Raw genomic sequence first — 457,563 nt, forward strand, 5'->3', positions numbered from 1 at the left:
CTGAATCCATGACCTCCGACGATGTGGCGCCAGTCGTCGGCGACCGGCTCCGTGCGATCAGGGCCTCGAGGGGGCTCTCGCTCGGGGCGCTCGCCGCAGCGGCCGGCATCGGCAAGGGCTCGCTGTCGGAGATCGAGCGAGGGAGTCGCAATCCCAACCTGTCGACCCTGTACTCGCTCGCGAACGCCCTGGACCTGCCGCTCGCGTGGCTGCTCGCCGAGCGCCCCGGCGCCGAGCTCGGGGCGCCCGGAATCGACACCACGCTGCTCGGCACCACCGGTACGGAGGACGATTCCGTCGAGGTCTACACGCTGCGCCTCACCCCGGGGACGGTCCACCGCTCATCCGCGCATGGGTCGCATGTGGTCGAGCACCTGGTCGTGACCCGGGGCGTGGCGCGCGTCGGCCGAGTTGGCGAGGAGGCCGAGGTGCCGGCGGGGGAGCACTACGCGTGGACGTCCGACACCGAGCACACCTACGAGGCCGTGGGCGCCCCAGCCGAGGCCGTGCTCGTGATCAGGCGCGTTCCCGACTGAACCGCCGCATCGTCCCTGAACGTCCGCATCGTCCTGGGACCCGCAACCCACTGGCCGCCGCATCGTCCGTGGGCCGATCACGGCCCGATGCGGCCGTCGGACTACCTCGACACTGTCGCGGCGTCCTTCGCTGTGAGCCGCTGCGCGATCGCGATCGGCACCACCGACACGACGACGAGGATCACGGCGATCACCGCGACCACGGGCGCCTGCGACGGGCGGAACATGTTCTGCAGGATCCACAGCGGCAGCGTGGTGACCCCGTTGCCCGCGGTGAACGTCGTCACGATGATCTCGTCGAAGCTGAGCGCGAAGGCGAGCAGCCCGCCAGCGACGAGCGCCGACTTGAGCCGGGGGAAGGTCACGAGGCGGAACGTCGTGAACAGGCCCGCGCCGAGGTCCATCGAGGCGTCCTCGAGCCGAGTGCCGGCGGCGTTCAGTCGGGCGAACGCGTTGTTGTAGACCGTGACGATGCAGAACGTCGCGTGCGCGATGATCAGCGTCCACACGGACAGTTGGACTCCCATCATCGTGCGGAACGCGTTGTTGAGCGCGATGCCTGTGACGATGCCGGGAAGTGCGATCGGCAGCACGATGAGGAGGTTCACGGCCTCCTTGCCGAAGAACTCGTAGCGGGACAGCGCCATCGCCGCGAGCGTGCCGAGCACGAGCGCGATCGCCGACGCGGCGAGGGCGACCGCGACCGAGGTGCCGAGCGCCTCGAGCGCGCCCGTGCTCTGCAGCGCGCGACCCCACCACTCCAGGGTGAAGCCCGGCGGCGGCCACGACAGGCTCTCCGACGTGCTGAACGAGTTGAGCAGCACCACGAACAGCGGAAGGTAGATGAGCGCGAGCGTCACCGTCGTGACGATGCCGAGCACTGCGCGAGTGGCGGGTCCGAGCTGCATCACAGGCTCCTGAGCGCCCCGGTCCGGCGGACCGCGGCAAGGTAGACGAAGATGATCCCGATCGGGATGAGGGAGATCGCGGCGGCGAGCGGCAGGTTGTTCGCCGCACCGACGTTCGTGTAGACGAGGTTGCCGAGCATCTGGGTCGTGCCGCCGACGATCCCGACGGTGATGTAGTCGCCGAGGCTCAGGCAGAAGGCGAAGATCGAACCGGCGATGATGGCGGGCCTGATCATGGGCAGTACGACGGCCATGAGGGTGATGCCGCCACGCGCGCCCAGGTCCGCCGACGCCTCGAGCAGGCGGTCGGGGACGCGGTCGAAGCCCGCGTAGATCGGCATGATCACGTACGGCAGCCACAGATACGACAGCGTGAGGATGACGCCGGTGATGCCGTAGCCGGGGGTGTCCAGGCCGAACGGGGCGCCCGCCCAGCCGATGAGACCGTCGGCCGACAGCAGCGCGCGCCACGCGTAGACCTTGACCAGGTACGACGCCCACAGCGGGGCGAGCACCGCGATCACCAGCAGATGCCGCGCGCGAGGTCCGGCGACCTTCGCCATGAAGAACGCGACGGGGATCGCGATGAGCACATCGATGACGGTGACCGCAGCGGCGATGCCGAGCGTGCGGAGCGTCACGGTCCGGTACAGCGCCTCGGTGAAGACCTCGACGACGTTGTCCGTCGTCCATTGGATCTGGACCTGACCCGTGAGCCCGTCGACCGTCCAGAAGGCGGTGATGAGCAGCGCGGCGAGCGCGACCACGTAGACGAGCCCGAGCCACGCCACCGGGGCGGTGAGCAGCCCGGCCACCTGGAGGCGGCGGCGGGGGGCGAGAAACGCTGAGGCGCGGTGGGTGGTCATGGGGTCCTCGGGGTTCGATGCGGATGAGTGCCGGGCGAGGGCGTGGGGGCGGACCGTCCGCCCCCACGCCCTTCACTCAGCCCTTGATCTCCTGCCAGGCCTTGGTCCACTCGGCGTAGTCGACGCACTCGACGTCCTCGCGGCCGTCGACGCACTCGGCCACGGGGGTGGTCCAGTACCAGATCTGCGACGCGTACTCCTCGTCACCCGCGTGGTACGCCTCGCAGTCGTCGCGGAAATCGCACGCCGCCTCGGAGGACGGGGCCTCGCCGAAGTAGGCGGTCGCCGTGGCGTTGGCCTCGGGGCTCGCGATGTAGTCGAGCCACATGTACGCGCAGTTGGGGCTCTCTGCCTCGGACGCGATCATCCACGTGTCGGACCAGCCGGTCGCGCCCTCCTCGGGCAGGACGACCTCGGTGTTGCCGGTCGAGATCGAGTTCTGGATGACCTGCCACGTGGTGCCGACCACGGAGTCGCCGGACTCGAAGGCCTGGATCTCCTTGAGGTAGTCGGACCAGTACTCGCCGACGCTCTCCTTCTGCAGCTTGAGCAGGTCCACGGCCGCGGCGAACTGGTCCTCGTCGAGCGCGTAGGGGTTCGTGATGCCGAGGTCCGGCTCGTGGGTCATGAGGTAGACGGCCGCGTCGGCGATGTAGATCGGCGAGTCGTAGGCGGTGACGGCGCCCGCGTAGTCGGAGGCGCTGTCGAACACGACGTCCCACGACGTCGGCGCGGGGTCCACGACCTCCGTGTTGTACATCAGCAGGTTGGCGCCGTAGCCGTGGGGGACTCCGTACGAGACGCCGTCGACCGAGTTCCACTCCTTGTCCTTGAGGAAGTCGAAGATGCCCTCGTAGTTCTCGAGCAGGTCGGTGTTGACCGCGGAGACCAGGTCGGCGGCGATGAGGCGCAGCGTGAGGTCGCCCGACGCGGCGACGACGTCGTAGCCGCCGCTCTGCATGAGCTGGTAGGCCTCATCGGAGGTGCCGTAGGTCTTCGAGACGACCTCGCAGCTCGTGGCCTCCTCGAAGTCGGAGACCCAGTCGACCGTCGGGTCGTTGGAGCCGTCCTCGACGTAGCCGGGCCACGCGAGGATGGAGACGGTGCCCTCGGCGTCACCGATCTCGGTGGCGGCCTCGGTGTCGGATCCGGAGCTCGCGGTGCCGCACGCCGCCAGGGAGGCGACTGCGACCGACGCGACGCCGGCTCGAAGGGACATGCGGGCGGTTGGCTTCAACACGGGACTTCCTCTCGGTACGGGGTTCCTTCGGGTGGTGCGTGTTCACTGCGGTCGTGCGGTGGAGCAGGGACGATGCTGGTGTCAGGACAGCCTGAGCCTCAGGACGATGCGGAGGTCTCGAGGGAGGTCGCGTCGGCAGGGGCGATCGAGACGGTGACGCGGTCGCCGCGCGCACGCGCGCCTCGGGCCCCGACGTTCGGCTCGAGCGCGGTGATCCGTGTGCCCAGGCCCTCGAGATCGACCACGATGCGGTGCTCGGGGCCCGTGTAGATCACCTCGGCGATCGTGCCGGGGACGCCGTCGGCGCCGCCGAGCGCCACTCGCTCCGGCCGCACCGCCATGAGCTGGGCCTCGAGGCCGAAGGCCTCGGCGACGCGGGGCTCGAGCAGGGTCGACGACCCCACGAACGAGGCGACGAAGCTGCTCGCGGGACGGTCGTAGACCTCGCGCGGGGTGCCGAGCTGCACGACGCGACCCGCGTCGAACACGGCGACGCGGTCGCTCAGGGTCAGCGCCTCGTCCTGATCGTGGGTGACGAAGACGAAGGTGATCCCGAGCGAGCGCTGGAGCTGTTTGAGCTCGACCTGCATCTGCTCGCGGAGCTTGAGGTCGAGCGCGCCGAGCGGCTCGTCGAGGAGCAGCGCGTCGGGCCGCAGCACGATCGCGCGGGCGAGCGCGACGCGCTGGCGCTGGCCGCCCGACAGCTCGTGGGGCTGGCGGTCCTCGAGTCCTGCGAGCTGGACCGCTGCGAGGGCCTCCTCGGCACGCGAGCGGCGCGCGCCTCGGGGCATGCCGGCCACGCGCAGCCCGTACTCGACGTTCGCGATCACGCTCATGTGGGGGAACAGGGCGTAGTCCTGGAAGACCGTGTTCACCGGTCGGGAGAAGGGCGGAAGGGCGGTGACGTCCTTGCCGAAGAGCTCGACGGTGCCGCTCGTCGGCTGCTCGAAGCCCGCGATCGCCCTCAGCACGGTGGTCTTGCCCGATCCCGAGGGGCCAAGCATCGAGAAGAACTCGCCGGCCTCGATGTCGAGATCCAGGTCCGCGACGGCGATGGTGTCGCCGAACCTCTTGTGAAGTCCGCGCAATCGGATAGCAGTGGGCATGCCGCTAATTCATCTAGAACCAGATTTCATCTGCGCGGCTCGCGTGTAAACAGCCCGTTAATTCTCTGGGACCAGACCTTTCCTGCGACGCGCGTCGTCGGGAGAATGTGAGCGGGAAGGGAAGGTGCGAGATGGCGAGCATGGGTGCGGGCGCGGCGCGGGAGGCGACGCGCGCCGCGATCTTCGCGCCGCTCGACACGGCTGGCCGCGCCGAGGTCGTTGCGCAGCGCCTCGCCGATGCGATCCAGCTCGGGCTGCTCGAGCGGGGTGAGCGCCTTCCCACCGAGCAGGAGCTCGGGCGCCGCTTCGGGGTCGCCACGGTGACCGCGCGCGAGGCCCTCGAGTCGCTCAGGACTGACCGCCTCATCGAGACGCGTCGAGGGCGTTCGGGCGGCAGCTTCGTCACGGGGACCGGGGACGATGCGCGGGCGGCTCTGGTCGCTCGCCTCGCCGAGATCTCTCGCGTCGAGCTGCGTGACATGGGACTGCACTACTCGCTCATCGCGAGCGGCGCCGCCGAGAGGGCCGCGATGTTCGCGACGCCGGGCGACGTCGACACGCTCGCCCTGCTGGTCGAGGACGGTGCTTCTGCCAGCGGCGTCGCCGCGCGTCGGGCGGAGAATGGGATCCGGCTCGAGGTCGCCGCGCTGTCGCGATCGGCGCGCCTGGTGTCCGAGCAGGTGCGGCTCCAGTCGGAGTTCGGCCCGCTCCTGTGGATCGCGCTTCAGGAGGGTGACGTCGTGCGCGGCAACGCTGAGCGCCACCGCCGGCTGGTCCAGGCGCTCGGCGAGGGAGAGGCTGCCCAGGCAAGAGCGATCGTGCTCGAGCAGGTCGATTGGCTCGTCACTCGACTGCTCGCCGTGCGCGAGGAGGTCGAGCGGTGATCGCGGCGGGAATCCGCGAGATCGCGGCGGTGCTCGGCACCTCCCTCGCCCCGGTCTTCGCGCAGGTGAACGACTGGCGCCTGCGCCTCGAGGCGGCCTTCGCAGAAGGCGTGGGATCCTCCGGCGAGATCGACGAGATCGTGCAGTGGCTCGTGGCCGCCGCGCTCGCGGAGTCGGGCCCCACGCTCGGCGCGGGATTCGTCGCGGCCCCGGGCTTCCTTGAGGAGACCCCCTGGCACATGGCTTGGTGGCTCAGCGCGGCGAACGGTGCGGGCCTCGCAGGGAGACCAGGCACGCTGCGGCGGCTCGAGGCCGTCGAGAACCCGGCAGACGAGGCATTCCTCGACTACACCAGACTCGAATGGTGGCGCGGCGCCGTCAAGCTCCGCGACGCGTACCTGACGGGCCCCTACATCGACTATCTGTGCACCGACGAGCTCACGCTCACGCTCACCGTGCCCGTCAAGGTGGACGGCGCGATCGCGGGAGTCGTCGGCGCCGACCTCTCGGTCGCGCGGCTCGAGCGGCTGACCGACGGCGTCCTCAGCCGGTCCTCGGTGCCCGCCGTGCTCGGTACCGCCGCCGGCCGCGTCGTCGCCGCGACAGACATGGCGCTCGAGCCCGGCATGCCCGCGAGCCGGTATGGGAGGGTCGGCGGCTGGCATCCGGTTCCTGGCTGCGGCGGAACCCTCTCGGTGGCGCGCGCGTCCTGACCGGTCGGCGTGGCCGGCGCCCGGATCTGCCGGGCGTGAGGGGTCAGCGTCCTCTTCGCTTCAGCGGGTCTCCCTCGAGGCAGCATGCGTGGAGCCAGGCCGCGTCCCGCACGCGGGGCGAGGGGTCGTGCGCGAGCAGCGCCTGATCCGCTTCGGACGTGTGTGCGTGGAGCGCCACCGCCCTGCGCACCTCGGGGTCGGGGTGCTCGGCGAGGACGCTCAGCTCGAGCGCGGTGGCGTCGGCCCGCGTCGCGGCGCGGAGGCCCTCGATGAACGCCCACGAGCGGATCTCATCGGCGATGTCCTCCAGGCCGTGCGCGGCGGCCGCAGCCGCAGCCGCGTTCGCATCGTCCACCTCCTCGACGGCGCGCGCCTGCCGTCGATACAGATCCATGTCCAGCAGGGTGACCGCGGGCGTCGCCTGCGGGCGGCCCGCGACACCGATGACGACGAGCTGGCGCGGGAGGTCCTCGACGCAGGCCTCGACCACCTGGAGCGTTGCCTCGTCGATCGGCATGCTCGACCTGCGCGCATAGGCTTCGAGGGAGTCGGCGGCGCGGGCGAAGCCAGCCCGCGACAGCCTCTCCGCATCGATGAGCGCCGCCAGTGCCGACGCGGCATTCGGTGCGGCGTGACCCGGTGTCAGCCCCGCCATCCTGATGACGCTCACGCCGAGCCCCGCGACCGCGACACCGCCGCGGGTCACGCAGACGTGCGGGGCGAGCGTGTCGGCGGACGGGAGGGCAAGCGCTGGATCGTGCGTGGCGCTCGTGGCGATGCGACTGTCGGTGCTCATGGCGGTTCTCGGATCTGTCGTGGGGCCTCGATGCTGTGCGAGATGCTGGCCCCCGGTTCGTGCGCGAGCCGGGGTTGACCTCCCCATCGGACGCCAGGGACGTCCTGCGAGCGGAAGAGAGTAAGTCCACCTCGCGCATACCCAGGGCGGCTCTGCCAGGCACGGCGCTGGCCCGGAGGCGACGCCCTGTGCCACAATGGCGCCGACGAAGGGGAGTAGCTCCCAGCGATCCGCAAGGATCCGAACCCGTGTCGACATACTGGCGCTCCGGCGCCCGGTGCGGGTTCCCGGTCAGACCGGGTGAGCAAGACCTTCGGCACGCGCTCAGCGTGCCGAGGCACCCCTATGCACCTCCTCGGCACGGCAGATCCGAACCCGAGAGGGCTCCGTTGTCACTGCTCACCCTTCTGCTCACCGCCCTCGGTGTCTCCGCCGACGCCTTCGCCGTCTCCGTCGGCAAGGGCCTGCACCTGCGTCGACTCGTCTGGAAGCCCGCGCTCCAGCTCGCGATCACCTTCGGTGCGTTCCAGGCGCTCATGCCCGTGCTCGGGTGGCTGCTCGCGTCATCGTTCGCGTCCGAGGTCGAGGCCTTCGATCATTGGATCGCCTTCGGCCTGCTGGTCGCGATCGGCGCGAAGATGGTGTGGGAGTCGCGATCCGCAGACGACGACGAGGACGGCGACGAGGTTCCCGACGCTGACGTGAGCATCGGAACCCGGGAGCTGCTGGTACTCGGCATCGCGACGAGCATCGACGCCCTGGCGGTCGGCGTCTCGTTCGCCTTCCTGCAGGTCGACATCGTCCTCGCGGTCGTGGTGATCGGCGTGGTGACCTTCGCCGCATCGCTGCTGGGCTATCGGCTGGGCCATCACGCGGGCGAGCACCTGCGCTCATGGGCGGAGCTCGCCGGCGGCCTGGTGCTGATCGGCATCGGCACCAAGATCCTCATCGAGCACCTCGCCGCCGCGGCCTGAGATCCCGCGCGCCTCGCGGAGACGACGAAGGCCCGGACCGTGAGGTCCGGGCCTTCGTCGCGTTCCACCTCGCGCGCCTCTCGGCGGCTCGGCGGAGCCAGATCAGATCAGCTCGCCTCCTCGGCGGGCTTGTCCTCCTTGGGGGCGGCCTTCGCCGCGGGCTTCTTCGCGGGAGCGCGCTTGGCGGGTGCCTTCTTGGGCGCCATCGCCTCGTCCTTGCGCTCCTCGGGCGTGAGGCCGTCCTCGCCGGTGCCGCCCTCGTCCTCCCAGACGCCCTCGGCATCGTCGATCGTGTCGGCCAGGCCGACCGCGGCGTTGTGGCGCGCCTCGTCGACCGACTCGGCGAACTTCTTCGCCTCGGCGGTCGCGGTCTCCTTCACACGCTCGATCGCGGGACCGGCCTGCTCGGAGATCTTCTTCGCCTCCTCGAGCGCGGTGTCCTTCACCCGCTCATAAGCAGGGCCTGCGGCCTCCTTCGCCTTGGCGTAGGTCGGGCCGAGCTGCGCGACGGCCTTGTCCCACGCGGGTCCGGCGGCGTCGACGACCTGCTTCGAGGTGGTCTGCGCGGCGTCGCTCACGGTCGCGAAGGCCTTCTTCATGGTCGACGTGGTCATGTCAGCGGCCTTGTTGACGTCGTGGCGGAGCTTCGCGGGAAGATCGCCGTCGGGACTCTCGAGCTCCCACTTGTCGTCGCCTGCCCAGGCGTCGCGACCGGGGTCGCGGCGCGCCCACGCGACGAGCGCGGCGCCCGCGGCGGCTGCGATCGCGACGGGGATCAGCACCTTGGCGGCCGAGCCGCCCTTCTTCTCGACCGGCTCCTCGCCGGCCGAGTCGACCGCGGCGACGACCGCGGGGATGGCGGCGCCGATGATCGCGGCCTGCGCGATGTCTACCCACTCGGACGTCTTGTCTCCGGCCTTGTGGACGTAGGGGGACGCCTTGCGCGCACCCTTGCGGTAGGCCTTCTCGGCGCGCGGCTTGGCCCAGGCGACGGCCTCGTCGACCTTGGGACCCGCCCATTCGATGGCCTGCTCGTAACGAGGTCCAGCCCACGCCTTGGCGTCGTCGACCTTGGGGCCAGCCCACTCGACGGCCTCTCCCACCTTGGGGCCAGCCCACTCGGCGGCGCGCTTGGCGGCCTCGGTCGCCGCCGCCGCAGCCTTGTCAGCGGCCTCCTTCGCCGCGGCCGCAGCATCCTCGGCCTGCTTGCGATACTTCTCGGCGTCGATGTCCACCTTGGGCCTTCCCATGGCGAGCCTCCTGTCCCCTGTTGGTGTGCCTTTTACCCATCGTGCCACCTACAACGCCCTGAGGCGAGGCCTTATGCCACAATGACGAACATGATTGCAACGCTCCAGACCACGGCCGGTGACATCCGCATCGAGCTGTTCCCGAACCACGCCCCGAACACGGTGGCGAACTTCGTCGGCCTCGCGACCGGCGAGAAGGAGTGGAAGGACCCCAAGACGGGTCAGGCCAGCAACGAGCCCTTCTACGACGGCCTCATCTTCCACCGCGTGATCGACGGCTTCATGATCCAGGGTGGCTGCCCGCTCGGCACCGGCACCGGCGGCCCGGGCTACACCTTCGATGACGAGCCGCACCCCGAGCTCACGTTCTCCGAGCCCTACCTGCTCGCGATGGCGAACGCCGGCAAGCGCGTCAACCCCATCACCGGCAAGCCCGCGGGCACCAACGGCTCGCAGTTCTTCATCACGGTGACGAACCCCGACTGGCTCAACGGCAAGCACACCATCTTCGGCAAGGTCGTCGACGACGAGTCGAAGGCCATCGTGGACAAGATCGCCACCACGGCGACCGGCCCCGGCGACCGTCCGGTCGAGGACGTGACGATCACGTCCGTCTCCATCTCCGAGTAGTCAGCAGTACATGACCGCGTCGGGTGGCGGGACCGCCATGGAACCCGTGTGCCCCCGCCACCCCGACCGCGTCTCCTACGTCTCCTGCCAACGCTGCGGGAGGCCCACCTGCCCCGAGTGCCAGACCCCGGCCCCGGTCGGCATCATCTGCGTGGACTGCGCGCGCGAGGCGCAGCGCCAGTCCCGCTCGGTCGTGAACCGCCTCGGCTTCACGAGCGCGTTCGGCAAGCCCTATGTCACGTTCACGATCATCGGGCTCAACATCGTGGCCTACCTGTACGGCACCCTGATCCTCGGGGGTGGACTGTCCGACCTCATCTACGGGGTCAACGGCGGTGACCCTTGGCCGGTTCGATGGGGTCTCTGGCCCGAGATCGACGGTCAGCTCGGCGGGTTGGGCGAGGAGTGGTACCGATGGATCACCTCGGGGTTCCTTCACTTCAGCCTTCTCCACATCGGCATGAACATGCTGGTGCTGTTCCAGTTCGGCACGCAGCTCGAACCGATCATGGGGCGCGCCCGATTCGCGGCGCTGTATGTCATCTCCCTGCTCGGCGGCTCGCTCGCCGTGGAGCTGCTCGCGAGCTCGGGTGTCCACGGCGGAGCCTCGGGGGCCATCTTCGGGCTGTTCGCCGCGTATGCCGTCGTCCTGTACAAGCTCAGGATGAACTACCAGTCGGTGGTCACCACGGGTGGCCTGTGGCTCGTGCTGGGCTTCATCGTCCCTGGTCTGTCATGGCAGGCGCACCTCGGCGGCGCGATCGCCGGCGCTTTGACGATGCTCGCGATGCTGCACTGGGTGAAGAGCCCGCAGCGCGCCCGACGCTGACTCCCTTCAGCCGCGTCGCGCTCCCCCCGCTCGTTACTCACACCGGTGTAATTCCCTGTGAATAACACGGGTGTAGTTATCCCAAAGTGTGGAGAGCAATGTGGATAACTACACCCGTGTCATTCACATTCCCCCAGCGTTATCCACAGAACCGTAGGTGTGAGAAAGCCCCCGCACGCTGTGGATATGTCACGCGCACGGGGGCTCGGGGCTGGGGAGAACCGGTGGTCTCCCGCGGAGGGGCTGGCTACTTCCAGCGCGTCAGCAGGCCCATCGCGACCGCGAAGAAGCTGAAGCCCACCAGCACGTTCCAGTTGTAGATCGGCACCGGGTACGCACCCTGGGTGATGTAGTGCACCGTGATCCACGCGAGCCCGATGACCAGCAGCGTGATGATCGTCGGGATCAGCCACTTGGGGTTCTCGGACTGCGCCTTGCCCAGGTTGCGAGGGGCCTTGAAGGTCTCGCGGTCGTTCTTCTTGGCTCGTGCCACGTGTCTGCTCCTGTGAATGGCGCGTGACTCACGCGCGCGGTGGGCGGGATGCTGCCCCCAAGGCTACCGGCGACCCCCCGCCCACGGCGAAACGGGCTGTTCGGCGCCGCGGCGCTCCCGTAGGCTTGGCCCATCATGTCGCAGCACCCCACTGCCACGGCCACCCCGCCGCACGGCACCGAGTCCCCACGCCACGGTCGTCGAGGCATGCGCGTGTTCGACCGGGTCCTGGGGATCACGGGCGAGCTGCTGATCGCGGCGGGAGTGCTGCTGGGCCTCTTCGTCGTCTGGCAGCTGTTCTATACGGACGTGCAGGCGGACCGCGTCCAGGACGCGATCATCGAGGAGTTCGTCGACGAGGTCGGCTCGGTGACCGCGAGCGGAGGGGAGGCCGAGGACGGCGTCGGGCTCGACGTCACCGAGACGATCCCCGAGGAGTACCAGTTCACGGACGATCCTCCCGAGATGGAGGAGCCCGCGCATGCCGAGGTGTTCGGCCTCATGTACGTGCCGCGCTGGGGCGAGGACTACGTCAAGCCGATCGCGCAGGGCACCGACAAGCCGACCGTGCTCAACGTGATCGGCATCGGCCACTACGAGGGCACCGCGATGCCGGGCGGGTGGGGCAACTTCTCCGTCGCCGCGCACCGCACCACGTACGGCAAGCCCTTCAGCGACATCGACCAGCTCGAGATCGGGGACGCGGTCGTCATCGAGACCGAGGATGCCTGGTTCGTCTACGAGGTCACGGACCACGAGATCGTGCTGCCGACCGCGGTCGAGGTGATCGCGCCCGTGCCTGACCAGCCCGGCATGGAGGCCGACGGCCGGTACCTCACGATGACGACGTGTCACCCGAGGTTCTCCGCAGCCCAGCGCTGGGTCGTGCACGGCGAGCTGCTGTACTGGGCGCCCACGGGGCACGGCGTGCCCGCCGAGCTCGTCGAGGAGGTCTCATGATCTCGACATGGATCTGGTCGCGGCTGCCGGGCAACGCCTGGATCAAGGCGCTGATCGTCGCCATCGCGTTCGTGGCCCTGGTCGCACTGCTGTTCGAGGTGGTGTTCCCGTGGCTCGAGCCCTATCTGCCCATTCAGGACCAGACCGTCGAGGGAGGCTGACATGACGAGGATCCTCGTCGTCGACAACTACGACTCATTCGTCTACACGATCGTCGGCTACCTGCGCCAGATGGGCGCGGAGACCGTCGTCGTGCGCAACGACGCCGTCCACGAGGCCGGCGACGTCACCGACTACGACGGCGTGCTCATCTCGCCCGGCCCCGGAGCGCCCGCGGAGGCCGGGGCGTCGATGGACGTGATCCGTCGCTGCGCCGAGACCGGGACCCCGATGCTCGGCATCTGCCTGGGGCACCAGGCGCTCGCGGAGGTCTACGGGGGAGTGGTCAGCCACGCGCCCGAGCTCATGCACGGAAAGACCTCGCAGGTGAGCCATGCGCAGGACTCGGTCCTCGCGGGACTGCCGTCGCCCTTCACCGCGACGCGCTACCACTCGCTGGCGGTGGAGAACCCGACCGTCCCCAAGGACCTCGAGGTCACCTGCTCGACCGCCAACGGCATCATCATGGGCCTCAAGCACAAGGAGCTGCCGCTGCACGGCGTGCAGTTCCACCCCGAGTCCGTGCTGACCGAGGGCGGCCACCGCCTGCTCGCGAACTGGCTCGAGGTGTGCGGGATGCCCGACGCCGAGTCCCGCTCGGCCGGGCTGGGCCCGCTGGTCCGCAAGTAGCGGCTGGCGCGGTTGAAGGGCTAGAGCCAGCCCTTCCACACCGCGATCACGAGCATCGTCACGAGGAAGCCGACCGGCTGGTTCAGCCACAGGAACGTGCGCCACCCCCGGTTGGCGTCCTCGCACGTCTGGTCCGTGACCCTCAGGAAGCGCGCGACCGAGGCGACGTAGGGAAGCGGCAGCACCGCAGCGAGCGTCCCGGGCCACGGCTCGAGCAGCAGCAGCGCGCTCGAGAGCAGGTACAGCGCCATCGAGACCACCACGGTCGCGCGGGCCCCGAGCACGGTCGCGATCGAGCCGATGCCGCCCTCGCGGTCGGCCTTCACGTCCTGGACGGCGCCGAACGCGTGGCTCGCCATGCCCCACGCGAGGAAGGCGACCCAGATCGGCCACACCGCCCTGTCGGTGAGCGTGATCCCCGCCAGCACCAGGGCGTACATGAGTGGGCCCGCGAAGTGCACCGCGGAGGTGAACGAGTCGAGGAACGACCGCTCCTTGAAGCGCAGTCCGGGCGCCGAGTAGGCGACCACCGCGAAGAGGACGACCACCAGCATCGTCCCGGCGGCGGCCGAGCCCTGCGCGAGCAGCCAGATCGCAAGCGGCACCACGGTGATCGCCGAGGCCCACAGGATCGCGCGATGGACGCGGCGCGCCTCGTCGCGATCGCGGATGACGTCGCCCTCGATCCCGCCCTTGCGGGGGTTCGCGAGGTCGGACTCGTAGTCGAAGACGTCGTTCACCCCGTACATCAGCAGGTTGTACGGGATGAGGAAGAACAGCGTCCCGACGATGAGCACCGCGTCGATCTCGCGCGCGGCGAGCAGGTAGCCGGCCGCGAAAGGGAAGGCCGTGTTGATCCAGGAGACGGGCCTTGAGGCCCGGACGATGCGCGCGATCACTCGACGTCCTCGCTCGGGGTGGAGGGAGCATCGTCCCTGGCAGGGGAAGTCGGCGCCGTGGAGGACGTCGCCGTGGAGGACCCGGACGATGCGGTGGTCGCCTCGCGCGGCGCGAGCCGCCAGTTCCACCGCCACAGCGCGGGGACCAGCAGGACGGCGGCGATCGCGTAGCCGAAGTCCTCGATCGGGGCGATGGGGACGCGGATCCCGAGGATCAGCTCGTCGTCGTAGCCGACGATCCCGGCCCCGACGATGAGGTTGTCGAAGATCGCGGTGAGCGCGAGGAGCACGAGGCCGGTCCACACGAGCGGGAGCTTGGGCGACCTGCGCAGCAGCGCGATCGCGGGGATCAGCGCGACCACGAGCAGGAGGCCCATCATCGTCACGTAGTTCGTCATGACCGCGCCGCCTGACGACGCGAGAACCACAGCCACAGGAGCAGCGTCTGATACGTGAGCAGCGTGAGGAAGAAGACCTCCTCGATCGGGATCTCCGGCGCGAGCAGGATGCCGGACTGGTACGGGCCGTCGCCGACGAAGAAGATCCCACGCTCGACCCCGAGGACGTCCCAGAACAGGAAGAACGCCACGGCGATGGCGAGGGTGAGCACGGTGCGCACCGGCTGCACGAACAGCGCGAGGCCGAGCCGGCGGTCGAGCGCGGCGAGGCCGACGAGGCTCACGAGCAGGGCCCCGAGGTAGACGAGTCCCATCAGGCGCCACCGGGCCTTCGCGAGCCGCGGGCGAGCTCGCCGAGCACATCGCTGCGGCGGGACGAGGCGAGGAAGCCGGACGCGATCGGAGTGGCAGAGGGTGCGGCGGAGGTGTCGCCGAGCAGTCGCTTGGCGACGAGCTCGGCGGAGATCAGGCAGATCGGCATGCCGATCCCGGGCACGGTGGACGATCCCGCGTAGAGCAGGTTGCGCACCTTGGGGCTCGCGTTGCCGGGCCGGAAGATCGCGGACTGGGCGAGCGTGTGCTCGAGGCCGAGCGCGGAGCCCCTCCAGGCGGACAGCTCCGTGGCGAAGTCGGCGGGGGTGGTGATCGCGTGGATCGTGGTGCGCTCGCGCAGGTCGGGCACTCCCGCCCACGCGGCGACCTGGTCCAGGTAGCGCCACGCGAGAGCGTCGAGGTCGTCGCGTGAGGCCTCGTCCGCGCCCAGCTCGGGGTCGGCGGGGAAGGGGACCAGCATGAAGAGGTTCTCGTAGCCGGCGGGCGCCGCTGACGGGTTCGTCGCGGTCACGCGGGAGACGTAGAGCGAGCCGGGCACCGGTGCCGACAGCTCGCCGTCCCCGACGATCTGCGCGAAGTTCGCATCCCAGTCGCGTGTGAAGAACAGCGAGTGGTGCGCGAGCTCGGGGAGGTCACCCTTGACGCCCGCGAACACGAGCAGCGAGCTGATCCCGGGAGACCGCTTCTCCCAGCGCGGCTCGTCCTGCCACTGGTGCGCCGGCTCGAGCAGCTCCGTCTCCGTGTGATGCATGTCGGCGCCCGAGACCACGACGTCCGCGGGGAGCCGCTCGCCGTCGGCCAGCACCACTCCCGTCGCGAGACCGTCGTCCCCGACCTCGATGCGCGCGACGTCGCATCCGGTGCGCAGCACCGCACCCTCCTCGCGGGCGATCCTCGCGAGGGACTCGATCACCTCGTACAGGCCGCCACGCGGGTAGCGGACGCCGTCGGTGAGGTCCAGGTGGCTCATGAGCGAGTAGAGCGAAGGCGCGCGCGACGGCGCCGAGCCGAGGAACACCGCGTGGAAGCCGAGGATCTTCCTCAGCCTCTCGTCACGCACGCGCCGGTCGATGCGCGCGCCGAGCGGCCGCGACAGCAGGCCCGCGAGCGACGGCAGCCGGCGCAGCACCTCGGTGGACACGACCTTGAGGGGATTCTCGTAGGTCGTGTAGAGGAAGCGGTCGAGCGCGAGCCGGTACAGGTCGTACGACTCGCTCGCGTACTGCCGCATCGCCTGCCCGTCGCCGGCGCTCAGCGCGTCGAAGCGGGCGTAGTTGGCGTCCGCGTCCGCCTCCACGTCGAGTCGCTCGGCCGGACCCTGGGAGTCCTCGCCCTCGAAGTAGACGCGGTAGCGGGGATCGAGGTCCACGAGCTCGAGCTCGTCCTCGACCCGTCTGCCCATGAGCGCGAAGAACTGCTCGAACGCCTCGGGCATGAGGTACCAGGAGGGCCCCGTGTCCCACGTGAAGCCATGCTTCTGGAGGCGGCCCGCCCGGCCGCCGAGCTGGTCGTGACGCTCGACGAGGGTCACGCGCGCGCCGCCGCGCGCGAGCAGACCCGCCGTGGCGATCCCCCCGATCCCTCCGCCGATGACGACGACCCTGGGGCCCTCGTGCGTCGTGCTCACAGCGCGCTCCTCTCCTGGGGCGTGGGCCGCCCGCGGCTCACGGTGTTGCGGAGGGCGAGCGCCAGCTTGGTGCTGTCGGGGACGCGCACGCGCCTGACGGTGAGCTGGTCCGCGGGCGTCGCGGCGATGCGGTCCAGCAGCGAGACGTAGATGTCGATCGTGGTCGCGACCGCGATGCGGGCGCGCCGCGGCAGGGCCGGCAGGCACCGCTCGGCGGCGGCCACGTCCTCGCGGCAGTCGGCGACGAGCGCGGCCAGGGCCTCGTCGTCGAGGGTCGCGGCCGAGATGCCGGGGAAGTACGTGCGACCGAGCGCGTCCTCGTCGGCCCCGAGGTCCCGGAGGAAGTTGACCTTCTGATACGCGGCGCCCAGCCGACGCGCGCCCGCGGCCGACTCCTCCGGCAGTGGCCGCGGCCCGCCCTCCGTGTTGAGGAAGACCGCGAGGCACATCTCGCCGACCACCTCGGCCGAGCCGTACACGTACGTCGCGAAGGTCTCCGGCGTGTGAACGGTCTGGTCGAGGTCCATCCGCATCGACGCGAAGAACGGCGCGGTCTGCTCGCGGCCGATGCCGACGGCCGCCGCGGTCAGCCCGAAGGCGTGCGCGACGAGGTTCGTCGAGAAGCCGCGCGCGATGGCGTCGTCGACCTCGCGCTCGAACGAGTCCAGGAGCTCGCGGGCGTCGGGTCCGCGGTAGGTGTCGACGATCTCGTCGGCGACGCGCACCATCGCGTAGACATTCTCGATGTGGCGCCGCATGGCTCGCGGAAGCAGACGCGTGCCGAGCCCGAAGCTCGTCGAGTAGCGCGCGATCACCTGCGCGGCGGCGTCGTGCGCGGTGCGGTCGTACAGCTCCAGGTCGGTGTCGGGCACGTGGGTCTGACGGCCCGCGTCGGCGTCGTTCACGACACGCGATCCTCGAGCATGTCGATGAGCTCGAGCAGGTAGCCCGACAGCGGCGCCGGGATGCGCTCGAAGGCAAGGCGGCGCGCGAGCCGCGCCTGCCTGCGAGCGATGCCGAGCGCTTGGCCGCGCGCGCCCGAGTCGACGAGGATCTCGCGCACGCGCGCCGCATCCTCCTCGCACAGGTCGTCGCGCCCGAGCGCGGCGCGCAGCTCCTCGCGCTGCTCCTCCGTGGCGCGGTGGAACGCGAGCCGCATCAGCTCGGTGCGCTTGCCCGAGCGCAGGTCGGACAGGTTGGACTTGCCGGTGACTTCCGGATCCCCGAACACGCCGAGGTCGTCGTCCACGAGCTGGAACGAGACGCCGAGCGCGGTGCCGATCCGCTCGAGGTGGCCGATCATGGTGGGATCGGCACCCGCGAGCTGCGCTCCCGCGAGCAGCGGGACGACGAACGTGTAGGTCGCGGTCTTGAGCTCCGCCACCACGAGCGCGTCGGCGTCGGCCGGCTCGGTGAGGTCACCATACGAGTCGAGGAGCTCGCCGGCGATCGTGGTCCTGATGGCGCGCGTGAGCAGGTCGAGGCACGCGAGCCGGTGATGGGCCGGCAGGGGGGCCGTGGAGATGAGGTCGTAGGACGAGGCGATGGCCAGGTCGCCGCCGAGCAGCGCGGCGGACAGGACGTGGTTGTCGACCTGCGCGGGGGACAGCGCGGAGGAGGCGAGGGCCGCGCGTCGCGATCCAGCGACGTTCGGGCGCCCGCGCCGGACCTCGTCGTGATCGAGGATGTCGTCGTGGACGAGCATCGCGGTGTGGAGCATCTCCATCGCCGCCGCGACCGGCACCACGGCGTCGGGCTCGTCTCCCCCGAGGCCCGCGTACGCGGCGATCGTCAGGGACGGACGGAGGCTCTTGCCGCCGTGGAACTGCTCGCCGAGCACATGCCACAGCTCGGCGTAGTCGGCGCCCGCCATGGGCAGCCTCTCCGCCTCCGCGGAGACATGCGTGCCGAGCGACTCGCGCACCGCTTCCAGGCGTGAGCGCACTACTTCATGCAACGTGTCCACGGTGAGCACTCTCTCCATCACGTCACTATAGACAGCGGTCCCCGGCGGAGAATTCCCGCCGAGGCCCGCGTCGATGAGTCATGGGGCCGTCAAGGGCCCGCCGTCGCGGTCACCGCGGGATCCGGCGCCGTGGTCGTCGGGTCCGGATCGGGCTCGGCGCCCAGCGAGATGGTGAGCACCACCGTCGTGCCAGGGGCGACCTGCGTGCCCCCCGACGGGTTCTGCGAGATCACGCTGCCCGACGCGACGGAGTCGGAGTACTCCTCGGTGACCGACACGTCGAAGCCCGCGTTCTGGAGGGTGCTCGTCGCCTGCACCTGCGACTGGCCGGCGACGTTCGGCACCTCGCGAGTGGACGGCTCGACGGCGACCTCGATGGTCACCTCCGAGCCCACCGAGACGAGCCCCGGCGTCGGATCCTGCGAGAGCACGGTGCCCGCGTCCTCGTCCTCGGTCTCGACCTCGGTGACGACGACGCTCAGGCCGAGCGCGGAGATGTTCTGGCGTGCGGCCTCCTCGGTGTCGCCGGTGAGGTCGGGAAGCTCGATGCGACCGTCGGCGATGAAGAGGTCGACCTCGGTGCCGGCCTCGACCTCGGTGTCCGCGACGGGCTCTGTGCGCGCCACCTGACCCTCGACCAGATCCTTGTCGTGCTCGGTGTCGTCGATCGAGCCGAGCTCGAGGCCCGCGTCTTCGAGCTCGGCGATCGCCTCCTCCTCGGTCAGGCCTCGGACGTCGGGGACGACGGCCTCGCCGGGACCCGAGCTGACGGTGAGCTCCACGGTGTCTCCCTCGAAGAGCTTCTCGCCCTCCTCGGGGTCCGTGGAGATGACGTTGCCGGCCTCGACGTCCGAGCTCGCCTCCTCGACCACCGTGTTCTCGAGCAGGAGCTCGTCGAGCTGCGCCTGCGCCTCCGCGACGGGGACGCCGACCAGGTCGGGCACAACGATATCCGCCTCAGCCTCGCCGCCGCGCGTGAGCAGGAAGATGATGAGCAGGAGCGCGATGAGCGCCGCTCCGCCGAGAGACGACCACAGGATGATCTTGCGCCTGCGCTCGTCCTCGTCGACGACGAGCTCCTCCTCGTCCTGCACGGCGACCTCGCCGGTGGGAGGCACGGGGGCGGGCATCACGCCCGACTGGTCCCAGGACGACGAAGGCATCACCTGGGTGCCGTCCGCGGTAGGAGCCAGGGCCTCGGTCTCGTCGCCCGACATCGCCGCGGCGGCCACGCCCGCGGCGCCGGCGCCCAGCGCCGCCGAGCCGATGGCGACGGCGCCGGTCGACGGGGAGACGGCTCCGCCGCCCATCACGGCGCGGAGGTCGGCGAGGAACTCCTGCGCCGACGAGTAGCGCTCGTCGCGGTTCTTGGCGAGCGCGCGGGCGACCACCTGGTCGAGCGTCTGCGGGACGTCGGAGGCGAACTGCGACGGGCGCGGAGCCTCCTCGCGCACATGCTGGTAGGCGACCGACACGGGCGAGTCGCCGACGAAGGGCGGGCGGCCGGTGAGCAGCTCGAACAGCAGGCAGCCGGCCGAGTACAGGTCGGAGCGAGCGTCCACGTTCTCGCCGCGCGCCTGCTCGGGGGACAGGTACTGCGCGGTGCCGACGACCGCCGACGTCTGCGTCATCGTCTGGCCCGCGTCGGCGAGCGCGCGGGCGATGCCGAAGTCCATGACCTTGACCGCGCCCGTGGGCGTGAGCATGACGTTCGCGGGCTTGATGTCGCGATGGACGAGGCCCGCATGGTGCGCGTAGTCGAGCGCGGTGAGCACGCCGGACGTGATCTCGACGGCCTCGTCGATCGGCGCGGCGACGTCGCCCTGGAGGATGTCGCGGACGGTGTGTCCCTCGACGTACTCCATCACGATGTAGGGGACCGCCTGCGGCTGACCGGTCTCGCTCTGGATGTGGTCCTCGCCCGTGTCGTACACGGCGACGATCGACGGGTGGTTGAGGCCCGCGGCGGACTGCGCCTCGCGACGGAAGCGCGTCTGGAACGCGGGATCGCGCGCGAGGTCGGCGCGCAGGATCTTGATCGCGACAGTGCGTCCCAGGCGGGTGTCGTAGCCGATGTGCACCTCGGCCATCCCGCCTCGGCCGATGAGGTCGCCGACCTCGTATCGGCCACCCAGGATCTTCGCTTCGTCGTTCATTACTCGTCCTTATGCATTGCTCTGCGCACGCGCACGTCGCCGCCTATTGTGGCATCCTTCGCCTGTCATGCCTGCGGACCCGCCATATCCGGCCGAGGTCGATGGGCCTTCGGGGTGATCGAGGGCGGCAGTCGGCGCCTCGCCTCCGCCGTCTCGCGGGTCTGGGTGTCGGCCATCGGAGCGTGCTCCGTCTCGGTCAGGACGAGGCCCTCGAGCAGCGCCTCGAGCTCCGCGCCGTCGCGCGGACGGCGGCGCGGGTTCTTCTCGAGCACCTTGTAGGTGAGCGCCGCGAGGTCGGGCGAGACGGTGTCCGGCAGCGGCGGCACCTTGTCGTTGACCTGCGCGACGGCGATGTCGACCGCGTTGGCGGCGGTGAAGGGGCGCTTGCCGACCACGGACTCGAACATGATGATGCCGAGCGAGTACACGTCCGATGCCGGGGTCGCCGGCTTGCCGAGTGCGAGCTCGGGCGCGAGGTACTGGGCCGTGCCCATCACCATGCCCGTGGCGGTGAGCGTCGTCTGGTCCTGGCTGCGCGAGACCCCGAAGTCGGTGATCTTCAGCTCGTCGTCGCCGAAGACCAGGAGGTTGCCTGGCTTGATGTCGCGATGCATGATCCCCTCGCCGTGCGCGGCCTGCAGCCCGCGGCACGCCGCGACCATCAGTCGGACGAGCCGGGCCTCGGGGATCGTGCGCTCGCGCTCGAGGATGGTCGACATCGGCTCGCCCTCGACGAGCTCCATCACGAGGTAAGCGGTGCCCTGCTGGTCTCCGTAGTCGAGCACCTGTGCGATGTTGGGGTGCTGGACGCCCGCGGCGTTGCGCGCCTCGTTGGCGAAGCGCCTCAGGAACGTCTCGTTCGCGGCAGAGGCCTCCTTGAGCGTCTTCACCGCGACCTTGCGGCTGAGATCGATGTCCGACGCGCGCCACACCTCGCCCATGCCGCCGACCGCGATCAGTGACTCGAGGACGTACCGCCCTCCGAGAGTCGTGCCGGCGCCGATGTGCATCAGTCGTCGCCTCCGCTCAGCGCGGCCTGGAGCACCTGCTTGCCGATCGGTGCCGCGACCGAGCCGCCGGTCGCGCCGACCCCGCCGTCCTCGACGAGCACCGCGATCGCGATCTCGGGATCGTCGGCGGGCGCGAAGGCGACGAACCACGTGTAGGGCGGGTCGTCGGTGCCCGTCTCGGCCGTGCCGGTCTTGCCCGCGATCTCGACTCCGGAGATCTGGGCGCTGCGTCCCGAGCCGTCCTCGACGACCGAGATCATCATGTCGGTGAGCGCGGAGGCGGTGTCCGAGCTGAACGGCGTCGAGAACACCGACTGCTCGGTCGTGTCGATGACCTGGAGCGAGTTCGAGCGCACCGAGTCGACGAGGTAGGGGGTCATGAGCTCGCCGTCGTTCGCGATCGCGGCCGCGACCATCGCCATCTGGATCGGCGTGGAGCGGACGTCGAACTGGCCGATCGAGCTCTGCGCGGTCTGCGGCTCGTTCGGGTCGTCGGGGAGCTGGGACGACGCGGTGGTGAGCGGCACGTCGATCGACTGCTCGAAGCCCAGGTCGATCGCCATGTCCTCGATCGCGTCCCACCCGAGGTCCATGCCCAGGTTCGCGAAGGCCGTGTTGCACGACACCCTGAGGGCGTCGGAGAGCGTCGTGTTGCCATCGGCATCCGTGTCGCATGACGAGCCGCCGTAGTTGCTCAGCGTCGCCGACGTCTGCGGAAGCTCGAGGACCTTCGGAGCCTCGATGAGGCTGTCCTCGTCGTAGCCGTCCTCGAGCGCGGCGGCGGCCACCACGAGCTTGAACACCGAGCCGGGCGGGTAGGTCTGCGCGATCGCCCGGTTCAGCATCGGCTGATCCTCGTCGCCTACGAGCTCCGCATACGCCTCGTTGACCTCGCTCGTCGAGTGCGAGGCGAGCAGGTTCGGGTCGTACGACGGCGTGGAGACCATCGCCTTGATGGCGCCGGTGCTGGGATCGAGCGCGACGACTGCCCCCGCGTGGTCTCCCAGGGCGTCGTAGGCGGCCTGCTGGAGGTCGGCGTCGATCGTCGTCTCGACCGACGCTCCCTGCTGCTCCTCGCCCGCGAACAGGTCGCCGAGCCTGGACCAGAACAGCGCGTCGGAGGTGCCGTTGAGCAGGGTGTTCTCGGACTGCTCGAGCCCGGTCCTGCCATAGACGATCGAGTAGAAGCCGGTGATCGGCGCATACACGGGGCCGAGTGAGTACGTGCGCTGGAAGCCGTACGAGTCGTCGACCTCCTTCGAGGACGCGACGGACTCGCCATCGACGACGATCGGGCCGCGGTACGTGCCGTACTCCCGGTAGAGCGTGCGCACGTTGCGCGGGTCGTCGTTGAGGCTGCCCGCGTTCAGCACCTGGATCCAGGTGGCGGTGCCCATGAGCGCCATGAAGAGGATGAGGGCGACGACGGAGAGGCGCCGGATCGGGTCGTTCACTGGTGCGGCGCCTCCTCGAGGTCAGGCCGAGGACGACGCGGGGCGCTCTCGTCGACCTTCGGGGTGGCGCTCGCGGCAGGCTGCCGCGCCTGATCGGAGATGCGCAGGATGAGGGCGACGACGATCCAGTTCGCGAGCATCGACGAGCCGCCGTACGCGAGGAACGGCGTGGTGAGACCCGTGAGCGGGATGAGGCGCGTGACGCCGCCGACGATGATGAAGACCTGGAGGGTGATCGCGAAGCCGAGTCCCGCGGACAGCAGCTTCCCGAAGCCGTCGCGGACGCCGATCGCGGTGCGCATCGCGCGCTGCACGAGGATCACGTACAGCGTGAGGATCGCCATGAGACCGGTGAGTCCGAGCTCCTCGCCGAGCGACGCGATGATGAAGTCCGACTCGGCGTAGGGCACGAGGTCGGGGCGGCCGTTTCCGAGCCCCGTGCCGAACAGGCCGCCGGAGGCCATTCCGAAGAGCCCGCGGACGAGCTGCTCGGAGCGGCCCGAGGAGTAGACCTCGGCGTCGAGCGCGTGGAGCCACGCGTCGTAGCGCGCGCCGACGTGGCTGAACAGGACGCCGGCTGCGACGGCCCCGACGATGAACAGCGCGACGCCGATGACGACCCAGCTGATCCGCTCGGTCGCGATGTAGACCATCCCGATGAAGATGCCGAAGAACAGCAGCGCGGCGCCGAGGTCGCGCTGGTTGATCATGATGAGCAGGGCCGCGGCGAACATGATGGCGAGCGGCCCCATGTCGCGCACCCGCGGCAGCCGCATCCCGAGGAACTTGGGGCCCGCGAGGGCGAGCGCGTCGCGGTTGGTCTGGAGGTAGCCGGCGAAGAAGATGACGAGGAGGATCTTCGCGAACTCTCCCGGCTGCAGCGAGTGGCCTGCGACGCCGATCCAGATCTTGGCTCCGTTGATCTCCTTGCCGAGGCCCGGCACCGCGGGCAGGAGGTACAGGATGATGCCGAGGATTCCCGCGGTGTACGTGAAGCGGCGCAGCACGCGATGGTCGCGGATGACGATGAGGACGACGATGAAGGCGAGCGCCCCGAGCAGCGCCCAGCCGATCTGGGTCTGGCCGAAGTCGGTCTCCCGTCCCCGGGCCGCGTACGCGAAGTCGATGCGCCGGATCTCGGCGAGCGAGACCCCGATGAGGCCGGTGACGACCGGCACGACCACCTGGTCCGAGTGCGGGGCGAAGATCCGCAGCACGATGTGCAGCAGCGCCAGCGCGCCCGCGAATCCGGCCGCGTACCAGGCGAGCTCGTCGAGCTCGAGGAAGTCCGCGTGGTAGTCGACGAGTCCCCGCGCGAGCACGGCGAGGGCCCAGGACAGCAGCAGGAGCCACCCCTCGGAGCGCCTCCCGCGATGGACTCTCAGCTCGGAGACGGTCGCCATCAGCTGGTCGACTCCAGCGCCGTCACGACAGCCTGTGCATCCGACAGGCTCTGCCTGCGGATCGCTCCCTCGATGCGCTCCCGCTGGTACTGGGCCAAGTCATCGAGGGAGATGTCGGTGGTCTCGACGAGCGTGTGGAGGCTGACGAGCGGAAGGTCCTCGGGGATGCCCTGATAGATCGCGACGTAGCCATCGGACTCTCCGACGTAGTACTGCTGCTGCGTCCACACGTAGCCGGCGTACGCGCCGCCCGCGACGACCGCGAGGGTGATGAGCGGCAGGAGCCACGCCTTCCACAGGTTCCAGCGCTCGGACCAGCGTGAGGGCTCATCGTCGTCGTCCTGCGGCTCGACGGGCGAGAGCCGGGCCGCCTTGGCCGCGGCGCCCGTGCCGCCGCTCGACGGCTTGTGGCGGTCGCGCGCAGCGGATCCGACGATCTGGGACTGGGTCGACGGTCCCTGCCCGCGCGGGAGGGAGTCGATGTCGACGACGTCGGCGACGATGCACGTGACGTTGTCGGGGGCGCCCGCGGCGAGGGCAAGGCCGACGAGCGCGTCGGCGCAGTCGCCCGGATCCTCGATCTCCGCGAGCGTCTCCTCGAGCGTCGCGCGGCTCACGACGCCCGAGAGCCCGTCCGAGCACAGCATCCAGCGGTCGCCTGGTCGGGTCTCGCGCACCGAGATGTCGACCGGGACGTCGGCGTCGATGTCGCCCAGCACCCTCAGCAGCATCGAGCGCTTGGGGTGGTGCTCCGCCTCGGCGGCGCTGAGCCTGCCGGTGTCCACGAGGTGCTGGACGAACGAGTGGTCGGTGGTCACCTGATCGAGCGAGCCGTCGCGCAGGAGGTAGGCGCGCGAGTCGCCGATGTGGGCCATGTGGAGCGTCGCGCCCGCGCGCAGCAGCGCGGTGACGGTGGTGCCCAGGCCGGACAGCTCGGGATCGTTGTCCGCACGCGCGACGATCTCCGCGTGCGCGTCGGCGATCGAGTTCTTGAGCTCCTCGAGCGCCTCGTCCGGGCCGTGCGCCTCTCCGTCCAGGGCGGCGAGTCTGCCGACCGCGATCGACGAGGCGATGTCGCCGCCGGCGGCGCCGCCCATGCCGTCCGCGACGACGAGCAGCTGGGGCCCCGCGTACGCGGAGTCCTGGTTGTTGGCGCGCACGAGGCCCACGTCGGAGCGCGCGGCGAAGTTGAAGGCGATGTACACGCCTCAGCTCCTGAGCTCGAGGGTGGTCGCGCCGATCCGGATGACGTCGCCAGGTCGGAACGGGACGGGATCGTCCACGCGCTGGTTGCCGAGGAACGTGCCGTTCGTCGAGCCGAGGTCCTCGACCTTCCAGATGCCGTCCTCGGGGAAGATGCGGCAGTGCCGCGAGGAGCAGTAGTCGTCCTCGATCACGAGGGTGCACATCGCCGCGCGTCCCACGAGGATCGGCGCGGAGCCGAGGGGGACGGTCGCGCCCTTGAGCGGTCCCGCGGTCACCGCGAGCAGCGCCGCGGTGCGCTCCTTCGTGGACACCGCGCCGGTGCGCACGCCCGTGCCCGCGCGCGAGGGGGCGGCGCTCTTCTGGGCGCGCGCGTCCTCGCGCGGCTTGGCGGTCCGGCCTCGGCCGCGAGTCACCACCCTGGTGCCGTACAGGTCCGAGCGGAGCACCGCGATCGCGGTCAGCACGAGCGACCACAGCAGGAGCAGGAAGCCCAGGCGGAGCAGGGTGATCGACAGCTGGCTCATCGAATCAGAGGTCCTCGTCCGCCGGGACCGCGTCCCAGTACATGATCGTCGTCCGCCCGATCGTGACGACGTTGCCGTCGAGCAGCGTCGCCTCCTTGACCCGCTGATCCTCGACGAACGTACCGTTCGTCGAGCCCAGGTCGGTGAGGATCGTGCCGTGCTCGGTCACCTCGAGCCGCACATGCGTCCGGCTGACGCCTGTGTCGTCGATGACGATGTCGGCCTCGCTGCCGCGTCCCAGCACGGTCGAGGCGCCCGTGAGGTAGTACCGCTGACCGTCGACGTCGAGGAGCGGATAGCGCGACTGGGGGTTGCGGGTCGTGGCCGGCGCGACGGGGCCGCGCGTCGTGCGCGAGCTGACCGCGTAGCGGCCCGTCGCGAGCGACTCGTCCTCGGTGAAGGACACCGTGACGCTCCCGACGAGGCTGTAGGCCTGGCGCGCGGCGTGCTGCTGGACGGCCTCCTCGAGCTCGTGGGCGAGCGCCTCGTCCCCCCAGCTCACCACGGTCTCGTGGTCGGCTGGGCTCAGCGTGAGCACGTACTCGTTGGGCGCGACGGTGCGACCGCGGTCGACTGCCGCGGCCCGGTTGTCGCACTCGCGCTTGAGCGCGGCGGCGAGCTCCACCGGCTTGATGCCCGAACGGAACGTCTTCGCGAACGCGTTCTGCATCACGTTCTCCACGCCCTTCTCGAAGCGATCCAGCACACCCATGCGTGAATCGTAACGTGAGGTACGGCGCCGATGAGCGACCCTTCCCCAGGGGATGTCAGGCGGGACGGGACGATGCGGGGGTCACCGACCCCACTTCAGACGGCTCGGGCTGCGCTCAGGCAGCGACGAGCGGCGCGCGCAGCGGCCACTCGTGGCCGTCGAGCACGACCTGCGCCGCGTTGCCCGTCGTCGGGTCGACGACGATCGGTGCGAGCAGGTTGACCGTGGTCGCCCGGTCCTCGCCGGGGTTCACGATCGCGAGGAGCGTGGGGTCGACCTCGTCGGCCATGCCGAGCGCGTCGCGCACCTCGCGCGACACGGCCGGGCCGTACGCGGGGAAGTAGACGCTCGGTGAGACCGCGAAGAGGCGGACCCCGTCGGCCTGAGCGCTGCGGAGGGTGAAGAGGTAGCCGAACTCGTCGATCGCGGCGAGCCGGAACGTCGTGAGCGGTGCCATCCCGGGCGGTGACTCGATGAAGGTGAGCACGTCGGGCAGCTGCCGCATGGACGCGCGCTCGGAGTCGAGGGCGATATCGATCGTTGTCATCGGAGGTAGTCCATCAGGGTCGGTTGGAGGACCTTCGCGGCCGCGCCGAGCGCGCCCTCGTAGGCGACCTCCTGCATGGAGAGCTCGAGGACCGCCTCCGCGAGGTCGATGTCCTCGATGTCGGAGACGCTTGAGCCGAGGTTCTGGATCGTGAGCTCGAGCGAGGACTGGGCATCGGTCACCTGCTTGTAGCGGATTCCGACGTCGGACAGCGTGGTCAGCATGTTGTTCATCGCGTCGTCGATCTCATCGAGGCGCGTCGTCACCTCGACTCCGCTCCGCAGGTCCGCGGCGATGTCGTCGAGAAGCTGGAAGACGGAGGTCGCTCCGTTGCCGTAAGCGGATGCGCCCTCGGCATCGACCTGAACGGTGGCGTTCTCGCCGATCCGCCGCGTCACCTCAGCGCCGGCCACGCCGTTCCACGCGTAGGCGCCGGTGGAGTCCTCGAACGCCACGTCGGCAGAGGACGTGCCCGCGAAGATCGAACGGCCGTTGATCGTCGTGTTCGCGAGATCGAGGAGCGTGTCGCGAAGGCCTTCGAGCTCGGTGGCGAGCGCCTCGCGCGAGGTCGTGTTCAGGGTGGCGCTCGAGGCTCCCTGCACGGTGAGGTCGCGAGCACGCTGCAGCGCGTCAACCGACTCCTGCAGCGTCGAGTCGATCTGCGCGAGCCACGACTCGCCGTCCTGCGCGTTGCGGAGCGCCTGGTTGGCGGCGGCCTGCTGCGACTTGAGGCTGAGGAGACGGCCAGCCGAGGTGGGATCGTCGGACGCCCTCGTCATGGTCTTGCCTGAGGACATCTGAGCCTGGAGGTCGGACATCTTGCTCAGGTTCAGCTGCACGTTCGCCAGCGTGGAGCGCTGGACGGTCTGCTGCGTGACTCGATTGATCATGGCTTATCTCCCCACGAGTCCGGTGCTGTTGATGAGGGTGTCGAGCATCTCGTCCATCGCCGTCATGACGCGAGAGGCGGCCTCGTACGCCCGCTGGTAGGCGACCATGTTCGTGACCTCCTCGTCGATGTCGACGCTCGCGTTGGCGAGCTGCTGCGACTCGGCGGTCGCGCGGGTCGCCTCGGCGGAGTCGGCGCGGGTGCGCGCTGACGCGGTGGCGACGCCCAGGTCCACGATGTAGGTCTGCCAGGTCGAGTCCGGGCCGTCCTCGGCGGTGCTCAGCTGCGAGATCGCATCGGCGATCGAGCCGTCGTACTCGCCGTTCGCGCCGTCGCCGGCAGCGATCAGGTCCGTGTCCGAGATCGCGACGGAGATGCCGAGCGCGGCCGGCGTGCCCGCCGCGATGGCGAAGAAGTCGTTCCCCGTCGTCGTGCCGTCGATCGCGTAGCCGGCCGCGTGGATCGCGTTGACCTGGTCCGCCACCCGGGTGGCAAGGTCGTTGATCGCGTCGACCGCGGCGGAGATCGAGCCACCCTCGGACGTGGGCTGGAGGCTTGCGACGACTCCGGCGAGGGTGCCGCCGTCGAGAGTGAGCGAGTTGCCGTTGGCCCACTGCAGGCTCACGGCGTCGGCGCTCACGGGCTCAGCCAGCGCGGCCGCCATCCCGTATGAGCCGGTCGCCACGATTTCTGTGGCCGAGTTGCCCTGCACGAGCATGTTGCCGTCGAGGAACACGTTCGCCGTGCCGTCGTCCTGCAGGACCGCGGTCGCGCCGGTGAGCTCGGACAGCTGGGTGATGAGCAGGTCCCGCTGGTCGATGAGCTCGTTCGCGGATCCGCCCGAGGTCGTGATGCCGCGGATCTGCTCGTTGAGGTCGGCGATCGTCGCGGCGGTCGTGTTGACCTCGGTGACATAGGCGTCCACCGACGTGCGTCCCTCGTCCCAGAGCGACTCGAAGGAGTTGTAGGCGTCGGCCATCTGGATCGTGAGCGTCTCGGCGGTGCCGAGCAGCACGGTCCTCGCGGAGTCGGAGTCGGGCGCGTTGGCGACGTCCTGCCACGCGTTCCAGAAGTCGGACAGCGCCGTGGTGATCCCGGTGTCGTCGGTGAGGTCGGCGACGACGCTCTCGAGGCTCTCGAGGGTGGAGGCCGTCGCCTCGGCCTGGGCGGCGGACGCGGTCTGGGTGCGGAGCCGGGAGTCGAGAAACTGGTCGCTGAGCCGCTCGAGGCTGGCCACGGTGACACCGTTGCCCGAGGTGGCCGTCGAGCTGGACCACAGCGAGGTGACCGTGTTCGACGACACGGCCGACATGCTCACGCGCTGACGCGTGTACCCCTCGGTGTTCGCGTTGGCGATGTTCTGGCCCGCGACCTCGAGCGCCTGACGCTGAGCGACGAGCGACGAGTACGCGGTCGACAGTCCGGAGAACGTGCTGCTCATATCAGAGCGCCTCGTCGAGAAGGTAGGCGGCGTCGGTGCCCTTGCTCCGGCTGCCCTGAGAGGTATACGTGTTCATCGAGTCCTTGATCCCCAGGAGAGCCTCCTGGGTGGCCTGGATCGACGAGGCCAGCAGATCCCTGTTGAGCTTGCTCAGCGTCGAGATCTGCGAGGTGATGTCAGCGAGCGCGGTGTGATGCGCGCGCAGCATCTCGTCCCACGGGGCCGGTGCGGCGTTGGCAAGCTCGAGAAGGCTCGAACCCTCCGGGACTCCCACCTCGCGGGCGGCGTCGTCCGACTCCACGGCTCGGCCGAGGTCGGTGGTGCGGATCTGATCGAGCACCGCCTCCACCTCGCGAGACGAGCGGCCGACCCAGCGGGCGCGGCCGTTGGCGAGGATCAGCTCCTCGGTCTCCAGGCGGTAGAGCAGGGTCTCGAGCAGCTCACGCTCGCGCCACAGGATCGTGGACAGCTCGTCGAGGGACATGAGGCTCCTTACTGACCATCAGCCCTGGGGTCGGGACGCGGTCGGCACATCGTCACGGGCCGGTGGGCCCTTCTGGAGTATCTATCGACCGCAACCTCGCGGAGTTGACCAGAACTGTCAAGGTCTTCGTCCCAGTATGGGCACGGGGAGAGGCTCCGGCGGCGAAGGAGGCGATCCGGCGTCGTCGCGAGGGGGCAGATCAGCACCGGAGTGACGTGGGCCACACGAAAAACGGGCCTCTCTCGCCCCTGGTAGGCGGCATGTGATGACCCTCACACAGCAATTTCTGAGAATCTCGGCGCGTCGCTCAGAAACGGACATCCCCGTGTGCCGTATGGCATCCGCCACAGCCGACTTCCGGCGAAACGGACATCGGCCGAACCCCCCGGTGTCCGCGAATGTCCGTTCTCACTCCCGAGTGTGACCGTCTTCATATTGACGTGGGTTCCCCGGGTGTCAATATTCCGGCCATGAACACGCAGCACCGCACCTCCAATGCCCTGGTTGAGGAGCACCTCGCGCTGATCGGCTACAACGTCAACGAGGTCCTCGCCCGGGTCCCGTCCCACGTCGCCCGCGCCGACCTCATGTCGGCCGGAGCCCTCGCGCTGGTCCGTGCCGCGCGTTCCTTCGATGAGTCCAAGGGTGTCCCCTTCGCTCGCTACGCCTCGCTCCGCATCCGCGGCGCGCTGGTCGACGAGCTGCGCTCGATGGACTGGGTCTCCCGCGGCGCCCGCCGCCGGGCCCGCGAGACCGCCGAGGCATCCGAGAAGCTCTCGGCTCAGCTCGGCCGCACGCCGACCCGCGTCGAGATCGCCCAGGCGCTCGGCGTCTCGGTCGATGAGGTCGACGCCGCGCGCGTCGACGGCGAGACCCGTGTGCTCTCGTCGGACGCCTTCGACGGCGCCGTCGCCGACATGGTCGTCGAGCAGGGCACCGGACCGCTGGACGCGATCGTCGGCGCCGAGCGCGTGCAGTACCTGCACGCGGGCATCTCCTGCCTCCCCGACAAGCTCCGCTACGTCGTCGAGCAGTTGTTCTTCCACGACCGCCCCGTGCTCGAGCTCGCGGAGGAGATGGGCGTCACGCGCTCCCGCATCAGCCAGCTCCGCACCGAGGCGCTCGCACTCCTCAAGGACGGGCTGAACGCCAACCTCGAGCAGGACGAGGCCCCCGTCGTCGACCCCACCGAGGGCGTCGCCGAGCGCCGACGCAAGGCCTACTACGCGGCGATCGCCGCGCGAGCCTCGGAGACGCGCGGTGCGGCAGCGGTCGCGCCCTCGCTCGACGCGACGACCGGGATCCGCGCCGCGTCGTGACCAGACTTCCGGCCCCGCGAGAGCGGGCCCGGCAAGAAACCCGAATCGGGTGAAGAAAACAACTCAACAAGCCCCGGCTTCACCCGATAGGGAAAACGTGAACCCACGGATGGGATCACGTCCGAGCCGACATTCACGGAGGAAATCATCATGGCTCTCACCGTCAACAACAACATCGCGGCACTCAACGCGTACCGCAACCTGTCCAGCACCCAGAACGACCTGAACAGCTCGCTCGAGAAGCTGTCGTCGGGCTACCGCATCAACCGCGCCGCCGATGACGCGGCCGGCCTCTCCATCTCGGAGGGCCTGCGCTCGCAGATCGGTGGCCTCACGGTCGCCGTCCGCAACGCCCAGGACGGTATCTCGGTCGCACAGACCGCTGAAGGCGCGCTGACCGAGGTCACCGACATGCTCCAGCGCATGAACGACCTCGCGGTGCAGTACAACAACGGCACCCAGAACGCCGACTCGCAGGCTGCCCTGCAGGCCGAGTTCGACGCGCTCGAGACCGAGATCGGCCGCATCGGCACCAACACCACGTTCAACGGCGTGGACCTGTTCGGTGGCAGCGCGCTGACCTTCCAGACCGGCTACGCCAGCTCCGACACGATCGACATCTCCGCCACCGCGCTCGCCGACTTCACCGCCGGCACCGCGATGGCCGCGATCGACATCACCGACTCGGACACCCTGCAGGCCGCGATCACCGAGGTCTCCGCCCAGCGTTCCGAGCTCGGTGCGGTCCAGAACCGCTTCGAGCACACCATCGCCAACCTCAACGTGACGGTCGAGAACCTGACCGCCTCCGAGAGCCGCATCCGCGACACCGACATGGCGGCGGAGATGGTCGACTTCACGTCGGCGCAGATCCTCTCGCAGGCCGGTACCGCGATGCTCGCCCAGGCGAAGTCCATCCCGCAGGGCGTCCTCTCGCTCCTGCAGTAATCCAGGAAGGTCGCCCCTGATCCGGTCGGGGGCGACCGACCCGGACGTCGTACGGTGTCGGCCGGGCTCGCATGAGCCCGGCCGCCGCTGTCGGCGCCCCCAGCGGTTCAGCGTCATCACCGACCTCTCACGAAAGGCAGGGAGCGATGTCCACTCTCGGAGTCGATGGCATCATCTCGGGGCTCGACACGTCGTCGATCGTCTCCGCGCTGATGGAGGTCGAGGCGCAGCCGCAGGTGCTGCTCGAGAACAAGAAGAGCGACGCCGAGGAGGTGCTCGAGGCTCTTCAGGATCTCAACACGGGCACCGCCGCGATCGCCACCGCCGCAGAGTCCGCCGCGGACCCCGACAACTGGACGGCCTACACCGCCACCTCCTCGTCGGATTCCGTCACGGTATCCACCGACGCGACGGCCACCGCAGGAACCCTCACCTTCACCGTGTCCGCGGTCGCCGCCAAGCAGGTGTCGCTGACCGACGCGGTGACCGACGGCGCCTCGCTCGGACTCGACGACCCTCCGACGCTCACGCTGAAGAACGCCGACGGCGAGTACGTGACCGTGACGGCGGACTCCAACAGCCTCGCCGACGTGGCCGCGGCCATCAACGACTCCGATATGGGCGTCACCGCGACGCTCGTGCAGGTCACCGGTGGGGCGAGCCCCACCTACAGACTTCAGTTCACGTCCGACACCACGGGCACCGAAGGGGCCTTCGAGCTCTACGTGGGTGATGAGGCCGCGGTCACCGCCGGCACCGCGGCTCGACTCGACTCGACTGTCGTGACCGACGCGACCGACGCGAGCATCACCCTCTACGCGGGTACCGCGGCCGAGACGACGTTCACGCAGTCCTCCAACACGTTCTCCGACCTCATGACCGGCGTCGACGTGACGCTCGGCGACGATGTCGAGGCGGGCGACTCGGTGACGATCACCGTCGACACGAACGCCGAGGAGGTCGAGGGTCTCGCCTCGAGCCTCGTCGACGCGATCAATGCCGTGCTCGCCGACATCAAGTCCTACACGTCGAGCACGACGGAGGAGGACGACGACGGCAACAGCGTCGTGTCCGCCGGCGTCCTCGGCCTCGACTCCACCACGCGCAACCTCAAGTACGCCCTGGTTCAGGCCGCGAGCGGCGCGATCGACGGTCAGTCGCCGTCGCAGTACGGCATCGTGATCGAGGACGACGGCACGTTCACCTTCGACGCCGACGTGTTCGCCGAGGCGCTCGAGTCCGACCCGGACGGCACCGCCGCCTTCATGCAGGCCCTCGCCGCTCGCGTGCAGACCGCCGCCGAGGGCTACTCGGACTCGAAGACCGGAGCCCTGACGCTCAAGATCACGAGCCAGGAGAACAAGATCGACGACTACGCGGACAGGATCTCCGCGTGGGACGACAGGCTCGCGAAGCGCGAGGAGATCCTGTACGCGAAGTTCACCGCCATGGAGACCGCGCTCGCGACCCTCGAGTCGCAGCAGAGCTACATCGAGCAGATGATCGAGTCCCTCTCGACCTCGAGCTCGTAGGAGACATCGCCGATGAACGGATACGCCAACGCCCGCAGCCGCTACGTCGACAGCGCGGTCACGACCGCGAGCCCGACGACCTTGCTGATCATGCTGTACGAGCGCCTGCTGCGCGACCTCGAGCGAGGTGAGATCGCGCTCCGGGAGGGCCAGCGAGACAAGGCGCATGAGCAGCTGACCCATGCTCAGGACATCGTCGCGGAGCTTGCGAGCACCCTCGACGTGGATGCCTGGGAGGGCGGCCGCCAGCTCCTGGCGCTCTACACCTATCTCACCACCTCCCTGGTGGAGGCGAACATCCGCGGCGACGCCGATAAGGTCGTCGCCTGCCGCGAGCTCGTCGCCCCGCTCGCAGAGGCGTGGCAGCGCGCCGCGCAGCATGCGGCGGAGAGCGCGCCGGAGCGGGCGCTCGGAGATCTGGGCGTCGCATGAGCCCCGAGGCGGACACCGACTGGGACGCGGCCTGGGAGCGCACGCTCACGGAGCTCGAGCTCGATGTCGCCCAGGCCGAGCTGCTGCTCACGTCGAACCATAGGGACGTCGCGCTCCGGAAGAAGCCGTGGGTCCCGCCGCAGCTCCCGCCGCTCCCCGCGAGCATGGTCGAGCGGGCGAGGACGCTGCTCGATCGCCAGATGAAGGTCTCCCAGCTGCTCGGCGAGGCCGCGCGCGAGTCTCGCCGCCACAACCGTGCCGTTGCGCGCATGCAGGTCTCCGCGCCGGCGCGCCCGGTGTACATCGACACCCCTGCCTAACGCTCTCGCTCGCTCCTGCCGACGCCCGCGAGGGGAGTGAGATCCTCCGCACGCGTGTGTCACGGCACTCCCAGTCCCCCTTCCTCAGAGGACGCTCAGAGTTCGCGCAGAACCCCTCGCGCGGCACCCGGTGCCGCCGATGTGGCGCGTGAGCCCGGCACCGCCGCCGCTCGCATGCCAAAACTGAACGAAGGAAGAGCGAATGTCGACCATCTCATCCGTCGGCTCCGGCGCCTCAGCGCTCGCCGAACTGTACGCGTCCCAGTCCACGTCCTCCACGAGCACGTCCCAGACGCAGGCCGTGCAGGGGACTCCGCCGCCTCCGCCGTCGGAGGGCGGCGGCTATCTTGAGACCGCCGCCGAGGCGCTCGGCATGGACGTCGAGGACGTCATGGCGGCCCTCGAGGATGGTTCGAGCCTTGCCGACCTCGCCGAGGAGCAGGGCGTCTCCGTCGACGACCTCACCGCGGCGCTCGCGGCCGGCGCGCCGGAGGACATGCAGTCCGCCGACAACTTCGACGAGATGATCGAGAACCTCGTGAACCAGACCGGGCTCGGCGGCCCCGGCGGGTCGATGCCCCCGCCCGGTTCCACCGGGGCGCTCGGCGAGTCGCTGACCTCCGCTCAGGAGGACGCGCTCTCCGAGATCGCCTCGGCGCTCGACATGGATGCCGACACCCTTGTCTCCCAGCTGAAGTCGGGAGCGAGCCTCGCCGACCTGCTCGCCGCCGCCCAGGCCGCGTCGTCCGCCTCCGCCACCGAGGAGGGCCTGCTGATCGACGTCGACGCCTGACGCATCGTCCAGGACCCTCGCGGGTCAAGGCTCGGAGGCCGGGAGCGCACCGCTCCCGGCCTCTGTCGCGCCAGCGGTGCGCGTGAGGTTTGTCACTCCGAGCCGAAATCGCTCAACAAAAGCCTTCACGGCGGGGCGGCACTGACGATGGGGCACTCGAGCACGGATCGCTCGACGACATGGCCACGGATCGGCCTCCTCACCCGGATTTGAGAGGGGATCCGTGCCTATGTTCGGCTCCGTCAGCTTCACCGCGATGTCCTCAGCGCTCGACGCGCTCTCGTTGCGTCAGCGCACGACCGCGGACAACATCGCCAACGTGCAGACGCCGAACTTCCAGGCGCGGAAGGTGCAGTTCGAGGAGGCGCTCGCACAGGCCGTCGAAGGCGGCTCCGGCCAGGTCCAGGCGACGGTCGGGCTCTCGCTCGAGCCGACGCGCGAGGACGGCAACAACGTCAACCTCGACACCGAGACGATCTCCAACACCGACACCACGCTGAAGTATCAGCTCGCCTCGCAGGCCATGTCCGCGGAGTTCTCCTCGATCCGCAGCGCGATCGGGAACGCCTGATGACGACCTTCTCGGCGATCGGCATCGCTGGCTCCGGCATGAACGTCTACCGCAAGTGGCTCGACGCGATCTCGGACAACATCTCCAACGTCAACACCGTCACCTCGACGGATGAGGCTGCCTTCCAGGCTCGCTACGTCGAGGTCACCGCCATCGACAACGAGGGCGGCGACAGCGGCGGCGCGTACGTCTCGGGCGCCGTCTTCGGCGACGCCGAGGGCCGCCTTGTCTACGAGCCCACCAACCCCCTCGCCGACGAGGAGGGCTACGTGCGCTACCCCGACATCGACATGGCGAGCCAGATGTCGCAGCTGATCATGGCCCAGCGCGGCTTCCAGGCGAACGCGGCAGTGGTCGATCGGGCCAAGGACATGTACACGACCGCTCTGACGATTGGGAAGAACTGATGTCGATCGAGGCAGTCTCCGCGCTCACCAGCGGTGTCAGCGGCACCGGCTATGTGAGCGGCCTGACGAGCGCCGTGGCCTCCGCTGTGAGCGGTTCGGCCGAGTCCGACAGCGCCTTCGCGAGCTCGCTCGCATCGGCGGTCGAGAACGTGCAGGGTCTCCAGTCGAACGCGGATGCGCTCGCTGTCCAGGCCGTCACGGGCGACCTCGAGGATGTGCACCAGTACACGATCGCCGCGACGGAGGCCTCCGTGACGCTCGAGCTGGTCTCCGCTGTGAGGAACAAGGCCGTCGAGGCGTTCACGACCATCATGAACATGCAGGCCTGACATGCCGAAGCAGATCACCGGCTACATGGACCGGATCAAGCAGACCGCCGAGGGCATGTCGCTCGGCCAGAAGGTCATCATCGTGATGCTCGCGGTCGTCGTCGCGATCGCGGGCGTCGCGGTCTTCAACCAGTCGACCAAGCAGACGATGGCCCCGCTGTTCACGAACCTGTCGTCGACCGACGCGGCCGCGATCGTCACCCAGCTCGAGGCGAGCGGGGTCACCTACGAGCTCACCTCGGGTGGCGGCACCATCCTCGTTCCCGAGGAGCAGCTTTACGACACGCGCCTCGCCGTCGCGTCCGCCGGTCTCACGACCACCTCCGCCGTCGGCTACGCGCTGCTCGACGACATGTCGATGACGAGCTCGGAGTTCCAGCAGCAGGTCACGTACCAGCGCGCCCTTGAGGGTGAGCTCGCGTCGACCATCGAGGCCATGAACGGCGTCGAGACCGCCTCGGTCAAGCTTGCTCTTCCGGAGGAGACGGTGTTCTCCGACGAGGAGGCCGCACCGACCGCGTCGGTCTTCATCGAGACCGCGGCAGGCGCCTCGCTCGGCACCCAGAACGTGCAGGCGATCGCGAACCTCGTGTCCGCCTCGATCGAGGGCATGGCCTCCGAGGACGTCGCAGTGATCGACGCCGACGGCAACGTGCTGTCGACGGTCGGAGCCGAGGACTCGACGCTCCTCCAGGCGAGCGCGACCGCGGACTACGAGCAGCGGATCGCCTCCAATGTGCAGCAGATGCTGGACCAGGTCCTCGGCGAGGGCAACGCGGTCGTGTCCGTGACCGCGGAGCTCGACTACGACGAGCGGCAGACCACGAGCGAGACGTTCAGCTCGGACCCGAGCGCCCAGCCGCTCAGCGAGTCCGGCACGATCGAGCAGTACTCCGGCAGCGGCTCCGACTCCGAGACCGGGGTCCTCGGCCCCGACAACATCGCCGTGCCCGCGGCCTCCGCGAGCGCCGGCGACTACACGAACGAGACCTGGGTCAAGAACAACGCGGTCAACAAGGTCACCGAGATCACGGAGACGTCCCCCGGCACCGTGAGTCGTCAGTCTGTCTCCGTCGTCACCAACGCCGACGCCGCGGTCGCGGTGGACGACGCGACGCTGCAGTCGATGGTCGCGGCAGCCGCAGGCATCGACGAGACTCGCGGTGACGTGCTGTCGGTGTCCTCGATGGCGTTCGACACGACCCAGGCCGAGGAGGCCGCGGCCGCGATCGAGGAGGCCACGGCAGCCTCTCAGGCCGCCGCGACCCAGTCGATGATCGAGACGATCATCAAGTACTCGCTGATCGCCCTCGGCGTCCTGATCTTCGTGATCGTCGTCATGGTCCGGTCGCGCAAGAAGAAGAAGGACGAGCGGGTCCAGCTCAGCCTCGAGGCCGTGGAGGAGCTCGAGTCGCGGGCCCAGGCTGCGCTCGACGCGCGGTCGCAGGCCCTCATCGACGCCGCGTCCGCTGAGGCCGCCAACGAGGGTCTCGCCGCCCTTGAGGCGGCCCCCGTGCCCGACATCGACTCGGTCGCGCTGGCGATCCGCGAGGAGATCACCGCTTTCGCCCAGGAGCAGCCGGCCGAGGTGGCCGACGTCCTCCGCGGCTGGATCAGTTCGGAGCGCCGCTGATGCCCGCGATGCTGACAGGGACCCAGAAGGCCGCGCTCGTGCTCATCCAGATGGGCAAGGGCCCCGCCGCCGGCGTGATGGCTCAGATGGACGAGCAGGAGATCGACCAGATCACCACGGAGATCACCCGCATGCGGTCCGTCGACGACGAGACCCTCAAGGAGGTGCTCAACGAGTTCCGACGCAACGCTGGCGGTGGATTCGTCCCCGAGGGCGGCATGGCCTATGCCAAGAAGCTGCTCGAGGAGATGCTCGGGCCGGAGGGGGCGGCGGAGGTTCTCGCGCGACTGCAGAGCCGCATCCAGGTGCAGCCCTTCGAGTTCCTCAAGGATGCTGATGCGCGCCAGGTCGTCTCGCTCCTCAACGGCGAGCACCCGCAGACCATCGCGCTGGTGCTCGCGCACCTGCGTCCCGAGCACGCCTCGGCGATCATGGCGGGCCTCGCGCCTGACATCCGCGCGATCGTCGCTCACCGCATCGCCCTCATGGACGGAGCGTCTCCGGACGTGGTCAACCTGGTGGCCGATCAGCTCAAGCGTAAGGCGACCAACCTCCTGACCGCGCGTGAGATGACTGCTGTCGGGGGCGTCCAGCCGCTCGTCGAGATCATCAACAAGGCCGACGCTGCGACGGAGAAGCTCATCCTTGAGGGCCTGAGCGAGAAGGACTCGGACCTCGCCGACCAGATCCGTCAGCTGATGTTCGTCTTCTCGGACATCACTCTGCTTGAGGACCGTGCCATCCAGCTGGTGATGCGCGGCGTCGAGACCATGACGCTCGCCACGGCCCTCAAGGGAGCCGAGGACGCGGTGCGCGACAAGATCCTTCGCAACATGTCGGAGCGCGCCCGCGACAACCTCGTGGACGAGATCGACATGCTCGGCCCCGTCCGCATGTCGATGGTCGAGGAGGCCCGCTCGAGCGTCGTCCAGGTCATCCGCGGCCTCGAGGAGTCCGGCGAGATCATGATCAGCCGCGACGGGGAGGACGAGTATGTCGCTTGACACTCGCGTCTCCACCTTCGTGCCGAGCGCCATCTCGACTCGGTCCGACTCCCCGGCCCCCGCGCAGTCCGCGGGCCACGCCGCGGGATACGCCGCCGGCTACGCCGCGGGCACCCGCGCCGCGGCGTCCGCCGGCGCCACCGAGCGCGCGCGCCTCGTCGCCGACCACGAGCGCCGCGAGGCGGACAGGGACGAGGCGATGCGCCGTGCGATCGGAGCGCTCGCGGACGTGGTCGCGCAGTGGGAGCGCCGTACGGCTCCCGTGCTCGACGACGCCGAGCGATCGCTCCACTCGGCCGCTCTCGCGCTCACCGAGGCGATGATCGGTCACGAGCTCCAGCCTGGACCCGGGTCGGCGCGCAGCGCTCTGACCCGTGCCCTGTCGCTCCCGGACGGCGTGAACCCCACGCGGGTCCGTCTCAGCCCGGCCGACCTCGAGCACGCGCAGCGCATCCTCGACTCCGGCGCCGTCGCGCTCCCGGCGGGCGTCGCGCTCAAGGCCGATGCGCGCCTGAGCCCAGGCGACGCGATGACCGACTACGACGGCGGAGTCCTCGACGCCCGCCTGTCCGCCGCGCTCGACCGTGCGCGGCATGCACTGCTCGACGAGGAGGCGCGCTCATGACCGCCCTGACCGAGCTCCGCGCGACGCCGACCTTCGACGCGACCCGCCTCGCGCGCGGCCTCGACGCCGCGGCGCCGCAGATGATCGGCTCCGTATCGTCGATCGTCGGCCTGTCCATCGAGGTGTGCGGCCTTCCCGGCGCCGTCGGCGACCTCGTGTCGATCGAGTCCGGCGAGGCCGGCGGCACCGTCGCCGAGGTGGTCGCCGTCACCCCGCAGTCTCTGCGCTGCATGCCCCTCGGCGGCGTGCACGGCCTCCGCGTCGGGATGGCCGCCCGCGCGACCGGCAGCCCGCTCACCGTGCCCGCCGGTCCCCAGCTCCTCGGCCGCGTGCTCGACGGACTCGGCCGCCCGATGGACGGCAAGGGTCCGCTCGTGGGCGAGGGCCTCACGCGCGTCCCCGTGTCTGCGGACGCGCCCGACGCCCTCCAGCGCGCGCGGGTCGACACCCCCGTCGGTCTCGGGGTCTCCGCGCTCGACACCCTCGTGACCGTCGGACGCGGCCAGCGCATCGGTCTGTTCGCGGGATCCGGCGTCGGCAAGTCGTCGCTCCTGTCCATGGTCGCCCGTGGCACCGACGCCGAGGTGAGCGTCATCGCGCTCATCGGCGAGCGGGGCCGCGAGGTCCGCGAGTTCCTCGAGGACGACCTTGGGCCCGAGGGCCTCGCGCGCTCCGTCGTCGTCGTGGCGACCTCGGATCAGCCCGCGATGGTCCGCCTGCGCGCCGCGTTCGTCGCGACCCGCATCGCGGAGGACCTGCGCTCGCGCGGTCAGCATGCCGTGCTCATGATGGACTCCCTCACGCGCGTCGCGATGGCGCAGCGCGAGATCGGCCTGTCGGTGGGCGAGCCCCCCGCGACGCGCGGCTACCCGCCTTCGACCTTCTCGATGCTCGCGCAGCTCCTCGAGCGCGCGGGCACCGACGCCACCGGCTCCGTGACCGGCATCTACACGGTTCTTGTGGACGGCGACGACCACAACGAGCCGATCGCCGACGCCGCGCGATCGATCCTCGACGGTCACGTGGTCCTGTCCCGCGACCTCGCCGTCGCGGGCCATTACCCGGCGATCGACGTCCTCGGATCGGTCTCCCGCGTCGCCGGACGCGTCACGAGCGCCGAGCAGAAGACGCTTGCGCTCCAGCTGCGGCAGGTGCTCGCGGCGCGTCAGCGCGCGCAGGACCTGCTCGACGTCGGCGCGTATTCGCCCGGCTCGAACCGCCTGGTCGACGCGGCGGTGGCCAACGCCGACGCGATCGACGGCTTCCTGCGTCAGAGCGTCGATCAGATCATCCGTTCCGACGAGTCGTGGACGGCGCTCAAGGCGCTCGTCGCGAGGCTGGGGGTGGCGTGATGGCTCGCCGGTTCCCCCTCGAGGGACTGCTCAGGGCCCGCCGTCTGGCGGAGGAGTCCGCCGCAGCGCGGCTCGAGGTCGCGAACGGCCACCGGCGCGCGGCCGCGACGGCGGTCGCCGACGCGACCGACCGCCTCGCGTCCGTGACGTTCGACGAGGTCGGGCTGTCGCGCTCGCGCCAGGCCGCTGGTGCGACCCGCGCCTGGCACGCCGCCGTCGCGACGCGTGCCGCCGCGGCGACCCACATCGCCGACCTCGAGGTCGCTCTCGAAGCGGCGACGACGTCGGCCGACGAGGCCACCAAGACCTGGGGCGACGCGCGGATGCGCGTCGCCATGATCGAGAAGCTCGGCGAGCGCCACGAGGCGAAGGTCCTCGCGGAGGAGCTCGCCGAGGAGCAGCTTGCCCTGGACGAGGCCGCCCTGCGAGGCGCCATCAAGGAGGACGAGTACCGATGACGAATCTCATCGCCGCCACTACGTCGACGCCCGCATCCGGCACGAGCCAGACCGGCCGCGCCTCCTCGGACGGGGTTGACTTCGCCCGCGAGCTCGAGAGCGCGCAGCAGCAGGCATCGACGACGGACCGGTCGCAGCAGGCGCGGGACGCCGATCGGGCGTCAGCGCGCCGCGACGACGCGCAGCGTCAGGATGCCGCGCGCCGCGAGGACGCCGCCGACCGCAGGGCCGATGCCGCCCGCCGCAACGAGGCTGCTCGCAAGGACGAGGCGCGCCGCGCGGACGCCGCGGATCGCGCCGAGGACTCCTCGGGTGCAGACGATGCCGATCGGGCCGACGCGCGGGACGACCTCGAGACGGACGCCGTCGACGAGCCAGTGGACGAGCGCGTGGACGAGTCCCTCGACGCCGACGACACCGACACCGCCGACAAGCCCGTGAACGTCGAGCAGACAGCCATGCGCCCCGTGGTGCCCGCGACCGCGTCGACCGACGCGGGTGCCGTCATGCCTGACGCGGCTGCTGAGGCTGCCGACGGCGAGACCGGCGCCATCGTCGCCGAGGCGCAGCCGGAGGACGGCTCCGCCTCGCAGACCGAGGTGACCTCGGCAGACCCGGAGGCCTCGCGCACCGGCGCCGAGCCCGCCGCCGCGCGTGCTGGCGCGGGCGACCGCGCCGAGGCCGCGCCGAAGGCCTCTTCCCCGAGCCACTCCGCCCAGCCGGTCGAGGAGGGGGGCGCCCCCACGTCCCTCTCCTCGACGGGGGAGCAGAGCGCCGACGCGCAGGGCGAGCAGGCGCCTCAGCGCCCCGCGTCGCTGACCCCCGCCTCGGCCATGTCCACCGCGACCGAGGCGGCCGACGACGCGGCGATCGCCCGCAGCATCGAGCCGGACGCCGAGGTGCGCCCCGCGGCCCAGGCCACCACGTCCACGACCTCGGCCGACGCCTCGAGCACCCAGGTGGCCGCGCCCGCCGCGACCGTGACCCCGGCGACCGCGGCCGCATCGTCCGCCTCGGCATCGTCCTCGACCGCCCAGGCCGCCCCGCCCCTCGCGACCCAGCTGACCGGGCAGCTCGCCCAGCTCAAGCAGCTGCCGCAGGGCGAGCACGTGCTGACGCTGTCGATCACGCCCGAGACGTTCGGCCAGGTCAAGGTCGTCGCCCACATCACGCAGGACGGCGTCAGCGTCCAGCTGTTCGGCGCGTCCGACGCGTCGCGCGAGGCTCTGCGCCAGGCGCTCGGCGACCTGCGTCGCGACCTCGCCGCAACCGGCCTCACGGCAGACCTCGACCTCGGCACGGAGCAGGGCCCGCAGGGCGAGCTCGCCGATCAGGGCACGGGACTCGGCAGCCGCCGAGGCTCGCAGCAGCCCACCAGCACGATCCGCATCGACGGACCGCAGCCCCTCACCCCCGCCACCGCCATGACGTCCGGCACGCATGCCGGCGGCGTGGATCTGATGATCTGACAGGAGCAGCCATGACCGTGGAGAACGTGACGACCACGAGCCTCACCACCACCTCCGCTCTGACGACGGGCACCACCGTCGCGACCGATGAGACGAGTCTCGACTCCGACGACTTCCTGACCCTGCTGGTCACCCAGCTCACGAATCAGGACCCGTCGAACCCGATGGACACCGGCGAGATGGTGGCGCAGCAGATCGCGATGGCGCAGATGGAGGCGGTCGTCACGCAGACGGAGACCATCCAGGAGCAGTTCGCCCTCACGATGCGCATGGCCGCAGCCGACCTGGTCGGCAAGGAGGTCAGCTACTACGACTCTGAGGGCGACATCGTCACAGGCGAGGCCACCGGCGCGTCCTACGCGGACTCGGTCCCCGTCATCAGCGTGGACGGCGTCGAGGTGACGCTGGACGAGATCCTCTCCGTCGACGCCGCAGCGTCCACCGCAGACTCCACCGACACCGAGTCGACCGACTCGTCCACCGACACCACCGACGCGTAGTCGCGCGGATCACAAGAAAGAAGGAAGACCATGCTCCGCTCACTCTTCGCCGGCATCTCCGGACTGCGCGCGCACCAGACCATGCTCGACGTCACCGGCAACAACATCGCGAACGTCAACACCACGGGCTTCAAGTCCTCGTCCGTGCAGTTCCAGGACACCCTGTCCCAGGTGCTCACCAACGCGGGCGCCGCCACCGAGACGGCGGGTGGCACTAACCCGGCCCAGATCGGCCTGGGAGTCAAGGTCGCCGGCATCTCCACCAACTTCCAGCAGGGCGCCTCGCAGCTCACCAACGTGTCGACGGACATGATGATCTCCGGTGACGGGTTCTTCGTGGTGTCCAACGGCGGCGAGCAGCTCTACACCCGCTCGGGCGCGTTCTCGTTCGACTCGCTCGGGCGCCTCGTGACCGCCGACGGCTCGTTCGTCCAGGGCTGGGCCGCCGATGCCACGGGCACCGTCGACACCAACGACGCGCTGTCCGACCTCACGCTGCCGGTCAACACGCTCATGGGAGCGACGGCGACGACCGAGGCGGTCTTCAGCGGCAACCTCCCGAGCGATGCCGAGGTGGGGGACACCTACACCCGCCAGATCGACGTGTACGACGCGTCGGGCGGCACGCACACCCTCACGCTGCAGTTCGTCAACACGGCGACCGGCGACTGGGACATCACGGCCGATGTGGACGGCACCACCGCGAGCGGCACCGGTTCCATCAGCTTCAACACCGACGGCTCGATCGACACCGTGACGCTGCCGACCCTCGCGGCGGATGCCGCGGTCGGCACGGAGGCGATCACGCTCAACCTCGACGACCTCACGGGCTACGCCGAGCTCGAGACGATCGCGGCGTCGGACCAGGACGGCCAGGCGGCCGGCAACCTGCAGTCGTTCGCGGTCAACGCGGACGGCACGATCATGGGCACCTTCTCGAACGGCCTCAAGCAGGCGATCGGCCAGATCGCGCTCGCGAGCTTCACCAACCCGGACGGCCTCGAGACCACGGGAAGCTCGACCTACGCCGCGACCGTGAACTCGGGCGACGCGCAGGTCGGCGTCGCGGGCACGGGCGCACGCGGCTCTCTCACGAGCGGCTCCCTCGAGATGTCCAACGTCGACCTCTCGGCCGAGTTCACGAACCTGATCGTCGCGCAGCGCGGCTTCCAGGCGAACTCGCGCATCATCACGACCTCCGACTCGGTGCTCGAGGAGCTCGTCAACCTCAAGAGGTAGTCGCTCTTCGGCGCTGCACCCTCACGCGTCGCGGCCCGCCCCGCAGGACCCCGTCCCGGTCCCGCAGGGCGGGCCGCAGTGCGTCGGGGCTCGGGCCGGGACGATGCGGCCGCCGGGACGATGCGCCGGTCCCGTCGCGCGGGGCACGGCGCCTTACCTGCGCCTTCGCACGCGCGGCCTCCCACTCGAGGTGTGACGGTTCCGTCGCGCTCGCGCCAGGTGCTTCGCTCACATCAAAGGTTCCCCGACCGATGAGAGACATGTAACCGGGCTCACGGATGGGCCCGCTGAACTGCCAGGGATGGTGAATCGTGATTACCTTGACGCGCCTCAACGGACACCCGTTTGCCGTCAACCCGGACCTCATCGAGCGTGCCGAGTCGACGCCGGACACGGTCGTCACCCTTGTCGATGGCACCAAGCTGCTGGTCGCCGAGGACCTCGCGTCCCTCACCCGGATCGTGCAGGAGCACCGTGCCGGAGTCGTCGCCCTCGCGATCGAGATGGCGGACAGCGAGCCGAACGCCGCGGTCGCGAGCGTCACCGGGATCGACTCCCGGCCCCGCCTGCACGTCACGCCCGAGGTCGACTGATGGACGTCGCAACCCTCATCGGCATCGGCCTCGCCTTCGCGGCCGTCATCACCTCGATCTTCCTCGAGGGCTCGTCGCCGATGTCCGTGGTGCTGCCCGCCCCGATGATGCTCGTCATCGGCGGCACGATCGGCGCCGGTCTCGCGACCACGACCCTCAAGGGATTCATCGGGGCGTTCACGAGCCTCGGCAGCTACCTCCTGTACAAGGAGAAGGACCCGCACGAGACTGTCGACCTGGTCGTGTCGCTCGCCGACCGCGCGCGTCGCGAGGGCCTTCTCGCGCTCGAGGACGCGACCCGCGAGATCGACGACGACTTCATCAAGGACGGGCTTCAGTCCGCGATCGACGGCACCGACCCCGAGGACCTGCGCGCCGTGATGGAGGCGCAGATCGACGGCAAGAAGGCGCAGGACAAGGCCGTCGCCAAGGTCTTCGCCGACATGGGCGGCTTCGCGCCTACGATCGGCATCATCGGCACCGTCGTCTCCCTGGTCCACGTCCTCGAGAACCTGGACCAGCCCGAGACGCTCGGCCACATGATCGCCGCGGCCTTCGTCGCGACCCTGTGGGGCCTGCTCTCCGCCAACCTCATCTGGCTCCCGATCTCGTCCCGCGTCAAGCGGATCTCCGAGCTCGAGGCGCAGCAGAAGGAGATGGCGATGGAGGGCCTCCTCGCCATCCAGGCCGGCGCGAACCCGCGCTCCGTCGGCCAGCGCCTGCGCGCCCTCGTGCCCGCGGCCAAGAAGGCCGCGAAGGAGGCGGCATGAGTCGCAAGCATGAGGAGGAGGAGCACGAGAACCACGAGCGCTGGGCCGTGTCCTACGCCGACATGATGACCGTGCTCGTCGCCCTGTTCATCGTGCTCTACGCGATCTCCCAGGTCGACGAGGCCAAGTTCGAGGCGCTGCGCGAGTCGCTCGCCGCCGGCTTCGGGAAGGACGGCTCCGTCGTCCTCGTGGGCTCGACCGGCGCGCTCGAGGGGCTCGAGTCCTACCAGGTCGCCCCCGACTTCTCCTCCGTCGCCAACGAGAGCGAGCAGAGCGTCGACGACGAGGAGGAGGGTGAGACGCTCGACCCCTCCTACCTCGAGGCCGCCGCCGAGTACGAGGACCTCCACGCGATCGAGGAGCGGCTCCAGTCGACGCTCGACGCGAAGGGTCTGGATGCGAACGTGTCCTTCCTCATCGACGAGCGCGGCCTCGTGATCGGCCTCGTCGGCTCGAAGGTGTTCTTCGCCCCGGACGACGCGACGATGACGGAGCGCGCCCGCAAGGTCGTGAGCGCCCTGTCCGCTCCGCTCAGGAAGCAGTCACGACAGATCTCGATCGAGGGCCATGCGAACGTCATCCCCTCGTCCCGGTACGCGACGAACTGGGAGCTGTCGGCGGCCCGTGCGGTCGAGGTGCTGCGCCGGTTCGTCGAGAAGGGCGACGTCGACCCCGCGCAGATCTCGGCCACCGGTTACGGCGATGCGCGCCCGCTGATCAAGGGGGACTCGGACGAGGCCCTCGAGGCGAACCGTCGCGTCGAGATCGTCGTCGAGTCGCCGTCGTCGGAGGAGATCCGCGCCATGATCCCGGAGATCGCCGACGCGATCGCCGACGGGACCACCACGCACGAGGAGCTGCAGTCCGCGCTGGCTGAGCTCCGCATCAAGGAGATGGGGGAGCTATGACCACCCAGCAGGAACCGCGCATCATGGCGCCGGGCAAGCCCAAGATCGGCTCCCGTCCGCAGCCGAGCGCGCCCGAGCCCGAGGAGACCAACGGCAAGGGCGGCGGCAAGGGCGGCGGCGGCAAGAGCCGCCTGCTCGCCATCATCATCGGCCTGTTGATCGTCGTGATCCTCGCGGGCGCGTACTGGTTCCTCATGGGGCCCGGCGCCGCGTCGGCCGACGCGTCCACGGACGAGGCAGCGACCGAGGAGGTCGTCGCGGAGGAGGAAGAGGTCGCGTCCGGCGGCGTGCAGGTGGTCGAGTCGATCTCGATCAACCTGGACAACGGCCACTACCTGCGGCTCGGGCTCGGGCTCGATCTGAGCGAGGAGGCCGCGGCGCACGGCGACATCGGCGAGGCCAAGGCGCTCGACGCCGCGATCGCGCTCTTCTCGGGCCAGACGATCGACGACCTCGCGGACGAGGAGTACCGCGAGAGCCTCAAGGAGCACCTCGCCGAGACGCTCGAGGAGATCTACGAGGGCGAGGTGATCGGGGTCTACTACACGGACTTCGTCACCCAGTAGCCGCGCGGGCTCGCGGGCAAGCGAAGCGCGGGACCGTCGTCCAGGGACGATGCGACCGCGCCGCTCGGAGCGCGCCCGAGACCCGTCGCTCGCGCGGAGTTCGTCACATTCCAGGCACAGAAGTCGTCTTCGAGTGCCCGGAACCCTCACGCCGAGGGGCCCGGGGACGATGTGGGCGGCGTGACTGGAACGGAACGATCGCGGCGGGAACGCGGCTCGGGCACGCCCGAGCTGTACGACTTCTCGCAGCCGATGACGCTCACGCGTGAGCACACCAGGGCCCTCGAGGTCTCGCTGCAGAACTTCGCGCGCCAGTGGGGCACCGTGCTGAGCTCGCGCGTCGGCGTGCTCACCACCGTCGACCTCGACCGGCTTGAGCTCACGGGCTACGACGCGTACATCGAGACGCTGCCATCGTCGACCACGGGCAACATCCTCCAGTTCGAGCCCAGCCGCACCCCCGCGCTGCTCGAGATCCCCACGGGCCTCACGATGACGCTCGTCGACTGCCTCCTGGGCGGTCCCCCCGCCGACCTCGGCATGCCGTTCCGCGAGCTCACCGAGATCGAATGGACGCTCCTGAGCGACATGATCACCTACGCGTGCAACGAGCTCAGCAACGCCGCGCGCTCGATCGCGCCCCTCAGCTTCTCCCTCAAGGGCGTGCGCTACAGCCCCAGCTTCATGCAGCTCGCCGGCGCCAAGGACCCCGTGCTCATCGCGCACTACCGCATGGCCCTCGGGGACATCGAGGCGCCCCTCACGCTCATGCTCATGGCGGAGCCCGTCGTCGCCGCGCTCCGGTCCGCGGACGAGAAGAGCGGCCGCACGCTCGAGGAGCAGCGCGCCCACGACCTTGCCGTCAGCCAGCTCACCGCCCGCATGGAGGAGGTGCCGCTTCCCGTCTCGGTGCGGTTCGCCGCCCGGGACTTCAGCGCCGGTGAGGTCGCCGCGCTCGAGATCGGCACCGTGATCCCGCTCCGCCACGGCGTGAGCACCCCGCTCGACGTCACCGTCGATGACGCAGTTCTCGCCAAGGCAGCGATCGGGGCCAACGGCACCCGCGTCGCGTGTCTCGTCGTGTCCAACCAGGAGGAAGCATGACCGCCACCGCCCCCGCCGCCGCGCTCGCCCAGCAGGCGGCAGAGCTGCTCGTCCAGCAGCTCCCCACCGAGACCCCGCTGACCGCGGTGCCGCTCGGCCCCGGCCAGGCGCCGGCCGCCGACACCCCGTCGATCCGCGCGCACTTCGTCGGCTCGACGAGCGCGGACCTCGTGCTCGTCGCGCAGGAGGCCGTGGCCGAGGCGCTCGCGGGCGCGGGAGCCGGCGTCGTCGCCGCCGACATCCTGCGTCCCGCGCTCGACGCGGCCGCCTCGACTCTCGGGGCCGGCGTCCTCGACACCGCGATCGAGGAGACGCTCGGCGACGCGCTCGTCGACCCCGACACCGACTCGTTCGTCCTCGTGGACGCCGACGGCGCGCCGCAGGCCTGGTTCGGCATCCGCGTCCGCGTCAACCGCACCCAGGCGCCTGCGCCGAGCCCGGCCGCCGCGCCCGCCGCGCCGGTCGACCAGCACGCGCGCATGAAGATGCTCCGCGATGTCGAGCTCGTGCTCACCGCCGAGATCGGCCGCACCCGACTTCCGATGCGCCAGGTCCTCGACCTGGTTCCCGGCACCGTCCTCGAGCTCGACCGCGGCGCGGGCGCCCCCGCCGACGTCATGGTCAACGGTCGCCTCGTCGCGCGCGGCGAGGTCGTCGTCGTCGACGAGGAGTACGGCATCCGCGTCACCGAGATCGTCACGGACGAGGAGACCAACTGACCATGGACACGCTCCTGCTCGTGCTGCGCGTCGGCCTCTCGCTGGCCGCCGTGCTGGGTCTGCTGTGGTGGATGAGCCGCCGCATGCGGGCCACCGCGAGCACGCGCCGTCGCGAGGGCCTGGCGATCGTCGGTCGCCAGCAGCTCGGGCGCCGCTCGGGCATCGCCATGGTCGAGGCCTCCGGCCGGCGCCTCGTGGTCGGATACACCGACCAGGGCATCACCCTGCTTCACGACGCAGGCGAGATCCAGCTCGCGGATCCCGCCAGCACCTCAGGCGAGGAGCGTGTCGGTCTCGACATCGCTGAATTCGCCGATCGGGACGTCCCCCTGGCCGAGCTGCGCGTCGTCGGCGCGTCGCCCGTGCCCGAGGCGTCCCCTGTCCCTGACCGTTCGACGTCGGCCCGGACGGCCGACGCGCGACGGCAGCGTTCGCCCCTCGAAGGATCGATCCTCGCGCCGGACACCTGGCGCCAGGCGGTGGCGACGGTGCAAGAACGGACCGTTCGCCGTCCATGATCCCCGCACCTTCCGGGGCCCGGTCGTCTCTCGCACGCCGGATCTCGGTGGCCGCTGCGCTGCTCCTCACCGCCTTCCTCGTCGTCGGCTTCGGAGGATCCGCGCACGCCGCCACTGAGCCCGCGGACCCTGTGGCCCCCTCCGACCCCGCCGTCCCCGCGGTGGGCGGCACCGGAGTCTCCGTCGACGTCTACGGCGTCGACGGCACCCCCTCGAGCTCGATCGTCGTCCTCCTCGCCATCACGCTGCTCTCGGTCGCGCCATCGCTGCTGCTCATGACCACGAGCTTCACGAAGATCTTCGTGGTGCTCGCGATGACCCGCAACGCCCTCGGCCTTCAGGGAACGCCGCCCACCCAGGTGCTCGCGGGCCTCGCCCTGTTCCTGTCGCTCTTCGTGATGAGCCCCATCCTGGGGGAGATCAACGAGCTCGGTGTGCAGCCGTACCTCGCGGGCGAGCTCACGTTCACGGACGCGCTGGACGCGGGCGTCGTCCCGCTGCGCGACTTCATGCTCGACAACACCCGTGAGTCCGACATCGCGCTCATGACCCGCGCCGCCGACGCGGAGAACCCCGCGTCGCGCGACGAGGTCTCGATGACGACGCTCATGCCGGCTTTCATGCTCTCCGAGCTGCGGGCCGCCTTCATCATCGCCTTCGTCATCTTCATCCCCTTCCTGGTGATCGACCTGGTCGTCTCGGGCGCGCTGATGTCCATGGGAATGATGATGCTGCCGCCCGTCATGGTGTCGCTGCCGTTCAAGCTGCTGCTGTTCGTGCTCGTCGACGGCTGGACGCTCATCATCACCTCGCTGATCGGGAGCTACGGCTGATGGATACCAACACGGTTCTCGACATCGGCCTCGACGCGTTGATCCTCGCCGCCAAGCTCTCCGCGCCGATGCTCATCACCGCGCTCACCGTCGGCTTCGCCGTCTCGCTGTTCCAGTCGGTCACCCAGATCCAGGAGGTGACGCTGTCGTTCGTGCCCAAGGCCATCGCGGTCGCCATCGCGCTGTTCGTCGCGGGCCACTGGATGATCGCGGAGTCCGTCGCCTTCACGAACGAGCTGTTCGACCAGATCCCCACGCTCCTGGCCAGCTGACATGAACCTGACCTTCGATCTCGCGTTCGTGGAGACGCTCATGCTCGCGGGCGTGAGGCTCGTCGCGTTCCTGATGATCGCGCCCCCGTTCAACGTCAAGCAGTTCCCCGGCTCGGTCAAGGCGGCGATCGGCATCGGCATCGCGCTCGCCGCGATGCCCCGCGTCACCGCGGCGGCCGACACGGTGCCCGGCGCGCTGCTGGTGCAGGAGACACCCGGCGCGCTCGTCGGCGCGCTCGTCCTCCAGGCCTTCATCGGCCTCGCGCTCGGCTTCATGGTCAAGCTCGTGTTCGCCGCTGTCGAGACCGCCGGCTCCCTGATCGACGTCATGGGCGGCTTCCAGATGGCATCCGCATACGACCCGGTGTCCGGCTCTCAGTCCTCGGTGTTCGGGAAGTTCTACTCGATGACGGCGCTCGCGCTGCTGTTCGCCTCCGACGCACACCAGCTGATGATCGCCGGGATGGTGCGCACCTTCGACGTGCTCCCCATCGGCGTCGCGCCCTCGCTGTCGGTCATGGCGGAGCTCATGACGGACGGGCTCGCGCAGCTCATGGTCGCGGCGCTGCAGATCGCGGGCCCGCTCGTCGTCGTCCTGTTCCTCGCTGACGTCGGCCTCGGTCTCCTCACCCGCGTCGCCCCCGCGCTCAACGCCTTCGCGCTCGGCTTCCCGCTCAAGATCCTGCTCACGCTCACGCTGGGCTCGATCGCCTTCCTCGCGCTCCCGCAGATCATCAGCTCTCTCACGGACGATGCGGTGTCCATGATCCTGGGTGGCACGTCGTGAGCGGGGACCAGTCGGGCGAGAAGACCGAGAAGGCCACACCGAAGCGGATGAAGGAGCTGCGCCGCGACGGCGCGCTCCAGCGCTCCTCGGACATGAACGCGTGGGTCGTGGTCGGCTCGGCGGTGCTCATGATGCCCTTCGTCATCAGCCATGCCCAGGACGCCGCCACCGAGCAGCTCGTCGCTCTGCAGTCGATCGCGTCGTCCCCCGAGGAGCTGGTGGCGCTCGAGGCCTTCCAGGACGGGCTCGCGTCGGTGATCCTCACCATGCTTCCGCTGCTCGCCGTCGTCGCTCTCGCGGCCGTGGTCGCGACCGTCGCGCAGGGGGGACTTCACTTCGCGCCGAAGAAGCTCAAGCCGAAGTTCGATCACTTCAACCCGAAGAACGGCTTCAAGAAGATCTTCGGCAAGGAGGCCTGGTGGAACGGCATCAAGGCTGCGCTCAAGGCGGCGGCCATCGGCACGGTCCTCTGGATCGTCGTGCAGGGCCTGGTGCCGCTCATGCTGGGCTCGGGGGTGCACTCCTACAGCACGATGCTCGGCATGGCGGCCGACGGGGTCAAGGACCTCGTGGTCACCGCCGTGGTCGCGGGCCTGGTGCTCGCGGGGCTCGACATGTTCGTGATCATGAAGCGGAACCGCAAGCAGACGCGCATGTCCAAGCAGGAGATCAAGAACGAGCACAAGGCCGCTGAGGGCGACCCGCACATCAAGGGCCAGCGCCGGGCCCGTCAGATGGCGATGAGCCGCAACCGCATGATGGCGGCGATCGCCGACGCGGACGTCGTCATGGTCAATCCCACGCACGTGGCCGTCGCGCTCAAGTACGAGCCGGGCACGGGCGCACCGCGCGTCATCGCCAAGGGTGCGGGCCACATCGCGGCGAAGATCCGCGAGAAGGCCCAGGACCACAAGATCCCGATGGTGCAGGACATCCCGCTCGCCCGCGCGCTTCACTCCGCGTGCGAGATCGGCGACGAGATCCCCCCGCACCTGTACGCGGCCGTCGCGAAGGTCCTCGCCTTCGTCATGGCGCTCCGCCGCCGCGGTGCTGCCGTCGGCATGCACCGCAACCCGCACGCCGAGGAGGTCGCCGCATGACCGCGTCCCGCCGCATCGTCCCTGTCGGCACCGACCTCGGTGCCCGCATCGTCTCGGCGAAGCACGAGCCTCGCCTCCTCCCCACCAAGGAGATCCAGCCATGATGAAGAACCGGATGACCCAGTTCGCCGTGCCGGTCGGCGTCGTCGGCATCGTCCTGCTGCTCGTCGTGCCCCTGCCGGCCGCGCTGCTCGACTTCCTCATCGTCACCAACATCGCGCTCTCGCTCGTGGTGCTGCTCACGTCGATGTACGTGCAGCGCCCGCTCGACTTCTCGGTGTTCCCGTCGCTGCTCCTGGTGCTGACGCTGTTCCGACTCGGTCTCAACGTCGCCTCGACGCGCCTGGTGCTGCGGGACGGCTACGCGGGCGAGGTGATCGGGGCGTTCGGCCACTTCGTCGTGGGCGGCTCCATCATCATCGGCCTGGTCATCTTCCTCATCCTCGTGATCATCCAGTTCGCGGTCATCACCAACGGCGCGGGGCGCGTGGCCGAGGTCGGCGCGCGCTTCACGCTCGACGCCATGCCCGGCAAGCAGATGGCGATCGATGCGGACCTCAACGCGGGTCTCATCGACGAGGCCACGGCGCGCCAGCGTCGCGCGGATATCGCGGCGGAGGCTGACTTCTACGGCGCCATGGACGGTGGCTCGAAGTTCGTCAAGGGCGACGCGATCGCCGGCATCATCATCACCGTCATCAACCTGCTGGGCGGGTTCGGCGTCGGCATGCTCCAGATGGGCATGGAGCCGGGCGACGCGCTCGAGACGTTCTCGATGCTCACGATCGGCGACGGCCTGGTCTCGCAGATCCCGGCGCTGCTGCTCTCGGTCTCGACAGGCATCATCGTCACCCGCGCGACCGCGAACGAGGACATGGGAAGCGCGGCCAGCCGCCAGCTCACCCAGTCGCGCACCGCCCTCATGATCGCGGGCGGCGCCTCGGTGCTGCTCGCCCTCGTGCCCGGCATGCCGAAGCCGCCGTTCCTCGTGCTCGGCATCGGGCTGCTGATCATCGGTCAGCGCGTCGGCGCGAAGCAGAAGGCAGGGGCCTCGCAGGAGGTCGCCGCCCCACAGGCGCCCGAGGGACCCGGTCCCGACTCGCCCGAGGCGATCATGGAGCAGATGCGCGTCCACGCGCTCGAGATCCAGCTCGCTCCCGACCTCGTCGACCTGGTCGGCACCGGATCGGATCAGGACCTGCTCGCGCGCGTCAAGGGCCTGCGCCGCAAGATCGCGATGGAGCTCGGCATCGTCATCCCGCCGGTCCGCACGCGCGACTCGGTGGACCTGCCGCGCTCGACCTATGTGGTCCGCATCGGTGGCGTCGAGGTCGCGCGGGGCGAGGCGCCCGTCGGCCGCCTCCTCGCGCTCGGCGACCACCTGGAGCAGTTCGCAGGCGAGTCCGTCCGTGAACCGGTGTTCGGGCTCATGGGCAAGTGGGTGCCGATGCAGGCGCGAGCGCAGGCCGAGCTGGCGGGAGCGACCGTCGTCGACCGCGTCTCGGTCCTCGTCACCCACCTCGGCCAGATCATCACCGACAACGCGCCGCGCCTGCTGACCCGCGAGGACGTGCGCGTCCTCGTGGACGGCGTCAAGCAGGTCAACCCGGCCGTGGTCGACGAGCTCGTGCCGTCGCTGCTGTCGCTCGGCGAGGTGCAGCGGGTTCTCCAGGGCCTTCTTGCGGAGCGGGTCTCGATCCGCGACCTGCCGCGCCTCTTCGAGGGTCTGAGCCTGCGCGCGAAGGTGTCGACCGACCCGGAGGGGCTCATCGAGGCCGCGCGCGGCGCGCTCGGTCCGGCCGTCGCGGCGCCGCACGCGCAGGACGGCGTGCTGCGCGTGCTCACGCTCGAGCCGCTGCTCGAGCAGCAGCTCGTCGAGGCGCGGCGCCCGGGCGACGACGGCACGCAGCTCGCGGTCGATCCTGATCGCCTCGAGCGGCTCATCCAGTCGGCCCGCAAGCGCCTGGACGATGTCGAGAAGGCGGGCCTCGAGGCCGTCGTCGTGTGCGCGCCGATCCTCCGCCCGGCGCTGCGCCGCACGCTCGCCCTTGCCATCCCGCACGTGGTTGTTCTTTCCTATACAGAGGTGACCGGCGCTTCGGTGCAGGTCGAGACGGTGGGAGTCGTGAGCGATGCCGCAGCGATTGCATCTTGAGGGTGCCGACCCGCACGAGCTGCTCGTGCAGGCGCGGGAGCAGTACGGCCCGCATGTCACCGTCGTGCGCGCCGAGCGCGTGCGCAGCGGAGGCGTCATGGGCTTCTTCGCGAAGGAGATCTACGAGCTCACGCTCGAGGTGCCCGACACCGCGCTCGCGGTCGAGGCCGGTCCCTCCTCGACGCGACCCGTGATCGAGGACTCGGATCGGATGTCACCCCAGATCGCGGCGGAGATCGCCGATGCCGAGGCGCTGCGCGCGGAGATGCTCGGCACCGCCAGGCCCGCGGGCGCGCATCAGGCTTTCCCGGTCGAGGGCGCGCAGCCCGCGACCTCGCAGCCTTCGGAGGCGGCGCGCGCGTTCGAGCGTGCGCTCGACGAGGCGGTCGGCACGGCCGCCCCCGAGGACCTTCCTTCCGTGCAGGAACCGCGCACCTTCGTCCCCGCAGCCTTCCCCGCCGCCGATCCGACCGCGCGCGTCGTGAACCCCCGCCAGGCGCCGGAGCCCGCGGCAGAGCCGACCCCCGTCGAGGGTGCGGTCGGCGCAGTCGAGGCGGACCCGGCCGGGCCGGCGATCGACGTGCCCTCTGCCGACGAGCCCGAGCCCTCGACCTTCGCTCCCTTCGCCGCCTCCGGTGGCGACGAGTCCGCGTCGGAGCGCCTCATCGTCCCCGAGCTCGAGCCCGAGTCGCCGTTGACGCCCGCGTCCCCTGTCCCCGCATCTCGTGAGCAGGCCCCGGTCGCGTCGCCTGATTCGGCTGCTCCGGTCGAGCAGCCCGTCGCCGAGCAGCCCGCTGAGCAGCCCGCAGCGCCGTCTGTCCGCCCCGCGGCTGCCGCCCACGCGGCCAGCAAGGCCTCCGCCCGCGCGACCGCGCGCCGCGAGGCTGCCGCACGCGTCGAGGCGGCGGAGAACACGACCGCCAACGTCGTGCTCCACCGCTGGGGCGTGCAGAGCGACCTCATGGACGCGGTCGAGGTCGGACCGACGGCCGCTGACCTGCTCGCGCTCGGCGTCCCGCCGCGCCTGCTGGGCAATCGCGTTGCGCTGTCCGACAGGGTGCCGCTGCTCGAGATGGTCGCGCGCCTCGGGGCGCCGACGCAGCGTCGACTCGAGCCCGGCGAGCTGCTCGTCGTCACCGGCGCGCCCGACCGTGCGCTCGCGGTCGCGCGCCAGGTCGCGTCGTGGATGGGTCTGCCCGACCAGTCGGTCGCGCTCGCGGGCGAATGCGAGGCGATCAGGGGCCACGGGCGCCGCATCCGCACTGAGGCGGCGGCGCGCGCCGCTCGTGCTCGTGCGGAGGAGGCCGCCTCCGAGGGTCTGCCGGTCGTGGTCGCGCTCGGCATCGCGCCGGGCCGTCGCGGCGCGATCGCGGCGACCCCGCTGCTCTCAGCCTTCGAGGCCGACGCCACGTGGTTCGCCGTCGACGCGGGCGAGGCCCACGGGGTCGCGGCCGCGATGGAGCCGCTCGCTGTGGGCGCCCACGTGGATGCGATCGCGGCGGTCGGCGTCGGCCGGTCGCAGGCGCCCGCCTCGCTCCTCGACGCGGAGCTCCCGGTCGCCTGGATGGACGGTCTTCCGGCCTCGCCCACGGTGTGGGGAGCGCTGCTCGCCGAACGGATCGCCGCGCACCGCTGAGCCGCGCACGCCTCGATCGCGAGCCTCGACGATGCCGATCGCGCGCCTCGTCGGTACGTATCCCGCAAAACCCGCGGCCGTCCTGACCCCGTGGGGCCGTGCACCCGTTAGGCTCGTCGCATGCTGGTCCTGTCTCGTCGCGTCGGAGAGCGCCTGGTCATCGGGAACGACATCGTCGTGTCGATCATCGATGTCCGTTCCGACGGTGTGCGCATCGGCATCGACGCGCCCCGTTCCGTCAAGGTGACGCGCGCCGAGATCCTCGAGGCTGTGGAGAGGCAGAATGCCGAGGCCGCGGCCATGGACGACAGCGCGATCGAGGCGCTCAAGTCGATCGCCCCGCCCAAGCCGAGCGCCGCGAAGGGCGACAAGCCGGCCTGACCCCGCTCCGCAATTACGCACGCTTCGCGTTGCGGAAAGCGGGACCAAAGTTGGTGAGGCGAACCTCACCGCCGGACTTACCCTGAGTTCGTGACACTCGCCGACCTTCCCCGGGGCGCCCGCGCGCACATCCGTGCCGTGAACGCGGAGGCCGACACGGCCCTGCGCCTGCGCGAGATGGGCCTGCGCAGGGGCACGCTCGTCGGCGTGGTCGGCATCGCCGCCGCGGGAGCGCGGATCGTGAGCATCGGCGCGGCACGCATCGCGATCGACCTCGCGACCGCGCGCAGCATCGAGGTCAAGGCGGCCGAGGCATGAGCGCCGACCACTGCGCTCCCGGAGGTCCGGTCAAGAGCACCGGCGCAGCGGCGACGGCCACGGCGGCCGCCAAGCCCCACGTGATGCTCGTCGGCAACCCCAACGTCGGGAAGTCGACCCTCTTCAACACCCTCACCGGCTCCCGACAGCACGTCGTCAACGCGCCCGGCACGACGGTCACCCTCACGGAGGGAGCGTGGCGCTGCGGAACGACGGTCGTCGAGCTCGTCGACCTCCCGGGCACCTACTCGCTGGTCGCGCGCTCGCCCGACGAGCAGGTCGCTGCGGACGCCGTGACGGCGGGCGGGGGCGAGCTCAACGTCGTCGTCCTCGATGCGACGGCGCTCAGCCGCTCGCTCTACCTGCTCGCCCAGATCGCCCTCACCGACGTCCCCGTCGTGGTCGCCGTGACGATGAACGATCTTGCGGCCTCGCGCGGCCTGAGCCCCGACATCGCGGCGCTCGGGCGCACGCTCGGCGTTCCCGTCGTCGCGGTGAACGGCCGCACTGGGGAGGGGGTCGACGGCCTCGCGCACGCGGTCTCGCGCTCGCTCGCCAGGCCGCAGCGGGTCCAGGGCCTCCCGTGCACGGCCGCGGACGACGGCGAGCTCACCTCCGAGCTCGAGCGCGCGCAGGTGCTCTTCGACTGGGTCGAGACCGTCGTCGACGCTGTCCTCCCCCCGGACGATGCGAAGCCCACCTTCTCCGACACGCTCGACAGGGTCCTCCTCAACCCGTGGGCGGGCATCCCGGCCTTCGCTCTCGTGGTGTGGGCCGTCTTCCAGCTCACCACGGTCGCCGCGACGCCGCTCATGGACGCGATGGCCGGCTTCGTCGACGGTCCTGTGACGACCGGGGCGCACGCGCTGCTCGAGGCGGTCCGCGCACCCGCGTGGCTCGAGTCATTCGTCGAGGGGGGAGTGCTCGCGGGAATCAGCGCCGTCGTCTCCTTCATCCCCCTCATGGCGCTCATGTTCGCCGCGATCAGCGCGCTCGAGGCGTCGGGCTACCTCGCCCGCGTGGCCGTGGTCGCCGACAAGGCGCTGCGCAGCATCGGCCTCGACGGCCGCGCGATGCTGCCGCTCATCGTCGGCTTCGGCTGCAACGTCCCCGCGCTGTCGGCGACGTCGGTCCTCCCGCACGCCCGGCAGCGACTGCTCGCCGGGATGCTCGTGCCGCTGACGTCGTGCACCGCACGCCTGGCCGTCTACCTGGTGCTCGCGCAGACATTCTTCCCCTCTCATGCCGGCACGGTCGTGTTCGGCATGTACGTGATGTCGGTCGTGCTCGTGGTGGTCGGTGGCCTGCTCGCGCGCGGCACCGTCATGCGCGACCTCATCCCGCAGTCGCTCGTGATCGCCCTGCCCGACTACCAGTGGCCGCACCTCAAGACGCTCGGCCGGTCGGTGTGGACCCGCGTCGTGTCGTTCATCCGCAAGGCGGGCTCTGTCATCCTCCTCGCCGTGATCGCGCTCTGGGCGCTCCAGGCGATCCCGGTCCGCGGCGGCCACGACCTGGCCGACGTGCCCGTCGAGGACTCGGTGTACGGCGTGGTGTCCGAGGGCGTCGCCCCCGCGCTCGCCCCGATGGGCCTCGACGACTGGCGCATCGCGGCGTCGCTCGTCACGGGCGTCGCGGCCAAGGAGGCCGTCGTCGGCGCGCTCGCCCAGGCCTACGCCGTGGACGACGGCACCGACTCCGGGGTGGCCGCGCTGCGCGACGAGGTCCGCGAGACCGTCACGGAGACCTCCGGCGGTCACCCGGTCGCCGCGTCGCTCGCCCTGATGATCTTCATCCTCGCCTACATCCCGTGCCTCGCGACCCTCGCCGAGCAGCGCCGCCTCTACGGGTGGAGGTGGACCACGGGCGCCGCCGCGACGTCCTTCGCGGGCGCCTATCTCCTGGGCACCCTGGTGTTCCAGATCGGGAGCCGACTGTGAGCCCCTTCAGGAGGACGATGCGACCGTCGCCCGGGACAGGGACGACGCGGCGGTCCGGCGCGCGCGGGGAGGTGGGGTCGGTCTTCGGATCCGTGGTCGCCCTCATGGGTCGCGGCTTCACGCCCGCGGCCGCCGCGCGCGAGCTCGGCATCAACCCGGACGTCGCGCAGGCCGTCGCGGAGGAGGCGCAGCGGCTCGGGCTCGTGGTCGACACGGGCACGGCCTGCGGCACCGGCTGCACGCCCGGCGCGAAGGTCGCGTGCGCGGGCTGCCCGATCGCGCGCTGACCGCATCGCCGCACGCTGCAGGAACCCCTTCCCGCGCGATGCTTCGGGGTGCTAGAAATGCCTCAGCCCACGAGCGGGACGTTGCCCTCAGGGCGGCTACGGGGCGGCGGTTGGCGTGGCGCCAGTTCCGCTGTTCCGGGCGCGACGCGCCCGCAGAGCTGGGGAGACCACATGGACGACGTGGCGCGGTGGGCCCACATCGATCGCCTGAGGGAGGACCTCGGCCTCGACGGGGAGGCGATCGCCGCCGCGGTGGTGGCCGACGGTGCCGAAGCGGTACTCGCGTGGTGGACCTGGATGCGCGCCCGCGCGGAGGAGTACATCGCGGCACAGGGCTCGTGCCTGAGCGACGGCATGCTCGGAGAGGCCTTCGAGGTGGTGCTGAGCGGCAGGCAGGTCTTCGAGTCCGCGTTGGCTGCCCCTGAGAGCTTCGATGGACCCGGCGGGGAGGACGGCTTCCTGCTCATGGAGGAGCTCGAGTGCTTCTACTGGGACAGCACCGGGTGCTCGATCGAGGACCCCGAGGCCGAGCCCGATCCCGACTGGTCGGAGTCTCCGGAGGAGGAACCTCGCGTCGGCCCGCTGCGCCGCGCCTGGTCCCGCCTCCTTGGCCGAACGGAGCCGTAGGGGCCCGACCGTGGTCCGGCCCGGACCGCTCCCGGACGCCCGACGCACGACCCGCATCGTCCGTGTGACGGACCCGTCCTGACACGACTGCTCACCATCGCGTGCCCCCGGCCGATGAGTCGCGTGACACGGCAGATAGCCGCCAGGAACGTGACAGGAGCGTATCGATGGACGCGATGGATGAGATCGTCCGGGAGTTCGTGGTCGAGAGCTACGAGAACCTCGACCAGCTGGACCAGGACCTTGTCGCTCTGGAGAGCGACGCGGGCTCGCGCGCTCTGCTGAGCTCGGTGTTCCGCACCATCCACACGATCAAGGGGACCTCGGGCTTCCTGGCCTTCAGCAACCTCGAGTCCCTCACCCACGTCGGCGAGAACCTCCTTGCCGAGCTGCGTGACGGCAAGCGCGAGATGACCCAGCTCACCGCGGACGTGCTGCTCAAGATGGTCGACGCGGTGCGCGACCTGCTCGGCTCGATCGAGTCCACCGGCACCGAGGGCACGATCGACACCGCGCCGGTGGTCGCCGAGCTGCAGGCGGTCCTCGACGACCCGACCGGCGGCGCCGGCGCCACGCCCGCGCCCAAGGCGGACGCAGAGGACGAAGCCCCCGCCGATGCGGAGGAGGCGCTGTCCGAGGCCATGGGTGCGCTGCACGTGAGCGACGAGGACGACGAGGACGACGAGGAGCTTCCCGCCGAGGAGGCCGCCGCCGAGCCCGCCGCCGAGTCCACGAAGACCATCAAGCCGAAGATCGGCAAGCGTCCCGCGGACGCCCCGGCCCCGGCCCCCGCCACCGCAGCCGCTCCCGCCGAGAGCAAGCCAGGCAAGGTCGAGGAGACCGCCGTTCGCTCGGCCGCCGAGCAGTCGATCCGCGTGGACGTGGACGTGCTCGACGCGCTCATGCGTCACGTCGGCGAGCTGGTCCTCGCCCGCAACGCGATGACCAACCTGGCCGCCGACATGGACGACCCGGTCCTGGTCCGCGCCTCGCAGCGACTGTCGCTCATCGCGACCGAGCTGCAGCAGGGCGTCATGAAGACCCGCATGCAGCCGATCGACCACGTGTGGAACAAGGTTCCCCGCATGGTGCGCGACATCTCGTCGGCCCTGGGCCGCAAGGTGCGCCTCGACATGGTCGGCAAGGACACGGAGCTCGACCGCGGCGTCCTGGAGGCGATCAAGGACCCGCTGACCCACCTGATCCGCAACGCGATCGACCACGGCATCGAGACCCCCGAGACCCGCACCAAGGTCGGCAAGCCCGAGCAGGGCGTCCTCACGCTGAAGGCCTACCACCAGGGTGGTCAGGTCGTCATCGAGATCACGGACGACGGCAAGGGCATCGACCCGGAGGTCATCGCGTCCAAGGCGGTCGAGAAGAACCTCAAGACCGCGGCGCAGATCGAGGCGATGAGCCCGCAGGACATCCTGCAGCTGCTCTTCCTGCCCGGCTTCTCGACGGCGGAGAAGGTCACCAACGTGTCCGGACGCGGCGTCGGCATGGACGTCGTGAAGACCAAGATCGACGGGATCGGCGGCGTCGTCGACGTCCAGTCGACCCCGGGCACCGGCACCACGTGGCGCCTGCGCATCCCGCTGACGCTCGCGATCATGCCCGCACTGACCGTCGAGTCGGCCTCGGAGACCTTCGCGATCCCGCAGGTCAACCTGCTCGAGCTGCTCGCGATCGACGACAAGCTCACCGGCATCGACCACGTGGGCGACGCGCCGGTCTACCGCCTGCGCGGACACCTGCTGCCGCTCGTGGACCTGCGCGACGTGCTGGGCCGAGAGAAGCGCGAGTCGCTCGAGGGTGCTGTCATCGCGGTGCTCCAGGCCGACGGGGGCCGCTTCGGCCTCCTCGTGGACAAGGTCCGCAACACCGAGGAGATCGTCGCCAAGCCGATCGCCGCGGCGATCAAGACCATCGGCCTCTACGCCGGCGCGACGCTGCTGGGAGACGGATCGGTCACGCTGATCCTCGACATCCCCGCGGTCGCACGCCGGGCGCTCGAGCTCACCGAGACCCAGATCGAGGGTCACGACGAGACCGCGGGCCGCGGCGATACCGAGCAGATGCTCGTGGTCTCCGTCGGCGACGGGCGCCAGCTCGCGATGCCGCTCGGCGCGGTCACCCGCCTCGAGCGCCTGCCCGCGACGGTCCTCGAGACCGTCGGAGGCGCGAGCGTCATGCAGTACCGGGACCGCATCACCCCCGTGGTCGACCTGGCGCAGATGCTCGGCGCCGGCGCGGCCTTCCGCGAGGAGCTGGCCTTCGTGGTCTGCACGCGCGGCGACCGGACGGTGGCGCTCATCGCCAACGAGGTGGTCGACATCGTCGACTCGAGCGCCGAGGAGCGCTCCGAGGTGTCGGGCTACGGTCTGCTCGGCTCGATCGTGGTCAAGGACAAGGTCACCGAGCTGCTTGACCTCGAGGCCGCGGTCACCGCCGCGGACGCCTCCTTCTACGAGGTGGACGACACCGTCTTCAACGAGTCTCAGGTCGCCGAGCTCATCGGCGCCGGTAAGGGAGCCTGACATGCTGCACCAGCTCGCCACGTTCAAGCTCGACGACCGCCTCTACGGCGTCGACGTCGCCAGGGTCCAGGAGGCCCTCAAGATCCAGGCCCACACCCCGGTGCCTCACGCGCCCCGCACGGTCGCCGGCCTGGTGAACCTCCGCGGCCAGGTGGTCCTCATGGTCGACCTCCGAGCCCGTCTCGGCCGCGAGCCCTACGGCCCCGACGACGAGCCGATGATGATGGTCGTCAACATCGACGGCGAGCCCATCTCGCTCCTCGTCGACGCGGTCGGCGACGTGCTCGAGCTCGACCCCGACACGTTCGGCCCGCCGCCGCCCACCCTGGAGGAGTCGCTCCAGGAGCTCGTCACCGGCGTGTACTCGATGGAGGACGAGCTGCTGCTCTCCCTCGACGTCGACCTCGCCGCGCAGGTCTGATCGACCACTCACTTCCCAGTTCCCCACGTCGGACCCGCGAGGGCCCGGCACCACCCTGGCGCATGACGCGCCGGTACAGGAGACACGATGTCAACGCAGAGCGGAGGCGTTCCCCGCGAACGCCTGGGCCCCCGGATGGGCGGTCGCTGATGGCCACCATCAAGGTCCTCGTCGTCGACGACTCCGTCGTGGTGCGCCGCATCGTCACCGAAGCGCTCGCCGCCGACCCGTCGATCGAGATCGTCGGCGTCGCGCAGAACGGCCAGATCGCCCTGACCAAGGTCGCGTCCCTCAAGCCGGACCTCATCACGATGGACATCGAGATGCCCATCATGAACGGCATCGAGACCGTGACGGAGCTGCGTCGTCGCAACGTGCGCACCCCGATCATCATGTTCTCGACGCTCACGTCGCACGGCGCGTCCGCCACCCTGGATGCGCTCGCCGCGGGCGCCACGGACTACGTCACCAAGCCCACCCGCGTCGCCGACCCGACCGAGGCCGTCGGCGTCATCAAGCAGCAGCTGCTGCCGAAGATCAAGGCACTCGTCGGCCGTCCGCGGCTCAGCGCCCCGGCCCGGGTCGCTGAGGCCCAGGGACCGCTGCGTCGGCCTCGCGCCGTCGTCATCGGCTCCTCCACGGGAGGCCCCGAGGCGCTGTCGAAGGTCATCGGTGCGCTGCCAGCCGCGCTGCCCGTACCCGTGCTCGTGACGCAGCACATGCCCCCCGTCTTCACCGCCCAGCTCGCCAACCGGCTCGACCGGCTCGGCCCGTCCCACGTGGTCGAGGCCAAGGAGGGCGACCGCCTGGACCCGGGCCGCATCTACGTCGCACCCGGAGACTTCCACCTCGAGGCGCGGAGCCAGGGCGCGCTCGTGAAGGCCACCGTCCACCAGGGCCCGCAGGTGAACTTCTGCCGCCCCGCGGTCGACGTGATGTTCGACTCCGCCGTGCGCGTGTGGGGAGGCGACCTGCTCGCCGTGATCCTCACGGGCATGGGTGCCGACGGCCGCGAGGGAGCCCGCAAGATCAAGGACGCCGGAGGTCGCGTGATCGTTCAGGACGAGGCCACCTCGGTGGTCTGGGGGATGCCCGGCGCCGCCGCCACGGCGGGCCTTGCGCATCAGATCCTTCCGATCACGGAGATCGCGCCCGCGATCGCGGCCGTGTTCGCCGGACGGACCACCCCGACAGGAACCGCCCCGAGGGGCGCAGGAAGAGTGGGGGTGGCGCGATGACTATCGCACCCGAGGCATTCGACTTCGTCGCGACGCTGGTGCGCCAGCGCGCCGCGATCCAGCTCGAGAAGGGCAAGGAGTATCTGGTGGAGAGCCGCCTGGCTCCGCTCGCACGCTCCGCCGGCGCGCCCAACGTGGACGCCTATGTGCGCACGCTCCGCGCGAACACCGGGCTGCACGACGCGGTCGTCGAGGCGCTCACCACCAACGAGACCTCGTGGTTCCGCGACATCAGCCCGTTCAACATGCTGCGCCAGCACGTGATCCCCGAGCTCCGGAACCAGGGCAAGCGGCACCTCAAGGTGTGGTCCGCCGCGTGCTCGTCCGGCCAGGAGCCGTACTCGATCGCGATGACGGTCAAGGACCACCACTCGGACCTGGGGCTCTCGGTCACCGCGACCGACCTGTCCGAGGAGGTGCTCGCCAAGGCTCGCCTCGGCGCGTACAGCCAGCTCGAGGTCAACCGCGGGCTTCCCGCCCCGGTCCTCGTGAAGCATTTCGTGCGCAAGGGCGCGACCTTCGAGATCAGCCCCGCGCTGCGTGATCAGATCACGTTCCGCAAGCACAACCTGCTGGACCAGCCGCCCATGGGCGGACCGTTCGACATCGTGTTCATTCGCAACGTCCTCATCTACTTCGACGTCGCGACGAAGCGCGAGGTGCTCTCCAAGGTCAGGCGATCCCTGGCCCCCGGCGGGTACCTGTTCCTCGGCGCCGCCGAGACCACCATTGGAATCGACGACTCCTGGGAACGCGTCCACGTGGGTGGCGCCTCCGTATACAGGCCTCGCGAAGGGAAATAGACGACATGAAGGCACTTGTCATCGATGACTCGCGCGTCATGCGCCGGATCGTCGGAGGAATCCTCACCGGCGTCGGCTTCGACGTGGTCGAGGCCGGGGACGGCAAGGAGGCGCTCGCGCGCCTCGAGGAGAACGACGACGTGCAGCTGTGCTGCATCGACTGGAACATGCCGGTGATGACCGGATTCGAGTTCGTGGTCGAGGCGCGCAAGCGCGACGAGTGGCGCGACATCACGCTGATGATGGTCACGACGGAGGGCGAGCAGAACCAGATCGTGCGCGCCCTCGCCGCCGGCGCCCACGAGTACGTCATCAAGCCGTTCACCCCCGATGTGATCGTCGACAAGCTCCAGTTCCTGGGGCTCGTCGAGGCGAAGGAGACGCTATGACCGTCACGACCATGTGGGAGGTCCTCGCCGACCCGGACCCCGTCTTCACGATCGCGGAGGACCTCTTCGCGACGATGATCGACGGCGAGCCGGGCCACCTGATCCGGTGGTACGGCGAGCGGCCCGCGATCCTCCACCCGACCTACACGTGGGTCGACGTCCTCGGAGGAGACCAGGACGCCCGTGTGCTGATCTCGATGGGACGCGAGACCGGGGACGACCTGGCCCGCGTGCTGTTCGACCTCGAGGACACGGACGACGTGCCCGACACCGATTTCGACGATGCGGTGGGAGAGCTGGTGAACGTGGTCGGCGGCAACGTCAAGTCGCTCGTCACGCACCCCGGCGCCCTCACCATGCCGATGGTCTCCGGCGGCATGCCGGAGATGGGCGGCCTGGAGCCCGTGGTCGATGCCTGCGTCACCTGGAAGGGCTCGCTCGTGTGCGTGAGCCTCTGGGTGTTCGACAAAGAAACCGCAACCGAGTCCTAACCCGACTGAAGAGAAAGAGAGGTGGCCGACATGAAGGTTGTCGTCGCCGATGACAGCCGCGTCATGCGGCAGATCGTGATCCGCACGCTCCGCCAGGCGGGTTACGACTGGTGGGAGATCGAGGAGGCCGAGAACGGCGCCGATGCTCTCACGAAGATCCAGGCCAGCCAGCCCGACTTCGTGCTGTCCGACTGGAACATGCCCGAGATGACCGGGATCGAGCTGCTGCGCAACCTGCGCGCCGCGGGTGACGAGACGCCGTTCGCGTTCGTCACCTCGGAGGGCTCGGACCAGATGCGTGAGACGGCCGACCAGGCCGGCGCGCTGTTCCTCATCGCCAAGCCGTTCACCGCGGACACGTTCCGCGACACGATCGACCCCCTGCTCGCATGACCGCCGTCGACCTCCAGCCCACGCCGGTGCCCACGGCGTTCGAGGTGAGGGAGCTCTTCGAGGGCATGCTGGGCCGCGGCGTGGAGTGGTCCGACGGCAAGAAGGTCGACCCGCTCGATGGCGCCGCGTGCGCCACGTACGTGGACGACTTCGGCAACGTGCTGGCAATCGCGCTCGCGGACGTCCCGCTCATCGCCCGCGGCGGCTCGGCGATCGCGCTGATGCCGCAGAACGGCGCCGAGCAGGCGGTGTCGAGCGGCCTCGTCACGCCGCCGCAGTTCGACAACATGTCGGAGATCCTCAACGTGGCAGCCTCGCTGTTCAACAAGAAGGACACGGTGCACCTCAAGCTCAAGGACACCTACGCGCCGCGAGAGACCCTCCCCGGCGACGTCAACTCGCTCGCCCTCCAGGAGGGTGCGCGCCTCGACGGCACGCTGAGCATCCAGGGCTACGGCGACGGACGGATCTCGATCGTCGTCGCGTTCTAGGCGTCACCCCCTCGCCGGGCGCGGCAACCCTCCCTTTCTGCGCCGCGCCCGGCACATACAGGCCCGCGGGCCCGCTGCACCCTCGCCAGGTTGCGCGGCCCGCGGGCTTCGTCGTGCCCGGACCATACTTCGGCGACTTTCGACATTTTGCATCATGCTGAATAAGTGATCAGCGTCTCGCAAAATATCGATGAAAGGTGGACCAGATTATTGCATCATTCCTGCAAGAGCAGCGTTTACCGCCTCTCACAATTCCATGAACCTGCCCGATGAGGTGGGTATCGCTCCGTATTGCGACGGAGAAATGACAGAGAAAGCAGTGAGATGGCAATATTCAGGCAAAACCGTCGGGCCCGGCGTCGTTTCACGCTTTCGGCCCAAATCTTCTCGGCCTTCGGCGTCGTGCTCGCGGCGCTCATCGCCGTCGGCGTCGCGGGCGTCAGCCAGTTGATCGCGCTCAAGAGCGCGAGCCATGCGCTCATCGAGAGCAGCCAGCAGGCGGACGAGTACGTCATGGACATGGAGGTCACGTGGTCGGAGGTCGTGAAGCAGCACCTTCGCGTCGACTCCGCCGCCGAGTCGGGTGACGCCGCAGCGCTCGAGGCCGCGTGGGCGCAGCAGGAGGTGACCTTCCAGGACTTCGACGCGGCCATCGGCACCTTCGTCACCTACTACGAGGAGGAGTTCGGCGTCGCCGTCGGGGACCTCGCCCGCAAGGTCGCCGACTGGGCCACCTTCCAGGAGACGGCCGATGCGATCTTCAACCCGGCCTCCACTGCGGTGGCTGAGGGCGACGACTCGGAGCTCGAGGCGCAGATGGACGTCATCCGCGAGAACATCGACGAGCTCGTGGACGAGGTCGACGCCACCGTCGCGGCCGAGGAGGCCGCTGTGGACGATAAGGCCACCGCCACCGAGGTCGTCATGATCGCCACGCAGCTCGGCGGCATCCTCGTCGCCATCGTCGTCGGCATCATCCTTGCTCGCCGCATCAGCGGCGGGGTCGGCAAGGTCGAGCGCTCGCTCGAGGCTCTCGCCGAGGGCGACCTCACGGCCGCAGCGGTCGTCACCACCAATGACGAGATCGGCGACATGGCCCGCGCTCTCGCGTCCGCCCAGACTGCGCTGCGCGAGACGATGGCCGAGGTCATCCGGTCGGCGCAGACAGTCGCGTCCGCCGCGGAGGAGCTGTCCGCCGCGAATGCGCAGGTCGCCGCCGGCTCGCAGGAGGCCAGCGTCCAGGCGGGCGCCGTCGCGACCGCGGCCGAGGAGGTGAACCGGTCGGTGCAGGCGGTGTCCGCCGGCGCGGAGGAGATGGGCGCGTCGATCAAGGAGATCTCGCACAACGCCAACGAGGCGGCGCGCATCGCGACCAACGCGACGAGCGTCGCGGATGCGGCGAACGATCAGGTCGGCAAGCTCGGCGTCTCGAGCCAGGAGATCGGCAACGTCATCAAGGTCATCACCGGCATCGCCGAGCAGACCAACCTGCTCGCCCTCAACGCGACGATCGAGGCCGCTCGCGCGGGCGAGGCGGGCAAGGGCTTCGCCGTCGTGGCCTCCGAGGTCAAGGATCTGGCGCAGGAGACCGCCAAGGCGACCGAGGAGGTGGCCCGCCGTGTCCAGGCCATCCAGGAGGACACCGGCGGCGCGGTCGATGCGATCGCGGAGATCTCGGACATCGTCAAGCAGATCTCGGACTTCCAGATGACGATCGCCTCGGCGGTCGAGGAGCAGACCGCGACCACCAGCGAGATGTCGCGAGGCGTGAACGAGGCGGCGACCGGTTCCGCTGGCATCGCGTCGAACGTCACCGCAGTGGCACAGACGAGCGCCGACTCGGCGGAGGTGCTGGATCAGATCGGAGCCTCGGTGAACGAGCTCGCGGAGCTCTCCGCGAACCTGCGCGCCAAGGTCGAGTTCTTCACCTACTGACGCCGCAAGCCTGCCGCTTGAGCAGGGTGAAGGCCCCGGGGCGCGGACTCGCCCCGGGGCCTTCACCGCGCGCATGCGGAATGGTTCGACGCCTTCGCGGCCTGCGAGCCCTGCTGTGTCTGCGCGCGGCCTCCCGCGTCGTCCCGACGCGGTCTTCTCAACAGCCGACCATCAGGGCCGATGGGGTGGCCAGGTCCCCCACCCGACGATTCATCCTGCGAACACAAGGAAGACCCATGGAAGAGAACACCGCATCGCGTCGAAGTCTCGGCGGCCTCCGCTTCCCGATCGGCGCACAGATCGCCGTCGTCGGCGGTGTGCTCCTTGCCGCTCTCGTCACCGTCGGCTTCGTGTCCTACGGCACGCTGCAGAGCGTCCGCTCGACGGACCTTGAACTGCTGCTCGAGCAGGAGGCGATGAACGCGGACATCCTGGAGCTGCAGGACACGCTGTGGTCCGCGCGGTCCGCCGCGCTGCGCCTCGAAGCCACCGGAGTGACCGACCCCGCCACGGCCGTGCCCCAGCTCGAGGAGACCTACGAGGCCTTCCTCGTCGCCTTCGATACCTTCGCCGTCGAGTACGAGGAGACCTACGGTGAGCCGCCCGCCGCGGCTGCTGAGCTTCCCGAGCTCTGGGAGACCTACACGACGATGATCCTGTCCGCGTGGGACTCGACTGCGCCGCAGTACGAGACGGAGGACAAGGTTGCCGCCGGCACCGCCGTCGTCGAGCTCGTCGCCTCGATCACGGAGGAGGTCAACGCGCACGGCGAGGAGGAGTTCGTCGCGTCCGAGGCCGCGGCGGCTCGCGCGCAGCTGGTGACCTGGATCGTGCTGGGCGTCGGCGCGCTCGTCGGCATGGCCTCGGGTGTGGTCATCTCGCGTCGCCTCCGAGTCGCGACGGAGAAGCTGGGCGCGTCACTCAAGGCGCTCGCGACTGGAGACCTCACCGTGGCTCCCGACGTCTCCTCGAACGACGAGATCGGCGACATGGCGACCGACGTGCGCACCGCCCAGGCGGCGCTGCGCGACACCATGGCGGAGGTCATCTCCTCCGCGCAGACTGTCGCGGCTGCGGCGGAGGAGCTGTCGGCGGCGAACGCTCAGGTGGCTGCGGGCTCGCAGGAGACCTCGACCCAGGCTGGTGTGGTGGCGAACGCTGCCGATGAGGTCAACCGCAATGTGCAGACCGTCGCTTCCGGTGCGGAGCAGATGGGTGCGTCGATCAAGGAGATCAGCCACAACGCCAACGAGGCGGCGCGCGTGGCGGCCAACGCCACGACCGTGGCGGAGTCCGCGAACGATCAGGTCGGCAAGCTGGGTGCCTCCTCGCAGGAGATCGGCAATGTCATCAAGGTGATCACCACGATCGCGGAGCAGACGAACCTGCTGGCGCTGAACGCGACGATCGAGGCTGCGCGTGCCGGCGAGGCCGGTAAGGGCTTCGCGGTCGTGGCGGGCGAGGTCAAGGACCTGGCGCAGGAGACGGCCAAGGCGACCGAGGAGGTGGCGCGTCGCGTGGCTGCCATCCAGGAGGACACCGGTGGTGCTGTCGAGGCGATCAACGAGATCTCGGAGATCGTCAAGCAGATCAACGACTTCCAGATGACGATCGCGTCGGCGGTCGAGGAGCAGACCGCGACCACGGGCGAGATGAGCCGCGGTGTGGCCGAGGCCGCGACCGGCAGCGCCGATATCGCGGGCAACATCTCCTCGGTCGCGCAGGCCTCCGCGGATGCCGCCCAGGTGCTGGACCAGATCGGCGCGAGCGTGAACGAGCTGGCGGAACTGTCCGCCAACCTGCGCGCGAAGGTCGACTACTTCACGTACTGATCCACCACTCGTGGTCGTCGGTCGCTCGTGCGGTCGACGGCCCGCCCCAAGAAGGTCCCGTGGCGTCCGGACTCGTCACGGGGCCTTCGGCGTTCCCGGACCGGGGACCGCCCGCGCCCTTGCGCACTGTCCGCCCCCGCATCGTCTCCATGCTCGACGGTGTGGCGCGCTTGACACCGGTTCGTTTCGCACCTGCCAACCGTGCTAACATTTCCCGGCACGCGCGAGTGGCGGAATAGGCAGACGCGCACGGTTCAGGTCCGTGTGCCCGAAAGGGCGTGGGGGTTCAACTCCCCCCTCGCGCACGTGAAGGCTGGTTCGGCTTATGAACCAGTTCTAGTGGGTCTATTGCCTCAGGCAAGGCCCGCGGAAGCTCTTCGGAGCTCCTAAGACGGCAAGAAGGCCGCCTGCGACATCAGTCGCAGGCGGCCTTCGCTGTTTCTTGGGTTTTGAGGGGGTTTGAAGGGCCTCTCGGGGAGGTTCTGGGCATGCTTGCGCCTCCGACCCCTGTGGGGCCGGAGGCGAGTTGTGCTGTTCGGTTCCGGAGGCGGCCGCGTTACGCGGCGACCTGGTTCGGTGGTGCGAGATCCTCGTCGCTCGTGGTTGTATCGCTGTACCGGCGCTTGAGTGGCGTGGGTCCGGGGTCTGTGGGAATCGGGCCGTGCTCGATCCTGTGGACGTTGAGATAGGCACGGATGCGCTTGACGTTGGTCAGCGCGAAGAACAAGGCGGTGGCGATGGCCTGCTTTGCCATGCCGCGTCCACGGCGGCGCTTCGTGTCGTCGAGACCGTCTTCCTTGACGTCCTTGTTGAACGTCTCGACGTGCTCACGCTTGCCGTACATCCGCTGCCATTCCGGGGACTTGTACTCGTAGTCCTGGTGGTACTTGCCGGTGACTTCATCGAGCTTGACCTTGTGGGAGGCCTGGTGTGCCAGGCAGATCTCGCCGGCCACGGCCTCGTCTGGGGGATTCTCGACGTCGACGCGGGTCCGACCATCGTTCATGATGGCCTCGAACTTCGCCTTCTGCGCGCGGTTCTCGATCTTCGAGACGACGAGTTCGCGCAGCGGACACCTCACATTGCCGTGAGGATCGGTCGCGGGGCACGAGATGCGAATCTCGCCATCCCGGTTGGCCGGGCCGTCCGTCTTGATGTTGAACATCGCACGTCGGTCGAGCTGCTGCCTGTAGGTGCCGTCGGGTTCGGCTGACTCAGCGTCGTCTGATTGTTCCTCGGGAATCGGCTCCTCAGCATCCGCTTCCTGGCGTGCCCTGAAGTTCTTGGTTGCATCGATCTGTGCTTCCGGCATGCCGGGGCAGCGAAGCCTACCCTCGACCATGATGGTGCCAATGGGGCCAGCCATTTTGCCGAGTTGATTCACGGTGTAGTCGTGGCAGGACTTGAAGCCCATCTTGCGGGCGGGTTCCTTGAACTTCTCAGGCTTCGCGTTGGGCATGATGGCCCGGTCGGCCACGACGCTTCCTGGCGAGATGTCGTGGTTCGAGGCCACCTTCGCGAGGGCTTCCAGGGCGGTCAGCGAGTTCTCGCCGATGCGGAATGCGGGGGCGTCGAACGAGATTCCGAAGACGAGGCACGGCACTCGCTGTGCATCATCGGCATTCGCGTCATCGACAGTGACCGCGATCGTCGCTTCGTAGGCCCAAAGCGCCTTCTTCAGCGCCGCGTCGGACACGGGTGCGGTGCCATCGTCCGTTAGCCCACCGTGGTCGCCGGTCCTCACGTACCAGCCAGCCATCGCCTCCGCGTGGTGGCGCTTCCTGGACCTGATTCCGCGGAACTCCTTGCGAACTCCGCCCGTGAACTTGGCTGCGTAGGCGGGGACGTTCGTGCCGTCGATAGCGACCGATCCGCGCCAGTGCCTCAGCAGGACGCGACGCTGAGCGCGGTTGAAGCGGAAGAGTGAGCCGTGAACAATCGCGTTCATCAGCCACAGCATCCGCGCCCTCATGTTGTCAGCGAAGCCGCTGCTCTCCAACGCCTCCACGTCGGCCTCGACATCCATGATGGCTCGCGCGTGCTGGGTTGCGACGCGGGGGTATGGCTCGACGAGCTTCATGAGCCGCGTGTATGCGGAGTGCGCGCGGCCGTAGAGCGCGTCGGGAGAGACCTCGAAGGTGACCGTCTCTTCCTCGTCGGTGTTCTTGACATCCCAGAAGGTGCGTCCATCGGTGAGCAGGTAGACATCGTCCGTGATCCCGAGCTTCTCTGCAGACTCCTGCGTAAGGCGGTAGCGCATCGCGTGTGCGACGTCACGGATTGGAGCTGGGGAGCCGTCCTCGGTGACGGCGCTCCACAGAATCAGGAATGAATAGAGGCTGAGGCTTTCGGGCTTGCCCGGTCCGGGTGTGGCGGTTCCGGAGCCGAACTGCCAGACCCTAATCTGCGCTGCAACGTCGTTGTGGGACAAGCCCATGTCGATGTTGTCGAGGTGCAGCGGCTTGAGGTCGTTGCGGTCGTCGCTTTGAATGCGCTTGAGCTTGCGTGAGACGCGAACCCTGGTGGCCCTGCGCTCGGATGCCTTGGCACGGTTCCCGCCACCGTCGCTACCAGTGCGCCGGCCCCCGCGCCGAGCGCGAGTCTTGCCCGCGGTCATCGCGTGCCCCCGTGCTCGGCGCGAAGGCGCGCCCTGTACTCCGAGGTGTCGAGTTCCGGCACGTGCCTGAGGATTCTCTCGATCGAAGAAAAGTCCGTCACACCCATCGCCTTCATCAGCGCCTGGATGGGCACCGCTGCGCGCAACCTGCCCACGACCCATGTCACGCGCAGACGTTGCGTCGACACCGGCGTGTGCGCCAGGGCGTACTGTTCGACGAACCGTGACGCGGTGTTCTTGTGGGTCTCGGCGCGGCCCGTGCGGAAGACGAAGTCGTCCGATCCCAGTCCGGTGAGGGCGTCGATGAAGACCTGCTCGACGCTGGCGAGCACCGGCACCTCACGGGGTCGGGCTCCAGTGACGTTCAGCACGACGCCCTCGTCGTCGGCGACGACGTCACGTGCGCGAAGGTCGCATACCTCGCGTCCGGTCAGGCCCGCTCCCAAGCACCCGGCGACGAGCACCATGGCGTCCCTGCGATTGCGCGGGTTGGCAAGCGCGTATGCCCACGCCCAGATCTTGTGCTCCTGCGAGGCGTCATAGGGCTTCTCGCCCTTGGACGGTGGGATCGCTGCCATCCTCGGCCGCGATGCGCGCGGGTTGAGCACCTCCTGCATGCGCAGCCCACGGGTGCGGTAGTTCCCCACCGTCCCCCGCGCGACGCCCTTGACGGCCGTCCCTGCCCACTCGGCGATCAGCCCTGGGCGGAAGATCCGTTCGCGCTCAAGCTCGACGCCACACACGCGGTAGCACCAGTCGACGTACTGCGACAGCATCGCGAGAAGCTGGCGCGGTGAGTACTGAGTCCTGCCGTCGCAGTCGCGCACGGCCTCGCGCACGAAGGCGGCGATAGGCTCCCAACGCTCCGGGGCGAGCGAAGGGCTATAGGAGTTGATGATCTCGTCCATGTCAGAAAGGCGACGCTTCCGCCTCGAGTGGTGGGATACGTCACCACTCAAGGGAAACACGCGCGCGTCCACCTGTCGCGTGGAAGAGTGACCCTGGTGGGTCGCGCCGATTGCTTCGCCGGGCAGATGGAGTCGCTGTGCGGGTGTCGAGCCACGGAGCGCGGCCCTTGAACTCCAGGCCTTGCCGGTCGTGTCGACGTGCTGGGTGTCGGTCAAGCCGCGGCCCTCTCGCTGAATGGCGGTGTCGCGCCGTGGAGTAGGGAGCGGTAGAGGCAGGTGTCGACGCGGTCGACGTACTGGAGGTAGCGGGCGATCGCGGAGAAGTCGCCCAGGCCCATCGCCTTCATCAGCACGTCGATGCGCACTCCGGAGTTGAGTTGCCGGACCACCCAGGTGGCCCGGGCACGCTGCGTCGAGACTGGCTCCCCAGTCGGCGTGTTCCGGGCGATGAAGTTCGACACCGTGTTCTTGGCGCTCTTGTCGCGTCCGGGTAGGAACACGAAGTCGTCTGCAGAGGTGCGAGCGCGCGCTGCGATCAACACGTGGGACAGCTCGCTGTGCACGGGTACCAAGCGGACGCGTGGCTGGCTCACGCGGACGAGCACGCCTGAGCCGTCGATGATGATGTCGCTCCGGCGCACGTCGCACACCTCGCGCCCGGTGAGACCCGCGCCCAAGCAGCCTGCGAGGAGGAACTCGGCATCCTGCCGCAGCGCTAACGTCGGCAGGCCGTGCGCCCACGTCCACAGCTTCTTGAGCTCAGTGTTGCCGTAGGGCTTGCTGCCTGCCGACGGCGGCACGTGCGGACGCTCTGACGGTGCCGCGGAGGGGTTCAAGAGCTTCGTCGTACGCACGAGGTGCGACCGATAGTTGCCCACGGTCGCCTGCGCCAGGCCAGGGTGCGGCTGCGCGACGAACTCGTCGATGACGGCGAGTGTGAAGACCTGCTTGCGGTCTAGACGCAACCCGCGCTCCTGGACGCACCAGTCCGCGTACGCGGTGAGGGTCTTCAGCAAGCCGCGTGCGTCAAGGACGCTTCCCGTGTGGCAGTCACGTACTGCCGCGCGCACGAACGTGGACACCCGCCGCCACCGTGGGGAGTGCAAGCGCGGCGTGTAGTCGCGGATTGCTGCCTCCACCGCAGCCGGGTCGTCCGAATCTCCTGGCCGAAGGAAGGCCCTGTGAGCCGCCAAATCGTCGACGGCGTCACCGGGATGAGGTGTGGTGGGATCAACTAGGCTCACAGCATGCCGCCCAAGAGAGCGCGCCCCAGAGATCTCGGCTCCAACTGGCCAGAGGAATCCATCTCCGATGCTGCTGGCGAGGTCGCTCGACTGCTCGCCATCGCTCTGCGAGACACAATCGACGGCATCAGTCTGCGCCGCGCCTCCAACCTCACCGGCGTCGACCACGTCACCATCGCCGACATCCTGCGCGGTGACTCCTGGCCCGACCTGATCACCATTGCCCGCCTCGAAGCCGGGCTCGAGACCACGCTGTGGCCCTGCGGGCTGGCCGCCAGAGTCGCTACAGGGAAAGCCGCCGACGGGCCTGAGGGGCCGTAGTTCAGTCCCCGCCTTAGGTGCCGCACCAGGTGCCCCGGCTTCGGCAGTCTTCGCGACCTGGTACTGATCCTGCATGCACTCTCCTGGCTCGACTTCGATGCTGGTAGGTGCGGTCGCCGTGACCGGCTCCGCGCGATGCATCGATCGTGGCCTGGATCCCGATGGATCTAGGGGAGGCTGAGTGTCCGAAGGATCACATCATCAAATCTCCTGGTAAATGTCAGTCGGATGAGGATTTCTCGTCCCAAGGCGGCCTGAATTGGCTCGGAACGGCTGGCTGAGCGCAAGCATTCGGCCACGGCATCGGCACGATAGGCCCGAGTTCGCCCGTGCTACTGCAATAAGCGTGGAGGGCAACGTATTTCCAGCCACCAGGTCGCCGCGTTCCTCTGAATCAAAGGGTTTGCTCGACGGGGCTCCGGTGCTGTCGCGGTAGCCCTGGGGTGCTCGACGTGTCAGCAGCGGAGTCTCACTGGGACCAGGCCCAAGCGGTCTGCTCGGCGAGCCTGATGATGGTGAAGTCGTCCTTGCCCCGGTGCACCCAGTCGACGGGGCGCATCCCCAGCACCGTGAGCTGGGACGACAGCCACCATGCGACCGTGAAGTCGTCCTCCGCCTGTGCCTGCAGAATCTCGATCAGTACGTTCACCGTGGGGTGGTTGCTGGCGTCAATGAACGACAGCACGGGGTGTGGGTCGTCGCCGTCGAGCGTGCCCATGACCGGCAGTTCCGATGGAGCGATGCCGGCGATCTCGGCGGCCTGCTCACGTGTGCACAAGTCACCCACTGCACGTTCCGTGTTCTCGAGGTCCACCTGCACGTCGATGTCGTTGTAGGCGACCGGTGTGCCGATCAGAGCGGCGGCATCGACGACCATCCCTAGCACATCGCCGATGGCGTGGGCCTGCGTGCCGAAACCCAGCTGCGGCACATCGATCGACCACGCTCCCTCGACACGGCTGACGCGGGCTGTCACCGCACGGCGGTCGCGCTGGCCTTCGCCGGTTGGAACGCGCCTGAGTGCCGCAATCATTGCCTGGATCGCGTCCGCCGGGAGGGCGTCCTCGGGTTGTGCCGCCAGGGACTGGGTCGCGGCGAGGGCAGCGGCGGGCAGCCACTCGTTTTCGTCTTCCCAGGGGCCGATCGTGAGTCGTTCGATCACGGCGCGGGTCTGAGCAGCAAGCGCATCCGTGTCCTCCCGTGCGCGGGCGACTGCACCCTCGATGACGTCGTGCAGTGCTTGCGCTGACTCGCCGGTCAGCGACACCACGCGCCCATTGATCTCGAACACCACAGGTCCGCCCAGCGCGAGAGTGCCGTGCAGACGTGCGATGAAGTCCAGAAACGCGTCGTCGTCCATGGCCCCATGGTGCGTCGCACCTGTGACATGCAGTCCCGAGGGGTCGTGTCGGAGCCCGGGGCTACGGTCCCATGTCATGAACGCTGCTGAGGATGAACCGTTCGAGCATTGGTGTGAGGTGTGCGGCCGCACTGAGATGCTGACGTCGAGGCAGGCCTACGACGCCGGGTGGGATTTCCCTCCGATGATGGGTGTCTTCGGTGTGATCTCAGGCCGCCAGTGCCCTTCTGTGGAGTGCACGATCGAGAAGACGGCGTGGTGGGCGCTCGCCGTTGAGAAGACTCCCGTCGATGACCTGCCCGCACGTCACCTCGTCACCGTCATGCGGATCCTGGCCGAGACCGGCGCAGGCAACGCCTGAAGCTCCACCCATCGTGGCCGGACGGTGATCCGTACTCGTGTGTCAGTACCGGTCGGCGCGGCCCATATCCGGGCGCGCGCGGCGGATCATGTCATCGAGCACGTCACTCAGGCCATGTGCTGTCGACGCACTCAAGGGTGTGTCTTGTCCGTCGGTGACGACCATCACCGCAGTGCTGCCTGCGAGTGCATCGCGCAGCCGCACCGTGTCCTCCAGTCGCGTCGTGTCCACCGTCAGCACTGGCAGCGGCCTGAGCGGTCATGCCCCGATCGCGGCATCGGGCACGGACGTCGCCTCGGCCTCGACAGCCACGACCGCGGGACGACGCCCGAGCACGCGCTACGATGGCAAGCCGTGATGTGCGGATGCCGCTACCGCTCGACGGTGGCCGCGGTGAGTGCCTCGAGAGCATCGCGCGGATTCGTGAAGCGTCCAGCAGGTGCGGGCCCGTCGAACACCGACACCGACCACGCGCCGCCTGCAGGAGGAATCCACGCAACAGCCTCACCCGCTACGGTGCGCACCACCCACTGCCGACCACGCAGTTCTGCCACTAGACGTTCCGATGTCATCACGATCACCGCGAAAGCATCGCCCTGACCACTGACGCCGCCCGGGGCGACAACATGCGACAAGTGGGCTTGCACGCTTCCTGGTGAGTGCGGGAACGCGGTGGGGTTCCGTAGCCGAGCAACTCCTGCACGGAAACGTGCGCTGCACACTGTCGGTAGCAGGGCCTCGGAGTCGGATGGCGCGCGCTCGTTGGGATTTCGCAAACGCCGCGATCGCTCACTGGGAGGCCCTGCGCACATGCCGGTCACCACAAGTGCGGTTGGCGAAATCGCCGCCCGCAGCGTTGCTCGGCAGATATCGCAGCCGCTCAGCTAGTCCTGATCGGCCTCAGCGAGGCGCTCGAGAACGTCGGCATACTCGTCGGCTACGGAGCGCGCTGCCGCCAGCGCATCCGTCTCCGTGGCCCCACGCTCGGCGACGCGCCCTGGGTCCATTCGCTCCACAGGGACGGGCGTCTGCGGCGCGAGGTGAGACAGCATGCCCCTCAGACCGGAGGCGTGCCCCTGCTCCTGGCTCTCGTCGTCCACGGCTCCATTGTCAGCGATGGATGCGACGATGCGCGAGATGCCCGGACCACAGAGCCTCTACTACGCCTCAGACCCCCTACCCTTTGGTCCGCCTCGATGCGATCGTCGCGTGGTGGAGCAGATGCCTGACGGGATGCTCAGGGCGCGAAGAGGCGAGTGGTTATCCGAGCCGGTCGAGACTATCCCGCAGGTCATCACCACGGTCGCGCAGTTCAGGCCCACAACCGCCCCGTGACGATCTCATATGTCGGTGAGACGATGGGTGTTATGAGCACCGAGGATGCCGCAGAGCCGGTGGTGGAGATTCGCATCGTCGCCGGGGTGCAGCCCTCAGCGCGGGAGCCGATCAGTGCACGTGAGCGGGAACTTGAGGCTCAGATCGACCGTGTGTACGCAGAACGATTCGGCTCCGCCTAGCGGTCAGCGCTCGTGCACGACGACCGGCAACGATGTCAGACGATGGTGCGACGATGGCCGCATGGAGAAGCTGACCGCGTTCGCATGGCATGTCGAGAGTGGCATCTGGCATGTCGAGATGCCGAGCATCGACGTAGCGACGCAGGCCCTCACCGAGGCCGACATCGCCCACATGGCCGCGGACGCCGCAGCATCGCTGACTGGTACGCCCGCGAGCGACTTCGACGTGGTCGTCTGGAAGCGAGGCGACGGGCCGCGCAATGACGACCGACAGGATCCGACCAGCGAAGCCGATCTGCTCCGTCAGTTCGAGCAGTCGCAGGCGAATGCCACCGAAGACGCCGCTGCGAGCAGGACGCGCACGTGGGAGGACGTACGTGCCGAGTCTCTCGCGGCGATGACGCCCGCAGAGCGCGCGGAGTACGACGCGACTTACGAGGCCTTCACCAATACCGACGACACCGCGACGCCTGGCGACAGCGACCTGGTCCGCCAGTTCGAGGAGGCGCAGCGACTGGATCGCGAGAGCGGTGAGCGAGAGGTCTGGGATGCGGTCGCGGGCGACATGCTCGCCCGGGAGCCGTGGGCTGAGGGGCTGACCGCCGAGGAGGCGGCGGCCTACGTGGCTGAGGCTGACCCCGGGTGGATGTCTCCCGAGGTCATCTCTGACTACCTGAAGAGCGGCGGCTCCTACGACGAACTCACCGAAGCACAGCAGGCGCAGGCACGCGAGTTGTGGTCTGCGCAGATGACGGAACGGATCGCCTCGCTCGATCTCGCGGCGGATTTCGAGGCGGCAGGCAGACAGTATTCCGAGCTCGACGAGGACGGCAACGTGGTCATCCGCAACGCGCAGCCAGCCGAGACAGCGGGCGATGTCGACGATGGCACAGACGACCCACTGGACACGATGGAGCGCGTGCGTCAGATCCTGCGACCGCTGGCACGCGAGGGTGTCGTGCTGTGGTGGATGGACACCCCTACCGACGTCCTCGACGGGATGACTCCCCACGACTGGATCGAGGCAGGACGCGACGCTGACCGGGCGATCGACTACGCGAACAAGACCGCGTTCGTGTGGAGCGTCGGCGAGAAGGAGTAGGCGATGGAGGAGCTCAGACCACTGCTGGACGCGCTACAGGATGTGTCCGCGGCGACGGTGGAGACCCCGAACGGCAAGGTCGTGCTAGGCCCGCAGGCAGTCGATTCGCTACGTCGTGTGATCGACCCGTACATCCTGCCCGACCCGATCGCCGACGACTATCGGCACATGGTGCACATCGGCGCAGACGTGTGGTGGCGGGCGCTCGACGCGCGCATCGAGGCGTTCAACAACGACCAGGACCCGGTCATGCAGGGCATCATCGCGACGCTGCGGCTCCACGACTGGACGGACCCGACGATCGCCACCTGGCTGATCGCGGAGAATGTCAGCCTCGGCGGGATGTCACCAGACACGTGGCTGCAGTACGGAGGAGACGCTGCGCGCGTCGAACTACTGGCGCACCACCAGGCGTGGGAGAACGACCAGTAGTCGCGTTGAGGGGCTGTTGTTGGACCTCGATGTGGCGATGGGCTCAAGAACCAGCGCGATACGGCCAGTGTTCGTGTCGGGCGTCGACGCCACGACGGACTTATGACCAGCGACCGTAGCTGCCGCGCCAACGGAACAAGACGTTGGGTCTACGACGGGGTCAGCGGAACAAAACGTATCGATACTCGGGTTCGCGACGGAACAGAACGTGCCACGTGATGGAGCGTGGTGAACGGATAGGTGACGACCGGATTGCGGGGTGCCGTTCTTGCGGGCTGCGTCTTGGTGAGCGGAGGTCGTGTCGAACCTCAGGACGATTCGTTGGATGCCGGCCTGGCTCCCGGCTCACATGGTCGGCGCGCACGCACGGCTGGTGCGTCGACCACGCCTTCTGCCGCTAGCGGTCAACAGAGCGTCTTTGCTGCTTGCACCACAGGCGCATCCTGGTCGAGTTCCCACCACTCGCGCTTGGCGATCATGTTGACGCCCCGGACGCAATCGTCGCCAATGTCGAATCGCTCGCAGATCAACGCGCGCCGACGTTCGATCGCCTCTTCTGTCGCCCTTATTAGGCGGTCCCCCTCCGCCAGGCGCTGAATAGCGTTCGCAGGCGTGCCGCTGTTCCGCGCGACCGCCAACTTCGTGGCGCTGTCGCCCGTCCCGGCTAGATCTGAAAGCGCCTTCGGAGGGGTGCGGCCGTTGCCTGCGACGGCCCACTTGACGCCTTCGTCCTGGTCTTTCGCAAGTTCGGACAACGTAGCTGCTGGCACGACGGTATTGCCAGCGACCTGCGCCCTTACGGTCGGATTCGCGTCTTGAGCGAGGCCTACGAGGACAACGACGGGAACGTTCGCGTTGGACGCGACTGCCCACCTGACGTCCTCGGTCGAGTCCCTTGCCAGGCGAACGAGCACTCTTGCGGGAGCGTTGGCGTTGCCCGCCACGGTCGCCCTGACGAATTCGTCGCTATCGTCGGCGAGGCTCAGCAGGGACTCTTCGGGCGTGTTCACGTTCCCCGCAACGCTGCACCGTACGTCGTCGCTGCCGTCTGAGGCCAGTTCCGCCAAGACACTCGGGCCCGTAGCAGGAGAACCAGCAACTTCAAGACGATCTTCCAGGTCAGAGAGATGATCAGACTTCACGACGATTAGCCTGGCCGACCAGGCTTGCGGTCAATGGCAGGCTCGCCGAATGCTGAAATGCGGAAGGGGTCTGCCGTGCTGGTCGGTGACAGCGCGTCTGGCAGGTCAGATCAGATGTCACCAGTCAGTGCGGCAGACCCGCAGAAGCCCGGGCAGCTGCGTACGAGTTGCGCTGCGCTTGGACGACTGACGGCGCGACTGAGCGCGTCGTCGGAACTCATCGACCCGTCGAGACGGTGACGAGAAGGCAGCCTGCGCGGCGGTTCGGCGTCGATTACCTCCGCCCCGGAGGGACGCCCTCCACTGCCAGCGATCGACGAGTCGTGATGCTTCTCTCGCGCTAGTTTGCTGCGGCGGCGCTGCTCACGGTAGGCGAGTCCAGGCGCTCCAGATGGGCTGCGATGGCTGACTTGGGGTTCTCGGCCGCGCCCGAAACCATCTCGTAGATCGCGCGACCTCGTTCGGTCGCAAGCAGTAGGTCTTTGTCGCGCTCGCAGTGCGCCTTGAGTACCTGGTTGACGACGCCGACGTTCACGCCGTTGCCCATCTGCTTGTAGGTGAGCGCGTCGCGCTGGTCGCCGAACGTGAAGTTGTCGGGCAGGCCCTGGAGGCGAGCAGCCTCACGGGCGGAGAGCTTGCGACCGATGGGGCCGATGATCGGGGTCTGCGTGATCGCGACCAGCGCCGGCAGGTGGGTGGGGCGCTTCACTCGCAGGCCCGAAGGTCGCAGCGAGATCACGCAGTCCCACATCGACTGCGCGTCCTGCGCTTGCCACTCAAGTTTGCGGCGCGACTCCGGGAACTCACGGACCTCTCGCAGCCACTTGTCGAGATCCTTCGCGCCCAGGAACTCGCGAATGCCGTCGTAGAGGTCGAAGTTCTTGCGCAGGAAGTCAGCCTTCCATGCCGGTGCGCCGTCGAGCAGATGTTCGCGCGCGGCCTTGCTGTTCACCCACGCGTCCGTCCACACCGGGTGGCCCGGAAGCCGACGCGGCGGCTCGCCCGTGAGGCGCGCCTGGTTGGCGCGCCAGGCACGCATGAAGGCGACCATCTGCTCCCAGTGGTCGATCCACGTGCGCTCGTCGGGCGAGATCTCGGTACCCGGAATGGTCGCGGACTTGTCCATCGGCAGATCCTCGATCAGGTTCCACTCACGGTGCATCAGCGCGTGCTCGGGCAGAGCGACAGGCTCAGGGTCGGGGTCCATCACCATGCCCTCGGGCACAAGCGTCGCGGTGATGAACACGCGCTCGCGAACCTGCGGCGAACCACCGAACTGCGGGGCGATCAGGTGAGGCGAGAAGACCGCACTCTGCTCCGCAACTTGGTAGCCAGCGTTGCGCAGGTGCTCGATGATGACCTGCCACTCGTGGCGGTGGCGAGGTCCCGCGAGGTTGCGAACGTTCTCAAGGCAGATCAGCGTGGGCTTACGCTCCCTAACGATCTTCTCGATGTTCCAGAACAGGGTGCCGCGCACCTCGTCCATGCCGCGCTGTGCTCCGGACTTGGAGAACGGCTGGCACGGGAAGCCGCCCGTGATGACGTCGTGCGCGGGCACGGTCACAGCGTTGTCGTTGGCGTCCTTGGTCACGTCCCCAAGTGCCGGGTGCTGCCAGTTCGCCTGGTAGACCGCTGCGGCGTGCTTGTCGATCTCGACGGCGTAGGCATGCTTGGCCCCCATGGCCGACAGAGCGGCTGCGAACCCCCCGATACCTGCGAACAGGTCGGCGAAGGTGATGGCGTCGGAGCGGGACTCATCGGGCATGGCAGAAGCTTACGTCCTGCCACTGACACGGACCAACTGCCTCTCCGAGCAGGCCCAAGAAGGGCCGTGCTCACCCTCGCCGCATGCTGTATCGGACGGGGCAATCGCGACGCCGTGAAGTTGCAGATTGCCCGGAGGGTCGATGGCGTTCCGATGGAGTGTGAAGGCGACGCGCATTCTGCTGGGAGTCCAAGTGGGTTCTTGCCCAATCGAGCCGCCACACGCGGAAGGTACTTCCAACTTGGAATCGTCGAGCACTCGGTTCTGCACAACGTTGGCTCCGATGCAGCCCACGAACGGCCTCAAATCAGAGCCAGGAGGTGCGCAACGACCGACGCGGTCGCTCCGCCGAACCCAGCGGACGTCATGTCCTGCGCAAAGTCACGAACCCTCGCGCGTCGATCCTCCTCCGACGCTGAGCTGCGTACGAAAGCCTCTATCTGCTCGAACTCGTGTTGAAATGCGTCTGGAACGTCCTGGACTGAGATTCCCCGAGAGCCAATGAACACGTTGCCACCCGCGACGATGTTCCCGTTGCCGGCGACCGAAATCGCCCCGCGATCTACGGCTACCACTGTGTCACGTCCCCGCCCCCGATAACATTGTCGTTGCCGTAGTTGACGATGCCAGGACCCGATTGCGACTTCTGTGCCGTCCACTCGTCGAAGGACATGGGATCGCCCTGGAGTGCGCGTCTGAGGACCTTCTCGATGGTCATTTCATTGAAGTCGGAGTAGCCAATCAGCATGTCGGCGAAACCGCCACCCACCGCGCTGCCCTGTCCAGTTCGTGAGACGCCGAGAACGCAGCGGTTCTCCGACTTGGTTTGGAGGAACCCGCCAATGGCAGACGCGTATACGACTGGGAAGTAGTAATCCTTCCCGCGGTCAAAGCGCATCATCTGAAGGCCGGCGGTCTTGGGGAACTCCGCGCAATACTCCGCAATCTTTCTTCGAATCTCCCGGTTTGAACCCTGCTGTCCCTGCATTCGAAAACTGATGTCGGAGCAGCGATTGTAGATGGCGGTGGAGAATTCCATTGGCAAACCTCCGGGTCGGAGACAGGCGTCATCGCGACTGTAGCAGCGCAGCGCTGCCCGCGGCAGGTCGGGCAACTAGTCGGCCGACTCGGGTCGCCGATTGCCCGGAGAGGAGAGTGCATTCCTTCGCAATGCGGAGGGGACGCGCGTGCTCTTGAAAGTCAATTTGTGGCCACGTCTGATAAGAAGATCGCCATGGGGCATCTGGACGTTGATCAGATCTTGCGCGACGGGTCCGTGGTCGAAGATGTAGATACAACTCTGACGCCTACTGAAAAGCGACGATTGCTGCTCGATGCTCTCCCTGGGGCGAGGGTCGAACGGTTCGCCGGAGCGCAGGTCGTACGATTTGGCGATCACGTGATTCTGAGTGCGCAGGTGACGCATCTGGGGTTTCCGTGGCCCGAATTCAAGAAGCGCATTCAGATTCCACGGCGATGGGTCGAGGTGCACGATGCGGTGATTGAGGACGGCCTTGTGCCGCGATTCGTCGGCATCTACAACTACCGCGACGTGATGGTCTTCTGCGACTTCGACCCGAGCACTTACGTACGGCGCAAGGCGAACAATTCAGCCGCGCACGTTGCGACGAACGACCTGTACAAGGCTCAGACCGCAGGAGTCTTCTCCCGTACCGACAGCAACAGCAACCACCTGACGAGCGTCCGCTTCGATCTGTTCGCTGGCTACCTCGGCGGAAGCGTCCGTGAGGAGCACCCGCACCTCGAAGTGTTCGCACGCTTCAACGCCGACTTCTTCTCAGGGAGGCAGTTGCAGGCACTCACGGCCGTCCGCGAAATGCACGCTTCCCAGTGGCGCGACACGATGCAGCCGGAGTGGGCAGGCTTCTATCTGGAGTACAGATTCGATGAGTTTGCTAGACGTAGTGGCGCGGACCGCCTCGTCGCCTTCCAGAAACTGAAGGGCAAGCGTGGCCTCGACTACGACTTGGTCTTCAAGGATCACGACGGCCTTGCCTACTACGGCGATCTCAAGGCCTCCAACATCACGGCAAAGGAAGCGCCCGGAAACGATGCCGAGGACCTCAGGAACTGCATTCGAGACTTCGGCCGATTCTGGTATGTCATCTACGAACACGAGACATGGCACAGCCGGAACGAAGACGATCTGCCGGTCAAGGAGTGGAACGCTTGGAGACGCTCTGTCGGGCACATTCCGCAAGGTGGCTACAACGAGCTTTCATACAGGGGCAAGTTCAAGTCCGCGGTTCGCTTCGTTGGGATGAAGATCCTTGAGGTCAACGAAGCGAACTTCCATGTGGTGCTTGGAGACTTCAACCAGGGGCATCAGCCCAGTGGTGCCGACCGGGCCCTGAAGGTCATGATTTCCAAGCGCAACATCGACAACTTCCTGGTCTACTCGGATGGCATTGCCTAGGCCTCAGCCGCTAAACCGGACCGGCTCTCGTTCCGACCGGTCGACGGGGATGGGCTGAAGCCAGACCGTTGCAGCGCGCTACTCGGTCTCCGTCTTGATCAGCTGTGCCACCGCAATGAGTACTTTCTTGAGGCCCTGCGCCGTAACGGTCGACCCTGAACTCCAGTCTGCTGGCTCCCAGCTCATGCCAGCGCGTTCAACGATTCGCTTGGCGACGACAGGCATGGGCCCCTTGGTGGATACTTCCACGCGCTTCGCGGCCTCCTCGAACGCCTTGGCGGGGATGCTTGAGCCCACTCCAAGTTCGAGCTCGGGTGCGATGTCCAAGAGTTCGCAGAGCCCCTTGAGGAACGCTCGCTTCGTAGTCGGAGGCGGCTCGTTGAAGAAGCTCTGATACGCCAAGTCGAAGTCATCAACCGACGTTGGGTCGTGACCTGCGATCTCCGACTGTGCTCTGGCGGCACCGCCATCGGAGTCGGGACAAGGTGGCCGCCGTGCAAGACGCAACAGCGCAAGTAGCGAGTCATCTCCGACAATCGTGTACCTGCTTGTGCCTGACTCCGGCTCGTCGTCTGTGCCGAGACCCTGCACGTCGATGCCTGCCGCAGACAGTTCCGCTAGCACGTCTCCCGCTGGCTCAGTATCAGTGGGCTTGCGGTTCGCCGGTGTGGGTGCTTCCGAGAAGTGGGATTCAGCGTACTCAAGTGCAGCATCAACCATATTGGCCTCTGCCTGGCTGTTTTCTGGGCCGAGCAGCGCGGGCAACGCCTTTCGCGCCACTCCTTGCTTCCCAGGTTCCGTCGATAGGGCCAAGTCCATCGCCCACCGTGCGCGCTCCCACCACGCGGTGCGTCTCGCGGCGTGGTTCGCGTCTTTCGAAGCGCGCAGTGCTGAGTAGGCCGCGATCAGCGCGCCAACTATCGCAATCAGTGCAGCCATCGGTGGGCTCAGAAGGAAGTCCCGCAAGAATTCGGTGTCGACCACGAATGGCGGGAGAAATCCACGAACCAATGCGCCAACAATCGCGCTGGCTACTGCGATACCGGCAACTCTTCGTTGCTTCGCCCATGCCGTCCGAATTGTGGTGCGCCGCTCTTCGCTTCTGGACTCCACAGATCGCTCCTGTGCTTTGGCTTGCCGGAAGAGTTGGACTCGATTGACACGACGATCCTGAGCCCCTGGTGGCCAATCTACAGATAGGGGGACTGCCGTACCGCCAGGTCACAGGGGCCAGTCACGCGGCGCGGGCCACGACGGTTGAGATCCCTTGCTGGCGATGATCACACCTGGCGGTTCCGACCGGGAAGCAGCCGCTGCTGGGTTCAGGCGGAATCGGGTCAGATCCGTGGGGGACCTATGCAAGGCGGCGGCGCACCTGCTCCACCTGGTCGGCGAGCCAAGGGAAGTCGTAGGTTTCCCACGGGATTAGGTGCACGTCGTGGCCCTTTGCACGGTTGTGTTCGCGGCACAGGGTGAGGCCGTTGTCGGGTCGAGTTGGTCCCCCCAACGCAAAGGGGAACATGTGGTCCACTTCAAGCGGCGACCCTGAGCAGGAGTAGCCCCAGACCAACTGCGACTGACAAGCGTGCCCCGGACCGCTCCGGAAGAGTCGAGGTCCCCTAAGGTCGGGGAGGCCATCGGAGGCATCCTCTAGCCATCCCGGGTGCACAAGTACTAGACCACTCACGATCCTGTCGGTCGACGTTTGGTATCGCTCGTAGGCGTCGATCCATGTTCCGGTGAGCGCAGCCTGCAGGACCTGGAAATAGGTCTCAGCCCTGGCTATCCGTGAAGCGAAGTCGATCGGGCCGGTCATGTCCAAGTGATTTCAAGGGTAAGTGGCGAGCCCTTGACGCCCCCATATAGCGAGGCCTGAATCTTGAGTTCGATGCGACCCGGCCCATCAGGGAGAGTGATGCCGCGCTTCAGGGCTTTCGGAGAGTACTGATCGGAGAACATGTCGCGGCTGTCTCGGGTGTCCACCTGGCCGACGTTCACCGTCTGAGCCGAGAGCTTCAGGTGACGCCGGCTGCCGAGGTCGATCTTCTTTACGCCGCCGGTTACGTCAAGGGAGTGCTCCTGTCGCCCCGGCTTGGCGGGACGGCCCTTTGGCGTCAGGTTCGACGCGGTGAACGAAATCGAAGCTTTGTCTCCTCGAAGGAAGGTGGGGATGTCGGCTACCCCTTCCGGCAGTGCGCCCGCAGCGAACACCTGCTTGAAGGTTCCCTGGGCAACATTCTTCGAGAGGGTCCCAGTGTTGCCGCCCGTAGTTACAACCCAACCGGTGAAGTCCCAGTTGGCCGTGGTGAATCCAAGCTTGGAAAGGAGATCGTCCCACCCGGTGGGAGGAGTTCCCTTCTCTCGTAGGTAGGTCAGCACACCGGTGACGTAGCCCTCCTCCATGTACTTCTGGCGCGCTTTGGAACCGCCGAAGAATGCACTCTTGTCGTTGGAACTTGTATCGGCTCGGCCGAGAGCGAGGAGCGAGAGTGCGAGTTGCTCGGCGAGTTCCGTCGGAGTCAGCAATGTAGTGCCCGCCGCTGGACGACCGTAATAGTGGGCTCGAACGAGGTCCTTGAGTTCGATGCAGTTGAACTGAAAACCACTATGGATTGCCGGTTTGCCCCCGAGCTCCGGGTTGAACTCGATCGTGTCGAAGAATGGATTCACGACGGGAGGATCCCCGAACTGCTGCGTTCGGCAGAGGTCGGCTACCGCCTTCATCGCCTTCCAGTCGGCCGTCGTGTCCGTCTCGTAGGGGCCGAGTTTGAAGGCAAACTGAAGCCACTCGCTGTGTACATGCTGGAGGGGAGTGGCGAGCGTAGTTACCTCTGCGAAGATCTTCGCGAACTGTTTCGGGGCGTACGCGTTGAGCGCGTCGCCGTGCAGGAGAACGAGTGGCACAGGGTTGCTGCTGCGAGACGATTTCGACAAGCCCAGAACTCGGTGCTGGCCGTCAAGGATCCACAGAGGCTTTGGACCACTTCCCGAAGGAACCGCAACCGCGATCTCGAAGACCTCGGTGTTCTGTCCGTTGAGATTCTGCTGAGTCACAACCACCGACTCTTGCTCGCTCACCGCGAGCAGGACCGGGTTAGGCATGAGCTCCGAAGTCTGGGAAAATTTGTCCTTGATCTTCTCGATCTTGTCTTTGATCGGGGGACGCTGCCAGTCCTTCACGGGGTCGCCGAGGATATTGTCTGCGATCCGGTAGTTTTCGGACTGCACGGTGAAACTGGGGACGGCCGCGATAGGCTCCAACTCAGCCGCAGATAGGAATCCCAGGTAGATCGGGTACTTCTTGGCCCCATCGGCAATCTCGGTGCGCAGGGCTTTGATTGTGGGCATGGGGCTCCTCCGAGCGTGCGGGCTTTGGACTGAATCTAGTCGCACCGTCGCGTGAACGGTCGGCAATCTGGACGGGGCTCGGTGTGTCTAGGCGCGCCGGACCTATATGCGCGATTTGCATTGCAACTCGAACGGGTCCAATTTAGGGCGAGGCGTGGATGGTTGCCTTCACCTTCGAGCTGTCTCCCATGCTTCCGCGACGCGTTCAAGGAACTCGCCGTTGCGAAGGCTCTGGTTGAGGGTGGCCACTGAGTGCGCGAGCAGGATCGCTGCCGGAGCGTCGCGTTTGCCCAGAACGTTCAGGTAGTCGAGCAGATCGAAGTACGGGACTGGCAGGGGCCGCCTATTGGCGGTCATCTCCTGGACGCAGTACTCCTGGGCGAGGGCCCTGGGGTCCGAAACGTTCCGTGTGATCCGCAGCCGTGTGCGGACCTGGTTGATCATGCGTCTCTTGTTCGCCGGTGTGAACCCAAGCCTCAGGTCGTCGGCTACGGACTCGAAGACTGCCTCAACATTGAGGGCTACTTCTGCCTGCCATGAAGCGCGTCTGCGTGGGTCCCGGGATACCGCGAGTGCCTCACGGACCAATGCACTCAGGGCGTCTTCCATTCTCTGCGCGAGGGCGGCTGCAAGCGCCTGCCAGTCGGGTGCATCGCCCACGTGCGCGCTGTAGTAGTGATTCGCTTCTTGGTTGTCGCTATGTTGTGCGGCCGTTCGCAGGCGATACAGGTGCTTTTCGACACTGCGAGCCGGGTGGTCACGAGCGGAGGCCGTGAGGAACGCTACGTCGTCTCCGATTTCTTCACGGTAGAACTTGGAGTAGTCGCTTACCAGGCTGTCGAATTGTTCGCGGCTCTCGCAACGCGGGGTCAGATCTACGCCGGTGCCGAGAGAAAGGCCCGACCCGGTAGCAAGCCTCTTCGCTTGGGACAGATCCTCCAGGGGTGATGTCATGTCCGGGCCTGCCTGCGCAATGCGCTCCGTGGCTCGGCGACAGCACCTCGTGAGAGCTTGAAGCCAATGTGGAACGCGGGCAGTTGCTGGCCACGTGCGAACTCGCCCGTCGTCGAGAAGAGGCGAGGTTCAAACTTCACCCTCGTAGAGAGTTCGTTGACCCAGACCAGCCCGGACCTGCCATCTGAGGATTCGACTCGGCCCGTGAAGGTCTCGGGCTCCATGGAATCTGAAGCGAGCACATATGCCGTGTAGATGCGTCTTGAGAGTTGTCGAGTCAGGTCACCGACCTCTCGGAAGTGCCGAGACGCTTCAGGGAAATTTCCCGCGGAAAACTCTGCAATCGCCTGCGCGAAGCGGAGCCGGTAGATGTCCGGGAGTCCCGCGTCTTCGATTTCAGACGCTAGGAGACGCACAAGATCAATCTCGCTTTCATTCAGGTGAATGAGGGCGCGATCACGGGGAAGCAGCCGTTCGTCAGCAATGGACTTCCATGTCAGGTCGAGCATGAGTTGGGCGCAGCGCCAATCAGTTCGCACGGCCTGATGAGAGTTCCGAAGCAGTTCCAGAGCCTTGCGCTCACCTTCAGGGCCCTCCTTCGCGTCAAACTGCGCAAGGAAGAATGTGGCTGCCGGGTCGAGATTCCCTTTGAGGCTGTCTAGGTAGGCGAAGACTTCGTCGTCTCGTCCAAGTAGTTTCTGAAGTTCAACACCCCGCTTGTCGAGTCCGGCTAGCTGGCGGTCATTGAGCGATGCGCGGTCGATCGACTCAAGGGTGGCTACGGCGTTCGCGAGAACATCAAGACGCTCGCTGGGCGAGAGCGTGCCAGCCTCAACTGCCAACTCAGTTGACCATGCGAGCACGTCAATGGGGTAGACGTTCCCGGGGTCGATGGACCTGGCGTCAAGTACGGCATGCAACACGTCGTCCAGTCGGTGGCCCAGGCCGTTGAGTTTCTCATGGTTCGGACTCTTCGTGTGTTCGTAGATGATTGCTCCGAGCGTCGACGCGAGCTCGACGGCGAGCGATAGACGCATCAGGCCGCGGGTTGCTGGATCGGCAAGCACATCGTCGAGGACTTCCCTGTTGTACTCCAGGTCCGTCACCCGCTCTTCGCTCGTGCCGCGCTGGGCGTTTTGCCGCCAATGGACGTCGCCGCGCGTGAATGCAGACTCCTGCAACACGAGGCGAGGGATAGACCGACCACTTTCCTCGCGTCGTGCGCGTAATGCACCGGCGACTGTCCCGAAGTGCGGCCGGTACTGTGACCGCTCGGAAGTCGGGCCAATTCTCTCCAAGAGCGACACAAGGAACTGAACCTCGTCTGCCCCGCCGGAGAATCCGTCGGTGACCCGGACGTTTCGGATCGCCTGTCCAACTACCTCGATTTCGACTTCAAGAGGAACCTCCTCCCTTGCGAGGAGATCGGCCTCAAGGTGTGAACGCACGCCCAGGAAGAAGTCGCCGTTATCGTCGTCGATTTCTCGGATGATGTCGGAAGCGCTGAGCGCGTCTCGGACGCTCTGTGAACCTTCGTGGCCGAGAATTCGCAGCGCGAGATCCAAGGGAACGGGGACGCCGTGCTTGCCGGCGACAAGAACCAGGGTGGTGACCTTCTGGATTGGTGCCCGATCCGAAAACGCCTGCTCTCTGATGGCGATGGTGTCCACTTTTTCGGGCAGCAGATCGCGCCATCCGAGGCCGGCGGCGAGGAAGGCCTCCTGCATTGAAGTCAACCGTTGAGAGTCAGAGTCTTCGTCCCGGCGCTCGCGGGCGAGTTTGGCCATGCTCTTCTCGGCAGCACGCATCTCGCGAGCCAGCCCACCGCGTAGTTGCCGTTCGGTCTCAGGGAGTGTGCGATACAGCAGAGCGAGAAAACTTGTGTCGAGGAGACCCTGTGGTCTGCTTGCCGGTATTCCAAAGGAGTCGAGAAGCGTGACTAGTGCATCGGTTTCGACGGGGGATAGATCGATCGGTGCTTCGATGATTGTTGAGGTAGCGCTCTCGCTCCTGTAGGCGGAGCCAATGACGAGGAACTTTCGTCCTCGCGCGTGTAGTTGCCGCGAGAGAGCTTCGTACTCTCCTGGATCGACCATGCCGTCCCAGATAAGAATCGTTGCTCGGGCTCCTTGGTCCTCAGCCCAGGCTGCGAACATGTCGAGGTCTTCGACAGACGGCCGAACTGTGCGGCGTGATTGATGGAGTACCGCGTAATCTCCGCTGCGTGCCAACTCGACAGCTATTGCGGCCAGCGCGATGCTCTTCCCTGAAGCGGTTTGACCGGCCAGGACTATTGGCGAAGGGAGTTCACGATGCGCGAGCGCGCTCGTGGCTGCTTCCAGGAGTAGCGCCTCGAAGTCTCGATGCAGGTACATGTTTGCTGCAAGGCCCCGCCACCGCGGCACGCCCTCTGTAGCACCAACGAAACTTCGAAACTCCTGGTATCTCGCGGCATCCGAACTGAACACTGGCGGAACTTGGAGGTCAAGGTCAATCGGCCTCGCGGACCGTCGTACTTCGTTCCAGGTGTGCACGTCGACCGTGACGAAGCCGTCGCCGAGGGCAATCCTGTGTGGATTTGCGGCAGCGGTAGTGGCAACGTCCTTGGTGGCGGCTCCGGACTCTTCGAGCCACACCATGTACTGCTCTAGGGATTCTTCGTGAGCTACCAGTTGACCGGACTCGACGAACGCCTTGACGAGGGCGTCGTTCAGCCACGCTGAGGCAGAGAAGAGGTGCGCTTGACGCGTGCCCAGGAGCCCCCAAGTGGGTGCCAGGTCTCCGACGTCAAGGGCGTCGTCCGCAGACCATTCCTCGATCAGAACCGTTCCGCGTGGAGTCACGGTTTCGCCAGCCAACCGGGCAATTTCCTGATTGCTCCGCATTCTCGCAGTGGTTGCCTGTACGGCGGTCTTCGCGGGCTGCTCATCCTCTGGGAGGTGCGGAGCGCCGAGCAGATAGCGAACTTCAAGGGCCGTCTGGCTTCGAGACGGGCTCGTGCGCATTGCGCCATGTGCCGAGACCGTGCGCCAATCCGCCTTGAAGGCCTCAGATACGGCAGGGTCCGTAGATGACGTGTAGATGCCGTTCCACGGGTACGCAAGAGAGGCTTCGCCCAGTGTCTTGACTCCGCCCTCGCCGAGGACCAGGAACACAGGCCCGCTTGCGAGTTGTGCGGCGAGTTGTCTCGCCCCAGGGTTGAGACCAGGCAACTTGACCCCCTACGAAGATGTCGGCATACGGCGCGTCCCGGTCAGCGTATCCATCTGCAAGGCACTTGCGTGAGTAGAAATGCGCTGCTGACGACTATCCGAATACCTGACGGACTCTGCGCGCCCCTTCGGAGTCGAACGGTGCCCAGTCCACGTGTTGGGACCATGTCCGCTGATAGTTGGCGAGGGCGTCCTCAAGAGCGGCTCGGTGACTGTTAGCTGGCAGTACGAAGAAGAACCGTGTGCTGCCTCGGCGGGCGATGACTGCGCCGAGTGGCTCGATGCCTGTGCGTGCGTGCAGTTCGCCGAGTCGCTTCGCGACCTGCACAGATACGCCACCCGGCGTTCGGTCTGCATGGTGGTAGACGACCAGGCTCTGCCCTCGCGTGGTGTAGTCCGCTAGCTCGTCCAAGAGCGCGTACTTGACGGTCTTCGCGCCCGCGGGAGTCCGCCGAATCCCGTTGTCTGGATCGGCAAACACGAGATTGCACCCAGCCAGGCGCTCCAAGGCACCGTGGTGCCACGTCGCACGTGCATGTGGGTGCTCACCCACCTGGGTCGCATACGTCGTGGATCCCGAGGGGAGTGTGCCGGAGGCCTCAAGGGCGGCGACCGACCGTCCTGTCGCGACCACCGCTGAGAGGCTCGTCATGAGTTCTGTGTCGCAGGCACGCAGCGCCTTGTGGAACCTGCTGGTCGGGCTCAAGTACGCGATGTGCTTGCCGTCCGCGTTGTGAGACTCATCTGGGGCGAGATACCAGTTCACCCCCAACGCGAGACCAGATCCGTGGACGAGTGCCCGAAGAAGGCCCAGCTTCATGAAGTCGCCGACATCGCCAGCGTATCGATCCTGCATCCCCCCAATGTGGCAGAAGGGCCAGCGGGCCCGGTCCAAGGGCAGCCGGCGCGTCCAACCGCGGCAGGCACACGGGAGTCTGGGGTTGGTGAGTCTTGGTTCGCAGGTGCGGCCAAGGGGCGGCCAACACCCGGTTTGCTGCACGGCGCGCCTGGTCACTTGCCACACCCTGGGGGCGTTCGGGGCGGGTTACCGTTGGCGCGGGCACGGGCAGCGGGCACCACGGGTATTGCGCGACACGCCGGGCCGCGGGCGATTCTTCGGGCGCTGGCGCTTTCATCGCCTACCACCGTTCTTCCTTCGGGGCGCACCCGCCCCACGGGGCTTGTGGACGCGCTCTGTAGCAGCGGCGATACTGCGCAACATGGCTCCGACAGGGTCCTGGGAGTGCGATGGTTTGCGGTTGCAAACTACCTGGTAAAGCCTTGCTTACGAGGTGTGGTAGGCGAAATCAGACCCCGAGCCGCGGCTAGAAATGGGGGCATGCTGGTTCCTGGCTGCCAGGATCGGTAGCCGAGCCAAATTCCGACAAGGAGGGTGACAGATGAGTTCCACGCCGATGATTGCCGATGGTTGTCCCGAAGCGGAGATCTCGATCGCTGAGTACCTGCACGCGCAGAAGCTCTGGATCACTGCGATGACCGAAATGAAGCGGCTCAATGGAGCTCTGAACGTCGCGAAGGCGAGCGGCCACGCCGGCTGTGCTGAGCGCATTGACAGCACGCTGGATCTCCTCCAGGGCGCGATTGAGCAGTTGGATGAGGAGGTCAACAGGCCGGTCAGTTCCCGTGGCCTGGAGGCCTGCGGCGGCTGCTGCGACTAGGGTCGGCCTCGGCGCGCTTACTCTGGATGCGGCGCGCCAGTGCTCTTGCCGGGCTTTGTCCGGTGCCCCCTCTCCGCTCGGTCCTTGCGGAAGTCTGTGGGGGTCGGTGGGAAACGGACATCCTTCTCAAGGGAAACAGACAAATCGCCCAATCGTGGTACGTAGGTCGCCCCTGGTATTTTGCGGCTAGAGGGGCTCGGCTCGAATAAGCCGAACCAGCCACGTGAAAGAAGGCCCCCGAGAGATCGGGGGCCTTCGTCGTTCCCGGACGATGCGGGTGCCGGCGGTGCGATAGTTTCGCCTGGGCGCAATGTGACGCCCGATGGCGAGGACAGGCGGCGAGGAGGGCGGATGCTTCCCGAGCTCTCGGCCGCCGCCTGGGTGCTGCTCGTCGCCGCGGCCGCGGTGGTCGGTGTCTCCAAGACCGCGCTCCCGGGCGCGAGCACCCTGTCGATCGCCGCGTTCGCCGCGGTGCTGCCCGCGCGCCAGTCGACGGGCACGGTGCTGGCGCTCCTCATCGTGGGTGACGTCTTCGCCCTGTGGGCCTACCGCAGGCACGCCGACTGGAGGGCCCTGATCCGTCTGGCGCCCGCCGTGATCGCGGGCGTGCTCCTCGGCGTCGGCTTCCTGGTGGTGGCGGACGACGGCGACGTGCGTCGGGTGATCGGCGTGACGCTCCTGGCCCTCATCGCCCTCACGCTGTGGCGGCGCCGACGCGACTCGACGGATCGACCGCACGGAGGGCGGATCCTCTATGGCACGCTGGGCGGCTTCACCACGATGGTGGCGAACGCCGGCGGCCCGGTGATGTCGATGTACTTCCTCGCGGCGCGCTTCCCGGTCAAGACCTTCCTCGGCACGGCGGCCTGGTTCTTCGCGATCGTCAACGTCGTGAAGCTGCCGTTCTCCCTCTCGCTCGGCCTGCTCACGCCCTCGGGCGCGCTGCTCGACCTGGTGCTGGTGCCCGCGGTGCTCGTCGGGGCGCTCGCCGGAAGGAGGCTCGCGGAGCGGATGAACCAGGCTCTGTTCGAGAACGTGGTGGTCGTCCTCACGGTGGTCGGCGCGGTCTACCTGCTTCTCTGATCGGCGGTCCCTGGCGCCTCTTCCGCCCTCCTAGGATGAGGATCATGATCGAGCAATGTCGCTCCCATGACTCCGCCGCACCGCAGGACCCGCGATGACCCGCCCCTGGATCACCGATGGGCGGCTGCACTTCGCCGTGGGCATCGAGGACACGTTCGTCCCGCAGACCGTCGAGGGCGAGCGCCCGATCGACGAGTACGAGCTCACCGAGCACTACGCGCGCGTCGAGGACGACCTCGGCCTCGCCAAGGACGTCGGCTGCGACCTCGTGCGGTGGGGCGTGCCCTGGTACCGCATCCAGCCGGAGCCGGACCGGTGGGACTGGTCGTGGCTCGACCGCGCCATGGCCCGCTTCGGGGAGCTCGGGCTGTCGCCGATCGTCGACCTCATGCACTACGGCACGCCGCTGTGGCTCGAGGGTCAGTTCGACCACCCCGACTACCCGCGGCTCGTCGCCGAGTACGCGGCCAAGGTCGCCGAGCGCTACCCCGACGTCGCGCGCGACTTCACGCCGGTCAACGAGCCGATGATCCACTCCCTGTTCTGCGGCGAGTACGGGTACTGGCCTCCCTACCTCGCGGGGGGCAAGGGTCTCACCCGGATGGCGACCCAGCTCGCCGACGGCTTCCGGCGCACCCAGAACGCGATCGCAGACGTCGCCCGCGAGGAGGTCTCCTTCGTCCATGTGGACGCGGGCATGCGCTACGTGGGCGACGTCGACGCTCCGGAGCACGCCGAGCACGTGCGACGCCTCACCGAGCAGGTGTGGCTCGTCGAGGACCTGGTCACGGGCCGCGTCGACTCGAGCCATCCCCTCGCGGGCTTCCTGCTCGAGAACGGGGCGGACGAGGCGCTCCTCGCCGACCTGGTCGCGCACCCGGTCGTGCCCGATGTCATGGGCGTCAACTACTACCCGCTGCACTCGACCGAGGTGTTCGAGGCGGGCGTGCATCACGGCGGCGGCTTCGCCGATCCGCGTCCCACACGGGACGATGGCGCTGCCGGGCTCGCGGAGCTCCTGCGCGAGGCGAGCACCCGTTACGGCGCCCCGGTGATGATCTCCGAGACCTGTGTCACCGGCTCGGTCGACGCGAGGTCGCGCTGGATGACCGAGTCGCTCGACCTGGTCGCCGACCTGCGCGCGGGCGGCATGGACCTGGTCGGCTACACGTGGTGGCCGCTGTTCGACATGTACGAGTGGACGTATCGCCACGCGACGGGGCCTCGCGCCGATCACCTGCTGACGATGGGGCTGTGGTCGCTCGAGGAGACTCCGTCGGGGCTCGAGCGGGTGCCTACCGATCTGGTCGCGCAGTTCGCGCGCCACGCGGCCGAGCCGCGCTTCCAGGGTCGCCAGGCGCTCGGGTAGCGCGGCCTCGCGCGCGGACGATGCCTCGGTCGGCGGGACGATGCGGCCGTCACCTGGACGTCGGGCGCGTCACGCGGGGTGGATGTCTCGCCTCGTGAAACGCTCCACGCCGGCTCCGACCAGGGCGAGAGCGACGGCCGTCATGACGACCAGCGGCGTCCAGTCCATCGCGTCGGCGGGCAACGTCGGCGTCGCGGAGAACGGGAGCAGGTTCAGCGCCCAGTCGGGCAGGTTCAGCGCGTCGCCGATGACCATGATCATCCACAGCGCGCCGATCACGGCCCAGGACAGGGCGATCGCGACGCGTGGCAGGTAGCCGAACAACGCGACCGCGAGCCCGACGATCACCATGACCGCGGGCCAGTACGCGAGCGTGGCTCCGGCGAGCCGCAGCGCCTGGGACGAGTCGCCGATCGTGGAGCCGTAGCTCGCACCCAGGAGCCCGCCGCCGAGGGCGAGCAGCACGAGCGCGCCGACCGCGGGGATGAGGAGCCGCATCATGACCCACCGGGTGCGGGACAGTGCGCCCGCGAGCTGCGGTTCGAGGATCCCGGTGGCCTCGTCCGCCCGCAGCTGGGTCGCGGATTGCACCGCGAACACCGTGACGAGCAGCGCGATCATGCTGCACAGCAGGCCGACCAGCGCGTCGACACCGGCGCCCTGGAGCATCGCGGCGAGGTTGCCGCCCGCGGAGTCGAGCAGGTCGGTCATCTGGTTGGCGACCGAGCCGAACATCAGTGCGCTGAGCACGACGGCGATGGTCCAGCCGATCATAGGTCCTCGCTGCAGGCGCAGCGCCAGCCCCAGCGGCGACGCGTACCGCGCGGGTGCGCCGGACGGCCCCGCCCGGTCGGGCAGCAGGCCCGCGCCGTGATCTCGGCGCTCCTCGAGGAGCCACGAGGCCGCGAGCAGCGCGGCGGTGAGCAGCAGCATCAGCCCGAGCGGCCACCACCGATTCGCTCCCCACGGCGCCATCTCCTGCCCCCATCCGAAGGGGGAGGCCCATGTGAGGGCGCCGTCGCCGAGATCGCCGATCATGCGCAGCACGTAGAAGCCGATCACGACGACCGAGCCGAGCGCGTTCGCGCCTCGCGAGGTCGACGCGACCTGACCGACGACGGCCCCGACGCCGATCGCGACGATCCCCACTCCCGCGAGCGAGGCCCCGAGGACCCACGACCCCGTGGTCCCCGCATCGTCCGGATCCAGTCCGACGGCGATCGAGACGACCGAGACCGCGAGCCCGACCGCGGCGGACAGCGCGGCGAGCACGAGCCACGTCGCGACGGCCTGCGCGTGGTTGCCCAGCATCCTCGAGCGCAGCAGCTCGGTGCGCCCGAGCTCCTCGTCGGCCCTGCCGTTGCGCGTGATGAGGAAGACGACTCCGAGCGCGAGCGAGACCGCGAGCGTCATCCAGATCTTGGTCCACACCGCGCCGCCGAGAGTGTCCGGTGCGGCGGCGAGGCCGGTGAGCGCCTTGATCCCGGGATTGTCGGAGATCGCGGCGAAGTCGTCGAGCGACTCCTGGGTCGTGAACACGGAGCCGAAGTAGTCGGCGATGTAGGCGAACAGGCCGACCAGGGAGACGAACCACACGACGAGCCGCACGCGGTTGCGCCGCACCATGAAGCCGACGCTCGCGCGCAGCCCCGCGAGCGCGCGGGCGGGGGGACGATGCGTCGCCCGGGTCGCGCCGGGACGATGCGGGCGGCTCGGAGGCGCGGAGGCGTCGACCCGGGTGCTCATGACCGACCGCCTCCCTCGAGCGCGGCCAGCTCGTCGCCGTAGTGGCGCAGGAACAGGTCCTCGAGCGAGGGCGGATTCGCGACCAGGGCGCTCGGCCTCAGGCGGGCGACCTCCGCGAGCACGTCGGGCAGCGAGTCGTCGTCGACCGCGAACGAGGTGCGACCCTCCTCGGTGGCGAGGTCGTGCACGCCGGGCAGGGCGGAGAGGCTCTCGGCGCCGGAATCGAGCACCGCCGTGACCTGCGTACGCGTGAGGTGCCGCAGCTCGGCGAGCGTGCCGGACTCCACGGTCGCGCCGTCGCGGATGATGACGACCCTGTCGGCGAGAGTCTCGACCTCGGTGAAGATGTGGCTCGACAGCAGGACGGACCGCCCCTCGGCCTTGACCTCCCTGATCGACTCCTGGAACGCGGCCTCCATGATCGGGTCCAGGCCGCTCGTCGGCTCGTCGAGCAGCAGCAGCGGGGCCCGCGAGGCGAGCGCGGCGACGAGCGCGACCTTCTGGCGGTTGCCCTTCGAATAGGCGCGGGCCTTCTTGGTGGGATCGAGGTCGAACCTCTCGAGCATCGTCCGCTTACGCGCCGGGTCGAGCGGTCCCGACAGCCGGCCCAGGATATCGATGGTCTCGCCCCCGGTGAGATTGGGCCACAGCGTGACGTCGCCCGGCACGTACGCGAGGTCGCGGTGGAGGCGGACGGCGTCGGCCCAGGGGTCCCCGTCCAGCAGCCGGACCGTCCCGGCGTCGGACCGCAGGAGCCCCAGGAGCACGCGGATCGTCGTCGTCTTGCCTGAGCCGTTCGGCCCGAGGAAGCCGGTGACCTCGCCGACGGGAGCCGCGAGGTCGAGGCCTCGCAGCGCATGGACGCGGCCGAAACTCTTGTGAAGGCCCTGGATCTCGACTGCCATCGCGGTGCTCACGGTCGCGCCTGCCTCTCAGCGAGCGCTGCGCGCGCGGGTGCCGGCGGGACTCGTCGGCGAGCGCTCCACTCCTCCATCATCCCGCGCCGAGCAGGGGTCTCGCACGGGGAGCACGCGCCGGCGGTCGCAGCGCCGAGGGGTGGTGAGCCGCGACCGCCGACGCGTGGGTCTCAGGGGGCCGGGGTGGCGACCTCGAGCGCCTCCGCGTCTCGCGAGTCCCTGGCCACCAGCAGGGTCACAGGCCCGTGGGGCGGCACGACGGCGCGGCGGTCGGGATCCCAGCCTCCGGCCGGCAGCAGCGACACCGGGACGGTCACATGTGTCGTCGCGCCAGCCTCCACATCCGCGACCTGGAAGCCGACAAGGTGCTTGCCTCCGTCGGCGCCGACGGCATAGACCTGGACCACGTGGCGGCCCCGGCGCGCACCGACGTTGGTGACCGCGACGTCGATCTCAGCCACCGCATCGTCCAGGCGCCGGACCCCCTCGACCGCGACGTCGAAGTCGGTGTACGACAGTCCGTGGCCGAACGGGTAGGCGGCTGCCACGCCGAGACGGTCGAGCAGGCGCTGGCCGTGCCAGCGGTCGTAGGTGATGCACGTCGCGTCGCGGTCGAAGAACGGCAGGTGGTTCTCGGTCGTGGGCACGGCGAACGGCAGCCTGCCGCCGGGGTCGACCTCGCCGAGCAGCACGTCGGCGAGCGCGTGGCCGCCCTCCATGCCGGAGTACCAGCTCATCACGATGCCAGGGACCTCGTGGCGCCAGGCCTCGGAGATGACGGCACCGGCCGCGACCATCGAGACGATCGTGCGGGGGTTGGCGTCGGCGACCGCGAGGATGATCGCCTCGTCGACGGGCCGGAGAGTGAGACGGATCCTGTCGCCGCCGTCGGCGACCGAGTCGCCGCCCGCGACGGCCACGAGGAGCGGCTCCTCGGGGTCGGCGTCCGGGCGCGGCGGGTACAGGCTCTCCACGTCGGACGCGAACATCGCGCTCGCGTCGGTGAACTCGCCCTCGTCCTTCGCGGTGAATCCGGCGACGACGATCGCGGCGTCGCAGTCCTTCGCGACGGTGGCTGCCTTCACGGGATCGTCCTCGAGGACCTCGACGATCTCGACCCCGGGGAGCGCAGCGCGCAGCCCCTCGAGGGGTGTGACGACCGTGGGCGCGTGCACGTCCGACGAGCCATGATCGCCTGTGTTGGCCATGTCTGCGAGGCGGCCGATCACGGCGACGCGCTTCAGGTCGGTCCGGTCGAGCGGGAGCACCGGGGCGCCGTCCACGTCGTCGTTCTTGAGCAGCACCATGGAGGTGCTCGCGGCCTCGCGCGCGAGCGCGCGGTGCGCGTCGCACGCGATGACCTTCGTGCTCGGGATCGGGGCGTCGTGCGAGGCGTCGAAGCGCAGCTGGGTCGCGAGGATCCGCACCCCCGAGCGCTCGACCGCGGCCCACGAGGTCTGTCCCTGCGCGAGGCCGTCCTCGAGATCCCGCGCCCGCTGCTGTCGGAAGGGCTCCTCGACGTCGAGCCCCGCCTCGAGCGATGCAGCGGCGTCGCGCAGGCCGAGGATGAAGTCCGAGACGACGACGCCCTCGAATCCCCACATGTCGCGCAGCACGCCTGTGAGGAGCTCGGGGTTCTGGCCCGCCCACTCGCCGTTGACCGAGTTGTAGGAGGACATGAGCGCGTCGGCGCCCTCGTCGACGATCCGCTTGAAGTGCGCGAGGTAGATCTCGTGGAGCACGTCGTCGTCGGCGACGACGTCCACCTGGAACCGCGCGTTCTCCATGGAGTTGAGCGCGAAGTGCTTCGCGCAGGCCATCACCTGCTCGCGGACGCCCCGCGTGAGCGCCGCGCCCATCTCGCCGAGCACATGCGTGTCCTCGCCGTAGGTCTCCTGCGCGCGTCCCCACGCGGGGTGGCGCAGGAGGTTGACGCACACGCCCGCGAAGAAGTTCGCTCCCTGGGCGCGCGCCTCGAGGCCGATGGCCCGTCCGATGCGCTCCTCCAGATCGAGGTCGAAGCTCGCGCCGCGCGCCATCGAGACGGGGAAGGCGGTCGAGTGGCCCATGACGATGCCACGCGGGCCGTCCGTGAAGCGCAGGCCGGGGATGCCGAGCCGAGCCACCTCGCCATGCACATACGGCACCGTGTTGTAGCCGACGTGCATCATCTCGTCCATGGCTTCCCAGAACTCGCGGTCGCCGTCGAGCAGGCCGAGCCGCTCGTCGTCGTTCAGCCGGGCGTAGAGGCCTCGGGCCTCGTCCTCGGCGGAGGCCCCATCGCGGACCGCGGATACCGCCTGCGGGTAGGCCTGGTCGTCTGACATCGTCGTCACCTCTCGACTCCTACTGACTACTTACTTAGTTGTCAGTTGTGGCGACCGTAGTCCTACGGTGACGCTGTTCGCAAGAGGGTGAAGGGACGATGCGGGGGCTGGGGCGGGCGGGGCGGTGGAGCGCCGCTACGGGGTTGGGGTCCGGGCTGGAGCTGCGCGTCAGCGATGATCGCGAGGCTAGCGAGCGAAACCGTCGAGGCCCGCCGAGGCTGCGATCCACTCGGCGACGAGGTCGAAGTGTTCGACATCCCGCAGCCACTGCACCTGGAGTCCGTCCATGAGCGCGAGCACCTGGCGGGCGAGCCGGTCCGGATCTGGGGCATCCGCGGCGAGGGCCGCGAAGTTCCCGAGTCCCTCGCGCTGCCGCGCGAGGAAGTAGCCGTGCGCGGGGTGGCTCGGCTCGAGCGACTCCGCCTCAAGCACGCTGTACAGCCGGACGATCTCAGGCTGGCGCGCATTGCGCCGCACAAGCGCGTCGCAGAACTGCGCGAGCGAGACGTCCGCGATCACGCTCACGTCGCCCGAGGCGGGTTCCACGAGCACGGGCCTGTCGAGCTCCGCCGCGATCGCCTCCGCATCGAGCCGGTCGCGATGCTCGAGGACCTCGATGAGCAGGCCATCCTTCGACCCCACGTGATAGAGCACGCCCGCGACCGTCACTCCGCACGCCGCGGCCACGTCCTGGATGGACGTGCCCCAGAAGCCGCGCTCCGCGATCAGCGCGGTCGCCGCGTCCACGATCTGCGCCTTGCGGTCCGCACCCGAGAGTCGCTGGGCATCCCGGCCGCGCGTCCGGGCCCGCGAGGGGGTCGCGGGGCGGGAGGTGTGGCTCATGCGGTCATGCTAGCGAGGCTCCCGCAAGCGTCCGGTGCGACGAGGGCGGCGTGGCAGGGCGCGGGCGACCTGCCTGGGCGGAGGTGGAGTTCGCCCGCCTTCAGCGGAGCGCCTCCCACTCGGGCCCGTCGAACAGCACTCGGTCCACGCGGGCCCACAGATCGGAGATGGACTCACGGGGATCCGTGAGTGACTGCAGCTCCGTGCCGTCCATGGCGCAGAACGCGGTGCGCAGCAGATCGTCGAACGCGTCGGCGTTCTCGAATCGCGGAGGCAGCTTCCACGGCAGCGCGCGCATGACGGACAGCAGCCGCTGATGCCGACCTGCGTAGTACTCGTGCGCCGGGTGAGCCGGGTCGTGCGCCTCGACCGCGAGGCGCACGAACAGGACCACGAGCTCGGGTCGGTCGACGTTGGTGCGGACGGCTCCGTTGAGGCACGCGCGCAGGTCCAGGAGATCTGTCGCGTCGGACTCGCCCGCAGCACGCAGCTGTGCGATCAGCTGCTGTTCGTCGCCGAAGTCGTCGTAGTAGGTCTCGATGATCAGCGTGAGGAGCTCCTCGCGCGTGCGCACGTGGTGGTTGAGCCCCGGCAGGGTGAGTCCGACAGCATCGGCGACGGTCTGCATCGACACCCCGTAGGAGCCGAACTGCGCGACGAGCTCCGCACCCTTCTCGGCGATCTGCCGACGACGAGCGTCGACAGGCATGCGCGTGCGAGCGTGGATCGGCGTCTTCGAGGTCACGGAAGCATTGTGGCACGAGGCCGGTGCGCGCTGCATTCTCAATTTGACAACTGTCGACCGACTACCGTATATCTCTCAAGTAATAGGTAGCGCGGCGTTGCGCATGCCCCAGATCAAAGGAGATCCTTCGTGTCTCAGCATGTTGCCGACCCGGCGCAGGCACCCGCATCGGTGCAACTCAGCCGGGTTCAGACCATCCGCTACTCGAGCGGCTTCTTCATCTTCTCGTTGTTCTGGATGATGGCGCTGATGATCATTGCGGCGGTACTGCTGCCGCAGCGCCTCACGGAGATCGCGCCCGACGACAAGGTCGCCATCTCGGGCGTCCTGAACTCGGTGACCGCGCTCGTGTCGCTCGTCTCCAACCTGGTCGTCGGCAACCTGTCCGACCGCACTCGCTCGATCTTCGGCCGGCGCACGCCCTGGATCGCGTCCGGCGGTCTGGTCGGCGGTGTGAGCCTCTTCGCGATCGGCATCCTGCCGAACGCGTGGTCGATCGGTGTCGCGTACTGTCTCGCGATGGTGGGCCTCAACATGATGATCGCCCCCGCGGTGGCCGCGCTCTCCGACCGCGTTCCCGAGACCTCCCGCGGCACGATGTCCGCGTTCTTCGCCGCGGGATCCCTGGCAGGAAGCTCGCTCGGCACGCTCGTCGGCGCGATGTTCATCACCGCGCAGCTGCCCGGGTACATCGTGGCGGGCGTCGTCATGGGCATCTCCGGCATCGTGACCGTGATCCTCTGGCCCAAGGAGGCATCCTCGAAGGACCTCCCTGCTGCGAGCACCGACCTGCGCTCGATCCTGACGTCGTTCCGTCCCCCGCGCAACGCGCCCGACTTCTGGAACGCCTTCATCGGGCGCTCGCTCCTGATCTTCGCGTACTACATGGTGCTCAACTACCAGTTGTACATCCTGCAGGACTACATCGGACTGTCCACCGAGGACTCCGCCGCGACCATCGCGACGATGTCGGTCGTGCTGCTCGTGGTCTCCGCGGTCTCCGCGCTGTCTGCGGGCCCGATCTCCGACAAGATCGGCCGCCGCAAGGTGCCGGTGGTCGTCGCCAGCGTCCTGCTCGCGATCGGCTTCGCGCTCCCGTGGGTCATGCACAACGCCATGGGAATGATCCTGTTCGCCGCGATCGGCGGGTTCGGCTACGGCATGTACGGCTCGGTGGACCAGGCACTCAACGTCGACGTGCTCCCGAACGCTGAGGAGGCCGGCAAGGACCTCGGCATCCTCAACATGGCCACGACGCTCGGCCAGATGGTCGGACCGATCGCGACCTCGATCATCGTGACCTCCCTCGGCGGCTACGGCATGGTCTTCCCGGTCGCGATCGTGTTCACGATCGTCGCGTGCGTGTTCATCATGCGGATCCGTTCGGTCCGCTGACCTCCCGCATCTCCCGACCTCAAGGAAGGCCGACTCTTGCCTGTCTCGATCGACCCCACCCAGACCATCGCCACGATCCGTCCCGCGCTGCATGGACAGTTCATCGAGTTCCTCGGTGAGTGCATCGACGGCGGGATCTGGGTGGGCCCCGACTCCGACGTGCCCCACACCGACGGGATCCGTCAGGGCGTCCTCGATGCCCTCAAGGAGCTTGAGCCTCCGGTACTCCGGTGGCCCGGTGGTTGCTACGCCGACACGTACCACTGGCGTGACGGCATAGGTCCCCGTGCAGATCGCCCGACGACGTTCAACGAGAACTTCGGCACCTACGAGCTCGATGACCATGCGTTCGGGACCGACGAGTACCTCCGTCTGTGCGAGGCGATCGACGCCCAGCCGTGGATCAACGTCAACATGATGACCGGCACGCCCGCCGAGGCGAGGGACTGGATGGAGTACTGCAACCGCGCGACCGGCACCGAGCTCGCCGACCTGCGCGTGAGCAACGGTCACGAGGCTCCGTACGACGTGAACCTGTGGGGCATCGGCAACGAGCCGTGGGGCGGCGGAGGCATCATGACGGCTCCGGGCTACGTCGACGCGTACCGCGCGTTCGCATCGGCCATGCCGCGCTTCACGGGCTCGGTGTTCGAGACGCCGAAGACCTACGCCATCGCGAGCGGTCCCGACGGCAACAAGCCGAAGGAGCGCGTCGCGTGGACCAAGGACTTCTTCGCCGCGCTCAATGAGTACCGTCAGCCGCCGATCCACGGCTACGACCTGCACTTCTACAACTGGAACATCGACCACGAGACGGACACCCCCACCAGCTTCGACGAGGCCGGGTGGGATCGCGTGATCGCGGGCTGCCTCGAGCTCGAGGACGTCATCGTCGAGCAGTGGGCACTCATGGAGGAAGGCCTCGCGTCGGTTCCGATGCCCGAGTCCACCCTGGAGCCGAGGCTCGAGCACATCGACCTCGTGGTCGGCGAGTGGGGCAACTGGCATCGCGACGCGTTCTTCGCGCGTCCCGCGCTGTTCCAGCAGGTGACGATGCGCGACGCGATCACCACCGCGCTCTCGCTCGACATCCTGCAGCGTCACGCCGACAAGATCTCGATCGCCTGCAACGCGCAGACGGTCAACGTCCTCAACTCGGTGATCCTCACCGACGGCGACGCGACGATCCTCACGCCGAACTTCGACGTCTTCATGATGTACAAGGCGCACCGTGGCGCGATGGCGCTCACTGTCGAGCCGGTCGATGAGGCGAGCGGAGCGCATCTCTTCGCGTCGGTCGCCGACGACGGGACGATCGTGGTCAACCTCACCAATCCGTCGATGACGGACGAGGCGGAGGTCGAGTTGGAGTTCGCCGTCCCGGTAAGCCTCGCGAAGCGTGAGACGCTCGCCGCGGCGACGCCGACCGACCACAACACGGCAGACGCGCCCGACGCGGTGCGTCGCGTCGCCGAGCGGATCGATGGTGAGGCCTCGGGCCGCCACACGGTCCGGCTTCCGGCCGGCTCGGTCACGGTGCTCACGGCACAGCAGGGCTGACCGGGCGGACGCGTCAGGCGTCCGCGGAAGCAGGGCCCCGGGAATCTCCCGGGGCCTCTCGTCGCGCTCGGGACGTCCGACCGGTCCCGCCGCACTTTGCAACGTGGCAAAGTGGTGTGCTGGAAGCCGCACCACCCCCACGCGCACGAACGGAAACCATGCCTGACAACGACGTCACCCGTCTCAACCTGACTCTCGGCGAGCCGACGGGCGTCACGCTCGACCCCGACATGTGGGGGATCTTCTTCGAGGACATCAACTGGAGCCTCGACGGCGGCCTCAACGCCGAGCTGCTGCGCAACGGCGACTTCGCCTTCACTCCCGCCGATCACGCTGGGTGGGGTCCGCTCACCGCGTGGCAGACCACGGGCGACGGCTCGGTCGAGGTCCGCACCGAGGACCCGGTCCACCCGAACAACGGCACCTACGTGCGGGTCACCGGCCCGGTCACGCTCACCAACGAGGGCTTCGACGCGGTCAGGGTCTCCAGGGACGATGCGTTCCGTCTCACTGCGTTCACGTGGTGCGTCCAGGGGGTCGGGGAGGCGTCGGCCGCGATCGTCGACGGCGCGGGCGAGGCGCTTGCCGAGGCGCCGCTCAATACTCCCGCCGGGGGCTGGCACGAGGCGAGCCTGGACCTCGTCGCTACCGCCGACGGCCTTGGTCGGCTTGCGATCACCGTGCCGCGCGGCCTCGTGCTCGAGCTCGACATGCTCTCGTTGCGCCCCGTGGGCCCGGCCGGCGAAGCTCTCACCTTCCGCCCCGACCTGGTCGAGGCGCTGCGCGCGCTGAAGCCCTCGTTCGTGCGCTTCCCCGGCGGCTGCGTCGCGCACGGCCTGGGGCTCGGCAACCTCTACCACTGGAAGCAGACCGTCGGTCCGCGCGAGTCCCGCGTGCCGAGCTTCAACACGTGGGGCTACCATCAGACCCGCCAGATCGGCTACCTCGAGTACTTCGAGCTGTGCGAGACGCTCGGCGCGACGGCGATGCCGATCGTCGCGGCGGGCGTGAGCTGCCAGAACCTGCGCGGACGCGCCGCGTGCATCCCGATGGCCGACATGCCCGCGTATGTGCAGGACATCCTGGACCTGGTCGAGTTCGCCAACGGCGGCACGGACACCGAGTGGGGCGCGCGCCGCGCCGAGCTCGGCCACCCCGAGCCCTTCGGCCTGCGACTGCTCGGCCTGGGCAACGAGGACGAGATCACGCGCGACTTCGAGGAGCGCTACGCGATGGTCGCCGAGGCGCTCGCGGCCGAGCATCCCGAGATCACCGTCATCGGCACGGCGGGCCCGCAGCCCTTCGGTCCTGACTTCGAGGACGGGTGGGCGTTCGCGCGCGAGCAGCGCGTCGCGATCGTCGACGAGCACGCGTACCGCACGCCCCGGTGGTTCCACCAGAACCTCGACCGCTACGACGCGTACGACCGTTCCGGTCCCGCCGTCTACTTCGGCGAGTACGCCGCGCGCACCAACAGCGTCCGGTCCGCGATGGCCGAGGCCGCCTTCATGATCGCGATGGAGCGCAACGGCGACATCGTCCGGCTGGCTTCCTACGCACCCCTGCTCGCGCGCCTCGGCACCACCCAGTGGGTGCCCGACATGATCTACTTCGACGCCGATCGGGTGCTTCCGACCGCCTCCTACTTCGTGCAGCGGATGTTCTCCGTGGAGCGCGGCGAGACGCTGCTGCCCGTCCAGATCGACGGCGTCGTGGACGTCCCGGTCCCGCCCCGCGCTGCGGGCACCGTGCGGCTGTCCGCGCCGGGTGCGCGCGTGGCCGTCACCGACGCGTCGATCGACGGGGCCGAGGTGGCGCCGGTCGAGGTCGCCGAGGACGAGGTCTCCCTGGGGGCGATCGGCGCGGACGGCGTGGTGGAGTTCACCGCGACCCGCGTGGACGGCCAGGAGGGGATGGTCATCCGACTCGGCGGGACCGGCATCGAGGACTTCCTGCAGGTCGACATCGGCTCGTGGCAGAACAAGACGACGGTCGTGCACACCTACGCCGACGGCATCTCCAACGACATCGACGGTCCGTACGCGTGGTCCGGCATGTCGACCGACGTGCCGGTGACGGTACGCGTGGAGCTCGAGGGCGAGCGCATCCGCGTGTGGGTGGACGGCGAGCTGCGCCACGACGTGGCCGAGGACCGTCGTCCGGAGACGCGCGTCGTCGCCGGCTGCGCCGAGCGGACCGGTGAGGACGGCACGCGCGAGTACGTCGTCCGTCTGGTGAACGCCACGGACGAGCCGCGGAAGGCGACGCTCGCGCTGCCCGGCGGCCCGACGCCGTGGATGGGCGCGGCGACCGTGCTCGCGGGAGCAGGGCCCGACGAGGGGCTGGCCTTCGAGGCTTCGCCGATCGAGCCCCGCGACGCGGACGTCGACCTCGCGCCCGGCCAGGCGTTCCAGCTCCCGGCCTGGTCGCTCACGGTCGCGGTGCTGCGCGAGGCCTGACGGTCAGGGGAGCTCGAGGACGCCGACAGGACTGGAACACCGACACGAGAGGAAGAGCCATGGACGACGACGCCGTCACCAGCTGGGTCGAGCCGCGCGAGGTCCCGCGCGAGGAGTTCCCTGCGAGCACGTGGGAGCCGCAGGGCATGAGGACTCTCGAGGCTGACGCGCGCCCGCGTCACGGGACCGCCACGCTCGGCGTCGAGTACGCCGAGAAGTCGGGACGGACGCTGCACCTGCAGATCATCCAGCCGTCGAGGCAGGTTGCGGAGGTCCCTGGCTCGGAGTCCCGGCTGCCCCTGGTCGTGTTCGTCCAGGGCTCCGCGTGGCTCGAGCAGGCGCTCGGCGTCTCGCTGCTTCCCCTCGCCGACTTCGCGGAGCGCGGCTATGTGGTGGCGATCGTCGAGTACCGACCCTCGTTCGTCGCACCCTTCCCGGCGCAGGTCCGGGACGCCAAGACCGCGATCCGCTTCCTGCGCGCGCACGCGGACGACTACGGCATCGACGCGGAACGCGTGGCGATGTGGGGCGACTCCTCGGGCGGGCACACCACCGTGCTCACGTACCTCACTGAGGACGATCCCGAGTACTCGGACGAGCCGACCGACGAGCCGCTCGGGGTCTCGTGCTACGTCGACTACTACGCGCCCACGGACATCTCGCGGATGAACCAGGAGCCGTCCACGATGGACCACGTCTCGCCAGGCAGCCCGGAGGGACTGCTGATCGGGGGTCACGCCGTCCTCGAGAGTGCGGAGCTCGTCGCGCCTACCGTGGCGATGAACCACATCCGCCCCGACCGTGACCTCAAGCCGCTGCTGATCGTCCATGGCGACAAGGACAGGCTGGTGCCGTTCCAGCAGAGCGCGCTGCTGTACGAGGCGCTCGTCGAGGCGGGGCAGCCGGTGGACCTCTACCGCCTCAAGGGCGCCGACCACGGCGGACCCGCGGTCTGGGCCGAGCCAGTGATGGACCTCGTCGACGGCTTCATCCGGAGCCATCTCCCGGCGACCGCGGGCTGACGATCCGCGCCGCGGGCCGACCGTGCCGATGGTCGCGGCCGGCCCGTGCCGTCTACAGCCGATAGCCGCCGGATGCCTCGATCCGCTGCGCAGTGACCCACGCCGAGCCGGGCTCCACGAGAGAGGCGATGACGCCGGAGATGTCCTCAGCCACCGCGGAGCGTCCGAGCGCGGTCCCGTCCGCGAACACCTCCCGGACCGTCTCGTTGCCGACCCATCCGGAGAAATGGGTTTCGACCGGACCGGGCGCGACCGTATTCACGCGGATGCCGCGCGGGCCGAGCTGCTCCGCCCAGTACCGGGTGAGCACGCCGACGGCTGCCTTCATCGCGGCGTAGGCGTCGCGGCCCAGGTGCACGAATCGTGTGAGCCCGGTGCCGAGGTTCACGATGCTGGCGCCGTCCTCGAGCAGCGTCTCGCCCTCGACCGGGGTCGCGAGGGCCTGGGTCAGGAGGTAGGCGCCGCGGACGTGCGTCGCGTACAGATCGTCGAGCACCTGAGCGGTCGTCTCCCCCAGGCGCGTATCGGCGCCGAAGCCCGCGTTGTTGACGAGCACATCCAGGCCGGCGTCCCCGAAGTCGCGCGCGAGCATCGTCCGGAGATCTCCCGCGAACCGGTCGATGTCCTCCGGTCGCGCGACGTCGAGCGGAACGGTGACGGCGCGGCGGCCGAGCGCTTCGATTGCCGCCGCGACCTCTTCGGCCTCCTCGGCGTGGCTCCGATAGGTGAGGACCAGGTCGAAGCCGCGGCGGGCGAGCTCTTCGGCGGTCGCGCGACCGATGCCGCGATTGGCGCCGGTGACGAGGGCCAGCGGCGTGCGGGAGGTGTCGTTCATGGGTGTCTCCTTCTGTCGGTTGCCCGATCAGCCTGCTTTCGGCGCCGAGCGTGAGGAAGAGGAGGCTCACCCTGGGGGCAGCGCCCCTACCCTCGCCCTGGCGGCGCGGCCCATACTGAGGCGATGGACCTCCCCGAGCTCGGCGCTTTCCTGCGCTCCCGCCGCGACCGGATCACGCCCGACGAGGTCGGGATCGTGCCCGGTCCGCGCCGACGCGTGCCCGGGCTGCGGCGCGACGAGGTCGCGATGCTCGCAGGCGCGTCGGTGGAGTACTACATCGAGCTCGAGCAGGGGTCGCGGACACAGCCCTCACCGCAGATGCTCGCGGCCCTCACGAGGGCGCTGCGCCTGACGAAGGACGAGCGAGACCACGTGTACCGGCTCGCGGGGCGGCCGCTCCCGTCGCGCGAGGGAGACACTCATGTGGACCCGGCGATGCTCGCGCTGCTGGACCGGCTCGACGACACCCCTGCGCTGATCATCTCCGATCTCGCGGAGACCCTCGCGGCGAACGACCTGGCGAAGGCACTCCTGTGCAGGCACGAGGGCGCGTCCTGGCCGCGCTCGAGTCAGGTCTACTGCTGGTTCTCGGATCCCGATCATCGGGCACGCCATCCCGAGCAGGACTATGTGCGTCTGTCGGAGTCACTGGTCGCGGACCTGCGCCTCGCCGCGGCGCGCCGCGCTCCGGACGACCCCCGACTGGCCGAGCTCATCGCGCTGTGCACGGAGGCATCGGCCGAGTTCGCGACGCTGTGGGAGGAGCGCACCGTTCGGCTTCGCAGGGTGGACTCGAAGGTCTTCCTCCACCCTCACGTGGGCTCGCTCGACCTGCTGTGCCACAACCTCTACACCGACGACGGGTCGCAGCACCTGCTGTGGTTCACCGCCCGCGCCGATGCCGACGCGGACAAGCTCGCGCTGCTCAAAGTCGTGGGCGAGCAGGAGATGTCGAGCCGGTAGCCGGGAGCCTTGTCGCTCGGCCTATGCCGCTCAGGCCACGTGGTCCGCCGACCGAGGCTTTCGCGCGACCAGCCGCTTCGCTCCCGAAGCCGCCTTGGAGGCGCCCGTTCCCACGACTCCGGCCGCATCCACGACCGTGGACCACGCGCCCTCGCCGAGGTCCTTGACCGAGGAGCCTGCCGCCCGCATCGCGAGCACGGCCTTCGAGGGATCGGGGACCCCGTCGCCGTCGCTGTCGGTCAGCTCGAGCCACTCCGGCCATTCCTCGACGGGTGCGGAGAAGCCCTCGCGGCACGACCTCACGACGCTCTTGCCGAAGTAGTAGCTCGTCGCCCCGCCCGCGACCGCACCGATCACCGGCACGGCCTTCGAACCCACCTTCACGCCGCCCAACACTGCACCCTGGGCGATCGCGTTCTTCGCGAGCACCATGGTCACCGGCACGAGCGCCGAGTCGGGGAGCTGCTGGGACAGCAGGTCGCCCCACTGGGGCGCCACCTTCGATGCCGCGACGCCGACGGCCTTGCGCGAGCCGCGCACGGTCGCGCTCGCGGGCAGCGCCGACATCACGATCTCGGTGACCCTGCTCTTGCGCTTCTCGCCCAGCAGCGCGGCGAGGACGAGCGCCTTCGCACGCTCGGGGTCGTCGATCTCGACGCCGCGCAGCTCGGCCATGCACAGCGCGAACAGCGCGGTCGTCTCGTAGAAGAACAGCAGGTCGGTGACGCCGAGCCCGATCGCCATCGGGATGCCGACGGCGGGGATGGTCGCCGAGGCGCCGATCGCCGCCGATGTCATGGTCGTCGTCGCGACGTACTGCTGCTCGATCCTCTTCATGACCTGCGCAGGGGTGGCGGAGGGATCCCGGCGTCGGACCTCCTTGATGTACGCCGTGACGGCGGGCCGCTGCACGGCGATCGCCTTGAACACGCGCTCCTGGAAGTCCTCGGGAAGCGCCGCGGTCGGCGCCTTGTGCTCAGTCCTCGCTGCGTCTGTCATCGTCGTCGCACGCCTCCCCGCGTTCGAGATATGGATGTCAGGCTGCCCCGCCTGCGTTCACACCTGACAACCGGCGGGCGCGGTGGTTCGTTCCCCTACGGCGAGGAGGGTCGCCCAGCCTTCAACCGGGCGAGAGCCTCGACGGCGAGCGCATGGTCGTCCTCCTGCGCGAGTCCCGAGACGGTGAGGGTGCCGACCATCCCGACGCCCGTGACCTGGATGGGCACGCAGCCGCCGTGCGCCACGTACTCGGTGAACGGCAGCTGCGTGGCCTCGTTGAAGTCGCGACCCTTGGCCGCGTACGAGCGGCCTACGATCAGGCTTGACGTCTGGAATCGGCGCACCGTGCGGATCTTCCGGGCGATCCAGTCGTCGTTGTCGGGAGTGGTGCCCTCGAGCGCCACGTGGAACACCTGCTGATCACCCTTGCGGATGTCGATCGTGATCGCGAGCGACTCCTCCAGGGCGCGTTCGACGAGCCCGAGGCCGAGCTCCCACGCCTCATCGAACGTGAAGCTGCTCAGGTACAGCCCGGACTCCTGCTCGCGCAGGGCGGCCAGCTCGGCGGCAAGGTCGTCGGTCGAGGTCATCGTCGGTCCTCCTGGCAGGCGTGCGTGGTGCGGACGTTCCGAACCTACAGGCCGCGCCTAGTGCGGCGACATGAGCCCCGTCTGCTCGCCGGAGTCCTCGAGGTATGCGGTGCGGCGTGCGAACAGGGCGGGCACGAGCTCTCGCACTCGCGCGATCAGGTCGGGCATCGAGGCGGTGGTCAGCTCCCCGTCGTCCACGACCACGGTGCCCGCGACCATGGTGAGCGTCACGTCCGAGCCGCGCACCGCGTGCACGAGGTTGTGGTGCACGTTGAGGTAGGGGCCCTCCGTGAGCAGCGGCGTCATGCGCGGGGTGTCCGTGCGGACGGCGACCGCGTCGGCCTGCTTGCCAACCTCGAGCGACCCAAGGTGCTCGCCCTGGCCGATCGCGCGCGCCCCGCCGAGCATCGCCATCTCGAGCACCTGCCACGAGTCCATCGCGGCGGCGTCCATCTTCCGCAGCTTGCCCAGGAGCGAGGCGACCTTCATCTCCTCGAACATGTCGAGGTTGTTGTTCTCCTTCTCGCCGTCGGTGCCGATCCCGACGTCGACGCCGGTCGCGAGCAGCTCGGCCACGGGCGCGAAGCCGCTCGCGAGCTTCATGTTGCTCACGGGGTTGTGCGAGACGCTCACGCCCCGGTCGGCCATGAGCGAGATCTCCCCCTCGTCGAGCCACACCGCGTGCGCGATCATCGTCCTGGGGGCGTCGAAGAACCCGAGCGACTCGAGCGCGTGCATCGGCCGCTTGCCGGTCCGCTCGAGGAACAGCGTGACGTCGAGCTCCGACTCGGAGCAGTGGGTGTACAGCCCCACCCCGTGCTCCTGGGCCAGCGCGATCGCGCGCCGCTGCCCCGCATCGTCCGCGTAGAAGGGGTGCTCGAGCCCGACCCACGGCATGATCCGGCCCCCGGCCCCGCCCCTCCACTCCTCGAGCATCCGCTGGTTGTCGTCGAGGGTGTCGAAGTAGTCGTAGTCCGGGTGCTCGCCCACATAGTTCACGGTCACCAGGCGATTTCCCAGGGACGATGCGGCGCGCGCGGCGCCGTCCATGTACCGCCACATGTCGACCACCGTGGTGGTGCCGGACAGCAGTCCCTCGGCGTAGCAGAGCCACGACGCCGCCTCGGCGTCCTCGGGCGTGAGGACGCGGTGCATCGGGTCGATGTGCAGGCGCAGCCACTCCCAGACGGGCAGGTGCTCGGCGGTGCCGCGCAGCATGCCGCTGTGGTGGTGGGCGTTGATGAGCCCGGGCATGAGGATGCGGTCGCTCAGGTGGCGCGCGGGGGCGTGCGGGTAGGCGGCGGCGAGCTCAGCCCGGGCGCCGACTGCGACGATCGTGCCGTCCTCGTGCGCGAAGCCCGCGTCGGTGAGTACCGAGCGCGCCGCATCCATGGGGACGAGCACGTCGGCGGTCAGGATCTGCACGGCCATGGGGACCTCCTCGCGTCAGCGAGCAGTCCACCACATCGCGGTTTCGCGTCGGTTTCACCGCGACCGTGCGTCCTGGCATCTCCTCAATGCCGAGATCATGCCGGGTACCGGCACTCCTGCAATTCCAGGACGCGGAACCGGGTCAGTGCCCGCCGGCGCCGATGTAGACGATCGCCCCCACGACGGCGGCGATCACGACCGCGAAGCACGCGACCGCGGAGGCGACCCTCCAGGTGGCGGTGCGTCCCGCATCGTCCCTGGCTCCGGGGCTCGCGAGAGCCCGGACCCCGAGCGCGAACAGCGTCGGCAGCCCGGCGCCGACGAGCAGCCCGAACAGCAGGATCTGACCGAGCGCGTCCCACTCGACGTACTGGCTCATGCGCGCTCCTCCTCGCGGCTCGACTCGACGTCCGGGACGGTCTGCGCGAGCAGCTCGAGCTCGTGCTCCTCGATGGCCTCGGCGACGACCTCGTCGCTCGCCTCCCAGTCATGGTTGACGTTGCGGTGGTCGACCGGCTTGCGGCGCGACATCGCGTAGAAGAACCACGCCGCGCACAGCAGGAGCGCGAACACGACGTACGAGCCCACGTCGCCACCGATGAGGGTGTCGATCCCATAGAACAGCGCCCCGACGGTCCCGGCTGCGGGCACCGTCACGAGCCACGCGATGAACATGCGTCCCGCGACGCCCCAGCGCACCGATGCGCCCCGCTTGCCCACTCCCGAGCCCATGATCGAGCCGGTCGCGACGTGCGTGGTGGACAGCGAGTACCCGAAGTGGCTCGACAGCAGGATGACGGCCGCGGAGGAGGTCTCGGCCGCCATGCCTTGGCGCGAGTCGAGCTCGACGAGGCCCTTGCCGAGCGTGCGGATGACCCGCCAGCCGCCGGTGTAGGTGCCGAGCGCCATGGCGAGGGCGCAGGAGACGATCACCCAGAACGGGACGGACGAGTCCGAGGGGACCGCGCCCGCGGCGATGAGCGCCAGCAGGATGATGCCCATCGACTTCTGGGCGTCGTTGGTGCCGTGCGCGAGCGAGACGAGCGACGCGGAGCCGATCTGTCCCCACCGGAACATCTTGTCGTTGGACTCCTCGGGCACGTCGCGCGTGAGGCGCGTGACCAGCGCGGTGCCGACGGAGGCGACGAGGATCGCCACGACCGGCGCGATGAGCGCGGGCAGCAGGACCTTCGCGATCAGCCCGTCCCACAGCACGCCCTGGGTGCCCGCCGCGGCGAGCGCGGCGCCCACGACGCCGCCCACGAGCGCATGCGATGAGCTCGACGGGATGCCGAGCAGCCAGGTCGCGAGATTCCAGACGATTCCACCCGCGAGGCCCGCGAGCACCACCTCGAGCGTGATGATCCCCGAGTCGACGATGCCCGTGGCGATCGTCGCGGCGACGGTCAGCGACAGGAACGCGCCGACCATGTTGAGGGACGCCGAGAGGAGCACTGCCTGCTTGGGCTTGAGCGCGCGAGTCGCGATCGACGTGGCCATAGCGTTCCCCGTGTCGTGGAAGCCGTTGGTGAAGTCGAAGGCGAGCGCGGTGGCCACGACGATGACGAGGAGCACCGGATCGTTCACGGGCACCATTGTCACCCGCCGTTCACCTTCGGGGCGACCACGGGAGGTGCCGCGGCGTCAGGGCTTGCGCAGGGCTTGCTCAGTGTTGGCAGAGAGGGGGGACGAAAGTCCCGTGTCCGCGCCGGGCGGTGGCACGTCCTGGCATCGCGACAGTGCCGAGCCCGCGCCGGATTCCGACCGTCGCGCGATGCCAGCGCGCGGCGTCAGGCCTAGGCTTCGGCGGGCTCCACGCCGAACTCGCGCAGCAGGGCGAGCACGCGCTGCTCGATCTCGTCGCGGATCGGGCGCACGGACTCGATGCCCTGGCCGGCCGGGTCCTCGAGGACCCAGTCCTCGTACTTCTTGCCGGGGTAGTACGGGCACGTGTCGCCGCAGCCCATCGAGATGACGGAGTCCACCTCGCGAACCATCTCGTCGGTCCAGCGCTTGGGGCGCTCGCTAGAGATGTCGATGCCCTTCTCGGCCATCGCCTCGACGGCGACGGGGTTGAGCGCCTCGGCGGGGCCGGAGCCTCCCGAGTAGGCGATCGCGTCGTCGCCCGCGTAGTACTTGAAGAAGCCGAGCGCCATCTGCGAGCGGCCGGCGTTGTGCACGCAGAGGAACAGCGCGGAGGGCTTGGTGGCGGTGGTGTTCTCGGTCACGAGGCACGTCCTTCGAGGGGAGGGTGGGTGGGCGCATGGTTCGATCCGCGCGGCGCGCTCGGTGCTCTCGGACCACTGAGCGCGGCGGTCAGCTGCGCGACGCGCGCGGCGAGGGTGTCGTAGGCCTCGTCGAAGGCCCCGTCCGATCCGTCCGTGACGGGGTCGGCGATCGACCAGTGCATCGAGTCGACGCCGGGCAGCTCCTCGTGCGCGGCGTCGCACACGGTGACGACGAGGTCGTCGGGCGCGAGCACGTCGTCCACGTGCTTGGGGAGTCCGTCGGGCAGGTCGACCCCGCGCCTCCTGGCGACCGCGATCGCGCCGGGGGCGATGCGGTCGGCGGGATGGGTGCCTGCCGAGGCGGCGGGCACTTCGGACGTGTCGCTCCCGGGGCGCGAGTTCCACAGTGCGGCGGCGAGTTGTGAGCGCGCGGAGTTGCCGGTGCAGACGAAGACCACGCGGCGCGCGGCGAGGCTCGGGCACGGCGCGAGGTCGTCGAGCGCCTTCGGGGCGAGCGCGACGTAGCTGCGCCGCCGATCCGCGTCCGACCGCCGGCGCGTCACCATCCCGGCGCTCTCGAGCTGGCGCAGGTGGTGCGCCATGAGGTTCGAGGTGATGCCGAGGTTCTCGCGCAGCTCGCCGGGCGAGGCGTCGCCGAGCGTGAGCAGGTCGACGATCCGCAGCCGGATGGGGTCGGCGAGCGCCGCGTGGCGGGCCGCGCGGTCGGCGAGGGCGGAGGAGGCGTTCATTGCCTCAATGATGGTTGAGCGTTCGAGGGGATGTCAACAGCGGTCGGTCCCTCGCGCGCTCTCCTCGCACATGCACTGCGCACGGATTCCCGCGCGCCACGCGAGCGTGTCGTGGTCCGCGTCGGCGTGTCGCCGGGGTGTCGAATTCAGATCCGTGCGGAGTGCAGGGGGTGAGGGGACGATGCGTCAGTCGACGTCCCCGTCCACGTACAGCCATCGCCCGCCCTCCCGGACGAACCGGCTGGTCTCCCGCATCGTCCCCGTGGAGACGACGCCCGTGCTGTGGTGCGCCACGAAGGTCACGGTGCCCTCGTCGTCGTCCGCGCCGCCGCGCGTTGTCCCGACCACGTGGAGGCCGCGCCACTCGGTCGCCTCGACGTCGAGCGTCGACGGCACGGTGGTCGGGTGCCAGGTGCGATGCAGGTAGCCGGCGTCGCGCCGCACGTACGCGGTGTACCGGGAGCGCATGAGGGCCTCGGCCGTGGGCGGCTCGAGCTCGCCGCGCACGAAAGGCCGGCAGCAGTCGGCGAACGACGCTCCGGACCCGCACGGACAAGCGACCATGGTCAGCCCTCGATCCTCGCGGCGACGGTCGCGCAGAAGGCGTCGACGTCCTTGGCCGTCGTGTCCCACGCGCACATGAGGCGCACCTCGACCATCTCCTCGCTGCGGCCTGGCTTCCAGTCGTAGAAGCGGTAGTCCTCGCGAACCTGGGCGGCGAGCGCGCGGGGCATCTCGACGAACACCGCGTTGGCCTGCGTGGCCTGGGTGAACCTCAGCCCCGGAAGCGCGAGCGCCTCGAGACCGTCGCGCACGCGCATCGCCATCGCGTTGGCGTGACGCGCGTTGCGCAGCCACAGCGGGTCGCCGGCCTCGTCGGTCGAGGTGAGCAGCGCGGTGAGCTGCGCCGACACATAGCGCATCTTGGAGCCGAGCTGCATCGTCTGCTTGCGGATGTAGGGCACGTCGTGGCCGAGGCTGTCGGCGAGCTCGGGGTTCAGCACCACGACGGCCTCGCCGAGCATCGCGCCGTTCTTGGTGCCGCCGAAGGACAGCACGTCCGCACCGCCGCAGGCCTCCTTGAGGCTCACGCCGAGCGCCGCGGCCGCGTTCGCGATGCGGGCGCCGTCGACGTGCACCTTCATGCCGCGGGAGTGGGCCGCGTCGACGAGCGCGGTGATCTCCTCGACCGAGTACACCGTGCCGACCTCGGTGCTCTGCGTGAGTGACAGCACGAGCGGCTGGGCGCGGTGCTCGTCGCCGAGGTCGCCCGCGTAGCGGTCGAGCTGCGCGGGGATGAGCCGCCCGTCGGGCGCCGGCAGCTCGAGGACCTTGAGCCCGCCGACCTTCTCGGGGGCGCCGCCCTCGTCGTTGTGGATGTGCGCGTGCTCGGACGCGACCACGCCGCCGCCCCAGCGGGGGCTCAGGGCCAGGAGGGAGGTGACGTTCGCGCCGGTGCCGTTGAACACGGGGAAGCCGACCGCGCGCGCTCCGAAGGCCTCCACGATCGCCTCGTCGAACGCCGCTGTGGCCGCATCGGCCCCGTACGCGGGCTCGTGGCCGCCGTCGGCGCCGAGCATGGCCGCGGCCACCTCGGGATGGACCGAGGCGTAGTTGTCGGACGCGAAGTGGATCGCGGTGTCGGTCGTCATGCAGTCAGGTCCCTTACCCATTCGGTGCGCTCGGTGCGGAAGCCCGCCTTGCGCAGATACTCGCGGTCGGTCATCTCATGCGGCGTGAGCCGCACCTGCCGGAATCCCGCGTCGGGCAGCGCCCTCGAGTCACGGTAGACGAAGCGGCCGGGGGTGAAGTCGCGGAAGCGGGGCTTGACCCAGTCGAGCTCGACCTCGCCGACGCCGTTGCCAGCCTCGCGGACGGCCACCACGCCCACGGCCTCGTCCCCCCGGACGACGAGGAAGGTGTGGCGGCGATCCTCGGCGGCGGGCTCGGGCGTGAAGTCGGGCGCGAAGTGTGCGATGTCGGTGCTGTGGGTCCTCAGCAGGTGGAGGACGAACGGGCTGTCCGAGGGCGTGGGAAGCACCTGGTAGACATCCGGGTCGTTGGCCTCGCGGTACAGCCGGTTGAGCCAGTAGGCGTTGATGATGACGATCGCCACGTTCATCGCGACGTAGGGCCAGATGCCGTAGATGAGGTTGTATGCGGTGGCGACCAGCGAGCCCACCAGGTTCATCCAGCGGAACACGAGCATGCGCGCCTGCATGAGCGACACCACGATGAGGATCGAGCCGATCCAGCCGAAGACCTCGTAGAACACGTCCATGCGTCAAGCGTAGGAGGACTTCGCGCGTCCTGGAATTGCACCAGGGTCGAAAAGGGGCGGCATCGCGGCCGTCATGCGATCCCAGGGTGCCTTGGGAGGCGGCGTACCCTCGCTCCATGACCGAGTCAGTGCGCGCCGACGTCTGGGTGTGGGCGGTGCGGCTCGCGAAGACGCGCACGCAGGCCACCGATGCGTGCAAGGCGGGCCATATCCGGGTCAGGGGCGAGCGCGCCAAGCCCGCGACGCCGGTCCGCGTGGGCGACCAGGTGATCGTCAAGGGAGGCGACCGCGACCGCATCGTCCTGGTGACGAAGCTGCTCCTCAAGCGCGTCGGCGCGGAGCCCGCGCGCGCCGCCTACGAGGACCACAGCCCTCCGCCTCCCAAGCGTGAGCATGCCGCGGCGTTCGCCGTGCGCGACCGCGGCGCGGGCAAGCCCACCAAGCGCGAGCGGCGGCAGCTCGATCGCCTCAGAGGCCGACGCTAGGACCAACGTCCCAATTCTCGACAGTTGTGTGTTACCTGGGGCAACGCTCACATCGTGCGGGCCCCAGACGATGAGGGCGGCGAGATCGTCATCGAGTCCCCCTTGCTCACTGGAGAACCATGGACAACCCAGAAACCCCTCGCCGAGGCCCGCGCTTCGGGCTCGCCGCGCAGATCTTCACGGCCGTGGGCTCGGTCGTGGCCGTGCTCGCGATCGTCGGCACCGTGTCGGTGCTCACGCAGCGCGCCACCACGCAGAGCAACTTCGAGCTGCTCGACTCGCAGGCGCGCATGAACGACTCCGTCATGGCGCTCGACGACGCGCTGTGGGACGCGCGCTCGACCGAGTATCAGCTCGGTGGCGCGTCGGCCCACAAGGTCGACCTGCTCGTCGCCGAGCTGCTCGCCGCGCAGGCGACCTTCGAGGAGGAGCTTGCGCTCTTCGCCGCGGACTACGAGGCGACGTTCGGCGAGCCCGTCTACGGCCTCGACTTCATCGAGACGATGTGGGAGGACTACAAGTACGCCGTCGAGACCAAGTGGGTCCCCGCCGAGGGCGAGGAGCCGACCTCCGACTCGACCGTCATCGGCTACGACGTCACGATGACCTCGCTCATCAACGAGCTCGACTGGGCCGTCGGCAACAACATCGCGACTGAGGCGTCGGCCGCCGAGGCCGCGGCGGGAACGACGCAGCTGATCATCACGGTGCTGCTCGTCGCGGGTGTGCTGGTGGGCGTCGGCGTCGGCCTGTGGTCCGTGCGCCGGATCACTCGAGGCGTCCATGCAGTCAAGCTGTCGCTCGACGCGATGGGCGACGGCGACCTCACGGTCGAGGCCGACGTGAAGACCAACGACGAGATGGGCGAGATGGCTGCGTCCCTCGCGAAGGCACAGACTGCGCTGCGCGAGACCATGGCGGAGGTGATCGCCTCCGCGCAGACCGTCGCCGCAGCGGCGGAGGAGCTGTCGGCCTCGAATGCTGAGGTCGCTGCGGGCTCGCAGGAGACGTCGACTCAGGCCGGAGTGGTCGCGAGCGCGGCCGACGAGGTCAATCGATCCGTGCAGGCGGTGGCCTCCGGCGCCGAGCAGATGGGCGCATCGATCAAGGAGATCTCGCACAACGCCAACGAGGCGGCCCGCGTGGCCGCGAACGCCACCTCTGTCGCGGAGTCCGCGAATGACCAGGTCGGCAAGCTGGGTGCCTCCTCGCAGGAGATCGGCGACGTCATCAAGGTCATCACCGGCATCGCCGAGCAGACCAACCTGCTTGCGCTCAACGCGACGATCGAGGCCGCGCGTGCCGGCGAGGCCGGCAAGGGCTTCGCGGTGGTCGCGTCCGAGGTCAAGGACCTGGCCCAGGAGACCGCCAAGGCGACCGAGGAGGTCGCGCGTCGCGTGGCCGCCATCCAGGACGACACCGGCGGCGCTGTCGAGGCGATCGGCGAGATCGCCGAGATCGTCAAGCAGATCAACGACTTCCAGATGACGATCGCGTCGGCCGTCGAGGAGCAGACCGCGACCACCAGCGAGATGTCGCGCGGCGTGGCAGAGGCTGCCGCGGGCAGCTCGGACATCGCGGGCAACATCTCGTCGGTCGCGCAGGCCTCGGCCGATGCCTCCCAGGTGCTCGATCAGATCGGCGCGAGCGTGAACGAGCTCGCCGAGCTGTCGGCGAACCTGCGGGCGAAGGTCGACTACTTCACCTACTGAGCGGGCGCGCGCCCGTCGCGTCCGGAAAGCCCGGTGGGCGGCGGCACAAGCCCACGGCGGCGAGGGCCCCGGAGCGATGGCTCCGGGGCCTTCCTGCATTCTCGGGGCTGGACGGGAGCGCGCGTCGGGAGCTCGGCCGTCCCCGCAGGCGCTCGCGAGGAGCGATCGCTCCGCTTGTGTGAGTTCTAGTCTCCACTAGCGCCCGAGTGGTTCTGGATTCATGAATCTCTGCCCGGTTCTCACATCGGCGACGACCGTTCCGATAGGGACCGCGTAGGAACTTATCCGCGCACAACCGAACCCGGTCGGGGGAACCATGTCATTCACCTCAGTCTCGAAGGGCGGCCGCCTGAACAAGCGGTTCCCTCTGTCTGCTCAGATCGCTGTGGCGTTCGGCACCGTCGTGCTGCTGCTCGTCGCCGTCGCCTCGCTGTCCTTCCTCCAGCTCACCTCGCAGGGTGAGAAGGACGTCGACATCATGACGAAGATCTACATGTCGGACGCCAAGATCGCAGAGACCAAGGACTCTCTGATCGCGATCCGCATGCAGGGTCTGCGGATGCTCACGCTCGATGAGAGCGAGCTGCCGGCCGAGTGGGAGGCCCAGACGGAGAACTTCGACGCTTTCATGGCGAACATCGAGGAGCTCTCGGCGCTCTACCTCGAGTACTTCGGCGAGGAGCTTGTGTACGCCGAGGAGGATGTCGCGGCGTACGAGAGCTACGTCGCCGGGCTCACCGCGATCTACGACACCGGCTCGACCGCAGAGCAGCTGAGCGTGGCCGAGCTGACCGCGTACGCCAACCAGGTCGTGGAGTCCATGGACAAGCTCACCGAGCAGGTGGCAGCGCAGGTCGAGGCCGAGGTCGAGCACTCGTCCGCGGAGACGCAGAGCGTGAAGATCCTGCTCGCCTCGATCGCCGGCATCGCCGTGGTGCTTGCGGTCGGTCTGGGGCTGTGGATCTCGCGTCGCATCACCAAGGGCGTCTCGAAGGTGCAGCACTCTCTCGAGGCGATGGGTGAGGGCGACCTCACGGTCGAGGCCGACGTGAAGACCAAGGATGAGATCGGTGACATGGCGTCGTCGCTCGGCAAGGCGCAGTCGGCGTTGCGGGAGACGATGGCGGAGGTCATCTCGTCCGCGCAGACTGTCGCGGCTGCGGCGGAGGAGCTGTCGGCGGCGAACGCTCAGGTGGCTGCGGGCTCGCAGGAGACCTCGACCCAGGCTGGTGTGGTGGCGAACGCTGCCGATGAGGTCAACCGCAATGTGCAGACCGTCGCTTCCGGTGCGGAGCAGATGGGTGCGTCGATCAAGGAGATCAGCCACAACGCCAACGAGGCGGCGCGCGTGGCGGCCAACGCCACGACCGTGGCGGAGTCCGCGAACGATCAGGTCGGCAAGCTGGGTGCCTCCTCGCAGGAGATCGGCAATGTCATCAAGGTGATCACCACGATCGCGGAGCAGACGAACCTGCTGGCGCTGAACGCGACGATCGAGGCTGCGCGTGCCGGCGAGGCCGGTAAGGGCTTCGCGGTCGTGGCGGGCGAGGTCAAGGACCTGGCGCAGGAGACGGCCAAGGCGACCGAGGAGGTGGCGCGTCGCGTGGCTGCCATCCAGGAGGACACCGGTGGTGCTGTCGAGGCGATCAACGAGATCTCGGAGATCGTCAAGCAGATCAACGACTTCCAGATGACGATCGCGTCGGCGGTCGAGGAGCAGACCGCGACCACGGGCGAGATGAGCCGCGGTGTGGCTGAGGCCGCGACCGGCAGCGCCGATATCGCGGGCAACATCTCCTCGGTCGCGCAGGCCTCCGCGGATGCCGCCCAGGTGCTGGACCAGATCGGCGCGAGCGTGAACGAGCTGGCGGAACTGTCCGCCAACCTGCGCTCGCGCGTGGAGTACTTCACCTACTGATCCCTGACCCATAGGCGGGGCGCCGCGCGCGAGGCGACCGCCGCATCGTCCCTGAACGCGACGAGGGCCCCGGAGCGTATCGCTCCGGGGCCCTCGTGCGTGAGGCGGTGGCGGGCCGGTGGCTCAGCCGTTCTGGTCGATGGGCTTCGCGCCCCAGATGCGGTCCAGGTAGTCCTTGATGGAGCGGTCCGAGCTGAAGAAGCCGCTGTGTGCGACGTTGAGGATCGCCGAGCGGCTCCAGCCCTCGTAGTCCGCGTAGGCCTCCTCGACCCGCGCCTGCGCGTCGATGTATGAGCGGAAGTCGGCGAGCGCCATGAACCGGTCGCGCTCCGTGAGCGACGAGAAGATCGAGGCGACAGCGCCGCCCTTCTCACCGTCCGTGAAGTGGCCCGACGCGATGAGGTTCAGCGCCGCCTTGAGCTCCGGGTCGGACTCGTAGTACTCGCCGGGGTTGTAGCCCTTGGCCTGCAGGGCCGATGCCTCGGGCTCGGTCATGCCGAACAGGAAGAAGTTCTCGTCCCCCACCAGCTGACGAATCTCGACATTCGCGCCGTCGTCGGTGCCGATCGTGAGCGCGCCGTTGAGAGCGAACTTCATGTTGCCCGTGCCCGACGCCTCCTTGCCCGCGAGCGAGATCTGCTCGGAGAGGTCCGCGGCCGGGATCAGCGTCTCCGCGAGCGTGACGTTGTAGTTCGGGGGGAACACGACCTTGAGGCGTCCCTCGAGCGACGGATCGTTGTTGATCGTCCTGCCGACGGCGTTGATGAGCTCGATGGTCTCCTTGGCGCGCACGTATCCGGGCGCCGCCTTCGCGCCGAACATGAAGGTGCGCGGAGTGACCGACTCGAGCGGCGTGCGCCCCGACTTGATGCCCTCGTACAGCGACACGATGTGAAGCAGCTTGAGGCTCTGGCGCTTGTACTCGTGAAGGCGCTTGACCATCGCGTCGACCATCGCGTCGCCCGCGATCTCGATGCCGTCGCGCTCCTTGAGGACCTGGGCCAGACGATGCTTGTTCGCGCCCTTGATCTCGCGGAACCGACGCCGGAACTCGGGGTCGTTCGCGAGCCCGTCTAGCTGGCGCAGCTGCTCCAGGTCCGTCACCCACGAGCCGCCGATCGCCTCGGTGATGAGGTCCGAGAGCCCGGGGTTGGCGAGCTTCACGAACCTACGCGGGGTGACGCCGTTGGTGACGTTCGTGAACTTCTCCGGCCACATCTGCGCGAAGTCGTTGAGCAGCTTGTCGCGCAGCAGCTGCGAGTGCAGCTCGGCGACGCCGTTGACCTTGAAGCCCGCGACCGTCGCGAGGTGCGCCATGCGGACCGCACGCTCGGGCTGCTCGGCGATGATCGACATGCGGCGCACGCGCAGCTCGTCGTCGGGGAAGGTCTCGCGGACCTCCTCGAGGAACTGCTCGTTGATCCGGTAGATGATCTCGAGGTGGCGCGGCAGGAGCCTGCCGAGCAGGTCCACCGACCACACCTCGAGCGCCTCGGGAAGGAGCGTGTGGCACGTGTACGCGAAGACCTTCTGCGTGACCGCCCAGGCATCGTCCCAGGCCCAGCCGCGCTCGTCGACGAGCAGCCGCATGAGCTCCGGCACCGCGATCACGGGGTGCGTGTCGTTGAGCTGCCACGTGATGCGGTGAGGCAGGTTCACGAGGTCGTAGTCCGGCGGGAGCACGTGCTCGATGAAGTCGCGCAGCGAGGCGGCGACGAAGAAGTACTGCTGCTGGAGGCGGAGCTCCTTGCCCTGCGGCGTCGAGTCCTCGGGGTACAGGACCTTGGAGATGTTCTCCGCGAAGGTGCGCGCGCGCACGGCCTCGGCGTAGTCGCCCGCGTTGAACTCGCCCAGGTCGAACTCGTTCTTGGCGCGCGAGCTCCACAGGCGCAGCGTGTTCACGCGGCCGTTGCGGTAGCCGGGGACCATGTAGTTGAACGGCACCGCGGTGACGGACCAGGCGGGGACCCACACGCGTGCGCCGTCGGGGCCGTCGGGGGAGGGCTCGGTCTGGCCGCCGAACGACACGTCGACCGAGTACTCGGGGTGAGGCAGCTCCCACGGCGAGCCGAGGCGCAGCCAGTGGTCGGGCTGCTCCTTCTGCTTGCCGTCCACGAACGTCTGCTTGAAGATGCCGTACTCGTAGCGGATGCCGTAGCCGATCGACGGCACGTTCATGGTCGCGAGCGAGTCGATGAAGCACGCCGCGAGGCGGCCGAGGCCGCCGTTGCCGAGGCCGGGCTCCACCTCGACGTCGCGGAGCTCGTCGATGTCGATGCCGAGGTTCGCGAGCGACACGCGGGCGATGTCCTCGAGGTCGGAGGCGAGCAGCGCGTTCTCGAGCTGCGGGCCGAGCAGGAACTCGGCGGACAGGTAGGCGACGACCTTCGCCTGGTCGCGGTACTGGTTGCGCAGGGTCTCGAGCCATCGGGTGGTCAGGTAATGGCGGACCGCGCGGGACAGCGCCCAGTACTTGTCATTGGGGCTTGCTCGGTCGAGGTCGACGCCTCGTCCGTAGTTGAGCTCTCGCAGGTAGGACCTGGTGAAGCTCTCGACAGTGTGCTCAGGGACCGCGATCGGCGGCGTGTTCTCGCTCACACTGCGCAAATCTACGCGTACTGCCGCCCACTGTCAGCCAGTGCCTCCGGGGATCCTCCGGCGCGCATCCTGTTGGAGCGAGGGCCTTTGCGACACAATGGGCGGGTGACCTCGTTCGTTGATCGCCATATCGGTCCCGCAGACGATGCTGTCGAGACGATGCTCGACACCGTCGGCTACACGTCTCTCGAGACCCTCGTGGAGGCGGCCGTGCCCGAGTCGATCCGACTCGACGACGTCCTCCAGCTGCCTGAGGCGCGCTCCGAGGACGTCGTCCTCGAGGCGCTGCGTCGTCTCGCGACGATGAACCGGACCGCGGTCCAGATGATCGGCCAGGGCTATCACGACACGATCACCCCCAAGGTGATCCAGCGTGGCATCCTCGAGAATCCGGCCTGGTACACGGCCTACACGCCGTATCAGGCGGAGATCTCCCAGGGTCGCCTTGAGGCGATGCTGAACTTCCAGACGATGATCGCGGACCTCACGGCCCTGCCGATCGCGGGCGCGTCGCTCCTCGACGAGGCCACCGCGGTGTCCGAGGCCGTCCTGCTGATGCGCCGCGCCGTCAAGGGCAAGGCGGGCGGCGTCGTCGTCCTTGACTCCGAGACCCTGCCCCAGACCATCGCCGTCGTGAAGGCCCAATGCGAGGCCATCGGCCTTCCGCTGCGCGTCGAGGAGCTCCACGAGGACTGGGAGGTGCCCGACGATCTCGTGGGCCTGGTCATCCAGCAGCCCGGTGCCTCCGGAATCCTGCGCGACCTCGCGCACGTGATCGACCGCGTCCACGAGGCCGGCGGCCTCGTCACGATCGCCGCCGACCTGCTGTCGCTCGCGATGGTCAAGGCGCCGGGCGAGGTCGGCGCGGACATCGCCGTCGGCTCGGCCCAGCGCTTCGGGGTGCCGCTGTACTTCGGCGGACCGCACGCGGCCTTCATCTCGGTCCGCTATGGGCTCGAGCGCCAGCTGCCCGGTCGCCTGGTCGGGGTGTCGGTGGACGCGGATGGCGACCCGGCCTACCGCCTCACGCTCCAGACCCGCGAGCAGCACATCCGACGTGACAAGGCGACCTCCAACATCTGCACCGCGCAGGCACTGCTGGCCGTCGTCGCGAGCATGTACGCGGTCTACCACGGCCCCGAGGGCCTGCGCGAGATCGCGATGAAGGTCCACTCGACCGCCGTGGCCGCCGCCGACGCGCTCAACGCCGCCGGCATCCACATCCGCCACGAGCACTTCTTCGACACGATCCTGTGCGAGGTCCCGGGGGGCGCCGACTCGGTCGTCGCCCGCGCGGCCGTCGACGGCATCAACCTGCGTCGCGTGGACGCCGACACCGTGGCCGTCGCGTGCGACGAGGTCACCCGCCTCGACATCCTCGACACGGTCGTCGAGGCGTTCACCGCGACCAAGCGCCACCCGATCTACACCCCGCCGCGCGTCGCGATCCCGCGCGAGCTGCGCCGGACGAGCGACTACCTCACGCACCCGATCTTCAACACCCACCGCTCGGAGACCTCGCTGATGCGCTACATGCGTCGGTTGGGGGACCGGGACCTGGGCCTCGACCGGACGATGATCCCCCTGGGCTCGTGCACGATGAAGCTCAACTCGGCGGTCGAGATGGCGGCGATCAGCTGGCCGGGCTTCGCGACGATCCACCCGTTCGCGCCCGCGGAGCAGACCCGCGGCTACCGCGAGATGATCGGCCAGCTCGAGGACTGGCTCGCCGAGATCACGGGGTACTCGGCCGTCTCGGTCCAGCCGAACGCGGGCTCGCGCGGCGAGTACGCAGGCCTGCTCGCGATCCGCGCCTACCACCGCTCGCGCGGCGACGAGCAGCGCGACGTGTGCCTCATCCCCGCCTCCGCGCACGGCACCAACGCTGCCTCCGCGGTCCTGGCCGGCATGCGCGTCGTGGTCGTCGGCACCGCGGCGGACGGCGAGATCGACCTCGGGGACCTCAAGGCGAAGCTCGCCACCCACGGGGACACGGTCAGCTGCATCATGCTCACCTATCCGTCCACGCACGGCGTCTATGAGGCGCACGTGGGCGAGGTGTGCGCCGCGGTGCACGATGCGGGCGGCCAGGTCTACATCGACGGCGCCAACCTCAACGCGCTCGTCGGCCTCGCGAAGCCTGGCCACTTCGGCGGCGACGTCTCGCACCTCAACCTGCACAAGACCTTCTGCATCCCGCACGGCGGGGGCGGCCCCGGAGTCGGCCCCGTGGCCGTGGCCGAGCACCTCGTGCCCTTCCTCCCCGAGCTCCAGCAGACCGTGCGCCGACCCGCGGAGCTGCTCCGCAAGGGCGCCCCCGTCTCCGCGGCCCCGTTCGGCTCGGCGGGCATCCTCCCGATCTCGTGGGCGTACATCGCCCTCATGGGCGGGCCGGGACTGCGCCGCGCGACCGAGGTCGCGGTGCTCGCCGCGAACTATGTCGCGACGCGCCTCGACGAGGACTACCCCGTGCTCTACAAGGGCCCCAACGGGCTCGTCGCGCACGAGTGCATCCTGGACGTCCGCCCGATCACCAAGGAGACCGGCGTCACCGCGGAGGACATCGCCAAGCGCCTGATCGACTTCGGCATCCACGCGCCGACCATGTCGTTCCCCGTGCCGGGCACCCTCATGGTCGAGCCGACCGAGTCGGAGGACCTGGGAGAGATCGACCGCTTCATCGAGGCGATGAAGATCATCCGCGAGGAGATCCGCGCGATCGCACGCGGCGAGATCGCCGTCGAGGACTCCGCGCTGCGGAACGCTCCCCACACCTCGGCCTCCGTCGTCGCCGACGAGTGGGACCGCGCGTACTCGCGCGAGCAGGCGGCCTTCCCGGTGCCCGCCCTGCGCGTCGACAAGTACTGGCCGCCCGTGCGGCGCATCGACAACGTGCACGGCGACCGCAACCTGGTCTGCGCGTGCCCGCCGCTCGAGCTCTTCGACGACGCCGACGAGTAGCCCGCGGCTCTTCGGCGGTGTGTCACAGGAGCCCGGTCCGAGTCCGCGCGACTAGTGTCGGGAGCCTGAGCGGCGCCGAGCCGGCATCGTTCGGTCGCGGAAGGACAACCCATGGATGAGGGCGTGCTCTACATCGCCATCGTGGGCGCCCTCGCGGCCGCGTACGCGCTGGGCTACCTCGTGCTGGGCGTGTCCCTGGGCCGCGTGTTCCGTCAGCTCGGCGGCCCCGTCGCCCCCGCGTGGATCCCCGTGCGTCGGTGGGTCGAGGTCGCGCGGGTCGCCGACGCCTCGACCGTCCCCGTCGCGATCGTCCGCAGCCTCGAGGCCCTCGGCCTTCTCGCTGCGGTGGGCGCGGCCGGTGCGCTCGCGTCCGGGCTCGAGCTGCCGCGATCGGCCACGGTGATCCCGCTCGCGGTCGCGCTGCTCGCCTGTGCAGTCGGATGGATCCTGTGGATCGGGCATGCCGGGTGGCTCGGCGTGCGACTGCAGGCGCCCCGGGGCCTCGTCGCGCTCGCGGCTTTCGTCCCTCCGCTGTGGGGATTCTTCGCCGCCGCAGCGTCCAGGCGCGAGGCTGCTGCCGCAGCGGCCGTCTCCGCGAGGGCCGGCGCCCCCGCGCGGGGGACGGATCGGTCGGACGCGCACGCACCGGAGCCGAGTCAGCCCGAGGTCCGCGACGAGCCGTCATCGACATGGGACGACGCGACCAGCGCGACGGCCGAGCCCTCCAGTCAGGCCGAGGCGGAGGCCCATGAGCCCACCGCTGCCGTGACCGCAGCGCCGCAGGCGCCTCCCACGCAACCGAATCCGAGAGTGCCCGAGCCGGTTCGTGTGCCCGAAATCCTCAACCCCGGCGTGGAATCCGCCGATGAGGAGGACACCGACGCGCAGTCGGCGGACGTCGTTGCGGCGGGAGGGCCCTCCCCCGAGCCTCCCTCGCAGCCGTCTCCCGCTCCGCGCGCCGCCGTGCCGTTCGAGCCAGACCCTGGTGAGGGCCAGGAGGAGACACCCGTGAACAACCCGTTCGATCCGAGCCGTCGCTCCATGTGGGCGCCCACAGGCTCGGGCTCGCAGGGACCCTCGAGCGTGCCGCCTGCCCAGCCGCCGGTGCAGCCGCCCGCTCAGCCCCCGCTCGCCCCCGCGGCGCACGCGCCCGAGCCGCAGCCTCCTGTCGTGGCGCCGACGCAGCCCGTGTCCCCGTACGCGACGTCACCCGACACGTTCTCCGAGCCGCTTCCCACGGCGGCCATGCCGACGCTGTCGGACCGACCGACCCGACTCCCCGACTTCTCGGAGAAGCCGCAGGGCGCCGCGCCACCGCCCGCATGGCAGAGCGCGCTCGACGCCGGGGCGCTCCAGGCGCTCCTCGGTGGCGACGGCGCGGAGGACGGCGCGCCGCTCGATCCGACCGGCGACGACGACTACGACGAGACCCGCGTCAGCCCGCGCCGGCGCGAGGCCTGGGAGCTCGTGTCGAGCGACGGCATCTCCTACAGGCTGTCGAGTGCAGTGTCCGTGGTGGGTCGCATCGGCGGCTCCCCCATGGGTGACGGCTCGGCCCGCCTCGACGTCGCCGACTCGACCCGCACGATGTCGAAGACCCACGCGCGCCTCGTCTGGATCGATGGGGTGTGGATGGTCGAGGACCTCGAGTCGACGAACGGCACGCTGCTCGTCGACTCGCACGGCCGCGAGACCGTCGTGCCGCCGGGCGCGCCGACGCCGCTCATCGGCAAGGTGCTCTTCGGAGACTTCGAGATGACGCTGCGCCGCGTCGGCGAGTAACCCGGGCCTCGCCCTTCCGCACGCAAGCCGCGTCGTCCTCATGGGCGGGAATGCGTCGCGCGACTACGCTGGTCCGGTGACCACCGAGATCCTTCGCTCCCCCCTGCACGACGAGCACGTCGCCCTCGGCGCGACGCTCGTGGACTTCGCGGGCTGGGAGATGCCCGTCCGCTACACCGGCGACATCGCGGAGCACACCGCGGTCCGCACCGCGGCCGGCCTGTTCGACCTGAGCCACATGGGGGAGATCTCCGTGCGCGGAGCAGAGGCCGAGGCCTTCCTGGACGATGCGCTCGTCGGCCGGATGAGCGCGATGAGGCTCTGGGGCGCGAAGTACACGATGCTGTGCGCCGCCGACGGCGGCGTGATCGACGACCTCATCGTCTACCGTCGCGACTGGGACCACTTCGTGATCGTCGCGAACGCGTCGAACAAGGACGTGGTGGCCGGGGAGCTCACGGACCGGGCCGAGGGCTTCGACGCGGAGGTCGAGGACATCTCGGCGCAGGTCGCGCTCATCGCGGTCCAGGGCCCCCGCGCCCAGGCGATCGTCTCCCGCATGACCGCCAGGGGCGCCGACGACATCGAGGCGATGAAGTACTACTCGGCGGCCAACGTCATGCTCGCCGGCGGCATCCACGCGTTCGCCGCGCGCACCGGCTACACGGGCGAGGACGGCTTCGAGCTGTTCGTCGGCGCCGACGAGGCGGCCGCGGTGTGGCAGCTCGCGCTCGCCGAGGGAGCGGCGGACGGCCTCATCCCATGTGGGCTGTCGTCGCGCGACACCCTGCGGCTTGAGGCGGGCATGCCGCTGTACGGCAACGAGCTGAGCCGCGACCGCACCCCCTTCGAGGCGGGCCTGGGCCGCGTGATCGTGTTCGGCACCGAGAAGAACCCCCGAGGCGACTTCGTCGGCCGCGCCGCGCTCGAGGCAGTGCGCGAGACCTGGGCCACGGCCGAGACCGACCCGGCCGTCGCATCGTCCCTGTCCACCCTCGTGGGCCTGGTCGGGGACGGACGACGCGCCGCTCGCGCGGGCTACGCGGTCGTGGACGAGGCCGGGGAGCCGGTGGGCGCGATCACCTCCGGCGCCCCGTCGCCGACGCTCGGCAAGCCCATCGCGATGGCCTACGTGCCGCTCGCACTCGCGACCCCGGGCACCGAGGTCGCGATCGATGTGCGTGGTCGGCGCGAGACGATGACCGTGACCGCGCTACCGTTCTACAAGAGGGGCGCCTGACGCGCCCCGACCCTTCGAGGAAGGACCCTTCACATGGCGAACGTTCCCGACGAGCTCCAGTACTCCGAGGAGCATGAGTGGGTGTCGGGTGAGCTCGCGGCCGAGGCCGTGGTCACCGTCGGCATCACCGAGCACGCCGCCGAGGCCCTCGGCGACATCGTGTACGTCGAGCTCCCCGAGGTCGGCAGCGCCGTCACGGCGGGCGACGTGTGCGGCGAGCTCGAGTCGACCAAGGCCGTGAGCGAGCTGTACTGCCCCGTGACGGGCGACGTGGTCGCGGTCAACGAGGAGCTCTCGGACGCACCCGAGACGATCGGCGAGGACGCGTACGGCGAGGGCTGGATCTTCAAGGTCCGCCTGGCCGAGGTCCCGGAGGGTCTGCTCGACTCCGAGGCGTACGCGGCGATCACCGAGTGAGCGCCGACACCGCTTCCCCGGGCGGTCACGAGCCTCACGGTCAGATCCCCGTCAACGGTCCCGCGCGCCTGGTCGTCGCGGCCGCCATCACCGACGACCTCGAGCAGCCGCGGCTGCTGTTCGCCGCGCGCCGTTCCTCGCCGCCCGTCTATGCCGGGCTGTGGGAGTTCCCCGGCGGCAAGGTCGACGAGGGCGAGACGCCCGAGGAGGCCCTGCACCGCGAGATCGACGAGGAGCTCGGAGTCGCCATCGAGCTCGGCGACGAGATCCCCGGTCCCGACGCCGGCATCGTCCTTCCCGACGGCACCGACACCGGTCCCGCGTGGGAACTGCGCGCGGCAGAGGGCGATGGCCCCCGCCTCGTGCTGAGGGTCTGGTGGGCGAAGATCATCCCTGGTCCGGACGGGTCCGCTCCCGAGCCGCAGCCTCTCGAGGACCACGACGAGCTGCGCTGGCTCGAGCCCGGCGCCTGGCGCGACGTGCCCTGGCTGCCCGCGGACACCCGCATCGTCGAGGCGCTGCTCGACGACGCGATCGCGAGGATGCGCAAGGGGTTCTGCTAGTCGCGCACGGCTGAGCGCCGGCCCCTCGGGTCAGGTCGCGGCCGACCCCTCCGACAGGACGCTGCGCGCGGCGTGAAGTGCGCGTTCCAGATCCTCGCCGCCAGCGGTGAGTGCGAGCCGGATCGCGTGCGACTCCGACACGGTATAGGCGTTGCCCGAGGAGACTCGCACGCCCAGGCTCTCCACGCGCGACGCGAGCTCGTTGGCGGTGAGCCCTGTCGAGCGGCCGTCGAGCCAGACGTAGAAGCCGCCGTGGCCCTCGGGGCCGTCCGCGAGCATCCAGGGCCCGAGCACCTCGAGGGCGCGAGCGAATCGTGAACGGTACACGGTCGACAGCTCCGTGCCGCGATCGGGCATCGTCTCGAGCGCGCTCAGCGCGACCCGCTGCGCCGTGTGCGGTGCGCAGCCGACGATCGTGCCGTGGACCGCTGCCACGGCGTGCCGGAACGACGGGGGTGAGGCGAGGGACCCGACGCGCAGGCCCGTCATCGAGTAGGTCTTGGAGAAGGTGCGGGCCACGAACGTGACCTCGGGGCCTCCGGGGATGGACAGCGGCGAGGGCGCGCGCCCGCCGTCGAAGACGATTCCCTCATACGCCTCGTCCGACAGCAGCACCGCGCCGTGCGCGGCGACGAGCCCGACGAGGGTCGCGAGCTGTGCCTTCGACGCGACCGCGGCCATGGGATTGGACGGGGAGTTCACGACGACCATGCGAGCGCCGGCGGCAAGGTGGGCCGCGATCTCCTCGAGGTCCATGAAGTCGTCCCGGTTGGCGCCCTGGCGGTAGGTCGCGATCCGCAGCCCGAGCTGCTCACCGAGCACCCGGTAGTTGGGCCATGCGGGATCAGGGATCACGATTGTGTCGCCTGACGTGCATGCGGCGGCGAGGGCCACCGCGACGGCCTCGGTGCCTCCCACCGTCACGACGACGTCGGCGATGTCGACCTCGCCGGGAAGGGACGATGCGATCGCTCCGCGCAGCTCGACGAGCCCCGCCTTGGCCGTGTAGCCGACCTCTCCAGCGAGCAGCGAATCGACGGCGACCTGACGGAGCGGCCCGGGCAGAGGCTGGTCGGGCTCGCCGATGCTCAGGTCGAGCGCGCCGTCGGTCACGGCCTCGTTCATGAGCCGCGCGACGGCCGCGTCGGTCGGGAAGTCGGTCATGGGTCCTCCATGGGGCAAATGTCACATCGATGTTGCTCCCATCAATCGTAAGGACGTCTCGCCTGGTTGATCCTCCATCTGCATGTCGGAAGCATGTCAATTGAACGGCTGTGAAACATATCTGACACCGAGGCGCAAATGAGTGGCAACGGAGTGACCCTCTAATGGGTTCCGCACCGGCGAACCGCGTCGGGCGACTCAGAAAGGGACACACGATGGCACGCAACAAGGCGATCGGCGCAGGGGCGGTGGTGACCTCGCTGCTGCTGCTCACCGCATGCAGCTCCACCGACAGTGATGCCGCCGCTTCGGGGGAGTCCTCGTCCACCGCGGAGCCCATCGTGGCCGCAGCGGACGCTTCGCTCCTGCCGTACAACTTCCTGGCCGACGACAACGAGACCTTCGAGGGCATCAACGTGGACCTCGCGGCGGCCCTCTCCGAGGAGCTCGGGCGCGAGATCGTCTTCGAGAACGCCTCGTTCGACACGATCATCCCGGGCCTCACGTCGGGCCGTTACGACGTCGCCCTCACCGGCATGTTCGACACGCTCGAGCGCGAGGAGACGGTCGACTTCGTCGACTACCTCGCCGCGAAGAACGACTTCCTGGTGCCGATGGACGTCTCTGGGATCGAGTCGATGGACGACCTGTGCGGCTACTCTGTCGGCATCCCGGGCGGAGCGCTCGAGGCCGACATGCTCGCGGAGGCCTCCACGGCATGCGAGGACGCGGGCGAGGAGCCGATCGAGGTCAACGAGTATGCGGACCTCGACGCCGTCGTGCTGGCGCTGACCTCCGGGCGCATCGAGGTCGCCCCGAACGACTCGGCCGCGAACGCGTACATCATGTCGCAGTACCCCGACGAGCTTCAGGTCATGGGCGCGTACCTCACGGACGGCTACTTCGCCGCCGGCTTCGCCAAGGACTCGGAGCTGGTGCAGGAGTTCAACGACGCCTTCGCCGCGATCATGGAGGACGGCACCTACGAGGAGATCCTCTCCGAGTGGGGCATCGATGACCGTGCACTCGACGAGCCCATCATCAACGGGGCCACATTTTGACCTCGGTTGACACCACCGCGCCGCGGCACGACGACATGATCGTCGTGCCGCGGCGGCGGCCGTGGCGGTGGGTGGGCTCGATCGTCGTCGCCGTGGTGCTGCTCTCGATCGCGTGGTCGTTCGCGACCAACCCCAACTACGAGTGGCCCACGGTCGCGAAGTACCTGTTCGACGTGCGGATCCTCAAGGGCCTCGGTACGACTCTCGCCCTCACCGCGATCGCGATGGCTATCGCGCTGGGACTCGGCCTGCTGCTGGCCGTCATGCGCCTCTCCCAGTCCGCGCTGCTGTCCCGCACCGCCGGCGTGTACGTGTGGTTCTTCCGCGGCACGCCGATCCTCGTCCAGCTCATCATCTGGTACAACCTGGCGATCCTGATCCCCGAGATGGGTCTCACGATTCCCGGCGTCGGCACCGTCTGGGCCGTCGACACCAACGACGTGATCACCCCGTGGACCGCGGCGATCCTGGGCCTCGGTCTCAACGAGGCCGCGTACCTCGGCGAGATCATCCGGTCCGGAATCATGTCCGTCGACCGCGGCCAGACCGAGGCGTCGAAGGCGCTCGGCATGCGCGCGGGCACGTCGTTCCGCCGCATCGTCCTCCCCCAGGCGGCGCGCGTGATCGTTCCCCCCACGTTCAACGAGCTGGTCGGGCTGCTCAAGTACTCGTCGGTCGTCTCGGTGATCGCACTCCCCGAGCTGCTCTACTCCGGTCAGCTCATCTACGCGAGGACCTACGAGACCATCCCCGTGCTCATCGTCGTCTGCATCTGGTACCTCGTGATCGTCTCCGTGCTCACCGTGCTCGAGGCGCGCCTCGAACGACGCCTTGGCGCGGGCTTCCAGGCCACCGGCGCGACCCCCGCGAAGAACAGGAGGTGGGCACGATGGATGACGCCCGCGAACCGCTGATCGAGCTCACCGGAATCCGCAAGTCCTTCGGCGACAACGAGGTCCTCCACGGAGTCGACCTCACCGTGCGCGAGGGGGAGGTCCTGTGCCTCATCGGCGCGTCGGGCTCGGGCAAGTCGACCCTGCTGCGCTGCATCAACCACCTTGAGCGGCCCGACGCTGGGCACGTGCGCTACGACGGTCACCTCATGGGATACCAGGAGAAGCACGGGAAGCTCCACGAGCTCTCCGAGCGTCAGATCGCCGCGCAGCGGGCGACGATGGGAATGGTCTTCCAGCAGTTCAACCTGTTCCCTCACATGACGGTGCTGCAGAACATCATGGAGGCCCCCATGCGTGTGCGGGGGATGCATCAGGACACGGCCAGGGCCAATGCGTACGACCTGCTTGAGAAGGTGGGCCTCGCGGACCAGGACAAGTCCTATCCTCGCCACCTCTCTGGAGGGCAGCAGCAGCGCGTCGCCATCGCTCGCGGTCTCGCGATGCAGCCCAAGCTGATGCTGTTCGACGAGCCGACCTCGGCGCTCGACCCTGAGCTCGTCGGCGAGGTCCTCCAGGTGATGCGCGATCTCGCGACGGCCGGGATGACGATGGTCGTCGTCACCCACGAGATGGGGTTCGCCCGCGAGGTTGCGTCGCGCGTCGCGTTCATGGCTCAGGGCGAGATCGTCGAGCAGGGCTCGCCGTCGGAGGTGCTGGTCGACCCGAAGCACGAGCTGACCCGCAAGTTCCTGTCGCGAGTGCTCTGAGATGGCTGTCCGGATGGAGCTCGAGAGGCGACCGCGCACGCGGGGCGACGCGACGCTGGGCGCGGTGGCGACGCTCACGCGCGTGCTCGCCGTGACGGAGGAGGGCACGCGCGGCGACGAGGTGCTGGGCGCCCTCGGCGGACGGCATTGGCCTGAGGTCCATCTCCACGAGATCGATCGTGCCCACCGCCACCTTGCCGCGAAGGGCGCCGCGATGGTGATCGTGGCCGGCTCCTCGCTTCCCTGGCTGTCGCGTGCGGTGCACCTGTGCCGTCAGGCGGGTCGGTTCCCCATCGCCGCGATCGTCGGCAACGCTGACGAGGCCGGACGTGCCCTCCTCGACGAGGGAGCGACGCTGGTGCTCGACGCCTCGACCTCCGCGACGGATCTGGTGCCCCGCCTCCTTGCCCTGGGAAGGGGCACCTCCAACGAGGCCGAGATCGAGGTGCGGTGGCTCGAGTCCGAGGGGCTGCGGCTCGATCTCGCCTCGCGACGCTGCTACCTGGGCGAGGACACTGTCGCTCTCAGCGCCAACGAGTTCGACCTGCTGCGCTACCTGATGCTGCACGCTGGCGAGGCTGTCCCCTCCGGACGGATCACGGACGACCTGTGGAACATCCCGGACGCCTCGGGTCTCAACACGCTTCGCCTCAACGTGAAGCGGTTGCGCGCCAAGCTGGACGACGACCCCCACACGCCCCGATGGATCGAGTCCATCAGGGGCGTCGGCTACCAGTTCGCCGGCCGCGTGGCCGAGGTCGGCAAGGACCGCTCGGAGGAGCGCCTGCGGTCGACCGTCGCGATGCTCAATGCCCAGCACGACGCGATGTATGACCTCGTCGACATGCTGAGGTCGGCGTCGACGGCCGACGAGGTCGCCTCCGTGGTCGTGGGCTGGGCGGTCGAGCGCGCCTTCGCCGACGCGAGCACTGTCTTCAGGTTCGATCAGCACGGCGACGTGCGCTACTCGTCGCTCGTCGCGAGCGCAGGCATGTCGACGCGCTGGCAGCGGGCGATCGCCAAGGGGCATCCCGTCGACGACGGCTTCATCGCCTCGGCCGCCTATCTGCGAGGCGATGTCATCCAGATGGCCGACATGAGCCGCCCGTCGAGTCGGTTCTCGGTGACGGCGTCGATGTCCTCGGCCGAGAATCTGCGCGCGTGCCTGATCGTGCCGCTCTTCCTCGAGGGCCGCATCTGGGGAGACGTCGGCTTCATGTCGAAGGAGTCGAGGGCTTTCCCGCCCGCCCGCGCGCGCTACCTGCGGTCGGTCGCGGACCTGGTGTCGATCGCGCTCGCCGCCTCGAGGGACGAGGGGGTGAGCGGTGCTGAGGCTTGATGACGACCAGGTCGGCGCGCGCGCCGACCTCGGGCTCGCGGCGGGCATGATCCTCTCCGCCTTCGAGGCGCTGGGGACCGGACGTGCCCACCAGGCGCCCAAGCAGATCCTCCCCGGCGCAGTGCCCGGCGCGATGCATCTGGCGCTCGCGGGCGTGGTGCCGACGCTCGGTGTCGCCATCTCGAAGTGGGCGTCGTACACCCCGGCCCTTGCCAGCTCGCCCAGCAGGTCGACGTCGACGATCCTCGTCACGGATCCCGCCTCTGGTGAGCCGATCGCGGTCGTCGAGGGTATGGCCGCCACCACTCTCCGCACCGCGGCGGCGGCCGTCGCGGTCGCGAGCCGCCTCGGCGGCGACCTGCGCGTCGTGACGCTGATCGGCATGGGCCAGGTGAACACGGCTGTCGCTCGCGCGCTCGTCGCACTGATCCCGAGCGTCCAGGAGCTGCGTGTCGTGACGCGCTCGCGCGGCGCCGTGCCGCCGCTCGACACCGACAGGCCTGTCGAGGTCGTGCAATGGGATCGCACCGTAGCGTCGGCGCTTGCGACGAGCGACCTTGCCGTGTCCGCGACCGGAGCCACGCGGCCCGTGGCGTCGGTCGCCGACCTTCCCGCGGGCGCATGCGCGCTCTCGCTCGACGGCGCACGCACCTGGGCCGACACCGCGGGCGTGCCCGCCCTGTCCGATCACGACGACGCCGTGCCCTCGCTCGCACTCGCGTGCGCGGGGAGAGGACGCGTCGCGCTCGCCGACGCGAGATTCATCGATCTCGGCGGTTCCGCCGTCGCTGATGCTGCGTTCTGCGCCCACCTGATCGAGGACCTCCGATGAGCGCGCGCGAGGTGCTCGTGCTCACCCTCGTGAGCGCGTTCTCCGCCTTCCCCAGCCCCTTCTATGCCGACATCGCTGCGGCGAGCGCGTGGGGCCTGTGGACCTCCGCGGTGCTGTTCGCCGCGCACGGCGTCGCGGTGATCGTCGCGATGACCTGGCTCCGCCGGGCGGGCATGGCGCGTCGGGTGCCTTCGCGCTCGCTGGTCGTCGTCGCTCTCCTGGTCGATGCCGTCGGCGGCGTGCTGCTCGCGCTGGGCATGTCTGCGGCGGGCGTCGGGCTGCTCCTCGCGGGACGGGTCGTCACGGGGCTCGCTCTCGGCCTCGCGACGCCGCTGCTGACCGAGACCCTCGCGCGGCATGCGCGCGGCACCGCGTGGGCGACCGCCGCGACGCTCGGTGGGGTCGGCATGGGAGCGCTCGCCGCTGCCATGCTCGTGGCGACCGGGGTCGCGGTGCCCGCGGTCTTCGCTGCCGGCGCGTCGGTGCTGGCGCTCGTCGCGCTCGCCGTCGCCCTCTCGCCGACCATGGTCCCCGCGATCGTGCCGACGACGGCCGCGCCGCCGTCTGCCTCCGCGCGAGATCGAGCGCTCGCGGCCGCGGTCGTGCTCGTGTTCGTCGCGAACGGCCTGCTCGGTCTCTTCACCTCGCTGGTCCCCGCGGTGGTCGTCGCCGCGATCGGCGGCGGCTCGCTCCTCGCGGGCGCCGTGGTCGCCGCGACGATGATCGGCGCGGGCGCCGCGCGCCTCGCGATGGACGCCTCGCGTCCCCGGGTCGTGGCCTCGGTCGCCGTCGGATCGCTCGGCGCCGGCTGCTTCCTCTTCACCGCGGGAGTCGCGGCGCATCAGGGCCCCGCAGTGATCCTCGGCTCGGTCATCCTCGGCGCGTCCTGCGGACTCGGCTACGACGCGGGCCTGCGGATGGCGATCGGCTCCAAGGTGGACGCGCTCGCGCGCGTCGCCGCGCTCGCTCGGGCGCAACGAGCCGGCCAGCTCGGCCTCGTCGTGCCCGCCCTCGTCTTCCCGGCCCTCGCGAGGGCCTGACCCCCTTTCCAGACCTGGCGCACGATGCGCCCCCATCCAAGGAGACACACAGATGCGAGTGAGCTTCGACATCGGTGGCACGTTCACCGACCTCGTCCTGCTCGATGAGACCAGCGGCAACGCGTGGCTCGGCAAGTCCCTGACGACGTACGACGACTTCTCCCGCGCGATCGAGACCGGCATCCGCCAGGTGCTCGGGGCAGCGGGAGCGGACGAGCAGTCGATCACCGACTCGGTCGTAGGAGCGACCACGCTCATCACGAACGCCCTGATCGAGCGTCGCGGCGCGAAGACCGCGTTGATCACCACCGCCGGGTTCGTCGACACGATCGAGATCGGCCGCGAATGGCGCTACGACCTGTACGACCCGCGCCTGCAGCTGCCCGACCCCCTCGTCGCGGCGACGGCGCGGTACGGCGTCCGCGGGCGCCTGATGGCGGATGGCAGCGAGGTCGAGCCGATCGACGCCGCTGAGATCGAGGCGATCGCGGACCGCCTCCGCGAGGACGGCGTGGAGGCCGTCGCCGTATGCCTGCTGCACTCGTATGCGAGCCCCGTGCACGAGGAGCGCGTCGGCGAGATCCTGGCGGAGCGACTGCCCGGCGTGCCCGTGACGCTGTCATCGCGCCTGGTGCCCGTCATCCGTGAGTACGAGCGCACGGTGACCACGGTCGCCAACTCCTACGTCCGGCCGGTCGCCGGCGAGCACTTCGAGGACATCGAGCGCGCCCTGGGCTCGCTCGGCGTCGACCAGTCGCTCGTGATGATGCAGTCCAACGGCGGCGTGATCCGTGTCCCCACGGCGCGCACGTTCCCGCTGAGGCTGCTCGAGTCGGGGCCCGCGGCGGGCGCGATCGGCGCCGCCCATGTGGGCGCCTCGCTCGGCATGGATCGCCTGATCGCCTTCGACATGGGCGGGACCACCGCGAAGGTCTGCATCATCGAGGGCGGCACGCCGGCCGTGAAGAACAGCTTCGAGGTGGGCCGCGTGCACCGTCTCAAGCCGGGATCGGGACTCCCCGTGACGATGCCGGTCGTCGAGATGATCGAGATCGGCGCGGGGGGCGGCTCGATCGCGTCGATCGACAGCCTCGGGCTGCTGCAGGTGGGACCGCACTCGGCGGGCTCGCGGCCCGGCCCCGCGGGATACGGGCTCGGCGGCGAGGAGCCGACCGTCACGGACGCGGACATCGCGCTCGGCTACCTGGACCCCGACTACTTCCTCGGCGGCACCATGTCGCTCGACGTGGACGCCTCCAAGGCTGCGCTCGCGAGCCGCATCGGCGACGCCTTCGACGGCGACCCGATCGCTTCCGCGGCCGCGGTCGTGAGGGTCGTCAACGAGCACATGGCGCTCGCGATCCAGGTCCACGCGACGGAGCAGGGGCACGACCCTCGTGACTTCGCGATGATGGCCTTCGGAGGAGCAGCGCCCGTGCACGCCGCGCGGGTCGCGAGGATCCTCGGCGTGCGCGAGGTCGTCATCCCGGCCGCGGCCGGCGTCCTGTCGGCCACGGGACTGCTCGTGGCTCCGCCCATGGTGGAGGCCTCGCGCACCCGCATCGTGCGCCTGGATGCGTGGGATGAGGCGTCCGTCTCGGACACGTTCGCGCAGCTCGAGGCGCAGGCGGAGGAGGAGCTCGCCGCGCCCGCCGACCGCTTCGAGCACTTCGTCGACATGCGGTACGTCGGGCAGGGCTTCGACATCGAGGTGCCGGTGGGGCGCGAGGACGGTCCCGCCGAGTATGCCGAGAAGTTCGCGGTCGAGTACCGCCGGATCTACGGGGTGACCCCGGACTACCCGCGCGCCGAGGTCGTGACGTTCCGCGTCCGCGGCTACGGAGCCTTCGAGACCCCTCGCATGAGCCGCACCGATACCGGCGTCGCCGACCGGGTTCCCACGGCGACGTCGCGCGCCGCCTGGTTCCCGGAGACGGGCGTCGTCGAGGTCCCGGTGCTCGACATGCTCCGTGCCGGGGTCGACGAGCCCGTCACCGGCCCCGCGGTGTTCCAGCTTCCCGAGTCGACGGCCGTGGTCGGACCCGGAGATGTCGCCACCCTCGATGCACAGGGGAACCTCCGCATCGTCATCGCTACCGAAGGAGAGCAGGCATGACCACTTCCGCAAGGGTGAGCAAGGCGCTCGCGGCCGCGGGGCTGCTCCGTGGTGCCGGCGCGTCGACCGAGTCCGCGGCGCGATTCGCCGACGGCGGCGCCTACAAGTGGGAGGTGGCCGGCGCCTTTGACGGCCCCTCGGTGCGGGGCCTTGCCGATCGACTCCGTGCGCATGGCGTGCGGCTTCACCAGGTCACGAACACCGTCGGCGTGATGCGCTATCTGGACGACGAGATCCGCGACCTGGTCGAGGCATGCCGCGACGAGGGCATCCAGCTGCGCATGTCGGCGGGGCCGCGAGGAGTCTTCGACATCGGTGGTCAGCGGCTCGCGTCCTCCGGGGTCGCCGCGGCCAGCGCCTATCGCCTCAGGGGCCTGGGCCAGCTGGCCGACGCGCTCGAGGACACGCTGCACGCCGTCGACCTGGGCGTGACCGGCTTCCTGGTGTTCGACGAGGGCCTGCTGTGGACGCTGCACGCTCTCCAGCAGAGCGGGGACATCCCGACGCTCAGGCTGAAGGCCTCGTCGAACATGGGTGCTCAGAATCCTGCGCACGTGGTCGCGCTGGCCCAGATGGGCGCGGACTCCGTGAACCTGCAGCGCGATCTGGATGTCGAGATGCTCGCCCAGGTGCGTGCGGTGACCGACCTGCCGCTCGACCTCCACACCGACAACCCGGCGCAGACCGGCGGATTCGTGCGGGGCTATGACGTGCCCCGCATGGTCAGGGCGGCCGCTCCTGTGTACCTCAAGACCGGCAACGCCGCGCAGGACTTCGCCGACACGGCCCCGTCCGAGCGCGAGCTGGACCTGATCGCTCGCCAGCTGCTGCTGGACCACCAGATGCTCACGCGCTGGGCTCCCGAGCTCACCGCGTCCGACGAGCCGGAATTCTAGGAAGGAAGAACCATGACCGACTGGGATGCCGCAAGCCTCCAGATCACCTGGCAGCGCCTGATCTCCATCGCCGACGAGATGGCCGCGGTGCTGCTTCGCACCGCCTTCAGCTCCGTCGTGCGCGAGTCGAACGACCTCGCGTGCGCACTCCTCACGAAGGACGGCCATCTCCTCGTGGAGTACGGCCGCTCGGTTCCCGTGTTCACGGGCACCGTCGCGAACACCGTGACCAACATGCTCGACCACTTCGGGCGCGAGAACCTGGTCGAGGGCGATGTGATCGCCACCAACGACCCGTGGTTCGGCAACACCCACCTGCCTGACGTCACCGCGGCCGCGCCGGTGTTCCACGAGGGTGAGATCGTCGCGTATGTCGCCTCGATCTGCCACGTCTCGGACATCGGCGGCACGTCCGAGGGCGCCTTCGCGCAGGACATCTATGAGGAGGGCTTCTGCCTTCCGCCGGTCAAGCTCGTGGAGCAGGGCCGCCCGAACGAGCTGGTCCGCTACATCCTCGGCAGGAATGTGCGCGTGCCCGCGCAGGTCCTCGGAGACCTGGACGCCCTCGTGGCGGCCAACAATCTCGGCGTCCGTCGCCTCAAGGGGATGCTCGCCGACGACCCGAGCCTCGACATCGCCGACGTTGCCGACGCGATCTGCGACACGTCCGAGCGGGCGATGCGGGCGGCGATCGCCGCCATTCCCGACGGCGAGTACGCCTCCGAGATCGATCTGGACGGCTTCGAGGAGCCCAAGACCATCAAGGTCGCCGTGCGGGTGACAGGAGACGAGCTCGAGGTCGACTACGCAGGAACGTCCTCGCAGTCGCAGTTCGGGATCAACTCCGCCTCGCCCACCCTCGGATACACCCGCTACGGGCTCAACACCCTGCTGGTCCCGGAGATCCCCAACAACCAGGGCACGCTCCGCCCCATCACGATCACGATCCCCGAGGGCTCGCTCCTCAAGCCCGACAAGATCGCGGCCGTGAGCGCGAACTTCCCCGCGCACGCCATTCCGAGCGTGCTGTCGCGTGCGCTGCTGGGCCCTCTGCCCGGGCGCGTCTCGGCTGCGGCCGGCACGCCGTTCTGGGTGACCGCCTTCCGCGGTGAGACCGATGAGGGCTCGTTCGCGTCGATCCTCTGCTTCAACGGCGGCCAGGGCGCCGCCGAGGGGCTGGACGGCTATGCGACGCTCTCGACGCCCTCAAACGTGTCGAACACCCCGGTCGAGGTCATCGAGGCGACCGCGCCTGTGATGGTCGAGAGCAAGAGCATCGTCCGGGGCTCGGGTGGCGAAGGCCGCTGGCGCGGCGGCGAGGGCCAGGAGGTGCTCATGCGCTCGGTGCACGACCGCCCGATCGACGTGATCTTCCTGACCGAGCGCATCGAGAATGCGGCGCCTGGTCTGGCCGGCGGCTCCGACGGAGCCACGGGGCTCCTCGAGGTGGACGGCGTGGCCGTCTCGGACCCGAAGGGCCGCCTGCAGCTCAAGCCCGGACAGTCGGTCCGGCTCCGTACTCCCGGTGGCGGTGGCTTCGGTGCCCCCGTCGCCTCCCGCGCATGAACCTGAACGTCGAAGAGAAGGACACTGACATGACCGTAGAGATGACCAGCACGATCGACTGGGCCGAGCCCGGAAGCATCGTCGTCGAGCCGCGAGGCCGGCTCGCGCTCAAGCTGCGCAAGGGCCAGCGGCTCCGCATCACGGATCTGGAGGGTCAGCAGGTGATGGACTTCATCACCGCCCGCGTGGACGACCCCGACGAGCGTCAGTCGGCGATGTTCACGAACGTGTGCACGAACAACTGGAGCCTGGTCGAGGGCAATGACGTGTTCTCGACGAAGTGCACGCCCCTCCTCAAGGTGCTGCGCGACGACAGCGGCAACCACGCGCTGTCCGGCTACTGCTCCGAGTACTCGAACGAGTACCGCTACGGGGTGTCGGGCACCGCATCGTGCTACGGCAACCTGTGCGCGGACTGGGAGGAGCTCGGCCTGGACGTCACCAAGATCTCCCCCGACATGTGCATCTCTGTGTTCATGAACATCAAGCGGCACGCGGATGACCGGCACGAGATCGTCGAGCCCACGACGAAGCCCGGGGACTGCATCGAGTTCGAGGTGCTCGAGGACATCTACGTCGGCATGTCCAACTGCCCCGAGGAGCACAACCCGTGCAACGCGTTCAACCTCACGCCCATGGAGGTCACGGTCTCCTGACCTGTTGACTTCGCGGGCTGCGTCGCGTCACTCCCGCGCGACGCAGCCCGCGATGTGGTCGTCCACGAGGCCGCAGGCCTGCATCGCCGCGTACATCGTGGTGGGTCCGACGAAGACGAAGCCGGCCTTCTTGAGCGCCTTGGCCAGCGAGACCGACTCGGGGGTCTGCGCTGGCACGTCGGCCCACGTCGCCGGGGGCTCGGTGCGGGGCGCGGGCGCGTGCGACCAGACGAGCTCGTCAAGCGACCCGCCCGCGGCCTGAAGCTCCACAAGCGCCCGCGCGTTCGTGATGGCCGCCTCGATCTTGCGTCGGTTGCGGATGATGCCTGCGTCGGCCATGAGCCGCTCGACGTCGTCCGGCCCGAACGCGGCGACCGAGGCGGGATCGAAGCCCGCGAACCCGGCCCGGAAGTTCTCGCGCTTCTTGAGCACGGTCAGCCACGACAGTCCTGACTGCATCGCCTCCAGGACCAGCCGCTCGTAGAGCGCGGCATCGCCGTGCACGGGCACGCCCCACTCCTCGTCGTGATAGCGGGCGTAGAGCGGATCGTCGTTGCCGAAGCAGCGCACGGCGAGCGGGGACTGACTGGTCATGCGCCCAGTCTGCACCCCGGGTGTGACGGCGGATCGAGCATCGTCGGCCCCTGGGGAGGGACGCGCCAGGCGCGGAGCCTGGGGACGAAGCCCCAGGATGCGCGGACACTTCGGACACCACACATCACCGACACCTGTCCACAGCATCGAGTGTCAAAGGTGCGTATCCTCGGCGCCATGACCATCGCGGGTCTTCTGCGCCACGGGCGCCCGACACTGAGCTACGAGCTGTTCCCGCCGCGCACGCCCGCGGCGGAGGAGACGCTGCGCGCCACCGCGCGCCTCCTCCTCGACACCCAGCCGGACTTCATGTCGATCACCTACGGCGCCTCGGGCACCACCCGGTCGACCTCCCGCAAGGTGGTCCAGCTGCTCGCCGAGGCCCACACGGTCCCCCCGCTCGCGCATCTCACGTGCGTCGACCAGTCGCGCGCCGAGCTGATCGAGGTCATCGAGGAGTACCTCGAGGAGGGCGTGCTGGACTTCCTCGCACTGCGCGGCGACCCCCCGCGCGGCACGACCACGTGGCGCGCCCACCCCGACGGGCTCAACTATGCGAGCCAGCTCGTCTCCCTGGTGCACGAGGTCGCGCGGGCGCACGGGATCCTCGACATCTGCGTCGGCGTCGCGGCCTTCCCCGCGACGCACGCGATCGAGCGCTGGCGGCAGAGCACGATCGACGTGCTGCGCTATAAGGAGCACGCGGGCGCCTCCTTCGCGATCACCCAGGTGTTCTACGAGGCCGAGCAGTACACCCGGATGGTCGAGGACGCGCGCGCCCAGGGGATCGAGATGCCGATCATCCCCGAGGTGATGCCGATCATCTCGGCCAAGCGCGCGGTCAGGGCCTCCGAGCTCACGGGCGTTCCCACCCCGGCCGAGCTGGTCGCGGCCCTCGAGTCCGCCGAGAGCGACGACCAGGCGCGGGCCGCGGGCGTCGCGCACGCAGCGCGCCTCTCCCGCGACCTGCTCGACGCCGGCGCTCCTGGGATCCATGTGATCACCTTCAACCAGTCGGCCGCGGCGCTCGAGCTGGTCGAGGCGATGGGGCTCGGAGACCGCCACCCCGCCTGACGGCCGAGTCGCACCTTCTGACGGCCGAGTCGCCGCGTGGGCGTTCCCCGATCCGGTGGAAGGCACGGGCATCCCGAAGCGTTAGCCTCGACGTACCCGACTCCCCGAGAGGAACGCATGACCGACGAGACGACCCCCAAGAAGATCACCATGGCTCGCGAGTCGGAGGGTGTCTACACGGTCACGACGGAGTCGGGAGCGCAGCTCACCTTCGGTCGAGGGGAGGGCCTGGTCTCCCCGGTGGAGATGCTGCTCGCCGCGATCGCGGGCTGCTCGAGCATCGACGTCGACATGATGACCACGCGCCGCGCGGAGCCCGACACCTTCGAGGTGACCGCGACCGCCGAGGCCGTGAAGAACGACGACGGCAACATCCTGCGAGACATCCAGGTCGCTTTCGACCTCGCCTTCCCCGAGGGCGCGGACGGCGACAAGGCCCGAGCCAGGGTGGCGTCCGCGCTCAAGGTGAGCCACGACAAGTACTGCACCGTGTCACGCACGGTCGAGGGCGGAGTGCCCGTCTCACTGGTTGAGAAGGTCTGACCACACTCCGGACGGCACTGGATGGCGTCCGACACCTGTCCAAGGTGCCTGGCACATCCATAATCGCTCGAATACCCCTGGCAGACTGCGGAAATCCCGCGTAACATCCCGGACACAATCTCGGCGCGCCCCGGCGCGTCGATCAAGCGCAATGGCGAGCCCGCCGCGCAACATCTGCTTGAGGTAGTCATGTCTGACAACTTTGATGCTGCCGCGACCGCACCCGCGTTCCCCGGTGGCACCGTCCTGGGTTATCCCCGCATCGGCCGCAACCGTGAGCTCAAGAAGGCGCTCGAGTCGTTCTGGAAGGGAATCTCCTCCCAGGCCGACCTCGAGGCGACCGCGAAGCAGCTCCGGAGCGTCACCCGCGACCGCATGGCCGAGCTGGGACTGGCCAAGGACGACTCGTCCATCCCCTCCAACTTCTCGTTCTACGACCACGTGCTCGACGCGTCGGTGACGTTCGGCGCGATCCCCTCGCGGTTCTCGCGCCTGCGCGCGGCCGACGGCAGCGTGGATCTGGCCGGCTACTCGACGATCGCCCGTGGCGAGGGTGCCGACGCGCCGCTCGAGATGACCAAGTGGTTCGACTCGAACTACCACTACCTGGTCCCCGAGATCGGCCCCGAGACCGAGTTCTCGCTGTCCTCGACCCGCTGGGTCGACGAGTTCGTCGAGGCGAAGGAGGCGGGCTTCCTGACCCGTCCCGTCATCACCGGCCCGCTCACCTACCTGTACCTCGCCAAGCCCTCGGACGATGCGCCCACGGGCTTTGCACCGATCGAGCGCCTGGACGACCTGCTCCCGGTGTACCTCGAGCTCCTCGCGGCGTTCAAGGCCGCGGGTGCCGAGTGGGTGCAGATCGACGAGCCGGTGCTCGTCGCCGACATCGACGCCTCCCGTGAGGACGTGCTCGCGAACGCCGAGAAGGTGTACGCGGCGCTGGCCTCGGCCACGGACCGCCCCCAGCTCCTGGTGGCCGCCCCCATGGGCTCGCTCGAGGACGCCCTCCCGGTGCTCGCATCGTCGGGGATCGAGGCCGTCGCGCTCGACCTGGCCAAGGGCGTCGTCCCGACCGACGTGGACCTCGCCGGCCTCACGGTCGTCGCGGGCGTCGTGGACGGTCACAACATCTGGCGCACCGACCCCGACAAGGCGCTCGCCAAGCTGCGCGCCGTCGCCGACCTCGGCGGCGCCGTCACCGTCGGCACCGCGACCTCGCTGTTCCACGTGCCTCACACCCTCAAGGGCGAGGAGCACCTGGGCGAGGAGCTGCTGAGCTGGCTGTCCTTCGCCGACGAGAAGATCGGCGAGGTCGTGACGCTCGCGACCGCGCTGCGCGAGGGCGACGGCGCCGTGGCCGACGCGCTCACCGAGGCGCGTGCAGCCCTTGCCGACCGCGCCGCGCACCCGGGCACGAACCGCTCCGACGTGCGCGCCGCGCTCGAGGCCATCACCCCGGCCGACCGTGATCGCGACGCCTATTCGGTCCGCGCCGCCGCCCAGGACGCGCGCTTCCACCTGCCCGGCCTCGCGACCACGACGATCGGCTCGTTCCCGCAGACCGCGGAGATCCGCAAGGCGCGCGCCGCGTGGGCCAAGGGTGAGATCGACGACGCCGCCTACGAGGACGCGATGAAGGCCGAGATCGACTCGGTCATCGGCCTTCAGGAGGACCTCGGGCTGGACGTCCTCGTGCACGGCGAGGCCGAGCGCAACGACATGGTCCAGTACTTCGCCGAGCTGCTCGACGGCTTCTCGGTCACGAAGAACGGCTGGGTCCAGTCCTACGGCTCGCGCTGCACGCGCCCCTCGATCCTGTGGGGTGACGTCTCGCGTCCCGAGCCCATGACCGTGCGCTGGGCGAAGTACGCGCAGTCGCTGTCGCCGAAGCCGGTCAAGGGCATGCTCACGGGTCCGGTGACGATCCTCGCGTGGTCCTTCGTGCGCGACGACCAGCCGCTCGCGGTGACTGCCGACCAGGTCGGCCTCGCGCTCCGCGACGAGGTCCGCGACCTCGAGGACGCTGGCATCGGCATCATCCAGGTCGACGAGCCCGCGCTGCGCGAGCTCCTGCCGCTGCGCAAGCGCGACCAGGCGGCATACCTCGAGTGGTCGGTCGGCTCGTTCCGGCTGTCCACCGCGGGCGCCAAGGACGACACACAGATCCACACGCACCTGTGCTACTCCGAGTTCAGCGAGATCATCGACGCGATCGACGGTCTCGACGCGGACGTCACCTCGATCGAGGCGGCGCGCTCGCGCATGGAGGTGCTGCCCGCGATCCGCACGCACGGCTACGAGCGTCAGATCGGCCCGGGCGTGTGGGACATCCACTCGCCGCGCGTGCCGTCCACGCAGGAGATGACGGAGCTGCTGAGCCTCGCCAAGGAGTCGATCCCCGGCCGCCAGCTGTGGGTCAACCCCGACTGTGGACTGAAGACCCGTGGCTACAAGGAGACCGTCGCGAGTCTCGAGAACCTCATCGAGGCGACGAAGGCGGTTCGCTAGGCAGGTTGTCCGAGGTCGGCGCCGTCAGCAGGCGGCGCCGACCTCGAGGCCTGAGTGCGAGTCGTAGCGCACACCCGTTCCGCTTGTGCTCGCGCCGTCGGGGTGGCTCAGCTGGACGCACCAGTGGCTCGCGCTGTCGGTCGTGAAGGCGATGACCTCGACACCGTCGGAGGCGGGCATCATCCACTCGTCGTCGATGTAGTACGCGTCTCCCGAGCGCTCGACCTTCGCCACGGGATCGGGCGTGTTCTCGGTGTGGATCATGAGCCCCAGGTTCACCGCGTCGGACTCGGCGGCCGAGTCGGCGGCCTTCGCGCGCTGGTTGAGGTAGATCGGGACCGCGATCGCCACGAGGATGCCGACGATCAGCATGATGACGAGCACCTCGACGAGCGAGAACCCTCGGTCGGTGCACTGACGGCGATGAATCCCCATGTCGTCTCCCCCAGACGTGTGCGCTGCGTCAGGCGGCGGTCGTCATCGCCCCGCGTCGGCCAAAGGCCCGCAGCACGTCCAGTGTGACGTAGGCCACACGGCGAGGCAAGGGCACGGCGACGCTCGGCGGGAACGAAGAGGAGAAGCGGGGAGGAACCGGACGGCTTCGCGTCAGTCCTCGAGGATCATCTGCCAGATGCCGACATCGATCCAGCGGTCGAGCTTGCGGCCGACCTCCCCGAACGTGCCCACCTGGGTGAAGCCGAACCTCTCGTGGAGGGCCGCCGACGCGTCGTTCGGCAGGGCGATGCGCGAGTACAGGCCGTGCGCCGGCGCGTGCTTCGAGGATGCCGGCAGGTCCCGGACCCGGGAGATCAAGGCCTCGTACAGCATCGTCCCGAGGCCGCGGCCCCGGGCATCGGGGGCGAGGTAGACGGTCAGCTCGAGCGCGTGCCGGTAGGCGTCCCGCTCCTGGAACGGTCCCGCGTAGGCGAAGCCCAGCATCGTGCCCTCGTCGGGATCCTCGGCCACGAGCCAGGGCAGCTCTGCAGTGAGCACCTTCGCGACGCGCGCACCCATCTGCTCGGCGGGCACCTCGTGCGTCTCGAAGGTGATCACCGTGTCGCGCACGTAGGGGTTGTAGATCGCGGCGATCGCGGCGCCGTCGTCGGACGTCGCGTCGCGGAGCGCGGGGGTCATGGGCATGGGCACATCGTCTCAGCCCTGCTCCGGGCCTGTCACTCCCGTCGCGGCACCGCGCGGCCGTGCGCGGCGCCCGGGTGGAGGCCCGGGCGCCGACGCCGGCGGTCAGCGGTGGGCGTAGAGCCTGCGGGCGGTGAGGATTCCTGCGCCGCCAAGGGCGAGGATCGCAGCCAGGACGATGCCGAGGGTGCCTTCGGAGCCGGTGGTGGCGAGAGACTCGTCGGAGGTGGAATCGGCGGTGGCCGTGGTGTCGGCCGTGTCCCCGTCTGCGAGCGTGCCCGACTCGCCGTCCGAGTCGTCGGCGGTGCCGGTGTCGTCGTCCCCGGCGGCGTCGTCCTCAGCGTCGTCGGCCTCTTCGGTGACCGAGATCACGGAGGTGGTCACCACGTCAGAGGGGCTGCTGTCGCCGACGGCGTTGGTCGCGATGACGCGGACCTCGTAGCTGGCGCCGCCCGTGAGGGAGTCGACCACGGCCTCGAGCACGGCGGCGTCGAGGTCGGGCAGGGTGCTCCAGGCAGTGTCGCCCACGAGCCGGTACTCGAGCCGGTAGCCGGTGATCGCGGAGCCGCCGTCGTCGCCCGCGGTCCACGAGGCCAGGAAGGACTCGACGGTCGAGGTGATCGACAGGCCCGTCGGTGCCGCGGGCACGGTGGCCGGGGTGGCCGAGGCGACCGAAGACGCGGTGCCGGTGCCGTTGGTGTTGACGGCGCTGACGCGGAACTCGTACGTCGTGCCGTTGGTCAGGCCTGTCACCGTCGCAGTGGTGTCGGTCGAGGCGCCATCCGCGAAGGTGTCCCACGCGCCGCCGGTCTCGCGGAACTCGATCACGTAGTCCGTGATCGCGAGACCGCCGTCGTCCATGGGCGCGTCCCACGACAGCTGTGCCGCGGTGTTGCCGGCCGTCGCCACGAGCGACGCGGGGGCATCGGGCGTCGTCGTGGAGGTCAGCACCGAGACGGTCGAGCTGGCGTTGTTCGTCACGTACGCCGTCGCGCCGTCGGGGGCGAAGGCGATCCGGTAGGGCCGGTCGCCCACGGCGATCGTGTCGGCGACCGTCTCCGATGCGGTGTCGATGACCGACACGCTGTCGTCGAACCCGTTGGTGACGTAGACGGCAGTGCCGTCGGGCGTGAAGGCGAGGCCGTACGGGGCGTTGCCGACCGCGATGGTGGTGGTGACGGTCCCGGTGGCTGCTTCGAGGACGGAGACGCTGTCATCTCCGCTGTTGGCGACGTAGACGGTGTTGCCGTCCGGGCTCAGGGCGATGTTGTACGGGTCGCGCCCGACGCTCGCCGTCCCGAGGACGAGCAGCGAGGACGTGTCGACGGCGATGACGGCGTCCGAGTCGAGGTCCGTGACGAAGACCATGGTCTCGTCAGCGCTGACGACGACACCGTACGGTCGGCCGCCCACGGCGACCGTGCCGGAGACGGAGTGCGTCGCGAGGTCGATCACGGAGACCGTGCCCACGTAGGGGTTGGTCACGTAGGCGACCGTGCCGTCGGGGTTGACCGCGACGCTGTACGCCCCATCGACGCCAGGGATCGTCGTGGTGACGGTGTGGGTGGCTGTCTCGATGACGGAGACCGTGCCGCCGCCGTTGTTGGCCACGTAGACGTAGGCGCCGTCGGGGCTCGTCGCGATCCCCGTCGGGCCGAAGCCGACGGAGATGGTGTTGGTGACGGCGCCGGTCGCGGTGTCGATGACCGAGACGGTGCTGCTGCTGTCGTTCGCGACGTAGGTGGTCTCGCCGTCGGGGCTCACGGCGACGGCCCACGTCCCGGATCCGGCCGCGATGGTGTCGGTGGTCGCGTTGGGAGAGTCGGCGTCGAGGGGCGTCGCCGTTGCCGCGGGGGAAGCGTCGCCGACGCCCGCGGCGTTCGTGGCGGTCACGGTGACGGAGTACTCGACGCCGTTCGTGAGGTCGCCCACGGTCCGGCCTCGGAGCTCGGACCCGGCCTCGGCCGTGGCGACGACGGTCGAGCCGTCCCTCACGGTGACGGTGTAACCGGTGATGTCCGCGCCGCCGTCGTCCGAGGGTGCGTCCCACGTGACGTACACCGATGACTCGCCCGCGGACGCGGTGACCGCGGATGGCGCACCGGGCGCGAGTGCGAGGGTCACGACTGACACGGTGCCGCCGTAGAAGTCCGTGACGTAGGCGTTCGCGCCATCGGGGTCGACGGCGATGTCGTAGGGGCCATCGCCGACGTCGATGAGGTCCGTGACGGTGCCGGTCGCGGTGTCGATCACGGACACTGCGTCGGAATCGATGTGGGTGACGTATGCGGAAGCGCTGTCAGCGCCGACGGCGACCGAGACAGGGGTATCGCCGACGGCGATCGTGTCGGTGACGGTGCCGGTGGCGGTGTCGATGACGGACACCGTGTTGTCAGCAGCGTTGGTGGCGTAGGCGGCGGCGCCGTCGGGGCTGACGGCCACGTCCCAGGGGTAGTCGCCGATGGTGATCGTGTCGGTGACGGTGCCGGTCGCGGTGTCGATGACGGACACGTTTCCGTCGCGGTAGTTCGTGACGTAGGCGGTGTTCCCGTCGGGGCTGACGGCGATCCCGCTCGGGTTGTCGCCGACGGTGATCGTGCCCGTGACGGTGCCGGTGGCGGTGTCGATGACGGACACCGTGTCGTCATTGCCGTTCGTGGTGTACGCGGCGTTGCCGTCGGGGCTGACGGCGATCGCGTTCGGGCTGTCGCCGACGGTGATCGTGCCCGTGACGGTGCCGGTGGCGGTGTCGATGACGGACACCGTGTCGTCATCGGCGTCGGTGGTGTACGCGGCGTTGCCGTCGGGGCTGACGGCGATCCCGCTCGTGTTGTCGCCGACGGTGATCGTGCCCGTGACGGTGCCGGTAGTGGTGTCGATGACGGACACCTTGTCGAAACTGACGTGGGTGACGTACGCGGTGTTGCCGTCGGGGCTGAGGGCGATCTCGGAGGGGCGGAGGTCGACGTCGATTGAGCCCGTCACGGTCGCCGCGGACGCGGGGACCGCTCCCCATGTCAGGGCGACCAGCGCGCCGATGATCGCGCCGGCGACCAGCTTCAGGGTCGAATGCCCTGGTCGCGGGTGTGAAACGGGGGGTGTGAGAAATCCGACAGTCAGTGCCATGGCGCTGAGGCTAGCGAGTAGTTGCTGTATCAGCAATCATCCCGGCGACATCGAGGCCTGAGGGTTTCCTGAGGACGTGCTTCGGTGTCCGGAATCACCCATTTTGGGGAGCGCGTGGGCCCTCTACGCCACCGCAGGCGCGCGCGAGACGGTCTCCTCGTACGCCTTCTTGCGGCGCAGGTAGCGCCAGCCGCCGAGCATGAGCGCGATGCCGAGCGCGCCGGACCACGCGGTCACGGTGAAGCCGGCGTGGGCGCCATAGCTGTCGATCGCGAGGCCCGTGAGCCACGCGCCGAGCGCGACGCCGAGGTCCAGGCCCACGCGGGTCCAGGCCATCCCCTCGGTCACGCGGGTGCGGGGGACGAGGGCGTGGACGACGCCGTCGCCGACCGCCATGGTCGGAGCGATCGCGAGCCCGGTGAGGAACATGAGGATCGCGAGCCACGCGAGCGAGCCCGCGTAGTGGAACGTGATCGCGCCGATGCCCGAGGCGGTCACGCCCCACAGCAGGCGCGACGCGAGGGTGCGGCTCCACACGCGCGAGCCGTACAGCAGCCCGCCGACGAGCGAGCCGAGCGCGAAGACCGCGAGCACGGGACCGGACCAGCCCTTGAGACCGAGCTCCTCGGCGAAGGCGACCGTCGCGGCGTCGGCCGACGCGAACAGCGCGCCCTGCGTCGCGAAGACGAACGACGTGAGGATCAGCGCGGGCGTGGTGACGAGCAGGTGGCCGCGCAGCGGGCGGCGGTAGCGCTGCACCTTGCGCTGGGGGACGTGGTAGCCGATGCGCGGCAGCGAGCCGTCGATCATGGGCACGCTCGCGAGGGCCGAGGTGCCGGCGTCGCCCCGCTTGGCCGGAGGCTCGGTCTCCTTGAGCGCCAGGAACACGTAGCCGCCGATCAGCAGGGACGCGGCGGCGACCACCGAGGGGAGCCACGAGGCGACCTGGGTCGCGAGGATCGTGGAGAGCGCGGGGCCCGCGATGAACAGCGTCTCCTCCATCGAGCTCTCGAGCGAGAACGCGGAGTTGAGCGCGTGCTTGTCGGGGACGATGTGGGTCCAGCGGGCGCGCGTGAGGGTGGACTGGGCGCCGGCGCCGGAGAAGAACGGCAGGATCACGAGCAGCACCCAGGTCGGGGCGTGCAGCAAGGCCGCGACGACGAATGCGAGACGGGCGGCGACCGCGACCGCGAAGCCGATCCTGAGCACGCGGGACTGGCCATACTCGTCCACCAGCTTGCTGATCTGCGGGTTGACGATCGCGGCGCCGATCGCGAGCACGCCGACCACGAGGCCCGCGGTCGCGTACGAGCCGTACTCGATCTGCACGAGCAGGAAGGTGGCGAGTGCGGTCATGCCGATCTGCAGCCGCGAGAACAGGCCCCACCAGAAGAATGCGGACGCGCCAGGAAGCGCAAGGATGTCGCGATAGCGCGAGAACATGTCAACCCCGCTCGTGAATGAAGGAGACGACGCGCAACACCGCACGTCTGCCGCACCACCTGCGCGATGCGACCGGCGCATCGTCCCGGGCGCTGCGGGGACCAAGGCCTCGCGGGACGATGCCATATCGTCTCACACGGCGAGGCACGCCCGGTTCACGGATGCGGTGGGACTGGGACGATGCCCGGGCTGGGTCGTGGCGGCGGGATCAGCGGGTCGACGCGCGCGCGGGGAGCCATCGCGACGGGGGCCCGAGCTTCGCCGCGTAGCGCATCATGAGGCTGCCCGAGAAGGCCAGGATGAGCACGTACGCGGCGGCCAGCGGGCCGAGCTGCGGCTGCACGCCCGCGGCGATGCCGAGACCCGCGATGACGATCGAGAACTCGCCGCGCGGCACGAGCGAGACGCCGGTGCGCCATTGGCCCTTGGAGCCGATGCCCGCGCGCCGCGCGGCCCACATGCCCGTGGCGATCTTCGTGGCGGCGGTGACCACGGCCAGACCGAGGGCCGGCAGCAGCACAGGCAGCAGGTCGCGCGGGTCGATCGTCACCCCGAAGAAGACGAAGAAGATCCCGCCGAACACGTCGCGGAGCGGGGGCATGAGGTCGCGCACGTCGTCGGCCACCTGGCCCGACAGCGTGAGGCCCAGGAGGAACGCGCCGACCGCGGCCGAGACCTGCGCCGCCTCCGCGAGCCCCGCGACCAGGAAGGTGAGGCCCAGCACCGACAGCAGCAGCAGCTCCCTCGACCGCGAGTGCACGGCCGCGGACACGTGTCGCGAGAACTTGAAGGACACGAAGAAGGCCGCGGCGACCAGGGTGATCGCGACCGCGGCGGCGACGGCGCCCTGCGACAGGGAGGCGCCGACGAGCAGCACCGCCATGATCGGCAGGAACACCGCCATCACGATGTCCTCCATGACCAGGATGCTGAGGATCACGGGGGTCTCGCGGTTCGTGTACCGCTCGAAGTCGCCGAGCAGGCGCGCGATGATCCCGGACGACGAGATGTAGGTGACGCCCGCGAGCAGCAGCGACGCGGTCACGGACCAGCCCATGAGGATGCCGAGCAGGAAGCCGGGCAGGCCGTTCGCGAAGCCGTCGACGAGGCCGGCGAACCACGTGGTCTTGAGCCCGTGCTGGAGGTCCTGGGGCGAATACTCGAGGCCGAGCAGGAGGAGCAGGAGGACCACGCCGATCTGCGCGCCGACGGCGAGGAACTCCTCTCCCGCGTCGAGAGGGATGAGGCCGCCCTCGCCGAGCATGAGGCCCGCGAGCAGGTACAGCGGGATCGAGGGGATGCCCAGCCGGGCGGCGAGGCGCCCGAGCATCGCGAGGACCAGCAGCACGATGCCGAGCTCGACGAGGATCTCGCTCGTGCCCTCCGGACCGGCGGCGACAAGCCTCAGCGCGCTCACGCTGCCGGTCTCAAGCATGGCTCTATCCGATCAGGATCTGTCGCGCCTGGCCCACGGCGTGCTCGCTGCCCATCACCAGGACGGTGTCTCCGGCCTGCAGCTCGAAGTTGGGGCCGGGACCGGGCACCCCGACCTCGTCGCGGATCACGGCGACGATCGAGGCCGACGTGGCGGTGCGGATGTGCCCGTCGCCGATCGTGCGGTTGGTGAGGCCGCCGTGCCCAGGCATCGTGATCCACTCGATCGCGAGCCCCTCGACGGTGTGCCGCAGCGACTCCAGCCGCGCGGTGATGTTGGTGCCGCCGAGCAGCTCGGCGAGTGCCGACGCGTCGCCCTCCGACAGCTCGAGCGTGCCCGTGCAGTCGTCGGGATCCTCGCGGTCGTAGATGCCGATGTCGCGCTTGCCGTCTCGCCGCACCACGATGCCGACGCGGTCGCCGCTCTCCGCCGTGAACTCGTAGCGGACGCCGACCCCGGGAAGGGGCGTCTCGAAGATGTCCATGGTCCTACCTTGGCACGACGGAGGGACGATGCGCCGGTCGCCGGGTGTCAGCCGGGCAGCGTGTCCTCGGGTTCGGCCGGGTCGGTCAGCAGGTGCCTCTCGCCCAGACGCGTCCAGCCGAGTCGAGCGAGAGCGGGGTTGTCCGACAGCGCGAAGTGCAGTGCGCGGACGATCGCGATGGCGCGCATCCGCGCGCGGAGGTCCTTGGTGTCGACCCCGTAGCCCTCGAGCAGCAGATCCGTGCCGGCGGGCTCGAACAGCAGCGCCGCGACGCCCAGATCGCTCACCGGGTCCCCGACGGAGAGCTTGCGCCAGTAGACGAGGCCCGCGAAGGCGCCGTGACGCGACATGACGACTCGCGGGTCGAGCGTGCCCGTGATCCACGTGTGCCCGAGCGTCGGCTCCGCCGCGTCGGCCGACCCCCACACGTCGCGCACCCGCTCCGCGAGGACCCGAGCGCCCTCGGGCGAGTGGAGTCCGGTCACCGCGTCGAGCGCGGAGGCCGCCGCCGCGAGTCGCGCGGCGAGCCCGTCGGCGAAGAGCTCGTGAGGGGGTGCGTCGGCAGGGACCCGACCCGCGTGGAGCTGCGCGAGCGCGCGCCCCAGGTCGCGCGCGGCGTCGGTGCGCAGCGGCGACCGGAGCGTGGTAGACGCATCGAACCAGCGAGCGATCTCGAAGCGATGCGGATACCCCAGCGCGGGCTCGCACACCTGGACGGGGAGCCTGACGTCGAAGTCCCACGTCGGCGCTGCGTCGCGCAGATGCCGCATCGCGACCGGGTCCCACGAGGGCGAGCTGTGCTCGCGAGGCAGCTCCACGATCATCTCGTCGCCCAGGCGGACGCTGAAGTGCTCCTCCATGTCGGTGTAGCGACCCCCGAGCGGCAGATGCGCATACTCGGGAGCGCTCGCGCGCAGCAGCGCGTGCACATAGTCGTCGGGCAGGATCTCGCCCGGCCTCACGCGCGGGAACCTCGAGACGCTGTCGTTCACGTCCAGCATCATGCCAGCAGCGTGTCCCCCAGGAAGCCGTCCTCGTCGCACCCCGGCAGGATCGCGAACACCGCCGAGCCCACGGGCGTGGTCCACACGTTGAGCAGGTCGGCCTCGGCCAGCCGCTCCTGGATCGGCACGTACTGCGCGTCCACGTCGGCCTGGAGGCTGCCGAACAGCAGCCCGACCTCGGCGTCGTCCCCGCCCCTGGCCGGCTCGTCGTAGTTGTAGCCGAGCCGGACGATGCGCTGGCTCGGGTCGTCGGGCCGCGCCCGGCGGATGTGGGCGACGTCGGAGATGATCGGGAAGCCGCGCTCGTTCACGGCGTCGAAGTCGGGCTCGTCGTGCTCCTTGGTGCCGGTCAGGGGTGCGCCAGTGTCGAGCGTGCGGCCCACCGCGTTCTCGCGGCCCACGCGGTCCGCCTCGTCCCACGTCGCCATGTTCATCCGGATGCGGCGCAGCACGAGCGACGTGCCGCCCGCGAGCCAGCCGTCGGTGATCCACACGCGGGTAGCGAAGTCGTCCGCCGCGACCGGCGGGTTCGTGGTGCCGTCGACCTGGCCGAACAGGTTGCGCATCGTCGTGCCGGAGGGGTGGCTGCCGTAGGCCTGCCGGAAGCCGGTCTGGCGCCACCGCTCGGTCGCGAGGCTCGTCGCGTCCTTGACGATCATGCGCGTCGCATGGCTCACGGTCGTCGGGTCGTCGGAATGGATCATCACGAGCACGTCGCCGTCCGACCACCGGTCCTCGAGCGCGTCGATCGAGAACGCGGGCAGCGGCCCGAGCCATGACGGCACCTGGTCCTCGCCGCCCGCGAGCACCGCGGCCGCGCGGCCCCAGCCCACCGTGATGGTGAGGCCCGCGGGGGCGCTCGCGAGCTCGGGCTCGGTGTCGGCGAGCGCGCCGGCGCCCGTCATGAGCCGGCGGGCGTCGTCGGTCCACAGGCGCATGAGTCGCGTGAGGTCCTCGCGCGTCGAGCCCTCCACGAGGTCGAAGGCCACGAACGTGCCGTGCGCGCCGGGGCTCGACGTGATGCCCGCCTGATGAACGCCGTGGAACGCGGTGGTGCGGCTGCCGTTGACGCCCGTCGTGTCGGTCGTTGCCGTGGGCTCCGTCGCACGGGCGACCGTCGCCCCGCCGACCGCGCCGGCCACGGCGCCGGCCGCCGCCGCGGATCCCGTGAGGAACCCGCGGCGGCTCGGACCGTGCGAAGAGGAGCTCGCGCGGGTCACGACTCGTCCGAGGACATATCCATGTCCTCGGAGTCCATGTCCATGTCGGCGGTGTACTCCTCCTGCGCGCCCGAGAACTCCTTGACGACCGCGGTGAACGGCACCTCGGAGCCGTCCTCGAGCTCGAGCGTGATGTCGACCTCGGCGCCCGCCTCAAGAGGTTCGGTGATGTCCATGAACATGATGTGGTTGCCGCCGGGCTCGAGCGTGAGGGTCTCGCCCGGCTCGACGGTGAAGCCGCCGTCGACCTCCTGCATGGTCGTGTTGCCGCTGTCGTCCGCGACGGTCTCGTGGAGCTGGACCATCGTCGAGGCGTCGGTCGACGCGCCGACGATCGTGACGGCCTCGTCGGTGGTGTTCTCGACCAGGCCGAAGGCCGCGGTCATGCCGTCGTCGACGGCCTTGACCCACGCGTCGGTGACGGTGAGGGACTCCGCGGTCTCGGCAGCAGAGTCACTTGAGCACGCGGTGAGCGCGAGCGCCGAGCCCAGCAGGGCGGCGGCGGCCATGAGGCGTGCGGGGGATGGGAGGGGGGACGTGTGCATGATTCTCTCTTCACTGGGGTGCCCGGAGGGAGGACGCGCGAGCGCGCCGGAGCCCGGGGTGATGTGTGTTTGGGGCGCTGCGCGGGCAGGTCCGTGGCCATGCGGGCCGGAAGCCAGCAGCCTCGAGGGCGTGCGTGGTCGTCGGCGCGCAGGGCTCGCAAGGGATGCGGGCCGCGAGCGGGGGCCGCGCGAGGCGTCAGGCCGTGCGCAGGCTCGGGAGGGAGAGCATCGGTGGCCCGCGCAGCACCGCGGGCTCGGAGGTGACGTCGCGACGGGCGACGACGGGCGCGCTCGTTGCCGGGACGATGCGGCGGGCAGCAGCGGGGGCAGGCCTCGGCGCGACGAGCGCCTCGCGCCACCGACGCGCCAGGTGCGCGGCGAGTCCTCGCAGCGCGCCCCACATGCGGTCCGCGCGGTGGATGACCGCGATGGTTGCGACCGCGGCGAGCACGTGCGCGACCGTCATGCCGGGTCCGGAGTGCGAGGCGTGGGTTGCCATCACCTCGAGCGATCCGGGCGCGACGTGGTGAGCCGAGGTGTCGCCCGCGAGGGTCGCGTCGGCGGTGCCCCACGCGAACAGCAGGTGGAAGATGCCCTGGCTTGCGAGCACCGCGGCGGTGAGGCGCGGGAGGGTCAGGCGGCGGCCGGCCAGATGGAAGCAGACAACGAACGCGAGGGCGAACGGCACGGCCACTCCGACGAGGGTCGGTGTGTGCGCGCCCGCGAGCACGTGAGAGCCGAGCGCGGCGAACGTCGTCACGGCCGCGCCCGCGAGGGCGCGCACCAGTCGACGGCGAGGTGACACGCGCATGCGGGGATTGTCGCACGACAAGTAGTTGACGTATTTACGAAATTGACTCGTTTCCTATTCTGTGGTGAGGTGAGCCTTACCCGGAACGGCCCGGGCGCATCGTCCTCGTCGCATCGTCCATCTCCCCGGAAGGATCCATGGAGACCACCATCACGACCGTCGTCACCGGCGTGGAGCAGGTGACCCCCGGCTTCGTGCGCGTGCGCGTCACGACCCCCGGCGAGCAGTGGGTCAGCACCGGCGCCGCCGACGAGTTCATCCACGTCGAGGTCGGCGCGGACGACGTCGACGCGGGGGACGGTCACACGTCGCGCCACTACAGCGTGAGCAAGGTGCTGTCCGACGGCTTCGAGATGGAGATCGCGCTGCACGGGCACGGGCCCGGCGCCCGGTGGGGCCAGCGCGTCCGTCCCGGCGACGCCGTCGAGGTGTCCGAGCCCAAGGCCTACTACGCGCCCCCGTCGGCCGCGCATCGTCGCGTGCTCGTGGGCGACGCCACCGCGCTGCCCGCGATCGCGCGCATCCTCGCCGAGGCGAACCCCGACGAGTCCTTCAGCGTCGTGATCGAGCTGGCCTCGATGGCCGACCTGCGCGAGCTGCCGAGCGCGGCGGACGTGCGCGTCGAGTGGCGCATCGGCGGCAACGGCTACGCCCCTTCGGTCCTGTGCTCCGAGCTGAAGGGTCTCCTCCCCGGGTTGCGCGACGCCGCGCACGAGCCGTACGTGTGGGTCGCGTGCGAGGCCTCCGAGTCCCGCCGCATCCGCCAGAACCTCCGCAAGGAGGCCCAGCTGCCGATGGCGGTCATGCGGATCGTCGGCTACTGGCACGGCGACAAGGACCACATCATGAGCGTGTGGAACAGTCTCACGGAGGAGCAGCTGGCCCACGCCGCGTCGATCTGGCGCGAGGACCGCTCCGACGAGGAGAACTGGGTCGAGTACGAGCCCTTCCTGCGCTCGCTCGGCGTCTAGCGGCTACACCGGCCGCGCGTACCCAAGGTCGATCAGCGCGTTCCAGCCTGCCCCCGGCTGGATCGCCTTCTCGTGGCACGCGAGCGTGAGCGAGTAGCCGACGGCCTCCGCCTCGACCCTGAACGCGGTCACCTGATCAAGCCCGCCCGCGCTCGCGGCCTCGCCCCCGGCCTCGGCGTACGCCTCAAGAAGCCTCCGGAACCCCGTGCGGCCCACGAGCGACAGCGCCTGCCCCAGGTCGGTCGCGGGGTCGGCGACGCCCAGGTCGCCCCAGTCGAGCAGCGCCGCGAGCCGTCCGTCGCGCGTGAGCACATTGCCGCCGTGCAGGTCCAGGTGCGCCCAGGTCTCGCCCTCCCGGCCGGCGTTCGCACCGGCCTCGAAGGCCTCGCGCGCCTCCTCCTCGAGCAGCACGGCCGGGGCATCCTCGAGCGCGAGCACCGTGTTGATCCTCGCGTCGAAGACCTCAGCGCGCTCCGCAAGGGTCGCGGAGCGGAACGGGTTGCGGGGCGCGTCCTCGGGGGCGGCCCGGTGGACCTGTGCGAGCGCGGTCCCGAGGTCGGCGACGCCCTCGTCGGCCAGCGGCGCGTCGAAGCAGCGCTCGCCGTCGAAGTACGGGATGACGGACCAGTGCCACGGATAGTCCTCGCCTGGCTCGCCGAGGTGCACGGGCGCGGGCACCGGGAAGTCCCAGTCGGGCGCGAGCGCGGCGAGCCACCGGTGCTCTCGCGACGCGAGATCGGCCCCCAGCTGGCGGCGCGGCAGCCGCACAGCGAGGTCGTCTCCGAGCCGCACGGTGACGTTGTCCCACCCCTCGAAGCGCTCGCCCAGCGGGAGCGCGGAGAGGCCGGGATGCTGCGCCCTGAGCAGGCGTGACACCAGGTCGTCGGTGATCCGGACCTCGGCGTCCGGGGCAAGGCCCGTGGGCATACGGACACCCTAGCCGGTGGCGAGCCTCCACGCCTGGTCGTCCCCCGTGAGGGTCCAGGCGAGCGCGGAGGCCCACTCGCCGTGGCCGTCCTCGTGGTTGAGGTGCCCCTTTCCGGGCAGCTCGTGGCCGGGGACGGACCACAGGGACGATGCGTCCGTCACCGAGGTCTCGCGGTACGGGTCGCTCGTCCGCGCGACGACGCGGGTGTCGGCGAGCTCGCTCAGGTCCACGTGGGTGTCGAACGGGAAGTCCGGGAGCACCTGCGCGAGGCGCGCGGGCGAGGGCGGCGCGATGAGGGCGACCCGGTGCGGGCGCAGCCGCGCGGGCAGCTCGGGAGCGATCCGCGCCCACAGGACGCACGACAGCGAGTGGGTGAGGAGGACGCGCTCGCCTCCGCCCGCGAGCATCTCGAGCTCCGCCAGCGCCACCTCGCGCCACGCCTCGAAGGTCGGGGCGTCGGGATCGGGGAGCTGCGGATGCTGCACTGGCACGCGGTCGCGCCGCAGCCGCTCCGCGAGCTGCCACTGCCAGTGCTCGTGCGGCCTGTGATTGCCCAGGCCATGGAGAAGCAGCACACGCATGTCGGTCATCCCCTTCCCCTCTCGTGCAGCGGTCAGCCGGTGACGACCGAGGCGATCCGGGCGAGCCCCTCGCGAAGCACGGTCGGTGACGTGGCGAAGTTCAGTCGTGCGTGACCCGCGCCGCCGCCTCCGAAGTGCGTGCCGGGGTTGAGCGCCACGCGGCCGCTCTTGAGGAGGGCGGTCGCGGGCTCGTCGCCCAGGTCGCGGCCTCCGGCGGCCGCGGTGCCGCGGAAGTCGAGCCACGCGAGGAACGTCGAGGGATTGGCCGACGACGTCACGCCGGGCAGGTCGCTCTCCACGAAGTCGAGCATCGTGTCGCGGTTGGCCTCGAGCCCCACGAGGAGGCTCGCGAGCCAGTCGTCGCCCTCGCGGTACGCCACGGAGCCCGCGACGGTGCCGAGGTAGGTCGGGTGGCCGTGCGCGCCCTGGCGGAAGCGTGCGAGCCACGAGCGGCGCTCTTCGCCCACGATCATCTGCGCGGCGGGCATCGCCGCGAGGTTGAACGCCTTCGACGCCGACTGGACCGCGATGCCTCGCGGATCCACCGAGGTGTACGGGACGAACTCGGCGCCCGAGTACACGAGCGGGGCGTGGATCTCATCGGAGACCACGGTGATGCCGTAGCGATGGGCGAGCACAGAGACGGCCTCGAGCTCCGCGCGCGTGTGGACCGTGCCTCCAGGGTTGTGCGGGTTGCACAGCAGGAAGCCCGCGCTGCGGCGCTCGGTCGAGCCCTCGCGGGGCGCGGTCGCGGCCTCGAACGCCGCCTCGAGGGCGTCGAGGTCGAGACGCAGATCGTCGGTGAGCGGCGCCTCGCGCACCACGCGTCCCGACTGGCGCAGGTACGTCGTGAAGGGCGGGTACACCGGTGCGGTGATGACGACCTCGTCGCCCGGCTCGGTGTCCTCGGCGAACGCCTCGACATAGGCGGGGATGACGGCGGGCGCGGGCCACACGAGTCGCGGGTCGACCTCCCAGCCCCAGTGGCGATCGGCGAAGGAGACGAACTCGTCGACCAGCGGCCACGATCCCGGGTATCCCGTGTCGCCGATCGCGATCGCGCGCTCGAGCACCTCGCGGATCGGAGCTGCGAGCGGCACGTCCATCTCGGCGACGAACATCGGGATGACATCCGCGTCGTAGTGCGCCCACTTGAAGGAGCGGCGCTCGCGGAGCTGGTCGAGGGTGAGCTGATCGAGGGGGTTCACGCCAGCCAGCCTAGTTCCGGCACGTGGTGCCGGTGCGCGGGCTCAGGATCCGGGGCGCGGCTCCGTGTCGGGGGCGCCGCTGTACGCCCATGCGCGCCAGCAGCAGAAGTCCTTGCGCATGGTCAAGGTCTCCCGCACGGGGTACACGTCCGCTGGGGCGGGCGGCGCCTCGAGAGGCTGATGCGGGCACACGGCGCAGGTCCTTTCGCGCAGCACGAAGCCGCGCCGTGAGAGCGCGATCTTCGGAGCTGACCATCATGCTCCCGGGGGGAGGGGAGTCGAGGCTCATCGTATGAAATGTGTCACACAGTGTCTAGGACGTGCGTCCATGGTGTCGCGGCTTGCGGTCTGTGCCCTGCACGGCGCACGCCTCATGCATTCCGCACGGATTCCCGCGTGACGCGCGAGCGTGTCGCATCATGTGGCGGCGTGTCGCCCGGGGTGTCGGGGAGGAATCCGTGCGCGGTGCATGCGGGAGGGGCGATGCGAGGCCGGGCTTGCGAGTCATGTCTGACGCGCGGATCAGTGGAGCAGATCAGTAGATCTGGCCGCCCGAGCCTGCGAGCGTGCCCGTCGTGGAGCCGAACTCGTCCGAGGCGACGCACATGAGCGTGTCGTCTGCGGAGAGGACCCCGTCGTCCGAGGCGCCGAACAGCCACTGGTTCGTCACCGGGCTGCCGCTGTCGTCGAGGTACGGGCTGAAGGCCGCGTCGCATGCCTCGCCGTACGCGGCAAAGCTCTCGTCGCTCGTGACGTCGCCGTCCACCATGAGGTCCGCGAGGGGTGCGGTGTAGTAGATCTCCCCGACGTGCTCCTCGGAGCAGTCGACCACGTCGAGGTCATAGCCTGAGGTGTACGACGGCGCGAGGCAGGTCCCCTCGGACACGTTCCCGTCCACGTAGACGATGAAGTAGCGGGCGGCCTCGTCGTAGCCGAACACGCCGTCGCCCGGCTGGGCGAGGTCGGCGTACGGGTCGGCCGTCGCGGACTCCGACGCCTCGGGCGTGGAGTCCTCCCAGGTGTACTCCGCGTCGCCCAACGTGGAGGCGGACTCGGTGCCGGCGACGTACCACACGGCAACGAAGGCGAGCCAGATCAGGAAGAACGCCGTGCTGATCCAGCCGATGATCGTGCCGGCGAGCGCGACCCCGCGGTTGTCCGCCTCGCCCCGCTTGACCGCGCTCAGACCCATGTGGCCCAGGATCACGCCGCCGAGAGAGACGCCGACGAGGCCGAGCACGAGGCTCGTGAGGCCCATCCAGTTCTTGTCGGTGCGGGAGCCGCCGGGCATCGCGGCCGCGGCGTAGGGCTGACCGTAGGGCTGAGCCCAGTCCGAAGCCTCGGTCGGCTGTCCGATGCGACCGGGCTGCTGCGCGAACGGGTCCGAGGTGGGTGCGCCGGGTCCATAGGGCGGCGGAGGCACGGATGCGGAGCTCGCCTGCGTCGGGAACTGCTCGGTCGGCGCGGCGAACGGATCCGTGTAGGCGCCGCTCGAGGCGCCGTCGCTGCCCAGGGGCGGGGCGACCCAGGGCTCGTCGGGGTTACGGCGCTCGTCGTCGGCCACGTGTGCTCCTTCCGCGCCAGGCGTCACCCGGTGCGCGCCCGACTCTACTGGTCCCGACGGGCGCCAACCAGGTGCCCGCGGCGCTACCCCTCGAGCGAACGTGCGGGCTCGTCCGCCTCGCCCGCCGCGGCGACCGCCGCATCGTCCTCGCGCTCGAGCTGCCTCGAGCGCCACAGCGACGTGATCGTGGTCACGGCGAGCACGCCGACGATCACGAGCAGCGACACCGTGGTCGGCACGGTGGGCATCCACTCCCAGACGCCGTGCGCCCAGTGCAGCACGAGCTTCACGCCGATGAAGGCGAGGATCACGGACAGGCCGTAGCCCAGGTAGACGAGCTTGGACAGCGCGTTCTCGAGCACGAAGTACAGCGCGCGCAGGCCCAGCAGCGCGAACGCGTTGGTCGCGAAGACCAGGTACGGGTCGCCCGTGATGCCGTAGACGGCGGGCACGGAGTCGACGGCGAACAGCAGGTCGGTCGCCATGATCGCGGCCATCACGAGGGCGAGCGGGGTCAGCAGCCGTCGTCCGCCCTCCTTCACGGAGACCCTGGTGCCTCGGTAGTCGTCGGTCACGGGCCAGATCCTGCGGATCACCCGGACGATGCCGATCTCGCCGGGCTCGATGTGCTCCTCCTCGTCGGAGCGGGCGTCGCGGAAGACCTTGATCGCGGTGGCGAGCAGGATCGCGCCGAACAGCAGGAAGGTCCAGTCGAAGGCGGCGAGGAGGCCCGCGCCGAGCGCGATGAAGATGCCTCGCAACACGATCGCGCCGACGACCCCGACCAGCAGCACGCGCTGCTGGAGCGCGCGCGGCACCGCGAAGGCGCTGAGGATCAGGATGAAGACGAAGAGGTTGTCGACCGACAGGCTCTTCTCGACGATGTAGCCCGTGTAGTAGTGCGTGGCGATCTCGCCGCCGTGCTCGTTCCACACCCACACGCCGAACAGCAGCGGCAGCGCGATGTAGAACGCGCTCCAGCCGAGCGCCTCCTTGAAGGACACCTCGTGCGGGCGTCGGGTCAGGAGGAAGTCGAAGCCGATCAGCGCGATGACCGCGCCGAAGGTGATCGCCCACAGCGCGGGCGTGGCGATGGTCTCGAGCCCGGTGGTGGTCTCGGATGCGAACGGGACGATGCCGGGGGCGGCGAGCGCGGACAGTGTCACGGCAGACATGGGTCTCCTCAGGACGATGCGTTCCTGAGGTCTCCTTCACCGCCTGCGCGGCGTCCGCCCGGGAGATCTGCGGAGATCTCGTACTGACCGGGACGGAGCTTGGGAAGTACTCCCCTCGGTGTCAGAGTCTAGGCGACGAGGCGAGTTTCCGGAAAGCCTCGGCGACGCGCTCGGGCGATCCGGGTGCGAACGGCATGAAGAGGCTGGGCTCGGTGAGCTCGAGCTCGAGCAGCACCGGGCCGTCGTCGCTCGGCAGCAGGTCGACGCGCGCATAGGCGAGGTCGGCGGCCTCGGGCAGCACCTGCGCGGCCGCCTCGAGCACCGCGCGCGCGACGGCGCGCTCCTGGTCGGTCGCGGTCGCGGGCGAGAGCTCCTCGTCCGCGTACAGGCCCGCGGAGAAGGACATCTCCTGCGACAGGATCGCGGCCTTGGTAGCGGCGTGCGAGAACTCGCCGCCGAGGTGGATGAGCGACTTCTCGCCCTCGTCGTCCACGCGGTCCAGGTATGGCTGGATCAGCGCGGTGCGGCCGGTCGAGTGCAGGAAGGCGACGTGCGCCCGCGCGGCCTCGGGGTCGGAGTCGATCAGCTTCGCGCCGTTCGACCCGTTGCCCACGGTCGGCTTGACGACGACCTTGCCGGCGACGTGCGCATCGTCCGCGCGCTCGCCCGGGGCGACGAAGACGCTCGGGACCACGGGCACGCCCTTCTCGGCGAGCTGGCCCAGGTAGCGCTTGTCGGTGTTCCACCGGACGATGCTGGGCGGGTTCACGATCCGGGTCACCGAGGCGACATGGTCGGCCCAGGCGAGGAACTCGTCGAGGCGGTCGATGTAGTTCCACGTGGAACGGATGACGACGAGGTCGAACGACGCCCAGTCGTGGTCGTCCTCCCAGGCGACGAGCTCGGACTCGGGCAGGGCCGCGAGGAGCAGGGCGTCCTCGGCGTCGATCTCGGCGAGGTCGCGGGTGGTGGCGAGGGCGATGCGGGTCATGGCTGAACCGTAGTGGTAATTGAGAGGCGTGGTCGCCTACCTGGCCGCAGACAAAATTCTGGCGCCGGATCTCAGGGGAGGGAGCGAGATCACAGCGCCAGAAAGGGGGTGCGGCCCGGACAGTCAAGTCCCCGGATGACTGTCCGAGCCACGTTCTATATCGGGCGACATCTCTGTCGCCGTCACGTCTGAGGTAGACACTACGAGCCGTTCGGCACCCCCGCGCGGGACCTTGGTCCCCGAACTCTCCCGCAGTGGTGAAACCCGGCGTAGCGTGGAGGGTGAAGGCGAGTGCGGATCCGGCTGAGAGGCGGGGATCATGGCTCTGAGGATGACGCGAGGCGCCTGGATCGGCGTCGGCGCGGGCGCGGCCGTCGCGGTGGTCGGCGCGGGTGCGATCGGCTGGATGCTCGGCGCCTCCGACGAGCCCGCCGCGCAGAGCTCGCTCGGCACCGAGAGCGGCTCCGCCCTCGCCGAGAGCTCCGAGCGGGCGAGCGCCTCGCCCTCCGCGTCGCCGACAGCGCCGGCGCAGGGCTCGGCCGCTGCCGAGGACGCGACCGACCGCGCCGCGGAGCCGGCCGACGAGCCCGTCGCCGCCCCCGCGCGCACGGACCCGAATGCGGCGCTCGCGCTCGAGGGCTATCTGCCCGTGGACTACCCGGACGCGCTCGGCGTGACCGACGCGGTGTGGGACGACGTGGGCGCTGGTTGGAGCGTCGCATTGCTGTCCTCGGTCGCCTACCCGTTCGACGAGAGGTTCGAGCAGCCTCCCGCGGTGCTCTATCTCGTGGATCCCTCGGAGCAGTACTACGAGGTCGGGGTGCTGCCCGAGCGCATGTGGGTCGACTCGCGCGTCGTGTCGTGGGTCGAGGACGACGACTTCGTGCGCCTCACGTGGGCCGGTGGCTGGGAGTCCGCGCGCTACGACCTGCGCACCGGGGCGACCCAGAGCATCGTCTTCACGTCCTACGGGGCCGACGCCTTCGCCAACATGTTCGTCGCCGCGGACGCCGAGGGAAACGAGCTGTGGAGCGCGGAGTCCGCGAACGGCACCAAGCTCTACCGGTGGGACGCCCAGACCAAGGAATGGGCCGCATCGTCCCTCGTGGATGACTACCCCGACGCCGACGCGTGGTGGGAGGACTTCTTCTGGCGCACCCAGGTGAGCGACGACGGGGAGAAGGTCGTGCTGCACGAGTCGTCGGACCCCGGGGTGCTCACGGGCCGGTTCGTCGCCTACGACCTCCCGTCGGACACGGCCGAGACGTTCGAGGTGTCCGCGCTCGCGGGCCGGGACCTGGCGACCGTGCTGTACGGCATCGACGACGGGGTGATGGTGCTCGACTGGGGCACGGAGCTGGTCGGCTACGGGCTCGAGATCGGCGGCTTCGTGGAGGTCGTCGCGTGGGACGACGGCGAGATGCTGGACGCGGCGTGGGACGGCCGCGTCGGATGGGGCCAGCCGACCGACCCTGAGGCGGCCTTCTGGGCGTGCAACTGCTAACGATTCGGTGAAGTTCCTTGGCCCGTGCTGAGGGCTCTGTAAAGATTCCCCCAACCCCCGCCCCCTGGCGCCCGTTCTCTTGGGTGAATGGGCGCGGAGGGACCGTGCACATCGTTGGGGGATCCGAGTGAGCTGGCAGGACGAGGCGACGCAGCTGCTGACTGAGCGCTACGGAGCATTGGTCGGCTACGCGCGACTTGTGTGCACGGATCCTTCGGAAGCGGAGGACGCGGTGCAGGAGGCGATGATCGCGGTGTTCGGCCGCGCACGGACCTTTCCCAACCTCCGTGCGGCCGAGGGGTACGTGAAGCGGGCCATCGTGACCCGCACGATCGACAGGGCGCGCTCCCGCAAGCGCGAGAGCGAGCGCACGCTGCTCATGCGGGAGATCGACCTCTCGGCCGGGCCCGAGCAGCTCGCGGTCGACTCTGTGTCGGTGGCCGAGGCGCTGCAGGCGCTGACCCCGCGCGAGAGGGCATGTGTGGTGCTGCGGTACGTCGAGCAGCTCACGACCGCCGAGACCGCGCACCAGCTCGGCCTCGGCGAGGGCAGCGTGAAGCGCTACGTCCACGACGGCTCCAAGAAGCTGAGCAGCCTGCTGGGCGTGGAGGCGATGCCTCCCGAATGGTCGGGAGTCGCGACGGGGGGAGGTGTCGGCCGTGGCTGAGGAGCTGGGAGACGAGCTGCGCGCGCTGTTCGCGCAGGCCGACGGCTCGCAGGGAGCCGCGCCCGATGAGGTGGTCGCCGCGGTGCTTGCCGGCGCGGGGCGCCGACGCAGGTCGCGCACGCTGCTGTCCGTAGCCGCCGCCTCGGTCGGCGTGCTCGCCATAGGCGGCGCGAGCTGGGCGGTGACGACGACGTCGCGGTCAACCACGCCGGTCGATCAGCCGTCCGTGACCGTCACCGTCACGGCGTCGGCGGCGCCCGACGCGAGCGCGGACGTCAGCGCGGCCGAGGACCCGTATGCGGGTGACCTGGACGGGATCCTGGACGACGAGTATCCGGAGGCGGCGCCGGCGCGCGAGGACACGAATGACTACGGGGAGTTCGGCGCCCCGGTCGAGTATCCCGACGCCCTCGTGATGGAGGACTGGGTCTGGGACCGCGTGGGCGAGGGCTGGTCGGTGGCGACCGTGGGCATCGATGACGGCCGCTACAGCGAGGACGATCCCATCGTCCCCGCCGTCATCTACCTCGTGAGTCCCGAGGACGTGTACTTCGAGATCGCGGAGCTGCCTGAGGAGCTGTGGGACGGCGTGCGGGTGGTGTCGTGGAACGAGGACGACGACAGCGTGCGGCTGTCCTACGGCCTGGGCGGCTACTACGGGGCCCGCTTTGACCTGCGCACCGGCGACTGGGAGACGGTGGTCTTCGCGGCGTACGGCGCCACCGCCTTCGCCAATGAGTTCGTCGCCGCCGACGCAGATGGCAATGAGCTGTGGAGCGCGAGGTCCGAGAACGGCACCAAGTACTACCGATGGGACGCGGAGAAGGAGCACTGGTCGGCCTCTGCCCTGGTGGATCAGGCGCCGTTCGCGACCGCAGTGCAGGACGGGATCGGCCTCACATCGTTCGCGGCCTCCCCGAACGGTGACACCGTGCTGCTGTACGGCCGAGATGAGGACCGCGACTACGACGGCACGATCGTGCTCTACTCGCTCGGCGAGGACACCGTGACGGTGGTCGATGCGCCCGCGTTGCAGGAGGCCTACGTGCTTTGGGGGGTCTGGATCGATGATTCGACGGCCTCGATCAACGACGCCACGGGAGGCTCATGGGAGTTCGACGTCGATGCCGGCGAGCTCGTCGAGGTGGATGAGCCGACCTTCTCGGACTGGCCGCTGTCGAGCGCCTGGCTCGTCGGTTTCGGAGACGCGACCGACGATGACGTGACCTCTCGCGAGTGCGGCTGCTGAGGGGGACGACATGGCTGTGAAGATCTCGAAGAACGTGTGGATCGGTGGGGGTGTCGCCGGGGTCGCAGTGCTGGCTGTCGGTGTGGGGTGGGCGCTTGCGTGGCCTGGGGGCGATGCGGACGCGTCGCCCGCGGTGCGGGTGACGGTGACCGCGGAGTCCACGGACGTGGCTCCCATCGTCGCGACCGCTGGAGCGGAGGCCGCGGCCGACCCCATCGAGGTGGTCGTGGATCCGGACGGCATCGCGGACGACGAGTACCCGGAGGCCGCGCCGGCCAGGACGGACCCGAACGAGTACGAGGGCAGCGAGTTCGAGTACTACGCCACGAAGGTCGAGTACCCCGATGCGCTTGTGATGGAGGACTGGGTGTGGGACCTCGTCGGCGCGGGATGGTCCATGGCGTTGGTGTCCGGAGTGGCGGACGGGTATCACGACTCGTATGTGCAGCCACCGGCGGTGCTGTATCTGGTGAGTCCCGAAGACGTCTACTTCGAGGTAGCTCGGCTCCCCGACGAGATCGCCGGCGGCGCGCAGATCGTGTCGTGGGATGAGGACGACGGCTGGATCCGGCTCGGCTGGTGGGAGGGGTCGAGCAGCGCGCGATTCGACTACCTCACCGGCGCATGGGAGGAGATCGTGTTCGTTTCCTACGGAGAGACCGCCTGGCACAACGGGTTCACGGCCGCCAACGCTGAGGGCGATGAACTCTGGGACGCCTACTCTTTCGGCGGACGGAAGTACTACCGCTGGGACGCGGACTCCGAGGCGTGGTCCGCGTCCGCGCTCGTTGACAAGGGTTCGGAGATGCGCGCTATCGCGACCTCGTCCGATGGTGATCGGGTGCTCGTCTCTCTGGAGGATGACCAGGGAGCCACGACCGGTGAGGTGTACCTCTACACCCTTTCGAGCGACGAGGTTGAGTCGTACACAGTGCCACTGTTCGTCCAGTTGTACGAGGCTGCACGAACGGGACAGTTCGCGGACTCAGCGGCTGAAGGGACCCGCTGGGGCTGGGGAAGCCTGACGGGTGCGTGGGTCGACGACACCGCCGTGCGCATCTTCTCCTCCTCAGGTGTAGCGATCGAACTTGATACGACGACCGGTGAGAGCGTCGAAGTGGCCGAGGGCGTCGAGATCGAGACCGTTGGCTCTGAGACCCGGGTGGGTTGGGGAGAGGCCACGGGGCTCCGTGTCTGGGACTGTGGCTGCTGAGGGGATGACATGGCTGTGAAGGTCTCGAGGAATGTGTGGGTCGGCGGGGGCGTCGCCGGGCTGGCGGTGCTGGCTGTCGGTGTGGGGTGGGCGCTTGCGGGGCCTGGGGGTGATGCGGATGCGTCGCCCGAGGTGAAGGTGACGGTGACGGCGGCGGCGCCCGCCGCATCGTCCTCCCCCGAGCCGAGCGCGAGCGCGACCGTCGATCCCTATGCGGATGATCTGGACGGGATCTTGGACGACGAGTATCCGGCGGAGGCCGCGGCGCGGACCGACCCGAATGCGGACATCGAGGGCGCGACCACGATCGCCTATCCCGACGCGCTCGTGATGGAGGACTGGGTGTGGGACCGCGTCGGCGACGGATGGGGCGTCGTGGCAGCGTCCGCTGACACCGACTGGGCGGACGGGTGGGTGCAGCCCGCAGCGGTGGTGTACCTGGTCAGCCCGGAGGGCGTGTACTTCGAGGTCGGCGAGCTGCCGGAGGCGAAGTGGGCGTACGCCCGCGTGGTCTCGTGGGTCGAGGACGAGGAATACGTCCGAGTGCGGTCGAGCGGAGGTTCGTTCAGGTATGACCTGCGGACCGGCGCGACGGAGGACCTGCAGTTCGCCGTGTACGGCGCCAACTCCGATTGGACGGGCTTCGTCGCTGCGGATGCCGAGGGCAACGAGTTGTGGCGCGCGACCTCTGAGAACGGCACCAAGCACTACCGGTGGGATGCGGCGACTGGGGAATGGGCCGCGTCGATTCTCGTGGACGCCTATCCGGATTTCGCCTCCGACTGGTACTTCTTCAGCACCTGGTGCGCGGTCTCGGGCGACGGCGAGCTTGTCGCGCTGAGAGACCCCTCCAGTTCAGAGACCGTCGTCGTGTATGACCTCGGACAGGACACCGCTGAGGCGGTCGACGTTGCTGTGGGGCGGGAGTCCGACATGACCGCCTTCTTCCGCGACCGCACCCTCGTGGTCCAGTTCCGAGACCAGGACCTGAACACGGTCGCGGTGATGACCTATGACGTCGACTCGGGAGTGCTCACCGAGCTCGACGAGGTGCCTGACCTGACTGACGAGGACGGTCAGTTCGCGGTGGGTTGGCACACGGCGACCGATAACAGCGTGACGTATTTCGAGGAGCGCTGAGGGGGATGACATGGCTGTGAAGATCTCGAGAAATGTGTGGATCGGCGGGGTTGTCGCCGGGGTGGCGGTGTTGGCTGTCGGCGTCGGGTGGGCGCTTGCGGGGCCCGGGGGCGATGCGGACGCGTCGCCCGAGGTGAAGGTGACGGTGACGGCGGCGGCGCCCGTCGCATCGTCCTCCCCCGAGCCGAGCGTGAGCGAGACCGTCGATCCCTATGCGGACGACCTGGACGGGATCCTGGACGACGAGTATCCGGAGGCGGCGCCGACGCGGGACGATCCGAACTCGGACCAGTCGAGCGGTACCCACATCGCCTATCCCCAGGCCCTCGTGATGGAGGACTGGGTGTGGGACCGGGTGGGACCGGGCTGGGAGGTCGAGGTGGTGTCAACCCGGTGGTATCCCTTCGAGGACGAGGGCTGGGTGCAGCCCGCCGCAGTGGTCTACCTCGTCAGTCCGGAGGACGTTCGCTTTGATCTCGGCGCGCTTCCCGAGCGAATGTGGGACCAGGCCCGCGTCGTCTCGTGGGTCGAGGACGACGACTACATCCGTGTGACGTGGAGCGACGGCGACGACAGCGGACGCTTCGACCTGCGCGACGGAACCTCCGACGACATCGTCTTCGCGGCCTACGGCTCCGACGCGACCCGGAACGCCTTCGTCGCGGCCGACGCCGAGGGAAACGAGCTGTGGAGCGCGACGTCGGAGAACGGGACCAAGCTCTACCGCTGGGACGCGGCCCGGGCCGCGTGGGCGGCGGCCTCCGTGGTCGAGGACTACCCGGAGGCGACGGCGTGGTGGGATGGGATCGCTTGGACCACGATCGCCTCGGCGGACGGCGAGTCCGTGCTGCTGTTCGACGAGGACGCCGAAGGGACGCTGACCGGCGACTTCCTGGTCTATGACCTTGCCTCCGACACGGCGGCGGCGTTCACCGCAACGGCGTTCGCGGGCCTTGACTGGTACACCGCCGACCTGGCGATCGTCGACGGTGCCGTGGTCATGAGGGCGTACCGGGACTCTGGTGACGTGATGCTGAGCTACGCCATCGCCGATGGCACCCTCAGCGAGCTGTCCAAAGCCGACTGGAACGACGCCTGGAACGACGATTCGTCCCAGGGGACCGAGTGGGACGGGACCGTGGGCTACGGCGAGGCAACGAACCCAGGCGTGACATTCTGGACCTGCGGCTGCTAGGGAGGCAGAGGGTGAAATCGATCGTCGGAACGGGGCTTGGGGTCGCGGCCGCGCTCGCGCTCGCGGCCTGCACCTCGGGCACCGATGATGCGACGCCTTCCCCCAGCGCCTCCGCGACGGTCGAGTCCGTGGTTCCGACGGCAGAGGCCGAGGCCAGCGTGACGACGGAGCCCGGCTCCTCGGCGACCGCCGACGCGTCTCCCTCGGCCACTGCGTCGGAGACGCCCGACGTCGGTTTCGCACCGACGAGCCTGGGCTCGCGGTCCTACGAGTACCCGGTCGAGCAGGTCACGTTCTTCTTCACCTACTCCGCGGCGACCGTCGCGCAGGATGGCGACGCCACCGATGTCCGCGTGAAGTTCGTCATGACGTACGACGAGGGCTCCGAGTCGGTAGCGCCGGGCCAGTGGGCCGACGAGGCGGTCCTGCTCATCGTGGACGCGCCGCTCGACGGGACCTACCCGGTGAGGGTGGACGGCTCGGTCGCGGCGTACGCCTACCCGCTCGCGACCACCGACTGGGAATCGCTCGGCGGCATGCTGGCGCCGGGCGACTCCACGACCTGGAGCACGACCGTGTCCGTCCCGAACGAGGTCGTCGACGCGGCGACGGGCGTCGCCGAGGCCAGCGGCAGCCTGGTCGAGAGCCTCGGGCCGGGCGACCAGCTGTGGGAGACCGACATGATCAACGGCCTGTCCGACTGACTTTCGGGAGCGTGCCGGGTCGAGCGCGCGACCCAGGCCGTCAGCGAACGCGGCGTCAGCGCACGCGTGGTCAGACGCCGGGCGGCAGGGGCGGCCCGTCGACGTACTCGTCGGGCGCCTTCTCCTCCTCGATCGCCGCCGGACGCGCGGGAAGTGTGTCCCGGCGGATCCACCACGCCACCGCAAGCGCGAGCACGGCCACCGAGGCGGCCGCCCACGTCATGACGTCCATGCCGGCCGTGTGGCCCGAGACGTCGATCCCGCGGCCCGCGATCCACGCGCCGAGCGCGACGCCCGCACCCATGCCGATGCGCACCCACGCCATGCCCTCGGTGAGCTGCTCCTGCGACACGACGCGCTGGACGACGGTGTCGGCCGAGGCGAGCAGGGGCGCCACCGTCGCGCCCGCGAAGAAGCCGATCGCGGCGTACGCCCACAGCGAGGGCATCTGACCAAGCGCGGCGAAGCCGATCGCGAACAGCACGCTGACCGCCACGACGCGCGCCCACAGCGGCGTGCGCCAGCGGCGCGCGCCGTAGAGCAGGCCGCCGGTAAAGGATCCGGCGGAGAGCACGCCGAGCACGAGGCCGCCGATCGCGGCATAGCCCACGTCCTCAGCGAAGGCGACGGTCGTGATGTCCACCGCGCCGAACGTCACGCCGACGCCGATCGTCAGCACCGAGATCGCGGCGACGGCCGCTGGCACCTTGAGCCCGAGCCCCGTCGTGCCCGCGGCGCCGCGCGCGGGCGGCTCGGTCGAGGTCTGGGAGAGCAGCCACGTCATGCCGACGAGGAGGGCGGTCACGGCGACGAGGATGCCCGCCGCAGGGTGGACCGTCGTCGCGAGGATCGTCACGAGTGTCGGACCCAGGATGAACAGGATCTCGTCGAGCGCGCCCTCGAGCGAGAAGGCGGAGTGGATCTCGTCGTCCGTCTTGAGCAGGTGCGACCAGCGGGCGCGCGTGAGCGAGCCGAGCGGGCCCGACAGCGACGCGAGGATCACCCCGATCCACAGGATCGGCTCGGGGCCGCGCATGAGCGCTGTGACCAGGACGATCGCCGCGCCCACCACGGAGATCGCAGTGAGCGGCCACATCGCCTTGCGCTGGCCCACGCGGTCCACCCAGCGCGCAGTCGGCACCGACTGCGCGGCCCACGCGATCACGCCGACCGCGGCGACGCGGCCCGACATCTCCCAGCTGCCGTACGTGCCCTCGATGAGCAGGATGACGGAGAGGTTGAGCATCGACGTCGGGAAGCGGGACAGCAGCCCGGCGAGGGCGAAGGCGAGCGCGCCCGGGTGGGCGAGCAGCGAGCGATACGTGGTGAGCACCAGCGCATCGTCTCACCTCTCGGGGGTGTCCTCCTGCGCCGGGCCGTCGTTCGGTGCCGCCGGGGGGTCCTCTGGCCCGAGCGTGCCGATGCGGCTCTCGTGGTTCGCGTCCGGTTCGGGAAGGCTCGTGCGGCGCCGCGCGCGGACGTCCTGGAGCACGAGGAAGGTCGCGCCGCCGATGATCACGATCGCCGCCAGGACGATGCCGCCCCAGGTCAGGATGGGCGTCCAGTAGATCTGGCTCCGGTCGGAGGCGACGATGCGGATCTCGTCGGGGTCGAGCAGGTTCTCGAGCGTGAGGGTCGCGGTGCGCCCCTCGGCCGTGCCCTCAGGGGCCTCGGTCACGAGGCCGGGGAACGTGAAGCTCACCGAGACCTCGACCGCGTTGCCCAGCAGGGCCATGTTCGCGGCGGTGAGCCCCAGGGACGAGGCGTCGCGGGCCTCGTCGGCGGGGATGGTCACCACGAACTCGCCGTCGGTGTGCTCGATGGTGCCGGACAGGCCGACCCCGGCTCCCGCCGTTGCGTTGGCCTCGTCGAACACCTCGAGCGGCAGGTCGGTGAGGGTGAGCTCGACGCCGACGAGCTCGCCGTCGTCGTAGGGGGCGAGGTCGACCTGACCGGGGTACGCGTCCTCGAGCGCCGCGAGCTCGTCGCTGCCCGCGAGCTCGTCGTAGAGCGCGGACGGGTCCAGGGAGTCGAGGGAGAAGCCCTCCATCGCGTCGTCGCCGGACGCGTCGTCCTGGTCGTCAAGCTCCTCGCCGAGGTCGCCGAGGCCCTCGCCCAGCCCCGAGGCGAGCCCCGACCCGAGCTGGTCCCCGATGTCAGGGGCGAGCGCGATCACGAGGTGCTGATCGAAGGTGTCGTCCGCGCGCAGCTCGGTCGCGGAGTCGACGCGCACGCACCCGGCGAGCGCGAGCATCATCGCGCCGGCCGCCACCCATGTGCGGAGACGACGCGGCCGGGACACCCGTGGGAGAACATGCATTCCCCCAGTGTCTCTCAACACGTGGGCGTCCCGGCCGTGGTCGATCGGGTCAGTCCTTCTTCTCGTCGCCGTCCTCGTCGGCCGCGGGGGCCTCGTCCTCGTCGCTCGTGGGAAGGACCTCGGTCGTCGTGGCGTCGGCCTCGGACTCCTCGGCCGCAGCCTCCTCAACCGCGACTGCCTCGGCCTCCGCCGGCTCGTCCGCGACGGCATCGTCCGCGACCGCATCGTCCGTGGACTCCGTCGCCGACGACTCCTCAGCCACGGCATCGTCCCCCTTGCGCACGGGCTCGAACGGCTCGTCCTCGACGTCGGGGATCACGACGGTCTCGGCCACATCGGTGGCCTCCTCCTCGGATCCGCCCTCGGGCAGCATCGACGGCGCGGCGGGCTCCGCGGGCTCCATGGCGGTGGCCTCGTCGGCGGCCGCGGCCTCGACGGCCTTCTTCTTGCCCGAGCGGTTGACGAGCACGAGCACGACGACGGCGACAGCCACGACGGCCACGACCGCGATCGCGACGAAGATCATCCACATCGGGAAGTCGGAGCCCTCGGTCGCGCCACCGCGAGCCTCGAGCGACTCCGGCGGGTCCAGCAGGTCCCACGTGACCGTGTGCTTGTCCTCGCTGAGCTCGCCGTTGGTCTCGGTGATCTCGCCGGGGAACGTGATGGACATCGTCATCTCGGCGCCGTCCATGCCCTCGGTCATGTCGTCCTCGCTCGAGGAGTACGGGCCGGAGACGACGAACTCGTCGCCCTCGCGCGTGATCGCCACGCCCTCGGTGTCGTCCTCGAGCGAGAAGCCCGCGAGGTCCTCGCCCTCGAACGTGATGGTCTTGCCGACCCAGTCGTCCTCCGTGAAGTCGCTCAGCACGCCGTTGGCGTACTCCGACGCGTCGATGTCGCCGAACAGGCTCTCGAGGAGCTCCTCGTCGGAGTACGTCGTCTCGTCGTCCGACATGAGGTCGCCCGAGCCCTCGGCGATCGCGTAGGTGATGCTGCCATCCACGGTGTCGTCGGGCTGGAGGACCAGCTCGAAGTCGACCTTGATGCAGCCGGTCAGTGCAAGCGTGGCGAACAGGGCGACCGCGATGGCCTTCCCTGCGCGCGTGAGTGTCGCGTTCATGCCGCAACGATCCCACACGCGGGTGCGCGTGCGATAGGGCGCCTACCGCTTGGCGAGCACCCTCTCGCCGATCAGCGCGTACGCGGTCACGCCGAGGAAGGCGACGCCGAGCACCAGGCCGACGCCCCACAGCACGAGGGTCGGGTGCGAGGTGAGGTTGAGGTCGATGTCGAGGCCGAAGAACCCGCTCGGGGCCGCGTCGGCGGCGACGATCTCCCACGCGGTGTAGCCCTGGGCCTGCGTGAAGTCGGTGACGACCACGGTGTTCGGGTCGTCGGGGTCGATCTCGCCGACCGTGGTGGACTCGACCGGGCCGGGGAACGTGTAGCGCTGCTCGATCTCGATGCCGGCCGCCGCGATGTCCTCGGCGGAGAGGTCGGCGAGGGAGCCGTCGGCCTCCGCGTCGCTCGAGGGCGTCGACGTCAGGGTGATCGTCCCGCCGATGTGGCTGTAGGTCTGGGTGGCGCCGGTGCCGTCGTCCTCGCTGGCCAGGAGCGTGGACATGTCGAGCGGGTCGATCCCCGTGGCGGTGAGCGAGGCCCCGACCCACTCGTCCGTCTCGTACGGCTCGATCGTGACCTTGCCCGCGAGCTTCTCGTCCTCCTCGACGTCGCCCGTGAGCTGCTCGGTGAGCGACTCCTGGGTCATGCCGGACTCCTCGAGGAACTCGCGGCTGAAGGCCACGGTGGCCTCGAGGTCGACGGTGTCGTCGGCATGGAAGGTCGCGGTCGACTTCATGGAGTAGCAGCCCGAGAGCGAGGCCGCGGCGGCGACAGCGAGAACGAGCGCCCCCAGGCGCCTGCGGGTGCGATTCAGCATGGTCTTTCCCCCCTCGACGTGCCGACCACCCCCTGGTCGGCTGTCGGAACCTTAGCAGTGTCGAGTCACTCGGTGTCGAGACCTTCGGCGGGGGTTGCGGCTGAGGTCAGGCCCGCGGCTCAGGCCCGCGGCTCAGGCCTGCTGTTCAGGCCTGCGGCGGCTCCTGCTCCTGCGGAGCCTCGGGCGCGGGCTCGAACGTGGCGGCGTCAGGGCCGGCGGCGACAGGGGCGGCTACCGGAGCAGGCGCAACCGGCACATCCTCCATGTCGGGGTCCGAGCCCGTGCCGCGCGACCGCAGCGCGACGATCGCGCCCGCCGCGAGGATCGCGGCCAGCACCGCGCCGCCCGCGGCCCACATCCACCAGGCGATCCCGGAGGAGGTGCCGTCCGAGGCGACGATCGTCCAGTCGGTCAGGCCGAAGGTCTCCTCGAAGTCGTCGATGACGACGGTGTTCGGGTCCTCGGGGTCGATGTAGCCGATCGTGGTCGACTCGACGGGGCCGGGGAACGTGTGGCGCACCTCGAAGTCGAGGAAGGCCGCGAAGTCGCTGATGTCCATGCCGTACGCCTCGAGCTCTGCGGCGGCGTCCTCCTGCTCGGCGAGCGCCTCCTCGGAGCTGAGCGAGGAGACCGTGATCGAGCCGTCGCCGTAGGTGATGGTGGACGCCGGCGTGTAGGCGGCGCTGTCCGAGGTCTCGAAGGCGGCGAGCTGCTCCTCCGTCGCGCCCTCGACGGTCATGATGATCCCCGCGAGGCCGTCCTCGGCGTAGGGCTCGATCGTGAAGATGTCGGTGAGGCCCTCGACGTCGGTGAACTCGGACGTCGTGTCGTCCACCATGTCCTCCGCGGTCATGCCGGAGTCCTCGAGGAGGCTCTCCTCCATCGCGACGATCATCGTCATGTCCATCGTGCCGTCGGCGTGATACGTCGTGGAGGTGCTCATCGTGTAGCAGCCGGACAACGCGAGCGCGGCGGTGATGGTCAGAACGAGCGCGCCCAGGCGGCGGCGAACATGGCGAGTCATGGAGATCCCCTCAACTGCGTGGGCCCACCCCGAGCCCGCGTGCCGAAACGCTAGCAGGGCCGCGTCCCCCAGTGCCAGGGTTTTCGTGCCCGTGCTCGTGCCAGGACCTTCGGGTGAAGGCGCCTAGCGCTTGCGGACGAAGCCGAGGTAGCCGGCCACCGCGACCACGAGGACCAGCGCGCCGCCGGTCGGGAGCAGCCAGGCGGGAAGCGTTCCCTCGGACTCGACCGTCGTGAGCGCGTTGACCTGGAGCTCGTCGACCGACGCGAGGATCTCCGCGTCCCACGTCACGACGGTGCCGTCGACGTACGCGTTGGCCTCCTGGATCGTGCCGGGCGAGGTGAGCGTGACGGTCGAGGAGCCGGCGACGTCCTCGACCGCGATCGCGACGTAGAGCTCGTCGTCCGCGGCGAGGGCGAAGCCCGTCTGATAGGCGTCGTCGCCGGTGAGCTCGTACGTGATGTCCACGAGCACGAGGTCGTCGGTCACGGTGGCCACGGCCGTGCCGGTGGAGTCCTCGGAGTCCGCGAGCTGCTCGTCCATGTACTCCTGCGTCGTGCCGTCCCATGCGACGTACTCCGCGAGGTAGGCGTCGAAGGCCTCGCGCGGGTAGGCGGTCTCGCTCACCCAGGTCGCGGTGCCATCGGCGTGCAGGTCGATGTCGGTGCGGCCGTCGACGCATTCAGAGTCGGACGCGTCGATCGACGACGCGTCGCACGTGTCGGGGAAGCCGTATCCGGACGTCGCCGCGCTCGGCGAGCCAGACGCCGCATCCGCAGGGGTGTCGGCCGCGGCCGCTGGCGCGAGCGTGAGCGACGCGACGGCGAGCAGGAGCGAGGCGGTGGCGGAGCGCATGGGGACAGCCTAGGAGCCGCGCGCGGGCGCTCCCGACGAGGAACCCCCATGCGCCGGAGATGGCGACACGCCGTGTCATTGGTCCCATCGGAAGCGGCCAGGCGTCTGTGTACCGTCTGCATGTCCATAAGGGGGGCCATGAACAACCGCACTACGATCTCTGCCGCTGTCGCGGCCATGTCCATCGCAGCGACTCTGTCCGGGTGCACGGGCGGCGACGACGCGACAGAGCAGACCACCGTCGAGGCGTCGTACGCCTCGGGCGTGAACTACAACTACTCCTTCGACGCCTCGGGCAAGGCCGACTACCAGGTCTCGTTGATCGCGTACAACGACACGGACGAGACCATCGCCGCATCCGACCTCGAGCCGATCACGCTCTACCTGCTGCTCGACGCGAAGGTCGACGGGTCCGAGGCGTACACCGACCCGGACGACGGCGCCACGTACTACGCCGTCCCGGTGCTCGACTCCGATTGGGGAGACCTGAGGGGTGGCGCGTGGTACTCGGTCGAGGGCCTCGTGAGTTTCGCGGACTACGGCACCACCGAGGACCACTACATCGACTTCCGCATCGCGGCGACCGCCGACGGGGCCGCGGGTATCGCGACGTTCGACGGATTCGGCGGCGAGCCCTGGCCGGTCGACTACCCGTACAACGTCATCGACTTCTACTCCAACGTGCCGCCGGAATCGTTCGGTGAGGACGCCACGGGCGACTGGGAGTACGTGGTGGACATCCCGGACCAGAACACCGTGGAGGTCTCCTTCCCCGTCGCTGACATCAGCGGAGCGAATGAGGAGGGCTCGTTCGTGATCTACGTGATCCTCACCGCCGAGGTCGACGGCTCCACCCCGCTGTACGACGACGGCACGCTCGTGGGCTACATGTATCCGGTGACCGAGCCGCTCAACTCCATGCTCCTGGAGGCCTACGCGGCCGACGCCGACCAGGGCGGTACGACGATCTCCACGACCATCGGCGACGGGTCGGACGACATCAGCCTCGCGGACATGGTCGTCGGGGAGGCCCTGTGGGGCAACGACGTCACCGAGCTCATCGACTTCGGTGACGAGGGCGCGGACGCCCAGCTCGACGAGGGCTTCATGTCGTACGGCACGGGAGGGCTCACACCGATCGGGGACTAACCGCGCCTCCCGCGCGCTCGCTCGCGAGCCTCCGGCTCCCGAGCGGCCGGCTCCCGAGCGGCCGTCAAGCGCCCTGCGCGCCTCAGCCCTCGAGCGCCTCCGACACGACCTCGCGGGCCTGCGCCTGGACCTCGCCCAGGTGCGACTCCGAGACGAACGACTCCGCGTAGATCTTGTAGACGTCCTCGGTGCCGGACGGGCGCGCGGCGAACCACGCATCGTCCGTGGTGACCTTGAGGCCGCCGATCTTCGCGCCGTTGCCGGGCGCGGCCGTGAGCTTGGCCGTGATGTCCTGGCCGGCGAGCGTGGTCGCGGGGACCTGCTCGGGCGACAGCGCGCCCAGCTTGGCCTTCTCCTCCTTGGTGGCAGCCGCATCGACCCTCGCGTACCAGGACTCGCCGAGGCGGTCGGTGAGGCCCTGGTGCAGGGCGGACGGCGACTTGCCGGTCGTGGCGATGATCTCCGACGCGAGCAGCGACAGGATCAGGCCGTCCTTGTCGGTCGACCACACGCGGCCGTCGCGGCGCAGGAACGAGGCTCCCGCGGACTCCTCGCCGCCGAACGCGATGTCGCCGCTGAGCAGCCCGGGCACGAAGTACTTGAAGCCGACCGGCACCTCGACGACCTCGCGGCCGAGGTCCTTGCCGACGCGGTCGATGAGGCTCGAGGACACGAGCGTCTTGCCGATGCGGGCGCCCGCGGGCCACTGGGGACGCGCGCCGCCGTAGAGGTAGGAGATCGCGGCGGCAAGGTAGTGGTTGGGGTTCATGAGGCCGCCGTCGCGCGTGACGATGCCGTGGCGGTCAGAGTCCGCGTCGTTGCCGGTCGCGACGTCGTACGGGCTGTCGGCGCCAGCCATGAGGGTCCTCAGCGAGGCCATCGCGGACGGCGACGAGCAGTCCATGCGGATCTTGCCGTCCCAGTCGAGCGTCATGAAGGACCACGCCGGGTCGACCTTGGGGTTGACGACGGTGAGGTCGAGCTTGAACTCCTCGCCAATCGCGCCCCAGTAGTCGACGGCCGCGCCACCGAGCGGGTCCGCGCCGATGCGCACGCCCGCCTTCGCGATCGCGTCGAGGTCGATCACGCTCGGCAGGTGCTCGAGGTAGAGGTCGAGGAAGTCGAAGCCCTTGGTGGTGTCCGCTGCCTGGGCCTTCTTGAGCTGGAAGCGGGGCACCTGCTTCCAGCCGCCCGCGAGCAGCTCGTTCGCGCGGTTCGCGATCCAGCCGGTCGCGTCGGAGTCGGCGGGGCCGCCGTGGGGCGGGTTGTACTTGAAGCCGCCGTCGCGCGGGGGGTTGTGGGAGGGGGTGATGACGATGCCGTCGGCCAGGCCCTTGCCCGAGGTGCGCAGGCCCGCGTCGGACACCGCGCCGTTCTCGACGAGGATCGCGAGCGAGATCGCGGGGGTCGGCGTGAAGCCGTCGCGCGCATCGATCCGCACCTCGACGCCCGCGGCGGCGAGCACCTCGAGCGCGGTCTCCTGCGCGGGGCCCGACAGCGCGTGCGTGTCCTTGCCCATGAACAGCGGGCCGTCGACGCCCTCGTTCCGGCGGTACTCGACGATCGCCGCGGTGATCGCGACGATGTGCGCCTCATTGAACGCCGTGTCGAAGGCCGAGCCGCGGTGCCCGGACGTGCCGAAGGCCACCCGCTGCGCCGGGACCGTGGGGTCCGGCACCAGGTCGTAGTACGCCCCGAGCAGGGCGTCGACGTCGATCAGGTCCTCGGGAAGGGCAACTGTGCCAGCGCGCTCATGCATGCGGTCCAGTCTGGCAGGATCGCGCCGCCATGTCTCGGGTGGGCACGCCACGTTCATGGACGATGCAGGGGCCAGGTCGGCGGCGAGGTCGGGTCGTGCTCGCCGCCGCGCGCGCTCGGGCCCGTGCGCGGCACTACCCTTGGACACCATGGCGAAGAAGAACCGCGTCCCGTTCGTTCCCCGTCCCTTCGAGGGCCTGCCCGGAGAGGTCGACCTCGTCGCGATGCGCGAGATCGTGCCCGCCGCCTCGGCGCCCGCGAAGCTGACGGCCGAGTTCGGTGGGGACGACCTCCTGCTCGTGACCGTCCTGCCCCTGGACCGCCCCGCGATGCGTCGCAAGGACGGCCTGCTGCTCGTCGCGATGCGCGGCGCCGGCGCCTCGGGCGACCCGTCGCGCGACATCGCCGCGGCGATCCTCGCGTCCAAGGACCTCGAGGAGGGCGACCTGCTGCCGCAGCTCGGCAACCTCGAGGCCGGCCCGCGCCTCCAGGACATCCTCGACACGTCCGTGGCGTGGGAGGTCACCGTCTCCGACGGCTACGACTTCTGGCTGCCCGAGGGCGAGAAGGACCGCGAGGTCCAGGCGGCGCTCGAGCAGGCGAACGAGGGCATCTTCCCCACCGTCAAGCTCGCGTCCGTCGACGGCGCCTACTGGTGCCGCATGGGCGCCCGCGAGTACCTGCGCTGGGGCCAGTCCGTGGATGAGGAGAAGCTGCTCGACGCCCTCGCCCGCCTGCAGGCCAAGCGCGAGACCGCGATCGAGGAGGGCACCAAGCTGCTCGGCGCGTTCCGCGCGTGCGGCCTTCAGATCCCCGTGTGGGAGATGGTCGCGGGCACCGAGCCCGAGGAGCTCGAGAAGCCGGTGGCGGCCTTCGCGCCCAAGCTGGCCGAGGCGCTCGCGGACGACTCGCCGCTCACCGCGGACGAGCGTCGCGCTCGCGCGGGCCTCGTCTCGCGTCAGGTCACCATCCGCTGACGCATCGGGCCTGGGTCGGGGCCCTGTGAGGGTCCCGACAACTAGGTCACAGGTTCTTCATCAGAAGGTAAAAGGGAGTTTGCGTGGGCCCGCGCAGTCGCTACGCTGAGTCCGTGGCTGCTGCATCCCCGTCGAAGGTGGCCGGCTCCTCTGGCAAGAGGTCGCCGCGCCGCCGCCCGGGCGCGTCGCGCTCGGGCACTCCCGCACCCCTGACCCAGGGGTGCGCCGCGCTGGTCGTCGCCCACAATCAGGCCCGCCGGATCGCCGCCACCGTGCGTGCGGCCGCGGCCATCCCCGGCGTCGACATGGTGCTCGTGGTGGACGACGGCTCGACGGACAACACGCAGGACCTCGCGCGCAACTCCGGCGCCGTCGTGGTGCGCCACCCGCACCCGCGCGGGCGCAGCGCCGCGACCGAGACCGGGGCCGCCGTCATCGCGATGCGCGACGACCCGAGCATGCCCCCGCGCACGCTGCTGCTGCTCGACGGCCGCCTGGGCAACCAGGCGATCGGCGCCGCGCCGCTCGTACCCGCCGTGAGCGAGGGCGTGTGCGACATGGCGATCGCTCTCACCGCTGGCGGCGCGGATGCTCTCGGCCTCAGCACCAAGGCGTCGCGCAAGGCCATCAAGCGCTCCTCGAACTGGGAGTCCAAGCAGCCGATGAGCTCGATCCGCTGCATGACGCGCAAGGCGTTCGAGGCGTGCCTGCCGCTCGCGCGCGGCTCGGGCCTCGAGCCGGCGATGACGCTCGACGTGCTCCACGCGGGCCTCACCGTCACCGAGGTCGAGTGCGAGATCGCGGGCAACTCCCGCTCCGGCGTGGGCAAGACCCTGCCGGGCCGCGCGAACCAGTACCGCGACGTGCTCATGGCGATCGGCGCGCGACGCATGCGCCTGTCGAAGCCCGGAGGCGACGAGGAGGACGACGAGTGACCCTGCCCCGCTACGCTTACCTGGGTCCCGCCGGCACCTTCACCGAGGCCGCGCTGCGCGCGATGGTGCCCGCCGGCTCCGCCGAGCACGTGCCGATGGTCGACGTCCCGTCGGCGCTCGCGGCCGTGCGCTCGGGCGAGGTCGACTACGCCGTCGTCGCGATGGAGAACTCCGTCGAGGGCGGCGTGACCGCGACGCTCGACACGCTCGCCGAGGGCGAGCCGCTCGTCATCCTCGGCGAGGTGGTCCTCCCGATCTCGTTCGAGCTCGTCGCGCGCCCCGGCACGCGGCTCGAGGACGTCGCGCGCGTCTCCGCGCATTCGCACGGCCTCAACCAGTGCCGCCGCTGGATCGCCGAGAACCTGCCCGGCGTCGTCCAGGTCCCCGCGCCCTCCAACGCGGCCGCCGCCGTCGCGCTCGCGGACGGGTCGACCGAGATCGACGCCGCGCTCGCCCCGCCCGGCGTCGCGGAGAGCCTCGGGCTCGAGGTCCTCGTCGACGGCGTGAGCGACCGCGACTCGTCCCGCACCCGCTTCGTCCGCATCGGCCGCCCCGGCCCGGCGCCGCTGCCGACCGGCGCCGACAAGACGACCCTCGTCGTGCACCTGCCGAGCGACAGGGCGGGCGCCCTGCTCGAGATGCTTGAGCAGTTCTCGGTGCGCGGTGTGAACCTCAGCCGCATCGAGTCGCGCCCGCGGGGCGACAAGCCCGGCGAGTATTCGTTCTCGATGGACGCGATGGGCCACATCGCCGAGGCGCGCGTCTCCGAGGCGCTCATCGGCCTCAAGCGCACGTGCCCCGTCGTCCTGTTCCTCGGCTCCTACCCGGCCTTCCACGGCGAGGTGACGCCCGTCGAGTCCGAGAACACCGACACGTCGTTCGCCGCGGCGCGCGACTGGGTCGAGGCCCTCAAGGACGGGCGGGCGTAGAGCCTACCCCTCGAGCGCGTGCGTGTGTGCGCTGTCGAGCCGCCGCGCGCGCACCAGCTCCCACACGAGCGGGAGCAGCAGGACCGCGCCCGCGATCGACAGCCCGTCGTAGCCCCACGCGGCCAGCGCCACGCCGGACAGCGCCCCCGCGGACGCGCCCGCGATGCCCATCGTGAGGTCGGCGACGCCCTGCACGTCGGTGGGGCTCGCGGTGCCCTCGTGCGACAGGACGGAGACGAGCGTCGCGGCGGCGATCGTGGCCGCTGACCAGCCGAGGCCGATCAGCACGAGCCCGGCGGTCGCGAAGCCCTCGGCGTGGCCGTGCATCCCGCCCGCGGCGTCGATCCGTCCCGACACTGCGGTCAGCCCCGCGCCGATCAGCAGCAGCGAGGCGCCCACGCCCACGGCGGCCCACGGCCCGAGCCGGTCGGTCATCCACCCGAACACGGGCGCGAGCGCGTACATCCCCGCGACGTGCGCGCTGATGACGATGCCGATGAACGTGAGCGTCGAGCCGTGGCCGTGCAGGTGCACGCTCGACATCGCCATGATCCCGACCATCACGGCGTGCCCCGTGGCCATCGCGGTGAGCCCCAGGCGACCCGACGGGTGAGCCCACAGGTCGGCGAGCGTGCGGACGATGCTGCGGGCGGCGGGAGGGGCGACGGGCCTGGGGTCGCGCAGCAGCAGGGCGATGCCGATCGCCGCGAGCGCGAGCGACGCGACCGCGAACAGCCACGGTCCGGCCAGCGCGGTCACCCCGAGTGCCTCGCCGAGCTTGGTGCCGGGGGACAGCAGGTTCGGGCCGGCCACCGCGCCGACCGCCGACGCCCACACGACGACGCTCAGCACGCGGCCGCGCAGCGAGTCCGGCACGCCGTCGGTCGCGGCGAAGCGCGCCTGGAGCCCGGCCGCCATCCCGCCGCCCGTGATCAGCATGCCGACCAGGAGCAGGGGCAGCACCCGCATCGTCCCTGCGGCGAAGGCGAGTGCGGCCCCGACCGCCGCGAGACCGTAGCCCGTCGTGAGCGCGACCCGGCGACCGCGTCGTCCGGCGAGGCGGGCCAGGGGCACTGCGGCGAGCGCGGAGCCGAGCACCATCGCCGTCTGCGGCAGTCCCGACCACGCGGCGGTGCCCGCGATCTCCTCGGCGAGCAGCGCGCCCACCGAGACGCCCGCCGCGACGCCGATGCCCGCGACGAGCTGCGTGGTCGCGAGCGTCGCGAGGCGGGGCCGGTCGAGGCGAGGCGCGCCGTCGTCGGAGGGCGCTGGGGACGCGTCGGTCATGGGTCCTTCCGGGGCAGGAGGGAGGGCGCGAGGTCAGTCGTCGGAGGCGTCGCCCTTGGCCTCGCCTGACTCCTCCGCGGCCTCCTCGGCGGTCGGCTTCTCAGCCGAGGCGGGCTTGTTGCCCGGCGGGACGCGGAGCTTGAGGGCGCCGGGCTGCACGAACGCGTGCACCTTGGAGGCGCGACCGAGCGACTCGCCGTCGACCTGCACCTTCTGCGGCTGCTCCATCTCGATGTCGAACTGCTTGCCGCGCACGTGGTCGATGCGCGACGTGTTCAGCACGCGCAGCAGGCTCGTGTCCTTGAGGCCCGCGCCCTGAGCCATGACCTGGCCGAACAGCTCGGTCCAGCCGACCAGGCCGCCGCGCGCGTCGAGCGTCGCGATGTCGAGGTGCCCGTCGTCCATGGTCGCGTCGGGCACGAGCGTGATTCCGCCGGGAAGCTGGCCGATGTTCGCCATGAGGACGGTGCGCATCGTGCTCTCGACCTGCTCGCCGCCATCGACGGACACGCGCGCCTTCATGCGCTTCTCCCCGAGGTGCCGGATCGCGGCGAAGAAGTAGGCGAACCAGCCGAGGCGCTTCTTGAGGCCCTCGTCGGCGCCCGCGACCATCTCCGCGTCGAAGCCGGCACCCGCGATGACGAGGAACAGGTGACGTCCGTCGTCGCCCTGGCCGGGCGCGCGGGAGACGTCCATCCACCCCACATCGACCGTGCGCTCGTCGCCCTCGAGGACGGTGCGCAGGAGCGACTGGGTCTCGCCGAGAGGCAGGTCGAGGTTGCGTGCGAACAGGTTGCCGGTGCCCATGGGCAGGATGCCCATCGGCACGTCCGAGCCGGCCAGTGCCTGCGCGACCGCGCGCACCGTGCCGTCGCCGCCGATCGCGACCACGAGGTCGGCGCCGCTCTCTAGCGCCTGCTTCGCCTGGCCCGTGCCGGGATCGTCGGCCGTCGTGTAGAACCACATCGGCTGCGGCAGGTAGCGGATCGAGCAGGCCCTGAGCGCCTGCTCGCGCAGCTCCTCGATCCCCGGCTTCGTGGGGTTCGCGATGAACGCCACCTGCTCGTTGCCCGCGCGCGGCGCGCTGAACGGGGTCATGGCCGACGGGAGAGGCTCGATCTTCAGGACACGGCGCCACATCCGCGGCACGGCCATGGGATCACGCGAGCCGATGCGGCGCGTGATGACGACGGTGAGCGACAGCGAGGCCGTCGCGAGGACGACGGCGACGGCCGCGAGGACAAGGGCCACCATGCCTTGAGCCTAGGCCCACGCGGATAGACTCGCCTGCATGATCGACCTCAAGCTCCTCCGTGCCGAGCCCGACGTCGTCCGGCAGTCGCAGATCGCCCGTGGCGACGACCCCGCGATCGTGGACCAGGTCCTCGAGGCCGACGCGGCCAACCGCGCCGCCCTCCAGGAGTTCGAGGTCGCGCGCGCCGAGCAGAAGTCCCTCGGCAAGCTCGTCGCCCAGGCCAAGGGCGAGGAGAAGCAGGAGCTTCTCGCGCGCACCAAGGAGCTGTCCGCTCGCGTGAAGCAGCTCCAGGCCGACGCCGACGCCGCCTCGGCCAAGGCCGTCGAGCTCGCGTGGTCGCTCGGCAACATCCCCGAGCCCGGCGTCCCGGCTGGCGGCGAGGACGACTACGCGGTGCTGCGCCACGTCGGCACCCCGCGCGACTTCGCGGCCGAGGGCGTCGAGGTGCAGGACCACCTCGCGATCGGCGAGGGCCTCAAGGCGATCGACATGGAGCGCGGCGCGAAGGTGTCGGGCTCGCGCTTCTACTTCCTGACCGGCATCGGCGCGCGCCTCGAGCTCGCGATCCTCAACGCCGCGATGGCGACCGCGATCGACCACGGCTTCTCGCCGATGATCACGCCGACCCTGGTGCGTCCCGAGTCGATGTCCGGCACGGGCTTCCTGGGCAAGCACGCCGAGGAGATCTACTACCTCGAGCGCGACGACCTGTACCTGGTCGGCACGTCGGAGGTCGCGCTCGCGGGCTACCACTCGGACGAGATCCTCGACCTGTCCGACGGCGCCCTGCGCTACGCGGGTTGGAGCGCGTGCTACCGCCGCGAGGCCGGATCGGCAGGCCGCGACACCCGCGGCATCATCCGCGTCCACCAATTCCACAAGGTAGAGATGTACGCCTACTGCCGCCCCGAGGACGCCGCCGAGGAGCACGCCCGCTTCCTGGCCGCCGAGGAGTACATGCTCCAGGCCCTCGAGCTCCCGTACCGCGTGATCGACACGGCCGCCGGCGACCTCGGCATGAGCGCCGCCCGCAAGTTCGACTGCGAGGCGTGGCTGCCGAGCCAGGAGCGGTGGATGGAGGTCACCTCGACCTCGAACACCACGACGTATCAGGCGCGCCGTCTCAAGATCCGCGAGAAGGGCGAGAAGGGCACCGAGCCCGTCGCGACCGTCAACGGCACGATCGGCACGACGCGCTGGCTCGTCGCGCTGCTCGAGAACCACCAGCAGGCCGACGGCTCGGTCTACGTGCCCGAGATCCTTCGCCCGTACCTGGGCGGCGAGGAGTACCTCAAGCCCGTCGTCTGACCCGGCGAGCGCCGCATCGTCCGTCCGTCCCGGGCGAGTGCAGCATCGTCTGTGCCTCCTGGAATCGCATGGCGCCCGGTTGTGCCGCGATTCTCGGCCCTGGTGCGATTCCAGGGCGCACCGGCCCGGCACGGCGGGTGGGGAGGAATTCACCGGCCCGTCGCCTCGCTGGCGTAGGGTGCCACGCATGACGCGCGACCCGGCGACCCTGCGCCCTCCCCTCGACCGCGACGCCTGGCGTCTGGTCGGGCTCGACATCGACGGCACCCTCATGCACTGGGGTGGGGACATCTCCGACGCCGTGGTCGAGGCGGTCTCCAAGGTCCGCATGTGCCGCAGCCATGTGATCCTCGCGACCGGTCGCACCATCATCGGGACGATGCCGGTGCTCGAGCGGCTCGGGATCCGTCGCGGGTGGGCGGTGTGCGCGAACGGCGCCGTCACCGTGAAGCTCAACCCGCAGAGCCCCGGCGGCTACGACATCGTCGAGACCACGACCTTCGATCCCACGGCCGCGCTCGACCTCATCCGTCGGGAGATGCCCGATGCTTTCTTCGCGGTCGAGGACCTCGGCGTGGGCTTCCGCGTGAACCGCGAGTTCCCCATGGGCGAGCTCGACGGACGCCAGATCGTCGTCGACTCGTTCGAGGAGCTCGCGTCGCAGGAGGTGACCCGTGTCGTCATCCGCAAGCCCGACGCGGACGTGAGCCACTTCGACGACCTGGTCCACCGCATCGGCCTCAACGACGTGACGTACGCCGTCGGCTACTCCGCGTGGCTCGACCTCACGCCGCCCAACGTCACCAAGGCCTCGGCGCTCGAGGCGCTGCGTCGCCAGCTGGGCGTGTACCCGGACCACACGGTCGCGGTGGGAGACGGCAACAACGACATCGACATGCTCAAGTGGGCGGGCACTTCGGCCGCGATGGGCAACGCCCCCGAGGCGGTGTGCGCGGTCGCCGACCAGGTCGTCGGCTCGGTCGACGAGGACGGCGTGCTCGAGGTGCTCGAGCCCCTGATCGACCCGGAGCGGCTCGCGGTCCTCTGATCGGATGCCGGCCTCACCCGGCCCCCGCATCGTCCCCCGACGCGCTCGCGTGTCGGCCCTGAGATTGGTTCAGACTGTCGGGGGTGATCGGGTCGGGCGACTTCTCGTGACGTAGCCCCTGGTGCGTGGCTAGTCTGGCCGCATGACGTGGCTGACCTCCGACGCTCACCGCCGCTGGCTCGAGAGCGAGACCGACCGGCTGCTCCACTTCGGCCGCGAGAGCCGCGACGCGAGGGGCGGGTTCGGCTACCTCGATGCGTCGGGCGCGATCGATCCCGACCGCGACGTCGAGCTGTGGATCACGTGCCGCATGACCCACGTGTACGCGCTCGGGGCACTGCTGGGCAGGCCCGGCTGCACCGCGTACGTCGACCACGGCGTCGACGCTCTGCTGGGGCGCCTGCGCGACGAGGAGCACGGCGGGTGGTTCGCCGCGATCGGCGCGGACGGCCCCACGAACACGGCGAAGGAGGCCTACGGCCATGCCTTCGTCATCCTCGCCGCTGCCTCGGCCGCCGCGATCGGCAGGCCCGGCGCGATGGGGCTGCTCGAGGCCGCCGTCGCGGTCCACACCGAGCGCTTCTGGGATGACGAGGCGGGCATGAGCCGCGAGTCGTTCTCGCGCGATTGGTCCGACGAGGAGGACTACCGCGGGGTCAACGCCAACATGCACACCGTCGAGGCCTACCTCGCTGCCTCCGACGTGCTCGGCGACCGCGAGCTGCTCGACCGCGCCGCCCGCATCACGACCCGAGTGATCGACGGCTTCGGCCGCGCGAACGGGTGGCGGCTGCCCGAGCACTTCGACCGCGACTGGAACCCGCTGCTCGACTACAACGAGGACGAGCCCGCGCACCCGTTCCGCCCCTACGGAGCCACGGTCGGTCATGCGCTCGAGTGGTCGCGGCTGATCGTGCAGTGCGCCTCGTCCCTCCAGCAGACCGGGCGCGCGGCCCCCGACTGGATGGTCCCGGCCGCGCGCGAGCTCTACGCCGCGGCGGTGCGCGACGGGTGGCACGTCGACGGGCACTCGGGCTTCGTCTACACGACCGACTGGGAGGGCGCCCCCGTCGTGCGCGAGCGCATGCACTGGGTCGTCGCCGAGGCCGTGGGCGCCGCCGCCGTGCTCTGGCGCGCCACCAAGGCTGCGGAGTACACCGAGCAGTACCAGCAGTGGTGGGACTTCATCGGCGAGCACCTCATCGACGTGGACCAGGGCTCGTGGCATCACGAGCTGTCGACGGCGAACGAGCCGTCGGCGACGGTCTGGGCCGGCAAGCCCGACCTCTATCACGCGCTCCAGGCCACGCTCCTGCCGCGCCTGCCCGCCTCGCCCGCGCTCGCGGCCTCGCTCGCTGCGGGGAATCTCGACCGCGCGTAGCCGTACCGCCCTTCGCGGGCGCCACGGGCGGACGCGCGCGGCACGCGGACGATGCGGGTGCCGGGTCGCGTCGGGTCGCGAGGCTACGTGGTCAGCACGAGTGAGCCGGTGACCCCGCCGGCCTCGAGCATCGTGTGCGCCGCCGCAGCGTCGGCCAGCGGGAACGTCGCGTGCACGAGCGGTCGCACGCGGTCCGGCACGAGCGGCCACACCGTGCGCTCGACGTCCGCGACGATCGCCGCGCGCTCTTCGAGCGGCCGCGCGCGCAGGGTCGTGCCGATCACCCGTGCCCGCTTCGCCAGCAGCATCCCGAGATCGAGCTCGCCGCGCGAACCCTTCTGCATGCCGATCACGACGAGCCGTCCATCAGTCGCGAGCGCGCGCAGGTTCGGTTCGAGGTAGGCCGCCCCGACGACGTCCAGGATCACATCGGCGCCGCCTCGCGCCGCGACCTCGGTCGCCCAGTCCTCGGTGCGATAGTCGAACGCCGCCTCCGCCCCGAGCTCGACGCAGCGGTCCGCGCGGTCGCGGCCGCCGGCGGTCGCCAGGACGCGCATGCCCAGCGCCGCGCCGAGCTGCACCGCGATCGATCCCACGCCGCCGAGCCCGCCATGCACGAGCAGGGTCTCGCCCGCCTGCGCGGTGGCTTCGCGCAGGTTCGACAGCGCGGTGCACGCCGCCTCGACGAGGGCCGCGGCCTCGCTCATCGACAGTCCCGCCGGGACCGGGAGGGTGAGCGACTCGTGGACCGCGACCTTCTCCGCGTAGCCACCGCCGGGAAGGAGCGCGCAGACGCGGTCGCCTACGCGTCGTGCGGTCACTCCCTCGCCGACTGCCGAGACCGTGCCCGCGACCTCCAGGCCGGGCCACTCGGGTGCGCCCGGCGGCGAGGGGTAGTGGCCCTTGCGCTGAAGCACGTCCGCACGATTGACACCGGATGCTTCAACGCCGATGATGACCTCTCCGGGTCGCGACGAAGGGTCCGGAACGGTGGCTTGCCTGAGCACCTCTGGCCCTCCGGCCGCAGCGCAGCGGGTGACATTCATCACACTCTCCGGCCCTGTCCCGTCATAGTGACGACGGTATAGCGTCTCAAGGTGAGTCAGGCCACACGCATTCATGTTCTCGGGGACCGGGCCGATAACAGGGAGTGCCGGCGCATACCGGGTGCGCGAGGCTGACGCCCATGGGTGACGACCCGTGGGATAGAGGGAGAAGATTCGATGCTCCAGAGATTGGGTATCCGCAGCAAGATGCTGCTGACGGTGGCTGTGCCGCTGCTCGTGCTGCTGCTCACCGGTATCGGCGTCGTCGGATTCTCCTGGGTCGATCTCAGCTCCGCCCGCAACGCGCAGACCGTCGTCTCCGCCCTCGACGACGCTCGCGACCTCGGTGAGGCCTTCACCGACGAGCGCTACTACACCGTCTCCTTCCTCGACGCCATCCAGGTGGGACGCGACGAGCAGTCCACCGCCGTGAGGGCCACCAATCAGGCCTACGCCGACGTCATCGACACGCTCGCGGGCGCGGAGGACTCCGACGCCGCTGATGTCGTCACGTCCCAGCTCGCCGCCGTCGTCGGCAGCGGCGACGACCTCGTGCCCTCCCTGCGCGCGGTCGGCATCGAGACGACCGAGGAGGGCCTGTCCTTCCCTGCGAGCGACGAGGCCACCCAGGTGCGCCTCGACTACGCCGACGTCTCCGCCGCGGTGGAGCGCCTCGCGATCAGCGACGCTGCTTCCGCGACCGGGACCTCCGCGCAGCTCGAGGCGCTCGCGGCCGACCTTGACGCCGAAGGCCTCGCAGCCCGCAGGCTCTTCACCGAGCCGGTGCCGTTCCTCGAGGGCATGCTCGCCACGTGGACGCCGACCGAGCGCGCGATCGAGACCCTCACCGCATCCGCCCAGCAGATCGACGACACCGACGAGAATGCCGCCGTCCTCGCCCGTACCGCCGAAGGAAAAGAGCTCCTTGAGGAGCTCGCGACCATGCGCCAGGCCGCGGCGCTCGGCTCCGCGAACTCGTCGACGACCCTCGAGTACTACTCGCAGCTCATCACCCTGAACCTCCAGGCAGCGACCTCCGCGTCGGCGGCGGCCGCGGACGCCGACCTGAACTCGCGCATCAACGCGTTCGGTCGCCTCAGCGCGCTCACCGAGTCGCTCGAGTACGAGAAGATCGTCGTCCAGCGACTCATCCTCGCCGGCGCGTTCGGCGACGACGGCGAGGGCCAGCTCCGCGAGCTCTCCGTGCGCGCCGACCTGTCCCTCGACGACGCCCAGGCCGCATCCGAGATCGTCGGCAGCCTCGACACCGTGCCCGAGTTCGCCTCGATCGCGCTCGACGGTGTCGACACGACGTACACCGCCATCCAGACCTCGCTGCTCAGCGGCGAGGACTCCGCGCTCATCGCCGCTCGCGACGAGCCGTGGGTCGATGCGGTGGACGCCGAGATCGGGCGTTACTCGCCGCTCACCGACGACGTGTGGAACCAGATCCTCTCCCGAGCCGACAGCGACGTGACGTCACTCTCGGCCCAGCTGCTCGCGGTCAGCGGCGCGGTTGTCGCCGCGTTCCTTATCGCGGTGATCGTCGCCAACGCGATCGCCCGTCGTATCGTCAACCCGCTGCGTCGACTGACCACGACGGCGACCGCGGTCCGCCAGGAGCTCCCGCGCCTCGTGGAGCGGGTCGCGATGCCTGGTGAGTCCGTGGACCTGTCCGAGGTCCAGATCCCGGTGGAGTCCGAGGACGAGGTCGGTCGTCTGGCGGAGGCGTTCAACGGCGTCAACGCGGCGACGCTGTCCATCGCGGCCGAGCAGGCAGCGCTGCGTGGCTCGATCTCCGAGATGTTCGTCAACGTCGCTCGTCGCGACCAGGTGCTCCTCAACCGTCAGCTCGCCTCGATCGACGAGATGGAGCGCTCCGAGGACGACCCGGACACGCTGACCAAGCTCTTCGCGCTCGACCACCTGGCGACCCGGATGCGTCGTAACTCCGAGTCCCTGCTGGTCCTCGCAGGCATCGACACCGGTCGACGCCTGCGCCGACCGATGCCGCTGTCCGACGTGATCCGTACGGCGTCGTCGGAGATCGAGCTGTACGAGCGCATCGATCTGCAGCTTGACGCCGACCCGCAGATGGTCGGTCACTCGGCCCTCACCACCGCGCACCTGTTCGCGGAGCTGCTCGAGAATGCGACTGTCTTCTCCGACCCTGGCTCTATGGTCGCCGTCCGTACGATGGCGACCGAGAGCGGCTACGTCGTCGAGGTGGCGGACACCGGCATCGGCATGAACCCCGAGGAGCTGCACAGCGCCAACTCGCGAGTCTCGTCCCACCAGGCCTCCGAGATCCTCGGTGCCCAGCGACTGGGCCTGTTCGTGGTCGGTCGCATCGCGCGCCGCATCGGCGCCGCGGTGGAGATCACGTCCACCGAGGGTGAGGGGACCACGGTCTCCGTCGCGCTGCCCGTCTCGCTGTTCGACGACCGCCTGCAGGAGCAGCCGGCGCTGACCCGCCCCTCCGCGATGGTGGCCGACGAGGTCATCGAGAACCCTCTCACCGGTCCCGCCGAGGCCGCGGGCATGGCGCGCACCGCGCCGGCCTCGGTCGACGCGTACGCGCCCGCCACCGTCCAGGAGGGCGCGCCGCTCGCCGGTCGTGGCGGCGAGCTCCCCTCTCGCGGCGGACTCCCGACGCGCGGAACGGTGACGGCGACGAGCGACGCTTCGAGCCCGTCCGAGCCTGCGCCCCAGCCGGCGTCGGCTGTCGAGGGTCTCATCCGCGAGGATGCCGAGGCTGCCCCTGAGGGCACCGCGGTCGACTCCTCGAGCCTGGTCGAAGGCGCGACCGCGGCGGGCCTGCCCGCGCGCCGTCGCCGCGCCGCGGAGCCCGCCTCTCCGAGCGCCCCGGAGCCTGGCGGCACGAACGTCATCGGTCTGCCCCAGCGGGCCACCGCCGAGCAGCTGTCCGCTCTCGAGGGCGAGGCTGGAGCGGACTTCACCCCCAAGGTGTCCGCCTCCGAGGTCGCGCCGCAGAGCGCCGAGCAGCGCGCCGCGATGTTCCGCGGATTCCGCTCGCGCCGCGCGGGAGAGGTGCCCCCGTCCGCGGCCTCGACCGTCGACGCCTTCTTCCCCGGAGGCAGCCAGGCCGGCGCCGGCCTCGAGCCCATCGCGCCGACCGCGCCGACCGCCCGCTCCGCGCAGATGCCTGCCGAGACCCCCGGCATCGGCCCGACCGCGGGCATCGCCGCGGCCTTCGCCGCCGGTATCGCTCGCGCCGATGGACGCGGCGAGACCCCCGCGGCTCCCGCCTCCGCCGAGACCACCGGTCAGTCGCCGCTGATCCAGCACGGCTTCGGCGACCCGCAGGGCCAGGACTCGGAGGCCCCGGCGGACACCAGCGGTTTCGTGATCCCGCTGCTCGAGGACGACGAGCCGCTCAAGGGTGTCGAGTCCGTCTCCCTCGTCGAGGAGCCCGTGGCGCCCGAGCAGACCGCAGTCGCTCCGCAGCCCTACTGGGAGCAGCAGGCCCCGGAGGCGCCGGCGATGCCCGCTCCGCCGTCGCCCTCGCAGCGCGCCGTCTTCGCGGCGCCTCAGGCCCCGAGCGCCGAGGTTGCGCCCCAAGCCCCGAGCGCCGAGGCCGCCCAGGAGGCCCAGCGTCGCTCGCTGTTCGCCCCTGATCCCGAGCCGACGCCCCCGCCCGCCGTGCCCGCGCCCGTGCAGCAGGCTCAGCCGGAGCCGGTGGTGGATCACGTCCCGGCAGCGCCGGTCGCGCCGCAGCCCGAGCCGGTCGTGTCCGCGCCTTCCCCCGTGGCTCCCCCGGCTGTCGTCGCCCCCGTGGTGTCCCCGGCCGTCGGCTTCGACGACCTCATCGGCGACGAGTCCACCGCGGAGACCGAGCGCGGCGGCTTCTTCAACAGGCTGTTCGGCCGCGGTCGCAAGGCCCCCGCGAGCCCGCACGGCGAGGCGGCCGACGCCGGCACAGCCGAGCCGTTCGTGCCGACCCCGGCTGCCGCTCCCGCGGCCTTCACACCGCTTCCTGCGCAGGAACCGGCGGCCGACGTTCAGTCCGCGTCGGCGCAGGAGACCGAGGGGCAGGCCGCCGCGTTCGCGCCGGGTGCGTTCCCGCCCGCGTCGCCGACTCCGGCCCCCACCGCGCCGAGCCCCGCGCCCACGAGCCGGGCCGCTGAGGGCATGCCCACCAGCTCGTTCGTCGCGCCGATGAGCGCTCCCTCGGCGCCGACCGCCGAGTCCGCACGGGCCGCGAGCGCTCCCGCGGCGCCCCCGAGCGCCCCGTCGGCTCCCGCGCAGGCCCCGTCGGCGCCCACGAGCTTCATGCCCGCGCCGGGTGAGAGCTTCATGCCCGCCGAGACGGCTGGGGGTGGCTGGCACGAGGAGCTCGCCGCGGTCGACCAAGGTCGCCGAGAGAGCGAGTCCGAGCCGTACTCGCCCGATCAGCTGGCGAACCCGGTCGGCTGGGAGCAGGCAGGCGCGTCGGCGCTCGAGCACGCCGAGCCCTCCGCCGGATACAGCCCGTCCTTCCAGATCAATCCGGAGCCCGACTCGGACCAGGGCGACCAGTCCGACGTCGCGTCCGCGGTCTTCTCGGAGTTCGCCTCTTTCGCCACCGAGCGTCCGAAGGTCCAGAAGACCAAGGCCGGCCTCACCAAGCGCGAGCGCACCAAGCCCGTCGAGGAGCCCAAGCCGCTCGAGGCCGAGGTCAAGATCACGGAGGCCCCGCGCGACGCCGACGCGGTCCGCCAGCGCTTCTCGAGCTTCTACTCGGGGACCCAGCGGGCGCGTTCCGACGTCGCCGAGTACGAGCGTCAGTCCCAGGCGAACAGTCAGGATCAGGCATGATTCCGACCACACCTACGCTCCGCCCGTGGAGCATCACCCCCAAGGAGGAGCAGTGACCGAACTGAGTCCCGAGGCCACCAACTTCGGATGGCTGCTGGACAACTTCGTCCAGACGGTGCCCGGAACGCGCCACACCCTCGTCGTGAGCGCCGATGGCCTGCTCATGGCGATGTCGAAGAACCTGGACCGCACGGGTGGTGACACGCTCGCCGCCGTCGTGTCCGGCATGGCATCGCTGACGCGAGGCGCCGCACGCCAGCTCCAGGCGGGCGAGGTGCGCCAGTCGATCATCGAGATGGACGAGCTTTTCCTGTTCCTCATGTCGGTCTCGAACGGCTCGGTCCTCGCGGTCGCCGCCGACTCGACGTGCGACGTGGGCCTCGTCGGCTACGAGATGACGCTGCTCGTCACCCGTACCGAGAACGCCCTCACCCCGCAGCTCATCACCGAGATGCGGCAGAACCTTCCGATCGACGGGCAGCTCCGCGCCTAGGAGCGTCAAGGAGGAAGTCATGAGCGACGCACACGAGCCTCTCGACGAGGAGACCTACGCCGTCCGCCCCTACGCGGTCACCGGCGGGCGCGTGAAGGCCGCCGGCAAGGACCTGCCGATGGAGGCGCTCGTCGAGTCGCTCTCCACGCCCCAGGCTCTCAGGGGGCTCACCCCGGAGAAGAAGACGATCCTGCAGCTCGCTACAGGTCAGTACCAGTCCGTGGCGGAGCTCTCTGCCCACACCCGTCTCCCCCTGGGTGTGGTCCGTGTGCTCGTGACGGACCTTGCGCAAGAAAACCACCTGAAGATCCACACCGGTGGAACGGCCGACGACGCCTCGACGCACGACGAGCAAGGCGGCCTTTCCCTGAGTCTCTTGGAGAGTGTCCTCGATGGCATCGCAGCCCTCTGACGTGGCCGGCACGATGGCGGCCCCACACGTGGCTCCCACCGTCGTCAAGATCGTGATCGCCGGCGGCTTCGCCGTCGGCAAGACCACGTTCATCGGCTCGATCTCGGACATCGACCCCCTCAACACCGAGGCGGCGATGACGGAGAAGTCGATCGGTGTCGACGACGCCGGCGGCGTCAGCGACCGCAAGACCACCACGACCGTCGCCATGGACTTCGGCCGCATCGCGCTGCCGGGGGCCCTGTGGCTCTACCTGTTCGGCACCCCGGGTCAGGACCGCTTCCTGTTCATGTGGGACGACCTGGTCCGCGGCGCGATCGGCGCCGTCGTCCTCGTCGACACCGAGCGCCTGGACCAGTGCTTCCCCGCCGTCGACTACTTCGAGGGCAAGGGCATCCCCTTCGTCGTGTGCGTCAACTGCTTCGACGGAGTCGCCCGGCACCAGCTCGAGGACGTCCGCGAGGCACTCGGCATCGGCCAGGACACCCCGATCATGTACACGGACGCGCGCGAGAAGGCCGCCACCAAGCAGGCCCTGATCGCCGTCGTCCAGCTCGCGATGAAGCGCCTCAAGGGCGCCTGAGCCGGGCAGCACGCACGATGCGAGGACGCCGCGCCACCGCCTTGGGCGGAGGGCGCGGCGTCGCCGCTTCCACGAGCGCTAGCCTTGAGGCGTGATCTACGTCGACGGCACCGCGCTGTGCCGCTTCCTGCCTGGGGTGCGGTACTTCGAGGAGTGGAACCGGTGGGTGGTGCCCCGGATCCAGCAGGTCGCGACCACGCAGCTCGGCCTGACGGAGCTTCGGCAGGCCGCCGAGCTGTACCCGCGCGAGGAGAAGGCGAAGGCGTTCGAGGTGGTCGAGGTGATCCGCTCGCGGATGCCTCTCATCCGGTTCTCCGACCAGAACGTGACGGTCTCGACGCACGCTGCGGCGGTGCTCAAGCCCTTCGCCGCGCTCCATCTGGGCGCTGCTGCCGCGCATCCCGCGATCGACACGATCGCGACGTACGACGCCGAGCTGGCGCGGGTGGCGGCGCTCTACGGCCTCACGGTGGTGAGCCCTGGCCTTCCCGAAGGCTGGCAGAATGGCCCCGGTGCCGCGGCCGCCACGGCCGCGCCGCCGACGAAGGAGAGTTGACCGAGCGGCCGAAGGTGACGGTCTTGAAAACCGTTGAGGCGTAACCCGTCTCCGTGGGTTCGAATCCCACACTCTCCGCTCTCGTGATCCGCCGCGTTGCTCGGCGGGTCTCGCGACCGGTACCCTGGTCCCCGGCCTTGGTGCCGAGGAGACGTGACCGAGTGGCCGAAGGTGCATCCCTGCTAAGGATGTGATGGGGCAACCTATCCGTGGGTTCGAATCCCACCGTCTCCGCCGATCTGGCCCCCGACCGTCCTCGGTCCGGGGGCCTTCGGCTTCTCCGGGCCCGGCCCGCGCCCCACATTCCCGTGCTCTCGGGGCGCCGCGGTCAGCGCAGCGGGTGAACCAGCCAAGCGTTGAGGAAGCTCCTCACGAGCGAGGGCATGTCGAGCGCGCCGCGGTCGAGCAGCCACTGCACCTGCAGGCCGTCGAGCAGCGCGATGGCCTGCGTGGCGATCCCCTCGGGGTCCGCGTTCGTCGCGAGCTCACCCTCCTCCTCGAGCTCCCTGAGCGCATCCACGAGCAGCCGACGCAGCGCGGAGTAACGGGTGCGGAAGTACTCGTGGCCGGGATGATCGGCGGAGGTCGCGGCGGCGGACAGCGTGGCGAACAGCTCCACCGCCCCTGGGGTCGAGGTGTTCGCCCTCGCGGTCTCGAGGAACGACAGCAGCAGCGTGCGCCCGTCGCGCGGTCCGTGCGCGAGATGCGCTGCGCCCAGCTCGTCCCGCCGACGAAGCGCCTCGACCAGCAGCACCCGGATGTCCGGGTACAGCGCGTGGATCTCCTGCTCGGGCATGCGCGCGCGTGCGGCGACGGCGGCGATCGAGTCGCGCCCGATGGCGTGGGTGGAGGCCTCCTCCAGCACGGCGTCGAGGAGAGGCGCTGGCTCGAGATCGGGAGGCGCCTCCATGCGCACGATGGTCTCCAGGGTGCGAGAGCCCTCCACGGTCCACCTCCTCGTCGCAACGTTGCGACCCTTCGACTCTACGCCGTGCCGGGTGCGCGGGAGGGGTGCCGGCGCACGGGTCGAGCCGCCCAAGCGGGTGTGCTTCGCGCCCGTCGAAATCGTGTATAGTTGTCTCTCGGCCCGCAAGGGCCACGCGCCCGTAGCTCAACGGATAGAGCATCTGACTACGGATCAGAAGGTTGGGGGTTCGAATCCCTCCGGGCGCGCTGACAGTGAGAGGCCGGGACGCGAGTCCCGGCCTTTCGCGTATCCCGTCACGCGGGGATGACCGCGTCGTACTCGTCTCCCGAGTCCTCGGACTCGATCCGGATCCGGAAGCGTCCGTCGAAGCCGGTGCCCGCGACCTCGAAGGTCCACGCGTCGTCCTCGCCCTCGACGGGCTGCGCGCGCTGCACCTCGCAATCGGCCTCCACCCCCGCCTCCTCACGGAGCTGGTCCAGGCTCGACGGGGAGCCGCTGGCGAAGTGCCTCTCGCCGGTGTGGACGAAGATCCCCGGCGGGCTGCCTGGGAACACCTGCACCAGATACTGCTTGTGGAACACCACGTTGTCCGAGAAGCCGAGTCCGTAGCTGTCGCGCTCGCTCACGTAGACGTCGAGCCGGAACACCATGCCGGTCCCGTCGGCGGGAGCCGCGCGCGTGTCGATCCAGCCCTCCCAGATGAGCCTGCCGTCGCCCGCCCAGGTGTTGGTGCCGTCGCCGAACGCCGCGAGTGGCTCGAACAGGGCATCCTCGAGGGTCTCGTCGCCGCCGTCGGAGAGGTCCACCTTGCGGAACGGGCCGTAGCAGTTCTGCGCCTCGACGCTCTGGTGGAACAGGTCGAAGTCCACGTTGCGCGGCCTGATCGAGACGCCGAAGAAGAACTCGCTCCGACCGAACCAGTCCTTGCCCCGCTTGATGTTCGCGCGGTCGAGCAGCAGCGAGACGCGATGCGAGCCGTGGAGGAAGCGCATCGCGATCTCGTACGCCTCCCTCGAGGTCACGAGAGAGTCGCGCCCACCGTGGCACTTGTGCACGAACGTGCGGGGCGAGCCCGGGAGCTGAGCCGAGGCGTGCTTCACCAGGCCGTCGCTGCGGTTGTAGGCGAGCGTGCCCTCGTCGAGCAGGCTGGCCACCCGGTTGAGCGCACTCGCGATCCCCACGTTGTACGACCGGAAGTCCGTGCCGACTACCGTGAGGACGCGCGAGGGGTCGAACGCCGTGCGCCACTCGCGGAACCGCACCGAGTCGGGGTCGAACGCCTCGAGCTCGTGGCCTGCGTCCTTGACCTTGGGAAGTGCCTTGAGCAGCCAGTCGGGCGCCTGCTGGAAGGCGATCCCGCGGTGCGGGGTGCCGAGGGTCACGATGCGGTGCACGCGGTCGCGCGCCTCCTCGCCCATCGCGATGACGCCTTCGCGCGCGACCAGCCCACCCATGCTGTGCGCGACGATGTCGACCCCACGGAAGTCCTCGCCGCGCCGCGCGGCCGAGGCCTCGATCAGGTCCACGAGGCGCTTGAGGCCCGCTCCGTAGACCTCAAGCGTCCGTGGGCTGAGGTCGTAGTAGCGGTAGACCCAGATGGTGCCCGCCGTGCCTCCGGCGAGCACGCGCCGTTCGACGGCCGGGTCGAGGACCACCGTCCCGCTCGTCGAGATCGCGTCGAGGTCGCCGAGGTCCGGAGGTGACACCTGGGCGCGCGCGTAGTAGCCGGCCACGTTGGTCGCATCCCGGTACGGGTGCGACGGAGACTTGAGCGCGCGCAGCACGAAGCCCTCGTAGATGTAGTTGTCGCCCTTGCGGCCCGGATAGGCGGTGCCCTCGTTGAAGCCCTGATACGGGCTCGCCTGATCGTCGCTGAGGTCGGTGCCCCCGAATCCTCGGATCAGGATGAGCGGACGTAGTGATCGTGCGGCTGGCGTCATCGCCGCCACCCCCCTTGCCGACGCGCAGGGAAGACGCGTCGAAGTCTGGCCTCTAGTCGGTGCCGACCCCTCGGGGTGATCGCCGTGTCAGCGCGCCCGCCTGCTCAGCACCTGCCAGCAGGATCGACCGGGGTCCGTGACATGTCAAGGCGCCCGGCCGCCACCGCATCGTCCCCGAGGGGTGTCACGCTCCCTGGGGTGCGTCGAGCACCACGGGCCGTGCCGCATCGTCCAGCTCGAGACGGACGATGCTGTCGCCGGCCTGGGCGACGCCCGTCACGAGAGCGTGGCGCCCCTCGGGCAGCAGCCTCACCGTGACCATGCCCTCCTGGGCTCCGTCGATGAACTCCGCGACCTCGTGGGACAGGCGCGTCATGACGTCGCCGTCCGAGATGGTGGTGGCCCTGTCGTCGAGCAGGGTGACGTCGACTCCGCGCCGTCGCGCCGCGCTCGCGGCGGTGACGATCGCGGGTGCGGTGAGCCCGCGGGCGCGCACCAGATCGCGCAGCGCCGCCTCGGTCGCCGCGATCTCGCGCCGGTCGGACTCGTCGAAGGTCTCGCCCGCGACGATGCGCTCGAGGGGCCTGGTCGCGATCTCTCGGACCTCGGTCGCGCGGCGGCGGCGGATCTCGCGGCGGGCCTGAGTCGCCGCGGAGGCCTCGGCGGCCTGCTCCGTGAGCTCAGCGAACGCGTTGATCTCCCGCGCGGCGCGGTGAAGCCCGCTGCCGAACAGCGCGGCGACCACCAGGGTGGCGGCGTGGCTCTGGAGCATCATGAGCGCGGAGAAAGCCCCGCGTCCCGTCGAGACGCCCCACACGGCCGTCGCGACCGCCATGAGCCCGAAGCCCAGCCAGGCGAGGCCGCTGCGGCGGCGGATCGACAGGAAGAACAGCAGCCACGCGTTCGCTCCCTGATGCCACGTCGCCCGACCGAGGTCGCCGTCCACCGGCAGGTTCCACGACACCATGACGGTCGACAGCAGGACCACGCCCACGACGAACCAGCTCTCCCGCCGGGGGAACGGGTCGGGGCCGGGCTGGATCAGCAGAGACGCGGCGACCATCACGAGGAGGACCGCGACCAGCGAGATCCACGGGTTGCGCACGGTCTGCGCCGTCACCACCACGAACACCATGTTGGTGATGCCGAACAGCGCGAGCAGCAGCTGGGCCTTGGTCGAGTCCAGCCTCAGGAGGCTTGCCGCGTCGAGCGCGATCCTCGCGCCCACCTCTTTCACGGTCGTCTCCACGTGAGGGTGACGATCGTGCCCTCGCCCGGCGCGCTCGATACGTCGGCGCCGCCGCCGTCAAGGGTGCACATGCGGTCGATGATGCTCACGCGGATGCCGAGCCGGCGTGCGGACACCCGCCTGTCGTCGAAGCCCGCGCCATCGTCGTCGCACACGACGTCCACGCCGTCGGAGTCCGCCTCGACGCGCACCTTGCGCGTGACCTGCTCGGAGGGGCCCGCGTGCCGCAGGCTGTTGCGCAGCGACTCCCCGAGCGCCTCGGAGATCGCGACGGCGACGTCGGAGGGGATGCGCTCCTCGCCGGTCCACGAGCCGTCGAACCTGACATCATGCGAGTGCTCGAGCGCGGTCGAGCGCAGCATCGCCACGAGCTCCTCGGGCCGATAGTCGCGCGCGGGGGAGACATCGTCCGCGAGCACCTGGATCTCGTCGAGCGCCTCGGCGGCGCGGTCCTGGAGCCCGGCGGTGGGAGACGGCGCCGTGGCGGCGTACAGGACGGACATCACGTCGTCGTGGACGATCGCGTTGATGCGGTTCTCCTCGCGCTCCTGAGCGGTCGCGCGCGCCTGCGCTGCGGCCTCGGCGCGTGCCCGTCCCGCGGTGGCGTCGACCTGCGCGGCGGTTCTCACGACCGCGAGGGACATGCCCATGAGGATCAGCGCGTAGAGCGTGCCGCCGATCGCGTCCTGGAACGCGAGCAGCGTCGAGTCGGGACGCGACGCCATCTGGGTGACCATGACGACCGGGGCCTGCGCGAGCCCGTAGAGCCACACCCACCGGTTCTGCCACACCACCGTCGCGATGACGGCGTGGAGGGCGTTGATGCCCTGGACCCAGGGAGCGCCGTCGAGCGAGTAGTACCCGTCCACGAGGAACACCGGGAACAGCACGTGCAGCACCGCGAAGACGATGACGGTGGCTCCGGCGACGAGGCGCATCGTCCTGATCGGCGCCCAGCGCGCGAGGGCCGCAAGGCTGATCGGAGCCGCGAGCCCGACGACGATCAGCGTGATCCCGTAGACGTTCCTGAGGCTCTCCATCTGACCGACCGCGCGCGGCAGCAGCAGTGCGGCGAACACGAGGCCGCCGATGCCGCAGGACAGGTAGATGTTGCGCAGCATCCGCTCCGCGGCCGGACCCGGCGTCGTGGGGACGGGAGCCTCGTGCACGGCCTCGTCGGCGGCGGTCACTCCGACGTCCCGAGGTATCCGTCCTCGATCGCCCGCTTGTACAGGTCGACGCGCGAGTGGGCCGGCCGCCCGGCCTCCGCGTACTTCTTGCGGATCCTGCTCACGTAGTCGGCGACGGTGTCGCGTGACAGCCCGGTGCGGATCGCGACGGACGTCGCCGTCTCGCCTGAGGCGTACAGCCCGAGGATCTCCTGCTCGCGCTGCGACAGCTTCGCGTCGGTCAGGGCGGCGTCCGCGTCGATCGCGGCGGCCCAGTCGGTGCTGAACACCTCACGTCCCTCCGCGGCCGTGCGGATCGCGTCCAGCAGGACGTCCGGTGCGGCCGACTTGCGGATCAGCCCGAGCGCGCCCGAGCGTGCGGCGGACTGGATGAGGCGGCGATCGTCGGCGCCCGTGTAGATGAGGGCGTGCGCGCCGCGCTCATGGATCGCGGCGACGTTGTCGGCGGGGAGCGAGGCGTCCGCGAGGCGCAGGTCGAGGACCACGAGATCGAGCGGTCCCTCGAGGCCCGCGAGCTCCGCGACGGTCTCGACGGATCCCGCGAGCGTCAGGTCCTCGGTCGACGCGATGAGGTCGCGGAAGCCGAAGGCGATCAGCGCGTGGTCCTCGACCAGCGCGATTGTCCGCACCGGCATCGCCCACCCCCCGTCAGAGTCTGTGCGCCCACTCTACTGGCCCCCCGTTCTGGTGCCCCCATAAGTGGGGGCTTTCGGCGCTCGGGCCCCGGTGGCACTCTCATACCAGGCTCGTTGAGAAGCGGGTCTGGTCCCAGCAAGGAGAAGTGATGCACTGGTCAGCGGAGGAATTCGTTCTTGTCATCACGGGGGTTCTGTTTGCCGGGATCGTCGCGTCCTCGCGTCTGCCAAGAGTAGAACTGACCCTGACATCTCGCCGCGCGTTTGCCATCGGCGCTGTGGTGTTCGTCGGGGCCGCGGCCGCTCTGGCTACGATCGAGAACGCGTCCTACCCGCCGTTGCTGTGGGTGCTGCCCTTGGTGCCGCTCATGGTCATCGGGGTCCTGATTCACGATGCCGTGGCGGTGGGGGCCGCACACGATCGCAGCCAGGACCCCACCATGAGCGCCCAAGGGAATCTGTCGGAGCCGGTCGACGATGCTGTCGATGACGTGCTCCGCGTCGGTCACACGCGAGCCGCGGACCCCGCGGCTACCGCCGAGGACCTCGCCGAGATCGCCTACGCCGAGCCGCGGCTTCGTCCCGTGGTCGCCGCCAACCCGGCGACTCCCGCGAGCCTGCTCGAGTGGCTGTCCGCCCTCGGCGACCCCGCCGTGCAGCGCGCCATCGGCGCGCGCGCCGCGCATTGATCCCGCCGCTAGCCGGGTCGTTCTGACTCAGCAGCCTGCCAAAGGGATCTGACGCAGCGGCCCCTCGCTGCCACGCGAATCATCTTCCTGACTTCACCGCTCGACGCGGTGACCCGACTCAGTCGATGTCCAGGGCTCAGTCGATGTCCAGGACCACCGGCACGTGGTCCGAGGCGCCCTTGCCCTTGCGCTCGTCGCGCACGATCGTGACGTCCGTGGCGCGCGCCGCGAGCGGCTCCGAGGCGTAGATGAAGTCGATCCGCATGCCCTCGCCCTTGGGGAAGCGCAGCTGCTTGTAGTCCCAGAAGGTGTACGTGCCCTCGGCGGGCAGGAAGCGCCGCGACAGCTCCTCGTACCCGTGGTCCGCGAGCTCCGCGAAGGCCGCGCGCGCCTCGGGGGTCACGTGCGTCTCCGCCTCGGAGTCCTCCTCCGACCAGATGTCGGTGGGCAGCGGCGCGACGTTGAAGTCGCCGACCAGGGCGGTCGGCTCGTCCTTCCACGCGGACGATGCGTCCCGCAGCTTCGCAAGGAAGTCCAGCTTGTAGGTGTAGTGCGGGTCGTTCAGGCCGCGCCCGTTCGGCACGTACAGGCTCCACACGCGCACGCCTCCGGCGACCGCGCCGATCGCGCGGGCCTCGACCACGGGCTCCTGGCCCGGCTTGCCGAAGGCGGGCTGATCGGGGAAGGCGACCTGCACATCGTCCAGGCCCACGCGCGAGGCGATCGCGACGCCGTTCCACTGGTTGAGCCCGTGGATCGCGACCTCGTAGCCGAGGTCTTCGAAGCCTGCGAGCGGGAACTGCTCGGGCTTGCACTTGATCTCCTGCATCGCGAGCACATCGGTCTCGGAGCGGCGGAGCCAGTCGAGGATCCGCTCCTCGCGGGCGCGGACGGAGTTCACGTTCCAGGTGGCGAGGCGCATGGCCTCAACGGTACCCGCCGGGCGGCGGTCGGGCGCGCGAGGTCCCAGTAGCCTGGAGCCATGGCGACGGCACTGGTGACGGGGGCCTCCGCGGGCCTGGGTGAGGAGTTCGCGTGGCAGCTCGCCACCGCGGGCCACGACGTGGTGCTGGTGGCGCGCTCGCGCGATCGCCTCAGCGAGATCGCGGACGTCATCGCGTCCGCGACGGGACAGCGGGCCGAGATCCTCGCTGCCGATCTCACGGATCCCGAGGGGCTCGAGCTCGTCGCCGCGCGCGTCGCGGACCCCGACGATCCGATCAGCCTGCTCGTCAACAACGCCGGCTTCGGGCTCGGCAAGGGCTTCCTCGACAGCACGTGGGAGGACGAGAAGCGGATGCTCGACGTCCTCGTCACGGCGCCCATGCGGCTCAGCCACGCCGCGCTGCCGGGCATGATCGCCCGGGGACACGGGGCCATCCTCAATGTCGCGTCGATCGCGGCGCACCTGGGCGACTCGACGTACGCGTCCCACAAGAGGTGGGTCGTGGAGTTCACCCAGGCGCTCGCGGGCCAGCTCGCGGACACCCCCGTCACCGCGACGGTCGTGCTGCCCGGCCTTGTCGAGACGTCGTTCCACGACTCCGAGGAGCTCGTGCACATGCGCAGCGACTTCCCCGGAATGCTGTGGCTCGAGCCCGAGCAGGTCGTGACGAGCGCCCTCGCGGCGGTGCGGCGCGGGCAGACCGTGGTGACGCCGTCCGTCCTCTACGGCGTCGCGGGGGCCGGCCTGCGGCTGCTCCCGGCGCGCTTCACCCGCCGCCGCAGGACGGGCGAGGCCTGACCCGTTCTTCCTGTACGGCGCCGCGCCTCGCTCCGAGTGGGAGGTGCCCGGGCGGGTCGACTGTGTCCCTCCGTGCCCTGCTCGCTCGCCTCGCGGTACAGAAACGTCCACTGGGAGACGGCGGAGGCCTCCTAGCGACATTGAGCGTCCACTAGGAGACACCATTGGGCGGGCTGCGCCCCAGTGGACACTCATGGTCGTTTCCGGACCCCCGCTGCGCGCCAGTGGACATTCCTGTACCGGGCGCCCCCGTGCCGCGCGGCCGAGCCGGCGCCCCGCTCGGCCGGGGTGCAGGACGATGCGTCGGTAGGCTTGGCGCATGACCTCCGGTACGCCTCGCGAGCAGCTCCGCGACCTCATCTCCGACCTCGCCGTGGTGCGGGGTCGCGTCACCCTCGCCTCCGGCAAGGAGGCCGACTACTACGTCGACCTGCGTCGCATCACGCTCCACCACCGCGCCGCGCCGCTCGTCGGCCACCTGATGCTCGATGCGCTCGAGGAGGCCGGCTTCGGTCCCGCCGACGTCGACGCGACGGGCGGCCTCACGCTCGGCGCCGACCCGGTCGCGACCGCCCTCATGCACGCCGCGGCTTCGCGAGGCCTCGACCTCGACTCGTTCGTGGTGCGCAAGGAGTCCAAGGCGCACGGACTGCAGCGCCGCGTCGAGGGTCCGGACGTCGCCGGCAAGAAGGTCGTCGCCGTCGAGGACACCTCCACGACCGGAGGGTCCGTCCTCACCGCGGTCGAGGCGCTGCGCGAGGCCGGAGCGGACGTCGTGGCCGTCGCCGTGATCGTCGACCGCAACACCGGCGCTCGCGAGAAGATCGAGGCCGAGGGCCTCCCGTACCTGTACCTGTACGGCCTCGAGGACCTCGGTCTCGCCTGAGCCACGCTGACGGCCGGGCCTCACCCTGGGGACGGAGTGCCGTCACGCCCGATCCTTCCCGGGGACGATGCGCATCGTCCCTGGTGTGTGCTGGGTGTGACGCGGATCATCCCCCGTAACGATGACCTGTCGCCCGCCTCTGGCTAGGGTGACGGCATGATCTTCAACCTGGGCTCCCGGCTGAGCTCCGCGGCGGCCATGGTCGCCGCGGTGGCCGTCGCGCTGCTCGCGGTCGGCTGGGGCGTGGGAGCAAGCGCCCTCGTGACCGTGGGGATCCTCGGCGGTCTCGCGGCCGCTGGCTGGGCCGGATTCCAGTTCTGGCGCCGCCTGGCCCACCGCAAGGAGCTGACGGAGTTCGCCGCGTCGCACGGCTGGCAGTTCGAAGGCCGCACCACCGCCTACTCGGGCCGCTTCTCCGGCACACCTTTCGACTCCGGCACGCGCCGCCGCCAGGAGGACGTGCTTCGCGGCACCTTCGCGGGCGCCCGCTGTGCGACGTACACGCATGTGTATGAGATCGACCGCCGTCGCACGCAGGCCTCGGGCGGCACGCTCGGCCTTGCACTGTTCGACGATGCGGGGCTGGGCTCGGCGCTCGTGTCGGGCAGCTCGCGCGGCTCAAGGGTCGAGGCGTTCCAGGTGACGCTCGTGGAGCTGCCTGTGGACCTCCCTCGCATCGACCTGGTCCCCGAGGGCATCGGCTCGCGGGCGGCCAAGCTCTTCGGCGGCTCGGACGTCGACGTCGAGTCGCACGCGTTCAACCAGCGCTGGCGTGTGGTCTCCCACGACCCTCGATACGCCCACTCGCTGCTGGACCCGCGCATGATCGACCGGCTCGTGCAGTCCGACGCCACGGGCGTCGCGCTGCGGATCGACGGCGGCGCGCTCATGATGTGGTCGCCGGGACGCCGCGGCGTGGAGGACCTCGCGCGACGCTTGTCGCTGCTGACCTCGGTCGCGCGCCGGATCCCCGCTCACGTGGTGCGCGAGCACCTCGAGGCGGGCCTGGGCCGCGGCGAGCACCGGCCCGTCCCGCCCACCGCGCCCGACTGGGCGACCACGCCAGGCGCGCTGACCTCGGGGCAGTGGACGGGCATCGAGCCCGGTCCCGCTGCCAGGGGCGAGGGCTGGAAGGGCCTGCCCGGCGGCGACTCGGAGTTCGACATCTTCGGCATCCCCTGGCGGCGCTGACCCAGCGCACCCGGCGGAGGCCACCACCGACCATCACCATCACGACAGCACACCCACGGAGGGGAACCATGGACGTCATCGCATACGTCATCATCGCGATCATCGCCATCGTCGCGATCTGGGCGATCGCCCAGTACAACGGGCTCGTCAAGCTGAGGAACCTGGTGCAGGAGTCCTGGCGTCAGATCGACGTCGAGCTCCAGCGCAGGCACGACCTCATCCCGAACCTCGTCGAGACCGTCAAGGGCTACGCCACCCACGAGCGCTCGACGCTCGAGGAGGTCACCCAGGCCCGCGCTGTCGCCGCGGCTCCCGGTTCCAGCCCCGCGCAGCAGGCGCAGCAGGAGAACGTACTGACGCAGGCGCTCGGTCGCCTCTTCGCGGTCGCGGAGGCCTACCCGGACCTCAAGGCGAACCAGAACTTCCTGCAGCTGCAGGAGGAGCTGACCAACACCGAGGACCGCGTCGCCGCCGGTCGCCGCTTCTACAACGCCAACGTGCGGTCGCTCAACACCAAGATCGAGACGTTCCCGACCAACCTCATCGCGGGGATGTTCGGCTTCACGCGCGAGGAGTACTTCGAGACCGTCGAGGCCGCGCGGCAGGTTCCCGGCGTCCAGTTCTAGGGGCGGGAGCCGACGCGGGCATGCATGAACACCCGAGCGGTCCCATGAAGCTGCGTGGGGGACCGAGTTGATCGACGTGCATGGGTTGTCCGTCGCAGGATTGATCCTGACGATGCTGGCCTTGGCGGCGATGCCGCTCCTCTTCTTTGGCATGCCAGTCGCGGGACTGGTCCTGTTCTTCGTCGCGCGGGGGTGGGATGCGAACCGGACGCTCCGGTACGCCGACATCATCCTGCGAGGCGAGGGGCTCGACCGGTTCTTCGCGAAGCGGATGCGCCTGGTGAACCCGTTCGACGGCTCGGTCTTCCTTGGCTTCATGCGTCCGTTGGGGCGCGGCGACTGGCGCGGCCGACGATGGGCGGCGTACACGACGGTCCGCAAGGTGAGGAGCGAGGTCTACCGCGAGGTGCTTGTCGTGGCGGTGTGGTCGCCGATCCGGCTTCCCGAGGCGACGCTCGCCTACGCGACTCCGTGGAATGCGGTCGTCGCGGGGAGGGGCAATGTCGTGGAGACCGAGTACGGCGAGTTCAACCAACGGTGGAGGGTCTTCAGCCGCCGTCGCCGGGAGCTGCACGCGATCCTCTCGCCGACGGCCGTCGAACGGCTGATGGCTCCCGAGCTGCGTGACGGCGTGCTGATGCTTGGCGGCAACACGTTCGTGCTGGAGGTCGGTGAGGACCTGAGTTCGGCGCCGCGCGTTGTCGATGCATTGATCGACGTGATCGACGGCATCCCGGCAGCTTTCGGTGGCGGTGCCTTGCCTCGAGTCCGGGACGCCCGCTGATCCGAGGACCGACTCGGACGCTGTCGAGGCGCGGCTGAAGCGACCGTTGGTCGCAGATCTGCAAAGGCAGTCTTTGCAGGAGTGATCGTGTGGCGGGCCGCTCGTTGTGGGACTAGATTCGAGGTGTGGTCGGCGTCAGGTGCCGGCCCGGACTCTGCGAGGAGCAGATCATGGACTTCTTCAGCGACTTCGTCTCAATTCTGCTGTTCACACTCTGGATCATGGTGTGGGTCGCATTCATCTTCCTGGTGTTCCGCATCATCATGGACATCTTCCGCGACCAGGAGCTGGGGGGCTTCTCCAAGTTCATCTGGGCGCTGTTCGTCATCATCCTGCCGGTGCTCGGCGCGCTTGTGTACGTGCTCGTGCGCGGCAAGTCGATGTCCGCGCGCGACGTGGCCGCGGCGGAGCAGATGCGCGCCGCGCAGGTCGAGTACACCAAGGGCCTCATGACCGAGGCCGGCGCGGCCTCGGAGATCAAGGCGGCCAAGGAGCTGCTCGACTCGGGCGCCATCAGCGCCGAGGAGTACGAGGCCATCAAGGCCAAGGCGCTCGCCTGACCCGACTCGAAACGAAGGCCGGTCCCGCAGGCGCGGGGCCGGCCTTCGTCGTTCCCTGGGCCCTGCCGCGCCGGACCGGGGACGTCTGCTCCCGGCCCCCGATCCGCCCTGAGCGCCCGCCTACACCCCGCCCCCGCATCGTCCCTGGCACCATCGCGGGGGCTCCGCTAGGGTCCTACGGGTCCGGAACGTGCACCGCGTGCCGGGAAGACTTGCTGGGGGAGAGCAATGGACAACCTTTTCATCGTCGTCGCCGTGTCTCTGCTGGTGCTCGGAGCCATCGCCTATGCGTGGTTCGACAAGCGCCGCAAGGACGCGCTCAAGGCCTACGCGACCAAGCGCGGCTACTCGTATGTCGCGGAGGACCGCGAGCTCGCCGACCGTTTTCACACCCGCCCCTTCGGCGACGGCACGCGGCGTCGCGCCTACGACGTCGTGTTCGGCGAGCGCGACGGCCTGAGGTTCACGACATACCGGTACGTCTTCGAGACGCCTCGCACCACGCACGACGGGCAGCACACCACCGACACGCACACGTGGCAGGCCACGTGGATCGAGCTCCCGTCCGCGCTGCCGTCGCTCGCCTTCAGCCCCGACAACGCGTTCCTGCGCGCGCTTGGTGGGCTGGGCCTGCGCGACGTCGACGTCGAGTCGCACGACTTCAACCAGCGCTGGCGCGTGGTCGCGGCCGACACCGCCTTCGCGCACGCGGTGCTCGCGCCCACCGTGATCGGAGGCATGCTCGCCCCGGTCCTCGAGGACCGCATCGTGTTCGTCGAGGGCGACGCGCTCGTGGCCGTCGACAAGGGAAGGTCGGACCTGTCCGACCTGGATGAAGTCCTCGACGCGCTGTCGGCCGTGCGCGACGCGGTGCCGTCGTTCGTGTTCACCGACTATGCGACGGGTCGCTGAGGCGACCTGAGGGGGCATCATCTACGTCGTCGTCGCTCTCTTCGTGGCCGGCTGCCTCGGGCTGTTCGCCTGGGCCGCCGTCGCGGAGAAGCGCCGCTGTGCCGAGCTGAGGGCCTACGCCGCGGCGCACGGCTACCTCTACACCGAGGCGGACGACTCGTTCATCGACCGATTTCACGTCCTCCCGTTCGGACAGGGCTCGAACAAGGAAGCGCTCGACCTCGTGGTCGGCTCGCGCGACGGGCTGAACTTCAGGACCTTCCAGTACAGGTACACGGTGGGCCGCGGTGAGGATTCGACGACGCGGCGGTGGCAGGTCACATGGATCGACCTCCCCACAGCGCTTCCGATGCTCGCGTTCATGCCGGACGCTGCTCTGTTCCGGATGCTGGGCGGCGGGGGGCTCGGAGACGTGGACGTCGAGTCCGACGAGTTCAATCGCCGTTGGCGGGTGGCGACCCGTGAACGGGCATATGCGCATGCGGTGCTGGCGCCCACCATGATCGATGCCATGCTCGCGCCGCGGCTGAGCGGCTGCGTCGTCTTCGTCGAGGGCCGGTCGCTGGTGGTCGCGCAGCAGCGCGTCATGGAGCTGGCGGATCTGGATCTGCTTCTCGATGCTCTGGTCGCCGTGCGAGATGCTGTGCCGCGCTTCGTCTTCGAGGACTACTCGCTCGATCGCTGACCGCGGTGTGGGTGACGGGGCGCGCGTGGGCGCGGGGCTGGCACGATGGTGGCCATGACAGACGATGCAGTCACCCTCGGCACCCCGCTCACCCCGACCGCGACCCGCGCGATGCTCCTGGGCTCCGGCGAGCTCGGCAAGGAGGTCGCGATCGAGCTGACGCGGCTCGGCGTCGAGGTGATCGCGGTCGACCGCTACGACGGCGCCCCGGCCATGCACGTCGCTCACCGCAGCCACGTCATCGACATGCTCGACGCGGACGCGCTGCGCGCCGTCATCGCCGCCGAGCGCCCGCGCCTCGTGATCCCCGAGATCGAGGCGATCGCGACCGACGTCCTCCTGGAGGTCGAGGCCGAAGGAGACACCCGCATCGTCCCGACCGCCCGCGCCACCAGGCTCACGATGGACCGCGAGGGCATCCGTCGCCTCGCCGCCGAGGAGCTGGGCCTGCCCACGTCGCCGTACGAGTTCGTCTCTTCCAGGGAGGACTTCGGGGCGGCCGTCGAGCGCCTCGGGACTCCGTGCGTCGTCAAGCCGGTGATGTCGTCGTCCGGCAAGGGCCAGTCGGTCGTCAGGTCCCCCGAGGACGTGGACGATGCGTGGGCCTACGCCGTCGAGGGCGGTCGCGCGGGAGGGGAGCGGGTGATCGTCGAGGGCTTCGTGGGCTTCGACTACGAGATCACGCTGCTCACGGTCCGACACGTGGGAGGGACGACGTTCCTGTCCCCGGTCGGGCACGTTCAGCAGGACGGCGACTACCGGGAGTCGTGGCAGCCGCAGGCGATGTCCGACGCGGCCCTCGCCGAGGCGGAGCGGATCGCGGGCGCCGTGACCGAGTCGCTCGGCGGCTGGGGAGTGTTCGGCGTCGAGCTGTTCGTGAAGGGCGATCGGGTGCTGTTCTCCGAGGTATCGCCGCGCCCGCACGACACGGGCCTCGTGACGCTCGCCTCGCAGGACCTGTCCGAGTTCGCGCTGCACGCGCGCGCGATCCTCGGCCTGCCCGTGGCGGCGCAGCCGCTGCGCGGAGCCTCGGCCTCGTGCGCGGTCCTCGCGGAGGGCAGCGGCGTGCCGGTCTTCTCAGGCGTCGACAAGGCGCTCGCGGTCGGCGGCGCCGACCTGCGCCTGTTCGGCAAGCCGCGGGTCGACGGCCGACGCAGGGTCGCCGTCACGGTCGCACGAGGCGACGACGTCAAGCACGCACGCCTGCGCGCGAAGGCGGCCGCAGCAGCTCTCCACATCGACCTGGTCGAGTAGGCGCTTTCCCCAGGTCAGAGGGACGGCGGGCCCGACTGTCACACGCCGATGCGAGCCTGGTCCCGACACCGATTCTTCAGGGGGCCACATGGCGACTCACGCACAGCTGCTCGACCGGGTCAGGACGCTGCTGGCGATCGCGGACGGCGGATCGCCGTATCCCGAGGAACGCGCGCTCGCGCGGGAGCGCGCCGAGAAGCTGATGGTCCGCCTCGCGATCGACGAGGCCGGGGTGCGGATGCCCGCCGACGAGGCGGTGCGGCCCACCACGCGGGACTTCGACCTGTCGGGCACCTACCTCAAGGATCAGGTCATCCTCGTGTGCTCGATCGCCAGGGTGTTCTCCTGCAAGAGCGTGATCCACGGCGACCGTCGCGTCATCTCGGTCGGGTTCGCCTCCGACCTCACGATCGTTGCCGCGCTCGTGGAGTCGCTGCTGCCCGCGATGCGCGTGGAGATGGAGGCCTACGGCGGCTCGCAGTCTCGGAGGAAGGCGTTCGCGTCCTCGTACACGGCGACGGTCACCGAGCGCTTGACGGACTTCTACGCGGGTGCGCTGCGCGAGGCCCAGTCGGAGGGCACAGGCTCGGAGATGGTGCTCGTCGATCGAGCGAGGCAGGTCGAGCTCGCGTACGAGGAGATGTTCCCGAACCTTCGCACGGTGCGTCGCCGCGTGCTCACCTCGTGGGAGGGGTGGAGCGAGGGAGATGCCGCGGGTCGCAGGGCCGACATCTCGCTCGGCAGGAAGGTGGATCCGGCCGCGCCGCGCGCGCTCGGTGCGTGACTACGCTCGGACGAGTGAAGCAGCAGCGAGATGAGGCGGGGCCGAGCGGCGGTGACCCCGCGCGGGGGTCCGACGAGGCGCCCGGCGTCGTAGAAGCGCCCGGATCCGACGAAGCGCCCGCGCACGGCGTCGGCCCGTGGGAGGGGGAGCTTCCCGACGACGACCGTTGCGACCCCGAGCTGCTCGCGGGCGGCGACCGCCGCAACGTGGTCGACCGCTACCGCTACTGGCGGCACGAGGCGATCGTCGCGGACCTCGACACGCGCCGGCATCCGTTCCACGTGGCGATCGAGAACTGGCAGCACGACCTCAACATCGGGTCCGTCGTGCGCACCGCCAACGCGTTCCTCGCGCAGGAGGTCCACATCGTCGGCAGGCGACGCTGGAACCGCCGCGGTGCGATGGTCACCGACCGCTACCAGCACGTGAGGCACCACCCCACCGCCGCGAACCTGGCGACCTGGGCCGCCGCATCGTCCCTGCCTGTGATCGGGATCGACAACCTCCCCGGCTCGGTGCCGCTCGAGACGTATGAGCTGCCGCGCGAGTGCGTGCTGGTCTTCGGCCAGGAGTCGGTGGGGCTGACGGACGAGCTCCGCGAGGTCGCGCAGGCGACGCTCGCGATCGCGCAGTACGGATCGACCAGGTCCATCAACGCGGGTGCGGCCGCCGCCATCGCGATGCACGCGTGGGTGCGTCAGCACGGCGACGTCGCCGCGGGACATCAGGGCTGAGGGCCGCTCACGGGTCTCGACGCGGGTTACTCGCCGTCGTAGTAGTCCCGCGCCCGCCCGCGCCGGTCGATCAGCCCGCGGATGGCGTTGCCCGGCTTCTCGATGAGGTGGTAGCTGAACCACGCGACCCCGATGCTGATCGGCAGCACGATCGCGAGGTCCATCGCGAGGCCGCCCCACCCGCTCGTGCCGGGGAGCAGCCCGTGCCCGTCGAGCAACAGGATCAGCGGCTCGTGCCACAGGTACAGGCTGTAGCTCACGAGGCCGAGCACCACGAGCACCTTGGTGTTCAGCGCGCGGGACCAGCGGTCCTCCTCGCCGAGCACGCTCGCGGCCAGGATGGCCACGAAGCCGAAGGCAGTGGCCGTGTGGAACCACGCGTGAAGTGCGTCGCCCGTCGGTCGCAGCGCGAGGGCGGCCACGAGCACCCCGAGCCCGACGATCCGGAGCCCCAGCGTCGCGGCCCGCGGCAGGCGGCGTGCCCCGCTCGCGACCACGACGGCGAGCAGCATGCCGAGCGCGAACTCGTCGAGCTTCGCGGGCAGGCCGAACCACACGCTCCAGTCGTCCCCCGCGGTGCCCTGCACGAGCCACGCGTCGAGCTTGTACGCGACGCTGCCGGCGAGCAGCAGCAGCGGCGTGAGCGTCGCGACCGCGAGCCCGGCGCCGCGGGACAGGCGGGGTGCGAGAGCCGCGAACGCGAGCCCGAGGATGGCGAGAAGCACGTAGAACTGGACCTCGATCGCGAGCGACCACGCGGGCCCGATCGTGTAGAAGATCTGCCCGTCGTCGTACACCTGGGTGAACGTGAGGTGCTCGAGCAGGTCCCACCAGTTCGCGTCGAGCAGCCCCCAGTTGCGCGAGGACCAGACCACGAGGATCGCGATCACGTACAGGGGGACGATGCGGGACGCGCGCCTCACGAGGAAGGAGCGGGCGCTCGGCATGTCGCCTTCGCCCGACAGTCCCCGCACGTACGGCAGGTAGAGCAGGAAGGCCGACAGCACGAAGAACAGGCTCACGAAGCCGTCGAGGCCGTGCAGGATGCGGTATCCCCAGTCGGCGTCGCCCCCGAGCGACCCCGGGCTCTGCGCGTCGATCTGCTGGAACACGTGGTAGATCACGATGAGGAGGGCGGCGACGCCGCGGTAGCCCTCGAGCCCGGCGAACCGGGCCCCGACGGTGCGCGCGGGGTCGTCGGCGGGCGTCAGGGTGCGGGGCGCCTCCGCGGTGACGAGGTCAGACGCGGTGCTTGTCCCAGACGCGGTGCTCATCTCAGACGCGGCCGTTGTTTCAGACACGGTGCTGTTATTAGACACAGTGCTGTTCCTAGACACAGTGCTCCCTCACCTTCTCGATGAGCGCCTCGACGGTGTCCGCGCCGGGGCGGGGCGCGCCGAGCTCGGCCATCAGGGTGCGGGCGACGACGCTGCCCTCGGGTCGCTCGTACGAGCCCAGCGCTCCCGCGAGGTTGTGGGCGGCGCGGTGCGCGTCGCGGATTGCCTGATCGGAGCCGGACGCGCCCGCGCGGATCGCCGCGAGCCCCTCCTCGAGGGTCGCGAGGCGCTCGGCCACGGTCGGCCTGAACCTCTCCCACAGCGCGGCGATGATCGCCGACGGGTCCTGCGCGCTCATGCGTCCCACCCCGCGGCGGTCGCCACCTGCGCCGCGAGGGTGCGCGGCGCGAAGGGCTTCGGGACGAAGCCGTCCACGTCGTCCGAGACGGGCGGCGTGGGGGAGGCGCTCATCATGAGGATCGGCGTGCGCGCGAGCGAGGGCAGCGCCCGCAGCCTCGCGGCGACCGTGAGCCCGTCGTCGCCGGGCATGAGGTGGTCGAGCAGGATCGCGTCGGGCGTCTCGGCTCCGGCCGCGGCGAGCGCGTCGTCCCCGTCGACGGCCTCGATCATCCGCAGCCCGCCGATGGTCTCGAGCGCGACGCGCGCGATCGCGCGCAGGTCCGGCTCGTCGTCGACCACGAGGATCGTCCTGGTCATGCCTTCACCTCCTGGGCGCGACGGTCGACGGGCACGTTGCTCTGGCCCGAGCGCATCGGGAGGCGCAGCGAGAACGTGCTTCCCTCGCCGAGCGTGCTTTCCACGGTGATCGAGCCGCCGTGCGCGCGCGCCATCGACTGCGCGATCGCGAGCCCGAGTCCCGAGCCGCGCTTGCCGCGGGGCGCGCTGCCGGGCGCCTGCCAGAAGCGGTCGAAGATGTGCGTCTGCGCGGCCTCCGAGATGCCGACGCCCGTGTCGACGACGTCGATCCTGAGGCCCTCTTCGTCGACGTGGGCCGCGAGCGCGACGGTGCCGCCCTCGTCGGAGAACCGCACCGCGTTGCTCGCGAGATTCGTGAGGACCTGGACGATGCGGCGCGCGTCTCCCCAGCATCGTGCCTGGGTGGGCGCCACCGTCACGGAGACGGAGCCAGCGTCGGCGAGCCCGGAGACCGCGTCCGCCGCCTCGGCCATCGCCTCGTGGACGCTCAGCTCGGCCCTGGTGATCTGGAGGCGTCCGGTCGCGGCCCGCTCGAGGTCGAGGATGTCGTCGACGAGCCCCATGAGGCGCACCGTGTTGCGCTGCGCGACGCCGAGCATCTGCGCGCCCGTCTCCGGGTCGCCACCGAGGTCCTCGAGCAGCTCGAGCGAGCCATGCACGGCCGCAAGCGGTGTCCGCAGCTCGTGGCTGACCATCGACACGAAGTCGTCCTTGAGCCTCTCGAGGTCCAGGCGCTCGGAGACGTCGTCGAAGACGAGGATCGCGGCGTGTGCGCCGCCGGTGTCCGTGAGCGCGCCGACTGACAGGTCGACGTGGAGGGGCGAGCCGTCGCGGCGCCAGAACGTCTCCCGCTGCGTGGTCCGCGAGGCGCCGTCCTCGAGCGTCGCGAGCACCGCGCACTGGGCGTGCGGATACGCCGTGCCGTCCTCGCGCTGATAGTGGGCGAGCGCGTGCAGCTCGCGGCCGATCAGCTCGGAGCCCTTCCACCCGAGCATGCGGGCGGCGGACGCGTTCACGAGCGCGATCGTGCCGTCGCTGTCGAGGCCGATGACGCCCTCGGCCATCGCGTGGAAGACCTGCTCGGCGCTCGCCAGCGCGGTCTCGGCCACGTCCAGGCGAGCCGAGACGTCGATCCTTCGGAGCTCTGCCTCGGGCCACTGGGCGAGGTCCGTCAGGACGCTGACCTCGTCGTCCGTCCACTCGCGCGGTGCGCCCGACATGACGGCGAGCGCTCCCTTGGCGCCGCGAACGCGGTCGCCCAGATCGAACGGCACTCCCAGGAAGGACTGGATCGCCCCGGCGGCGAGGCCCGCCGCCTCGGTGTCGGCGACCGCGAGCGGGGCGGTGCCCACGAGGGTCTCCGACAGCAGCCCCGTCGGATGCGCCGCGGGGTTCCTGTCGAGTCCCGCGGACCCGATCACGAGGAGGTGGTCCTCGGAGCGCAGGACTACGGCGGCGCCGTCGGCGCCGAGCAGCCGCTGCGCGGTGGCGGCCATCGAGTCGAACACGGGAGTGCCCATCGCCGTGGACAGCATGTCCCTGCGGGCGCGGCGCACTCCCTGAGGCGACTCGGCCAGCGCGCGCCACACGCCCGCGATCCTCGATCCGTCGCTCATCGTCCCGACATCCTCGGTGTCACCTTCCACTGCCGGTCGCCGACCATCTCCTTGACCTGCGCGACGCGCGCGATGATGTTCTTCCACTCGGTGTAGAACAGGGACGCGAAGAGGAGGTACATCCAGAACCACCCGCGGTGACGCCGGATCTCGGGTACCGCGAGCCGCCACGCGAACAGCGTCTGCGCCGGGCCGACCGTCGTCGTGAACAGCGTGGAGAGCACGAAGATCGCGATGAACCAGTCGAGGCTGTCGAGCCCGCCGTCACGCCACGCCATGAACGCGATGAGCGGGTACATCTGGAGGCTGACCCACGGGTAGACCTCGCGCCAGCCGAGCAGGAACGTCATACCGGCCTTCTGCTGGAGCGTGAGGGTGCGGGAGCGCCACGCGCGTCGCAGGTGCCGCTTCGACACCTGGAACCATCCCTGCGCCCAGCGCATGCGCTGGTTCCACAGGTGGCTCCACGTGGTGGGCGCGAGCTCACGCGAGATGAGGCCCGGGTCGTTGGCGATGCGGCCGCCGTCCTCGATGACGCGCATGCTCGAGTCGATGTCCTCGGTGAGCATCACGCCGCGCATGCGCGTGCGGCGCAGCACCTCGGTGCGCCAGTAGCCGTTCGCGCCGCCGAAGATCCCGAAGCCGTGCAGCTGTGCCCTGCCGGGGTGGCTGACGGCGTAGATGGCCTCGAACTCGACCGCGACCGTGCGCGCGGTGCGGCTGATGCCGCCGTTGCGGATCACGCAGTGGCCCTGGACGACGTCGTAGCCGTTCGAGAGCCATCGCCACGCGCGGGTGAACGCGTCGGGCTGCGGGTGGTGGTCGGCGTCGAACATGCCGACGAACTCTCCGCGCGTGTGTCGGAGCGCGGCGTTGACGTTCTGGGCCTTGGAGGTCGATCCCTCGACGCGCAGCGGCAGGAAGCGGGGGTCGCGCTCGGCGAGCCGGCGCAGCGTCTGCTCGATCAGGAGGCCGCGCGGGGTGTTGTACGCGAGGATCACCTGCAGGTCGGGGTAGTCGACGCGCAGGAACGACTCGACGGTGTCGAGGATCGTGGCCGACTCGTTCGGGAGGTAGGCGGCGATGATCGCGGTCGCCGTCGGGGGCGGCGATCCGGGCTCCTTGGGCGGCCGGACGGGGTCGAGCGCGTAGAGGCCCTCGGCCCAGATGAGGGCGCCCGTGATGGCCAGCGACAGCACGATCGTCACGTACAGGGGAGCGGTGATGTCCCACCCCAGGCGGTAGAGCGCCTGGTAGATGAGGAAGGGGCCGACGATACCGAGCGCGAAGGTGAGCGCGATCTGAAGCGGAGTCGTGAGGCGCGCGCGGAGACGTGCGAACCGTGACGGCGCGAGGGCGTTCTCCTCGGTCAGCTCGGCGCCCCAGCGCACCGGCGCGAGGTCGAGCTGCGTGGCCGCGGCCTCCGCAGCGGTCGCGGTCCGCCTGATGGCGGTCTCCAGGGAGTCGCCGCGCTGCGCGTCCGTGAAGCCGATGCTCGGCGTGAGGCGCACCGACTCGCCGCGCACCGCGAGGCGCGCGTCGGAGATGTCCTTCGCGAGCGAGGTGAGCGCGGCGGCGACGGTCCTGTCGGTGAAGTCGTAGGTCGCGACGACGAGGTCGCCGCCGTCCGTGCCGGCCACTGTGTGCTGGCCGAGCCTGGTCCGCGCGAGGCCCGCGACCTGCTCCTGGATGTCGTCCCAGCCGTCCGGCCCGAAGCGCGCCTGCACCATGAGGCGCTCCGCGAAGGCGATGCGGGCGATCGAGATGCGGCCGTCGGTCGCGCGAAGCAGATCGAGGGCGTCGACCAGCGCGTCGCCTGCGGGCATCGTGCGCTGCTCGGCGTCCTCGACGGTCTCGGCGGGAGCCTCGAGGTGCCGGCTCACCTGCGCGACGAGGTCGTCGACGGTGAACGGCTTGCGGAGGTACTCGTTGGCTCCGAGCCGCAGGCCGGTGGTGGCGTCGCCCGGGTCCATGCGCGAGGTCAGGAACAGCACGGGGACCGACTGGAGATCCGTCTGGCTGCGCAGCTTCGTGATGAGCTGGAAGCCGTTCATCTCGGGCATCATCACGTCGCTGATCACGAGGTCGGGGACCTCGACCGAGAGGATGTCCAGGGCCTCGGGGCCGGACGACGCCTCGATGACGTCGGCGCCCTCGGCATCCAGCACGGCGGAGACCAGGGCACGGATCATCTCGTCGTCGTCGACCACAAGGATGCGCGAGCTCTCCACGTGCATCCTCCTGGTTCCTGGGACTGGACCTCGCTTCCCGATCGGTCCGCCGTGCGCCGATGTGAGAAGTTCTCGGCACTTCGTGTCGATCCGTTGCGTCCGCTGCGTCGTCAGGGTGAGACTCGGGAGGGACCCGAGCTCACCGACGCGAAGGACATCGCCATGAAGTACCTGCTTCTCATCGCATCCGACCCCACGCTGCCGTCGCCCGAGCCGGGAGATCCCGAGTTCGACGAGTACATGGCCGCGTGGACGCAGTACACCCAGGACCTCGCCGAGGCGGGGGTCCTTCGCGGCGGCGAGGCGCTCCAGGGCGCCGAGACCGCGACCACCGTCCGCCATGCTGGCGACGGGACCACGTCGCTCGTCGATGGCCCGTTCGCGGAGCTCAAGGAGCACCTCGGCGGCTACTACGAGATCGACGTCGACACCCTCGACGAGGCGCTCGAATGGGCGCGCGGCCTGCCCGTGGGCGAAGGTGCGGTCGAGGTGCGACCGATCTTCCCGACCGACATGCCCGCCTAGGGCGTCGACGCTGTCCTCGGACCCTGTCGGCGCGGCGCTCACGCGCGTCGCTCGCGAGGAGGGCGGGCGCCTGCTCGCCCTCCTCGCCGACCGCCTGCACGACCTGGATGCTGCCGACGACTGCCTCCAGGACGCCTACGCGAGGGCCGCGCGATCCTGGTCCTCCCGCGGCGTCCCGGACGAGCCCGCGGGCTGGATCTACGTGGTCGCGCGCAACGCCGGGATCGATCGGCTCCGGCGCGAGGCCGCCGAGGGGCGCAGGACGGCCGCGCAGGCGCGGGTCCTCGCCACGGGCGTGGCGCGTGACGAGGCGCCCGACGAGGAGCCCGCCGACGAGCTCCTGGCGGAGTACGAGGAGGTGGGCGACGAGCAGCTGCGCCTGCTCCTCCTGTGCTGTCACCCCGCGCTGTCGCGGGAGACCCAGGTCGTGCTCATGCTCCGTCTCGCGGGCGGCCTCACGACCCGCGAGATCGCGGCCTCCTTCCTCCTGCCCGAGGCGACCGTGCAGCAGCGCATCGTCCGGGCGAAGCGGAAGATCCGCGCGGCCCGCATCCCGCTCGTCGTCCCCGCCGACCTGGACGAGCGCGCGTCGATCCTCGCGACCGTGCTGGGGCTGATCTTCAACGAGGGCTACGTGGCGCACTCCGCCGATGCGGGGACGCTGACGCGCGTCGAGGTCGCGGACCGCGCGATCGCGCTCACGAGAGCTGCGGTCGAGGCGCTGCCGGACTCGCCCGAGCTCGCGGCGCTGCTCGCGCTCGAGCTGTTCCACAGGTCACGCGAGGCGGCGAGGGTCGACTCGCGAGGCGCGCTCGTGAGGCTTCGCGACCAGGACAGGGCGCTATGGGACCGGGGACTCGTCGCCCAGGGCTTCGTGGTGCTCGGCAGGGCGCTCGCGATGCGCCGGCCCGGGCCGTGGCAGGTCCAGGCGCTCATCGCCGCCGAGCACACACGCGAGGCCCCGGACTGGGAGCGCATCGTGCGCTACTACGACACGCTTCTCGCGATGACGCCAGGACCGGTCGCGAGACTGTCCCGCGCCGTCGCGCTCGCCGAGGTGCGGGGGCCGGCTGAGGCGCTCGCCGAGATCGACGGGATCGACGGCCTCGACACGTTCCACCTGTGGCACGCCGCGCGCGCCGACATGCTCGAGCGCTCCGGCGACGCGCACGCCGCGAGGGTGGCCTGGACGCGAGCGGCGGAGCTGGCGGTCAATCCCGCCGAGGCGGACTACGCGCGGCGGCGGGCGACCGGAGAGGGTGCCTCCCCGGCCTCGTGACACGCGCCGTCGGGCCGCGATGCGGTGGCCGCCGCCAGTCGTTCCGTACCTGCGCGAACGCCAGCGCCACCGCAGGACCAAAGCCCGACCGCGCATCGTCCTGATCTCTGCAAGAATGACAAGCGGTTCCATCCGCACAATCTCAGGAGCAACCCATGGCTATCGCCACCACTGAGTCCTACGCCGCGATGCTGGACGCCGCCAAGGCCGGCGGCTACGCATTCCCCGCGATCAACATCACCTCGTCCTCGTCCGTCACCGCAGCCATCCAGGGCTTCGCGGAGGCCGAGTCCGACGGCATCATCCAGGTCTCCGTCGGTGGCGGTCAGTACGCCTCCGGCTCGACCATCAAGGACGCTGTCGTCGGTTCGCTCGCGCTCGCGGCCTACGCCCGCGTCGTGGCCGAGAAGTACGGCGTCACCATCGCGCTCCACACCGACCACTGCCACAAGGTCTACCTCGACGAGTGGCTGAAGCCGATCCTCAAGCTCGAGGCCGAGTCGATCGCCGCCGGCAAGGGCCCGATCTTCAACTCGCACATGTGGGACGGCTCGTCCGTGCCGATGGACGAGAACCTGCTCATCGCCGAGGAGCTCCTCGAGATGTCGCAGGCCGCCGACACGATCCTCGAGATCGAGATCGGCGTCGTCGGTGGCGAGGAGGACGGCCACTCGGCCGAGGTCAACGACAAGCTGTACTCGACCCCCGAGGACGGCATCAAGACCATCGAGAAGCTGGGCCTGGGCGAGAAGGGCCGCTACCTGACGGCCATGACGTTCGGCAACGTGCACGGCGCGTACAAGCCCGGTGCCGTCAAGCTGCGCCCGGAGATCCTCGGCGACATCCAGTCCGCCGCTGCCGAGAAGTTCGGCAAGGAGAAGCCGTTCGACCTCGTGTTCCACGGTGGCTCCGGCTCGACCGCCGAGGAGATCGCGACCGCTGTCTCGCACGGTGTGATCAAGATGAACATCGACACCGACACGCAGTACGCGTACACGCGTCCGGTCGTCGACCACATGATGAAGAACTACGACGGCGTCCTCAAGGTCGACGGCGAGTGGGGCAACAAGAAGGCCTACGACCCGCGCGCCTGGGGCAAGCTCGCCGAGGCGGGCATGGCCGCCCGCGTCGTCGAGGCCTGCCAGCAGCTCGGCTCGGCCGGCAAGAAGATCTGACGATCTGAATCCGTTCGCTGAGCCCCCGCGGTCCTCGACCCCGGGGGCTCAGCCACGTTCGGGGCTGGTCCGAGCGATCGGTGACCGCGCGGCGCGCGGTGAACCGCGCATCGTCCGGGCCGGATAACCTTATGAATCGGGGCGCAATCGTCCCAACAATCGACCAAGCCCCCGGCGAAGCACCGGGGTGAGGGGAGCAGCACCGTGCCTGGTGTGGTGATCGTCGGAGCCCAGTGGGGCGACGAGGGCAAGGGAAAGGCGACCGACCTGCTCGGTTCGCGCGTCGACTACGTCGTGAAGTTCAACGGCGGCAACAACGCCGGCCACACGGTCGTCGTCGGGGACCAGAAGTTCGCGCTTCACCTGCTGCCGTCGGGCATCCTCACGCCAGGTGTCACCCCGGTCATCGGCAACGGCGTCGTGATCGACCTCCGCGTGCTGTTCGGCGAGCTCCACGCGCTCCAGGAGCGCGGCGTCGACACGTCGAAGCTGCTGATCTCCAACGCGGCGCACCTCATCACGCCCTACGCGCGCACGCTCGACAACGTCACCGAGCGCTTCCTCGGCAAGAAGAAGATCGGCACGACCGGTCGCGGCATCGGCCCCGCGTATGCGGACAAGATCAACCGCCTCGGCATCCGAGTCGGCGACCTCTTCGACGAGGAGCTGCTGCGCGACAAGATCGAGGGCGCGCTCGCCCCCAAGAACCACATGCTCGTGAAGGTCTACAACCGCCGCGCGATCACGGTCGACGAGGTGGCCGACGAGCTGCTCGGCTACCGCGACGAGATCGCGCCGATGGTCGCCGACACCGGGCTCGTGCTCGCGAGCGCACTCGCTGAGGGCAAGAACGTCCTGTTCGAGGGCGGCCAGGCGACGATGCTCGACGTGGACCACGGCACGTACCCGTTCGTCACGTCGTCGAACGCGACCGCGGGCGGTGCGTGCACCGGCTCGGGCGTCGGGCCGACCGCGATCGACTCCGTCATCGGCATCGTCAAGGCGTACACCACGCGCGTGGGCGAGGGGCCGTTCCCGACCGAGCTGCACGACAAGTGGGGCGACCGCCTGCGCGACGTCGGCCACGAGTTCGGCACCACCACGGGCCGCCCGCGCCGCTGCGGCTGGTACGACGCGGTGATCTGCCGCTACGCCTCGCGCATCAACGGCCTGACCGACCTGGTGCTCACCAAGCTCGACGTCCTCACGGGCATCGAGGAGATCCCGGTGTGCGTCGCGTACGAGATCGACGGCGTCCGCTACGACGAGCTCCCTCAGGACCAGGCGCTGTTCGCGAAGGCGACGCCGATCTTCGAGACCTTCCCCGGCTGGACCGAGGACATCTCCAAGGCGCGGACCTTCGAGGAGCTTCCGGCGAACGCCCGCGACTACGTGCTCGCGCTCGAGAAGATCTCGGGCTGCCGCATCTCGGCGATCGGCGTGGGCCCTGCGCGCGACGAGATCGTCGCGCGTCACGACCTGATCCACACGCGCTGAAGCGGGGTCGGCGCTGGGCTGCGCGGGTCGTCTGGCGGGCGCGCATGCGTCCTGGCAGTACATGAGTGCTGGTTTCGGGGCCGATCTCGGCACTCATGTACTGCCAGCGCGCACGGCGTGAGCACGCCTACCGAGCCCCCGCGCCGTCGGCGCCCGCCGCGAGTCCGCACACACCCTCTTGCGGAGGAAAGGCTCCGGCTTTATCGTTGACTGGTGCGCGACAGCGTGCAGCACCCGCGGTGGCTTGCCATCGGCCGCCGCGCGCTGAGGGGCCCCCGGTGGGTGTCCGGCTCGCGATTCACGCCTCGCTCGGTCTGGGGGGACTTCGAGGTACGCCAGCGGACGCCCGCCAGGGGTCAGCCACCACCCGCCGTCATGCCGCGATCGGCTCGCCGGTCGCCCCGCGCGCCGCCGCCGGAGCCAACCGCCCCCAGAGCCAGCCACCACCCGCGGTCGCGCGGCTACGCCGCCCGCTCCCTCACCACCTTGGCGATGTCGACCCGAGCGATCTGCCGCGACGCGGGCCACTGCGACACGAGCGCCGCGAGCACCACGCCGAGTGCCGCCGCCGGCAGCGACCACCACGGCCAGTGGATGGACAGCGAGAAGATGTCGTCGTTGAAGGTCTGCAGGAAGCCGTCGGCCGCGATCACCCCGAGCACCAGCCCGAAGGGGATCGCGAGCACGGTCGCCAGCATGTTCTCCGTCGCGATCGCCCCGGCCACCCGCCGCAGGGGCACTCCCGCCGCGCGCAGGGTCGCGAGCTCTCCGGTGCGCTCCACGACGTTCACGGCCATCGTCACGTACATCACGGCGAGCGCGAGCACGGCTCCCAGCAGCACCATGACCCCGATGAACGCCCAGAACAGGCCCAGGTACTGCTCGACCGAGCTGAGGATCGCCCGCTGGTCCTGGTAGGCGACCACGCCGTCGAGCCCGGTGATCGTGTCCCGCATCGCGTCGCGGTCCACCCCGTCATCGAGCGTGATCGCGAACTGCTCGACCGAGGACGACCCCAGCGCGTCCGTCGCGGTCTCGAGCGATGCGTACACGGAGGTGCCCATGGGCTCGTCCACGAATCCCTCGATCACGGCCTGCGTCTCTCCCGCGTCGGTCGACAGCGTGACGGTGTCGCCCACGGAGACGTCCAGGAGGTCCTGCATTGCGTGCCCCACGAGGATCCCGTCCGACGGCAGCGCCACCTCGTCGCCGGACGAGTCGAGGAAGCCGTGCATGATCGTGTCGGTCTCGTAGCCGGTGAGGCTCGTCGCGTAGCTGCCGTCGTCGCTGATCACGGTGGCGGACCCGCTGACGGTGGCCTCCACGACGTCGACGCCATCGGTGCCCTCGAGCGTGGCCTGCATCCCCGTGCCGGTCTGGGCCACGACGGCCGCGTCCGACAGCACCACATCGTCGAACTGGGTCCGGATCGCGTCGACGATCGAGACCATCATCCCGGCGGAGGCCATCACGAGCACGAGCGCGAGCACCGTGCCGAGCATCGTGGCGAACGTGCGCCGCTTGGAGCGGACGACGTCGCGAAGCGCCATGCGCAGGCCGACCGGCAGCCCCTGCCTGCGGGCCACGAAGCGGCTCCACGGCCCGGGCGGCGAGGCGTCGGCGACGGGCCGCATGGCCTGCGTCGGGGACGTGCGGGACGCGACGACGGCCGGACCGAGCGCGCCGAGCATGCCGACCACCGCGCCGAACACGAGACCCAGCGCGATCATCCACGGGTGGGTCTCCACGACGGTATCGGGGATCCCGAGCGCCCCCGTGTAGGCGGACGTGATCGCGCCGTTCGCGAGGGCGCCGAGCGCCGCTCCGACGACCGCGCCCGCGAGCCCGATGATCAGGCCCTGACCCAGGTAGTGGCGGAGGACCCGGCCGCGCCGTGCACCGGCGGCCATCATGGTCCCGATGACCGGGCGCTCCTGCAGGATGCGGCGCGTGAGGAGCACCCACGCCGCGACGCCCGCGGCGATGAGGAACAGCGCGGGGAAGGCCTTCGACATCTCGTCGAATCCCTGGAGGTCCTCGTTGAGGGTTGCGTGCGACGCCTGCTCGAGCTGCGTGGTCACCGAGGTCGCCCCTGCGGAGGTCATCGCGGCGGTCACGTCGGCCTCGAGCGCGTCGCTGAAGTCGTCGGGAAGCAGCACCTGCACCTGGTTCGGCCCGGTGCCGGACCACGTCTGGACAGCGTCCTCGTCGGCGTAGAGGACCGCGAACGAGTGCGGGTCGGAAAGGGCGTCCTGCCGGCTGCGCGCGGGCCACAGGTACTCCGCGGACTCGACGATCCCCTGGACCGTCACGTCCTGCCAGCCCGCAGCCGAGTAGACCTGGAGCGTGTCGCCCACCGCGATGTCGAAGGTGTCGGCGGCGTGCCGCTCGACGAGCACCTCGTCGGTCGCGCCCGAGTCGAGGTAGTCCCCCTCGAGCACCCCGACGTCGTCGACGGCCGCGCGTTCGTCGGACGGGAGGCCGACGACCCGGCCGAGCAGCTTGGTGTCGCCGATGAGCATGGGCGGGTCCACCTGCGTGCGGGTGATCGCCTCCTCCGCGCCGGCGTCGAGCGCGGCCTGCGCCACGGCCTCGGAGTCGCCGCCGAGCGCGGTGAGGTCCGCGAACGCGAGGCGGTCGTAGGTCTGCTCGTAGGACACGGTGAGGTTCTGGAACGCGCCCGCGGTCGCCACGTAGAGCATGACGCCGAGAGCGATCGTGATGCCGACCGCGATGACCTGCGTGCGCTGCCGCCACAGGTCCCGATAGGACTTCTTGGTGCGTGCCTGCATGGCGATCACCAGGTCACGTCGGCGGCGTCGGCGGGGTTCTCATTGCGTTCGCTCGACGCGATCTGGCCGTCGACGAGCGTGATGACGCGATCCGCGATCTGGGCGACCGAGACGTTGTGGGTGACGATGATGATCGTCCTGCCCTGACGGTGAAGGTCCTGGAGCAGGCCGAGGATCTGCTGCCCCGTGGGCAGGTCGAGGGCGCCGGTCGGCTCGTCCGCGAACAGGATGTCGGGGTCGGTCGCGAGGGCGCGCGCCACGGCCACGCGCTGCTGCTGGCCGCCCGACAGCTGCGCCGGGAAGTTGTCCATCCGGTCGCCGAGGCCGACGGCCTCGAGCACCTCGGGAGCCCGCGCCTTGTCGCCGCGGCCGGTCATCTCCATGATCACCTCGACGTTCTCTCGCGCGGTGAGCGTGGGGATGAGGTTGAAGAACTGGAAGATGAAGCCGACGTGGTCCCGGCGGAAGTCCGACAGCTTGGCAGGTGCGACGTCGCTGATGTCCGCTCCCGCGACCTCGACCTTGCCGTCGGTGGACGGCTCGATGCCGCCGATGATGTTGCACAGGGTCGTCTTGCCCGAGCCCGATGGTCCGAGGATCACGACGAGCTCGCCCGACGGGATGTCGAGGTCGATTCCCTTGAGGGCGTGGACGGCGTTGTCGCCCTCCCCGAAGACCTTGGTGAGGCCGGTGACGCGGACGCCGCGGTCGGTCGCGACGGTGGTGTCGGTGCTCATGCGCGCTCCTTGTGTGGCTGGGTGAGGTCGTGGGGGGACAGGGACGATGCGGTGGTCGGCGAGGTCTCAGGGGCCTCGGCCGTCTTGGTCGGCAGATGGAACGCGCCGTGGTGGTAGACGTCGAGCGCGTCGGCGGTCCAGCGCGCGGCGCCCTCGGGGCTGAGGGGGTCGGTGCCGATCGCGTCGGCGATGTGCTCGCGCAGCAGGATCATCGCGAGGTCGTTGACGATCAGGAACGCCGCGCGGGCGTCCGGGTCGGCCGCCTCCCTGGCGACGCCCGCCGCGACCAGCCCGTCCTGCATCGTCCTGGCCGCCTGGAACCATCCGCGGAAGAGCCGGCGGCCCGCGTCGCCCCCGTCCAGGAGCAGGCGCCTCACGTACGTGGGGACGGGGGAGTCGGGAGGGACGACGGAGAGCAGCAGCTCCGCGAAGCTGCCGGAGCCCTGGTCCGCGGCGAGGGCGTCGGCGAGCTCCGCGGGGGGCGAGGAGGCGGCGACGTCGAACATGCGCGCCACCTCCTCATCGATCGCGTCGCGCAGGCCCTCCTTGGAGCCGTAGTGGTGGAGGACGTTCGCGGGCGAGGTGCCCGCGCATGCGGCGATGTCGCGCACGCTCGTGCCCGCGACCCCGCGCTCGGCGAACAGCTCGAGGGCGCACGCGCGGATCTGGTCCCGTGCGGTGGTGGCCTCGGACGGTGTCGACTGATCCATGCTTCCCATACCGTCGACCATACTGAACGAACGTTCAGTCAGCAAGAGGGGCAGCCGGGAAACCGGGTTCAGGCGGCGCAGGCCCGTGCGAGGATGGGGCGACCGCGGGTCGGCAGGGAGCCGCGCGGACGCGGCGAGGGAGACCCATGGACAGGCGGATGGCGATGCATGTGCGGTACTCGCTGCTCGAGGGCCTGATCGTCGGCGTCATCTGGGCGTTCTTCTTCCGCAGCTCCGTGATGTGGGTGCTCACCTTCGCGCTGGCCTGGACCGTGATCGCGGTCCTGCGGCGGCGGTGGTGGGAGAGCCGTCGGTAGACTCGCGAGCGTGATCGTCCTTCTTGTCGGAAGCGGCGCCCGCGAGCATGCGCTCGCCCGCGCGCTCCACCTCGACCCCGCCGTCACCCAGCTCCACGCCGCCCCCGGCAACCCGGGCATCGGTGAGATCGCGAAGCTGCACTCCGTCGACGCGAACGACGGCCTCGCCGTCGCCTCGCTCGCGGCCCTGGTCCACGCCGACCTGGTCGTCGTGGGTCCCGAGGCGCCGCTCGTTGCGGGCGTCGCCGACGCGGTGCGCGCCGAGGGCATCCCCGTGTTCGGGCCCAGCGGCGAGGCCGCGATGCTCGAGGGCTCCAAGGCCTTCGCCAAGGAGATCATGGCCGCCGCGGACGTCCCGACCGCCGCGCCCCGCGTGTGCACGACGGTGGACCAGGTCGCCGCGGCGCTCGACGAGTTCGGTGCCCCGCACGTCGTCAAGGACGACGGTCTCGCGGCGGGCAAGGGAGTGGTCGTCACGTCCGACCGCGCCGAGGCCCTCGCCCACGGCGAGGCGATCGTGAACGCAGGCGGCCAGGTCGTCATCGAGGAGTACCTCGACGGACCCGAGGTCTCCCTCTTCTGCATCTGCGACGGCAAGACCGTCGTGCCGCTCCAGCCCGCGCAGGACTTCAAGCGCGCCTACGACGCCGACGAGGGCCCCAACACGGGCGGCATGGGCGCCTACACCCCGCTCCCCTGGGCCCCCGAGGGCCTCGTGGATGAGGTCGTGCGCACCGTCGCCCAGCCCACGGTCGACGAGATGGCTCGCCGCGGCACTCCCTTCGTCGGAGTGCTCTACTGCGGCCTCGCGCTCACCTCGAAGGGCACGCGCGTCGTCGAGTTCAACGCGCGCTTCGGCGACCCCGAGACCCAGGTGGTCCTCTCGCAGCTGAGCACCCCGCTCGGCGGCGTCCTCATGGCCGCGGCCCAGGGCGGCCTCGACGCCATCCCGCCGCTCGAGTGGAAGGACGGCGCCGCCGTCACCGTGGTCCTCGCGGCCCACGGCTACCCCGCGGATCCGCGCAAGGGCGACCGCATCACGGGCATCAAGGTGGCCGAGCGCATCGATGGCGTCCACGTGCTCCACGCGGGCACGTCCTCCGACGGCGAGGGGCACCTGCTCGCCTTGGGCGGCCGTGTGCTGTCGGTCGTCGGCGAGGGCGCGGACCTGACCGCCGCCCGCGACAAGGCCTATGAGGGGATCGCGCCGATCGAGCTCGACGGCTCCCACCACCGCAGCGACATCGCCGCGCGCGCCGCCGCGGGCGAGAACCTCCTGGAGGCCTGATGCCCGGTCACGTCGTCCCGCCGACCGCCCCCGAGCTGCCGGGCTGGAAGCACGTCTACTCGGGCAAGATCCGCGACCTCTACGAGCCCGTCGAGCCGCACCCGCGCGGCGACGTGGTCCTGGTCGTGGCCTCCGACCGCATCAGCGCGTACGACTGGGTGCTGCCGACCGAGATCCCCGGCAAGGGCGGCATCCTCACGGGCCTGAGCCTGTGGTGGTTCGACCAGGTGCGCGACATCGTGCCGAACCACACCGTCGAGGCGCCCGTCCCGGCCGAGGTCGAGGGGCGCGCGATGGTCTGCAAGCGCCTCGACATGTTCCCCGTCGAGTGCGTGGCGCGTGGGTACCTCACGGGCTCCGGCCTCGTCGAGTACAACGAGTCCGGGACCGTCTGCGGCATCCCGCTTCCCGAGGGCCTGGTCGATGGCTCGCGCCTGCCCGAGCCGATCTTCACCCCCGCCACCAAGGCCGAGGTCGGCGAGCACGACGAGAACGTGAGCTTCGAGGCGATCGTGGAGCAGATCGGGCTCGAGGACGCCGAGGCGCTGCGCGACCTCACGCTCGCGGTCTACTCGCGCGCCCACGAGATCGCCGCCGAGAAGGGCATCATCCTCGCGGACACCAAGTTCGAGTTCGGCCGCACCGCCGACGGCGAGATCCTCCTCGCCGACGAGGTGCTGACGCCCGACTCGAGCCGCTTCTGGCCCATGGACGAGTGGGAGCCGGGCCGCGCGCAGCCCAGCTTCGACAAGCAGTACGTCCGCGACTGGCTCACCTCGCCCGAGTCGGGCTGGGACAAGAAGTCGGACGATGCGCCTCCCGCGCTTCCCGCGGACATCGTCGAGCGCACGCGGCAGCGCTATGTCGAGGCCTTCGACAGGCTCGCGAAGCACTGAGCCACGCGTCGTGCCCCAACGTTCCGGGTCGCCCGGGCGTCGACACTGCATGAGGACGATGCGGTGGCTCGCGGCGGTGGCCTTCACGGGGGCGGTGCTCGCGGGCTGCGCTCGGTCTCCCGACGGGGGCGTCGAGTATGGCGAGACGCTCGACCTGGGCGTGCCCGGCGAGGTCATCGAGACGGTGCCGGCCGTCGCCGGCTACCCCGCATGCGGCAACGAGCCGATCGTCTACGAGGGCACGACGTGGTACCCGTTCGAGCCCGCGAATCTCGACGAGTTCCCCCAGATCGAGGCGATGGTCGCTACCGGAGGCGGACTGGGCGGCGGGACCACGCGCGTCGCTCTCCCGGCCGTGGTCGAGCCGGGCGTCGGCGACGATGTCGGCACGCTCACGATCTACGAGGGCGGGCTCGCCTTCTGGATCTCGGACAGCGGCGGCCTCGAGACCTGGCTCACCGATCAGGAGCTCGAGTACTGGTGGCAGTGCTGAGCGAACCCCAACCATTCCGCGCCGCCGTGCGTTGTACCGGTATGGGGATCAGGGGGATTCTGGCGGGCGCGCTCGCAGGCCTCGCGCTCGCGGGGTGCAGCGCGGGGGACGATGCGTCGCGCGACGAGTACGGCGACCATGGTTCGCCGGGGGCCGTGCTCGACGTGCGTGAGGCCGTCGAGTACTACCCGGCGTGCGGGGACGAGTCGCTGACGATCGACGGCGTCGCCTGGTACCCGTACCAGCCGACCAACCTCGCGGACTTCCCCGACGACCCCCTCGCGGACGCGGGCGTGACCGAAGCCGCGGCCCTCGTCGACCCGGCCTACCTGCCGCTCGGGGCGGGGCCCGGGGCCGCTGCGGCCTCCGCGCCGCGCGCGGTCGCCGACGCTTCGATCGCACCCCCGGAGCCGGGAGACGACATCGGCACGTTTGTGATCTACGAGGGCGGCCTCGCCTACTGGGTGTCCGACTCCGGCGTCAGCGACGGCTGGCTCACGACGGATGTCATCGAGTACGACTGGATCTGCTGAGCGATGCGCCCCGGTCGGGGCGGAGGGTTGCTTGGGTGCCTTACGCCCGGCTCTCGTTCTGGAGTTCGCGCTTCTGGACCACCGCGACGGACGGCACGCCCCACCCGCGCTTGAGCGACAGCACGCGCAGCGCGAGGATCACGAGCAGCGGGAGCCAGAACACGACGAGCGGCGGCAGCCCCGCGGCCCACAGCGCCCAGTAGACGATCGCGCCGCCGAGCGCGGCGGTCGCGTAGAGCTGGCCGTTCCAGAACACCTCGGGCACCTGCGCGGAGAACAGGTCGCGCAGCACGCCTCCGCCCACGCCGTTGGCGATGCCGACGATGATCGCGGCGGCCGGGTGCGCGCCCACGTCGAGCGCGATCCCGGTGCCGATGACGACGAAGATCGCGAGGCCCGCGGCGTCGGAGTACTCGACGATGCGGTGGCGAGCGAAGGCGCCGAGGTCGCGGCGGCGGGCGAACGGCGCGATGACGAGCGCGACTCCGACCGCGACGACCACGAGGGCCGGGTTCTCGATCCAGAAGACGGGCTGCCCGAGCAGGAGGTCGCGCATCGTCCCTCCGCCCACGGCGACCACGCCCGCCAGGACCACGGCCCCAACCAGGTCCATGCGGCGTCGACTCGCGGCGACCGCGCCCGAGATGGCGAAGGCCACCGTGCCGAGGTACTCGAGCACGATGCGCAGCGCGCTGAGCGCATCGTCGAGGATCGCGTCGGTCGCGACGCTGCTCACCAGGTCCATGGGGTCCCTCCCTTCGGGCGACGTCCAAGCGTACGGCGTGAGGCCGCCGACCGGACGGTGCGACGGGTGGCGGGGCCCTGCTAGGTTCGAGCCCACCCCGGTGCGTCACGCATCGTCCTGGCCACGGCGTCGTCCTGGCCACCGCATCGTCCTGATCGAAGGGAACCCCATGCGCGCCCTCGCCCCTCTCGCCGTGCTCGGCCTCGCGACCGCGACGCTCACGGGCTGCTCGACGATCCAGGGCATCATCGACGGTCCGGTGCTGCAGGACTTCGCGGTGGGCGAGTGCCTCGACACCGACGGCGTCGTGAGCGGCGACGAGACCGAGGTCGGCACGATCCCCGTCGTCGAGTGCACCGAGGCTCACGACGCCGAGGTCTACTACGTGACAGACACGACCCTCACCGAGTTCGACGAGGAGGCGCTCTTCGACGAGGTGACGACGGCGTGCCTCGACGAGTTCCAGGCCTACGTCGGCGTCGCGTACGACGACTCGTCGATCTACTACTCCGCGATCTACCCCACGCAGGACAGCTGGGACATCGAGGACCGCCAGCTCGTGTGCCTCCTGACGGTCGACGAGGACGTCACCCAGTCGTTCCAGGGCTCGGGCGTCTAGGGCCTGCTGGCGCCCGCGCGGCACCCGAGATCGACCCCGGCTCGGGGGCTCCGGCGGGCTTGTAGACTTCAGGCATGCCCACCATCGTCGTCGACGTGATGCCCAAGCCCGAGATCCTTGACCCCCAGGGCAAGGCCGTCTCCTCCGCCCTCCCCCGCATCGGGATCGAGGGCTTCGCGCAGGTCCGCCAGGGCAAGCGCTTCGAGCTCACCGTCGAGGGCGAGGTGACCGAGGAGGTGCTCGCCGCCGCCCGCAAGGCCGCCGAGACCCTGCTGAGCAACCCGGTCATCGAGGACGTCGTGTCCGTGGCCGTCGAGGAAGTCTGAGCATGACTGCCCGCATCGGCGTCGTCACCTTCCCCGGCACGCTCGACGACCGCGACGCCGCACGCGCGGTGCGCCTCGCCGGCGCCGAGGCCGTGCCGCTGTGGCACGGCTCCGACAGCCTCGAGGACGTCGACGCGCTGGTGCTGCCCGGCGGCTTCTCGTACGGCGACTACCTGCGCGCCGGTGCGATCGCGCGCTTCGCGCCGATCATGGACAAGGTCGTGGACGCGGCCAACGGCGGCATGCCGGTGCTCGGCATCTGCAACGGCTTCCAGATGCTCACCGAGTCGCACCTGCTGCCCGGCTCGATGATCAAGAACGACCACCTCCACTTCGTGTGCCGCGACCAGACTCTGCGCATCGAGAACGCGGAGACCAGCTGGACCACGGAGTACCGGGCGGGCGAGGAGATCGTCATCCCGCTCAAGAACCAGGACGGCCAGTACGTCGCCGATGAGTACACGCTCGACCAGCTCGAGGCCGAGGGCCGCGTGGCCTTCCGCTACGTCGGCTGGAACCCGAACGGCTCGCGACGCGACATCGCCGGCATCACGAACGAGCGCGGCAACGTGGTCGGTCTCATGCCGCACCCCGAGCACGCCGTGGAGAAGGGCTTCGGGCCCGACTCCGTCGAGTCCGGCCGCGCCGGCACGGATGGCCTCGCGTTCTTCACGTCCGCCATCAAGGGCCTGCTGACGCTCGCGTAGCGTCCGGGGCCCGCGTGCACCGACCACGGCCTGCGCGCAGCCACGAAAGAGGAAACTGTGATCGTCGAGTCCGTCGTCCTGCCCGTCAAGCCCGGATTCGAGGCCGGCTTCGAGCGCGCCTTCCGCGCCGCCGAGCCCCTTCTCGCGCGTCAGCGCGGCTACGTGTCGAGCGCGCTGCGCCGCGGCGTCGAGGAGGAGTCGACCTATCTGCTCACGGTCGAGTGGGAGACCGTGGACAACCACGAGGTCGGCTTCCGCGAGTCTCAGGACTACCAGGAGTGGAAGGCCCTCCTGCACCCCTTCTACGTGACTCTGCCCGAGGTCCTTCACTACGGCGAGGACCTCTCCGGCGACGCCGAGTCGTGGGAGGAGGAGCCCGCAGAGTCCGAGGACGATGCGCTCGCCTCCTTCTGGGAGCGGTGCCGCAAGAACGTTCCCTCGCTGCCCGAGGAGGCCCCCGCGGCCTGGGCCTTCGGCGGCACGCGCGCCCACGCGGCGGGCCTGCTCGAGCTCGTGCTCGCGGGCGTCAAGACCGGCACCGCGTCCTCGCTGTGGGACTTCGAGGCCGAGGGCGACCCGCTGCCCGAGGTTGGCGAGGTCAACATCATCGTCGACGGTGACGGCGTCCCGCGGGCGCTGATCCAGACCACCGACGTGCGCACCGTGAAGTTCGACGAGGTCGACGAGGAGCACGCCGCCTCCGAGGGCGAGGGCGACCGGTCGCTCCACCACTGGCGCGTCGTGCACGCCCGCTTCTGGGACGAGTTCTCCGAGACCGGCTTCTCGCGGGACATGCCCGTGGTCTGCGAGCGGTTCGCGCTCGTCTACTCGGAGGCCGACCCGCGGCCGTAGTGGTAGCGCGCGGCTCCCGACGCGCCAGAGACGGGTCGCGCCACAGAAAGTTTGAACCAATCTGGACTCCGACACCCCGCCAGCGGGCCGGATCCGGCCCAGAGTTGCGGCGTGTCGATCTGAGATTGGTTCAAACTGTCGGGTGCGGGTGCGGGTGGTGTCAGGCGCTGAGCCGGCTCCGCAGCTCCGCGAAGGCGTCGAAGGTCTTGCGGTTGAGGTCCGCGCCGAGCTGGTTCGGGATCGTGACGAGCAGAGTGTCCGCGTCCATGACGGCCTCGTCCTCGCGCAGCTCGCGCTCGAGCTTGTCGATGTCGCCCACGTAGGTCTTGCCGAACGTCGACACCGCGTTGTCGAGCTCGCCGATCTGATCGCGGTTCGCGCCCATGAGGTCGCGTTCGAGGTGCGGCCCGAAGTAGGTGCGCGTCTCGTCGTCCACGATCGGCATGATCGAGCGCGAGATCGACACCCGCGGCTCGCCCGGATGGCCGGCCTCGCGCCACGCGTCGCGGAAGACCTCGATCTGCCGGCGCTGGACCACGGGCATCGGCTCTCCCGTCGCCTCCGCGACGAGCGTCGAGGACATGAGGTGCATGCCGAGCTCGCCGACGCGTCGCGCGGACTCGTTGCCGCCAGCGCCGTACCAGATGCGGTCGCTCAGCCCGGGGGACTGCGGCTGGATCGGGAGCAGCTCGCCGGGCAGCGCGTGGGCGCGCGCTCCGGGCTGGGCGATCCCCTGGCCCGAGATCGCCTCGCGGAAGCGCGCGATCCTGTCCGCCGCATCGTCCGCGGGCGTCATGCCGACCGGCAGGGGGTAGCCGAAGGTGTCTGGCCCATCCGCGGCGGGCTCGGGTGAGCCGCGCGAGACGCCGAGCTGGAGCCGTCCGCCCGAGACGAGGTCCGCGGTCGCGGCCGCCTCGGCCATGTACAGCGGGTTCTCGTAGCGCATGTTGATCACGCCCGTGCCGAGCTCGACGCGCGACGTGCGCGCGCCCATCGCGGCGAGCAGGGGGAACGGGGAGGAGGTGTTCTGCTCGAAGTGGTGGATGCGCAGCCAGGCGCCGTCCATCCCAGCGTCCTCGGCGGCCTCGGCCAGGCGGATCGTGTCGTCGACCACGTCCTTCGCCGTCCGGACGCGGGAGCCGGGCGCGGCCGACCACCATCCGAACGACAAGAATCCGATCCTCAACATCGTTCCTCCGCTGTGCATTTCAAGGGGTGGCCCTCGCTCTCAACACTAGGCCGCACCGCGCCATTCCGGCACTCGCTGGCGCCCGCACGGCTAGCCGGCCCTCCAGCGATAGATTGGCGTCATGATCACGATCCGCGAGGTGGCGGCCGACGAGCCGCAAGCCCTCGCCCTGTGGCACGACCAGCAGCACGAGCTGATGGAGCGATACGACGACCCGGACCTGGTGATCGAGACCGAGTTCCCGACCTTCGTCCGCTCGCTCGTGGGCTACGCGGACGGCGAGGCGGTGGCCACGGTGCTGCTGCGCTGGTCGCCGTATCACGAGGCCGGCGCGATCGAGCTCAAGCGCCTCTACGTCCGCCCCGACCACCGCGGCAGGGGCCACTCGCGCGCGCTCATGGGCGTCGCCGAGTCGGTCGCGCGGCGCGCTGGCGCGACCCGGATCGTCCTCGAGAGCGGCGATCAGCAGCCGGAGGCCCTGCAGCTCTACGAGCGGGTCGGCTACGAGCGCATCACCAACTACGGGACGTGGAAGGACGACGAGGGTACGCTCTGCTACGGCCGGGTGCTGCCGACGCGGCTCCTGGTCGTGAACGGATCGATCGGCGCAGGCAAGACCGCGGTCGCCGCGGGCGTGCTGGATGCCCTCAGGGAGCGCGGTGCCCGCGCGGCGTTCATCGACGCCGACTCGCTGTGCCAGGCCGTGCCCGCCGGCGAGGACGATCCGTATCACCAGGAGCTCATGTTCGCCGCGATCGCCAAGATCGCGCCCGTGTACCGGCACCGCGGCTACGGCTGCATCGTCGTCCCCCGCGTGGTCGAGGACGCCGACGACCGGGCCCGCTGGGCGCGTGCCTTCGCAGCCGACGTCGGCGCCCCGGAGGTGACGGTCGCGCGCGTCACGGCGCCGCTCGAGGTGCGTAGGAGCCGGATCGATATGCGAGAACCCGAGGGGTACTGGCGCGACTGGGCGCACGCCAGGACGATCGAGCTGGACGAGGTCCTCGAGGACCTGGACCTGGACGATGTGGTGGTCGAGAACGTCGGCCGCACCGCCAAGGAGACGGCGGAGGAGCTGCTGGCCGAGATCGGCTGGTAGCGCTCGGGGCTCGGTCAGGTGGCGGCGACGATGCCGGGGCTCACGCGACCGTGACACCGGACAGCAGCGCCCACCGCCAGTCCGACTCGTGCGCGCGGATCCACGCCGCGTCGCGACGCCACACGTCGCCGACGCCGCGCGCCCACAGCTCGTTCCACGGCGCGGTTCCGGTGCGGGCCATCGCCTCGAGGTAGTCGTACATCCTGGCGGAGCGCTGGGCGAGCAGCGGCACGAGCCTCTCCCGGTCCGCCTCGGACAGGCCGTAGCCATCGGCGATGCCGCGCAGGCGCGCGGTGCTCCCGCGCAGATCCGAGTCCGCGCTGTATAGCGGGGCGAATGCGTGCGCGACGTGCGCGAGGTCCCACAGGCGCGTGCCGGGGGCGGCCGCGTCCCAGTCGATCGCCGCGAGCGTCCCGTCCTCGCGCAGGACGATGTTGGACGGCGCGAGGTCCTGATGCACCACGAGGTCGCCGCCAGGAGACGGGATCCCAGCGAACCACTGTGCGTCGGTGGGAGGGACGAAGTGCTCGAGGGCGTCGTGCATCTCCCGCACGAAACGGCCCAGGCGCTGCGGATCGAGCGCCTCAGCGGGCGCGCGCGGGTTGTCGAGCCTGGTGCCGGGCACGAACTCGACCAGGTGCCGACCCTGGTCGTCCCAGCCGAAGGACCTCGGCGCGCCATGGAAGCCGACGCTCTCGAGGTGGGTCAGCAGGGCGTGCAGCGCACCCGAGTAGGGATCCGGGGCGTCGGAGTCGATGCTCGACCGGCTGATGGTCTCGGCCGGGTTCGGGACGGCCGGGGTCGCTGCCGACGGCGCCGCCTGCGGGGTCGGCGCGGTGGGAGGGCCGAGCAGTGCCGCGGGGGCGGTGAGGACGATGCGCTCGCCGGGTCGAGGCGCGATGACGACGGTGCGGCGGCGGCGCGGCAGGAACGACTGCGCGGCGGCGAGGCCGGGGCGGCGCCGCGGGAGCAGGGGTGCGGGGGCCGGCTTCGGAGGAGTCGGGCGGGCCTGCGGGGGCGAGGGCGCGTCCGCAGGTGCCGGCCTTGGCGTGAGAGTCGGGGGCTCCGGAGCCGTGGGCTTGGGCGCCTGAGCCGCCGGCGAGGACGGCACCGCTGCGGCCGATGCGGTCGGTGCGGGCGCGGGCGCGGGCGCGGGCGCTGCGGGCGTCGCCGATGCAGCCGCGGGGGAGACCGGCGGCACCGGTCCGGCCGCAGGGGAAGCCGGCGGTACCGGTGCAGCTGCAGTGGATGCAGTGGTTGCAGGCGGTGCAGGGGGCTCGGGTGAGGCCTGCGCGGCGGGCTCGGGGGCGACCCGCGGGCGCTTTCCGTGCGATCCGTCGACATAGGCGGCCGCCGCGTCGGTGCGCGCGATCGCCCGCCGGGGCTCGGGCTGCCCGTACGGCGTGGGAAGCGGTCCCCGCGGGGGCGCTCCCGCGGGGGTGCTCGCCTCGGAGTCGGGTCGCCAGGCCCAGCCGGGGGGCCACGTCGGCTCGACGATCCGCTGTGTCGGCTTCGGCGAGCGGTCTCCCGTGACGCGGGCCACGGCCCACTCGAGGCCCTCGATGCTGTCGGCGAGGCGAGCCGCCGCGTCGTCGTGGCCGACGGCGTGAACGACGATCCTGCCGTTCCAGCCCGAGTCGACGAGCACGTGCGAGACCCATCGGTCCCGGCTTCCGGCGCCGAAGGGCAGCACGAGCCGGCCCGACAGCTCGGCACCCGCATCGACGCCCGAGACGACGATCGCCACGAGCGCCTCGCCGAGCAGCTCGATCACCGCATCGAGGTCCGCCGCGTGGTGCTGCGCGTGATGCAGCTGCAGGCCGATGCCGACGTTCTTGAGGCCACGTCGCGCGAGGGCCTCGACGATGTCGTGCATGGTGTGCGGCTCGCCCGCCCAGCCGCCGTGGTTCGTGAGGATCACGCACAGGCCGTGCGAGTGCGCGAGGCGCGCGAGCGACGTGAGGTGGTCGGCGGCGCGCTCGACCTCGACCTCGTGCCCGCGCTCGGACAGCGGAGCAGGCGCGCCGGGCGCCTCGAATGCGATCGGCACCCACAGGTCGGGGAACAGTCCTCGTCGCGTGACGATGTCCATGAGGCCGCGCAGCCCCGCAGGGACGATGCCGAAGCGCCCCGCGTAGCCGGGCTCACCCAGGTCGGGGAGCGGGTGAGGGGCCCAGATGCCGTCTAGGGTGACGCCCTCCCTGCGCAGCGCATCGAGCGTCGCGATGCGCGAGCCCAGGTCCTGGTCGAAGTTGTCCCAGATGACCCGCGTCAGTCCGAGGGTGCGGAGCATCTCCGCGTGCGACGCCGCGTCCCTGTCGATCGCGTCGAACCGCAGATGGGTCGCCGACAGCTGGTCGCGGGCGGCCCATTCGGGGGCGCCGCGGCCAGGCCGCGGCACGCGCGAGGGAAGCGTCATCGCCCTCTCTCCTTCTCGGGTTCAGGAAAGATATCGGCTTACGAGAGGCAGAACTCCAGTGCCGCGGCGGCATGAATTTCGAGAGAGTCGAAGTAAGGGATGTCGACGTCGTCCGCGGTGAGCACCATCGGGATCTCCGTGCAGCCCGCGATCACGCCCTGAGCGCCGCGCTCCACCAGGCGCGCCGTGGCGTCCCTCACGAGGGCACGGCCCTCGTCCTCCACGATGCCGTGGGTCAGCTTGCTGTAGACCAGCTGGTGGACCTGCTCGAGCGCGGGCTCCTCCGGCACGAGCACGGTGACGCCGTTCGCGGCCATGCGCTCGCGATAGAACGGCATCCGCATCGTGAAGCCGGTGCCGAGCAGCGCGACGGTGTCGAGGCCCTGCGCCTTGATGGCCTTGGCGGTCTCGTCGATCATGTGGATCACGGGCACGTCCACCGCGGCCTGCACCGAGGAGGCGGCGACGTGCATCGTGTTCGCGCAGATGATGATCGCCTCGGCACCGCCGTCGACGAGCCAGCGCGCGTCCTGCGCGAAGGTGCGCGCAAGGCCGACCCAGTCGCCCGCGTGCTGGGACTGGCCTACGTCGCCGAAGTCGTAGTGCCGGATCACGAGGTCGGCGGTGCGGTCGGGGATCGCCGCCGCGACTCCCTCGTGGAGCAGCCGCTCGTAGACAAGCGTGCTGTGCCAGGTGATTCCCCCGAGCAGGCCGATTCTCCGCGGTGACGTGCGCATGACCACGACCCTAGACCCCCGCACGCCTTCTGGGCGAGAAGTACTTTTGCGCAGCCGGGAATGTCCTGGCGACGAGGTGCCCTGGTAGGTCTGCGTGTGGAGGTGCGCGCTCCGCTCTCCGCGGACGCCCCTAGACCTTCCAGTATGCTGGAAGCATGCGCATCGGAGATCTCGCGACCCGGGCGGGGGTGACCGCCAAGACCATCCGCTACTACGAGTCGATCGGCCTCATGGAGGACGTGCCGCGCGGCGCCAACGGCTACCGCGACTACGGCGACGACGCCCTCGATCAGCTGCGGTTCATCCGCGACGCCCAGGCTGCGGGCCTGTCTCTTGCAGAGGCTGGCGAGATCCTCGCGATGAAGCGCGCGGGAGAGTCGACGTGCCGTCACACGGGTGAGCTCCTCGAGCGCCGGCTCGAGGACATCGACCGCCAGATCGAGAGCCTGCTCGCCGCGAAGGCCGAGCTGCTCGCGATGCAGGCGCGCGCCGAGAACCTCGATCCCGGCGCGTGCAACGACCCCGCGCGGTGCCAGGTGATCGAGGCCGGCCGCGCCGGGGTGCACGGCCACGCGCACGGAGCCTCGCGCGGCCCCTCGATGCTCGGGGCCACCATCCCCGTGAGGTCCGGCGCATGAGATTCCGATTGCCCTCGCCGCGGCGTCGCGTTCCCGCCGCGCTCACCTCGGGGGGCGACGCCGCGCCGACCGCCCCGATCTCCGTCGCCGACACCGCACCTGTGGACGGCGAGCCTGGCGGCGGTGCTCCCGCATCGTCCGGGGGTGAGGACGTCGAGCTGCGCATCGCCGGCATGACCTGCGCGGGCTGCGCGACGACGATCCGCGACGGCCTGCTCCAGCTGCCCGGCGTCGCGTCCGCCGGGGTCAGCCCGGTCACCCACCGCGCGGCGCTCCGCCCCGACGGCACGGTGCCGGCCGAGGATCTCGAGATGCTCGCCGAGGCCGCGATCACGGGTCTCGGCTACCGCGTCGTCGACGAGCGCTGAGATTCGCGGGCGACCTGCGGTCCTGCCGGAGTCCGCGTCTGGCGTCCCGCATGGCCTCCATTCCTGGGTCCCACCGCTTGACCTTCCCCTCCACTGGAAGGTCTAACCTCGAGATCATCCGGTGTCCTCGAAGGGACGCCCCGACCCGAAGGAGCTCCCATGGCCTCGAGCATCGACATCACCGTCCAGGGCATGACCTGCGGCGGCTGCGCCAATAAGGTCCGCACCGTCCTTGAGGGCACCGACGGCATTGCCGGCGCGGAGATCGACGTCGCGTCGGGCGCCGTCAAGGTCCTCATCGACGGCACTGTGCCCGCCGATGACCTCGAGTTCGCGATCGACGAGGCCGTCACCGGCGTCGGCTACACCGTCGCCTGAGCCGAGCGCCGCGCCCCCGACGTCTCCCGTGCGCTGCGGGCGCCCGCTTCAGCGCACGCGATGTCTCCTGTAGGCGACTCATGCCCGCTTCGGCGCCAGAAATGTCACCTGTAGGCCAGTGAGACCCTCTCTCCCCTGGAGACCCCGATGAGCACCCCCACCGACACGGCCCCCGCAGCCGACTCGAATGCCGCCCCCGTCACGCTCCCCGTCGAGGGCATGACGTGCTCGAGCTGCGCCGCCACGATCCAGGGCGGCCTCGCCCGGCTCGACGGCGTCGCCGACGCGAACGTCAACTTCGCGACCCGCCGCGCCACCGTCCAGGCGGACGGCACGATCGACCCCGACGTGCTCGCCGAGATGATGCGCTCGACCATCGCGAGCCTCGGCTACGAGGTGCCCGCGCAGGAGGCCGACGGCGACCAGCTCGCGCACGAGCACGAGCAGCACGCCAGGTCCGACGCCGCGCGGATCGCCGACTACCGCCGTCGCTTCATGGTCGCGGCGGTCCTCACCGTGCCGCTCATGGCGATCTCGATGATCCCCGCCCTGCAGTTCGGCGGATGGGAGTGGCTGGCCCTCGCGCTCGCGACCCCGGTGGTCGCGTGGTCCGCGTGGCCCTTCCACCGCGCGACGATCGGCGCGGCCCGTCACCTCAGCACCACTATGGACACCCTCGTGACGATCGGCACCGTCGCGGCGTGGACGTGGTCGACGGTCGTGCTCGTGGGACACGCGACCGGCGCACTCGCGCACACGCACGTCTACTTCGAGACCGGCGCGGTGATCGTCACCCTGATCCTGCTCGGCAAGTGGATGGAGGTGCGCTCGTCGGCCCGTGCGGGCGACGCGATCCGCGCGCTCAGCACCCACCAGGCAAGCACCGCGACCCTCGAGGACGGCAGCATCATCGACCGCGCCGACCTCGAGATCGGCATGCGCTTCGTCACGCGTCCGGGTGAGATCGTCGCGACCGACGGCGTCGTCGTCGACGGCGAGGCCGCGGTCGACGCGAGCCTCGTCACCGGCGAGTCCGTGCCGGTGCGCGTGGAGGCCGGCGGCGACGTGGTCGGCGGCACGGTCGCCACGGACGGCGCCCTCACGATCGAGGCGACCCGCGTCGGCTCCCAGACGATGCTGGCTCAGATCGCGCGGATGGTGGACGAGGCGCAGAACGGCCGGGCGCGCGTGCAGCGCCTCGCCGACAGGGTCGCGCGGATCTTCGTGCCTGCGGTGATCGCGCTCAGCGTGCTGACCCTCGCGGGCTGGCTCGTCACGGGCCACGGCGCCGCCGACGCGTTCACTGCGGCGGTCGCGGTGCTCATCATCAGCTGCCCGTGCGCGCTCGGCCTCGCGACGCCGCTCGCGATCATGGTCGGTACGGGCCGCGGTGCGCAGCTCGGCGTGCTCGTCAAGGGCCCCGAGGCGCTCGAGGACACGCGCGAGGTCACGACCATCGTCCTCGACAAGACGGGCACCGTGACCGAGGGGCGCATGACCCTCGTCTCCGCCGTGGCCGCGGGCGACCACAAGGACGAGGCCGAAGCGCTGCTCGACGCCGTCGCCTCGGTCGAGGCCCGCTCGGAGCACCCGATCGCGAAGGCCATCGCGGACTCCCGCCCCGGCCGCGTCCCCGTCAAGGGCTTCCGCGCGCTCGCGGGCTCGGGGGTCGTGGCGACCGTCAAGGGCGCGGCCGCCGACGGCTCGAACGCCGAGGTGCACGTCGGCTCCCGCCGCCTGTTCGACGAGGTGCCCGCCGAGATCGAGGAGCTCGCCCAGGCCTCGGAGCGCGAGGGCCGCACAGCCGTGCTCGCTGGCCGCGCCCCCGCATCGTCCGGGGGTCTGGGGACCGGGGCGCTCGCCGTCCGCCCGCCGCTCGTCGCCGAGGCGATCCTCGTGGTGAGCGACGTCGTGAAGCCCACCTCGCACGAGGCCGTGGAGGCCTTCCGCGATCTCGGCCTCGACGTCGTCCTGCTTACTGGCGACAACATGCGCGCCGCCAAGGTGGTCGCGGACGAGGTCGGCATCGAGCGCGTCATCGCCGAGGTCCTCCCCGCCGACAAGGCCGACGTGGTGGCCGGGCTCCAGGCCGAGGGCGCCCGCGTCGCGATGGTCGGCGACGGCATCAACGACGCCCCCGCGCTCGCCCAGGCCGACCTGGGGCTCGCGGTCGGGACCGGCACCGACGTGGCTCGCGAGGCCTCAGACCTCACGATCGTGTCGGGCGACCTGCGCGCCGCCGCCGATGCGATCGCCCTGTCCCGGCGCACCCTGTCGACGATCCGCGGGAACCTGTTCTGGGCCTTCGCGTACAACACGGCGGCGATCCCGCTCGCGGCGCTCGGCATCCTCAACCCGATGATCGCGGCGGCCGCGATGGGCGGCTCGAGCCTGTTCGTCGTCGGGAACTCGCTGCGGCTGCGGGGCTTCGCGGGCTACCGCTCGGCGTCGGCCGACTGATCCTGCGCGCGCGAGGGCGTCGCTGTCGCTGATGCGCTCGCGGACGCGCCGATCGCGTCGCTCTCCGCGGCCTCGACCGCCTTGCGCGCGTGCTGGAGCTCCTGGATCGCCTGGTTGTAGCGCACGGATCCCACGCCGTCGTCGTGCGCCGTGATGAGGACGTCGAGCTGCGCGCGCTGGAAGCGCGCGAACGCGAGCGCCGCGACCGGGCCGTAGCGCTCGGCCATGTCGCGACGGTTGCTGCGGCGCTCGCGGCGGTTCTCGAGGCTCGCGAAGTCGACGGTGCTGACGTGCTCGTCGGGCACCAGGTCCCGCGCGTCGAGGTGCAGCGCGCGCCGCTCGCGCATGTGCACCCAGCGCAGCGTGGCGAGCGCGAGGATGAGCACGGGCACGCTCTTGACGATCGCGGTCGGCACGGTGCCCAGCTGGATCAGCGGCGAGTTGAAGAAGCCGTGCAGGAGCATCGAGGCGCCAAGCGATCCGACGAGCACGGACCAGCGTCGTCCCGGGCCGCTCACCGAGCCGAAGAAGTACCCGACCGCAGCGCCCGTGATCGCGGTGTAGGTGGCGTGCGACCACAGGCCCGTGACGAAGCCGCGCAGCACGAAGGTCTCGAGCACGACCGAGGCCTCGGCACCCTGGGCGGACCACTGGGTCGAGTACAGGAAGTTCTCCGTCACCTGGAAGCCGAGCCCGACGAAGACGCCGAAGAAGAGGCCGTCGGACGCGGATCTCACGCGCGCGCCCGGGATGAACGCGAGCGCGGCGACCACGAGCATCTTGAGCGGCTCCTCGACCACGGGCGCCGCGATCGCCGAGTCCCACGGGGAGGTGCCACCGCGCAGCGAGGCGAGGATGCCGTGCATGGCCGGGGCGGCGACCATCGCGATGCCCGCGACGAGCACGGCGCCGCTCACGTACGCGACCGTCGTCGTGCGCAGCGAGCGACGCTCGAACATCTCGAAGCGGTAGATCAGCAGACCCGCGACGATGCTGTAGGCCGACCACAGGGCGAACGCCAGCAGGCCGAGCGCGGGCTCGGAGATGAGCGCGTTCCAGAAGGCCGGGGCCAGCCTCACGGCTCCGGCGAGGGTGAGGACCAGTCCCACCCACAGCACGGGGTGGCGGAAGTCGAGGACGGAGGTGGTGCGAGGTGCGATCATGAGTTGTTCGCCTTCGAGAAGCGCAGCGACTCGACGAGCGCCTGTGCCGACCCGAACACCGTCTCGAGCGAGGTGGCGGGCGAGGTCATCACGACCGACACCTGCTGGTCGTCGTGCTGCACGATCCACACCAGTTGAGCGTCGGTGGGGTTCTGCGCCGACAGCAGGATCGCGGGGTCGCCCGCGATCGTCTCGAACTCCTGCGGCGCGCTCACGACCCACTGGCCCTCGGTGTCGCTCTCGAGCTGGTCGAGGGTGGGCTGGATCGCCTCCTCAAGGCTGCCGCTCACCGCGATCACGGGCGTCACGATCAGGGTCGCGCCGGCCTGGGTGAAGACGTGGAAGGTCTCCGAGTCGGCGTCGTACGCCCAGCCCTCGGGCGGGACGACGCTCGTGCCCTGGGCGGCGACGATGCGGCCGGCATCGACCGACGGGGCGCGCAGCGCGCCATCGATCATGGGCAGGCCGACCAGGTAGAACACCGCGATGAGCGCGACGATCAGCGCGCTGCGGAAGCCGGTGCGACCGATGAGCTGGATCGAGAGGGGGATGCGGCCGGTCACGCCCGTCTCGGGAAGGAACATGTGCTCTCCCTCCCGCTCGACTGCCGACCTTGTGGGCCTGCGTCCAGAATATCCCGAGCCCGTGGCCCGGTCAGGCTCGGTGTGGAGAGAGTCGGGACTGCGCGGGTCAGGACTGCGCCGGTCAGGACTGCGCGGCAGTCCGGCGGATCTGCGTGACGACCGCCTGCGCGAGCTCGTACAGCCCTGCGAGGTCGTGGCGGACCTCGGCAAGCTCGAGGTCCGCGGCCTCGGCGACGACGCAGCGGTCGCCCTGACGGACGAAGAACCGCACGCGCCCCGGATCGGGGAAGGACAGGTCGGGCAGGGGGAGCATCTCGTCGACCCACGCGCCCGCCTCCGAGAGGAAGGCGTGCGCGGCATGACGGACGGCATCGTGGGTGCCCGCGCCGACCACCCCGCCACCGGTGCTCATGAGCAGCGATGTGGTGCCGTCCCATCCGCAGATCAGCGTCACTGCGACGTCGGGCATCGCGACGTCCATCCCCGCGAGCCACGCCTCGGCGTCGAGCGGGGCGCCGTAGTCCGCGGCCGGCGCGGTGAGCGCGCGCTCCCGCACGTGCGCGGTCGCGTCCGATGCCCTGCTCACGGGCGCCGCCTTCCCTGTGGCTGCACGCGAATGCCAGACGCCCGCATCGTCCCCGGCCCCCGCATCGTCCCTGGTCAGACGGCCGCGAGTGCGCGCTCGAGGTCCTCGCGGAGGTCCTCGACGTCCTCGAGGCCGATGCTCAGGCGCACGGTCGCGGCGGACATGCCGACCTTCGCTCGGCCCTCGGCGCCGAGCTTGCGGTGCGTCGTGGTCGCGGGGTGCGTCGCGATGGACTTCGCGTCGCCCAGGTTGTTGGAGATGTCGATGACCTGGAGCGCGTCCATGAAGCGGAAGGCCGCGGCCTTGGCCTCGTCGCAGTGCGGGTCCACGCCCTCGGGCAGTGCGATGTCGATCGTCACGAGCGTGCCGCCGAGCGTCATCTGGGCCTTCGCGAGGTCGTGCTGCGGGTGCGAGGGCAGGAACGGGTAGCGGGCCACGGCGACCTTGGGGTGGGCGTCGAGCCACGTCGCGAGGTCGTGTGCTGACGCGGACTGGGCTTTGACGCGCACGCCGATCGTCTCGAGCGACTTGCCGAGCACCCACGCGTTGAAAGGCGACAGCGAGGTGCCGATGTTGCGCACCAGCTGACGGACCTTGTCGACGTACTCGAGGCCGCCCAGGACGGCGCCGCCGAGGACGCGGCCCTGGCCGTCGATGTGCTTGGTCGCCGAATACACGACGGCGTCCGCGCCAAGCTCGAGCGGCTTCTGGCCGAGCGGGGTCGCGAACACGTTGTCGACGACGAGCAGCGCGCCCGCCTTGCGTGAGAGCTCCGCGACGTGCGGGATGTCGACGACGTCCTGCATCGGGTTGGTCGGCGACTCGAGATACACGGCCGTCGCGGGGGTCGCGAGGACGCGCTCCCAGTCGGCGGGGTCGGTCGCGTCGACGTAGTCGACCGTGATGCCCCAGTTCGCGAAGTAGTCGTTGAAGACGTTGATCGAGGAGCCGAACAGCGCGCGCGAGGACACGAGGCGGTCGCCCTGCTTCAGCACCGCGGCGAGCGAGACGAAGACCGCGGCCATGCCGGTCGAGGTCGCGAAGCAGTCCTCCGCGCCCTCGATCGCGGCGAGCCGCTCCTCGAACATCGTCACCGTGGGGTTGGCGTACCGCGAGTACTGGTAGCGCTCGATCTCGCCCGCGAACGCCGCCTCGGCCTCGGCGGCGGTCGGATAGATGTAGCCCTGCGTCATGAAGATGGGCTCGGCCATCTCATCGAAGGGCGTGCGGTGGAGGCCGCCGCGCACGGCGAGCGTGTCGGGGCGGAACGCGGGGACGTCGGCGTCGGTCATGAGGTCAGCGTACCGAGCGGGCGTGAGTTGCCTACAGGCGACATCGATGGGCGGCCAGCGGGCGTGAGTTGCCTATGCATGACAGAGGGGCCCGGCGACCGCACGATCGCCGGGCCCCTCCGGGGCATGCTGCGTCAGCCCGCGAGCGGCAGCCTCCGCCGCGCGATCAGCACGCCGACGCCGGCGAGCGCGAGGAGGGCGCCGAGCGCGAGCCCGGTCGCGTCGCCGCCTGTCGCGGCGAGGGCCGCCGAGGTGATCGTGATGTCGGCCGAGCCGATGAGCTCGCCCTCCGCGTCGTACACGTACAGCGTGTGCGTGCCGACGGCGATGTCGGAGGGGATCGTCACCTGGATGGTGCCGTCCGCAGCGACCGTGAGCGTGCCGAGGTCGACCACGTCCGAGTGGATCTCGGCCGAGACCTCCTCGCCCGCGTACTCGTCGTCGTCCCCGACCTGGATGGTGATCGTCTCGCCCTGCGTCGCCGACGACGGCGCGGAGATGCCGGAGCCGGAGCCCGCCGTGCCCGACTCGCCCTCGGAACCGTCTCCGGAACCGTCGTCGCTTGCCCCGTCGTCGGAGCCGTCCTCCGTGCCGTCGTCGTCGGACACGTCCGCCGAGTCGAGCGCGGTGCCGACGTTCCCGACGCATGGCAGGGTGCCCGTGCGCAGCGAGTAGTCGTCGGTGTCGGCGTCGTCCGCGTAGTAGGTCGGGACGGAGCCGTCGACGCACACCGTGGAGTCGCCGATCGCGAAGCCCTCGTTGGCGATCCCGTCGTCCATGCCGGCGGGGTTGTCGTACAGCGCCTGGACCGTGAACGCGCCGTCCTCGATCGTGTACAGCGCGATCCGGCCGTCGCAGGCCTCGTCGCAGACCACCCACAGCGCGCCCGCGCCGGAGAACTGCACGTCGGCTACGAGGTCGAACGAGACGGACTCGGTCGAGATCGTCGCGATCAGGACCGACGAGCCGTCGTCCATGAGCGCGACGACGTATGCCGCCGCGGTGGTCTCGACGCCCACGACGAACAGCCCGTTGCCGTGGTCGGCGTAGTCGGCCGGGTCGTAGGCGAGCCCGGTCGACTCGTCGACGAAGCCCTCGTCCACGAGCCACGCGTCGGGGATCCACGTGACGCCCTCGAGGCCGCCGTTGGCCGACAGTGTCGGCAGCAGCGAAGCGAGGTTCCACTCGTCGGTCGCGGACAGCGTGCCGCTGCCGGTCACGTCGTAGCGCAGCACGGACGGGCGGCTCACCGAGCTTGCGTCGTTGTTGCGCTCGGTCGAGACGTAGACGACGTCCTCCTCGTCGGTCACGGTGACGCCCTCGGCGTCGACGACTCCGGTGCCGTCGCCGTAGCGCAGCGTCCACTGGTCGAGGATCGCGCCGTCGACGGCCAGGTGGTAGAGCAGGCCATCGCCGTTCTGGACGGCCCACAGGGTGCCGGGCTCGTCGGTGCCAGAGGCCGCGTAGTCGATGCCGGACATGTCGCCGGTGAAGTCGTCGGCGCCGTCCAGGACCGACACGTCCTCGCCGCCGGGCCACGGCGACGAGTTGACGATGCCCTCGCAGCTGTTCTGGTCGCCCGGCGTCGGTGCGAGAGTCGTCTCGAACTCGCCGGTGCCGTCGGGGCAGCGGCCGTAGGTGGTCGCCGCGTGCTCGGTCCAGGCGTAGGAGTCGAGCTCGGTGGTGCCGTCGGTATCGAACAGGTGCACCTCGTCGCCGCCGCCCAGGCCGAAGTCGAAGGTGTCCTTGTCGACTACGAGGAACTCTCCCGGCGCGAGCGAGCCCTCGGTGAACGTGTAGCGGTGGTCGGCCGTGTCGTCGTCCGTGAGCACCAGGCCCGCGAGGTCGACGGTCGTCGAGCCGATGTTCGTCAGCTCGACCCAGTCGGGCCCGTCGGCGTCGTCGCTCGACTCGACCTCGTTGACGCGGATCGGCACCGAGCAGTCGTTCGGCTCGCCCTGCGTGGACACCGTGGTGTCGGTCCAGTCGCCCGTGCCGTCGGGGCAGCGGCCCCACGTGACGCTCGCGTGCGCGTCCCACGTCGCCTTCGCGGCGAGCTCGCCCGACAGGTCGTAGAGGCGGAACGTGTCTCCGTCGCCCAGGCCGAAGTCGAAGCCCTCGGGGTAGGTCGCCGACTGCTGGTCGATCACGACGATGCCGTAGGCCGGGACGACGGTGCCGTCCGGGACCACGTCGGTGCGGCTGTCGTCGTTGTCCTTGATGGACCAGCCGGAGATGTCGATCGGCGAGCCGGTCAGGTTGATGACCTCGACCCAGTCGGTGTCGTCGCCGTTGGACTCGACCTCGTTGATGGCGAGATCGCCCGAGTAGTCGTCGGGCTCGCCGCTGGCCTCGACCAGCGTCGCACCGTCGCAGTCGTTGGCCGTGCCGGGGGTCGGGGAGACGGTGTCGTGGAACTCGCCCGTGCCGTCGGGGCAGCGGCCGTAGGTGACGGCCGCGTGGTTGCCCTCGGGCCAGGTCCAGGTCTCGAACGGCGTCGCGGCGCCGGAGGCGATCTCCGCGAGGGCCGTGCCGGCCGAGAACAGCTGCACGGTGTCGCCCTTGCCCAGGCCGAAGTCGAAGTCGCCGGTCTCGGTGTCGTCGTCGTACTTGGTGAGGACCACGAAGCCGCCTGCGGGGATCGGCTCGAGCCCGGTGATCGTGAAGGCGTCCTCCTCGGCGTCCTCGGTCTTGCCGTCCATGACGATTACGCCGTTGACGTCGAGGTCCTCGTCCGAGGTGTTGATGAGCTCGATCCAGTCCTCGCCGGCCAGGACGCTGTCGTCGCCGTCGGACTCGATCTCGTTGATCACGAGCGAGTCCTCGACGGTCGCGGCCTCCTCGTCGCACGAGTTGGCGGTGCCGGGCGTCTCAGGGAGCTCGGCCCAGTCGCCGGTGCCGTCGGGGCAGCGGCCCCACGCGTTGGCGGTGTCGTCGGGGTTGCCGGTCAGCGCGTAGCTGTCGACGAGGGTCTCGTCGTCGGTGGCGAACAGGCGGATCGTGTCGTCGCTGCCGATGCCGAACAGGAAGTCGTCCTTGTCGAGCAGGAGGTAGGCGCCCGCGGCGAGGGTGGTGCCCTCGGCGAACTGGAGGTGGTCCTCGTCGTCGTCCTTGTCATCGCGCAGGTACATGCCGGACAGGTCGACGTCCTCAGCGCCGTAGTTGTACAGCTCGACCCAGTCCTCAGGGTCGCCCTTGGAGTCGACCTCGTTGATCGCGACGGTCGGGAGCGCGACGTCCGCCGCTGCTGGCAGCGCGACGAGCGTCCCTCCGAGTCCCATCGCGGCCGCGGCGGTGGCCGCGGCGATGCGTCCCATGCGCATGTGTGCATCCCCTTCATCGGTGGGAGGCGCACACGCCGCGCGCCTCGAGTGCAGACGAGGGGGAACGTATCGAGGCCAGCGGAACTTCAGGTGACGGCCAGATGGCTATCCGGTGACGGCGCTCACCATTGCTTCACCAGGGACGATGCGGCGGCGGGCTCGGTGTCGTGCGCGGGTGCCCCAGGCGCCGGGGAGACGAAGACGGGTCCGACGCGAAGGAGCCCCCGCCATCCGGCGGGGGCTCCTTCGCTCAGACGGGGGTCAGATGACCCTCACCGTGTACTCGCGTCCCGATGCGGACACCGCGGTGGCGACGTCGCCGCGCACGGTCACGGTGACCGTGTCGGTCTCGCCGTCGGCGCCCTCGAGGACGATGCTGCGGTCGCCGTCGGCGCCCGGGTAGACCTCGAGCTCGACCTCGGTGAGGAAGTCGTAGTCCGGGCGGTCCGTGCGGGTGCCGCGCGGGAGCACCGCGCCCTCGCGGACGTACAGCGGCATCGACTCGAAGCCGTGGTTCTCGCTGACCCAGCGGCCGCCGGCCACCTTCTCGCCGGTGAGCAGGGACGTCCACGTGCCCTCGGGCAGGTAGAACGTCACGTCGCCGGTCGCAGTGAACACCGGCGCGACGAGGAGGTCGTCGCCCAGCATGTACTGGCGGTCCAGGTGCTGCGTCGCGGGGTCGCCGGGGAACGCCATGAACATCGGCCGCATCATCGGCAGGCCCGACTCCGCGGTCTGCGCCGACGTGCGGAACAGGTACGGCATGAGCGACAGCTTGAGCTTCGTGAACGTGCGCGCGACGTCGACGGCCTCGTCGTCGAACGCCCACGGGACCCTGTAGCTCGAGGACCCGTGCAGTCGCGAGTGGCTCGACATGAGGCCGAAGGCCAGCCAGCGCTTGAACACGCCCGCGTCGGGGGTGCCCTCGAAGCCGCCGATGTCGTGGCTCCAGTAGCCGAAGCCCGAGGACAGCAGCGACAGGCCGCCGCGCAGCGACTCCGCCATCGACACGTAGGACGACGAGTTGTCGCCGCCCCAGTGCACGGGCATCGTCTGGCCGCCCGCGGTCGCGGAGCGTGCGAACAGCACGGCCTCGCCCTCGCCCTTGACCTCCTTGAGAACCTCGAACACCGCCTCGTTGTACAGCTGCGTGTAGAGGTTGTGCATCGTCATCGGGTCGGTGCCGTCGTGCCACACGACGTCGGTCGGGATGCGCTCGCCGAAGTCCGTCTTGATCGCGTCGACACCCTGCTCGACGAGGCCCCGGATGAAGTCCTGGAACCACACCTTGGCCTCGGGGTTCGTGAAGTCGACGAGCGCCATCCCCGCCTGCCACTGGTCCCACTGCCACACGGTGCCGTCGGGGCGCTTCACGAGGTAGCCGCGCTCGACGCCCTCCTTGAACATCTTGCCGCGCTGCGCGATGTACGGGTTGATCCAGGCCGAGACGTGCAGGCCCTTGTCCTCGTGCATGCGCTTGAGCATGAGCTCGGGGTCGGGGAACGTGCGCTCGTCCCAGACACCATCGGTCCAGTTGAACTCGCGCATCCAGAAGCAGTCGTAGTGGAACACGGACAGCGGGATATCGCGCTCGGCCATGCCGTCGACGAAGCTCGTGACGGTCGCCTCGTCGTACTCCGTCGTGAACGACGTCGTGAGCCACAGGCCGAACGACCACGCGGGCACGCGCGGCGGGCGGCCGGTGAGCGCGGTGTAGCGGCGGATCACGTCGGCGGGCGTGGGGCCGGCGATGATGAAGTACTCGAGCGACTCTCCCGCGGTCGAGAACTGGACGCGCTCGACGGTCTCCGTGCCGACCTCGAAGCTCACGTGCTCGGGGTGGTTCACGAAGACGCCGTAGCCCTTCGAGGACAGGTAGAACGGGATGTTCTTGTAGGCCTGCTCCGAGCTCGTGCCGCCGTCGGCGTTCCACATGTCGACGCTCTGGCCGTTCTTCACGAACGCGCCGAAGCGCTCGCCGAGGCCGTAGATCGTCTCCGCGACGTCGAGGTCGAGCTGCTCATGCACGTACGTGCGCGCCGGCGCCATGCCGTCCTCGGTGTAGCCGGTGACGCCCGCGGGCTCCGCGGTGACCGTCGACTCCTTGCCGAGCTCGACGTAGCCGATCGACTTGTGGCCCGAGCCCGTGACCCGCACCCCGTCCACCTCGAAGTCGAGCTGCCACGGCGCGCCCTTGGTGACCCGCGCGGTCAGCGGGCCCGAGACCAGGGAGCCTCCCGCATCGTCCGTGTGCACCGTGCCCGTGCCCTCGACCGCGCCCGGCAGCGCGAAGCCGGGGGACCGGTGCGCGCCCTGGTGGTGGTCGATGCGGACCCGGACGATGCCCTCGAGGGGCGACGACAGCGTGACCGTGAGCATCGGCAGGTTGAGCACGTCGCCGCGCCCGACGATGCGCTTGGTCGGGGCGTAGGCCTCGAGGGTCGCGCCGTCGGCCCAGACGTCGTAGGCCTCCTGGCCGTAGTGCGCGGTGACGCCGGGTCGCCGCATCCAGAATCCGTCGGTGAACTTCACTTCACTGCTCCTGCCGTGATGCCGCGCGTGAGGGTGCGCTGGAAGATGAGGAAGAAGATGATCGTCGGGATGATGCTGATGAGCGTGCCCGCGATCAGGGTGGTGGTGTCCGTCTGACGCTCGCCGTTCAGCTGCTCGAGCAGCAGCGGCACCGTGAGCGAGTCGGACGTGTTGAGGAAGGCCAGCGGCAGCAGGAACTCGTTCCACGTCCAGATGAAGAAGAACACCATGAGGACGGACAGCGTCGGCCGGATGATCGGCACGATCACCGAGCGGAGGATCTTGGCGCGGCTCGCGCCGTCGACGGCCGCGGCCTCGAGGATCTCCTTGGGGAACGTGCCCAGCAGGCTCGACAGCAGGTAGGTGCCGAACGCCGCCTGGATCACCGTGAAGGTGATGATGACGGACCACGGGTTGGACAGCAGGCCCAGGTCGTCGTAGAGGTTGAACAGCGGGTCGAACAGCATCTCCTGGGGGATGAGGTTCGCCATGAGGAACACGAGCACGATCCAGGTGCGGCCCTTCACGCGGCCGATGCCGATCGCGAACGAGTTCAGCACCGACAGGATGACGGCGAGGATCGCGACCATCGTGGAGATGAAGATCGAGTTCCACAGCGCGCGCGGGAAGTTCTGTCCCTCCCAGAACGCCTGGATGCCGGTGAAGTCGAGCGCCTCGGGGAAGTCCAGCGGGCTCGAGTTCGCGTAGTCCGAGGGGGACTTGAACGCGTTGAGCAGCAGCAGGAGCATCGGGAAGACGATCAGCGCGGCGCCGAACACCGCGAGGATCATGAGGATCCACTCGGCGGGGGTACGCGGCCGGGACTTGTTGTTGCCCTTCTCGGGGGCGGCAGGCGTCTTGGTCCTGCCGGACGATGCGGTCGTGGTGGTCATGACGTCACGCCTCCTTCTTCTCGGCGGCGTTCTGCACGCGGATGAAGATCACCGCGACCACGAACACGACGATGGTGATGGCCGACGCGATCGTCGCCGCGTAGCCCTTGTCGGTGCCGTTGATGAACTCGTTGTACGCGTAGAACGAGGGCACGTAGGTGGACTTGTTCGGTCCGCCGGCCGTGAGGATGAAGACCGGTGCGAAGACCTTGAGCGCCGCGATCGTCGTGGTCAGCGAGACCACGAACACCTCGGGCCGGATCATCGGCAGCGTGATCGCGCGGAAGCGCTGGAACCAGTTGGCGCCGTCGAGCTCCGCGGCCTCGTACAGCTGCGGCTCGACGCGGCCCAGGGCCGCCATGAAGATCACGACGGGGTAGCCGATCTGGATCCAGATCATGAGGACCATGACCGAGCCCATCGCGGTGCCGTACGAGCCGCCCAGCCAGTTGATCGTGACCTCGTTGCCCGTGATGGCGGAGAGGAACTGGTTGAGCACGCCCGTCTCGTTCGGCTTGAGGATCCAGCTGAACATCACACCGGCGACGGCGATCGGGAGGATCTGCGGCAGGTAGTAGGTGGCGCGCAGGAAGCTCGACAGCTTGCCGCTGAAGCGGCGGCCGACCACGTCGAAGAGCAGCGCCGAGATCACCAGGCCGAGCAGCGTCGGCACGATCACCATGGCGATGATCACGAGGAAGATGTTCTGGAACGACTGGAGGAACTCCTCGTCGCCGAACAGGGCGATCCAGTTCTCCAGGCCCGCGAAGCTCTCCTCGGCGCGGCCTCCGCGCCAGTGGAAGAAGCTCAGGCGCAGGTTGCGGACGAGCGGGTAGAAGATGACGACGCCGACGGCGATCGCGCCGGGGATGAAGTAGAGCCAGTAGCCGAGCTTGCTGCCCTGGCGCTCCGGGATCCGCGCGGGTTCCGCCGGGCGCTTCTTGGGGCGCTTCTCGCGCACAAGGGGGAGGGAGGAAGACATAGGGGGGTCCGTCTCTGGCGGGGGCCGGGCCTGTCGACCCGACCCCCGCCGTCAGAGGGGTGGTTATCGGACGGTGGAGACGTAGTCCTCGTAGTAGGACTCGAGCTGCGCCGCCGCGGAGTCGGCGTCGTAGTCGCCGTTCACGAGGCCCTGCATGACCGAGTTGAGGTCGCCGTAGAAGTCAGGCGTCGGCCAGTCGGGGTAGAACGACAGGCCGTCGCGCTCGTTGACCTCGTTGAAGACCTCGATCAGCTTCTGCGCGTCCTCGTCCGTGATGTCGGAGGTGTCGGCCGCGACCGGCAGGCCGCCGGACTCTCCCAGCAGCGCCTGGACCTCGGGGCGCATCGTGATGTCGATGAAGATCTGAGCGAGCTCAGGCTGCTTCGACTCGACCGGGATCACCCAGATGTTTCCACCCGAACCGGGGGTGAGGGTGGTCTCGGGGAAGTTCGCGATCGTGAACTCGAAGTCCGTGACGTCGGACAGCATGCGTCCGTACCACCACGAGCCCGAGTAGAAGATCGGCGAGTCGCCGTTGATGAACTGCAGGCCGGCGTCCTCGGCGGTCATACCGGTGACCTCGGAGGAGATGTAGCCCTTGTCGAGCCAGTCGACGAGCGTGGTGTTCGCGGTGGTGACCTCGGTGCCGGTCCAGTCGACGACGTCCGTGTACAGCTGGTACGCGTTGACCCAGTCGCGGTCAGCCTCGCTCAGCGCGAGCTGGTACCAGAGCTGGCCCATCGGGTACTCCTGAGCCGACGTGGTCATCGGGGTGACCCCGGCGTCCACGAAGGTCTGCATCGCGGCCTCGAGCTCGTCCATGGTGGTCGGGATCTCGAGCCCGTACTCGTCGAACATGTCCTGGTTGTAGTACATGAAGACGAACTCGCCGTAGTTCGGGACGCCGTAGAACGAGCCCGAGCCCATCACGCCGTCCTCGTCGTACATCGCGATGGTGTCGACGCCCTCGCCGAGCATGTCGGCCCAGCCGTACTCGGCGTACGCGTCGTCCAGGTTCTGGATGACGCCGATCGCGGCGAGCTGGCCCGCGGTCGCGTTGCCCTTGTTGTACTCGGACACGTCCGGAGCGTCGGACGAGTCGAAGAGCTGCTCGGCCGAGGCGTTGAGGTCCTCGAACGCGGTCTCCTGCAGCTCGACGGTGGCGCCGGTCTCCTCCTCGAAGATCTCGATGGCCTTCGCCCAGGCGATGCCCATCGCGGACTCCTCGCCCTCGTAGTGCATCACGGTGAGGGTGGTGCCGGTCCAGTCGGTCGAGCCGTCTGCGTTGGTGGCCGCTGGCGTGGAGTCGCCGTCGGATGAGCAGGCCGTGAGGGCCAGCGCGCCGATGGCGAGCGCGGCGGCCGCTGCTCCAGTGCGGTGCTTCATGTCTCTCCTACTTCCTTGTAGTCGGCCTCGCGGGCCTTGGGGTTCCGCATCGCCGTCGAAGCGCTTCGACGATGCTGACGATCCAGCTAGGTTCGATGGTTCTCAGACCAAGTGCTGGGCCGCCTTCTCGGCGCTGTCCACGGGGGCGCGGACGGAGCCGAAGTCCTGGTATTCGGGCGGGATCAGGAGGGTGCGGGCTTCGCGCTCCCCCCTGTCGATGGCGGCGACCAGCAGGTCCACCGCGGCGGTGCACGACGCCTGCGCGTCGAGCGGGATCCTGTCGAGCGGCACCGGCAGGCGGTGCGTCGGGTAGGCGGCCCCGGCTGCGACGACGGAGACGTCGTGGGGGATGGACAAGCCGTGCGCGGCGAGCGCTGGCGAGGCGTCGGCCGCCACGTCCGAGCTGGTGTTGAGCACCAGCCCGGTCATGTTCGGCAACGCGGAGAGCAGGTTGTCGACGGCCTCGCGAGCGGAGTGCTCGCGAGGGTAGGCGACTGCGTGGTCGAGGCCGCGCTCCTCGCACCGTGCGACGAAGGCGTCCCGGAAACGGAGAGGGAAGTTGGAGCCGCGCTCGACGGTGACGCGCGGGTGGGAGATCAGGCCGATGCTCGTGTGGCCGGCGTCCGCGAGGCGGTCGACGGCCATGCGGGCGGCCTGCTCGAAGTCCATGTCCACGCACATGAGGTCGGTCGCGTCGTGGGGGATGCCGATGAAGACGACCGGGTAGTCGAGGGCGCGGGCGAGATCGGCGCGGGGGTCGTCCGCATCGACGTCGAGGACGACGACGCCGTCCGCGAGCGCGGTCGCGGCAGCGCGGCGCATGCTCTGCATCGCGTCGTCGTGGACCAGCAGCAGCGTGTCGTAGCCGAGCTCGGCGGCCTCCTTGGTGACCTCCATCGCGAACTGCATGTGGACCGAGTGATCGGTGTCCTCGTGCAGCGGGGCGGTGACCGCGAGGATGTGCGAACGGTTGGCGGCGAGCATTCGCGCGCTGGCGCGGGGCTGGTAGTTGAGCTCGGCGGCGGCCTTGAGGACGCGGTCCCGCGTCTCGTGAGAGATGGCTCGCTTGCCGCTCAGCGCGTACGAGACGGTGCTGATGGATACGCCCGCGGCCTTCGCCACGTCATCCACTGTCGCCATCTCGGACCCCGTTGTCTCGTCGTGTCGAAGGCATCGATGCGCTTCGATGCTTCGACATTAGGTTTCCTTCGGCAACATTGCAACCCTGAGTGTCGGCCGTGACCGTTTCGTGACCTTCGGGGGTGGTGGAGCGTCTCGCCTCCTCACCGCCCGGCCGCGCTCAGCCGAGCAGCCCGCGCACGAACTCCAGCTGCCGTGCGACCTGGAACGCTCCGCCGCCCTCGTGGTCGTTGAACTCGTAGACCTCGATCGCCTTCGAGGGATCCCCTCCGAGCTCGCCGTAGCGGTTGAAGGCAGCGAACACCGTCGATGGCGGGCAGATCGTGTCCATCAACGCGGCCGACCACAGCGCGGGCGCCCGGCCTCGGCGCGCGTGGTTTGCGACGTCGATGTAGCTCAGCGTGCGGAAGACCTGGTCGACCCGGTCGCGATGTCCCGCGAGGTAGCTGCGGATCTCACCGTAGGGGTCGGTGTCGGCGATGTCCGCGGCGCGCCTCAGGTGGCACAGGAAGGTGACGTCGGAGAGCAGCCCGATCGGGCGGTCGTGGAGCCCCGCGGCGGCCGTGGCGAGGGCGCCACCCTGGGACGCGCCCGCGACGATGACCCGGTCGGGGTCGAGTCCCGGCAGCGCCGCCGTCGCGTCCACGGCGAGCGCCGCGTCGGTCATGGCGCGCGTGTAGAAGTGCTCGTGTGGGTCGAGGATCCCGCGCGTCATGAAGCCCGAGTGCGAGGGTCCCGAGCCGTGCGGGTCGGGGGTGTCGCCGACGCTGCCCCAGCCCGCCGCGCCCTGGCCGCGCGTGTCGACCATGAGGTGCGCGTAGCCCGCCGAGGCCCACAGGGTGTGCTCGTGAGGCAGCCCTCGGCCGCCGCCGTAGCCCTGGAACTGCACGATCACGGGCAGCGGCTCATCCACGCCCGCGGGCCGCGACAGCCACGCGCGGATCCGGTCGCCGCCGAAGCCGCTGAAGGAGACGTCCGCGAACGCGATCCGCGGCAGCCCCGCGTCCACCGGCGTCGCGGTCGGGGGCTCGGCGAGCGCGCGCGAGCCGGCGAGGGTCGAGGCCCAGAACTCGTCGAAGTCTGCGGGCTCGGCTATCTGGGGTCGGTAGCCGCGAAGCTCCGCGAGCGGGAGGTCGTAGGCGCCCACCTCAGCTCTGGCGCCAGGGCAGCCCCGAGGCCTTCCAGCCGGCGGTCGAGCCGCGGTGGCCGGCCTCGTCCGGGCCGCCCTCGAAGCCGCCGACGATGTTGTACGACGGGCCGATACCCGCCGCCGTCGCCACGGTCGCCGCCGCGATGGACCTCTGCCCCGAGCGGCACAGGAAGACGATGGGGCGGTCGCCGTCGGCGGTCAGGCCAGCGTCGGCGAGCTGCGTCAGGAAGCTCTGGTTCTGCGCGCCACCCGGCCACGTCACCCACTCCACGAAGACCGGTGCCTCGCCAGCGGCGGCCGTCTCGGGCACGCCCACCCACTGCCACTCCGCCGCGGTGCGCACGTCCACGAGGACCGCGCCGTCCTCGACCATCTCCCACGCCTGCTGCGGCGTGATGTCCCCTGCGTAGTCGGCCACGGTCAACTCCTTTGTCTCGATCCGTCGCCAGCCTAGTGGCGGGGGCGGGACGATGCGGGACGGGGACGATGCGGGAGGGGCCTGGGCTCAGGCGCCCAGGCTCGCGCGTGGTCGTGTCCCCACGCGCGCGACCATTCCCGCGACGAGCGAGCCGAGCGCGATCGTCCCGAGCAGCACGGCGATCACGAAGAACGTCGGCAGCACGGCGTGGGTGAGGTGCGTGAATGCCCACGCCGCACCCGCCTCCGTGCGCGCGGACACGGAACCCTGCGCATCGAACTCGAACAGCGTTGTCCTGAACAGCGCCGCCCCTCCAGCGACTCCGAGGACGCCGCCGACCACCGTCCCGAGTGCGAGCGGAAGCCCGAACTGAGCGGCGGAGGCGAGACCGACACTGCCGGCATCGAGTCCGAGCGCGGCTTGAGCACGATCCTCGGCCACGGTCGACGCGCGTGCCGAGAGGAAGGCGGCGAGCGCGACCAGCACGAGCAGCCCGCCGACGATCAGCGCGAGGACGCCCTGAGCGCCAGAGGCGGAGCCCGTCGCGGAGCTTGCGGCGAACGCGAAGGGGCCGAGCCACTGCCCTTGCGGCGTGCTGGAAGCGAGGTAGGGGTTGCCCTGATCGGCCCACCCGAGCAGGGCCACGTACGTCGCGAGCCCCGCGCCCAGGGTCGCCGCGAGCGCCAGGACCGCGGCGGGCGCCGAGGCGACGGCGGGTCGCCCCGCGAGCGCGGTCCCTGCCGCGATCAGCCACGGACGCCTCGCGCGGGACAGTGCCGTGGCGAGACGGGACACGGCGCGCCTCGTGATCTCGACGGTCAGCGCGACGGAGGTGAGGCCGGCCGCGATCGCCGCGACGGAGGCGAGCGCCCAGAACCCTGCGGTCTGCGATACCTCGTTGGCCCAGCCCTGGTCTCCGGGGATGCCGTGCACGAGCACGAGCGCGCCGAGGGCGCACAATCCCCACAGCGAGAGCAGCGGCCACATGGGCACGAGGCGCGAGAGCCGTGCCTCCGTCAACGGTGTGACCGGCTTGAGCGCGGCAGCGGGCGCGACCCTTGCTGACCAGAAGGCCGGGATCGCGCCGATGATCGCCGCGATGACCACGGCGAGCGCCACCATCGCGAGCGGGATCCAGCGAGCGATCGATGCGTGCGGCGGGATCAGGGCGTCAGGGTTCGCGGAGACAAGACGCTCCCAGTCGAGCACCACAAGCGCGTAGGCGCTGGCGGCGCCGACCACTCCTGCGAGCAGGCCGACTCCGAGCGTCTCGAGAACTGTCGCACCGACGATCGTGGAGCGTCGTGCGCCGAGCACCCGCGCGGTCGCGACCCAGCGCATCCGTGCCTGCGCCTGGGAGCGACCTACGGCGAAGGCCATGCCGAGAAGCCCGACGGCGAGCACGCCGGCGGCGAGCATCAGATAGCTCAGGTCCCACACGCCGGTCGATTCGTACCAGCCACCCGGCGGCCGGGACGCTCCTAGCCCGGCGAGCTGAGGCGTGACGTGCTGTGCGAACAGCGCGACGCCGTCGACGTCGTAGTCGGTGCCGATTCCCGCCTCCTGGGCGGCGAGCGCGCTGAGCTCCTGGGCCGAGTCCCAGTCGATGATCGCCTCCTCCTGCCAGACCGCGTAGCGCTCCTCCAGTGGTGGCCTGAGCAGGCCACTCACCTTGAGCGTGCCGAGCTCGACGAACTCGTCGCCGTCGCTCCCGCTCCAGGTTCCGGCGCGCAGTGTGTCGCCGATCTCGAGGCCTAGTGCGCTCGCGGTCGTCGCGCTGACCGCCACCTCGCCCTTGCCGGGGGCCGTTCCAGCGGCGAGCAGGGCGTCCCATTCGACCGCCCCGGTCATCGCGAGCGTGTTCCAGATCGTGGTGCGGTCGCTGAAGAGCGACAGGTCGGGTGAGGTCCCGACCGCGGCGAGCTCGGCGGGTCCCTCCATCGTGGCGACCAGGCCGGCCCCGTCGGAGTTCGCTTGCGTGACCAGCGCATCGAGCTCGGCCTGGGTGAGGATCGTCGCGTAGTCGAACACCTCTGCGGCGGCTGTGCTGTCGCCGATGCCTACGTTCGTCCACCATTCGCCGTCCTGTCCGTGGGCGGCGGCGACGTAGTCCACGATCCAGGCCTGCTGCGCGGCGACGTACGCCGTGAAGGAGGTGAACCCGACCGCGAGTGCCAGCAGTGCAGTGGTCCAGGTCAGATACGTCCGATGCGCGCGCAGGTTCTCGCGCAGGAGCTGGCCGATCATGCGGGCGTCCTTTCGAGCGGGCGGGCGGCGACGCGGGTGGTGGCCGCGACGATCGCGGCGCCCGCTGCGACGCACGCGAGCATGACGGTCAGGATCAGCGCGGCCGGCAATGTCGCGTGGGAAAGGTGCGCGAACGCCCAGGTTGGCCCCACATGGGCGAGAGCGGTGACGTTCCATGCGGCGTCGTGCAGCACATAGTCGTAGCTGAACAGTGCGGCGGCGAGGCACGGCCCGATGAGGCCGCCCAGCAGCGTGCCAAGTGCGAGCGGTCCACCGAACTGGAGCGCGGCCGCGCGGCGAGCAGCGTGAGCATCGAGCCCCATGGCTGCGGCAGCACGGTCCTCGTCGGTATGCGCGCTCCTCGACGACACGAACGCGGCGAGCGCTGCCAGCGCCAGGAGGCCCGCGACGAGCGCGGTCACGCGTGCCTGCGTGCCGTAGCCCGTGCTGAGCGATGCGCCCATGCTCGGGAAGGCGAACGGACCGAGGAAGGGGACCGCTGGGTCCGCGCTCGAGGTCCCGGCCTGGGTGTCGTAGGCCCAGACGTAGAGCGCAAGGTAGGTCGCGAAGCCGGAACCGACTGTCGTGGCGAGCGCGAAGACCGCCGCGGGGGCTGAGGCGAGCGCCGGTCGAGCGAGCAGTGCGGAACCGGCGGTGAGGGCCCACGGCCGTCGTGCACGCGACAGCCGCACAGCGACGGCAGCGACGGCGCGCCGGACGAGCTCCACCACCAGCATCGTGGTGACGACGCCCGCACAGATGTAGGTCACCACGGCGACGACTCCCATGCCGGGGGCCTCGGCGACGCGGACCGACCAGCCGGCATCGCCGGGGGTGCCATGCACGCCGAGGAGGGTGCCCGCGGAGCATACGGTCCACAGCGCCAGCAGAGGCCAGAGCGGAGCCGTTCGCGAGACGGGCACTGACGAGACAGGTGTCACCGCCGTGAGCGCGGCGGTCGGGGCGACGCGCGCCGACCAGAAGGCAGGGATCGCGCCGATGATGGCGGCGAGCAGCACCCCGAGCGCGACCAGGCCGAGCACCACCCACACCGGAAGCGAGAGATGCGCAGGCAGCAGCGCCTCGGGGTTCGCGGCGACGAGCGCCTCCCACTGCAGTGCGGTCACGGCATATGCCCCGAGGAGTCCTGCTACGCCCGCGAGCGTCCCCCACGCGACCGTCTCCGTCACGGTGGCTGCGGCGATCGTCGCCCGACGCGTGCCGAGCACTCTGGCGGTTGCCACCCATCGCACACGCTGCTGCGCCTGGGACCGACCCACCGCGAAGGCCATGCCGATCAGCCCCACCACCAGCACGCCGGCCGCTAGGGCGTAGTACTCCACCCCGTACGCGATTGTCGCGTCGTACGGGTCCCAGACGGCGGTGCGCGTCACGGTGGCGAGCGCGGGTGTCTCGCGCTCGGCGTAGAGCGACACCGCCTGGAGCGTGCCTGACTCCGGGCTTCCGGCCACGGCCGCCACCTCCGCGAGGTCGAGCGCGGTGTCCCAGTTGATGATTGCCTGCTCCTGCCACACCTCGTACTCCCCTACGACTGGGGTGCGTAGCAGGCCGCTCACGGTCAGCGTGGAGAGGGGGACCGATCCGTCAAGGTCGTATGCGGACAGGGTGCCTGCGGTCAGCGCGTCGCCCACGGCGATGCCGTTGTCCTCCGCCCAGGCGGCGTCGACGACGATCTCGCCCGTCGCAGGCGCGTCGCCGGTCAGGAGCAGCGTGTCCCAGTCGACCGCGCCGGTCGTCGCCGTCGTGTTCCAGTCGGCGGAGTCCGATGACACGTACGTCGCGGTCTCGAGCTCCGACCCGAGGGTGAGGAGGATCTCGGTCCTGGCGGACACTCCCGCGCCCTCGGCCGTGGCCTGCTCGAGGAGTTCGGCGAGCTGGTCGCGCGTGATCACCTCTGCGTCGCCCGCCCCGTCGGTGTCGGGGTCGCCGACCGCGACCTGCGTCCGCCATGATCCGTGCACGCCGTGTGCCTCGGCCACGTAGTCGGCGACAGTGCTGTGCTGAGCCGCGGTGAGCGCAACGTAGGAGGTAAGCCCGATCGTCAGTGCGAGCAGCGCAGTGGTCCAGAACAGGTAGGTCCGATGCGCACGGAGGTTCTCGCGCATGAGTTGGCCGATCATGCGGCGGTCCTCTCCAGAGGGCGCGCCGCCACGCGCGTCGTGAGCGCCGCGACACCGGCGCCGACCCCGACCCACGCCACCACGATCCCCGCAACGATCAGCACGGGCCACATGGCGTGGGTGAGGTGGGTCAAAGCCCACCACGGTCCGATGGTGGCAGAGGTCTCCCAGGTGCCCGAGCCGTCGGCGTCGATCTCCGTCGGCGCCCATAGCCAGTAGGAGAACACCGAGACGGCGATGGTCACGCCTGCGACGACCCCGACCGCCACGCCAGTGAGGAGCGGGATGCCGAACTGCGCGGCCGCTGCGGTGCGTGCGGCGCCCGCATCGAGCCCGAGCGCGGAGCTCGCGTCAGCCTCATCCTTGGTGGAATGCCTCAGCGAGAGGAATGCTCCCAGCGCCACAGTGACGAGCATCGCGGAACCGATCGCGGTCAGCATCAGCACCGACCCGCCGAAGCTGTCTTCAAAGCCGAAGCCGTCGATGAGGAACTGTGCGAAGGGTCCGAGATCCGCGGTCGAGCCATCGAGGGTCCAGGTGCTGGTCTCCGCCCAGTTGGCGAGAGCGACCCACGTCGTGAGGCTCACGGTCGCGGCGACGGCGAGCGCGATGACGGACGCCGGCCCAGACGCCTGGCGGGGCCGTCCCTCCAACGCATGCCCCGCTGCGATGGACCACGGCGTAGTGCCCGCGGCCACCCGTCGCGAGACGACGCGCACCGCGCGACGAGTGATCTCGATCGTGACCGCGGCGGTCGTGATCAGCGCCGCGAGGCCGAGTACCGGCACCGCTGCGCCCACCCATCCCTCCCACCCCTGGCCGTCCACGTCGATACCGCCGTGAAAGAGCACGAGGAACGGGACCGAGGTGGCGAGCCAGATCACGACGAGCGGCCAGACCCGCACCGTGCGCGACACCTCCGCCTGAGTCGCTGGCGTGACGGGCTTGAGCGCCGCGGCCGGAGCGACTCGCGCGGCCCAGAAGGCGGGGATGCCTCCGATCACGCCTGCGACGATCAGTGCGAGCCCGAGCATCGCCAGCCACGCCCACCAGGGCAGAGAGACGCCGGCGGGGACGAAGGCGTCGGGCTGCGCGGCGGTGCGGCGGGCCCAGTCCCATGTCACGATCCCGGCGCCCGTGGCCGCACCGAGCGCGCCGGCGACGAAGCCGACGATGAGCACCTCGAGCATCGTTGCGGCGACGATCGACGAGCGGCGCACTCCGAGCACGCGCGCCGTCGCGACCCAGCCCGTGCGGGACTGTGCCTGTGACCGGCCGACCGCGAACGCCATGCCGATGAGGCCGAGCGAGAGGATGCCCGCCGCGATCGCGAGGTTCTGCGCGATCGGCGCGGTGATCGAGCCGAACATCGAGTACGAGCCACCTCCCCTGACGGTGTCGAGTGCGGGCGTCCTGACGTCGGCGCTGATCTCGGCCTGGTAGATGAGCGACATGTCCTGCGCGGCGGTGGGGTTCGCCTCGGTGACCGTTGCGGCGAACTCCCCCGCGGTGTCCCAGTTGAGGAGGTAGTCGTAGGTGGACGCCCAGTAGGCATCGCTGAGCGAGTCGCGTACGAGGCCGCTCACGGTGAGCGCGCCGAGATCCACCTCGAGCGGCTCGACGTCGTCTTCACCGTTCCAGAGTCCTGCGTAGGCCCAGACCGTGTCGCCGATCCCGACGCCGAGCTCGTCGGCCCATGTCGCGCTGACCACGACCTCGCCAGGCTCGGGTGCGTCGCCGTCGAGCAGCAGCGCACCCCAGTCGGGCTCGCCGACGAGTGCGGCGCCGCTTGACAGCGGCCACTCGTAGTCCGGGCTCTCGTAGTCGACGTCGCGGTCCGCGAGGGGGAGCGACGACACCATCGAGTCGATGGTCGTGAGCGCTGTCGCGCCCGCGCCCTCGGCGTTCGCGGCGTCGACGATGTCCGCCACCTCGCTTGTCGTCATGGGGTCCGGCTCACCGGGCTCGTCCCAGGAGACGAAGGACGCGAAGCCGTGCCACGAGCCGTCCATGCCGTACGCGGCCTCGATGTGGCGCTCGACAGAGACTGCCTGCGTGGCGGAGAACGTCGCGAACGACGCCATGGCGACGGCGACCGTGAGCAGTGTCGTCGTCCACAGCAGGTAGGTCCTGTGGGTGCGGAACTGCTCGCGCATGAGCTGGCGGATCATCGGACGCCCTCCTTGTCGGCGGTGCGGAGCTCCTCGACCGGCGTGCCCTGGGACATGCTGAGGCCGAGGACGAGGGAGACGGCGACGGCCACCATCAGTGCGACGGAGCCCACCCCGAGGCCCACGATCCACGGCGCGTGACCGAGCTCCCACCCGAGGCCCCACAGGGTCTCGGACGGGTCGAGCGGCGCCCCTGACTTGAGCAGCGTCGGGTGGTTCCACAGCACCGACGCGACGGTGCCGCTGAGCGTCCCCACCACGGTGGCCCCGGTGATCGTGAGCGCAGACTCGAGCGCAGGGATGAGTCGCAGCGCGCGGGGCGAGGCGCCGAGCGCCGCAAGGGTCGCGAGCTCGCGACGTGAGTCGCGCGCGGACGAAGCGCCCAGCGCGACGATGAGCCCGACACCCAGAATCAGAACTGGGGCGCCGATCGCGAGCCACAGGGACTCCGTCCACGACGGGTCCGAGCGGTCCGCCCCGCCCGCGAGAACGTGACCGTCGACCTCCGCGCCCGCGTCGGCGAGGACCTGGTCCATGAGGGTACCCGCGTCCTCGTAGGACAGGGCCGCGTCGGCGGGCCACAGCATCAGGGACGATGCGGGAACGTCTCCGTACACGGACTCGGCCCACTCGCGGGTCGCGATGGGCTCGACGTAGGTCGAGGGAACCTTGAACACGGTCGTGCCGCCGAGAGCGGCCACGGCACTGGCCCCGAGGTCGTTCAGCTCGGCGTCGCCCGAGGTGACGGTGCCATCCTGTAGTCCGACAGGGCGCAGCCCCTCTGCCGAGATCTCGGCGAGGTCGGTCGGCGCGACGACGAGCACCACCTCGCCGCCGTCACCCGCTCCGTCGACGCTGCCGCCGATGCGACCGTCCTCAGCGCCGGTGACGATCATTCCCGCCGGCACCGTGACCACGCGAGCGTCCGACTCGAGCGTGGCCACCACATCGTCTGGAAGGGCCTTCGAGACGACCCCCGCGGGCAGCGACTCCTCCCAGGTGAGCGTCGTCAGCACGGTCGCGTACGAGAACGGAGCCTCCGAGGCGTCGCGCGCGGAGGCGAGCTCGGTCGTCGTGGTGGTGAAGGCAACGATCCCGATGAGCAGCGTCGTCAGCATGGTGGCGAGGCGGCGCAGCGCCGAGCGGCGTCCGAGCGCGTCCGTCGCCATCGCGAGCGCGGTCCCCATACTGCGCGAGAACCCCCCGAGGAACTCCGTGAGACCTCGGCCGAGCGCGACGGCGAGCCAGCGCGGCGGCGAGAGCAGCAACAGGTCGGCGAACGTCCCGAAAGCGATCCACACTGCGATCGTCGCGGCGAGTGACGTGACGTCGCCGCCAGGCCATGCGATGCCAGGCCAAGTCCGGTCGACAAGGAAGAACGCGAGAGCTGCCGCGATGGCTCCGAGAGCGATGCGGCGCTGCAGGCGGCTCGGATTCTCGACGGTGCCGGACTCGAGGGTCGGAGCATGCTCGGCGGAGGGCGCGGTCGCGGTGACCCTGGACGCCGCCGCCTGGTACGCGAAACCACTCACGGCCACGAGCACCACCAGGAAGCCGAAGGAGTACATAGCGAGCGCCAGCGCAGCCCCACTCAGGTTCTCGGGGCGCACTCCGGGGTTCGCGAGCGTGGCGGCGATGCCCCAGGCCAGCCCGATGCCGCCGGCGGCGGCACCGTGGCGCAGCCCGCGCAGCAACTCGGCGGTCACGATGCTGTCGCGCGAGGCTCCGAGCGCCATCTCGACTCGCCACCGGTCTGCATCCGGGCGGATCCCGATCACTCGGAAGGCGTACGTGAGGAGCGCAGCAGGGAGCAGCAGGAAGAGCGTCGCGCCCACGAGCGCGATCGCAGTCTCGGCGTCGTAGTCCCACTCGACGCATGCGCGCCCGCAGGTGTCGATCGAGGTGCCTGCAAGCGAGACCGCGGTCGCGATCCCGGCGAGGACGCCCGCAATCCCGAGGATCCCGAGCGGCACGTGCGCCATCTTCATCGCACGCCCGCCTTGTCGGCGGTGCGGAGCTCCTCGACCGGGGTGCCTCGGGCCATCCACGAGCCGACGAGTAGCGCCGCCGCGGTCGATACGACGAGCGCCGCCGCGCCCACCGCGAGAGGGGTCCCGAACGAGGCATGGGCAAGATCCCAGCCCATGATCCAGAGGGTGTTGCTCAGGTCAAGGGGAGCGCCTGCCTGGAGAAGGGTCGGGTGGTACAGCGTGAGGGCCACAAGTGTCCCGGCGGGAATCCCGACCAGGCACGCGGCGAGCACGGTCGTCGCCACCTCGATCGCGGGCGCGGTTCGGACTGCCCGAGGCGAGGCCCCGAGTGCGGACAGCGTTGCCAACTCACGACGGCGGTCGCGCACCGACGCGTTGCCGAGGGCCACCACGAGTCCGATCCCGAGGACCGACAGCGGGATCGCGAGAACCGTGAGCGCGCCTACGAAGCCCGACGCGAACTTCTGGGTGCCCGACCCGTCCGAGACGTACGTGGCGAGCTCGTCGCCTCCGGCGGCGTCGACCGCCGCGTCGAGCGTCGCAAGGTCCTCGCCCCAGAGCTCTCCGCGCTGGATCAGGCCGTCAGGGCTCAATGGCAGCTCGGCGTCGGCGGGCCAGAGGATCACGCCGACCACGGGCACCGCACCGTAGGCCTCCTCTGCCCAGGCACGGGTCACGAAGGCCGAGGCGTCCGAGCCGTACAGGCCGAACAGGTCGTCTCGGCCGTCCGAGAACGTCGCTTCGTCCCAAGGCGGGGTTCCCCATCCGACGGTGGCCGTCCCGTCCTGAAGCCCGACCGGCCGCAGGCCGTCGGAGTGGCGAACCTCGAGGTCAGCCGGGTCGACGACCAGAGTCGAGGCGCGAGACGTGCCGGAACCGGTGAGGACGGCGCCACCGGAGTGCTCGGTTGTCGACGACCAGTCGAAGGGGTCGTCGAGCAGCACCCCATACGGGACGGCGATCACGGAGTCGTCCGCGAGCAGCGCCTCCAGCACGGCCGGGTCGATCGCGTCGTCTACGGCGCCGCTGGGCAGGGACGTGTCCGTCCACCAGGCGACGGTCGCGACGGTGTAGTCCATCGTGAAGGCCGCATCCACCTCGTTCTCGGCGGCGTCGACGGAGCTCACGACCGAGGACAGCGCGGCGATCGCGATCACGCCGCCGATCGCGCCGGTCGCGAGGGAGCGCAGGCTTGACCTGCGCGTGAGGCCGTCGGCCGCGATCTGCGCCGCGAGGCCCAGCCCACTGGGACGATTCGCCGTCGCTCGGGCAAGCACGCGGCCGAGCGTCGCGGCGAGCCGGCGGGTGGCCCACGCGATGGCGCGTGCCGCGAGGATGAGGCCGCCGAGGTTCGCGACGACCTCGAAGCCGGTGAAGGTGTTCTCGAGCCAGACCTGAGCCGATGTGGTCGGCGAGGTTGGTCGGAGCGGGGCGAAGCGGTCGGCCGTGAGCATCCCCGCGCTGAAGGCCACCGCGACGATGAGGAGCCATGTCCAGCGGCTCATCCGAGCTCGGTCAGCGGGTGGTTCGGCCTCGAGCCCCGTCGCGACGCCTGGCCTTGGCCCCGGGCGGGTCGCCGAGCGGGCGGCGAGCCAGTGGACGCCGCCCGTGACGGCAACGAGCAGGACGTACGCCGCGACCATCCCGGCGAGCGCGTAGAGGCTGGGGAGCGCGACGCCCTCGTCGGCTGGACGGAAGTAGGGCACGGTCATCGCGAGGACCAAGCCGATCAGGACACCGGCGCCGGTGGTGAGCGCCCCGCGACGCAGGCCGTCGACGGTCTGGTCGCGCACGATCGTGCCCCGATCCGCCCCCAGGTCCAGCATCGTCCGCCATGCGATGGAGTCGGAACGAAGCGAGATCCTGCGGAACATGAACGCGACCGTCGCGAGCGGCAGCGCCACGAGAGCCCCGCCGTACAGACCGATCGCAAGTGTCGTGAAGAGGATCGAGAGGAAGGCCTCGCCCGCGTTGCCCAGGTCGCCGTTGCGGATGACGCCGAACGCCAGTCCAGCAAGAACCCCTGCGACTCCGATCAAGCCGGCCGGGATCCAGCCCATGACACGGCTCATCGCACGCCCTCCTTGTCGGCGTCGCGGAGCTGCTCCGCGGGGGTGCGCGCCTCTGCGCGGAACCTCACCAGCGCGGCCATCCCCGCAGCGAGCGCAGTCGACGCGAGGACGAGTGCGAGCAGCGCAGCCCAGGGCGCCTGCGCGAGGTCGTAGCCGACGTTCCAGGCGCGGATGCTGAGCCCTCCCGCGCCGTTGAGCGCGGACAGGAACGCGCCGAGCACGGTGCCGGCGACGAGCCCGAGGGCCGCACCGACCGCGGTGACGACGCCGGCCTCGATCGCCGCGGCGGCCCGCAGCGTGCCCGCCTGAACCCCGAGCGCGACGAGCGTCGCGTGCTCCCGGGCCCGCAGCCGCTGCGTCGCGGCGGACAGCGCGATCACGATGCCGACGGCGGCGAGCAGGAACGGGCCGCCGAAGACTGTGAGGTTGCCGAGGTCGACCCGCTCGCCGTCGCCGTACATCACCGTCGCCGAGCTCGTGACCGAGACGATCGCGTCCTCCAGGTCGTGGTCCGCGAGGATCTGCTGCACCTCAGAATCCTGCTCCGGCTTCGCTGAGCCGTCGGGCAGCGTGGCGCCGACGTAGAGCAGCAGCGTCGAGTCCGCGCTCGGGCCGAAGGTGTCCTCTGCCCACGCGCGATCGATGGCGAGGAACGGTGCGGAGACTGATGGAGTGTCGAGCTCGACCACGGTGTCACCGAGCGCGACGAGGCTCGCGCCGCCGATCGCGACGCCATCGTCGAGGTACGTGGGGCGCAGCCCGTCTGCGCTGATGGCATCGAGCGCGTCCGGCGCGAGAGCGATCAGCGTCTCGCTGCTCTGCATGGTGCCTTCCTCGGCTCCCCAGCTCTCGGGAAGCGGGGTCTCTTCGGTCACGAGGGTCGCGGCGCGCACGACGATCAGCCGCTCGTCGGCCTCGAGGCTTGCGACGAGGTCCTCGTCGAGCGCGGGCGCCCAGCCCGTGCCGGTCCACGGGTCGCCCTGGCCGTAGACGTCCCCGTAGTAGTTGACGGTCGAGACGTAGGCGTCCGGCGTGATCGCCTGGGCGAGGTCATTACGCGCTGCCATCCCGTTGAGGAGCACTCCGGCCCCGGTCGCGATGGCCACCACGAGGCCGACGGCTCCGAGCGCGGCGACCCTGAGAGGCGCCGGTCGCACGAGCGCGTCGGCGGCGAGCGAGCGGGCGCTTCCTCCTGCGCTGCGGGTCCCCAGTGCCCGCCCGAGCCGGCGGACGATCCGGTTGCCGAGGCCCGAGCCCCAGTACACGAGCAGCACCGGGATCAGCAGGTAGAGCGAGAGGGACGCGGCGATGCCCAACGCGATCACGAGACCGTTGGTCGAATCCGTGATGCCCGGAATCAGCATCGTCCCGATCGTCGCGACCGAGAACGCGAGCGCGAACCATGGCCAGCGGGGGCGGCGCTTGGCGCCGACCTCGTCCGAGGCGGATGCTCCGGGCGGGGAGTCTGCGGGACTCGACCCGGGCCGCGTCGCCCACACTGCGGCCCACCACGTGCCGAGGGTCGCTGAGACCACGAGGAGCAGCCAGGAGACGGCGAGGTCGGCGACGGCCCACCAGTCGACGGGCACGAGCGCGGTCCCGCGGAGGGCAATGAGCCAGAGCTGCACCGCCGCGGCGCCGAGGACCAGCGAGGTGCCGGCGGCGATCGAGGCGCGGACCGCCGACCGGCGCACCTCGCGCCCGATGAGCGACGAGCGCGGCTGACCGAGCGCGTGCAGCGCGGCCAGCTCTGCGCGGCGGGTCGCGAGGTGCGCGGCATCGAGCGTGCCGGCGACGGCTGCGCCGAGCGCGATGAGAAGCGGCGCGTAGATCGCGAGGAAGACCAGGGAGTAGGAGCCCGGCAGCACCGCGTTGTAGATGCCGGTCGACTCGGCCCAGACGGGCCCGAGCGCCCAGCCCAGGAGCGCGCCCACGACGCCGACCGCGATCCAGCTGAGGTGCCTCATCGCTCCACCCCCGCGAGGGCGTCGAGTCCTGCGAGGACCGCCTCGGGCGTCGGGTCGGTGACGTGGCCGGCGACCTTGCCGTCGGCGAAGAGAAGCACGCGGCCCGCGTACGACGCGGCGGTCGGGTCGTGCGTGACCATGACGGCCGACTGGCCCAGCTCGCGGCACGAGACGCGAAGGTGGGCGAGCACCTCGGCGCTCGCGTGCGTGTCCAGGTTGCCGGTCGGCTCGTCGGCCAGGACGATGCGGGGCCGGGTGATCAGCGCGCGGGCGATGGCGACCCGCTGCTGCTGACCACCCGACATCTCGTAGGGCTTGCGCTCGAGCTCTCGGCCGATGCCGAGCATCTCGATGAGCGCGTCCAACCACTCCGGATCCTGCGGTAGGCCGTTGAGTCTGAGCGGCAGCACGATGTTGTCGCGTGCGCTCATGGTCTGCATCAGGTTGAAGCCCTGGAACACGAAGCCGACGATCCGGCCCCGCACCTTCGCGAGCTGCCTGTCCCGCATGGCCGTGATCTCGTCGTCCCCGACCCAGACCTGGCCCGAGTCGGGCCTGTCCAGCCCGGCGAGCAGGTGCACGAGCGTCGTCTTGCCGGAACCGGATGGCCCCATGACGGCGGTGAGGACCCCTGCCGGGATGTCGAGATCGACGTGATCGACGGCGATGACGGTCGAGGCGCCTGCCCCGTATGCCTTGGTCAGCCCCCTGGACCTGAGCGCGAGCGGCGCCTCGACCGGCGGCGTTGCGGCCGCCGAGGATTCCCCCGAATTCCCCTTCATGGAGACGAAACTATCGATCGGCACCTGGTGCCCGCGTCGGCCTGGGGGATGGACTTGCGGTCATACCCAGGTATGACGGACCTGGGTCCCGCATCGTCCTCGCATGTGCAGGGTCAGGATCGTCGACGTGGGAGGGACGAGGGCCCCGCAACCGTCAGGATCGTCGACCCGTGGCGCGGGGGTGGGGGGCTCACGCGTGCGGCGCGACGAGTCCCGTCTCGTAGGCGATCACGACGGCCTGCACACGGTCTCGAGCGCCGAGCTTCGCGAGTACCCGCCCCACGTGGGTCTTCACCGTGGGCTCCGCGAGGAACAGCTCGGCGCAGATCTCCTGATTGCTGAGTCCGCGCGCCATGAGGGTGAGCACCTCGCGCTCGCGGTCGGTGAGGTCGGCCAGGCGCGAGTCGTCGGTGGGCTCGGGCAGCGCGGCGACGCGGTCGAGCAGGCGGCGCGTGGAGGACGGTGCGATCACCGCGTCGCCCGCGTGGACGGTGCGGATCGAGCTGAGCAGGTCCTCGGGAGGCGCATCCTTGAGGAGGAACCCGGAGGCCCCCGCGCGGATCGCGGACAGCACGTACTCGTCGAGGTCGAACGTCGTGAGGATGACGACCTTGGCGTCCGAGGCCGCGGTCAGCGCCTCGCATGCCGCGATGCCGTCCATCCCTGGCATGCGGACGTCCATGAGGACCACGTCGGCGGGCGGGCTGAGCGCGAGCAGGGAGCTGACGGCAGACGCGCCGTCCCCGGCCTCGGCGACGACCTCCATGTCGGGCTGCGAGTCCACGACCATGCGGAAGCCCGCACGGATGAGCTGCTGGTCGTCGACGAGCGCGACTCGGATGGTCATGGGGAGAGTATGCCCGGTCACCCCAGCCCTGCCTCTCCCCACCCTGCAGCCCTGAATTCCTCTCCGTGTGGCTGCAGGTCTGCTTGCGGTCCCTGCATGCCTCTCCGTGCGGTTCGGCCAACGAGGACTTGCCGAAGCGGTCTCATGGGTGGCTGCAGCCGTCTCCATGGGCACACCACGCTCTGAGGAACGCAGGACTTGTGAGGGCTGGGTGGACAACACGCAGAGGAATGCGGGAGTCCCCGGAGCCGTCGTGGAGCCTTGGGGAGGAATGTGCGGTGACGGGGTCGGTGAGGGATCGGGACTGTGGATAGCGGGACGATGCACGCGAGGGCTGCATACGGTCGAATGACGTTGACCGAGGCGAACGCGCGGACGTACGCTTTTCTGTACAAGGAGGCCGAGATGAAGACCATGTCGTATTCGCAGTCGCGGGAGAACTACGCGCGCGTGCTGGACTCGGTCGTGGACGATCGCGAGGAGGTTGTCATCACGCGCGCCGGCCACGAGCCCGTCGTGATCGTCTCCCTCGAGGAGTACGAGTCCCTCAAGGAGACCGCCTACCTCCTGCAGAACCCCGCGAACGCGCGGCGCCTGCTCGCGTCGATCGAGCGACTCGAGGCCGGCGGCGGAACGGAGCAGGACCTGGTCGAGGCGTGAGGCTCGTCTGGGACGAGTCGGCGTGGGACGACTACCTCCACTGGCAGCAGGCCGACCGTAGGGTTCTCAAGCGCATCAACCTGCTGGTACGAGACATCCTTCGAGGGGTCGACGAGGGCGATCCGAACGCCGGTCTTGGCAAGCCGGAGCTGTTGAAGCACGGCCTGAGCGGCTACTCGTCGCGAAGGATCACGGCTGAGCATCGGCTCGTCTACAAGGTGGTCGGGGACGAGCTGCGGATCGCCGCCTGCCGCTTCCACTACGAGTAGCGCAGAGGGCTTACCCCTCCTCGGGGTGCGGCTTTCCAGGCGTGACCGGGGGCAGCGCCGACCACGGGAAGGTGATCCACTTGTCGGTGCGCTTCCACACGTAGTCGGGGTCGATCACGGAGCGCGGCTTCGCGTACAGCACCACGGTGCGCACCTCGGCGGCGTGCGCTTCCATGAGCTTCTTCACGAGCGCGAGCGTCTCGCCGGTGTCCGCGACGTCGTCCGCGACGAGCACCTTGAGGCCCTTCATCGCGTCGGTGTCGAGCAGCGGGGGCAGCAGGACGGGCTCGGGCAGGCGCTCGTCGATGCCCGTGTAGAACTCGACGTTGAGCGTGCCGACGCCCTTGGTGCCGAGCGCGTACGAGATCGCGCCTCCGACGGGCAGCCCGCCGCGCGCGACCGCGACCACCGCGTCCGGCTGATAGCCGTCGTCGACGACCATCTGCGCCAGCTCGCGCGACGCGTCGCCGTAGCCCTGCCAGGTGAGCACCTCGCGCTCGTCGATCATGCGTCGTCTCCCGGGGTAGGGCCGGCTGTGGTCGCCGGCGATGACGTGAGGCTACCCTCCCGCGGTCCCAGAGGCAGACGCGCGCGGACCAGGAAGCCACCCCCGGCCTTGGGCCCGGCCGACAGCGACCCGCCGAACGCGCTCGCCCGCTCGGTCATCCCCGCGATCCCGGAGCCGTTGCCATCGCCCCTCGCCGCGGCGCCGCGGCCGTCGTCCGACACCGTGACGGTGAGCCCGTCGTCCTCCCATCGCAGCTGGACGAACGCCTTGGGGGACGGTCCCGCGTGCTTGAGGACGTTGGTGAGGGCCTCCTGGACGATGCGGTACACGGCCAGTCCCGCGCCGATCGGCACTGGGCGCGGGGTCCCGGTCGTGACGTAGCTGACGTCGAGGCCGCCCTCGCGCGTCGAGGCGACGAGCGCGGGGACGTCCGCGAGGGACGGCTGCGGGCCCATCTGGGTTTCGGTATCGCCCTCGCGCAGCACGCCGAGCAGGGCGCGCATCTCGGTCAGGGCGGCGCGGCTCACGTCCGCGATGGTGTCGAGGCTCCTGAGCGCCGCGTCCGGATCGGTCCGCCCCGCGAAGCGCCCGCCGTCGGCCTGCGCGACCACGACCGACAGCGTGTGGGCGACGACGTCGTGCATCTCGCGTGCGATGCGTGCGCGCTCGGTCGAGGCGGCGAGCTCCTGCGCGGCGGCGGCCTCGCGCTCGCGGGCCTCCTCGAGCTCCTCGCGCCGACGCACCTCGGTCCGCAGTCGGAGCCACAGTCGCGCCGAGAGCACGAGGGTGCCCGCGGCGACCACCCACGCGAGCCAGAGCATGAGGCCACCCTAGGCCCGCGCCTCGCGCCCGCCGAGGGCGTCGCGCGACATTTCCGGGCACCGGGTGCAGAAAGATTCGACGTGAGTTCTTATAGAACCACCGGTTCGTGACGAAGGATGAGGCATGGGAGACGACGCGCAGGGCAACGACGCCCTCCTCGCCGCACTGGCGGGCGCCCTTGAGGACGATGCATCGTGGAGCCCTGGCATCGAGACGGACGCGCCGCTCGCGGCGCTTCCAGGAAGGCATCCGGGCGAGGCGCTCGAGACCCGCACCCACCCTGTCGCGGGCGTGCGGGCGCTCATCTCGGACTGCGGTACCTCACGACTCGACGGCCACACCCATGTGCTGCTGATCTCCGAGCAGGCGCCCGCCGCGCTCGGCTCGCGTTTCGAGGCACTCGGCCCGGCGATCGCTGAGCGGGTCGGCTCCGATGGCTTCACGTGGGAGGCAGACGTCCACCTCCACGTCACTGCGCCCGGTCGGGTGTGGGAGGACGTGCTGCGCACCGCGCGCGACGCTGTGGCCGCGCTCGCCGCCCCGGAGGCAGAGGCGGGCTGACCTCCGGTCCCCGGGGCTGGTGAGATGGGGCGTTCCTCACGAGGGCGGAAGGGTGGGCCCGCGCGCAGGTACGCTTATTCGGTAATCCATCGCCGGACACACTCCCGTGAGGACTTTCTCCCATGACCGAGACCACCACCCCTGCCGCGCCCGCGCACGTGCCCGACACCGTCGAGAACGCCGCGGCGACGCCGGACGAGGCGATGCCCTGGGCCGAGCTCGGGCTCAAGGCCGACGAGTACGACCGCATCGTCTCGCTGCTCGACCGTCGTCCCACCGCGGCCGAGCTCGCGATGTACTCCGTCATGTGGTCGGAGCACTGCTCGTACAAGTCCTCGAAGGTGCACCTCAAGCAGTTCGGTGAGAAGACCACCGAGGACATGAAGAAGCACCTCATGGTCGGCATCGGCGAGAACGCCGGCGTGGTCGACATCGGCGACGGCTGGGCCGTGACGTTCAAGGTCGAGTCCCACAACCACCCGTCCTACGTCGAGCCCTACCAGGGCGCCGCGACCGGCGTCGGCGGCATCGTCCGCGACATCCTCGCGATGGGCGCGCGCCCCGTGGCCGTCATGGACGAGCTCCGCTTCGGCGAGATCGATCACCCCGACACCGCGCGCGTGGTCCACGGCGTCGTCTCCGGCGTCGGCGGCTACGGCAACTCGCTCGGCCTGCCCAACGTGGGCGGCGGCGTGGTCTTCGACTCGTGCTTCCAGGGCAACCCCCTGGTCAACGCCCTGTGCGTCGGCATCATGAAGCACGAGGACATCCACCTCGCCTCGGCCGAGGGCGTGGGCAACAAGGTCGTCCTGTTCGGCGCCCGCACGGGTGGCGACGGTATCGGCGGCGCCTCGATCCTCGCGTCGGAGACCTTCGAGGACGGCGTCCCCGCCAAGCGCCCGTCGGTGCAGGTCGGCGACCCGTTCATGGAGAAGGTGCTCATCGAGTGCTGCCTCGAGCTGTTCGCGGCCGACGTCGTGACCGGCATCCAGGACCTCGGCGCGGCGGGCATCTCGTGCGCCACCTCGGAGCTCGCGTCCAACGGCTCGGGCGGCATGCACGTGTGGCTCGACGACGTCCTGCTGCGCGATCCCACCCTGAACGCCGGCGAGATCCTCATGTCGGAGTCGCAGGAGCGCATGATGGCGGTCGTCTCGCCCGAGAAGCTCGACGAGTTCCTGGCCATCACCGGCAAGTGGGACATCGAGACCGCGGTGGTCGGCGAGGTCAACGACTCCGGTCGCCTCACGATCGACCACCACGGCCAGCGCATCGTCGATGTCGACCCCCGCACCGTCGCGCACGAGGGCCCCACGTACCACCGCCCGTTCGCGCGCCCCGAGTGGATGGACGGTCTCCAGGCCGACCACGCCCCGTCGCTCCCCGAGGACCCCGACGAGCTGCGCGCCGCCGCCGTCGAGCTGCTCGCGTCGCCGAACCTCGCGGATCGCTCGTGGGTCACGAGCCAGTACGACCGCTACGTGCAGGGCAACACCGCGATGGCGCGCCCCGACACGGTCGGCGTGATCCGCGTGGACGAGGCCACGGGCCGCGGCGTCGCGATCGCCACGCGCTCGAACGACCGCTACACGAAGCTCGACCCGTACAACGGCGCGGGCCAGTCGCTCGCCGCCGCGTACCGCGCGGTCGCGATCGCCGGCGCGACCCCGGTCGCGATCACCGATGGCCTCAACTTCGGCTCGCCCGAGGACCCCGACTCGATGTGGCAGTTCGCCGAGGCCATCCGTGGCCTCGCCGACGCGTGCCAGACCATGGAGGTCCCCGTCACGGGCGGCAACGTCTCGCTCTACAACGGTACGGGCGAGCCCGGGAAGATCGACTCGTCGATCAACCCCACGGCGATCGTCGGCGTGCTCGGCGTCTTCGACGACGTCACGCGCGCGACCCCCTCGGGCTGGCGCGAGGGTGGCCAGGTGCTCTACCTGCTCGGCACCACGAAGGACGAGCTCGACGGCTCGCAGTTCGCGTCCCTCCAGGGCCACCTTGGCGGCCTCCCGCCGGTCGTCGACTACGCGCACGAGAAGACGCTCGCCGAGGTCATGGTGGCCGCGTCGCGCGACGGCCTGATCGACGCCGCGCGTGAGGTGGGCGAGGGTGGCCTCGTGGCCGCCGCCGCGCTCGGTGCGCTGCGCTACGGGGTGGGCGCCCGCATCGTCGTGGACGAGGTCTGCAAGCGCGACGGCGTCACCGCCGCGCAGGCGCTGCTGTCCGAGTCCCAGGGCCGTGTGCTCGTGTCGGTGCCGCGCACCGAGGAGCCCCGCTGGACCGCGATGCTCGAGGCCCGCGGCGTCCCCGCGCTGCGCGTCGGCGTGACCTACGACCGCGAGTCGCGCTCCGAGGCCGCGCTCGAGTTCCAGGGCCTGTTCGCGCTGCCGCTGTCCGAGATCGAGGACGCCTGGAAGGCCACGCTGCCCGAGCGCTTCGCCTGATGGCCGCCCGCCGGCGCATCCCGGTCGGGGCCGGCCGCGCCGCCGTGGAGGCGTGGCGTGCGGATGCCGATGTCGACCGGGCCACGTTGGCGATGGCCGTGCGCTACGCGCTCGAGGAGCTCGGCGCGCGTGCGCCCGGCCGCTCGGTCGAGGTGCGCGTGCCGCCGTTCGGTGCGGTCCAGTGCATCGAGGGGTCCACGCACACGCGCGGCACCCCGCCCGCGGTGATCGAGACCGACGCCGCGACGTGGCTCGCGCTCGCGACCGGGTCCCAGTCCTGGGACGATGCGGTCGCCTCGGGCGTGCTGCAGGCCTCGGGCGAGCGCGCGGACCTGAGCGCCCTGCTGCCGCTCGCCTGACACCCCCCAGGGGCGCGGTCGGCGAGAAATCCGTGACCACCGCATGGTCCCTGGTTCCGAGGGCTCCGTGTGCCAGGATGGTGCCGCGCGGCCGGGGGTGGCCGCCGGGAGGGGAGACGATGCTGCGTCGCCTGGGAACGCTCGCCGTCACCGTCGCGCTGCTGGCCGGGTGCTCCTACGCCTCGGTCGAGGTGAGCGCGTCCGCGAGCACCGACTCGGCCCCCGCATCGTCCTCGTCGCCCGGTGCCGCCTCGGGCACCGCGGCCGCCGAGGCCTCAGGGTCGGCTGAGGTCGCGGGCGGCACCGTGACCGAGACGGGTGACATCACGGTCATTGCCACGGATGCGTCCGGGGGCGAGGCCACTGTGCGCGTCTCTCGCGGCGGTCATGCGGGCTGGGACGGTTCGGCCGCGATCCTGACCGAGACGGTGAATGTCGGCATGACGGGAGACGTCACGAGGCTGACCTTCGTGGTCGATGCCTCGGAGCTCGGTGTGCCGATCGAGGACGTCGGCATCTTCGTCGAGAGCTTCTCGAACGAGACTCTCGACCTCCTCGAGCTCGATCGTGATCCGGTCGCGCAGACCGTCACGGGAGTGTTCAACGTCAGCGAGAGCGACATGCCTTCCGTGACCGCAGCCGTGGTCGACTTCCCCGGGTGGCAGGCGCTCTTCGACTGACAGCGGGCAGGCGCCGCGCCCCGTCGCTGTGCCACGATGGTGCCGCGCGGCCGGGGGTGGCCGCCGGGAGGGGAGACGATGCTGCGTCGCCTGGGAACGCTCGCCGTCGCCGTCGCGCTGCTGACCGGGTGCAGCTACGCCTCGGTCGAGGTGAGCGCGTCCCCGAGCACCGACTCGGCCACCGCATCGTCCGTGTCGCCCGAGGAAACCGCTTCGTCGACCCCAGATCCCGAGGCGACGGCCGCCGGGACCCAGGATGGTGGCATGAGCAACGACGCCGTGACTGCCGCATCGTCCTTCTACGACGCCCCCAACCAGGTCGACACCGCGCTTCAGCGCGCGCGGGACGAGGGGCGCGACGCGGACGCGGCGCTCATCGAGCGCATCGCGTCGCAGCCGATCGCGGTATGGCTCAATGGCGGGGACGACGCGATCGCCGAGGCCGCGGCCGTGTCCCAGGCGGCGACCACGGCGGGTGAGATCGCGCTCTTCGTCGTCTACAACATCCCCGGGCGCGACTGCGGCCTGTACAGCGCGGGTGGCGCGGAGGAGGACGAGTACCTGGACTGGGTGCGCCGCGTGGCCGCGAGCCTCGCCGAGGGCGGTACCACCTGGATCATCCTCGAGCCCGACGGGCTCGCGAGCCTCGGCGACTGCGACGGCCAGGGCGACCGCGTCGCCTTCCTCGCGAGCGCCGCCACGATCCTGGACGATGCGGGGGCCTCGGTGTTCCTGGACGTCGGGCACTCGGGCTGGCAGTCGGCCGACGAGATCGCGAGCCGGATCCAGCAGGTCGGCACGGGGAGCTTGGCGGGCTTCGCGACGAACACCTCGAACTACAACACCACGGCCGACGAGCGGGCATGGGGCGACCAGGTCGCCGCGCAGGTGGGGCTGCCGTTCGTGGTCGACACCTCGCGCAACGGCAACGGGTCGACGGGCGAGTGGTGCAACCCGCGCGGGCGTGCGCTCGGCGAGAACCCTCGGCTGACGGGCACGACTGAGGGGATGATCGCCACGGTGTGGGCCAAGGTGCCCGGCGAGTCCGACGGGACGTGCAACGGCGGGCCCGCGGCCGGCGCGTGGTGGGACGAGATCGCGCTCGAGCTCGCGACCAACGCGGGCTGATCTCTGCACGATCGCCCCGAAGCGCCTGCTAGAGAACCGGTTTCTCGCGAATCTCTCCATCCATGCAAATCACGCGGACGTAACGATTTCACAATTGAAACCATTCAATTGTTGCTGGCTTCGGGTGTCGCCCCTAACTTGAATGTAAGCGTTTGCGCCAATGGGGGCGGGACCAGTGTCTCCCTTGGCGTGGGCGTGCGTACCGTCCGTGGAAGGGGTGACGGTGCGTGGCTCTACTCAATGAAGAGGAGACAACGTGTCCATCAAGCGACGCAATTACGTCCCGATCGCCGCGCTGGCGATCGCGGGCCTTGCCCTCACAGCCTGTAGCTCAGGCGGGGACAGTGACAGTTCTGCTTCCGACTCAGGTTCGACGGCGGCCGAGGACACCGAGGTGATGGAGGGCTGCGAGGAGTACGCAGACTTCGGCACCTTCGACGGCGCGACCGTCGACCTCGAGGGCACCATCGTCGGCATCGAGGCCGAGCAGATGCAGGAGACCTTCGAGAAGTTCAACGAGTGCACCGGCATCGATGTGGTGTACACCGGCAACGACCAGTTCGAGACGACGATCCTCGTGGACGTCGAGGGTGGCAACCCGCCCGACCTCGGCATCGTCCCGCAGCCCGGCCTCGTCGCCACGCTCGTCGGCACCGGCAACGTGGTCGCGGCCCCGCAGGCCGTGTCGGACAACGTCGACGAGTTCTGGTCCGAGGACTGGAAGGCCTACGGCACCGTCGGTCAGACCTTCTACGGCGCGCCGCTCATGGCATCGGTCAAGGGCTACATCTGGTACTCGCCGAGCGAGTTCGAGGAGAACGGCTACGAGATCCCGACCACGTGGGACGAGCTCATGGAGCTCACCGCCACGATGGCCGAGAACGGTGGCTCCGGTCCTGACTACAAGCCGTGGTGCATCGGCTTCGAGTCCGGTGTCGCCACCGGTTGGCCCGGCACCGACTGGATCGAGGACATCGTGCTCCGCGAGTCCGGCGCCGACGCCTACGACCAGTGGACCACCGGCGACCTGGACTTCGCGTCCGACGAGATCAAGTCGGCCTTCGAGAAGTTCGGAGAGGTCGCGCTCAACGGCGACTACGTGAACGGTGGCCACGGCGGCGTGTCGTCGATCGCGACGACCTCCTTCCAGGAGGGCGGCCTGCCGATCATGGAGGGCTCGTGCTCGCTGCACCACCAGGCGTCGTTCTACGAGGCCCAGTGGCCCGAGGACTACCCCGACGCTGTCGTCGCTCCCGACGGCGACGTGTGGGCGTTCATGACCCCGCCGATCAACGAGGGCGACCCCGCGGCCGTCACCGGTGGTGGCGAGTTCGTGCTCGCGTTCAGCGACGCGCCTGAGGTCCAGGCGGTCCAGGACTTCATGTCGACCGACACGTGGGCCAACATCCGCGTGGGCCTAGGCGGCGTGATCTCCGCGAACAAGGGCCTCGACGCCTCGCTCGCCTCGTCCGAGCTCGGACAGCAGTCGATCGAGATCCTCCAGGGTGAGGACACCGTGTTCCGCTTCGACGGTTCCGATGTCATGCCCTCGGCGGTCGGCGCCTCGGCCTTCTGGGTCGAGATCACCGAGTACGTCAACGGCAAGGACCTCGACACGGTTCTCGCGGACATCGATGCGGCCTGGCCGTAAGCCGACGGCATAGCGATCCGCCGGGTCCCGCCTTCGGGCGGGGCCCGGCTGGTCGCGTCACATGACAGTCGTGCAGAGGTAGAGGAGGAGATCGATGTCCGTGATCAGCGGATTGGGGCCCGGCCTACCGCAGGCCGGGCTCGGCGGGGACTTCTGGTCCACGCAGGCAAGCAACATCACCCTCGCGGTGATCGCGATCGTCGCGTTCATCGCGGTCGTGGGAATCATCATGTTCGGCGCCGACATGGTGCGAGGCAGGCTCAGGGACAAGGTCCAGCTCGTGGTGCTCATCACCCCGGTGCTGGCTCTGCTGCTGATCGGCCTGATCTATCCGGCGCTCGACACCGTCCGGCTGTCGTTCACGGAGCTCGTCAAGGTGCCCGACGAGGTCACCGGCATCAACACGGTGACCAACGTGTTCGTCGGGCTCGACAACTACATCTTCGCGTTCACCGACGACACGATGTTCAGGACGATTATCAACACCGTGGTGTGGATGATCCTGGTGCCGCTGCTGTCGACCGGGATCGGCCTCGCCTACGCGGTCTTCATCGACCGCGCCAAGGGCGAGAAGGTCCTGAAGTCGCTCGTGTTCATGCCGATGGCGATCTCGTTCGTCGGCGCCTCGGTCATCTGGGGCTCGATCATGTACTCGTACAGGGAGACGGGCAACCAGACCGGAATCCTGAACGCGACGCTCGAGCTGTTCGGACTCGAGCCCATCAGCTTCCTCACGGTCCAACCGTGGAACACGCTCTTCCTGATCATCATCCTCGTGTGGATCCAGACGGGATTCGCGATGGTCATCATCTCGGCGGCGATCAAGGGCGTGCCCCCGGAGATGAATGAGGCGGCCTCGCTCGACGGCGCCAACGCGTGGCAGCGCTTCTGGTCGATCACGATCCCGTCGATCCGCGGCACGCTCGTGGTCGTCGTGACGACCATCACGATCGCGACCCTGAAGGTCTACGACATCGTCCGCACCCTGACCCAGGGCCGCAACTCGACCGACGTCGTGGCGAACAAGATGTTCGTCCTGTCCTTCGTGGAGCAGCGGCAGGAACTCGGTGCCGCGCTCGCGGTGATCCTGTTCCTGTTCGTGATCCCGATCGTCATCTACAACGTCCGGTCGCTCAACAAGGTGAAGGAGACCCGCTGATGGCTACTCCAGCTCCCGCGATCCCCGACGAGACCAAGGAGTCCCGTCCGAAGACCAAGGCCGCGAAGGCCAAGGAGAATCTCACCTCCCCGTGGGCGACCGCTGCGGCGATCATCATCGCCGCGCTGTGGACCATCCCGACCATCGGTCTGTTCATGACCTCGCTCGTGCCGGGCGACCGCTACCGCACCTCGGCATGGTGGGAGGTCATCTTCGACGGTGAGCTCACGTTCGAGAACTACGGCATCGTGCTGTTCGACTCGTTCGGCGACAACACCACCGCCGACCCGCTCCTCGGGAACCTCATCAACTCGCTGGTCGTCACCGTGCCGTCGGTCGTGTTCCCGCTCGTGATCGGCATGATGGCGGCCTACGCGATCGCCTGGATCCCGTTCAAGGGGTCGAACTTCATCTTCGTGACGATCTTCGCCCTCCAGGTCGTGCCTCTCCAGCTTGCGCTGATCCCGCTGCTGCGACTGCTCGGCCCCAACAACCTGGACGTCGCGGGTGAGTTCCCCGGCGTCTGGATAGCCCACACGATCTTCGCGATGCCACTCGCGGTGTTTCTGCTCCACAACTTCGTGGCGCAGATCCCGAGCGACATCATCGAGGCGGCGAGGGTCGACGGCGCGAGCCACACCCAGATCTTCTTCCGGGTGATCATCCCGCTGTCGCTTCCTGCGATCGCGTCCTTGGCGATCTTCCAGTTCCTGTGGGTGTGGAACGACCTGCTGGTGTCGTCGGTCTTCGGAAGCACGGCGACCTATCCGCTGACGTACCCGATCTCGACGTTGGCGGGCAACTACGGCACGACCGCCTACCTGGTGCCTCCCGCGGCGTTCATCTCGATGGTGATCCCGCTGATCGTGTTCTTCTCGCTGCAGCGCTACTTCGTGCGTGGCCTGCTCGCGGGATCCACGAAGGGCTGAGGGGGTCAGCCGGTGGGCCCGGACGAGCGACGCTCGTTCCGGGCCCACCGGACACCGCCTAGACTTGCCATGTGAGCGACGCCCCCCGCCCTGAGGACGTCACCGCTGAGGACGCCGACCAGGTCGCGGCCTCCGGGGACGCCCCTGACGCTGTTGACCAGACAGGCACGACCGCGCCAGTCGACGAGACCGCGCAGCCGGACGCCGTCGAACCCGCGGCCGAGCCGGCCGCGGAGACCGCGGCTGTTGGCGACCAGCCGAGCGCAGAGGAGCAGCCCGAGCCGACTCCCGAGGAGCTCGCCGACGCCGTCCCCGCCGTCGTCCGTCACGCGCCGCGCTTCAGCCGCATCCTGCTGACCGGCGCGGGCACCCCCGCTGCCATCGGCTTCCTGCTGGGCTCGCTGCTTCCGAACGCCGTCGTCACCGGCCGCCTGATCGCGGGCCTGCTCGTCGGCCTGGGTTTCGGCGTGATCGGCGGCGTCATCACCGGCGTCTACGTCGTCACCGCGGACCAGCGCGCATCCAAGCGCGCGGACGCGGAGAAGGCCGAGCTGCTCGCGCAGCAGGCGCCCGCCGAGCCCGCCGAAGGCGAGACCTTCACCCAGGTCACCCCGTCCGACGCATCGTCCGACACCACTCAGGCCTCCGAGGCCGACACCACCGACCAGGAGGAGACTCGATGAGGCGCGGAGGCGACGGCCTGCTCAACCACGACGTCATGCCCGGAGAGAAGGGCCCGCAGGACGCGTGCGGCGTCTTCGGTGTGTACGCACCGAACGAGGAGGTTGCCAAGCTCTCCTACTTCGGCCTCTACGCGCTCCAGCACCGCGGCCAGGAGTCGGCCGGCATCGCGACCTCCGACGGCGAGAAGATCCTGGTGTTCAAGGACATGGGGCTCGTCTCGCAGGTCTTCGACGAGGCCGCCCTCGAGGCCCTGACCGGCCACATCGCGGTCGGCCACGCGCGCTACTCGACGACCGGTGCGTCCACGTGGGCCAATGCTCAGCCGACGCTCGGTCCGACCGCCAATGGCACCGTCGCCCTCGGCCACAACGGCAACCTGACCAACACGCAGGAGCTGATCGACCTCCTGATCGAGCGTGAGGGCTACCCGAAGCGACTCGACCTCAAGGGCGGCAAGTGCACCGACACCGCGATCGTCACCGCGCTGCTCGGCGGCGAGGGCGACTCGCTCGCGGAGGTCGCGATCGAGTTGCTCCCGCACCTGCAGGGCGCGTACTCGTTCGTGTTCATGGACGAGACGACGCTGTACGCCGCGCGTGACCCCCAGGGCGTGCGCCCCCTGGTCCTCGGCGAGATGCCGAGCGGCGGCTGGGTCGTGGCCTCCGAGACCGCGGCGCTCGACATCGTGGGCGCGGTGTTCGTGCGCGAGGTCGAGCCGGGAGAGTTCCTCACGATCAACGCCGACGGCGTGCACTCGCAGATGTTCGCCGAGCCCGAGCCCAAGGGCTGCATCTTCGAGTACGTGTACCTCGCCCGTCCCGACACCACGATCGCTGGCCGCTCCGTGCAGGCCTCGCGCCTCGAGATGGGACGCGAGCTCGCGCGCGAGCACCCCGTCGAGGCGGACCTCGTCATCCCGACCCCCGAGTCCGGCACCCCGGCCGCGGTCGGCTACGCGCAGGCCTCCGGCATCCCGTTCGGCCAGGGGCTCGTGAAGAACTCCTACGTGGGCCGCACCTTCATCCAGCCGTCGCAGACGCTGCGCCAGCTGGGCATCCGGCTCAAGCTCAACCCGCTGCGCGAGGTCATCGAGGGCAAGCGCCTCGTGGTCGTCGACGACTCGATCGTGCGCGGTAACACCCAGCGCGCGATCGTGGCGATGCTGCGCGACGCGGGCGCCGCCGAGGTGCACGTGCGCATCTCCTCGCCGCCCGTCCAATGGCCGTGCTTCTACGGCATCGACTTCCCGACCCGCACCGAGCTCGCCGCGGTCGGCCACACCGTCGACGAGATCCGCGACCAGCTGGGCGCCGACTCGCTCGGCTACATCTCGCTCGACGGGATGGTGAAGGCGACCAAGCAGGCCGAGTCCCGCCTGTGCACCGCATGCTTCACCGGCGAGTACCCGATCGCGCCGCCCGTGAACGCACGTCACCTGCTGCTCGAGCAGCGCGAGGAGGTCGCAGGATGAGCGAGCCGATCACGTACGCCGGAGCCGGCGTCGACACCGAGGCGGGCGACAAGGCCGTCGAGCTGATGAAGTCCGCGGTCGCGCGCACGCACGGCCCCGAGGTGCTCGGCGGGATCGGAGCCTTCGCGGGCCTCTTCGACGCCTCCGCGCTCAAGGACTACGACCGCCCGCTGCTGGCCTCGTCCACCGACGGCGTCGGCACCAAGATCGTCATCGCGCGGCAGATGCACGTGCACGACACGATCGGCAAGGACCTCGTCGCGATGGTCGTCGACGACATCGTCGTGTGCGGCGCCAAGCCGCTCGTCATGACCGACTACATCGCGTGCGGCAAGGTCGTGCCCGAGCGGATCGTCGACATCGTCCGCGGCATCGCCGAGGGCTGCGAGCTCGCGGGCACCGCGCTTGTCGGCGGCGAGACCGCCGAGCACCCCGGCGTCATGGACCCCGACGACTACGACGTGGCCGGCGCCGCGATCGGCGTCGTCGAGGCTGACAAGCTCCTCGGTCCCGAGCGCGTGGCCGGCGGCGACGTCGTGGTGGCCATGGCATCGTCCGGGCTGCATTCGAACGGCTACTCGCTCGTGCGCCGCGTCGCGGCGCACGCGGGCTGGGAGCTCGACACGCACGTCGACGACCTCGGCCGCACCGTCGGTGCCGAGCTGCTCGAGCCCACGCGCATCTACGCGAAGCTGTGCGTGGAGATGGCCGCGCAGTTCGCGGGCCTTCACGCGCTGTCGCACGTCACCGGCGGCGGGCTCGCCGCGAACGTCGCCCGCATCATCCCGGCGGGCCTCGCCGCGTCCGTCGCGCGCGACTCGTGGGGCCTTCCCCCGGTGTTCTCGCTCATCCAGGCCGCCGGCGCAGTGCCGTGGAATGACCTCGAGTCGACGCTCAACATGGGCGTCGGCATGGTCGCGATCGTGTCTGCCGAGGACGCCGACGGCCTCATCGCCGCGTCCAACGCCGCGGGAGTGCCCGCGTGGGTGCTCGGCGAGGTCCAGGCCGACGACGGTCGCATCGCCTCTCCCGACACCATCCGCGGTGCCAAGGGCGTGACGGGCGGCGCGGTGAACCTCAGCGGCGCGTACCGCGTGGGCTGAGGTGGCTCTCATCGCCCGCGCAGGCACTGCCCTTCCCCCGAAGTGACTGAAGATCGGCCCTCTCGGGAGCCGTCCCAGGGGGTTTGCATCGCCGAGTGCTTGTCCCTCAGTCACTTCGGTTGCCTCATGCCGTGAGGATGTGCGTCAGAGGACGGGCCTCAGGGCGGCGTGTGAGACCTCTGCGATGATCAGCTCCATCCGAAGCATGACGTCTTCGTAGGTGTACCGCAGCACTGTGCGGTTGCCTAGCTGTGTCACTCGATCCCGACGGCGGTCCTCGACGAAGGCCCTTCGATCCGAGTGATACGCCATGCCATCGAGCTCTACGATGACGCGACCTTCGACGAGCAGGTCGACTCGACCGACGCCCGTCACATGCACTTGCGAGGCCGTACGGAGGCCCGCGGCTCTGAGCGCGAGCCGAGTGAGAGTCTCCAATGGAGACTCAGCGTGCCCGTCCAGGTCCCGCAGCAAGGCACGATGGCGAGCGCGGCTCGTCAAGGTGAAAGCCTCGATCTCGGTCAGGCGGACGAGCCCCTTGTTGAGTGCCGCATCGGTGGCCACCACGTGTGCCGTGGGCGGGAGGCAGTGCGACGCGAGGTCCAACGCGGTGGCGAGCGATCCCTGTCCTTGCGGTGCCTCGGCGTAGTGAAGCTTGACCCCGGCCCCGGGGCGCGAGTGCCGGCCGCCGGTGCTGCGTGCCGGACGGGCGAGCAGGTGATGGCGTGAGACGGGCTCCATGACGGGTAGCCCGAGTCGCGTGAGCAGGGTGACACATGTGGGCGTTGCCCCGAGCCGAGTCGCCTCCACCTCGACCGGATCGGCGTACGGGTCGGAGTAGATGCCCCGCGCTGGCCGACTCAGCGACCCGCGCTCGACCGCGGCCTGGAGGGACTCGCGTGAGACCCCTGCGTCCAGCAGCTGCGCTCGCCGTGCTACCCCGCCGAGCAGTCGCACCGCTTCGACTGGATCCGTGCGTGAAGATCGCATGACGAATGGTCTGTGCGGTCACGCGTGACACGAGCCAAAGTGACTGAGAACCGAGCTTCCTCGTGGGTGAACCGCGACGTGCCGGTACGAATCGGACGGCTGATCAGTCACTTTGGCGGGCGCTCCGAACGGTGGCCGCACGACGCGCGCTGCGGGTGAAAGGGGTGCTACGGGGGAGGCTGTGACGCGCGGGTGAACTCACCGCGCGACGAAAGAACCCGGGGCGAGCCCCGGGTTCGAGAAGACCGAGGAGGTCAGTCCTCGTCGTCCGCCCAGCGGTCGACATACTCGTCGTCGTCGGAGTCGTCGGCCTCGGTCACGACCGGCTTGGAGCCGCCCATGCCCTGGCTGCCGGACATGAGCTCGCGCTCGAGGTCTCGCAGATCAGAGCTGTGGTTCGTGTACTTCAGCTGACGCGCGATCTTCGCGTCCTTAGCCTTCTGACGGCCGCGCCCCATGTCGCCGTCCCTTCCAACGGTTCGGGCGCGCGTCCTCCGCGGGCCCTGCGTGTCGAGTTCCCCCATACTTTACAACGCCTGTTCACCTCGTCGCGACTGCCTATCTGTGCTATATCCGGTGAATTTTCATCTTTCGCGTCATGATTGTCCTGTTGGGCCCTCTCAAAGGGTGTTCAAGACCTGAACCCCCCCAAACTGGGTCCCGACAAGACTGAGGGAATGGACATGATGGCTGACACGATTCAGGAGCCGGAGAAGCTGCTCACCCCGAGTGAGGTGGCCGCGATCTTCCGCGTAGACCCCAAGACCGTGACGCGTTGGGCGAAGGTGGGCAAGCTGTCCTCCATCCGCACGCTGGGCGGACACCGCCGATTCCGCGAGGCTGAGGTGCAGGCCCTGCTCACGCAGGCCCGCGAGCAGCAGTAGTCGCACGGGGGACTGCCGGAGCGGGGCGCGACAGCGCCCCGAACGGCTCGAGCCGCAGCGATGCGGTGCGCTTCGCCCGGTGCGAGGCGTGCCCTCACGGTGCTGGATCCGCATGACGGATGCTGGCACCGCCCCCGCGCTCTAGCCTGCTCTCATGACGCAGTCCCCGCTCGAGGCCGCCCAGGTCGACACGCCCTGGGGCGCCCTGCGCATGCTCGCCACCCCGGAGGACGGCGTCGTGCGTGCGGCGGGCCTCGACGAGTCCGACCGCGAGCTACGGCTGCGGCTCGCCGCGCCGTACGCGACGCGAGGCGTCGTCGAGGGTGACCTGGACGATGCGGTGGGCGCCGTGCGCGCCTGGCTCGCCGGGGACCACGGCGCGCTGGCGTCCGTGCCCGTCGAGCAGCCCGGAGGCGAGTTCTTCCAGGAGGTCTGGGCGACGCTGAGGGGCGTCCCCGCCGGGGAGCCCGTCTCCTATCAGGAGCTCGCGGCCGCCGCCGGACGTCCCCGCGCGATGCGCGCCGTCGGCACCGCCTGCGCCCGCAACTCCGTCGCGGTCTTCATCCCCTGCCACCGCGTGATCCGCGCTGGCGGGCTGCTGGGCTCGTACGGCTTCGGGGGAGTGGGCATCAAGGCATCCATGCTCGCGTTCGAGGCGGGCGCACCCTCCGGCCGGCTCGCCCTGATCGAGGCCTCCGCCACCGAGACCGACCCGGCCCCCGCATCGTCCATGTACGGCGATCCCTCATGACCCCGCACGCGCCCGCGCGGCAGTGGGCGCCGCTGATCCCGCTGATCGCGCTCGGCTGGGGTTCGTCGTTCCTCTTCATCGAGCTCGCGCTGCGGGCGTTCACCCCGAGCCAGGTCGGCTTCGGACGCCTCGCGGTGGGCGCCGCCGTGCTGTGGCTCATCGTCGTGATCCAGCGTCGACGCCCGACCCTGAGTCGCAAGGATGTGCTCGCGGTCGCGCTGGTCGGCGTGTTCATGTCGGGCGCCCCGCTCGTGCTGATCCCCATGGCGCAGGAGCACCTCACGTCGATCCTCGCGAGCCTCCTCAACGCGACCACCCCGCTGTGGACCGCGTTCTTCGTCGCGATGCTGATCCCGTCCGAGCGCATCCGCGGCCCGCAGCTCGTCGGCCTGCTCGTGGGCGTGGCGGGCATCGCCGTGCTCGTGGGCGCGTGGAACGTGGACGAGTTCTCCGTGCCGGGTGTGCTGCTCATGCTGTCGGCGACGGCCTGCTACGGCATCGGCGGCACGCTGTCCCGCCGCCTGCTTGCGCGAGTCAACGAGTCGCACACGGTGCTCTCGGCGACGCAGATCGGGACGAGCGCGGTCCTGCTCGCGCCCTTCGCGCTGCTGTCGGGAAGCCCCGAGCCTGGGGCGTTCGCGCTGGACTCCGTGCCGCTGTGGGGGCTCATCGGGCTCGGCGTCGCGGGCACGTCCATCGCGTACGTGGGGTTCTGGCGCGTCGTGAAGCTCGCGGGCGCGACCACCGCATCGTCCGTGACCTACCTGGTACCCGTCGTCGCGACGACCCTGGGCGTGCTCGTGCTCGGGGAGCGGCTGCACTGGAACGAGGTCGTCGGTGCCGCCGTGGTGCTCGTGGGGGTGTGGCTCGCGGGCCGTCAGCCGCGCGCGCCGAAGAGTGGGGTCACTCCCACGCGAACATCTTCTTGAGGTTCTCCACCGACTCGGTCGGCATGAGGTCGGAATTCTTCTTGATCTTCGACACTCCGATGCCCACCAGGATGAGGATGATCAGCAGGACGCCGCCCGCGATCGTGAGCGCCGACAGCCACACCGGCCACACGGTGGACAGGCCCGCGACCGCCGCAGTCAGCAGCAGCAGGGACATGAAGAAGGCGAAGGCTCCGGCGGCGATCAGCAGCGCGGCGCCGATCCCGACCTGCTTGAGCTTCTCCTGAACCTCCTTCTTGGCGCGGTCCAGCTCGATCTGGATCATCGTCTGGTACCGGGCGACGATGCCTCCGAAGAGTGCGCTGGCGGCGGACTTGGCGAAGGACGACATCGATTGCTCCCCTGGGTCGGATAGTCCTAGTAGATCTTCTATCGGCGTCATGGCGCAAACGCGTGAGCGAGATCGGTGCCGGCGGCGCGGCGCGGTCCCGTCCGAGCGCTGCCCAGCACGGGTGGCCGGTCCAGTCCGCGCGCACCTGGCACCCGCATCGTCCCTGTCCCTGGCCCACACCGCCCCGACCGTGCCACCCTGTGCTCAAGCGAGGACGCCGGACCGGCCCCGCGCGCCGATGCTCCCGCCGCCACCCGTGGCCCGCCCACACACGTGAAGGAGCACGCATGCCCGAGGTCTCGCCGTTCGCCGAGAGGATGCCCCGTTCGGGGATCCGCCGCATCATGGACGCCGCATGGGGCTCCGGCAAGCCGTTCGTCGGCATGCATGTGGGGGAGCCGAACTTCGTGCCGCCGCGCCACGTGCTCGAGGCCGCGGGCGAGGCGTACGCCGAGGGCTTCACGCACTACGTGTCGAACATGGGCATCCCCGAGCTGCGTGCCGCGCTCGTTGACAAGCTCGCGCGCGTGAACCGCATGGAGGTCACGCCCGACCAGATCGTCGTCACCGCGGGAGGTGCGGAGGCGCTGTTCGCCACGTACTCGGCGATGCTGACCGCGGGCGACGAGGTGCTGATCCCCGACCCGGGCTGGCCGAACTACGCGATGGCGATGGACATGCTGCAGTGCGTGACCGTGCCCTACGTGCTCCGGCCCGATCACGACTTCGTGCCGCAGATCGACGAGCTCGAGGCGCTCGTGACGGACCGCACCAGGGCGATCATCGTCAACAGTCCGTCGAACCCGCTCGGACTCGTGTACGACGCGGCGACCCTCGAGGCGCTCGTGCGGTTCGCCGAGCGGCACGACATCTGGCTCATCTCCGACGAGTGCTACGACGCCCTCACGTTCGGCGCGGAGCATGTGTCGCCCGCCGTGTTCGACACCAAGGGCGTCGTGATCTCCACGTTCTCCTTCTCGAAGACGTACGCGATGACCGGGGTGCGGGTCGGTTACCTGGTCGCTCCGCCGGCCTTCGCCGACCTCGCGGGCAAGTTGCAGGAGCCCGTGCTGTCCTGCGTCAACGCTCCCGCGCAGAAGGCGGCGCTCGCGGCGCTCACCGGGTCGCAGGACTGCGTCGAGGAGATGCGGGCGGCCTACGAGCGGCGGCGCGACCTCGCCGTCGCCGAGCTCGATCGGCTCGGGATCCCGTACGTGATGCCGACCGGCGCCTTCTACCTGTGGATCGACGTGCGTGCGCTCGCGGGCGACATGAGCGTCGACGACTGGGCGCTGAAACTACTCGCGGAGCAGGGCGTCGCGGTCGCGCCGGGGCTGACCTTCGGTGCCTCGGGCGACGGCTGGGTGCGGCTCGCGCTGGCCGCGGACGATGCGGACATCCTCGCCGGGATCGCTGGCATCGGCCGGATGATGGTGCGCGTCTGAGGCCCCGGTGCGCCCTGGAATCGCACCAGGGTCGAGATCCGCGCCGATTCCGGGCGTCATGCGATTCCAGCGCGCAGACACCCCGTAACCTCCCCGCAAACAGCGAGGTCTACGGTGAGGCTTCTCACCCGGTGCCGACCTAGGGGGCGTTCGTGACGAGCTACGACATCGTGGAGATGGGCCTTGCGGAGATGCGGGCCGCGCTCGAGGCGGGGGAGGTTACGAGCGTCGACCTCGTGACCGCCTATCTCAACCGCATCGCGTACTACGACCGCACCGGCCCGTGCCTGCACGCGCTCGCGGTCCTCAACCCGGACGCGCTCGCAGACGCGGCGGCCTCCGACGCCCGACGCGCTCGCGGCGAGGCCGGCCTGCTCGAGGGCATCCCCTTCACGATCAAGGACTCGTACAAGGCGAAGGGCCTCACTGTTGCATCGGGCAGCCCAGCGCTCAAGGATCTCGTGGCCACGGACGATGCGGCGAGCGTGGGCCTCTTGAAGCAGGCGGGGGCGGTCCTGATCGGCAAGACGAACATGCCCCCGATGGCGGCAGGCGGCATCCAGCCAGGCGTCTACGACTACGCGCGCAGCCCGTACAACCCGGACTACATCACGGCGGCGTACGGCTCGGGCTCGTCGAACGGCTCGGGCACGTCGACCGCCGCGAGCATGGCGGCCTTCGGCATGGCCGAGGAGACCGTCTCGTCGGGCCGCTCCCCGGCGAGCAACAACGCGCTCGTCGCGTACACCCCGTCGCGCGGACTCATCTCGATCCGCGGCAACTGGCCGCTGCGCCCCACGTGCGACGTCGTCGTCCCCCACACCCGCACGGTGTCCGACCTCATGGTCCTGCTGGACGTCCTGATCGCCACCGACCCCGACACGACTGGCGACTTCTGGCGCCAGCAGACCGCGGTCGCGCTCCCCACCCCCGAGGACGTCGTGACCAAGCCGATGCTGCGCGAGCGCCCGACGCGCCTGGACGGCCTCCGCATTGGCGTGCCTACGATCTTCATCGGGGAGGACGATGCGCCGCTCGAGCCTCCCGTCATCCGCCCGAGCGTGCGCAAGCTCTGGGACCAGGCCGCCGCCGATCTCCGAGAGCTGGGCGCCGAGGTGGTCGAGGTCGACTTCCTCGCGTGGAACAACTACGAGGAGGACCGGCCCGGCGCCGACGGCCTCGCCGCGCGCGGGCTCGTCCCCGCGAACTGGCGGACCATGGAGGGCGGCCCGGTCACCGCGATGGTGCTTGATCAGTTCCTCCAGGTGAACGGCGATCCCGACCTGAACAGCTGGGCCGATGTGGACGGCGACAGCGTCTTCCCCGTCGAGGACGCCCTATGGCCCGTGTGGATCACGCGTGCCCGTGGCGGCTTCGACTGGCAGCGCCTCGCGGAGATGGCCAAGGCGGGAGTGCCGTCGTCCTTCGACGAGGTGCCGGGCTTCGATCAGCTCCTCAACGGGCTTGAGCAGGCCCGCAAGGACGACTTCGAGCAGTGGCTCGTCGACCAGGCGCTGGATTTCATCGTCTTCCCCGCGGCCGGCGATGTGGGCCGCGACGACCTCTTCACGCGCCCCGAGAGCCTCGCCCACGCGAGCCAGAACGGCGTCGTGTACTCGAACGGCAACCGCGTGATCCGCCACCTCGGCATCCCCACGGTGACCGTCCCGATGGGCTTCATGGGCGACACCCAGATGCCCGTCGGCCTCACCTTCGCGGGACCCGCCTACTCGGACGACGTCCTCATCGACCGGGCGTACGCGTATGAGCAGGCGACCCGCCGTCGTCTGCCCGCCTTCCTCACCCCGAGCCTGCCGAGCGACGTCATCCCCGGTGGAGCATCGTCCATGGACGATGCAGTCGTCTCGACTGCCCACACGGTCCAGATCGAGCGGGGCGAGGTGTTCTGGGAGGTGACCGTTCGTCTCGAGGACGATGCGGCGGCCCAGGTGTGGGCGGACGGCCACATCCTCGCGCCGGTGGACGGGGAGCCAGGGGCCTACGCGGGTCGCATCTCGTTGCGACGGAACCGGCTGTTCGAGGAGGTCATGTCGATCGTCAAGAAGGGCTCCTCGGCCGAGTACAGCCTCACGCCCCTCCCGGCCTGACGGTCCACGTCGGCCGTGGATGGCGGAGCTGAACCGGTTCCGCGAGCATTGACGGGGCTGACGGGCTGTGCCACGGTTGGGGTGCCAAAGCGAGGGGGTTCCAATGGCGAGTTCAATTTTGTTGACATGCACCAAGTGTTCTGCGAAGCACTCGGGCTCAATGAGCCCTTCGCTCTGCCCTGATTGCTACGCGAAGTCTCAGCGCTAGCCCTTCACTCCAGGCGCTTCCCGGAGACGAAGTAGGCGTCGGTCAGTTCTCGCGGGCTGAGCGCGACCGCCGCATCTCCTCGGCGAGGTCCGGATACGTCGCGGCGAGGCCCTCGACGATCCGTTCCTGCACGGGCTCTGACTTGTTCTGGCTGAGCTTGGCGCGGGCGTCGAAGCGGGTGACCTCGAGCCGGTAGCCGCGCGTCCCACGCGCGAGGCGACGCGTGCCCTCCTCGTCCTCGGCGAGGCTGTGGCCGCCGGGCATCCCTCCCTCGAAGTGCTCGGTGAGGCGGCTGAGGGTCGCGTAGTTCTCCTCGTCGGTCAGGATCTGCGGCGTGCCGTACAGGTGGGCGGTGAGGTGGTTCCAGGTGGGGACGATGTCTTGCCTTTCGTACCAGGACGACGAGACGTAGCCGTGAGCGCCCTGGATGATGACGAGGATCTCGTGCTCGCCGAGGTCGTGCTCGCGCGCGTCCCCGAGGCCGAAGTGGCCGACCAGGACGATGCCGTCCGCCGCATCGTCCAGGAGGACCGGATAGTGCGAGGCGACCAGGCCGTTGTCCGTGTCGGAGACGAGCGTCGCCCACGGGTTCTTGCGGATCAGGCGCTTGATCTCGTCGACGTCGGTCAGGTGGTAGCGGGTGGGGCTGTGCACACGGTGAGACTATCCGGCTGCGCGGCTTCCGAAGTAGTCCTCGATGCCGCAGGTGGCCGAGCTGATCTCCCACAGCAGACGCTCCGACGCGGCATCCCGTTCGCTCGGAAGGAGCACGGCATCCCCGGGCTCGCCTCGTCCTGCGGGTCCGTAGAACTCGCCATCCTTCGCAGCCGGATCGAGCGAGGCGCGGATGATGCCGAGGGCCCCGTCCTCGACCGAGTGTGCGACCTTGAGGGTGCGCGTCAGGATGTAGCGATCCAACAGGCGCGTGCCCCCAGCCCGCGCGGTCTTGGCCTGGAGACCTGAGTTGGTGGGGCCGGGGTGCGCGGCGAGCGACTTGATGCCTCGTGCCTTGTCTGCCTCCGGCATGCGGTCGGACAGCGCGTAGGTGAACATCAGGTTCGCCAGCTTGGACTGCTGATAGCGGCGCCACTTGGCGAACCCGGGGAAGCCGTCGCCGCCCAGGTCGCCGCCGTGGGCCTCGAAGTAGCGGGCCTCAAGCGGCTTGCCGCGGCGCGCGCCGGACGAGTGGTTCACCACGCGGGCCTCGCCGCGTGCGTCCGCCGCGGTGCGCAGGGCGGGCCACACGAGACTCGTCAGCAGGAAGTGCGAGAGGTGGTTGGTCTGCATCTGGACGTCGCACCCGTCGACGGTGGAGTTGTCCGGCAGGCCCATCACGCCCGCGTTGTTGCACAGCACGTCGATCCCCTCGGGTGCCGCGGCGAGGATCGCGGGTCCAGCTGCGCGCACCGAGTCGAAGCTCTGGAGGTCGCACTCGATCGCGGTCGCGTCGATTCCTTCGGCGGTGAGGGCGTCGAGCGAGGCGTCCGCGCGGTCTGAGGCACGGTTGAGCAGCAGCAGGCGGGCGCCGAGGCGCCCCGCGGTGCGGGCGAGGACTGCTCCCGTCCCGCTCGTCGAGCCGGTGATCGCGACGGTGCGGCCGTCAAGCCGAGGCAGCGTGGCGACGGTGGCGTCGTAGTGGACGGACGGCGGCGGCGGATACTCGCGAGGGGACATGACGCTCCGGGGGTGGCAGTGGACTGAGCAGTGCTCAGTGCGGACGTGTGCCACACTACTGAGCATTGCTCAGCCGCGCCACCCCTGGCGCCGAGATCGTGAGGAGTCGCCGTGCCGACCTCCAGCCAGTCCGCCGGCCGAGAGCGCCTTGTCGCGTGCGCGCTCGACATGCTGCGCGAGGGTGACCCGGCGGACGTGTCGATCCGAGAGGTGAGTCGCCGCGCCGGCGTCGCGTCGGGCACGCCGTACCACCACTTCGGAGACAGGGACGGGCTGCTGGCGGCCTGCGCTCAGGTGGGCTGGGAGGAGCTCGCGGCGCGGCTCGCCGATGTGGATGTCGCCCTCGATCCCGACGCGCAGATGGCCGCCATCGCGCGCGCGTACCTCGGCTTCGCATTCGCCAACCCGGGCTTGTACAGGCTCATGATGTCTGCGGGGGCCGGCGACGCGATCCACGCCCAGGACATCGTCGCGGTCCGCTCGGAGGCAATGGGGCAGGTGACGCGTCGACTGGCGGGGCGAGGCGACGATGCGGCGGCGCTCAAGGCCCGCGGGACGGCGCTCTGGTCACTCGCTCACGGCTACGCGATGCTGCGGCTCGACGGTGCGGTGACCGGCGACGCCGACGCGCAGGTGGAGTCGATCGCCGCCGCGATGGCGAAGCTGGCCTGAGGCAGTCACGCCGCTCTTGGGAAGAAGCCCCCGCGATGAAGAAGTGATGCCAGGGGCTTTGGTGGCTCCGACCAGCGTCGATCCGGTGACCTTTCGAATTGGAGGAGGCCTCTGCCAGCGGTTTTCGCGGGGTGGTGGGGGCTTCGGAAGTGCCAGGTAGACCTGTGAATTGGCTGTCGCGGCTTGTCGGCGGATGCATCTGAATGTGCGGGATAGATACGGGGGGGGGTGACTCTTGCCGCCGAGCGATGGCGCGGCGCTCGGCCTCGCCCGGACTGTCAGGAACGAAAGGTTGCGGCGGCCCACCCGAGGGCCGGGGCTATCCGTCGATGAGGGCGGCAGACACGGTCCACAGCCGTTCGGCGAGCTCCGGGTCGAGTGCCCACTCCTTCACGCCGTGAGGGTGGTCAGCGAGGGTGGCGTCGTTGGGTACCGTGTACGCCTCCTGTCCGTCGTCGAGGTAGTGGCCTCCCGTATGCGCGAACTCGGGGCGGGTGGCGGCGACCATCGTCGTCGCGGCTCCTTGCTCGATGGTCTTGTACGAGAACACTCCCGCCGCCTCTGCGGCTTCGAGGGACGCCTTCTGTGCCGGCGTGAAGTGCCGTTGAAGGCCGGTGGCCACTCCACCGGGGTTGACGGTGTTGGCGACGATGCCGTCGGCCTGCCATCGGCGGGTCGCCTCGACGGCGAACAGCGAGTTGGCCGTCTTCGCCTGCGCGTACGCGATCTGAGGGTCGTAGGCCCGCCGGACGAACTGGAGGTCGTCGAAGTCCACGCCGCCGCGCATGTGAGCGGTCGAGCTCAGCGCGACGATCCTCGACCCGTCGCGTTCTGCGGCACCGTCGCGCAGCGCGGCGCGGAGGCCGCGAGCGAGGGTGAAGTGGCCGAGGTGGTTGGTGGCGAACTGGAGCTCCCATCCCTCGGCGGTTCGTTCGAGTCCGCCTGTCACGACGCCTGCGTTGTTGATCAGCAGGTGCAGTGGCATCTCCCAGTCGGCAACGAACCGCTGGACCGACGCGCGGTCAGCGAGGTCCAGGAGGTGCACGTGGGGCCTGCGGACATTCGTCGAGAGGGCGATGTCGTTCGCGACCTTCTCGCCCGAGGAGAGGTTTCGTACGGCCATGTGAACATCCGCGCCAGCAGCGGTGAGCGCCCGTGCGGTCTCTGCGCCGAGGCCTGACGACGCGCCCGTGACGATGGCGCGGACTCCTGTCAGGTCGATCCCGGCGAGAACGTCGTCGGTGGTGGAGGCCGCCGAGAACGGCGTGGTGATCAAGGGTGAAGTTGTCATGGATTCACTATACACACAGTGTCAAGTGCGTATAGTTGGTATAGTTCTCGCATGGCAGACGAGAGTGCGGGTTCCCCCGTGCGTCGGGCAGAGGTGCTGGATGCTGCGTTGCGCACCTTCGCTCGCTACGGGTATCGGAAGACCTCGATGGACGACGTCGCGAGAGAGGCCCGAATCTCGCGACCGGGCCTCTACTTCCTGTTCGAGTCCAAGAGCGGCCTCTTCCGTGCCGCAGCCGACCGAGGCATCGAGCTGGACCTCGCGGAGGCAGAGAAGGCGCTCGTGGACCCCGGCCGTGGGCTCGTCGATCGCATCGTCGACGCGTTCGACTGTTGGGCGGGCCGGTATCTGGGTCCAATGGGGGACACGGCCGGCCTCGTCGAGGACAACCCTGACCTGCTCGGCCCTATCGCGGTCTCCGGCCCCGCGCGGTTCGAGACCGTCCTGAGGGCCGCCCTTGAGCGCGAGCCGTCCTGCCCGGAGCCCCTCGGCGTAGCGCGCACCCTCAACGCAGTGTCGATCGGCCTCAAGCATCAGGGGGTGAGTCGCGCCGAGTACCGTGCTCGGATGGCGGACGCGGTGCGTCTCATGGCTGCGTCCTGAATTGGAGCGCCGCACCGTGTGGCGGGGGAATGCCCCAGGGCACGGCTGTCGAGTGGTCGACTGCGGGGCCTAAGGAAAGAAAGAACCCCTCGCGATGTAGAAGCTTTGCGAGGGGCTTGGTGGCTCCGACCGGCGTCGATCCGGTGCCCCTTCGAATTGGAGTGCACCTCTGCCAGGGGTTTTCGCGGAGTGGCGTGGTGTTCGGAAGTGCCAGGTAGACCTGCGAATTGGCTGTCGCGGCTTGTCGTTGGCTGTACCTGAATGTGCGGGATAGATGCGCGGCGCGTTGCTGCTGACGCAGGGCGACGCGGTGGCTTGCCTGGCGTGATCGGCGGCAGATTCCGACTTTTGGCTACGGCAGATTCCGACTTTGGCGAGCGCTCAGTCGGTCGGCGGCCCGTCCGACGTGAGCAACTCCGTCGCGCTGAACGCTTCGATCCGCTCGGCCAGGGGGAAGCGGTCGGGGCCGGCGTGGACGACGATGATCCGCTCGAGGCCGAGGTCGGTCAGCGCGTGGCGCATGCTCGGTGTCACTTTGGGAGAGTCGGTGCGTTTGATCTCGATGCCCCACTGTGTGGATCCGAAGTCGATGATGAGGTCGATCTCGGCGCCGTCCTGGGTGCGCCAGAAGTACATCGGCAGCCCCCATCGGGCGATGTGCTCGACAACGAGGCCCTCCCAACTTGCCCCGAGGATCGGGTGGGAGACCAGGTCGTCCAGTGTGGGGATTCCGAGCAGACGATGCAGAGTGCCGCTGTCGCGCAGGTAGACCTTGGGGGAACGGACCTGGCGTTTGCCGATGTTCGCCACCCATGGCTTGAGTTGGCGCACCACGAGGGCGTCCGTGAGCGAGTCCAGATAGCGACGAGCGGTGGGCTCGGATGCCCCGAGTGAGCGAGCCATGTCGGCGCCGTTCCACGTGCCAGAGTGATGGTGTGCGAGCATTGTCCAGAACCTGCGCATGGTGGTGGCGGGCACGCGCGAGCCGAGTTGTGCGAGGTCTCGCTCCAGGAACGTGGAGATGTAATCGCCGAGCCATGCGCCCGCAGCCGCGTCGTCGACGGCGGTGAACGACTCAGGAAGGCCACCCCGCAGCCACAGGCTGTTCAGGTGGTCTGCGCCGACCTCCGCTAGTCCGAACGGGCTCAGCTCGACGAGGGCAACGCGACCCGCGAGCGACTCTGCTCCCAGACCCACGAGGTCCGGAGAGGCGCTTCCGAGCAGCAGGAACCGGCCCGGCCGGCGGTCCTGGTCGATCAGGACCCGCAGCGTAGGGAACAGATCAGGCATGCGCTGCGCCTCGTCGATCACGACCGTGCCCGACAGGCGCTCGAGCGCAAGGATCGGGTCGGTGAGACGTGCCTGGTCGCGAGGGTCCTCGAGGTCGAAGTAGTGGCTCCGCTGGGGGTTCAGCTGCTTGCGCACCAGCGATGTCTTGCCAACCTGGCGCTGTCCGGTCAGGAGGACCGCAGGGGAGCGGTTGAGCGCGGACTGCAGGCGCGCGGCATCGTGATCGCGGGGAAGCCAGCTCTCATTCACCCTGTAATCCTAACATCGCGTGTTCGATTTACAGGGTTCTAGGTGTGGTGAGTGAGGGGTGATCGTCCGAGTGCTGCACGACATGACGGCCGCCCCTCGATGGCCGTGGCCTTCGGATCGCCGCGCACCTGCATCGGTCTCTCCCAGGCGTGTACGTTCTTGAGCATGTAAGCGCTGTTCCCGCGGATCCCGGAAGGAAGAACTGCTGCCCGTGCTGAGTTGCCTACGCCCTACCGTCTTCGTGGCAGGGGTGGTCGTGACGGTTGCGGCATGGCTCCTCAGTGGGTGCACTGTGAGCTCCGAGGATGGTCCGCTCACGCCGACGCTCGACCGCGAGCCAAGTCCCGAGGAGACGGTCGAGGGCGTCGCGGAGTCGGTCGTCGTCGATGGTTGGGCCTGCTACTCGCTTGAGGTCGACGGGCAATCGGTCCCCCTCATCGCGGGTCCGCACATGTTCAGCGAGCTGGACGCCGACTATCTCGTGAGCGAGGCCAAGTTCGGTGCGCTTCCCGTCGGCTACACGTGGCGTGTCACGGGGGAATACGTGTCAGGTGAGGAGACGGACGCCGCTCGCGGCGCCTGCGCCTTGGCGGAGAACTACCTCGCGATCGCTGATGGGGCCGCTGAGGGCTACGAGGAGTAGCGGATCCGCGGACAAGTCAGTCAGAGAGTGGAAGTGCGGGGTCCGCACCAAACAGTCGAGCCTAGAGAAACGAGAAACCCCCGCCGTAGCAGGGGTTTCGTGGCTCCGACCGGCGTCGATCCGGTGACCTTTCGAATTGGAGTGGTCCTCTGCCAGGGGTTTTCGCGGGGTGGCGTGGTCTTCGGAAGTGCCAGGTAGACCTGCGAAGTGGCTGCTATGGCTTGTTGGCGGATGCATCTGAATGTGCGCGATAGATGCGGGGCAGGCTCGATCGTCCGCTTGCCCCCAAGCAGCGAAGTCGGCTGTGTCGTCTATCCGGTCGCCACGCCCTAGGTGCGGGAGGCGCTCTCGTCGTTGGCTTTCGTGTCCTTCGAGTGTGAACGCGGACGTGGCCGCATGCGTCGATATCCGCCGCCCGTCGGCTCATGGCGGCTAGTAGTACGAGGCTGCTCGAAAGGCCTGCGCCACGAAAGCGAATCCTCGCTCCGCTGTATCGCGTGGCGCGACTTCGGCGCTCGAGTCCGGAGACTAAGGTCCCTTGTCTCTAGTGACACGCAGTGCCAATGTCTGTCCTTACCAGGGAAGATGGCGCCAAAGCAAACTTCTCTGGCGGGGGGCGTTTCGGCTACCTCTCTACGAGTCAGGATCGAAGGGACGATTAGGGGATGAGAAGGATTGCGCGCACTGCTGCTGCAGCAGCGTTGGCCATCGGGTTGACTGTCACGGGGGCGGCCGTTGCGAGCGCCTCCGATGACGGCGACGGGCTGGAGGGCTGCAACTCCGGCGAACTGTGCCTCTCTACCGCTAACAACGGGCGGTACCAGAAGCACTTCTACGATGCTGGGTGGGAAACGAACTACTACTACTGGGACAAGACGAACAACGTTAGAACCTCGAAGGCCGTGTCAAACAATGCCGACTGGGTGAGGAATCGCACCGGCGAGAAGGTCAAGATCGTCGACGATCATGGCCTGATGCCCGACGAGGTGTTCGTGGTTACGGCAGCAACCACCTCGTGGGTTGAGATCAGCGACACCGGTGTTGCAAACGGCAACGACCGGCACGAAATCGGCTCCGATAAGTGACGGGTTCTCCCGGCCGCTTTGAAGGACATGCTGTGGGCGTGAGGGGTCGTGGCCTCTTGCGCCCACAGCGCCTTTCGGTGGTCGCGAGCGGCGCAGTATTGCTCCTCGTGTCCTGTAGTCCGGCGAGTGTCGACCCGAGCGCAAGCGTCGTGCGCGAGCCTGCGCCAGCGACTTCCGCGGATGCGGAGGCGTCAGTCGATTCGAGCGCTCGGAGCGGATCGATATCGGCGCTGGCCTCGGCGAGCCTTAATCTCCAGCGTCGCATAAGTGTGAGCGTCGCTGCTTGCATGTCTTCTCGCGGTTGGGAACAGTTTGGTGCGTCCTTGGTGCCCACGTCGGTCTTTGAGCGCGACCTGACGGTTGACTACGATCCCATCTTTGTGAGCCCCTTGGAGATCGGTCCAGCCACGCGTGACGAGGCCTACCGATACGGAATGCTGGGTGTTGCTTGGGCCTTCCAAAGCACGGGTGGGCTGCGGGTGGAGTCAAACAGCACAGAATACGATAGTGCGCTCGAGGGATGCCGTGCCCGAAAGTCAACGTCGGACGCAATCGAGATTGTGTCCGACGTCGTAGACCTCACCAATACCGTATTCAGCCACTATCGGGAGCTGGCGTGGCCAGAACTCGAGCCGATCGTGATCGATGAACTGACATGCATGGACACGGCTGGATGGGCGATCGGTGATCCGGAGAATTGGCTGGGCGATGAGTCCCTCGCCGCCCTTCTCAGCGGCATCGGCGTCGAGCCGGGCAGCGCAGGTGAGGCATCGTCGGCGCCTCTTGTGGACGACGTCGCGGAAGGCGACGTGGCGGTTCTTCCCTCTGTGGCGGGCGTCACGTACACGGCTAGCCCCAGTGAGCTTGACTTTGCCTTGGACTGGGTCGCCTGCGCCGAAACAATCGGCTTCGTCGACGATTTCGAGCGGGTGCAGATCCCGATTCGACGGGCCGTCGAAAACGAATACTCAACTGACATTGCGGCGCTCATGGTTCGTATCGAGCAGGCGCGAATTGCGTGAGCAGAGCGGCGAGTGAAGGGGCGTCACGCATGGGCGAGTCGTTGCTGAGCGCGGACGGGCTGGGGCTGGCGTTCGAACGGAACGTGGCGCTGGCGGATGCGTCCGTTGAGGTGCGTGAGGGCGAGATCGTCGCGCTGGTGGGGCGTAGCGGGTCGGGCAAGTCGACGCTGCTGCACTGCCTGGCGGGCCTGCTGGTGCCTGATCGTGGCCGGGTGATGTACCGGGACAGGGAGGTCACCGGGCTCGGTGCGGAGGCGCGTGCGCGGATGCGGTTGACGGAGTTCGGGTTCGTGCTGCAGTTCGGGCAACTGGTGCCGGAGCTGTCTGCAGTGCAGAACGCTGCCGTTCCCTTGCGGCTGGCGGGGTTGTCGAAGCGTGAGGCGGAGCGCAAAGCGATGGGGCTGTTGGAGCGGCTCGGGGTGGCGGAGTTGCGTGCGTCTCGGCCGGGGGAGCTCTCGGGCGGTGAGCAGCAGCGGGTCGCGATTGCGCGTGCGTTGGTGCATGAGCCGTCGGTGGTGTTCGCTGACGAGCCCACGGGCGCTTTGGATGCGGCCAATGGTGAGGCGGTGGCGATGCTGCTGAGGGAGGTGGCGCGCGAGCGGGGTGCGGCGGTGATCGTCGCGACGCACGATACGGATCTTGCATCTGAAGCCGACCGTTCGGTACGTGTCGAGGACGGCGTGACGGCCGCCGAGGTGGTGCGTCGGTGAGGTCCAAGCGGAGAAGACCGTGGCGTGATCTGGTCATGGACTGGTCCGTCGCGGTGGCGGGCACGCGTCGGGCGTGGGGGTTCGTGGCCGCGTCGAGCCTCGCGGGTCTGATCGGCGTGTTCGTGATCGTGGGGGGCTTCGTCGCCTACGACGCGGGCTACGGGCGCTCGGAGATCGAGGCAGCGCGGTCTTTCGTGCTCACGTCCGAGGAGGGTGGGGGTGCGCTGGTCCAAGGCGCCGACGCGACATACTACGACGCGACGGCCGACGTCACCGTGGTTGAGTTGATCGACGCCGGCGCGGTGGGTTTACCGCCGGGCGTGGAGCGGCTTCCTGGGGAAGGGGAGTTGGTGGTGTCGCCGGCGGCGGCGGAACTGATCGAGTCGGATGCGAACTTCGCGGCCCGCTATCCGGGCGAGGTCATCGGGATCGTGGGCGATGTGGGACTCGTCGGCCCGAACGAGCTGGTGGTGTGGCAGGGCGTCGGAGAGGGCGTGCTCGACGAGGAGCACGCTTTCTATGTGAGCGGGTTCGGGGAGACCGACCCCGACCACTTCGGTGTCCCCAGCGAAGTGCAGGGGATCGTGCCGGTGCTGGTGGTGGGGTTCCTGCTGCCCGTGGTGGTGCTGTTCTATGAGGCGGCGAGCAACGGTGCGGAGGGCAGGCAGGTGCGCTTGGCGGCGCTGCGCCTGACGGGCGCGTCGATGCGGCGCCTTCGCCGCATCGCGGTATTCGAGACGCTGGTCGCGACGCTCCCCGGCGTGCTGCTGGGAACTCTGGCCTTCGGTCCCGTGGCGGGAGTGCTGGCCCCGTTTCTGCCGTTTAGCGGTGGGGTGTGGCCCGACCAGCTGCGGCCTTCTGCGGGGTTGCTGTTCGCTGTGGTGCTGGCGATGATCAGTCTCGCGGCGGTGGTGGGCTGGTGGTCGTTGGCGCGCGTGCGCGGTGACTTCCTCTCGGTCGTGAAGCACGCCCGTACCCGAAAGCTCAGGCGCTTGCGACTGGTCTGGCTTGCGGCTGGCCTGATGGTGCTGGGCGGTGCGACCCTTGGGGACCGGACCGCCGAGGACTGGACCACCACACCAGTGAAACTCCTTGGCGTCGCTGCCGTACTGCTCATGGTGGGGCTAATCCGGGGGCTGCCGGTAATCGTCAACGAGACGGCACGGCTCGTAGAGCGCGCGGGCGGGTCGTGGGTGCTCGAGCTGGGCGCATCCAAGACCACGTTCTCGCCAGCGGCGATCTCCCGCGTCGCGACGGGCGCGATGTCCCTCGTGCTCATCTCCGGCATCTTCCTCACTCTGATCCCCCTGGGCGCGAGCACGAACTCCAGGGGCTGGCGTGAGGCCTTCGACGAGGACTCCTGGGACCTGCTCGTGACGTCTGGTGCAAGCGAGCTCCCAGACCAGGGCGATGTGCTCAAGGGCGTTCGCGAGTTCGCGTCCGTGGGCAATCTCAATGTCGAGCTGCCTCAGGGTCGGATCGTCTCAGTAGCAGTTGTCGACTGCGCGGAGTTGACAGACCTGTTGGACGGAGCCCAGGTGTGCGCACCGGGAGGGACGATGGTGAGCGCCAGCTTCCACGGCGACCTCGCAGAGGCGGTCCCCGTCGTTGAGTACGAGGACGACGCGGGCGAGGTGCTCTACGAAAGTGTCGGCGCCGCGCTCGGCATCACCGCGACGCAGACCGACGACGCTGGCGACATCGAACTCATGACCTGGATTCTCGGTGCCGACGTGGTTGTCGATTCCGGTGTGATGGAGGGCGCCGAAGAAGGGATCTTTCCCTACACCGTCGTTGCCGATGCCTCCGCCGGTCTCGAGACGGCCCGAACCTCGTTGATGCACGCGACGAACGGCTCGGCCCGCACCGTGAGGGAGATGATCGCCGAGTCCGAACGCACCACCATCCTGCTACGCAAGGTCGCTCAGATGATTCTCATCGCGCTGGGCATCGTCGCGGCAGCCACGGTGGCAGCGGCTCTCAGCGGTCACCTGCGCACGGAGAGAGCCGCCTTGATCGACCTGTGGCGGATCGGCGTGCCAGTGCGTACGGTGCGACGTTCCCTGCTGGTGCAGACCGCGTTCGCCCTGGTGCCGGGCGTCGCCCTCGCACTCCCGCTCGGCATAGCCATGAGCGCGGTCTTCGTAGGGCTGGATCTCGACCGCTACTACGGGGTGCCGTGGCGGGCCATGACGCTCCTCGCCATAGGGGCGCTCGCCATCCCGCTCGTTACCGCGGCCACCATGTCATCGACCGTGCGCATCGAGGAGAGGAGTCGCTCGCCGCTCCGGACAGAGTGACGAACCTGCTCGCACTCGGAGGCGAATCCTGGCTGCCGGGCCATCGGCGAGGTTCAGGAATTTTCAGTCAAGGTTTCAAAGTGCGGGGTCGGCACCAAACAGTCGAGCCGGAGAAACGAAAAACCCCCGCCGTAGCAGGGGTTTCGTGGCTCCGACCGGCGTCGATCCGGTGACCTTTCGAATTGGAGTGCGCCTCTGCTAGGGGTTTTCGCGGGGTGGCATGGTCTTCAGAAGGGCCAGGTAGACCTGTGAATCGGCTGCCGCGGGCTGTCGGTGGCTGCATCTGAATGTGCGGGATAGATGCGGGGCTAGACCCGGTGCGAGCCTGGAGGCTGCCCCTACGCGGCGTCCAATGTGATCGTCGCGATCGCGCCACCGCCGTCGACGCCCTTGAGGTCTGCCTTTCCCCCGTGTGCGGACACGATGCTCCGCACGAGAGGGAGGCCCATGCCGTGTCCGGCGATCGCCGCGGAGTTGGGTGCGCGCCAGAAGCGCTCGAAGGCCTTCTCGGCGTCGGCGTGAGTCAGTCCGGGCCCGTCGTCTGTGACGGTGAGGAACGCGGACCCTCCGCGACGCGAGACGCGCACCGTGACGCGGCCGTCGGGTCCCGAGTACTTCACGCCGTTGTCGATGAGGTTGCGCACGGCGCTGACCATGAGGTCGCGTGAGACGCGCACGTCGACGTCGTCCTCGAACTTGAGCGCAACGCGGCCCTCGGCGTCGTGCTCCCGGATCGCGAGCTCGGTCGCTTCTGCCGCGATCTCGGCCAGGGGAAGGCGTTCGCGGGCCGAGGTGAGCTCCACGCGGTCGTCACGGGACAGCAGGAGAAGTTGCTCGGTGAGGTGCGACAAGGACTCGACAGTCTCGAGCGAGGTGCGCAGCGACTCCTCGTACTCATCGACGGTGCGACGCTTGAGAAGTGCCCACGACATCTCTCCCATCAGGATGCCGAGCGGGGTTCTGAACTCGTGCGAGGTCGCGTCGACGAACTGTGATTGCACCTCGTAGCTGCGCCTCAGCGGGCCGAGCGCCAGCCGCGCCATCGCCCAGCTGACGATCGGCGAGACGACGAGGAGTACGGCGTAGGAGACGAGGAGCACATCGCGTAGGTTCGCGAGCGAGTGGTCGACGGCATCCTCGCTGGCGACCCCCGTGTCGGTGGAGACGACGTCGAAGTCGAAGGCGAACGTGGCGAACACGTAGATGCCGACGAAGGCGAGCGCGACGACGGCGAGCATGATGGCGGTGAAGGCAAGAGTGAGCCTCACGGTGGTCTGGCGGACGATCATGCGCCCGCCCCCATTGCATAGCCGGCGCCGCGGCGTGTCTGGATCGCGTCGCCCGCGCCGACGGCCTCGAGCTTGCGGCGCAGGTAGCGGATGTAGGTCTGGACCACGTTGGAGTATCCCTCGTAGTTCGAGTCCCACGCGTGGTCGATGAGTTCGCTGGTGCTGACGACGCGTCCCGCGTTGCGCATCAGGTACTCGAGAACGGCGAACTCCTTGGCGGTGAGCTCGATGCCCTGGCCGTGGACGGTGACCGCCCGCGACGCAGGGTCGAGCTCCACCTCGCCGACCGACAGGACAGGGGTGTCTGCTTTGGGGGAGCGTCGCAGCAGCGCACGTACCCGCGCCAGCAGTTCGAGCACGTGGATCGGCTTGACCACGTAGTCGTCGGCGCCGCCGTCCAATCCGGTGACCCGGTTGGCGATCGTGCCCATCGCGGTGAGCATCAGGATCGGCACGTCCGGGTCGGACCGGCGCATCTCGGCGCAAAGCTCGTAGCCGTCGATCGGCGAACCCGCCAGCATGACGTCGAGGATGAGCAGGTCGTATGACTCGACCGCCGCCCTCTCGAGGGCCGCATCGGAGGTGTGCGCGACGTCGACCGCGTATCCGGCCTCGGCGAGGCTGCGCTGGATGATGGAGGTGAGTTTCGGCTCGTCGTCGACTACGAGGACCCGCATCGTCCGTCTCCTTCCCGACCCAGGGGTGTTGTCGATGCTACGCGGGTCAGTCCGCCTGCTCGCCGGTTCCTGCGCTCTTCGCGCCGGTACCCATCGCGATCTGGAGCCCCGACGCGGCGACCTCCACGGTGAAGTCGACCTCGTTGGCCGACGAGCGGTAGATGCTGTAGGCGTTCTCGGGGTAGTGACCGGTGCCTGATCCTCCGTCGAACCACACGGTGACGGTGCCTCCTGCAGGAATGGTCACGCCGTCGAGCGCCTGGTAGTAGGACTCCGAGGCGCCGGTGGTGGTGTCGGTCATCGTGTAGTACATCTCGAGGCCGGTCGCCTCCTGTGAGGACGTGTTGGAGATCGTCACCTGAAGGCAGTCGGGGATGTCCGCGCCCGACGCGTCGGTGTTGTCCTCCACGAGCACTTGGGAGACCTCGAGGCCCGGGGTGGTGGAGTCGTCGACGATGGGGTCGGTGGCGACGGGCAGGACGGCGGACGTGGGTGTTGTCGCCGTCGCGGCTGACGTGGACGACGCGGTGGTCGCCGGGGTGGTGGACGTCGAGCATCCGGCGAGGAGCGCGAGGCCGGCGAGGCCGGCGGTGGTGGCGACCGCGATGCGGCGGCGGAGCGGGTGGTTCATGAGGCCCTCCTGAGGGTGTGGATGCGGCGGCCGGATGCCGCTGCGAGAGTGAGTGCGGCGGCCGTGAAGGCGAGCGCGCCGTAGATGTAGCGGAATGTGCCGTCCCATACGAAGGCCAGGCTTTGGCCGTTGTACGTGTCCTTGATGCCGAGCGTGGCGAAGGTGAAGCGTTCGTAGAGCTTGGAGATGGAGCTGACCTCGAGCCCGTTGCGGGCGCTCTCATAGGCGGTGAAGTGGTCGAGCACCGCGTGCTCGTCGGCCTTCGCGATTGCGAGGGCTTTGAACAGGCCGCCGGGCACCTGGTTGTCGGGGTCCATCGTGTCTCCGATCTGCGGGATGACGAGCACGACCAGGAGCCACGCGACCAGCAGGGTCAGGAGCGCGCCGGTGGAGTTGCGCGTCAGCGTCGTGACGGCGACAGCGACCGCGCTCCAGAACAGGACGTAGACCCAGCCCGCGATCCCGGCGAGCGCTATTCGCGCGACCTCGTGCAGGCCGATCGCGGCACCGCCGACGGTCGCGACGGAGGCGAGTGCGATCACGACGATCGCCGCCATGATCGCCGCCCACAGGACCGCGAGCCCGGCCAGCTTGCCCATCACGATCGAGGTGCCGGAGCGGGTGCGCGTGAGGAGCAGGTCCACGGTGCCGCGCGACCGTTCCTTCGCGATCGCGCCATAGCCGATCGTGAGGGCGAAGAGCGCTCCGAGCACCTCCACGTACTCCATGCCGCCGCGCAGCAACGTGAGGGGGAAGAGCTGCGGGGCTGCGGGCGTGACGCCGCTGCCCGACGCGGTGACCTGGGCCACGTACGCCTCGTAGTCGGCCAGCTGTGCGCGGTAGTCGAGCGAGGCGACGATCACCGACAGGACGACGGCGATGCCGAGCGTGCCGAGCACGATCCAGACGATGCGGTCGCGACGTAGGTCGAGCAGCTCCTTGCGGGCGAGCGTGAGGGTCTCACTCATGGGTTCCTCCGGTAGTCCGGTCGGAGCGGATCAGGATGGCGATCGCGACGGCGACGCATGCGAACAGCGCCACGACGATCGCCGATGTCAGAGGTGAGCCCGTGTACGAGGACCCCAGCAAGGCCGCGGAGGCAGTCTTGAAATGCTCGGTGATCGCCAGGGGCGAGAGCAGCTGGGACAGCCAGGAGAAGGCGCCCGAGTCCTGTGCAGGAAGCGGGACCGGGTTGAGCAGGGAGACGGGCCTGGCCGCGGTGCCGAGCTGCGGCACCACGAAGGCGATGGCGGCCCACACGACCACGGGCGCGAGCAATGCGGTGCGCTCGCGCCGCAGCAGCCGTCCCGAGAGGACTCCGATGCCGGCGAAGCCGATCAGCAGCAGCCAGGTGAGCACCCCGAAGCCCGCGATCGCGAGGGTCTCCGAGGTGGTGAGGGCTCCGCCGACGAGTGCGCTGACGCTGATCCAGGTGATGATCTGGGTGATGCCCACGAGGGCCGCGAGCAGGAGGCCGAGCCCGAGCAGCCGTCCCGCCCGCAGCGCGCGTCCGTCCACGGGGCGCGTGCCGATGAGGGCCGCGGTCTCGGCCCTGCGGTCGCGCAGCGCGGACTGCACGCCGAGGGTGGCCGCCATGAGTGAGCCGATGAGCAGGACGTAGATGACGGTGTTGCGCACGTAGTACAGCGGCGACACGTCGGTGAACGGGTTGGGCTGGGTGGTGAGCCCGTCTGCCAGCACCTGGTCGTAGATCGAGGTGACGGTCACGGAGGTGCGCCAGCCGATGAACGTGGATGCGGCCACCATGCCGAGGAACGCGGCCACGAGCGCGTACGGCGCCTTCGCGCGCACGCTCGCGAGCAGCTCGTGACGGGCGGCGGTGAGGACGGTGCTCATGAGGTGGTGGTCCCCGCCGCGAAGTAGGCGCGCTCGAGCGCGTCCTCGGTGGGGAAGGCGCCCACCGTGTCGGCGAGCGTGCCGTGGTGCACCAGGCGGCCTGATCGCAGGATCCCGATGCTGGTGCAGGTCTTCGTCACCTCGGACAGCAGGTGGGTGTTCATGAAGATGGTGGTGCCCCAGTCCGTGTTGACCCGCAGGATCAGCTCGCGTAGCGCCTTGACGCCTTCGGGGTCCAGGCCCGAGGTGGGCTCGTCAAGGAACAGCACCGCGGGCTGGTGGATCAACGCCTGCGCCAGGCCGACGCGCTGGCGCATGCCCTTGGAGAACGTCCCGACTCGTTCGCGGTCGTGGCCGGTGAAGCCTACGAACTCCAGCACCTCGCCGATGCGGGCCTCGGGGCGTCGCAGACCGGACAGGCGGGCGAAGAAGGTGAGGTTCTCCATCGTGGTGAGGTCGTCGTAGAAGGAGACGTTCTCGGGCAGGTAGCCGAGCGATCGGCGTACCTCCTGGGCTGCGTCGCGCACGTCGTGGCCCGCGACGGACGCGGTACCTGAGGTGGCCTTCAGGAGCGTGGTCAGGATGCTCACGGTGGTGGTCTTGCCGGCGCCGTTGTGGCCGAGCAGGCCGAAGATCTCGCCCTCGGGGATGTCCAAGGTGAGGTCGTCGAGGGCTGTGGTGGGGCCGTACCTGTGGGTGAGACTCTGGATGGAGATGGCTGCTGTCGTCATGCGGACGACGCTAGGGAGGGGTTGATGGGAGGACGATGAGAGGGCGCTGGCCGGCATCGTGCCAGGGGCGATGCCGGTCAGGCGGGCGGGGGGAGATCCCTGGGCGCGCCGAGGCGATGGGCGAGCACCGTCACGAGGCCCACCGTGCGGGTCTGGTCGAGCGCGGGTACGAGCGCCGCATGGATGGCCTGGCGCGCGATGGGCCGCACTGCGACGCGCGGAGTCACGCCGAGTGCCAGCCACGCCTCCACCTGATCCCCATGGTCGCTCAGCCCCGCCTCGAGCCGCAGGTCCGTGAGGGCCAGAGCCCCGATGGCCACGGCGAGCAGCAGCGCGACGCCGACCGCCGTGTTCCTGGTGATCGTCACCCGGTCGCCTCGCGGCCGGCGGTATCGGGCGAGGTCGGGACTACGGGGAACGAGAGCCGCACCCGGGTGCCGGAGGGGAACAGCGGCGTCGGCTCCAGCGCCGCCGTCCCTCGGATCCGGCGCATCTGCTCCGCGACGATCGTGAGGCCGAGCCCGCTGCCTTCGGCCTCGGGGCTTCGGCCGCGTGCGAAGGGGCGCATGACCGCCTCGGGGTCGTCGATCCCGGGACCGGCGTCGTCGACCGTCACGACCAGCGTGGCACCCTCACGCGAGGCGGCGACTGCCACGCGGCCGCCTGAGCCACCGTGCCGGATCGCGTTGTCGAGGACGTTGCGGATCGCGGACGTCGCGGCGGTGGCCGGCACCTGCGATGCATCGTCCCCACCGGCAGTGACCTCGATCTCGACGCCGGCGCGATCGGCGGCCGGCAGCACCTCTGCGAGGACAGCGCGAAGGACCGTGGCGAAGCCCTCGGCAGGGGCCTCGTCCTCGGGGGTCGACCGGGCCCTCGCGAGGGCGAGCAGCTGCTCCACGACGTGGCGTGAGCGGTCGACGCCTCCGCGGAGGTCCTCGAGCCGGTCCCTCAGCCGCGCGTCGTCAGGCGCGAGAGCGGCGCGTTCGAGCTGGAGCGACACGGCGGTGAGGGGCAGTCGCAGTTCGTGAGCGGCCTGCATGATGAAGAGCCGCTCGTGCGCCACCGTCTCCTCGACGCGCTCCCGCTGGGTGTTGAGCGTGCTGATGAATCCCTGAAGCTCCCTCGGGGCGCGGTCGGCGTCGAGTCGGGGGAGGGTGCCGTCTGCCGACGCGACCTCGTCGGCGAGCGCGCGCACCGGAGCGAGTGCACGCCGGGTCGCGAGGACGAGCCCGATCATCAGGAGAGGGATGAGGATGAGGAATGGCACCACGGCCGAGGCCGCCGCCTCGCGGGCGAGGTCGTCTCGGGCGGCGACGGGCTGCGCGGCGACCATGGCGGGGCCGTCGCCCACGCGCGCGACCGCGAGCCGCTCCTCGATCCCGTCGATGACGGTGGTCGTGAGTCCGGGTTGCGTCGAGTCGTCCAGGCCCGCCTGCTCGAGCGTGGCGATGTCGATGTCCGTGGTCGGGTCGGACGCGGCAGGGCTGTCCGTGGTGAGCGACGACGTCGTCCCCGAGGCGGCCGCATTGGCGGCGAGGGTCGCGACCTGTGTGAGCACGTCGTCCTGGAGGCTCTTCGCGCCCACGTAGGCCGCGCGGTACGACCACGCGCCCGCCACGCACGCGACCACGAGGGTGAGCGCGGCGAGCGTCGCCGACAGCCGACCGGAGATCGACCGTGTCTTCATGCGCGGCCTGCATCCCGAGGAGTCATCCAGCCGACCCCGCGGATGTTGCGGATCGTGTCGCTCCCGAGCTTCGCACGCAGCCGATGGATCGCGTATTCGATCGCGTTGCTCTCTACCTCGTGACCCCAGCCGTAGACCTGGTGCTCGATGTCGGCGCGGGACAGGATTGCGCCGGGGTGTGTCATGAGCGCGCGCAGGACCGCGAACTCCCGTCGGGGCAGCTCGACCCGTTCGCCGTCGGGTCGGATCGCGACGTGGGTGTCCAGCTCGAGCCGCAGGCCGCCCGCCTCGAGAGTCGCGGCCCTGCGCGAGTCGCCGCCGCGTCGCAGCACTGCGCGCATGCGGGCCATCAGCTCCGTCGAGTCGAACGGCTTCATGAGGTAGTCGTCGGCGCCGCCGTCGAGGCTCGCGACCTTGCTGCCGACGTCGTCCCGTGCTGTGACCACGATGATCGGCGTGCCGTCGCCGCCTCGGCGAAGGCGGGCGAGCAATGCGGTGCCGTCCGTGTCGGGCAGCCCCAGGTCCAGCAGCATCACGTCGTAGGTGTGCGTCGCGACGCTCGCCGCAGCGGACCGGGCGTCGCGCACCCAGTCCACCGCGTAGGCGTCGTCCTCGAGGCGGCCGACCAGTGCCGCTCCCACCATCGCATCGTCCTCGACGAGCAGGACCCGCATGCCGGCCGCCTCTCCCGTGGTCTACGACTCCTGCTCGACGGTGCCGATCGCCGACTGGAGGTTTGCGACAGCCGTGGCGCACGCGTCCTGCGTGGGCGTGCCGGCCCGCACTGCCGTAAGCGTCTCATCGATCGCGTCGTCAAGGGAATGCCAGTCTGTGGGCGACAGGGGCTTCATCGCGGCCTCCGAGGAGTCCCACGACACCTCGAGGTCCTTCGCGCGCGTCTTCGCGCTCGGGAGGTCACCCTCGTCGACCAGCGTCCCGATGTCGTCGACGATGTACGCGACGCCCGTCAGGTCGCCCAGCGGCGAGGTCGTGTCGGCCTCGATATCGGTACGCGCGGAGGCCCCCGCGGCGGTCGGCGTGGTCGCCGCCGGCGCCAGGACCAGCGCCGCCGCCGCGACGACGACAGCCGCCGCGCCCGCCCACGCGAGGTCGCGGGCCGGATGAACCGCGGGCGCCTGGCCCTTGATCCGCACGCCGTGCCGCCTGACCACCACCTGCTCGCGCGCCACCAGTGCGACGATCACTGCGAAGAACAGCACGCTCGTCGCCTGCGCACCCAGCCCGATGCCGCCGTAGGTGCGATCCTGCGACAGCAGGTCGCCGAGCGACGCGCCGAGCGGACGGGTGAGGACGTACGCGATCCAGAATGCGACGACCGCGCTGAGTCCGAGCCTCTTGGCTGCCCACACCGCGAGGATCAGCCCGCTGAAGATCAGCACACCGTTGCGGAAGCCGAGCGACAGCGCCTCCGTCGCGAGGTCGCCCGCCGCGGTGCCGAGCGCGAACGTCACGAGGATGGCGCCCCAGTAGAAGCGCTCGCGGCGGGGAGTGTCGATCGACGTGATCGCGAGCGTCCGCTCCTCCTTCCACCACACGGTGAACACGACGGCGAGCATCACGGCGAACACGGCGGTGCTCACGTAAAGGCTGACGCCGAGCACATCCGTGAACAGGTCGGTGATCTGGGTGCCGACGATGCTGACCAGCACCACGGTCGACCAGTACAGGACCGGCACGTAGCGCCGGGCCCGGAGTTGCGCGACAAGGATTGCTGCCAGGACGATGAGCATGGCGCCGTCCGTGACGGCGGTGCCGAGCCCGACCTGGACGGCGAGGTAGTCGGCGAAGGTCTCGCCGACCGTCGTGGAGAGGACCTTGATGAGCCAGAAGGTGGCGGTGATCGCCGGCACCTTGTTGAGGAACGGCTGCAGGGCAGGGAGTGCGGACTGGTCCGCGGTGGATCGTGTAGTCATGAGCCCCATGGAAGGCCGCCAGACTTAGCCGTGACTTAGGGGCGCGATCTCTGCGCGGTTTCTCAGCAGCTCGGGCGACGATCACTCTGGCTCGGGGCTTACAGTCAGAGATTGAAAGTGCGGGGTCGGCACCAAACAGTCGAGCCGGAGAAACGAAAAACCCCCGCCGTAGCAGGGGTTTCGTGGCTCCGACCGGCGTCGATCCGGTGACCTTTCGATTTTCAGTCGAACGCTCTACCAACTGAGCTACAGAGCCTTGGGGGCGCGAACCCCCATGGTGAACGAAAACCCCTTACGAGAAGGGGCTGTCGCTTCCGCGACCCTGACGGGACTTGAACCCGCGACCTCCGCCGTGACAGGGCGGCGCGCTAACCAACTGCGCTACAGGGCCTTGCTTGGTGCTCCCACCGAAATGGGCGCGACGACTAGTGTAGACCATTCCAGAGGGTGCTTCGTACCCCCAACGGGATTCGAACCCGTGCTGCCGCCGTGAAAGGGCGGTGTCCTAGGCCGCTAGACGATGAGGGCATCGTTCCAGGAGCCCGAAAGCGCCTGAGCAACCTGGACATCATACCGGTGCGTGCGACCATGTCGCCATGATCACCATGAGCGACGAGGAGTTCGAGGCGGCGGTCGAGGACGGGCTCGATGCGGTGCCCGACGAGCTCTTCGACCTGATCGACAACGTCGTCATCCTCATCGAGGACGAGCCCGAGGGAGACGACCCCGAGCTGCTCGGCCTGTACGACGGAATCGCCCTCACCGACAGGGGCGACTCGGGCTACGGCGAGCTGCCCGACCGCATCTTCATCTACAAGAATCCGACCCTGCGCTACTGCGAGGACGCCGACCACGTGCGCGAGGAGGTCGCGGTCACCGTCGTCCACGAGATCGCCCATCACTTCGGCATCGACGACGACCGCCTCCACGAGCTCGGCTGGGACTGAACTCGGCCGGGGCAGGGCGCAGTGAGGGAAGCGCGCGAGCGGGACCGGCCCCGACTGGGACTGACCCCGCCCCCGCCCTAGGCTGAAGTCGCACCCCCAAGGTGAGGCGCCGAGCAAAGGAGCAGGCCATGTCCGAGTCTGAGGAGTTCTTCGAGTTCGGTCCGGTCCCGGAGGGCTGGCTGTGGGGTGCGGCCACGGCCGCGCACCAGATCGAGGGCGGCAACACGAACAGCGACTGGTGGGCGTTCGAGCATCGTCCCGGCAGTCCCGCCAAGGAGTCGAGCGGCGATGCGTGCGACTCCTGGCACCGGTGGCGCGACGACCTGGAGCTCGTCAAGGAGATGGGCCTCGACGCGTACAGGATGAGCATCGAGTGGGCGCGCATCGAGCCTGCGGACGGCGAGTTCTCGCTGGCGGCGCTCGAGCACTATCGCCGGGTCCTCGTGACGGCGCAGGAGATGGGCCTCAAGACCTCGGTGACCTTCCACCACTTCACCTCGCCGCAGTGGACCGCCGAGCGCGACGGCTGGATGAACCCCGACATCGTCGACCTGTTCGCGCGCTACGTCGACATCGCCGGGCAGCACCTCGCGGACCACATCGACATCGCCGCGACGTTCAACGAGCCGAACGTCGTCGCCGGCATGGGCTACGCCGAGGGCGGCTTCGCGCCCGGCATCAGCGCGGGCCAGGCGGGCGTGCAGCAGGCGACCGACAACTTCGTGGCGGCGCACCTGAGGGCGCGCGAGATCCTCAAGGGCGGTCCGGGCAACTTCCCTGTGGGCCTGACGCTCGCGATGCCGGACCAGGTCGTGCACCTCGACGGCAACCTGGCGAGCCCGGGCCTGCGCTACGACGAACTCCCCGCGGGCAGCGCCGCCGCCGAGCGGATGCGGCTGTGGACCGGCGTCTACCTCGACGCGGCCAAGGACGACGACTACGTGGGCGTCCAGACCTATACGACCGAGCACTTGGACGCCGACGGCCATCATCTGCCGGTCCCCGAGGGAGGGCGGGTCACGCAGATGGGCTGGCGCTTCGTGCCCGAGGCGCTCGGACGCTCGGTGCGCCACGCGCATGCGGTCGCCCAGGTGCCCTTGATCGTCACCGAGAACGGCATCGCCACGAACCACGACGAGGAGCGCATCGAGTACTACGAGGGCTCCCTCGCCTCGCTGCGGGAGGCCATCAACGACGGCGTCGACGTGCGCGGCTTCTTCGCGTGGAGCCTGCTCGACAACTTCGAGTGGGCGGAGGGCTTCCGGCCGACCTTCGGGCTCGCGTCGGTCGACCCGCTGAGCTTCGACCGCACGCTCAAGCCGTCGGGCCGCTGGCTCGCGGAGGTCGCTTGGGGCTCCCGGAACTGAGGCGACCGCCGCATCGTCCCGTTCCCAACATCGTCCCCGCCCCAGCATCGTCCGGGACGGGCAGCACGAACCCGATTAGACAACGACACCCCGCATCGCGGCCCCTTTCACAGGGACGATGCGGGGTGTCGGTTCTGACATTGGTTCAGACTGTCGGGGAGGGGCCTCAGGCCTCCGTGTCCACCGGCGTCCCGTGAGAGGACTCGGAGTCCGAGCCGCGGACCTTCGCGATCCAGCCGAGGCCGTGGAAGATCGCGAGCGCCGCGATCGAGCCGAGCGCGATGCCGTTGAACACCATCGAGCCGGCTGTCGCGGTGAAGTCCGCGGTGCCGACGATCAGCGCGACTGCCGCGGCGACGAGGTTGACGGGCTTGGTGAAGTCGACCCTGTTCTCGACCCAGATGCGGCCGCCGAGCACGGCGATGAGGCCGAACAGCAGGACCGAGAGGCCGCCGAGGATGCCGGTCGGGATCACGGCGACCATCGCGCCGAACTTCGGCACGAGCGAGAGGACGAGCGCGAAGACCGCGGCGGCCCAGTAGGCGAGCGTCGAGTACACGCGCGTCGCCGCCATGACGCCGATGTTCTCTGCGTAGGTGGTCGTGCCGGATCCGCCGCCGAGGCCGGCGACCGTGGTCGCGAGGCCGTCGGCGAACAGCGCGCGGCCGGTCTCGGCGTCCAGGTTGCGGCCGGTCATCGCGGTCACCGACTTGAGGTGGCCGATGTTCTCCGCCATCAGGATGAGCACGACGGGCACGAACGCGACGAGGACGCTCGGGTCGAACGTCGGCGAGTGGAACTCGGGGGTGCCGAACCACGCGGCCTGGCCGATGTACTCGGCGGGGGTGAGGCCGCCGAGCGAGTCGAGCGCCGTGGTCCACTCGCCGCGCAGCGCCGAGAATGCGGCGCCGATCAGCGCGCCGACCAGGATCGCGATGCGGCCCAGGAAGCCGCGGAACGCGACCATCGACACGAGCACCGCGACGAGCGTGACGAGCGCGGTCCACGGGCTCGCCTCCCACTGGTCGCGTGCGGTGCCCGCGAGGTTCAGCCCGATGAGCGCGACGATCGTTCCCGTCACGACAGGGGGCATGAGCTTCGCGATCCAGTCGGCGCCGAGCCAGTTGACGGCCACGCCGACGAGCGCGAGGAGCACGCCCGCGAGCAGCACGCCGCCGAGGCCCTTGGAGATGGTCGCCGCGTCGAGCGGCGCGTTGGCGCTGTTGACGCCGGCGGCGGCGAGCGGGGCGAGAAACGCGAAGCTCGAGCCCAGGTAGCTCGGCACGCGGTTGCGCGTGATGGTGAGGAACAGCGCGGTGCCGACCGCGGAGAAGAACATCGTCGTCGCGGCGGGCATACCGGTGATCGCGGGCACCAGCAGCGTCGCACCCATCATGGCGAGCACGTGCTGCATGCCGATGCCGATGGTGCGGGGGTAGGTGAGGCGCTCGTCGGGGGCGACGGCCGCGCCCGGCGCGATCTCCTTGCCGTCCCCGTGCAGCGTCCAGCTGAACATGCTCATGCCTTGTCTCCTTCGTGGCGCGGCCGCGCGTCGATGCGCGTTCCGCCGCAATCTAGCGCCGCCTGGGTGCGGTCGCACGCGGAGAGGCTACCCGGGGTCAGGAGCGGTGGCGGACGTCACCGAATGCACGTTTCACCAGGGGTGATGATTGACGTGTCACCGTGCCGCATCGTCCACTTCCCCCGGACACTTTGAACCAATCTGAAGCGCGACACCCCGAGCGCACGCCCTGGGCCGGCCTCGTTCGCGGCGTGTCGGCAGTGAGAGTGGTTCAAACTGTCTGCTGAAAACTCCGGCGCAGCGCGAGGTCAGGCCTTGGGGTGCGCGGCCCAGAGGCTCGCGACCATCTCGTCGACCGAGTAGCGCATCTTCCAGTTGAGGTCCCGCGCGGCGAGCTCGCCCTTGGCGACGATCGACGCGGGGTCGCCGGGGCGGCGCGGGCCCTCCTCGATCGGGAGGTCCGTGCCGGTGGCCTTGACGATGGCCTCCATGATCTGACGCACCGAGCTGCCGTCGCCGGAGCCCAGGTTGTAGATGGGCTCGAGCTCCTTGCCCTCGTCGAGCGCCTCCGCGGCCGCGATGTGGGCGAGCGCGAGGTCCTGGACGTGGACGTAGTCGCGCACGCACGTGCCGTCGGGCGTGGGGTAGTCGGTGCCCGCGATCACGGGGGGCTGGCCGTCGACGATGCGCGCGAAGACCTTGGGCAGCAGGTTGTGCGGCGAGGCGTCCCACACGTCCATGTGCGCGGATCCGACGACGTTGAAGTAGCGCAGCGAGGTGGCCTTGAGCGGTGCCTCGGACTCGGCGGTCGCGCGCACCTGGTCGCGGATGAGCCACTCGCCGATGAGCTTGGTCTCGCCGTAGGGGGACTCGGGGAACGTGCCAGTCTCCTCGGTGACGACCGCGGTCGACGGCGTGCCGTAGACGCCCGCGGAGGACGAGAACACGAGCTTGGTGACGCCCGCCTCGGCCATCGCCGCGAGCAGGACGCGCGTGCCCTCGACGTTCTGCTCGAACGTGTGCAGCGGGTACTTCACCGACTCGCCCGCGAACTTGTAGCCCGCGCAGTGGATGACGCCGGTCACGCCGTAGTCGCGCAGGGCGGCGACGACATCGCCGTGGTCGAGGATCGACGCGCGCACGAAGGGCACGTCGGAGGGGATGAACTTGTCGAGCCCGGTGGACAGATCGTCCAGGACGACGGGGGCGATGCCCGCGCTCGCGAGCGCCCGCACCACGTGCGACCCGATGTACCCCGCGCCTCCGGTGACCAGCCAGCTCATCGTCTCTCCTCCTCGTCATTGCCTTGCGTGTGCGCGGCCCTGCATGGGCGCGGCCTCGCCGCGTGCCCCAGCCGGAGCCAGCCTAGACGGACGGGCGGGGGCGATGCCGGTATCCCCCGGCCGGGTTGCGCCTAGGCGTCGCGGCGAGGGCCCTGCGACGGCTTCTCGGTGAAGACAGTGGGCGTCGTGTAGCCGGCGGCGGCGAACGCGGTGAGGACCGCCTCGGCCGCCTCGTCGCGGCGCTCGACGGGGATCACCGCGATCGCGGAGCCGCCGAAGCCGCCGCCGGTCATGCGGGCGCCGATCGCGCCGTGCTGCATCGCGGTCTCGACCGCGAGGTCCAGCTCGGGCACGGAGATCTCGAAGTCGTCCCGCATCGAGGCGTGCGAGGCGAGCAGCAGGTCGCCGATCGCGCGCGCACCCTCGGAGCGCAGGACCTTGACCGTCTCGAGCACGCGCTCGTTCTCGGTGACGACGTGCTTGACGCGGCGGAACGTCACGTCGTCGAGCAGCTCCTGGGCCTTGGGGAGGTCGTCGACGGTGAGGCCGCGCAGGGTGCTCACGCCCATGACCTCGGCGCCGCGCTCGCAGGCCGCGCGACGCTCGCCGTAGCCGCCGGTGGCGTGCGCGTGCTCGACGTGGGTGTTCATCACGAGCACCGTGAGGCCCTCGTCCGCGAGCGGCAGCGGGATGACCTCCGACTCGAGGCTCTCGCAGTCAAGGAAGACGGCGAAGCCCTCGAGCGCGCGCAGCGAGGCGGTCTGGTCGAGGATTCCCGTCGGCGCGCCGACCGCGACGTTCTCCGCGCGCTGGCACACCTTGGCGAGCGCGGCCGAGTCGAGTCCCAGGTCCCACTCCTCGTTGAGCGCGGTCGCGACCGAGCACTCGATCGCGGCCGAGGAGGACAGTCCCGCGCCCGACGGCACGTTCGATGCGATCGCGAGGTCCACGCCCTTCACGGAGGAGAGGTCGACCCCGCGCTCGGTGAGCGCCCAGACCACGCCGAAGACGTACGCGCTCCAGCCGTCGAACGTGGCGTCCTCGATCCCGTCGAGAGACACCTCGCGGGCCTCGCCGGAGAAGGTCGAGTACACGCGGACGATGCGGTCGTCGCGGTGGGACAGCGCGCACCAGGTGCGCTGCTCGATGCCGAAGGGGAGGACGAAGCCGTCGTTGTAGTCCGTGTGCTCACCGATCAGGTTGACGCGGCCGGGGGCCGACCAGACGCCGTCCGGCGCACCGCCCGTGAGCGCGGTCAGAGCGGCCGCGGCCTCGGTCGTCAGGTCGGTTGCAGGAGCGTCGTTGCCCATGATGCGTGCCTCGTTCACAAGTCGATGTCTCGATTGGGTGACGGTCTCACCCCACACGGTGTCCAACTTGGACGATCGGATGTTACCGTGAACATCGTCCAGCCAGGTTGGCTCCGTTACGAGGGTACTTGGTCCCCGCTCGCGCAGTGTCGCGTGAACGAGGTTCTCGCACGAAACCGCTGGCAGGACGCGTGGGCTGCACGGCGCAGCCCCCACTCGTCCCAAGGAGGTGGCGATGGGCCGAGGAGCCCGCGGTCCGAGCATGCACGACGTCGCCGCCATGGCTGGCGTGTCCCACCAGACGGTGTCTCGCGTGCTCAACGGCTTTGAAGGAATCCGTCCGGAGACGCGCGAACGGGTGCTCGCAGCGATCGATCGGCTCGGCTACCGGCGCAACCTCGCGGCGCGCTCGCTCGCGACCGGCCGCACGGGCGTCGTCGGAGTGCTCGCCCCCGACAACCCGACGTATGGCGCGACCTCGGGGCTGTACGGCGTGGAGCATGCGGTGCGCGAGGCCGGCCTGCAGCCGCTCATCACGACCACCTCGGGCCTGCCCGAGTCCGTCGAGAGCGCCCTCGAGTTCCTCTACGGCCGCGCGGCCGAGGCGCTCGTGATCATGGCGCCGACGCGGTCCGTGCTCGAGGTGCACGATCGCATGGGCACCGAGGTGCCCACCGCGTACCTGCTCACGGGCGCGGAGCGTGGCCGCTGGTCGGTGTGCACCGACCAGGCCAAGGGCGCCGAGCTCGCGATGCAGGCGCTTCTCGACGCGGGTCACACCGCGATCCAGCACGTGCGCGGCCCGCTCGACTCGACCGAGGCCCAGCTGCGGTCCGACGCCTACTCGCGCTTCATGGCGCAGCACTCGCTCGCGCGGCTCCCGATCCTCGAGGGCGACTGGAGTCCGCAGTCGGGCTTCGACGCCTACCTGCGGCTCGACCCCCGTGCCACCGCGGTGTTCTGCGCCAACGACCAGATGGCCATCGGCGTCATCCACGCGGCCTACGTCGGCGGCAGGTGGGTGCCCGATGACCTGAGCGTGGTCGGCTTCGACGACATCCCGGAGGCGGCGCACACGCTTCCGCCACTGACCACCGTGCGGCAGGACTTCAGAGGCGTCGGCAGCCTGGCCGTCTCGCTGCTCACCGCGGCCCTCGACGGCGAGGAGCCGCCCGTCGTCGAGCCGCTCATGCCCGAGCTGATCGCGCGCGACTCCGTAGGACCACCGGGTGAGCGGAAACGCTCGTGGTGAACTACCGTCGTCCTGGTGGCCGAGCGCCCCTGCGGGAGTAGTTCCTGCAACCGGGACCTCGGTCCCTCGCACAGGCCCCGAATGTTAGCGTTATCATCTACCCCAGAAGGCAAGGAGGCCATCCCATGAGCGAGTACGACATCGCTGCCATCGAGGCGGCGGTCGCCGACCTCAGGAAGCAGGTCAGCGACCTGCACGCACTTCTCCCCGAGTACGAGCTGGTCATCTGGACCGGCGGCAACGTCTCGGGTCGAGTGCCCGGACACGACCTGTTCGTGATCAAGCCGTCCGGCGTCATGTACCCGGACCTCGCACCCGAGAACATGGTCGTCTGCGACCTCGACGGCAACGTCATCCCCGGCACGCTCGGCTCGGACCGCTCGCCGAGCTCGGACACCGCCGCGCACGCGTACGTGTACCGGAACATGCCGCACGTCGGCGGCGTCGTCCACACGCACTCGACCTACGCGACCGCCTGGGCGGCACGTAATGAGGCGATCCCGTGCCACATCACGGGCATGGCCGACGAGTTCGGCGGAGAGATCCCCGTGGGCCCGTTCGCGATCATCGGCGACGACTCGATCGGCCGCGGCATCGTCGCGACGCTCGACGGCCACCGGTCCCGCGCGGTGCTCATGGCCAACCACGGCGTGTTCACCATCGGCAAGGACGCCAAGGATGCGGTCAAGGCCGCCGTCATGTGCGAGGACGTGGCTCGCACCACCCACATCGCGAAGCAGGGCGGCGACCTCGTCCCGATCCCCCAGGACAAGATCGACGCCCTCTTTGACCGCTACCAGAACGTCTACGGACAGAAGCCTCAGGGAGGCATGGCATGACCTCGATCGTCCCGAATCTCGCCGAGTACGAGGTCTGGTTCCTCACCGGATCCCAGACCCTCTACGGCCCCGAGGTCCTTGAGCAGGTCGCGACGCAGTCGCAGGGCGTCGTCGACCTCCTGAAGGAGTCGGGCGACGTGCCCGCGACCGTCGTGTGGAAGCCCGTCGTGAAGAGCCGCGACGAGATCCTCGACACCATCATGGCCGCGAACGCCGACCCCAAGGTCATCGGCATCATCACGTGGATGCACACCTTCTCCCCGTCGAAGATGTGGATCTCGGGCCTCAACGCGCTCCAGAAGCCGATGCTGCACCTGCACACGCAGGCCAACGTCGAGCTCCCGTGGGACACGATCGACTTCGACTTCATGAACCTGAACCAGGCCGCGCACGGCGACCGCGAGTTCGGCTACATCGAGTCGCGTCTCGCGATCCCGCGCACGACCGTCGTGGGCCACGCCTCGAACCCCGAGGTCTCCGCCCGCATCGGCGAGTGGACCCGCGCGTGCGCCGGCCGCGCCGCCGCCTACAACATGAAGGTCGCGCGCTTCGGCGACAACATGCGCTTCGTGGGCGTCACCGAGGGCGACAAGACCGAGGCCGAGACCGTGTTCGGCACCCAGATCAACACGTGGGGCGTCAACGAGCTCGTGGAGCGTGTGAACGCCGCCACGGACGAGCAGATCGACGCGCTCGTCGCCGAGTACCTTGACCTGTACGACGTGGTCGACTCGCTCAAGCCGGGCGCCGAGAAGCACGAGTCGCTCCGCTACGGCGCGGCCGTCGAGATCGGTCTGCGCTCGTTCCTCGAGGAGGGTGGCTTCTCCGCCTTCACCGACACCTTCGAGGACCTGGGCGAGCTCAAGCAGCTCCCCGGCCTCGCGGTGCAGCGCCTCATGGCCGACGGCTACGGCTTCGGCGCCGAGGGCGACTGGAAGACCGCGATGCTCGTGCATATCGCCGCGGTGATGGGCGCAGGCAAGCCCGGTGGCGCGAGCCTCATGGAGGACTACACGTACCACCTGGCAGTGGGCGAGGAGCTGTCGCTCGGCGCCCACATGCTCGAGGTGAGCCCGTCGCTGTCCTCCAAGAAGGCCAGCCTTGAGGTGCACCCGCTCGGCATCGGTGGCAAGGACGACCCGGTCCGCCTGGTCTTCACTGCCGACCCCGGCCCGGCCGTGGTCGTCGCGATGTCGGACGTGCGCAACCGCTTCCGCCTCGTGGCCGCGGAGGTCGACAACGTCGACCTTCCCGAGCCCATGCCGAACCTTCCCGTGGGTCGCGCGGTCTGGCGTTCGCGCCCCGACTTCGCGACCGCGACGACGTGCTGGCTCGAGGCCGGCGCGGCGCACCACACGGTCATGTCGAACCAGACGAGCCTCGCGTGCTGGAAGGACTTCGCACGCATGACGGGGGTCGAGCTGGCCACGATCACGGAGGACACGACCATCGAGTCCTTCACCAGGGACCTGGCGCTCAACGCCAAGGTCTTCGCGAACTGAATTACCTGGTAAACGGCTAGTCACCCCGGTATCGGCGACCGCGATTCTTAGTTACGCGATCGTGACCTGACCGGGGTTGACCGCCGAATGTGAACGCGAACACAATGGCAGTACCACCGTTCCTGCGCAGAGTGGCGCAGGGTGGATCTCAAGGAGGAGATATGAAGGCGAAGCAGTTCTATGCTGCGGCTGCTGGTGCGGCGATGGCTCTGACCCTCGCAGCGTGCAGCGGCGGGGGAGCCGGATCGTCGTCGGACGACGCAAGCTCGGACACCGGGTCGAGCGACGACACGATGGAGACCACCGACTACCGAGTGGGCGTCGCGATGCCGACGCAGACCTCGGAGCGCTGGATCGCTGACGGCGAGGCCGTCCAGTCCCAGCTCGAGGAGCTCGGCTACGAGGTCGACCTCCAGTTCGGCAACGACGACATCAACACGCAGTCCCAGCAGATCGACCAGATGGTCACCAACGGCGCCGACCTGCTGATCGTCGCTGCGATCGACGGCACCGCCCTCGCGTCGCAGCTTGAGGGTGCCGCCGCGGCGGGCATCCCGGTCATCGCGTACGACCGTCTCATCAACGACACCGACGCCGTCGACTTCTACGTGACGTTCGACAACTACACGGTCGGCATCCAGCAGGCGACCTCGCTGCTCGTGGGTCTCGGCATCCTTGACCGCGACGGCAACGAGACCGGTGAGGAGGGTCCGTTCAACATCGAGCTGTTCGCCGGTTCGCCCGACGACAACAACGCCGGATTCTTCTTCAACGGCGCGATGGAGGTCCTCCAGCCCTACATCGACTCGGGCGTGCTCAACGTGGCCTCGGGTCAGACGGACTTCGACACGGTCGCCATCCTGCGCTGGCAGCAGGAGACCGCGCAGAAGCGCATGGAGGACCTGCTGACCTCCACCTACACCGGTGGCACCGAGGTCGACGGCGTGCTGTCGCCGTACGACGGTCTGTCGCGAGGCATCATCACCGCGCTCCAGAACGGTGGCTACTCGGGCACGACCGCTGACGGCTTCCCGATCGTGACCGGCCAGGACGCGGAGATCGCCTCCGTCAAGCTGATCGCGGACGACGTCCAGTTCTCCACCATCTTCAAGGACACCCGCAAGCTCGCCGCCCAGGCGGTCACCGCGGCGGAGTCGATCCTTGCCGGTGGGGAGCCTGAGGCGAACGACACCGAGACCTACGACAACGGCGTGAAGGTCGTTCCCTCGTACCTGCTCGAGTCGGACATCGTCTACGCGGACAACATCCAGTCCCTGCTGGTCGACAGCGGCTACTGGACCGAGGAGGAGGTCGCTTCCGGCGTCGCCGAGTAAGCGATACCCCCTACACGCACAACCCCACGCTCGTGGCGCCGGCTTCCGCTGGTGGTCGGCGCCACGAGCCCCCGGGGGGACCAAGTCATCACGTCAATGGAGAGGAACGATGGCTGAGAACATCCTCGAGATGCACACCATCACCAAGACGTTCCCCGGAGTGAAGGCGTTGGAGGACGTCGAGCTCCGGGTCGCGAAGGGCGAGATCCACGCGATCTGCGGCGAGAACGGCGCCGGCAAGTCCACGCTCATGAAGGTGCTCTCGGGTGTGTACCCGTACGGCACTTACGATGGCAAGATCATCTACCAGGGCAATGAGGCCCGCTTCAACTCGATCAAGGACTCCGAGCACGCGGGAGTCGTGATCATCCACCAGGAGCTCGCGCTCGTGCCCCAGCTCACGGTGGCCGAGAACATCTTCCTGGGCAACGAGCGCAAGGGCCGCTTCGGCCTCATCGACTGGAACGACGCCAACACGCAGGCCGTCGAGCTCATGCACCAGGTCGGCCTCGACGAGAACCCGACGACCCCCGTCGGCCAGCTCGGAGTCGGCAAGCAGCAGCTCATCGAGATCGCGAAGGCGCTGTCCAAGGACGTGTCCCTGCTCATCCTCGACGAGCCGACCGCGGCGCTGAACGACTCGGACTCGCAGCACCTGCTCGATCTGATGAAGCGCCTGCGCGACGAGCGGGGCATCACCTCGATCATGATCTCGCACAAGCTGAACGAGATCGAGTACGTCGCCGACACCACCACGATCATCCGTGACGGCCAGACGATCGAGACCCTCGACATGGCCGAGCCCGAGTCGACCCAGGACCGCATCATCCGCGGCATGGTCGGCCGCGAGCTCGAGAACCGCTATCCGCCCAAGACGGGCCGCAGCATCGGCGAGGAGCTGTTCCGCGTCGAGAACTGGACCGTTCATCACCCGACCCAGCCGGGCCGCCTCGTGATCGAGGACGCGTCGTTCGACGTGAAGGCGGGCGAGGTCGTGGGCATCGCCGGCCTGATGGGCGCGGGTCGCACGGAGATGGCCATGAGCGTCTTCGGCCGCACCTACGGCCGTCACGCGACGGGCAAGGTCTTCAAGAGCGGCAAGGAGATCCACACCAGGTCCGTCGCCGAGTGCATCGAGAACGGCATCGCCTACGCGACCGAGGACCGCAAGCGCTACGGCCTCAACCTCATCGACGACATCCGCCACAACATCTCCTCGGCCGGCATCCACAAGCTGACCAAGAATGGCTGGATCGACACCAACGAGGAGCTGAAGGTCGCCCAGGACTACCGCGTCGCGATGAACATCAAGACGCCGTCGGTCCTGCAGAAGGCGGGCAACCTCTCGGGTGGAAACCAGCAGAAGGTCGTGCTGTCCAAGTGGATGTACACGGACGCGGACGTCGTGATCCTCGACGAGCCGACGCGTGGCATCGACGTCGGCGCCAAGTACGAGATCTACACGATCATCAACAAGCTCGCCGCTGAGGGCAAGGCCGTGGTGATCATCTCGTCCGAGCTCCCCGAGCTCCTCGGCACATGCGACCGCATCTTCACCCTCGCCTTCGGGCGCATCACGGGCCAGCTGCCCATCGATGACGCGAACCCCGAGGCGCTCATGAAGCTCATGACTCAAGAACGAACTGCGAAGGCCGCTGCCTCCGCTGGGGAAGGCAAGTAAATGTCCACCACTGCAACGGCAAAGAAGCCGGGGGCCGACGAGGGCACCGAGTCCATCGGCGCCTCGATCCGCGCGGTATTCACCACTAACATCCGCCAGTCCGGCATCTTCATCGCCTTCGTCGCGATCGTCCTCCTGTTCACGTGGCTGACCGAGGGCACCCTGCTCACGGGCCAGAACGTCACCAACATCATCCTGCAGTACTCGTACATCCTGGTGCTCGCCATCGGCATGGTGATCGTCATCATCGGCGGTCACATCGACCTGTCCGTCGGATCGGTCGTGGCGTTCGCCGGAGCGGTCTCCGCGGTGCTCGTCATCAAGCAGGGCATGCCCTGGTGGGTGGGCGTCATCGCGGCGATCGCTGTCGGCATCCTCGTGGGAGCCTGGCAGGGGTTCTGGGTCGCCTTCGTCGGCATCCCGGCGTTCATCACGACGCTCGCGGGCATGCTCATGTTCCGAGGCGCGACGTACCTGACGCTCGAGAACATCTCGCTCTCCCCGTTCCCCAAGGAGTACACGCAGATCGGCACGGGCTTCCAGAACGGGCTGTTGGGCGGCAACGGGTTCGACGTCTTCACGATCGTCGTGTTCGCGATCGCGGTCGCGGCCTACATCTTCACCCAGTTCCGTGGCCGCGCTGCCGCGATCAGGTACAACCAGCACGTGTCCGCGATGCCGCTGTTCATCGTCAAGCTCGTCGTGGTCGCCGCGGTCGTCATGTGGCTGTCGTGGCTGCTCGCGAACAACCGCGGTCTGCCGAACGTGCTGATCATCCTCACCGTCCTGGTGATCGTGTACACGCTCGTCACGACCCGCACCGTGTTCGGTCGCAACGTCTACGCGATCGGTGGAAACCTCACCGCCGCGACCCTGTCCGGTGTGAAGGTCAAGTGGGTCAACTTCGGCATCATGCTGAACATGGGCTTCCTCGCCGGTGTGGCGGGCGTCCTGTTCGGTGCCCGCTCCAACGGTGCCCAGCCTGGAGCCGGAAACATGTTCGAGCTCGACGCGATCGCCGCGTCGTTCATCGGTGGAGCCGCCGTCACCGGTGGTGTCGGCAAGGTCACCGGCGCGATCGTCGGTGGTCTGATCATGGCCACGATGACCAACGGCATGCAGCTGCTCGGCTACGACCAGTACCTGCAGAACATCGTCAAGGGTCTCGTGCTGCTGCTCGCGGTCGCCTTCGACGTCTACAACAAGCGCCGCGCGGGAGCGTCGCGCTAAGCAGAGGTCTTGGCAACAGCCCCGAGGGGCCCCGCGGATTCCGCGGGGCCCCTCGCGGCGTTCCGGGGCCTCCCGACCGCCCGGCTGCGGCATCGTCCCCATCCCCGCCCGCGCATCGTCCCTCCACCCGCACTGTCCCCCCGCGCGGTCTCGCCGCGGCATCGTCCGGGCCCCCGCATCGTCCCCGTGTCGGGAAGGCGACGGACCGTCGCCGGGAATACGCGACGCGACCCGGGGTTTCAGTGGGTGAGGCGATCTCGTCCGTCACTTCCCCACGCCGCTTGCGGCCCGCGCAGGCCGCGACCGCACGCGAGGCGGGATGCGGTCGCCGTCACCTACGCTGAGCCAAGAGAGGTGCGCCTGCGCGCGCACGACGAGACCGGGAGGGTCCGATGGGAATCACCGACGAGCTGCTGGAAAACAACAAGGCCTACGCCGCGGACTACGCGCCGGACCGGCCGCTCGCGCCGAAGCGTCAGCTCGCCGTCGTGTCCTGCATGGACTCGCGCCTCGACATCTTCGCGCTGCTGGGGCTCGAGATCGGTGACGCGCACATCATGCGTAACGCCGGCGGCGTCGTCACCGACGACATGATCCGCTCGCTCACGATCTCGCAGCGCAAGCTCGGCACGCGCGAGATCATCCTCATCCACCACACCGACTGCGGCGCGCTCACGTTCACGGACGACGAGCTGCGCAACCAGCTGCTCCAGGAGACCGGCCTCAAGCCGAGCTGGACCCCCGAGAGCTTCGTGGACCTCGACGCCGACCTCCGCCAGTCGATGGAGCGCATCCGCCGCAGCCCCTTCCTGGTCGACACCACGCAGGTGCGCGGCTTCGTCTTCGACGTGCACACGGGCCAGCTGCGCGAGGTCCTGTAGCCGGAGGGGTCTCCGGCGCGGGCCGCCGCCACGTCCCATGAGCACAGGAGTGCTCAGATTGTGCGTCCCTCCGCACCCATGTGCTCACAGCGCACACGGGGGCGTAGGAGGGGCGGCGCGGAGCCTCCCAGGGCCCCGATTCTCAGAGTTCACTGAGAGGGACCTCCGTCCCACCCATGCGTTATCAAAAAGGATAATGTTGTTCGTGGGCGATCTGATCGCCCTGTCGGAGGATCTCCCAGGCAGCTGGCGGGCAACAGACCCCCCCTTCGCGCCTACGCCGCGCTTGGGAGCACCTTCGACACGCTCCGAGGCAGTTCGATGGCGTGTCTCGGCGCACCCAGTGATGCGGACCCCCGGGGCAACCATCCCCCCTCCTTCCGGAGCCCCGGGGGTCCGCTCCTCACCGATCCGGCCGGCGATGTGGGCACGCTGAGGGGCCCACATCGCCGGGCTCGGTCGCCAGGTCGGGGCTGAGAATTAGGGACGATGCGTCAGGCGAGCTCCCACGTCACCGTCACCAGCGACAGGGCCTCCACGCCGCCCGGCTCCACCGGCATTTTCGCCGCCTGCAGCGCGGGGCGACCGATCGGCCCGTCTGGCTCCTCCGCGATCCGCACGACGGCCCCGAGCCTTCGCCCTGACCTCTCCGCGAGCTGGGTCCCCGAGCGCACCGCGTCCGACCATGCGTCGTCCCTCGCGCGGCCTCGCAGCTCGCCGGGGTCCGCGAGCGACAGCATCACGCCGTCGAGTCGCGCCGAGTCGCCCGCGGCGGCGACGGCCGCCGCGAGGATCTCTCCCAGGCGCTGCAGATCCCCGACCTCGAGCGCGAGCCGATGCGTCGCGGAGTAGCCGACGATCGCGTTGTCCTGCCCGACCCTGCCGCGTCCCTCGACCGCGCTGATCTGCACCCCCGCGGTCGCAGAGCGGTCCGCGCCCACGCCGAGCTGGGAGACGGCCGCCCGGACGAGCCGCACCGCGGCATTCGCGTCGGCGACCGCGTCCGCGACGGTATGCCTCTCGGCGTGGCACGACAGCCGCACGGTCGCGGAGTCCGCCGCCGCGCACGCCTGCCCGCGCCCGGTCACGGTGACGGTGGCCTGCGGGTCGGTCATACCGCCAGCCTAAGTCGGTAGCCGCGGCCTCGCTCGTCGTAGCGAGCCAGGTATCAGGAGCGTTGCGCGCGGCGCTGCTTCCGGACCTTCGCGGAGGTGAGGTTCAGCGCGTCGATGATGCGGTCGATGGTCGCGAGCGAGATCTTGCCATCCGAGCCCATCGCGAGCACCCGCATCGGCGTCGACTCGTAGAAGCCCAGCGCCACAGGGTCCTCGTCGATCGACGCGCCCATCTCCTTCTCGCTCGCCCTCTTGACCACGGTGCGCAGCACGTGGCCGAGTCCGCTCGCCTTCAGCTCCCGCACGGTCGTCTCGCGGTCGAAGGGGAGTGTGGGCTCGGGGGTCGGCAGGGGGTGGCCGAGCAGCGTCGACAGCTCCGCGTCGGTCGCCGCGGGCCCCGCGGGAGCGGGCACCGCAGTCGCGTCTCCGCCCGAGGTGACGCGCACGGTCGCCGTCGCGCGGATGTCGACCGAGGAGAGTCCAACGCGCAGCTCGAACTCGCCGGCCTCGACGACCCACGAGGCCGACTCGACGTCGTAGAACGAGAAGGCCCGCTCGTCGAGAGGCAGGGCCACCGAACCGGTCTCTCCGGGCTCGAGCGTCACCTTGCTCCACGCGCCGAGCTCCTGCTCGGGGCGAGGCACGGAGGACGCGACGTCGTGCACGTACACCTGGACGACGGTCGTGCCGGCGCGCTCCCCGGTGTTCGTCACGTCGACCGTCACGGTGCGCTTGGCTCCGCGGCCGGCTGTCTTGGCGTTGCTCACGTCGAATGTCGTATACCCGAGTCCATGGCCGAACGCGAAGCGCGCGGGCACGCCCCACGAGTCATGGAAGCGGTAGCCGACGTAGAGGTTCTCCCGGTACAGGGCCTGGGTGGGGTGAGTGGAGAACGTCGCGCGCGACGGCAGGTCGGCGCCCAGCACGGGGAAGGACTCCGCAAGTCGGCCGGTCGGCTCGACGTCGCCGAAGAGCACGTCGACCAGCGCGGATCCCGACGCCTGTCCGCCGAGGTAGGAGAGGAGCACGGCACGGGTCCGGCCGGCCCATGGCAGCTCGACGGGCGCGCCGGTCGCGAGGACCACGACGGTGTCCGGGTTGGCGTCCAGGACCTCCTCGAGCAGGCGCGTGTGACCCTCGGGCAGGCGGAGGTGCTCGCGGTCGTAGCCCTCGGCCTCGTACGAGTCGGGCAGGCCGATCATGAGCACGGCGGTGTCCGCGGACGATGCGACGCGGCGCGCCTCGGCGATCCTCGCGTCGTCCGTCTCGCCGGTCTTCACGTCGTAGCCCTCCGCGTAGGCGAAGTCGTCGCCGAGACGCTCGTGCAGCGCGCCGTAGGCCGTGTCGACGCGCGTGGGGTTCACCTGTGACGAGCCGGCGCCCTGATAGCGCGGCGCGGTCGCGAAGCCGCCGATGAGCGCGATCGAGCGGTCGGCGGCGAGCGGCAGCACACCGTCGTTGCGCAGCAGCACGGATCCCGCGGACGCGGCCCTGCGCGCGAGCGCGTGGTGCGCGTCGAGATCCACGGCGGCGCCGTCCTCGTGGCTCTTCCGCTCCTCCTGCGCCCGCAGCGCGAGGGCGACGACGCGCGACGCGGCGAGGTCCACGTCGTCCATCGCGAGCGTGCCCGCGGCGAGCGCGCGCCGGACCTGGCCGTCCCACGTGCCCTTCGATCCGGGCATCTCGAGGTCGAGTCCCGCGTGGACTCCCGCCGCACGGTCGGCCACGGCGTACCAGTCCGACATCACGAGGCCGTCGAAGCCCCACTCGTCGCGCAGGATGTCCGTGAGCAGGCGGCGGTGCTGGCTCGCGTGGGTGCCGTTGACCTTGTTGTACGCGCACATCACGGTCCAGGGGCTCGACTCCTTGACCGCGATCTCGAAGCCCGTGAGGTAGATCTCGCGCAGCGTGCGCTCGTCCACGACGGAGTCGGCGCGCATGCGGTCGCGCTCCTGGCTGTTCGCGGCGAAGTGCTTGAGGCACGCGCCGACGCCCTCCGACTGGATGCCGTTCACGAGCGCCGCGGCCATGCGGCCGGAGACCAGCGGGTCCTCCGACAGGTACTCGAAGCTGCGGCCGCCCGCGGGGTGCCGCTTGATGTTGAGTCCCGGGCCCAGGATCACGTCGACGCCGAGGCTGCTCGCCTCGCGGCCGAGCGCCGCTCCGATCTCCGACGCGAGCGCGGGATCCCATGTCGCACCGAGGGCCGAGGCGGTGGGGAAGCAGGTCGAGGGGTCGGACGAGCCGATCCCGACGTGGTCCGCATCCGCGCCCTGGTGGCGCAGCCCGTGCGGGCCGTCGGAGAGGGAGGCCGCGGGGATGCCGTGCTCCGGCATGGCCACGGTGGTCCAGAAGTCGGCGCCCGAGAGCAGGTCGATCTTCTGGTCGGTCGTGAGCTGCGCGACGATCTCACGCGCGCGGTCGAGGTGGGTCATCGCATTCCTTCTGCGGGTCGTCTCTGGGTTGCGGCCACGCTATCTGACATTGTTAGATAACGCCAGGGTCATCCGCGGGCGGCCGCCTGCGGTGAGCGGGGAGGTGGGCATGGGCGAACGGCTGACGCCCGAGGTGCGCCGCGCGCGCATCCTCGACACCGCGATGCAGATCCTCGACTCCGACGGTCACCGCGGCCTCACGCTGCGCGCCGTGGCACGCGCGTGCGACATGACGGCGCCGGGCCTCATGCACCATTTCCCGACGCTCGATCACCTGCTCGTCGCCGTCGTCGAGCGGCGCGATCAGCGCGACGAGGTCGAGGGCGAGGCCAGGCTCGCGGGACGGATCACGCCGCGCGCGATCTTCGACGAGATGATCGAGGGCATCCTCGCGCGCCCCGAGGCGGCGCGGCTGTTCGCCGCGGTCCAGGCCGACGCGATCGACCCGGCCCATCCCGGCCACGCGTGGTTCGTCCATCGGTACGCCCGCGAGGCCGAGCACTTCACCGCGCTGTTCGGCGACCGGATTCCCGATGCCGGGGGGCTCGCGCGTCGCTGCATGGCGGCGATCGACGGCCTCCAGCTCCAGTTCCTCGCCGACCCTTCGTTCGACCTTCGCGGCCAGTGGGCCGCCATGGCCGACGCGCTCCTGTCGCCCGCCGAATGACCGGGCTCTCCTGGGGCGCCTGACCAGCGCCACAGGGCAGGGGGAGAGGGACGATGCGGGCGCGAGGACGCCTCGTCAGTCCTCGTCGTCCTCGTTCGGGATCACGGTCTCGACCTCGTCGGTGCCGAGCTCGCGGTACGTCACGGACGGACGCACGGTGGGCATCTCCCCGGTCTCGTCGGAGAGGGGCGCCGCGCTCGCGGCGGTGTCGCCGAGGCCGCTGCGCCGCCGCCAGCGGATGCGGGTGGCGCGCATATCGATCTCGGTCGTGGTCGGCTCGAGCCCGAACTGGTCGCCCATCTTGGTGATGATCCCGGCCACGAACTCCTCGCGGCTCGCGGTCTTCTGTCTTCGGTGCTCGTGCGCGAGAGCCGTGAGCGTCGAGATCATCATCCCGATCATGACGATCGAGAACGGCAGCGCCGTGAGGATCGCCGCGGTCTGGAGTGCGGTGAGCCCTCCCGAGACCATGAGCGCGATCGCGACGGTCGCCGTCGTGGTCGCCCAGAAGACGCGGATCCACGACACGGGCTCCTCGTCGCCTCCGGTCGAGAGCATCGACAGCACGAGCGCGCCCGAGTCGGACGACGTCACGAAGAACAGCGCGATGAGGATCATGGCCCCGAAGATGGCGATCTTGCCGCCGGGAAGGCCCTCGAGCAGTGTGAAGAACGAGCCCTCGACGTCCACGGAGCCGTCGGCGTTCAGCATCCCTCCCTCGCCGTAGAGCTCGCGGTAGATCGCCGAGCCGCCCAGGACCGAGAACCACAGGAACGTGAGCGAGGCGGGCACGAGCAGGACGCCCCATACGAACTCGCGGACGGTGCGGCCCTTGGAGACACGGGCGATGAAGACGCCGACGAAGGGCGCCCACGAGATCCACCAGCCCCAGTAGAACGTGGACCACGACGACTGCCACTCCCGGCCCGCCTCACCCGCGAAGGCCGAGGTGTCGAAGGCCATCGAGATGAACCCCGACAGGTAGGCGCCGATCGACTGCACGAACTCGCTCAGCAGGAACTCGGTCGGCCCCATGACGAGCACGAAGATCAGGATCGCTCCCGACAGCACCAGGTTGGTGCTGGACAGCCACTTCATGCCCTTCTGGACACCGGTGACCAGCGAGAAGATCGTCACGCACGTGATGCCGACGATCAGCCACACCTGGGTCGACACGGTCGGGTCGGCGATGCCGGTGCTGTCGAGGCCCGAGGACAGCTGCAGCACGCCGAAGCCGAGCGACGTCGCGAGGCCGAACAGGGTGCCCACCACGGCGGCAGCGTCGATCACGTCGCCCCAGCGGCCCTTGACCCTGTCCCCGAGCAGCGGCTCGAGCGTCCACCGGATCGACACCGGTCGGCCGCGACGGTGCACCGCGTAGGCGACCGCGAGGCCCACGACGATGTAGATCGCCCAGGCGTGGAGCCCCCAGTGGAGGAACGTGCGGGCCATCGCCTGCTCGGCGAGGTAGTCCGGCGCGCCCTCGACGCCCGGTGGCGGAGAGGTGAAGTGCGACAGCGGCTCGGAGACTCCGTAGAACACCAGGCCGATGCCCATGCCGGCGGCGAACAGCAGGCCGTACCAGCTGAAGTTGGAGAACGCGGGTCGGTCGTCGTCCTTGCCGAGCACGATGTCGCCGTACTGGCTGAACCCCAGGTAGAGCACGAAGACCACGAACACGGCCGCGATGAGGACGTAGTACCAGCCGAAGGCCGCGATCACGGAGTCGTTGATCGCGTCGAATGCCGCGGCGGCGCCGGTGGGCCAGATGAGTGCGAACGCCACGAACGTGAAGATGATGACCGCGGCCGGCACGAAGACTGCCTTCGCGAGGCCGGCGCGCGACATGTGGTCCCCGACTCGCTTCACGTCCTTGACAGCCATGCGATCCCGCCCTCGTCACGTGCGCGCCCGCATGAAGGGGCGCCCTAGATGCAACCTAGTCCTGTGCCGGGCCGTCGGCACCTGATGCCGTCACATCTCCTCGTGCGTGTTCGGGTCGCCGTCGAAGAGCCGGCCGTCGGCGAGGGTCATCGCGTCGATCGCCGCCATCTCCTCGTCCGTCAGCGAGAACCCGAACACGTCCAGGTTCGCACGCTGACGCTCCGGTGTCGCGGACTTGGGCAGCGGCAGCGAGCCGTGCTGCACGTGCCAGCGCAGGACGACCTGCGCGGGGGAGACGCCGTGCGCCTGCGCGGCCGCGGCGACGGTCGCCTGGTCGAACGGTGCGTTGCGCTTGCCGAGCGGGCTCCACGCCTCGGTGACGATGCCGAGGCGCGCGTGCGCGCCGCGCAGCGCCGCCTGGTTGAACCACGGGTGCATCTCCACCTGGTTGACCACCGGAACGGCGCCCGTGTCGGCGATGATCTCCTCGAGCAGGGGCTCGGTGAAGTTGCTGACGCCGATCGAGCGCACGAGGCCCTTGTCGCGCGCCTCCACGAGGGCGCGCCACGCGCCGAGGTACTTGCCGGTGATCGGGTTGGGCCAGTGGATCAGCATGACGTCGATGCGGTCCACTCCCATGCGTGCGACGGACTCCTCGATCGACGCGAGCGCGCGCGCCTGGTCGTGGTGGCGGCCGGGCAGCTTCGACTGCACGGTGACCTCGTCCCGCGCGGCTCCCGACTCGGCGAGGAAGTCGCGCAGCGCCTTGCCGACGGTGCCCTCGTTCTCGTAGTTCACTGCCGAGTCGAGCAGCCGGTAGCCGTTGTCGAGCGCGGACCGGATCGCGCGGTAGCCGGCGTCGCCGACCAAGGGGTACGTGCCGAATCCCAGCGCGGGGATCTCGAAGCCGTCGGACAGGGTGTGGGAGGGAATGGTCATGGGCCCACGCTATGCCCTGCTAGCGGAGCGAGTGCAAGGCGAGGTTCGCGGCCCTCAGTCGCGCCGCGCTACTCCGTGGCGGTGTGCGCTCCCAGCCAGGAGATCAGGTCGGCGATGACCTCGTCCTTGTTGATCTCGTTGACGAGCTCGTGGCGCGCCCCGGGGTAGATCTTGACGGTCACGTCCGTGAGGCCCGAGCGCTCGCGGTAGTCGCGCTCGAGGTGCCGGATCGAGGAGGGGCCGCCGAGCGGGTCGTCCTCGCCGACCATGAGCAGGAGGGGCAGGTCGCTGCCGAGGCGACGTGCGGGGCGACCGAGGAGCCGGAGAGTATCGCGCAGGCCGAAGAGCCTCAGCAGCGGCTTGTCGGAGGTGAGCGGATCGGCCTTGAAGGCGTGGTGCACGGAGGTGTCGCGGCTCAGCCACTCGAGGCCCGTGTCGCCCAGGTGCTTGTGGCGCGCGTTGAGGTCGCCGCCGTTCATGTGCCGCACCGTGCGGTGTGCCGAGCCCATGAGGATCGCGGCGTCGTAGTCGGCGGCGTGGTCATTGAGGATGATCTGCGCCATGAGCGAGCCCCACGAATGGCCGAACAGGACCAGGGGCAGGTTGGGGTGAGCCTCGCGGATGATGCCGGTGAGCTGGCGGACGGCGGCGACCGTGGCGCGGTGCCCACCGATGCCGAGACGGCCCTGTCGACTCGCATCGCCGCCGTGCTGCTCGAGGCCCGTGCGGCCGTGACCGCGGTGGTCGTCGGCCCACACGGTGAAGCCTGCGGCGGCAAGGGCCCTGCCGACGTGGTCGTAGCGACCGGAGTGCTCGCCCACGCCGTGGAGGAGCTGGACGACGCCCCGAGGCCTGTCGGCCTCCCACACCCGCACGTGGATGCGGACGCCGTAGGCGTCGGTGTAGGTCGTGTCCGAGGCGGCCTTGGCGTCGTCGCTCATGTCTGCACGATATCGGGAGCGGCCCGGGACGGGCGCCGCTTCCGAGGGGCGTGCGGGTGCTGCTGGCGCTCCCCGAGGGGCCGCACGCGTGCTGGTGGTGACCGCTCGCAGGGACGCAGGGAGAGGGTGAGCGAGGTCATGCCGCGATCACGTCTCCCGCGGGCATCGCATCGGTGTCGCCGATCGCGTCGGTCGCGGAGTCGCGGAACGCGTTGGCCGCCGCGAAGCTCAGGCCCTGGTCCCACACCGCGACGGTGAGGATGCGTGCGTCGTCGGCGAGGTCGGGGCCCTCGCCGTCGGAGGGGTCGCCGGGGGTCACGGCGGAGGCGTTGACGTAGCGGTCGCCGTCGTCCGTCGACTCCGACGTGGTGGAGGAGTCGGTGATCGCGGGTGCGGAGGTCTCGGGAGACGCGTCCGTGTCGGTCGCGCAGCCGGAGAGGAGGAGGGCCCCGACTGCGGCTGCCGCGACGGCGGTGAAGGTGCGCTGCGTTCTCATGGCTTCAGTTCAGTCCCGGACCCTCAGAGCGCGCTGGGAACGCCCTGCGAGGTCGCTCCGAGGTGCCCGCGAGCCCCGCGTTCACGCGTCGGTTCACGTGCGGCGTAGTGTCGAGGCGTGACCACACGCGTGACCGTCCTGACCGGCGCGGGCGTCTCGACGGGCGCCGGCATCCCCGACTTCCGCGGCCCGCAGGGCGTGTGGACGCTGCGCCCCGACAAGGCACGACTGCTCGAGATCGACGTCTTCGTGAACGACACGGCGATGCGCGAGGAGGGCTGGCGCGACTGGCGCGACCACCCGACCTGGACCTCGCGGCCGACCGATGCGCATCGCGCCCTCGCGCGCCTCGGCGAGTCGGGTGCGCTCACCGCGCTGCTCACCCAGAACATCGACGGCCTGCATCAGGCGGGTGGCTCCCGCCCCGAGGACGTGGTCGAGCTCCACGGGGCGCTCCCGACCACGTCGTGCATGGCGTGCGGGGCCGGCCCGATCCCGACGGTCGACGTGCTCGCGCGCCTCGACGAGCAGCCCGATCCGCGGTGCGCGGAGTGCGGCGGGATCCTCAAGACCGACGTCGTCTACTTCGGGGAGGCGCTCCCGGAGCGCGCGCTCGAGCGGGCGATCCGCGCCTCTCAGGAGTGCGACGTCTTCGTCGCGATCGGCACGACGCTCACGGTCTACCCGGTCGCGTCGCTGCCGGGGGTCGCTCTCGACGCGGGCGCCTCGCTCGTCATCGTCAACGCCGAGGCGACGGCGTACGACCGCTATGCGGACGAGGTGATCCGCGAGCCCATCGAGACCGCGGTGCCCGCGCTCGTCGAGCGCTGGCTCGCGGACTGAGCCGACCCGAGCCGGACCCACCGGAAAGGCGTTGTTCCCGCCCGGGTGGCGCATCGTCCCCGTCCCAGCGGTCGCATCGTCCCTGTTCCTGCGCGATGCTGGAGCCGAGGGAAGGCGGTGCGCGATGGAGCGTGGCGACGAGAAGGTCCAACTGATCACCTATGCCGACAGGCTTGCGGGTGACCTGCCCGGACTCGCGGCGCTCCTGAGGCGAGAGCCGTTCGCGGAGGCGTTCGCGGGCGTGCACGTGCTGCCGTTCTACACGCCGTTCGACGGCGCCGACGCGGGCTTCGACCCGAGCGACCACACCGAGGTGGACCCGCGGCTCGGCACGTGGGACGACATGCGCGAGCTGTCGACCACGCACACCACGATGATGGACCTCATCGTCAACCACGTCTCCTCGGACTCGGCGGCGTTCCAGGACGTCGTCGCGCGCGGGCGCGACTCCGAGTTCCACGACATGTTCCTCACGCTCGGCTCGGTCTTCCCCGACGGCGCGACCGAGGAGCAGCTCACCGGGATCTACCGGCCCCGTCCCGGCCTGTGCTTCACTCCCATGACGCTCGGGGGCGAGAAGCGGCTCGTGTGGACCACGTTCACGCCGCAGCAGATCGACATCGACGTGCGCTCCGCGCCTGGGCGGGACTACCTCGCGCGGATCCTCGAGCGCGCGGGGGATGCCGGGGTCTCGCTCGTGCGGCTCGACGCGGTCGGCTATGCGATCAAGGCGCCGGACACCACGTCGTTCATGGTCGCCGAGACCTTCGACTTCATCGAGGACTTCACGGAGCAGGCGCGCGGGCACGGCGTCGGGGTGCTCGTCGAGGTGCACTCGTACTACCGGCGCCAGCTCGAGATCGCGTCCAAGGTGGACCTCGTCTACGACTTCGCGCTGCCGCCGCTCGTGCTGCACGCGCTCTACACCGGTCACGGGGAGGTGCTGAAGCAGTGGATGGAGATCCGGCCCCGCAACGCTGTCACGGTGCTCGACACCCACGACGGCATCGGGGTCATCGACGTGGGCCCGTCGTCCGATCCCGGCGGCGGTCCCGGGCTGCTGAGCGATGCGCAGATGGACGAGCTGGTCGAGGGGATCCACTCGCACTCCGGGGAGACCTCGCGCGAGTCGACGGGCGCCGCGGCCTCGAACCTGGACCTCTACCAGGTCAACTGCACGTTCTACGACGCGCTCGGCCAGGACGACCGCAGGTACCTGGCCGCGCGCGCGATCCAGCTCTTCACTCCCGGGATCCCGCAGGTCTACTACGCGGGCGCGCTCGCGGCGGTCAACGATATGGCGCTGCTGCGGTCGACGGGCGTCGGGCGCGACATCAACCGGCCCTACTACGACGGGCCCGCTTTGGAGGCCGCGCTGTCGCGGCCCGTGGTGCGGGCCCAGCTCGAGCTGTGCGCCTTCCGCAATGAGCTCCCCGCGTTCTCCGGGGACGTCGAGGTCGGCCTCGACGGCTCGGCCCTCACCATGACCAGGCGCGGGGACGATGCGTGGGCGACCCTGGCCGTCGACCTCGCGTCGGGCGCCACGGTCATCCAGTGGGAGGGCCCGCGGGGCCGCGGATCCACGGAGGACCTCCTGGAGTCGCCGCCGAAGGTGTGAGGCGGCGAGCGGCCTCGCGGCCGACCGCCGCGAGGCCGTGGCGCGCGGAGGTCACGCCTCGCGCTACTTGGCGCGCAGGCGTCGCCAGATCTCCGCGACCGTGGGCACGCGGGCGGGCTCCACCTGCATGGCCGCCCTGGTCTCGCGGCGGCTCGCGATCACGCCGACCACCCCCATCAGCCAGGGGATCAGCAGCGTCGCGAAGGCGATGCGGTACTCGTGCAGCGCGTACTCGGTCGCTCCCGCGGGGGAGGCGAGCTGGAGGGCGACTCCGACGATGAGGATCGAGATGATCGAGGCGACGAAGCCGCCCATGTTCACGAAGCCGGTCGCGCTGCCGACGCGGTGCTGCGCCGCGAACGAGCGCGCGAAGTCCATGCCGACGAGCGACATCGGGCCGCCCGCCGCGACAGCGACCACGAAGAGGATCAGCTGCCACAGGGGCCGCGGCGTGCTCGGCACGAGGATCGCGACCCACGCCAGCGCGGTCACGGACGCTCCGCCGAGCACGAGCCACGAGCGGCGCATCGGGAAGCGCGAGGTCATCGCGCCGATGAGCGGTCCCACGGCGATGTTCGTGACCACCGCGACGGTGAGGAGCATCGATGCCTCGGCCGTCGTGCGGCCCTCGCCCTGGGTGAAGAACGGGACGCCCCACAGCAGCGCGATCGTGTTGATGGAGAAGGGCCCCAGGAAGTGCGACCAGAATCCGAGCCGCACGCCGGGCGTGTGCCAGTGCAGGCGCAGCGCCTGCGCGATCGAGAACTTGTCGGGCTCCTGGGTGGGCTTGCCGTGGCCCGGTCGCAGCATCGTCCACCAGACCCCGATCGCGGCGAGCACGCCCACGATCGCGAGGCCGCCGAACGTGCCCGTCCACCCGGTGTGATGCAGGGCGAACGCGACCGGGATGGCCGTGGCGAGCTGACCCGCCTGCCCGAGCAGGCCGGTCATCTGCACCATCACGGGCACCCGCTTGGGTGGGAAGTAGAGGCCGACCACGCGCGTCGCCGCGATGAAGATGGGGGCGTCGCCGACGCCGATCAGCACGCGCGCGACGAGCGCCCAGCCGAAGCCGGGGGCGTAGGCCATGAGGCCCTGGCCGAGCGCCATGACGAGCGAGCCGGCGACCATGACGGGCGCCGGGCCCCAGCGGTCCAGCAGCACCCCCGCCGGCACCTGCATGGCCGCGTACGCGGCGATCTGCAGGACTGCGAGCATCGACAGCGCGGTGGCCTCGACGCCGAAGCGGTCGATCGCCTCGACGCCCGCCACCCCGAGCGCCGTGCGGTGGATCACCGCGATGAAGTAGGTGGCCGCCGCGACCGCGAACACCGTCCACGCGAGGCGGTTGGCGTGGGCTGGGCGTGCGGCGGCGGTCATCGGGTTCCTCGGCTGTGGTGGGTGCTTGAGCGACCCGGCGGCGCTGGAGAGTCCGTCGTCAGGCTACGCCCGTCCACCCGGGGTCCGACGCCACGGTCGAGGTCCGGTGGCGCGGGAACTGGACTGGCGCATCGTCCTGAGGCGTGCGCGAGACCCGGCCGCATCGTCCCTGCGCGGGAGGCGACCCGCTCAAGCGTGACGGACCGGGCCGACCTTCTGGATGTAGCAGCGGCCGCACAGCGACTCGTACTCGGCCTGCTGGCCGTCGATCGCGACCTGGTCGCCGTGGCTCACGAACTCGCCGTCGATCCGGCGCCCGTTGAACACGGCCTTGGAGCCACAGCGGCAGATGGTCTTGAGCTCCTCGATCGCGTGCGAGATCTCGAGCAGGCGCAGCGAGCCGGGGAAGGAGTGGGTCATGAAGTCGCCGCGCAGGCCGTAGCAGAGCACCGGGATGCCCCGCATGACGGCGATCTCGTAGGCCTCGTCCACCTGGGAGGGCGTGAGGAACTGGGCCTCGTCGACGAAGATCGCGTCGATCTGGTCGAGCGGCTGGTGGGTCTCAAGCTTGTCGAGGAACGACTCCTCGGCACCGAGCAGCACGTCCACCTTGCGCTCCACGCCGATGCGCGACTGGACGGACTCGCCCGCCTTCGTGTCGATGCCGGGCTTCACGATGACGGGGTGCTGGTCGCGCTCCTCATAGTTGTAGGCCGCGGTCAGCAGCAGCGCCGACTTGGACGAGTTCATCGCGCCGTAGCGGAAGTACAGCTTGGCCACCGGTGGTCCTCCCCTTATGTTCGGAGGCAATCGTATCGGCGCCAGTCGTGGGCGCCGCCGATCTCCGCGACGGCCGCGAGGGCGAAGACGACGACGATGCGCACCAGGGTCATGGCGCTACCGTAGCCCGGGCCAGGCGGTGGTCTTCCGCACATTCCCTGGTCTCGGGCCGATCGGCTCGTTATCGTTCGTGAACATGACCCGTCGCGTGCCCGCCCTCGCGCTCGTCGTCGCCCTCGCGCTGAGCCTCGTGGTGGCCGTGGCACGGCCTGCGTCCGCCGGCGACGCGCTCTGCGTCGCGCAGTACACGGTGCAGTCGAAGTGGGACGGCGGTTTCACCGCGCAGGTGCGCCTGCGCAACACGTCGGGCAAGGCGCTGACGTCGTGGCGCGCGGCCTTCTCTTTCAGGGACGGCCAGACGATCTCGCAGGCCTGGAATGCCGAGGTCGTCACCGCCTCGGGCCGCGCCAAGGTCCGCCATCTCTCCTACAACACGTACCTGGCGAAGGGTGCGTGGGTCGAGTTCGGGTTCAACGGCACCTGGTCGGACGGAAACAGGAGGCCCATCGACTTTCGCCTGAACGGTGAGCGGTGCGTCCTCAGGAACTGGACGGCGACCGTGACGGGAGGCACCGCATCGTCCGGGCCCACTGCGTCATCCGGCTCGGGTTCCGGCGTCGGCACCACGACCACGGTCACCCAGTCGTCCTCGAAGTTCTTCACGAGCGCCGACACCCAGGCCTACGCCGCGTTCTCGAGCGCAAGCGGAACCCAGCGGAAGCTGCTTGCGAAGATCGCGAAGACCCCGACCGCCCGGTGGATCGGCGACTGGTACACCGCGTCCCAGGCCAAGGCCGAGACCAGGACGTACACGAGGGCCGCGAAGCGGGCCGGGCGCACGGGCGTGATGGTCATCTACGCGATCCCCGGCCGCGACTGCGGCTCATACTCGGCGGGAGGCCTGACGGCGACGGGCTACAAGAAGTGGATCGATGCGGTTGCAGATGGCATTGTCGGCAAGCCATGGATCGTCCTCGAGCCCGACGCGATCGCGCAGATGGGTGACTGCTCGGGCCAGGGCAACCGCGCGGGTCTGCTGAGGTACGCAGCGAAGGTACTCACGCAGCACGGCGGCAAGGTCTACCTCGACGCGGGGCACTCGAACTGGCGCTCCGTCTCCGACACGGTGAGCCGCCTCAAGGAGGTCGGCTTCCGCTACGCGGTCGGGTTCTCGCTCAACACGTCGAACTACAACACGACCAAGGCGGAGAGGGCCTACGGGCAGGCTATCTCCAAGAAGCTCGGCGGGAAGCCCTTCGTCATCGACACGTCGCGCAATGGCAACGGCTCCAACGGCGAGTGGTGCAACCCGTCGGGCCGCGCGCTCGGGGCCAAGCCGGGGCTCGTGAAGGACTCCTCGAACCTCAAGGCGCTGCTGTGGATCAAGGCGCCCGGCGAGTCCGACGGCACGTGCAACGGCGGGCCGGCCGCGGGGCAGTGGTGGCAGAAAGGCGCGCTCGCGCTCGCGCGCAACGCGTCGTGGTGAGATTGGACGCCTGACTCGTGCCATGCTCCCCTCAGTGAGAGGGGGGGAGCGCATGGACGATGCGCGGTTCTGGGAGGTCGTCGGGTCCACCAGTCGGTGGAAGCGCGGGCACCTCGCGCACCTGACGCGCAGCATCGAGGCTCTTGGGCCCGAGGGTGCCGCCGAGTTCTGGCACGACGCGGTGGCGCGGGCGGAGAGACTCGCCGAAGACTTCGCGACCGACTCCCACCGGTCCACCATCTACGCGGTGCTCGACTACGTCCTCGAAGGTCAGGCCGGCGTGGATGCGCTCCAGACCGTGGACTGGGCCGAGGCCGCGTATGCGCCGGGGCGAGCCATCGATCTTGAGGACAAGCTCGCGGCCTTCTACGAGCGCGAGACGCAGACGCCGTTCCCGCACCCCGCCGCGACCGCACCGGACCGGATCTGGGCGCAGAGCTGGTACTCCATGGCGGGGCTGCCTCGCGACCTCGTCGCGGGGACCACCGCAGCGTTCGAGGCGGTCAACGCGAGCCCCGAGATCGTCGCCGCGCTCGATGAGACTGGGCGGCGCAACCTCGAGATGCTGGCGTCGATCTCTCATGACGCCGAGCGCGGCTGGTTGGTCGGTACGCGCGAGGGGTCGTGGGTTCGCGTGCGCAACCGCCGGTGGGATGTGGGGGCGTCGTGCCAGTGGGACACCGAGGCGCTGAGAACCATGCGGTACGCCGACGGGCTGGGTCTCGTGTGCGAGATCGTGGACACGCTCGCGGCGAAGCGCGCCGGCTTCCCGACGTCCGTGGAGGTGGCAGGCCTGCGTGCGCTCGTGGAGCGGGCTGCCGAGCATGAGGAGCTTCCCGGATTGGTCGAGCATCCGAGGGAGCCCTGGGAGCTCTCGCATCACGAGGCGCTCGACATGATGGAGGACCTGACGGACGAGCTCGAGCGGAGGCGCCATGCTTGAGCTGGTGCTCGCGTCGCTCGGATTGGGGTTCGTGTCCGACCGGCTCGAGCGCCGCGTGGTCCTCGCCAGGATCCGGCGGCTCCAGGACCAGGGAATCCTCGTCTGCGCCGTCCGCGGGCTCGACTCCGACCTGGGCCGGTTCGGTCGACAGTGGCTGTCGAGCGAGTGGCGCGTCGCTCCCGGCAGGGTGCATGTGGGGTCGACGACGATCGTGGTCGAGAGCGTCGAAGCCGGGGCGCGCGAGGGCAGCACCAACGAGTTCATGCTTCCCCTGAGCCTCGATGCGGTCGTGCTCACCGCACGAGGTCCGGGGCCGACGGTCGAGATCGCGATGGCCGCCGAATCGGAGCAGTGGTTCCGCGACACGGTCGCGATCGGCGGAGTGGTGAATGAGATCTCCAAGTAGCCTGCGCGCGCCGCGGGTGGGCCGGTGAGTGGGCCCCGTGGGGCTCGAACCCACGACCTACGGATTCGCAACCTATGACGTTCGTTGGTTTGCGGTGGCGCTCGGCATCTTGCTAGACACGCAAGTTGCCAGCGCGAATGCGATCCATCCGTCATCAGGTCATTTCTTCAGTTGCTGCTGATTTCGGTGGGTATCCGGTGGGGTCTGGATCCGGCGCCGTCGATCGGCGGTGCCATAGAGGGCGCGGTGCTACGTCGTCGCATTGGCCGGTAGTGGAGAACGGCGCGCTGTCGTGGCCAATCGGGCGCCTGGGGCGCGGAGGCGGGACTCGATAGGGAGCTGCGCTCGGGGCCCAGCAATTCCGTCTGGCGATGGATTCATGGTTCGGGGCTGTCGTGCAGCGCTCGCCGGGTCCTGCCACATACCAGGGCCTTGCTTCTCGCCTGCTATTCGGTAGGGTTGAGGCAGCCGCAGGTCCAATGGGGGGGAAGTTGCGCCACACTGAGTTCACGCCCGACGCGCTCTTCCGGATCGCCCTACTCGAAACGCGTAAGGGCCACCCCGATCCGGGCTTTCGGTTCGCCGACGTGGCGGACAAGATCCGGGATCTGAAGGACCTACGCGCCGCGCGAATCGAGGAGTGCACGCGGCTTGAGAAGATCGACAAAGCCGCTGCGCGGAAACGTCGTGGCGAATATATGGCGGAGGCAAGGGACTTGCGCGCCGAGAAGGACCTGCTATTCAGGGACCGACTTGCGACAATCTCAGATGGCATTCTTGCCGATATTGATAGTGGCGGGTTCGTATGGGGCCTCTCGCAAGGGAAACTCGCGAGGGGAAAGCGGACCTACCGAGTTGCGGTAGACAACCGGACATACTTCGCAGCAAAGCAAGTTGAGGCGTCCCTGGGGCAACTGCGCTACGAGGGTATGCCAGACCGCCATGCGATTGCTCGTCAACTTCGTGAGGCATTGGACGGGCCGCTGCCGCGATGTGTGGCCCGACTGGATATCGAGAGCTACTTCGAGAGCATTCCGCATGCCCGACTTGTTCGCTCGCTGCGAGAAACCCGACGAGTGCCGTCCTCGGTAGTCACGCTGGTATCCGGTCTGCTTCGCGAATTCGCGGCGATCACCGGTCAAGCGCGCGGCGTCCCGCGCGGCGTCGGCATGAGTTCGCTGCTCGCTGAGTTCTACGTTCGAGAACTCAATGTGCGAATGCGTAGCCACGACGGCGTGCTGTATTTCGCCAGGTACGTCGACGACATGATCGTGATCACCGGCGACGAGGTATCTCTCACGGATGCCGAGCGCCAGGTACGGCGCTTGGTTGAGGCGCTTGGCCTCCGGCTCAATCCTGCGAAGACTGAGCGGAGGCTGTCGATATCCAAGCCGTGGGAGCTCTCGCAGAGCATCACGTTCCTCGGCTATGAGTTCCGCAAGGATGGCGGCAACTCGGCGGTTCGTATGCCTCGGACCGTCGTGAACAGGTATCAAGAGCGCATTGAAGATGCGTTCCACGCCTGGGATCGCGCTTCCCCTCGCACATCTGGCCACGATGGTCTTCTGCTTGACCGCGTGCGTTTCCTGTCCGGCAATCTGCGGCTGTCAGGGGGCAGGGCCCGTGCAGTGACAGGGGCGTACTTCAACCAACCGGCGCTGACGGATGTCGAAGATCTACGGGGGCTCGACGATTTCCTGCGGACGCACATCGACAAGCGTCCGGCTCTGCCTCACCGGCTACGAACGGGCTTGGCTTCGTGCCGGTTTGAGGAGGGTTTCACCGACCGTACCTTCTATTCGATGAGCCCCGAGAGGCTGCAGCGATGTGTGGCGGTGTGGCGCGATGCCTAGGACCACGCGGAGAACTGACGCCAACAAGTATCGTGCGGTGCTGTCCGAGGTGCTTCCGTACGAATTGCCCGTCCCATTCTCCAACCATTCCCTATACCGCGCCCTGCGGTCCCTCGACATGAGTTCCGAGAAGGGGGTAGTCACGGCGCGATGGGTGGGCGCCCAGACTCCGTACCTACTCGCGGTTGTATTCGGACGTTACGTGCCATTTGCCCGTGCGCCAGGTAGTGATGTCATCACGTTCTCAGACCCCGGCAACGTGAGCGGCAGACGTGCATATCCCGAGACGCGACCGATGCCGCTTCGAACCCGGAAAGCGACTGGATCTGAGCGTTGGGTGTCTGTGCTGCATCCCAGGGCGCAGGTCTCCGTGGCGGAGTTCTACGAGCGTTACGAGAGTTCGATTCTCTATTTCACGAGCCGAAGTCGATTCTCGATTCGAAGGCCCGCAGGTGTCGCACGCTATACCGTCCACCGTGACGCGCTGTTCGAGAACGACCTTGCGGACCCGAGTCATGCCGTTGAAGACACGCTGCATGAGTCTGACGAAGTCCGTTCGTATTTTGTCTACGAGCGATACCCACACATCTATCGCTTCTATGAGTCATCCGAGATGCTCAGCCTGGAACGTCGATTCGAGATATTGGCCCGATTCGATGTGACTCGTTGTTTTGAGAGCATTTACACCCACTCCATTTCGTGGGTGACCAATGGGAAGGGCGCGTCCAAGGAATATCGGCGTGCATCGGACCGAACCTTCGGCGGTAGTTTCGACCGGCTCATGCAGTCGCTGAACGAGGACGAGACTCATGGGATCGTCATTGGCCCCGAGGTCTCGCGAATCTTCGCTGAGATCATCCTTCAGGAGATAGACGTCAGGTGCGAGCGTGAGCTAGCGCGCCGTGGTCTTAAGTACGGTCGCGATTACGTAGTGCGCCGGTACTTGGATGACTACTTCGTCTTTGCCAGCGACATGGGGGTGGTTGATGCGGTCAAGGCTGAGCTGGGGGATGCCTTGCGAGAGTTCAGGCTCTACCTGAACGAGAGCAAGTCGACTGTGGAGACCTTGCCAGGCGCGGCCCGCGTGTCGATTGCCAAGACGCGCGTTGCAGAGGTTGTGCGTGAGTGGTTGGGGGTATCGCAGGACTTCGACGTTGATGCGCCGCTAGCGGTTCCTTCGGGAATCTCGGCACGGGGGGCGGTCCTGGACTACAAGTCAGCCCTGCACTCGAGTGGTGCCGATCAGGCCCTAGTCGCAAACTTCGCGCTGTCGAGGCTCGAGATCGGCCTAGATGTGTATCTCCGCGGCGCCGTTCGGCATCTTCGCAATGACCAGACTCGTCCCTGGTCTCATGAGGAGTGGGGGCGTCTGTCGCGCCTGCTCGCTGGGGTCATTGAAGTTGCAGCTGGGGTCTACGTCGGCGCTGAGGCGACGTCGCCAGCCGTGAAGCTGTGCCGCATCTCGGCGAGCATCGAGCGTTTTGCCCGTGTTTCGGGAATGCCTGCTGCGTATGCGTCGAACCTGCGGTTGAAGGTCGCGCGCACCCTTCGAACGATGATCCTGCGCGCGTCCGGTTCGGTGGTCTTGACGTCCCACACCTTGATGCTCCTGGACTGCCTGACGGCACTTGGCGGCGACTACGCACTTACTGACGCGGAACTGCGAGCCCTTCTCCCGGATCACTCTCTGAAGCCTCTCGACGCCGTCTCCGCGCTGTGCATCCTCCGCCATTGCGCGGGCTCCCCGAGCCTGGTGTCCCTGCGGCGCGAAGTTGAGCAGTATGCCGTCGAGTCAGTTCGTCTTGGGGAACGGGTCGCGGACGCCCACTCATCGATGCTTACCGCGGGCCTCCTCTCATCGCAGGCGGTCTCGAAGAGGGCCCGCAAGGATCTCCTCGGCAAATTGGGTTTTCCCTCGGCCGAGATAGACAAAGTCGACGGATCGTCTCGCCTGTCGTTCGAATGGGAAGTTCCTGACTACTACGTAGCCCTTCAGCGGAAGAGAGGCAATTCCGTATACTAGCGATGCGTCTCGCAACAACCGCCCTAAAAAGCGACACACCGGCGCCGTCGAGAAATGTTGTGCAGGCTCGACAAGGCCCAGTGCGGCTGTGGTTCCCAATGTTGGAATCGCACGCACTGGGCTCCTGCGATTCGGCCTCGTGTTGCCGTAGGGCGGGTCGGGAACGGCCCTGCGGACTTCAAGACGGATGGCGATGCACTGGCATCTATCGGCAGGTCGGATATAGGCGTATCGAAGCGCGGGGTCTTCCCGCTCGACGCAAAAAAGCCGGGGGCAGGTGCTGGGCCCGGATGCGCTGTCGATCTTCGTCTGGGCTTCCCTCATGCCTAGTCTGTGGCGGCTCTCGGCTCCTGCCCTGTGCCGCCCATGAGCGCGCGCAGGGTGGCAGGCATGGGTGCAGAGTCGGCGTGTGGGCACACCCGGCCACTCGGCAGGTATCCCCGGGAATCGCATCGTGTGCAACTCGCGATGGCCTCCGTCGTTCGCTGGAGGCGAGCACGGCGCGATGCGGCGTCAGCCTCGCGTCGCCGGAGTTCGCCCTCGCGGCGCGTGGCGGCACATGCTCGACAAGGTGTCCGGGGGTCATGTACGTCGCCACATGGCTGGGGCTCTGCAGCGGGGGATCGGCGCTTCCCCTTCCTATGTCTTTCAGTTGACTCAGTAGGGGTGGTCGTGGCCGCCACACTCTTGGTGCCGATGTCGCCGCCCTCTGGAACACATTGGGTGGCGCTCTGGTGCACCCTTTCCCGGCGCAGAACGATTGCGTATTGCTGGCGCCGTCCGCGGTGCGCGCTGGAGAGTGGGCGTACCGCCCCAATGGCTATAAGTTCCGCCAGCTGCCGCTGCACGGCGCGGGTGCCGTGATGTCCCATGAGCGCGGCTAGGTGATTAACCCCGCCCCAATATCGGGGTGGGTCGTCGTTGTCTCTTGACGCGGACGCCATGAGCGCTAGGAGCAAGCGGAGGCTCGGCCTACTCCCAATCGCATCGCCCCATTGGCTGATGGCGGCGTTCACGTTCCTGGCGCCCACGGTGTGTGTCCCTCGCCCTCGGCCCTCGGCGCGAGCTGGTTGGCTCCGCGGGGGTTGCGTGGGTCCCCTAGTACCTGAGGTCCGCGGCGGCTCGTTCGTCGAGCCACTGTTCGACATCTTCGGGTCGGAATCGGAGATGGCGTCCGATCCGGATGCCTCGTGGGCCGGTGCCGCGGGAGCGCCACACGTAGATCGTCTGTTCAGGTACGCCCAGCGTCCGGGAGAGGTCGCTCACGGTAAGCAGGGACGCCCGGGTCTGGCGTGGTCCGATTGTGGTCATGGAAGCCTCCTCGTGGTTGCGGCCATGCATTGGTCGCCGCTGAGATCGTGTGACTCACGTTAGGCATGAGTGTTGCGATGACGCAAGAGATGAGCGTATTGTGTTGTCATGAATCAAGAACTGAGTGTCGGTGCCGAGGATGCATGGGGCGCCTGGACGCGACGGGTGGGGCGGAACGTAGCGGCTGCGCGCGAACGGCGTGGCATGTCTGCTCGCGAGCTCGCGGAACGTACTAGGGCGCTCGGCTTTGAGGTGCCGCGAAACTCGATCGCCAACCTCGAGTCGGGCCGGAAGGGTTCTGTGTCGATAGCGGAAGTGGCGGCGCTCGCCGGTGCCCTGGAGGTTGCTCCGCTGGTCTTGTTGTTCGACCCTGAGGGTGCCGATGCCGAGTTTCTCCCTGGGCGCGAGGCGGCACAGGTCGTAGCCGCCGATTGGTTCGCAGGACTCCAGCCGGAACCTCGATCGGATGGTCCGATGCGAGCATCCGACCTCGACTACGCGGGTGCGCTTCCGCTCTATCGCAGGCACCGTGAGGTCGCCGCCAGGCTCAGCGCCTTCGCTCGCTCGATCGAGATTCGCGATCATGCGGTGGCCTGGAGCGGGCCGACCGATGGTGACTGCCGTGAGTGGGTGCAACGACTTCTACGCGTGCGCGCTGAGATTCGTGAGCACGGCTATCGGGAGCTGCCGATCGAAGATGCGGTCCGAGGGCTTGTAGATCGGTTTGGCGACGATGGCTAGACCTCCGCTTGAGGTGGGGACCTGGGGGCATATTTCCATCGCCGAAGTAGAGCCGCGGCGCCGCTACATCGCGCGCGCCCGCTTTCGCGACTTTGACGGTCTGACGAGGAAGGTCGAGGCGGCGGGGCCGTCTAGAGCTCGTGCCGAGGCGCGGCTGCTAGAGCGCCTGCGGCGTCGAGCGAAGGCGGGCGATGAGTACCTATCGGGACTCACGCGGGTCTCGGTACTCGCGTCACATTGGCTCGAGACTGAGGTGGACGGATCGTCACGGGCCGCGTCGACCAGGCTGCGCTACCGGTTGACGGTGAACAACCACGTGACGCCGCGCATCGGCGGGCTGCTTCTGCACGAGGTCAGCACGGCCACTGTCGATCGAGTTCTGCGAGCGATCACAACTGATACGGGCGCGGCGACCGCAAGGCTCGCGAGATCGTGCATGGCATCGATGTTTGCTCTAGCGGTACGTCACGACGCGATTGCTGCGAACCCCGTGCGTGAGACTCTGGCCGTCGCGCCTACCGGCGGCGAAGCCAAAGCAATTTCAGTTGTCGACGTGAAGGCGCTCCGTGTTGATCTCCGGGCGGACCAAGTCGCACGGGATGCTGACTTGATCGACCTCGTTGACTTGCTCCTAGTGACGGGCGTTCGGATTGGTGAAGCGCTCGCGCTGAGGTGGCAGGACATCGACTTCGAAACGCGGAGGGTGGTCGTCAGCGGCACGATGGTTCGCGACGGCGCCAGAGGGCTTGTGCGCCAAGGTCAGACGAAGGGCAAGCGCGCCCGATCCCTGTCCATACCGCAGGCAACCGTCACGATGCTTCTCGAGCGGCAGGTGCACGGTGTTCCGAGCGAGGTCGTGTTCCCCTCCGCCGCCCTCGGATTCCGGGAGGTGTCCACGGTGAACAAGCAGTGGCGCGCGTTCCGATCACGCAATCCGCGCTGGAGTGAAGTGCAGCTAAAGCACTTCCGCAAGACCGTTGCGACGACCCTTGAGCGCACCGTCGGCCTGGAGAGCGCTGCGAGTGTGCTCGGCCACGCGGGCGTCGCTGTGACTTCGAAACACTATGTTGAGCGGGCGCTTGAGGCTCCCGACCACTCCGAAATCCTTGCTGGACTGCTCGCGTAGCGGCGCTTCGGGCGGAGCCAAAACGGTGAGTTTGCGGTGGCTGCTGGACTCGTAACTCCGACTCTGCTCGGGCAGTTGCCAATCTACGTGGTCCTTCGTGGGCCCCGTGGGGCTCGAACCCACGACCTACGGATTAAAAGTCCGCTGCTCTACCAACTGAGCTAGAGGCCCGCAGACAATCGTAGCCGGGCCGCTGCGTCGCCCCTTCCGGAGGGGTGCCCGCGGTGCGGCCGGGTTGCCCCTCGGAATGTTGACCAGGTGTCAACTGTTCCCCAGGCATGAGAATTCTTCTGATTGTCCTGGCTGTCGTCTTCCTGGCCTTCGCGATCGTGGGCTTCCTGGTCAAGGCCCTGCTGTGGCTTGCGGTGCTCGGCCTGATCCTGTTCGCCGCGACGGTCGCCTACTGGGTGATCCGAGCGAAGCTGTCGCATCGCGACGAGGAGCCCGCGCGGGCCTGACGCCGTCCTCCGGGGCGCGCTACCGCAGCAGCCCGAGCGCCTCGAGCGTCCGCCAGGCCATCTTCTGCGTGACCTCGCGGGGCGACAGCGCCATCCCGACGGCCTTGCTGAGTCCGATGCCTCGCGCCCGGGCGAGGAACGCGTCGTCGACGCGACCCGTCTCGCGGTGATACGCCTCGAGCGCCGCCTCGACGCCCGAGGCTGGCATGAGCGCGTGGGTGAAGCCGACGTCGACCGCCGGATCGCACATCGCCATCGAGCCCCAGTCGAAGATGCCTCCGAAGGCGCCGTCATGGCTGAGGACGTTGGCGCCGTGGAGGTCGGCGTGCGACCACACCCACTCCGTGTTGGGTGCGGCGGCGAGCGCGGTCTCCCACAGGCTCAGCGCCGCCTCGAGGTCGAGCCGCTCGCCGTGCGGGCCGCCGTCGTGGTGGGCACGCAGCACCCGCTCGAGCGTCTTCTCGGAGCGGTCCGCCATGGGGATCGACTGCTCGACGTTGAACGGCGCGTCGCCCGGCGCCTCGACATGCACCTGGGCGAGCGCGCGGCCCACGTCGGCTCCCGCATCGGAGGTCAGCGGGACCTCGTCCGCGGTGTCGCCGGGCACCCACGTGACCACGGCCCACGGCCACGGGTAGCCGTGACCCGGCTGCCCGTGCGCCGTGAAGGTGGGCGACGGGAAGTCCCACGAGCGGCTGAGCTGCGGGACCCAGTGCATCTCCGTCTGGAGGAAGGTCACGGCCGGCTCGGTGCGCGGAAGGCGCGCGGCGAGCCCGTCACCCAGGCGGAACATCGCGCAGTCCCATCCGTCGAAGCGGGGTCCGAGCTCGAGCTCGAGCAGCTCGGGATGCTGGTCCGCCAGGAGCCTCGCGACGGTGTCGTGAGAGATCGACGGATGCGCCGGCGGCGGGACCGTGTCGAAGCTCATGCCCCAGTCTCTCGTGTCGGCGTGAGCGGGCGCCACCGGGTGAGCTGTGAGAGCAGCATCCCCACGCCCCAGCATGCGGCGAGCATCCCCGCGCTGGTCGCGAGCACCGAGGCGTAGCCGCCCGCGGGATCCAGGAAGGGGTAGGGGATCCACCCGCAGGTCGCGCCGAGCACGAGTGCGGTCAGGAGGTACGCCGTGGGATACGCGATCACGACCCATGCATGCCGCCAGCTCAGCGCTCGACGCGGGCCCTTGACCAGCCAGTCCGTCAGGAGGATCGCCGCGGAGAGCCCGTGCAGGACCGCGTTCGTCCATAGGTCGGGCAGGGCGAACCCGGCGTGCGCGAGCATCGTCCAGTAGATGACCACCAGAAGGAACAGGTGCGCCGTGGCCGCGAGCCGCGCGGACTCGAGCCGAGGCGACCCGGCCGCCGATCCGCGGAGCGCCGACAGCAGCAGCGTCGCCATCGCGAGGATGTTGGCCTGGATCGTGAAATGGCCGTACAGGTGGAGCACGCTCGGTGTGCCCGACTCGATCACCGCGAGCGTCGTCGCGGCGAGCGCGGCGAAGATCAGTAGCGCTCCCGCCAGCTGCACCCGCGTCCACACGCCCCTCATGCGCGAGACGCTAGCAACGGCGGCGCCTCGTCTCGTGGGGCGTTCTGCCCAGGTGGCCGTCGCTCTCGTACGCTGGACGCGTGAGACTTGGCACCCTTCTCGAGCTGGGCGAGTGGACGACGACGCCCGCGGCCGTCGAGCTGGACGGCGGGACGATGCTGGTGACGGCGAGGCACGGATCCGACGCCTGGCAGACCACCAGCTACGGATTCGTCCACGACGATGCGCATGCGCTGCTCGTGCCGATGGAGGCCCGCCAGGCCGCCGAGGTCACCTTCAGGCTGGACTACGGCGAGCAGTTCGACCAGGCCGGGATCATGGTGCGCGCCGACTCCCGCACATGGATCAAGTGCGGCGTCGAGGTCTCCGACGGAGCGCCCCAGGTGGGCGCCGTCGTCACGCGCGGAGTCTCCGACTGGTCGGTCGCTCCCGTGCCCGAGTGGAATGGTCGCCTCGTGACGGTGCGCGCCTCGCGCGACGGCGACGCGGTGACCGTGCGCGCCAGGGCCGACGACGAGCCGTGGCGGCTCGTGCGCGTCGCACCCCTCGCTCCAGAGGCCGAGGTCGGCGTCGGGCCGTACTGCTGTGCGCCCTCCCGCGCGGGACTGACGGTGACCTTCACCGACTTCCGGCTCGACGAGCCCGACGTCGCTCTGCACTGAGGCCGGTCATCTCGGCGCCTGGTATTCAAGGCCCCCGGTCTCTTCGGCGCGTGTGAATTTCCGCGCATGCGCGCATCCACCCCAACCGATCCCGATACGGTTCCGTCCTGTCTGCATACGCAGGATGTGAGGGGTGGAATCGGTGGCTGGGTGGGAGCGGGTGCTGCATGAGCTCGCGGGTCAGCGTCGTGGCCGGTTGTTGGGTTTCGCGTCGATGTTGGCGGGTCCGGACGATGCGGAGGACCTGGTTCAGGAGGCGATTGTTGCGACGTTCTCGCGGGGGCGGGGCTTCGAGGATGTGGCTTCTGCTGAGGCGTATGTGCGGCGGGCGATCGCAACCAGGTATGTGGATCGGGTGAGGTCGCAGTCGGCTGATCGGCGGCGCGCGGAGCGGGTGGCTCCGGCCGAGGCGGTGCCGGATGCGAGCGAGCGGGTGGCGACGGTGGTGACGTTGCATGAGGCGTTGAAGGAGTTGGCGCCGCGTCCGCGGGCGTGTGTGACGTTGCGTTATCTGTCGGAGATGTCGGTGCGTGAGGTGGCGCATGAGTTGGGGCTGTCGGAGGGGGCGGTCAAGCGGTACACGTCGGATGGGATCCGGGCGCTGAACGCTTTGCTGGGCACGGATGAGCCTGAGGATGTGGGCGAGACGGCTGCGGTGGTGCCGATGAGGGGAGGTGTGCGATGAGCGGTCTGAAGGGGATGTTCGAGGAGGAGTTCGAGCGCGCCTCCGGTGACTTCGTTGGGCTGGCTGAGTTCGATGAGCTGGGTGCGGTGCGGTCGGTGCGGCGTCGTCGTGCGACACGGTCGATGACGGTGGCTGCTGCTGGTGTGGTCGGTGTGGGTGTGCTGTCGGTGGGGTTGTTCTCGTTTGCCGGGGGTGACGGTGATCCGGCGTCGACTCCTTCGGTGACGCCCTCGGCGACTTCGTCGTCGTCCGTGTCTCCCAGCCCCAGCGCCGAGCCCAGCGTGAGCGCGTCGCCGTCGGCGGTTGCCGAAGCGGCTGCGGCTGCCGCGAACGAGCCCGGACCTGGCTGGTTCCTGCTCGACGTCCAAGTGGAGGAGGACACCCTCGTCGACGGTTCCGACACCTGGGTCCAGGCCGATCGCTCCACCGACACGCTGCTGCTCGTCTCTCCCGGAGGAGAGACGACCGAGGTGCTCGATGTGGCGGACTACAGTGCGAGCTGGCCCGTCGCGTGGTTCGGCGGCGAGGTCGCGCTGCTGAGGCAGGAGCTCAGCGCCGACAGCTTCGGCTGGTCAGGGACGCTGCTCACCGTGGACCTCGACAGCGGGGACGTGCTCCAGACGCTCGAGCAGGAGCCGGATTCGGAGTACGACTTCTACTATCAGCCGTGGTTCGGGGCGCTCGACGGCGGGAGCCGCATCGTCACCCTGGAGTATCTCGGCGGCTTGACCGGGTCGGTGGCCGTGGGGGCAGTGGACGGGGCGTCGACGCCCCTGTGCGATACCGCCGCGGTACAGAACGACCAGGCTCTCTCCCCGTCGGGCGATCGCTTCGTCTGCTTCGACCTCGACGAGGATCGCGAGGCGGCGGGGGAGAGCGACTCGCTTCCCGCGACCGTGGTGGTCGTCGCGCCGACCGACGGCTCCGCGAGTGAGGAGGTGACACGCCTGTCGCGGTTCGCGGGGCGATACGAGCCCAGCGGTTGGATGAGCGAGACCGAGCTGCTCTTCGCCCGCGAGAACGATGCCGGCGCGTATGTCTACTTCGTGCTCGATACGGACTCGGGTGAGGTGCGCGATGCGGAGGTGCCGCTCGAGGCCTCGGAGCAGCTCGCGATCTTCGACTACGACACGGGGACGTACGCGCGTGGCGAGGGAGCAGACGTGGTCTTCTATGACGAGTCGGGAGTCCGGATCGCATCGGCGACGTGTGAGGGTGGATACCTCGATGCCGAGTACCTCACGGAATTCTCGGGCGGTCGCGCCATGGTGTTGTGCGGTGGATCGTCGCCGAACGGAGGATACGGCGAGGGCTCCCGCGCCGCGGTCTGGCTCGCCGACCTCGTGGATGGCGGTGCGACCGAGATCGATCTGTCCGCCTACCCGGACGGCGACTACCGCACGCGCGCCCTGCCGTACTGGGGGGAGTAGCGAGGACGGCTCGCCAGGTCGGTCAGAGCCCGGCGAGCAGCAGCGCCGCGAACGCTACGGCGCCGGCCGCCATCGTCAGGCCCGAGGACCGTCGCCAGAGAGCCACGCCCACCGCGACGAGCGCGGCCAGGTGCCACGCACCGAATCCGCGCCACGCGCCCTCGTCGAGCAGCAGCGAGTTCGCGACGATCGCCGCGAGCGCCGCGGGTCCCACGAGCTTCAGCGCCTTCTCGACGCGCGGCGGGATGTCGCGGTCGCGGCCGAAGATCACGATGCCGCTGATGCGGATCAGATAGGTGCCGATCGCCGCGGCGGTGAAGATAAGGAAGGTCGTCATTCGCCGGCCTCCGCATCGTGCGCGAGCCCGTCGTCGGGAACCCCGCCGGCCGCCGCATCGTCCCTGTCTCGCGTCGGGACATACGAGCCGACCACGATCGCGATGAGCGCGCCCGCCAGCACGTTGAGCCCCCACGGCAGGTCCTTCGCCAGGACGACGACCAGCGTCGAGACGGCGACGGTGACGACAGCGGGCGCATCGTGCAGGCCGGGCACGAGCACCGCGAGGAACATGAGCGGGACGATGAAGCCGATCTGCCACGCGTCCGGGATGACGGGCCCGAGCACGATGCCGGCCACCGATCCCATGGCCCACACGACGACGAACGGCAGCGCTCCGCCGAGGATGAACCAGCGGCGTCGCACCGGATCCGGATAGCGGTCCGCGTGCAGAAGCGCGACGACCGCGGCCTGGTCCGTCATGAGGTGCGCGAGGCCGAGCTTCCACCGCGTGGGGAAGGCGGCGAAGACCGGCGCGAGCGCGGCAGAGTACAGCGCGAAGCGTGCGTTGATCACGAGTGCGGTGAGGACCGCGATGACCGCGGGGGCATTCGAGCGGATCGCCTCGACGATCGCGATCTGGCTCGCGCCCGCGACGACGGAGACCGACGCGTACGAACCGACCCATGGGTCGATGCCCGCGACGCGGATGAGCGCGCCGAACGCGAGCCCGAACAGGACGGAGCCAGGCATGAGTGGGGCGATCGACTTCAGCCCGTCCCATGCGTCGGACCACTGCGGTCGCGCGATGCCCAGCACTGACCGGCGGGCTGGGGAGGGCGGCGTCACCGTGTCAGTGTGTCACGCGGCGTCGGTGCCGCCGGGGCCGCGGGTGGCGCTCCTGGCAGCGCATGGCGAGGCGGCGTTGTCGTGGGGTGCGCATGCGAAAGCCCCGGCCGGAGGCCGGGGCTTTCGAGAGAGCGGACGTCCTCGCGAGAGAGGCGTCAGGCGGTCGCGCCCGCGGTCTCCTTGGCCTCGAAGGTCAGGCAGTCGGCGTTGTCGGCGCTCGCGCCGACGGTGATGCCCTCCGCCGAGCAGATGAGGCTGTCGTTGAACTTGCAGTCCGTGCGCGTGCACGCGCCGACGGACGCGGTCTCGTCCCGGCCGCCCTTGTCGGCGGTGTCGACGAACGTGTTGCAGTGCGAGTGCGGCCCGCCCACGGAGATGGCGCCCGCGTGGCAGCCGCCGTGGTTGTAGCCGCAGCTGTCGACCGAGCACGAGGTGACGATCGGCAGTCCGATGGAGATGGGCATGTCGCGCTCCCGGGGTAGGCGCCGCACCCGTTGCGCGACGGTCTGCCTTCCACGGTAGGCGCGGCGCCCCGCAGTTTCGAGTGCTGCGGATATGTGCGCGAGAAGAGTCAGGAAAAGCCGGGCCCGAGGGTCAGCCAGCGGCGGCCTCCGCGGCCTCGCGCTCGGCCCGCTCGGCGGCGCGCTTGGCAAGCATCTCGGCGCGCTTCGCCTCGTATGTCGGCACCACGGCCGAGTCGTCCCACACGCAGGCGAGCTCGTCCTTCTCGCCGAATCGCTCCAGGTGGTTCTGCGCGATCGCCATGAGGGTGAACATCTCCTGCTGCGAAGGCGCGGTGATGGCGAACTCGAGCGAGGCGTCGGCAGCGGTGAGCGTGGCGACCGCATCGTCCTTGCGGATGGTCCCGATGCCCGCGTCGCCGTCGAACGTGGCGTCGATCTTGCGGCTCAGGTGCGAGCAGAGCTGCTTGGCGTAGCGGGCCGAGCGGTCGGTAGCGGCGCGACCGGTGATGGCTGAGGTCAAGGGGGACTCCTAGGTGGGGGCTGGCCGCATGGCGGCGAACCCGATTTACGTTACACCGCAGTTGCGAAACGCGGAATCCCCGTTGCGAGGCCGGCGCCGGAGCGGGCCGTCGCGGGAACAAACCGAGTCCTCTGAGCGTCTTCCTCAGTGAACCGCTCGGCTTGAGCCGCGTGGGCATCGCAGGACGTCGTGGCCACACCGGACTCCCACCCCCCCTCAGGGAGAACGGCTTCCCACACAGATGGCAGCCCTCGTCGCAGCACAGGCGCGCACCGACACCCCCCTCAGCCGGTGGGCTCGGCCGGGCGGTCCACTCACTTCGGTCAGGAACGTCCACGGGGACGATGCTGACTACAGGGACGATGCTGGCTACACGGACGATGCGGCGTTCCACCGTCGATGGACGATGCGGGAAGCCTCGGGGGTCGGAAAGCGTTGACCTCGTGACGCGTACGCTTGTCCCGGAAGGAGCGACACGTGACCTCACACAAGATCGTCAAGACCGACGCCGAATGGCGCGCCCAGCTCAGCGACATCGAGTTCCAGGTGCTCCGCGAGGCCGCCACCGAGCGCCCCTGGACGGGTGAGCTGCTCGAGGAGAAGCGCCCGGGCACGTTCACCTGCCGCGCATGCGGCGCCGAGCTGTTCCGCTCGGACACCAAGTTCGACTCGCACTGCGGCTGGCCGTCGTTCTTCGACCCGCAGGACTCGGACGCGGTGACGCTCCACGAGGACCTGACCCACGGCATGGTGCGCACCGAGGTGCGCTGCGCGGCCTGCGAGTCCCACCTGGGCCACGTCTTCCCCGACGCGCCGCAGACGCCGACCGGCGACCGCTACTGCATCAACTCCGTGAGCCTCGGCTTCACTGCGGACGACGAGAAGAGCGTCTCGACCCCCGCCGAGTTCGGCGCCGCGGACGGAGACCTGTAGGTGGCAGAGCCGCGCTTCCGCCGACCCGCCATGCTCGACATGGAGGAGGCCGAGCAGATCGAGGGGGACATCGACCCCGCCGATCGCGCCCTCATCGCTCACGAGACCGCGCACGCGATGGTCTCGCAGGCGCGCGCCTCGCAGGACCCCGCGCTGGTCGAGCGGCTCGTGAAGCTCGTCGACGAGGAGGGCATCGACACCGTCGCGATGCTGTGGTCGAAGGCCGAGGCGCACACCCTGCCCGGCTCGCTGTGGCGGCTCTACATGATCCGCGAGTGGGTCAAGCACTCGGGCGACGCGGTCGCGCGGTCCTATCACCACGGCGTCCACGCCGCGCATGTGCGGCACGCGATCGCGGGCGTCGAAGACCCTCCCGGACCCGAGGAGGTCCAGCGGCTCGCGGACACGATCCTCTCCGGCGTCTACTCGGGCGACCTCGCGGTCGCGCTCGAGCGCGCGGGGGCCTTCTGCCGTGTGGTTGCCACTGGCGTCGCGTTCGAGGCCGAGTCCGACGAGGGCCACGCCGACGAGCGCGCCCACAAGACCACGATGCGCGCCGCGCAGCTGCTGCGCACCGGCGAGGACCTCGAGACCAATGCGCGCATGTGGCGCGAGGAGCGCCTCGACTGAACGTCAGCCCTGGAGCGGCGCGTTCCTGCGATGCGTGAAGGCGTGGAACTCCTCGGGCGCCATCGTCGCGTCCGGGAGCGGAGACCGGGCGTCGCACGCCCGCATCCCGTCCAGCGCGATGCGCACGGCCCGTGAGATCGCGTCGCGCTCGACCCCGACGGGACGACCGACGAACGACCCGAGCGCGAACATCGTGAGCGTGACGTCGCCCGGCTCAAGATCCTCACGCATCGATCCCTCGCGCTTCGCCTGGTCCATGAGCTCGCCGAACGGCCCCGCCAGGTTCCTCGTCGGCGCGTAGTCCGGCTCGACCTCGTACATGAGGCGCATCACGGCGCGCAGCCCCGGCATGTCGGCGAGCAGCAGCACGACGGACTCGACCAGGCCGGCGAACCTCTCCCACGCCGTGTCGGCCTCGGGCGGCACCGACATGCGGCTTGCGAACTCCTGAGCCGAACGGTCGTACAGGGCGCGCACGAGGGCGTCGTGATCAGGGAAGTGGCGGTACGCGGTGCCGGCGCCGACCCCGGTCGCGGCTGCGAGCTCGTTGACCGAGACGTCCGCGTTGCGCGAGCCGAGCAGCTCGAACGCCGTCTCCAGGAGCCTTTCGTGGTTCGCGACCGCGTCCCTGCGCGGGCGTCGTTGCTCGGTCATCCTCCCAGTCTAGAGAACCCTCGGTGCGCGGCGAGCGGGCCGCGCGGGCCCGGGGCAAGGCTTGTTCGCGGAGCGCCGAAGGGGCCCGCGGAGACCGTCTCCGGGTTCCACCCTGCGCGGGTTCCGGGTTACATTAGAGGGGACGTCGGACCGCGGTAGCCCCGGGCTCCAAATCCAGCCGCCACGAGCGGCCTTCGCGCCGACTGGCGCTCCCGGTCCGGCGTCATCTCATGCCCAGGCGCGTGACGCATCGTCCCTGCTGGCCCAGCGCAAGGAGCGCCCCGTGATCGACAGCCTCGCGTTGCCGACCGGACTCGCAGTGCGGGACTCGACGATCCTCATTCGCCGCGCCACCCCTGCTGATCTCCGGTCCCTGCTACGGCTTCTGGGCGACGACGAGGTGAGCGCTTCGCGCGGCGACGCCGCGGACGAGTCGGACGCCCCGCAGCTGGAGCTTGCACTGCGAGCGATCCTCGACGACCCGTCGAACGACCTCGTGGTCGCGGTCGACCACGAGGACGCGCCGGTCGGCATGCTCCAGCTCACCCGGATCCCCGGTCTGTCGCGGCGCGGGTCCACGCGGCTGCTCGTCGAGGGCGTGCGGGTCGACCGGCGCCTCCGTTCCGCGGGGATCGGGACGGGCATGATGCGCTGGGTGATGGACAGCGCCGCGCCCGCGACCGGGGCGGCCCTGGTGCAGCTCACGTCGGATGCCCGCCGCGACGACGCGCACCGCTTCTATCGAGGGCTCGGCTTCGACGACTCGCACGTCGGCTTCAAGTGGAAGGCCGTGCAGGGCTCCTAGCGGAGCGCTGTGTCCACGGGGGCGCTGCGCCTACAGAGGCACCTGGAGGCCGTGGGTCTCGACCGCGACCACCTGCGCGCCCGACTCGGTCGACTGCAGGTGGGCCACGATCACGCCGCCCGCGGGCAGGTACGGATTGGAGCGCGGCAGCGCGCCGAGCGTGTACCAGCGCCGCGCGGCCCGCACCATCTCGATGATCGTCGGGAGCGTCGGCCGGTGCACGCACACGACCCGCGCGACGTCCTTGTCGAGCAGCTTCTTGAGCAGGTGCGCGGTCTTGATGGGGCGCTCCGCGTGGCCGGGCTCGGTCAGCTCGTCGTGGGTCTTGATGGTCAGCCCCGAGGCCTCGGCGAAGGGCCGGACCGTCGCCATCGTGCGCTCTGCCGGCGAGGACGTGATGCGCGAGGCCCCGAACGCCGCGAACAGCGACACGAGCTGCCTCGCGCGCTCGGCTCCGCGCTTGGTGATCGGTCGCTTGAGGTCCGGGCCGTCCCACGCCTTGCGGCGCTTGGCACGCGCATGCCTCGCGATGATGAACGCGTGCGTGTCGAGGCGGTCGTTCTCGTAGGCCGTCACGAGCGCCGCGAGCGGACGCAGGTCGTCCGTGAACGTGATGCGCTCGTGCGCCTCGTCGATCGTGAGCCACGCGGTCCGGTCGATCTCGGTCTTGTCGACGGGCGGCACCGGCGGGCGGGCCTTGACGGAGTGCGCGTCCTTGCTCACGACGCGCGCCGCCCAGTACTTCACGACCTTGGTCTTGTCGCCCGCGATCGGATAGCGCAGCGACGGCAGGGGCTGGCCCAGCACGACCTGCTTGCCGGTCTCCTCCGCGATCTCGCGGATCGCGCATGCGGGAAGCGTCTCGCCCGGGTCGAGCTTGCCCTTGGGCCACGACCAGTCGTTGTACCGCGGGCGGTGCACGGCGAGCACCTCGAGCTCGTCGTCATGGATTCGCCAGACCAGGGCCCCCGCCGCGACGACGGTGCCGGGAGGGTACCGCCTCACTTGCCGCTTCGCCTCCGCTGTGGCTGACGCTCGATGTAGACGCTCTGAAGGTCGCGCAGGGGGTTGCCCTCGTCGTCGGTCCGCATCGCCTGCCACGAGCCATCCGAGCGCAGCTCCCACGCGCCGATGCCCGCATCCATCGACATGTCGATGGTCTCGATGAGGGTCGCCACCTGGTCCGGCTCGATGATCGACACGAGCGCCTCGATGCGGCGATCAAGGTTGCGGTGCATGAGGTCGGCCGAGCCGATGTAGATCTCGGGCTCCCCGCCGTTCGCGAAGCCGTAGATGCGCGAGTGCTCGAGGAAGCGGCCCAGGATCGAGCGGACGCGGATGGTCTCGCTGAGGCCCGGGACGCCCGGCCGCAGCGCGCAGATGCCGCGCACGACGCAGTCGACCTTCACGCCGGCCTGCGACGCCCGGTACAGGGCGTCGATGACCTTCTCGTCGACCAGGGAGTTGACCTTGATCTTGACCCAGGCCTCCTCGCCGTTGCGCGCGCGCTCCGCCTCGGCCTCGATGCGCTCGATCAGGCCCTTGCGGATGCCGGTGGGGGCGACGATGAGGCGGCGGAACTTCGCCTTGGGCGCGTAGCCCGACAGCTGGTTGAACAGCTTGGTGAGGTCGGCGCCGACGTCGGGGTTCTTGGTAAGGAGCCCGTAGTCCTCGTACAGGCGCGCGGTCTTCGGGTGGTAGTTGCCTGTGCCGACGTGGCAGTAGCGCTGAAGGCCGTCGTCCTCCTGGCGCACGACGAGCGAGAGCTTGCAGTGCGTCTTGAGGCCGATGAGGCCGTAGACGACGTGCACGCCCGCCTGCTCGAGCTTGCGGGCCCACGAGATGTTGCGCTGCTCGTCGAAGCGCGCCTTGATCTCGACGAGGGCGAGCACCTGCTTGCCGTTGCGGGCTGCCTCGATCAGCGCATCGACGATGGGCGAGTCGCCCGAGGTGCGGTACAGCGTCTGCTTGATCGCGAGGACCTTCGGGTCGGCGGCTGCCTGCGCGAGGAAGGCCTGCACCGAGGTGGAGAACGAGTCGTACGGGTGGTGGAGCAGCACCGGGCCGCGCGTGATCGCGGCGAAGACGTCCTGCTCCTGCGCGGACTCGACCGGCGCGAGCTTGTGGTGAGTCGTGGGGCGGAACGCCGGGTATTGGAGCTTGGGGCGATCCAGGTCGGCGATCACGTTGAGGCCCGTGAGGTCGAGTGGCGCCGGCAGGTGGAACACGTCCGTCTCGGTGATACCGAGCTCGCGCACGAGCAGCTCGCGGATCTTGGGCGGCAGGTTGTCGGCGACCTCGAGGCGCACGGCCGGGCCGAAGCGGCGGCGCAGCAGCTCCTTCTCCATGGCCTTGAGAAGGTTCTCGGCGTCGTCCTCCTCGACCTCCACGTCCTCGTTGCGCGTGACGCGGAACGTGTAGTGGTTGAGGACCTCCATGCCGGGGAACAGGTAGTCGAGGTGTGCCGCGATGACGTCCTCGAGAGGCACGAAGCTGCGGGGCTCATCGGACAGCGCCCAGGCGTCGGTGATCTGCGAGGCGCGTCCCTCCATGTCCACCGACAGGAAGCGCGGGAGCGTCTCCGGCACCTTCACTCGCGCGAAGTACTCCTTCTGCGACTGCGGGTCGCGGATCTCGACCGCGAGGTTGAGCGACAGACCGGAGATATAGGGGAAGGGGTGCGCCGGGTCGACCGCGAGCGGCGTGAGCACCGGGAAGATGTCGGAGCGGTAGAGCTTGCGCAGGCGGTTCTGCTCGTTGTCGCCGAGCTGGTCGAAGCGCACCAGGTTGATGCCCTCGCGCGCGAGCTCGGGGAGCACCACGTCCTCGAAGACCGACGCGTGCTCGTCCATGAGCTGATGGGCGCGCTCCGTGAGCGACTCGACCAGGCGCGTGGGGCTCATACCGGTGGCGGACGGGACCGCGAAGCCCGCGGCGATGCGGCGCTTGAGGCCGGCAACGCGGACCATGAAGAACTCGTCCAGGTTGGACGCGAAGATCGCGAGGAAGCGGGCGCGCTCGAGCAGCGGCGTGGAGTGGTCCTCGGCGAGCTGGAGGACGCGCTGGTTGAACGCGAGCCACGACAGCTCGCGGTCCAGGTAGCGGTCGTCGGGCAGGTCGGCGAGCTCGCCGCCGTCGTACATCGGGACGGCCATCGTCTCGTCGGAGACGATCTCGAAAGCCGTGCCGGCATCGGGAGCGGGCTGAGGGCCCGCCTCGGAGAGGTCCATGCTGTCCGCCATGGTCCTTATCGTTGCACGCCAGCCACGCCGTGGCGACCCTTCCGCGCGTGCTTTGCGCGTGCGGGCGCACAGGTTGTCCGCGCGCCTGGCGATCGGGTGAAACTCATCCTTGAGAACGATGAGGTGAGAATGCGCGCTCCGCTACAACTGGAGGAGAGACCAGTTCGCGTTCCGGGGCCCTCGGGGGCCCCGGGGGCACACCGGAAGGAGCGGCGATGGCGCCGGCACCGATCGAGATCGATCACCTCACCAAGCGGTTCGGCGACGTCGTCGCCGTGGACGATGCGTCGTTCCAGATCGAGGAGGGCGAGATCTTCGGCTTCCTCGGCCCGAACGGCGCCGGCAAGTCCACGACGATCCGCTGCCTGCTGGACCTCATCCGGCCCACGTCCGGCTCGTGCCGCGTGCTTGGGCTCGACTCCCGCAAGGACGCCGTCGAGATCCGCCGCCACCTGGGCTTCCTGCCCTCGGACCTCGCGATGTACCCCAACCTCACGGGCCGCCAGACCCTCGAGTTCCTCGCGCACCTGCGCGGCGGCGTCGACTGGGCCTGGGTCGACGAGCTGTCCGACCGCCTCGACGCCGACCTCGGTCGTCGCGTGGCCGAGTACTCGTCCGGCAATCGGCAGAAGGTCGGCATCATCCAGGCCTTCATGAACCGGCCGAAGGTCGCGGTGCTCGACGAGCCGATCACGGGCCTCGACCCCCTCGTGCAGCTCGAGTTCCACACGATGCTGCGCGAGCACGTCGCCGAGGGCAACACCGTGTTCCTGTCCTCCCACACCCTGTCCGAGGTCGAGCGGGTCACCGACCGCGTCGCGTTCATCCGCCGCGGGCGACTGGTCGCGGTCGAGAGCATGGACGAGCTGCGCGAGAAGGCCGTGCGCAGGCTCCGGCTCGAGTTCGCGGCCCCCGTCGCGGCCGAGGAGTTCCTCGCGGTCCCCGGGGTCCACGAGGCATCCGCCGACGGCGCGACGGTCACCGTCCAGTACGAGGGCTCGATGGCGCCCCTGCTGCGCGCCGCGACCGACCGCGAGGTGCTGTCCGTCGAGTCCGGCTCTCTCGACCTCGACGAGATGTTCCTCGAGTTCTACCGGGACGAGGTCGGCGAGGATGTCCTGGCCGAGGAGGCCGAGGCCGCGGGGCGCGGGGCCAGGTGATGATGCTCCAGACGCTGTATCTCAAGTCCGTGAGGGACCGCTGGCTCGGCGCCGTCATCGGCGTCGCCGCGCTCACGGCGACCGCCTTCATGAGCATGTGGGCCTACTCGGGCATCGGCGACGACGTCGTCGGCTTCTTCGACCAGATGCCTGACTTCTATCGCACCTCGATCGGACTCAGCTCCTCCGGCGGTGTCACCACGCTGATGATGAGCATGATGCTGAACTTCCTGGGGCCGTTCGTCATCGCCGGCATCGCCATCTCGATCGGCGCGGGAGTGATCGCCGGCGAGGAGCGCACCGGCACCGTCAACATCCTCACCACGGTCCCGCGCTCGCGCCGCCGCCTGCTCGCGTCCAAGACCGCAGCGATGATCTCGGTCGTCGTCGGCGCAGGCCTGCTCAGCTGGGCCGGCTACGCGCTCGCGGTCATGAGCTTCGGCGAGGGTCTGTCCGAGGTGCACGTGGGGGCGTCCACGGTTCACGTGCTCGCGGTGGCGCTGCTGTTCGGGGCGCTCGCCCTCGCGATCAGCACCGCGACCGGGCAGCAGGCCCTCGGGTCGGGCATCGCCGCCGGCCTGCTGATCCTGTCCTTCCTGATCTCCGGCGTCGTCCCCCTCATCGCCGGGTACGAGGACTGGGCCAAGGTGTCGCCGTGGTTCTATATCGGCGACGGCGAGCCCCTCACCAACGGCGTCCAGTGGGCTCCGGTGTCGATCATGCTTGCCGTGGCCGTCGCGCTGATCGGTGTGGCCTTCTGGACCCTCGAGGGGCGCGACCTGAGGTCCGGCGAGGGCGGGCTGCCGATCCTGGAGCGACTGACCGCCGAACCCCGCGTCGAGAAGGCGCTCACGATGCTGCAGGGGCGCGCCGGAGCGAAGGGCATCGTCGGCCTCACGCTCACCGAGGGCCGCGCGATCATGATCATCGCGGGCGGCGGCATCTTCATGATGATGGCGGTGATGGGACTGCTGTTCCTCGCGGTCGCGGACTTCGTGGGCGACTTCGTCGAGGTGTTCCCCGACTCGATCATGGCGATCGTCGGGTTCGCGGACTACACGACCCCCGAGGGCTGGTTCCATGGAGAGGGGCTCAGCATCGTCGCCCCCGTCGCCGTCGCGGTCGTCGCGATCAACCGCGGCATGAGCCTCGCTGTCGAGGAGCGCACCCGGCGCGCGAGCCTGCTGTTCGGCAATCCCGTCTCGCGTGCCGGGGTCGCGTGGCGCAAGCTTGCCGCGACGATGATCGCGGCGGTGGCCACCGCCGCGCTCACCGGCGCGGGCATCGCGGTCGGCAACGTCTCCGCGAGCCTCGACATGTCGTGGGCCAACATCGGCGCCGCGACGCTCCTGCTCGCGCTGCTCGCGACGACGCTCGGCGCGGTCGCCTTCCTCGGTGCGGCCGCGACCGGCAACCCGGCGGTCGCGAACGGCGCGGGCACGGGCGTCGCGATCCTCGGCTGGGCGATCGTGTCGTTCGCCGCGGTCAACGACGCGCTGCTGCCGTGGGCGAAGCTCTCGCCCTTCTACTACTACTCGTGGCATCTTCCGCTCGAGAACGGGCTGATCTGGTGGCACCCGCTCGTGCTCGCGGGCGCGACCGCCGTGCTCGGCGCGATCGGCGTGTGGGCGTATACGAGGCGCGACCTCAAGGGCTGAGCGGGCTCCGGCCTGCGTTCCTGTGAGTGTGGCCGGCCGGCCCGCGAGGGGTCCTGCGTTCCTCTGAGTGTGGCCAGCCGGCCCGCGAGCAGCCCTGCGTTCCTCCGAGCGTGGCCAGCCGAGTAGCGTGCGGGACATGACCGACCTCGTCGTCCACACCCGCGACGGCGCGCTGCGTGGCGTCGAGATCGCCGACGGCGTGCTCGCCTGGAACGGCATCCCCTACGCCGCACCGCCCACCGGGCACCTGCGGTGGAGGCTTCCGCAGAGGCCGATCGCGTGGGCGGGAGTGCGAGACGCGTCCACGTACGGCGCGCCGGCGCCGCAGCCGCCCGCTCCGTCCGCCCCGGGGGCCGAGGTCGAGGGTCTCGTGTCGCGCGAGCGGCTGCCCGAGCCTCGCGAGGACTGCCTGGTCCTCAACGTCACCGCCCCCGCCGACGCGGTCGACCTGCCGGTGATCGTGTGGATCCACGGCGGCGGCTATCAGGGAGGAACGGGCACGGAAGGGCCCGGCGACGGATCGCGGTTCGCCGCCGCCCACCGCGCCGTCGTCGTCTCGGTCAACTACCGGCTCGGCGCGCTGGGCTTCCTCGCCCTGGCGGACGAGGGCCCCACCGGGGCGTACGGCCTCCACGACCAGGTCGCTGCGCTCGCGTGGGTGCGCGACAACATCGCCGGCTTCGGCGGCGATCCCGACCGCATCACGGTGGCGGGCCACTCGGCGGGCGCGAAGTCGGTCGCCACCCTGCTGGCCTCGCCCCTGACCTCGGGGATGATCGCCGGCGCGATCTCCCTTTCCGGGGACGCCGGCTTCGTCGCGACGCCCGCGCAGGACGCCCGCCTTCGCACCAGGTTCCTCGGTGTGCTCGGGCTCCCGGACGATGCGACCGCCGCGCGGTTGCGCACGGTTCCGGTCGAGGACCTGCTGGCGGCGCAGGCCGCCCTCGCGCGAGGTCCCCGGACCTCGTGGATCTGGAGGCCGTCGGTCGACGGGGTCGCGCTCGACCGCACCCCGCTCGACGCGATCGCGGCGGGCGCCGCCGCGGGCGTGCCGCTGCTCGCCCAGCACACCCTGCTCGAGTGCCTCCTGTACGACATGATCGCGCCCGGATCGTCCGAGTCCGCGGACAGGGTGCTCGCCGACGCCTTCGGCACGGAGCGCGCTGCGCGCCTGCTGGACTCGTACGCGACCGCGCGGCCCGAGCTCGCCTCCGACCCGCATCGTCTGCGGCTCGAGGTCTTCTCCGACGAGCGCTACGTCATCCCGTCGAGCAGGCTCGCCGATGCGCAGAGCCGCCACGCGGTGGTGCATCGGTCGCGCTACGACGGGCCGATCCCCGGCTTCCCAGCCCCGAATGCGCCGAAGGGACCCCTGCCGGCCACGCACGGCTCCGACATCATGCCCGCGTGGTTCGGGACCGGCCCCGCGGGGCGCGAGCTGTTCGACGCCGTCGGTGCGTTCGTCGCCATCGGCAGGCCGGTCGCGGAGGGTCTCCCCGAGTGGCTGCCGTACGACGCCTCGGAGCGCTCGACCATGGTCCTCAGCGCAGACGGCGGCGCGATGAGGCCCGACCCCCACGGCGAGCAGAGGGCGGCGTGGGACGGGCTCGAGTGGGCGCCCGGGACGTGGTGGGAGGTCGAGGGGCTGTAGCGGCGTGCCGCGCCCCCGGATTGCTTGCACGGCACCGGGGCGCGCGCTACCTTCAGGCATGGTCGCGGACCGGACCGCGGCTCGAGGGGAGACCTGATGGCAGACGACGACGCGACGTCGGCGGAGCCAGGGTCTGACCCGCCGCCAGCGCCGTTCGTCGCGCCGGGTCCGCAGCCGGCCGTCCCCGACGCGCTGCCGACCGGCTGGAGCCCCGAGCCCGTGACCCAGGTGGATCCGGCCCTGCCCGCGGCCAGGCCCCTCCCCGGGGCCGCCCCGGCGCCGGCCGCCGCATCGTCCCCGTTCTCTGCCACGTACTCGGCCCCCGCTGCGTACCAGGCGCCCGCATCGTCCCCCGGCCTCGCCTCGTCCCCCTCCGCGGGCCTGCCGGTCGGGGGCGCGACCGCGCCCTGGGAGGCGCAGGCCTGGGCCCCGGTGCCGGAGAAGCAGCGCAGCGCTTTCGGCCTGGTCGGGCTCGTGCTCGGAGTCCTCGCGCTGCTGTCGACGCTGGTCCTCGGCGCCTTCGTGCTTGCGGCCTGGCTTCTCGCGTTCCCCGCGATCATCCTCGCGATCGTCGGCTTCGCGAGGTCCAAGGATCGCAACGGCCTGCCGATCGCGGCGCTGCTCTCGGGCATCGCGGCGATCGTCGTCTCGACGGCGATCTTCGCGTTCTCGGTCGTCGACGGCATCGGCGACGTGATCGAGGCCGCAGACGACTGGGTCGGCTCGCCTCGCGGCGCCTTCGACGAGGACGGCAACCGCGGCGTCGGCACGCTCGAGGAGCCCGCCCCCGTGGGCGAGACCTTCTCCTACGACGCGTCCTTCGACGGCGAGGACGCGACCGTGTGGGACGTGACCGTGAACGGCTACGTGGACCTCCCCGAGCAGGATGAGTTCGCCGAGGGCTGGTGCGTCGCCGTGGTGGGGAGCATCGTCCCGACCCACGTGATCGAGGGCGAGGCCACCTCGTGGTGGATCGACACCCCGGACGTCGTCGTGATGATCGACGACGAGGCCCAGTACGGCTACGGCGGTTGCGACGTCTCGGGCGTCGAGGACGCCGGCTACCGGCACCTGTGGGAGGCCGAGGTCCCCGAGGGCGAGACCTACGACTTCTACTACGAGCTGTGGATCCCCGCGGAGACGCAGGGCGACATCCAGGCGATCGTCGTCGGAGACCCGGACTCCGAGGGTGCGGCGTTCATCCAAGCGGTCAAGGTGGAGGAGTGACATGAGCGACCTCGAGAGCGTCCAGGAGCGCGGGGTGCACGTCGCGTGGCGCGTCGCGTCCGCGATCGTCGCGCTCGCGACGCTCGGCGCCACCGCGTGGCTCGTGCTGCGCGCGCTGTCCTATGAGGACACGACCGCGACCGGCGCCGACGCGTACATGAGCGGCGACCTCATCGGTCTGTCCGCTGGGGGGATGCTCGTGCTCGGCGTCGGCGCTGGCATCGCCACGGGGCTGTGGCGCGGGCGGCTGTGGGCCAAGGTGGTGCTCATCGGATCGCTCGTGCTCGCCGGCGCGCTCGCGTACTACCTTTACGGTCGCGCCTGAGTCTCGCGGGGAATCCCCGCCGCCGCGGCCGCGTTGTCGTCACCCGGTGCCGCGACTCGCCGTTCCCTCGCGGGACCGGACGACGCGGGTTACCGTGGAGTTCCGCCGCCCCGGGGTGGGGTGGGCAGGCGATTCGAGGGAGGTGTCCTCATGTGGTGGAGATTCGCTCAGGCAGTGCGTCGTGGAGAGCATCGGCTCTCGATCACGACATGGCTCACCGCCGTCACGGCGGTGCTGTACACGCTGCTTCCCATCGACCTGATCCCCGAGCTCTTCCTGGGGCCGTTCGGATTCATCGACGACCTCGGGCTGTGGGGAGTGTTCCTGATGCTCGCGACGCGCGAGAAGAACGAGTGGGAGCTGCGCTGGAAGGGTGAGGCGCGCGTCGTCGACGCCGAGGGCCCCTTCGTGGATGCCGAGGTCGTCTGACCTGGGTCGTCTCGCGCCGGCCGGGTCGGTCAGGTGCGGTCGTGCCGGCGTGAGCCCGTCCGGTCAGTCCCGCTCGTCGAGGATGTCGTCCGCCTCATCGCTCTCCACGATCTGGAGGGACTGCGTCGTCGTCGCGGCCTCGCGGCCCTGAGGGGTCTCGCTCGCCGAGGCCGCCGAGGCGCCGCCCACCGAGAGTCCTGCAGCGGCGCCGAGCGCCACGGCGCGCATCGTGGTGCGGTGGACGACGGACATGCGACGGGGAACCGGCATGAGGACTCCTTCGTAGGCGCCGCGCGGATCGCGACTCTCACCCCTCCAACGCGTTCTCCGCCCCATCTGTTTCCACGCGAATCGTGAAGTACCGCGAGTGAGGATCCTCCGTGTAGTCCGAGAACGGGCCGGTCGGCGCGAACCCGGCGCGCTCGTAGAGCCGGTGGGCCGCGGAGAAGTACTCATGCGTGCCGGTCTCGAGGCTCACCCGCGCGTATCCGCGCGCCTGCGCGAGCCGGAGCAGCTCGGCCAGGATGGCGCCGGCGACGCCCCTGCCGCGCGCGGGCGACGCGGTGCGCATCGACTTGAGCTCGCCGTGACCGGGGTCGAGCTCGGCGAGAGCGCCCACGCCCAGGAGGGCGCCCGCATCGTCCCTGGCCGCGAGGAAGGCGATGTCCGCGCGCTGGAGGCGCGAGACGTCAAGGGCGTGGACCGACTCGGGCGGCGAGGTGTCGCGCATGTCGTCGAGGTGCTCCTCGAGCAGGGCGACGATGTCCGGCGTGGCCGGGTCCTCGGGGACGATGTGCATGCTGAGCATGCTCCCACTTCCGTGGGCTGTGATCAGTCCTGATATGCAGGCGGAGCGGCGGACGACTCGCCCGAGGGTGACGAGAGCACCATCGAGAAGCCCGGCTCGGCGCCCTCCGCGACCTTGACCGTCACGGTGTGCACGGTGACGTCGAGGTCGGAGGGCGTCGCGGTGGTCCACGAGGCGGTGAAATCGCCCGCGTCGCGGGTCAGGGACGAGTCGACGGGGCAGCCTCCCGTGAGCGTCCAGGAGCCCCCGTCCGGGTAGGCGGGGTCCGCGTCGTCGCAGTCCTCGAGCGCGGTCGCGTAGGAGTCGTAGACATTGCTCTGCACGGGCGCCGTCATCTCGATCGCGACTGACGCCGAACCCGTGGGAGCAGAGTCGACCTCGGTCCATGGGGCGGCGGACCAGCCACCCTCAGTGGTCCAGTACGCCGTCACCGAGGCCTGGTAGTAGTCCCCGTCGGGGTCCTCGTCGGGCATGCGAGCGATCTGGATGCAGGCGTCGAGTGAGCCGTTCCTCGCGGTCTCGACGGCCAGCAGCGGGATCGTCTGCGGGTCCTCGGACCAGGAGGTGCCGGTGCAGCCCCACGCGACGAGATCGGCTCCGTTGACACTCTCGATCGCGGAAGCCTTGTCGTCGTCCGGTGCCGCCTCCGCCTCGGGTGTCTGCGCGACCAGGGTCCGGGCGCCGAACCAGCCGCCCGCCACGAGCGCGACCGCGGCGACCGTCACTACCGTCTTCTTCACGTGCTGCCCCTCTGACGCGCACCCCCTGCGCGCGTGAGGGTGACGCTAGCACCTTGGTGGCACTGAGGGTCGCGACCTCAGTCCGCCTTGCCGCTCGCGAGCCCGTCCTTGATCGCGTCCATGACGCTCGAGTCCGCGAGCGTCGTCACGTCGCCGACGGGTCGGTTCTCGGCCACGTCGCGCAGCAGGCGCCGCATGATCTTGCCCGAGCGCGTCTTCGGCACCTCGGACACCACGAGGATGTCGCGCGGCTTGGCGAGTGGGCCGATCTCCTTGCGCACATGCGTGCGGAGCGCATCGGCCACCGCGGAACCGTCGTCCGGCACCCCCTCCGCATCGCCCCGCACGATGACGAAGGCGACCACCGCCTGGCCAGTGATCTGATCCGTCGCGCCGACGACCGCCGCCTCCGCGACCCAGGGGTGCGCGACGAGCGCATGCTCGATCTCGGTGGTCGTGAGCCGGTGCCCCGACACGTTCATCACGTCGTCCACGCGGCCCAGGAGCCACAGGTCGCCGTCGATGTCGCGCTTCGCGCCGTCCCCCGCGAAGTACATCCCGTCGAAGCGGTTCCAGTACGTGCGCGCGAAGCGGGCCCTGTCGCCCCAGATGCCTCGCAGCATCGACGGCCACGGCTCGCGGATCACGAGGTAGCCGCCCTCGCCGCCGCGCACCGAGCGGCCCTCGTCGTCCACGACGTCCGCCGCGATGCCCGGCATCGCGGTCATCGCCGAGCCGGGCTTGGTCGAGGTCACGCCGGGAAGCGGGGAGATCATGATCGAGCCGGTCTCGGTCTGCCACCACGTGTCCACGATCGGGCAGCGCTCGCCGCCGATCACGCGCCGGTACCACATCCATGCCTCGGGGTTGATGGGCTCGCCCACGCTTCCGAGCAGCCTCAGCGAGCTGAGGTCGAAGCCGTCCGGGATCGACTCGCCCCACTTCATGAAGGTGCGGATCGCCGTGGGCGCCGTGTAGAAGATCGTGACGCCGTACTCCTGGATGATCTCCCACCATCGTCCCTGGTGAGGGGTGTCGGGCGTGCCCTCGTAGAGCACCTGGGTCGCTCCGTTGATCATCGGTCCGTAGACGATGTAGGTGTGCCCGGTGATCCAGCCGACGTCGGCCGAGCACCAGTAGACGTCCGTCTCGGGCTTGAGGTCGAACACGATGCGGTGGGTGTGGGCGGCGCCCGTGAGGTAGCCGCCGGTCGAGTGCCACAGGCCCTTGGGCGCGCCCGTCGTGCCCGAGGTGTAGAGGATGAACAGCGGGTGCTCGGCATCGACCCACTCGGGCTCGTGCGCCGCGGGCTGCGGGTCGACGACGTCGTGCCACCAGACGTCGCGCTCGTCGGTCCACTCGGTTGGCTGGCCCGTGCGCTGGACCACGAGGACATGCTCCACGGACGATGCGAAACCCGGGTGGGCGATCGACGGGGTCAGGGCCTCGTCGACCAGGGGCTTCAGGGCCAGGTGGGAGCCGCGCCGGTTGCCGCCGTCGGCGGTGATGACCAGCTTGGCCTCCGCATCGTCGATGCGCTGGCGCAGGCTCGCGGCGCTGAAGCCGCCGAAGACGACGGAGTGGATCGCGCCGATGCGCGCGCAGGCCAGCATCGCGACCACGGCCTCGGGGATCTGGGGGAGGTAGATCGCAACCCGGTCGCCCTTGCCGACGCCGAGGCTCAGCAGCCCGTTGGCCGCCTTCTGCACGCGCTCGTGCATGTCGGAGTACGTGAGGGTCTGAGTGTCCCCCGGCTCGCCGACGAAGTGGAAGGCGACGCGAGAGCCGCGGCCCTCGCGCACATGCCGGTCTACCGCGTTGTCGCACGCGTTGAGGACGCCGTCGTGGAACCAGCGGGCGACGGGCGCATCGGACCAGTCGAGGATCTCGGTGAACGGCTCCTTCCACGCGAGCCGGCGCGCGGCCTCCTTCCAGTACTCGAGCCGATCGACGTCGGCCTTCTTGTACTCGTAGGCGGTCGCGTTGCTGTGTGCGGCGAACGAGGCGAGCGGCGCGAAGCTGCGCCGCTCGGTGTGGAGGTTCTCGAGCGTCACGTGGTGGCGCGGGTCGTGGGGCCGTTCGGGCGACTGCGGTGCGCGATCGGCGGCGCCGGTGGTGCCGGCGTTCGAGCTCGGGGACTCGGGGAGGACGGACAGTGGGGACTCATGGACGTCGTTGGCCATGCCCGTCAGGCTAAGTGATGCGTCAAGGCTTCGCCAGGGTTTGTTAAGGGGCCTGGTAGATCAGGTCAAGGGGCGTGTCGCTGGGTCCGCGTCAGGCCTCGTCGGGCTCGACCGCGCGCTTGGCCGCGCGATACATCCACGCGCCCACGCACACGCCCGCCGCGATGAGGACCAGGGTGAGGAGCACGGACTTCTGCGCCGCATCGTCCCTGAGCTCGACGGGCTTGTGGAAGCGGAGCATCCCCCACCCGTTGTCGACGGCCGCGCGGCGCAGCGCGCGGTCGGGGTTGACCGCGAAGCCGTGACCGACCGCCGAGAGCATCGGCACGTCCGTGATCGAGTCGGAGTACGCGTAGCTTCCGGGCAGGTGGTAGCCGCGCCGCTCCGCGAGGTCCTTGATCGCGTCCGCCTTCGCCTGCCCGTACATGTAGCTCGTGATGCCGCCCGTGTACTTGCCGTCGGCGACCTCGAGCGTCGAGGCGAGGATCCCGTCGGCGCCGAGCAGGTCCGCGATGGGCTGCACGACGTCCTCGACGGACGCGCTGACGATGATCACGTCGCGGCCGTTGAGCTGGTGGCGGCGGATGAGGTCGAGCGCCTCGGCGTAGACCACCGGGTCGATGTGCTCGTGGACGGTCTCCTCGACGATCCCGCGGACCTTCGCGACGTCCCAGCCGGCGATGAGCTCGCTCAGGGCGTCGCGCAGGCGGCTGGTCTGACGCTCGTCGGCGCCGCCGATCTGGAACAGCAACTGCGCATATGCGGCCCGGACGGCATCGGTCCTGGTGAGGAGGCCCTCGGACAGGAACGACCGGCCGAACGCGGACGACGAGCTCGTCGCGATGATCGTCTTGTCCAGGTCGAAGAACGCGGCCGTGCGCACGGGCTTGCGCGGTGCCTGCTTGGAGCGGTGCCTCACGGCCATGGGGAGCCTCCTTCGATGCACACAGCGTATCCGGGAGAGAAGCGAACGGGCCCGACCGGCGGGGTGTCCACATCCCTCCGGGCGGGCCCGCCCACGTCAAGAGTACGGGGCCCGGGCCGTGGGCGGCGGGCCCTTCGGCCCCGGCGCGGGCGCGTCGTCCCCGGGTCGCTCCATCGCGCTGGTTCTCCACCGTTGTCCACCCGGCCTCGGGTGGCGCGCGCACGCCGCGGGACGCTGGTGCCGTGCCCGCCGTTCCCGACGCCTCCTCGATGGACGATGCGCCGGGTTGGGCGGGCGCGCTCGGCCCGTTGCTCGCGCTGCCAGGGGTGACGGACGTGCTCGTGAATGGGCCGGCGGACGTGTGGGTCGACCGAGGGGAGGGATTGGAGCGGGCGGATCTCGGGGTGAGGGCCGCGCTCGCGACGCCGGGGGCGGTGCGGGATCTCGCGGTGCGCCTGGCCTCGCTCGCGGGACGGCGCCTGGACGATGCGGCGCCTTGCGTGGACGCGAGGCTCCCCGATGGCTCGCGCCTCCACGCGGTGCTGCCCCCGGTGGCGGACGGGTGCGCGGCGCTGTCCCTCCGGCGCCTGCGCGCGGCGGCGCTGGATCCGCGCGAGCTCGTCGCGAGTGGCATGGTGACCGCCTCGGGGATGGCCGGGCTGCTCGGGCTCGTGAAGGGGAGGGCGTCGCTCCTCCTCACGGGCGCGACCGGATCCGGGAAGACCACGCTACTGACCGCGCTGCTGTCGCTCGCCTCGCCGACCGAGCGGATCGTCGTCATCGAGGAGGCCGGCGAGGTCGCTCCTGATCATCCGCACGTCGTGCGGCTCGTCGAGCGCAGGGCCAACGTCGAGGGGGCGGGAGCGGTGCCGCTGTCAGCGCTGGTGCGCGAGGCGCTCAGGATGCGGCCGGACCGGGTCGTCCTGGGCGAATGCCGCGGCGCCGAGCTGCGCGAGGTGCTGCTCGCCTTCAACACCGGCCACAGGGGAGGGCTAGTGACGATGCACGCGAACTCCGCGGGCGATGTGCCCGCGCGGCTCACGGCCCTCGGCGCGCTCGCGGGCATGGGGGCCGAAGCGGTCGCGCTGCACGCCGCGGCGGCCTTCGACGCGGTGATCCACTTGGCGCGCGGCCCGGACGGCGTGCGGCGGGTGGTCCAGACCGCCCGCCTCGTGCTCGACGACGGGCGGCTCGCGGTGGTGCCGCTGGAGCCGTCGGCGTTGGCTGTGACGTCGGTGGGTTCGACGCCGTTGCCCGTGCGCGCTTCATCCTTCGAGGCGGGTGAACGGTGAGGCGGCGACGCGGAGAGGCCCCGCCGTGGGACGTCGACGCTCCCGCGGAGGTGCGGGCCCCTGCGCTGTCGACCGCCGCGGGCCTGCTGCGCGCGGGCGCCCCACCCGCGACCGCGTGGGCCGCAGCGGGGCTCGGGGCTCCTGGCCCCGACGGCGTGCCAGGGGGCGCGAGCCTCGAGCTCGCCGCCGCGGCAGTGCTCGCGCACACCGCCGGCTGCCCCCTCGCTCCCACGGTCGAGGCGCTCGCCGAGCGGCTCGCCGACGCCGAGGACGCTGCCGCGCGCGCCGAGGCCGGGGCCGCAGGCGCGCGACTGTCGGCGCGGATCCTCGGCTTCCTGCCGGTCGTCGGGGTGGCGTTCGCCGCGATCATCGATCCGGGCGCGGTGGTGTGGCTCATCCGCAACGCCCTCGGGCTCTCGTGCCTGGTCGCCGGGGTGCTGCTCACGCTGATCGGCCGCCGGTGGCTGAACCGGATGGTGCGCCGCGCGACGGCCCCGCCGTCGCGCGAGGAGGCCGCAGTGCCCTTCGCCCTCATGCTCACCGAGGTCGCCGTCGGTGCGGGGGTGGACGTGCGCGGTGCGCTCGCGGGCGTGGGGGAGGCGCTTGCGGAGATGGCCCCGGGGTCGGCAGCCGCGCTCCGTGACGTCGCAGATCGGCTCGCCGACGGCGAGCGCTGGGACCTCGCGTGGGAGGGAGCGTCCGGGCGGCTCGATCCGCTGTGCGAGGCGCTGCGGTGGTGCTGGATCGCGGGAGGTGCGCCCGGCCCGGCCCTGCGCTCCGCCCGCCTCTCGCTCGAGCGCGCCGAGGCATCGTCCCGCGAGGCGCGGGTCGCCGAGCTCGAGGTGCGCGTCGCCCTGCCGCTGTCCCTGTGCCTGCTGCCCGCGTTCGTCCTCTTGGGTGTGGTGCCGATGCTCGCGGCGGTGGCCGCGGGTGCGGGGCTGGGGTGAGGTGGGCGCACCTGCGCCGCGCGTCTTCCACAGTCCACGCCGCTTGCGGGACAGTCCACCGAGCGGTCACTCGCTCCCCGATGCCGTGCCGCTTGGAGCGAGCCTGGGGGTGCCACGAGAGAGGAGCCGAGATGGCGGATCAGGAACTGCAGTCGAAGGGAACGCGCGAGGTCTGCGAGGCACACGAGGAGGGGCGCTGGAGGGATGACGGCATGGCCACCGTCGAGTACGCGATGGTGACGGTCGCCGCGGCGGCCTTCGCGGGCGTGCTTGCGGTGCTCGTGCGGTCCGACGAGGTGCGCGAGCTCCTCGCGGGCGTCATCCGTGGCGCGTTCGGGGGGTGAGGGGCGCCCGTCGCGATGACGGGTCGGCGGCCGTCGAGCTGGCGGCCGCCATGCCCGCCGTCGTCCTGCTGCTCGGTGCGGTTGCGGCAGCGGGTGTGTGGGGTGCGGCTCAGGTTGCTGCCCAGCAGGCCGCGGGTGCGGCTGCCCGAGCGGTGCTCGTGGGCGAGCCGGGACAGGCGGCGGCCGAGGCGGCCGGCGCGGTCGGCGGTGGCGCGTCGGTCGTCGTTGCTGAGACCCCGGGCCGGATGACGGTCACGGTGAACGTCCCCGCGGGCGGGTGGCTTCCGGACGCCGTCGCGAGCGTGATGCTCGTGGACGCCCCATGAGGTCACGGCGCGATGAGGGCTCCGTGGTGCCGCTCGTGACCGGCCTGGTCGCCGTGGGTGCGGCACTCGCGCTTGCGGTCGCGTCCCTCGCGGGTGCCCTGGCTCGCGAGGCCAGGGCACAGGCGGTCGCGGACGCGGTGGCGCTGCAGGCTGCGTTCGCGCAGAGGCGCGACGGAGAAGGCTGCGCGTCTGCGGCATCGGCTGCTTCCGCGAACCAGGCACGGCTCGTGGCGTGCCGCTCGAGTCAGGACGGAGACGTCACCGTGGAGGTTCGCCTGGGGTCCGGAGCACTCGGGGCGGGCGCGTCGGCGCGCGCGGGTCCCGCGTTCCCTCGGTGACGGAACGACGGTGACGGGGGCATCGGTGCCGGCGCGCGGGAGACAGCGGCGATCTCAGGAGCCGCCCTCGGCCTGCATCGCGCTCAGCCAATTCCCGGCTGGGTCCTTGAACCACAGCGTGGACGGCATGCGGCCCTCGGGGTCGCGCGCCACGCCATCGTCATCGCTGAAGTCCATGGCCTCCAGGGTGACGCCGGCGCCGCGGAGGGCGACCGCGAGCGTCTCGACGTCGTCAACCCTGAACATCAGCACGGTGTGAGACGCGGGCACGTGGTCGGGCTTCTCATAGATCAGCGTCTCGCCGCCGTGAGGGTGGTGGAGCCACACCATCTGCCCCATGGTCTCGTCGAGCGTCGCGTCGAGCCCGAGCGCGTCGCGATAGAACTCGAGGGCTCTTGCCGCCGAGTCGGTGGAGAAGCTGCCGAAGGGTGTGCTGTGGCCGAGCATCGCGGAAGGCTCACACTTCTCGGCCTGTCGCGGGTTCAGCGGCGTCGCGGGGGCGGTCGGTGTGGGTCCGGTTCATCATGGTCGCTCCTCATCGAGCTGGGTCCCGCCGCCGGGGTGCAGCGGTCGCCTTTCCAGTGTCCGCTATGGATGCAGAGTCCGCGCGGGGGTATCGGCAGATCCGGGCCCAGAGTTCGGATTCTGGTCGAGGTGCGGATCACGCGGCCTGGTCGATGGCCTCCACGTTGCCCTGGTCGGTCGCGACTGTGAGCCTCACCGGCCCTGGACACACATCGCTCGGCACGGTCACAATCTCCCACGCGTCGTCTTCACGGGAGAGGGCGATGACGGGGATACCGTCCTCTCGAGCATCCTCGGCACACGAGTCCTCCAACAGGTAGCCGTAGGTCTCGAACCCGGCTTCGTTCAATTGAAGAACAGCTGCAGTCGGGCTCTGTGGTGCGGCCGCGCTTGATTCCTGCCCGGGGGCGGTCGGGTTCACCGCCCATGCGAATGCGCAGATGCCGATCGCCGCTAGAGTAGATCCTCCGAACGCGAGCCATGCGCCCCTGCTGAAGCGTGCGCGCGTCCGCTGGTATTGGAGGCGGTCGGTGACGCGTTGGGCGCCGGTGTGGAAACGGCGAAGCTGGGTCTCGTTGACCTTCCGGAGCTTCTCCAAGCGCTCCACCTCGGCCGCAAGCGGCGCCGAGGTCTCCGGGTCCGATGCGCCCGATGCCGCGATCTTCGCCGCGTGCAAGTCGTCGAGGGTGGAGTAATAGACGGCACGCGCGTCCTCAAGAGCGGTCCACAGCGCCTTGAAGTCTGCTGTGCCCATGTTCAGGCTCGTGTCGAAGTCCACCAGCTCAAGTACCGTCGCCTGCACCTTGTCCGGTCGCGGGCGCGTGAGCTCGTGCAGATCGTGGAAGTCCGCAACGACAGGCTTCTTCAGCGTGTAGAAGAGGAAGAGGAGCCACAGCACTCCGGCTACAGCCGACGTCACACCCCCGAGCGCAATCCAGAACCGCGCGCCATCGGATGCGGACATCGTGCCCACGCTCGATATCTGCGTGCCCGCGAGCATGACGGTCGCCGCGGCAGCGAGGCCACCGATCAGCCACGAGATCGCGGTCCGCCAACTATCGAGTCCGGTCTGATAGGCCGATTCCTCTGGGCCCTGCGGGGGCTCATCCTCTTCGCTGCTCTTCGGTTCGGCCAGGCCATGGATCAAGACCCGGGCCGCGTCCCGGAGGTTCTGCAGCAGCGCGTTCATGGAGTCGTCGGCCCTTGCTCGCCTTCCCGGAGTATCTCGACAACGCCGCGATCCAGGTGGAGATCGGCTGTGATCGATTCCCGCAGCGAATCGCCGACGTCGTCATCTGAGGCGCCTTCGATGGTGACTCGCCTGAGCGTGTCGAGCTCGTGTTCCTGCATGTACTTGCGAAGAACAGAGACGGCCTGCTCGCGACTCAGTGATGCCCTGACGATCACGTCGTCGGGGCCCGCGAAGCCGGATCTCACCAATGGCGGATCGACGCTCATGGCAACCCCCCTCGGTAGAGCCACGCATCTCGATGTTAAGTCAACTACCCGGATCGTGCAGGGGGACGGCGAGGCAGCGCAAAAACAATCCGTCGCCTGTTTCGCTGGAGCTCGAGCCACCTGGTAGGCGGGTGGTGTCTGCTCTAGGCTCGCGAGCGTGAGCACCTCTCCGCACCCCAGCCCCAAACAGCTTCTTGCGCTGTCGGTGCCCGCTCTCGCGGTCGGTGTGCTGTCGGGCCTGCTCCTCGCAGGAATCGACGTCATCGCCGAGGAGCTCGAGCACGTGCTGTGGGACTCGATCCCCTCCTCGCTCGGGATCGGCGAGGACGCCCACTGGTGGGCGCTCGTGATCCTCACGACCATCGGCGCCCTGGTGGGACTGCTCATCTGGAAGGTGCCGGGGCACGGCGGCCACGACTCGGCGACCGTCGAGCTCTTCGCGCCGGTGCTCAAGCTCAGCGCGCTGCCCGGCGTCGCGATCGTGCTCATCCTGGGCCTCGCGGGTGGCGTGAGCCTCGGTCCCGAGAGTCCGATCATCGCGATCGACGTCGCCCTGACAATCTGGCTGCTCGGCAAGATCGCCCCCGGCATCGGCCCGCAGGGCGCGTTCATGCTCGCGGCCGCCGGCATGCTCGGCGCGATGTTCGGCACGCCCGTCGCCGCTGCGCTGCTCATGACCGAGCTGGTCGCGGCCGCGAAGCGCGGTGGGCTCCTCTGGGACCGCCTGTTCGGACCCTTGATCGCGGCCGGCGCCGCGACGATCACGATGCAGCTGCTGCACGCGCAGTCGTTCAACCTGGGGCTGCCCGAGTACACCGACCCGCGCCTCATCGACCTGGCCACCGCATCGGCCGTCGCTCTGCTCGCCGCGGTCTTCGGACTTGCCGCCTCGTACGCCATGCCGCCCCTGCACGCGGCCTTCCGCAGGCTCAAGCACCCGCTCGCCTACGCGACGGTCGGTGGCATCGTCCTGGGACTGCTCGGATGGCTCGGAGGCCCGCTCACGCTCTTCAAGGGCGCGAAGGAGACCGGCGAGCTGATCGCGCAGATCGACTCGTTCGGCACCTGGGAGCTGCTCGGCCTCGCCGCCATCAAGACGGCGGCGCTCATCGTCGCCGCCGCCGCGGGCTTCAGGGGAGGCCGCATCTTCCCCGCGGTCTTCATCGGCAGCGCCGCGGGCCTGTTCGGCTACGCGCTGCTCCCCGACATGCCGCTCGCGCTCGCGGTCGCCGCGGGCGTGCTCGGCGCCGTCCTCGCGATCGGGCGCAACGGCTGGCTCGCGCTGTTCATGGCCGCGATCTTCGGCGGCTCCATGGCGAGCCTCTCGGTCCTCACGATCGCACTCCTGCCGGTGTGGCTGATCGTGGCCCGCGCGCCCGAGATGCTCGTGGGCCACGGCGAGCCCGAGTCGATGGACGAGCGCGACGCGTCCTACATGGATCCCCACGACCCGGAGTCCGCCGAGGCAGGGCCGACCAAGCCCTAGCGTCGCGCTACAGTCCTCTCACCCGATGTCGGCGAGGGCCGGAGCGTGGTGCAGAGGGGGTTCCTGTGACGTACGTGGGGGAGATCGAGCCGGCCTACGGCCCGTACCGGCGCCTGCAGCTCGGCGCCGCGCGCCGGACAATGCTTCAGCTCGCCTTCGTCATCACCGCGCTGATGGCGGTCGTCGGAGCGGTGCAGGGAGGCATCCTCGGTGTTCTCAGCACCGTTGTCGCGGCCGTCATCGTGTGCGCCGTCATCGGCTACCCGGGGCTTGAACTCCTGATCTGGGTGAACTGGCGCCGCGCGCGGCCGAGCACAGGCGCCCCAGCGCGCTACGAGGTCGGTCCGACCGTCAGTTTCGTGACCGATGACACTCGGATGGACTTCCAGCTCTCGGCGCTGCGCAGCGCGCGCGCGTTCCGCGACGGATGGTTCCTGCAGTTCCGTGGAAACTCGGTAGCGCTCGTGGTTCCCCGCGCCGCGTTCTCCTACGAGGACGCGATCGCGATCGACGCACTGCTGCTGCGCGAGGTCAAGCTCGCCGGCAAGCGCTGACCCTCAGCCGGTCGCGGCTCAACTGGTGATGACGCGCACGTCGCCGAGCGACGTCCACACCGTGAGCTCGAGCCACTCGTAGTCGTACTCGCCGCCGTCGTACTCGGGCTCCACGGCGATGGTCTCGACGTTCACGTCCGCGTCGGTATCGGTGCCGCCGCCCGCCGCGCCCTCCTCGATCCAGGTCTCCTCGACCGCGTCGTCGACCGCGGGCAGGTCGTAGTCCTCCGAGGAGTAGACCCCTGCGGTCTCGAGGTAGATCGACCGCTGGTCGAGCACGGTGTACGTGCCCGCGGGCAGGTCCGAGGTGTAGTCGCACGTGTCGACGTCGCGCCACAGGTACGTGCCGCCGACGGTCGAGCCGGGCTCGAGGTAGCCGTCCGAGTACGCGGGCATGATCTCGATCGACGCGGCGTCGCCGGACTCGGCGCCGAGCGCGACATCATCGGCCATCCACACCTCGCCGTAGCGGTCGGTGGAGGCTGGGTAGGCCTGAGCGATCACGCGCCCGTCCTGGACCAGCAGCAGGTTCGGCTGCGCGTCCGACCAGTACGGCACCGTCCACTCGGACACGTTGTTCACCTGGGACGTCATCTCGGGGTTGCCGTCCACGACCCAGCCGTAGCTGACAGGGAGCACGGAGGGTGCGGCCACGTCGACGTCGAGCAGGTCGATCACTGCGGACTCCGCGGGGAAGGTCGACTCCTCGTCGTCGTAGGAGCACCCGTACCAGGAGCGCTCCCACAGCGAGCCGTCGTCGTCCTCGCTGTCGCTCGTGAGGACCACGCGCTGAGAGCCCGCCGCCATGTCCCACTCGCCCGCGAGATTCTCCTCGTACAGCGAGCGCGCGATGTCGGGGGTGAGCAGGTCGTCGTAGGTCACCGTCGGGGAGGCCGTCGGGTCGTCTCCGCCCAGGTAGTCGGCGAAGGGCTCGTCGACCGGATCGCCCTCGACCGTGAAGCCCAGAGCGTCGGAGACAATGCGGAAGCCCTGGTCGGACGCGATCCCGCTCGAGGCGGCGCCGGAGTCCGAGGAGCCCGATGAGGTCACGGCATCGTCCGGGGCGACGGTCGGCTCGACCGGCTCGGCCACGCCGTCCTCCTCGGAACCGGTGGTCTCGTCGCTGTCGGTCGTCGCCTCCGGCACCGCCGTAGCGCTCGCCGACAGGTCGGGCTCGGGAAGCGGTTCGGTGGCCCAGAACTCCTGCGTGAACACCACCTCGTACTCGCCCGCGGGGATCGCCTCGCCGTCCCAGCAGTTCACGAGCTCGATCATGCCCGCGTCCGCGGTCGACTCGCCCTCGGTCAGCTCGATGATCTGGAGGTCGTCCGTGAAGGCGTTCGCCGGCCCCGGGTAGGTCGCCACGACGACGCCGTCCCACAGCACGTACGCATAGGTGAGCGGACGGCCGCTCTGGAGCGACACGTCCTCGAGAGCCGTCGTGGTGGCCTCGAAGCCGAGCGTGCCACCGGGTACGGCGTCGGACAGCATCTCCGCGGACAGCGACACCGTCGGCGTCCCGTACGCGAGGCCGTCCAGCGTCGTCCCGCACGAACCGGCGGCCAGCATCGCTGAAGAGGAATCCGACTCCGCGAGCGACTCGTCGCCGCCGAACCCGGAGTCCTCCGAGGCGGCGGTGTCTGCGGCGCTCCCCGAGGAGAGCCCGCCCAGGTGCGGCGCGAGCTGCACCGCGCCCAGCCCCAGCATCCCGACGCCCAGCACTGCCGCCGCCGTGAAACCCGAGGTCCGCATCGTCCTGCGGCGCTGCACCCGCCGCGCGGCCTCGACCGCCGACACGTGCACGCCGTCCACGGGTGCGCCGTCTGCCGCTCCGTGCAATGAATCTGAAAGCCTCATGATCCGCTCCTTCCTGACCGACCGGAGACCACGACGGTCTCGCTCGGTCGTTCCGCATCGTCGAGAGCGCCCAGCGTTCCTTCCAGGTGACCGATGGCATCGCTGAGGTACCGCTTGACGGTCCCCTCGGCGATCCCCAGCTCATGCGCGATGGCCGGGACCGTGAGGTCGTCGAAGTACCTCAGCACCACGCACGCACGCACCCGTGGTGGAAGGGTGCGCACCGCATCGTCCACGTCCGCGCCCACGTCGATGGGGCCGAACTCGTCGTCCCCGACCTCCTGGGTCTGGAACAGGTGGCGGACCTTCTGCCACCTCTGACCCCGTCGGTACTGGTCGATGTAGACCGTGGTGATCGCGCGCCTGACGTAGCCCTCGGCCTTGTGGATCTCCAGGCCCGGGCGGGGCTTGGAGAACGTCTTGACCAGGGCGTCCTGCACGAGATCCTGCGCCTGCACGGGATCGCCGCACACCAGGTAGGCGTAGCCCAACAGGGCGCGCTCGCGCTCTCGCACGAGCTGCTCCATCGTGCTCCGCCAGTCGGTCATCGTCGATCCCCTCGCAAGGCTGTCGGAAGGTGCTCTCGCAATGGTGACGCGTCCGGGGCCGAAAACGTTGGGGGCGCGCGTCAACTCATGCGACTCGAGGCATCGTCCCCTACAGTCGGGATACCGGACCCGCGGTGACAACGGAGTTCCTGCGGGTAGTCCCCAGGAGAGCGTCATGCACCTCGCCGCCGCCGAGACAGTCGAGCTCGGAACCTCAAGCCTTGTCATCGTGGTCGTCATCGGCCTCATCGCCGCCGCCGCGCTGCTGCTGTCGTGGACGCTGCGCCAACAGGTGCTCAAGGCGCGCGAAGGCACGGAGAAGATGCAAGAGATCGCGGGAGCGGTCCAGGAGGGTGCGTCCGCGTATCTGAACCGGCAGCTGAGGACGCTCGCCGTGTTCGCGGCCGTCGTCTTCGCCCTGCTGTTCCTGCTGCCGGGCGACGCCGGGGTGCGCGTCGGGCGGTCGCTGTTCTTCCTCCTCGGCGCGGGCTGCTCGGCGACCATCGGCTACATGGGCATGTGGCTCGCGGTGCGGGCCAACGTGCGCGTCGCGTCCGCGGCGACCGAGGATGACGGGCGCGCCAAGGGCGCGAAGATCGCGTTCCGCACGGGCGGCGCCGTGGGCATGGGCGTCGTCGGCCAGGGGCTCGCGGGCGCCGCCGCGGTGGTGTTCCTGTTCCGCGAGGACGCGCCCGCGGTGCTCGAGGGCTTCGGCTTCGGCGCCGCGCTGCTCGCGATGTTCATGCGCGTCGGCGGAGGCATCTTCACCAAGGCGGCCGACGTCGGGGCGGACCTGGTCGGCAAGGTCGAGCAGCACATCCCCGAGGACGATCCCCGCAACGCGGCGACGATCGCCGACAACGTGGGCGACAACGTCGGCGACTGCGCCGGCATGGCGGCCGACCTCTTCGAGTCGTACGCCGTCACGCTCGTCGCCGCGCTCATCCTGGGCAAGGCGGCCTTCGGCGAGGACGGGCTCGTGTTCCCGCTCATCATCACCGCCGTCGGGGCGCTCGTCGCGACCGTCGGCATCTTCCTCACGAAGGTCCGGCGCGGGGAGTCGGGGCTCAAGGCGATCAACCGGGGCTTCTACACGTCCGCGCTGGTCGGCGCGGTGCTGTCGGCCATCGCGGCGTACGTCTACCTGCCGGGGTCCTTCGCCGAGCTCTCCGGGTCGCGGCTGGCTGACCTCGACGGCGACCCGCGCCTCATGGCCACGGTCGCGGTGTTCGTCGGCATCGGGCTCGCGGGCCTGATCCTGTGGCTCACCGGCTACTTCACCGACACCGCCGCGACCCCGACCAGGCGCGTGGCGCGCACGTCGCTGACCGGCGCCGCGACCGTCGTCCTCTCGGGCATCGGGCTCGGTCTGACCTCGGCCGTCTACACCGCGACCGTGATCGCCGGCGCGGTGGTCGTGCTGTTCTTCGTCGCGGGCTCGTCGATCCCGCTCGCGCTCTTCCTCGTGTCTTTGGCCGGCTGCGGCCTGCTCACGACCGTCGGCGTGATCGTCGCGATGGATACGTTCGGACCCGTGAGCGACAACGCGCAGGGCATCGCCGAGATGTCGGGCGAGGTCGACGAGGAGGCCGCGCAGACCCTCACCGACCTCGACGCGGTCGGCAACACCACCAAGGCGATCACCAAGGGCATCGCGATCGCCACGGCCGTGCTTGCCGCGACGGCGCTCTTCGGCTCGTACTCGGACGCGGTCGAGACGGCGCTCGCCTCTGCGGCCGCGGCTGCGGACTCGATCGACTTCGCGATCATCAGCCCGATGACTCTCGTCGGCGTGATCGTCGGCGGCGCGACGGTGTTCCTCTTCTCCGGCCTCGCGATCGACGCGGTGACCAGGGCGGCCTCGGCGATCGTGTTCGAGGTGCGGCGCCAGTTCCGCGAGATGCCCGGCATCATGACCGGGCAGCAGCGGCCCGAGTACGGCCGCGTCGTCGACATCTGCACGCGGGACTCGCTGCGCGAGCTCGCGACCCCGGGGCTCCTCGCCGCGATGGCGCCGATCTTCGTCGGCTTCGGGCTCGGCATCGGCGCGCTCGCGGGCTTCCTCGCCGGCGCGATCGGCACCGGTGTGCTCATGGCGGTGTTCCTCGCGAACTCGGGCGGCTCGTGGGACAACGCGAAGAAGATCGTCGAGGACGGCCACCACGGCGGAAAGTACTCGCCCGCGCATGAGGCGACGGTCATCGGCGACACGATCGGCGACCCCTTCAAGGACACCGCGGGTCCCGCGATCAACCCGCTCATCAAGGTCATGAACCTCGTGGCTCTGCTCATCGCGCCCGCGGTCGTGATGCTCAGCTACGGGGACGATGCGAACGCCTGGATCCGCTGGGGCATCGCGCTGATCGCGGCGGCGCTCGCGGTGGTCGCCGTGATGGCCGCCGAGCGCCGAGCGCACGCGGGCGACGTCGAGCACGAGGCGGACAAGGCCGCGGCCGCGACGACAGACTGACCCGGCCCCCGCATCGTCCCGGACATTCTCTCGCCTCGGCATGCCCGCCCCGGCATGCACTCCGCACGGATTCTCAGGTGACACGCGAGCGTGTCGCGGGATGGCGACGGCGTGGCGCCGGGGTGTCGGATCAGAATCCGTGCGGAGTGCATGGGGGAGGGACGATGCTCGGGCTGACTTGAGCTCGGACGATGCGGCAGCCCGGACGATGCGGAGTTGCTGGGGCGGCCGGTGGTGACCCGGTTCGGCCGCCCCGATTCCTTGCACATTCCCAAAGTTTGGACACACGTCCGAAACTCTGCGGTGCGAGAATCGCCCCCATGTCCCGCTCACGCGCTCCCCTTGCCGGGGTCGTCGGCGCCCTCGTGGTGGTCGAGGCGACTTCCGGAGTACTTCAGGGCTTCTACACGCCGCTGCTCACCGATGTGGCCCGCCATCTCGACATCCACGACTCGGACATCAACTGGTTCGAGGCCGCGCAGCTGTTGCTGAGCGCGATCGTCGTGCCGCTGCTCGCGCGCCTGGGCGACATGATCGGTCACCGCAAGGTGCTGATCGGCTCGCTCATCGTGACAGCCGCGGCGTCGTGGGGCATCGCGTTCGCGCCGTCGTTCTGGATGTTCACGCTGGTCTGGGCGATCCAGGGCTTCTACGTGGTGTGGCTGCCGATGAACGTGTCGATCATCCACGCGCGTGCGCGCAAGCATCCGAACACCGCGGAGCTCACCTCGAAGGGCGCGGGGCTCATCGTCATGGCCCTCGAGGCCGGCGCGATCGGCGGTGCGCTCGTCGCGGGCCAGCTCGGCGGCCTCCTGCCGCTGTGGATGACGCTGTCGGTCCCGGCCGTGCTCGTCACGATCGCGCTCGTCGTCGTGATCTTCAAGGTAGAGGACCCGGGCACGCGCGCCGGTGGTGCGATCGACACGACCGGCACCGTCCTGCTGTCCCTGTCGCTGCTCGCGATCACGGGAGGCCTCGCGCTCGCCCGCGTCAACGGCTTCACCCTCACCGTCCTGGCGGTCATGGCGGCCGGTGGCGCGCTCATGTGGTGGTTCATCCGCGTCGAGCTGCACAAGGACGACCCGGTCATCGACATGCGCCTCATCGCGCGCCCCACCGTGTGGCCCGTGATCCTCACCTCCGCGCTGTTCGGAGTCTCGGTCCTCGGCGCGCAGGGTCCGCTGTCCACCTTCGCGGGCACCGACCCCGCCGAGGTCGGCTACGGCCTCGGCCTGGACTCCGCATCCAGGTCCTATCTCATCGGCGCGTACGTGTTCTCGCTGCTGATCGGCGCGGGCCTGTACTCGCGGATCTCCCGACTCTTCCAGCCGAGGCCGGTGCTCATCGGTGCCTCGCTCATGGTCGGCGTCGGCTACCTGGCGCTCGTGCCGTTCCACGGCACCGTGACGATCGTGACCTCGCTCATGGTCTTCGCCGGCCTGGGCTCGGGCGCCCTCGTCGCCGCGCTGCCGGCGACCGCCGCGGCCGCCGCGCCACCGCACCAGACCGGCGTCGCGACGGGCCTCACGAACACCACGAAGACGCTCGGCGGCGCCTTCGCCTCGGCGATCTTCGCGCTCGCGCTCGCGAACGGCATCGACGAGGACAGCACGGCGGCCTCGCTGTCCGGCTATCAGACCGTGTGGGCCATCTGCGGTGTCACCGCGATCGTCGCGGTCGGCGCCCTCCTCACGGTCCCCAAGGTCGCCTTCACCAAGGCCGATCCGCAGGCGCAAGGTCTCGAGGGCACGTCCGACGCGCTCGCGCTCGAGGCCGTGGGTGGCGACGTCGTCGTGTCCCAGACCCTGCCGCAGGCCGAGAATGCCGACGCGTCCCCCGAGCCCGACCAGGAGGATCCGCGATGACGGAAACCGACTCATCGTCCCTGTTCCAGCTTCCCGACGGCGCGGGGGTCGACCCCGCCTCCGTGCCCGCCGTCGAGGCCTGGGCACCGGATGAGACCGGGACGATGCGGGGAGACGCCGAGGCGACGGCCGGTCGCCTGTCCGCGCTCGTGCAGATCCCGACGGTCACCCCGCCCGACACGGGCCCGCACAGCCCCGAGCTGGCCGAGATCTTCCTGCAGTTCCACGAGGCGCTCGGGCGCTTCTACCCGCGGCTGTGCGAGCACGAGATCGAGGAGATCGGCCGCGCCGGCCTGCTGATCCGCATCCCGGGAGCCGCCGCCGACAGGCCCGTCGTCCTCATGGCCCACCAGGACGTTGTCCCGATCCCCGACGACTGGCAGGCCGAGGGCTGGGAGCACGAGCCCTTCGCCGGCGTGATCCATGACGGCTGGGTCTACGGGCGCGGCACGCTCGACGACAAGGGCGCGCTCGTCGTCCTGCTCGACGCCGTCGAGTCGCTCCTTGCTGAGGGCTGGGTGCCCGCGCAGGACCTGTACCTGATGATGGGCGCCGACGAGGAGTCGTACGGCAGCTGTGTGATCGCGGGCACGAAGGTGCTCGAGGAGCGCGGCATCGCGCCGTGGCTCGTGCTCGACGAGGGTGGCGCCGTGACCCTCGGCGCGTTCCCCGGGCTCTCGTCGGAGGCCGCGGTGATCGGCGTGTCCGAGAAGGGCATCGCGTCCGTGCGCCTCGTCGTCGAGTCCGGCGGCGGCCACGCCTCGACCCCGCCCAAGGAGTCCGCACCCGGGATCCTCGCGCGGGCGCTGTCCCGCATCGAGAGGCACCCCCACCCGTCGTCCATGAACGACGTGTCCGTGGAGATGTTCGAGACCGTCGGCCCGCTCGTCGAGGGGGCCCTCGGCAAGGTGCTGTCGCGCGCCGGTGCGCTGCGTCCGCTGCTCACGAGGCTGCTGCCGCGCGTGAGCCCCGAGATGGCCGCGATGGTCCGCACGACCGCCGCGATCACCCAGCTCCAGGGCAGCCCCGGCCACAATGTCCTCGCGACGAGCGCAACCGCGATCCTCAACATGCGCGTCGCCGCGGGCTCGTCGGTCGCCGAGGCCGTCGCGCACGTGCGTAAGGTCGTGCGCGACGACCGCGTGACGATCGAGGTGCTCGAGTCGTATGAGCCGTCGCCCGTCTCGCCGTCGGGCTCCGACGAGCGCTGGACGCTGCTCAAGGAATGCGTCGCCGCGTCGTACCCCGAGGCCGTGACGCTTCCGTACGTGATGCTCGCGGCGTCGGACTCGCGCCACGTCGCGCGGATCGCTCCGGCGACGTACCGCTTCGCGCCGCTGCGGATGAACTCCGAGCAGCGCAAGGCGGTCCACGGGCCGAACGAGAAGGTCGAGGTCGAATCGCTCGGCCGCGGCGTGGAGTTCTACCGGGCGCTGCTGACCGGGATCTGAGCGGGGCAGATCGCACGCGGGTAGGCTCGCCCGCGTGAGTTTCAGCGACCGCAGCACGCCCGTGACCCTCGACTCGGAGGGTGCCGGGGACCTCCGCGCGGCGCTGGCGGACTGGACGGTCGACTCGGTCGCCGAGGCGCTCGGCGACCGCGCGATGCGGGCCTTCGACCGCGAGCAGATCGTCCCCGGGCTCCTCGCCGCCCGTGCGCTCGGTGGTGCGCCCGTCGCCACGCTGACCAGGCTCTTCATGCTCGGCGATCAGGTGCCGCGCTCCCAGGTGGACGATGCGCTGGGCGCCTTCGGCGTCGACGGTGCGGTCGCGTCGGGCCTGGTCGAGGCGGCGGGTGCGGGCGTGGACGATGCGGTGCGCGCGCTCGTGGATCTGCGCCCCACGGCCGCCGCCGGGGCGGACGGCGAGGCGACCGCGAACTGGTGGGTCGCCTCGGATCCCGGCGAGGCCGTGACGGGCGCGCGCCTGGCCGATGACCACGTGCTCGGCATAGGCGGCGCCTCGAACACGCTGGCCGGTGCGACCATGCGGACCCCGGTCGGGCGCGTGCTGGACCTCGGCACGGGCTGCGGCATCCAGGCGCTCCACGCGTCGACCCACGCCCAGAGCATCGTCGCGACCGACATCTCCCGCCGCGCGCTCGCGTTCGCCGCGTTCAACCGTGCGCTCAACGCGCCGCCCGCCGCGTGGGATCTGCGGCTCGGCTCGATGCTCGAGCCGGTCGCGGGCGAGGACTTCGACCTCGTCGTCTCCAACCCGCCGTTCGTCATCACGCCGCCCGGCACCCCGAGCTTCGGGTACCGCGACGGGCACGTCGGCGGCGACGGGCTCGTGGGTGCGCTCCTGCGCGAGGTCGGCGGCGTCCTGGCCCCCGGTGGCGTCGCCCAGCACCTCGGCAACTGGGAGGTGCCGCGCGGCGCGTCGTGGAGCGAGCGCGTGGGCGCCTGGCTCGACGCGTCCGAGGTGCCGCTCGACGCCTGGGTCATCCAGCGCGATCAGCTCGACGCCGCCGAGTACGCCGAGACGTGGCTGCGCGACGCCGGCGTCACCCCCGAGCGCGATCCCGCGGGGTTCCGCGCGGCATATGAGGCTTACCTCGCCGACTTCGATGCGCGCGGGGTCGAGGCGATCGGCTTCGGGATCGTGACGCTGCGCCGACCCTCGTCCGGATCGCCGACGCTGCGCCGTCTCGAGGAGCACGAGGGGGCCGTGTCCGGCCCGCTCGGCGCGACGCTGGCGACGGCGCTCGCCGCCCACGACTGGGTCTCGGGTCTCACGGACGATGCGCTCCTCGCCGAGCGCTACCTGGTCGCCGCGGACGTCACGAAGGAGACGTACGGCCGCGCGACCGAGCACGAGCCCGAGCACATCCTCATCCGCCAGGGCGGCGGGCTCGGCCGCGCGGTGCGGGCCGACACCGCGCTCGCGGGCTTCGTGTCGACGTGCGACGGCGAGCTCGCGGCCGGCCAGATCTCTGCGGCGCTCGCGGCCCTCCTGGACGTGCCCACGGCGACGATGAACGCCGGCCTCGCGGAGGCGCTGCATGGCCTCGTGACGGACGGGTTCCTGGTGCCGGTGGACGATGCGGGGGCGACGTCCTGACGTCGACGCGCGCTCTGCCTCCCGCCGCCCTACGGTGGACGGCATGACCGCAGCCGAAGTCGACGCGTACCTCGCCGGATACGAGGGAGCGCACCTCGCGACCATGACCGCGTTGAGGGAGATGCTCGCCGAGCTGCTGCCCGATGCCGACCAGGGGCTGTCCTACGGCGCTCCCGCGTTCCGGGTGCGCGGCAAGCTTGCGGCCGGCTTCTCCGCCGCGAAGAAGCACGTCACGTTCTTCCCGCACTCCGGGACCGTCCTCGAGGCGATGGATCCCGCCGTGCTCGAGGGCTTCACGTGGTCGAAGGGCGCCGTGCAGATCCCGCTCGACGCCGCTCCGCCGCGTGACCTGATCGCGGCCGTCGTGAGTGCACGGTTGGAGCAGATCTCCTAGGCCCTCGGCCCCACGTCGATGGCGTGTCACCGACCGACAATTGAGGGGCCGGGCGACCACGCCGGGACCCGGCGGGCTCCGCGGCGACCGCCGAGGGGTCCACCGCTCTGCGTCCCGCGACGCCGTCGATCAGGAGTCCCCCCATGACGCTCGACGCCACGCCCACCAGCTCGTCCGCCGCGCCCGCGCCGCGCCCCTCCGGGGATGCCGGGCGCGAGCGACCGCTGCATCGTCCGGTGTTCACCTCGGTCGAGAAGGCTCCCGTGCCGACGGGCGACCTCACTATCGACGAGGTGTGCGCGAAGGCCCGCGAGGAGTCTGAGCCCGTTGGCGCCGGCGAGCCCGCGCCGTCGGCGCCGGAGCCCGCGCCCGCCTCCGCCGCCCCCGCGGCCTCTCCCGCCAGTGCGACGGCCCCTGTCCCGCAGCCGCGCGCGAAGGCCGACCGGCTCCAGCTCAACTCGACCGACGCGGCGTTCCTCGGGATCGACAGCGGCTTCGATCCGAAGTACCTGGCGATCGCGGCGCTCACCTCGCCGAGCATCGAGACCTGGCCCGGCCACCTTGCATCGACCGTGCTGCTGCAGGGCTGCCCGTGGCGGTGCACCTACTGCTTCAGCCCGGACCTTCAGGACGCCCGCGCGGGCGGCACGCTCGAGTGGGCTGCCGTCGTGGAGGAGCTGCGCGCCCGCGTCGGCGAGAGCGACGCGGTGCTGTTCTCGGGCGGCGAGCCGACCCGTCAGGGCGCTCTGCCCGAGGCGATGAAGATCGCTCGCTCGATGGGCTACAAGGTCGGGCTGCAGACCGCGGGCGGATTCCCCGGCCGCTTCGGGGCAGCGCTCAAGGAAGCCGACTGGGTCGCGTTCGATGTCAAGGCCACGCCCGCGGGCTACGAGGCGATCACCCGCACTGGAGGGGGAGGGCGCCGCGCGTACGCCTCGCTCGACATGCTCGTGGCCTCGGGCGTCGAGTACGAGGTGAGACTGACCGTCGATCCGGTGACCCACACCCGGGACGACGTGCTCGCGACCGTCGTCGAGATCGAGCGACGCACGGGCAGGCCTCCCGTGCTGCAGCAGGTGAGCGCCGAGGGCGTGACCCCGACGTATGCCGAGGCGCTCGCCGGGCGATGCCTGGCCGACGTGCTGCCGGACGACGTCCGCCCCGACCTGGTGCGCCACTAGCGTCCCGCGGAGCGAGGGTGCATGAGGCTCCTCGCTCACGCGTCGAGGGGGAATCAGGGTGCGTGAGCATCCTCGCTCGCGCATCGACTCCGAACGAGGGCGCCTGACGTGCCCGGATCGGGTGCTCGCGCCGGCGATCCGCCGCGCCCGTCTCACCGCCCGTGACCACATTGTGACCCGGCCTCGGGACCTCCGTCCCGAGTCGCGTCGTCCCTGGTACCTAGGTCCTGGGAAGTGATCTCAAAGTCGGGAACAAGGTCCTTGGTGGACGTGTCAACCGGCTGGAAATGTGGACATCACAACGAAGTACGAACCCCGGAAGGAACCACCGATCATCATGGTCAAGAAGCTCAACATCCTCGGCGCATTCCTCGCGCTCGTCGGCGCCGCCTTCGTCGCCGCAGGCCTGTTCGCCTACTCGCAGGTCGCCGCCGGCGCGACGTCGCTGCAGGAGTTCTCCGCAGCCCAGAACGTCACCCTCTCCTACGACGAGGACGGCAACCTCCTCGACCACGGCACCACCGAGGGCGCCCAGGAGATCCTCGACCGCCTTGAGAACGAGTGGGGCTACGCCGTCGTCGCCTCCGACCTGGACCCCAACGACCCGATCGTGAACACCGCGACCGAGTACATGTACCAGATGGCCACGGTCGCCACCCACACGCTCGACAGCACCGTCACCGTCGTCCTGGACGAGGACTACGAGTACAACGGTGAGACCCTGCTCGCCGGCGAGTCCTACGAGATCGCCGTCGACGGCCGCTACTGGGCCGACTTCGACTACAGCAACCCGGTCGACGTGCAGGTCCGCAACGCCTGGAGCCCCACGGCCCACGCGCTGATCGCCGAGCTCGGCGTCGGCTCCGTGACCGCCTCGACCCTGCAGCTCGGCACGGGCATCTCGGCCTTCATCGGCGGCCTCGGCCTGGTGTTCATCGCCCTCGGCGCCGCCGCGGTGTGGTTCGCCTCGGGCCTCAAGAAGGAGTCGGTGGCACCGGTCGCCGCCGACGACAAGGAGCTGGTGAACGCGTAAGCGTCACAGCAATCTCTCCTGGGAGGGGTTCCGGTTCGCCGGAGCCCCTCCTCTTCTTTGTGTCCGCGTGCAGGGACGATGCGGTTACGGGGACGATGCGGGCGTGAGCTGCCTACAGGAGACGGGGGCGCGTGGAGCAGGCGCTCAGCCGCGCATCGCGGCGGCGACCCGGTCCCACACCGACGGGTGGGCGGTGAGGATCCCGGACTGCACATCGCCGCCGGGCAGGTACTCGTCGCCGTTGGGGCGAGCCGAGGTCAGCCCGGCCTCCTGGCAGATCAGCGCGCCGGGCGCGTGGTCCCACGGCAGCGTGCGCGTGAACTTCACGAAGTCGGTCGCCCCGGTGACGACGTCCAGGTAGTCCCATGCGGCGCACATGCGGATGGGCTGGGCGGGGCCGAGGGTCTGGGCGCGGGCGAGCAGCTCATCCGGGCCGTCCGGGTGGTACTTGCCGCTGACAGCGCCGCGCAGCTGCTCCGGATCCGCGGGGGCTGACGCGATGATCCGCGCGCCGTCGAGGAAGGCCCCGACGCCGCGGGCCGCGTGCGCCTCGCGCCCGACTGCCGGGTACGTGATCCAGGAGGCCACGGTGCGGCCATCGTCGATGAGCGCGACCATGCATCCGAACGCCTCGGTGCCCTGCACGAAGTTGCGCGTGCCGTCGACGGGGTCGACGACCCACACCGCGCCCTCGCCGTCCACGAGTTCGAGCAGCGACGCATCCTTCGCGGTCGCCTCCTCGCCCACGACGGGCACGTTCACGAGCTCCTTGAGCGCGACGGTGAGCATCCGCTCGGCTGCCTCGTCTGCGTCCGTGACCAGGTCCCACTCGGAGGACTTGGTGCGGATCTCGTGGTCCTCGAGGGAGCGCCAGCGCGGCATGACCTCGGCCTCGGTGGCGGCGTTCATCGCGGCCAGCACGGCCTCGGACAGCTGCGGGGTGATGGTGTCGGGGGGAAGGCTCACGTGTCCCATCGTGACACGAACCGCCGACACGACCCCAGGACCTCCCGACCGTTCATCGAACCGCCACCGACGCATCGTCCCCATGCGTGTCGGGGATCTCGCCCCTACGGGGCGGGCCCCTTGCCGCGTCGCGCCGCCCCACTCCGTATGTATATTGAGTGCGATCCGGCCCCTCGGCCGCACCACACTCTCCGCTCCCAAGGCAAGGCAGGTCCGATGCCCCGCAAGCTCGTCATCGTCGAGTCGCCGACCAAGTCGAAGACCATCGGCGGGTTCCTTGGCGCCGACTACGACGTGCTGTCGAGCATCGGCCACATCCGCGACCTCGCCGAGAAGTCCGACCTGCCCGAGGAGGTCAAGAAGTCGCCCGTCGGCGAGTTCTCGATCGACATCGACGGCGGCTTCGTGCCCTACTACCGCGTGGACCCGGGCAAGAAGAAGGTCGTCGCGGAGATGAAGAGGCACCTCAAGGACGCCGACGAGCTCTATCTGGCCACTGATGAGGACCGCGAGGGTGAGGCCATCGCGTGGCACCTCCTCGAGGTGCTCAAGCCGAAGATCCCCGTGAAGCGCCTCGCGTTCCACGAGATCACCCGCGAGGGGATCGAGCGCGCCCTCGAGGCGCCGCGCGAGGTCGACATGGAGCTGGTCGAGGCCCAGGAGGCCCGCCGCATCCTGGACCGCCTCTACGGCTACTCCGTCTCGCCCGTCATGTGGCGCAAGATCCAGAGCGGCACCTCGGCCGGTCGCGTGCAGTCCGTGACGCTGCGCCTCGTGGTGGACCGCGAGCGTGAGCGCATGGCGTTCAGCTCCGCCGAGTACTGGGACCTGCAGGCCACGTTCACGGCCAAGGAGGGGACCGACGCGGGTCGCTCGTTCGTCGCGAAGCTCACGTCGCTCGACGGCAAGCGCGTCGCGACCGGCAAGGACTTCGACGACCGCGGCTCGCTGTCCAACGCCAAGGCGGTGCACGTCACCGCCGCGACCGCCGGTGCGCTCGCCGCGGGCCTCGCGCACGCCGAGTTCACGGTCGCAGGTGTCGACTCGAAGCCCTACAAGCGTCGTCCCGCAGCGCCGTTCATCACGTCGACCCTGATCCAGGAGTCGAGCCGCAAGCTGCGCCTCGGTGCGCGCCAGGCGATGGGGGTGGCTCAGGCGCTGTACCAGAAGGGCTACATCACCTATATGCGCTCCGACTCGCCGGGCCTGTCCGGCGAGGCGACGCGCGCGGCCCGCTCGCAGGCGCTCGAGCTGTTCGGCTCGGACAACGTCTCCCCGACTGCCCGCGTCTACGCGTCGAAGGACTCGAACGCGCAGGAGGCACACGAGGCGATCCGCCCCGCCGGTGACCGGTTCCGCACGCCCGATTCGCTGCGAGGCGAGCTCTCGGGCGAGGAGTTCCGGATGTACGAGATGATCTGGAAGCGCACGATCGCGTCCCAGATGGCCGACGCGGTCGGCACGACCTCGACCGTGCGCCTCGCCGCGACGACCGCCGAGCACCACGCGGTCGAGTTCTCCAAGTCCGGCACGATCATCACGCAGCCCGGCTTCATGGCGGTCTACGAGGAGACTCGCGAGAAGGCCCGCTACGAGGAGGACGATGCGTCCGTCGCCTCGGGCGCGAAGGCCGACGACGACCGCCTCCCGCAGCTCGCGCAGGGCCAGGCCGTCGACGTCGCCGACCTCGAGCCGCTCACGCACTCGACCACGCCGCCGCCGCGGTACACGCAGGGCGCGATGATCAAGGAGCTCGAGGACCGCAAGCTCGGGCGCCCGTCGACGTACGCGCAGATGGTCGACGTCATCATCGACAAGGGCTACGTCAACGTCATCAAGCAGGCGCTCGTGCCGACGTGGCTCGCGTTCGCCATGATCCGCCTGCTCGAGGAGCACTTCGGCCGCCTCGTGGACTACGGCTTCACGGCCGACATGGAGGAGGGCCTCGACCAGATCGCGTCCGGCGACGTCGCTCGCGTCGACTGGCTCTCCGAGTTCTACTTCGGCTCGGGCGAGACCGGCGACCTCGGCGCCGAGGGGCTCAAGAACCTCGTCGAGAACCTCGGCGAGATCGACGCCCGCGCGAACTCGACGTTCGAGATCGGCGACGGCATCGTCCTCCGCGTCGGCCGCTACGGCCCGTACATCCAGCGGCCCAAGGCCGACGGCGAGGAGGGCGAGATGGACACCGCGTCGGTGCCCGAGGACCTCGCCCCGGACGAGCTCACTGTCGCCAAGGCGAACGAGCTGTTCGAGAACCAGGGCGGGGACGAGCGCGAGCTCGGCACGCACCCGACGCTCGGCACGCCGATCGTCGCGAAGGCCGGCCGCTTCGGCCCCTACGTGACCGAGGTGCTGCCCGAGGGCTCCAAGGCCAAGCCGAAGACCGCGTCGCTGTTCAAGACGATGGACCTCGCGACGGTCACGCTCGAGGACGCGGTGAAGCTCATGGAGCTGCCGCGCGTCGTCGGCGTGGACCCCGGCACCAACGAGGAGATCACGGCGCAGAACGGCCGCTACGGCCCGTACCTCAAGAAGGGCACCGACTCGCGCACGATCGAGTCCGAGGACCAGCTGCTGTCGATCACGCTCGAGGAGGCGCTCGCGATCTACGCGCAGCCCAAGCGAGGCCGTGGACGCACCGCGAAGCCGCCGCTCAAGGAGCTCGGCACGGACCCGGTGTCGGAGAAGCCCATCGTGATCAAGGAGGGGCGCTTCGGCGAGTACATCACCGACGGCGTCACCAACGTCACGATCCCGCGCGGCTCGACCGTGGAGGAGATGACGCACGAGCGTGCCGTCGAGCTGCTCCAGGAGAAGCGCGAGAAGGCCCCGGCCAAGAAGAAGGCGACCGCGCGCAAGCCCGCCGCGAAGAAGACCACGACGCGCAAGGCCGCCCCCAAGAAGAAGTAGGGGCCGCATCGTCCCTCGCCGATCCTTCGTGGGCCGGCCGTTGACCCGCCGTTGACCGGTGACTGCGGTGTCGTTGACCGGCGCGCTCTGTCCTGAGAGCACGGCGAGCCGGCGCACCCGCGCACGGCCGTCGGCCGATCAGGGGGTCGCGATGAATGACGTGCTCGCACAGCTGTCGAGGCGGTCGATGGTCAGGCTCGGGGCCTATGGATACGCCCTCACGGGCTCGCCGCCGGCTGCGGCCGAGCTCGTCCAGGCCGGCGTGGCACGGTGCATGGCGCGAGCGCGTCGTCCGTCCGGGACCGAGGCGGTCGAGGACGCGATCCGGCGCGAGATGCGCGCGCTGCATCTCGGCGGAGAGCGTCGGCTCGCCCGCTGGGTCGCGCGAGACCTCGCCGACGAGGCCGCACCCGGTCCGTCGCAGTCCTTCGTCCCGATGTGGGGGAGGCTCGCGCCGCGCGCGCGTGCGGTGCTCTCGCTCGGACTTCTGGACGGGCTGCCCGCCGAGCGCATCGAGCGGGAGCTGCGTGCGCCTCGCGACGCGGTCGACGCGATCCTCGGCCGGCTCCGCGACGAGCCGCGGCGAGCGCCGGGCCTCGAGAACGCGATCGCGACGCGCGCGCCGCTCAAGGTGGCGCGACGATGACCGCGCGCGAGGAGGAGCTGCGCGCCGATGCGTTCGCGCGCGGCCCCGCGGTCGCGGACCTGCTGGACCGCCCGGAGGTGTGGGTCGAGGTCGAGCGGACGGCGCGTGAGGCGCGTCGGGCCAGGACGATGCGGGGCGCCGGGATGCTCGGCGCGGTGGCCGGGGCCGCTCTGCTCGCCTTCGACGCGTGGGCCCCGGATCCGGGGTCGTATGGCTTCGTCGCGGTCGACGGCACCGGCGCCGAGGTGGCGAGGGACGAGATCGCCGTCGACCGGGTGCCCGCGATGGTCGCCGATGTCGCGCTCGCGTGCGGCGCGACGCTGCCCGAGCCCCTGCCGGACGATCGCGCGGTACGGGAGGACGTCGCGCTGCTCGAGGTGGGCGGGCAATCCGAGACCGGGCGCTTCGCGTCGGTGCGCGTCTGGAGCGCCGAGCCTCCGCCTGGCACGGAGCTGAGCGCGGTCGCGGTGCTCGCGTTCGACGACGTGATCGTGGCGGCCGTCCCGGTATCCGTGAGTGAGCGGCCCCCAGTCGCCGCCGCGGGCGGCGTGCCGGTCGGGGACGCCGATGGCTGGGTCGCTCTCGAGCCGGGCGAGTGCGTCGACGGGGAGGTCGAGCCGGCGATGCTCGAGGCCGCGCGCAACGCTGGAGCCGTGCGGCGGACGATGGAAGCGCACGTGGCGGTGGTGGCGGTCGAGGGAGACAGCGTGCTCGGCCACTGGTTCGACCCCGTAGGCACGGGCGTGTCCTTCCAGCCGCTCGCGTAGGCGCACGGGTCAACGTCGTGTGCCCCCGCTGCGACCCCGTTCGGGGTCCTCGAGCGCCTGCGCATCCATTACCGTGGGCGCATGGCTGATAGGAGATGGGTGTTCGTCGCGGGCATGCACCGCAGCGGCACCACGCTCTTGGGCGACATCCTCGGCGCTCACCCCGACGTCGCGCGGTTGGTCGGCACGGGCAGGCTCGAGGAGGAGGGCCAGCACGTGCAGCACATGCTGCCGCGCGGCCTCGACCTCGGCGGCACCACGCGGTGGGCGCTCAACAGCGACGCGCACATGACCGAGGACGACGTGGTCGACGCCGACGTCCTGCGGGAGCACCTCGAATCCTCATGGGAGCCGTACTGGAGCAAGCCCGCGGACGTGGTGGTGGAGAAGTCACCGCCGACCGTCGGGCGCATGCGGCTCATGCAGCACCTGTGGCCCGAGGCGCGCTTCATCGTGATGACGCGCCATCCGCTGGTGCAGGCCCTGTCGGTGCAGAAGTGGAACCGCACCTACCCCATCTCGCTGTCCACCCTGGGCGCGGGTTTCGCGGGGACGCTCGAGAACTGGTTCGCGGGCGCTGACATGCTCGCCGAGGATGCCCCGCACGTGCGCCACCTGCTCGTGCTGAGGTATGAGCATCTGATCGACGACCCCGCGGGCCAGCTCGCGCGCGTCGCGGACTTCGTGGGCCTCGAGGGTGGCCTCGATGCGACCATGGTGGAGCCGGCTCGCAACTCGGTGTACGAGGCCTTCGTCGAGGGTCAGCTCGCCAGGTCGATGCGCGCCTATCCCGACCTGTTCGCGCGCCGCAAGTCGGCGACCACGGGTGTCAAGGGTGCGATCCGTCGCGGCTCGTGGGCCGTCACCAGTCGCGCGTGGGCCGCCACCGGTCGCCTCCCGAGGCTGTGCCGCAGGTACGAGGAGCGTTCGCTCGAGCACGGCTACGACATCACGAGCCTGCGCACCGCGAGACCGTTCGAGGCCGCGCGGATCTGACGCGGGGAGGGGCGCCCGAGCGGAAGGCCGCGATCCCGTGATCCGAATGTGAGAAGGACCTCCCGGTCTTCCGTCACTGGCGGACAGATGTCATGATTCAGCAGTTCGCCCACGACGGTTGACCCCTGTCGTCGACGGGCGCCGCACCAGCTGAGGAGTACCCCGATGAGCCGATCCATGTGCACCGTCGACGAGGCGGCACGCAGGATCGAGTCCGGGGAGTCTCTCCTGATCGCCGGCGAGGAGGCGCTCCTCAGCCAGCTCCCCGAGGGCCGCTGGATCGGCGGCACCATCCCGTACTTCGTCACGAGCGAGGGCGGCCAGATGACCCGCGAGCTGCTGCGCGTCGAGGCGCTCCCGAGCGAGGTGACCGAGGTCTCGATCCGCTCCTACTCGGCCGACGACCTGGATCGGATCTCGCGCGACGCGTTCGTCGACGGATTCTCCGTGATCATCGTCCCCGGGGGAAGCGTGGTGCACACGTCCTTCGCGGTCGAGGCCGTGGAGCTGCGGGACCACTTCGCGAACCCGCTCGTCGGCTGGGTCGCGGGCGTGCACCTCGACGAGCTCGGCACGCGCCGCCCGCGGACGTACGCCGGCTCGGGTGAGAAGGGGAGCACGGCGGCGGCGGTCGTGATGCATGCGCGCCTCGCGCCGGGCAAGCGGGCCACGGCCGCGACGGCGACGATGTTCTCCCCGGGCGACGGCGCGACGCTCACGTTCGAGTACACAGGTTTCTACCAGGACGATGTGCTCGTCGACGGGGAGCCGCGAGGCTTCGCCGAGTACCTGGCCGAGGTGGGGCACGATGCTCGCCTGCCGCTCGTCGCGGACCTCGGCGGTGAGAACGTCAACGTGTCCATCCAGTCCGTCCCCGAGGACGGCGAGACCGTCAACCTGTACGCACCCGTGTTCAGCGGGGTCGAGTACCGGCTCGCGGCCCCGGTCGAGGACCTGGCCGCGGCCTACGACGCGCAGATCCCTGGGCTGACGGTCCCGCCCGTCTTCGCCTTCACATGCGTGCTCAATTACACCTACTCCCACCTCGAGGGTCGCAAGGCCGGAGACGTGGTCGGCCCGGCCACGTTCGGCGAGATCGCCTACCAGCTCCACAACCAGACGCTGGTGTACCTCACGATCGACGGCTGAGCCCGCCCCAACCCCTCGCGCCGCCCGGCTGTTTCAGGCTCAAGGAGCGGCGGAGGGCAACCTCTCGAGCGCGTCGTCCGTCCTCCGGTCAGCACGACGGGAGGGGAAGCCATGAAGGACGTGCGTGACGAGCTGACGAAGAGGTCCGTGCCGAGGCTGTGCGCCTACGCGTTCGCGCTCACAGGATCGCAGGCCGCGTCGGTCGAGCTGGTGCAGGCAGCGGTGACGAGGGTGATGGCGCGTGGTCGGCGTCCCTCGGGCCGCGAGGCGACCGAGGCCGCGATCTTCGCCGAGATGCGTCGCCTCCACCTAGGCGGCGAGCGGCAGCTCGCGCGCTGGGTCGGGAAGGACGTTGCCACGGGCACAGGGACGATGCGCCACGGGCCGGGCGGGGAACGGGACCCGTTCGCGCCGCCGAACGACGCGGTCGCGGGTAGCGCGGGGAGCGCGGGGAGCGCGGGGAGCGCGGGGAGCGCGGGGAGCGTGAGAAGTCCAGCGAGCCCGGTGACGAGGACGACGCGCGGCCCCGAGTGCGACACTCCCGCCGCGCGCGCATGGGCCGCGCTGCCGCCCCGGGTCCGCACCGTGCTCGCGCTCAGCCTCATCGAGGGCCTGAGCGATGAGCGGATCGCCAAGGAGCTGCACCTGCAGGTCGAGGACGTCGCGGCGGTGCTGCTGACCACGCGCGAGGACGTCGCGCACACGCTCGGCATCGACCCCGGTTCGGGTGTCGAGGTCGCGGTCAAGGTGGCCCGGCGATGAGCGCCCTCGGGGAGGCCCTGCGCGACGGCGCGGACGCGGGAGGGCGCGGGGTCGCGGAGGTGCTGTCCGAGGCGGACCCCTGGGAGGACATGCGGCTCCACGCGCTCGGGGCGCGCCGGCGGCGGACGCTGCGCAGCGTCGGCGTGCTCGGGGCGATGGGTGGCGCCGCGATGCTCGCCGCTGGCGGCTGGGGCCTCGCCGCTCCGGCCTACGAGTTCGCTGACGAGAGCCTGATGGCGGCGGGCGCGGTTGCCCCGACGCGGGTCGCGGGCGTCGACCTCAGATGCGGCGCGGAACTTGCGGGCGCGCTGCCTGCGGACCGTGCCGACTGGTCCGCGAACCCGGAGGCGTCCCTCAGCGGCACGGTGGACACGGGCCGTCAGGCGACCGTCCACGTGCAGAGCGCGGGGCTGCCCGCCGCGACGACGCTGAGCGCGACCGCGGTGCTCACCCTCGACGACCGCATCGTCGCATCCATGCCCATCGCGGAGACCGCCGACGGCGCGCGGGCTGCGCTCGCGCCAGGAGACTGCCTGGCGGGCGAGGTGAACCCGGCGCTGCTCGCGGCCGCGGAGGCCGCGGGCGACCTGGGGCGCACCTTCGAGACCCACCTGGCGGTGGTCGCGCTCGACTCCGACGGAGAGGTCGTCGGACACTGGTTCGACCCGCCGGGCACGTCGGTCGCCTTCGTCCCCGTCGATGCCGCGGCCGTCGTTGACGGCTGGTGCCCCGTGGCGCGGATCTGACCCGACGACCGGGGCGACGACCGCGCCCGGAATGCGGTGCATCGTCCGTGCCCGAGGGCTAGGGTGAATGCCATGAGTGCACCGCTGCCCATGTCCGCCCCCGCCTTCAACTGGGGCATCCTCGGCGCGGGCGGCATCGCCCACAAGCTGGCCGAGGCCGTCAACGACTACACGCAGTCCGAGGTCGTCGCCGTCGCGGCGGCCTCCGGGCTCGATCGTGCTCAGGCGTTCGCCGACGAGATGGGCGTGCCGAAGGCGTATGGCTCCTACGAGGAGCTCGTCGCCGACGACAGCATCGACATCGTCTACGTCGCCACGACGCACAACAACCACCACAACCCCGCACTGCTCGCGATCGAAGCCGGCAAGCACGTGATGGTGGAGAAGGCGTTCACGCAGAACGAGAAGCAGGCGCGGCTGGTCGTCGACGCGGCGCGGGCCAAGGGCGTGTTCGTCATGGAGGCCATGTGGGCGCGCCACCTGCCCCACATGTACGCGGTGCGCGAGCTCATCGAGCGCGGCGAGATCGGTCAGATCGTGTCGGTCCAGGCGGACCACGGGCAGCCGATCGCGCACATCGAGCGCATGCGCAACCCCGCGCTCGCGGGCGGCGCGCTGCTCGACCTGGGCGTCTACCCGATCGCCTTCGCCCACGACATGCTCGGCGTCCCGGACTCGATCACGTCGGTGGGTCGCCTCACCGACACGGGCGTCGACGGCCAGGTATCGATGGTCTTCGACTACGCGAGCCTCGGCGCGCAGGCGTCCCTCACCACGACGATGGAGGGCCGCACGCCGTGCATGGCGCTCATCGGCGGCACCGAGGGCTTCATCCAGATCGACCGCACCTTCTACAACCCCACGTCCTTCAAGGTGACCCGGTACGACGGCACCTCGTGGGAGTTCGACGGCAACGTCCCGAACGGCTTCCAGTTCGAGGCCGCCGAGGTCGCGCGCTGCGTGGACCTGGGCCTCACGGAGTCGCCGATCCACACGCTCGACGAGTCGCTCGAGATCATGCGGATCATGGACGAGGTGCGCAACCAGATCGGCCTCATCTACCCCGACGAGCACGGCGGTCCCGGCGAGCGCTAGCCGGCCGCCGCATCGTCCCTGTCACCGGCCGTCGAGGTCGCTGACAACCTTTCGCCCCGCCTGCCCGTCCTAGGTGCAGGAGGGGAGGTGCCATGGCGGACGATGACGTACTCGTCGAGATGCTCGATGTCGCGGCCGACCGGCTCGCCGCGTACGCCTACCTCCTGACCGGGTCGCAGAGCGCGGCCGAGGAGCTCGTGCAGGCGGCGGTGGTGAAGGTGTTCTCGCGCACCCGTGGGCTGGGGAGCGTGCCGCAGGCGGAGCAGTACGTCCGCCGCACCATCCGGACGATGCACGTGGACGAGATCCGTCGCGAGGTCACCTGGCGACGACTGCTGCCCGGGCAGGCGAGACTCGAGTGGGAGCCCGACGAGCAGGACGCGACCGCCGACCGCGACGCGGTGGTCAAGGCGCTCGCGCAGCTGCCCCGCCAGAAGCGCACAGCCGTGGTCATGCGGTTCTACGACGACATGTCCTACGCCGAGATCGCGAGGGCGATGCGGGTGTCGCTCGGCACGGTCAAGCGGTACCTCTCCGACGCGATCACGCTGCTCGGCGAGCAGTTCGACGTGCCGGCCGAGCGGGTCGCAGTGTCCGAGAGGAGGCGGCGATGAGCGACATCTACGAGGCCTTCGAGTCGGCGGCGCACGAGCAGGGCGCGGCGGTGGGCACTCGCCTGCGCGCGGACGAGGCGAAGGCGGCGATGGCGGGCGCTGCCCTGCGCGGGAGGCAGCGTCGGCGCCGGACCCAGTCGATCGTCGCGACGCTCGCGGTGGCCCTGGTCGGCGCAGGCCTCGCGTGGGTCCTGCCCCAGGCGCTCGACCAGCAGCCCGCAGTGATCGACGAGGACGTGCCTCGCATCGTCCCCGGGGCCTTCGAGTGCGGCGAGGTACCCCGCGATCTCCCCGAGCCCGGGATCTACACGACGACGCCGGACGAGGCGCCGGAGCTGCTGTCGTGGGCGCTCTTCTCGCGATGGGTGGATGAGGGTGGAGTGGAGCAGGTGCGGGTGCTTGACCCGGTGCCCGGCGGTGGCGAGACGGGCGAGGTTGATGCGCGCGCGGCTCTCGGTTTCGCGGTCGCGGTCGGGTGGGGAGAGGACGGCGTCGTCCCGAGCAGGTGGGGGATCACCACCGCGGCCGCCACGCTCGACTCGGCGCGGGCCGTCGTCGCGGTCCACGATGGGCTGACGGTCCGAGGGGACGTCCTCGATGTCGTCGAGCAGCGGCGTGGTGAGGAAGGGCTGCTCTCCTTCTCGGAGTGCGGGGAAGAGGCGCCTCGCGGCGACCACACGGTGGCGACCATCGTTCAGGTGTGGGCCGATGAGGAGAGCTCGATCGTCGCGACCTACGTCCTGGCGAGCACGGTGCTGTCGTTCGGCGAGGGCGACGGTGAGGTAGGGATGACCGACGAGGACGGCTCCCGGGTGGTCGCAGGCCCGGAGATGGAGGCGTTGATCGCCATTGAAGGCGAGAGGCTGGTCGACGCTGCGCTCGGGACCAGGGCTATGCCGGGCGGAATCGCGTCGCAGACCAACGGCGAGATGCTGCTCTGCGAGCGCGCCGAGGTGGCGTCGGACGGGCTCGACGCGATCGACGTGATGCCGCTGGACCCGCCCTCGCTAGACATTGCGATGGGCATGCTCGAGATGCCTGGCGGGGCCGCACCTTCAGCGCTGGGGTTTGCCTTCCCCGTCGATCGCCTCGAGGACCTGTGGATGATCTCGACGACGCCGACGTCGCTGCTGCTGTTCGACGAGGAGGGGGCGCTGGTCTCCGCGCTGGGCGGCGGTGCGCAACTCGGCAGCGACGAGGACGACGGTGGGGAGATCGCCTATCGGTTCTTCCCGGACCAGGATGGTTGCGAGGTTCCCGCGGTGATCCCCGACGCGCCTGGCCGCTACTCCGCCGTCTACGTATGGTCCGCGGTGGACGGGTTGCCGAGCTCGATTCACGGGGTGGACCGCAGCACCGGGGCCTCTCTTGACTATTGGCTCGTCCTGCCGGACGTGGTGGTGCGCACCGACGGCACCATCGAGGATCTCCCTATCCAGGCGACGGATGGTGGATGGGTGCTGGTCGGATAGCGGGTCGGGACGCCCGGATCACGGTGCCTCCTCCGTGGCCCCCGCGCTTGCGACGCGGCCACGCCGTCGACCGCTCCTCCACCGAGGGTCGGCACGCGCCCACGCCGTCAGTCCCTCCCGGTAGGTTTGTCCCCATGAGTGCGGGCCTGTTCGTGGTGTTCGAGGGTGGCGACGGCGTGGGCAAGACCACGCAGCTGACGAGGCTCGCGGAGGCCCTCGAGTCCGCGGGGCGCGAGGTCGTCGTCACGCGCGAGCCCGGCGGCACCGCGCTCGGGTCGCACCTGCGGCAGCTCATCCTTCACGGTGACCACGTCGCGCCGCGCGCCGAGGCGCTGCTCTACGCCGCCGACCGCGCGCACCACATCGAGACGCTCGTGAAGCCCGCGCTCGCGCGCGGCGCGGTCGTGCTCCAGGACCGGTTCATGGACTCGTCGATCGTGTACCAGGGCGGGGCGCGCGGGCTGGGTGACGAGGTCGAGCGGATCTCGCGGTGGGCCGCCGACGGGCTGCTGCCCGACGTGACCATCGTGCTCGACATGGATCCCGACCCCAGCCGCATGGCGCGCGACCTCGATCGCGTCGAGGACGAGACCTCTCGCTTCGCCGACGCGATCCGCCGCGGCTTCCTCATGCTCGCGCAGCGCGATCCGGCACGCTACGCGGTCGTCGACGCCGCGCGTCCCGAGACGGATGTCTTCCACGATGTGTTCGGCGCGGTGCGTGCCGCGATCCGTCGCAAGCGCGCGTCCGGAGCGGGCGGCGACCAGCCCACGCCCCCGTCGCCGGTGTCGCCGTGAGCTCCGGTGTGAGCAGCGCCGACGCCTCGGAGGACCTCGGCACCGCGGTCGCCGACCCGATGCACGCACCTCCTGTCGCGGGCGTGTGGACCGAGCTCGTGGGCCAGGAGGACGCGACCTCGCCCCTGCGCGCCGCGGCGGCCCACGCCTCGGCCATGACGCATGCGTGGCTGCTCACCGGCCCGCCGGGGTCGGGACGCTCGCAGGCCGCGCGCGCCTTCGCGGCGGCACTCCAATGCCCGAACGGCGGTTGCGGGGAGTGCCGCGAGTGCACGACCTCGCTCAGCGGCGCGCACGCCGACGTCACCGTCGTGGCGACCGAGAAGGTAACGATCGCGATCGACGAGGTCCGCGAGCTGGTCTCGCTCGCCCAGACCTCTCCCAGCCAGGGGCGGTGGCGCGTCATCATCATCGAGGACGCGGACCGGATGGTCGAGCGCACCTCCAACCTGCTGCTCAAGTCCATCGAGGAGCCGCCGCCGCGCACGGTGTGGCTGCTGTGCGCGCCCTCGGCGGACGACGTCGTGGTCACCATCCGCTCGCGCTGCCGCGTGGTCGGGCTGCGGGTGCCGGACCCGTCCGTCGTGGCCGACCTGCTGGTGCGGCGCGACGGCATCGACCCCGAGCTCGCACTCGAGTGCGCGCACGCTGCCCAGAGCCACATCGGGATCGCGCGGCGCCTGGCGCGGGACCCCAGCGCGCGGGCGCGGCGCGACCAGGTGCTCGCGCTCGCGACCGACATCCGCGGCGTCGGGGACGCCGTGCTCGCCGCCGCGGACCTCGTGAAGGTCGCGGAGGATGATGCGAAGGCCGCGACCGAGGAGCGCGACGCCGAGGAGCGCAACCAGCTGCTGCGCACCCTGGGCGCGGACGACGGGGGGCGGCTGCCTCCCGCGCTGCGCTCCCAGGTGAAGCAGCTCGAGGACGACCAGAAGCGCCGCGCCACCCGCTACAAGCGCGACGTGCTCGACCGCGCGATCGTGGACCTCATGAGCCTGTACCGCGACGTCGCCGTCGTACAGGTCGGCTCGGGCGTCCCGCTCGTCAACGCGTCGCACCGTGGACACATCGAGCAGCTCGCGGCCCGCGGCACGATGCAGGACACCGTGAGGGTGCTCGACGCGCTCGCGCTCACACGCGAGCGGCTCGCCGGCAACGTCGCGCCCCTGCTCGCGGTCGAGGCGATGCTCCTCGCGCTGCGGCCCATGCCTGTGGAGTGAGCCACTCGGTGTCAGGAACGATGCGTGCGGTCGATTAGTTTGTACGCCATGAGCTCTCGTCCCACCCGTTCCATCGCACTCGCGGCCGCCTACGTGCTCGCGCTGAGCGCCTGCACGGGCGGCTCCGCCTCCGACGATGCGAGCGGCTCCCAGGAGTCCTCCGACGCGTCGTCCTCCGGCGTTGCCACCTCGGAGGCCGTGCCCGCGGGCTTCGAGTCGTACTACGCCCAGGAGATCTCCTGGGAGAGCTGCGGCGACTTCGAGTGCGCGACCGTCGAGGTGCCTCTCGACTGGACGGACGCCTCGAGCGAGTCGATCGAGATCGCGATCAACCGGGCCGCGGCGAGCGACCAGGACGGCAAGCTCGGCTCGCTGCTGATCAACCCCGGCGGCCCCGGCGGCTCGGGCCTCGACTTCCTCGAGTACTTCGTGTCGTACTACGGCGACGCGGTCGCCGAGTCCTACGACGTGATCGGCTTCGACCCGCGCGGCGTCGGCTCCTCGACCGCGGTGAGCTGCGGCGACGGCGAGACGCTCGACGAGTTCTACATCACCGACTACCCGTTCGCGACCCAGGCCGACCTCGACGCCTCCGACGAGCGCGTCGCGGAGTTCGCGGCCGGCTGCGAGGAGCTCTCGGGTGACCTCATGGCGAACGTCGACACCGTCTCCGCGGCGCGCGACATGGACGTGATCCGCGCGGTGCTCGGCGACGACGAGCTCAACTACATCGGCTCGAGCTACGGCACCCAGCTCGGTGCGACCTACGCGCAGCTGTACCCGGACACCGTGGGTCAGATGGTGCTCGACGGAGCCGTGGACTTCCTGCTGTCGGACATCGAGCAGGGCGTGGGTCAGGCCGAGGGTTTCGAGCAGGCCCTCACGGCGTTCATCGAGTACTGCCAAGAAGACTCGACCTGTCCGCTGTCGTCGGACATCGAGACCGCGCGGGAGCAGATCGGGGACCTCGCGACGAGCGCGCTCGAGAGCCCGCTGCCGAGCGGCTACGACGACTACGACGTCAACGGCAACCTCATGGTCTACGGCATCGTCGTGACCCTGTACTCGGAGGACAGCTGGGACTACCTGATGCAGGCGATCGACGAGGTGTACACGTACGGCACCGCCTCGATCTTCTATCAGCTCGCCGGGTTCTACCTGGATCGCGACAGCACCTCGGGCGAGTGGACCTCGAACTCGACAGTCGCCTTCACCGCGATCGGCTGCACCGACGGCAACGCGGGCGAGGAATGGACCATCGACGACCAGCAGGAGCTCGCCGCCGCGATGGAGGAGGCGTCCCCGACGTTCGGCTGGTGGTTCGCCTCGGGTGCAGGCTGCTCGGCGTGGCCGTGGCCCGCGCACGAGACCATCGAGTCGCTCGACTACCCGGACGACGCGAACCCCATCCTCGTGGTCGGCACGACGGGCGACCCGGCGACGCCGTACGCGTGGGCCGAGAGCCTCACAGAGGAGCTCGGCAACGCCCAGCTGCTCACCTACGACGGCGAGGGGCACACCGCCTACGGACGCTCCAACTCGTGCATCGACGACGCCGTCGACGCCTTCCTGGTGGACGGCACGATGCCGGATTCGGGAACTGTCTGCTGACACGCTATGATGGTCAACCGCACCCCCGAGGTGTGCGCCGCCTTAGCTCAGTCGGCAGAGCGATTCACTCGTAATGAATAGGTCAAGGGTTCGATTCCCTTAGGCGGCTCCGATACGAACGGCCCGGTCTCAGATGAGACCGGGCCGTTTCGCGTTCCTGGGCTCGCGTCTGTGCCGCGTGCGGCACTCCCGGACCGTCGCCGTCGTCCTGGAATCGCATCGCGCTCGGAATCGGCCCGGATCTCGGCCATGGTGCGATTCCAGGGAGCAGGTCGAGGCGAGCCGGGCCCGACGGGACGCAGGTCGAGGCGAGCCGGGCCCGATCGGCCGGGTGCCGCCTCAGTCGCTGACGCGGGCCTTGCGTCCGCCGAACTCGACGATGTCGCCGACCTGGAGCTGGCGCCCTCGGCGCTGGTCCACCTCGCCGTTGACGAGCACGTCGCCCTCGCGGATCACTTCCTTCGCCTCGCCGCCGGAGTCCACGAGGCCAGCGAGCTGCAGGAACTGGCCGAGGCGGATGCCCTCGCCGTGGGTCGGGACGTCGTCGATCGGAGCAGATTTCGCCATAGCCGCATGCTATCCGTGCGGTTCCGTTCCCGGCGCGGCGCTTGGTGGCACTCGGGGACACGAACCTCGGCGAGTCCCATGGTCGCGCCTCGTGGAGCCGCTATTGTTTGCATCGTCTCCTGGGGGACGATGCGGGGCGCGAGGGGTGCTGTCGCGTCGAGCAGGGGCGTCCTGATACAGGCGGCAAGGGGGAATGATGGCGCTTGGGGTGTTCGTTGTCGTGGCGCTGTGCGCCGTGCTCGGCCTCGGGTTGATCGTGGTGGGTGCGCTCGTGTTCGCACTGGCGAGAGGCTCTGACCGGGCGCGCCGGACCGGCAAGGTCACGCTGATCGCCGGGAGTGCACTGACGGGCGTGCTGGTCGTGGCAGGGATCGCCCTCGCCGTGGTCGCGCTGGACCGGTCGGCCGATGAGATCTGGGTGAACGGCCCGGACGATGCGGACGAGGATTTCCGCGCGGAGCTCCACCACGAGCGGATCGCGGTCGGAGGCACGACCTACGTGTTCGGCTTCGGCGGCACCATGGACGAGCTCGCGGAGGAGCTCGAGGCGACCTATCCGCAGGGCGAGGTCGACTCGGATGGCGTGTGGCGGGCCACGGTGGACGGCGTCGACTACGTGGTCGCGCCATACGACCTCGAGGGCCAGGAGTGCTGGCTGCTGGAGTCCGAGGCCGACTACCTGGAGGACCTCACCGCGGCCGGGGACGATGCGGTCGGGGACAGGACGCTGTCGAGTCCGGTCATCGGCCAGCCCGTGTAGGCCTCGGCCAGGTAGGCGCGGCCGTGCTCCGACTCGACCACGGTGCGCAGCTCGCCGAGCTGGCGCTGGCGGTCGAAGTCCGAGGCGTCGGGCGCCTGGTGGAGCATGCTCGTCATCCACCACGAGAAGTGCTGCGCCTTCCAGATGCGCTGCCGCGCGGTGTCCGCGAAGCTGTCGATCGGCCCCTCATCGCCGCGGCCCAGCAGCGCCTCGAGGGCGCGCGCCAGGAGGATGACGTCCGCGACCGCGAGGTTCATGCCCTTGGCGCCGGTCGGCGGCACGGTGTGCGCGGCGTCGCCGACGATCGCGATCCGGCCCCGCTGGAGGTCCCTGGCCACGAAGGAGCGGAACGGCACGACGCCCTTCTGGAAGATCGGGCCCTTCTTGAGCTCGACCCCCGGCACGCGCCGGTCGAGCGTCTCCCAGATCTGGGCGTCGCTGAACGTCTCGGCGTCGAGGTACGGGTCGCACTGGAAGTACATGCGCTGCACCGTGGCGGACCTCTGGCTGATGAGCGCGAAGCCGTCGGCGGAGTTCGAGTAGATGAGCTCGTCCGCGCTCGGCGGTGCCTCGGTGAGGATGCCGAACCAGCCGAACGGGTACTCGCGGAAGTAGCCCGCGTGCGAACCCGACAGCGCGGAGCGCACCACGGAGCGCGACCCGTCGGCACCCACGACGAAGTCCGCGTCGATCTCGAGCGCGGTGCCGTCCGCGGCGGTCCCGACGATGCGCGGCCGGTCGGTGTCGACGCCTTCGACCGCGGTGGCCGTGGCCTCGAAGCGGATGTCCTGGCCCGCGGCCAGGCGCGCGGCGAGCAGGTCCTTGAGCGCCTCGTGCTGCGGGTAGAGCCATACGGCGCGGCCGACGAGGCCGGGGAAGTCGATGCGGTGGCCGACCCCGTCGACGCGCAGCTCGATCCCGTCGTGCCGCTGGCCGACGGTGTGCGCGCGGGAGCCGGGGATCGATGCGAGCAGGTCGACGGTGTCCTGCTCGAGGATGCCGGCGCGGATGGTCGACTCGATGTCCTCGCGCGAGCGGCGGTCGAGGATGACCGACTCGATGCCTGACTGGGCCAGCAGGTGGGACAGGATGAGGCCTGCGGGGCCCGCTCCGACGATGGCCACCTGGGTGCGAATGCTCGAGGTCACGGTGTCTCCTTTGACGCTGCGTCTCCATGAATGCGGAGTCCTCTTTGACATCCCGCTTCGCCATTGTGGGCAGGCTGTCCGCCCGAGTGGGGGCCAGTTCCCGATGAATGGGAACGGGATGTGTCAACAATCTCAGACGAGCGCGGCCTCGATCTCGCGCGCGGCGCGGTGCAGCTCCTCGAGCGCAAGGCCCGTCGCCGCGTCGCGCGGCAGTACGACCGAGAGTGCAGCGGTCGCGCCGCTCGCCCGGTCGCGCACCGGCACGGCGACGCCGGTCGAGACCTCGTCGATGTACCCCTTCGCGATCACGTGACCGAGCGCCCTGACCTCGGCGAGCTTGCGGCGCACCACGCCCGCGTCGGTCGGCGTCTGCGCAGTCATGGGTCGCAGCGGTCGGGCAAGCACCCGCTCCTGCACCTCGGAGTCCGCGAAGGCTAGCAGCACGAGCCCCGATGAGGTCGCGTGCAGCGGCAGCCGGCCCGCGATCCGGGTGACGTTCGCGCCGGCTTGGCTGTCGCTGAGCCGCTCGAGGAACAGCGCCTCGTCCTGCTCGAGGATCGCGAGCTGCGTGTGCTCGCGCACGCGCGCCTGGACCCTCTCCATCGCGGGCATGGCCGCCTGCCTCACCCGCAGCGCATGCGACGAGCGGGTCGCGAGCTCCCACAGCCGCAGGCCGACGCTCAGCCGACCCTCGCCGTCGCGATCGAGCAGTCCCGCGTCCACGAGGTCCCCCACGACCCGGTGCGCCGTCGAGGAGGGCAGGCCGGCGCGTCGTCCGATCTCCGCCGCGGTCTGCACCGTCCGCGTGGGAGTGAACGTCTCGAGCACCCGGACGATGCGGTCGGTCACCGAGTCGCCGGAGGGGGAGTTGGCCACAGCCGCAGGATGCCACAGGACGATGCGGGTGCCAGGGGTGGGGACGATGCGGGGGCCGGGGGCCGGGGGCCGGGGGTCGGGTGTCGCCGTCGGCGCCCGCCGGGCGCGCGGTAGCCTCGTGCCATGTCGACGACGACGCCGTCGCCCGCGCTGCCGTGGGCGCCCCTCACCGCCGAGGAGGTCGCGGATCTCCTCGGGCCCAGCGAAGTCCGCTGGTGGCTCTCGGGCGGAGCCGCGCTCGACCGCTGGCTCGGCCACCCGATCCGTGAGCGCGAGAACATCGACGTGAGCACGATCCCGAGCGACCTGGCACCGCTCGTCGCGGCGCTTCCCCCGCGGTACTCCGCGTGGGTCTCCGACGGCACGGACGGCGACGGGATGATCCCGCTCGCGGACGCCGACGAGGACGCCGACCTGCAGCCGGTCCTCATCAGGGACGATGCGGCGGACACCTGGGTGCTGCGCGTGAACGTCGAGGATGGGGCGGCCAAGGCGTGGATGTATCGCCGCGACGCGCGGCTTCAGTTGCCGTGGGAGCGCGTGGTGCTGGACGTAGGCGGGGTGCCGACCGGGGCGCCCGAGGTGCAGCTCCTGTGGAAGTGCTTCAGTCCCCGCCCCGAGGACGATGCCGATAAGGACGCCGTCATGCCGCACCTGTCCGAGGAGGCGCGTGTGTGGTGGGAGCAGCAGCTGCTGAGGATCCATCCGCACTCGTCGTGGACGATCCCGGTGCGCTCCCCGATGTTCCCGGCGCGCGCGAGCTGGAATCGCCCGCAGCGCTAGTCGCACAGTGCCGTCAGTGCGGCGTGGCCGGTGAAGCCGGGCGCGGCTAGCGCTGAGCGTCGTCCGTGAACTCGCCGCTGCTGACGGCGCGCAGCACGAGGCGTCGGAACCAGCGCTGCGCGGGGGAGAGGTTCATCTCGCGTCGCGTGTAGAGCGCGACCGGCGAGCTCGTGCCGGGCCAGGGCAGGTCCGCGGTCTCGAGCTCCGGGAACCAGCCGCAGAACACGTCGGCAACGTGGCGCGGCAGGAGCGCGACCAGGTCGGTCGAGACGAGCACTGCGGGCACGGTCGAGTACTCCTCGACCGTGAGGGCGACCTGCGGGGTCAGTCCGTGCTCGATGAGGGCCTGCTGGGGGAAGACGTGGCCGCCGCGCGCGGAGACCCGGATGAAGCGCCGGCCGTCGAACATCTCCGCGCCGGTCGGCGGCAGAGGGTGCTCGCGCGACGTCAGGGCGACGTACTCGACCCCGCGCACTGGGGTGCGCCACAGCCGCGAGACGTCGAGCAGGGACACGGTGATCGCGAGGTCGATCGTGCCGCGCACGAGCTCCTCCTCGGCGGCCTCGGCGTCGAGGCGCTTCACGACGAGCCTCGGGCTCGACCCGAGCTGGGTCAGCGCTGCCATGATCGGCGGCAGGAAGGTCTGCTCGCCGATCGAGGTGAGGCCGAGCGCGAGCTCGCCGTCGAAGTCGGCAGGGTCGAAGTCGGCGCTGTCGGACACGGTCGCATCGATCTGCGCGAGCGCCTCGTGCAGCGGTCCGAACAGCTGGGTCGCGCGCGGCGTCGGCACCATGACGTTGCCCTCGCGCCGGAACAGGTCGTCGCCGAAGCGCTTGCGCAGCCGGGCGAGCGTGTAGCTCACGGTCGGCTGCGTCACGTGGAGGCGGTCCGCGGTCGCGGTCAGGCTGCGCACCTCGTACAGCACGACGAAGGTGCGCAGCTGGTTGAGGTCGGCGAGCATCGTCCATCGACTCCATCTATTCGGCGCCCTTGCAGAATCTATTGGACCACAGTGTGCACCCGGCCTATCGTCGGAGAGGAGAACCGCTAGTGACAAGGACGCCACTCGTGATCATCGATATCCCCGGTCGTGACACGCTCGCCCCGCAAGGCCGATGCGACTCCTGCGCGCTGCACGGTGCGTGCGGCACGGAGTCAGCGGAATCCGCAGTGAGGCGGCAGGACGCGCACCCCACCGCAGGCCAGGCCACGGGCGCGCTCTCCACTCGCCGCATCGTCCCTCTGAGCCCGACGCGGCTCGCCGAGGCCTCGTGATGAGCGACACCGCGACCGCGCGCCACGGCGAGACGACCGGCGACTTCGAGAAGACGCCGGGCTGGCTCGACTGGTACGACGGCCCGACCAAGCCGACCTTCCAGCTCCCCGAGGGCGCAGTCGACGCGCACTGCCACGTCTTCGGCCCGGGTGGGCAGTTCCCGTTCGCCCCCGAGCGCAAGTACACGCCGTGCGACGCGAGCGCGGACCAGCTCTTCGCGCTGAGGGATCACCTGGGCTTCGACCGCAACGTCATCGTCCAGGCCACCTGCCACGGCGCTGACAACCGCGCGCTCGTCGACGCGCTCAATCGCAGCGAGGGACGCGCCCGCGGCGTCGCGACCGTCCGCCGCGACGTCACCGACGACCAGCTCAAGGAGCTCCACGAGGCCGGCGTCCGCGGCGTGCGCTTCAACTTCGTCAAGCGACTCGTGGACCGCGTGCCGACGGACTCGCTCGAGGAGATCGTCGCGAAGATCGCGCCGCTCGGCTGGCACGTCGTCATCTACTTCGAGGCCGAGGACCTTCCCGACCTCTACGACTTCTTCTCCTCCATCCCGACGGACGTCGTGGTCGACCACATGGGCCGCCCCGACGTTGCGAAGGATCCCGAGGGGGAGGAGTTCGGCCTCTTCCTGCGCTTCATGCGCGAGAACCCGAACGTGTGGACCAAGGTGTCGTGCCCCGAGCGGCTCAGCGTCACCGGCCCGCGCGCTCTCGACGGCGAACGGCAGGCCTACACCGACGTGGTGCCGTTCGCCCGACGCGTGGTCGAGGAGTTCCCCGACCGCGTGCTGTGGGGCACCGACTGGCCCCACCCGAACCTCAAGGACCACATGCCCGACGACGGGCTGCTGGTCGACTACCTCCCGAGAATCGCCACGACGCCCGAGCTTCAGCGCAAGCTGCTGGTGGACAACCCGGGCCGCCTCTACTGGCCGAAAGGATCATGACATGTCTCTCGACAAGCCGTACAAGGACATCCCCGGCACGATCATCTTCGACGCGGAGCAGGCTCGGAAGGGCTTCCACCTCAACCAGTTCTCGATGTCGCTCATGAAGCCGGAGAACCGCGAGCGCTACCTCGCCGACCGCGAGGCCTACCTCGACGAATGGCCGCTGACTCCCGCAGCCCGGCAGGCGGTCCTGGACCTGGACCTCAACGCGATGATGGCCGAGGGCGGAAACATCTACTTCCTCGCGAAGATCGGCGCGACCCACGGCCTCAGCTTCCAGCAGATGGCGGGCTCGATGACCGGCATGAGCGAGGCCGCGTACCGCGACATGATGGTCGGCGGCGGGCGCCGGCCCGAGGGCGCGCGCCTCAAGGACCTCGACGGTTGGACCCCGCCGTCGAATGAGAAGGCGACCGTGATGCGGGTCAACCCGCCCGCGCGCTACACGTCGGCTCTGTTCACGTCGCACGTGCCGGCGATCGGTGCCGCGATGGACCTTGGCAAGACCGAGGAGCCCTACTGGAAGAAGGTGTTCGCGGGCTACGAGTGGACTCACAAGTGGGTCGAGGAGAACACCCCTGACGTGATCATCCTGGTCTACAACGACCACGCCACGGCCTTCGACGCCACGATCGTCCCGACGTTCGTGCTCGGCACGGGCTCGCACTACCCGGTCGCCGACGAGGGCTACGGCCCGCGTCCCGTGCCCGACGTCTACGGTCACCCCGAGCTCGCCGCGCACATCGCGCAGTCGGTGATCCAGGACGACTTCGACCTCACGCTCGTGAACGAGATGGTCGTCGACCACGGGCTGACCGTGCCGCTGTCACTCGTCTTCGGCGACGTCGAGGAGTGGCCGTGCAAGATCATCCCGCTGCCCGTCAACGTCGTGCAGTACCCGGTCCCCTCGGGACGACGCTGCTACGAGCTCGGCAAGGCGATCCGCCGCGCGCTCGACAAGTGGGACGGCGAGCCGCTCAACGTGCAGATCTGGGGCACCGGCGGCATGAGCCACCAGCTCCAGGGACCCCGCGCGGGTCTCATCAACGAGGAGTGGGACAACGCGTTCCTCGACCACCTCATCGCCGACCCGCTGGGCCTCACCGAGTGGCCCCACATGGAGTACGTGGACGAGGCCGGATCCGAGGGGATCGAGCTCGTCGACTGGCTGATCGCCCGCGGTGCGATGGATGATCAGTTCGAGGGAGGTGACCCGAGCGTCGACCACCGCTTCTATCACGTGCCCGCGTCGAACACCGCGGTCGGACACCTGGTGCTGAGCAACCCGGTCGGCCCGACGGCGTCCCCCGCGGCCGAGGTTCAGGAGGAAGTGCACGCATGACATCAGGCAAGACCCGCGTCGCGGTCGTCGGCGCCGCAGGCGCGTTCGGCATGAAGCACCTCGACGGGCTGATGAACATCCCCGAGGCGGCGGTGACCGTCGTGAGCGGCACCAGGCCGGAGCCGACGCAGGCGGTCGCGGACAAGTACGGCGTCCCGAACGTGGTCCTGTCCTACGAGGAGGTCCTCGAGCGCGACGATGTGGACGCCGTGATCCTCGCGACGCCCACCGGACTGCACGCGGCTCAGACCCAGGCGGCGCTCGCGGCCGGCAAGCACGTGCAGGTCGAGATCCCGCTCGCGGACTCGCTCGCCGACGCCGAGGCCACGCTCGCCGCGGCCGAGGCCTCGGATCGCGTCGCGATGGTCGGCCACACACGGCGCTTCAACCCGTCGCACCAGTGGGTCCACGACAAGGTCGCCGCCGGTGAGTTCGGGATCCAGCAGATGGACGTGCAGACGTACTTCTTCCGCCGGACGAACACGAACGCCAAGGGCGAGCCGCGCTCGTGGACGGACCACCTGCTGTGGCACCACGCCGCGCACACGGTGGACCTGTTCGCGTACCAGGCCGGAAAGATCGTGCAGGCGAATGCCATCCAGGGGCCGATCCATCCCGACCTCGGCATCGCGATGGACATGTCGATCCAGCTGAAGGCGGAGTCGGGGGCGATCTGCACGCTGTCGCTGTCGTTCAACAACGACGGGCCCTTCGGCACGTTCTTCCGCTACATCGGGGACACGGGCACGTACATCGCGCGCTACGACGACCTGGTGAACGGCAAGGAGGAGCCGATCGACGTGTCGCACGTCGCGGTCAGCATGAACGGCATCGAGCTCCAGGACCGCGAGTTCCTCGCCGCGATCCGCGAGGGTCGCGAGCCGAACTCCTCGCTGCGCCAGGTGATCGACTGCTACCGCGTGCTCGGCCAGCTGGAGGAGCAGCTGGCGTGACGGTCGGGGGAGCAGCGGACGCGGCGGCTTCGGGGAGTCCGGTGGGTTCGGACGCGCCGGCCACGGACGATGCGGGGGCGGCGCCCGGTTTCAAGGAGACGGCGCCCGGGCTGACCCTGCCTCGGGTCGGGCTGGGGTGCATGTCGCTCAGCCATGCGTACGGCGTCGCGCCGCCGCCCGAGGAGGGCGAGATCATGCTGCGCGCCGCTCTCGACGCGGGCGTGACGTTCCTCGACACCGCGACCCTCTACGGCGGCGGGCGCAACGAGGAGCTCGTCGGCCGCGCCATCCAGGGCCGGCGCGACGAGGTCGTGCTCGCGAGCAAGTGCGGCATGGCGATGGTCGACGGCGTGCGGACCATCGACGGGCGGCCCGAGACCCTGCACGTCCAGGTCGACGCATCCCTGACCCGCCTCGGCGTCGACCACATCGACCTCTACTACCTGCACCGCTGGGACAGGCAGGTGCCGGTCGCCGAGAGCGTCGGCGCGCTCGCCGAGGCCGTGGCTGCAGGCAAGATCGGCGCGATCGGGCTGTCCGAGGTGGGCGTCGCGCGCCTCAAGGAGGCGCTCGCGCAGGCGCCGATCGCCGCCGTCCAGAACGAGTACTCGCTGTGGAGCCGCAACCCTGAGCTCGGGATGCTCGAGGCGACCCGCGAGGCGGGCGTCGCCCTCGTCGCCTTCTCGCCGGTGGCCCGCGGCTTCCTCGCAGACGCGATCGCGGATCCCGACGCGCTCGCCCCCAAGGACATCCGCCGGCCCATGCCGCGCTTCCAGCCCGAGCACTGGCCGGCCAACGCGGCGCTGTTGCCGGCCTGGCGCACGCTCGCTGCCGAGGCCGGGTGCACGCCCGCGCAGCTCGCGCTCGCCTGGGTGCTCTCGCGCGGCCCGCACGTCACCGCGATCCCCGGCACCACGAGCATCGTCCATGTGCGGGAGAACCTCGAGGCCGAGCAGCTGGTCGTCGACCCGGCCCTGCTCGAGAGGGCCGGCGAGCTCATCGACACCGCGACGGTGTCGGGCCCGCGGTACCCCGCGCAGCAGTCCGCGGAGGTCGATGCGGAGGCCTTCGAGTCGGTCGCGTGAGCCGCGCCGCCTGATCCCGCCGGTCCCGCCGCCTGACCCCTGTCGGCCCCACCGGCTGAGAGCGCTCACATATACACCAGGCAAGATGAATTGTCTGGGACTTTCGTGCTGAACGCCCGGCGTGTCGCATCACGAACCTGCGTCGGATGTGGCGAATCTCACATCGGAGGGGTACCGTCCGAAGTGGGACGTGCACACAAAGACGTGTGAACGGAGTGCACTGCTGAGGGAGTGGTGATCATGACCGCATGGGGTTTTCCGACCGTGTTCTCGTCTGGAGCTGAGGGGCCCCGGCGCGGCCTTCGAGGTCGCAAGCATGGCGCTTTGAAGCGGCGCCGACCAGGCGCCGCCGCGCTCACCGTCACTGCTTTGGTCGCGGCGATGGGCACCGTCGCGGTCGCGACGCCGGCCGTGGCGGCGGCTGTGGCGCTGGACCCAGTGACAGGCTTCGAGATCGACGGCAACACGGTGCTCAACAGCGGCAAGGGTGACTGGGATGCCTTCTACGGCGCGGGGACCACGCCTGGCGGTCTCCCCACCACCGGCATCTATGCGTCGTCGACCACGCCTTCGACTGGGGACGGAAGTGAACTCTGTCGGATCGATCCGGGGTTCGACAACACGGACGACATCGCCAAGCCTGGCTCAAGCCTCCACGACGGGCCCAACTGGCCGGTCGTCTACAGCAAGGTGAACGGCAAGACCGACCTGCGCAGCATGTCCATTGCCGCGGAGAAGGTCGACGTCGGCGGTGGCGAGATTGACGACATCATCTACGTGAGCTACGAGCGTTGCGACGCGCTCGACGACAACGAACTGAGCAGCGGTTCGATGATCTCGACGCTCTACATCGACAACGGCGACGGCGTGAAGCCGAGTGACAACGCCCCCAACGCAGGCGCGGGAGACCTGCTGTTGGCGTTCTACTTCAACCCTTCGGATCAGAACGGTGCGACGGCCGAGGTCCTCGAGTACAACGGATCGGCGTGGATCAACCAGGGCAGCATCTCGACAGGTGCCGTCAGCATGTGGGCGGGGCAGACGTTCAGTGAGGCTGCGGTGAACCTCACCCAGGTCCGCAAGGACCTCGAGGGGAATGACTACGATCCCGGGGTCTGCGGCACCTACAGCGTCGGTGGCACGTCCGCGACGGTGCCGGGCTACAGCCTTAGCTCGACCATCAAGGACATCGTGTATGCGCCGCCGATCACGATCAGCGACTGTGGAACGCTCGACGTCACGAAGACGGCCAATGTCGATGACGACACGACCAGCTTCGATTACAAGATCAAGCGGCTCTCGGGAAAGAACGTCGTCGCGGGCGAGGACAGGGTCTACGGCGACCTCATGATCGACGAGACGGACACCTACCCGACGACAGGCACTTTGCCGTACCTCGCGTCCGGAACGGACTACGTCGTCAAGGAACTGACGGAGAACCTCGACCCAGGCTGGTCCCTGGACTCGATCGTATGCACGTACAACAACATCTTCGCGCCAGGCCACCCCTTGGTCGAGGTGACGCTGTACCCGGTCGATGGTGAGTTGAAGGCGACGAGGTCTTCCGAAGGTTCGAAGACGGATGCGTCCTTCCTCGTGGCACCTGGGGCGAACGCATCCTGCGTCATCCACAACGTCTTCACCGGCGTGACCGTGAACAAGGTCGCCGACGGCGACGAGGACGCGGAGTTCGTCTTCAAGTACTCCGTCAACGGTGGCCAGTGGAAGTACAAGACCATCAAGGGCGGCGAGTCCTTCTCGATCTCGGTCGACGCCGGCGACAAGCTCGTCGTCAAGGAGAAGGAGCTGCCGACGGACGGCCTGTCGTGGACGCTCACCGACCTCTCGTGCACCGGACCGCAGGGCGGCTCGGTCGGCACGGTCGGTGACGACGGCAGCATCACGATCGACAAGATCGCCACCGGCGCGACCGAGTGCACGTTCTGGAACGAGCAGGCGGGCAAGCTCATCGTCAAGAAGGCGACCGAGGGCGGCACCGGCACATTCACGTTCGGCGGCACGATCGCGCAGTACTACGAGGACCCGTCGATCACGACGACCGCAGACGACGGCACGCCCTCGGGAGGCTCGCTCAAGCACGAGGTGAAGGCCGCCGAGAGCGGCTTCTCGGTCACCGAGGAGCCCGCGGAGGGCTGGAGCGGCGACATCACCTGCACGAGCGACATGGGCGAAGGCGAGATCGATCCCGCCGACTTCGGCATCGCCGCGGGCGAGACCGTGACCTGCCTCGCGTACAACGTGAAGCTCGGCCGGGTCTCGCTCACCAAGACCGTGGAGGGCATCGACGATGACCTCGACTGGGAGTTCGGCTTCACCCTCTTGCCCGAGGCCACCGGTGGCGGCACGCAGACGGTCTCCGGCACGGGTGACACCGTGGATGCGGGTCCGCTCACCTGGACCGACCTGGTGCCCGGCGAGACGTATGTGCTCACCGAGGTCGACGGCACCGATACGGACGTCGACGACTTCGACGTCGCGTGGAAGTGCTACGACACCTCGGGCCAGGAGCCCGCGGAGCTGCAGGACGCCAACGGCGACGAGGCGGGCTTCGGCATCGAGGTCACGCCCGGCATGGTCGTCGAGTGCGACGTGACGAACACGGCGAAGGCGTCGAGCGTCCAGGTCACGAAGACGGTCGAGGACATCGCCGACGGCCTCGAGTGGTCGTTCACGTTCTCGATCACTCCGGGCGCGACAGGGGAGAACCCCCAGTACGCGACGGGCACGGGTCCGGGCACCGACGTGGTGTCGTGGGATGACCTGATCCCCGGTGAGACCTACACGATCGCCGAGGGGACCTACTCGGAGTACAAGCAGACCTTCGAATGCACGGGTCTCGAGAAGGAGCAGATCGTCGAGAGCGGCAACACGTACATCACGTTCGTCGCCGGCTTCGACCAGGAGATCACGTGCGACGCGACCAACACCGCGAAGACCACGGACATCTCCGTGACCAAGACGGTCGAGGGCGTCGCCGACGACTACGTGTGGAGCTTCGACTTCACGCTCGATCCTCCGGGCGGCGAGGAAGGCACCAAGACGGCCACCAACGCCGTCGAGGACGGCGAGACCGTGTCGTGGACCGGCCTGCTGCCGGGCCAGGAGTACACGATCGTCGAGGAGGTGGACGGCGACTACGACCAGGAGTTCGCCTGCTACTACGTCGACGGCCAGGAGCCCGTGCTCGTCGAGGACATCAACCTCGACAAGGATGGCGTGCAGTTCGTGGCCGGCTTCGGCGAGACGATCGAGTGCGACGCGACCAACACCGCCAAGCCCTCGTCGCTCGAGGTGACGAAGAACGTCTTCGGCGTCGGCGACACCGAGGAGTGGGGCTTCGACTTCACCCTCACGCCCGACGGCGGAGCCGCCGTGACCAAGGAGGCGACCGGCACCGGCGCCCCCGAGTCCGACACGGTGGAGTTCGACCTGATCCCCGGCGAGACCTACACGATCGCCGAGGAGATCGACGGCCGCTTCGACCAGGAGTTCTCGTGCACCGGCATCCCGGCCGAAGACGTGATCGAGAGCGGTGACACGTGGGTCACCTTCGTCGCGGGCTTCGACCAGTCGATCGAGTGCACGGCGGACAACACCGCCAAGCAGACCGACGTGTCGGTCTACAAGAAGGTCGAGGGCGTCGCCGACGGCTTCGACTGGTCGTTCAACTTCGCCCTCTTCGAGGGCCCGAGCCTGATCGCGGGACCGACGTCGATCTCCGGCGCGGGCAGCACGACCGAGGGTCCGATCGACTGGGAGGACCTCAAGCCCGGCAACACCTACACGATCGTCGAAGAGGTGGCCGACGGCTACACGACCGACCTGGTCTGCATGTACGTGGGCTCCGATGACGAGTTCGTGGACTCCAACCCGCTCACGAACGCGGTCACCTTCGTGGCCGGCTACGACCAGGAGATCGAGTGCACCGCGACCAACACCGCCAAGACGACCACGGTCGAGCTGACCAAGCAGGTCGAGGGCGTCGCCGACGGCTTCCCGTGGTCGTTCGGCTTCATTCTCTCGCCCGCCACGGCTGACGGCGGCCTCCAGACCGCCGAGGGAACCGGCGCGACGACGGATGAGCTGACGTGGACCGGGCTGATCCCGGGCCAGCAGTACATGATCTCCGAGGTCGCGAACGACGACTACGAGCAGACGCTCAAGTGCAATGTGGTCGACATCGACCAGCTCACCCCGCAGGACGCGAGGTCGCTCGTGCCGACGGGCCCGATGGTGACGTTCGTCGCCGGGCTCGACCAGACCATCGAGTGCACCGCGGTGAACACCGCCAAGCCCTCGAAGGTCACGCTGACCAAGACCGTGTCCGGCGTGGATGACGACTTCGAGTGGTCGTTCACCTTCGGGCTCGACCCCGCGGCCAACCCCGCGGGCGACCAGACCGCGTCGGGCATGGGCAACACGTCCGCCGACCCGATCGTGTGGACCGACCTGATCCCGGGTGAGACCTACACGATCAGCGAGGACGAGTTCGACGGCTACGACTCGCTCGTCAGCTGCGAGGGCGTGCTCGAGGAGGGCGACGACGATCCGCTGTCGGTAACCTTCGTGGCCGGCGTCAACGAGGAGATCGTCTGCAAGGCGGAGAACGCCGCCGACGCCTCCGAGCTCACGCTCACCAAGTCGGTCGACGGCGTCGCCGACGGCTTCGAGTGGGAGTTCGACTTCGAGCTCACGGTCCCGCCGTCGGAGGACGGCGTGGAGCGCACCATCTCGGGCTCGGGCAGCACGACGTCCGACCCGGTGACGTGGGAGGGCCTGATCCCGGGCACGACCTACACGGTCAGCGAGATCCCCGAGGACGGCTACACGACGGAGCTGACCTGCACGCTCGACGATGAGCCCGTGGTCGATCAGGACCAGGTGCTCGACGGTTCGGTGACCTTCACCGCGGGCGTCGACCAGACCATCGTCTGCGAGGCCGTCAACACGGCGATTCCGTCCGAGGTGTCGCTCACGAAGACGGTCGAGGGTGTGGCTGACGGATTCGAGTGGGAGTTCGGCTTCTCGCTCTACTCCGAGGACTACAACAGCGGCTTCGAGACGATCTCCGGCTCGGGCAGCACGACCGAGGGTCCGATCGTGTGGACGGACCTCACGCCTGGCGAGACTTACACCGTGGTCGAGCTCGAGCAGGACGGCTACACGACGGAGCTGACCTGCATGGTCGGCGACGAGCCGGTGACCGATCTCGACGAGACCCTGGACCACATGGTCACCTTCGAGGCGGGCCTCGCCCAGGAGATCGTCTGCGAGGCGGTCAACACCGCGACGCCGACGGACCTCACGCTGACGAAGACGGTCGAGGGTGTGGCCGATGGCTTCGAGTGGTCGTTCGACTTCGCGATCGATCCTGACGACGAGGAGGTCGGCACTCAGACGATCGACGGCATGGGCAGCACCACGTCCGACCCGATCGAGTGGATGAACCTGGTTCCCGGCGCCGAGTACACGGTGTCGGAGGCCCCGGTCGACGGCTACACGACGGAGCTGACCTGCATGGTCGGCGACGAGCCGCTGACCGACCTCGACGAGACCCTGGACAACATGGTCACCTTCGAGGCCGGCCTGGCCGAGGAGATCGTCTGCTCGGCGGTCAACACCGCGACTCCGACCGAGGTCACGCTGACCAAGTCGGTCGAGGGTGTGGCCGACGGCTTCGCGTGGGAGTTCGAGTTCCTTCTCGTCGAGGACCCGATGGACACCGGCGTGCAGACCGCATCCGGCTCCGGCTCGGGTGAGGCGACGTCCGACCCGATCGAGTGGGAGGGCCTCGTCCCCGGCGAGACCTACTCGATCCTCGAGCAGGAGGTCGAGGGCTACGCGTCGGACATCACCTGCATGGTGGGTGACGACGAGGTGGTCGACCTCGACCAGGACGGCAACGTCTTCACGTTCGTCGCCGGGCTCGCTGAGGAGATCGTCTGCTCGGCGGTGAACACCGCGGTCCCGGCCGAGGTCTCCCTGACCAAGACGGTCGAGGGTGTGGCCGATGGCTTCGAGTGGTCGTTCGACTTCGCGATCGATCCGGACGACGAGGAGGTCGGCACTCAGACGATCGACGGGATGGGTTCCACCACCTCCGACCCGATCACCTGGGAGAGCCTGGTTCCCGGCGCTGAGTACACGGTGTCGGAGACCCCGGTCGACGGCTACACGACGGAGCTGACCTGCATGGTCGGTGACGAGCCGCTGGTCGACATGGACGAGACCCTGGACAACTCGTTCACGTTCATGGCGGGCCTGGCCGAGGAGATCGTCTGCGAGGCGGTCAACGTGGCCGCGCCGTCCAACGTGACCCTCACCAAGACCGTGGAGGGAGTGGCCGACGGCCTTGAGTGGTCGTTCGACTTCACCCTGGACGGCGTCGAGGAGGAGCCGGAGCCCGAGCCCGAGGAGTCGACCAGCGAGCCGGCCGTGGCCGCAGCCTTCGAGCTGCTGGTGGTCGAGCCGGTGCCCGTGGCGACGGTCGGTGACACGCAGACCGTGTCCGGCATGGGCAGCGGCGACGCCGACCCGATCTCGTGGATGGGGTTGATCCCCGGCGAGACCTACACGGTCAGCGAGACCCCGGTCGACGGCTACGACACGGAGCTGATGTGCTGGATCACCGACGAGGTGGGCGTGCTACAGGTGCCCGATCTCGACGACGACCCCGCCTCGGTGACGTTCGTCGCCGGCCTGGCCCAGGACATCACGTGCTCGGCGACCAACACCGCCGCCGCATCGTCCCTGAGCCTTGAGAAGACCGTGCTGCTCGTGGCGGCCGACGTGGAGTGGTCGTTCGACTTCACGCTCGACCCCGACGACAACGAGGTCGGCACGCAGACCGTGTCCGGCACCGGTCCTGGCACCGCGGACGCGATCTACTGGACCGACCTGGTTCCCGGTGAGACCTACGTGGTCGCCGAGACGCCGGTCAACGGGTACAACACCGCGATGGTCTGCGAGATCGTCGGCGACGAGGAGAACACCGCGATCGAGGACATGGACGACGTGGCCACCACGTTCACGTTCGTGGCCGGATTCGACCAGGACATCGCCTGCCGCGTGGCCAACGTGCTGCAGCAGGACACCGGTGTCGAGGGCGAGGAGACCGCGACGCTCAAGGTCACCAAGACGGTGGAGGGAGTGGATGACGACACAGACTGGTCGTTCGACTTCACGCTTGACCCCGACCCCGAGGACCTCGGCGCCAGGACGGCGTCCGGCACCGGCAGCACCTCGGCCGACACGCTCACGTGGAGGGCGCTGGTTCCTGGCACCACCTACACGCTGACCGAGGAGGAGGTCGACGGCTACGTCACCGACATGGTCTGCACGGGTGCGGACGATGAGGACGACGTGGACAACACGTTCACCTTCACCGCGGAGGACGGCGTGACCGTCGAGTGCGAGGTCACCAACAAGGCCCAGCAGGGTGGACAGCTCTCCGGCGGAGACCTGGCCTCGACGGGTGCCGACCCGTGGTGGGCGCTCGGGCTGCTCGCCCTGCTCACCGGTGGCGGCGCGACGTTGCTGCTGATCCGCAGGAGGTACGTCCACTGATCTGAGAGCCGTCCCTGACGGACGCGGCGATCGCGGTCCCCACCCCCCCAGGGGAGCCGCGGTCGCCGCGTCGTATGTCCGGGGTTGTCCGAAGTGCCTGGGTTACCCTGGAACATGCGCGTAGTCCCCGCAATGGCGCAGGCGTCCCGCTCGGTGACGCGCGCCGCTCGCACGCTCGCAGCGACCCGCCACCCGGCCGGCTATCACGGCCACTATCAAGGCGACTTCGCCTACTTCGAGGGCTGGTACGTCAAGCTCATCTCGGCCGATCTGAGCCGTCGCCTCGCCCTCATCCCCGGGATCTTCCGCGGAGGGACGTCGGAGGCCGACGAGGCCTTCGTGCAGGTGCTCGACGGCGTGACGGGCGAGTCGTGGTTCGAGTCCTTCCCTGTGGTCGACTTCGTGGCCGACCCGCGCGCGTTCGACGTCTCCGTCGGGGCGAGCCGCTTCTCCTCTCGCGGCATCCACGTCGGCCTCCGGGGCCCGGCGCTGGACGGAGACGTGACCTTCGGGCCGCTGGACCCCTGGCCGGTCACGTGGAGGTCGCCCGGCGTGATGGGCCCCTACGGCTGGGTGCCGGTGATGGAGTGCTATCACGGGCTCGTCTCGTTCGGCCACGACCTCGACGGCATCCTCACGCTCGGCGACCGCGAGCTCGACTTCACGGGCGGGCGCGGCTACCTGGAGAAGGACTGGGGGAGGTCCTTCCCGTCCGCATACGTGTGGATGCAGTCGAACCACTTCGCGGGCACCGAGGCGTGCGTGTCGGCCTCGATCGCGACCATCCCATGGGGGAGGTCCTCGTTCCGCGGATTCATCGTCGGCCTGCGGATCCCGGGCTCCGACGGCGGCGAGCTGCACCGCTTCGCGACCTACACGGGGGCCTCCACGGAGGTCCTCGACGTGGACGATGCGGAGGTCAGGTGGACGATGCGCGCCAGGTCGGGGGCGCGGCTGCGCCTCAGGGCCGAGCGGCACCGAGGGGGGCTGCTGCACGCGCCCGCGCGCGTGAAGATGCATCGCCGCGTCGAGGAGACCCTCGACGCGCGCATCCATGTCGAGCTCGACAGCCCCGACGGTCGGCGGCTGTTCGAGGGCACGGGCGAGGCCGCGGGGCTCGAGGTCCACGGCGACCACGACGGTCTGGTCGCGCTCAACGATCGGTAGCCCACGGGGCGGTTCCTTCGTGCTTCGGCGGCCTTGCGGCTAGATACTTGTATCTACAACTAAACTGGTCTATGGTGAGGATCAGCAGGACGCGAGGGCGTCCGGAAGGAGTCTCACCATGAACGCCACCGTCAACGACCAGATCCTCAGCGCCGACACCACGATGGGCGCCGTCACCCTCCGCGTGGGCGACCTCGAGAACATGTCCGACTACTACGCGAAGGCCTTCGCGATGGAGCCCCTCGAGGAGGTCGCGCGCGGCAACGAGGTGCACCGCGTGCTCGGCCGCGGCGCCACCCCGCTGGTCCGCATGATCGGCACGCCCGGCCTTCCCGGTGTCGACCCGCGCCAGGCCGGCCTGTTCCACACCGCCTTCCTGTTCGACACGCAGGAGAGCCTCTCGGCGACCGTCTTCCGCGCCGCGCGCGACAGCCGCGGCCGCTTCTCGGGCTCCGCGGACCACCTCGTGAGCGAGGCCTTCTACTTCACCGACCCCGAGGGCAATGGCGTCGAGCTGTACATGGACCGCCCGCGCGACACGTGGACCCGGAACGGGAACTCGATCGCGATGGACACCCTGTTCCTGGACCCCAACGCGTACCTCCAGAGCCACCTGACCGAGGACGCCCTCAACGCGGGTCCCTCGCTCGCGGGCAAGGTCGGCCACGTCCACCTCCAGGTCGGCGACGTCGCGGCGGCCAAGCAGTTCTACGTCGACGCGCTCGGCTTCGAGACCACGCAGGCGGACTACCCGGGCGCGCTGTTCGCCTCGGCCGGCGGCTACCACCACCACGTCGCGATGAACGTCTGGAACTCCCGCGGCGCCGGCCCGCGCGCCGCGAGCCTGGGTCTCGGCGACGTCTCGATCACGCTCCCGACCCGCGAGGACCTCGACGCGCTCGCGGTCCGCTTGCGCGACCGCCGCATCGACTTCGATGCCGACGGCCGCTCGGTCCAGGTCAAGGACCCGTGGGGCACGCAGGTCACGCTCTCGCTGCCCGACGCCACGACCGACGAGGTGCTGGCCCGATGACCCGCATCGTCCACGACCTGCGCTCGGAGGGCTTCCCCGCCCACCCGGACGATGCGTCAGCCGCGTCTCCCGTCGTCCTCCTCCTTCACGGGTTCGGCTCGCAGGAGCGGGACCTGCCCGGCATCGTCCCTCACCTGGGGCTGACGGCCCCGTGGGCGTCGCTGCGCGCGCCGCACCCCGTGGGCGGCGGCGCCGCCTGGTTCCCGATCACGAAGCCCGGCAACCCCGACGCCGCGCCCGTCGAGGACGCGACCGAGGCGATCTGGGAGTGGGTGGACGCGAACCTCGGCGCCGCCACTCCCGTCGTCCCCGTCGGCTTCTCCCAGGGAGGGCTCATGGCGAGCCAGCTGCTGCGCTCGCGCCCCGACCGGGTGCCCGCGGCCGTCGTCCTGGGCGGCTTCACGCTCGGCCACCCGCAGGCGGGGGATGAGGCGCTCGCCGCCGACCCGCGCCCCGTGTTCTGGGGTCGCGGCGCCGAGGACCTGGTCATCGCGCCCGACGCCGTGGTGCGCACGGGCGAGTTCCTCCCCGCGCACGCCGCGCTGACCGAGCGGGTCTACCCCGGGCTCGCGCACGGGATCAACGCCGCGGAGCTCGCCGACGTGCGCGCGTTCCTCGCGGGCGTCCCCGCGCTCGCGGAGGCAGTGGCGGCTGCAGGCTCGGAGGGCGGGGCCCGATGAGCGCCGCCGCGTCCCCGTTCGAGATCGGCATCTTCACGTTCGGAGAGCTCACGCGCGACGCGCACGGCAAGCCCATCGCGCCCGCGCAGCGGCTGTCCGACATCCTCGAGTGGGCGCGCGTGGCCGACCAGGCCGGGCTCGACGTGTTCGGCGTCGGCGAGCATCACCGCGAGGACTTCGCGGTCTCGTCGCCGCAGGTGGTGCTCGCCGCGGCGGCCGCCCAGACCGAGCGGATCCGGCTGACGAGCACGGTGACCGTGCTGTCGAGCTCCGATCCCGTCCGGATCCACGAGGACTTCGCGACGCTCGACCAGCTTTCCGGCGGGCGCGCGGAGATCACCGCGGGCCGCGGCGCGTACATCGAGTCCTTCCCGCTGTTCGGCCAGGAGCTCGAGCGCTACGACGAGTTCTTCGAGGACCGCCTGGACCTGCTGCTGAAGATCCGCGCGCAGAACCCCGTGACGTGGTCGGGCTCGACCCGGCCCGCGCTCGACGCGGCCGGCGTGTGGCCGCGCCCGCTCCAGGACGAGCTGCCCGTGTGGCTCGCCGTCGGCGGCACCCCGCAGTCGGTGGTGCGCGGGGGCGTGCTCGGCCTGCCGCTGTACCTCGCGATCCTCGGCGAGCCCGCGCGCTTCAAGCCGCTCGCCGACCTCTACCGCCGCGCCGCGGCCGAGGCGGGGACCGAGCCGAACCGCATCGGCGTGACCTCGCACTTCTACATCGAGCCCACCTCGCAGGGCGCTCGCGATGCTTTCTATCCGCACTACGCGGGCTATATCGCCCAGAACATGCCGCGCGCCGGTCGGCTCGACCGGGCGGGCTTCGACGCGTGGGCCGGTCCGCACGGCGCGCTGTTCGCGGGCAGCCCCGCGGAGGCCGTCGACAAGATCCTGTGGGAGCACGAGGTGCTCGGCCACTCGCGCTTCCTCGCGCAGGTGGGGCTCGGCGGGATCGGCCAGAAGGAGACGCTCAGGTCGATCGAGCTGCTCGCGACCGAGGTGCTGCCCCAGGTGCGCGCAGCGATAGGCCAGCCGGCGGCGGTCTGACGCGGTCCCCGCCCCGGCATCGTCCCGGGGTGCGGACGGACGACCTTGCTCTCACATCGCCCCCGGACGCCACCGGGTGACTAGTTGCCTTGGCCTCATTCTCACGGCTTGGAGAGATTCGGCCTACCGTGGTGCCATGGCCCGTCGGAGCGCCGTGGCAGCGCTCGTCGCAGTACCCCTTCTCGTCGCCGCGTGCACCGCGAGCGACCCGGAGCCATCGCCATCCCCGGTGCTGTCCGAATCACACGAGGCGGTCGCCTCCCAGCAGCCGTCCGGCTCGGCCGAGGCGGCCTCCGTGGAAGCCATCGCCTGGTACTCGTGCGGGCTCTACGACTGCGGGACCCTGACGGTCCCGCTCGACTGGGCCTCACCCGACGGCGAGACGATCGAGATCGCGCTCAAGCGCCTTCCCGCGGGGGACCAGGAGGCACGGATCGGGTCGCTGCTCATCAATCCGGGCGGCCCCGGGGTCTCGGGGCTCGAGTTCCTGGGCTACTTCACGCGCGCGATGAGCAGCGAGGTCCTCGCGGCCTACGACATCGTCGCATTCGACCCGCGAGGTGTCGGGGAGTCGACCGCGGTCGACTGCGGGGACGCCGCGACGCTCGACGCGGTCTTCGCCGCTGACATCCCGGCCGCGACACAGGAGGACCTCGACGCGGCGTCCGCGCTCATGTCGACGTTCGCTGAGGGGTGTGAGGAGGGAACCGGCGCGCTGATCGAGAACGTCGACACCGTGTCCGCCGCGCGCGACATGGAGGCCCTGCGCGAAGCTCTCGGCGACCAGCAGCTCAACTACGTCGGCTACAGCTACGGCACGCGCCTCGGTGCGACCTACGCGGTGCTGTACCCGGAGCGAGTGGGTCGCGTTGTGCTGGATGGTGCCTATGACTTCCTCGCCTCGATGGAGGAGCAGGTGGAGTCGCAGGTCGCGGGATTCGACCAGGTCTTCCTCGCGTTCCTCGACTACTGCGAGCGCACGGGAGACTGTCCGCTGTCCACCGAACCCGACCTCGCCAGGGAGCAGATCGCGTACATCCTGGAGTGGGCGACCGAGACCGGCTTCCCCACGTCCATCGACGGCGTCAGGGTCAACGGCACGCTGGCAGAGGCGGGCGTCATCTGGGATCTGTACGACGACTCCGGCTGGCCCACGCTGCTCGACTCGCTCCGGGAGATCGTCGACCACGGGACGGCGACGACGCTCTATCAGGAGGGGAACGGGTACCTGAGCCGCGACCCGTACTCGGGGCTGTACGCCTCGAATCAGTCCGTGGCGAACCTCGCCATCATGTGCCTGGACAGTGCGACGGGCGAGGAGTGGACCCTCGCCGACCAGCGCGCGCTCGAGGCGGAGCTCGTCGAGCTCTCCCCGGCCTTCGGCCTCGCCTCGGCCACCGGCGCGTCGTGCGACTCCTGGCCCTGGTTGGCGCACGAGGCCGTCGACGCGATCGACTACCCCGACGACGCGAACCCGATCCTCGTGGTCGGGACCACGGGCGATCCCGCCACGCCGTACGAGGGCTCGAAGTGGCTCACCGCCGAGCTCGGCAACGCGGTGCTCCTCACGTTCATCGGCGACCAGCACACCGCGTACGGGTGGTCGACGCACTGCCTTGACGCGGCCGTGGACGCCTTCCTCCTTGACGGCAAGCTGCCCGCCGAGGGCACGGAATGCGAGTACCCGGACTGAGCGGCGCGGACAGCGTGCGTTCCCCCAGGGGTGGGCTGTTGCGGTTCTGACGGCCATGAGCGACACTGGCGATATATCGTTCACAGTCGGAGCGATAGTCCTCAGGAGGTTGCCATGAGTGCCCAGTACCGTCCCCGCGGTTCCCGCTTCAGCGCCGACGACGCGGCCGACGCGTTCCGCGACGCGGTGAACCAGATCAAGTCCGAGTTCGACAGGAAGGTCGCCCCCCGCATGGGTCGCGGCGACGTCCGTTCCGCGGTGCTCGCGCTCCTCGCCGAGCAGCCGATGCACGGCTACCAGATCATCCGCGAGATCGAGTCGCGCACCGACGGCGCCTGGAAGCCGAGCCCCGGCTCGGTCTACCCGACGCTCCAGATGCTCGCCGACGAGGGCCTCGTCACGGTCGAGACCAAGGAGGATCGCAAGATCTACTCCCTCACCGATGAGGGCGCGGAGGCCGCGGCGGACTCCTCGGGCACCGTGCCGTGGGAGTCTGACGGCGCCACCTCGTGGACCGAGAGCCTGCACATGGGTCCGGTGCCGAAGGCGGGCGCCGAGCTCGCGCAGGCCGCGACGCAGGCCGCCCGCGTGGGCACGCCTGAGCAGCAGCAGGAGGTCGCGGACGTCCTCAACGAGGCGCGCCGCAAGATCTACTCGATCCTCGCGAAGGACTGACCTCCCGCGGCAGGCGCCGGCGGGCCCGGTGTGTGCGTCGGCGCGCGCCCGCCGCCGGATCTGCGCGCTGGCATCGCACCACGCCTGAGAAGCGCCCCATTCCCAGGCGCGGTGCGATTCCAGGGCGCAACCGCAGGTCCGTGGGGCCGCCGGCTCTCGCGGCCCGGCCCCGCCGCCGGGCCCGGTGGTCGGACCCGGCCAGCCCGCGCATCGTCCCTGTTCCGGGAATTCTCCGGGGCCCCCGGACGTAGGATCGAGGAGAGCCTTGCGCGCGACCGGCGGAACGCCGTCGGCGGCGTCGGGACAAGGAGAGTCGATGCCCGACGCAGCCCTGGATCGCGCCCGCTACCGCCGGATCATGCGGTTCGCGGCGCGGCAGTTCGCGACGATGTGGTGGTACGAGTTCCTGCTGCCGCACATCGGCCTGCGCAAGGTCGCGGACGCCTCGCGCGACCGCCGGCTGCACTCGCTCGCTCGCAAGTTCCGCCTGCTCGCGGTCGACCTGGGCGGCCTGCACATCAAGCTCGGCCAGTTCCTCTCCTCCCGCCTGGACGTGCTGCCGCCCGAGATCACCAAGGAGCTCGAGGGGCTTCAGGACGAGGTGCCCGCCGCGCCCTTCGACCAGATCCGCGCGCTCGCGGAGGCGGAGCTCGGCCTTCCGCTCGAACGCGTCTACGCGTGGGTCGACGAGGAGCCGGTCGCCGCGGCCTCGCTCGGCCAGGCCTACCGGGCCCGACTGGCCAGGGACGATGCGGCGCGGGCCGGGTACACGGACGTCATCATCAAGGTCCAGCGGCCGGGCATCGCCGCCGTCGTCGCGGTGGACCTTGCCGCCCTGCGTCGGGTCGGGCGGTGGCTCGCGCGGCTGCGCGTCGTCTCGAGCCGCGTGGACATGCCCGGCCTGGTCGAGGAGTTCGCGCGCTCGAGCCTCGAGGAGATCGACTACCTGCACGAGGCCGGCAACTGCGAGCGCTTCCGCGACATGTTCGCCGACGACGACCGCGTGCGCGTGCCCGAGGTCGTGTGGGAGCGCACGTCGCGCCAGGTGCTGACGCTCGAGAACGTCGCGGCGATCAAGATCACCGATCTCGACGGCCTGCGCGCCGCGGGGATCCACCCCGGCAAGGTCGCGCACGTGTTCTCGTCGGTCATGCTCGACCAGCTCTTCGAGCACAGCTTCTTCCATGCCGACCCGCACCCCGGCAACCTCTTCATCACCCCCACGCCGGGCGAGGGGCAGGGCTGGAAGCTCACGTTCGTCGACTTCGGGATGATGGGCACGATCCCACCGAGCCTGCGCGCGGGGCTGCGCTCGCTCGTGCTCGCGGTCGTCTCGCGCGACGGGCACGGCATGGTCGAGGCGATGCGCGAGGCGGGCGTCCTCCTTCCCGGAGCGGACGATGCGGAGCTCGAGCGGGCGGTGTCCAAGGCGTTCTCGCGGTTCGGGGGGATGAGCCTCGCGGAGCTGCGGGCGGTCGATGTGCGCGACATGCGCGACTTCGCGCTCGAGTTCGGCGACGTCATGGTCGAGATGCCGTTCCAGATGCCCGAGGACTACCTGCTGATCATCCGCGCGGGCTCGCTCACCTCAGGGGTGTGCACCGCGCTGGATCCGAACTTCAACGTGTGGGACTCCGTGGACCCGTACGCGCAGCGGCTGCTGCGCGGAGAGAGCATCGAGTGGGTGCGTCACTTCGGCAACGAGGCGTACGACTCGGTCGGCGCGATCTGGCGCATGCCTCGCAGGATCGATGCGGCGCTCGGCAAGGTCGAGGACGGCTCGCTCGCGGTGACAGTGCCGCAGATGGAGAAGCTCATGAGCCGCGCGGAGCACACGGCGCGGCGGCTCGTGTCGGGGATCATGTTCGCCGCGATGCTCGTTGCCGGCGCGATGGTGCGCGGCAACTGGGAGACGCTCAGCAACTTGCTCATGCTCGGCTCGCTGTTGCCGCTGGGGCACTCGATGTTCGGGCGGCGGAACTAGTCGCGTTCCGGTTCGCCTGCGCCTCTGCCACGCCTTGTGCGGCTCGTCTGCGGGTCGCGGCGCGGTTCAGGCGAGGACGTACGACTGCATCGCCATGAAGGTCGCCATGCCGAGCGCGGCGGCCCACGTGTAGCCGAGTCCGAGCCTGCGCGGCGCGCGGTCGGCCTCGCTGCCCCAGGCCCACGCGGCGGCGGCCATCGCGACCGCGCCCGCGGCGAGCAGCGCCCACATGAAGGAGTACTGCAGGTCGGCGCCCGAACCGGTGGCTCCGCCCAGCGACGTCATGACGGCGAGCGTGAGGGCCAGCACGAGCACGAGCGGCGCGATGCCTGCGGCTACCAGCGTGGATGCGTGAAGCTTCATCTCTACCCCCTGATTACCCTCAGCAGCGGAATCCCAGTGTGACACGTATGTCCGTTTTGTGCAGTCCCCATTTCGGGGGGCGGGGCTGTGGGGGCGTAGGGGCGGCGCGCGGTGTCAGGCCTCGCTGCGCGGGAAGATCGCCGCCGCGATGGCCACGGCCAGCGCCGCGCCGATCAGCTGCGCGCCGATGAACGGCAGTACCGACGCGGGCGCGATGCCGGCGAAGGTGTCGGAGATCATGCGGCCGATCGTCACCGCGGGGTTCGCGAAGGACGTCGACGACGTGAACCAGTAGGCCGCGCCGATGTAGGCGCCCACGGTCGGGGCGACGATCGCGGCGCGGCCGGTGCGCACGAGCGCGAGGATCGTCAGCACGAGGCCCGCGGTCGCGACGACCTCGGCGAGTAGGTGTGGGCCTGTCGCGCGGTCGGTCGTGGACCAGGTGGTGGGCACGTCGAACATCGCGTTGGCCAGGGCGGCGCCCGCGAGGCCGCCGACGATCTGCGAGCCGATGTACGCGGCCGCGTCGGTCCACGAGTCCATCCCGCCGACGAACCGCTCGACCAGTGTGACGGCGGGGTTGAAGTGCGAGCCCGAGACCTGCTGGAACAGCAGGATCAGCACGGTGAGGCCGAAGAACGTGGCGATCGAGTTCTGGAGCAGCTGGAGGCCGACGTCGTCCGAGAGCTGCTGCGCCATGATGCCCGAGCCGACCACGACGGTGACGAGCAGGGCGGTGCCGAGGAACTCGGCGAAGGCGCGGCGCCACAGCGCGGGGGCGGCCGGGGCCTCCGCGACGATGCGGGTGTCGGGGGCCGCGGGGTCGGGCACGTGGCCCTGGTGGCCTTCGGCGGGCGCGGTGTTCTCGGCGGTGCTCACAACGCCCCATCTTGGTCCACCGAGATATCTCAGTCAACCTTGAGGCATATTGCTTCGCGGGTGGTGCGAGTGGGGTGCATGCCGCTCGCGGCGCTCGAGTGGTGCCTGGGGTGGACAGTCTCTGACACCGCGTGGTGCGCGGGCGCGGCGTGTCGCGCGCGCCGCGCCGTGCGCGCGGGAATGTCTGTGTCAGGAAGTGTCCGCGTCAGCCCGCGAGGTAGTCGCGCGCCCAGGCCGCGGTCGACGTCGGCCCGCCGAACGCGAACAGATGGATCCGCACGTCGCCGTGGCGCTCGGGCTCGAGCCGTTCCCCCAGCGAGTCGACGAACGCGTCGGGCCCCGCCGTGACCAGCAGGTTCCCTAGCGACAGCCCGTACTTGCGCGCGACGCCTGCGCCCGTCGTCACACCGCACCGCTTGGCGAACGCGAGCAGGCGCTTGACCGAGGTCGGCCCCGGCACACCGATCCTCAGCGGTGAGTCGACGCCCAGGTCGCGCACGCGCTCGACCCAGCCCAGGACCGCGTCGACATCGAACGAGAACTGGGTGATCACCGTCGTCTCGAGGCCCTGGGCCTCGAGCAGCGCGACCTTGGCGGTCAGCGCCCGCGCGAGCGTCGCATCGTCGATGTCCGGGTGGCCCTCCGGGTAGCCCGAGACGCCGACCTCGCGCACCCCGTGCTCGCCGAGGAGGTCGGTGCGCAGCACGGACAGCGCGGAGTCGTACGGACCGACCGGCTTGCGCGGGTCGCCGCCGACCACGACCACGTGCGAGGACGTGCCCTGGTCCTGGATCGCGCCGAGCTCGCTGCGCAGCTCCTGCTCGGAGGCGACGCGGCGCGCGGCGAGGTGAAGCACGGGGGTGAGCCCGTCGCGGTGCGCGCTCGCGGCGAGGGCAAGGCGCGCGGTCGGGTCCTCGGTGCCGAGAGCTGTGATGTTGACCCGCGTGCCCGCGGGCAGGTTCGCGGCGGCCTCGGTGAGGCTCGCGCCGTCGCGCGCGGTCACCTCTATCGAGAAGTCGTCGAGCAGCGCGGCGCGGTTCACAGTCACGGGGATATGAAATCACCCCGAGCCGCGGACGTGGACCGCGCGGCCCGGGGTGAAGCTGAGGTGTCGACCGCGTCAGTCCGTCGCGACCGCGACGTCGGCGCGGGAGCCGACGGCGTCCTGAACCTTCTCGAAGCCGTCCGCCTGAGCGAGCTCGACGAGCTCCTTCGCGATCGTGCCGACGACCGCGGGGCCCTTGAACATGAGGCCGGACACGAGCTCGACGAGCGTCGCGCCCGCGCAGATCTTGTCGTAGGCGTGCTGGCCGGAGAAGACGCCGCCGAGGCCGGCGAGCGTGAGCTTGTCGCCCGCGTGCAGGTAGGTACGGCGCACGAAGTCGGTGCTCATCTCGCGCACCGGCTTGCCCGAGAGGTTGCCCTTGATCGCGGGGTCCATCGTGACCGCGTCGCGGTCCTTGCGCAGGTTGGTGAGCGTGAGGCCCTGGACGTCGTGGTCGAGCGCGACGTCGACGAGCTCGCGGAACTGCTCCCACGACTTGTCGGACGGCATCTTGAGCACGATCGGCTGGCTCGGCGCGACCTTGTCGACCTCGGTGAGCAGGGTGTCGAGGTTCTCGGGCGAGGTGAACGCCTCGCCGACCATCGTGTTGGGGCACGAGACGTTGAGCTCGATCAGCTCGCTCAGGCCGTTGAGGGCCTTGACCGACTTCACGTAGTCCTCGACGCCCTCGTAGACGTCGCCCGTGTGGGTGTCGTTGGTGCGGGCGATCGACATCTTGAACGGCAGCGCCGTGTAGTGCGGGTTGCCCTGGTCCTTGAGCTCGCGCAGGCGGTCCGCGACCTTCTCGACGCCGCCGTTGGCGAGGCCGACGTGGATGACGAGGGACTCCTGGTCGACGAGGCGGTGGAACCACGGGCGCGGGTTGCCGGGGCACACGCGCGAGGTGACGGAGCCGAACGTGAGGAAGCCGAAGCCGGTCATCTGCAGGATGCCGGGGATCGCGACGTTCTTGTCGAGGCCGGCGCCGAGCCCGAGCGGGTTGCGCAGCGTGAGGCCGTAGGCCTGCGTGACGAGGGCGGGGTCGTCGTGCTTGAACAGCGCCTCGGCGGCGGCCATCGCGGGGGTGATCCGCTGCGCCCACGAGCCGTGGGTGATCATGTCGTCGTGCACCTTGTCCGGTGCCATGCTGAAGATCACGGGCTTGACGCCCTTGGTGTAGACGGTTGTCATCGCGCTGCGTGCGAAGGTACCCATGTCGCCCTTGTCCTTGAATGTGCGGCGCGACTCCGACGATGCGGGAGCGGGCCCGCATGACGCCGTCGCGTCGCTCGTCGGTGAGGTTGACCAGAGGGTATGCCTGTCCCGGGACGCAGAGCCGGGACCTCGTGCCCTGGGGTTCGGGGCCTCGACCACTCTCGTGCGGCGAGTGCATCATCCCTGGTGTTTTGGGTGTTGTGTCATCTTCGCGGCATCGTCCCTGGTGAGGGAGCGGGCGACGTGTGGCCCTGCTGGAGGCGCGGGCGATACACGGGCGTGGTCGGGGACGGGCTGGGCGCTGTCTCATCTGCCGTGTCTCCTGGAGGAACCTCATGCACCCTTTTCGCACGCGAGTGTCTCCTGGAGGAACCTCATGCACCCTTCCGCGTGTGAATGTCTCCTGTGGGCGCCTCACGCCCTCTTTTCGCACGTGAATGTCTCCTGTAGGCGCCTCAGGCCCGCTCCCCGCGAGCGACCCCGCGCGGGCGCCCTGCGCTCGAGCCGCCTCGACGCCGCGTGTGGCGGGTCCCAGGGTCGAGCGGATCAGGGTGCATGAGTTTCCTTCAGGGGACAAAAGTGGCTCGCGGGGGTGCATGAGTCTCCTACAGGAGACAGAGGCGGCTCGCAGGCGGGCGTGAGGTGCCTACAGGAGACGGACCGCTCCGTCGCGAGCGACCCCAGACGGAACGACCCGCCCTCAGGCACGCCGAAGGCCGGCGGGGAGGAGAGGCCGCCGCCGGCCATCGGGGTGGTCGGCCGCGACCGGTGTCGAACCCCGGAAGGGCCGATCGCGACCAAGAGTGGAGATCGAGGCTCCTAAGAAGGGGCGAGCCTCGATCCGGTCTTAGGACTCGGAGTCGAGCGCGCGCTGCCGCAGGTGCAGCGCGCTCCTCAGCTCCGCGGGCACGCGGTCGCCGAAGCCGTCGAGGTACTCGGACATGTCCTCGGCCTCCTCGGCGAGACCCTCCGCGTCGAGCGCCATGAGGCGGCGCCACTGCTCATCCGAGACTCCTGCGTCGGCGTAGTCGATCTCCCCCTCGCCGGGCAGCCATCCGAACGGTGTCCGCTCCGCGGTCGCGGACCCGTCGAGCCGGCCGAGCGCCCACTTGAGCACCCGGATGTTCTCGCCGAAGCCCGGCCACAGGATGTTTCCTTCAGCGTCCCGGCGGAACCAGTTGACGTGGAACACCGCGGGCACGTCCCGGGCCTGGCCTCCCACGCGAAGCCAGTCGGCGAAGTGGTCGGCCATGTGGATCCCGCTGAACGGGAGCATCGCGAGCGGGTCTCGGCGCAGCTTGCCGACCGGGCCCTCGGCGGCCGCGGTCTGCTCGGACGCGAGCGAGGCGCCCATGAGGACTCCGTGCTTCCAGTCGTAGGCCTGGGCCACGAGCGGGATCTGCGTCTTGCGGCGTCCGCCGAAGACGATCGCGTCGAGGACCACGCCGTCCGGGTCGTCCCAGTTGTCGGCGATCGTGGGGCAGTGCTGGGCGCCGACGGTGAAGCGCGCGTTCGGGTGTGCGGCCGGGGTGCCGGACTCGGGCGTCCAGTCGTTGCCCTGCCAGTCGATGAGGTGGGCGGGCGGCTCCTTTGTCATGCCCTCCCACCACACGTCGCCGTCGTCCGTGAGGGCGACGTTGGTGAAGACCGTGTCGGACACGAGGGTCTCCATCGCGACCGGGTTCGTGTCCGTCGACGTGCCGGGCGCGACGCCGAAGAAGCCGGCCTCGGGGTTGATGGCCCGCAGGCGGCCGTCGGAGTCGGGGCCGATCCAGGAGATGTCGTCGCCGAGCGTCTCGACCTTCCAGCCGTCGACCGCGGGACGCATCATCGCGAAGTTCGTCTTGCCGCACGCGCTCGGGAAGCCCGCGGCGACGTGACGCGAACGGCCCTCGGGGTCGGTCACGCGCATGAGCAGCATGTGCGCAGCGAGCCAGCCCTCGTCGTGGCCGAGCGCGGTCGCGATGCGCAGCGCGAAGGCCTTCTTGGCGAGGATCGCGTTGCCGCCGTACGCGCTGCCGTAGGACCAGATCTCGCGGGTCGAGGGGAACTGGACGATGTACTTGGTGTCGTTGCACGGCCAGGCGACGTCCTCCTGGCCCGGCTCGAGCGGGGCGCCGACGGTGTGGGCCGCGGGGACCCAGGGGGCGCCGGCGGCGATCTGCGCGAGCGGCGCGGCGCCCATGCGGGTCATCACACCGGTGCTGAGGACCACGTAGGGGGAGTCGGTGACCTGCACGCCGTAGCGCGTGAGGGCGCCGCCCACGGGGCCCATCGCGAACGGCATCACGTACATCGTGCGGCCCTTCATGGCCCCGTCGAACAGGCCGTGCAGCGTCTCCCTCATGGAAGCCGGGTCCGCCCAGTTGTTCGTGGGGCCCGCGCCGTCCTCCTCGTCCGTGCAGATGAAGGTGCGCGACTCGACGCGCGCCACATCGGACGGGTTCGAGCGTGCGAGGTACGAGTTGGGGCGCAGCTCGGGGTTCAGCCGCGTGAGCGTGCCCGCGTCGATCATGCGGTCGATCAGCCCCTGGCGCTCCTCGTCGGAGCCGTCGCACCAGACGATGCTGTTGGGCCTGGTCAGGGAGGCCATCTCCTCGACCCACTGAGCGAGCGCGGGCGGGACGTGGGCCGGGGCGGTGCGGGTGACGCTCGTGGCGGTCATGGGGGACTCCTCATCGAGATCCGGGGAAAAATCGAAGGTGCGTTGCCAGCGTATGCACAAGGAGTTCTCCCATTCTGGGGAAAAGTCTGTGAAATTCGCCGGATCTTTCGATACTGTGACGAAGTGGCAGATCTCAACTTTCTCGGCCGACGCATCCGCCATGCGCGGACGCAGGCCGGGCTGACCCTCGCGCAGCTCGGCGCCGAGGTGGGGATCGCGCCCAGCCAGCTGTCGCTGATCGAGAACGGCCACCGCGAGCCGCGGCTCACCGCGCTCGACGCGATCGCAAGCCGGCTCGGCGTCTCCGTCGCGGAGCTCATCGAGCCCACGCCTCCCAGTCGGCGGGATGCGCTCGAAGTTGAGCTCGAGGCCGCGCAGAGCACCCAGACGTACCGCGAGCTCGGGCTGCCCGAGGTCCGGCCGCCGCGCACCGTCCCCGACGATGTGCTCACCGCACTCGTCGGCCTGCACCGCGAGATCGAGCGCCGCAACCGCCTCGCGATCGCGACGCCCGAGGAGGCGCGCCGCGCGAACACCCGCCAGCGCCTGCACATGCAGGACCTCGACGACTACCTCCCCGAGATCGAGGAGCTCGCGGAGAAGGACGTGAGCGACGCGGGGCACACGACGGGCGCCCTCACGCACCGCACCGTGTCGGTCATGGCCGAGCGGCTGGGCCTCGAGATCGTGCACGTCGACGACATCCCGCACTCGGCGCGCTGCGTCCTGGACCTCGAGCACGGCCGCATCTACACGCCGCTCGCGTCGATCCCGGGCGGCCACGGCCTGCGCTCGCTCGCGCTCCAGGCGATGGCGCACCTGCGGCTCGGCCACGAGGAGCCCGAGGACTACCGGGACTTCCTGCGCCAGCGGCAGGAGGCGAGCTACTACGCGGCGGCCTGCCTCATGCCGCGCACCGCGACCACGGCCTTCCTCACCCGCGCGCGCGACGAGCACGACATCGCGATCGAGGACCTGCGCGACGCGTTCGGCGTCACGCACGAGGCTGCGGCGCTGCGGTTCAGCAATCTTGCGACCTCGCAGCTCGGGATCCCGCTGCACGTGCTGCGCGTCGCGGGCGACGGCGCGATCGTCAAGGCGTACGAGAATGACGGGCTGCCGCTGCCGGTGGACGCGACGGGTGCGACCGAGGGCCAGATCGTGTGCCGGGAGTGGAGCGCGCGCCAGGCCTTCGCGCGCCGCTTCCGCACCACGGAGTACTACCAGTACACGGACACCCCCGGCGGCACGTTCTTCGAGGCGACGCAGACGGGCACGACGGGCGCGGACGAGTTCGCGATCACCGTCGGCGTGCCCTACAAGGAGTCGCGCTGGTTCCGCGGCCGCGAGTCGACGGTGCGGACGATCTCAAGGTGTCCCGATCTCTCCTGCTGCCGCAGGCCCGATGCGGCGGTCGCCGAGCGCTGGGTCGGCCACGCGTGGGTCTCGCCGCGCGTCCACACGCACACGTTCTCGCCGCTGCCGCAGGGCACGTACCCGGGCGTCGACGATGGCGAGCTCTACGCGTTCCTCGAGGCGCACGCGAGGGACAGATCGCGCCCGGAGCACTAGGTTCCTGCGGCTATGGAGGTCGCCTTCTGCGCACGCCCCCGCCCATGCACTCCGCACGGATTCGCGGGCGACACGCAAGCGTGTCGCGGGGTGGAGCCGGCGTGTCGCCGGGGTGTCGGGCCGGAATCCGTGCGGAGTGCAGGGAGAGGGACGATGCGGCAGTCGCCCGGGTGGGCGCCGGGGACGATGCCGCGGTCGCCTACTCTTCCAGCTGGCGGACCGACGCGGTCGCCGTCGGCAGCACGGTCACCTCGACGGGGGTGACGCCTACGATCAGGGACAGCTCGGTGCGCCTGAGGCCGACCATGAGGTCCTTCTGGAGCTGCTCGGGATCGGGGACGTCGTCCGAGCCGACCAGCAGCACCGTGACCTCGCCGCCGTCGATCGTGATCGACTGGATCAGCAGGTCGGAGTCCTCGCCGATCCAGTCGGTGACGATCTTCTCCGCGTCCTTCGACTGCGCGGTCGCCGACAGCGCGCCCTCCGAGGTGAAGGCGAGAGGCACGAGGACGACGGCCGCGAGGGCGACGTAGGGTGCGACCGTCGCGGCGACGCCCCACGGGTTGCGTTTGAGGATCTTGTGTCTCGCGAATCCCGTGAGCACGAAGACGAGCGCGGCGGAGATCGTGATCGCGACGAAGTTCGTGAGGAACAGCAGGAACGCGCCGCCCGCGTCGACGGGGCGGTTGTTGGCCAGGGAGATGCCGACCACCGCGAGCGGCGGGACGAGCGCGACGGCGATCGCGACGCCCGCGATGCCCGAGGCCACGCGCGAGTTGACGGTCGCGAACGCGCCAGCGGCGCCCGCGGCGATCGCGATGAGCATGTCGAGCGCGGTCGGATCGACGCGCGAGATGATCTGCGAGTTGGTGTCGAAGCGGACCGCGACCGGGGCCCACGACGCGAGGCCGTACGACAGCAGGATGGACCCGCCGACCCCCATGGCGACCAGCAGCACCGAGTTGCCCGCGCGGTGCGACCAGCCGTTGACGAGCGCGCCGGCGAGACCGAGGATCGGCACCATGAGCGGGGCGACGAGCATCGCGCCGATGACGACTGCGGTCGAGTCGGCGAGCACCGCGTAGGTCGCGATCGCGACCGAGAGGAACAGCATCACCCACCACGCGCCGAGCTTGGACAGCCGATCGTCGCCCTCGAAGTAGAGGGTCTCGCTCAGCTCCGCGCGCTGTCCCTTGCCTATGTCCGAGGTGCGGATCCAGTCCCACAGCACCTCGGCGATCGTGGTCGAGTAGGGGTCGATCGTGGTGCGCTCGGGGTGCTCCGAGTACCTGAGCCCCCACACGATCAGGAGTGCGCCGAGGACCAGGACGCCGACCGCGATGAACACGAGCAGACCCTCGATCGTCGCCTGCGGCTGCTGGATCGCGAGCACCGCGAGTGCGGCCGCGACGATGGCCGAGGCGATCCGCAGCGGGCGGTAGGCGACCGTGGCGCGCGGGTTGACCGAGTGGACGATGTCGAGCACCGAGCGCAGGAGGATGTACAGCCCCGCGATGTACACGGTGAGCGAGACGCCGGGGTACTCCGGGAAGGGGATCTCCTCGAGCTCGGGGGCGTTCTTGAGATAGAGGATCAGTCCGACGAGCGCGAGGAAGGTGAGCGTGAGCAGCGCGCGGATCATCACGTACGCGCGGTTGCGGTGCTTGCCCCAGCGGCGGCGCCCCGTGAAGACGTAGATCACGTCGAGGATCGCCGAGCCGAACAGCGTGACCCCGAGGACCACCTGGAGGGCGGTGAGTGCGAAGTCGTGCAGCAGCAGGACCGTCGCGCCGCCGAACGCGGCGCCGATGCCGCGCATCGCGACGGGGTTGAGCAGCCCGACGAGCGTGTGCCTGACTGTCGCCGTGACGGTGGGCGCTCCGGAGGAGAGCGTCGGGATCGCGCCGGTCTCGGGGGTCGGATCGGGAGAGATGTCGGGCGCGACGTCGCCCGCGCTGGATGCCCCCGCATCGTCCTCGCGCTCACGCGCCATGGTCCGCTCCTCCCCGGCGGGGCCCGCGCGCAGACGACCCCGAAGGGACGCCCGCGCAGGGCCGCTCCCCTCATCCTAGATCCGTGCTCCGTTCCTGGTACACGCTTCGAAGCGCGCATACAATCCAGAGGTAGATACACGTGCGAGGAGCAACCATGCGGACGTCCACTCTTGCCAGGCGATTGCTCGCGCTCGCGGCCGTCGTGGCCCTCGCCGGCTGCTACACGGCGCCGTCGCAGGAAGCGATCAGCGCGTCGCACTCGTCGTTCCTGTCCTCCCAGGCCGCGTCCGAGGCTGCCTCGGCGGCCGGCATCGTCACCTACTCGCTGTCGCAGGAGGACGAGGACAACAACGTCAGCTACATCGTCACCGCGCAGGAGCAGACGATCGACGTGTACGGCGAGGCGGGTGGCGAGGTCAGGCAGACCATCGACGCGGAGGAGGTCCTCACCGTCCCCGACGCGACCCCGCTCGCCTTCCTTGTGAAGACGCGGGCGACGGACTGGTACGAGGTCTACCTGCCGGTGCGGCCCAACGGGACAACCGGCTGGGTGCGGGCCGAGGACGTGAAGGTCGCCACGACGACGTTCTGGATCGAGGTGTCCGTCGCGGACTTCGAGCTCAGCGTGTGGAACGGCACCGAGGAGGTGTTCACGACCGAGATCGGCGTGGGCCGCGACGACCGGCCGACCCCGGGCGGCGTCTACTACATTCGCGAGCTGCTCGCGGTGCCCGATGCGACGGGCGTCTACGGGCCGTAT

General features: G+C 69.9%; 423 protein-coding genes, 9 tRNA genes and 1 pseudogene (1 of these 433 cut by a window edge). 245 read left to right on the plus strand and 188 right to left on the minus strand.

Translation table 11 applies throughout. The features are described from left to right. Positions 1-8: 8 nt before the first annotated feature. A complete protein-coding gene (locus tag B7K23_RS03900) occupies positions 9-536 on the plus strand; it encodes a helix-turn-helix domain-containing protein (protein WP_084125081.1) in 528 nt (175 codons plus the stop codon). Between the two features lie 101 nt (positions 537-637). Here B7K23_RS03900 and B7K23_RS03905 read toward each other — a convergent pair whose 3' ends face one another. The 4 genes from B7K23_RS03905 to B7K23_RS03920 all read right to left on the minus strand — a co-directional run bounded on the left by B7K23_RS03905 (position 638) and on the right by B7K23_RS03920 (position 4,656). Further along, positions 638-1,444, minus strand: a complete 807-nt coding sequence (locus tag B7K23_RS03905) for an ABC transporter permease (protein WP_084125082.1) — start codon at positions 1,442-1,444, stop codon at positions 638-640. Next, positions 1,444-2,310, minus strand: coding sequence for an ABC transporter permease (locus B7K23_RS03910; RefSeq protein WP_084125083.1), 867 nt, complete (start codon positions 2,308-2,310; stop codon positions 1,444-1,446). Before B7K23_RS03910 ends, B7K23_RS03905 begins: the two co-directional genes overlap by 1 nt. A gap of 76 nt (positions 2,311-2,386) precedes the next feature. Further along, a complete protein-coding gene (locus B7K23_RS03915; protein WP_234996413.1) occupies positions 2,387-3,550 on the minus strand; it encodes an extracellular solute-binding protein in 1,164 nt (387 codons plus the stop codon). Positions 3,551-3,648: 98 nt separating this feature from the next. Further along, entirely contained in the window at positions 3,649-4,656 is a 1,008-nt protein-coding gene (locus B7K23_RS03920; RefSeq protein ID WP_084125085.1) for an ABC transporter ATP-binding protein, read from the minus strand. A gap of 131 nt (positions 4,657-4,787) precedes the next feature. Between B7K23_RS03920 and B7K23_RS03925 the strand changes: the two genes are divergently transcribed. Further along, positions 4,788-5,540: a FadR/GntR family transcriptional regulator gene (locus B7K23_RS03925; protein ID WP_084125086.1), complete on the plus strand. Its 753-nt coding sequence runs from the start codon at positions 4,788-4,790 to the stop codon at positions 5,538-5,540. Continuing rightward, on the plus strand, positions 5,537-6,253 hold the full coding sequence (locus B7K23_RS03930; RefSeq protein WP_084125087.1) for a cache domain-containing protein: 717 nt from the start codon (positions 5,537-5,539) through the stop codon (positions 6,251-6,253). The genes B7K23_RS03925 and B7K23_RS03930 overlap by 4 nt, the downstream gene beginning before the upstream one ends. A 43-nt stretch (positions 6,254-6,296) precedes the next feature. On the opposite strand, the gene B7K23_RS03935 is transcribed toward B7K23_RS03930, so the two are convergent. After that, the gene (locus B7K23_RS03935) at positions 6,297-7,049 is read right to left on the minus strand and encodes a hypothetical protein (RefSeq protein WP_084125088.1); all 753 of its coding nucleotides are present in this window, start codon (positions 7,047-7,049) and stop codon (positions 6,297-6,299) included. A 389-nt stretch (positions 7,050-7,438) separates the two neighbouring features. Here B7K23_RS03935 and B7K23_RS03940 point away from each other — a divergent pair, with 389 nt between their 5' ends. Continuing rightward, positions 7,439-8,023, plus strand: a complete 585-nt coding sequence (locus B7K23_RS03940) for a manganese efflux pump MntP family protein (RefSeq protein ID WP_084125089.1) — start codon at positions 7,439-7,441, stop codon at positions 8,021-8,023. 107 nt (positions 8,024-8,130) lie between these two features. On the opposite strand, the gene B7K23_RS15390 is transcribed toward B7K23_RS03940, so the two are convergent. Continuing rightward, positions 8,131-9,273, minus strand: coding sequence for a hypothetical protein (locus B7K23_RS15390; protein WP_143338072.1), 1,143 nt, complete (start codon positions 9,271-9,273; stop codon positions 8,131-8,133). A gap of 90 nt (positions 9,274-9,363) precedes the next feature. Here B7K23_RS15390 and B7K23_RS03950 point away from each other — a divergent pair, with 90 nt between their 5' ends. Both B7K23_RS03950 and B7K23_RS03955 read left to right on the plus strand, forming a co-directional pair. Beyond that, positions 9,364-9,903 (plus strand): peptidylprolyl isomerase, encoded by a 540-nt coding sequence (locus B7K23_RS03950; protein WP_084125090.1) that lies wholly within the window; start codon positions 9,364-9,366, stop codon positions 9,901-9,903. 10 nt (positions 9,904-9,913) lie between these two features. Continuing rightward, on the plus strand, positions 9,914-10,732 hold the full coding sequence (locus B7K23_RS03955; RefSeq protein WP_084125091.1) for a rhomboid family intramembrane serine protease: 819 nt from the start codon (positions 9,914-9,916) through the stop codon (positions 10,730-10,732). Between the two features lie 247 nt (positions 10,733-10,979). On the opposite strand, the gene B7K23_RS03960 is transcribed toward B7K23_RS03955, so the two are convergent. Next, positions 10,980-11,225, minus strand: coding sequence for a cell division protein CrgA (locus B7K23_RS03960; RefSeq protein ID WP_084125092.1), 246 nt, complete (start codon positions 11,223-11,225; stop codon positions 10,980-10,982). A 135-nt stretch (positions 11,226-11,360) separates the two neighbouring features. On the opposite strand from B7K23_RS03960, the gene B7K23_RS03965 reads away from it, so the two are divergent. Genes B7K23_RS03965 through B7K23_RS03970 form a run of 3 tightly spaced genes read left to right on the plus strand, consistent with a single transcriptional unit; the run spans position 11,361 to position 12,974 of the window. Beyond that, complete coding sequence (locus B7K23_RS03965) at positions 11,361-12,185, plus strand: class E sortase (protein WP_084125093.1); 825 nt, start codon at positions 11,361-11,363, stop codon at positions 12,183-12,185. Continuing rightward, positions 12,182-12,346: a hypothetical protein gene (locus tag B7K23_RS15650; protein WP_159451305.1), complete on the plus strand. Its 165-nt coding sequence runs from the start codon at positions 12,182-12,184 to the stop codon at positions 12,344-12,346. Before B7K23_RS03965 ends, B7K23_RS15650 begins: the two co-directional genes overlap by 4 nt. A 1-nt stretch (position 12,347) precedes the next feature. Beyond that, positions 12,348-12,974 (plus strand): aminodeoxychorismate/anthranilate synthase component II, encoded by a 627-nt coding sequence (locus B7K23_RS03970; protein ID WP_084125094.1) that lies wholly within the window; start codon positions 12,348-12,350, stop codon positions 12,972-12,974. Positions 12,975-12,994: 20 nt separating this feature from the next. On the opposite strand, the gene B7K23_RS03975 is transcribed toward B7K23_RS03970, so the two are convergent. From B7K23_RS03975 to B7K23_RS04050, 17 genes are all read right to left on the minus strand, one after another. After that, positions 12,995-13,873, minus strand: coding sequence for a prenyltransferase (locus B7K23_RS03975; RefSeq protein WP_307175259.1), 879 nt, complete (start codon positions 13,871-13,873; stop codon positions 12,995-12,997). Beyond that, positions 13,870-14,271: a lycopene cyclase domain-containing protein gene (locus B7K23_RS03980; RefSeq protein WP_084125095.1), complete on the minus strand. Its 402-nt coding sequence runs from the start codon at positions 14,269-14,271 to the stop codon at positions 13,870-13,872. Before B7K23_RS03980 ends, B7K23_RS03975 begins: the two co-directional genes overlap by 4 nt. Further along, complete coding sequence (locus B7K23_RS03985) at positions 14,268-14,585, minus strand: lycopene cyclase domain-containing protein (protein ID WP_084125096.1); 318 nt, start codon at positions 14,583-14,585, stop codon at positions 14,268-14,270. Before B7K23_RS03985 ends, B7K23_RS03980 begins: the two co-directional genes overlap by 4 nt. After that, on the minus strand, positions 14,585-16,231 hold the full coding sequence (gene crtI / locus B7K23_RS15910; RefSeq protein ID WP_234996414.1) for a phytoene desaturase family protein: 1,647 nt from the start codon (positions 16,229-16,231) through the stop codon (positions 14,585-14,587). The genes B7K23_RS03985 and crtI overlap by 1 nt, the downstream gene beginning before the upstream one ends. After that, positions 16,228-17,136 (minus strand): squalene/phytoene synthase family protein, encoded by a 909-nt coding sequence (locus tag B7K23_RS15915; protein WP_234996415.1) that lies wholly within the window; start codon positions 17,134-17,136, stop codon positions 16,228-16,230. The genes crtI and B7K23_RS15915 overlap by 4 nt, the downstream gene beginning before the upstream one ends. Further along, the gene (locus B7K23_RS15920; RefSeq protein WP_084125098.1) at positions 17,133-18,215 is read right to left on the minus strand and encodes a polyprenyl synthetase family protein; all 1,083 of its coding nucleotides are present in this window, start codon (positions 18,213-18,215) and stop codon (positions 17,133-17,135) included. Before B7K23_RS15920 ends, B7K23_RS15915 begins: the two co-directional genes overlap by 4 nt. 71 nt (positions 18,216-18,286) lie before the next feature. Beyond that, complete coding sequence (pknB, locus tag B7K23_RS04000) at positions 18,287-20,353, minus strand: Stk1 family PASTA domain-containing Ser/Thr kinase (protein WP_084125099.1); 2,067 nt, start codon at positions 20,351-20,353, stop codon at positions 18,287-18,289. A 65-nt stretch (positions 20,354-20,418) separates the two neighbouring features. Then, positions 20,419-21,363, minus strand: a complete 945-nt coding sequence (locus B7K23_RS04005) for a serine/threonine-protein kinase (RefSeq protein ID WP_084125100.1) — start codon at positions 21,361-21,363, stop codon at positions 20,419-20,421. Beyond that, positions 21,363-22,817 carry a penicillin-binding protein 2 gene (locus B7K23_RS04010; RefSeq protein WP_084125101.1) on the minus strand — a complete coding sequence of 485 codons (1,455 nt, stop codon included), beginning with the start codon at positions 22,815-22,817 and terminating at the stop codon, positions 21,363-21,365. The genes B7K23_RS04005 and B7K23_RS04010 overlap by 1 nt, the downstream gene beginning before the upstream one ends. After that, positions 22,814-24,220, minus strand: a complete 1,407-nt coding sequence (locus B7K23_RS04015) for an FtsW/RodA/SpoVE family cell cycle protein (RefSeq protein ID WP_084125102.1) — start codon at positions 24,218-24,220, stop codon at positions 22,814-22,816. Before B7K23_RS04015 ends, B7K23_RS04010 begins: the two co-directional genes overlap by 4 nt. Further along, the gene (locus tag B7K23_RS04020) at positions 24,220-25,425 is read right to left on the minus strand and encodes a PP2C family serine/threonine-protein phosphatase (RefSeq protein ID WP_084125103.1); all 1,206 of its coding nucleotides are present in this window, start codon (positions 25,423-25,425) and stop codon (positions 24,220-24,222) included. The genes B7K23_RS04015 and B7K23_RS04020 overlap by 1 nt, the downstream gene beginning before the upstream one ends. A gap of 3 nt (positions 25,426-25,428) precedes the next feature. Then, positions 25,429-25,950 carry an FHA domain-containing protein gene (locus B7K23_RS04025; protein ID WP_084125104.1) on the minus strand — a complete coding sequence of 174 codons (522 nt, stop codon included), beginning with the start codon at positions 25,948-25,950 and terminating at the stop codon, positions 25,429-25,431. 4 nt (positions 25,951-25,954) lie between these two features. After that, positions 25,955-26,662 carry a DUF3662 and FHA domain-containing protein gene (locus tag B7K23_RS04030; RefSeq protein ID WP_084125105.1) on the minus strand — a complete coding sequence of 236 codons (708 nt, stop codon included), beginning with the start codon at positions 26,660-26,662 and terminating at the stop codon, positions 25,955-25,957. A 115-nt stretch (positions 26,663-26,777) separates the two neighbouring features. Next, entirely contained in the window at positions 26,778-27,209 is a 432-nt protein-coding gene (gene fliW / locus B7K23_RS04035; protein WP_084125106.1) for a flagellar assembly protein FliW, read from the minus strand. Further along, positions 27,206-28,099: a flagellar hook-associated protein FlgL gene (gene flgL / locus B7K23_RS04040; protein WP_084125107.1), complete on the minus strand. Its 894-nt coding sequence runs from the start codon at positions 28,097-28,099 to the stop codon at positions 27,206-27,208. The genes fliW and flgL overlap by 4 nt, the downstream gene beginning before the upstream one ends. Before the next feature lie 3 nt (positions 28,100-28,102). Continuing rightward, positions 28,103-29,539 (minus strand): flagellar hook-associated protein FlgK, encoded by a 1,437-nt coding sequence (gene flgK / locus B7K23_RS04045; protein ID WP_084125108.1) that lies wholly within the window; start codon positions 29,537-29,539, stop codon positions 28,103-28,105. A gap of 1 nt (position 29,540) precedes the next feature. Then, on the minus strand, positions 29,541-30,023 hold the full coding sequence (locus B7K23_RS04050) for a flagellar protein FlgN (protein WP_084125109.1): 483 nt from the start codon (positions 30,021-30,023) through the stop codon (positions 29,541-29,543). A gap of 470 nt (positions 30,024-30,493) precedes the next feature. On the opposite strand from B7K23_RS04050, the gene B7K23_RS04055 reads away from it, so the two are divergent. The 46 genes from B7K23_RS04055 to B7K23_RS04280 all read left to right on the plus strand — a co-directional run bounded on the left by B7K23_RS04055 (position 30,494) and on the right by B7K23_RS04280 (position 71,306). Then, positions 30,494-31,342 (plus strand): sigma-70 family RNA polymerase sigma factor, encoded by an 849-nt coding sequence (locus B7K23_RS04055; protein ID WP_084125110.1) that lies wholly within the window; start codon positions 30,494-30,496, stop codon positions 31,340-31,342. Between the two features lie 150 nt (positions 31,343-31,492). After that, on the plus strand, positions 31,493-32,290 hold the full coding sequence (locus B7K23_RS04060; protein WP_084125111.1) for a flagellin: 798 nt from the start codon (positions 31,493-31,495) through the stop codon (positions 32,288-32,290). A 146-nt stretch (positions 32,291-32,436) separates the two neighbouring features. Then, positions 32,437-33,822 carry a flagellar filament capping protein FliD gene (gene fliD, locus B7K23_RS04065; protein WP_159451306.1) on the plus strand — a complete coding sequence of 462 codons (1,386 nt, stop codon included), beginning with the start codon at positions 32,437-32,439 and terminating at the stop codon, positions 33,820-33,822. A gap of 12 nt (positions 33,823-33,834) precedes the next feature. After that, entirely contained in the window at positions 33,835-34,254 is a 420-nt protein-coding gene (gene fliS, locus B7K23_RS04070; RefSeq protein WP_084125113.1) for a flagellar export chaperone FliS, read from the plus strand. Next, on the plus strand, positions 34,251-34,574 hold the full coding sequence (locus B7K23_RS04075) for a hypothetical protein (RefSeq protein ID WP_084125114.1): 324 nt from the start codon (positions 34,251-34,253) through the stop codon (positions 34,572-34,574). Before fliS ends, B7K23_RS04075 begins: the two co-directional genes overlap by 4 nt. Before the next feature lie 202 nt (positions 34,575-34,776). Beyond that, positions 34,777-35,367: a hypothetical protein gene (locus B7K23_RS04080; RefSeq protein WP_084125115.1), complete on the plus strand. Its 591-nt coding sequence runs from the start codon at positions 34,777-34,779 to the stop codon at positions 35,365-35,367. A gap of 229 nt (positions 35,368-35,596) precedes the next feature. Next, a complete protein-coding gene (locus B7K23_RS04085) occupies positions 35,597-35,938 on the plus strand; it encodes a flagellar basal body protein (protein WP_084125116.1) in 342 nt (113 codons plus the stop codon). Beyond that, positions 35,938-36,345, plus strand: coding sequence for a flagellar basal body rod protein FlgC (locus B7K23_RS04090; protein WP_084125117.1), 408 nt, complete (start codon positions 35,938-35,940; stop codon positions 36,343-36,345). Before B7K23_RS04085 ends, B7K23_RS04090 begins: the two co-directional genes overlap by 1 nt. Continuing rightward, positions 36,345-36,674 carry a flagellar hook-basal body complex protein FliE gene (gene fliE / locus B7K23_RS04095; protein WP_084125118.1) on the plus strand — a complete coding sequence of 110 codons (330 nt, stop codon included), beginning with the start codon at positions 36,345-36,347 and terminating at the stop codon, positions 36,672-36,674. Before B7K23_RS04090 ends, fliE begins: the two co-directional genes overlap by 1 nt. A gap of 1 nt (position 36,675) precedes the next feature. Beyond that, a complete protein-coding gene (gene fliF / locus B7K23_RS04100) occupies positions 36,676-38,307 on the plus strand; it encodes a flagellar basal-body MS-ring/collar protein FliF (protein WP_084125119.1) in 1,632 nt (543 codons plus the stop codon). Continuing rightward, positions 38,307-39,311, plus strand: coding sequence for a flagellar motor switch protein FliG (gene fliG / locus B7K23_RS04105; protein WP_084125120.1), 1,005 nt, complete (start codon positions 38,307-38,309; stop codon positions 39,309-39,311). Before fliF ends, fliG begins: the two co-directional genes overlap by 1 nt. Further along, positions 39,301-39,936, plus strand: a complete 636-nt coding sequence (locus B7K23_RS04110; protein ID WP_084125121.1) for a FliH/SctL family protein — start codon at positions 39,301-39,303, stop codon at positions 39,934-39,936. Before fliG ends, B7K23_RS04110 begins: the two co-directional genes overlap by 11 nt. Further along, a complete protein-coding gene (locus tag B7K23_RS04115; RefSeq protein ID WP_084125122.1) occupies positions 39,933-41,288 on the plus strand; it encodes a FliI/YscN family ATPase in 1,356 nt (451 codons plus the stop codon). Before B7K23_RS04110 ends, B7K23_RS04115 begins: the two co-directional genes overlap by 4 nt. Next, entirely contained in the window at positions 41,288-41,746 is a 459-nt protein-coding gene (locus tag B7K23_RS04120; protein WP_084125123.1) for a flagellar FliJ family protein, read from the plus strand. Before B7K23_RS04115 ends, B7K23_RS04120 begins: the two co-directional genes overlap by 1 nt. Next, positions 41,743-43,215 carry a flagellar hook-length control protein FliK gene (locus B7K23_RS15655; protein WP_084125124.1) on the plus strand — a complete coding sequence of 491 codons (1,473 nt, stop codon included), beginning with the start codon at positions 41,743-41,745 and terminating at the stop codon, positions 43,213-43,215. The genes B7K23_RS04120 and B7K23_RS15655 overlap by 4 nt, the downstream gene beginning before the upstream one ends. A gap of 11 nt (positions 43,216-43,226) precedes the next feature. Further along, entirely contained in the window at positions 43,227-43,715 is a 489-nt protein-coding gene (locus tag B7K23_RS04130; RefSeq protein WP_084125125.1) for a flagellar hook capping FlgD N-terminal domain-containing protein, read from the plus strand. A gap of 30 nt (positions 43,716-43,745) precedes the next feature. Next, a complete protein-coding gene (locus B7K23_RS04135) occupies positions 43,746-44,954 on the plus strand; it encodes a flagellar hook protein FlgE (RefSeq protein ID WP_084125126.1) in 1,209 nt (402 codons plus the stop codon). A gap of 311 nt (positions 44,955-45,265) precedes the next feature. Further along, positions 45,266-45,547 (plus strand): flagellar FlbD family protein, encoded by a 282-nt coding sequence (locus B7K23_RS04140; protein ID WP_084125127.1) that lies wholly within the window; start codon positions 45,266-45,268, stop codon positions 45,545-45,547. Further along, positions 45,547-46,317 carry a flagellar motor protein gene (locus tag B7K23_RS04145; RefSeq protein ID WP_084125128.1) on the plus strand — a complete coding sequence of 257 codons (771 nt, stop codon included), beginning with the start codon at positions 45,547-45,549 and terminating at the stop codon, positions 46,315-46,317. Before B7K23_RS04140 ends, B7K23_RS04145 begins: the two co-directional genes overlap by 1 nt. Beyond that, the gene (locus B7K23_RS04150; protein ID WP_084125129.1) at positions 46,314-47,225 is read left to right on the plus strand and encodes a flagellar motor protein MotB; all 912 of its coding nucleotides are present in this window, start codon (positions 46,314-46,316) and stop codon (positions 47,223-47,225) included. The genes B7K23_RS04145 and B7K23_RS04150 overlap by 4 nt, the downstream gene beginning before the upstream one ends. Next, positions 47,222-47,791 carry a flagellar basal body-associated FliL family protein gene (locus B7K23_RS04155; protein ID WP_084125130.1) on the plus strand — a complete coding sequence of 190 codons (570 nt, stop codon included), beginning with the start codon at positions 47,222-47,224 and terminating at the stop codon, positions 47,789-47,791. Before B7K23_RS04150 ends, B7K23_RS04155 begins: the two co-directional genes overlap by 4 nt. Before the next feature lie 180 nt (positions 47,792-47,971). Beyond that, positions 47,972-48,895, plus strand: a complete 924-nt coding sequence (locus B7K23_RS04160) for a flagellar motor switch protein FliM (protein WP_143338073.1) — start codon at positions 47,972-47,974, stop codon at positions 48,893-48,895. Beyond that, the gene (gene fliN / locus B7K23_RS04165; RefSeq protein ID WP_084125132.1) at positions 48,892-49,614 is read left to right on the plus strand and encodes a flagellar motor switch protein FliN; all 723 of its coding nucleotides are present in this window, start codon (positions 48,892-48,894) and stop codon (positions 49,612-49,614) included. Before B7K23_RS04160 ends, fliN begins: the two co-directional genes overlap by 4 nt. 2 nt (positions 49,615-49,616) lie before the next feature. Continuing rightward, a complete protein-coding gene (locus B7K23_RS04170; protein WP_084125133.1) occupies positions 49,617-50,132 on the plus strand; it encodes a flagellar biosynthetic protein FliO in 516 nt (171 codons plus the stop codon). Beyond that, positions 50,129-50,965 carry a flagellar type III secretion system pore protein FliP gene (fliP, locus tag B7K23_RS04175; protein WP_084125134.1) on the plus strand — a complete coding sequence of 279 codons (837 nt, stop codon included), beginning with the start codon at positions 50,129-50,131 and terminating at the stop codon, positions 50,963-50,965. Before B7K23_RS04170 ends, fliP begins: the two co-directional genes overlap by 4 nt. After that, complete coding sequence (gene fliQ / locus B7K23_RS04180) at positions 50,965-51,237, plus strand: flagellar biosynthesis protein FliQ (protein ID WP_084125135.1); 273 nt, start codon at positions 50,965-50,967, stop codon at positions 51,235-51,237. The genes fliP and fliQ overlap by 1 nt, the downstream gene beginning before the upstream one ends. Before the next feature lies 1 nt (position 51,238). After that, positions 51,239-52,024, plus strand: a complete 786-nt coding sequence (locus tag B7K23_RS04185) for a flagellar biosynthetic protein FliR (RefSeq protein WP_084125136.1) — start codon at positions 51,239-51,241, stop codon at positions 52,022-52,024. Further along, complete coding sequence (locus B7K23_RS04190; RefSeq protein ID WP_084125137.1) at positions 52,021-53,124, plus strand: flagellar biosynthesis protein FlhB; 1,104 nt, start codon at positions 52,021-52,023, stop codon at positions 53,122-53,124. The genes B7K23_RS04185 and B7K23_RS04190 overlap by 4 nt, the downstream gene beginning before the upstream one ends. A 103-nt stretch (positions 53,125-53,227) precedes the next feature. Next, positions 53,228-55,279, plus strand: a complete 2,052-nt coding sequence (gene flhA, locus B7K23_RS04195) for a flagellar biosynthesis protein FlhA (RefSeq protein ID WP_143338192.1) — start codon at positions 53,228-53,230, stop codon at positions 55,277-55,279. Further along, on the plus strand, positions 55,257-56,915 hold the full coding sequence (locus B7K23_RS04200; RefSeq protein WP_143338074.1) for a hypothetical protein: 1,659 nt from the start codon (positions 55,257-55,259) through the stop codon (positions 56,913-56,915). The genes flhA and B7K23_RS04200 overlap by 23 nt, the downstream gene beginning before the upstream one ends. Positions 56,916-57,035: 120 nt before the next feature. After that, a complete protein-coding gene (gene csrA, locus B7K23_RS04205; protein ID WP_084125140.1) occupies positions 57,036-57,296 on the plus strand; it encodes a carbon storage regulator CsrA in 261 nt (86 codons plus the stop codon). A 90-nt stretch (positions 57,297-57,386) separates the two neighbouring features. Next, the gene (locus B7K23_RS04210) at positions 57,387-57,614 is read left to right on the plus strand and encodes a FeoA family protein (RefSeq protein ID WP_084125141.1); all 228 of its coding nucleotides are present in this window, start codon (positions 57,387-57,389) and stop codon (positions 57,612-57,614) included. After that, on the plus strand, positions 57,611-59,554 hold the full coding sequence (locus B7K23_RS04215) for a ferrous iron transporter B (protein ID WP_084125142.1): 1,944 nt from the start codon (positions 57,611-57,613) through the stop codon (positions 59,552-59,554). The genes B7K23_RS04210 and B7K23_RS04215 overlap by 4 nt, the downstream gene beginning before the upstream one ends. 17 nt (positions 59,555-59,571) lie before the next feature. Further along, on the plus strand, positions 59,572-59,841 hold the full coding sequence (locus B7K23_RS04220) for a hypothetical protein (protein ID WP_143338075.1): 270 nt from the start codon (positions 59,572-59,574) through the stop codon (positions 59,839-59,841). A gap of 171 nt (positions 59,842-60,012) precedes the next feature. Next, entirely contained in the window at positions 60,013-60,468 is a 456-nt protein-coding gene (locus B7K23_RS04225) for a hypothetical protein (protein WP_084125144.1), read from the plus strand. A gap of 167 nt (positions 60,469-60,635) precedes the next feature. After that, positions 60,636-63,008, plus strand: a complete 2,373-nt coding sequence (locus B7K23_RS04230; RefSeq protein ID WP_084125145.1) for a chemotaxis protein CheW — start codon at positions 60,636-60,638, stop codon at positions 63,006-63,008. A 1-nt stretch (position 63,009) separates the two neighbouring features. After that, entirely contained in the window at positions 63,010-63,429 is a 420-nt protein-coding gene (locus B7K23_RS04235) for a chemotaxis protein CheW (RefSeq protein ID WP_084125146.1), read from the plus strand. A 149-nt stretch (positions 63,430-63,578) separates the two neighbouring features. Further along, the gene (locus B7K23_RS04240; RefSeq protein WP_084125147.1) at positions 63,579-64,667 is read left to right on the plus strand and encodes a chemotaxis response regulator protein-glutamate methylesterase; all 1,089 of its coding nucleotides are present in this window, start codon (positions 63,579-63,581) and stop codon (positions 64,665-64,667) included. After that, the gene (locus B7K23_RS04245; RefSeq protein ID WP_084125148.1) at positions 64,664-65,470 is read left to right on the plus strand and encodes a protein-glutamate O-methyltransferase CheR; all 807 of its coding nucleotides are present in this window, start codon (positions 64,664-64,666) and stop codon (positions 65,468-65,470) included. The genes B7K23_RS04240 and B7K23_RS04245 overlap by 4 nt, the downstream gene beginning before the upstream one ends. A 5-nt stretch (positions 65,471-65,475) precedes the next feature. Beyond that, a complete protein-coding gene (locus B7K23_RS04250; protein ID WP_062204745.1) occupies positions 65,476-65,859 on the plus strand; it encodes a response regulator in 384 nt (127 codons plus the stop codon). Next, the gene (locus tag B7K23_RS04255) at positions 65,856-66,350 is read left to right on the plus strand and encodes a chemotaxis protein CheX (RefSeq protein WP_084125149.1); all 495 of its coding nucleotides are present in this window, start codon (positions 65,856-65,858) and stop codon (positions 66,348-66,350) included. Before B7K23_RS04250 ends, B7K23_RS04255 begins: the two co-directional genes overlap by 4 nt. Before the next feature lie 30 nt (positions 66,351-66,380). Further along, the gene (locus B7K23_RS04260) at positions 66,381-66,743 is read left to right on the plus strand and encodes a response regulator (RefSeq protein ID WP_084125150.1); all 363 of its coding nucleotides are present in this window, start codon (positions 66,381-66,383) and stop codon (positions 66,741-66,743) included. Further along, a complete protein-coding gene (locus B7K23_RS04265) occupies positions 66,740-67,234 on the plus strand; it encodes a hypothetical protein (protein WP_084125151.1) in 495 nt (164 codons plus the stop codon). Before B7K23_RS04260 ends, B7K23_RS04265 begins: the two co-directional genes overlap by 4 nt. 324 nt (positions 67,235-67,558) lie before the next feature. After that, positions 67,559-69,169 (plus strand): methyl-accepting chemotaxis protein, encoded by a 1,611-nt coding sequence (locus B7K23_RS04270; RefSeq protein ID WP_234996416.1) that lies wholly within the window; start codon positions 67,559-67,561, stop codon positions 69,167-69,169. 236 nt (positions 69,170-69,405) lie between these two features. Continuing rightward, the gene (locus tag B7K23_RS04275) at positions 69,406-71,001 is read left to right on the plus strand and encodes a methyl-accepting chemotaxis protein (protein ID WP_084125152.1); all 1,596 of its coding nucleotides are present in this window, start codon (positions 69,406-69,408) and stop codon (positions 70,999-71,001) included. Between the two features lie 221 nt (positions 71,002-71,222). Further along, positions 71,223-71,306: transfer RNA gene (locus tag B7K23_RS04280), tRNA-Leu, on the plus strand. A gap of 251 nt (positions 71,307-71,557) precedes the next feature. On the opposite strand, the gene B7K23_RS04285 is transcribed toward B7K23_RS04280, so the two are convergent. Genes B7K23_RS04285 through B7K23_RS04295 form a run of 3 tightly spaced genes read right to left on the minus strand, consistent with a single transcriptional unit; the run spans position 71,558 to position 75,542 of the window. Then, a complete protein-coding gene (locus B7K23_RS04285; RefSeq protein WP_143338076.1) occupies positions 71,558-73,618 on the minus strand; it encodes a hypothetical protein in 2,061 nt (686 codons plus the stop codon). After that, complete coding sequence (locus B7K23_RS04290) at positions 73,615-74,742, minus strand: tyrosine-type recombinase/integrase (RefSeq protein WP_143338077.1); 1,128 nt, start codon at positions 74,740-74,742, stop codon at positions 73,615-73,617. Before B7K23_RS04290 ends, B7K23_RS04285 begins: the two co-directional genes overlap by 4 nt. Next, positions 74,739-75,542, minus strand: a complete 804-nt coding sequence (locus tag B7K23_RS04295) for a site-specific integrase (RefSeq protein WP_084125155.1) — start codon at positions 75,540-75,542, stop codon at positions 74,739-74,741. The genes B7K23_RS04290 and B7K23_RS04295 overlap by 4 nt, the downstream gene beginning before the upstream one ends. Positions 75,543-75,773: 231 nt before the next feature. On the opposite strand from B7K23_RS04295, the gene B7K23_RS04300 reads away from it, so the two are divergent. Next, positions 75,774-76,091, plus strand: coding sequence for a helix-turn-helix transcriptional regulator (locus tag B7K23_RS04300; protein ID WP_200809762.1), 318 nt, complete (start codon positions 75,774-75,776; stop codon positions 76,089-76,091). A 469-nt stretch (positions 76,092-76,560) separates the two neighbouring features. Here the strand turns inward: B7K23_RS04300 and B7K23_RS04305 are convergent, their stop codons facing one another. After that, on the minus strand, positions 76,561-77,451 hold the full coding sequence (locus B7K23_RS04305; protein ID WP_084125156.1) for a hypothetical protein: 891 nt from the start codon (positions 77,449-77,451) through the stop codon (positions 76,561-76,563). A gap of 76 nt (positions 77,452-77,527) precedes the next feature. Between B7K23_RS04305 and B7K23_RS04310 the strand changes: the two genes are divergently transcribed. Beyond that, positions 77,528-77,812 (plus strand): hypothetical protein, encoded by a 285-nt coding sequence (locus B7K23_RS04310; protein ID WP_084125157.1) that lies wholly within the window; start codon positions 77,528-77,530, stop codon positions 77,810-77,812. Positions 77,813-77,854: 42 nt separating this feature from the next. Here the strand turns inward: B7K23_RS04310 and B7K23_RS04315 are convergent, their stop codons facing one another. Further along, complete coding sequence (locus B7K23_RS04315) at positions 77,855-78,043, minus strand: hypothetical protein (RefSeq protein WP_143338078.1); 189 nt, start codon at positions 78,041-78,043, stop codon at positions 77,855-77,857. Here B7K23_RS04315 and B7K23_RS16025 point away from each other — a divergent pair. Beyond that, complete coding sequence (locus B7K23_RS16025) at positions 78,036-78,170, plus strand: hypothetical protein (RefSeq protein ID WP_255376286.1); 135 nt, start codon at positions 78,036-78,038, stop codon at positions 78,168-78,170. The genes B7K23_RS04315 and B7K23_RS16025 overlap by 8 nt on opposite strands. A gap of 526 nt (positions 78,171-78,696) precedes the next feature. Here B7K23_RS16025 and B7K23_RS04320 read toward each other — a convergent pair. Next, positions 78,697-78,912, minus strand: a complete 216-nt coding sequence (locus tag B7K23_RS04320) for a hypothetical protein (protein ID WP_084125159.1) — start codon at positions 78,910-78,912, stop codon at positions 78,697-78,699. 267 nt (positions 78,913-79,179) lie between these two features. Here B7K23_RS04320 and B7K23_RS15660 point away from each other — a divergent pair, with 267 nt between their 5' ends. The 3 genes from B7K23_RS15660 (at position 79,180) to B7K23_RS04330 (ending at position 80,863) form a co-directional block, all read left to right on the plus strand. Then, positions 79,180-79,329 (plus strand): hypothetical protein, encoded by a 150-nt coding sequence (locus tag B7K23_RS15660; protein ID WP_159451307.1) that lies wholly within the window; start codon positions 79,180-79,182, stop codon positions 79,327-79,329. Positions 79,330-79,390: 61 nt separating this feature from the next. Continuing rightward, a complete protein-coding gene (locus B7K23_RS15815) occupies positions 79,391-80,431 on the plus strand; it encodes a hypothetical protein (RefSeq protein WP_200809763.1) in 1,041 nt (346 codons plus the stop codon). A 3-nt stretch (positions 80,432-80,434) separates the two neighbouring features. Further along, positions 80,435-80,863, plus strand: coding sequence for a hypothetical protein (locus B7K23_RS04330; protein WP_084125160.1), 429 nt, complete (start codon positions 80,435-80,437; stop codon positions 80,861-80,863). A gap of 404 nt (positions 80,864-81,267) precedes the next feature. Here the strand turns inward: B7K23_RS04330 and B7K23_RS04335 are convergent, their stop codons facing one another. From B7K23_RS04335 to B7K23_RS04350, 3 genes are all read right to left on the minus strand, one after another. Beyond that, on the minus strand, positions 81,268-82,005 hold the full coding sequence (locus B7K23_RS04335; RefSeq protein ID WP_143338079.1) for a hypothetical protein: 738 nt from the start codon (positions 82,003-82,005) through the stop codon (positions 81,268-81,270). Positions 82,006-82,345: 340 nt separating this feature from the next. Further along, entirely contained in the window at positions 82,346-83,770 is a 1,425-nt protein-coding gene (gene dcm, locus B7K23_RS04340; protein ID WP_084125162.1) for a DNA (cytosine-5-)-methyltransferase, read from the minus strand. Between the two features lie 568 nt (positions 83,771-84,338). After that, on the minus strand, positions 84,339-84,809 hold the full coding sequence (locus tag B7K23_RS04350; RefSeq protein ID WP_084125164.1) for a hypothetical protein: 471 nt from the start codon (positions 84,807-84,809) through the stop codon (positions 84,339-84,341). A gap of 195 nt (positions 84,810-85,004) precedes the next feature. Here B7K23_RS04350 and B7K23_RS04355 point away from each other — a divergent pair, with 195 nt between their 5' ends. Continuing rightward, positions 85,005-86,207 (plus strand): hypothetical protein, encoded by a 1,203-nt coding sequence (locus B7K23_RS04355; RefSeq protein WP_084126137.1) that lies wholly within the window; start codon positions 85,005-85,007, stop codon positions 86,205-86,207. A 78-nt stretch (positions 86,208-86,285) separates the two neighbouring features. Here the strand turns inward: B7K23_RS04355 and B7K23_RS15400 are convergent, their stop codons facing one another. From B7K23_RS15400 to B7K23_RS15410, 6 genes are all read right to left on the minus strand, one after another. Further along, a complete protein-coding gene (locus B7K23_RS15400) occupies positions 86,286-87,320 on the minus strand; it encodes a hypothetical protein (protein ID WP_143338080.1) in 1,035 nt (344 codons plus the stop codon). Positions 87,321-87,561: 241 nt separating this feature from the next. Then, positions 87,562-88,023, minus strand: a complete 462-nt coding sequence (locus tag B7K23_RS16115) for an HNH endonuclease (protein WP_084125166.1) — start codon at positions 88,021-88,023, stop codon at positions 87,562-87,564. Beyond that, a complete protein-coding gene (locus B7K23_RS04370; protein WP_084125167.1) occupies positions 88,020-89,555 on the minus strand; it encodes a hypothetical protein in 1,536 nt (511 codons plus the stop codon). Before B7K23_RS04370 ends, B7K23_RS16115 begins: the two co-directional genes overlap by 4 nt. 168 nt (positions 89,556-89,723) lie before the next feature. Next, positions 89,724-90,509, minus strand: coding sequence for a hypothetical protein (locus tag B7K23_RS15405; RefSeq protein WP_143338081.1), 786 nt, complete (start codon positions 90,507-90,509; stop codon positions 89,724-89,726). Beyond that, positions 90,506-93,394 carry a hypothetical protein gene (locus B7K23_RS04385; protein WP_234996417.1) on the minus strand — a complete coding sequence of 963 codons (2,889 nt, stop codon included), beginning with the start codon at positions 93,392-93,394 and terminating at the stop codon, positions 90,506-90,508. Before B7K23_RS04385 ends, B7K23_RS15405 begins: the two co-directional genes overlap by 4 nt. Positions 93,395-93,815: 421 nt before the next feature. Continuing rightward, a complete protein-coding gene (locus tag B7K23_RS15410; protein ID WP_143338082.1) occupies positions 93,816-94,577 on the minus strand; it encodes a hypothetical protein in 762 nt (253 codons plus the stop codon). Positions 94,578-95,121: 544 nt separating this feature from the next. Here B7K23_RS15410 and B7K23_RS04390 point away from each other — a divergent pair. The 3 genes from B7K23_RS04390 (at position 95,122) to B7K23_RS04400 (ending at position 97,852) form a co-directional block, all read left to right on the plus strand. After that, the gene (locus B7K23_RS04390) at positions 95,122-95,400 is read left to right on the plus strand and encodes a hypothetical protein (RefSeq protein ID WP_084125170.1); all 279 of its coding nucleotides are present in this window, start codon (positions 95,122-95,124) and stop codon (positions 95,398-95,400) included. Positions 95,401-95,751: 351 nt separating this feature from the next. Further along, positions 95,752-96,483 carry a sulfite exporter TauE/SafE family protein gene (locus tag B7K23_RS04395; protein ID WP_084125171.1) on the plus strand — a complete coding sequence of 244 codons (732 nt, stop codon included), beginning with the start codon at positions 95,752-95,754 and terminating at the stop codon, positions 96,481-96,483. Between the two features lie 94 nt (positions 96,484-96,577). Next, on the plus strand, positions 96,578-97,852 hold the full coding sequence (locus B7K23_RS04400) for a family 1 glycosylhydrolase (RefSeq protein ID WP_084125172.1): 1,275 nt from the start codon (positions 96,578-96,580) through the stop codon (positions 97,850-97,852). A gap of 69 nt (positions 97,853-97,921) precedes the next feature. Here B7K23_RS04400 and B7K23_RS04405 read toward each other — a convergent pair whose 3' ends face one another. The 5 genes from B7K23_RS04405 to B7K23_RS04425 all read right to left on the minus strand — a co-directional run bounded on the left by B7K23_RS04405 (position 97,922) and on the right by B7K23_RS04425 (position 104,430). Beyond that, positions 97,922-99,598, minus strand: coding sequence for an ABC transporter permease (locus B7K23_RS04405; RefSeq protein WP_084125173.1), 1,677 nt, complete (start codon positions 99,596-99,598; stop codon positions 97,922-97,924). Then, the gene (locus tag B7K23_RS04410; protein ID WP_084125174.1) at positions 99,595-100,503 is read right to left on the minus strand and encodes an ABC transporter ATP-binding protein; all 909 of its coding nucleotides are present in this window, start codon (positions 100,501-100,503) and stop codon (positions 99,595-99,597) included. The genes B7K23_RS04405 and B7K23_RS04410 overlap by 4 nt, the downstream gene beginning before the upstream one ends. A 182-nt stretch (positions 100,504-100,685) precedes the next feature. Next, entirely contained in the window at positions 100,686-102,842 is a 2,157-nt protein-coding gene (locus tag B7K23_RS04415; RefSeq protein WP_084126141.1) for a glycoside hydrolase family 3 C-terminal domain-containing protein, read from the minus strand. Between the two features lie 186 nt (positions 102,843-103,028). Continuing rightward, a complete protein-coding gene (locus B7K23_RS04420) occupies positions 103,029-103,685 on the minus strand; it encodes a TetR/AcrR family transcriptional regulator (RefSeq protein ID WP_084125175.1) in 657 nt (218 codons plus the stop codon). A 100-nt stretch (positions 103,686-103,785) separates the two neighbouring features. Continuing rightward, positions 103,786-104,430 (minus strand): TetR/AcrR family transcriptional regulator, encoded by a 645-nt coding sequence (locus B7K23_RS04425; RefSeq protein ID WP_143338084.1) that lies wholly within the window; start codon positions 104,428-104,430, stop codon positions 103,786-103,788. 129 nt (positions 104,431-104,559) lie between these two features. Here B7K23_RS04425 and B7K23_RS04430 point away from each other — a divergent pair, with 129 nt between their 5' ends. The 4 genes from B7K23_RS04430 to B7K23_RS04445 all read left to right on the plus strand — a co-directional run bounded on the left by B7K23_RS04430 (position 104,560) and on the right by B7K23_RS04445 (position 110,866). Further along, entirely contained in the window at positions 104,560-105,825 is a 1,266-nt protein-coding gene (locus B7K23_RS04430) for an MFS transporter (RefSeq protein WP_084125177.1), read from the plus strand. Between the two features lie 36 nt (positions 105,826-105,861). After that, entirely contained in the window at positions 105,862-107,385 is a 1,524-nt protein-coding gene (locus B7K23_RS04435) for an alpha-N-arabinofuranosidase (RefSeq protein ID WP_084125178.1), read from the plus strand. Positions 107,386-107,543: 158 nt separating this feature from the next. Then, complete coding sequence (locus tag B7K23_RS04440; protein ID WP_084125179.1) at positions 107,544-109,844, plus strand: alpha-L-arabinofuranosidase C-terminal domain-containing protein; 2,301 nt, start codon at positions 107,544-107,546, stop codon at positions 109,842-109,844. A gap of 59 nt (positions 109,845-109,903) precedes the next feature. Then, positions 109,904-110,866 (plus strand): alpha/beta hydrolase, encoded by a 963-nt coding sequence (locus B7K23_RS04445; protein WP_234996418.1) that lies wholly within the window; start codon positions 109,904-109,906, stop codon positions 110,864-110,866. A gap of 52 nt (positions 110,867-110,918) precedes the next feature. Here B7K23_RS04445 and B7K23_RS04450 read toward each other — a convergent pair whose 3' ends face one another. Next, positions 110,919-111,701, minus strand: coding sequence for an SDR family NAD(P)-dependent oxidoreductase (locus B7K23_RS04450; RefSeq protein ID WP_084125180.1), 783 nt, complete (start codon positions 111,699-111,701; stop codon positions 110,919-110,921). A 123-nt stretch (positions 111,702-111,824) separates the two neighbouring features. Between B7K23_RS04450 and B7K23_RS04455 the strand changes: the two genes are divergently transcribed. Then, positions 111,825-112,664, plus strand: a complete 840-nt coding sequence (locus tag B7K23_RS04455; RefSeq protein ID WP_084125181.1) for a helix-turn-helix transcriptional regulator — start codon at positions 111,825-111,827, stop codon at positions 112,662-112,664. Positions 112,665-112,694: 30 nt separating this feature from the next. Here the strand turns inward: B7K23_RS04455 and B7K23_RS04460 are convergent, their stop codons facing one another. From B7K23_RS04460 to B7K23_RS04505, 10 genes are all read right to left on the minus strand, one after another. After that, positions 112,695-113,663 carry a hypothetical protein gene (locus tag B7K23_RS04460; RefSeq protein ID WP_084125182.1) on the minus strand — a complete coding sequence of 323 codons (969 nt, stop codon included), beginning with the start codon at positions 113,661-113,663 and terminating at the stop codon, positions 112,695-112,697. A gap of 95 nt (positions 113,664-113,758) precedes the next feature. Continuing rightward, positions 113,759-114,253, minus strand: a complete 495-nt coding sequence (locus tag B7K23_RS04465; protein WP_084125183.1) for a heme-degrading domain-containing protein — start codon at positions 114,251-114,253, stop codon at positions 113,759-113,761. Between the two features lie 57 nt (positions 114,254-114,310). Next, entirely contained in the window at positions 114,311-115,684 is a 1,374-nt protein-coding gene (locus B7K23_RS04470) for an amidohydrolase family protein (protein WP_084125184.1), read from the minus strand. 142 nt (positions 115,685-115,826) lie between these two features. Then, the gene (locus B7K23_RS04475) at positions 115,827-116,063 is read right to left on the minus strand and encodes a hypothetical protein (RefSeq protein ID WP_084125185.1); all 237 of its coding nucleotides are present in this window, start codon (positions 116,061-116,063) and stop codon (positions 115,827-115,829) included. Continuing rightward, complete coding sequence (locus tag B7K23_RS04480; RefSeq protein WP_084125186.1) at positions 116,060-117,280, minus strand: inorganic phosphate transporter; 1,221 nt, start codon at positions 117,278-117,280, stop codon at positions 116,060-116,062. The genes B7K23_RS04475 and B7K23_RS04480 overlap by 4 nt, the downstream gene beginning before the upstream one ends. Before the next feature lie 200 nt (positions 117,281-117,480). Beyond that, on the minus strand, positions 117,481-117,912 hold the full coding sequence (locus B7K23_RS04485; protein ID WP_255376288.1) for an arsenate reductase ArsC: 432 nt from the start codon (positions 117,910-117,912) through the stop codon (positions 117,481-117,483). Further along, positions 117,909-118,661, minus strand: coding sequence for a helix-turn-helix domain-containing protein (locus B7K23_RS04490; RefSeq protein ID WP_084125187.1), 753 nt, complete (start codon positions 118,659-118,661; stop codon positions 117,909-117,911). Before B7K23_RS04490 ends, B7K23_RS04485 begins: the two co-directional genes overlap by 4 nt. A gap of 186 nt (positions 118,662-118,847) precedes the next feature. Next, positions 118,848-119,225, minus strand: coding sequence for a YchJ family metal-binding protein (locus B7K23_RS04495; RefSeq protein WP_084125188.1), 378 nt, complete (start codon positions 119,223-119,225; stop codon positions 118,848-118,850). A gap of 2 nt (positions 119,226-119,227) precedes the next feature. Further along, positions 119,228-120,313, minus strand: a complete 1,086-nt coding sequence (locus tag B7K23_RS04500) for a low specificity L-threonine aldolase (RefSeq protein WP_084125189.1) — start codon at positions 120,311-120,313, stop codon at positions 119,228-119,230. Further along, positions 120,310-120,942, minus strand: coding sequence for a YgjV family protein (locus B7K23_RS04505; protein WP_084125190.1), 633 nt, complete (start codon positions 120,940-120,942; stop codon positions 120,310-120,312). Before B7K23_RS04505 ends, B7K23_RS04500 begins: the two co-directional genes overlap by 4 nt. A gap of 116 nt (positions 120,943-121,058) precedes the next feature. On the opposite strand from B7K23_RS04505, the gene B7K23_RS04510 reads away from it, so the two are divergent. From B7K23_RS04510 to B7K23_RS04520, 3 genes are all read left to right on the plus strand, one after another. After that, the gene (locus tag B7K23_RS04510) at positions 121,059-121,427 is read left to right on the plus strand and encodes an RNA-binding S4 domain-containing protein (RefSeq protein WP_084125191.1); all 369 of its coding nucleotides are present in this window, start codon (positions 121,059-121,061) and stop codon (positions 121,425-121,427) included. 119 nt (positions 121,428-121,546) lie between these two features. Further along, positions 121,547-123,139 carry a methyl-accepting chemotaxis protein gene (locus B7K23_RS04515; protein WP_084125192.1) on the plus strand — a complete coding sequence of 531 codons (1,593 nt, stop codon included), beginning with the start codon at positions 121,547-121,549 and terminating at the stop codon, positions 123,137-123,139. 316 nt (positions 123,140-123,455) lie between these two features. After that, the gene (locus tag B7K23_RS04520; RefSeq protein ID WP_234996420.1) at positions 123,456-125,057 is read left to right on the plus strand and encodes a methyl-accepting chemotaxis protein; all 1,602 of its coding nucleotides are present in this window, start codon (positions 123,456-123,458) and stop codon (positions 125,055-125,057) included. 123 nt (positions 125,058-125,180) lie between these two features. Here the strand turns inward: B7K23_RS04520 and B7K23_RS04525 are convergent, their stop codons facing one another. Further along, positions 125,181-127,655: a glycogen/starch/alpha-glucan phosphorylase gene (locus B7K23_RS04525; RefSeq protein ID WP_084125193.1), complete on the minus strand. Its 2,475-nt coding sequence runs from the start codon at positions 127,653-127,655 to the stop codon at positions 125,181-125,183. A 105-nt stretch (positions 127,656-127,760) separates the two neighbouring features. On the opposite strand from B7K23_RS04525, the gene gcvP reads away from it, so the two are divergent. The 5 genes from gcvP to B7K23_RS04550 all read left to right on the plus strand — a co-directional run bounded on the left by gcvP (position 127,761) and on the right by B7K23_RS04550 (position 134,618). Next, complete coding sequence (gene gcvP / locus B7K23_RS04530; RefSeq protein ID WP_255376289.1) at positions 127,761-130,616, plus strand: aminomethyl-transferring glycine dehydrogenase; 2,856 nt, start codon at positions 127,761-127,763, stop codon at positions 130,614-130,616. Positions 130,617-130,727: 111 nt separating this feature from the next. Further along, entirely contained in the window at positions 130,728-132,398 is a 1,671-nt protein-coding gene (locus B7K23_RS04535) for an FHA domain-containing protein (protein WP_084125194.1), read from the plus strand. A 40-nt stretch (positions 132,399-132,438) separates the two neighbouring features. Continuing rightward, entirely contained in the window at positions 132,439-133,638 is a 1,200-nt protein-coding gene (gcvT, locus tag B7K23_RS04540; protein WP_084125195.1) for a glycine cleavage system aminomethyltransferase GcvT, read from the plus strand. A 33-nt stretch (positions 133,639-133,671) separates the two neighbouring features. Further along, positions 133,672-134,055: a glycine cleavage system protein GcvH gene (gene gcvH, locus B7K23_RS04545; RefSeq protein WP_084125196.1), complete on the plus strand. Its 384-nt coding sequence runs from the start codon at positions 133,672-133,674 to the stop codon at positions 134,053-134,055. Further along, positions 134,052-134,618, plus strand: a complete 567-nt coding sequence (locus B7K23_RS04550) for a (deoxy)nucleoside triphosphate pyrophosphohydrolase (RefSeq protein ID WP_307175322.1) — start codon at positions 134,052-134,054, stop codon at positions 134,616-134,618. Before gcvH ends, B7K23_RS04550 begins: the two co-directional genes overlap by 4 nt. Positions 134,619-134,648: 30 nt before the next feature. Here the strand turns inward: B7K23_RS04550 and B7K23_RS04555 are convergent, their stop codons facing one another. After that, positions 134,649-135,782 carry a pyridoxal phosphate-dependent aminotransferase gene (locus tag B7K23_RS04555; RefSeq protein WP_084125197.1) on the minus strand — a complete coding sequence of 378 codons (1,134 nt, stop codon included), beginning with the start codon at positions 135,780-135,782 and terminating at the stop codon, positions 134,649-134,651. 215 nt (positions 135,783-135,997) lie between these two features. On the opposite strand from B7K23_RS04555, the gene B7K23_RS04560 reads away from it, so the two are divergent. From B7K23_RS04560 to B7K23_RS04605, 10 genes are read left to right on the plus strand one after another with little or no spacing between them, the layout of a single operon-like run. Further along, entirely contained in the window at positions 135,998-136,843 is an 846-nt protein-coding gene (locus B7K23_RS04560; RefSeq protein ID WP_159451308.1) for an ABC transporter substrate-binding protein, read from the plus strand. Then, the gene (locus B7K23_RS04565; protein WP_200809765.1) at positions 136,840-137,757 is read left to right on the plus strand and encodes an amino acid ABC transporter permease; all 918 of its coding nucleotides are present in this window, start codon (positions 136,840-136,842) and stop codon (positions 137,755-137,757) included. The genes B7K23_RS04560 and B7K23_RS04565 overlap by 4 nt, the downstream gene beginning before the upstream one ends. Continuing rightward, positions 137,733-138,506 (plus strand): amino acid ABC transporter ATP-binding protein, encoded by a 774-nt coding sequence (locus tag B7K23_RS04570; RefSeq protein ID WP_084125199.1) that lies wholly within the window; start codon positions 137,733-137,735, stop codon positions 138,504-138,506. Before B7K23_RS04565 ends, B7K23_RS04570 begins: the two co-directional genes overlap by 25 nt. Before the next feature lie 13 nt (positions 138,507-138,519). Then, positions 138,520-139,845 (plus strand): winged helix-turn-helix domain-containing protein, encoded by a 1,326-nt coding sequence (locus B7K23_RS04575; protein WP_159451309.1) that lies wholly within the window; start codon positions 138,520-138,522, stop codon positions 139,843-139,845. Next, positions 139,832-140,677 (plus strand): hypothetical protein, encoded by an 846-nt coding sequence (locus B7K23_RS04580; protein WP_143338085.1) that lies wholly within the window; start codon positions 139,832-139,834, stop codon positions 140,675-140,677. The genes B7K23_RS04575 and B7K23_RS04580 overlap by 14 nt, the downstream gene beginning before the upstream one ends. Next, a complete protein-coding gene (locus B7K23_RS04585; RefSeq protein ID WP_084125202.1) occupies positions 140,674-141,717 on the plus strand; it encodes a hypothetical protein in 1,044 nt (347 codons plus the stop codon). The genes B7K23_RS04580 and B7K23_RS04585 overlap by 4 nt, the downstream gene beginning before the upstream one ends. A 52-nt stretch (positions 141,718-141,769) precedes the next feature. Continuing rightward, on the plus strand, positions 141,770-143,833 hold the full coding sequence (locus B7K23_RS04590; RefSeq protein ID WP_084125203.1) for a hydantoinase/oxoprolinase family protein: 2,064 nt from the start codon (positions 141,770-141,772) through the stop codon (positions 143,831-143,833). Beyond that, on the plus strand, positions 143,830-144,729 hold the full coding sequence (locus B7K23_RS04595) for a U32 family peptidase (RefSeq protein ID WP_084125204.1): 900 nt from the start codon (positions 143,830-143,832) through the stop codon (positions 144,727-144,729). The genes B7K23_RS04590 and B7K23_RS04595 overlap by 4 nt, the downstream gene beginning before the upstream one ends. 12 nt (positions 144,730-144,741) lie before the next feature. After that, positions 144,742-146,295: a hydantoinase B/oxoprolinase family protein gene (locus B7K23_RS04600; RefSeq protein ID WP_084125205.1), complete on the plus strand. Its 1,554-nt coding sequence runs from the start codon at positions 144,742-144,744 to the stop codon at positions 146,293-146,295. 29 nt (positions 146,296-146,324) lie between these two features. Further along, a complete protein-coding gene (locus tag B7K23_RS04605; protein ID WP_159451310.1) occupies positions 146,325-146,951 on the plus strand; it encodes a DUF1989 domain-containing protein in 627 nt (208 codons plus the stop codon). A gap of 27 nt (positions 146,952-146,978) precedes the next feature. Here the strand turns inward: B7K23_RS04605 and B7K23_RS04610 are convergent, their stop codons facing one another. Continuing rightward, complete coding sequence (locus B7K23_RS04610; RefSeq protein WP_084125207.1) at positions 146,979-147,545, minus strand: DNA-3-methyladenine glycosylase I; 567 nt, start codon at positions 147,543-147,545, stop codon at positions 146,979-146,981. A 177-nt stretch (positions 147,546-147,722) separates the two neighbouring features. On the opposite strand from B7K23_RS04610, the gene B7K23_RS04615 reads away from it, so the two are divergent. The 3 genes from B7K23_RS04615 (at position 147,723) to metE (ending at position 151,673) form a co-directional block, all read left to right on the plus strand. Next, the gene (locus B7K23_RS04615) at positions 147,723-148,619 is read left to right on the plus strand and encodes a methylenetetrahydrofolate reductase (protein WP_084125208.1); all 897 of its coding nucleotides are present in this window, start codon (positions 147,723-147,725) and stop codon (positions 148,617-148,619) included. Positions 148,620-148,736: 117 nt separating this feature from the next. After that, positions 148,737-149,162 (plus strand): OsmC family protein, encoded by a 426-nt coding sequence (locus tag B7K23_RS04620; RefSeq protein ID WP_084125209.1) that lies wholly within the window; start codon positions 148,737-148,739, stop codon positions 149,160-149,162. 189 nt (positions 149,163-149,351) lie between these two features. Beyond that, on the plus strand, positions 149,352-151,673 hold the full coding sequence (gene metE, locus B7K23_RS04625; RefSeq protein ID WP_084125210.1) for a 5-methyltetrahydropteroyltriglutamate--homocysteine S-methyltransferase: 2,322 nt from the start codon (positions 149,352-149,354) through the stop codon (positions 151,671-151,673). 24 nt (positions 151,674-151,697) lie between these two features. Here metE and B7K23_RS04630 read toward each other — a convergent pair whose 3' ends face one another. The 10 genes from B7K23_RS04630 to B7K23_RS04675 all read right to left on the minus strand — a co-directional run bounded on the left by B7K23_RS04630 (position 151,698) and on the right by B7K23_RS04675 (position 162,878). Next, positions 151,698-152,108: a type IV pilin protein gene (locus B7K23_RS04630; RefSeq protein WP_084125211.1), complete on the minus strand. Its 411-nt coding sequence runs from the start codon at positions 152,106-152,108 to the stop codon at positions 151,698-151,700. 171 nt (positions 152,109-152,279) lie between these two features. Next, positions 152,280-152,813 carry a GNAT family N-acetyltransferase gene (locus B7K23_RS04635; RefSeq protein WP_234996422.1) on the minus strand — a complete coding sequence of 178 codons (534 nt, stop codon included), beginning with the start codon at positions 152,811-152,813 and terminating at the stop codon, positions 152,280-152,282. 102 nt (positions 152,814-152,915) lie between these two features. Next, positions 152,916-155,936 carry a fibronectin type III domain-containing protein gene (locus B7K23_RS04640; RefSeq protein WP_084125212.1) on the minus strand — a complete coding sequence of 1,007 codons (3,021 nt, stop codon included), beginning with the start codon at positions 155,934-155,936 and terminating at the stop codon, positions 152,916-152,918. Between the two features lie 123 nt (positions 155,937-156,059). Then, entirely contained in the window at positions 156,060-157,379 is a 1,320-nt protein-coding gene (locus B7K23_RS04645) for an MFS transporter (protein WP_159451311.1), read from the minus strand. Between the two features lie 208 nt (positions 157,380-157,587). Further along, complete coding sequence (locus B7K23_RS04650; protein ID WP_084125214.1) at positions 157,588-158,814, minus strand: cation:proton antiporter; 1,227 nt, start codon at positions 158,812-158,814, stop codon at positions 157,588-157,590. Positions 158,815-158,818: 4 nt separating this feature from the next. Next, positions 158,819-159,298: a cation:proton antiporter regulatory subunit gene (locus B7K23_RS04655; protein WP_084125215.1), complete on the minus strand. Its 480-nt coding sequence runs from the start codon at positions 159,296-159,298 to the stop codon at positions 158,819-158,821. Positions 159,299-159,345: 47 nt separating this feature from the next. After that, positions 159,346-160,302 carry a phosphotransferase gene (locus B7K23_RS04660; protein ID WP_084125216.1) on the minus strand — a complete coding sequence of 319 codons (957 nt, stop codon included), beginning with the start codon at positions 160,300-160,302 and terminating at the stop codon, positions 159,346-159,348. Continuing rightward, complete coding sequence (locus tag B7K23_RS04665) at positions 160,299-161,522, minus strand: Dyp-type peroxidase (protein ID WP_084125217.1); 1,224 nt, start codon at positions 161,520-161,522, stop codon at positions 160,299-160,301. Before B7K23_RS04665 ends, B7K23_RS04660 begins: the two co-directional genes overlap by 4 nt. Next, positions 161,519-162,031 carry a copper chaperone PCu(A)C gene (locus tag B7K23_RS04670; protein WP_234996423.1) on the minus strand — a complete coding sequence of 171 codons (513 nt, stop codon included), beginning with the start codon at positions 162,029-162,031 and terminating at the stop codon, positions 161,519-161,521. Before B7K23_RS04670 ends, B7K23_RS04665 begins: the two co-directional genes overlap by 4 nt. A gap of 232 nt (positions 162,032-162,263) precedes the next feature. Then, positions 162,264-162,878 carry a hypothetical protein gene (locus B7K23_RS04675; RefSeq protein WP_143338086.1) on the minus strand — a complete coding sequence of 205 codons (615 nt, stop codon included), beginning with the start codon at positions 162,876-162,878 and terminating at the stop codon, positions 162,264-162,266. Positions 162,879-163,015: 137 nt separating this feature from the next. On the opposite strand from B7K23_RS04675, the gene B7K23_RS04680 reads away from it, so the two are divergent. After that, the gene (locus B7K23_RS04680; RefSeq protein ID WP_084125220.1) at positions 163,016-163,849 is read left to right on the plus strand and encodes a siderophore-interacting protein; all 834 of its coding nucleotides are present in this window, start codon (positions 163,016-163,018) and stop codon (positions 163,847-163,849) included. Positions 163,850-163,852: 3 nt separating this feature from the next. Here B7K23_RS04680 and B7K23_RS04685 read toward each other — a convergent pair whose 3' ends face one another. The 6 genes from B7K23_RS04685 to B7K23_RS04710 form a co-directional block, all read right to left on the minus strand. After that, positions 163,853-164,776 (minus strand): phosphotransferase, encoded by a 924-nt coding sequence (locus tag B7K23_RS04685; RefSeq protein ID WP_084125221.1) that lies wholly within the window; start codon positions 164,774-164,776, stop codon positions 163,853-163,855. A 9-nt stretch (positions 164,777-164,785) separates the two neighbouring features. Then, a complete protein-coding gene (locus tag B7K23_RS04690) occupies positions 164,786-165,367 on the minus strand; it encodes an alpha/beta hydrolase (protein WP_084125222.1) in 582 nt (193 codons plus the stop codon). A 23-nt stretch (positions 165,368-165,390) separates the two neighbouring features. Continuing rightward, positions 165,391-166,566 (minus strand): MalY/PatB family protein, encoded by a 1,176-nt coding sequence (locus B7K23_RS04695; protein ID WP_084125223.1) that lies wholly within the window; start codon positions 166,564-166,566, stop codon positions 165,391-165,393. Positions 166,567-167,101: 535 nt separating this feature from the next. Beyond that, positions 167,102-168,130, minus strand: a complete 1,029-nt coding sequence (locus tag B7K23_RS04700) for a DUF4190 domain-containing protein (RefSeq protein ID WP_084125224.1) — start codon at positions 168,128-168,130, stop codon at positions 167,102-167,104. 83 nt (positions 168,131-168,213) lie between these two features. After that, positions 168,214-169,305, minus strand: coding sequence for a TerC family protein (locus B7K23_RS04705; RefSeq protein WP_084125225.1), 1,092 nt, complete (start codon positions 169,303-169,305; stop codon positions 168,214-168,216). Between the two features lie 121 nt (positions 169,306-169,426). Beyond that, positions 169,427-170,296 (minus strand): RimK family alpha-L-glutamate ligase, encoded by an 870-nt coding sequence (locus B7K23_RS04710; RefSeq protein ID WP_084125226.1) that lies wholly within the window; start codon positions 170,294-170,296, stop codon positions 169,427-169,429. 319 nt (positions 170,297-170,615) lie between these two features. On the opposite strand from B7K23_RS04710, the gene B7K23_RS04715 reads away from it, so the two are divergent. The 7 genes from B7K23_RS04715 (at position 170,616) to B7K23_RS15665 (ending at position 177,968) form a co-directional block, all read left to right on the plus strand. Continuing rightward, on the plus strand, positions 170,616-171,800 hold the full coding sequence (locus B7K23_RS04715; RefSeq protein ID WP_143338087.1) for a hypothetical protein: 1,185 nt from the start codon (positions 170,616-170,618) through the stop codon (positions 171,798-171,800). A gap of 127 nt (positions 171,801-171,927) precedes the next feature. Next, entirely contained in the window at positions 171,928-172,467 is a 540-nt protein-coding gene (locus B7K23_RS04720; RefSeq protein WP_159451312.1) for an RNA polymerase sigma factor, read from the plus strand. Then, entirely contained in the window at positions 172,460-173,716 is a 1,257-nt protein-coding gene (locus B7K23_RS04725) for a hypothetical protein (protein WP_084125229.1), read from the plus strand. The genes B7K23_RS04720 and B7K23_RS04725 overlap by 8 nt, the downstream gene beginning before the upstream one ends. Before the next feature lie 10 nt (positions 173,717-173,726). Then, the gene (locus tag B7K23_RS04730; protein WP_084125230.1) at positions 173,727-174,929 is read left to right on the plus strand and encodes a hypothetical protein; all 1,203 of its coding nucleotides are present in this window, start codon (positions 173,727-173,729) and stop codon (positions 174,927-174,929) included. Between the two features lie 9 nt (positions 174,930-174,938). Further along, complete coding sequence (locus tag B7K23_RS04735) at positions 174,939-176,069, plus strand: hypothetical protein (protein ID WP_143338088.1); 1,131 nt, start codon at positions 174,939-174,941, stop codon at positions 176,067-176,069. Positions 176,070-176,079: 10 nt separating this feature from the next. Then, entirely contained in the window at positions 176,080-177,264 is a 1,185-nt protein-coding gene (locus B7K23_RS04740) for a hypothetical protein (RefSeq protein WP_084125232.1), read from the plus strand. Between the two features lie 11 nt (positions 177,265-177,275). Beyond that, positions 177,276-177,968, plus strand: coding sequence for a hypothetical protein (locus B7K23_RS15665; protein ID WP_084125233.1), 693 nt, complete (start codon positions 177,276-177,278; stop codon positions 177,966-177,968). A 70-nt stretch (positions 177,969-178,038) separates the two neighbouring features. Here the strand turns inward: B7K23_RS15665 and B7K23_RS04750 are convergent, their stop codons facing one another. The 6 genes from B7K23_RS04750 to B7K23_RS04775 all read right to left on the minus strand — a co-directional run bounded on the left by B7K23_RS04750 (position 178,039) and on the right by B7K23_RS04775 (position 184,109). After that, entirely contained in the window at positions 178,039-179,301 is a 1,263-nt protein-coding gene (locus tag B7K23_RS04750) for an MFS transporter (RefSeq protein ID WP_084125234.1), read from the minus strand. 12 nt (positions 179,302-179,313) lie between these two features. Next, positions 179,314-180,288 (minus strand): LppM family (lipo)protein, encoded by a 975-nt coding sequence (locus B7K23_RS04755; RefSeq protein ID WP_143338089.1) that lies wholly within the window; start codon positions 180,286-180,288, stop codon positions 179,314-179,316. A gap of 49 nt (positions 180,289-180,337) precedes the next feature. Continuing rightward, positions 180,338-181,411: an LppM family (lipo)protein gene (locus B7K23_RS04760; protein ID WP_084125236.1), complete on the minus strand. Its 1,074-nt coding sequence runs from the start codon at positions 181,409-181,411 to the stop codon at positions 180,338-180,340. Between the two features lie 42 nt (positions 181,412-181,453). Continuing rightward, on the minus strand, positions 181,454-182,230 hold the full coding sequence (locus B7K23_RS04765; protein ID WP_084125237.1) for an LppM family (lipo)protein: 777 nt from the start codon (positions 182,228-182,230) through the stop codon (positions 181,454-181,456). Positions 182,231-182,375: 145 nt separating this feature from the next. After that, positions 182,376-183,254, minus strand: coding sequence for an LppM family (lipo)protein (locus B7K23_RS04770; RefSeq protein ID WP_084125238.1), 879 nt, complete (start codon positions 183,252-183,254; stop codon positions 182,376-182,378). Between the two features lie 123 nt (positions 183,255-183,377). Beyond that, positions 183,378-184,109, minus strand: a complete 732-nt coding sequence (locus tag B7K23_RS04775) for a hypothetical protein (RefSeq protein WP_084125239.1) — start codon at positions 184,107-184,109, stop codon at positions 183,378-183,380. Positions 184,110-184,247: 138 nt separating this feature from the next. Here B7K23_RS04775 and B7K23_RS15670 point away from each other — a divergent pair, with 138 nt between their 5' ends. Next, positions 184,248-185,258 carry a hypothetical protein gene (locus tag B7K23_RS15670; protein ID WP_159451313.1) on the plus strand — a complete coding sequence of 337 codons (1,011 nt, stop codon included), beginning with the start codon at positions 184,248-184,250 and terminating at the stop codon, positions 185,256-185,258. A gap of 82 nt (positions 185,259-185,340) precedes the next feature. Here the strand turns inward: B7K23_RS15670 and pgm are convergent, their stop codons facing one another. Next, positions 185,341-187,017 (minus strand): phosphoglucomutase (alpha-D-glucose-1,6-bisphosphate-dependent), encoded by a 1,677-nt coding sequence (gene pgm, locus B7K23_RS04785; protein ID WP_084125241.1) that lies wholly within the window; start codon positions 187,015-187,017, stop codon positions 185,341-185,343. Between the two features lie 148 nt (positions 187,018-187,165). Here pgm and B7K23_RS04790 point away from each other — a divergent pair, with 148 nt between their 5' ends. The 3 genes from B7K23_RS04790 to pheA all read left to right on the plus strand — a co-directional run bounded on the left by B7K23_RS04790 (position 187,166) and on the right by pheA (position 189,857). Beyond that, positions 187,166-187,993, plus strand: coding sequence for a DUF5926 family protein (locus B7K23_RS04790; protein ID WP_084125242.1), 828 nt, complete (start codon positions 187,166-187,168; stop codon positions 187,991-187,993). 113 nt (positions 187,994-188,106) lie between these two features. After that, complete coding sequence (locus tag B7K23_RS04795; RefSeq protein WP_234996424.1) at positions 188,107-188,928, plus strand: glycosyltransferase; 822 nt, start codon at positions 188,107-188,109, stop codon at positions 188,926-188,928. Then, entirely contained in the window at positions 188,925-189,857 is a 933-nt protein-coding gene (gene pheA, locus B7K23_RS04800; RefSeq protein ID WP_084125243.1) for a prephenate dehydratase, read from the plus strand. The genes B7K23_RS04795 and pheA overlap by 4 nt, the downstream gene beginning before the upstream one ends. A 3-nt stretch (positions 189,858-189,860) precedes the next feature. On the opposite strand, the gene B7K23_RS04805 is transcribed toward pheA, so the two are convergent. Both B7K23_RS04805 and B7K23_RS04810 read right to left on the minus strand, forming a co-directional pair. After that, positions 189,861-191,144 (minus strand): MFS transporter, encoded by a 1,284-nt coding sequence (locus B7K23_RS04805; RefSeq protein ID WP_084125244.1) that lies wholly within the window; start codon positions 191,142-191,144, stop codon positions 189,861-189,863. A gap of 33 nt (positions 191,145-191,177) precedes the next feature. Continuing rightward, positions 191,178-192,398, minus strand: a complete 1,221-nt coding sequence (locus tag B7K23_RS04810; protein WP_084125245.1) for a diacylglycerol kinase family protein — start codon at positions 192,396-192,398, stop codon at positions 191,178-191,180. A gap of 37 nt (positions 192,399-192,435) precedes the next feature. Here B7K23_RS04810 and serS point away from each other — a divergent pair, with 37 nt between their 5' ends. The 3 genes from serS to B7K23_RS04825 all read left to right on the plus strand — a co-directional run bounded on the left by serS (position 192,436) and on the right by B7K23_RS04825 (position 196,136). Beyond that, positions 192,436-193,707 carry a serine--tRNA ligase gene (gene serS, locus B7K23_RS04815; RefSeq protein WP_084125246.1) on the plus strand — a complete coding sequence of 424 codons (1,272 nt, stop codon included), beginning with the start codon at positions 192,436-192,438 and terminating at the stop codon, positions 193,705-193,707. Between the two features lie 187 nt (positions 193,708-193,894). Further along, entirely contained in the window at positions 193,895-194,755 is an 861-nt protein-coding gene (locus tag B7K23_RS04820) for an HAD family hydrolase (protein ID WP_084125247.1), read from the plus strand. Positions 194,756-194,897: 142 nt separating this feature from the next. After that, positions 194,898-196,136, plus strand: coding sequence for an AGE family epimerase/isomerase (locus B7K23_RS04825; RefSeq protein ID WP_084125248.1), 1,239 nt, complete (start codon positions 194,898-194,900; stop codon positions 196,134-196,136). Positions 196,137-196,219: 83 nt separating this feature from the next. Here the strand turns inward: B7K23_RS04825 and B7K23_RS04830 are convergent, their stop codons facing one another. Further along, positions 196,220-197,182, minus strand: coding sequence for an NAD(P)H-quinone oxidoreductase (locus B7K23_RS04830; protein ID WP_084125249.1), 963 nt, complete (start codon positions 197,180-197,182; stop codon positions 196,220-196,222). Positions 197,183-197,359: 177 nt separating this feature from the next. Here B7K23_RS04830 and B7K23_RS04835 point away from each other — a divergent pair, with 177 nt between their 5' ends. From B7K23_RS04835 to B7K23_RS04865, 7 genes are all read left to right on the plus strand, one after another. Beyond that, on the plus strand, positions 197,360-202,000 hold the full coding sequence (locus tag B7K23_RS04835; RefSeq protein WP_084125250.1) for an ATP-binding protein: 4,641 nt from the start codon (positions 197,360-197,362) through the stop codon (positions 201,998-202,000). A gap of 61 nt (positions 202,001-202,061) precedes the next feature. After that, positions 202,062-202,493: a roadblock/LC7 domain-containing protein gene (locus B7K23_RS04840; protein ID WP_375730882.1), complete on the plus strand. Its 432-nt coding sequence runs from the start codon at positions 202,062-202,064 to the stop codon at positions 202,491-202,493. A gap of 19 nt (positions 202,494-202,512) precedes the next feature. After that, positions 202,513-202,905: a DUF742 domain-containing protein gene (locus B7K23_RS04845; protein ID WP_062205562.1), complete on the plus strand. Its 393-nt coding sequence runs from the start codon at positions 202,513-202,515 to the stop codon at positions 202,903-202,905. Next, entirely contained in the window at positions 202,886-203,488 is a 603-nt protein-coding gene (locus B7K23_RS04850) for an ATP/GTP-binding protein (RefSeq protein ID WP_084125252.1), read from the plus strand. Before B7K23_RS04845 ends, B7K23_RS04850 begins: the two co-directional genes overlap by 20 nt. A gap of 91 nt (positions 203,489-203,579) precedes the next feature. Then, the gene (locus B7K23_RS04855) at positions 203,580-204,044 is read left to right on the plus strand and encodes a PIN domain-containing protein (RefSeq protein WP_084125253.1); all 465 of its coding nucleotides are present in this window, start codon (positions 203,580-203,582) and stop codon (positions 204,042-204,044) included. Next, positions 204,035-204,122, plus strand: a tRNA-Ser gene (locus tag B7K23_RS04860). Before B7K23_RS04855 ends, B7K23_RS04860 begins: the two co-directional genes overlap by 10 nt. A gap of 69 nt (positions 204,123-204,191) precedes the next feature. Then, positions 204,192-204,278 (plus strand) — tRNA-Ser (locus tag B7K23_RS04865). Positions 204,279-204,372: 94 nt separating this feature from the next. Here B7K23_RS04865 and B7K23_RS04870 read toward each other — a convergent pair. After that, positions 204,373-204,990, minus strand: a complete 618-nt coding sequence (locus B7K23_RS04870) for a TetR family transcriptional regulator C-terminal domain-containing protein (RefSeq protein ID WP_084125254.1) — start codon at positions 204,988-204,990, stop codon at positions 204,373-204,375. Positions 204,991-205,144: 154 nt separating this feature from the next. On the opposite strand from B7K23_RS04870, the gene B7K23_RS04875 reads away from it, so the two are divergent. Continuing rightward, positions 205,145-205,217 (plus strand) — tRNA-Arg (locus tag B7K23_RS04875). A gap of 48 nt (positions 205,218-205,265) precedes the next feature. Here B7K23_RS04875 and B7K23_RS04880 read toward each other — a convergent pair. The 4 genes from B7K23_RS04880 to B7K23_RS04895 all read right to left on the minus strand — a co-directional run bounded on the left by B7K23_RS04880 (position 205,266) and on the right by B7K23_RS04895 (position 209,986). Next, positions 205,266-206,912: a hypothetical protein gene (locus B7K23_RS04880; protein WP_084125255.1), complete on the minus strand. Its 1,647-nt coding sequence runs from the start codon at positions 206,910-206,912 to the stop codon at positions 205,266-205,268. A gap of 184 nt (positions 206,913-207,096) precedes the next feature. Then, the gene (locus B7K23_RS04885) at positions 207,097-208,149 is read right to left on the minus strand and encodes a hypothetical protein (RefSeq protein WP_143338090.1); all 1,053 of its coding nucleotides are present in this window, start codon (positions 208,147-208,149) and stop codon (positions 207,097-207,099) included. Further along, complete coding sequence (locus B7K23_RS04890; RefSeq protein ID WP_084125257.1) at positions 208,146-209,351, minus strand: ATP-binding protein; 1,206 nt, start codon at positions 209,349-209,351, stop codon at positions 208,146-208,148. The genes B7K23_RS04885 and B7K23_RS04890 overlap by 4 nt, the downstream gene beginning before the upstream one ends. After that, a complete protein-coding gene (locus B7K23_RS04895) occupies positions 209,348-209,986 on the minus strand; it encodes a response regulator transcription factor (protein ID WP_084125258.1) in 639 nt (212 codons plus the stop codon). The genes B7K23_RS04890 and B7K23_RS04895 overlap by 4 nt, the downstream gene beginning before the upstream one ends. 149 nt (positions 209,987-210,135) lie before the next feature. Between B7K23_RS04895 and B7K23_RS04900 the strand changes: the two genes are divergently transcribed. Continuing rightward, positions 210,136-210,675 carry a hypothetical protein gene (locus tag B7K23_RS04900; RefSeq protein WP_084125259.1) on the plus strand — a complete coding sequence of 180 codons (540 nt, stop codon included), beginning with the start codon at positions 210,136-210,138 and terminating at the stop codon, positions 210,673-210,675. A 136-nt stretch (positions 210,676-210,811) separates the two neighbouring features. Here the strand turns inward: B7K23_RS04900 and B7K23_RS04905 are convergent, their stop codons facing one another. Then, positions 210,812-211,597, minus strand: coding sequence for an exodeoxyribonuclease III (locus tag B7K23_RS04905; protein ID WP_084125260.1), 786 nt, complete (start codon positions 211,595-211,597; stop codon positions 210,812-210,814). A gap of 60 nt (positions 211,598-211,657) precedes the next feature. On the opposite strand from B7K23_RS04905, the gene B7K23_RS04910 reads away from it, so the two are divergent. The 11 genes from B7K23_RS04910 to B7K23_RS15430 all read left to right on the plus strand — a co-directional run bounded on the left by B7K23_RS04910 (position 211,658) and on the right by B7K23_RS15430 (position 220,835). Continuing rightward, the gene (locus B7K23_RS04910; RefSeq protein ID WP_084125261.1) at positions 211,658-212,419 is read left to right on the plus strand and encodes an SDR family oxidoreductase; all 762 of its coding nucleotides are present in this window, start codon (positions 211,658-211,660) and stop codon (positions 212,417-212,419) included. A 319-nt stretch (positions 212,420-212,738) separates the two neighbouring features. Beyond that, the gene (gene pyrE / locus B7K23_RS04915; protein ID WP_084125262.1) at positions 212,739-213,305 is read left to right on the plus strand and encodes an orotate phosphoribosyltransferase; all 567 of its coding nucleotides are present in this window, start codon (positions 212,739-212,741) and stop codon (positions 213,303-213,305) included. A gap of 156 nt (positions 213,306-213,461) precedes the next feature. After that, a complete protein-coding gene (locus tag B7K23_RS04920) occupies positions 213,462-214,496 on the plus strand; it encodes a hypothetical protein (protein ID WP_084125263.1) in 1,035 nt (344 codons plus the stop codon). A 68-nt stretch (positions 214,497-214,564) separates the two neighbouring features. Then, positions 214,565-215,122 carry a LemA family protein gene (locus B7K23_RS04925; protein ID WP_084125264.1) on the plus strand — a complete coding sequence of 186 codons (558 nt, stop codon included), beginning with the start codon at positions 214,565-214,567 and terminating at the stop codon, positions 215,120-215,122. A 151-nt stretch (positions 215,123-215,273) separates the two neighbouring features. Next, entirely contained in the window at positions 215,274-215,906 is a 633-nt protein-coding gene (locus B7K23_RS04930; protein WP_143338091.1) for a hypothetical protein, read from the plus strand. Positions 215,907-216,076: 170 nt separating this feature from the next. Then, complete coding sequence (locus B7K23_RS04935) at positions 216,077-216,466, plus strand: SHOCT domain-containing protein (protein ID WP_084125266.1); 390 nt, start codon at positions 216,077-216,079, stop codon at positions 216,464-216,466. 228 nt (positions 216,467-216,694) lie between these two features. Next, the gene (locus B7K23_RS04940) at positions 216,695-217,378 is read left to right on the plus strand and encodes a hypothetical protein (protein WP_084125267.1); all 684 of its coding nucleotides are present in this window, start codon (positions 216,695-216,697) and stop codon (positions 217,376-217,378) included. Positions 217,379-217,421: 43 nt separating this feature from the next. Further along, entirely contained in the window at positions 217,422-218,063 is a 642-nt protein-coding gene (locus tag B7K23_RS04945; RefSeq protein WP_084125268.1) for a hypothetical protein, read from the plus strand. 54 nt (positions 218,064-218,117) lie between these two features. Next, positions 218,118-219,317, plus strand: a complete 1,200-nt coding sequence (gene purT, locus B7K23_RS04950; RefSeq protein ID WP_084125269.1) for a formate-dependent phosphoribosylglycinamide formyltransferase — start codon at positions 218,118-218,120, stop codon at positions 219,315-219,317. An 88-nt stretch (positions 219,318-219,405) separates the two neighbouring features. Further along, on the plus strand, positions 219,406-220,101 hold the full coding sequence (locus B7K23_RS15425; RefSeq protein ID WP_143338092.1) for a DUF2786 domain-containing protein: 696 nt from the start codon (positions 219,406-219,408) through the stop codon (positions 220,099-220,101). A 14-nt stretch (positions 220,102-220,115) separates the two neighbouring features. Next, positions 220,116-220,835 (plus strand): TrmH family RNA methyltransferase, encoded by a 720-nt coding sequence (locus B7K23_RS15430; RefSeq protein ID WP_143338093.1) that lies wholly within the window; start codon positions 220,116-220,118, stop codon positions 220,833-220,835. 26 nt (positions 220,836-220,861) lie between these two features. Here B7K23_RS15430 and B7K23_RS04960 read toward each other — a convergent pair whose 3' ends face one another. Genes B7K23_RS04960 through B7K23_RS04980 form a run of 5 tightly spaced genes read right to left on the minus strand, consistent with a single transcriptional unit; the run spans position 220,862 to position 226,676 of the window. Continuing rightward, the gene (locus tag B7K23_RS04960) at positions 220,862-222,109 is read right to left on the minus strand and encodes an acyltransferase (protein ID WP_084125270.1); all 1,248 of its coding nucleotides are present in this window, start codon (positions 222,107-222,109) and stop codon (positions 220,862-220,864) included. Between the two features lie 55 nt (positions 222,110-222,164). Continuing rightward, positions 222,165-222,470 (minus strand): Hpt domain-containing protein, encoded by a 306-nt coding sequence (locus tag B7K23_RS04965; RefSeq protein WP_084125271.1) that lies wholly within the window; start codon positions 222,468-222,470, stop codon positions 222,165-222,167. Beyond that, entirely contained in the window at positions 222,467-222,829 is a 363-nt protein-coding gene (locus B7K23_RS04970) for a response regulator (protein WP_084125272.1), read from the minus strand. Before B7K23_RS04970 ends, B7K23_RS04965 begins: the two co-directional genes overlap by 4 nt. Further along, complete coding sequence (locus B7K23_RS04975) at positions 222,826-224,445, minus strand: ATP-binding protein (RefSeq protein WP_143338094.1); 1,620 nt, start codon at positions 224,443-224,445, stop codon at positions 222,826-222,828. Before B7K23_RS04975 ends, B7K23_RS04970 begins: the two co-directional genes overlap by 4 nt. After that, entirely contained in the window at positions 224,442-226,676 is a 2,235-nt protein-coding gene (locus B7K23_RS04980) for a response regulator (protein WP_200809766.1), read from the minus strand. The genes B7K23_RS04975 and B7K23_RS04980 overlap by 4 nt, the downstream gene beginning before the upstream one ends. A gap of 162 nt (positions 226,677-226,838) precedes the next feature. On the opposite strand from B7K23_RS04980, the gene B7K23_RS04985 reads away from it, so the two are divergent. The 4 genes from B7K23_RS04985 (at position 226,839) to B7K23_RS05000 (ending at position 231,152) form a co-directional block, all read left to right on the plus strand. Then, positions 226,839-227,201, plus strand: coding sequence for a YciI family protein (locus B7K23_RS04985; RefSeq protein ID WP_084126160.1), 363 nt, complete (start codon positions 226,839-226,841; stop codon positions 227,199-227,201). Further along, positions 227,155-228,480, plus strand: a complete 1,326-nt coding sequence (locus tag B7K23_RS04990; RefSeq protein WP_234996425.1) for an RNA polymerase sigma factor — start codon at positions 227,155-227,157, stop codon at positions 228,478-228,480. The genes B7K23_RS04985 and B7K23_RS04990 overlap by 47 nt, the downstream gene beginning before the upstream one ends. Positions 228,481-228,635: 155 nt before the next feature. After that, positions 228,636-229,655, plus strand: coding sequence for a class II fructose-bisphosphate aldolase (fbaA, locus tag B7K23_RS04995; protein ID WP_084125275.1), 1,020 nt, complete (start codon positions 228,636-228,638; stop codon positions 229,653-229,655). 204 nt (positions 229,656-229,859) lie between these two features. Beyond that, positions 229,860-231,152 (plus strand): adenylosuccinate synthase, encoded by a 1,293-nt coding sequence (locus B7K23_RS05000; protein WP_084125276.1) that lies wholly within the window; start codon positions 229,860-229,862, stop codon positions 231,150-231,152. A 461-nt stretch (positions 231,153-231,613) separates the two neighbouring features. On the opposite strand, the gene B7K23_RS05005 is transcribed toward B7K23_RS05000, so the two are convergent. The 3 genes from B7K23_RS05005 to B7K23_RS05015 are packed head-to-tail and all read right to left on the minus strand — an operon-like array spanning position 231,614 to position 235,400. Beyond that, entirely contained in the window at positions 231,614-233,944 is a 2,331-nt protein-coding gene (locus B7K23_RS05005; RefSeq protein ID WP_084126164.1) for an ABC transporter permease, read from the minus strand. Positions 233,945-233,949: 5 nt separating this feature from the next. Continuing rightward, positions 233,950-234,681 (minus strand): ABC transporter ATP-binding protein, encoded by a 732-nt coding sequence (locus B7K23_RS05010; protein ID WP_084125277.1) that lies wholly within the window; start codon positions 234,679-234,681, stop codon positions 233,950-233,952. Further along, positions 234,678-235,400, minus strand: a complete 723-nt coding sequence (locus B7K23_RS05015) for a TetR/AcrR family transcriptional regulator (RefSeq protein WP_159451314.1) — start codon at positions 235,398-235,400, stop codon at positions 234,678-234,680. The genes B7K23_RS05010 and B7K23_RS05015 overlap by 4 nt, the downstream gene beginning before the upstream one ends. 137 nt (positions 235,401-235,537) lie before the next feature. Between B7K23_RS05015 and B7K23_RS15675 the strand changes: the two genes are divergently transcribed. The 5 genes from B7K23_RS15675 to B7K23_RS05035 are packed head-to-tail and all read left to right on the plus strand — an operon-like array spanning position 235,538 to position 238,918. Continuing rightward, on the plus strand, positions 235,538-235,708 hold the full coding sequence (locus B7K23_RS15675; protein WP_159451315.1) for a hypothetical protein: 171 nt from the start codon (positions 235,538-235,540) through the stop codon (positions 235,706-235,708). Positions 235,709-235,718: 10 nt separating this feature from the next. Continuing rightward, positions 235,719-236,996, plus strand: a complete 1,278-nt coding sequence (gene purD, locus B7K23_RS05020) for a phosphoribosylamine--glycine ligase (protein ID WP_084125279.1) — start codon at positions 235,719-235,721, stop codon at positions 236,994-236,996. Continuing rightward, the gene (locus tag B7K23_RS05025) at positions 236,996-237,892 is read left to right on the plus strand and encodes a phosphoribosylaminoimidazolesuccinocarboxamide synthase (RefSeq protein WP_084125280.1); all 897 of its coding nucleotides are present in this window, start codon (positions 236,996-236,998) and stop codon (positions 237,890-237,892) included. The genes purD and B7K23_RS05025 overlap by 1 nt, the downstream gene beginning before the upstream one ends. A gap of 58 nt (positions 237,893-237,950) precedes the next feature. Next, positions 237,951-238,385 carry a hypothetical protein gene (locus B7K23_RS05030; protein ID WP_084125281.1) on the plus strand — a complete coding sequence of 145 codons (435 nt, stop codon included), beginning with the start codon at positions 237,951-237,953 and terminating at the stop codon, positions 238,383-238,385. 41 nt (positions 238,386-238,426) lie between these two features. Then, a complete protein-coding gene (locus B7K23_RS05035) occupies positions 238,427-238,918 on the plus strand; it encodes a hypothetical protein (RefSeq protein ID WP_084125282.1) in 492 nt (163 codons plus the stop codon). A 40-nt stretch (positions 238,919-238,958) separates the two neighbouring features. Here B7K23_RS05035 and B7K23_RS05040 read toward each other — a convergent pair whose 3' ends face one another. Beyond that, entirely contained in the window at positions 238,959-239,663 is a 705-nt protein-coding gene (locus B7K23_RS05040) for a trimeric intracellular cation channel family protein (protein ID WP_084125283.1), read from the minus strand. A 169-nt stretch (positions 239,664-239,832) separates the two neighbouring features. Here B7K23_RS05040 and B7K23_RS15680 point away from each other — a divergent pair, with 169 nt between their 5' ends. From B7K23_RS15680 to B7K23_RS16095, 4 genes are all read left to right on the plus strand, one after another. Next, positions 239,833-240,282, plus strand: a complete 450-nt coding sequence (locus B7K23_RS15680; RefSeq protein ID WP_159451316.1) for a septum formation family protein — start codon at positions 239,833-239,835, stop codon at positions 240,280-240,282. A gap of 74 nt (positions 240,283-240,356) precedes the next feature. Then, entirely contained in the window at positions 240,357-240,608 is a 252-nt protein-coding gene (gene purS, locus B7K23_RS05050; RefSeq protein WP_084125284.1) for a phosphoribosylformylglycinamidine synthase subunit PurS, read from the plus strand. 2 nt (positions 240,609-240,610) lie between these two features. Further along, the gene (purQ, locus tag B7K23_RS05055) at positions 240,611-241,315 is read left to right on the plus strand and encodes a phosphoribosylformylglycinamidine synthase subunit PurQ (RefSeq protein WP_084125285.1); all 705 of its coding nucleotides are present in this window, start codon (positions 240,611-240,613) and stop codon (positions 241,313-241,315) included. Between the two features lie 57 nt (positions 241,316-241,372). Beyond that, positions 241,373-242,167 (plus strand): ASCH domain-containing protein, encoded by a 795-nt coding sequence (locus tag B7K23_RS16095; RefSeq protein WP_307175362.1) that lies wholly within the window; start codon positions 241,373-241,375, stop codon positions 242,165-242,167. A gap of 160 nt (positions 242,168-242,327) precedes the next feature. On the opposite strand, the gene B7K23_RS05065 is transcribed toward B7K23_RS16095, so the two are convergent. Continuing rightward, positions 242,328-243,356 carry an LLM class flavin-dependent oxidoreductase gene (locus tag B7K23_RS05065; protein ID WP_084125286.1) on the minus strand — a complete coding sequence of 343 codons (1,029 nt, stop codon included), beginning with the start codon at positions 243,354-243,356 and terminating at the stop codon, positions 242,328-242,330. A gap of 121 nt (positions 243,357-243,477) precedes the next feature. Between B7K23_RS05065 and B7K23_RS05070 the strand changes: the two genes are divergently transcribed. Further along, complete coding sequence (locus tag B7K23_RS05070; RefSeq protein ID WP_084125287.1) at positions 243,478-244,455, plus strand: GNAT family N-acetyltransferase; 978 nt, start codon at positions 243,478-243,480, stop codon at positions 244,453-244,455. A gap of 40 nt (positions 244,456-244,495) precedes the next feature. Here B7K23_RS05070 and B7K23_RS16060 read toward each other — a convergent pair whose 3' ends face one another. Together B7K23_RS16060 and B7K23_RS05080 are read right to left on the minus strand one after the other, a co-directional pair. After that, on the minus strand, positions 244,496-246,874 hold the full coding sequence (locus B7K23_RS16060; protein WP_200809768.1) for a TIM barrel protein: 2,379 nt from the start codon (positions 246,872-246,874) through the stop codon (positions 244,496-244,498). A gap of 38 nt (positions 246,875-246,912) precedes the next feature. Then, positions 246,913-247,611 (minus strand): aspartate/glutamate racemase family protein, encoded by a 699-nt coding sequence (locus B7K23_RS05080; protein WP_084125288.1) that lies wholly within the window; start codon positions 247,609-247,611, stop codon positions 246,913-246,915. Between the two features lie 155 nt (positions 247,612-247,766). Here B7K23_RS05080 and B7K23_RS05085 point away from each other — a divergent pair, with 155 nt between their 5' ends. The 4 genes from B7K23_RS05085 (at position 247,767) to B7K23_RS05100 (ending at position 251,455) form a co-directional block, all read left to right on the plus strand. Then, complete coding sequence (locus B7K23_RS05085) at positions 247,767-248,249, plus strand: MerR family transcriptional regulator (protein ID WP_084125289.1); 483 nt, start codon at positions 247,767-247,769, stop codon at positions 248,247-248,249. Further along, the gene (locus B7K23_RS05090; protein WP_084125290.1) at positions 248,246-248,617 is read left to right on the plus strand and encodes a heavy metal-associated domain-containing protein; all 372 of its coding nucleotides are present in this window, start codon (positions 248,246-248,248) and stop codon (positions 248,615-248,617) included. Before B7K23_RS05085 ends, B7K23_RS05090 begins: the two co-directional genes overlap by 4 nt. Before the next feature lie 159 nt (positions 248,618-248,776). Next, entirely contained in the window at positions 248,777-248,995 is a 219-nt protein-coding gene (locus tag B7K23_RS05095; RefSeq protein WP_084125291.1) for a heavy-metal-associated domain-containing protein, read from the plus strand. A 147-nt stretch (positions 248,996-249,142) separates the two neighbouring features. Continuing rightward, positions 249,143-251,455, plus strand: a complete 2,313-nt coding sequence (locus B7K23_RS05100; protein ID WP_084125292.1) for a cation-translocating P-type ATPase — start codon at positions 249,143-249,145, stop codon at positions 251,453-251,455. Here the strand turns inward: B7K23_RS05100 and B7K23_RS05105 are convergent. The 20 genes from B7K23_RS05105 to B7K23_RS05195 form a co-directional block, all read right to left on the minus strand. Next, positions 251,431-252,618, minus strand: a complete 1,188-nt coding sequence (locus B7K23_RS05105) for a PrsW family intramembrane metalloprotease (protein WP_084125293.1) — start codon at positions 252,616-252,618, stop codon at positions 251,431-251,433. The two genes, B7K23_RS05100 and B7K23_RS05105, sit on opposite strands and share 25 nt — an antisense overlap. After that, on the minus strand, positions 252,615-253,202 hold the full coding sequence (locus B7K23_RS05110) for a hypothetical protein (RefSeq protein ID WP_084125294.1): 588 nt from the start codon (positions 253,200-253,202) through the stop codon (positions 252,615-252,617). The genes B7K23_RS05105 and B7K23_RS05110 overlap by 4 nt, the downstream gene beginning before the upstream one ends. Positions 253,203-253,323: 121 nt before the next feature. Then, complete coding sequence (locus B7K23_RS05115; RefSeq protein WP_084125295.1) at positions 253,324-253,788, minus strand: hypothetical protein; 465 nt, start codon at positions 253,786-253,788, stop codon at positions 253,324-253,326. Positions 253,789-253,862: 74 nt separating this feature from the next. Beyond that, positions 253,863-255,080 (minus strand): O-succinylhomoserine sulfhydrylase, encoded by a 1,218-nt coding sequence (gene metZ, locus B7K23_RS05120; protein ID WP_084125296.1) that lies wholly within the window; start codon positions 255,078-255,080, stop codon positions 253,863-253,865. A 134-nt stretch (positions 255,081-255,214) separates the two neighbouring features. Beyond that, positions 255,215-258,403 (minus strand): lamin tail domain-containing protein, encoded by a 3,189-nt coding sequence (locus tag B7K23_RS05125; protein WP_084125297.1) that lies wholly within the window; start codon positions 258,401-258,403, stop codon positions 255,215-255,217. A gap of 261 nt (positions 258,404-258,664) precedes the next feature. Continuing rightward, positions 258,665-260,935 carry an alpha-xylosidase gene (yicI, locus tag B7K23_RS05130; protein WP_084125298.1) on the minus strand — a complete coding sequence of 757 codons (2,271 nt, stop codon included), beginning with the start codon at positions 260,933-260,935 and terminating at the stop codon, positions 258,665-258,667. Further along, entirely contained in the window at positions 260,932-261,828 is an 897-nt protein-coding gene (locus B7K23_RS05135) for a carbohydrate ABC transporter permease (RefSeq protein ID WP_084125299.1), read from the minus strand. The genes yicI and B7K23_RS05135 overlap by 4 nt, the downstream gene beginning before the upstream one ends. A gap of 4 nt (positions 261,829-261,832) precedes the next feature. Beyond that, on the minus strand, positions 261,833-262,810 hold the full coding sequence (locus tag B7K23_RS05140) for a carbohydrate ABC transporter permease (protein WP_084125300.1): 978 nt from the start codon (positions 262,808-262,810) through the stop codon (positions 261,833-261,835). Positions 262,811-262,873: 63 nt separating this feature from the next. Beyond that, positions 262,874-264,196 carry an ABC transporter substrate-binding protein gene (locus B7K23_RS05145; protein ID WP_084125301.1) on the minus strand — a complete coding sequence of 441 codons (1,323 nt, stop codon included), beginning with the start codon at positions 264,194-264,196 and terminating at the stop codon, positions 262,874-262,876. 102 nt (positions 264,197-264,298) lie between these two features. Further along, positions 264,299-265,336 carry a LacI family DNA-binding transcriptional regulator gene (locus tag B7K23_RS05150; RefSeq protein ID WP_084125302.1) on the minus strand — a complete coding sequence of 346 codons (1,038 nt, stop codon included), beginning with the start codon at positions 265,334-265,336 and terminating at the stop codon, positions 264,299-264,301. Positions 265,337-265,496: 160 nt separating this feature from the next. Continuing rightward, on the minus strand, positions 265,497-266,483 hold the full coding sequence (locus tag B7K23_RS05155) for an acetylxylan esterase (RefSeq protein WP_084125303.1): 987 nt from the start codon (positions 266,481-266,483) through the stop codon (positions 265,497-265,499). Between the two features lies 1 nt (position 266,484). Beyond that, positions 266,485-266,904 carry a rhodanese-like domain-containing protein gene (locus tag B7K23_RS05160; RefSeq protein WP_143338096.1) on the minus strand — a complete coding sequence of 140 codons (420 nt, stop codon included), beginning with the start codon at positions 266,902-266,904 and terminating at the stop codon, positions 266,485-266,487. Between the two features lie 87 nt (positions 266,905-266,991). Further along, the gene (locus tag B7K23_RS05165) at positions 266,992-269,151 is read right to left on the minus strand and encodes an FtsX-like permease family protein (protein WP_084125304.1); all 2,160 of its coding nucleotides are present in this window, start codon (positions 269,149-269,151) and stop codon (positions 266,992-266,994) included. Next, positions 269,148-271,292, minus strand: coding sequence for an FtsX-like permease family protein (locus tag B7K23_RS05170; protein ID WP_159451317.1), 2,145 nt, complete (start codon positions 271,290-271,292; stop codon positions 269,148-269,150). The genes B7K23_RS05165 and B7K23_RS05170 overlap by 4 nt, the downstream gene beginning before the upstream one ends. Beyond that, a complete protein-coding gene (locus B7K23_RS15435) occupies positions 271,289-273,463 on the minus strand; it encodes an FtsX-like permease family protein (protein ID WP_143338097.1) in 2,175 nt (724 codons plus the stop codon). Before B7K23_RS15435 ends, B7K23_RS05170 begins: the two co-directional genes overlap by 4 nt. Beyond that, positions 273,460-275,451 (minus strand): FtsX-like permease family protein, encoded by a 1,992-nt coding sequence (locus B7K23_RS05175; RefSeq protein WP_084125306.1) that lies wholly within the window; start codon positions 275,449-275,451, stop codon positions 273,460-273,462. Before B7K23_RS05175 ends, B7K23_RS15435 begins: the two co-directional genes overlap by 4 nt. Continuing rightward, positions 275,448-277,526, minus strand: coding sequence for an ABC transporter permease (locus B7K23_RS05180; RefSeq protein WP_143338098.1), 2,079 nt, complete (start codon positions 277,524-277,526; stop codon positions 275,448-275,450). Before B7K23_RS05180 ends, B7K23_RS05175 begins: the two co-directional genes overlap by 4 nt. Continuing rightward, a complete protein-coding gene (locus B7K23_RS05185) occupies positions 277,523-279,493 on the minus strand; it encodes an FtsX-like permease family protein (protein ID WP_084125308.1) in 1,971 nt (656 codons plus the stop codon). The genes B7K23_RS05180 and B7K23_RS05185 overlap by 4 nt, the downstream gene beginning before the upstream one ends. Next, positions 279,490-280,275 (minus strand): ABC transporter ATP-binding protein, encoded by a 786-nt coding sequence (locus B7K23_RS05190; RefSeq protein ID WP_143338099.1) that lies wholly within the window; start codon positions 280,273-280,275, stop codon positions 279,490-279,492. The genes B7K23_RS05185 and B7K23_RS05190 overlap by 4 nt, the downstream gene beginning before the upstream one ends. 190 nt (positions 280,276-280,465) lie before the next feature. Beyond that, positions 280,466-281,122 carry a response regulator transcription factor gene (locus tag B7K23_RS05195; RefSeq protein WP_084125309.1) on the minus strand — a complete coding sequence of 219 codons (657 nt, stop codon included), beginning with the start codon at positions 281,120-281,122 and terminating at the stop codon, positions 280,466-280,468. 405 nt (positions 281,123-281,527) lie between these two features. Here B7K23_RS05195 and B7K23_RS05200 point away from each other — a divergent pair, with 405 nt between their 5' ends. Together B7K23_RS05200 and B7K23_RS05205 are read left to right on the plus strand one after the other, a co-directional pair. Further along, a complete protein-coding gene (locus tag B7K23_RS05200; RefSeq protein WP_084126176.1) occupies positions 281,528-281,782 on the plus strand; it encodes a type II toxin-antitoxin system Phd/YefM family antitoxin in 255 nt (84 codons plus the stop codon). Then, complete coding sequence (locus B7K23_RS05205; protein ID WP_084125310.1) at positions 281,779-282,051, plus strand: Txe/YoeB family addiction module toxin; 273 nt, start codon at positions 281,779-281,781, stop codon at positions 282,049-282,051. Before B7K23_RS05200 ends, B7K23_RS05205 begins: the two co-directional genes overlap by 4 nt. A 10-nt stretch (positions 282,052-282,061) precedes the next feature. Here the strand turns inward: B7K23_RS05205 and B7K23_RS05210 are convergent, their stop codons facing one another. Next, a complete protein-coding gene (locus B7K23_RS05210) occupies positions 282,062-282,559 on the minus strand; it encodes a phosphoribosyltransferase (protein WP_084125311.1) in 498 nt (165 codons plus the stop codon). Continuing rightward, positions 282,556-283,380, minus strand: coding sequence for a sensor histidine kinase (locus B7K23_RS05215; protein ID WP_084125312.1), 825 nt, complete (start codon positions 283,378-283,380; stop codon positions 282,556-282,558). The genes B7K23_RS05210 and B7K23_RS05215 overlap by 4 nt, the downstream gene beginning before the upstream one ends. Before the next feature lie 124 nt (positions 283,381-283,504). Between B7K23_RS05215 and B7K23_RS05220 the strand changes: the two genes are divergently transcribed. The 11 genes from B7K23_RS05220 to purM all read left to right on the plus strand — a co-directional run bounded on the left by B7K23_RS05220 (position 283,505) and on the right by purM (position 295,556). Then, positions 283,505-283,942 (plus strand): hypothetical protein, encoded by a 438-nt coding sequence (locus B7K23_RS05220; RefSeq protein WP_084125313.1) that lies wholly within the window; start codon positions 283,505-283,507, stop codon positions 283,940-283,942. 122 nt (positions 283,943-284,064) lie between these two features. Beyond that, complete coding sequence (purL, locus tag B7K23_RS05225) at positions 284,065-286,392, plus strand: phosphoribosylformylglycinamidine synthase subunit PurL (RefSeq protein WP_084125314.1); 2,328 nt, start codon at positions 284,065-284,067, stop codon at positions 286,390-286,392. Continuing rightward, positions 286,392-286,751 (plus strand): sterol carrier family protein, encoded by a 360-nt coding sequence (locus tag B7K23_RS05230; protein WP_084125315.1) that lies wholly within the window; start codon positions 286,392-286,394, stop codon positions 286,749-286,751. The genes purL and B7K23_RS05230 overlap by 1 nt, the downstream gene beginning before the upstream one ends. Before the next feature lie 119 nt (positions 286,752-286,870). Beyond that, complete coding sequence (locus B7K23_RS05235; protein ID WP_084125316.1) at positions 286,871-287,431, plus strand: hypothetical protein; 561 nt, start codon at positions 286,871-286,873, stop codon at positions 287,429-287,431. Between the two features lie 78 nt (positions 287,432-287,509). Then, positions 287,510-288,559 (plus strand): glycoside hydrolase family 6 protein, encoded by a 1,050-nt coding sequence (locus tag B7K23_RS05240; protein WP_143338101.1) that lies wholly within the window; start codon positions 287,510-287,512, stop codon positions 288,557-288,559. 256 nt (positions 288,560-288,815) lie between these two features. After that, entirely contained in the window at positions 288,816-290,210 is a 1,395-nt protein-coding gene (locus B7K23_RS05245; RefSeq protein WP_084125318.1) for an ABC transporter substrate-binding protein, read from the plus strand. Positions 290,211-290,304: 94 nt separating this feature from the next. Next, positions 290,305-291,369 (plus strand): carbohydrate ABC transporter permease, encoded by a 1,065-nt coding sequence (locus B7K23_RS05250; RefSeq protein ID WP_084125319.1) that lies wholly within the window; start codon positions 290,305-290,307, stop codon positions 291,367-291,369. After that, positions 291,369-292,298 (plus strand): carbohydrate ABC transporter permease, encoded by a 930-nt coding sequence (locus B7K23_RS05255; RefSeq protein ID WP_084125320.1) that lies wholly within the window; start codon positions 291,369-291,371, stop codon positions 292,296-292,298. The genes B7K23_RS05250 and B7K23_RS05255 overlap by 1 nt, the downstream gene beginning before the upstream one ends. A gap of 71 nt (positions 292,299-292,369) precedes the next feature. Further along, positions 292,370-292,981: a hypothetical protein gene (locus B7K23_RS05260; RefSeq protein ID WP_084125321.1), complete on the plus strand. Its 612-nt coding sequence runs from the start codon at positions 292,370-292,372 to the stop codon at positions 292,979-292,981. Next, on the plus strand, positions 292,978-294,453 hold the full coding sequence (purF, locus tag B7K23_RS05265) for an amidophosphoribosyltransferase (RefSeq protein WP_084125322.1): 1,476 nt from the start codon (positions 292,978-292,980) through the stop codon (positions 294,451-294,453). Before B7K23_RS05260 ends, purF begins: the two co-directional genes overlap by 4 nt. Further along, the gene (gene purM, locus B7K23_RS05270; protein ID WP_084125323.1) at positions 294,450-295,556 is read left to right on the plus strand and encodes a phosphoribosylformylglycinamidine cyclo-ligase; all 1,107 of its coding nucleotides are present in this window, start codon (positions 294,450-294,452) and stop codon (positions 295,554-295,556) included. The genes purF and purM overlap by 4 nt, the downstream gene beginning before the upstream one ends. A 144-nt stretch (positions 295,557-295,700) precedes the next feature. Here purM and B7K23_RS05275 read toward each other — a convergent pair whose 3' ends face one another. From B7K23_RS05275 to B7K23_RS05280, 3 genes and pseudogenes are all read right to left on the minus strand, one after another. Then, a complete protein-coding gene (locus tag B7K23_RS05275) occupies positions 295,701-296,297 on the minus strand; it encodes an endonuclease domain-containing protein (protein ID WP_234996426.1) in 597 nt (198 codons plus the stop codon). A gap of 108 nt (positions 296,298-296,405) precedes the next feature. Then, a pseudogene (locus tag B7K23_RS16120) lies at positions 296,406-296,546 on the minus strand (hypothetical protein); the annotation flags it as partial. 254 nt (positions 296,547-296,800) lie between these two features. Continuing rightward, the gene (locus tag B7K23_RS05280; RefSeq protein ID WP_084125325.1) at positions 296,801-297,004 is read right to left on the minus strand and encodes a DUF3073 family protein; all 204 of its coding nucleotides are present in this window, start codon (positions 297,002-297,004) and stop codon (positions 296,801-296,803) included. A gap of 228 nt (positions 297,005-297,232) precedes the next feature. Here B7K23_RS05280 and B7K23_RS05285 point away from each other — a divergent pair, with 228 nt between their 5' ends. The 3 genes from B7K23_RS05285 (at position 297,233) to B7K23_RS05295 (ending at position 299,110) form a co-directional block, all read left to right on the plus strand. Continuing rightward, positions 297,233-297,430, plus strand: coding sequence for a BldC family transcriptional regulator (locus B7K23_RS05285; RefSeq protein WP_062205707.1), 198 nt, complete (start codon positions 297,233-297,235; stop codon positions 297,428-297,430). A 154-nt stretch (positions 297,431-297,584) separates the two neighbouring features. Beyond that, positions 297,585-298,181 carry a methylated-DNA--[protein]-cysteine S-methyltransferase gene (locus tag B7K23_RS05290; RefSeq protein WP_084125326.1) on the plus strand — a complete coding sequence of 199 codons (597 nt, stop codon included), beginning with the start codon at positions 297,585-297,587 and terminating at the stop codon, positions 298,179-298,181. Beyond that, positions 298,178-299,110 (plus strand): DMT family transporter, encoded by a 933-nt coding sequence (locus B7K23_RS05295; RefSeq protein WP_084125327.1) that lies wholly within the window; start codon positions 298,178-298,180, stop codon positions 299,108-299,110. The genes B7K23_RS05290 and B7K23_RS05295 overlap by 4 nt, the downstream gene beginning before the upstream one ends. Here B7K23_RS05295 and B7K23_RS05300 read toward each other — a convergent pair. Continuing rightward, positions 299,085-299,462, minus strand: a complete 378-nt coding sequence (locus tag B7K23_RS05300) for a phage holin family protein (protein ID WP_159451318.1) — start codon at positions 299,460-299,462, stop codon at positions 299,085-299,087. The genes B7K23_RS05295 and B7K23_RS05300 overlap by 26 nt on opposite strands. Positions 299,463-299,749: 287 nt before the next feature. On the opposite strand from B7K23_RS05300, the gene B7K23_RS05305 reads away from it, so the two are divergent. Both B7K23_RS05305 and B7K23_RS05310 read left to right on the plus strand, forming a co-directional pair. Continuing rightward, a complete protein-coding gene (locus B7K23_RS05305; protein ID WP_234996427.1) occupies positions 299,750-300,907 on the plus strand; it encodes a pyridoxal phosphate-dependent aminotransferase in 1,158 nt (385 codons plus the stop codon). 152 nt (positions 300,908-301,059) lie between these two features. Further along, entirely contained in the window at positions 301,060-303,015 is a 1,956-nt protein-coding gene (locus tag B7K23_RS05310; protein WP_084125329.1) for an amidase, read from the plus strand. A 250-nt stretch (positions 303,016-303,265) separates the two neighbouring features. Here the strand turns inward: B7K23_RS05310 and B7K23_RS05315 are convergent, their stop codons facing one another. Together B7K23_RS05315 and B7K23_RS05320 are read right to left on the minus strand one after the other, a co-directional pair. Further along, complete coding sequence (locus B7K23_RS05315; protein ID WP_084125330.1) at positions 303,266-303,877, minus strand: FMN-binding negative transcriptional regulator; 612 nt, start codon at positions 303,875-303,877, stop codon at positions 303,266-303,268. A gap of 9 nt (positions 303,878-303,886) precedes the next feature. Then, entirely contained in the window at positions 303,887-304,897 is a 1,011-nt protein-coding gene (locus B7K23_RS05320) for an SDR family NAD(P)-dependent oxidoreductase (protein WP_084125331.1), read from the minus strand. 111 nt (positions 304,898-305,008) lie between these two features. Between B7K23_RS05320 and B7K23_RS05325 the strand changes: the two genes are divergently transcribed. Continuing rightward, positions 305,009-305,569, plus strand: a complete 561-nt coding sequence (locus B7K23_RS05325; protein WP_084125332.1) for a TetR/AcrR family transcriptional regulator — start codon at positions 305,009-305,011, stop codon at positions 305,567-305,569. Between the two features lie 319 nt (positions 305,570-305,888). Here the strand turns inward: B7K23_RS05325 and B7K23_RS05330 are convergent, their stop codons facing one another. Continuing rightward, complete coding sequence (locus B7K23_RS05330; RefSeq protein WP_084125333.1) at positions 305,889-306,860, minus strand: SDR family NAD(P)-dependent oxidoreductase; 972 nt, start codon at positions 306,858-306,860, stop codon at positions 305,889-305,891. A gap of 51 nt (positions 306,861-306,911) precedes the next feature. Here B7K23_RS05330 and B7K23_RS05335 point away from each other — a divergent pair, with 51 nt between their 5' ends. Next, positions 306,912-307,463, plus strand: coding sequence for a TetR/AcrR family transcriptional regulator (locus B7K23_RS05335; RefSeq protein WP_200809769.1), 552 nt, complete (start codon positions 306,912-306,914; stop codon positions 307,461-307,463). 381 nt (positions 307,464-307,844) lie between these two features. Here B7K23_RS05335 and B7K23_RS05340 read toward each other — a convergent pair whose 3' ends face one another. Continuing rightward, positions 307,845-309,002 (minus strand): ATP-binding protein, encoded by a 1,158-nt coding sequence (locus B7K23_RS05340; protein ID WP_084125335.1) that lies wholly within the window; start codon positions 309,000-309,002, stop codon positions 307,845-307,847. A 292-nt stretch (positions 309,003-309,294) separates the two neighbouring features. Between B7K23_RS05340 and B7K23_RS05345 the strand changes: the two genes are divergently transcribed. The 5 genes from B7K23_RS05345 (at position 309,295) to B7K23_RS05365 (ending at position 314,762) form a co-directional block, all read left to right on the plus strand. Then, complete coding sequence (locus tag B7K23_RS05345) at positions 309,295-309,645, plus strand: hypothetical protein (RefSeq protein ID WP_084125336.1); 351 nt, start codon at positions 309,295-309,297, stop codon at positions 309,643-309,645. 665 nt (positions 309,646-310,310) lie between these two features. Next, positions 310,311-310,730: a hypothetical protein gene (locus B7K23_RS05350; RefSeq protein ID WP_143338103.1), complete on the plus strand. Its 420-nt coding sequence runs from the start codon at positions 310,311-310,313 to the stop codon at positions 310,728-310,730. Between the two features lie 269 nt (positions 310,731-310,999). Further along, the gene (locus B7K23_RS05355; protein WP_143338104.1) at positions 311,000-311,752 is read left to right on the plus strand and encodes a hypothetical protein; all 753 of its coding nucleotides are present in this window, start codon (positions 311,000-311,002) and stop codon (positions 311,750-311,752) included. Between the two features lie 29 nt (positions 311,753-311,781). Further along, positions 311,782-312,462: an ABC transporter ATP-binding protein gene (locus B7K23_RS05360; protein WP_084125339.1), complete on the plus strand. Its 681-nt coding sequence runs from the start codon at positions 311,782-311,784 to the stop codon at positions 312,460-312,462. Between the two features lie 35 nt (positions 312,463-312,497). Then, the gene (locus B7K23_RS05365; protein ID WP_084125340.1) at positions 312,498-314,762 is read left to right on the plus strand and encodes an FtsX-like permease family protein; all 2,265 of its coding nucleotides are present in this window, start codon (positions 312,498-312,500) and stop codon (positions 314,760-314,762) included. A 338-nt stretch (positions 314,763-315,100) separates the two neighbouring features. On the opposite strand, the gene B7K23_RS05370 is transcribed toward B7K23_RS05365, so the two are convergent. The 13 genes from B7K23_RS05370 to B7K23_RS05430 all read right to left on the minus strand — a co-directional run bounded on the left by B7K23_RS05370 (position 315,101) and on the right by B7K23_RS05430 (position 324,099). Continuing rightward, a complete protein-coding gene (locus B7K23_RS05370; protein ID WP_084125341.1) occupies positions 315,101-316,051 on the minus strand; it encodes a sensor histidine kinase KdpD in 951 nt (316 codons plus the stop codon). After that, a complete protein-coding gene (locus B7K23_RS05375; RefSeq protein ID WP_084125342.1) occupies positions 316,048-316,728 on the minus strand; it encodes a response regulator transcription factor in 681 nt (226 codons plus the stop codon). Before B7K23_RS05375 ends, B7K23_RS05370 begins: the two co-directional genes overlap by 4 nt. A gap of 46 nt (positions 316,729-316,774) precedes the next feature. Then, on the minus strand, positions 316,775-317,359 hold the full coding sequence (locus B7K23_RS05380) for a hypothetical protein (protein WP_084125343.1): 585 nt from the start codon (positions 317,357-317,359) through the stop codon (positions 316,775-316,777). Continuing rightward, the gene (locus B7K23_RS05385; RefSeq protein WP_084125344.1) at positions 317,356-318,327 is read right to left on the minus strand and encodes an ABC transporter permease; all 972 of its coding nucleotides are present in this window, start codon (positions 318,325-318,327) and stop codon (positions 317,356-317,358) included. The genes B7K23_RS05380 and B7K23_RS05385 overlap by 4 nt, the downstream gene beginning before the upstream one ends. After that, entirely contained in the window at positions 318,320-319,216 is an 897-nt protein-coding gene (locus tag B7K23_RS05390) for an ABC transporter permease subunit (RefSeq protein WP_084125345.1), read from the minus strand. The genes B7K23_RS05385 and B7K23_RS05390 overlap by 8 nt, the downstream gene beginning before the upstream one ends. Then, positions 319,213-319,947, minus strand: coding sequence for an ABC transporter ATP-binding protein (locus tag B7K23_RS05395; protein WP_084125346.1), 735 nt, complete (start codon positions 319,945-319,947; stop codon positions 319,213-319,215). The genes B7K23_RS05390 and B7K23_RS05395 overlap by 4 nt, the downstream gene beginning before the upstream one ends. 77 nt (positions 319,948-320,024) lie before the next feature. Then, positions 320,025-320,315, minus strand: coding sequence for an ABC transporter permease (locus B7K23_RS05400; RefSeq protein ID WP_084125347.1), 291 nt, complete (start codon positions 320,313-320,315; stop codon positions 320,025-320,027). Next, on the minus strand, positions 320,312-321,637 hold the full coding sequence (locus tag B7K23_RS05405; RefSeq protein WP_084125348.1) for an ATP-binding protein: 1,326 nt from the start codon (positions 321,635-321,637) through the stop codon (positions 320,312-320,314). The genes B7K23_RS05400 and B7K23_RS05405 overlap by 4 nt, the downstream gene beginning before the upstream one ends. Then, positions 321,634-322,311 carry a response regulator transcription factor gene (locus B7K23_RS05410; RefSeq protein ID WP_084125349.1) on the minus strand — a complete coding sequence of 226 codons (678 nt, stop codon included), beginning with the start codon at positions 322,309-322,311 and terminating at the stop codon, positions 321,634-321,636. Before B7K23_RS05410 ends, B7K23_RS05405 begins: the two co-directional genes overlap by 4 nt. A gap of 21 nt (positions 322,312-322,332) precedes the next feature. Continuing rightward, entirely contained in the window at positions 322,333-323,571 is a 1,239-nt protein-coding gene (locus B7K23_RS05415; RefSeq protein ID WP_084126180.1) for a hypothetical protein, read from the minus strand. Between the two features lie 183 nt (positions 323,572-323,754). Then, positions 323,755-323,827, minus strand: a tRNA-Phe gene (locus tag B7K23_RS05420). Positions 323,828-323,888: 61 nt separating this feature from the next. Further along, positions 323,889-323,962, minus strand: a tRNA-Asp gene (locus B7K23_RS05425). Positions 323,963-324,026: 64 nt separating this feature from the next. Further along, positions 324,027-324,099, minus strand: a tRNA-Glu gene (locus B7K23_RS05430). A gap of 68 nt (positions 324,100-324,167) precedes the next feature. On the opposite strand from B7K23_RS05430, the gene B7K23_RS05435 reads away from it, so the two are divergent. Both B7K23_RS05435 and B7K23_RS05440 read left to right on the plus strand, forming a co-directional pair. After that, positions 324,168-324,518 carry a metallopeptidase family protein gene (locus tag B7K23_RS05435; protein ID WP_084125350.1) on the plus strand — a complete coding sequence of 117 codons (351 nt, stop codon included), beginning with the start codon at positions 324,168-324,170 and terminating at the stop codon, positions 324,516-324,518. Between the two features lie 128 nt (positions 324,519-324,646). After that, entirely contained in the window at positions 324,647-325,885 is a 1,239-nt protein-coding gene (locus B7K23_RS05440) for a glycoside hydrolase family 1 protein (protein WP_084125351.1), read from the plus strand. Between the two features lie 166 nt (positions 325,886-326,051). Here B7K23_RS05440 and B7K23_RS05445 read toward each other — a convergent pair whose 3' ends face one another. The 3 genes from B7K23_RS05445 to galK all read right to left on the minus strand — a co-directional run bounded on the left by B7K23_RS05445 (position 326,052) and on the right by galK (position 330,000). After that, complete coding sequence (locus tag B7K23_RS05445) at positions 326,052-327,407, minus strand: uracil-xanthine permease family protein (RefSeq protein ID WP_084125352.1); 1,356 nt, start codon at positions 327,405-327,407, stop codon at positions 326,052-326,054. 308 nt (positions 327,408-327,715) lie between these two features. Further along, the gene (gene galE, locus B7K23_RS05450; protein ID WP_084125353.1) at positions 327,716-328,690 is read right to left on the minus strand and encodes a UDP-glucose 4-epimerase GalE; all 975 of its coding nucleotides are present in this window, start codon (positions 328,688-328,690) and stop codon (positions 327,716-327,718) included. A 131-nt stretch (positions 328,691-328,821) separates the two neighbouring features. Next, on the minus strand, positions 328,822-330,000 hold the full coding sequence (gene galK, locus B7K23_RS05455; protein WP_084126182.1) for a galactokinase: 1,179 nt from the start codon (positions 329,998-330,000) through the stop codon (positions 328,822-328,824). 235 nt (positions 330,001-330,235) lie between these two features. Between galK and B7K23_RS05460 the strand changes: the two genes are divergently transcribed. The 7 genes from B7K23_RS05460 (at position 330,236) to B7K23_RS05490 (ending at position 338,719) form a co-directional block, all read left to right on the plus strand. Then, positions 330,236-331,252: a LacI family DNA-binding transcriptional regulator gene (locus B7K23_RS05460; protein ID WP_084125354.1), complete on the plus strand. Its 1,017-nt coding sequence runs from the start codon at positions 330,236-330,238 to the stop codon at positions 331,250-331,252. A gap of 125 nt (positions 331,253-331,377) precedes the next feature. Beyond that, a complete protein-coding gene (locus B7K23_RS05465) occupies positions 331,378-332,091 on the plus strand; it encodes an L-ribulose-5-phosphate 4-epimerase (RefSeq protein ID WP_084125355.1) in 714 nt (237 codons plus the stop codon). Beyond that, the gene (gene araA / locus B7K23_RS05470; RefSeq protein ID WP_084125356.1) at positions 332,088-333,593 is read left to right on the plus strand and encodes an L-arabinose isomerase; all 1,506 of its coding nucleotides are present in this window, start codon (positions 332,088-332,090) and stop codon (positions 333,591-333,593) included. Before B7K23_RS05465 ends, araA begins: the two co-directional genes overlap by 4 nt. A gap of 161 nt (positions 333,594-333,754) precedes the next feature. Beyond that, positions 333,755-334,927, plus strand: coding sequence for a multiple monosaccharide ABC transporter substrate-binding protein (gene chvE / locus B7K23_RS05475; RefSeq protein ID WP_084125357.1), 1,173 nt, complete (start codon positions 333,755-333,757; stop codon positions 334,925-334,927). 109 nt (positions 334,928-335,036) lie between these two features. After that, positions 335,037-336,608 carry a multiple monosaccharide ABC transporter ATP-binding protein gene (gene mmsA / locus B7K23_RS05480; protein WP_084125358.1) on the plus strand — a complete coding sequence of 524 codons (1,572 nt, stop codon included), beginning with the start codon at positions 335,037-335,039 and terminating at the stop codon, positions 336,606-336,608. After that, entirely contained in the window at positions 336,609-337,838 is a 1,230-nt protein-coding gene (gene mmsB / locus B7K23_RS05485) for a multiple monosaccharide ABC transporter permease (RefSeq protein WP_084125359.1), read from the plus strand. It abuts the gene before it with no gap. A 392-nt stretch (positions 337,839-338,230) separates the two neighbouring features. Beyond that, positions 338,231-338,719, plus strand: coding sequence for a carbonic anhydrase (locus tag B7K23_RS05490; protein WP_084125360.1), 489 nt, complete (start codon positions 338,231-338,233; stop codon positions 338,717-338,719). Positions 338,720-339,213: 494 nt separating this feature from the next. Here the strand turns inward: B7K23_RS05490 and B7K23_RS05495 are convergent, their stop codons facing one another. Then, complete coding sequence (locus B7K23_RS05495) at positions 339,214-339,834, minus strand: SIMPL domain-containing protein (RefSeq protein ID WP_084125361.1); 621 nt, start codon at positions 339,832-339,834, stop codon at positions 339,214-339,216. Between the two features lie 53 nt (positions 339,835-339,887). Continuing rightward, entirely contained in the window at positions 339,888-342,269 is a 2,382-nt protein-coding gene (locus B7K23_RS05500; RefSeq protein WP_084125362.1) for a glycoside hydrolase family 3 C-terminal domain-containing protein, read from the minus strand. 109 nt (positions 342,270-342,378) lie between these two features. Between B7K23_RS05500 and B7K23_RS05505 the strand changes: the two genes are divergently transcribed. Beyond that, complete coding sequence (locus tag B7K23_RS05505) at positions 342,379-342,936, plus strand: TetR/AcrR family transcriptional regulator (RefSeq protein WP_159451319.1); 558 nt, start codon at positions 342,379-342,381, stop codon at positions 342,934-342,936. Between the two features lie 75 nt (positions 342,937-343,011). Here B7K23_RS05505 and B7K23_RS05510 read toward each other — a convergent pair whose 3' ends face one another. From B7K23_RS05510 to B7K23_RS05525, 4 genes are all read right to left on the minus strand, one after another. Then, the gene (locus B7K23_RS05510; RefSeq protein WP_084125363.1) at positions 343,012-344,820 is read right to left on the minus strand and encodes a BCCT family transporter; all 1,809 of its coding nucleotides are present in this window, start codon (positions 344,818-344,820) and stop codon (positions 343,012-343,014) included. 90 nt (positions 344,821-344,910) lie between these two features. After that, entirely contained in the window at positions 344,911-345,759 is an 849-nt protein-coding gene (locus tag B7K23_RS05515) for an aldo/keto reductase (protein WP_084125364.1), read from the minus strand. Between the two features lie 68 nt (positions 345,760-345,827). Continuing rightward, positions 345,828-346,700: an alpha/beta fold hydrolase gene (locus B7K23_RS05520; protein ID WP_084125365.1), complete on the minus strand. Its 873-nt coding sequence runs from the start codon at positions 346,698-346,700 to the stop codon at positions 345,828-345,830. A 136-nt stretch (positions 346,701-346,836) separates the two neighbouring features. Beyond that, positions 346,837-347,196 (minus strand): hypothetical protein, encoded by a 360-nt coding sequence (locus tag B7K23_RS05525; RefSeq protein ID WP_084125366.1) that lies wholly within the window; start codon positions 347,194-347,196, stop codon positions 346,837-346,839. A gap of 117 nt (positions 347,197-347,313) precedes the next feature. Between B7K23_RS05525 and B7K23_RS05530 the strand changes: the two genes are divergently transcribed. Beyond that, a complete protein-coding gene (locus B7K23_RS05530) occupies positions 347,314-348,039 on the plus strand; it encodes a Sir2 family NAD-dependent protein deacetylase (protein WP_234996428.1) in 726 nt (241 codons plus the stop codon). Positions 348,040-348,163: 124 nt separating this feature from the next. After that, positions 348,164-349,657 (plus strand): sucrose phosphorylase, encoded by a 1,494-nt coding sequence (gene gtfA / locus B7K23_RS05535; protein WP_084125367.1) that lies wholly within the window; start codon positions 348,164-348,166, stop codon positions 349,655-349,657. 63 nt (positions 349,658-349,720) lie between these two features. Here the strand turns inward: gtfA and B7K23_RS05540 are convergent, their stop codons facing one another. Both B7K23_RS05540 and B7K23_RS05545 read right to left on the minus strand, forming a co-directional pair. Continuing rightward, positions 349,721-351,037, minus strand: a complete 1,317-nt coding sequence (locus B7K23_RS05540; RefSeq protein WP_084125368.1) for a nitrate/nitrite transporter — start codon at positions 351,035-351,037, stop codon at positions 349,721-349,723. A 189-nt stretch (positions 351,038-351,226) separates the two neighbouring features. Next, positions 351,227-351,817 carry a thymidine kinase gene (locus B7K23_RS05545; protein WP_084125369.1) on the minus strand — a complete coding sequence of 197 codons (591 nt, stop codon included), beginning with the start codon at positions 351,815-351,817 and terminating at the stop codon, positions 351,227-351,229. Between the two features lie 196 nt (positions 351,818-352,013). Between B7K23_RS05545 and B7K23_RS05550 the strand changes: the two genes are divergently transcribed. The 5 genes from B7K23_RS05550 to drt3b all read left to right on the plus strand — a co-directional run bounded on the left by B7K23_RS05550 (position 352,014) and on the right by drt3b (position 358,588). Next, positions 352,014-353,363 (plus strand): glycoside hydrolase family 6 protein, encoded by a 1,350-nt coding sequence (locus B7K23_RS05550; RefSeq protein WP_084125370.1) that lies wholly within the window; start codon positions 352,014-352,016, stop codon positions 353,361-353,363. 52 nt (positions 353,364-353,415) lie between these two features. Beyond that, a complete protein-coding gene (locus B7K23_RS05555) occupies positions 353,416-354,306 on the plus strand; it encodes a hypothetical protein (RefSeq protein WP_084125371.1) in 891 nt (296 codons plus the stop codon). Next, entirely contained in the window at positions 354,299-354,712 is a 414-nt protein-coding gene (locus B7K23_RS05560; RefSeq protein ID WP_084125372.1) for a hypothetical protein, read from the plus strand. Before B7K23_RS05555 ends, B7K23_RS05560 begins: the two co-directional genes overlap by 8 nt. Before the next feature lie 587 nt (positions 354,713-355,299). Next, the gene (drt3a, locus tag B7K23_RS05565; protein ID WP_159451320.1) at positions 355,300-356,565 is read left to right on the plus strand and encodes an antiviral reverse transcriptase Drt3a; all 1,266 of its coding nucleotides are present in this window, start codon (positions 355,300-355,302) and stop codon (positions 356,563-356,565) included. Further along, on the plus strand, positions 356,558-358,588 hold the full coding sequence (gene drt3b, locus B7K23_RS05570; RefSeq protein ID WP_304441558.1) for an antiviral reverse transcriptase Drt3b: 2,031 nt from the start codon (positions 356,558-356,560) through the stop codon (positions 358,586-358,588). The genes drt3a and drt3b overlap by 8 nt, the downstream gene beginning before the upstream one ends. A 1,098-nt stretch (positions 358,589-359,686) precedes the next feature. Here the strand turns inward: drt3b and B7K23_RS05575 are convergent. Continuing rightward, positions 359,687-359,929 (minus strand): AlpA family transcriptional regulator, encoded by a 243-nt coding sequence (locus B7K23_RS05575; RefSeq protein WP_307175420.1) that lies wholly within the window; start codon positions 359,927-359,929, stop codon positions 359,687-359,689. A gap of 78 nt (positions 359,930-360,007) precedes the next feature. Between B7K23_RS05575 and B7K23_RS05580 the strand changes: the two genes are divergently transcribed. Together B7K23_RS05580 and B7K23_RS05585 are read left to right on the plus strand one after the other, a co-directional pair. Then, positions 360,008-360,640, plus strand: a complete 633-nt coding sequence (locus B7K23_RS05580) for a helix-turn-helix domain-containing protein (protein WP_084125376.1) — start codon at positions 360,008-360,010, stop codon at positions 360,638-360,640. A 13-nt stretch (positions 360,641-360,653) separates the two neighbouring features. Then, positions 360,654-361,766, plus strand: coding sequence for a site-specific integrase (locus B7K23_RS05585; protein ID WP_159451321.1), 1,113 nt, complete (start codon positions 360,654-360,656; stop codon positions 361,764-361,766). A gap of 98 nt (positions 361,767-361,864) precedes the next feature. Here the strand turns inward: B7K23_RS05585 and B7K23_RS05590 are convergent. Continuing rightward, a tRNA-Lys gene (locus tag B7K23_RS05590) sits at positions 361,865-361,937 on the minus strand. A 107-nt stretch (positions 361,938-362,044) separates the two neighbouring features. Between B7K23_RS05590 and B7K23_RS05595 the strand changes: the two genes are divergently transcribed. After that, a complete protein-coding gene (locus B7K23_RS05595) occupies positions 362,045-362,224 on the plus strand; it encodes a hypothetical protein (RefSeq protein ID WP_084125378.1) in 180 nt (59 codons plus the stop codon). Positions 362,225-362,243: 19 nt separating this feature from the next. Here the strand turns inward: B7K23_RS05595 and B7K23_RS05600 are convergent, their stop codons facing one another. Both B7K23_RS05600 and B7K23_RS15685 read right to left on the minus strand, forming a co-directional pair. Further along, positions 362,244-363,152, minus strand: a complete 909-nt coding sequence (locus B7K23_RS05600; protein WP_159451322.1) for a phosphotransferase — start codon at positions 363,150-363,152, stop codon at positions 362,244-362,246. Then, on the minus strand, positions 363,149-363,769 hold the full coding sequence (locus B7K23_RS15685; RefSeq protein ID WP_159451323.1) for a Pr6Pr family membrane protein: 621 nt from the start codon (positions 363,767-363,769) through the stop codon (positions 363,149-363,151). The genes B7K23_RS05600 and B7K23_RS15685 overlap by 4 nt, the downstream gene beginning before the upstream one ends. A gap of 80 nt (positions 363,770-363,849) precedes the next feature. Here B7K23_RS15685 and B7K23_RS05605 point away from each other — a divergent pair, with 80 nt between their 5' ends. The 3 genes from B7K23_RS05605 (at position 363,850) to B7K23_RS05615 (ending at position 366,546) form a co-directional block, all read left to right on the plus strand. Next, complete coding sequence (locus tag B7K23_RS05605) at positions 363,850-364,431, plus strand: DUF1349 domain-containing protein (protein ID WP_255376291.1); 582 nt, start codon at positions 363,850-363,852, stop codon at positions 364,429-364,431. A 133-nt stretch (positions 364,432-364,564) separates the two neighbouring features. Next, complete coding sequence (locus B7K23_RS05610; RefSeq protein WP_084125380.1) at positions 364,565-365,116, plus strand: sigma-70 family RNA polymerase sigma factor; 552 nt, start codon at positions 364,565-364,567, stop codon at positions 365,114-365,116. Then, positions 365,113-366,546 carry a hypothetical protein gene (locus B7K23_RS05615; protein ID WP_084125381.1) on the plus strand — a complete coding sequence of 478 codons (1,434 nt, stop codon included), beginning with the start codon at positions 365,113-365,115 and terminating at the stop codon, positions 366,544-366,546. Before B7K23_RS05610 ends, B7K23_RS05615 begins: the two co-directional genes overlap by 4 nt. 22 nt (positions 366,547-366,568) lie before the next feature. Here B7K23_RS05615 and B7K23_RS05620 read toward each other — a convergent pair whose 3' ends face one another. The 4 genes from B7K23_RS05620 to B7K23_RS05635 form a co-directional block, all read right to left on the minus strand. After that, positions 366,569-366,883, minus strand: coding sequence for an AzlD domain-containing protein (locus B7K23_RS05620; RefSeq protein ID WP_084125382.1), 315 nt, complete (start codon positions 366,881-366,883; stop codon positions 366,569-366,571). Then, positions 366,880-367,671 (minus strand): AzlC family ABC transporter permease, encoded by a 792-nt coding sequence (locus tag B7K23_RS05625; RefSeq protein ID WP_143338107.1) that lies wholly within the window; start codon positions 367,669-367,671, stop codon positions 366,880-366,882. Before B7K23_RS05625 ends, B7K23_RS05620 begins: the two co-directional genes overlap by 4 nt. 155 nt (positions 367,672-367,826) lie before the next feature. Next, positions 367,827-368,135, minus strand: coding sequence for a DUF1540 domain-containing protein (locus B7K23_RS05630; protein WP_084125384.1), 309 nt, complete (start codon positions 368,133-368,135; stop codon positions 367,827-367,829). Positions 368,136-368,265: 130 nt separating this feature from the next. Next, positions 368,266-368,655 (minus strand): DUF2218 domain-containing protein, encoded by a 390-nt coding sequence (locus B7K23_RS05635; protein WP_084125385.1) that lies wholly within the window; start codon positions 368,653-368,655, stop codon positions 368,266-368,268. A 477-nt stretch (positions 368,656-369,132) separates the two neighbouring features. Between B7K23_RS05635 and msrB the strand changes: the two genes are divergently transcribed. Together msrB and B7K23_RS05645 are read left to right on the plus strand one after the other, a co-directional pair. Further along, entirely contained in the window at positions 369,133-369,588 is a 456-nt protein-coding gene (gene msrB / locus B7K23_RS05640; RefSeq protein ID WP_084125386.1) for a peptide-methionine (R)-S-oxide reductase MsrB, read from the plus strand. Continuing rightward, positions 369,589-370,218, plus strand: coding sequence for a hypothetical protein (locus tag B7K23_RS05645; protein WP_234996429.1), 630 nt, complete (start codon positions 369,589-369,591; stop codon positions 370,216-370,218). 3 nt (positions 370,219-370,221) lie between these two features. On the opposite strand, the gene B7K23_RS05650 is transcribed toward B7K23_RS05645, so the two are convergent. Beyond that, a complete protein-coding gene (locus B7K23_RS05650) occupies positions 370,222-370,872 on the minus strand; it encodes a TetR/AcrR family transcriptional regulator (protein ID WP_084125387.1) in 651 nt (216 codons plus the stop codon). 283 nt (positions 370,873-371,155) lie between these two features. Here B7K23_RS05650 and B7K23_RS05655 point away from each other — a divergent pair, with 283 nt between their 5' ends. Then, a complete protein-coding gene (locus tag B7K23_RS05655) occupies positions 371,156-371,677 on the plus strand; it encodes a GNAT family N-acetyltransferase (protein WP_084125388.1) in 522 nt (173 codons plus the stop codon). A gap of 30 nt (positions 371,678-371,707) precedes the next feature. On the opposite strand, the gene B7K23_RS05660 is transcribed toward B7K23_RS05655, so the two are convergent. Together B7K23_RS05660 and B7K23_RS05665 are read right to left on the minus strand one after the other, a co-directional pair. After that, the gene (locus B7K23_RS05660; RefSeq protein WP_159451324.1) at positions 371,708-372,682 is read right to left on the minus strand and encodes a bifunctional NUDIX hydrolase/histidine phosphatase family protein; all 975 of its coding nucleotides are present in this window, start codon (positions 372,680-372,682) and stop codon (positions 371,708-371,710) included. Continuing rightward, positions 372,679-374,919, minus strand: a complete 2,241-nt coding sequence (locus B7K23_RS05665; RefSeq protein WP_084125390.1) for an RNA degradosome polyphosphate kinase — start codon at positions 374,917-374,919, stop codon at positions 372,679-372,681. The genes B7K23_RS05660 and B7K23_RS05665 overlap by 4 nt, the downstream gene beginning before the upstream one ends. A 215-nt stretch (positions 374,920-375,134) precedes the next feature. Here B7K23_RS05665 and B7K23_RS05670 point away from each other — a divergent pair, with 215 nt between their 5' ends. The 6 genes from B7K23_RS05670 (at position 375,135) to B7K23_RS05695 (ending at position 381,369) form a co-directional block, all read left to right on the plus strand. Next, a complete protein-coding gene (locus B7K23_RS05670; protein WP_084125391.1) occupies positions 375,135-376,079 on the plus strand; it encodes an ABC transporter ATP-binding protein in 945 nt (314 codons plus the stop codon). A gap of 2 nt (positions 376,080-376,081) precedes the next feature. Beyond that, complete coding sequence (locus B7K23_RS05675) at positions 376,082-377,737, plus strand: ABC transporter permease subunit (protein ID WP_159451325.1); 1,656 nt, start codon at positions 376,082-376,084, stop codon at positions 377,735-377,737. A 136-nt stretch (positions 377,738-377,873) separates the two neighbouring features. Further along, positions 377,874-379,388 (plus strand): carboxylesterase/lipase family protein, encoded by a 1,515-nt coding sequence (locus tag B7K23_RS05680; RefSeq protein WP_084125393.1) that lies wholly within the window; start codon positions 377,874-377,876, stop codon positions 379,386-379,388. Positions 379,389-379,484: 96 nt separating this feature from the next. After that, positions 379,485-380,615 carry a hypothetical protein gene (locus B7K23_RS05685; protein ID WP_084125394.1) on the plus strand — a complete coding sequence of 377 codons (1,131 nt, stop codon included), beginning with the start codon at positions 379,485-379,487 and terminating at the stop codon, positions 380,613-380,615. A 1-nt stretch (position 380,616) separates the two neighbouring features. Beyond that, positions 380,617-380,940: a hypothetical protein gene (locus B7K23_RS05690; RefSeq protein ID WP_084125395.1), complete on the plus strand. Its 324-nt coding sequence runs from the start codon at positions 380,617-380,619 to the stop codon at positions 380,938-380,940. Between the two features lie 150 nt (positions 380,941-381,090). Continuing rightward, on the plus strand, positions 381,091-381,369 hold the full coding sequence (locus B7K23_RS05695; RefSeq protein WP_084125396.1) for a YkvA family protein: 279 nt from the start codon (positions 381,091-381,093) through the stop codon (positions 381,367-381,369). A gap of 63 nt (positions 381,370-381,432) precedes the next feature. Here the strand turns inward: B7K23_RS05695 and B7K23_RS05700 are convergent, their stop codons facing one another. The 5 genes from B7K23_RS05700 to B7K23_RS05720 form a co-directional block, all read right to left on the minus strand. Continuing rightward, complete coding sequence (locus tag B7K23_RS05700; protein ID WP_143338108.1) at positions 381,433-381,639, minus strand: hypothetical protein; 207 nt, start codon at positions 381,637-381,639, stop codon at positions 381,433-381,435. Between the two features lie 37 nt (positions 381,640-381,676). Beyond that, entirely contained in the window at positions 381,677-382,177 is a 501-nt protein-coding gene (locus B7K23_RS05705) for a GNAT family N-acetyltransferase (protein ID WP_200809771.1), read from the minus strand. Between the two features lie 23 nt (positions 382,178-382,200). Next, entirely contained in the window at positions 382,201-382,917 is a 717-nt protein-coding gene (locus B7K23_RS05710; RefSeq protein ID WP_143338109.1) for a hypothetical protein, read from the minus strand. A gap of 77 nt (positions 382,918-382,994) precedes the next feature. Then, the gene (gene acs / locus B7K23_RS05715) at positions 382,995-385,100 is read right to left on the minus strand and encodes an acetate--CoA ligase (protein WP_084125399.1); all 2,106 of its coding nucleotides are present in this window, start codon (positions 385,098-385,100) and stop codon (positions 382,995-382,997) included. A gap of 91 nt (positions 385,101-385,191) precedes the next feature. After that, positions 385,192-386,025 carry an HAD family phosphatase gene (locus B7K23_RS05720; protein ID WP_084125400.1) on the minus strand — a complete coding sequence of 278 codons (834 nt, stop codon included), beginning with the start codon at positions 386,023-386,025 and terminating at the stop codon, positions 385,192-385,194. Between the two features lie 242 nt (positions 386,026-386,267). On the opposite strand from B7K23_RS05720, the gene B7K23_RS05725 reads away from it, so the two are divergent. From B7K23_RS05725 to B7K23_RS05745, 5 genes are all read left to right on the plus strand, one after another. Then, positions 386,268-387,317, plus strand: coding sequence for a TadA family conjugal transfer-associated ATPase (locus B7K23_RS05725; protein ID WP_375730874.1), 1,050 nt, complete (start codon positions 386,268-386,270; stop codon positions 387,315-387,317). Beyond that, complete coding sequence (locus tag B7K23_RS05730) at positions 387,314-388,264, plus strand: type II secretion system F family protein (protein WP_084125401.1); 951 nt, start codon at positions 387,314-387,316, stop codon at positions 388,262-388,264. The genes B7K23_RS05725 and B7K23_RS05730 overlap by 4 nt, the downstream gene beginning before the upstream one ends. Before the next feature lie 131 nt (positions 388,265-388,395). After that, the gene (locus tag B7K23_RS05735) at positions 388,396-388,608 is read left to right on the plus strand and encodes a DUF4244 domain-containing protein (protein ID WP_084125402.1); all 213 of its coding nucleotides are present in this window, start codon (positions 388,396-388,398) and stop codon (positions 388,606-388,608) included. A gap of 50 nt (positions 388,609-388,658) precedes the next feature. Further along, the gene (locus tag B7K23_RS05740) at positions 388,659-388,934 is read left to right on the plus strand and encodes a hypothetical protein (RefSeq protein ID WP_084125403.1); all 276 of its coding nucleotides are present in this window, start codon (positions 388,659-388,661) and stop codon (positions 388,932-388,934) included. After that, positions 388,931-389,272 (plus strand): helicase, encoded by a 342-nt coding sequence (locus B7K23_RS05745; protein WP_143338110.1) that lies wholly within the window; start codon positions 388,931-388,933, stop codon positions 389,270-389,272. The genes B7K23_RS05740 and B7K23_RS05745 overlap by 4 nt, the downstream gene beginning before the upstream one ends. A gap of 54 nt (positions 389,273-389,326) precedes the next feature. On the opposite strand, the gene B7K23_RS05750 is transcribed toward B7K23_RS05745, so the two are convergent. The 3 genes from B7K23_RS05750 to B7K23_RS15440 form a co-directional block, all read right to left on the minus strand. Further along, complete coding sequence (locus B7K23_RS05750) at positions 389,327-389,719, minus strand: VOC family protein (protein WP_084125405.1); 393 nt, start codon at positions 389,717-389,719, stop codon at positions 389,327-389,329. Between the two features lie 214 nt (positions 389,720-389,933). Beyond that, entirely contained in the window at positions 389,934-390,986 is a 1,053-nt protein-coding gene (locus tag B7K23_RS05755) for a hypothetical protein (RefSeq protein WP_084125406.1), read from the minus strand. After that, on the minus strand, positions 390,983-391,255 hold the full coding sequence (locus B7K23_RS15440) for a hypothetical protein (protein WP_143338111.1): 273 nt from the start codon (positions 391,253-391,255) through the stop codon (positions 390,983-390,985). Before B7K23_RS15440 ends, B7K23_RS05755 begins: the two co-directional genes overlap by 4 nt. A 157-nt stretch (positions 391,256-391,412) precedes the next feature. Here B7K23_RS15440 and B7K23_RS05760 point away from each other — a divergent pair, with 157 nt between their 5' ends. Both B7K23_RS05760 and B7K23_RS05765 read left to right on the plus strand, forming a co-directional pair. After that, positions 391,413-392,741, plus strand: coding sequence for an ion channel protein (locus tag B7K23_RS05760; protein ID WP_084125407.1), 1,329 nt, complete (start codon positions 391,413-391,415; stop codon positions 392,739-392,741). 65 nt (positions 392,742-392,806) lie between these two features. Then, positions 392,807-393,295 carry a hypothetical protein gene (locus B7K23_RS05765; protein ID WP_084125408.1) on the plus strand — a complete coding sequence of 163 codons (489 nt, stop codon included), beginning with the start codon at positions 392,807-392,809 and terminating at the stop codon, positions 393,293-393,295. A gap of 18 nt (positions 393,296-393,313) precedes the next feature. On the opposite strand, the gene B7K23_RS05770 is transcribed toward B7K23_RS05765, so the two are convergent. Both B7K23_RS05770 and B7K23_RS05775 read right to left on the minus strand, forming a co-directional pair. Next, positions 393,314-395,152 (minus strand): hypothetical protein, encoded by a 1,839-nt coding sequence (locus tag B7K23_RS05770; RefSeq protein ID WP_143338112.1) that lies wholly within the window; start codon positions 395,150-395,152, stop codon positions 393,314-393,316. Then, the gene (locus tag B7K23_RS05775; protein ID WP_084125410.1) at positions 395,149-395,700 is read right to left on the minus strand and encodes an RNA polymerase sigma factor; all 552 of its coding nucleotides are present in this window, start codon (positions 395,698-395,700) and stop codon (positions 395,149-395,151) included. The genes B7K23_RS05770 and B7K23_RS05775 overlap by 4 nt, the downstream gene beginning before the upstream one ends. A 175-nt stretch (positions 395,701-395,875) precedes the next feature. Between B7K23_RS05775 and B7K23_RS05780 the strand changes: the two genes are divergently transcribed. From B7K23_RS05780 to B7K23_RS05810, 7 genes are all read left to right on the plus strand, one after another. Further along, entirely contained in the window at positions 395,876-398,170 is a 2,295-nt protein-coding gene (locus B7K23_RS05780; protein ID WP_084125411.1) for a sodium-translocating pyrophosphatase, read from the plus strand. A gap of 320 nt (positions 398,171-398,490) precedes the next feature. Next, positions 398,491-400,035, plus strand: coding sequence for an MFS transporter (locus B7K23_RS05785; RefSeq protein ID WP_084125412.1), 1,545 nt, complete (start codon positions 398,491-398,493; stop codon positions 400,033-400,035). After that, complete coding sequence (locus tag B7K23_RS05790) at positions 400,032-401,486, plus strand: M20/M25/M40 family metallo-hydrolase (RefSeq protein ID WP_084125413.1); 1,455 nt, start codon at positions 400,032-400,034, stop codon at positions 401,484-401,486. Before B7K23_RS05785 ends, B7K23_RS05790 begins: the two co-directional genes overlap by 4 nt. Before the next feature lie 34 nt (positions 401,487-401,520). Then, positions 401,521-403,098: a methyltransferase gene (locus B7K23_RS05795; RefSeq protein WP_234996430.1), complete on the plus strand. Its 1,578-nt coding sequence runs from the start codon at positions 401,521-401,523 to the stop codon at positions 403,096-403,098. A gap of 43 nt (positions 403,099-403,141) precedes the next feature. Beyond that, complete coding sequence (locus B7K23_RS05800; RefSeq protein ID WP_159451326.1) at positions 403,142-403,492, plus strand: iron chaperone; 351 nt, start codon at positions 403,142-403,144, stop codon at positions 403,490-403,492. 143 nt (positions 403,493-403,635) lie between these two features. Then, positions 403,636-404,673 carry an anaerobic ribonucleoside-triphosphate reductase activating protein gene (locus B7K23_RS05805; RefSeq protein WP_084125415.1) on the plus strand — a complete coding sequence of 346 codons (1,038 nt, stop codon included), beginning with the start codon at positions 403,636-403,638 and terminating at the stop codon, positions 404,671-404,673. Between the two features lie 337 nt (positions 404,674-405,010). Further along, entirely contained in the window at positions 405,011-405,706 is a 696-nt protein-coding gene (locus tag B7K23_RS05810; RefSeq protein ID WP_084125416.1) for a hypothetical protein, read from the plus strand. Positions 405,707-405,850: 144 nt separating this feature from the next. Here B7K23_RS05810 and B7K23_RS05815 read toward each other — a convergent pair whose 3' ends face one another. Next, the gene (locus B7K23_RS05815) at positions 405,851-406,672 is read right to left on the minus strand and encodes an inositol monophosphatase family protein (protein ID WP_159451327.1); all 822 of its coding nucleotides are present in this window, start codon (positions 406,670-406,672) and stop codon (positions 405,851-405,853) included. A gap of 216 nt (positions 406,673-406,888) precedes the next feature. Here B7K23_RS05815 and topA point away from each other — a divergent pair, with 216 nt between their 5' ends. The 14 genes from topA to B7K23_RS05885 all read left to right on the plus strand — a co-directional run bounded on the left by topA (position 406,889) and on the right by B7K23_RS05885 (position 421,569). Further along, complete coding sequence (gene topA, locus B7K23_RS05820) at positions 406,889-409,585, plus strand: type I DNA topoisomerase (RefSeq protein ID WP_084125418.1); 2,697 nt, start codon at positions 406,889-406,891, stop codon at positions 409,583-409,585. A gap of 151 nt (positions 409,586-409,736) precedes the next feature. Beyond that, positions 409,737-410,231 (plus strand): hypothetical protein, encoded by a 495-nt coding sequence (locus B7K23_RS05825; protein WP_143338113.1) that lies wholly within the window; start codon positions 409,737-409,739, stop codon positions 410,229-410,231. After that, entirely contained in the window at positions 410,228-410,998 is a 771-nt protein-coding gene (locus B7K23_RS05830; RefSeq protein WP_084125420.1) for a hypothetical protein, read from the plus strand. The genes B7K23_RS05825 and B7K23_RS05830 overlap by 4 nt, the downstream gene beginning before the upstream one ends. 81 nt (positions 410,999-411,079) lie before the next feature. Next, entirely contained in the window at positions 411,080-411,994 is a 915-nt protein-coding gene (locus B7K23_RS05835) for a sulfotransferase (RefSeq protein ID WP_084125421.1), read from the plus strand. 165 nt (positions 411,995-412,159) lie between these two features. Continuing rightward, positions 412,160-413,143, plus strand: a complete 984-nt coding sequence (locus tag B7K23_RS05840; RefSeq protein WP_084125422.1) for a DUF6976 family protein — start codon at positions 412,160-412,162, stop codon at positions 413,141-413,143. A gap of 111 nt (positions 413,144-413,254) precedes the next feature. After that, positions 413,255-413,905, plus strand: a complete 651-nt coding sequence (locus B7K23_RS15690; protein ID WP_159451328.1) for a hypothetical protein — start codon at positions 413,255-413,257, stop codon at positions 413,903-413,905. After that, a complete protein-coding gene (locus tag B7K23_RS05850; protein ID WP_084125423.1) occupies positions 413,902-414,651 on the plus strand; it encodes a hypothetical protein in 750 nt (249 codons plus the stop codon). Before B7K23_RS15690 ends, B7K23_RS05850 begins: the two co-directional genes overlap by 4 nt. Positions 414,652-414,723: 72 nt before the next feature. Continuing rightward, positions 414,724-415,746, plus strand: a complete 1,023-nt coding sequence (locus B7K23_RS05855; protein ID WP_084125424.1) for a Gfo/Idh/MocA family protein — start codon at positions 414,724-414,726, stop codon at positions 415,744-415,746. Between the two features lie 92 nt (positions 415,747-415,838). Beyond that, positions 415,839-416,360, plus strand: a complete 522-nt coding sequence (locus B7K23_RS05860; RefSeq protein ID WP_084125425.1) for an RNA polymerase sigma factor — start codon at positions 415,839-415,841, stop codon at positions 416,358-416,360. Then, positions 416,357-417,832, plus strand: a complete 1,476-nt coding sequence (locus B7K23_RS05865) for a hypothetical protein (RefSeq protein ID WP_084125426.1) — start codon at positions 416,357-416,359, stop codon at positions 417,830-417,832. The genes B7K23_RS05860 and B7K23_RS05865 overlap by 4 nt, the downstream gene beginning before the upstream one ends. Positions 417,833-417,966: 134 nt before the next feature. Beyond that, positions 417,967-418,629, plus strand: coding sequence for a dTMP kinase (gene tmk / locus B7K23_RS05870; RefSeq protein ID WP_084125427.1), 663 nt, complete (start codon positions 417,967-417,969; stop codon positions 418,627-418,629). A gap of 59 nt (positions 418,630-418,688) precedes the next feature. Next, positions 418,689-419,849 carry a DNA polymerase III subunit delta' gene (locus tag B7K23_RS05875; protein WP_084126198.1) on the plus strand — a complete coding sequence of 387 codons (1,161 nt, stop codon included), beginning with the start codon at positions 418,689-418,691 and terminating at the stop codon, positions 419,847-419,849. A 48-nt stretch (positions 419,850-419,897) separates the two neighbouring features. After that, entirely contained in the window at positions 419,898-421,460 is a 1,563-nt protein-coding gene (locus B7K23_RS05880) for an alpha/beta hydrolase (protein WP_084125428.1), read from the plus strand. A gap of 36 nt (positions 421,461-421,496) precedes the next feature. After that, positions 421,497-421,569 (plus strand) — tRNA-Thr (locus tag B7K23_RS05885). A gap of 230 nt (positions 421,570-421,799) precedes the next feature. Here B7K23_RS05885 and B7K23_RS05890 read toward each other — a convergent pair. Continuing rightward, positions 421,800-422,027 carry an RNA-binding S4 domain-containing protein gene (locus B7K23_RS05890; protein ID WP_084125429.1) on the minus strand — a complete coding sequence of 76 codons (228 nt, stop codon included), beginning with the start codon at positions 422,025-422,027 and terminating at the stop codon, positions 421,800-421,802. 196 nt (positions 422,028-422,223) lie between these two features. Here B7K23_RS05890 and B7K23_RS05895 point away from each other — a divergent pair, with 196 nt between their 5' ends. Next, entirely contained in the window at positions 422,224-422,787 is a 564-nt protein-coding gene (locus B7K23_RS05895; RefSeq protein ID WP_143338114.1) for a hypothetical protein, read from the plus strand. On the opposite strand, the gene B7K23_RS05900 is transcribed toward B7K23_RS05895, so the two are convergent. Continuing rightward, on the minus strand, positions 422,703-423,935 hold the full coding sequence (locus B7K23_RS05900; protein ID WP_234996431.1) for a 4-hydroxybenzoate 3-monooxygenase: 1,233 nt from the start codon (positions 423,933-423,935) through the stop codon (positions 422,703-422,705). The two genes, B7K23_RS05895 and B7K23_RS05900, sit on opposite strands and share 85 nt — an antisense overlap. A 132-nt stretch (positions 423,936-424,067) precedes the next feature. Continuing rightward, positions 424,068-424,811, minus strand: a complete 744-nt coding sequence (locus B7K23_RS05905; RefSeq protein WP_084125432.1) for an IclR family transcriptional regulator — start codon at positions 424,809-424,811, stop codon at positions 424,068-424,070. Between the two features lie 123 nt (positions 424,812-424,934). Between B7K23_RS05905 and B7K23_RS05910 the strand changes: the two genes are divergently transcribed. Continuing rightward, positions 424,935-425,594 (plus strand): nucleotidyltransferase domain-containing protein, encoded by a 660-nt coding sequence (locus B7K23_RS05910; protein ID WP_084125433.1) that lies wholly within the window; start codon positions 424,935-424,937, stop codon positions 425,592-425,594. Positions 425,595-425,640: 46 nt separating this feature from the next. Here B7K23_RS05910 and B7K23_RS05915 read toward each other — a convergent pair whose 3' ends face one another. Continuing rightward, positions 425,641-426,555 carry a LysR family transcriptional regulator gene (locus B7K23_RS05915; RefSeq protein ID WP_084125434.1) on the minus strand — a complete coding sequence of 305 codons (915 nt, stop codon included), beginning with the start codon at positions 426,553-426,555 and terminating at the stop codon, positions 425,641-425,643. Positions 426,556-426,868: 313 nt separating this feature from the next. Between B7K23_RS05915 and B7K23_RS05925 the strand changes: the two genes are divergently transcribed. The 12 genes from B7K23_RS05925 to B7K23_RS05980 all read left to right on the plus strand — a co-directional run bounded on the left by B7K23_RS05925 (position 426,869) and on the right by B7K23_RS05980 (position 447,070). Further along, positions 426,869-427,822: an amidohydrolase family protein gene (locus B7K23_RS05925; RefSeq protein ID WP_084125436.1), complete on the plus strand. Its 954-nt coding sequence runs from the start codon at positions 426,869-426,871 to the stop codon at positions 427,820-427,822. A 1-nt stretch (position 427,823) separates the two neighbouring features. After that, entirely contained in the window at positions 427,824-429,167 is a 1,344-nt protein-coding gene (locus tag B7K23_RS05930) for a protocatechuate 4,5-dioxygenase subunit alpha/beta (RefSeq protein WP_084125437.1), read from the plus strand. After that, positions 429,164-430,120, plus strand: a complete 957-nt coding sequence (locus B7K23_RS05935; protein ID WP_084125438.1) for a Gfo/Idh/MocA family oxidoreductase — start codon at positions 429,164-429,166, stop codon at positions 430,118-430,120. Before B7K23_RS05930 ends, B7K23_RS05935 begins: the two co-directional genes overlap by 4 nt. A gap of 110 nt (positions 430,121-430,230) precedes the next feature. Then, positions 430,231-431,205, plus strand: coding sequence for an aldo/keto reductase (locus tag B7K23_RS05940; RefSeq protein ID WP_375730883.1), 975 nt, complete (start codon positions 430,231-430,233; stop codon positions 431,203-431,205). A gap of 324 nt (positions 431,206-431,529) precedes the next feature. Beyond that, on the plus strand, positions 431,530-438,792 hold the full coding sequence (locus B7K23_RS05945) for a hypothetical protein (RefSeq protein WP_143338115.1): 7,263 nt from the start codon (positions 431,530-431,532) through the stop codon (positions 438,790-438,792). Between the two features lie 114 nt (positions 438,793-438,906). After that, a complete protein-coding gene (locus tag B7K23_RS05950) occupies positions 438,907-439,959 on the plus strand; it encodes a tocopherol cyclase family protein (protein ID WP_143338116.1) in 1,053 nt (350 codons plus the stop codon). A gap of 118 nt (positions 439,960-440,077) precedes the next feature. Continuing rightward, the gene (locus tag B7K23_RS05955; RefSeq protein ID WP_084125441.1) at positions 440,078-440,992 is read left to right on the plus strand and encodes a VOC family protein; all 915 of its coding nucleotides are present in this window, start codon (positions 440,078-440,080) and stop codon (positions 440,990-440,992) included. After that, positions 440,989-441,672 (plus strand): alpha/beta hydrolase, encoded by a 684-nt coding sequence (locus tag B7K23_RS05960; protein ID WP_084125442.1) that lies wholly within the window; start codon positions 440,989-440,991, stop codon positions 441,670-441,672. The genes B7K23_RS05955 and B7K23_RS05960 overlap by 4 nt, the downstream gene beginning before the upstream one ends. Continuing rightward, positions 441,669-442,718: an LLM class flavin-dependent oxidoreductase gene (locus B7K23_RS05965; RefSeq protein WP_084125443.1), complete on the plus strand. Its 1,050-nt coding sequence runs from the start codon at positions 441,669-441,671 to the stop codon at positions 442,716-442,718. The genes B7K23_RS05960 and B7K23_RS05965 overlap by 4 nt, the downstream gene beginning before the upstream one ends. Positions 442,719-442,854: 136 nt before the next feature. Further along, positions 442,855-444,411 (plus strand): alpha/beta hydrolase, encoded by a 1,557-nt coding sequence (locus tag B7K23_RS05970; RefSeq protein WP_084125444.1) that lies wholly within the window; start codon positions 442,855-442,857, stop codon positions 444,409-444,411. A 114-nt stretch (positions 444,412-444,525) separates the two neighbouring features. Further along, positions 444,526-445,086: a PadR family transcriptional regulator gene (locus B7K23_RS05975; RefSeq protein WP_084125445.1), complete on the plus strand. Its 561-nt coding sequence runs from the start codon at positions 444,526-444,528 to the stop codon at positions 445,084-445,086. Positions 445,087-445,402: 316 nt separating this feature from the next. Beyond that, positions 445,403-447,070: an AarF/ABC1/UbiB kinase family protein gene (locus tag B7K23_RS05980; RefSeq protein WP_084125446.1), complete on the plus strand. Its 1,668-nt coding sequence runs from the start codon at positions 445,403-445,405 to the stop codon at positions 447,068-447,070. Positions 447,071-447,136: 66 nt separating this feature from the next. On the opposite strand, the gene B7K23_RS05985 is transcribed toward B7K23_RS05980, so the two are convergent. The 5 genes from B7K23_RS05985 to B7K23_RS06005 form a co-directional block, all read right to left on the minus strand. Further along, positions 447,137-447,433, minus strand: a complete 297-nt coding sequence (locus tag B7K23_RS05985) for a hypothetical protein (RefSeq protein ID WP_084125447.1) — start codon at positions 447,431-447,433, stop codon at positions 447,137-447,139. A gap of 114 nt (positions 447,434-447,547) precedes the next feature. Continuing rightward, positions 447,548-448,234 carry an aquaporin gene (locus B7K23_RS05990; protein ID WP_234996472.1) on the minus strand — a complete coding sequence of 229 codons (687 nt, stop codon included), beginning with the start codon at positions 448,232-448,234 and terminating at the stop codon, positions 447,548-447,550. Positions 448,235-448,517: 283 nt separating this feature from the next. Next, positions 448,518-449,360, minus strand: a complete 843-nt coding sequence (locus tag B7K23_RS05995) for a methylenetetrahydrofolate reductase (protein WP_234996433.1) — start codon at positions 449,358-449,360, stop codon at positions 448,518-448,520. A 72-nt stretch (positions 449,361-449,432) separates the two neighbouring features. Continuing rightward, complete coding sequence (locus tag B7K23_RS06000; RefSeq protein ID WP_084125450.1) at positions 449,433-450,572, minus strand: quinone-dependent dihydroorotate dehydrogenase; 1,140 nt, start codon at positions 450,570-450,572, stop codon at positions 449,433-449,435. Between the two features lie 847 nt (positions 450,573-451,419). Continuing rightward, entirely contained in the window at positions 451,420-453,237 is a 1,818-nt protein-coding gene (locus tag B7K23_RS06005) for a phosphoenolpyruvate carboxykinase (GTP) (RefSeq protein WP_084125451.1), read from the minus strand. 123 nt (positions 453,238-453,360) lie between these two features. Here B7K23_RS06005 and B7K23_RS06010 point away from each other — a divergent pair, with 123 nt between their 5' ends. Further along, positions 453,361-454,809 carry a helix-turn-helix domain-containing protein gene (locus tag B7K23_RS06010; RefSeq protein WP_084125452.1) on the plus strand — a complete coding sequence of 483 codons (1,449 nt, stop codon included), beginning with the start codon at positions 453,361-453,363 and terminating at the stop codon, positions 454,807-454,809. Positions 454,810-455,008: 199 nt separating this feature from the next. Here B7K23_RS06010 and B7K23_RS06015 read toward each other — a convergent pair whose 3' ends face one another. Beyond that, positions 455,009-456,802: a DUF389 domain-containing protein gene (locus B7K23_RS06015; protein WP_084125453.1), complete on the minus strand. Its 1,794-nt coding sequence runs from the start codon at positions 456,800-456,802 to the stop codon at positions 455,009-455,011. Positions 456,803-456,957: 155 nt separating this feature from the next. On the opposite strand from B7K23_RS06015, the gene B7K23_RS06020 reads away from it, so the two are divergent. Next, positions 456,958-457,563, plus strand: the 5' portion of a protein-coding gene (locus B7K23_RS06020) for a L,D-transpeptidase (protein WP_084125454.1). The gene runs 210 nt beyond the window's last position; the window shows 606 of its 816 coding nt (coding positions 1-606); it begins with the start codon at positions 456,958-456,960; its stop codon lies beyond the right edge, outside the window.

The sequence above is a fragment of the Demequina sp. NBRC 110054 genome (genome assembly GCF_002090115.1).
In the GTDB taxonomy this organism is placed as follows: Bacteria; Actinomycetota; Actinomycetes; order Actinomycetales; family Demequinaceae; genus Demequina.

Coding starts and splice junctions, on each gene's coding strand:
- B7K23_RS03900 (WP_084125081.1), top strand. CDS start 9: ATGACCTCCGACGATGTGGCGCCAGTCGTCGGCGACCGGCTCCGTGCG.
- B7K23_RS03905 (WP_084125082.1), bottom strand. CDS start 1,444: ATGCAGCTCGGACCCGCCACTCGCGCAGTGCTCGGCATCGTCACGACG.
- B7K23_RS03910 (WP_084125083.1), bottom strand. CDS start 2,310: ATGACCACCCACCGCGCCTCAGCGTTTCTCGCCCCCCGCCGCCGCCTC.
- B7K23_RS03920 (WP_084125085.1), bottom strand. CDS start 4,656: ATGCCCACTGCTATCCGATTGCGCGGACTTCACAAGAGGTTCGGCGAC.
- B7K23_RS03925 (WP_084125086.1), top strand. CDS start 4,788: ATGGCGAGCATGGGTGCGGGCGCGGCGCGGGAGGCGACGCGCGCCGCG.
- B7K23_RS03935 (WP_084125088.1), bottom strand. CDS start 7,049: ATGAGCACCGACAGTCGCATCGCCACGAGCGCCACGCACGATCCAGCG.
- B7K23_RS15390 (WP_143338072.1), bottom strand. CDS start 9,273: ATGGGAAGGCCCAAGGTGGACATCGACGCCGAGAAGTATCGCAAGCAG.
- B7K23_RS03950 (WP_084125090.1), top strand. CDS start 9,364: ATGATTGCAACGCTCCAGACCACGGCCGGTGACATCCGCATCGAGCTG.
- B7K23_RS03955 (WP_084125091.1), top strand. CDS start 9,914: ATGACCGCGTCGGGTGGCGGGACCGCCATGGAACCCGTGTGCCCCCGC.
- B7K23_RS03965 (WP_084125093.1), top strand. CDS start 11,361: ATGTCGCAGCACCCCACTGCCACGGCCACCCCGCCGCACGGCACCGAG.
- B7K23_RS15650 (WP_159451305.1), top strand. CDS start 12,182: ATGATCTCGACATGGATCTGGTCGCGGCTGCCGGGCAACGCCTGGATC.
- B7K23_RS03970 (WP_084125094.1), top strand. CDS start 12,348: ATGACGAGGATCCTCGTCGTCGACAACTACGACTCATTCGTCTACACG.
- B7K23_RS03980 (WP_084125095.1), bottom strand. CDS start 14,271: ATGACGAACTACGTGACGATGATGGGCCTCCTGCTCGTGGTCGCGCTG.
- B7K23_RS03985 (WP_084125096.1), bottom strand. CDS start 14,585: ATGGGACTCGTCTACCTCGGGGCCCTGCTCGTGAGCCTCGTCGGCCTC.
- B7K23_RS15920 (WP_084125098.1), bottom strand. CDS start 18,215: ATGGAGAGAGTGCTCACCGTGGACACGTTGCATGAAGTAGTGCGCTCA.
- pknB (WP_084125099.1), bottom strand. CDS start 20,353: ATGAACGACGAAGCGAAGATCCTGGGTGGCCGATACGAGGTCGGCGAC.
- B7K23_RS04005 (WP_084125100.1), bottom strand. CDS start 21,363: ATGCACATCGGCGCCGGCACGACTCTCGGAGGGCGGTACGTCCTCGAG.
- B7K23_RS04015 (WP_084125102.1), bottom strand. CDS start 24,220: ATGGCGACCGTCTCCGAGCTGAGAGTCCATCGCGGGAGGCGCTCCGAG.
- B7K23_RS04025 (WP_084125104.1), bottom strand. CDS start 25,950: ATGAGCCAGCTGTCGATCACCCTGCTCCGCCTGGGCTTCCTGCTCCTG.
- B7K23_RS04030 (WP_084125105.1), bottom strand. CDS start 26,662: ATGGGTGTGCTGGATCGCTTCGAGAAGGGCGTGGAGAACGTGATGCAG.
- fliW (WP_084125106.1), bottom strand. CDS start 27,209: ATGACAACGATCGATATCGCCCTCGACTCCGAGCGCGCGTCCATGCGG.
- flgL (WP_084125107.1), bottom strand. CDS start 28,099: ATGATCAATCGAGTCACGCAGCAGACCGTCCAGCGCTCCACGCTGGCG.
- flgK (WP_084125108.1), bottom strand. CDS start 29,539: ATGAGCAGCACGTTCTCCGGACTGTCGACCGCGTACTCGTCGCTCGTC.
- B7K23_RS04050 (WP_084125109.1), bottom strand. CDS start 30,023: ATGTCCCTCGACGAGCTGTCCACGATCCTGTGGCGCGAGCGTGAGCTG.
- B7K23_RS04055 (WP_084125110.1), top strand. CDS start 30,494: ATGAACACGCAGCACCGCACCTCCAATGCCCTGGTTGAGGAGCACCTC.
- B7K23_RS04060 (WP_084125111.1), top strand. CDS start 31,493: ATGGCTCTCACCGTCAACAACAACATCGCGGCACTCAACGCGTACCGC.
- fliD (WP_159451306.1), top strand. CDS start 32,437: ATGTCCACTCTCGGAGTCGATGGCATCATCTCGGGGCTCGACACGTCG.
- fliS (WP_084125113.1), top strand. CDS start 33,835: ATGAACGGATACGCCAACGCCCGCAGCCGCTACGTCGACAGCGCGGTC.
- B7K23_RS04075 (WP_084125114.1), top strand. CDS start 34,251: ATGAGCCCCGAGGCGGACACCGACTGGGACGCGGCCTGGGAGCGCACG.
- B7K23_RS04080 (WP_084125115.1), top strand. CDS start 34,777: ATGTCGACCATCTCATCCGTCGGCTCCGGCGCCTCAGCGCTCGCCGAA.
- B7K23_RS04085 (WP_084125116.1), top strand. CDS start 35,597: ATGTTCGGCTCCGTCAGCTTCACCGCGATGTCCTCAGCGCTCGACGCG.
- B7K23_RS04090 (WP_084125117.1), top strand. CDS start 35,938: ATGACGACCTTCTCGGCGATCGGCATCGCTGGCTCCGGCATGAACGTC.
- fliE (WP_084125118.1), top strand. CDS start 36,345: ATGTCGATCGAGGCAGTCTCCGCGCTCACCAGCGGTGTCAGCGGCACC.
- fliF (WP_084125119.1), top strand. CDS start 36,676: ATGCCGAAGCAGATCACCGGCTACATGGACCGGATCAAGCAGACCGCC.
- fliG (WP_084125120.1), top strand. CDS start 38,307: ATGCCCGCGATGCTGACAGGGACCCAGAAGGCCGCGCTCGTGCTCATC.
- B7K23_RS04110 (WP_084125121.1), top strand. CDS start 39,301: ATGTCGCTTGACACTCGCGTCTCCACCTTCGTGCCGAGCGCCATCTCG.
- B7K23_RS04115 (WP_084125122.1), top strand. CDS start 39,933: ATGACCGCCCTGACCGAGCTCCGCGCGACGCCGACCTTCGACGCGACC.
- B7K23_RS04120 (WP_084125123.1), top strand. CDS start 41,288: ATGGCTCGCCGGTTCCCCCTCGAGGGACTGCTCAGGGCCCGCCGTCTG.
- B7K23_RS15655 (WP_084125124.1), top strand. CDS start 41,743: ATGACGAATCTCATCGCCGCCACTACGTCGACGCCCGCATCCGGCACG.
- B7K23_RS04130 (WP_084125125.1), top strand. CDS start 43,227: ATGACCGTGGAGAACGTGACGACCACGAGCCTCACCACCACCTCCGCT.
- B7K23_RS04135 (WP_084125126.1), top strand. CDS start 43,746: ATGCTCCGCTCACTCTTCGCCGGCATCTCCGGACTGCGCGCGCACCAG.
- B7K23_RS04145 (WP_084125128.1), top strand. CDS start 45,547: ATGGACGTCGCAACCCTCATCGGCATCGGCCTCGCCTTCGCGGCCGTC.
- B7K23_RS04150 (WP_084125129.1), top strand. CDS start 46,314: ATGAGTCGCAAGCATGAGGAGGAGGAGCACGAGAACCACGAGCGCTGG.
- B7K23_RS04155 (WP_084125130.1), top strand. CDS start 47,222: ATGACCACCCAGCAGGAACCGCGCATCATGGCGCCGGGCAAGCCCAAG.
- fliN (WP_084125132.1), top strand. CDS start 48,892: ATGACCGCCACCGCCCCCGCCGCCGCGCTCGCCCAGCAGGCGGCAGAG.
- B7K23_RS04170 (WP_084125133.1), top strand. CDS start 49,617: ATGGACACGCTCCTGCTCGTGCTGCGCGTCGGCCTCTCGCTGGCCGCC.
- fliP (WP_084125134.1), top strand. CDS start 50,129: ATGATCCCCGCACCTTCCGGGGCCCGGTCGTCTCTCGCACGCCGGATC.
- fliQ (WP_084125135.1), top strand. CDS start 50,965: ATGGATACCAACACGGTTCTCGACATCGGCCTCGACGCGTTGATCCTC.
- B7K23_RS04185 (WP_084125136.1), top strand. CDS start 51,239: ATGAACCTGACCTTCGATCTCGCGTTCGTGGAGACGCTCATGCTCGCG.
- flhA (WP_143338192.1), top strand. CDS start 53,228: ATGAAGAACCGGATGACCCAGTTCGCCGTGCCGGTCGGCGTCGTCGGC.
- B7K23_RS04200 (WP_143338074.1), top strand. CDS start 55,257: ATGCCGCAGCGATTGCATCTTGAGGGTGCCGACCCGCACGAGCTGCTC.
- csrA (WP_084125140.1), top strand. CDS start 57,036: ATGCTGGTCCTGTCTCGTCGCGTCGGAGAGCGCCTGGTCATCGGGAAC.
- B7K23_RS04215 (WP_084125142.1), top strand. CDS start 57,611: ATGAGCGCCGACCACTGCGCTCCCGGAGGTCCGGTCAAGAGCACCGGC.
- B7K23_RS04220 (WP_143338075.1), top strand. CDS start 59,572: ATGCGACCGTCGCCCGGGACAGGGACGACGCGGCGGTCCGGCGCGCGC.
- B7K23_RS04225 (WP_084125144.1), top strand. CDS start 60,013: ATGGACGACGTGGCGCGGTGGGCCCACATCGATCGCCTGAGGGAGGAC.
- B7K23_RS04230 (WP_084125145.1), top strand. CDS start 60,636: ATGGACGCGATGGATGAGATCGTCCGGGAGTTCGTGGTCGAGAGCTAC.
- B7K23_RS04235 (WP_084125146.1), top strand. CDS start 63,010: ATGCTGCACCAGCTCGCCACGTTCAAGCTCGACGACCGCCTCTACGGC.
- B7K23_RS04240 (WP_084125147.1), top strand. CDS start 63,579: ATGGCCACCATCAAGGTCCTCGTCGTCGACGACTCCGTCGTGGTGCGC.
- B7K23_RS04245 (WP_084125148.1), top strand. CDS start 64,664: ATGACTATCGCACCCGAGGCATTCGACTTCGTCGCGACGCTGGTGCGC.
- B7K23_RS04250 (WP_062204745.1), top strand. CDS start 65,476: ATGAAGGCACTTGTCATCGATGACTCGCGCGTCATGCGCCGGATCGTC.
- B7K23_RS04255 (WP_084125149.1), top strand. CDS start 65,856: ATGACCGTCACGACCATGTGGGAGGTCCTCGCCGACCCGGACCCCGTC.
- B7K23_RS04260 (WP_084125150.1), top strand. CDS start 66,381: ATGAAGGTTGTCGTCGCCGATGACAGCCGCGTCATGCGGCAGATCGTG.
- B7K23_RS04265 (WP_084125151.1), top strand. CDS start 66,740: ATGACCGCCGTCGACCTCCAGCCCACGCCGGTGCCCACGGCGTTCGAG.
- B7K23_RS04270 (WP_234996416.1), top strand. CDS start 67,559: ATGGCAATATTCAGGCAAAACCGTCGGGCCCGGCGTCGTTTCACGCTT.
- B7K23_RS04275 (WP_084125152.1), top strand. CDS start 69,406: ATGGAAGAGAACACCGCATCGCGTCGAAGTCTCGGCGGCCTCCGCTTC.
- B7K23_RS04285 (WP_143338076.1), bottom strand. CDS start 73,618: ATGACCGCGGGCAAGACTCGCGCTCGGCGCGGGGGCCGGCGCACTGGT.
- B7K23_RS04300 (WP_200809762.1), top strand. CDS start 75,774: ATGCCGCCCAAGAGAGCGCGCCCCAGAGATCTCGGCTCCAACTGGCCA.
- B7K23_RS04305 (WP_084125156.1), bottom strand. CDS start 77,451: ATGGACGACGACGCGTTTCTGGACTTCATCGCACGTCTGCACGGCACT.
- B7K23_RS04310 (WP_084125157.1), top strand. CDS start 77,528: ATGAACGCTGCTGAGGATGAACCGTTCGAGCATTGGTGTGAGGTGTGC.
- B7K23_RS15660 (WP_159451307.1), top strand. CDS start 79,180: ATGAGCACCGAGGATGCCGCAGAGCCGGTGGTGGAGATTCGCATCGTC.
- B7K23_RS15815 (WP_200809763.1), top strand. CDS start 79,391: ATGGAGAAGCTGACCGCGTTCGCATGGCATGTCGAGAGTGGCATCTGG.
- B7K23_RS04330 (WP_084125160.1), top strand. CDS start 80,435: ATGGAGGAGCTCAGACCACTGCTGGACGCGCTACAGGATGTGTCCGCG.
- dcm (WP_084125162.1), bottom strand. CDS start 83,770: ATGCCCGATGAGTCCCGCTCCGACGCCATCACCTTCGCCGACCTGTTC.
- B7K23_RS04350 (WP_084125164.1), bottom strand. CDS start 84,809: ATGGAATTCTCCACCGCCATCTACAATCGCTGCTCCGACATCAGTTTT.
- B7K23_RS04355 (WP_084126137.1), top strand. CDS start 85,005: ATGGGGCATCTGGACGTTGATCAGATCTTGCGCGACGGGTCCGTGGTC.
- B7K23_RS16115 (WP_084125166.1), bottom strand. CDS start 88,023: ATGACCGGCCCGATCGACTTCGCTTCACGGATAGCCAGGGCTGAGACC.
- B7K23_RS04370 (WP_084125167.1), bottom strand. CDS start 89,555: ATGCCCACAATCAAAGCCCTGCGCACCGAGATTGCCGATGGGGCCAAG.
- B7K23_RS15405 (WP_143338081.1), bottom strand. CDS start 90,509: ATGACATCACCCCTGGAGGATCTGTCCCAAGCGAAGAGGCTTGCTACC.
- B7K23_RS04385 (WP_234996417.1), bottom strand. CDS start 93,394: ATGCGGAGCAATCAGGAAATTGCCCGGTTGGCTGGCGAAACCGTGACT.
- B7K23_RS15410 (WP_143338082.1), bottom strand. CDS start 94,577: ATGCAGGATCGATACGCTGGCGATGTCGGCGACTTCATGAAGCTGGGC.
- B7K23_RS04390 (WP_084125170.1), top strand. CDS start 95,122: ATGAGTTCCACGCCGATGATTGCCGATGGTTGTCCCGAAGCGGAGATC.
- B7K23_RS04395 (WP_084125171.1), top strand. CDS start 95,752: ATGCTTCCCGAGCTCTCGGCCGCCGCCTGGGTGCTGCTCGTCGCCGCG.
- B7K23_RS04400 (WP_084125172.1), top strand. CDS start 96,578: ATGACCCGCCCCTGGATCACCGATGGGCGGCTGCACTTCGCCGTGGGC.
- B7K23_RS04405 (WP_084125173.1), bottom strand. CDS start 99,598: ATGAGCACCCGGGTCGACGCCTCCGCGCCTCCGAGCCGCCCGCATCGT.
- B7K23_RS04410 (WP_084125174.1), bottom strand. CDS start 100,503: ATGGCAGTCGAGATCCAGGGCCTTCACAAGAGTTTCGGCCGCGTCCAT.
- B7K23_RS04415 (WP_084126141.1), bottom strand. CDS start 102,842: ATGTCAGACGACCAGGCCTACCCGCAGGCGGTATCCGCGGTCCGCGAT.
- B7K23_RS04420 (WP_084125175.1), bottom strand. CDS start 103,685: ATGAGCCACACCTCCCGCCCCGCGACCCCCTCGCGGGCCCGGACGCGC.
- B7K23_RS04440 (WP_084125179.1), top strand. CDS start 107,544: ATGCCTGACAACGACGTCACCCGTCTCAACCTGACTCTCGGCGAGCCG.
- B7K23_RS04445 (WP_234996418.1), top strand. CDS start 109,904: ATGGACGACGACGCCGTCACCAGCTGGGTCGAGCCGCGCGAGGTCCCG.
- B7K23_RS04450 (WP_084125180.1), bottom strand. CDS start 111,701: ATGAACGACACCTCCCGCACGCCGCTGGCCCTCGTCACCGGCGCCAAT.
- B7K23_RS04455 (WP_084125181.1), top strand. CDS start 111,825: ATGGACCTCCCCGAGCTCGGCGCTTTCCTGCGCTCCCGCCGCGACCGG.
- B7K23_RS04460 (WP_084125182.1), bottom strand. CDS start 113,663: ATGACAGACGCAGCGAGGACTGAGCACAAGGCGCCGACCGCGGCGCTT.
- B7K23_RS04465 (WP_084125183.1), bottom strand. CDS start 114,253: ATGACCTCGACCGACGACCTTGCCGCCGAGCTGGCCGCCCTGCGCGAG.
- B7K23_RS04470 (WP_084125184.1), bottom strand. CDS start 115,684: ATGGCCGTGCAGATCCTGACCGCCGACGTGCTCGTCCCCATGGATGCG.
- B7K23_RS04475 (WP_084125185.1), bottom strand. CDS start 116,063: ATGAGCCAGTACGTCGAGTGGGACGCGCTCGGTCAGATCCTGCTGTTC.
- B7K23_RS04480 (WP_084125186.1), bottom strand. CDS start 117,280: ATGGTGCCCGTGAACGATCCGGTGCTCCTCGTCATCGTCGTGGCCACC.
- B7K23_RS04490 (WP_084125187.1), bottom strand. CDS start 118,661: ATGAACGCCTCCTCCGCCCTCGCCGACCGCGCGGCCCGCCACGCGGCG.
- B7K23_RS04495 (WP_084125188.1), bottom strand. CDS start 119,225: ATGGTCGCTTGTCCGTGCGGGTCCGGAGCGTCGTTCGCCGACTGCTGC.
- B7K23_RS04500 (WP_084125189.1), bottom strand. CDS start 120,313: ATGACGACCGACACCGCGATCCACTTCGCGTCCGACAACTACGCCTCG.
- B7K23_RS04505 (WP_084125190.1), bottom strand. CDS start 120,942: ATGGACGTGTTCTACGAGGTCTTCGGCTGGATCGGCTCGATCCTCATC.
- B7K23_RS04510 (WP_084125191.1), top strand. CDS start 121,059: ATGACCGAGTCAGTGCGCGCCGACGTCTGGGTGTGGGCGGTGCGGCTC.
- B7K23_RS04515 (WP_084125192.1), top strand. CDS start 121,547: ATGGACAACCCAGAAACCCCTCGCCGAGGCCCGCGCTTCGGGCTCGCC.
- B7K23_RS04520 (WP_234996420.1), top strand. CDS start 123,456: ATGTCATTCACCTCAGTCTCGAAGGGCGGCCGCCTGAACAAGCGGTTC.
- B7K23_RS04535 (WP_084125194.1), top strand. CDS start 130,728: ATGGATGAGGGCGTGCTCTACATCGCCATCGTGGGCGCCCTCGCGGCC.
- gcvT (WP_084125195.1), top strand. CDS start 132,439: ATGGGCGGGAATGCGTCGCGCGACTACGCTGGTCCGGTGACCACCGAG.
- gcvH (WP_084125196.1), top strand. CDS start 133,672: ATGGCGAACGTTCCCGACGAGCTCCAGTACTCCGAGGAGCATGAGTGG.
- B7K23_RS04555 (WP_084125197.1), bottom strand. CDS start 135,782: ATGACCGACTTCCCGACCGACGCGGCCGTCGCGCGGCTCATGAACGAG.
- B7K23_RS04560 (WP_159451308.1), top strand. CDS start 135,998: ATGGCACGCAACAAGGCGATCGGCGCAGGGGCGGTGGTGACCTCGCTG.
- B7K23_RS04570 (WP_084125199.1), top strand. CDS start 137,733: ATGGATGACGCCCGCGAACCGCTGATCGAGCTCACCGGAATCCGCAAG.
- B7K23_RS04575 (WP_159451309.1), top strand. CDS start 138,520: ATGGAGCTCGAGAGGCGACCGCGCACGCGGGGCGACGCGACGCTGGGC.
- B7K23_RS04585 (WP_084125202.1), top strand. CDS start 140,674: ATGAGCGCGCGCGAGGTGCTCGTGCTCACCCTCGTGAGCGCGTTCTCC.
- B7K23_RS04590 (WP_084125203.1), top strand. CDS start 141,770: ATGCGAGTGAGCTTCGACATCGGTGGCACGTTCACCGACCTCGTCCTG.
- B7K23_RS04595 (WP_084125204.1), top strand. CDS start 143,830: ATGACCACTTCCGCAAGGGTGAGCAAGGCGCTCGCGGCCGCGGGGCTG.
- B7K23_RS04600 (WP_084125205.1), top strand. CDS start 144,742: ATGACCGACTGGGATGCCGCAAGCCTCCAGATCACCTGGCAGCGCCTG.
- B7K23_RS04605 (WP_159451310.1), top strand. CDS start 146,325: ATGACCGTAGAGATGACCAGCACGATCGACTGGGCCGAGCCCGGAAGC.
- B7K23_RS04610 (WP_084125207.1), bottom strand. CDS start 147,545: ATGACCAGTCAGTCCCCGCTCGCCGTGCGCTGCTTCGGCAACGACGAT.
- B7K23_RS04615 (WP_084125208.1), top strand. CDS start 147,723: ATGACCATCGCGGGTCTTCTGCGCCACGGGCGCCCGACACTGAGCTAC.
- B7K23_RS04620 (WP_084125209.1), top strand. CDS start 148,737: ATGACCGACGAGACGACCCCCAAGAAGATCACCATGGCTCGCGAGTCG.
- metE (WP_084125210.1), top strand. CDS start 149,352: ATGTCTGACAACTTTGATGCTGCCGCGACCGCACCCGCGTTCCCCGGT.
- B7K23_RS04630 (WP_084125211.1), bottom strand. CDS start 152,108: ATGGGGATTCATCGCCGTCAGTGCACCGACCGAGGGTTCTCGCTCGTC.
- B7K23_RS04635 (WP_234996422.1), bottom strand. CDS start 152,813: ATGCCCATGACCCCCGCGCTCCGCGACGCGACGTCCGACGACGGCGCC.
- B7K23_RS04640 (WP_084125212.1), bottom strand. CDS start 155,936: ATGGCACTGACTGTCGGATTTCTCACACCCCCCGTTTCACACCCGCGA.
- B7K23_RS04645 (WP_159451311.1), bottom strand. CDS start 157,379: ATGTTCTCGCGCTATCGCGACATCCTTGCGCTTCCTGGCGCGTCCGCA.
- B7K23_RS04650 (WP_084125214.1), bottom strand. CDS start 158,814: ATGCTTGAGACCGGCAGCGTGAGCGCGCTGAGGCTTGTCGCCGCCGGT.
- B7K23_RS04655 (WP_084125215.1), bottom strand. CDS start 159,298: ATGGACATCTTCGAGACGCCCCTTCCCGGGGTCGGCGTCCGCTACGAG.
- B7K23_RS04660 (WP_084125216.1), bottom strand. CDS start 160,302: ATGATGCTGGACGTGAACGACAGCGTCTCGAGGTTCCCGCGCGTGAGG.
- B7K23_RS04670 (WP_234996423.1), bottom strand. CDS start 162,031: ATGGCCGCCGCCGCCCTGCTGGGCTCGGCGCTCGCGCTCACCGCGTGC.
- B7K23_RS04675 (WP_143338086.1), bottom strand. CDS start 162,878: ATGCGCGTGTCACCTCGCCGTCGACTGGTGCGCGCCCTCGCGGGCGCG.
- B7K23_RS04680 (WP_084125220.1), top strand. CDS start 163,016: ATGGAGACCACCATCACGACCGTCGTCACCGGCGTGGAGCAGGTGACC.
- B7K23_RS04685 (WP_084125221.1), bottom strand. CDS start 164,776: ATGCCCACGGGCCTTGCCCCGGACGCCGAGGTCCGGATCACCGACGAC.
- B7K23_RS04690 (WP_084125222.1), bottom strand. CDS start 165,367: ATGACCGACATGCGTGTGCTGCTTCTCCATGGCCTGGGCAATCACAGG.
- B7K23_RS04705 (WP_084125225.1), bottom strand. CDS start 169,305: ATGTCTGCCGTGACACTGTCCGCGCTCGCCGCCCCCGGCATCGTCCCG.
- B7K23_RS04710 (WP_084125226.1), bottom strand. CDS start 170,296: ATGACCCGCATCGCCCTCGCCACCACCCGCGACCTCGCCGAGATCGAC.
- B7K23_RS04715 (WP_143338087.1), top strand. CDS start 170,616: ATGGCTCTGAGGATGACGCGAGGCGCCTGGATCGGCGTCGGCGCGGGC.
- B7K23_RS04730 (WP_084125230.1), top strand. CDS start 173,727: ATGGCTGTGAAGATCTCGAAGAACGTGTGGATCGGTGGGGGTGTCGCC.
- B7K23_RS04735 (WP_143338088.1), top strand. CDS start 174,939: ATGGCTGTGAAGGTCTCGAGGAATGTGTGGGTCGGCGGGGGCGTCGCC.
- B7K23_RS04740 (WP_084125232.1), top strand. CDS start 176,080: ATGGCTGTGAAGATCTCGAGAAATGTGTGGATCGGCGGGGTTGTCGCC.
- B7K23_RS04755 (WP_143338089.1), bottom strand. CDS start 180,288: ATGCATGTTCTCCCACGGGTGTCCCGGCCGCGTCGTCTCCGCACATGG.
- B7K23_RS04760 (WP_084125236.1), bottom strand. CDS start 181,411: ATGAACGCGACACTCACGCGCGCAGGGAAGGCCATCGCGGTCGCCCTG.
- B7K23_RS04765 (WP_084125237.1), bottom strand. CDS start 182,230: ATGCTGAATCGCACCCGCAGGCGCCTGGGGGCGCTCGTTCTCGCTGTC.
- B7K23_RS04770 (WP_084125238.1), bottom strand. CDS start 183,254: ATGACTCGCCATGTTCGCCGCCGCCTGGGCGCGCTCGTTCTGACCATC.
- B7K23_RS04775 (WP_084125239.1), bottom strand. CDS start 184,109: ATGCGCTCCGCCACCGCCTCGCTCCTGCTCGCCGTCGCGTCGCTCACG.
- B7K23_RS15670 (WP_159451313.1), top strand. CDS start 184,248: ATGAACAACCGCACTACGATCTCTGCCGCTGTCGCGGCCATGTCCATC.
- pgm (WP_084125241.1), bottom strand. CDS start 187,017: ATGCATGAGCGCGCTGGCACAGTTGCCCTTCCCGAGGACCTGATCGAC.
- B7K23_RS04790 (WP_084125242.1), top strand. CDS start 187,166: ATGGCGAAGAAGAACCGCGTCCCGTTCGTTCCCCGTCCCTTCGAGGGC.
- B7K23_RS04805 (WP_084125244.1), bottom strand. CDS start 191,144: ATGACCGACGCGTCCCCAGCGCCCTCCGACGACGGCGCGCCTCGCCTC.
- B7K23_RS04810 (WP_084125245.1), bottom strand. CDS start 192,398: ATGGTGGCCCTTGTCCTCGCGGCCGTCGCCGTCGTCCTCGCGACGGCC.
- serS (WP_084125246.1), top strand. CDS start 192,436: ATGATCGACCTCAAGCTCCTCCGTGCCGAGCCCGACGTCGTCCGGCAG.
- B7K23_RS04820 (WP_084125247.1), top strand. CDS start 193,895: ATGACGCGCGACCCGGCGACCCTGCGCCCTCCCCTCGACCGCGACGCC.
- B7K23_RS04825 (WP_084125248.1), top strand. CDS start 194,898: ATGACGTGGCTGACCTCCGACGCTCACCGCCGCTGGCTCGAGAGCGAG.
- B7K23_RS04830 (WP_084125249.1), bottom strand. CDS start 197,182: ATGAATGTCACCCGCTGCGCTGCGGCCGGAGGGCCAGAGGTGCTCAGG.
- B7K23_RS04835 (WP_084125250.1), top strand. CDS start 197,360: ATGCTCCAGAGATTGGGTATCCGCAGCAAGATGCTGCTGACGGTGGCT.
- B7K23_RS04845 (WP_062205562.1), top strand. CDS start 202,513: ATGAGCGACGCACACGAGCCTCTCGACGAGGAGACCTACGCCGTCCGC.
- B7K23_RS04850 (WP_084125252.1), top strand. CDS start 202,886: ATGGCATCGCAGCCCTCTGACGTGGCCGGCACGATGGCGGCCCCACAC.
- B7K23_RS04880 (WP_084125255.1), bottom strand. CDS start 206,912: ATGACGCCAGCCGCACGATCACTACGTCCGCTCATCCTGATCCGAGGA.
- B7K23_RS04895 (WP_084125258.1), bottom strand. CDS start 209,986: ATGCCGGTGCGGACAATCGCGCTGGTCGAGGACCACGCGCTGATCGCC.
- B7K23_RS04900 (WP_084125259.1), top strand. CDS start 210,136: ATGCACTGGTCAGCGGAGGAATTCGTTCTTGTCATCACGGGGGTTCTG.
- B7K23_RS04905 (WP_084125260.1), bottom strand. CDS start 211,597: ATGCGCCTCGCCACCTGGAACGTGAACTCCGTCCGCGCCCGCGAGGAG.
- B7K23_RS04910 (WP_084125261.1), top strand. CDS start 211,658: ATGGCGACGGCACTGGTGACGGGGGCCTCCGCGGGCCTGGGTGAGGAG.
- pyrE (WP_084125262.1), top strand. CDS start 212,739: ATGACCTCCGGTACGCCTCGCGAGCAGCTCCGCGACCTCATCTCCGAC.
- B7K23_RS04920 (WP_084125263.1), top strand. CDS start 213,462: ATGATCTTCAACCTGGGCTCCCGGCTGAGCTCCGCGGCGGCCATGGTC.
- B7K23_RS04925 (WP_084125264.1), top strand. CDS start 214,565: ATGGACGTCATCGCATACGTCATCATCGCGATCATCGCCATCGTCGCG.
- B7K23_RS04930 (WP_143338091.1), top strand. CDS start 215,274: ATGCCAGTCGCGGGACTGGTCCTGTTCTTCGTCGCGCGGGGGTGGGAT.
- B7K23_RS04935 (WP_084125266.1), top strand. CDS start 216,077: ATGGACTTCTTCAGCGACTTCGTCTCAATTCTGCTGTTCACACTCTGG.
- B7K23_RS04940 (WP_084125267.1), top strand. CDS start 216,695: ATGGACAACCTTTTCATCGTCGTCGCCGTGTCTCTGCTGGTGCTCGGA.
- purT (WP_084125269.1), top strand. CDS start 218,118: ATGACAGACGATGCAGTCACCCTCGGCACCCCGCTCACCCCGACCGCG.
- B7K23_RS15425 (WP_143338092.1), top strand. CDS start 219,406: ATGGCGACTCACGCACAGCTGCTCGACCGGGTCAGGACGCTGCTGGCG.
- B7K23_RS04960 (WP_084125270.1), bottom strand. CDS start 222,109: ATGAGCACCGCGTCTGGGACAAGCACCGCGTCTGACCTCGTCACCGCG.
- B7K23_RS04965 (WP_084125271.1), bottom strand. CDS start 222,470: ATGAGCGCGCAGGACCCGTCGGCGATCATCGCCGCGCTGTGGGAGAGG.
- B7K23_RS04970 (WP_084125272.1), bottom strand. CDS start 222,829: ATGACCAGGACGATCCTCGTGGTCGACGACGAGCCGGACCTGCGCGCG.
- B7K23_RS04975 (WP_143338094.1), bottom strand. CDS start 224,445: ATGAGCGACGGATCGAGGATCGCGGGCGTGTGGCGCGCGCTGGCCGAG.
- B7K23_RS04985 (WP_084126160.1), top strand. CDS start 226,839: ATGAAGTACCTGCTTCTCATCGCATCCGACCCCACGCTGCCGTCGCCC.
- fbaA (WP_084125275.1), top strand. CDS start 228,636: ATGGCTATCGCCACCACTGAGTCCTACGCCGCGATGCTGGACGCCGCC.
- B7K23_RS05005 (WP_084126164.1), bottom strand. CDS start 233,944: ATGCAGGCACGCACCAAGAAGTCCTATCGGGACCTGTGGCGGCAGCGC.
- B7K23_RS05010 (WP_084125277.1), bottom strand. CDS start 234,681: ATGAGCACCGACACCACCGTCGCGACCGACCGCGGCGTCCGCGTCACC.
- B7K23_RS05015 (WP_159451314.1), bottom strand. CDS start 235,400: ATGGGAAGCATGGATCAGTCGACACCGTCCGAGGCCACCACCGCACGG.
- B7K23_RS15675 (WP_159451315.1), top strand. CDS start 235,538: ATGGACAGGCGGATGGCGATGCATGTGCGGTACTCGCTGCTCGAGGGC.
- B7K23_RS05025 (WP_084125280.1), top strand. CDS start 236,996: ATGCCCGGTCACGTCGTCCCGCCGACCGCCCCCGAGCTGCCGGGCTGG.
- B7K23_RS05030 (WP_084125281.1), top strand. CDS start 237,951: ATGCGGTGGCTCGCGGCGGTGGCCTTCACGGGGGCGGTGCTCGCGGGC.
- B7K23_RS05035 (WP_084125282.1), top strand. CDS start 238,427: ATGGGGATCAGGGGGATTCTGGCGGGCGCGCTCGCAGGCCTCGCGCTC.
- B7K23_RS05040 (WP_084125283.1), bottom strand. CDS start 239,663: ATGGACCTGGTGAGCAGCGTCGCGACCGACGCGATCCTCGACGATGCG.
- B7K23_RS15680 (WP_159451316.1), top strand. CDS start 239,833: ATGCGCGCCCTCGCCCCTCTCGCCGTGCTCGGCCTCGCGACCGCGACG.
- purS (WP_084125284.1), top strand. CDS start 240,357: ATGCCCACCATCGTCGTCGACGTGATGCCCAAGCCCGAGATCCTTGAC.
- purQ (WP_084125285.1), top strand. CDS start 240,611: ATGACTGCCCGCATCGGCGTCGTCACCTTCCCCGGCACGCTCGACGAC.
- B7K23_RS05065 (WP_084125286.1), bottom strand. CDS start 243,356: ATGTTGAGGATCGGATTCTTGTCGTTCGGATGGTGGTCGGCCGCGCCC.
- B7K23_RS05070 (WP_084125287.1), top strand. CDS start 243,478: ATGATCACGATCCGCGAGGTGGCGGCCGACGAGCCGCAAGCCCTCGCC.
- B7K23_RS16060 (WP_200809768.1), bottom strand. CDS start 246,874: ATGACGCTTCCCTCGCGCGTGCCGCGGCCTGGCCGCGGCGCCCCCGAA.
- B7K23_RS05080 (WP_084125288.1), bottom strand. CDS start 247,611: ATGCGCACGTCACCGCGGAGAATCGGCCTGCTCGGGGGAATCACCTGG.
- B7K23_RS05085 (WP_084125289.1), top strand. CDS start 247,767: ATGCGCATCGGAGATCTCGCGACCCGGGCGGGGGTGACCGCCAAGACC.
- B7K23_RS05090 (WP_084125290.1), top strand. CDS start 248,246: ATGAGATTCCGATTGCCCTCGCCGCGGCGTCGCGTTCCCGCCGCGCTC.
- B7K23_RS05095 (WP_084125291.1), top strand. CDS start 248,777: ATGGCCTCGAGCATCGACATCACCGTCCAGGGCATGACCTGCGGCGGC.
- B7K23_RS05100 (WP_084125292.1), top strand. CDS start 249,143: ATGAGCACCCCCACCGACACGGCCCCCGCAGCCGACTCGAATGCCGCC.
- B7K23_RS05105 (WP_084125293.1), bottom strand. CDS start 252,618: ATGATCGCACCTCGCACCACCTCCGTCCTCGACTTCCGCCACCCCGTG.
- B7K23_RS05110 (WP_084125294.1), bottom strand. CDS start 253,202: ATGTTCCTTCCCGAGACGGGCGTGACCGGCCGCATCCCCCTCTCGATC.
- metZ (WP_084125296.1), bottom strand. CDS start 255,080: ATGACCGACGCCGACGTCCCCGCGTTCCGCCCCGACACGCTCGCCGTG.
- B7K23_RS05125 (WP_084125297.1), bottom strand. CDS start 258,403: ATGCGCATGGGACGCATCGCCGCGGCCACCGCCGCGGCCGCGATGGGA.
- B7K23_RS05135 (WP_084125299.1), bottom strand. CDS start 261,828: ATGACCACCACGACCGCATCGTCCGGCAGGACCAAGACGCCTGCCGCC.
- B7K23_RS05140 (WP_084125300.1), bottom strand. CDS start 262,810: ATGTCTTCCTCCCTCCCCCTTGTGCGCGAGAAGCGCCCCAAGAAGCGC.
- B7K23_RS05145 (WP_084125301.1), bottom strand. CDS start 264,196: ATGAAGCACCGCACTGGAGCAGCGGCCGCCGCGCTCGCCATCGGCGCG.
- B7K23_RS05150 (WP_084125302.1), bottom strand. CDS start 265,336: ATGGCGACAGTGGATGACGTGGCGAAGGCCGCGGGCGTATCCATCAGC.
- B7K23_RS05165 (WP_084125304.1), bottom strand. CDS start 269,151: ATGATCGGCCAGCTCCTGCGCGAGAACCTGCGCGCGCATCGGACGTAT.
- B7K23_RS05170 (WP_159451317.1), bottom strand. CDS start 271,292: ATGATCGGCCAACTCATGCGCGAGAACCTCCGTGCGCATCGGACCTAC.
- B7K23_RS15435 (WP_143338097.1), bottom strand. CDS start 273,463: ATGATCCGCCAGCTCATGCGCGAGCAGTTCCGCACCCACAGGACCTAC.
- B7K23_RS05175 (WP_084125306.1), bottom strand. CDS start 275,451: ATGAAGATGGCGCACGTGCCGCTCGGGATCCTCGGGATTGCGGGCGTC.
- B7K23_RS05180 (WP_143338098.1), bottom strand. CDS start 277,526: ATGAGCCGTGTCATGGGCTGGATCCCGGCCGGCTTGATCGGAGTCGCA.
- B7K23_RS05185 (WP_084125308.1), bottom strand. CDS start 279,493: ATGAGGCACCTCAGCTGGATCGCGGTCGGCGTCGTGGGCGCGCTCCTG.
- B7K23_RS05190 (WP_143338099.1), bottom strand. CDS start 280,275: ATGAAGGGGAATTCGGGGGAATCCTCGGCGGCCGCAACGCCGCCGGTC.
- B7K23_RS05195 (WP_084125309.1), bottom strand. CDS start 281,122: ATGACCATCCGAGTCGCGCTCGTCGACGACCAGCAGCTCATCCGTGCG.
- B7K23_RS05200 (WP_084126176.1), top strand. CDS start 281,528: ATGAAGACCATGTCGTATTCGCAGTCGCGGGAGAACTACGCGCGCGTG.
- B7K23_RS05210 (WP_084125311.1), bottom strand. CDS start 282,559: ATGATCGACGAGCGCGAGGTGCTCACCTGGCAGGGCTACGGCGACGCG.
- B7K23_RS05215 (WP_084125312.1), bottom strand. CDS start 283,380: ATGCTCTGGCTCGCGTGGGTGGTCGCCGCGGGCACCCTCGTGCTCTCG.
- B7K23_RS05220 (WP_084125313.1), top strand. CDS start 283,505: ATGGGAGACGACGCGCAGGGCAACGACGCCCTCCTCGCCGCACTGGCG.
- purL (WP_084125314.1), top strand. CDS start 284,065: ATGACCGAGACCACCACCCCTGCCGCGCCCGCGCACGTGCCCGACACC.
- B7K23_RS05230 (WP_084125315.1), top strand. CDS start 286,392: ATGGCCGCCCGCCGGCGCATCCCGGTCGGGGCCGGCCGCGCCGCCGTG.
- B7K23_RS05235 (WP_084125316.1), top strand. CDS start 286,871: ATGCTGCGTCGCCTGGGAACGCTCGCCGTCACCGTCGCGCTGCTGGCC.
- B7K23_RS05240 (WP_143338101.1), top strand. CDS start 287,510: ATGCTGCGTCGCCTGGGAACGCTCGCCGTCGCCGTCGCGCTGCTGACC.
- B7K23_RS05250 (WP_084125319.1), top strand. CDS start 290,305: ATGTCCGTGATCAGCGGATTGGGGCCCGGCCTACCGCAGGCCGGGCTC.
- B7K23_RS05255 (WP_084125320.1), top strand. CDS start 291,369: ATGGCTACTCCAGCTCCCGCGATCCCCGACGAGACCAAGGAGTCCCGT.
- purF (WP_084125322.1), top strand. CDS start 292,978: ATGAGGCGCGGAGGCGACGGCCTGCTCAACCACGACGTCATGCCCGGA.
- purM (WP_084125323.1), top strand. CDS start 294,450: ATGAGCGAGCCGATCACGTACGCCGGAGCCGGCGTCGACACCGAGGCG.
- B7K23_RS05275 (WP_234996426.1), bottom strand. CDS start 296,297: ATGGAGCCCGTCTCACGCCATCACCTGCTCGCCCGTCCGGCACGCAGC.
- B7K23_RS05280 (WP_084125325.1), bottom strand. CDS start 297,004: ATGGGGCGCGGCCGTCAGAAGGCTAAGGACGCGAAGATCGCGCGTCAG.
- B7K23_RS05285 (WP_062205707.1), top strand. CDS start 297,233: ATGGCTGACACGATTCAGGAGCCGGAGAAGCTGCTCACCCCGAGTGAG.
- B7K23_RS05290 (WP_084125326.1), top strand. CDS start 297,585: ATGACGCAGTCCCCGCTCGAGGCCGCCCAGGTCGACACGCCCTGGGGC.
- B7K23_RS05295 (WP_084125327.1), top strand. CDS start 298,178: ATGACCCCGCACGCGCCCGCGCGGCAGTGGGCGCCGCTGATCCCGCTG.
- B7K23_RS05300 (WP_159451318.1), bottom strand. CDS start 299,462: ATGTCGTCCTTCGCCAAGTCCGCCGCCAGCGCACTCTTCGGAGGCATC.
- B7K23_RS05305 (WP_234996427.1), top strand. CDS start 299,750: ATGCCCGAGGTCTCGCCGTTCGCCGAGAGGATGCCCCGTTCGGGGATC.
- B7K23_RS05320 (WP_084125331.1), bottom strand. CDS start 304,897: ATGTCCCCTCGCGAGTATCCGCCGCCGCCGTCCGTCCACTACGACGCC.
- B7K23_RS05330 (WP_084125333.1), bottom strand. CDS start 306,860: ATGACAACTTCACCCTTGATCACCACGCCGTTCTCGGCGGCCTCCACC.
- B7K23_RS05335 (WP_200809769.1), top strand. CDS start 306,912: ATGGCAGACGAGAGTGCGGGTTCCCCCGTGCGTCGGGCAGAGGTGCTG.
- B7K23_RS05350 (WP_143338103.1), top strand. CDS start 310,311: ATGAGAAGGATTGCGCGCACTGCTGCTGCAGCAGCGTTGGCCATCGGG.
- B7K23_RS05360 (WP_084125339.1), top strand. CDS start 311,782: ATGGGCGAGTCGTTGCTGAGCGCGGACGGGCTGGGGCTGGCGTTCGAA.
- B7K23_RS05365 (WP_084125340.1), top strand. CDS start 312,498: ATGGACTGGTCCGTCGCGGTGGCGGGCACGCGTCGGGCGTGGGGGTTC.
- B7K23_RS05370 (WP_084125341.1), bottom strand. CDS start 316,051: ATGATCGTCCGCCAGACCACCGTGAGGCTCACTCTTGCCTTCACCGCC.
- B7K23_RS05375 (WP_084125342.1), bottom strand. CDS start 316,728: ATGCGGGTCCTCGTAGTCGACGACGAGCCGAAACTCACCTCCATCATC.
- B7K23_RS05380 (WP_084125343.1), bottom strand. CDS start 317,359: ATGAACCACCCGCTCCGCCGCCGCATCGCGGTCGCCACCACCGCCGGC.
- B7K23_RS05385 (WP_084125344.1), bottom strand. CDS start 318,327: ATGAGTGAGACCCTCACGCTCGCCCGCAAGGAGCTGCTCGACCTACGT.
- B7K23_RS05390 (WP_084125345.1), bottom strand. CDS start 319,216: ATGAGCACCGTCCTCACCGCCGCCCGTCACGAGCTGCTCGCGAGCGTG.
- B7K23_RS05395 (WP_084125346.1), bottom strand. CDS start 319,947: ATGACGACAGCAGCCATCTCCATCCAGAGTCTCACCCACAGGTACGGC.
- B7K23_RS05405 (WP_084125348.1), bottom strand. CDS start 321,637: ATGAAGACACGGTCGATCTCCGGTCGGCTGTCGGCGACGCTCGCCGCG.
- B7K23_RS05410 (WP_084125349.1), bottom strand. CDS start 322,311: ATGCGGGTCCTGCTCGTCGAGGACGATGCGATGGTGGGAGCGGCACTG.
- B7K23_RS05415 (WP_084126180.1), bottom strand. CDS start 323,571: ATGACTACACGATCCACCGCGGACCAGTCCGCACTCCCTGCCCTGCAG.
- B7K23_RS05435 (WP_084125350.1), top strand. CDS start 324,168: ATGATCACCATGAGCGACGAGGAGTTCGAGGCGGCGGTCGAGGACGGG.
- B7K23_RS05440 (WP_084125351.1), top strand. CDS start 324,647: ATGTCCGAGTCTGAGGAGTTCTTCGAGTTCGGTCCGGTCCCGGAGGGC.
- B7K23_RS05445 (WP_084125352.1), bottom strand. CDS start 327,407: ATGAGCATGTTCAGCTGGACGCTGCACGGGGACGGCAAGGAGATCGCG.
- galE (WP_084125353.1), bottom strand. CDS start 328,690: ATGAGCTGGCTGGTCACCGGAGGCGCGGGGTACATCGGGTCGCACGTG.
- galK (WP_084126182.1), bottom strand. CDS start 330,000: ATGGGCAACGACGCTCCTGCAACCGACCTGACGACCGAGGCCGCGGCC.
- B7K23_RS05460 (WP_084125354.1), top strand. CDS start 330,236: ATGGGCCGAGGAGCCCGCGGTCCGAGCATGCACGACGTCGCCGCCATG.
- B7K23_RS05465 (WP_084125355.1), top strand. CDS start 331,378: ATGAGCGAGTACGACATCGCTGCCATCGAGGCGGCGGTCGCCGACCTC.
- araA (WP_084125356.1), top strand. CDS start 332,088: ATGACCTCGATCGTCCCGAATCTCGCCGAGTACGAGGTCTGGTTCCTC.
- chvE (WP_084125357.1), top strand. CDS start 333,755: ATGAAGGCGAAGCAGTTCTATGCTGCGGCTGCTGGTGCGGCGATGGCT.
- mmsA (WP_084125358.1), top strand. CDS start 335,037: ATGGCTGAGAACATCCTCGAGATGCACACCATCACCAAGACGTTCCCC.
- mmsB (WP_084125359.1), top strand. CDS start 336,609: ATGTCCACCACTGCAACGGCAAAGAAGCCGGGGGCCGACGAGGGCACC.
- B7K23_RS05490 (WP_084125360.1), top strand. CDS start 338,231: ATGGGAATCACCGACGAGCTGCTGGAAAACAACAAGGCCTACGCCGCG.
- B7K23_RS05495 (WP_084125361.1), bottom strand. CDS start 339,834: ATGACCGACCCGCAGGCCACCGTCACCGTGACCGGGCGCGGGCAGGCG.
- B7K23_RS05500 (WP_084125362.1), bottom strand. CDS start 342,269: ATGACCCACCTCGACCGCGCGCGTGAGATCGTCGCGCAGCTCACGACC.
- B7K23_RS05505 (WP_159451319.1), top strand. CDS start 342,379: ATGGGCGAACGGCTGACGCCCGAGGTGCGCCGCGCGCGCATCCTCGAC.
- B7K23_RS05510 (WP_084125363.1), bottom strand. CDS start 344,820: ATGGCTGTCAAGGACGTGAAGCGAGTCGGGGACCACATGTCGCGCGCC.
- B7K23_RS05515 (WP_084125364.1), bottom strand. CDS start 345,759: ATGACCATTCCCTCCCACACCCTGTCCGACGGCTTCGAGATCCCCGCG.
- B7K23_RS05520 (WP_084125365.1), bottom strand. CDS start 346,700: ATGAGCGACGACGCCAAGGCCGCCTCGGACACGACCTACACCGACGCC.
- B7K23_RS05525 (WP_084125366.1), bottom strand. CDS start 347,196: ATGAGAACGCAGCGCACCTTCACCGCCGTCGCGGCAGCCGCAGTCGGG.
- gtfA (WP_084125367.1), top strand. CDS start 348,164: ATGGAGCGTGGCGACGAGAAGGTCCAACTGATCACCTATGCCGACAGG.
- B7K23_RS05540 (WP_084125368.1), bottom strand. CDS start 351,037: ATGACCGCCGCCGCACGCCCAGCCCACGCCAACCGCCTCGCGTGGACG.
- B7K23_RS05550 (WP_084125370.1), top strand. CDS start 352,014: ATGACCCGTCGCGTGCCCGCCCTCGCGCTCGTCGTCGCCCTCGCGCTG.
- B7K23_RS05555 (WP_084125371.1), top strand. CDS start 353,416: ATGGACGATGCGCGGTTCTGGGAGGTCGTCGGGTCCACCAGTCGGTGG.
- B7K23_RS05560 (WP_084125372.1), top strand. CDS start 354,299: ATGCTTGAGCTGGTGCTCGCGTCGCTCGGATTGGGGTTCGTGTCCGAC.
- drt3b (WP_304441558.1), top strand. CDS start 356,558: ATGCCTAGGACCACGCGGAGAACTGACGCCAACAAGTATCGTGCGGTG.
- B7K23_RS05575 (WP_307175420.1), bottom strand. CDS start 359,929: ATGCATGGCCGCAACCACGAGGAGGCTTCCATGACCACAATCGGACCA.
- B7K23_RS05580 (WP_084125376.1), top strand. CDS start 360,008: ATGAATCAAGAACTGAGTGTCGGTGCCGAGGATGCATGGGGCGCCTGG.
- B7K23_RS05595 (WP_084125378.1), top strand. CDS start 362,045: ATGAGAATTCTTCTGATTGTCCTGGCTGTCGTCTTCCTGGCCTTCGCG.
- B7K23_RS05600 (WP_159451322.1), bottom strand. CDS start 363,152: ATGAGCTTCGACACGGTCCCGCCGCCGGCGCATCCGTCGATCTCTCAC.
- B7K23_RS15685 (WP_159451323.1), bottom strand. CDS start 363,769: ATGAGGGGCGTGTGGACGCGGGTGCAGCTGGCGGGAGCGCTACTGATC.
- B7K23_RS05615 (WP_084125381.1), top strand. CDS start 365,113: ATGAGCGGTCTGAAGGGGATGTTCGAGGAGGAGTTCGAGCGCGCCTCC.
- B7K23_RS05620 (WP_084125382.1), bottom strand. CDS start 366,883: ATGACGACCTTCCTTATCTTCACCGCCGCGGCGATCGGCACCTATCTG.
- B7K23_RS05630 (WP_084125384.1), bottom strand. CDS start 368,135: ATGCCCATCTCCATCGGACTGCCGATCGTCACCTCGTGCTCGGTCGAC.
- B7K23_RS05650 (WP_084125387.1), bottom strand. CDS start 370,872: ATGACCGAGCAACGACGCCCGCGCAGGGACGCGGTCGCGAACCACGAA.
- B7K23_RS05665 (WP_084125390.1), bottom strand. CDS start 374,919: ATGGCGGACAGCATGGACCTCTCCGAGGCGGGCCCTCAGCCCGCTCCC.
- B7K23_RS05670 (WP_084125391.1), top strand. CDS start 375,135: ATGGCGCCGGCACCGATCGAGATCGATCACCTCACCAAGCGGTTCGGC.
- B7K23_RS05675 (WP_159451325.1), top strand. CDS start 376,082: ATGCTCCAGACGCTGTATCTCAAGTCCGTGAGGGACCGCTGGCTCGGC.
- B7K23_RS05680 (WP_084125393.1), top strand. CDS start 377,874: ATGACCGACCTCGTCGTCCACACCCGCGACGGCGCGCTGCGTGGCGTC.
- B7K23_RS05685 (WP_084125394.1), top strand. CDS start 379,485: ATGGCAGACGACGACGCGACGTCGGCGGAGCCAGGGTCTGACCCGCCG.
- B7K23_RS05690 (WP_084125395.1), top strand. CDS start 380,617: ATGAGCGACCTCGAGAGCGTCCAGGAGCGCGGGGTGCACGTCGCGTGG.
- B7K23_RS05695 (WP_084125396.1), top strand. CDS start 381,091: ATGTGGTGGAGATTCGCTCAGGCAGTGCGTCGTGGAGAGCATCGGCTC.
- B7K23_RS05700 (WP_143338108.1), bottom strand. CDS start 381,639: ATGCCGGTTCCCCGTCGCATGTCCGTCGTCCACCGCACCACGATGCGC.
- B7K23_RS05705 (WP_200809771.1), bottom strand. CDS start 382,177: ATGCTCAGCATGCACATCGTCCCCGAGGACCCGGCCACGCCGGACATC.
- acs (WP_084125399.1), bottom strand. CDS start 385,100: ATGGCCAACGACGTCCATGAGTCCCCACTGTCCGTCCTCCCCGAGTCC.
- B7K23_RS05720 (WP_084125400.1), bottom strand. CDS start 386,025: ATGGCCGTGAGGCACCGCTCCAAGCAGGCACCGCGCAAGCCCGTGCGC.
- B7K23_RS05735 (WP_084125402.1), top strand. CDS start 388,396: ATGGCGGATCAGGAACTGCAGTCGAAGGGAACGCGCGAGGTCTGCGAG.
- B7K23_RS05740 (WP_084125403.1), top strand. CDS start 388,659: ATGCCCGCCGTCGTCCTGCTGCTCGGTGCGGTTGCGGCAGCGGGTGTG.
- B7K23_RS05745 (WP_143338110.1), top strand. CDS start 388,931: ATGAGGTCACGGCGCGATGAGGGCTCCGTGGTGCCGCTCGTGACCGGC.
- B7K23_RS05750 (WP_084125405.1), bottom strand. CDS start 389,719: ATGCTCGGCCACAGCACACCCTTCGGCAGCTTCTCCACCGACTCGGCG.
- B7K23_RS05755 (WP_084125406.1), bottom strand. CDS start 390,986: ATGAACGCGCTGCTGCAGAACCTCCGGGACGCGGCCCGGGTCTTGATC.
- B7K23_RS15440 (WP_143338111.1), bottom strand. CDS start 391,255: ATGAGCGTCGATCCGCCATTGGTGAGATCCGGCTTCGCGGGCCCCGAC.
- B7K23_RS05770 (WP_143338112.1), bottom strand. CDS start 395,152: ATGAGGCTTTCAGATTCATTGCACGGAGCGGCAGACGGCGCACCCGTG.
- B7K23_RS05775 (WP_084125410.1), bottom strand. CDS start 395,700: ATGACCGACTGGCGGAGCACGATGGAGCAGCTCGTGCGAGAGCGCGAG.
- B7K23_RS05780 (WP_084125411.1), top strand. CDS start 395,876: ATGCACCTCGCCGCCGCCGAGACAGTCGAGCTCGGAACCTCAAGCCTT.
- B7K23_RS05785 (WP_084125412.1), top strand. CDS start 398,491: ATGTCCCGCTCACGCGCTCCCCTTGCCGGGGTCGTCGGCGCCCTCGTG.
- B7K23_RS05790 (WP_084125413.1), top strand. CDS start 400,032: ATGACGGAAACCGACTCATCGTCCCTGTTCCAGCTTCCCGACGGCGCG.
- B7K23_RS05800 (WP_159451326.1), top strand. CDS start 403,142: ATGACCGCAGCCGAAGTCGACGCGTACCTCGCCGGATACGAGGGAGCG.
- B7K23_RS05805 (WP_084125415.1), top strand. CDS start 403,636: ATGACGCTCGACGCCACGCCCACCAGCTCGTCCGCCGCGCCCGCGCCG.
- B7K23_RS05810 (WP_084125416.1), top strand. CDS start 405,011: ATGGTCAAGAAGCTCAACATCCTCGGCGCATTCCTCGCGCTCGTCGGC.
- topA (WP_084125418.1), top strand. CDS start 406,889: ATGCCCCGCAAGCTCGTCATCGTCGAGTCGCCGACCAAGTCGAAGACC.
- B7K23_RS05825 (WP_143338113.1), top strand. CDS start 409,737: ATGAATGACGTGCTCGCACAGCTGTCGAGGCGGTCGATGGTCAGGCTC.
- B7K23_RS05830 (WP_084125420.1), top strand. CDS start 410,228: ATGACCGCGCGCGAGGAGGAGCTGCGCGCCGATGCGTTCGCGCGCGGC.
- B7K23_RS05835 (WP_084125421.1), top strand. CDS start 411,080: ATGGCTGATAGGAGATGGGTGTTCGTCGCGGGCATGCACCGCAGCGGC.
- B7K23_RS05840 (WP_084125422.1), top strand. CDS start 412,160: ATGAGCCGATCCATGTGCACCGTCGACGAGGCGGCACGCAGGATCGAG.
- B7K23_RS15690 (WP_159451328.1), top strand. CDS start 413,255: ATGAAGGACGTGCGTGACGAGCTGACGAAGAGGTCCGTGCCGAGGCTG.
- B7K23_RS05850 (WP_084125423.1), top strand. CDS start 413,902: ATGAGCGCCCTCGGGGAGGCCCTGCGCGACGGCGCGGACGCGGGAGGG.
- B7K23_RS05855 (WP_084125424.1), top strand. CDS start 414,724: ATGAGTGCACCGCTGCCCATGTCCGCCCCCGCCTTCAACTGGGGCATC.
- B7K23_RS05860 (WP_084125425.1), top strand. CDS start 415,839: ATGGCGGACGATGACGTACTCGTCGAGATGCTCGATGTCGCGGCCGAC.
- B7K23_RS05865 (WP_084125426.1), top strand. CDS start 416,357: ATGAGCGACATCTACGAGGCCTTCGAGTCGGCGGCGCACGAGCAGGGC.
- tmk (WP_084125427.1), top strand. CDS start 417,967: ATGAGTGCGGGCCTGTTCGTGGTGTTCGAGGGTGGCGACGGCGTGGGC.
- B7K23_RS05875 (WP_084126198.1), top strand. CDS start 418,689: ATGCACGCACCTCCTGTCGCGGGCGTGTGGACCGAGCTCGTGGGCCAG.
- B7K23_RS05880 (WP_084125428.1), top strand. CDS start 419,898: ATGAGCTCTCGTCCCACCCGTTCCATCGCACTCGCGGCCGCCTACGTG.
- B7K23_RS05890 (WP_084125429.1), bottom strand. CDS start 422,027: ATGGCGAAATCTGCTCCGATCGACGACGTCCCGACCCACGGCGAGGGC.
- B7K23_RS05895 (WP_143338114.1), top strand. CDS start 422,224: ATGGCGCTTGGGGTGTTCGTTGTCGTGGCGCTGTGCGCCGTGCTCGGC.
- B7K23_RS05910 (WP_084125433.1), top strand. CDS start 424,935: ATGTCGACGACGACGCCGTCGCCCGCGCTGCCGTGGGCGCCCCTCACC.
- B7K23_RS05915 (WP_084125434.1), bottom strand. CDS start 426,555: ATGCTCGCCGACCTCAACCAGCTGCGCACCTTCGTCGTGCTGTACGAG.
- B7K23_RS05925 (WP_084125436.1), top strand. CDS start 426,869: ATGAGCGACACCGCGACCGCGCGCCACGGCGAGACGACCGGCGACTTC.
- B7K23_RS05930 (WP_084125437.1), top strand. CDS start 427,824: ATGTCTCTCGACAAGCCGTACAAGGACATCCCCGGCACGATCATCTTC.
- B7K23_RS05935 (WP_084125438.1), top strand. CDS start 429,164: ATGACATCAGGCAAGACCCGCGTCGCGGTCGTCGGCGCCGCAGGCGCG.
- B7K23_RS05950 (WP_143338116.1), top strand. CDS start 438,907: ATGCGCGTAGTCCCCGCAATGGCGCAGGCGTCCCGCTCGGTGACGCGC.
- B7K23_RS05955 (WP_084125441.1), top strand. CDS start 440,078: ATGAACGCCACCGTCAACGACCAGATCCTCAGCGCCGACACCACGATG.
- B7K23_RS05960 (WP_084125442.1), top strand. CDS start 440,989: ATGACCCGCATCGTCCACGACCTGCGCTCGGAGGGCTTCCCCGCCCAC.
- B7K23_RS05965 (WP_084125443.1), top strand. CDS start 441,669: ATGAGCGCCGCCGCGTCCCCGTTCGAGATCGGCATCTTCACGTTCGGA.
- B7K23_RS05970 (WP_084125444.1), top strand. CDS start 442,855: ATGGCCCGTCGGAGCGCCGTGGCAGCGCTCGTCGCAGTACCCCTTCTC.
- B7K23_RS05975 (WP_084125445.1), top strand. CDS start 444,526: ATGAGTGCCCAGTACCGTCCCCGCGGTTCCCGCTTCAGCGCCGACGAC.
- B7K23_RS05980 (WP_084125446.1), top strand. CDS start 445,403: ATGCCCGACGCAGCCCTGGATCGCGCCCGCTACCGCCGGATCATGCGG.
- B7K23_RS05985 (WP_084125447.1), bottom strand. CDS start 447,433: ATGAAGCTTCACGCATCCACGCTGGTAGCCGCAGGCATCGCGCCGCTC.
- B7K23_RS06000 (WP_084125450.1), bottom strand. CDS start 450,572: ATGGGTACCTTCGCACGCAGCGCGATGACAACCGTCTACACCAAGGGC.
- B7K23_RS06005 (WP_084125451.1), bottom strand. CDS start 453,237: ATGACCGCCACGAGCGTCACCCGCACCGCCCCGGCCCACGTCCCGCCC.
- B7K23_RS06015 (WP_084125453.1), bottom strand. CDS start 456,802: ATGGCGCGTGAGCGCGAGGACGATGCGGGGGCATCCAGCGCGGGCGAC.